Annotated in this window: 382 protein-coding genes, 4 tRNA genes, 2 pseudogenes and 1 riboswitch (2 of these 389 running past the window's edge); of the genes and pseudogenes, 208 read left to right on the forward strand and 180 right to left on the reverse strand. The window is 43.6% G+C overall.

Features of this window, described 5'->3' with window-relative positions; all coding sequences use genetic code 11:
• The 3 genes from mnmG to ybeY all read right to left on the reverse strand — a co-directional run.
• Positions 1-241: the 5' portion of a tRNA uridine-5-carboxymethylaminomethyl(34) synthesis enzyme MnmG gene (gene mnmG / locus JO154_RS18830; protein ID WP_291948368.1), read on the reverse strand. 1,628 nt of this gene lie to the left of the window's left edge; the window shows 241 of its 1,869 coding nt (coding positions 1-241); the start codon lies at positions 239-241; the stop codon falls past the left edge of the window.
• A gap of 952 nt (positions 242-1,193) precedes the next feature.
• Complete coding sequence (locus tag JO154_RS18835) at positions 1,194-1,658, reverse strand: tetratricopeptide repeat protein (protein WP_291948370.1); 465 nt, start codon at positions 1,656-1,658, stop codon at positions 1,194-1,196.
• Between the two features lie 877 nt (positions 1,659-2,535).
• Positions 2,536-2,961: an rRNA maturation RNase YbeY gene (gene ybeY / locus JO154_RS18840; RefSeq protein ID WP_291948372.1), complete on the reverse strand. Its 426-nt coding sequence runs from the start codon at positions 2,959-2,961 to the stop codon at positions 2,536-2,538.
• Positions 2,962-3,117: 156 nt separating this feature from the next.
• On the opposite strand from ybeY, the gene JO154_RS18845 reads away from it, so the two are divergent.
• Positions 3,118-3,354 (forward strand): FeoA family protein, encoded by a 237-nt coding sequence (locus JO154_RS18845; RefSeq protein ID WP_111591138.1) that lies wholly within the window; start codon positions 3,118-3,120, stop codon positions 3,352-3,354.
• A gap of 2,505 nt (positions 3,355-5,859) precedes the next feature.
• Here JO154_RS18845 and nadA read toward each other — a convergent pair.
• Positions 5,860-6,867: a quinolinate synthase NadA gene (gene nadA / locus JO154_RS18850; protein WP_291948378.1), complete on the reverse strand. Its 1,008-nt coding sequence runs from the start codon at positions 6,865-6,867 to the stop codon at positions 5,860-5,862.
• Positions 6,868-7,633: 766 nt separating this feature from the next.
• Here nadA and JO154_RS18855 point away from each other — a divergent pair.
• Complete coding sequence (locus JO154_RS18855; RefSeq protein ID WP_291948380.1) at positions 7,634-9,736, forward strand: peptidylprolyl isomerase; 2,103 nt, start codon at positions 7,634-7,636, stop codon at positions 9,734-9,736.
• A gap of 123 nt (positions 9,737-9,859) precedes the next feature.
• Entirely contained in the window at positions 9,860-10,366 is a 507-nt protein-coding gene (locus tag JO154_RS18860) for a DUF2480 family protein (RefSeq protein ID WP_291948382.1), read from the forward strand.
• Here the strand turns inward: JO154_RS18860 and corA are convergent.
• From corA to JO154_RS18875, 3 genes are all read right to left on the reverse strand, one after another.
• Positions 10,363-11,469, reverse strand: a complete 1,107-nt coding sequence (gene corA / locus JO154_RS18865) for a magnesium/cobalt transporter CorA (protein ID WP_291948384.1) — start codon at positions 11,467-11,469, stop codon at positions 10,363-10,365. The genes JO154_RS18860 and corA overlap by 4 nt on opposite strands.
• A 201-nt stretch (positions 11,470-11,670) precedes the next feature.
• Complete coding sequence (locus JO154_RS18870) at positions 11,671-12,924, reverse strand: DUF3472 domain-containing protein (RefSeq protein ID WP_291948385.1); 1,254 nt, start codon at positions 12,922-12,924, stop codon at positions 11,671-11,673.
• A 94-nt stretch (positions 12,925-13,018) separates the two neighbouring features.
• Positions 13,019-13,399 carry a septal ring lytic transglycosylase RlpA family protein gene (locus tag JO154_RS18875; RefSeq protein ID WP_291948386.1) on the reverse strand — a complete coding sequence of 127 codons (381 nt, stop codon included), beginning with the start codon at positions 13,397-13,399 and terminating at the stop codon, positions 13,019-13,021.
• Positions 13,400-13,540: 141 nt separating this feature from the next.
• Here JO154_RS18875 and JO154_RS18880 point away from each other — a divergent pair, with 141 nt between their 5' ends.
• Positions 13,541-15,277, forward strand: a complete 1,737-nt coding sequence (locus JO154_RS18880; protein WP_291948388.1) for a thiamine pyrophosphate-dependent enzyme — start codon at positions 13,541-13,543, stop codon at positions 15,275-15,277.
• Positions 15,278-15,366: 89 nt separating this feature from the next.
• Here JO154_RS18880 and JO154_RS18885 read toward each other — a convergent pair whose 3' ends face one another.
• From JO154_RS18885 to JO154_RS18920, 8 genes are all read right to left on the reverse strand, one after another.
• Complete coding sequence (locus JO154_RS18885) at positions 15,367-17,865, reverse strand: BamA/TamA family outer membrane protein (RefSeq protein ID WP_291948390.1); 2,499 nt, start codon at positions 17,863-17,865, stop codon at positions 15,367-15,369.
• Positions 17,849-22,909, reverse strand: a complete 5,061-nt coding sequence (locus tag JO154_RS18890; protein ID WP_291948392.1) for a translocation/assembly module TamB domain-containing protein — start codon at positions 22,907-22,909, stop codon at positions 17,849-17,851. Before JO154_RS18890 ends, JO154_RS18885 begins: the two co-directional genes overlap by 17 nt.
• Before the next feature lie 195 nt (positions 22,910-23,104).
• Positions 23,105-23,734 carry a hypothetical protein gene (locus JO154_RS18895; RefSeq protein WP_291948394.1) on the reverse strand — a complete coding sequence of 210 codons (630 nt, stop codon included), beginning with the start codon at positions 23,732-23,734 and terminating at the stop codon, positions 23,105-23,107.
• A 227-nt stretch (positions 23,735-23,961) separates the two neighbouring features.
• Positions 23,962-25,437, reverse strand: a complete 1,476-nt coding sequence (locus tag JO154_RS18900; protein WP_291948396.1) for a glutamate synthase subunit beta — start codon at positions 25,435-25,437, stop codon at positions 23,962-23,964.
• A gap of 30 nt (positions 25,438-25,467) precedes the next feature.
• Entirely contained in the window at positions 25,468-29,997 is a 4,530-nt protein-coding gene (gltB, locus tag JO154_RS18905; protein ID WP_291948398.1) for a glutamate synthase large subunit, read from the reverse strand.
• A gap of 395 nt (positions 29,998-30,392) precedes the next feature.
• Positions 30,393-31,928, reverse strand: a complete 1,536-nt coding sequence (locus tag JO154_RS18910; RefSeq protein WP_291948400.1) for a family 10 glycosylhydrolase — start codon at positions 31,926-31,928, stop codon at positions 30,393-30,395.
• A 94-nt stretch (positions 31,929-32,022) separates the two neighbouring features.
• On the reverse strand, positions 32,023-33,891 hold the full coding sequence (locus JO154_RS18915) for a mechanosensitive ion channel family protein (protein ID WP_291948402.1): 1,869 nt from the start codon (positions 33,889-33,891) through the stop codon (positions 32,023-32,025).
• 80 nt (positions 33,892-33,971) lie between these two features.
• Entirely contained in the window at positions 33,972-34,424 is a 453-nt protein-coding gene (locus JO154_RS18920; protein ID WP_291948405.1) for a methylglyoxal synthase, read from the reverse strand.
• Between the two features lie 220 nt (positions 34,425-34,644).
• Here JO154_RS18920 and JO154_RS18925 point away from each other — a divergent pair, with 220 nt between their 5' ends.
• The 4 genes from JO154_RS18925 (at position 34,645) to JO154_RS18940 (ending at position 38,239) form a co-directional block, all read left to right on the forward strand.
• Positions 34,645-35,241, forward strand: coding sequence for a NifU family protein (locus JO154_RS18925; RefSeq protein ID WP_291948407.1), 597 nt, complete (start codon positions 34,645-34,647; stop codon positions 35,239-35,241).
• An 88-nt stretch (positions 35,242-35,329) separates the two neighbouring features.
• Positions 35,330-37,018, forward strand: a complete 1,689-nt coding sequence (locus JO154_RS18930) for a PNGase F N-terminal domain-containing protein (RefSeq protein WP_291948409.1) — start codon at positions 35,330-35,332, stop codon at positions 37,016-37,018.
• 58 nt (positions 37,019-37,076) lie between these two features.
• Complete coding sequence (gene pnuC, locus JO154_RS18935) at positions 37,077-37,703, forward strand: nicotinamide riboside transporter PnuC (RefSeq protein ID WP_291948411.1); 627 nt, start codon at positions 37,077-37,079, stop codon at positions 37,701-37,703.
• Positions 37,700-38,239, forward strand: coding sequence for an ATP-binding protein (locus JO154_RS18940; protein ID WP_291948413.1), 540 nt, complete (start codon positions 37,700-37,702; stop codon positions 38,237-38,239). The genes pnuC and JO154_RS18940 overlap by 4 nt, the downstream gene beginning before the upstream one ends.
• On the opposite strand, the gene mtgA is transcribed toward JO154_RS18940, so the two are convergent.
• Positions 38,223-38,939: a monofunctional biosynthetic peptidoglycan transglycosylase gene (gene mtgA / locus JO154_RS18945; RefSeq protein WP_291948415.1), complete on the reverse strand. Its 717-nt coding sequence runs from the start codon at positions 38,937-38,939 to the stop codon at positions 38,223-38,225. The two genes, JO154_RS18940 and mtgA, sit on opposite strands and share 17 nt — an antisense overlap.
• Before the next feature lie 72 nt (positions 38,940-39,011).
• On the opposite strand from mtgA, the gene JO154_RS18950 reads away from it, so the two are divergent.
• The gene (locus tag JO154_RS18950; protein WP_291948418.1) at positions 39,012-39,629 is read left to right on the forward strand and encodes an L-threonylcarbamoyladenylate synthase; all 618 of its coding nucleotides are present in this window, start codon (positions 39,012-39,014) and stop codon (positions 39,627-39,629) included.
• A gap of 146 nt (positions 39,630-39,775) precedes the next feature.
• Here JO154_RS18950 and JO154_RS18955 read toward each other — a convergent pair whose 3' ends face one another.
• The 3 genes from JO154_RS18955 to polA all read right to left on the reverse strand — a co-directional run bounded on the left by JO154_RS18955 (position 39,776) and on the right by polA (position 44,520).
• Positions 39,776-40,924: a C1 family peptidase gene (locus tag JO154_RS18955; protein ID WP_291948420.1), complete on the reverse strand. Its 1,149-nt coding sequence runs from the start codon at positions 40,922-40,924 to the stop codon at positions 39,776-39,778.
• An 82-nt stretch (positions 40,925-41,006) separates the two neighbouring features.
• Positions 41,007-41,564, reverse strand: a complete 558-nt coding sequence (locus JO154_RS18960) for a GNAT family N-acetyltransferase (protein ID WP_291948422.1) — start codon at positions 41,562-41,564, stop codon at positions 41,007-41,009.
• A 127-nt stretch (positions 41,565-41,691) separates the two neighbouring features.
• Positions 41,692-44,520 carry a DNA polymerase I gene (gene polA, locus JO154_RS18965; protein ID WP_291948424.1) on the reverse strand — a complete coding sequence of 943 codons (2,829 nt, stop codon included), beginning with the start codon at positions 44,518-44,520 and terminating at the stop codon, positions 41,692-41,694.
• 113 nt (positions 44,521-44,633) lie between these two features.
• Between polA and JO154_RS18970 the strand changes: the two genes are divergently transcribed.
• Positions 44,634-44,963 carry an ArsC/Spx/MgsR family protein gene (locus JO154_RS18970; RefSeq protein ID WP_291948426.1) on the forward strand — a complete coding sequence of 110 codons (330 nt, stop codon included), beginning with the start codon at positions 44,634-44,636 and terminating at the stop codon, positions 44,961-44,963.
• Between the two features lie 94 nt (positions 44,964-45,057).
• On the opposite strand, the gene JO154_RS18975 is transcribed toward JO154_RS18970, so the two are convergent.
• The gene (locus tag JO154_RS18975) at positions 45,058-46,155 is read right to left on the reverse strand and encodes a glycosyltransferase (RefSeq protein WP_291948428.1); all 1,098 of its coding nucleotides are present in this window, start codon (positions 46,153-46,155) and stop codon (positions 45,058-45,060) included.
• A 326-nt stretch (positions 46,156-46,481) separates the two neighbouring features.
• On the opposite strand from JO154_RS18975, the gene JO154_RS18980 reads away from it, so the two are divergent.
• The gene (locus JO154_RS18980; protein ID WP_291948430.1) at positions 46,482-46,730 is read left to right on the forward strand and encodes a hypothetical protein; all 249 of its coding nucleotides are present in this window, start codon (positions 46,482-46,484) and stop codon (positions 46,728-46,730) included.
• Positions 46,731-46,848: 118 nt separating this feature from the next.
• Positions 46,849-47,988, forward strand: a complete 1,140-nt coding sequence (locus JO154_RS18985; RefSeq protein ID WP_291948432.1) for a formimidoylglutamase — start codon at positions 46,849-46,851, stop codon at positions 47,986-47,988.
• Between the two features lie 99 nt (positions 47,989-48,087).
• On the opposite strand, the gene JO154_RS18990 is transcribed toward JO154_RS18985, so the two are convergent.
• From JO154_RS18990 to JO154_RS19015, 6 genes are all read right to left on the reverse strand, one after another.
• Complete coding sequence (locus tag JO154_RS18990) at positions 48,088-48,375, reverse strand: lysozyme inhibitor LprI family protein (RefSeq protein ID WP_366935594.1); 288 nt, start codon at positions 48,373-48,375, stop codon at positions 48,088-48,090.
• Positions 48,376-48,562: 187 nt separating this feature from the next.
• A complete protein-coding gene (locus JO154_RS18995) occupies positions 48,563-48,958 on the reverse strand; it encodes a lysozyme inhibitor LprI family protein (protein ID WP_291948434.1) in 396 nt (131 codons plus the stop codon).
• A gap of 11 nt (positions 48,959-48,969) precedes the next feature.
• Positions 48,970-50,250, reverse strand: coding sequence for a pitrilysin family protein (locus JO154_RS19000; RefSeq protein ID WP_291948436.1), 1,281 nt, complete (start codon positions 50,248-50,250; stop codon positions 48,970-48,972).
• 44 nt (positions 50,251-50,294) lie between these two features.
• On the reverse strand, positions 50,295-51,533 hold the full coding sequence (locus JO154_RS19005) for a pitrilysin family protein (RefSeq protein WP_291948438.1): 1,239 nt from the start codon (positions 51,531-51,533) through the stop codon (positions 50,295-50,297).
• A 63-nt stretch (positions 51,534-51,596) separates the two neighbouring features.
• Positions 51,597-52,520 carry a retropepsin-like aspartic protease gene (locus JO154_RS19010; RefSeq protein WP_291948440.1) on the reverse strand — a complete coding sequence of 308 codons (924 nt, stop codon included), beginning with the start codon at positions 52,518-52,520 and terminating at the stop codon, positions 51,597-51,599.
• A 13-nt stretch (positions 52,521-52,533) separates the two neighbouring features.
• Positions 52,534-53,829 (reverse strand): aspartyl protease family protein, encoded by a 1,296-nt coding sequence (locus JO154_RS19015; protein WP_291948442.1) that lies wholly within the window; start codon positions 53,827-53,829, stop codon positions 52,534-52,536.
• Positions 53,830-53,959: 130 nt separating this feature from the next.
• Here JO154_RS19015 and mqnC point away from each other — a divergent pair, with 130 nt between their 5' ends.
• From mqnC to JO154_RS19030, 3 genes are all read left to right on the forward strand, one after another.
• A complete protein-coding gene (gene mqnC / locus JO154_RS19020; RefSeq protein WP_291948444.1) occupies positions 53,960-55,084 on the forward strand; it encodes a cyclic dehypoxanthinyl futalosine synthase in 1,125 nt (374 codons plus the stop codon).
• A gap of 203 nt (positions 55,085-55,287) precedes the next feature.
• Positions 55,288-55,911: a hypothetical protein gene (locus JO154_RS19025; protein ID WP_291948446.1), complete on the forward strand. Its 624-nt coding sequence runs from the start codon at positions 55,288-55,290 to the stop codon at positions 55,909-55,911.
• A gap of 89 nt (positions 55,912-56,000) precedes the next feature.
• On the forward strand, positions 56,001-56,543 hold the full coding sequence (locus JO154_RS19030; protein ID WP_291948448.1) for a GNAT family protein: 543 nt from the start codon (positions 56,001-56,003) through the stop codon (positions 56,541-56,543).
• Here JO154_RS19030 and JO154_RS19035 read toward each other — a convergent pair.
• Positions 56,540-57,994 (reverse strand): amino acid permease, encoded by a 1,455-nt coding sequence (locus tag JO154_RS19035; protein WP_291948449.1) that lies wholly within the window; start codon positions 57,992-57,994, stop codon positions 56,540-56,542. The genes JO154_RS19030 and JO154_RS19035 overlap by 4 nt on opposite strands.
• A 135-nt stretch (positions 57,995-58,129) precedes the next feature.
• On the reverse strand, positions 58,130-58,993 hold the full coding sequence (locus JO154_RS19040; RefSeq protein ID WP_291948451.1) for a TIM barrel protein: 864 nt from the start codon (positions 58,991-58,993) through the stop codon (positions 58,130-58,132).
• Positions 58,994-59,180: 187 nt separating this feature from the next.
• Here JO154_RS19040 and JO154_RS19045 point away from each other — a divergent pair, with 187 nt between their 5' ends.
• Complete coding sequence (locus JO154_RS19045) at positions 59,181-59,468, forward strand: hypothetical protein (protein WP_291948453.1); 288 nt, start codon at positions 59,181-59,183, stop codon at positions 59,466-59,468.
• Positions 59,469-59,546: 78 nt separating this feature from the next.
• Here JO154_RS19045 and JO154_RS19050 read toward each other — a convergent pair whose 3' ends face one another.
• Both JO154_RS19050 and JO154_RS19055 read right to left on the reverse strand, forming a co-directional pair.
• Positions 59,547-62,390 (reverse strand): outer membrane beta-barrel protein, encoded by a 2,844-nt coding sequence (locus JO154_RS19050; RefSeq protein WP_291948455.1) that lies wholly within the window; start codon positions 62,388-62,390, stop codon positions 59,547-59,549.
• Positions 62,391-62,428: 38 nt separating this feature from the next.
• Positions 62,429-63,241 carry a GLPGLI family protein gene (locus JO154_RS19055; RefSeq protein ID WP_291948457.1) on the reverse strand — a complete coding sequence of 271 codons (813 nt, stop codon included), beginning with the start codon at positions 63,239-63,241 and terminating at the stop codon, positions 62,429-62,431.
• A gap of 141 nt (positions 63,242-63,382) precedes the next feature.
• On the opposite strand from JO154_RS19055, the gene JO154_RS19060 reads away from it, so the two are divergent.
• Positions 63,383-64,846 (forward strand): ATP-binding protein, encoded by a 1,464-nt coding sequence (locus JO154_RS19060; protein ID WP_291948459.1) that lies wholly within the window; start codon positions 63,383-63,385, stop codon positions 64,844-64,846.
• A gap of 30 nt (positions 64,847-64,876) precedes the next feature.
• Positions 64,877-65,560, forward strand: coding sequence for a response regulator transcription factor (locus JO154_RS19065; protein WP_291948461.1), 684 nt, complete (start codon positions 64,877-64,879; stop codon positions 65,558-65,560).
• Between the two features lie 5 nt (positions 65,561-65,565).
• Here the strand turns inward: JO154_RS19065 and JO154_RS19070 are convergent, their stop codons facing one another.
• On the reverse strand, positions 65,566-66,414 hold the full coding sequence (locus tag JO154_RS19070; protein ID WP_291948463.1) for a histidine kinase: 849 nt from the start codon (positions 66,412-66,414) through the stop codon (positions 65,566-65,568).
• A gap of 86 nt (positions 66,415-66,500) precedes the next feature.
• Here JO154_RS19070 and pheS point away from each other — a divergent pair, with 86 nt between their 5' ends.
• The 3 genes from pheS to JO154_RS19085 are packed head-to-tail and all read left to right on the forward strand — an operon-like array spanning position 66,501 to position 69,431.
• Positions 66,501-67,529, forward strand: coding sequence for a phenylalanine--tRNA ligase subunit alpha (gene pheS / locus JO154_RS19075; protein ID WP_291948464.1), 1,029 nt, complete (start codon positions 66,501-66,503; stop codon positions 67,527-67,529).
• 12 nt (positions 67,530-67,541) lie between these two features.
• On the forward strand, positions 67,542-68,390 hold the full coding sequence (locus JO154_RS19080; RefSeq protein ID WP_291948466.1) for a 3-hydroxyacyl-CoA dehydrogenase NAD-binding domain-containing protein: 849 nt from the start codon (positions 67,542-67,544) through the stop codon (positions 68,388-68,390).
• Positions 68,391-68,447: 57 nt separating this feature from the next.
• On the forward strand, positions 68,448-69,431 hold the full coding sequence (locus tag JO154_RS19085; protein WP_291948468.1) for an NAD-dependent epimerase/dehydratase family protein: 984 nt from the start codon (positions 68,448-68,450) through the stop codon (positions 69,429-69,431).
• Here JO154_RS19085 and JO154_RS19090 read toward each other — a convergent pair.
• The 13 genes from JO154_RS19090 to JO154_RS19150 form a co-directional block, all read right to left on the reverse strand.
• On the reverse strand, positions 69,417-70,091 hold the full coding sequence (locus JO154_RS19090; RefSeq protein WP_291948469.1) for a hypothetical protein: 675 nt from the start codon (positions 70,089-70,091) through the stop codon (positions 69,417-69,419). The genes JO154_RS19085 and JO154_RS19090 overlap by 15 nt on opposite strands.
• A 111-nt stretch (positions 70,092-70,202) precedes the next feature.
• Positions 70,203-71,150: a UDP-3-O-(3-hydroxymyristoyl)glucosamine N-acyltransferase gene (locus JO154_RS19095; RefSeq protein WP_291948471.1), complete on the reverse strand. Its 948-nt coding sequence runs from the start codon at positions 71,148-71,150 to the stop codon at positions 70,203-70,205.
• Positions 71,151-71,620: 470 nt separating this feature from the next.
• Positions 71,621-72,979: an oxygen-independent coproporphyrinogen III oxidase gene (gene hemN, locus JO154_RS19100; protein WP_291948472.1), complete on the reverse strand. Its 1,359-nt coding sequence runs from the start codon at positions 72,977-72,979 to the stop codon at positions 71,621-71,623.
• 5 nt (positions 72,980-72,984) lie between these two features.
• Positions 72,985-73,695 (reverse strand): sulfite exporter TauE/SafE family protein, encoded by a 711-nt coding sequence (locus tag JO154_RS19105; RefSeq protein WP_291948474.1) that lies wholly within the window; start codon positions 73,693-73,695, stop codon positions 72,985-72,987.
• A gap of 4 nt (positions 73,696-73,699) precedes the next feature.
• Positions 73,700-74,137: a FixH family protein gene (locus JO154_RS19110; RefSeq protein WP_291948476.1), complete on the reverse strand. Its 438-nt coding sequence runs from the start codon at positions 74,135-74,137 to the stop codon at positions 73,700-73,702.
• A 31-nt stretch (positions 74,138-74,168) separates the two neighbouring features.
• Positions 74,169-75,557 carry a cytochrome c oxidase accessory protein CcoG gene (gene ccoG, locus JO154_RS19115; protein WP_291948478.1) on the reverse strand — a complete coding sequence of 463 codons (1,389 nt, stop codon included), beginning with the start codon at positions 75,555-75,557 and terminating at the stop codon, positions 74,169-74,171.
• A gap of 3 nt (positions 75,558-75,560) precedes the next feature.
• A complete protein-coding gene (locus tag JO154_RS19120) occupies positions 75,561-76,625 on the reverse strand; it encodes a cbb3-type cytochrome c oxidase N-terminal domain-containing protein (RefSeq protein ID WP_291948480.1) in 1,065 nt (354 codons plus the stop codon).
• A 5-nt stretch (positions 76,626-76,630) separates the two neighbouring features.
• The gene (locus JO154_RS19125) at positions 76,631-76,801 is read right to left on the reverse strand and encodes a CcoQ/FixQ family Cbb3-type cytochrome c oxidase assembly chaperone (protein ID WP_291948482.1); all 171 of its coding nucleotides are present in this window, start codon (positions 76,799-76,801) and stop codon (positions 76,631-76,633) included.
• A 12-nt stretch (positions 76,802-76,813) separates the two neighbouring features.
• Positions 76,814-78,958: a cytochrome-c oxidase, cbb3-type subunit I gene (ccoN, locus tag JO154_RS19130; RefSeq protein ID WP_291948484.1), complete on the reverse strand. Its 2,145-nt coding sequence runs from the start codon at positions 78,956-78,958 to the stop codon at positions 76,814-76,816.
• A gap of 32 nt (positions 78,959-78,990) precedes the next feature.
• Entirely contained in the window at positions 78,991-79,182 is a 192-nt protein-coding gene (gene ccoS, locus JO154_RS19135; RefSeq protein ID WP_291948486.1) for a cbb3-type cytochrome oxidase assembly protein CcoS, read from the reverse strand.
• Positions 79,183-79,343: 161 nt separating this feature from the next.
• Positions 79,344-81,779 (reverse strand): heavy metal translocating P-type ATPase metal-binding domain-containing protein, encoded by a 2,436-nt coding sequence (locus JO154_RS19140; RefSeq protein WP_291948488.1) that lies wholly within the window; start codon positions 81,777-81,779, stop codon positions 79,344-79,346.
• Positions 81,779-82,333 carry a hypothetical protein gene (locus JO154_RS19145; protein WP_291948490.1) on the reverse strand — a complete coding sequence of 185 codons (555 nt, stop codon included), beginning with the start codon at positions 82,331-82,333 and terminating at the stop codon, positions 81,779-81,781. The genes JO154_RS19140 and JO154_RS19145 overlap by 1 nt, the downstream gene beginning before the upstream one ends.
• A 94-nt stretch (positions 82,334-82,427) precedes the next feature.
• Positions 82,428-83,135, reverse strand: a complete 708-nt coding sequence (locus JO154_RS19150) for a Crp/Fnr family transcriptional regulator (RefSeq protein WP_291948492.1) — start codon at positions 83,133-83,135, stop codon at positions 82,428-82,430.
• A 1-nt stretch (position 83,136) separates the two neighbouring features.
• Here JO154_RS19150 and JO154_RS19155 point away from each other — a divergent pair, with 1 nt between their 5' ends.
• The 7 genes from JO154_RS19155 to JO154_RS19185 all read left to right on the forward strand — a co-directional run bounded on the left by JO154_RS19155 (position 83,137) and on the right by JO154_RS19185 (position 88,836).
• Positions 83,137-83,781 (forward strand): pseudouridine synthase, encoded by a 645-nt coding sequence (locus tag JO154_RS19155; RefSeq protein WP_291948495.1) that lies wholly within the window; start codon positions 83,137-83,139, stop codon positions 83,779-83,781.
• A 64-nt stretch (positions 83,782-83,845) separates the two neighbouring features.
• Positions 83,846-84,721 (forward strand): YicC/YloC family endoribonuclease, encoded by an 876-nt coding sequence (locus JO154_RS19160; protein ID WP_291948496.1) that lies wholly within the window; start codon positions 83,846-83,848, stop codon positions 84,719-84,721.
• Between the two features lie 16 nt (positions 84,722-84,737).
• Entirely contained in the window at positions 84,738-85,229 is a 492-nt protein-coding gene (locus JO154_RS19165; protein WP_291948497.1) for a gliding motility lipoprotein GldH, read from the forward strand.
• Positions 85,226-86,245 carry an ATP-binding protein gene (locus tag JO154_RS19170; protein ID WP_291948498.1) on the forward strand — a complete coding sequence of 340 codons (1,020 nt, stop codon included), beginning with the start codon at positions 85,226-85,228 and terminating at the stop codon, positions 86,243-86,245. Before JO154_RS19165 ends, JO154_RS19170 begins: the two co-directional genes overlap by 4 nt.
• Before the next feature lie 63 nt (positions 86,246-86,308).
• The gene (locus JO154_RS19175) at positions 86,309-87,019 is read left to right on the forward strand and encodes a response regulator transcription factor (RefSeq protein WP_111591075.1); all 711 of its coding nucleotides are present in this window, start codon (positions 86,309-86,311) and stop codon (positions 87,017-87,019) included.
• Between the two features lie 174 nt (positions 87,020-87,193).
• Positions 87,194-87,988, forward strand: a complete 795-nt coding sequence (locus tag JO154_RS19180) for a histidine kinase (protein ID WP_291948499.1) — start codon at positions 87,194-87,196, stop codon at positions 87,986-87,988.
• 101 nt (positions 87,989-88,089) lie between these two features.
• Positions 88,090-88,836, forward strand: coding sequence for a response regulator (locus JO154_RS19185; RefSeq protein ID WP_291948500.1), 747 nt, complete (start codon positions 88,090-88,092; stop codon positions 88,834-88,836).
• Here JO154_RS19185 and JO154_RS19190 read toward each other — a convergent pair whose 3' ends face one another.
• The 3 genes from JO154_RS19190 to JO154_RS19200 all read right to left on the reverse strand — a co-directional run bounded on the left by JO154_RS19190 (position 88,837) and on the right by JO154_RS19200 (position 92,391).
• Positions 88,837-89,619 (reverse strand): tetratricopeptide repeat protein, encoded by a 783-nt coding sequence (locus JO154_RS19190; RefSeq protein ID WP_291948501.1) that lies wholly within the window; start codon positions 89,617-89,619, stop codon positions 88,837-88,839.
• A 15-nt stretch (positions 89,620-89,634) separates the two neighbouring features.
• Positions 89,635-91,602 (reverse strand): BatD family protein, encoded by a 1,968-nt coding sequence (locus JO154_RS19195; protein WP_291948503.1) that lies wholly within the window; start codon positions 91,600-91,602, stop codon positions 89,635-89,637.
• Between the two features lie 87 nt (positions 91,603-91,689).
• Positions 91,690-92,391: an SDR family oxidoreductase gene (locus tag JO154_RS19200; RefSeq protein ID WP_291948504.1), complete on the reverse strand. Its 702-nt coding sequence runs from the start codon at positions 92,389-92,391 to the stop codon at positions 91,690-91,692.
• A gap of 62 nt (positions 92,392-92,453) precedes the next feature.
• Between JO154_RS19200 and JO154_RS19205 the strand changes: the two genes are divergently transcribed.
• The gene (locus JO154_RS19205) at positions 92,454-93,149 is read left to right on the forward strand and encodes a YjjG family noncanonical pyrimidine nucleotidase (RefSeq protein WP_291948506.1); all 696 of its coding nucleotides are present in this window, start codon (positions 92,454-92,456) and stop codon (positions 93,147-93,149) included.
• Between the two features lie 111 nt (positions 93,150-93,260).
• Here the strand turns inward: JO154_RS19205 and JO154_RS19210 are convergent, their stop codons facing one another.
• The 5 genes from JO154_RS19210 to JO154_RS19230 all read right to left on the reverse strand — a co-directional run bounded on the left by JO154_RS19210 (position 93,261) and on the right by JO154_RS19230 (position 96,495).
• Positions 93,261-93,527, reverse strand: coding sequence for a hypothetical protein (locus JO154_RS19210; protein ID WP_291948509.1), 267 nt, complete (start codon positions 93,525-93,527; stop codon positions 93,261-93,263).
• A 32-nt stretch (positions 93,528-93,559) separates the two neighbouring features.
• Positions 93,560-94,210: a phosphatidylserine decarboxylase family protein gene (locus JO154_RS19215; RefSeq protein ID WP_291948512.1), complete on the reverse strand. Its 651-nt coding sequence runs from the start codon at positions 94,208-94,210 to the stop codon at positions 93,560-93,562.
• A gap of 88 nt (positions 94,211-94,298) precedes the next feature.
• Positions 94,299-95,180 (reverse strand): phosphatidate cytidylyltransferase, encoded by an 882-nt coding sequence (locus tag JO154_RS19220; RefSeq protein ID WP_291948513.1) that lies wholly within the window; start codon positions 95,178-95,180, stop codon positions 94,299-94,301.
• A gap of 75 nt (positions 95,181-95,255) precedes the next feature.
• Complete coding sequence (locus JO154_RS19225) at positions 95,256-95,528, reverse strand: DUF2007 domain-containing protein (RefSeq protein WP_291948515.1); 273 nt, start codon at positions 95,526-95,528, stop codon at positions 95,256-95,258.
• A gap of 43 nt (positions 95,529-95,571) precedes the next feature.
• The gene (locus JO154_RS19230; RefSeq protein ID WP_291948517.1) at positions 95,572-96,495 is read right to left on the reverse strand and encodes a CPBP family intramembrane glutamic endopeptidase; all 924 of its coding nucleotides are present in this window, start codon (positions 96,493-96,495) and stop codon (positions 95,572-95,574) included.
• Between the two features lie 148 nt (positions 96,496-96,643).
• Between JO154_RS19230 and dusB the strand changes: the two genes are divergently transcribed.
• Together dusB and JO154_RS19240 are read left to right on the forward strand one after the other, a co-directional pair.
• Positions 96,644-97,711, forward strand: coding sequence for a tRNA dihydrouridine synthase DusB (dusB, locus tag JO154_RS19235; RefSeq protein WP_291948519.1), 1,068 nt, complete (start codon positions 96,644-96,646; stop codon positions 97,709-97,711).
• Positions 97,712-97,753: 42 nt separating this feature from the next.
• On the forward strand, positions 97,754-98,323 hold the full coding sequence (locus tag JO154_RS19240) for an NUMOD4 domain-containing protein (RefSeq protein WP_291948521.1): 570 nt from the start codon (positions 97,754-97,756) through the stop codon (positions 98,321-98,323).
• Positions 98,324-98,415: 92 nt separating this feature from the next.
• Here JO154_RS19240 and JO154_RS19245 read toward each other — a convergent pair whose 3' ends face one another.
• Positions 98,416-101,724: an AAA domain-containing protein gene (locus JO154_RS19245; protein ID WP_291948523.1), complete on the reverse strand. Its 3,309-nt coding sequence runs from the start codon at positions 101,722-101,724 to the stop codon at positions 98,416-98,418.
• An 87-nt stretch (positions 101,725-101,811) separates the two neighbouring features.
• On the opposite strand from JO154_RS19245, the gene proC reads away from it, so the two are divergent.
• Entirely contained in the window at positions 101,812-102,606 is a 795-nt protein-coding gene (gene proC, locus JO154_RS19250; protein ID WP_291948525.1) for a pyrroline-5-carboxylate reductase, read from the forward strand.
• On the opposite strand, the gene JO154_RS19255 is transcribed toward proC, so the two are convergent.
• The 6 genes from JO154_RS19255 to JO154_RS19280 form a co-directional block, all read right to left on the reverse strand.
• Positions 102,603-103,097 (reverse strand): histidine phosphatase family protein, encoded by a 495-nt coding sequence (locus tag JO154_RS19255; protein ID WP_291948527.1) that lies wholly within the window; start codon positions 103,095-103,097, stop codon positions 102,603-102,605. The two genes, proC and JO154_RS19255, sit on opposite strands and share 4 nt — an antisense overlap.
• 212 nt (positions 103,098-103,309) lie before the next feature.
• Positions 103,310-105,037, reverse strand: a complete 1,728-nt coding sequence (locus JO154_RS19260; RefSeq protein ID WP_291948529.1) for an amidophosphoribosyltransferase — start codon at positions 105,035-105,037, stop codon at positions 103,310-103,312.
• Positions 105,038-105,293: 256 nt separating this feature from the next.
• Positions 105,294-106,676, reverse strand: coding sequence for a peptidylprolyl isomerase (locus JO154_RS19265; RefSeq protein ID WP_291948531.1), 1,383 nt, complete (start codon positions 106,674-106,676; stop codon positions 105,294-105,296).
• Positions 106,677-106,840: 164 nt separating this feature from the next.
• Positions 106,841-110,566: a translation initiation factor IF-2 gene (gene infB / locus JO154_RS19270; protein WP_291948533.1), complete on the reverse strand. Its 3,726-nt coding sequence runs from the start codon at positions 110,564-110,566 to the stop codon at positions 106,841-106,843.
• Positions 110,553-111,800, reverse strand: coding sequence for a transcription termination factor NusA (gene nusA, locus JO154_RS19275; protein ID WP_291948535.1), 1,248 nt, complete (start codon positions 111,798-111,800; stop codon positions 110,553-110,555). The genes infB and nusA overlap by 14 nt, the downstream gene beginning before the upstream one ends.
• Before the next feature lie 16 nt (positions 111,801-111,816).
• Complete coding sequence (locus tag JO154_RS19280) at positions 111,817-112,281, reverse strand: ribosome maturation factor (protein ID WP_291948537.1); 465 nt, start codon at positions 112,279-112,281, stop codon at positions 111,817-111,819.
• A gap of 211 nt (positions 112,282-112,492) precedes the next feature.
• Between JO154_RS19280 and JO154_RS19285 the strand changes: the two genes are divergently transcribed.
• The gene (locus tag JO154_RS19285; RefSeq protein ID WP_291948539.1) at positions 112,493-112,786 is read left to right on the forward strand and encodes a DUF4834 family protein; all 294 of its coding nucleotides are present in this window, start codon (positions 112,493-112,495) and stop codon (positions 112,784-112,786) included.
• Positions 112,787-112,818: 32 nt separating this feature from the next.
• On the opposite strand, the gene JO154_RS19290 is transcribed toward JO154_RS19285, so the two are convergent.
• Positions 112,819-113,445: an HAD family phosphatase gene (locus tag JO154_RS19290; protein ID WP_291948541.1), complete on the reverse strand. Its 627-nt coding sequence runs from the start codon at positions 113,443-113,445 to the stop codon at positions 112,819-112,821.
• A gap of 145 nt (positions 113,446-113,590) precedes the next feature.
• Between JO154_RS19290 and JO154_RS19295 the strand changes: the two genes are divergently transcribed.
• Positions 113,591-113,664, forward strand: a tRNA-Ile gene (locus JO154_RS19295).
• 108 nt (positions 113,665-113,772) lie between these two features.
• Here JO154_RS19295 and JO154_RS19300 read toward each other — a convergent pair.
• From JO154_RS19300 to JO154_RS19335, 8 genes are all read right to left on the reverse strand, one after another.
• Positions 113,773-114,825, reverse strand: coding sequence for a lanthionine synthetase LanC family protein (locus JO154_RS19300; protein WP_291948544.1), 1,053 nt, complete (start codon positions 114,823-114,825; stop codon positions 113,773-113,775).
• A 4-nt stretch (positions 114,826-114,829) separates the two neighbouring features.
• A complete protein-coding gene (locus JO154_RS19305; protein WP_291948546.1) occupies positions 114,830-116,602 on the reverse strand; it encodes a galactosyltransferase-related protein in 1,773 nt (590 codons plus the stop codon).
• Positions 116,603-116,622: 20 nt separating this feature from the next.
• Positions 116,623-117,141, reverse strand: coding sequence for a hypothetical protein (locus JO154_RS19310; protein ID WP_291948548.1), 519 nt, complete (start codon positions 117,139-117,141; stop codon positions 116,623-116,625).
• Positions 117,142-117,151: 10 nt separating this feature from the next.
• On the reverse strand, positions 117,152-119,380 hold the full coding sequence (locus JO154_RS19315; RefSeq protein WP_291948550.1) for a peptidase domain-containing ABC transporter: 2,229 nt from the start codon (positions 119,378-119,380) through the stop codon (positions 117,152-117,154).
• 63 nt (positions 119,381-119,443) lie between these two features.
• A complete protein-coding gene (locus tag JO154_RS19320) occupies positions 119,444-120,412 on the reverse strand; it encodes a hypothetical protein (protein WP_291948552.1) in 969 nt (322 codons plus the stop codon).
• A gap of 2 nt (positions 120,413-120,414) precedes the next feature.
• A complete protein-coding gene (locus tag JO154_RS19325; RefSeq protein WP_291948554.1) occupies positions 120,415-121,803 on the reverse strand; it encodes a radical SAM protein in 1,389 nt (462 codons plus the stop codon).
• 67 nt (positions 121,804-121,870) lie between these two features.
• A complete protein-coding gene (locus JO154_RS19330; protein ID WP_291948556.1) occupies positions 121,871-122,059 on the reverse strand; it encodes a hypothetical protein in 189 nt (62 codons plus the stop codon).
• Positions 122,060-122,200: 141 nt separating this feature from the next.
• Positions 122,201-124,606: an outer membrane beta-barrel family protein gene (locus tag JO154_RS19335; protein ID WP_291948558.1), complete on the reverse strand. Its 2,406-nt coding sequence runs from the start codon at positions 124,604-124,606 to the stop codon at positions 122,201-122,203.
• Between the two features lie 580 nt (positions 124,607-125,186).
• Here JO154_RS19335 and JO154_RS19340 point away from each other — a divergent pair.
• Positions 125,187-125,639 carry a macro domain-containing protein gene (locus JO154_RS19340; protein WP_291948560.1) on the forward strand — a complete coding sequence of 151 codons (453 nt, stop codon included), beginning with the start codon at positions 125,187-125,189 and terminating at the stop codon, positions 125,637-125,639.
• Between the two features lie 3 nt (positions 125,640-125,642).
• Here JO154_RS19340 and JO154_RS26540 read toward each other — a convergent pair.
• Positions 125,643-125,774: pseudogene (locus JO154_RS26540) on the reverse strand (CPBP family glutamic-type intramembrane protease); the annotation flags it as partial.
• A 515-nt stretch (positions 125,775-126,289) separates the two neighbouring features.
• Between JO154_RS26540 and JO154_RS19345 the strand changes: the two are divergent.
• The 7 genes from JO154_RS19345 (at position 126,290) to JO154_RS19375 (ending at position 137,031) form a co-directional block, all read left to right on the forward strand.
• The gene (locus tag JO154_RS19345) at positions 126,290-126,892 is read left to right on the forward strand and encodes an RNA polymerase sigma factor (protein ID WP_291948561.1); all 603 of its coding nucleotides are present in this window, start codon (positions 126,290-126,292) and stop codon (positions 126,890-126,892) included.
• Positions 126,893-126,964: 72 nt separating this feature from the next.
• Positions 126,965-128,155: a FecR family protein gene (locus JO154_RS19350; protein ID WP_291948563.1), complete on the forward strand. Its 1,191-nt coding sequence runs from the start codon at positions 126,965-126,967 to the stop codon at positions 128,153-128,155.
• A gap of 277 nt (positions 128,156-128,432) precedes the next feature.
• Positions 128,433-132,185, forward strand: a complete 3,753-nt coding sequence (locus JO154_RS19355; protein WP_291948565.1) for a SusC/RagA family TonB-linked outer membrane protein — start codon at positions 128,433-128,435, stop codon at positions 132,183-132,185.
• Positions 132,186-132,196: 11 nt separating this feature from the next.
• Positions 132,197-133,648 carry a RagB/SusD family nutrient uptake outer membrane protein gene (locus JO154_RS19360; protein ID WP_291948567.1) on the forward strand — a complete coding sequence of 484 codons (1,452 nt, stop codon included), beginning with the start codon at positions 132,197-132,199 and terminating at the stop codon, positions 133,646-133,648.
• A 12-nt stretch (positions 133,649-133,660) separates the two neighbouring features.
• Complete coding sequence (locus tag JO154_RS19365; RefSeq protein WP_291948569.1) at positions 133,661-134,995, forward strand: putative zinc-binding metallopeptidase; 1,335 nt, start codon at positions 133,661-133,663, stop codon at positions 134,993-134,995.
• Positions 134,996-135,003: 8 nt separating this feature from the next.
• Positions 135,004-136,320 carry a DUF4302 domain-containing protein gene (locus JO154_RS19370; RefSeq protein WP_291948571.1) on the forward strand — a complete coding sequence of 439 codons (1,317 nt, stop codon included), beginning with the start codon at positions 135,004-135,006 and terminating at the stop codon, positions 136,318-136,320.
• A gap of 105 nt (positions 136,321-136,425) precedes the next feature.
• Complete coding sequence (locus JO154_RS19375) at positions 136,426-137,031, forward strand: DUF6624 domain-containing protein (RefSeq protein WP_291948573.1); 606 nt, start codon at positions 136,426-136,428, stop codon at positions 137,029-137,031.
• Here the strand turns inward: JO154_RS19375 and JO154_RS19380 are convergent.
• From JO154_RS19380 to thiS, 14 genes are all read right to left on the reverse strand, one after another.
• Positions 137,028-138,014 carry an MBL fold metallo-hydrolase gene (locus JO154_RS19380; protein ID WP_291948575.1) on the reverse strand — a complete coding sequence of 329 codons (987 nt, stop codon included), beginning with the start codon at positions 138,012-138,014 and terminating at the stop codon, positions 137,028-137,030. The genes JO154_RS19375 and JO154_RS19380 overlap by 4 nt on opposite strands.
• Positions 138,015-138,161: 147 nt before the next feature.
• Entirely contained in the window at positions 138,162-140,633 is a 2,472-nt protein-coding gene (locus tag JO154_RS19385; RefSeq protein ID WP_291948576.1) for a glycoside hydrolase family 31 protein, read from the reverse strand.
• A gap of 68 nt (positions 140,634-140,701) precedes the next feature.
• On the reverse strand, positions 140,702-142,258 hold the full coding sequence (locus JO154_RS19390) for a RagB/SusD family nutrient uptake outer membrane protein (RefSeq protein ID WP_291948578.1): 1,557 nt from the start codon (positions 142,256-142,258) through the stop codon (positions 140,702-140,704).
• 28 nt (positions 142,259-142,286) lie between these two features.
• Positions 142,287-145,241: a SusC/RagA family TonB-linked outer membrane protein gene (locus tag JO154_RS19395; protein ID WP_291948579.1), complete on the reverse strand. Its 2,955-nt coding sequence runs from the start codon at positions 145,239-145,241 to the stop codon at positions 142,287-142,289.
• Positions 145,242-145,635: 394 nt separating this feature from the next.
• Positions 145,636-147,240 carry a DUF6377 domain-containing protein gene (locus JO154_RS19400; protein WP_291948581.1) on the reverse strand — a complete coding sequence of 535 codons (1,605 nt, stop codon included), beginning with the start codon at positions 147,238-147,240 and terminating at the stop codon, positions 145,636-145,638.
• A 52-nt stretch (positions 147,241-147,292) separates the two neighbouring features.
• The gene (locus JO154_RS19405) at positions 147,293-147,745 is read right to left on the reverse strand and encodes a copper resistance protein NlpE (protein ID WP_291948583.1); all 453 of its coding nucleotides are present in this window, start codon (positions 147,743-147,745) and stop codon (positions 147,293-147,295) included.
• Positions 147,746-147,789: 44 nt separating this feature from the next.
• The gene (locus JO154_RS19410) at positions 147,790-148,938 is read right to left on the reverse strand and encodes an esterase-like activity of phytase family protein (RefSeq protein WP_291948585.1); all 1,149 of its coding nucleotides are present in this window, start codon (positions 148,936-148,938) and stop codon (positions 147,790-147,792) included.
• Between the two features lie 468 nt (positions 148,939-149,406).
• Positions 149,407-150,516, reverse strand: a complete 1,110-nt coding sequence (gene thiH, locus JO154_RS19415) for a 2-iminoacetate synthase ThiH (protein WP_291948587.1) — start codon at positions 150,514-150,516, stop codon at positions 149,407-149,409.
• Between the two features lie 12 nt (positions 150,517-150,528).
• A complete protein-coding gene (locus tag JO154_RS19420) occupies positions 150,529-151,302 on the reverse strand; it encodes a thiazole synthase (RefSeq protein ID WP_291948589.1) in 774 nt (257 codons plus the stop codon).
• Positions 151,290-151,934, reverse strand: a complete 645-nt coding sequence (locus JO154_RS19425) for a thiamine phosphate synthase (RefSeq protein ID WP_291948591.1) — start codon at positions 151,932-151,934, stop codon at positions 151,290-151,292. The genes JO154_RS19420 and JO154_RS19425 overlap by 13 nt, the downstream gene beginning before the upstream one ends.
• Positions 151,927-152,709 (reverse strand): hydroxymethylpyrimidine/phosphomethylpyrimidine kinase, encoded by a 783-nt coding sequence (locus JO154_RS19430; RefSeq protein WP_291948593.1) that lies wholly within the window; start codon positions 152,707-152,709, stop codon positions 151,927-151,929. The genes JO154_RS19425 and JO154_RS19430 overlap by 8 nt, the downstream gene beginning before the upstream one ends.
• On the reverse strand, positions 152,693-153,319 hold the full coding sequence (locus JO154_RS19435; protein ID WP_291948595.1) for a thiamine phosphate synthase: 627 nt from the start codon (positions 153,317-153,319) through the stop codon (positions 152,693-152,695). Before JO154_RS19435 ends, JO154_RS19430 begins: the two co-directional genes overlap by 17 nt.
• Complete coding sequence (gene thiC / locus JO154_RS19440; protein WP_291948597.1) at positions 153,316-155,175, reverse strand: phosphomethylpyrimidine synthase ThiC; 1,860 nt, start codon at positions 155,173-155,175, stop codon at positions 153,316-153,318. Before thiC ends, JO154_RS19435 begins: the two co-directional genes overlap by 4 nt.
• A 79-nt stretch (positions 155,176-155,254) precedes the next feature.
• A complete protein-coding gene (gene thiS, locus JO154_RS19445) occupies positions 155,255-155,458 on the reverse strand; it encodes a sulfur carrier protein ThiS (RefSeq protein ID WP_111591033.1) in 204 nt (67 codons plus the stop codon).
• 54 nt (positions 155,459-155,512) lie between these two features.
• A riboswitch (TPP riboswitch) is annotated at positions 155,513-155,612 on the reverse strand.
• 87 nt (positions 155,613-155,699) lie between these two features.
• Between thiS and JO154_RS19450 the strand changes: the two genes are divergently transcribed.
• Entirely contained in the window at positions 155,700-156,179 is a 480-nt protein-coding gene (locus JO154_RS19450) for a lipocalin family protein (RefSeq protein WP_291948601.1), read from the forward strand.
• Positions 156,180-156,204: 25 nt separating this feature from the next.
• Here JO154_RS19450 and JO154_RS19455 read toward each other — a convergent pair whose 3' ends face one another.
• The 3 genes from JO154_RS19455 to dnaN all read right to left on the reverse strand — a co-directional run bounded on the left by JO154_RS19455 (position 156,205) and on the right by dnaN (position 158,772).
• Positions 156,205-156,456 carry a hypothetical protein gene (locus JO154_RS19455; RefSeq protein ID WP_291948603.1) on the reverse strand — a complete coding sequence of 84 codons (252 nt, stop codon included), beginning with the start codon at positions 156,454-156,456 and terminating at the stop codon, positions 156,205-156,207.
• 12 nt (positions 156,457-156,468) lie between these two features.
• Complete coding sequence (locus JO154_RS19460) at positions 156,469-157,287, reverse strand: sterol desaturase family protein (RefSeq protein WP_291948605.1); 819 nt, start codon at positions 157,285-157,287, stop codon at positions 156,469-156,471.
• A gap of 366 nt (positions 157,288-157,653) precedes the next feature.
• The gene (gene dnaN / locus JO154_RS19465) at positions 157,654-158,772 is read right to left on the reverse strand and encodes a DNA polymerase III subunit beta (protein ID WP_291948607.1); all 1,119 of its coding nucleotides are present in this window, start codon (positions 158,770-158,772) and stop codon (positions 157,654-157,656) included.
• A gap of 379 nt (positions 158,773-159,151) precedes the next feature.
• On the opposite strand from dnaN, the gene JO154_RS19470 reads away from it, so the two are divergent.
• From JO154_RS19470 to JO154_RS19495, 6 genes are all read left to right on the forward strand, one after another.
• Complete coding sequence (locus JO154_RS19470) at positions 159,152-160,411, forward strand: pyridoxal phosphate-dependent aminotransferase (RefSeq protein WP_291948609.1); 1,260 nt, start codon at positions 159,152-159,154, stop codon at positions 160,409-160,411.
• A 202-nt stretch (positions 160,412-160,613) separates the two neighbouring features.
• The gene (locus tag JO154_RS19475; RefSeq protein ID WP_291948611.1) at positions 160,614-161,219 is read left to right on the forward strand and encodes a TetR/AcrR family transcriptional regulator; all 606 of its coding nucleotides are present in this window, start codon (positions 160,614-160,616) and stop codon (positions 161,217-161,219) included.
• A 30-nt stretch (positions 161,220-161,249) separates the two neighbouring features.
• Positions 161,250-161,843 carry a TetR/AcrR family transcriptional regulator gene (locus tag JO154_RS19480; RefSeq protein ID WP_291949718.1) on the forward strand — a complete coding sequence of 198 codons (594 nt, stop codon included), beginning with the start codon at positions 161,250-161,252 and terminating at the stop codon, positions 161,841-161,843.
• A 32-nt stretch (positions 161,844-161,875) separates the two neighbouring features.
• A complete protein-coding gene (locus JO154_RS19485) occupies positions 161,876-163,231 on the forward strand; it encodes a TolC family protein (protein ID WP_291948613.1) in 1,356 nt (451 codons plus the stop codon).
• A gap of 56 nt (positions 163,232-163,287) precedes the next feature.
• Positions 163,288-164,358 carry an efflux RND transporter periplasmic adaptor subunit gene (locus tag JO154_RS19490; protein WP_291948615.1) on the forward strand — a complete coding sequence of 357 codons (1,071 nt, stop codon included), beginning with the start codon at positions 163,288-163,290 and terminating at the stop codon, positions 164,356-164,358.
• Positions 164,359-164,385: 27 nt separating this feature from the next.
• Complete coding sequence (locus tag JO154_RS19495; RefSeq protein ID WP_291948618.1) at positions 164,386-167,568, forward strand: efflux RND transporter permease subunit; 3,183 nt, start codon at positions 164,386-164,388, stop codon at positions 167,566-167,568.
• A 103-nt stretch (positions 167,569-167,671) separates the two neighbouring features.
• Here JO154_RS19495 and JO154_RS19500 read toward each other — a convergent pair whose 3' ends face one another.
• Positions 167,672-169,222 carry a transferase gene (locus JO154_RS19500; protein ID WP_291948620.1) on the reverse strand — a complete coding sequence of 517 codons (1,551 nt, stop codon included), beginning with the start codon at positions 169,220-169,222 and terminating at the stop codon, positions 167,672-167,674.
• A 212-nt stretch (positions 169,223-169,434) separates the two neighbouring features.
• On the opposite strand from JO154_RS19500, the gene JO154_RS19505 reads away from it, so the two are divergent.
• The gene (locus JO154_RS19505; protein WP_291948622.1) at positions 169,435-169,860 is read left to right on the forward strand and encodes a hypothetical protein; all 426 of its coding nucleotides are present in this window, start codon (positions 169,435-169,437) and stop codon (positions 169,858-169,860) included.
• Positions 169,861-169,902: 42 nt separating this feature from the next.
• On the opposite strand, the gene JO154_RS19510 is transcribed toward JO154_RS19505, so the two are convergent.
• From JO154_RS19510 to JO154_RS19535, 6 genes are all read right to left on the reverse strand, one after another.
• Positions 169,903-171,318, reverse strand: a complete 1,416-nt coding sequence (locus JO154_RS19510) for a nicotinate phosphoribosyltransferase (protein WP_291948624.1) — start codon at positions 171,316-171,318, stop codon at positions 169,903-169,905.
• A gap of 11 nt (positions 171,319-171,329) precedes the next feature.
• Positions 171,330-172,241, reverse strand: a complete 912-nt coding sequence (locus tag JO154_RS19515; RefSeq protein ID WP_291948626.1) for an NUDIX domain-containing protein — start codon at positions 172,239-172,241, stop codon at positions 171,330-171,332.
• A gap of 96 nt (positions 172,242-172,337) precedes the next feature.
• A complete protein-coding gene (locus tag JO154_RS19520; RefSeq protein WP_291948627.1) occupies positions 172,338-173,024 on the reverse strand; it encodes an NUDIX hydrolase in 687 nt (228 codons plus the stop codon).
• Between the two features lie 12 nt (positions 173,025-173,036).
• Positions 173,037-173,444, reverse strand: coding sequence for a hypothetical protein (locus JO154_RS19525; protein WP_291948629.1), 408 nt, complete (start codon positions 173,442-173,444; stop codon positions 173,037-173,039).
• 7 nt (positions 173,445-173,451) lie between these two features.
• Entirely contained in the window at positions 173,452-173,850 is a 399-nt protein-coding gene (locus tag JO154_RS19530) for a nuclear transport factor 2 family protein (protein WP_291948632.1), read from the reverse strand.
• Between the two features lie 116 nt (positions 173,851-173,966).
• Positions 173,967-175,319 (reverse strand): M20/M25/M40 family metallo-hydrolase, encoded by a 1,353-nt coding sequence (locus JO154_RS19535; protein WP_291948634.1) that lies wholly within the window; start codon positions 175,317-175,319, stop codon positions 173,967-173,969.
• 201 nt (positions 175,320-175,520) lie between these two features.
• On the opposite strand from JO154_RS19535, the gene gcvT reads away from it, so the two are divergent.
• From gcvT to JO154_RS19590, 12 genes are all read left to right on the forward strand, one after another.
• Positions 175,521-176,603: a glycine cleavage system aminomethyltransferase GcvT gene (gene gcvT / locus JO154_RS19540; protein ID WP_291948636.1), complete on the forward strand. Its 1,083-nt coding sequence runs from the start codon at positions 175,521-175,523 to the stop codon at positions 176,601-176,603.
• Between the two features lie 107 nt (positions 176,604-176,710).
• A complete protein-coding gene (locus JO154_RS19545) occupies positions 176,711-177,184 on the forward strand; it encodes an SRPBCC family protein (RefSeq protein WP_291948638.1) in 474 nt (157 codons plus the stop codon).
• A gap of 16 nt (positions 177,185-177,200) precedes the next feature.
• Positions 177,201-177,938, forward strand: coding sequence for a 2-phosphosulfolactate phosphatase (locus tag JO154_RS19550; protein ID WP_291948640.1), 738 nt, complete (start codon positions 177,201-177,203; stop codon positions 177,936-177,938).
• Between the two features lie 273 nt (positions 177,939-178,211).
• The gene (locus tag JO154_RS19555) at positions 178,212-181,949 is read left to right on the forward strand and encodes a DEAD/DEAH box helicase (RefSeq protein ID WP_291948643.1); all 3,738 of its coding nucleotides are present in this window, start codon (positions 178,212-178,214) and stop codon (positions 181,947-181,949) included.
• Positions 181,950-182,232: 283 nt separating this feature from the next.
• Entirely contained in the window at positions 182,233-182,574 is a 342-nt protein-coding gene (locus JO154_RS19560) for a hypothetical protein (protein WP_291948645.1), read from the forward strand.
• 128 nt (positions 182,575-182,702) lie between these two features.
• On the forward strand, positions 182,703-182,780 hold the full coding sequence (locus tag JO154_RS26545) for a potassium-transporting ATPase subunit F (protein ID WP_366935597.1): 78 nt from the start codon (positions 182,703-182,705) through the stop codon (positions 182,778-182,780).
• Positions 182,781-182,787: 7 nt separating this feature from the next.
• The gene (kdpA, locus tag JO154_RS19565) at positions 182,788-184,506 is read left to right on the forward strand and encodes a potassium-transporting ATPase subunit KdpA (RefSeq protein ID WP_291948647.1); all 1,719 of its coding nucleotides are present in this window, start codon (positions 182,788-182,790) and stop codon (positions 184,504-184,506) included.
• A 21-nt stretch (positions 184,507-184,527) separates the two neighbouring features.
• Positions 184,528-186,573: a potassium-transporting ATPase subunit KdpB gene (gene kdpB, locus JO154_RS19570; RefSeq protein WP_291948649.1), complete on the forward strand. Its 2,046-nt coding sequence runs from the start codon at positions 184,528-184,530 to the stop codon at positions 186,571-186,573.
• Between the two features lie 24 nt (positions 186,574-186,597).
• On the forward strand, positions 186,598-187,161 hold the full coding sequence (locus JO154_RS19575; protein ID WP_291948651.1) for a K(+)-transporting ATPase subunit C: 564 nt from the start codon (positions 186,598-186,600) through the stop codon (positions 187,159-187,161).
• 23 nt (positions 187,162-187,184) lie between these two features.
• Complete coding sequence (locus JO154_RS19580; protein WP_291948653.1) at positions 187,185-188,267, forward strand: porin; 1,083 nt, start codon at positions 187,185-187,187, stop codon at positions 188,265-188,267.
• A gap of 9 nt (positions 188,268-188,276) precedes the next feature.
• Positions 188,277-189,401: a sensor protein KdpD gene (locus tag JO154_RS19585; RefSeq protein WP_291948655.1), complete on the forward strand. Its 1,125-nt coding sequence runs from the start codon at positions 188,277-188,279 to the stop codon at positions 189,399-189,401.
• Positions 189,398-191,104 carry an ATP-binding protein gene (locus tag JO154_RS19590; RefSeq protein ID WP_291948657.1) on the forward strand — a complete coding sequence of 569 codons (1,707 nt, stop codon included), beginning with the start codon at positions 189,398-189,400 and terminating at the stop codon, positions 191,102-191,104. Before JO154_RS19585 ends, JO154_RS19590 begins: the two co-directional genes overlap by 4 nt.
• On the opposite strand, the gene JO154_RS19595 is transcribed toward JO154_RS19590, so the two are convergent.
• The gene (locus JO154_RS19595) at positions 191,080-193,689 is read right to left on the reverse strand and encodes a PAS domain-containing hybrid sensor histidine kinase/response regulator (protein WP_291948659.1); all 2,610 of its coding nucleotides are present in this window, start codon (positions 193,687-193,689) and stop codon (positions 191,080-191,082) included. The genes JO154_RS19590 and JO154_RS19595 overlap by 25 nt on opposite strands.
• Before the next feature lie 318 nt (positions 193,690-194,007).
• Here JO154_RS19595 and JO154_RS19600 point away from each other — a divergent pair, with 318 nt between their 5' ends.
• Entirely contained in the window at positions 194,008-194,709 is a 702-nt protein-coding gene (locus JO154_RS19600) for a porin family protein (RefSeq protein WP_291948661.1), read from the forward strand.
• Positions 194,710-194,783: 74 nt separating this feature from the next.
• Here the strand turns inward: JO154_RS19600 and JO154_RS19605 are convergent, their stop codons facing one another.
• Entirely contained in the window at positions 194,784-195,560 is a 777-nt protein-coding gene (locus JO154_RS19605; RefSeq protein ID WP_291948663.1) for an enoyl-CoA hydratase-related protein, read from the reverse strand.
• Positions 195,561-195,590: 30 nt separating this feature from the next.
• A complete protein-coding gene (locus JO154_RS19610; protein ID WP_291948665.1) occupies positions 195,591-197,579 on the reverse strand; it encodes a S9 family peptidase in 1,989 nt (662 codons plus the stop codon).
• A 157-nt stretch (positions 197,580-197,736) separates the two neighbouring features.
• Between JO154_RS19610 and JO154_RS19615 the strand changes: the two genes are divergently transcribed.
• Together JO154_RS19615 and JO154_RS19620 are read left to right on the forward strand one after the other, a co-directional pair.
• Positions 197,737-198,813 carry a carbohydrate-binding family 9-like protein gene (locus JO154_RS19615; RefSeq protein WP_291948667.1) on the forward strand — a complete coding sequence of 359 codons (1,077 nt, stop codon included), beginning with the start codon at positions 197,737-197,739 and terminating at the stop codon, positions 198,811-198,813.
• 5 nt (positions 198,814-198,818) lie between these two features.
• Positions 198,819-199,898, forward strand: a complete 1,080-nt coding sequence (locus tag JO154_RS19620) for a family 10 glycosylhydrolase (protein WP_291948669.1) — start codon at positions 198,819-198,821, stop codon at positions 199,896-199,898.
• A gap of 103 nt (positions 199,899-200,001) precedes the next feature.
• Here JO154_RS19620 and JO154_RS19625 read toward each other — a convergent pair whose 3' ends face one another.
• Both JO154_RS19625 and JO154_RS19630 read right to left on the reverse strand, forming a co-directional pair.
• A complete protein-coding gene (locus tag JO154_RS19625; protein ID WP_291948670.1) occupies positions 200,002-202,290 on the reverse strand; it encodes a GH92 family glycosyl hydrolase in 2,289 nt (762 codons plus the stop codon).
• 58 nt (positions 202,291-202,348) lie between these two features.
• Positions 202,349-203,563, reverse strand: coding sequence for a glycosyltransferase family 87 protein (locus JO154_RS19630; RefSeq protein WP_291948672.1), 1,215 nt, complete (start codon positions 203,561-203,563; stop codon positions 202,349-202,351).
• A gap of 327 nt (positions 203,564-203,890) precedes the next feature.
• Here JO154_RS19630 and JO154_RS19635 point away from each other — a divergent pair, with 327 nt between their 5' ends.
• Both JO154_RS19635 and JO154_RS19640 read left to right on the forward strand, forming a co-directional pair.
• On the forward strand, positions 203,891-205,366 hold the full coding sequence (locus JO154_RS19635) for an aspartyl protease family protein (RefSeq protein ID WP_291949721.1): 1,476 nt from the start codon (positions 203,891-203,893) through the stop codon (positions 205,364-205,366).
• 16 nt (positions 205,367-205,382) lie between these two features.
• Positions 205,383-207,206: an ABC transporter ATP-binding protein gene (locus JO154_RS19640; RefSeq protein ID WP_291948675.1), complete on the forward strand. Its 1,824-nt coding sequence runs from the start codon at positions 205,383-205,385 to the stop codon at positions 207,204-207,206.
• Between the two features lie 233 nt (positions 207,207-207,439).
• Here JO154_RS19640 and JO154_RS19645 read toward each other — a convergent pair.
• Positions 207,440-207,512: transfer RNA gene (locus JO154_RS19645), tRNA-Gly, on the reverse strand.
• Positions 207,513-208,196: 684 nt separating this feature from the next.
• Here JO154_RS19645 and JO154_RS19650 point away from each other — a divergent pair.
• Genes JO154_RS19650 through JO154_RS19660 form a run of 3 tightly spaced genes read left to right on the forward strand, consistent with a single transcriptional unit; the run spans position 208,197 to position 209,747 of the window.
• Positions 208,197-208,421: a helix-turn-helix domain-containing protein gene (locus JO154_RS19650; protein WP_291948677.1), complete on the forward strand. Its 225-nt coding sequence runs from the start codon at positions 208,197-208,199 to the stop codon at positions 208,419-208,421.
• On the forward strand, positions 208,421-208,756 hold the full coding sequence (locus JO154_RS19655; protein WP_291948679.1) for a HipA N-terminal domain-containing protein: 336 nt from the start codon (positions 208,421-208,423) through the stop codon (positions 208,754-208,756). The genes JO154_RS19650 and JO154_RS19655 overlap by 1 nt, the downstream gene beginning before the upstream one ends.
• The gene (locus tag JO154_RS19660; RefSeq protein WP_291948681.1) at positions 208,734-209,747 is read left to right on the forward strand and encodes a type II toxin-antitoxin system HipA family toxin; all 1,014 of its coding nucleotides are present in this window, start codon (positions 208,734-208,736) and stop codon (positions 209,745-209,747) included. The genes JO154_RS19655 and JO154_RS19660 overlap by 23 nt, the downstream gene beginning before the upstream one ends.
• Positions 209,748-210,137: 390 nt before the next feature.
• Here JO154_RS19660 and JO154_RS19665 read toward each other — a convergent pair whose 3' ends face one another.
• The 4 genes from JO154_RS19665 to JO154_RS19680 form a co-directional block, all read right to left on the reverse strand.
• On the reverse strand, positions 210,138-211,985 hold the full coding sequence (locus JO154_RS19665) for a hypothetical protein (RefSeq protein WP_291948683.1): 1,848 nt from the start codon (positions 211,983-211,985) through the stop codon (positions 210,138-210,140).
• A 14-nt stretch (positions 211,986-211,999) separates the two neighbouring features.
• The gene (locus JO154_RS19670) at positions 212,000-212,485 is read right to left on the reverse strand and encodes an ABC-three component system middle component 2 (RefSeq protein ID WP_291948684.1); all 486 of its coding nucleotides are present in this window, start codon (positions 212,483-212,485) and stop codon (positions 212,000-212,002) included.
• Positions 212,473-213,486 carry an ABC-three component system protein gene (locus JO154_RS19675; RefSeq protein ID WP_291948687.1) on the reverse strand — a complete coding sequence of 338 codons (1,014 nt, stop codon included), beginning with the start codon at positions 213,484-213,486 and terminating at the stop codon, positions 212,473-212,475. Before JO154_RS19675 ends, JO154_RS19670 begins: the two co-directional genes overlap by 13 nt.
• Before the next feature lie 137 nt (positions 213,487-213,623).
• On the reverse strand, positions 213,624-213,899 hold the full coding sequence (locus JO154_RS19680) for a hypothetical protein (protein ID WP_291948689.1): 276 nt from the start codon (positions 213,897-213,899) through the stop codon (positions 213,624-213,626).
• A 673-nt stretch (positions 213,900-214,572) separates the two neighbouring features.
• On the opposite strand from JO154_RS19680, the gene JO154_RS19685 reads away from it, so the two are divergent.
• The 6 genes from JO154_RS19685 (at position 214,573) to JO154_RS19710 (ending at position 218,695) form a co-directional block, all read left to right on the forward strand.
• On the forward strand, positions 214,573-214,830 hold the full coding sequence (locus tag JO154_RS19685) for a hypothetical protein (protein ID WP_291948692.1): 258 nt from the start codon (positions 214,573-214,575) through the stop codon (positions 214,828-214,830).
• 81 nt (positions 214,831-214,911) lie between these two features.
• Positions 214,912-215,076, forward strand: coding sequence for a hypothetical protein (locus JO154_RS19690; protein ID WP_291948694.1), 165 nt, complete (start codon positions 214,912-214,914; stop codon positions 215,074-215,076).
• Positions 215,077-215,216: 140 nt separating this feature from the next.
• On the forward strand, positions 215,217-215,525 hold the full coding sequence (locus JO154_RS19695; RefSeq protein ID WP_291948696.1) for a hypothetical protein: 309 nt from the start codon (positions 215,217-215,219) through the stop codon (positions 215,523-215,525).
• Positions 215,526-216,015: 490 nt separating this feature from the next.
• The gene (locus JO154_RS19700) at positions 216,016-216,384 is read left to right on the forward strand and encodes a hypothetical protein (RefSeq protein ID WP_291948698.1); all 369 of its coding nucleotides are present in this window, start codon (positions 216,016-216,018) and stop codon (positions 216,382-216,384) included.
• Positions 216,385-216,691: 307 nt separating this feature from the next.
• Positions 216,692-217,108, forward strand: a complete 417-nt coding sequence (locus JO154_RS19705; RefSeq protein WP_291948700.1) for a hypothetical protein — start codon at positions 216,692-216,694, stop codon at positions 217,106-217,108.
• Positions 217,109-217,144: 36 nt separating this feature from the next.
• Entirely contained in the window at positions 217,145-218,695 is a 1,551-nt protein-coding gene (locus tag JO154_RS19710) for a recombinase family protein (protein WP_291948702.1), read from the forward strand.
• Here the strand turns inward: JO154_RS19710 and JO154_RS19715 are convergent.
• The 4 genes from JO154_RS19715 to JO154_RS19730 all read right to left on the reverse strand — a co-directional run bounded on the left by JO154_RS19715 (position 218,661) and on the right by JO154_RS19730 (position 222,126).
• Positions 218,661-218,734 (reverse strand) — tRNA-Asn (locus JO154_RS19715). The genes JO154_RS19710 and JO154_RS19715 overlap by 35 nt on opposite strands.
• An 87-nt stretch (positions 218,735-218,821) precedes the next feature.
• Positions 218,822-219,442, reverse strand: a complete 621-nt coding sequence (locus JO154_RS19720; RefSeq protein ID WP_291948703.1) for a hypothetical protein — start codon at positions 219,440-219,442, stop codon at positions 218,822-218,824.
• A gap of 39 nt (positions 219,443-219,481) precedes the next feature.
• A complete protein-coding gene (locus JO154_RS19725; RefSeq protein ID WP_291948705.1) occupies positions 219,482-220,543 on the reverse strand; it encodes a glycosyltransferase family A protein in 1,062 nt (353 codons plus the stop codon).
• Between the two features lie 50 nt (positions 220,544-220,593).
• Positions 220,594-222,126 carry a rhomboid family intramembrane serine protease gene (locus JO154_RS19730; RefSeq protein WP_291948709.1) on the reverse strand — a complete coding sequence of 511 codons (1,533 nt, stop codon included), beginning with the start codon at positions 222,124-222,126 and terminating at the stop codon, positions 220,594-220,596.
• A gap of 169 nt (positions 222,127-222,295) precedes the next feature.
• Here JO154_RS19730 and JO154_RS19735 point away from each other — a divergent pair, with 169 nt between their 5' ends.
• The gene (locus JO154_RS19735) at positions 222,296-223,264 is read left to right on the forward strand and encodes a hypothetical protein (RefSeq protein WP_291948712.1); all 969 of its coding nucleotides are present in this window, start codon (positions 222,296-222,298) and stop codon (positions 223,262-223,264) included.
• A 3-nt stretch (positions 223,265-223,267) separates the two neighbouring features.
• Here JO154_RS19735 and JO154_RS19740 read toward each other — a convergent pair whose 3' ends face one another.
• The 7 genes from JO154_RS19740 to JO154_RS19770 form a co-directional block, all read right to left on the reverse strand.
• Complete coding sequence (locus tag JO154_RS19740; protein WP_291948714.1) at positions 223,268-223,855, reverse strand: HNH endonuclease domain-containing protein; 588 nt, start codon at positions 223,853-223,855, stop codon at positions 223,268-223,270.
• Positions 223,855-225,138, reverse strand: a complete 1,284-nt coding sequence (locus JO154_RS19745; RefSeq protein WP_291948715.1) for an ATP-binding protein — start codon at positions 225,136-225,138, stop codon at positions 223,855-223,857. Before JO154_RS19745 ends, JO154_RS19740 begins: the two co-directional genes overlap by 1 nt.
• A gap of 113 nt (positions 225,139-225,251) precedes the next feature.
• Positions 225,252-225,325: transfer RNA gene (locus JO154_RS19750), tRNA-Asn, on the reverse strand.
• A gap of 141 nt (positions 225,326-225,466) precedes the next feature.
• The gene (locus JO154_RS19755) at positions 225,467-227,077 is read right to left on the reverse strand and encodes a glycosyltransferase family 39 protein (RefSeq protein WP_291948717.1); all 1,611 of its coding nucleotides are present in this window, start codon (positions 227,075-227,077) and stop codon (positions 225,467-225,469) included.
• Positions 227,078-227,147: 70 nt separating this feature from the next.
• The gene (locus tag JO154_RS19760; protein ID WP_291948719.1) at positions 227,148-227,489 is read right to left on the reverse strand and encodes a Rieske 2Fe-2S domain-containing protein; all 342 of its coding nucleotides are present in this window, start codon (positions 227,487-227,489) and stop codon (positions 227,148-227,150) included.
• Positions 227,489-228,679 (reverse strand): GTPase HflX, encoded by a 1,191-nt coding sequence (hflX, locus tag JO154_RS19765; RefSeq protein ID WP_291948721.1) that lies wholly within the window; start codon positions 228,677-228,679, stop codon positions 227,489-227,491. The genes JO154_RS19760 and hflX overlap by 1 nt, the downstream gene beginning before the upstream one ends.
• 53 nt (positions 228,680-228,732) lie before the next feature.
• Positions 228,733-230,778: a M13 family metallopeptidase gene (locus tag JO154_RS19770; RefSeq protein ID WP_291948723.1), complete on the reverse strand. Its 2,046-nt coding sequence runs from the start codon at positions 230,776-230,778 to the stop codon at positions 228,733-228,735.
• Between the two features lie 117 nt (positions 230,779-230,895).
• Here JO154_RS19770 and JO154_RS19775 point away from each other — a divergent pair, with 117 nt between their 5' ends.
• The 3 genes from JO154_RS19775 to JO154_RS19785 all read left to right on the forward strand — a co-directional run bounded on the left by JO154_RS19775 (position 230,896) and on the right by JO154_RS19785 (position 232,780).
• Entirely contained in the window at positions 230,896-232,083 is a 1,188-nt protein-coding gene (locus JO154_RS19775; RefSeq protein ID WP_291948725.1) for a DUF5009 domain-containing protein, read from the forward strand.
• 181 nt (positions 232,084-232,264) lie between these two features.
• The gene (locus JO154_RS19780; RefSeq protein WP_291948727.1) at positions 232,265-232,504 is read left to right on the forward strand and encodes a hypothetical protein; all 240 of its coding nucleotides are present in this window, start codon (positions 232,265-232,267) and stop codon (positions 232,502-232,504) included.
• Between the two features lie 21 nt (positions 232,505-232,525).
• On the forward strand, positions 232,526-232,780 hold the full coding sequence (locus JO154_RS19785) for a hypothetical protein (protein ID WP_291948728.1): 255 nt from the start codon (positions 232,526-232,528) through the stop codon (positions 232,778-232,780).
• A gap of 1 nt (position 232,781) precedes the next feature.
• On the opposite strand, the gene JO154_RS19790 is transcribed toward JO154_RS19785, so the two are convergent.
• Genes JO154_RS19790 through JO154_RS19810 form a run of 5 tightly spaced genes read right to left on the reverse strand, consistent with a single transcriptional unit; the run spans position 232,782 to position 240,704 of the window.
• Positions 232,782-234,677 carry a monovalent cation:proton antiporter-2 (CPA2) family protein gene (locus JO154_RS19790; protein ID WP_291948730.1) on the reverse strand — a complete coding sequence of 632 codons (1,896 nt, stop codon included), beginning with the start codon at positions 234,675-234,677 and terminating at the stop codon, positions 232,782-232,784.
• A gap of 1 nt (position 234,678) precedes the next feature.
• Positions 234,679-235,284: an NAD(P)H-dependent oxidoreductase gene (locus tag JO154_RS19795; protein WP_291948731.1), complete on the reverse strand. Its 606-nt coding sequence runs from the start codon at positions 235,282-235,284 to the stop codon at positions 234,679-234,681.
• A 20-nt stretch (positions 235,285-235,304) separates the two neighbouring features.
• Entirely contained in the window at positions 235,305-237,155 is a 1,851-nt protein-coding gene (locus JO154_RS19800; RefSeq protein ID WP_291948733.1) for a chloride channel protein, read from the reverse strand.
• Between the two features lie 16 nt (positions 237,156-237,171).
• Positions 237,172-238,080, reverse strand: coding sequence for a transglutaminase domain-containing protein (locus JO154_RS19805; protein WP_291948735.1), 909 nt, complete (start codon positions 238,078-238,080; stop codon positions 237,172-237,174).
• A 26-nt stretch (positions 238,081-238,106) separates the two neighbouring features.
• On the reverse strand, positions 238,107-240,704 hold the full coding sequence (locus JO154_RS19810) for a hypothetical protein (RefSeq protein WP_291948737.1): 2,598 nt from the start codon (positions 240,702-240,704) through the stop codon (positions 238,107-238,109).
• A gap of 601 nt (positions 240,705-241,305) precedes the next feature.
• On the opposite strand from JO154_RS19810, the gene JO154_RS19815 reads away from it, so the two are divergent.
• From JO154_RS19815 to JO154_RS19825, 3 genes are all read left to right on the forward strand, one after another.
• A complete protein-coding gene (locus tag JO154_RS19815) occupies positions 241,306-249,456 on the forward strand; it encodes a gliding motility-associated C-terminal domain-containing protein (RefSeq protein WP_291948740.1) in 8,151 nt (2,716 codons plus the stop codon).
• A gap of 89 nt (positions 249,457-249,545) precedes the next feature.
• Complete coding sequence (locus JO154_RS19820; protein ID WP_291948742.1) at positions 249,546-250,553, forward strand: PorP/SprF family type IX secretion system membrane protein; 1,008 nt, start codon at positions 249,546-249,548, stop codon at positions 250,551-250,553.
• Positions 250,554-250,603: 50 nt separating this feature from the next.
• Positions 250,604-252,658 carry an OmpA family protein gene (locus tag JO154_RS19825; RefSeq protein WP_291948744.1) on the forward strand — a complete coding sequence of 685 codons (2,055 nt, stop codon included), beginning with the start codon at positions 250,604-250,606 and terminating at the stop codon, positions 252,656-252,658.
• 170 nt (positions 252,659-252,828) lie between these two features.
• Here JO154_RS19825 and JO154_RS19830 read toward each other — a convergent pair whose 3' ends face one another.
• Positions 252,829-253,344, reverse strand: coding sequence for a hypothetical protein (locus JO154_RS19830; protein ID WP_291948746.1), 516 nt, complete (start codon positions 253,342-253,344; stop codon positions 252,829-252,831).
• A gap of 531 nt (positions 253,345-253,875) precedes the next feature.
• Here JO154_RS19830 and JO154_RS19835 point away from each other — a divergent pair.
• Positions 253,876-254,799: a PfkB family carbohydrate kinase gene (locus JO154_RS19835; RefSeq protein ID WP_291948748.1), complete on the forward strand. Its 924-nt coding sequence runs from the start codon at positions 253,876-253,878 to the stop codon at positions 254,797-254,799.
• Positions 254,800-254,885: 86 nt separating this feature from the next.
• Here JO154_RS19835 and JO154_RS19840 read toward each other — a convergent pair whose 3' ends face one another.
• A complete protein-coding gene (locus JO154_RS19840; protein WP_291948750.1) occupies positions 254,886-255,677 on the reverse strand; it encodes a S1/P1 nuclease in 792 nt (263 codons plus the stop codon).
• Positions 255,678-255,777: 100 nt separating this feature from the next.
• Between JO154_RS19840 and uvrB the strand changes: the two genes are divergently transcribed.
• From uvrB to JO154_RS19860, 4 genes are all read left to right on the forward strand, one after another.
• On the forward strand, positions 255,778-257,832 hold the full coding sequence (uvrB, locus tag JO154_RS19845) for an excinuclease ABC subunit UvrB (protein ID WP_291948752.1): 2,055 nt from the start codon (positions 255,778-255,780) through the stop codon (positions 257,830-257,832).
• Between the two features lie 438 nt (positions 257,833-258,270).
• Positions 258,271-259,659, forward strand: coding sequence for an ammonium transporter (locus tag JO154_RS19850; RefSeq protein WP_291948754.1), 1,389 nt, complete (start codon positions 258,271-258,273; stop codon positions 259,657-259,659).
• Positions 259,660-259,980: 321 nt separating this feature from the next.
• The gene (locus tag JO154_RS19855) at positions 259,981-261,066 is read left to right on the forward strand and encodes a porin (RefSeq protein WP_291948756.1); all 1,086 of its coding nucleotides are present in this window, start codon (positions 259,981-259,983) and stop codon (positions 261,064-261,066) included.
• Positions 261,067-261,188: 122 nt separating this feature from the next.
• Complete coding sequence (locus tag JO154_RS19860; RefSeq protein WP_291948758.1) at positions 261,189-261,848, forward strand: DUF2461 domain-containing protein; 660 nt, start codon at positions 261,189-261,191, stop codon at positions 261,846-261,848.
• 76 nt (positions 261,849-261,924) lie between these two features.
• On the opposite strand, the gene JO154_RS19865 is transcribed toward JO154_RS19860, so the two are convergent.
• Both JO154_RS19865 and JO154_RS19870 read right to left on the reverse strand, forming a co-directional pair.
• Positions 261,925-262,176: a hypothetical protein gene (locus JO154_RS19865; RefSeq protein WP_111594566.1), complete on the reverse strand. Its 252-nt coding sequence runs from the start codon at positions 262,174-262,176 to the stop codon at positions 261,925-261,927.
• 315 nt (positions 262,177-262,491) lie between these two features.
• The gene (locus tag JO154_RS19870; RefSeq protein WP_291948763.1) at positions 262,492-263,481 is read right to left on the reverse strand and encodes an aspartate-semialdehyde dehydrogenase; all 990 of its coding nucleotides are present in this window, start codon (positions 263,479-263,481) and stop codon (positions 262,492-262,494) included.
• A 152-nt stretch (positions 263,482-263,633) separates the two neighbouring features.
• Here JO154_RS19870 and JO154_RS19875 point away from each other — a divergent pair, with 152 nt between their 5' ends.
• From JO154_RS19875 to JO154_RS19885, 3 genes are all read left to right on the forward strand, one after another.
• The gene (locus tag JO154_RS19875; protein ID WP_291948767.1) at positions 263,634-265,352 is read left to right on the forward strand and encodes a hypothetical protein; all 1,719 of its coding nucleotides are present in this window, start codon (positions 263,634-263,636) and stop codon (positions 265,350-265,352) included.
• Between the two features lie 96 nt (positions 265,353-265,448).
• On the forward strand, positions 265,449-266,126 hold the full coding sequence (locus JO154_RS19880; RefSeq protein ID WP_291948769.1) for a DUF5606 domain-containing protein: 678 nt from the start codon (positions 265,449-265,451) through the stop codon (positions 266,124-266,126).
• A gap of 71 nt (positions 266,127-266,197) precedes the next feature.
• Positions 266,198-267,922 (forward strand): M3 family oligoendopeptidase, encoded by a 1,725-nt coding sequence (locus JO154_RS19885; RefSeq protein ID WP_291948771.1) that lies wholly within the window; start codon positions 266,198-266,200, stop codon positions 267,920-267,922.
• Between the two features lie 105 nt (positions 267,923-268,027).
• Here the strand turns inward: JO154_RS19885 and JO154_RS19890 are convergent, their stop codons facing one another.
• On the reverse strand, positions 268,028-268,462 hold the full coding sequence (locus tag JO154_RS19890) for a transcriptional repressor (protein WP_291948773.1): 435 nt from the start codon (positions 268,460-268,462) through the stop codon (positions 268,028-268,030).
• A 12-nt stretch (positions 268,463-268,474) separates the two neighbouring features.
• On the reverse strand, positions 268,475-269,101 hold the full coding sequence (locus tag JO154_RS19895) for an SCO family protein (RefSeq protein WP_291948775.1): 627 nt from the start codon (positions 269,099-269,101) through the stop codon (positions 268,475-268,477).
• 172 nt (positions 269,102-269,273) lie between these two features.
• On the opposite strand from JO154_RS19895, the gene JO154_RS19900 reads away from it, so the two are divergent.
• The 3 genes from JO154_RS19900 (at position 269,274) to JO154_RS19910 (ending at position 273,472) form a co-directional block, all read left to right on the forward strand.
• Positions 269,274-269,687, forward strand: coding sequence for a MerC domain-containing protein (locus JO154_RS19900; RefSeq protein WP_291948776.1), 414 nt, complete (start codon positions 269,274-269,276; stop codon positions 269,685-269,687).
• A 12-nt stretch (positions 269,688-269,699) separates the two neighbouring features.
• Positions 269,700-270,881 (forward strand): GTP-binding protein, encoded by a 1,182-nt coding sequence (locus tag JO154_RS19905; RefSeq protein WP_291948778.1) that lies wholly within the window; start codon positions 269,700-269,702, stop codon positions 270,879-270,881.
• 170 nt (positions 270,882-271,051) lie between these two features.
• Positions 271,052-273,472, forward strand: a complete 2,421-nt coding sequence (locus tag JO154_RS19910) for a TonB-dependent receptor (RefSeq protein ID WP_291948780.1) — start codon at positions 271,052-271,054, stop codon at positions 273,470-273,472.
• Here the strand turns inward: JO154_RS19910 and JO154_RS19915 are convergent, their stop codons facing one another.
• Genes JO154_RS19915 through JO154_RS19925 form a run of 3 tightly spaced genes read right to left on the reverse strand, consistent with a single transcriptional unit; the run spans position 273,473 to position 275,523 of the window.
• Complete coding sequence (locus JO154_RS19915; protein WP_291948782.1) at positions 273,473-274,135, reverse strand: hypothetical protein; 663 nt, start codon at positions 274,133-274,135, stop codon at positions 273,473-273,475.
• Positions 274,136-274,175: 40 nt separating this feature from the next.
• Positions 274,176-274,742 (reverse strand): phosphoribosylglycinamide formyltransferase, encoded by a 567-nt coding sequence (gene purN, locus JO154_RS19920; protein WP_291948784.1) that lies wholly within the window; start codon positions 274,740-274,742, stop codon positions 274,176-274,178.
• 34 nt (positions 274,743-274,776) lie between these two features.
• Entirely contained in the window at positions 274,777-275,523 is a 747-nt protein-coding gene (locus JO154_RS19925) for a copper resistance protein NlpE N-terminal domain-containing protein (RefSeq protein ID WP_291948786.1), read from the reverse strand.
• Between the two features lie 451 nt (positions 275,524-275,974).
• Here JO154_RS19925 and JO154_RS19930 point away from each other — a divergent pair, with 451 nt between their 5' ends.
• The 15 genes from JO154_RS19930 (at position 275,975) to JO154_RS20000 (ending at position 292,056) form a co-directional block, all read left to right on the forward strand.
• On the forward strand, positions 275,975-277,243 hold the full coding sequence (locus tag JO154_RS19930) for a c-type cytochrome (protein ID WP_291948788.1): 1,269 nt from the start codon (positions 275,975-275,977) through the stop codon (positions 277,241-277,243).
• Between the two features lie 72 nt (positions 277,244-277,315).
• A complete protein-coding gene (locus JO154_RS19935) occupies positions 277,316-280,369 on the forward strand; it encodes a TAT-variant-translocated molybdopterin oxidoreductase (RefSeq protein WP_291948790.1) in 3,054 nt (1,017 codons plus the stop codon).
• Between the two features lie 112 nt (positions 280,370-280,481).
• Positions 280,482-281,918 (forward strand): NrfD/PsrC family molybdoenzyme membrane anchor subunit, encoded by a 1,437-nt coding sequence (gene nrfD, locus JO154_RS19940; protein ID WP_291948792.1) that lies wholly within the window; start codon positions 280,482-280,484, stop codon positions 281,916-281,918.
• 45 nt (positions 281,919-281,963) lie between these two features.
• Positions 281,964-282,557, forward strand: coding sequence for a DUF3341 domain-containing protein (locus JO154_RS19945; protein ID WP_291948794.1), 594 nt, complete (start codon positions 281,964-281,966; stop codon positions 282,555-282,557).
• Between the two features lie 74 nt (positions 282,558-282,631).
• The gene (locus JO154_RS19950; protein WP_291948796.1) at positions 282,632-283,240 is read left to right on the forward strand and encodes a cytochrome c; all 609 of its coding nucleotides are present in this window, start codon (positions 282,632-282,634) and stop codon (positions 283,238-283,240) included.
• A gap of 47 nt (positions 283,241-283,287) precedes the next feature.
• Positions 283,288-284,493, forward strand: a complete 1,206-nt coding sequence (locus JO154_RS19955; RefSeq protein ID WP_291948798.1) for a quinol:cytochrome C oxidoreductase — start codon at positions 283,288-283,290, stop codon at positions 284,491-284,493.
• A 63-nt stretch (positions 284,494-284,556) separates the two neighbouring features.
• Positions 284,557-285,597 carry a cytochrome c oxidase subunit II gene (locus JO154_RS19960; protein ID WP_291948800.1) on the forward strand — a complete coding sequence of 347 codons (1,041 nt, stop codon included), beginning with the start codon at positions 284,557-284,559 and terminating at the stop codon, positions 285,595-285,597.
• A gap of 115 nt (positions 285,598-285,712) precedes the next feature.
• Positions 285,713-287,527, forward strand: a complete 1,815-nt coding sequence (locus JO154_RS19965) for a cbb3-type cytochrome c oxidase subunit I (RefSeq protein ID WP_291948803.1) — start codon at positions 285,713-285,715, stop codon at positions 287,525-287,527.
• 134 nt (positions 287,528-287,661) lie between these two features.
• Positions 287,662-288,537 (forward strand): heme o synthase, encoded by an 876-nt coding sequence (gene cyoE, locus JO154_RS19970; protein WP_291948805.1) that lies wholly within the window; start codon positions 287,662-287,664, stop codon positions 288,535-288,537.
• A 28-nt stretch (positions 288,538-288,565) separates the two neighbouring features.
• Entirely contained in the window at positions 288,566-289,120 is a 555-nt protein-coding gene (locus tag JO154_RS19975) for a cytochrome c oxidase subunit 3 (RefSeq protein ID WP_291948807.1), read from the forward strand.
• Between the two features lie 27 nt (positions 289,121-289,147).
• Positions 289,148-289,822, forward strand: a complete 675-nt coding sequence (locus JO154_RS19980) for a cytochrome c oxidase subunit 3 (RefSeq protein ID WP_291948809.1) — start codon at positions 289,148-289,150, stop codon at positions 289,820-289,822.
• Positions 289,823-289,893: 71 nt separating this feature from the next.
• Positions 289,894-290,301, forward strand: coding sequence for a cytochrome C oxidase subunit IV family protein (locus JO154_RS19985; protein ID WP_291948811.1), 408 nt, complete (start codon positions 289,894-289,896; stop codon positions 290,299-290,301).
• A gap of 54 nt (positions 290,302-290,355) precedes the next feature.
• Complete coding sequence (locus JO154_RS19990) at positions 290,356-291,048, forward strand: SCO family protein (protein ID WP_291948813.1); 693 nt, start codon at positions 290,356-290,358, stop codon at positions 291,046-291,048.
• Between the two features lie 161 nt (positions 291,049-291,209).
• Positions 291,210-291,698 (forward strand): DUF420 domain-containing protein, encoded by a 489-nt coding sequence (locus JO154_RS19995; protein WP_291948815.1) that lies wholly within the window; start codon positions 291,210-291,212, stop codon positions 291,696-291,698.
• Between the two features lie 142 nt (positions 291,699-291,840).
• Complete coding sequence (locus JO154_RS20000) at positions 291,841-292,056, forward strand: hypothetical protein (RefSeq protein ID WP_291948816.1); 216 nt, start codon at positions 291,841-291,843, stop codon at positions 292,054-292,056.
• 66 nt (positions 292,057-292,122) lie between these two features.
• Here JO154_RS20000 and JO154_RS20005 read toward each other — a convergent pair whose 3' ends face one another.
• Entirely contained in the window at positions 292,123-292,737 is a 615-nt protein-coding gene (locus tag JO154_RS20005; protein ID WP_291948819.1) for a MarR family winged helix-turn-helix transcriptional regulator, read from the reverse strand.
• Between the two features lie 120 nt (positions 292,738-292,857).
• Positions 292,858-293,391 carry a protoglobin domain-containing protein gene (locus tag JO154_RS20010; protein WP_291948821.1) on the reverse strand — a complete coding sequence of 178 codons (534 nt, stop codon included), beginning with the start codon at positions 293,389-293,391 and terminating at the stop codon, positions 292,858-292,860.
• Between the two features lie 165 nt (positions 293,392-293,556).
• Here JO154_RS20010 and JO154_RS20015 point away from each other — a divergent pair, with 165 nt between their 5' ends.
• Positions 293,557-294,825 (forward strand): chloride channel protein, encoded by a 1,269-nt coding sequence (locus tag JO154_RS20015; protein WP_291948822.1) that lies wholly within the window; start codon positions 293,557-293,559, stop codon positions 294,823-294,825.
• Positions 294,826-294,844: 19 nt separating this feature from the next.
• Here the strand turns inward: JO154_RS20015 and JO154_RS20020 are convergent, their stop codons facing one another.
• The 4 genes from JO154_RS20020 to JO154_RS20035 form a co-directional block, all read right to left on the reverse strand.
• A complete protein-coding gene (locus tag JO154_RS20020) occupies positions 294,845-295,171 on the reverse strand; it encodes a multidrug efflux SMR transporter (protein WP_291948824.1) in 327 nt (108 codons plus the stop codon).
• A 182-nt stretch (positions 295,172-295,353) separates the two neighbouring features.
• Positions 295,354-296,019: a DNA alkylation repair protein gene (locus tag JO154_RS20025; RefSeq protein ID WP_291948826.1), complete on the reverse strand. Its 666-nt coding sequence runs from the start codon at positions 296,017-296,019 to the stop codon at positions 295,354-295,356.
• A 4-nt stretch (positions 296,020-296,023) separates the two neighbouring features.
• Positions 296,024-296,926: a methylmalonyl Co-A mutase-associated GTPase MeaB gene (meaB, locus tag JO154_RS20030; RefSeq protein WP_291948828.1), complete on the reverse strand. Its 903-nt coding sequence runs from the start codon at positions 296,924-296,926 to the stop codon at positions 296,024-296,026.
• Between the two features lie 45 nt (positions 296,927-296,971).
• On the reverse strand, positions 296,972-298,021 hold the full coding sequence (locus JO154_RS20035; protein WP_291948830.1) for a glycosyltransferase family 1 protein: 1,050 nt from the start codon (positions 298,019-298,021) through the stop codon (positions 296,972-296,974).
• 413 nt (positions 298,022-298,434) lie between these two features.
• Between JO154_RS20035 and JO154_RS20040 the strand changes: the two genes are divergently transcribed.
• From JO154_RS20040 to JO154_RS20055, 4 genes are all read left to right on the forward strand, one after another.
• Positions 298,435-299,070 carry an LON peptidase substrate-binding domain-containing protein gene (locus JO154_RS20040; RefSeq protein ID WP_291948832.1) on the forward strand — a complete coding sequence of 212 codons (636 nt, stop codon included), beginning with the start codon at positions 298,435-298,437 and terminating at the stop codon, positions 299,068-299,070.
• Between the two features lie 173 nt (positions 299,071-299,243).
• Positions 299,244-300,542 carry a hypothetical protein gene (locus JO154_RS20045; RefSeq protein ID WP_291948834.1) on the forward strand — a complete coding sequence of 433 codons (1,299 nt, stop codon included), beginning with the start codon at positions 299,244-299,246 and terminating at the stop codon, positions 300,540-300,542.
• A 111-nt stretch (positions 300,543-300,653) separates the two neighbouring features.
• Positions 300,654-301,412: an LPS export ABC transporter periplasmic protein LptC gene (lptC, locus tag JO154_RS20050; protein ID WP_291948835.1), complete on the forward strand. Its 759-nt coding sequence runs from the start codon at positions 300,654-300,656 to the stop codon at positions 301,410-301,412.
• Between the two features lie 238 nt (positions 301,413-301,650).
• Positions 301,651-301,989: a tRNA-binding protein gene (locus JO154_RS20055; protein ID WP_291948837.1), complete on the forward strand. Its 339-nt coding sequence runs from the start codon at positions 301,651-301,653 to the stop codon at positions 301,987-301,989.
• A 616-nt stretch (positions 301,990-302,605) separates the two neighbouring features.
• Here JO154_RS20055 and JO154_RS20060 read toward each other — a convergent pair.
• Complete coding sequence (locus JO154_RS20060) at positions 302,606-304,735, reverse strand: S9 family peptidase (protein WP_291948839.1); 2,130 nt, start codon at positions 304,733-304,735, stop codon at positions 302,606-302,608.
• A 328-nt stretch (positions 304,736-305,063) separates the two neighbouring features.
• On the opposite strand from JO154_RS20060, the gene lysS reads away from it, so the two are divergent.
• The 3 genes from lysS to JO154_RS20075 all read left to right on the forward strand — a co-directional run bounded on the left by lysS (position 305,064) and on the right by JO154_RS20075 (position 308,316).
• Positions 305,064-306,578 (forward strand): lysine--tRNA ligase, encoded by a 1,515-nt coding sequence (lysS, locus tag JO154_RS20065; protein WP_291948841.1) that lies wholly within the window; start codon positions 305,064-305,066, stop codon positions 306,576-306,578.
• Between the two features lie 120 nt (positions 306,579-306,698).
• Positions 306,699-307,532: a universal stress protein gene (locus tag JO154_RS20070; protein WP_291948842.1), complete on the forward strand. Its 834-nt coding sequence runs from the start codon at positions 306,699-306,701 to the stop codon at positions 307,530-307,532.
• 43 nt (positions 307,533-307,575) lie between these two features.
• Positions 307,576-308,316, forward strand: a complete 741-nt coding sequence (locus JO154_RS20075) for a DUF4197 domain-containing protein (RefSeq protein ID WP_291948844.1) — start codon at positions 307,576-307,578, stop codon at positions 308,314-308,316.
• Between the two features lie 113 nt (positions 308,317-308,429).
• Here the strand turns inward: JO154_RS20075 and JO154_RS20080 are convergent, their stop codons facing one another.
• On the reverse strand, positions 308,430-309,314 hold the full coding sequence (locus JO154_RS20080; RefSeq protein WP_291948847.1) for a flavin reductase family protein: 885 nt from the start codon (positions 309,312-309,314) through the stop codon (positions 308,430-308,432).
• A gap of 2 nt (positions 309,315-309,316) precedes the next feature.
• Positions 309,317-310,333 (reverse strand): fumarylacetoacetate hydrolase family protein, encoded by a 1,017-nt coding sequence (locus JO154_RS20085; RefSeq protein ID WP_291948849.1) that lies wholly within the window; start codon positions 310,331-310,333, stop codon positions 309,317-309,319.
• Positions 310,334-310,480: 147 nt separating this feature from the next.
• On the opposite strand from JO154_RS20085, the gene JO154_RS20090 reads away from it, so the two are divergent.
• A complete protein-coding gene (locus tag JO154_RS20090) occupies positions 310,481-311,725 on the forward strand; it encodes a serine hydrolase (RefSeq protein ID WP_291948851.1) in 1,245 nt (414 codons plus the stop codon).
• Between the two features lie 125 nt (positions 311,726-311,850).
• Complete coding sequence (locus JO154_RS20095) at positions 311,851-312,513, forward strand: sterol desaturase family protein (RefSeq protein ID WP_291948853.1); 663 nt, start codon at positions 311,851-311,853, stop codon at positions 312,511-312,513.
• Positions 312,514-312,562: 49 nt separating this feature from the next.
• Here the strand turns inward: JO154_RS20095 and JO154_RS20100 are convergent, their stop codons facing one another.
• The 6 genes from JO154_RS20100 to JO154_RS20125 form a co-directional block, all read right to left on the reverse strand.
• Positions 312,563-312,904 carry a hypothetical protein gene (locus tag JO154_RS20100; RefSeq protein WP_291948855.1) on the reverse strand — a complete coding sequence of 114 codons (342 nt, stop codon included), beginning with the start codon at positions 312,902-312,904 and terminating at the stop codon, positions 312,563-312,565.
• A gap of 3 nt (positions 312,905-312,907) precedes the next feature.
• Positions 312,908-313,849 (reverse strand): DUF6263 family protein, encoded by a 942-nt coding sequence (locus JO154_RS20105; protein WP_291948857.1) that lies wholly within the window; start codon positions 313,847-313,849, stop codon positions 312,908-312,910.
• Between the two features lie 16 nt (positions 313,850-313,865).
• Positions 313,866-314,639, reverse strand: coding sequence for a TIGR02757 family protein (locus JO154_RS20110; protein ID WP_291948859.1), 774 nt, complete (start codon positions 314,637-314,639; stop codon positions 313,866-313,868).
• Between the two features lie 140 nt (positions 314,640-314,779).
• Positions 314,780-315,919 (reverse strand): cystathionine gamma-synthase, encoded by a 1,140-nt coding sequence (locus JO154_RS20115; RefSeq protein ID WP_291948860.1) that lies wholly within the window; start codon positions 315,917-315,919, stop codon positions 314,780-314,782.
• Between the two features lie 295 nt (positions 315,920-316,214).
• A complete protein-coding gene (locus JO154_RS20120) occupies positions 316,215-316,811 on the reverse strand; it encodes a DUF2911 domain-containing protein (protein WP_291948862.1) in 597 nt (198 codons plus the stop codon).
• A gap of 98 nt (positions 316,812-316,909) precedes the next feature.
• The gene (locus JO154_RS20125; protein ID WP_291948864.1) at positions 316,910-317,506 is read right to left on the reverse strand and encodes an ACP phosphodiesterase; all 597 of its coding nucleotides are present in this window, start codon (positions 317,504-317,506) and stop codon (positions 316,910-316,912) included.
• A 320-nt stretch (positions 317,507-317,826) separates the two neighbouring features.
• On the opposite strand from JO154_RS20125, the gene JO154_RS20130 reads away from it, so the two are divergent.
• Positions 317,827-318,279, forward strand: a complete 453-nt coding sequence (locus JO154_RS20130) for a hypothetical protein (RefSeq protein WP_291948866.1) — start codon at positions 317,827-317,829, stop codon at positions 318,277-318,279.
• Between the two features lie 118 nt (positions 318,280-318,397).
• The gene (locus JO154_RS20135) at positions 318,398-319,372 is read left to right on the forward strand and encodes a deoxyhypusine synthase family protein (protein WP_291948868.1); all 975 of its coding nucleotides are present in this window, start codon (positions 318,398-318,400) and stop codon (positions 319,370-319,372) included.
• A gap of 114 nt (positions 319,373-319,486) precedes the next feature.
• Here the strand turns inward: JO154_RS20135 and hemW are convergent, their stop codons facing one another.
• A complete protein-coding gene (gene hemW, locus JO154_RS20140; protein ID WP_291948870.1) occupies positions 319,487-320,611 on the reverse strand; it encodes a radical SAM family heme chaperone HemW in 1,125 nt (374 codons plus the stop codon).
• Positions 320,612-320,740: 129 nt separating this feature from the next.
• Here hemW and JO154_RS20145 point away from each other — a divergent pair, with 129 nt between their 5' ends.
• From JO154_RS20145 to JO154_RS20180, 8 genes are all read left to right on the forward strand, one after another.
• Positions 320,741-321,832, forward strand: coding sequence for a DUF4271 domain-containing protein (locus JO154_RS20145; RefSeq protein WP_291948871.1), 1,092 nt, complete (start codon positions 320,741-320,743; stop codon positions 321,830-321,832).
• A 36-nt stretch (positions 321,833-321,868) separates the two neighbouring features.
• Positions 321,869-322,660 carry a uroporphyrinogen-III synthase gene (locus tag JO154_RS20150; RefSeq protein WP_291948873.1) on the forward strand — a complete coding sequence of 264 codons (792 nt, stop codon included), beginning with the start codon at positions 321,869-321,871 and terminating at the stop codon, positions 322,658-322,660.
• Positions 322,661-322,825: 165 nt separating this feature from the next.
• Positions 322,826-324,871 carry a thioredoxin domain-containing protein gene (locus tag JO154_RS20155; protein ID WP_291948875.1) on the forward strand — a complete coding sequence of 682 codons (2,046 nt, stop codon included), beginning with the start codon at positions 322,826-322,828 and terminating at the stop codon, positions 324,869-324,871.
• Positions 324,872-325,139: 268 nt separating this feature from the next.
• A complete protein-coding gene (locus tag JO154_RS20160) occupies positions 325,140-326,426 on the forward strand; it encodes an SUMF1/EgtB/PvdO family nonheme iron enzyme (protein ID WP_291948877.1) in 1,287 nt (428 codons plus the stop codon).
• Positions 326,427-326,565: 139 nt separating this feature from the next.
• On the forward strand, positions 326,566-327,306 hold the full coding sequence (gene gldL / locus JO154_RS20165) for a gliding motility protein GldL (protein ID WP_291948880.1): 741 nt from the start codon (positions 326,566-326,568) through the stop codon (positions 327,304-327,306).
• A gap of 52 nt (positions 327,307-327,358) precedes the next feature.
• Entirely contained in the window at positions 327,359-328,900 is a 1,542-nt protein-coding gene (gldM, locus tag JO154_RS20170) for a gliding motility protein GldM (RefSeq protein WP_291948882.1), read from the forward strand.
• A 33-nt stretch (positions 328,901-328,933) separates the two neighbouring features.
• Positions 328,934-329,941, forward strand: a complete 1,008-nt coding sequence (gene gldN / locus JO154_RS20175) for a gliding motility protein GldN (RefSeq protein WP_291948885.1) — start codon at positions 328,934-328,936, stop codon at positions 329,939-329,941.
• Between the two features lie 91 nt (positions 329,942-330,032).
• Positions 330,033-330,626, forward strand: coding sequence for a DinB family protein (locus JO154_RS20180; RefSeq protein ID WP_291948887.1), 594 nt, complete (start codon positions 330,033-330,035; stop codon positions 330,624-330,626).
• On the opposite strand, the gene uvrC is transcribed toward JO154_RS20180, so the two are convergent.
• The 3 genes from uvrC to gpmI all read right to left on the reverse strand — a co-directional run bounded on the left by uvrC (position 330,623) and on the right by gpmI (position 334,849).
• Positions 330,623-332,443 carry an excinuclease ABC subunit UvrC gene (gene uvrC, locus JO154_RS20185; protein ID WP_291948889.1) on the reverse strand — a complete coding sequence of 607 codons (1,821 nt, stop codon included), beginning with the start codon at positions 332,441-332,443 and terminating at the stop codon, positions 330,623-330,625. The two genes, JO154_RS20180 and uvrC, sit on opposite strands and share 4 nt — an antisense overlap.
• Before the next feature lie 2 nt (positions 332,444-332,445).
• Positions 332,446-333,030, reverse strand: a complete 585-nt coding sequence (locus tag JO154_RS20190) for a hypothetical protein (RefSeq protein WP_291948891.1) — start codon at positions 333,028-333,030, stop codon at positions 332,446-332,448.
• Positions 333,031-333,325: 295 nt separating this feature from the next.
• The gene (gene gpmI, locus JO154_RS20195) at positions 333,326-334,849 is read right to left on the reverse strand and encodes a 2,3-bisphosphoglycerate-independent phosphoglycerate mutase (protein WP_291948893.1); all 1,524 of its coding nucleotides are present in this window, start codon (positions 334,847-334,849) and stop codon (positions 333,326-333,328) included.
• A gap of 318 nt (positions 334,850-335,167) precedes the next feature.
• Between gpmI and JO154_RS20200 the strand changes: the two genes are divergently transcribed.
• The 4 genes from JO154_RS20200 (at position 335,168) to JO154_RS20215 (ending at position 337,776) form a co-directional block, all read left to right on the forward strand.
• Complete coding sequence (locus tag JO154_RS20200; protein WP_291948895.1) at positions 335,168-335,578, forward strand: DUF4783 domain-containing protein; 411 nt, start codon at positions 335,168-335,170, stop codon at positions 335,576-335,578.
• Between the two features lie 104 nt (positions 335,579-335,682).
• Positions 335,683-336,534, forward strand: a complete 852-nt coding sequence (nadC, locus tag JO154_RS20205) for a carboxylating nicotinate-nucleotide diphosphorylase (protein WP_291948896.1) — start codon at positions 335,683-335,685, stop codon at positions 336,532-336,534.
• A gap of 9 nt (positions 336,535-336,543) precedes the next feature.
• A complete protein-coding gene (locus JO154_RS20210; RefSeq protein WP_291948899.1) occupies positions 336,544-337,422 on the forward strand; it encodes a diacylglycerol kinase family protein in 879 nt (292 codons plus the stop codon).
• 18 nt (positions 337,423-337,440) lie between these two features.
• Positions 337,441-337,776 (forward strand): translation initiation factor, encoded by a 336-nt coding sequence (locus JO154_RS20215; protein WP_291948901.1) that lies wholly within the window; start codon positions 337,441-337,443, stop codon positions 337,774-337,776.
• Positions 337,777-337,828: 52 nt separating this feature from the next.
• Here the strand turns inward: JO154_RS20215 and JO154_RS20220 are convergent, their stop codons facing one another.
• From JO154_RS20220 to JO154_RS20230, 3 genes are all read right to left on the reverse strand, one after another.
• On the reverse strand, positions 337,829-338,821 hold the full coding sequence (locus JO154_RS20220; RefSeq protein ID WP_291948903.1) for an aldo/keto reductase: 993 nt from the start codon (positions 338,819-338,821) through the stop codon (positions 337,829-337,831).
• 91 nt (positions 338,822-338,912) lie between these two features.
• A complete protein-coding gene (locus tag JO154_RS20225; protein WP_291948905.1) occupies positions 338,913-339,848 on the reverse strand; it encodes an AraC family transcriptional regulator in 936 nt (311 codons plus the stop codon).
• Positions 339,849-340,152: 304 nt separating this feature from the next.
• The gene (locus tag JO154_RS20230) at positions 340,153-340,899 is read right to left on the reverse strand and encodes a biotin--[acetyl-CoA-carboxylase] ligase (RefSeq protein WP_291948907.1); all 747 of its coding nucleotides are present in this window, start codon (positions 340,897-340,899) and stop codon (positions 340,153-340,155) included.
• A 158-nt stretch (positions 340,900-341,057) separates the two neighbouring features.
• Between JO154_RS20230 and rsfS the strand changes: the two genes are divergently transcribed.
• From rsfS to JO154_RS20250, 4 genes are all read left to right on the forward strand, one after another.
• A complete protein-coding gene (rsfS, locus tag JO154_RS20235) occupies positions 341,058-341,462 on the forward strand; it encodes a ribosome silencing factor (RefSeq protein ID WP_291948908.1) in 405 nt (134 codons plus the stop codon).
• Between the two features lie 73 nt (positions 341,463-341,535).
• On the forward strand, positions 341,536-343,563 hold the full coding sequence (ftsH, locus tag JO154_RS20240; protein ID WP_291948910.1) for an ATP-dependent zinc metalloprotease FtsH: 2,028 nt from the start codon (positions 341,536-341,538) through the stop codon (positions 343,561-343,563).
• 8 nt (positions 343,564-343,571) lie between these two features.
• Positions 343,572-344,207, forward strand: a complete 636-nt coding sequence (locus JO154_RS20245) for a lactate utilization protein (RefSeq protein WP_291948912.1) — start codon at positions 343,572-343,574, stop codon at positions 344,205-344,207.
• A gap of 1 nt (position 344,208) precedes the next feature.
• On the forward strand, positions 344,209-345,036 hold the full coding sequence (locus tag JO154_RS20250) for a UDP-2,3-diacylglucosamine diphosphatase (RefSeq protein ID WP_291948914.1): 828 nt from the start codon (positions 344,209-344,211) through the stop codon (positions 345,034-345,036).
• Here JO154_RS20250 and recO read toward each other — a convergent pair.
• Positions 345,001-345,738: a DNA repair protein RecO gene (gene recO, locus JO154_RS20255; RefSeq protein WP_291948916.1), complete on the reverse strand. Its 738-nt coding sequence runs from the start codon at positions 345,736-345,738 to the stop codon at positions 345,001-345,003. The two genes, JO154_RS20250 and recO, sit on opposite strands and share 36 nt — an antisense overlap.
• Before the next feature lie 93 nt (positions 345,739-345,831).
• Between recO and JO154_RS20260 the strand changes: the two genes are divergently transcribed.
• From JO154_RS20260 to JO154_RS20300, 9 genes are all read left to right on the forward strand, one after another.
• Positions 345,832-348,240 carry an efflux RND transporter permease subunit gene (locus JO154_RS20260; protein ID WP_291948919.1) on the forward strand — a complete coding sequence of 803 codons (2,409 nt, stop codon included), beginning with the start codon at positions 345,832-345,834 and terminating at the stop codon, positions 348,238-348,240.
• Positions 348,241-348,484: 244 nt separating this feature from the next.
• On the forward strand, positions 348,485-349,186 hold the full coding sequence (locus tag JO154_RS20265; protein WP_291948921.1) for a hypothetical protein: 702 nt from the start codon (positions 348,485-348,487) through the stop codon (positions 349,184-349,186).
• A gap of 565 nt (positions 349,187-349,751) precedes the next feature.
• A complete protein-coding gene (locus JO154_RS20270; protein WP_291948922.1) occupies positions 349,752-352,778 on the forward strand; it encodes a TonB-dependent receptor in 3,027 nt (1,008 codons plus the stop codon).
• Between the two features lie 21 nt (positions 352,779-352,799).
• The gene (locus tag JO154_RS20275; RefSeq protein ID WP_291948924.1) at positions 352,800-354,185 is read left to right on the forward strand and encodes a RagB/SusD family nutrient uptake outer membrane protein; all 1,386 of its coding nucleotides are present in this window, start codon (positions 352,800-352,802) and stop codon (positions 354,183-354,185) included.
• Positions 354,186-354,561: 376 nt separating this feature from the next.
• Positions 354,562-357,726 (forward strand): SusC/RagA family TonB-linked outer membrane protein, encoded by a 3,165-nt coding sequence (locus JO154_RS20280; RefSeq protein ID WP_291948926.1) that lies wholly within the window; start codon positions 354,562-354,564, stop codon positions 357,724-357,726.
• A 22-nt stretch (positions 357,727-357,748) separates the two neighbouring features.
• Complete coding sequence (locus JO154_RS20285) at positions 357,749-359,473, forward strand: SusD/RagB family nutrient-binding outer membrane lipoprotein (RefSeq protein ID WP_291948928.1); 1,725 nt, start codon at positions 357,749-357,751, stop codon at positions 359,471-359,473.
• Positions 359,474-359,495: 22 nt separating this feature from the next.
• Complete coding sequence (locus tag JO154_RS20290; protein WP_291948930.1) at positions 359,496-360,401, forward strand: hypothetical protein; 906 nt, start codon at positions 359,496-359,498, stop codon at positions 360,399-360,401.
• Positions 360,402-361,094: 693 nt separating this feature from the next.
• Positions 361,095-364,226, forward strand: a complete 3,132-nt coding sequence (locus JO154_RS20295) for a TonB-dependent receptor (protein WP_291948931.1) — start codon at positions 361,095-361,097, stop codon at positions 364,224-364,226.
• 24 nt (positions 364,227-364,250) lie between these two features.
• Positions 364,251-365,858, forward strand: coding sequence for a RagB/SusD family nutrient uptake outer membrane protein (locus tag JO154_RS20300; RefSeq protein ID WP_291948934.1), 1,608 nt, complete (start codon positions 364,251-364,253; stop codon positions 365,856-365,858).
• Between the two features lie 170 nt (positions 365,859-366,028).
• On the opposite strand, the gene JO154_RS20305 is transcribed toward JO154_RS20300, so the two are convergent.
• Both JO154_RS20305 and gatB read right to left on the reverse strand, forming a co-directional pair.
• On the reverse strand, positions 366,029-367,192 hold the full coding sequence (locus JO154_RS20305) for a TlpA disulfide reductase family protein (protein WP_291948936.1): 1,164 nt from the start codon (positions 367,190-367,192) through the stop codon (positions 366,029-366,031).
• A gap of 63 nt (positions 367,193-367,255) precedes the next feature.
• A complete protein-coding gene (gatB, locus tag JO154_RS20310) occupies positions 367,256-368,698 on the reverse strand; it encodes an Asp-tRNA(Asn)/Glu-tRNA(Gln) amidotransferase subunit GatB (protein WP_291948938.1) in 1,443 nt (480 codons plus the stop codon).
• Between the two features lie 137 nt (positions 368,699-368,835).
• On the opposite strand from gatB, the gene JO154_RS20315 reads away from it, so the two are divergent.
• Positions 368,836-370,242: an aldehyde dehydrogenase gene (locus JO154_RS20315; RefSeq protein WP_291948940.1), complete on the forward strand. Its 1,407-nt coding sequence runs from the start codon at positions 368,836-368,838 to the stop codon at positions 370,240-370,242.
• A 40-nt stretch (positions 370,243-370,282) separates the two neighbouring features.
• Here the strand turns inward: JO154_RS20315 and JO154_RS20320 are convergent, their stop codons facing one another.
• Positions 370,283-371,269: a PDZ domain-containing protein gene (locus JO154_RS20320; protein WP_291948942.1), complete on the reverse strand. Its 987-nt coding sequence runs from the start codon at positions 371,267-371,269 to the stop codon at positions 370,283-370,285.
• A gap of 154 nt (positions 371,270-371,423) precedes the next feature.
• Complete coding sequence (gene alaS / locus JO154_RS20325) at positions 371,424-374,042, reverse strand: alanine--tRNA ligase (protein ID WP_291948944.1); 2,619 nt, start codon at positions 374,040-374,042, stop codon at positions 371,424-371,426.
• A 352-nt stretch (positions 374,043-374,394) separates the two neighbouring features.
• On the opposite strand from alaS, the gene JO154_RS20330 reads away from it, so the two are divergent.
• The 3 genes from JO154_RS20330 (at position 374,395) to JO154_RS20340 (ending at position 376,518) form a co-directional block, all read left to right on the forward strand.
• A complete protein-coding gene (locus JO154_RS20330; RefSeq protein WP_291948946.1) occupies positions 374,395-375,366 on the forward strand; it encodes a M23 family metallopeptidase in 972 nt (323 codons plus the stop codon).
• Positions 375,367-375,481: 115 nt separating this feature from the next.
• On the forward strand, positions 375,482-375,994 hold the full coding sequence (locus tag JO154_RS20335) for a MerR family transcriptional regulator (RefSeq protein WP_291948948.1): 513 nt from the start codon (positions 375,482-375,484) through the stop codon (positions 375,992-375,994).
• Positions 375,995-376,005: 11 nt separating this feature from the next.
• Positions 376,006-376,518, forward strand: coding sequence for a thioredoxin domain-containing protein (locus tag JO154_RS20340; protein WP_291948950.1), 513 nt, complete (start codon positions 376,006-376,008; stop codon positions 376,516-376,518).
• A 107-nt stretch (positions 376,519-376,625) separates the two neighbouring features.
• Here JO154_RS20340 and JO154_RS20345 read toward each other — a convergent pair whose 3' ends face one another.
• Entirely contained in the window at positions 376,626-377,726 is a 1,101-nt protein-coding gene (locus JO154_RS20345; protein ID WP_291948952.1) for a mechanosensitive ion channel domain-containing protein, read from the reverse strand.
• Positions 377,727-377,735: 9 nt separating this feature from the next.
• On the reverse strand, positions 377,736-378,875 hold the full coding sequence (locus JO154_RS20350) for an amidohydrolase family protein (RefSeq protein WP_291948954.1): 1,140 nt from the start codon (positions 378,873-378,875) through the stop codon (positions 377,736-377,738).
• A 100-nt stretch (positions 378,876-378,975) separates the two neighbouring features.
• On the opposite strand from JO154_RS20350, the gene prfA reads away from it, so the two are divergent.
• The 3 genes from prfA (at position 378,976) to JO154_RS20365 (ending at position 381,613) form a co-directional block, all read left to right on the forward strand.
• Entirely contained in the window at positions 378,976-380,040 is a 1,065-nt protein-coding gene (gene prfA / locus JO154_RS20355) for a peptide chain release factor 1 (protein ID WP_291948956.1), read from the forward strand.
• Positions 380,041-380,209: 169 nt separating this feature from the next.
• Positions 380,210-380,773 (forward strand): hypothetical protein, encoded by a 564-nt coding sequence (locus JO154_RS20360; RefSeq protein ID WP_291948958.1) that lies wholly within the window; start codon positions 380,210-380,212, stop codon positions 380,771-380,773.
• Positions 380,774-381,007: 234 nt separating this feature from the next.
• Entirely contained in the window at positions 381,008-381,613 is a 606-nt protein-coding gene (locus tag JO154_RS20365; RefSeq protein WP_291948960.1) for an OmpA family protein, read from the forward strand.
• A gap of 149 nt (positions 381,614-381,762) precedes the next feature.
• On the opposite strand, the gene JO154_RS20370 is transcribed toward JO154_RS20365, so the two are convergent.
• From JO154_RS20370 to JO154_RS20385, 4 genes are all read right to left on the reverse strand, one after another.
• A complete protein-coding gene (locus tag JO154_RS20370; RefSeq protein WP_291948962.1) occupies positions 381,763-382,158 on the reverse strand; it encodes a VanZ family protein in 396 nt (131 codons plus the stop codon).
• A gap of 125 nt (positions 382,159-382,283) precedes the next feature.
• Entirely contained in the window at positions 382,284-382,664 is a 381-nt protein-coding gene (gene gcvH, locus JO154_RS20375) for a glycine cleavage system protein GcvH (protein WP_291948965.1), read from the reverse strand.
• Positions 382,665-382,722: 58 nt separating this feature from the next.
• Positions 382,723-383,382: a peptidylprolyl isomerase gene (locus JO154_RS20380; protein ID WP_291948967.1), complete on the reverse strand. Its 660-nt coding sequence runs from the start codon at positions 383,380-383,382 to the stop codon at positions 382,723-382,725.
• Positions 383,383-383,393: 11 nt separating this feature from the next.
• On the reverse strand, positions 383,394-383,732 hold the full coding sequence (locus JO154_RS20385) for a hypothetical protein (protein WP_291948969.1): 339 nt from the start codon (positions 383,730-383,732) through the stop codon (positions 383,394-383,396).
• A 216-nt stretch (positions 383,733-383,948) separates the two neighbouring features.
• Between JO154_RS20385 and JO154_RS20390 the strand changes: the two genes are divergently transcribed.
• From JO154_RS20390 to rsgA, 5 genes are all read left to right on the forward strand, one after another.
• A complete protein-coding gene (locus JO154_RS20390) occupies positions 383,949-384,950 on the forward strand; it encodes a MoxR family ATPase (RefSeq protein WP_218379802.1) in 1,002 nt (333 codons plus the stop codon).
• A gap of 54 nt (positions 384,951-385,004) precedes the next feature.
• Complete coding sequence (locus JO154_RS20395; protein WP_291948975.1) at positions 385,005-385,871, forward strand: DUF58 domain-containing protein; 867 nt, start codon at positions 385,005-385,007, stop codon at positions 385,869-385,871.
• 17 nt (positions 385,872-385,888) lie between these two features.
• Positions 385,889-386,872, forward strand: a complete 984-nt coding sequence (locus JO154_RS20400) for a hypothetical protein (protein WP_291948977.1) — start codon at positions 385,889-385,891, stop codon at positions 386,870-386,872.
• A gap of 30 nt (positions 386,873-386,902) precedes the next feature.
• A complete protein-coding gene (locus JO154_RS20405; RefSeq protein ID WP_291948979.1) occupies positions 386,903-387,913 on the forward strand; it encodes a VWA domain-containing protein in 1,011 nt (336 codons plus the stop codon).
• Between the two features lie 98 nt (positions 387,914-388,011).
• Entirely contained in the window at positions 388,012-388,941 is a 930-nt protein-coding gene (gene rsgA / locus JO154_RS20410; protein WP_291948981.1) for a ribosome small subunit-dependent GTPase A, read from the forward strand.
• Between the two features lie 19 nt (positions 388,942-388,960).
• Here the strand turns inward: rsgA and JO154_RS20415 are convergent, their stop codons facing one another.
• The 3 genes from JO154_RS20415 to JO154_RS20425 are packed head-to-tail and all read right to left on the reverse strand — an operon-like array spanning position 388,961 to position 389,839.
• Positions 388,961-389,101: a hypothetical protein gene (locus tag JO154_RS20415; protein WP_291948983.1), complete on the reverse strand. Its 141-nt coding sequence runs from the start codon at positions 389,099-389,101 to the stop codon at positions 388,961-388,963.
• Positions 389,102-389,112: 11 nt separating this feature from the next.
• Entirely contained in the window at positions 389,113-389,265 is a 153-nt protein-coding gene (locus tag JO154_RS20420) for a hypothetical protein (protein ID WP_291948985.1), read from the reverse strand.
• Between the two features lie 34 nt (positions 389,266-389,299).
• A complete protein-coding gene (locus tag JO154_RS20425) occupies positions 389,300-389,839 on the reverse strand; it encodes a gamma carbonic anhydrase family protein (RefSeq protein WP_291948987.1) in 540 nt (179 codons plus the stop codon).
• Positions 389,840-389,928: 89 nt separating this feature from the next.
• Between JO154_RS20425 and JO154_RS20430 the strand changes: the two genes are divergently transcribed.
• Positions 389,929-391,116, forward strand: coding sequence for an aspartate aminotransferase family protein (locus tag JO154_RS20430; RefSeq protein ID WP_291948989.1), 1,188 nt, complete (start codon positions 389,929-389,931; stop codon positions 391,114-391,116).
• 121 nt (positions 391,117-391,237) lie between these two features.
• Here JO154_RS20430 and JO154_RS20435 read toward each other — a convergent pair whose 3' ends face one another.
• Complete coding sequence (locus JO154_RS20435; protein ID WP_291948991.1) at positions 391,238-393,745, reverse strand: DUF5686 family protein; 2,508 nt, start codon at positions 393,743-393,745, stop codon at positions 391,238-391,240.
• A 133-nt stretch (positions 393,746-393,878) separates the two neighbouring features.
• Between JO154_RS20435 and JO154_RS20440 the strand changes: the two genes are divergently transcribed.
• From JO154_RS20440 to JO154_RS20460, 5 genes are all read left to right on the forward strand, one after another.
• Positions 393,879-394,523: a hypothetical protein gene (locus JO154_RS20440; RefSeq protein ID WP_291948992.1), complete on the forward strand. Its 645-nt coding sequence runs from the start codon at positions 393,879-393,881 to the stop codon at positions 394,521-394,523.
• A complete protein-coding gene (locus JO154_RS20445; RefSeq protein WP_291948994.1) occupies positions 394,520-394,822 on the forward strand; it encodes a transcriptional regulator in 303 nt (100 codons plus the stop codon). Before JO154_RS20440 ends, JO154_RS20445 begins: the two co-directional genes overlap by 4 nt.
• Positions 394,823-394,875: 53 nt before the next feature.
• Complete coding sequence (gene creD / locus JO154_RS20450; protein WP_291948996.1) at positions 394,876-396,207, forward strand: cell envelope integrity protein CreD; 1,332 nt, start codon at positions 394,876-394,878, stop codon at positions 396,205-396,207.
• 90 nt (positions 396,208-396,297) lie between these two features.
• Positions 396,298-396,660, forward strand: a complete 363-nt coding sequence (locus tag JO154_RS20455; RefSeq protein WP_291948998.1) for a diacylglycerol kinase family protein — start codon at positions 396,298-396,300, stop codon at positions 396,658-396,660.
• 43 nt (positions 396,661-396,703) lie between these two features.
• Entirely contained in the window at positions 396,704-397,402 is a 699-nt protein-coding gene (locus JO154_RS20460) for a DUF1361 domain-containing protein (RefSeq protein ID WP_291949000.1), read from the forward strand.
• Positions 397,403-397,513: 111 nt separating this feature from the next.
• On the opposite strand, the gene JO154_RS20465 is transcribed toward JO154_RS20460, so the two are convergent.
• Complete coding sequence (locus JO154_RS20465) at positions 397,514-397,921, reverse strand: helix-turn-helix transcriptional regulator (RefSeq protein WP_291949001.1); 408 nt, start codon at positions 397,919-397,921, stop codon at positions 397,514-397,516.
• A 147-nt stretch (positions 397,922-398,068) separates the two neighbouring features.
• Between JO154_RS20465 and JO154_RS20470 the strand changes: the two genes are divergently transcribed.
• The 5 genes from JO154_RS20470 (at position 398,069) to JO154_RS20490 (ending at position 401,934) form a co-directional block, all read left to right on the forward strand.
• A complete protein-coding gene (locus tag JO154_RS20470; protein ID WP_291949003.1) occupies positions 398,069-400,030 on the forward strand; it encodes a Mu transposase C-terminal domain-containing protein in 1,962 nt (653 codons plus the stop codon).
• A 24-nt stretch (positions 400,031-400,054) separates the two neighbouring features.
• The gene (locus JO154_RS20475) at positions 400,055-400,750 is read left to right on the forward strand and encodes an ATP-binding protein (RefSeq protein WP_291949006.1); all 696 of its coding nucleotides are present in this window, start codon (positions 400,055-400,057) and stop codon (positions 400,748-400,750) included.
• Entirely contained in the window at positions 400,750-401,130 is a 381-nt protein-coding gene (locus JO154_RS20480; RefSeq protein WP_291949008.1) for a hypothetical protein, read from the forward strand. Before JO154_RS20475 ends, JO154_RS20480 begins: the two co-directional genes overlap by 1 nt.
• A gap of 189 nt (positions 401,131-401,319) precedes the next feature.
• Positions 401,320-401,550, forward strand: a complete 231-nt coding sequence (locus JO154_RS20485; RefSeq protein WP_291949010.1) for a hypothetical protein — start codon at positions 401,320-401,322, stop codon at positions 401,548-401,550.
• Positions 401,551-401,610: 60 nt separating this feature from the next.
• Complete coding sequence (locus JO154_RS20490; protein ID WP_291949012.1) at positions 401,611-401,934, forward strand: hypothetical protein; 324 nt, start codon at positions 401,611-401,613, stop codon at positions 401,932-401,934.
• A gap of 9 nt (positions 401,935-401,943) precedes the next feature.
• On the opposite strand, the gene JO154_RS20495 is transcribed toward JO154_RS20490, so the two are convergent.
• Entirely contained in the window at positions 401,944-402,411 is a 468-nt protein-coding gene (locus JO154_RS20495; protein ID WP_291949014.1) for a hypothetical protein, read from the reverse strand.
• Between the two features lie 313 nt (positions 402,412-402,724).
• Between JO154_RS20495 and JO154_RS20500 the strand changes: the two genes are divergently transcribed.
• The 21 genes from JO154_RS20500 to JO154_RS20600 all read left to right on the forward strand — a co-directional run bounded on the left by JO154_RS20500 (position 402,725) and on the right by JO154_RS20600 (position 418,055).
• On the forward strand, positions 402,725-402,955 hold the full coding sequence (locus JO154_RS20500; RefSeq protein ID WP_291949015.1) for a hypothetical protein: 231 nt from the start codon (positions 402,725-402,727) through the stop codon (positions 402,953-402,955).
• A 13-nt stretch (positions 402,956-402,968) separates the two neighbouring features.
• Positions 402,969-403,607, forward strand: a complete 639-nt coding sequence (locus JO154_RS20505) for a hypothetical protein (RefSeq protein WP_291949017.1) — start codon at positions 402,969-402,971, stop codon at positions 403,605-403,607.
• Positions 403,608-403,615: 8 nt separating this feature from the next.
• Positions 403,616-404,080, forward strand: a complete 465-nt coding sequence (locus tag JO154_RS20510) for a CHAP domain-containing protein (protein WP_291949019.1) — start codon at positions 403,616-403,618, stop codon at positions 404,078-404,080.
• Between the two features lie 49 nt (positions 404,081-404,129).
• Complete coding sequence (locus JO154_RS20515; protein WP_291949021.1) at positions 404,130-405,359, forward strand: DUF2586 family protein; 1,230 nt, start codon at positions 404,130-404,132, stop codon at positions 405,357-405,359.
• A 33-nt stretch (positions 405,360-405,392) separates the two neighbouring features.
• A complete protein-coding gene (locus JO154_RS20520) occupies positions 405,393-405,818 on the forward strand; it encodes a hypothetical protein (protein ID WP_291949023.1) in 426 nt (141 codons plus the stop codon).
• Between the two features lie 30 nt (positions 405,819-405,848).
• Entirely contained in the window at positions 405,849-406,157 is a 309-nt protein-coding gene (locus JO154_RS20525; protein WP_291949024.1) for a hypothetical protein, read from the forward strand.
• A gap of 203 nt (positions 406,158-406,360) precedes the next feature.
• Entirely contained in the window at positions 406,361-408,127 is a 1,767-nt protein-coding gene (locus JO154_RS20530; protein WP_291949025.1) for a tape measure protein, read from the forward strand.
• A 10-nt stretch (positions 408,128-408,137) separates the two neighbouring features.
• The gene (locus tag JO154_RS20535) at positions 408,138-408,680 is read left to right on the forward strand and encodes a DUF6046 domain-containing protein (RefSeq protein ID WP_291949026.1); all 543 of its coding nucleotides are present in this window, start codon (positions 408,138-408,140) and stop codon (positions 408,678-408,680) included.
• Between the two features lies 1 nt (position 408,681).
• Positions 408,682-409,683, forward strand: a complete 1,002-nt coding sequence (locus tag JO154_RS20540) for a hypothetical protein (RefSeq protein WP_291949027.1) — start codon at positions 408,682-408,684, stop codon at positions 409,681-409,683.
• A complete protein-coding gene (locus JO154_RS20545; protein ID WP_291949028.1) occupies positions 409,664-410,170 on the forward strand; it encodes a hypothetical protein in 507 nt (168 codons plus the stop codon). Before JO154_RS20540 ends, JO154_RS20545 begins: the two co-directional genes overlap by 20 nt.
• Complete coding sequence (locus JO154_RS20550) at positions 410,160-410,372, forward strand: hypothetical protein (RefSeq protein WP_291949029.1); 213 nt, start codon at positions 410,160-410,162, stop codon at positions 410,370-410,372. The genes JO154_RS20545 and JO154_RS20550 overlap by 11 nt, the downstream gene beginning before the upstream one ends.
• Positions 410,369-410,665, forward strand: coding sequence for a hypothetical protein (locus tag JO154_RS20555; RefSeq protein WP_291949030.1), 297 nt, complete (start codon positions 410,369-410,371; stop codon positions 410,663-410,665). Before JO154_RS20550 ends, JO154_RS20555 begins: the two co-directional genes overlap by 4 nt.
• On the forward strand, positions 410,649-410,942 hold the full coding sequence (locus JO154_RS20560) for a hypothetical protein (protein WP_291949031.1): 294 nt from the start codon (positions 410,649-410,651) through the stop codon (positions 410,940-410,942). The genes JO154_RS20555 and JO154_RS20560 overlap by 17 nt, the downstream gene beginning before the upstream one ends.
• A 2-nt stretch (positions 410,943-410,944) precedes the next feature.
• Complete coding sequence (locus JO154_RS20565) at positions 410,945-411,799, forward strand: hypothetical protein (RefSeq protein WP_291949032.1); 855 nt, start codon at positions 410,945-410,947, stop codon at positions 411,797-411,799.
• Positions 411,799-412,281, forward strand: a complete 483-nt coding sequence (locus JO154_RS20570; RefSeq protein WP_291949033.1) for a hypothetical protein — start codon at positions 411,799-411,801, stop codon at positions 412,279-412,281. Before JO154_RS20565 ends, JO154_RS20570 begins: the two co-directional genes overlap by 1 nt.
• Positions 412,278-413,120 carry a hypothetical protein gene (locus JO154_RS20575; RefSeq protein ID WP_291949034.1) on the forward strand — a complete coding sequence of 281 codons (843 nt, stop codon included), beginning with the start codon at positions 412,278-412,280 and terminating at the stop codon, positions 413,118-413,120. Before JO154_RS20570 ends, JO154_RS20575 begins: the two co-directional genes overlap by 4 nt.
• 1 nt (position 413,121) lies before the next feature.
• Positions 413,122-413,733 carry a hypothetical protein gene (locus tag JO154_RS20580; protein ID WP_291949035.1) on the forward strand — a complete coding sequence of 204 codons (612 nt, stop codon included), beginning with the start codon at positions 413,122-413,124 and terminating at the stop codon, positions 413,731-413,733.
• A 69-nt stretch (positions 413,734-413,802) separates the two neighbouring features.
• Positions 413,803-414,798 carry a hypothetical protein gene (locus JO154_RS20585; RefSeq protein ID WP_291949036.1) on the forward strand — a complete coding sequence of 332 codons (996 nt, stop codon included), beginning with the start codon at positions 413,803-413,805 and terminating at the stop codon, positions 414,796-414,798.
• A 23-nt stretch (positions 414,799-414,821) separates the two neighbouring features.
• Entirely contained in the window at positions 414,822-415,865 is a 1,044-nt protein-coding gene (locus JO154_RS20590; protein ID WP_291949037.1) for a hypothetical protein, read from the forward strand.
• A gap of 125 nt (positions 415,866-415,990) precedes the next feature.
• Positions 415,991-416,971, forward strand: a complete 981-nt coding sequence (locus JO154_RS20595) for a hypothetical protein (protein WP_291949038.1) — start codon at positions 415,991-415,993, stop codon at positions 416,969-416,971.
• Between the two features lie 124 nt (positions 416,972-417,095).
• On the forward strand, positions 417,096-418,055 hold the full coding sequence (locus JO154_RS20600) for a hypothetical protein (protein ID WP_291949039.1): 960 nt from the start codon (positions 417,096-417,098) through the stop codon (positions 418,053-418,055).
• Between the two features lie 149 nt (positions 418,056-418,204).
• Here JO154_RS20600 and JO154_RS20605 read toward each other — a convergent pair whose 3' ends face one another.
• Positions 418,205-421,633, reverse strand: a complete 3,429-nt coding sequence (locus JO154_RS20605; protein ID WP_291949040.1) for a hypothetical protein — start codon at positions 421,631-421,633, stop codon at positions 418,205-418,207.
• Positions 421,634-421,690: 57 nt separating this feature from the next.
• Between JO154_RS20605 and JO154_RS20610 the strand changes: the two genes are divergently transcribed.
• A complete protein-coding gene (locus JO154_RS20610; protein ID WP_291949041.1) occupies positions 421,691-422,329 on the forward strand; it encodes an MBL fold metallo-hydrolase in 639 nt (212 codons plus the stop codon).
• Between the two features lie 55 nt (positions 422,330-422,384).
• Here JO154_RS20610 and JO154_RS20615 read toward each other — a convergent pair whose 3' ends face one another.
• Both JO154_RS20615 and arfB read right to left on the reverse strand, forming a co-directional pair.
• The gene (locus tag JO154_RS20615; RefSeq protein WP_291949042.1) at positions 422,385-423,920 is read right to left on the reverse strand and encodes an oligosaccharide flippase family protein; all 1,536 of its coding nucleotides are present in this window, start codon (positions 423,918-423,920) and stop codon (positions 422,385-422,387) included.
• 22 nt (positions 423,921-423,942) lie between these two features.
• Positions 423,943-424,344 (reverse strand): annotated as a pseudogene (arfB, locus tag JO154_RS20620) (alternative ribosome rescue aminoacyl-tRNA hydrolase ArfB); the annotation flags it as partial.
• Positions 424,345-424,458: 114 nt separating this feature from the next.
• Between arfB and dtd the strand changes: the two are divergent.
• The 5 genes from dtd to JO154_RS20645 all read left to right on the forward strand — a co-directional run bounded on the left by dtd (position 424,459) and on the right by JO154_RS20645 (position 428,439).
• On the forward strand, positions 424,459-424,911 hold the full coding sequence (gene dtd / locus JO154_RS20625) for a D-aminoacyl-tRNA deacylase (RefSeq protein WP_291949043.1): 453 nt from the start codon (positions 424,459-424,461) through the stop codon (positions 424,909-424,911).
• 225 nt (positions 424,912-425,136) lie between these two features.
• Entirely contained in the window at positions 425,137-425,517 is a 381-nt protein-coding gene (locus tag JO154_RS20630; RefSeq protein WP_291949044.1) for a hypothetical protein, read from the forward strand.
• Between the two features lie 150 nt (positions 425,518-425,667).
• Entirely contained in the window at positions 425,668-425,994 is a 327-nt protein-coding gene (locus tag JO154_RS20635) for a nucleotide pyrophosphohydrolase (protein ID WP_291949045.1), read from the forward strand.
• Positions 425,994-426,929, forward strand: coding sequence for a YihY/virulence factor BrkB family protein (locus tag JO154_RS20640; protein WP_291949046.1), 936 nt, complete (start codon positions 425,994-425,996; stop codon positions 426,927-426,929). The genes JO154_RS20635 and JO154_RS20640 overlap by 1 nt, the downstream gene beginning before the upstream one ends.
• An 82-nt stretch (positions 426,930-427,011) precedes the next feature.
• The gene (locus JO154_RS20645; protein ID WP_291949047.1) at positions 427,012-428,439 is read left to right on the forward strand and encodes a glycine--tRNA ligase; all 1,428 of its coding nucleotides are present in this window, start codon (positions 427,012-427,014) and stop codon (positions 428,437-428,439) included.
• A gap of 59 nt (positions 428,440-428,498) precedes the next feature.
• Here JO154_RS20645 and JO154_RS20650 read toward each other — a convergent pair whose 3' ends face one another.
• Positions 428,499-429,221 (reverse strand): FAD-binding oxidoreductase, encoded by a 723-nt coding sequence (locus tag JO154_RS20650; protein ID WP_291949048.1) that lies wholly within the window; start codon positions 429,219-429,221, stop codon positions 428,499-428,501.
• A gap of 282 nt (positions 429,222-429,503) precedes the next feature.
• On the opposite strand from JO154_RS20650, the gene JO154_RS20655 reads away from it, so the two are divergent.
• From JO154_RS20655 to JO154_RS20665, 3 genes are all read left to right on the forward strand, one after another.
• Entirely contained in the window at positions 429,504-430,334 is an 831-nt protein-coding gene (locus tag JO154_RS20655; protein WP_291949049.1) for a hypothetical protein, read from the forward strand.
• Between the two features lie 167 nt (positions 430,335-430,501).
• Positions 430,502-433,873, forward strand: a complete 3,372-nt coding sequence (gene mfd, locus JO154_RS20660; RefSeq protein WP_291949050.1) for a transcription-repair coupling factor — start codon at positions 430,502-430,504, stop codon at positions 433,871-433,873.
• Between the two features lie 173 nt (positions 433,874-434,046).
• Positions 434,047-434,754: an SIMPL domain-containing protein gene (locus tag JO154_RS20665; protein ID WP_291949051.1), complete on the forward strand. Its 708-nt coding sequence runs from the start codon at positions 434,047-434,049 to the stop codon at positions 434,752-434,754.
• A 79-nt stretch (positions 434,755-434,833) separates the two neighbouring features.
• Here the strand turns inward: JO154_RS20665 and JO154_RS20670 are convergent, their stop codons facing one another.
• Together JO154_RS20670 and JO154_RS20675 are read right to left on the reverse strand one after the other, a co-directional pair.
• Entirely contained in the window at positions 434,834-438,061 is a 3,228-nt protein-coding gene (locus tag JO154_RS20670) for a carboxypeptidase regulatory-like domain-containing protein (protein WP_291949052.1), read from the reverse strand.
• Positions 438,062-438,348: 287 nt separating this feature from the next.
• Complete coding sequence (locus tag JO154_RS20675) at positions 438,349-438,807, reverse strand: hypothetical protein (protein ID WP_291949053.1); 459 nt, start codon at positions 438,805-438,807, stop codon at positions 438,349-438,351.
• Positions 438,808-439,175: 368 nt separating this feature from the next.
• Between JO154_RS20675 and JO154_RS20680 the strand changes: the two genes are divergently transcribed.
• Together JO154_RS20680 and JO154_RS20685 are read left to right on the forward strand one after the other, a co-directional pair.
• Positions 439,176-440,495 (forward strand): AAA family ATPase, encoded by a 1,320-nt coding sequence (locus tag JO154_RS20680; RefSeq protein WP_291949054.1) that lies wholly within the window; start codon positions 439,176-439,178, stop codon positions 440,493-440,495.
• A gap of 3 nt (positions 440,496-440,498) precedes the next feature.
• A complete protein-coding gene (locus JO154_RS20685) occupies positions 440,499-441,725 on the forward strand; it encodes a tetratricopeptide repeat protein (protein WP_291949056.1) in 1,227 nt (408 codons plus the stop codon).
• Between the two features lie 196 nt (positions 441,726-441,921).
• On the opposite strand, the gene gyrB is transcribed toward JO154_RS20685, so the two are convergent.
• Together gyrB and JO154_RS20695 are read right to left on the reverse strand one after the other, a co-directional pair.
• A complete protein-coding gene (gyrB, locus tag JO154_RS20690) occupies positions 441,922-443,901 on the reverse strand; it encodes a DNA topoisomerase (ATP-hydrolyzing) subunit B (protein WP_291949058.1) in 1,980 nt (659 codons plus the stop codon).
• Positions 443,902-444,023: 122 nt separating this feature from the next.
• The gene (locus JO154_RS20695; RefSeq protein ID WP_291949061.1) at positions 444,024-445,700 is read right to left on the reverse strand and encodes a hypothetical protein; all 1,677 of its coding nucleotides are present in this window, start codon (positions 445,698-445,700) and stop codon (positions 444,024-444,026) included.
• Between the two features lie 163 nt (positions 445,701-445,863).
• Here JO154_RS20695 and JO154_RS20700 point away from each other — a divergent pair, with 163 nt between their 5' ends.
• On the forward strand, positions 445,864-446,787 hold the full coding sequence (locus JO154_RS20700) for an AraC family transcriptional regulator (RefSeq protein WP_291949063.1): 924 nt from the start codon (positions 445,864-445,866) through the stop codon (positions 446,785-446,787).
• A 541-nt stretch (positions 446,788-447,328) separates the two neighbouring features.
• Here the strand turns inward: JO154_RS20700 and JO154_RS20705 are convergent.
• Entirely contained in the window at positions 447,329-447,793 is a 465-nt protein-coding gene (locus JO154_RS20705; RefSeq protein ID WP_291949065.1) for a PepSY-like domain-containing protein, read from the reverse strand.
• Between the two features lie 253 nt (positions 447,794-448,046).
• Here JO154_RS20705 and ileS point away from each other — a divergent pair, with 253 nt between their 5' ends.
• Positions 448,047-451,373, forward strand: coding sequence for an isoleucine--tRNA ligase (gene ileS / locus JO154_RS20710; protein WP_291949067.1), 3,327 nt, complete (start codon positions 448,047-448,049; stop codon positions 451,371-451,373).
• A gap of 6 nt (positions 451,374-451,379) precedes the next feature.
• Positions 451,380-452,405 carry a TraR/DksA C4-type zinc finger protein gene (locus JO154_RS20715; protein ID WP_291949069.1) on the forward strand — a complete coding sequence of 342 codons (1,026 nt, stop codon included), beginning with the start codon at positions 451,380-451,382 and terminating at the stop codon, positions 452,403-452,405.
• Positions 452,406-452,504: 99 nt separating this feature from the next.
• On the opposite strand, the gene JO154_RS20720 is transcribed toward JO154_RS20715, so the two are convergent.
• Both JO154_RS20720 and JO154_RS20725 read right to left on the reverse strand, forming a co-directional pair.
• Positions 452,505-454,031 (reverse strand): glycosyltransferase, encoded by a 1,527-nt coding sequence (locus JO154_RS20720; RefSeq protein ID WP_291949071.1) that lies wholly within the window; start codon positions 454,029-454,031, stop codon positions 452,505-452,507.
• A 171-nt stretch (positions 454,032-454,202) separates the two neighbouring features.
• Positions 454,203-456,038 (reverse strand): ABC transporter ATP-binding protein, encoded by a 1,836-nt coding sequence (locus JO154_RS20725; RefSeq protein ID WP_291949073.1) that lies wholly within the window; start codon positions 456,036-456,038, stop codon positions 454,203-454,205.
• A 153-nt stretch (positions 456,039-456,191) separates the two neighbouring features.
• Here JO154_RS20725 and rbfA point away from each other — a divergent pair, with 153 nt between their 5' ends.
• Together rbfA and JO154_RS20735 are read left to right on the forward strand one after the other, a co-directional pair.
• Positions 456,192-456,590: a 30S ribosome-binding factor RbfA gene (rbfA, locus tag JO154_RS20730; protein ID WP_291949075.1), complete on the forward strand. Its 399-nt coding sequence runs from the start codon at positions 456,192-456,194 to the stop codon at positions 456,588-456,590.
• Positions 456,591-456,629: 39 nt separating this feature from the next.
• Positions 456,630-457,856, forward strand: coding sequence for an FtsX-like permease family protein (locus JO154_RS20735; protein WP_291949076.1), 1,227 nt, complete (start codon positions 456,630-456,632; stop codon positions 457,854-457,856).
• An 83-nt stretch (positions 457,857-457,939) separates the two neighbouring features.
• On the opposite strand, the gene JO154_RS20740 is transcribed toward JO154_RS20735, so the two are convergent.
• A complete protein-coding gene (locus tag JO154_RS20740) occupies positions 457,940-458,776 on the reverse strand; it encodes a transketolase (RefSeq protein WP_291949077.1) in 837 nt (278 codons plus the stop codon).
• 165 nt (positions 458,777-458,941) lie between these two features.
• On the opposite strand from JO154_RS20740, the gene JO154_RS20745 reads away from it, so the two are divergent.
• Entirely contained in the window at positions 458,942-460,096 is a 1,155-nt protein-coding gene (locus JO154_RS20745; RefSeq protein ID WP_291949078.1) for a glycosyltransferase family 4 protein, read from the forward strand.
• 124 nt (positions 460,097-460,220) lie between these two features.
• On the forward strand, positions 460,221-460,784 hold the full coding sequence (frr, locus tag JO154_RS20750) for a ribosome recycling factor (RefSeq protein WP_291949080.1): 564 nt from the start codon (positions 460,221-460,223) through the stop codon (positions 460,782-460,784).
• A gap of 79 nt (positions 460,785-460,863) precedes the next feature.
• Here frr and JO154_RS20755 read toward each other — a convergent pair whose 3' ends face one another.
• On the reverse strand, positions 460,864-461,373 hold the 3' portion of the coding sequence (locus JO154_RS20755) for a DMT family transporter (protein ID WP_291949083.1). It continues 366 nt past the right edge of the window; only the last 510 of its 876 coding nucleotides appear in the window; the start codon falls outside the window, past its right edge; the stop codon is at positions 460,864-460,866.

The raw sequence follows: 461,373 nt of genomic DNA on the forward strand, positions 1-461,373 counted from the left end.
TACGGAACTGGATCATGGATTGGTCCGTAATAATACCGGAGTACCCACCCAATGCATCAATTTCGCGCACGATCTGACCTTTAGCTATACCACCCATAGCAGGGTTACAGCTCATTTGGGCAATCGTCTGCATGTTCATGGTAACCAGCAGCACCTTAGAGCCCATATTGGCAGCAGCGGCAGCAGCTTCGCATCCCGCGTGCCCTGCACCTACAACTATTATATCGTATGAAGGAAACATATTAAAATTGAAAGTGCAAAATTACATAGAAGTAGGGAGAATGTTTTCATAAAGTGTAATGTTCCACGTGGAACATTCATTTTCTACTTTGCAATGATAATTCTCTGAGTTCGGTGTTTTTGCAGTCGAGCCATTCCCCATTTATTTGTTTCTTGGTCTATTATAAAATGCGCTGTTCGCTATCCATACATTCCCCAATAAACAGGTTAAAGGAAGATCGTTTTAAGAGGTATCCAGCCAAAGGCATTGTTACTTGATGGCAGATAACTTCCAGGATTAAGATATTGGGAGACAGCCAGTCATCGGGCTGCATTGGGTAAACTATTTAATGTGCTTGTTGATAATTTCAGAAAGCGCTGCATTCACCAACTGTAAACAACCGAGTTAGGTGGAAGGCGAATGGATCAGCATAAATACCCCAATGCCTTCTTTTCTCCCCTACACCCTTATGAGGCTTTTCTTGATAGTTACCTACTTCTCCTCCTATTTTGGGCTACTCAGAAATTCTCCTCCATTCACCAACATTAAAGAACTGAGTTACTAGAAGGCAAAGGGATCACATAAATACCATCAATGCCCTCTCTATTCTCGCCGCCCCTTATGGGCCATTTCTTTATAGTTACCTACTTTCACTTTCCTCCTTTGGGCTACTCAGCAATTCACCCTCATTACCAACATCAAACACCTGTGTTGGCTAGAAGGCAAACGGACTTTAACCAATTACCTTACCCAGAATGACTAGCCGAAGCGCATATCAATTCATAGAAGATTTAGTTCTGAATGATACATTTGTACTTAAGGAGGTATTTCTGATACCCGTTTGAAAAGGAGGTATTCAATGATTACGGATGGAAAAATTGATGCGGTTTCACCAAAAACGGTATCTCCGCCCTAACGATTGTCCCATGAGATATAGGACACTTTATACCTCTAAATGAAGATTCTTTTATACTTAAGAAGTGGCAAGCGATTTAAGTTGTGTCTTTGCTTTTTTGTGTCTAAGTTCCATGGCTTTTTCAAAATAGTACCTGGCCCATCGCATAGATTTACTCGCACCTTCACCATATTTATAGCACAGTCCAAGATTGTATAAGGCTCTAGTATCATTCTTCTTGGCGGCCTTCTTATACCAATAAACTGCTTTGGTCATGTTCTGCGGAGTGCCGTTCCCATAAAATAAGGCATATCCCAGGTTACGTTGGGCATCACTAATTCCTGCCTTTGCGGCCTTTTTATACCAATAAAGCATTTTTGGGTAGTCTTGGTTTACTACTTCGCCAATGGAATAGAAGACGCCAATATTATATTGGGCGTCTGGATGTTTCAATTTTGCAGCTTCCAAATACCATTCAAATGCTAACGCAAGATTTTTAGGAGTACCACGCCCAAAATCATAGCACGTACCTGTATAAAACATTGCCCGTATGTGCCCCTTTTGAGCAGACTCCAGCCAAAGTGTAAATACTTTCTTCCATGGAATAAATTTAGATCTGGCGTTTCCATAAGATAATTCATATCCAAGCTCGAATGCTGATCTTGCTGCTTATGATACCTTGGCGTGCATTTTCTAAAGTGGGATAAAGGTTAATAGTTGACACGGGGCGAATCCTTAATAAATTAATATTAAATCAAAATAAAGGAAAAATAGCTATAAGTAAATTTAATCCGCGATCGGAATAGGTATTGTTTTTAGACGAAGGACGTAGATGCTAATAATGTGTATAAACATCTTACCAGGTTAGGGATTACATGGTTTGGAACCACAACTACTTTTACTGGACAATTGGAGATAGAAATGAAAATTGAATTTTATGGTGATGAACCAGAAAATATTGATCAAACAGATTCAACATCATAACCGTAAATAGCAATACGTTCCTTATGAAAATTCAACACATGATCTCGCTAAGAAAATTGTTTACCAGAGAAACAAGGTCTTTTAAAAGAAACCACCTTTGACGTATTGGATCCAATTGACTTCCTTTCCAAAAAGAGGGTAACAGCTTCCTTTCATTAGAAAATAAGCGTTTTTAGGCGATTATAGCCCTTCTACCCTCTTTTGAACACAAGTGCTCAGCCCGGAAACGATCGTTGAAATTTACCCCATTTCTGAAGGTCGATTTTGACCTCTTTTGACCATTTTTTCTTCAAAACTGAGATAAACTGTTCAATATTTTCTTTTAGGATGGGAAAGCTCCTAAAAACAAAAAAGAGGACGATTGTCCTCTTTTATATAAAATGTTCCACGTGGAACATAATGGTATAGTCCGTTAAAATTGTTCCACGTGAAACATTTACTTTCCGAAGTACAGCTTAAGGTTCTCTTCTTCCTTTTCTCTCATCAATGCTTCTTCTTTCTTAGTTTTATCTTTATAACCACAGAGATGTAATGCACCATGAAAAATAACACGATGAAGCTCGCGTTCTACTGACACTCCGAATTGTGTTGCATTGTCTTTTACTCTATCCAGACTCACATAAATCTCTCCCTCGGTAACATCTGGATCTTCAGACATTTCAAAAGTAACAATATCGGTATAGGTATCATGATTCAGGAATTGCTGATTAATCTCCAGGAGATAATCATCTGTACAGAAGATATAATGAAGACCTGATAAACCTTGTCCTTCTCTTTTAAATAAATCAGTTAAAAATTTCTTTAGTGCAGTTCTGTTCTTCAGTCCAAGACTAACCTCATGGGCTGTAAATTGTATTGCCATAACCCTCTATTAAATTCATGTAAAAGTAAAGTGAAAAATTGTGACTCCTAATGTTTCTTTTTGCATATTGGGACTTCAGGGGTAACTTTGTCGTATCGTCCAATGCAAATATCCCCATATGCCGAAACAAAGTTTAAACGGACCAATTAGTAGATAATGAAAAATGGCATTATTAAATTGTCCTCACTTGCTACAGGTAAAAGTGCAGTGATAATAGAATTTGAAAAAGATGATCTTCATATTAAACTGATGGAAATGGGTTGTGTGCCCGGTGAAACAGTTAAGATTGAAAAGGTCGCACCACTCGGAGATCCGATTTCTATCATGGTAGCTGGTTATAACTTGTCGCTCCGAAAAACTGAAGCTGATCATATTTGGGTAGAGGAAATTTAATCCTCTACCTTTTTTTTCTCACTAATCTCCTACTTTGATTGGTTCCCCTATATTATCCCAGTTGATTCCTGCCTTCTAAAAATCGCCATCAAATAAAGCCTACTTCATGCTCCATGCCAAGCAACTATGTTTGATCTACCAGGTAGATCAAAAAAAAAATTTAATTTTCGACTCTGGCAGAAAAATTTGGAGCAAGAATAGAGAAAAAGAAAATTTTTTGAAAAAATAGCCCTGAGATATGAGCATAGTCAGGATTTGATGGCACTTACCAACATTTACATGTAGGAAAACCTAAAAATTGTGGTCATGTCTTTCCTAAACCACTTTCTTTCCACATACACATTCAATATCCTCCGAAATATTTCTGAAAAATATTGACGACTACTGGAATGCTATCAGCTCTCACGAAAAAAATTGAAAATTAAAGCTGGACGTCTCCCTAATTCACCTCCTTCTCCACATACTACACTAAAAATATTCTGAAAATCCTTGACTACAATGCGTTTATTCACAAATACATGAAGAAATATTGAAAATTTCAGCGCATGTCTCACCAATTCACCTCCTTTTCCACATACTACACTGGAAATATTCTGAAAATCCTTAACTACAGTGCATTTATTCACAATTAATTAAAGAAAATTTGAAAATTCTAGTCAATATCTCTTGATTTCACTTCATTGTCCACATTCTTCAATGAAAATTTTTATAAAATCAGTGAAAATCCTTGACTGCAGTGCGTTTATCCACAATTAAGCGAAGAAAATTTGAAAATTCAAGTCGATATCGCTTGATTTCACTTCATTGTCCACATTCTTCAATGAAAATTTTTATAAAATCAGTGAAAATCCTTGACTGTTGGGAATTTATCCACAATTAAGCGAAGAAAAATTAAAAATTTAAGGCAGTGTCTCTCTAATCCACTACATTATCCACAAAATGGCCTAAAAAAATTTTAAAAAATCAGCTAGAATCCTTGACTAGAAGGGGCTTATCCACAATTACGCAAAGAGAAATTGAAAATTTAACTGGAGCACTCTCTAATTCACTTCGTTATCCACACTTATGTCAATAGAACAGTAAAAAATATGCTGAAAACCTTACTGAACAAGGCTTTATTCACATTTATGTTGAACAAATAATGAAAATCAAAAAAAAATTTCAAAATCAGGGGTATTTTCCACATTCTTTGTGGAAATCTATTGAAAATATCGCCAAAATCATCTATTAGTGGGGGTTTATACACATTTGGAGTCTGAAAAAACAAAAAATTTTGAAAAATAGCTTGTTTTAATTACAATATCCACATTTCTTGTGAAAAAGGAGAGAAAATCATCTTCCTATTATAAAATTCAGGCGGTTTATTCACATTTTGAGAGAAAAAAAACAAAAAAAAATTTTGAAAATGGGATATATGTCCACTTTTTCCACATTTTATGTCGAAAACTGATTCAAAACTCCCACAGAACATATATCGAGAAGGGTTTTCCACAAAAATCTTCCCACCCAAGTTAATTTCTGCTCTAATTTCAATGGATCCCACGAGTCGGTTGAGGATACAATAATCCAAATTTTTCAAGGGTAACCACAGACTCAAAGTATATATTTAATTCTCCAGCCACTAGTTAAATCGACCTACTTCATCTCTCCTTCGTTGACCTGAACTACTTTTAAATATTCAATTCTCAGCGCACTCACTAAGCGCTGAGAATTGCACCGATCTTGACAATCATTCACGAAATAGTGATGAGAATACCTATTCAATTCTCAGCGCCTTCCCAAAGTCCTGAGAATTGAATGAAAAAATCATATCCCAGGTAATTCCTAGTTACACTTTATTCTCAGCGTACAAGTAGGGCGCTGAGAATTGCATAAAAATTTAAAACCTGCACTTACTACAGGACTTAAAAATTTATTTAATTCTCACGGCCTTCATTTTTCATTTTCACTATCATTTTCATAGACAGAGAATTTAGTCTTGATAACTATTTAAGAGTAATCCACAGATATCCACATCGCTGTGAATAACAACATTTCTAGCGAAGCGACTGACAATGAAATATTTATGAAAACCTAAGGGGTATGCCGAGAAAATATGGAATATTAAAACCTCAGCCGCCTTTCTCAGAACGCGACGAGAATGCGGAGAACGTACTAATTCATGTATAGGATCAAAATGATCATAAAATTCGCATTCTCACAGCACTAATAGTGCGTTGAGAATTCAATAAAATATATTTTTCTGCGCATACCCAAGGGGCAAAATGAATATTCAATTCTCAGCGCCTTCATTTTTTGATTTTAACTCACAATCCAGCATGCATTGTGAACAACTATGTGCAGATGTATAGTTTGATGTGAAGTGCCTGGGGAAACAAAAAGTATAATTTTTAAGTTAAGGGGCTATAACTTATTGATTTTTAATAAATTTTTGCATCAAAAAAAGAAGTCCGTGTAATGTGATTACACGGACTTCAAAAAATGTGAATTATGTTGATAACTGTCTTACAATCCTGCTGCCGCACTAATTGCTAACATTCTTTCAATAGGTTTTAATGCTGCCACTCGTAATGACTCTTCCATTGTGATCTCCGGTTGTTCATATTCCATACACAGGTAAAGTTTTTCCAATGTGTTCAGTTTCATATGTGGACAATCATTACAAGCACAAGCATTGTTTGGTGGAGCAGGTATGAAAGTTTTTGCCGGATTCTCTTTTTGCATCTGGTGCAAAATACCCGTTTCCGTAACTACGATGTATTCTTCCGCACTATCACGTTGTGTGAATTTCAGGAGTGCAGTAGTAGATCCAATGTAGTCCGCCACTTCCAAAACAGCCGGTTCACACTCTGGATGCGCCACTATCTTGGCTTTCGGGTGACGAACCTTCAATTTCATGATTTTTTCCAGGGAAAATATCTCATGTACCATACAGGCTCCGTTCCAGAGAACCATGTCTCTACCCGTTTTTTTGATCAAATAAGCGCCTAAATTCCTGTCGGGGGCAAAAATGATCGGCTGATCCTTGGGAACGCTTTCGATGATTTTCTCGGCATTTGAAGACGTACAGATGATATCAGAAAGTGCCTTGATACCGGCAGAACAGTTGATGTATGAAATCACGATATGATCCGGATATTTGTCTCTAAACTTCTTAAACAGCTCTGGTGGCGCACTATCGGCCAAAGAACAACCAGCTTTCAGGTCTGGTAACAGCACTTTTTTCTGTGGACTCAGAATTTTTGCGGTCTCAGCCATAAAGTGCACACCAGCAAAAACGATAATGTCCGCATCTGTTTTGGCAGCCTGTTGAGAAAGCCCCAGACTGTCCCCAATATAATCCGCGATATCCTGAATGTCCGGCTCCTGGTAATAGTGGGCGAGCACAATTGCGTTTTTGCGTTTTTTCAAATCTTCAATTGCGGCAAACAAATCCAAAGCGGGATCCACCGATATATCCAAAAATCCGTTGTGTTGCAAATTTTTTTTTGCGGTGGCTAAATCTATAATCATGACTATATATCTATTTAAATATTTAAAAAGAAAAGCCCACTACTATTAGGGCTGTGAATATGTGGAAATTAAATTTTTGAGCTTGATACAAATGTAGTTGTTATTCCTTTTGTCTTCATTATCCACATCAAAATTAACATCCTATTTCCGCTTCTGTATTGGATTTTAGTGATTTCATCCACATACGTGGATATCGTAAGACGTGAAAATCTTTTTCCTGTTCACAGTATTAGGAAAATGTTAAAAGCTGCTGTTAACAATCCACAATCCACATAAAAATTTTCTAAGGGAAACTTTTGGCATAAAAACAAAATTAGTTTTACCTGTGGACAAAGGCACCTTTTCCCACCTTATTTTACGTTTTACAGGGGTTTTTACACATCAATTGTGGAAAAAAATCACCCCCGAATGAAAAAGCGCCAAAAATGATGCAAGGCTTGTTTTGCACTATTTTATTCACAAATACCTGTGAATTGCGTTATCCACTTTTTCAGAAATGTGAATAAAGCCAACAGATGCGTGATAGAGGCATACTGCGAAAATACCACGCCAATTCTGCGTTTTAAAACACTAATCTGCTGAAAAAAAATGAGTTGGAAAAATGGAGATATTGTGGAAAACCTGTGAATGATACCCAGTACATAAAAGTGTTAGAAAGGCCTCAAACCCAGTACAGTAAAGGGTTTGAAGGTAAAAAATACTCTTTTGCAGTTACAGTTATTTTATTCTATTTTTGCTATCCTTAAAAATGTAGACTATATAATATATGTCAGTAATTCAGAAAATCAGGGACAAGTACGCCGTTGTCATCGTTGTTGTGATTTGCGTGGCTATTGTCAGTTTCCTGCTGCAGGATGCCTTTTTTGGCAGAAACTCCCTTACCCGTCGTTCCACAAGTGTGGGTAAAGTAAATGGTGAATCGCTGGAATATGCCGATTACCAACGTCGTATTACGGATTTTGAAAACAACTACCGTCAGAGAATGGGTGGTAATGCTAATCTGAGTGAAGAAGATCGTCAGAGCATCCGTGAGAAAGTATGGAATGATTTTCTGTCTGAAGAAATATTAAAAGGTCAATACGACAAACTGGGTATCGCTGTAACCGATCCAGAAGTGGTAGACCAATTTACTGGTAAAAATCCTAACCCAATCGTAGTTCAACAGTTTGGTCGTAATGGTCAGTTGAATACCGCTGAAATGGTGAAGATCATCAGCCAAGGTAATACCAACCCTAACATCCGTGAAGCGCTGCACCAAATGCAAGCACAGATCAGAGAATATCAAACCCAACAGAAATATGTAACCCTGGTAAGACAAGGTATATATTATCCAAAATGGTTAGCAAAACAACAACAAGAAGATAATAGCCAATCTGCTACTGTATCTTATGTTAATGTTCCTTATGCTTCAATCTCTGATTCTGCTGTTAAAGTAACCGATGCTGAACTGCAACGTTATATTAATGATCACAGCAAACTGTTCCAAGTAGAAGAATCTCGCAAAATTGAATACGTATCTTTCGATGCTATTCCTTCTGCAACTGATACCGCTGCTGCCCTGCATCAGTTGTTGTCACTGAAACAAGAACTGGATACAGTAAGTGCAAAAGATATCGCCGGTTTCATCAACCGTAATTCCGATAGCAAATTCTATGATGGCTTTATCTCTAAAAGTGAAGCTAAAATGCCAATGAGAGATTCTATCGTGGATCTGCCAGTTGGTGGCGTTTTCGGACCATATTATGATAACCACCTGATTTCCTTCGCGAAAATGGTGGAGCGTAAAACTATGGCTGACAGCGTTAAAGTTCGCCACATCCTGATCGCTGCAAATCCTCAGGAAGGTGTTACCGATTCTATCGCGAAAGGTCGTGCAGATAGTATCCTGGCTGCAATCAAAGGTGGCGCAAGCTTCTCTGATATGGTGGCTAAATTCTCTGATGATCAGGGTAGCAAACAAACCAATGGCGAATACGATCTGACGCCATCTAGCCAGTTCGTTCCTGAATTCAAAGATTTCGCATTCTCCGGTTCTAAAGGTGAATACAAAGTAGTTAAAACACAGTTTGGCTACCATGTAATGCAGATCATGGATCAGAAAAACATCGGTTCCGCTATTAAAGTAGCTTACCTGGCTAAACCAGTTGAAGCTAGTAAAGAAACTAATAACACCGCATACTCTGCTGCAAGCGACTTCGCTTCAAAAACTCGTAGCTCCGCTGCTTTCCAGAAAAATATTCAGGAAGGTAAACTGGTGAAAAAAATTGCTGATAACGTACGTCCTATGGACTTCGTTATTCCAGGTCTGGGTGCGTCCCGTGAACTGGTACGTTGGGCTTACGATGCTAAAAAAGGTGATGTAAGCACTGTATTCACGATGGATGATAAATACGTAGTAGCGGTGCTCACTAGCGTTCGTGAAGAAGGTACTGCTCCACTGGAAGATGTAAGACAACTGGTTGAATCTGAAGTGAAAAAACAGAAGAAAGCTGACCAAATCATCGCTAAACTGGGTACTCCAGCTTCCCTGGACGCTGCTGCAAAAGCAAGTTCTCAACCAGTGTTGAAAGCAGAAGGTGTTTCTTTCGCCACTCCTTTCATCCCAGCTCTTGGTTTCGAACCACGCGTTGCAGGTGCTTCTTTCAACAAAAATTGGGGTACCAAAGCAGTTTCTGCTCCAATTGAAGGTAACGCAGGTGTTTATGTAATCAAAGTTGATGCATATCAACCTTCTGCACAACCAGCACAAGATATTGCTCAAATGCAGGCCGCTTATGAACAAAGCGTGATCTCTATGCTGAACAGCCAGATGTCTTCCATCCTGAAGAAACTCAGCGATGTGAAAGATACTCGTGGTAAACACTTCTAATTAGTACATTTTTACTGACATAAGGCAAACGCCTCCGCTACCCTGCGGAGGCGTTTTTGTGTTTATATGGTGACAAATATCGTCCGCTGTTATTCGTAAATTTGTAGTCTAAATGTGGATAAAATGGACGAAATCATCAATAAAGTAGCACAGAGTGGACTGGAAACAATAGACCTGGAGCAGTTTTATCCCCAGGGTGAAATTGTTGTTTTTGACTTGAAACCCTTCCTTTTCATGGAAATGATCCTGAAAGAAAAGGATTTCAGAGCCGCTTTGCAGTCGCATGACTGGGAGCAATACCGTGATAAAAATGTGGGTATCCTTTGTAGTGTGGATACTGTGATTCCTTTATGGGCATATATGTTGGTAATGACTTACCTGCAGCCAGTAGCGGCTTATGCAGCGGCTGGAGATGCCGACTTTATTTATAAGACACTGTATCTCCACAACCTGGGACAGTTGGATACTGCCACTTTTGTGGATAAGCGTATTGTTATTAAAGGCTGTGGCGATAAACGCGTTAGCGAAGTGGCTTATGCAGAAATTACCCGTCTGCTCCGCCCTGTAGTGAAGAGTTTAATGTATGGAGAACCTTGTTCTACTGTTCCTATTTATAAAAACAAGGGTTAAAACCAGCCTCGTTTTCTGAAAAGCCAGATCATAAACACGAGTAGTATTCCCATTGCTCCCAATGTGAGGTAATACCCATTTTCAGATTTAAGCTCGGGCATATTCTGAAAGTTCATACCGTATATACCAGCAATCAATGTAAGTGGCGCCATCAGCGTAGTTACTACGGCCAACACTTTCATGATTTCATTCAGTTTCAGATTGAGCTGGGTATGATACATTTCTTGTAAGTTCAAAACGGTATCTCGATAGGTTTCCGCTAGTTCTGTACATTGGATGATGTGGTCAAAGACATCTTTGTAGTATTTGGTATCTCTATCTTCTAGTAGATCGCTTTCACTTTTCAGGAAGCCATTTACAAGATCCCGAACAGGTGAAATTGCACGTTTGAAGATTAATAATTCCCTTTTCAGAAAATTTATACGGGCGAGTGTTTTGGTAGTGGGCTGATGTTGGACAAGATCTTCCATCAGCTCAATCCGCTCTCCCAGCTTATCCAGCACCACGAAGTAATTATCCACAATAATGTCAATAAGTGCATAACAGAGATAATCCGTCATGCCGCTACGAAGGCGGGAAGTAGCGATGCGCAGCTTTTCGCGAATAGGATCAAATAGATCTCTGGTGGGATCATCCTGGAAAGAGATCACAAAATTTTTTCCCAGTAGAATGCTTACCTGTTCTTGTTCTATGGTGGAAGTTTCACTATTAAAATACATCATGGGCAATAGGCAGAACAAATGTTCTCCTATTTCATCCATTTTTGCACGCTGTCCTACACTGAGAATATCTTCTTCCAACAGTGGATGAATCATAAAGCAGGAGGAAATTGCATGAATATCGTCCTTGCGAATTCCATCCACGTTAATCCAGGTAATATTGGAAGATTCGAGATAGGGAAAAACATCCTGTACTTTGGTGAGTTCCCTTTCTTCTAATGAAGACGGGCTGTAATTGAATATGGTGATTTTACTGCAATCCGCCGGTGGCCGCATGGCTGTACCAATGGCAGGATTAAAATTCATTAATCGTTGTTTCCTTATTTTGAAAGGGTTTAGCACATCCAACACTTGCGGAATTGGCAATATTTTCTTGTTAGCCATATTCTGAATTACATTTTTTAGTAGTGACATCCAAATTCCGCGACTAAATTAAAGATTTTGTTTTGTTGAAAAGTTGAAGCAAAGAAACAATCAAAAAAGAGGGAAGCATAGAAAATAAATTGCTCCCCTTAATCCCATAGGGTATGTGGAGTAATAATGTGTAAAAAAAGCCCTGCTTTTTGGTCTAGCAGGGCTTGTAGATTAGAATTTAGGGAGACTAATGTCTGGGTGCTGACCGGTTGCTGGGCGCTCGAAGATATCTCCTGCCTGTGCGTTTGCCGGTTTAAAGCCGCTGTTCCACAGATAGAACCAGCCATTTTCAGCGCCACCGCCAAAATCCAGGCGATCTTTCGCTCTTGCAGTGGCATCATTGGTGAATTTAGCTTTAGTTAGTTCAATCCATTCGCCGGTATTGGTTTTTATCCAATGGTTGCCGAAATATCCTTTACGGCCCAGATGTCCGTTGCTGAAAGAGAAGTTTTCCAGGAAGGAATAAAGATGGCCCATATATTTTCCGTCTTTAGGCGCGCGGAAGCTGGCAATCAGTTTCCATTCATGATGCTCTGGGACGTAGAAATAAGCAGTATAGGTAGTGGTATTTCCTTCTGGTACGCTGTGCATGAGGAAGCGATAGGTTTCTCCTGGTTTCCAGTTATACACCCAGTGGCTATGTCCGCCGGTACCTTCACCGCCGAAGCCGCTGGCCTCCACACTATCACCTTTTGCGAGCAATACTACTTGGTCTTCATATTTAACTTTATCGCGGGATTGTGGCTCCCCTCCTGCATCCCAAACAGAGAAAATAATTCTTCTTTCTGTGGGTGAGTTTACTTGCATACCAAAATAACCTCTGTGAAATCCACAAGACATAAAGTAAGTCCCTATTTTATCTTCTCCAGTTGGTACTTTAATTTCTCCGTAAAAGTATTCAGGATTTTTTCCTTCAGGAACAGGATAGTTTAGGTGAACAGAAGCCGCTCTGCGCCAAGGTTTCGGATTGAATTGAATATCTTTCACAGCGGAACCTTCGAGGTTCACGGACTGCACGTCTCCATAAACTTCTCCTTTCTTTTCTACCCCTTTCAAACTAACACAATAGAATCCTGGAGATTTTATTTTCGTTTCTAGCGCTGGTATTTTCGTATATACGTTTGCGTTAATACTGATTGTTCTTTCTATACCATTCAGTGTAACGGTCACTTTACTCGGCGCGTCTGATTTGGCTGTCAACGCTACTTTCAGGTTACCAGGAGTAGCTACATGGAAATAGAAGTTGACCGTATTGGCATTGTCGGTCCACTTTACAACACCGTTACGTTGACTAATTTGAACATTTTCTTCTTCTGGATCGGCGTAGGCGGTGAATCCGGGGAGGTCCGCCTGTGGCGTTTGTGCAAAAATGCGGGGAGTGGCAGTTGAGAGCAACAATGCCAATAGTAACCATTTCTTTTTCATTGTTCTTTTGATTGATTGTGAACAAATAAAGCAGCTAGAATTGCTAAATGCAATTTCATTCATCAAAAATTACAATGGAATGAGAATGATGTTATTAGGCTTTCTGTTTCTTCTTATATTTTATCTGCACCGTAGCAACGCCAGTACTCATCATTCCCAGTCTTTTAGCCGCTTTTTTAGATACATCGATCATACGGTTTTTTGTGAAAGGTCCTCTGTCGTTGATTCTCACCTTTACGGAGCGTCCGTTGGCGATATTCACCACTTTCACGCGAGTGCCGAAAGGCAGACTAGGATGGGCGGCGGTCAGGTTGTTCTGGCGAAAAGTTTCACCACTGGCCGTTTTCTTACCATCGAAGGAATCAGCATAGAAGGAAGCCTTTCCTGTTTGGGTAATTTGTCTGCTGCAGGCAGAACAAAGCAGTAATAATGAGGCAATTACTGCAATGGAAGATTGCTTTTTCAATGTAGACATGCTGCAAGATGGAGGTTTAGGTCCTGATAAAAATAGCGCAAAAAAAATAATAATGCCTGGGATAATCGTCTGTACCTGAACAAAGGTGATTTTTCGGCGTTTTGCAAGTGAACAGCAATCATCGTTTTAAAATGTATCATTATGGCAAAACTAGTAGCTGATCAGATAGTGGAAATGCTGGCAGAAGCTGGCGTGAAAAGGATTTATGCAGTAACAGGCGATAGTTTAAATCATATTAGCGATGCCGTCAGGCGGGATGGACGTATACAGTGGGTACATGTGCGGCATGAAGAGGCAGGCGCTTATGCCGCAGCAGCAGATGCACAGTTGTTGGGCATTGGTTGTTGCGCCGGAAGTAGTGGTCCAGGGCATGTACACTTGGTGAATGGATTGTATGATGCGCATCGTTCAGGCGCTCCCGTAATCGCCTTGGCTTCCACTTGCGAAACCACTGAATTTGGGAGTAATTATTTCCAAGAAACCAATACCATCAAGCTGTTTGACGATTGCAGTTGCTATAACCAAGTAGCTGCTACCGCTGCGCAAGCGCCTCGTATGTTGCAGGCAGCCCTGCAACATGCTGTGAGCCGAAAAGGGGTGGCAGTATTAGGAATTCCGGGAGACGTGGCCGCCTCTGGCGCTAGTGAAATACTCACTGCTACGAGAGTGTACCAGCCACAGCCGATAGTCCGTCCATCTGATAAAGAACTGCATGCATTGGCTGCTTTACTACAAGGAGCGGAAAGAATTGCCATTTATTGTGGCTTAGGAGCGGCTATGGCACATGATGAAGTAGTTGCCTTGTCTCATCTGTTAAAAGCGCCTGTATCCTATTCTTTTAGGGCAAAAATGGGCATACAATACGATAATCCCAACGAAGTAGGTATGACGGGATTGTTGGGAATTGCATCGGCATATAAGAGCATGCATGAAGCAGATGTGGTTTTATTGCTGGGAACAGATTTCCCCTATACGCCGTTTATTCCGGAGGATAAGAAGTTGGTGCAGATTGATATTCAACCAGAGCGATTAGGGCGCAGGGCTAACATGGAAATGGGCCTCTGCGGAGATATCCGTGATACCCTCGTGGCACTGTTGCCGTTATTAGAAGAAAAAAGGGGAAGGGATTTCCTGGATACTATGCTAGCCTTTCACCAGGAAGTAGATAAAAAACTGCAAACCTATGTAGAAGATCAGGGTAAAGAAGAGGCTATCTCACCGGAATATATCGCTAGTATCATCAATAAAGTGGCGGCAGATGACGCCATCTTTACCGTGGATACCGGCATGACGAATGTATGGGCGGCCCGTTACCTGCAGGGTACCGGAAAAAGAGTGTTACTGGGTTCCTTTAATCATGGATCCATGGCCAATGCGCTGCCACAATCAATCGGCGCAGCATTCGCTTATCCTGGAAGAGAAGTATTCGCCCTATGCGGTGATGGAGGATTAACCATGACACTCGGCGATCTAATGACGATCCGGCAATACAATCTGCCCGTGAAAGTAATGGTGTTTAACAACAGGTCATTGGGCATGGTAAAGCTGGAAATGGAAGTGGCTGGATTGCCCGATTGGCAGACAGATATGCATAATCCAGATTTTGCAGCGGTGGCCGCAGCAATGGGATTCATGACATTCACATTGAAAGAACCTGACGATGCATTTTCTGTGTTGGCCGCTGCGGTGGATACTAACGGACCTGTACTAGTGAATATCTTTACCAATCCTAGTTCGCTGGCCATGCCACCGAAAATTGAACTCAGTCAGATGAAAGGCTTCGCTTTGTGGATGGGAAAACTAATTTTAGGCGGCCGCTATGAAGATGTATTTGAAGCGGTTAAATCCAATTATAAACATCTGAAAGATGTGCTGTAAATAACAGGCGGTATCAAAAAAAAATAACAAAAATTGCGTGACGTCACAGACGTCACGCAATTTTCTTACAGGCAGAAGATTTCATTTCTTTAGAACGGATATCCAATCGCGATATTCAGTATCAGGTTTTTCTTTCTCCAGTCAGGATCTCCGAAGTTGATTTGATTGATCACCCAACGTTCATTTTCCGGCAAGTAAGGAACACGCAGTGGGAATGCCAGATCAAAACGAACCACCACAATAGAGGCATCTATGCGTAGACCCACCCCTGCTCCTACTGCAATATCCTTCAGGAAAGAATTCACCTTAAATTCACCACCTGGTTTTTCCGGATCTGGCCTGGATAGCCAAACGTTTCCTGCATCTACAAAGGCTGCGAAATTGAAAACACTGGCGATGTGAAGTCGTACTTCGGTGTTTAATTCTAGTTTGATATCTCCGGCTTCATTCGCTAGTAATGAAGTAGTATCTACTGCTTTGTTATGATAAGAACCTGGTCCGAGGGTACGCGCCCGGAATGCCCTGATACTACTGCTACCTCCCGTGAAATATTGTTTCACAAAAGGCATGGAATTGCTAGCACCAGTCACACTATTGCCATAAGGGAAACCAAAGCCCATGTACAACCTGTTTACCCATTGCTTGCCCTTTCCAAGCTGCCAGTAGTGGCGGCCTTCGAGGGTTATTCTCTCGTATTGTGCGAATGGGTTACCGAATATATTTCGGGTCGTGTCTCCCTTTTTCGGCACTATTAATCCCGCCAGGTTACCAGATACATCCAGATTGCCACTCAGATAAAAACTATGCGTTCTGGCTGGATTCAGGTTATTGTAAGTAATCGTATAGTTACCTCCCAGGATAAACTGCTTGGAAATAGCTGCTCGTTGACTCGGATCATTTTTGAGAATACTATCATACGCAGCCGTGGTCTTTGTTGGCAGTACATAAGTTACTGCAATCGGCGCGAAGGCGTGGCTGAGATTTTTAGTGCGCTGCCACAAGTATTGTAACTGCACCGTATAGGCGTTCAGGTTATACAAATCAGATCGACTGTACAGTTCGTAATTTAAGCTAACACGTGTACGCGGTACATAAGGTGTACGCGGGTTAATACCGAATGGTGTCCAGAAACGAGGAATCGTTACTGCCACCTCGGCCCCTAATGAATAGGAATTAGAGCCACCAGCATTGTTGCCTGTTTGCCATTCCATACCGCCTGTAAGCCCGACCTCTAAGAGATCTGCGGCATGCAGCCAGTTACGGTTTTTAGCAGTAATTTTTATTTGAGAACCCACAAATCCATTTGATTTGGAGGTACCACGTAATTCCGATTGTAAAGAACGACGCTGATAAGGTGTCAGGTATAAGCGGGCATCTAGCCAGCCACTATCCGCAGCGAAATAGTTGCCATAAGTATTCTGAAACCCAGCCCTGGAGGAATCTCTGTGGAAAGATTGGGTTGTGTCTCCCCCTGGTCTATTACTATTATTCCTGTTTCTTCGGCTGGTATCCGTAGTAAATCTTGGTACACCATCCGGCTGATTAGGATTGCCACCATCGAAGTTATGCAGAGATGTATCCCGTACCACCCTGAATTGCCCTTTAATAAATTTGAAAGTACCCAGGTTAATCAGACGGTGCAAGGTGATATTGTGGGAACTGAGTCGGTATAAACTATCAGGCCGCAAGAACACAGATTTATCGAATACCAGCGGACGGAATCTTTTCGCGGGATCGACAATATATATTCCTTTGTAGTTGACAGGCGTACCCTTGGTGGTAGTAGAATCATCCAGGGAGTAATCCGGATAGAGGATAATATCCCGCATCCTATAAGGGCGCATCGCCACTGCTGGCGTGTTTTCCTTCACTTTCACATACATGTTCACTTTACCGTTCTGGTTGCTATCTGCTTGTACGATGATGTAGTCTGGTGTAAAGTAATAGTATCCGTGTTCTTTTAAAACAGCGTGTATACGTTCCCGTTCAGCTTTGATGGAATCTAATGAATATGGCTTGCCCGGTATCAGTGAGCTTTCTTCTGTAGTGGCAGCGATGGCTTTACCAATAGCAGAGCTGTCTGTAAGGAACTTTACAAAGTTAATCGTGTAGCGGTGTCTGGGTGTAGCTGTATACTTTATTTTCGCCTTTTTACTTCCCTTATTAATTACTTCTGAAGTTACATCTGCCTGGAAATAGCCATTATCTACCAGGTATTGTTCCAATACATTGGAGGTATAATCTGGTTTCGCCTGACTCAACAATACTGGTGGTTCTCCCCATTTTTTACGGAGGAGATAATTAAGCCCTTTGCCTTTAGGCTTGGGTTCATGGCCCAAATTGTATAACCACAACTTAATTGGCATTCCCAGGAAACGCTTGTTCCTAATGGGCCGTATTCTTTTGGTCATACCTTCGGAAAGAGAGGCGTAATCTTTCGGTTTCCTCTTTTTCTTCCAGACTACTTCGCTGCCAGTATACAATCGGTCTCCTTCCGGCACAGAGCGTGTTGTGCTACAGGAGCTGATTACAAGGTATACCATGCAACAGCAGAACCAGGTGATGATATGACTATTTATCCGATGCATTCTTATTGTTACTCTTCTTTTGGGAATTTGTACGTAGTTTCTTCTGCTCTGTTTTTGTTTTGGAGCGCTGGAATATCTCTCTAAACTCTTCATAATCCACCACCAGCATAAATGCGATGCCTGTTTCTACCAACTGTCCTTCAATGACTGACTGATTATCATTCCGCTGGTATACTCTTACCCTGTAACGGCCGTCTTTGGTGAGTTTGTAGTCAACAGAAATATCTCCTATCAATGAACTGGCATTCTGTGTATTGCCAGTGAGCATAATATTTGATCCAACGGAAACGGTTAAACGATTATTGAACAGGTTCTTGGAAGCGCCGATGTTCAAATTGGTTTGTTCCTGTGCAGAGCCGGTGGAATAATCTTCCCTGCTCTGTAGGTCGAAATTCAGATCTACCCCTTTGATAAGATTGCCGGCCAGATTATTTAGTTGTTGAGAAAGGATCTTACTTACACTATTCCGAGCGGCCTGACCAATGCCACCACCGCTATTATCCAACGTACTGGTAGGATCATCCGGAATGAAGGTATTCAACACCAGTAAGCCCATTACTTGCTTATTCAGTTCAGACGGCACCTGGTTGATCTGTTTGATACGATTGTATGGCGCACCATTGAAATCATTTCTTTCCCGCTCTGGCATGTCCAGTTGGAAGCTGATATCAGGCTTTTTCAGGTTGCCTTTGATCATCAGGTATACTTCAAAAGGTATCCGTTGTTTATAGCGATTTTTGTCTTCCTGACTCATATTTCCCAACTGATCTTGTACCAGGTCTATCGCTGGTGCATTCACCGTGTATTTGGCGGTGATGTTCAAATCAGCGTCCATGGCGTCTCCGCTGAAGGAAATATAACTGCCTTTCTGAATATCAAAGGAGCGTTTGATGAGCTGGTTGAGCGACAACTCATACTTACCTTCTTCAATTTCATAACGGCCAGTCAAACTCATCTTACTGCTTGGATCCAGTGTGGCTTGGATATTGGCAGTACCTTTCGCCTGTACGTAATCTCCATTCTGACTGTCGATTACAATTTTGATGGTGGATGCAGGTGTAACCGCTATGTTACCGGAAAAATTAATGCCTCTCAAACGAGGATTACCATATTTCAGGGAATCTTTTTTCGCTAACAGCGCGGAGTCTATTGGATTGCTCATATCCACAAATTCCACTACTCCTTCCCTATCCGCGAGGCCGGGTTCGTCATGCGGAAGGATAACCGTGATATTGGATTTATCCCGCAACGTTACATTTGCATCTATACGAGGAAGATCCAGTGTGCCGCGGATTTTGATCTTACTATCTACGTATGCTGGACCATACAGCCATTGGGTGTTATTTTGCTGAGGGCCCAGTGCCATAAAGTTATCTGCATTTACATCCAGGTTGAAGAAGAAACGGGAGTAATCACGTGTATTAATGCGGCCTGTCATCACCATTTCATCATTGAGACTATCGGCAATCACCACGTTATTGAATTGAATGCCTTTATCATCCATGATGATCGTTTCATCCGGCAGATGCAGGTTGTTACCGAGAAGAGATACCACACCACCTGCCTGGGAGAAATGCATTTCCCCTATCACTTTCGGCGCTGCTGTGGTTCCTGTGATATCAAAGATACCAGACGCGGTTCCGTACATATTGTGCATACTTCCGAAAGTAAACGGCTCCACTGTTTTCATACTCAGCTTCTCAATGGCAACGTGCGCCTGTAATGTAGAATCGTATGTGCCTGTAAGCGTGACATTATTATCAGGGCCTGAAAGTGCCGCATCCAGTTTATATTCATTGGGAACAGGATTGTTGACTTGTGCCGTCAATGTGCCCACAGGCGCATTCTTGACGGTCAGACTATCAATCCGCAGTTTCGCATCGATAATTGGGGAGGTATTCCAGTTACGTACATTAGCATCTGCATTCAGCAAACCATTTGCCAGTAGCGTATCTGAAGACAGCATGGCTGTTATCGTAGAGAGCTGGAAGTCTTGTATTTTCAATAATACCGCTGGTGTTGCGGAAGTATCCTGTTGTGTTACGAGATGAATGGATTGATGGCCCTGTGATAGCCGGATATTGGCAGAATCAGGGAAATGATTTTTCAATCGTAACATATTGTCTCTATCTACCGCCCATTGTTGGTAATTCAACAATAGTCCGGGCTTAATAGACAGTTTCATGATGTTATCAGGGAGAAAGTCTACATAGCCGCCCAGTTGATATTTCGGCTTATTTCGAATATCATGCAGTACCAAATCAAAATTCACTAAACCAGTATCCGCACGCGCTGTCAGCATGGTTTGATGCAGCGGAAACGTTGGATGGGCCAGATGTGCCAATGAAGCTTTTGCCTGGAGGGCAGTATCAAGAATCGCAACATTGATAGCTAGACTGTCTACCTGGAGGGAATCGTAATTGATTTTAGGAGCATGCGCTTGGAATGTCAGCAGGCTGCTATCGCTGTTGAGGCGGCCGCTAAATACCAAAGGCTCATCTATCCGTAAGGTAGGCGCCAAGTCATGCAGACTCCTCGGCCATACGAGGGAGCCGGACCATGCCAATGACTGACCCGCAGGAGGAATGATCAGTTTCGCAGTATCCATTGGCTGTAGCGGTTTTGCCATTATCATGGAGAACGCAGCGCCAATTTTGGTGTAATCGAATTGTCCCCAGGAATTGATAACACCCATCGGTGTTTTGAGATCGATATATTGTTGATCTGTGTGTTTCGCGATGAGGGCTACGGTATCCAGCGGGATGATATTGTCTGCCGTTTGGATTTTCCATTGCGTGAGAAAAGCGTTTCCTTCTATTCGCTGTGGGTCGATGCTGGTAAATTCCGCATGCACATTGCCCATCAGGGTAAGTGGCTTGGTATACCAGTGAGTAGTATATAGATCCGCTTTCGCGATTTCCATATCCGTATGGAAGTTTTGGAGACCTGTATCAGATAAGGCTCCTTCCACTTGGAAAGTAGCAGTGATACTGGTGTCTGCACTTTCCCCATGGGCGCGGAAAACGCCTTTATTGATATCACCGGCAACAGAGATATCGTGGTATGTATAGCCCTTATAGTAAGCGTCGCTAAGTTGTGCTGTGGCGCGGGCAATCATGCCTTTTAACGTATATCCCTGACCGGTAGCACTCATGCTGCCATTAACCCAACCGTAAGTTGTGTCTAGCAGGAGTTTGCCCATATGGATATGCATGTAAGGAATGTTGATATTGTAGGAGCTGCGCAGACTATCGGTAATGTTGATAAGTCGAGCTTTTATATCTGCGTTCGCATAGTCGCTTCTTAACTGAACATTAGTGTTCATATCCTTCATACCGCCAGAGAAGGAGCCTGTAATCTGGAATTTCTCTGGAATACGTGGCGTATCTGGTAGCGTGCCGGCGGGTAACCAAGCGCGGAGGGGTTTGTTGCCAGATTGGATATAAAGTCCGGTTAGGTTGACGTTCAGTTTATCAGGATTCGCTGCATGGTTGACCTGGCCATTGCTCATCTTGATCAGATTGCCAATGTGGTCATTTACGTACAGGTCCCTAATATTCAGCAGGCCAAGATTTCCTTTTAATATAGCCGATAACGTTAGCTCTTTATCCCATAGCGGATTGAAGTATTTGTTTTTTCGAGCATCCGGTACAAATCCCAGCCATTCGCCCAGGGCCACGGTAATAGAGTCCAGATTGGCATCTAGCCCGATTTTATCCAGGTCTTTACTGGCATCTGCCCAGGAGGGCACGGTAACGGTTATGTCTTTTCGGAGTGTACTTTTATTGGTTTGTACCAGGAAGTTGTTCAGGGAAAGGCTTTGTGGTGTAAATACCACATCCATATTGGCCTTTTTGATCGTAAACCCTGACCAATCGTGGAGCGTCATTGATTTCAGTGCCGCGCTGATAGTATCTGGAGAATATTTCACATTGGCAATATGCGTATTGATATTGCTGAGGAAAAGGTGATTATAGTCCGGATTAGGGCCAGCGGCCTTTGGCGGTGGAGCGCCGTTGTCATAACGAACAGCGAGCCTGTCCAGGTGAACCTGTGTAGCCGCTACCGTCCAGGTATTGGGCGTGGTATCTGGAGGAGGAGGCGTTTTATCCTTGCCTGGCATGAGTGCAACTACACCGCCTGTATACTGCACTTTTAAGTCTCCCACCTGGATATGGGTGGAATCCTGGTCCAGGCTGGAGTTCAGTAATGTTAGTTTACCAATTGTCCAGGCGGTGGAAATGCCGATCGCGTCGCTGCTAAAAAGGAAGCTACTATTGTTGATAGTGAGTTTTTTCAGCAGGAGGTGTAGTGAAACGGCATTGGTATCTTTCGGTTCAGGAGGGGGCGCTGCAGCGGCCACTTTCGACGGATTATAGTATTGCCGGAAGTAACCTTTGAGGCCATCCACGTCAATTCCTCTGAAGGAGTACACACCATCCTCAACGAGGAGGTCATCCGGATCGAGGTGAATTTCTTTCCAGGTGAGTACGGCATCCATTCCTCCTGGGAGGTCTTCGTATCTAATGCGGAATTGCTTCAGCGAAATATCTTTCAGCAGGTACTGTAAGGTGGTACCAGTGGATGTGTTGAGGGTATCCTTTTTGGGTCCTGGTTTTACGAAAGCATCAATGGCGAACTGGTAGTTGAACGTAGAATCGTTCAGGCGATAAGCGTTTACCAGTACCGAATCCCATTCCAGCTTATCAATTTTCAGATCATTGCTAAGTAGGGAAAGGAGATTATAGTGCACCTTCAGTGTACCTGAATAAAATAGGGGCTGATTGGTGGTATCTGCCACGTATACGTCTTTGAGTTCGAGATATTGCCATCCTCTGGCGCGGAGATAACCTATTTTAATACGGGTATTCAGTTTCTTTTGCAGATAGGACTCGCCTTGTTGGCGGATATAGTTCTGTACTCCGTCTATCTGGAGCAATAGCAGCAACATAACGGGCAACAGCAGCACCGCTACAATAATCCATAAAAGCCATTTCCACCAGGGGCGGCCGCGATTTTCTCCGGTTTCTTCTGGTTCTGTCACGTGAGTTTTCGGGTATATAAATTACAGAATTAAAACGCGCCAGGGCGTTTATTAGTTTACTCTAAAAACGGGATTGTATCCGAACACTAGTGGGCGTTACAAAATTCGTACCTGGGCACAGGGTTATGACGCTGTGCAAGGATACGTTAAATACGGTAACGGGCATACTTTTTTTTGCGGAGAAGGGGCAAAAAGTCAGACAGATGGCTTATTTCGCTGATTAAAACGACGTATATACCAGAGTAGTTTATCCTTTTTTTCTTTATCAGACCGGAACTCTTCCAGTAGTTGTTCGTCTTGGGGTAGGATGTATTTTCGGAGGTTATAGGCGGATAACTCGAATATTTCGCCGGTAAGAATGTTAATAACTTTTATGAGCTGCACCGGAGTGCGGAGGGCCGCAACGGTCATATCAGCAGAGTTGTAATAATTGCGGGAAGATTGCAAACCTTGTTGCCGATAGATGCAGTAATACCCGGTTTCGAGGATTTTATTCAGGCCATTGTCCCGCACATAGATATTAATGCCATCGCAGTAGCCCCAGTAATCCTTTACCTTATGCTCCCCGCTGCCATCTCGGAGGACCAGCTCGTTTTTGCTGGCCAGGAGATACATCTGTGCGGCATTGCTGCGGTCTTTAATGGCCAGGTCCCCATCTTCTGAGGGGTTATTGGTCTGGAAATCCCTAAAGGTCTTGTAGAGGCCTCTTTTAAAGGTTTGGGCGTAGATGATCAGGTCGTTTGGGTTGACATCGTTGCTTTTCTCCTGGGCGCTTGCACCTAGAGAAAGCAATACGATACACAATAAACACAGCTTTTTCATCATGATCTAAAGTAATCCAGTGCTGGGGTATTGAAAAGTGGAAATAGCTGAATAGGCGGATTTTTTCTACTGAAACAGGAATTATATCTGTAGGGGGAGATTTGGGGAGATATAAAGTAAAAGGCCGGGTAAAGACCCGGCCCGACTGAAGGTTACAACAAAATCTAAACCTGCTTATGAGAAAAGTTAAATATGATTAAGACGGGCAAGAGATCTGGGATCTCTGCTGGTTACAGGGCCATGGCCTGTAACGAATGGTCTTTGCTTTCCAGTTGGGAAGTGCCCATAAGGAATTCATCCACTTTCCTCGCACACTCGCGTCCTTCGCTTATGGCCCATACCACCAGTGATTGACCGCGGCGCATATCGCCGGCAGCGAACACTTTAGGAATGGATGTCAGGTATGTCTTTTCAGAAGCTTTTACATTGCCTCTTTCGTCTTTTTCAACTTCCAGTTGATCTAGCATACCGCTGTGCTGTGGGTGTACAAAGCCCATCGCTAGGAGTGCTAATTCGCATGGAATATCTCTTTCTGAACCTGGAACTTCGGTGAATTTTGCCGGGCGGCCATCCGCACCAAGAGACCATTGCAAGTCTACAAGGCGGAGTGCTTTCAGGTTGCCGTTATCGTCACCAATAAATGCTTTGGTAGCGATAGCCCATTGGCGGTTGGCGCCCTCTTCGTGAGAAGAGGAGGTTTTGAGCACCATTGGATAAGTAGGCCAAGGCATGTAATCCGTACGTTCACCTGGAGGTTTTGGCAGCAGTTCCAGTTGCGTAATGCTCACTGCGCCATGACGATTGCTGGTGCCCACACAGTCGGACCCCGTGTCTCCCCCACCTATAACTACTACATTTTTACCGGTTGCCAAAATATCCTGGCCTTCCACTGCTCTGCCAGCAACGCGTTTATTCTGTTGCTTGAGGAAGTCCATCGCAAAATGTACGCCCTTCAATTCTCTGCCAGGGATGTTTAAATCACGTGGAATGGTGGAACCACCTGCCAGTACTACTGCGTTGAATTCTCTCAACAGATCATTGGCACTAACGTCAACGCCTATATTAGTATTGCATTGGAAGACAACACCTTCTTCTTCCATCAGTTTCACTCTACGTTCTATCACCCATTTTTCCAATTTGAAGTCAGGAATGCCGTAGCGGAGTAATCCTCCGGGAGCATCGTCTCTTTCAAACACGGTTACCTGGTGACCGGCATAGTTCAACTGTGCAGCAGCGGCCATTCCAGCAGGACCGGAACCTACCACTGCAACTTTTTTACCAGTGCGCACTCTTGGGGTCTTGGCTTGTACCAACCCTTTATCGAAGGCCACTTCAATAATATGTCTTTCAATTTCTTCAATAGCTACGGGTGGCTGATTGATACCGAGTACACAAGCGCTTTCGCAAGGTGCAGGGCAGATACGGCCGGTAAATTCCGGAAAGTTATTGGTAGAAGTGAGAATGTCATATGCATCCTGCCAATCCTGACGATAAACGGCATCGTTGAATTCAGGAATGACATTTCCCAGCGGGCATCCGCTGTGACAGAAGGGCACGCCGCAGTTCATGCAGCGAGCAGCCTGCTGGTTCAATTTATTTTCAGGGTAGCGTTCTACAAACTCGTTATAATGCTTCACCCTTTCCCGTGGATCTGATTTCCCCGGCATTTCGCGTGTAAATTCCAGGAATCCTGTAGGTTTACCCATGTTGATAATGCATGTTAATTGTTACTGATACTATCTGCCTACTTTCTGACTGATTGATTTACCTGCTTTCAAAGCTGCCTTGTATTCTTTAGGGAATACTTTCACAAAGTGACGTAGCTGATTTTCCCAGTCTTTCAGGATAAATTTCGCCACGGAACTGTTCGTGTAGGCGTGATGTTTAGTAATCAAGTCTTGCAGTGCAGCTACATCTTCCTGATCCAGTGGATCGAGGTCGATCATATCGCGATTGCAATGGTTGGCAAAATTTCCTTTCACATCGTAGACAAAAGCGATACCACCGCTCATACCGGCACCGAAGTTGCGACCGGTTTCACCCAGTATCACCGCGCGTCCGCCGGTCATGTATTCACATCCGTGATCGCCCACTCCTTCTACTACAACGGTAGCGCCGGAGTTACGAACGCAGAAGCGTTCCCCTGCTTTACCGCGGATATAGGCGTCTCCGGAAGTAGCGCCATAGAAACAAACGTTTCCGGCGATGATGTTGTCTTCTGCTTTGAAGCCCGCTTCTGCCTGCGGATAGAGGATCAGCTTAGATCCAGACAATCCTTTACCGAAGTAGTCATTTGCTTCCCCTTCGAGTTCCAATGTCAGACCTTTGGTGGTAAATGCGCCAAAGCTCTGACCTGCGGAACCAACGAATTTGAAGTGAAGGGTATCTTCAGGAAGACCTTCGCTCTTGTAGCGTTTTGAGATTTCGTTTGATAAAATGGTACCGATAGTACGGTCAGTATTTTTAACATTGAACTGTTGGAATACACGGGTTTTCTTTTCCAGTGCAGGTTGTGCCGCTTTCAGCAACTGCCAATCCAGCACTTCCCTGATACCATGATCTTGTTCTTCCTGTTTGTAGAGGCCTGTTTCAGCAGCAGCCGGTTCTTTATACAGGATTGGAGACAGATCCAGTTTAGTTGTTTTCCAGTTGGTGATATCTTCACGCAGTTGCAGGGTATCTACCTGTCCAACCATTTCATTTACGGTACGGAAGCCCAGTTCGGCCATGATTTCACGCAGTTCTTCTACCAGGTAGTTGAATAGGTTTACTACGTGCTGAGGATCTCCAGTAAAGCGTTTGCGCAGTTCTGGATCTTGTGTAGCCACGCCTACAGGGCAAGTGTTCACATGGCATTTACGCATCATGATACAGCCTTCTACCACCAGTGCAGCAGTAGCCACACCCCATTCTTCTGCACCCAGGAGCGTTGCGATAGCGATATCGCGGCCGGTTTTCAACTGACCATCTGTTTGTAATACCACGCGACTGCGGAGTTTATTACGAACGAGTGTTTGATGAGACTCAGCAAGACCTAATTCCCAAGGCAGACCAGCATGTTTAATGGAGCTGATAGGTGATGCACCGGTACCGCCATCGAATCCGGATACCAATACTACATCTGCTTTCGCTTTGGCCACACCCGCAGCGATGGTACCTACACCTGCTTTGGATACCAGTTTCACACTGATACGGGCAGCGCGGTTTGCATTTTTCAGATCAAAGATGAGCTGAGCCAGATCCTCGATAGAATAGATATCGTGGTGAGGTGGTGGGGAGATCAGCCCTACGCCTGGAGTGGAGTGTCTTACTTTCGCAATCCAGTCGTCCACTTTATGTCCTGGCAGTTGACCGCCTTCCCCAGGTTTTGCACCTTGGGCCATTTTAATTTGCAGTTCATCTGCATTGGTCAGGTAGTAGCTAGTCACCCCGAAACGGGCGCTGGCCACCTGTTTGATAGCAGAGCGCATAGAGTCGCCGTTAGGGAGCTGCTCATAACGGATCTCATCTTCCCCACCCTCGCCGGTATTGCTTTTTGCACCGATGCGGTTCATTGCAATAGCCAGTGTGGAGTGTGCTTCGTGAGAGATAGAGCCAAAGCTCATAGCGCCTGTAGCGAAACGCTTCAGGATATCCGTTGCCGGTTCTACTTCCTCAATGGAGATAGACGGACGGGTACGCCTAAACGAAAACATACTGCGGAGTGTACATGCTTTTTCGCTTTGGTCGTTTACTGCTTTGGAATATTTTTTAAACGTGCTATAATCGCCCATACGGGTAGCCAATTGCAGCAGGTGAATGGTATTTGGATTGAAGAGGTGGAATTCGCCTTTGCGTTTCCATTGATAAACGCCTCCTTCTGTCAGACGCTGTACTGGTGTTTCTTTACGACCGTAACCCATCCAGTGTTTAGCCAGCGTTTCCCGTGCGATATCATCCACTGTCAGGCCCTGGATACGGGATACAGCACCGGTGAAGTATTTATCTACCACAGACTGACTGATACCCAGAATTTCGAAGATCTGTGCACCTTGGTACGACTGCAATGTAGAGATTCCCATTTTGGAGAATACTTTCAACAGGCCGTCGCAAACAGCTTTGATATAATTCTTTTTCAGTTTATCCACATCCTGATCTGTATCCAGCTTACCGCCGATTTTCATATCGCGGATAGTGCTGAGTGCCAGGTAAGGATTGACGGCAGTAGCGCCAAAGCCCAACAGGCAAGCAAAATGATGTACTTCCCATACATCGCCGGCTTCAACGATCAGTCCCACCTGGCCACGATACCCTTTACGGATCAAGTGGTGGTGTACTGCCGAAGCAGCCAATACAGAAGGAATAGCGGCGTGTTCAGAGTCAATAGCACGGTCAGAGAGGATAATTACCTCGAAACCATCTTCCACTGCATCCACTGCATAGCGGCATAATCTGGCCAAACCTTTCTCCAGGGAACCTGGTTTGCCATCCGCTTTGAAATAGGTTTGCAGGGTTTTAGCCTGGAATAAACCTGTATCTATGCTACGGATTTTTTCCAACTCATGGTTGTTGAGAATCGGATGGCGCAATGCCACACCATGGCAATGCAATGGATTCTCATCCAGCAGGTTACCGTTATTTCCCACATAAGTAGCCAGCGACATTACCAGTCTTTCCCTGATAGGATCAATAGGCGGATTGGTTACTTGTGCAAACAGTTGTTTGAAATAGTTGCAGAGATGCTGCGGCTGGTTACTGAGAACAGCCAGTGGCGCATCTGTACCCATGGACCCTACAGGCTCCTTACCATCGATGGCCATTGGCGCAATAATGGTGCTGAGATCTTCCGTAGTATATCCAAAAGCACGCTGGTATTTGAATATCTGCTCATGTTCCAGATGCGAAAAAGTAACGCGTGGTTCAGGCAGTTCTTCCAGACGGATTTTATATTTATTCAGCCATTCGCCATAAGGTTGCTGGGAGCAGATTTGCTGCTTCAGTTCCTCATCGCCGATGATGCGGCCCTGGTCCATGTCCACGATGAACATTTTACCTGGTTGCAGGCGGCCTTTTTCTTTGATATTTTTTGGATCGATTGGTAATACACCAGCTTCAGAAGCCATGATTACACGATCGTCCTTGGTTACAACGAAGCGGCTTGGACGCAGACCGTTACGATCCAGCGTAGCGCCGATAATTTTACCATCGGTGAAAGAAATAGAAGCCGGACCATCCCATGGTTCCATCAGGGAAGCATGATATTCGTAGAATGCTTTCTTGACAGGGTCCATGTCTTCATTACCATCCCACGCCTCCGGTACCAGCATCATCATTACATGTGGCAGGCTACGGCCGGTGAGGGTCAGCAGTTCGATCACGTTATCCAGGCTGGCGGAGTCTGACTGGCCTTCTTCTACGATAGGCAGTAGCATTTCCATTTCTTCCTGGGAGAAATATTTAGACACAAAGTCTCTTTCTCCTGCGCGCAACCAGTTGAGGTTACCTTTCAGGGTATTGATCTCACCATTGTGAGCGATATACCTGTAAGGGTGCGCTAGGCGCCAGCTAGGGAAAGTATTGGTCGCAAAGCGAGAGTGGATGAGGGCGAAGGCAGATACCATCTTCTCATCAGAAAGGTCTGTATAATAATGACGTACCTGGTAGGTGGTCAACTGACCTTTATATACAATCGTTTTATACGAGAGTGAAGCAATATAGAACAGTGCTTTATCCTTAGGAACAGTATTACGCACTGTTTTGGAAATATAATTACGCAATACAAAAAGTTTGCGTTCAAAAATTTCCGGATCACTGATATGATAAGGACAGGCAATAAATACTTGTTCGATTTCTGGTTCTACAGAAAGCGCACTTTCTCCGATGCCATCCGGACGTACCGGTACTTTACGATACCCCAGGATTTCCAGGCCCAGTTTTTCGGCACTGCGCTGAAGGATTTCGCGGCATTCTTCACGCCAACGGGGTTCTTTAGGGAAGAAGACCATTCCCACACCGTACTTTCCAAATTCAGGCAGACGAATTCCTTGTTTCAGACACTCATCGTACAGAAATTCATGCGGCATTTGAAACAGAATACCGGCACCATCTCCAGTGTTTTGCTCACATCCGCAAGCACCGCGGTGTTCCATGTTTTCCAACATGGTCAGCGCATCACTTATAATCTGGTGGGATTTACGCCCTTTGATATGAGCGGTAAAACCTGTTCCGCAGGCATCATGTTCAAATTCAGGGCGGTATAAACCATGCGTTTGTCTCACTTCGTCCATTTAGTTTAGATTTTATTCTTAGGCACACTTTTCCCAGGTGACTTGCGCCGTGGGTGATGGTGTACGATATTTCTCGGGAACGGTTTAAAGATACTAATAGAATGCCGTATTTTTTATACAAATTATTGTTATAGGCATAAAATTTAGAAAAATTGAAAATTGATCGCCGTTTGATTTGATTTTTTTGAAAAAAGAATGCGGTGCCGGCTCCAGGCCCAGGTGAAAAAGAATTTATCCACATGAGAAGATTAGAAGAGATTGCCTGTGCTCGTTTTGGAGGGGAATTTATTGGAAGGAGTGAGCATTGGGGCAGAATATAGGTACGTGGAGCGGGAAAGCTATTGATATGGAAACCGGTGCATTTATTTTCTAAACGCACCGGTAATAATATATCTCTATTCGAAATCAAACCTGGTTTTAACACCAGGACTGATGCGCATAGGATTGCTGGACAGGCTTTCATTCTGGAGCCTGTCCAGTGCTGTTACTACATAAGTATACCTTCTCCCCTTTACATAAGAAACATCGATGAACATTGGATCTGATGTTTGCTGTACGATGGCGATGATTTTCGTAGGGTCGGTTAGGTTAATGGCTTGATTCTCTTCGAATCGATACAATACATACTGGGTGGTATGTTGTAGGGTATCGCCGTCAGACCAGCGGATTTCCAGTCCGGTGCTGCGTTCTATCGCATCATTGAAATAAGGAGCGTCTGGCGCAGTGTCCGGCAGCCAGGACATGGTAGGTCTGAGCGCAGGGTATTTATACAGGTGATTGCGCAAGGTGTCCTCTATTCCCAGTGGATTGCCCATGAATGATTTAGCACTGTAGAAGAAACTTCCCTGTACAGTATTGAGTGTACGGGCTTCTTCTATCTGACGTGGAACCTCATTCGGATTTTTCCAGATGGCATTGCTATTGATTTTATAAACACCATGACCAATATAAACATCACGGCCATAGCCATGTTGACTCCACCAGTTGAGCAGGATTTCATAAGCTACCAGTCGGTGACCTCTTTCCCAATACAGTTGTGGGGTTACGTAGTCAATCCAACCATTTTTGAGCCATTTCACCACATCCGCGTAGAGGTCATCGTAATTGGACATGCCACCGCGTGTATAGGATCCTTCCGGATCACGGTCGCGGTTACGCCAAACACCGAAAGGACTGATACCAAACTTTACATAAGGCTTTTCCGCTTTGATGGCTTTACTCAACATATTGATGATAGCATCGACATTAGCACGGCGCCAATCATCTTTGTTCATATTGCCGCCATACATCCGGTAAGAGTTGTTATCCGGGAACTCCTTGCCTGGCACGCGATATGGATAAAAATAATCGTCGAAGTGAATCGCGTCGACATCATATCGCTTTACTACATCTTTAATAATGGAAGTGACATAATCCCGTACTTCTGGAATGCCTGGATCAAAATATTTCTTACCGTCGTAAGTGAGGAACCACTGCGGTTTCTGACGAGTGATATGTGTGGCGGATACACTGCTACGGCTAACGTTGAAGACTGCACGATATGGATTAAACCAGGCATGAAACTCCATACCTCGTTTATGTGCTTCTTCAATCATAAATGCCAGCGGATCATAGTAAGGAGAAGGCGCTTGCCCCTGCGTACCTGTAAGATACTCTGACCATGGCTCGTATGGCGACAAATAGAACGCATCGGCAGCAGGTCTTACCTGCACCACGATGGCATTCATGCCGTTACGCTGCGCTTCATTGATGATGGAAATGAATTCCTGTTTTTGTTGATCTGTGCTCAATCCTCTCCTGGAAGGCCAATCAATATTCTCCACCGTTGCTACCCAAACGGCTCTCATTTCCCTCTTGGGCGGTAATTGTGCCCAAGCCTGGTGCATAAAAACTAACCAGCAAATTACGCCAGCGATAAATTGCTTCAACATCTGCCTTACTTTAATCCATAAAATGCGAAAATAGCAAAACGTATGGGACCCGTACTTAATTATTTGATTATTAGTTTAAATACTGTTAAATCCGCTATTCTTTCCGGTTCATTTTTACCCCAAATTCGGGTGCTTCATAGTTCTTTGGTAAGTGGTCTGATGGAATGGTAGAATGATTGCCATCACGGTGTGCATAATAATGCGGCGACATAATCTCCACGCCTGCCTTATTGAATTCATCCTGGATATGTTGATGCAAATCAGAATAAATCTGACCCATGCTTTCAGGGTGATGGGTGTAAGCATTGATTTCATACGCTACAGCGAAATCATTAAGGCTGGTTTGCAGGACAAAGGGTTTGTTGTCTTCCGAAACACCTGCTGTTTTTTTCGCTGCATTTATCAACAATTCATGCACCGTAGTCCATGGTACATCATAGCCAATGGTGATAGTTGTATGCAGTACCAGTCCGAGTTCCTGGCTGGAAGTAGAATAATTGATCGTATGTCCATTGAGGATGCTGGCGTTTGGAACGGTGATTTCTTCGTTATGAACCGTGCGTAAACGTGTGACCAGCAATGTTTTTTCGATCACTTCTCCCGCAATATCTCCTAGCCTGATTTTATCGCCGATTTTAAACGGTCGCATATAAGTGATCACAAAACCCGCTATGATATTGGATATGGCGGAGGAAGATCCCAATGAAAACAAAATCCCTAAGAATACCGATACGCCCTGGAATATTTTGGAATCCGATCCAGGTAGATATGGGAAGATGACCACAAACATGAATGCATAGAGTAAAAATTTTATACCGCTGGCTGTTGGCTGTGCCCAATCGGCATAGAATCCTCTAATGACAAGGTTTCCGGTGGCCACTTCTTTGGAGAGGTAATTGACAAGTTTCACGAGATATCTTACCACGATGTAGATGACCAGTATCGTTAATAATTTCGGGAGATACGATACCACGCCCATAATCATGGCCTTCAGCGGTGTGAGGGTCCAGGTAATTAGTGTTTCTGCAATGCCTTTTGTCCAGGGGAAGATGCTGAAAACCACTGGCAGCGTGATGTACAAAACCAGCAAGATCACGATAATGCGGATCACCTTTAGCACATTGAAAGTAACGTGAAGTTGTTTTTCCGGGTTGAATACAGCATAACCTTTCACTTTCATGCCACGGAAATAACGATCTTTTCGTTGCAGGATACGCAATCTGATTCTTCTAAATAGCCGATTGATCAAGTATACGATGCCTGCAAATACTATTACTATTAGCAACAGTAGTGCGATCCTTATGAACAAGGATTTCCAGCTATTTTCTTCTTTATATTTTGCAACAGCAGTATCGATTTGGGAGATGTAATGTTTGGCGATCTGCGATTTGTCCTGTTCGAGCCAAAGGGCGTCGTCGCTGGTGATAGTAAACAAAATCATTTCGCCGTAGGTAACGTCGAGGTTATTTTCATTGGGCACCATTCTGATGGAATCGGCTACGAACAAGGGATCATCGCCCAGGTGTTGTATTTTATGCTCGATATTGGCCGCTCTTTCACTCGGCGACAATGGGCCGATCTTATTATAAATGTAAAACAGCGTATCCTCGAATGGTTTGACAGGAATGGCGGAGGAAATAGCTTTCAGTTCCCGGATTCGCTGGATTTGCCGTACTTTTTTTAGGGAATCGGCCTGTTCAAAGGCAGATAATCGACTTAACAGTTCCTTTTTGCGCGCATCATTGCCCGCTTTCAGGCTGGTGATTTCATTGATGAGCGCCAGTTTCTCCAGGGAATCCGCTCTCATGAGCGAATCTGTTTCCCGCAGTACAGATGTAGTGATTACCAATTGAGAATCAACGGCGGCAGATTTGGCGGTACGTGTAGAGTCTTGCAGGGCAAGGGCATTACTCGTTGTAGTTATCCACAAAAGGAAGGTAAAAACAGAACATAACAATCTCATTCCCTATACTTTAAATAATAAAGTACGGAAAAAAACTGAAGGATGATTGTAATGCGGGAAATTTATAAAGGCAGATGCGGTTACACTTTTCTGCCGAGGTATTGAGAATAGTCGGGCAGGATCACCTCATAATCCTGGTGCATCAGTGGTGATGTCAATAGGAAATCTGCCGTAGAGCGATTGTTCGCGATAGGGATATTCCATACCACGCCTAAACGGAGGAGGGCTTTGATATCCGGATCATGAGGTAGGGCTTCCATTGGGTCCCAGAAGAAGATAATTACATCCAGGGCGCCTTCCGCTACCAGGGCTCCGATTTGTTGGTCGCCGCCGAGAGGGCCGCTCAACAATTTGCGAACAGATACGTCCAAGGCTTCTTCAATCAGCTTGCCCGTTGTGCCGGTGGCGTACAGCTCATGCCGACTCAAGACAGTCTTGTTGTAGGTGGCCCATTCTATCAATTCGGCTTTTTTGTGGTCGTGAGCAATTAACGCAATGCGTTTGCGTGCTTTTAGCATTTTTACTGTTTGCATAGTACAAAAGTAATATAGGATGTGGAATAAATAAATGTTGATTTTATTTAATATTTGTGAAAGCTGGGTGGATATGGGATTCACTGACAGTTGGGTTGCAGCCAGGGCCGACTCATTGGTTTTTCCTATAATGGTATTGTAAAATTCGATTGTAAAAGAGGGGCTTTGGGGTCAGAATCTCCCCTAAAAATGTTACCTTTGCTCGGTAAAAATGGATAAAATGATTAAAACAGGCAATCCCATTATCAGCATATACACGGAAATGACTCCTAACCCGGAAACAATGAAGTTTGTTGCCAACAAACTCCTGTATCCTGGTAAGAGTATTGATTTCCCGGATGAAGCCAGTGCTAAACCATCTCCGCTTGCAGTGGAACTGTTCAGTTTCCCATTCATCAGAGGTGTGTTTATTATGGCTAATTTTATCACGCTTACCAAAACCAGTGAAACAGACTGGAATGATATTATCCCTACCGTTAAAGCCTTCCTGAAGGAATATCTGGAGGATAATCGTCCTGTTGTGAATGAGGAAGAAGTTGTTGTTACTAAGGCTATGGCCAGCAACACAGTGAGCGCGGATGACAGCGATGTGGTAAAACGTATTAAGGAACTGTTGGAAAACTATGTTAAACCAGCCGTAGAAATGGATGGCGGTGCTATCCAGTTCAAAGATTATCACGACGGTACGGTGAAACTGATGTTACAGGGTTCCTGCTCAGGCTGCCCATCTTCAATGATCACGCTGAAAGCCGGTATCGAAGGCATGATGAAACGTATGATCCCTGAGGTGAAAGAAGTAGTGGCAGAAGCAGAATAAGCCATAGTTGAGTGAATGATAGTGTTAAATGAAAGCACAGTCTTAGTGGCTGTGCTTTTTTATTTGTGACCAAAAAGCAATGAAAAAAATGAAAGGACTACTCGCCTGGATTTGTCTTGCCGCGGCCCTGCCAACTGCCGCCCAGCAGAAAAAGAAAACAGACAGTACTGTTGCCGTAATTACCTACGGCTTTGTAAACAACGGAAAACCTTCTACTGGTGAAGGCTTTAAAATGGTGGTGGATCATCAACAGGTACACCTGATTCCCGGCGGCAAAGCCCAGAAGGAACAACAATACCTGGATTACAAAGACAACAATACCCTCCAAGTACTGACCCTTCCCAACGGTGAGGTATACACGCTGAAAAAACCTTTCGGCGAACATCCACAGCCTGAGTTACTCCCCGATACGGCTACCATTCTCGGTATCCCTTGCAAAAAGGCCAAACTTTTCGTTCGTTCCAATACCATTGAGGTATGGTATACGGATGCCCTCAAATTGAAAGGTACGCCTATGCTCAGCTACGCTCCTGCTCTCGGGCTCGTACTGCGCGTAGTGCGCAATGGCAACAGCGAAACCATTGCCCGCAAAATCGAATACCGCAAAGTAACATCCCAGGAACTAGCATGGCCTTCCAACTTCGGCCAGCAAGTAGACGATGCTGCTTACATGCGTGCGGTGATCGACAGTCGTTATACTACCCTACCTATTTTCCAGTCGGAACAAATCAGTTGGGGCAATAATACCCCTAACCCGGAAGGTGATCAGGCGGATAAAACCTACCACTTTGCTGGTGGAACCATCATTCTCAAAAAGGTGAAACTGCCTGCTGTTAAAAAAGGCGAAACCCTCTTTGCTGACCTGGTACAGTATTCTAACGGCGATGCCTATGACCGTACCGGCTCCGTATTCGTTATTCCAACTAGCACCGATACCACTTTCCTGGATGGCCTGAAAAAAGGCGTAGGTGCATTACCGTTATATCACGCCAGAAATGGTAAAAAATACCAGGGAATGGTAGCAACAGAGCATTATCTGCCTCTTCTGGAAGTAATGCGGTTTTTCACACCTTTTGGGGTGCGTCAGTTTAATAACCAAGTGAAAATCAAGGGTTACAACTGGGCCGACTCCGTTATCTACAAGCAAGATATCACCGAACTGAAAAGTGCCCTTCAGGGAGAAGTTTGGATTGGTGTATATCTCGGCAACTACGATAAAGGTGGCCATAAAGTGAGCCTGTCTTTCAAATATTATCCAGGTGATGATGAAGATGAGGCGAATACCGGTCGTAACTGGGCGATGCCTATTTTCAACACTACCAATGTAATGGAGATGGCGGGACAGGAATATGCTACATTATTTGATCAGGACTCCCTGACCGTAACCGTAAATATTCCGGAAGGCGTGAAAAATCTGCAACTGCGCTACCTGACTACCGGCCATGGTGGCTGGGGCGGCGGCGATGAGTTCAACCCTAAGCAGAATGAGATTTTTGTGGATAACCAAAGCGTTTATCACTTTATCCCGTGGCGTACGGATTGTGCCACTTATCGCTATTCTAACCCTGCTTCCGGTAATTTTGGAAACGGGCTTTCTTCTTCAGATCTGAGCAGATCTAACTGGTGCCCAGGAACCTTAAGTGCTCCGGTGTTCATCAATCTGCCTGATATGAAGCCAGGTAAGCATACCTTCAAAATTGCTATTCCCCAGGGCAAACCAGCCGGTACTAGCCAGAGTTTCTGGAATGTATCAGGTACCCTGATTGGTGAAAAATAAATAACCGCCGGAAGCCGTAATCGCTACGGCTTCCGGATTTTCGTTTTAATTTCACCCCATGAACGAAATATACCAGGGCCTACTGAATGGGTATCACGAAATGACGAGATGGGAGTTGGTGGCTGTAATTTTTGGCGTTATATCCGTCATCTTCCAGAAGAAAAATAATATCCTTGTTTACCCTACAGGGCTTGTCAGCACTGGTATTTACGTTTACCTTCTCTCCCACGAACATTTCAAATTATATGCAGAAGCCACCTTGAATGCTTATTATTTCATTATGAGCGTTTATGGTTGGATTTACTGGGCACGTCGTAGAGGGCAGTCGCATGAGCATGTGAAGATTACGCACACTACTTCCCGGGAAATCTGGACTGCTATTGGAATAGCGGTTGTAGGTTGGGGAATTTTCTTCTTCCTGTTGCATACTTTCTCCGATTCTCCTACTCCCGCATGGGATTCCTTTGTTTCTGCCACCGCTTGCGCGGGTATGTGGTTACTGGCTAAACGTAAGGTGGAAAACTGGATATTATTGAACATTTCCAACCTGGTGGCGATTCCATTGTTGTTTTATAAGCATCTGTATCTCACGTCATTACTGACGATCTTTTTATTTATCATTGCCATATTTGGATATTTTAGCTGGCGCGACGAGGTTCTGGCAAATGAAAGCGCTCCATCATGAAAAAAGTAGTTGTTATAGGTCCTGAGTCTACAGGAAAAAGTACGCTGAGTGAAATGCTGGCCCGGAGATTTCATACCACCTGGACACCGGAATATGCCCGCGAGTACATTGCCCAATTGGATAGGCCGTACGTACAAGAAGACCTGCTAAGCATAGCCGAAGGGCAATTGGCGCTGGAAAAACAGTATGCGGCTACCGCCAATAACTTATTGGTCTGCGATACCGATTTGTATGTGATTAAGGTGTGGAGTGAACATAAATATGGCGACTGCGACCATCAAATCCTTCAAATGATTGCAGCACAGGAATGTGACCTGTATCTCCTTACCAACATCGACTTGCCTTGGGAGGAAGATCCTCAACGGGAGTACCCCGAGCCTGAAATGCGCCAGTATTTCTATAATATTTACCGTGATATCGCCATGCAATCAGGCGTTCCATTTGTGGATATACACGGCAGTTATGAGCAGCGCGAAGCGCATGCAGTAGCGGCAGTGGAGCAGCTATTACAAGGCGCTCCTATTTCTGACTTGTAACCAGTTCCGCGATATCAGGGTCCGCAGCAATATTGCGCATCTGGATGAGGATTTTTCGTTGCCTGTATGCAGTAATGCGCGCAGGTGGATTCACGGTATATTTTACAGGATTTGGAAGCGCAGCGGTAATCATGGCCGCTTCCTCTCTGTTGAGTTGAGCGGCGCTTTTATTATAATAAGCCTGGGCGGCAGATTCAAATCCAAAGAGACCTTCTCCGGTTTCCGCCACATTCAGATATACTTCCAGGATGCGTTGTTTCCCCCATATTTTTTCAATCATGAAGGTAAAATAGACTTCCAACCCCTTCCTGACCCAGCTTCTACCCTGCCAAAGAAATACATTCTTGGCTACTTGCTGACTGATTGTACTGGCCCCACGAATTTTTTTGCTGGTAGCATTATGTTTCATGGCTTTTTCGATCGATTTATAATCGAAGCCATCATGATCTGTGAAAAGCTGGTCTTCACTGGCTATCACCGCCAACTTGGCGTGCTGAGAAATGTCGTTATAAGACACCCAGGTTTTATGAAGTTTTTTATCGGTTCCCCAGAGGCTGAACCAACTGGAGATCTGTGTGATGGTAATGGGCGGATTCACCCATTTCAGGATAATGATATATACGAAATGGGCAATAAATAAGACCAGTAGCACACGTTTCAATCTCCTCCACATTCTCGGAACAATTCCTTTAAGCTTCATCCAAGTAGGTTTAGAAAAATCGGCCGGAAAGTTAGTAAGATAAATTGACATGCATTTTCGTTAAATTTGAATATGCTTTTACATGTACATCCGGATAACCCAAATCCCCGCAATATCAAGACGATTATCGAATGTTTGAAAGATGGCGGTGTGATTATTTACCCTACAGATACTGTGTATGGGTTAGGGTGTGATATTACCCAGCAGAAAGCGATAGAGCGTGTAGCGCGCATTAAGCAGATAGATCCGAAGAAAGCCAATTTCTCCTTTATCTGTTATGATCTTAGCCATCTCTCCGATTATGCGAAAAGTGTGGATACGCCTATTTTCCGTATGTTGAAGAAGGCGCTTCCGGGGCCATATACTTTCATTTTTAACGCCAGTAAAATGGTACCCAAGTTGTTGAAAACAAAAAAAGACACGGTGGGTATAAGGGTTCCTGACAATAATATTTGTCGGACGATCGTAAACGAGTTGGGCAATCCTATCATGAGTACTACGCTGCCCATAGAATATAACGTAGAAGAGTATACTGATCCAGAAGTGATCTATGAAAAATTCGGTAAGCAAGTAGATATAGTGGTAGATGGCGGTCCCGGTGGTATTGGATTTTCCACGGTGGTGGATTGTACCGGCGATGTACCTGAACTGATACGTGAAGGTATTGGCAGCTTTGAAGCGATCTCCTAAAACATTGATACCAAGCAAAGTGGACGTTGTCAATTTCTTTTGGTTGACATCGTCAAAAAAATAAAAAAGACATAAAAAAATCCCGCCACGAAGGCGGGATCTTTTTTTATGGGAAATATCTTACTCTAACAAAGCCAGTACAGACCTTATTTAATTCCCAATTTCTTTGCAACGTCAGCAGGTAAAGCTTTTTTGTTTACCATGTAGCTAGTGGTTTTATACTGGAAGTAAGGCAGGGAAGCGTAGAAGTAACCCTGACCGAAGTTTTCAGTACCCCAAGAGTTTTTAACACGGAAGTATTTTTTACCGTTCTGGTCTTTCACCATACCTACGATGTGCATACCGTGGTCGTCCTGAGTTTCGTAGTTATCGAAAGCATGTTGGCGCACTTCAGCAGTGATAGTTTTCTCCTGAACAGGTTGCAGGAATGCATTTTTCTTTTCTTCGGCAGACATATCAGACCAATCTTTATCAGGAACGATCGCCAGACCTTCTTTAAAGTTGAAGCCTTTTTCGCTTACGTCAGCAGCCCATGCAATGGTATAACCGTTCATGATAGCGTTTTCAGCGATGTTGGTGAAATCGTTCATGTCTACGTTATATGCTTTTTCCCAGTTCCAGTTGTCTGGTACTTCCAGTACAAATGGTGCGTTGTATGGGTGGTGAGTGAAGGAAGTGATCAGTACATAATCATCAGCATTCAGTCCCAGTTCTTTAGCGAAAGACTGCGGCGTATAGGATTTACCGTTATAGTCGAATTTAGCAGGAGCATCGCCCATGTAAGCATTCAGGATGCCGTCAAAAGCTTTTTTCCATTCAGGATTGATGGTACCATTGGAGTTACCTACTTTGGTTACCAAGCCTTCCAGCAGACTTTCCATTTCTGCGTGGTTGTATGATTTCTGGCGGTTGCCATCGTATACGCTCTGAGGAACCAGACCATATTCACGGAGGCAGAGGATATCATCAGGGAATCCGCCACCTTCGCCGAAGTTGGCTTTAGCGTGCATTCTTACAAAGTTGTCCGCTTTTAAAGGGTACATTTTACGCACTACGAACATTTCGCTCAAGTTCAGGCCTTTTCCTTTGCCATTGCGGAGCAGTTCGGATTCCAGGAAAGACATGCCGGAGAAAGACCAGCAAGTACCGGTACGGCCTTGGTTCTGAACATCAAAGGCGTCCATGTTCTTAATAGTGGTGAATTGGTATTTGCTGCCCTCTATGTTGGTGGCGGTTTGCGCAAATGCCGCTGTACTGCAGAAAACAGCAGCACATATGAGCCATTTCTTCATCATATAATATTGACTGAATTTTTTATCAAAGGACCAAATATAAGGGAAACAGCCCTTTCAAAAAGCTAAAAGTTTGATGAGCGGGTTACTGCTCAGGTCTCTCTGCTGCGTGTAAAACGAGGTCTTTTTCGAATTGTTCACGGGTGATTTTCCATTCCCAGAGAGCCTCATCATCCTTGTTTTTCATGGCTCCAGCGAATGACATTCCAATTTTCTGTAATATTTTAACAGAGGCATTATATTCCTCTTCAGTATGGGCAATTACACTTTTTACATATGAATGACCAAAGGCAAAATTGATCAGGGCTTGGGCCATTTCGGTTCCCAGGCCTTGTTCCCTGTGTTCGGGACTGATTTCATAGGCAATTTCCACAATGCCATTGGCATCGGGTTTTCCTTTGAAACCACCTGCTCCTATCAGTTCTCTTTTTTCTTGGTGGATGACCATGTAGAAAAACCAGCCCAATAAGGTAGGGTCATTTCGTAGCTTATCATAGGTAACAAGAATTACTTCTGGGTATTCAATCCAGTTTTCTGAGATGCTAATACCCAGATGGTTTGCCAATACATCACTACCTTGAAGGAACAGTTCAAAGTGTTGTAGTGTGCACGGCAACAATTGCAGGTGCTTTGTCAAGATCATGTCGATAACGAGTCAAAAACTTTTGGGAATATTTATATTCAGGTTTTGGGATTCAATAAGTCGAGCAGGTAGCCGGATGTGCATCATCCGGCTGCCTGAACATATAATGGGCCACAGTATATCTTAGTTAGTGCGCTTCCAGCCAGTTATTACCAATACCCATTTCTGCTTCTACAGGAACGGCCAATGGCAAGGCATTACGCATGCAATCAAGAATTACAGGTTTTATTATTTCTATTTCGGAACGATGTGCGTCAAAGACAAGCTCGTCATGTACTTGCAGGATCATCCTGGATTTAAATCCATTTTCTTTAAAGGCTTTGTGAATGGATATCATGGCCAGCTTGATCATGTCTGCGGCAGTACCCTGGATCGGCATGTTGATCGCATTTCGTTCTGCAAAACCTCTTACTACTGCGTTGGATGAATTAATATCCTTCAGCCAGCGTTTTCGCCCCAAGATCGTTTCTACATAGCCTTTTTTCTGTGCAGATTTCACCTGGTCTTCCATGTATTGCTTAATGGCAGGATATTGAGAGAAGTAGTTGTCTATCAACGTCTTGGCTTCAGACCTGCTGATGCCCAGATTTTCTGACAATCCGAACGCACTTACTCCATAAATAATACCAAAGTTCACACTCTTCGCATTTCGGCGCATATCAGATGTCACTTCTGTCAGTGGCACATTATACACTTTTGCCGCAGTAGCCGCGTGAATGTCGGTACCAGAACGGAATGCTTCCATCATCTGTTCATCCTTACTGATCGCAGCGATGATACGCAGTTCTATCTGGGAGTAGTCGGCAGACAGTAACTGGAATTCCTCATTGCGTGGAATGAACGCCTTACGGATTTCACGACCTCTGTCTGTACGAATAGGTATATTCTGCAGATTTGGATTATTGGAAGACAAACGACCGGTCACCGCAACTGCCTGATTATAAGAAGTGTGGATACGGTTGGTGCGTTTATTCAGTAATAACGGTAACGAGTCTACGTAGGTGGATTTCAGTTTGCTCAATTCGCGGAAGATGAGGATATCTTCTACGATTTTATGTTTAGAAGACAGCTTTTGCAGCACCTCTTCCCCAGTAGCATATTGTCCTGTCCTCGTTTTTTTGGCTTTTGGATCCAGTTGCAGTTTTTCGAAGAGTATTTCGCCGAGTTGTTTGGGAGACGCCAGCTTAAATCGTTCGCCAGCTTGCTCATAAACACTTTCTTCGGCTCTTCTGATTTCTGTTTCCAGTTCGCGGGAATAATCAGCCAGTGCTTTGGTATCAATGGCAATACCTTCGTATTCCATATCTGTTAGCACTTTAGTCAGTGGGTTTTCCACATCGAAGAAAACTTTTTCCACTTGTTTGGTGGGCAACATAGGCGCGAAGACCTCTTTCAATTGCAAGGTCACATCTGCATCTTCCGCTGCGTAATCGGATACCTTTTCTACTTCCACATCGCGCATGCTGAGTTGATTTTTCCCTTTGCCGATCAATGTTTCAATAGAGACAGGTTCATAACCAAGGTATTGCGCAGCCAGGTAATCCATACTGCGTCTGCCTTCTGGCTCCACCAGGTAATGGGCTAGCATGGTATCAAACACGAGCCCTTTTATTTCAAAGCCATACCATTTGAGAATGATCATATCATATTTGAGGTTCTGACCTACAAAAAGGATAGATTCATTTTCAAACAAAGGCTTGAATTCATTCAGTATGCTGATCACCGCATCCCGATCTGCCGGCATCGGTATATAATAAGCCTCTCCTTTTTTCCAAGAGAAGCTCATACCAACGATATCCGCTTCATTAGGGTCTTTGCCGGTAGTTTCTGTATCGAAAGCTAATTCCTTTTGTTGGAGCAGGTCTTTGATGAGTGCTGCTCTTTTCTCAGGGGTATCGATCAGGTGGTATTGGTGCGGGGTATTATTGATATTTTTTTCTGGAGCGATGAAGCTACCGCCGATGCCTTCTTCTGAAGGAGCTGCAGTTGGCGCTTCTGCTGTAGCGGTTACATTACCGAAGAGGTCTGTCTGCACGGCAGAAGGTCTTGCTGGTGCTTCTTGGTTGGCGCCAGTAGAAGCGAAGTTATCGCCCAGAATACGCTTGCCCAATGTTTTAAACTCCAACTCCGTGAAGATATCCGTGAGTACATCGCGTTTATATTCTTTCAGGCAGAAGTCTTCTTCATGGAAAGCCACTGGCACGTCAGTGATGATGGTAGCCAATTGTTTGGATAACAAGGCGTTCTCTTTACCTGCTTTGATCTTCTCTCCCATTTTTCCACCGATGGCATCTGCATTTTCCAACACATTTTCCAGTGTTTCATATTGTGCCAGCAGCTTCATAGCGGTTTTCTCCCCTACGCCTGCGATACCAGGAATATTATCCACCGCATCACCCATTAAGCCAAGGATATCAATTACTTGGGACACACTTTTGATCTGCCATTTGTCGCAAACCTCTTTAGGGCCCATGATTTCTTCCTTGCTACCCATGTATGGCGGCTTATAGATAAAGATATTATCCCGAACCAGTTGACCGTAGTCTTTATCTGGCGTTACCATATACACGGTGTAACCAGCATCCGCAGCCTGCCAGGCGAGGGTACCGATCACATCATCTGCCTCATAACCATCTACTTCCAGCAAAGGAATGTTAAATCCTTCCAGGATGCGGCGGATATCAGGAAGTGCATCCAGGAGATCTTCCGGTGCATCTTCACGATTGGCTTTATAGTCGGTGAATGTGGTATGTCTTTCCGTGGGGGCATGCGTATCGAAAGCAACGGCCAGGTGAGTTGGTTTTTCTTTATTGATGAGATCCAGTAATGTTGTAGTGAATCCGAACTGCGCATTGGTATTACGCCCGGTGCTGGTCATGCGCGGATTTCTAATCAGGGCGTAATAAGCCCTGTAGATCAATGCCATAGCATCCAGTAAAAATAGTTTCTTTTGCATCGCTAAACCTACGAGTATTAATTTGAATGTACAAAATTAAGGGATGCCTGTCAGTATTCCTTTGAGAGAATATCTGAGGGGAAAAATTACATTTGTTACTTGAAATTACAGATATGAAAAAGATATATCATCTTTCCACCTGCGGAACCTGCAAGAAGATCTTGGAAGAAACACAGGCATCAGCACGAGGCTTTGTATTACAAGATATAAAAAAGGAAAAAATTACAGCAGATCAGTTAAAAGAAATGAAAGATTTGGCGGGTAGTTATGAGGCATTATTTAGCAGACGTTCCCAGAAGTACCGTCCAATGGGGCTTCACGAAAAGCAGTTGACAGAAAAAGAATATCATGATCTCATTCTGGAAGAATATTCCTTCTTGAAACGTCCCGTAGCTATTGTAGATGGGAAAATCTACATCGGTGCTGATGTGAAAAATATTTAGCCAAAGGACTCCGTGTCTGCGGTAGCAAAACTCTCCTATTTGTCGTCCCTGCCCGCCGGGCAGGGACGACAAATAGATCAAAAAACAGAAACTGTTATTGGAGAGATTTGATAAAATCTTGCACCACCGCTTTATATCGTGTCATATCTTGTTCGTGTTGGAAAGACTTGAAAGGAAAGGCAGCAGCCTCTTTCAGCGCATGTTCCAGGCTAAATTCTTCCTGAGATAAAGAGTAAAAGAAACCTTTCTCCATGAGGAATTCGCCCAGATAAACTTGCTCCGATTGTCCTGGAGTAGGAACCAAAATCGCCTTTTTATTCAGCTTCACTAGATCCATCAAGGTAGTATAGCCAGAACGGCTCAATACCATATCAGACGCCAGCATCGCATCATTTAAATCAGTGGCATTCAAATGATTCACTTGGGTTACGCCTGGCGCTATTTCTTCTGACTGCGGAGTGCCAGGTTTTCCACTGACAATCAATGCAGTAATAGATAAATTTTTGATTTGGGAGATGACCATTTGCTCCAGGTTGGAGCGTTGTGGTTCAGGCCCAGAGATCAGCACCAGCAGATCATATTTTTTCTTTACGTCTTCCTTGGGCTCAAATCGGCTAAGGCAACCGAGGTAAGTAGTATGTGGCGGTAATATAGCCGGATGCGCGAGCTCTCCGGAAAGATTATTATCGCCAGTAAAATCTGGTATCCAGCAGGCGCTGTATTTCTTGATGAAATTGTAGTTGATTTTCATCAATGTACGTTCAATCCAACCCCCGAATGGCGTCTTAATCAGCAATTGATGCGTGATGAAAACAGTAGGGATAGATTTATGGTACAGCCCGAATCGGTTATCGGAAATAACTGCATCAATGCCATGCTCTTTCACCATCTTTTTCAACCATTTCTGTTCATTCTTAACAGCCCAATAAATTTTAGGAATCTGTTGAATAATTTTCAAGCCGAAAAACTTCCCTTTTTGCGCATATTGAATACGATATCCAGGCAGCGGAAAGATAGTGATATCAGGGAATTCCTGTTGTAAAAGAGCAGCATGTTTGCCTTCAGCAGCAATAAAAACTTTACATCCTGCGTTTAGCATTTCATGGATCAGAGGAATATCCCTGGTGGCATGTCCAAGGCCCCAATCCAACGGCACGACAAGAATTTTTCTGGGAGACAGGATTGTGGACAAATAATTAAATTTTTTTTGCGAATTTAGCTTAAATTACAAATGGACATTGTTAAGAAAAGGTAAACTCTGAGGCAGGAATTATTTAAAGCATAAGTATATAATCATCAGTATGAATAAGATAAAATGGGTGGTAATTGTTCTTCTTTGTGGAAGTCTGGCTATGGAAGGATGCAAGGTATTTAAGAAAAACGATTGCGGATGTCCCACCATGAACAAAAAAAGAATGCATTAATACCCACGTTCCTACGGCACAAAAGCATTAGCCTTATCTTTATCCCATGAATACCTGACCAAACAATATTTTCGGGGAATTACAATCATTTTTCATGAAACCTGTAGATAGAGATTTATTGATCCTGCTACATGAAGATAAGTACACAGAGCAGCAAATTCAATCTGCCGTTAGACAGATCAGTGAGATGTTGACGTTAATTGAGACTATGGATTATCTGTGTGCTGTAGTAGAAGTAGCCAACTGTAACAGAAGTAAAGTTTATAACAAACGTTCCGTGCTGGAGAAAGCAATCTCCCGCAAGGCGCATAAACCATTCGAATTCATTATTCATAAGAACTAATAGCAGTTGAGTCCCCACTCTTCTGTGTGTATATGTTGTGCCCATATTTTAGCGTTTTGCTTTGATTCTTAATTAAAATTCTTGTTGTACGTTTGCCATCATTAAATCCTATTAACTGATGGCTGATTTTTCGCACTTGCAGGATTTTCTGCACCCTGTTTCCAAAGCTTTGCTGAATGATGATCTGGAGTATGATGCATTCCAGGTTGGTGGCATTATTGACGCATATGAAGCCAATCATATTCCCGATATTGATGCCGCAGATATCATCCTGCTGGGAGTAGGCGAAGAAAGAGGCAGCGATTCCAATAGAACAGGCACCAACGGCCCTGATATGATTCGCCGGGAATTATACCGTCTTTACAACTGGCATCGGGATATTAAATTGGCAGATGTGGGAAACCTTCGCTCCGGCGCATTCCTCGCTGATGCATATGCTGCCATGAAAACCGTTTTGGCAGAAGTATTACAGTCCAATAAAACCGTTATCATCCTCGGTGGATCTCATGATCTCACTTATGCACAATACAAAGCATATGCTTCTCAACAACTCATCATTGAAGCCACTGTGGCGGATGCGTTGATTGACCTGAAAGAAGATTCCAATATTCGCAGTGAACGTTTCCTCATGGATATGCTCACAGAACAACCTAATTACCTCCGTCATTATAATCACCTGGGCTTCCAAAGCTATTTCGTACATCCAAGAATGTTAGAAACGCTGGATAAACTGCGGTTCGATTGCTACCGTTTAGGAAGAATACGGGAGAATATGGAAGAAGCAGAACCAGTGTTACGTCATTCCGATATGTTTAGCCTGGATATCAATATCATCCGCCATACAGACGCTCCTGCCAACCACCTCTCTCCTAACGGTTTCAGCGGAGAAGAAGGTTGCCTGCTGGCGCGATATGCGGGCATGAGTAGTCGCTTAAGCAGCTTCGGTATTTATGGTTATCGTCCTGAGAAAGATAAGGAAAACCTGACTGCACGCCAGATTTCACAAATGATCTGGTATTTTATGGATGGTAGGGCCATCAAAAACAAAGAAGCATTATTGGAACATCGTGATTCCTTCTGGGAATTTCATATAGCCTTTTCCGATATAGATACCGTGTTCCTGAAAAGCAAAAAAACAGGACGCTGGTGGATGCAATTACCAGACAGTGAGTTTGTACCATGTGCATACAACGACTATCTGTTGGCCAGCAACAATGAAATACCAGAGCGCTGGTTGCGCCACCAGGAAAGGTTTTAGCAGGAATCCGAATGAATATTATTGAAAGGGACCGCCGCATAACGCGGCGGTACTAATTGCAGGTGTAGGTGTTATATGCTTCAGCCGTTTAGAGCCGTACTAAATCTCGTATTCGCGATACAACTCCGACAACCGCTCTTTCAGGAAAGCAGCTTTGTTATCAGTAGAAATCATATCGTCGTCTAGGCCTTGCATGGTGCTTTTGTGTAGCTTCTCCACGCGTTCGTCTATCTTTTTGAAATACGCATCTTTTTTCTCTTCCCAACTAACTTGTTCAGACTGGAACTTGCCGATGGCAGTAGCATCCAGGTGAGCGTTTAATTGCTGTACCGTTGCGGAAAGGGTGCTATCGAGCGCCCGGTAATACATGGAGGCACAGTTATACATGTTGTTGCTTTTGGCAAGGCATTGCTGGTACCTGGCTTCGATAATATCGAGCGGGTTTGCCTGCTGCTGGGCGTACGATGTAGCACACCCGAAAATGGCGAGTATAGGGTCAGGTTTCGCATAGGATATCTATCTATGCGACAAAAATATGATTATATGCCGAAAAATACTAATTCGAAACAAAGACTTAATGTCGGGCTCCCACGGAACCGCTGCAGGTTTCTCCTGGAGGCAGGCCGTTGATCCATACCCGAAGTGCTTCTATACGTTGGGTGGTCAGTTCGGTGAGGTAATTGGCTTTACACACGGGAAACATGCTGCCATAGTTTTTGGCTGGCTCTGGATACATGGCTTTTACCTGGGCATCCCGGAATTGTATCCACAGTCTTTGTGCATCGCGGAGATTGGTAGTGAAGGTCTTATTCGCTGAATAGTCTTTCATGATATTTTGGTAGATATCATTCAACTGTTTATCAGCCGTTTTATAAGCTTCGTTGGCTTGTTTATTCATCTCTGCCTGTGTCTGTGCAATACCTTTGCTGGTGGCAGCGAACAGCAACAGGCAGATGATGATGTATTTCATTATTAACCAGATTAGATCACTACCAGTTCATAAAAATCTGCAGGCGACATATACTGTTTCGCCAGATGTTGCAGTTCTTCGGCAGTGATGGTTTTAATGACGTTGATGTTGTTATAGAAGTAATTTTCGTCCAGATCATTGAGGATCAAGTTTTTCCAGCGTTGGATAATCTGGAATGCGCCATCCAGATCGCCGAGAATGGAACCGATCATGTAGTTACGTACAAGGTCCAGTTCTTCTTGTGGAATCACTACGTTTTGCAGTTGTTCCAGTTCCTTGTACACCTCTGCGATGGTAGCTTCGCATACGTCGCGTCCGGCTTCGGTTTGGATGTTAATGGCACTTACCTGGCGGAAGTTATACAGTTGGGAATAGATACCGTAAGTATAACCTTTTTCCTCCCTGATATTACTCATCAGCCTGGAACCGAAATAGCCGCCGAAAATGGTATTCAGCACCAGCATCTTCGGAAAATCAGGATGGTAGCGGTTAGGGAAAGGTCTTGCTATACGAACAGCTCCCTGTACACCATTCTCATCATTAAAAATTCTGAATTTCTTTTCTTCTGCTGGCTGAATAGGCAGGTCCAGTCGTAGAATTTTGGATTCGCCATTCCATTTAGAGCTACCGAAATATTTATTCAGCAGTTCGATCATATTTTCCGGAAGATGACCAGCAACAAAGATTTTACAGTTGTTGTAGGTGTAGTGTTTCTTGTAGAAACCTTCCAGGACTTCTCTTTGCAAGGCATCATATCCCATCATGGAGCTCACACGGCCGTAAGGATGGAACTCACCAAACAGGTACTGATCGATGAAGCGATTGGCCACAAAATCGCATTTCTGGAGGTTTACAGCCAGTTTTTGCTTCTGATTTTGCTTGTAGATGTTAAGCTCCTCTTCAGGGAATACAGGGTCTAAAATGACCTCCTGCATCACAGGAAGCAGTACATCCGTATGCTTGGTGAGGCAATGCAGCGTGTAAGTAGCGTTTTCATGGTAAGTATTACGGTTCAGATAGGCGCCATAATACTCAATGCTTTCGTTTATCTCGAGGGCTGTATGCTTGCTGGTACCGGTTTTCATTAGGAAATTGGTCGCCTGCGCTTCCATACTCTGACTTTCATACCAGGTACCAGCAGGGAACACCATTTCCAACTGAAGCGTATCCTGTTCGTCGGATTTAACCACGTAAACAGGAATACCGTTATCGAGGGTGAATTTTTCGTAAGGCTTAAGACTTATATCAAACTCCACAGCATCTTTAATCGCAGGAGGAATACTTCTGTTCATCGTCTAATGTTTTGGCCGATGGGTAGCAGCATGGCTACACATCATCAGTTTTCAGCGTAATAATAAATTGTGTTGGAGTTCTTTTCGTCAAACAGCACCTGGGCTTCGCGATGAATTTCTTCAGTCGTAACGTTTTCGTAGTTACTGAATTCTTTATTCATCAGTTCTGCATCGCCGAGGAGTTCGTAGAAGGCCAGGTTATTGGCGCGATTGAGCAGGCTCATATCTTCAAATGCCAACAAGCTTTCGACACGATTTTTAACTTTTTGGAGTTCTCTTTCCGGAATGATCTCCTGTTTCAGCTTCTCCAGTTCTACTTGGATGGCTTTTTCAGCATCTTTCATTTTCACTCCTTTCACCAGTTTGCCTTCAATAGTCAGCAATCCGGCATCTAGGCTGCCAAAGTGATAACATTCGATATTGGAGAAGAGTTTTTTCTCTTTTACCAGTACCTGGTGCAGACGGGAAGCGCCACCACCGCCGAGAATATCAGAGATAAGATCTGCGGCATAATAGCGTTTGTCTGAACGCGCCTGCATATGGTAGCATTTATACAATGCATCCAGCGGTACATTGGCTTTTATTTCCAGCACATGTGGTGCAGATTGTTCGGGTTCCTGCGGTAAGTTACGATTGTATTTTTCACCTGAAGGAATATCCCCAAACCATTTCTCTGCCAGCGCTTTCACCTGTTCTGTGGTTACATTACCACCAACAGACAAGATCGCATTGATAGGACGATAATATTTAAAGAAGAATGCTTTTACATCTTCCAGTTTGGCGTCTTCAATGTGAGAGAGTTCCTTGCCGATAGTCATCCAGCGGTAAGGGTGCGCTTGATAAGCCAGGGCGCGCATTTTATGCCATACATCGCCGTAAGGTTTGTTGATGTAGTGCTCTTTGAACTCTTCACAAACCACTTTCCGTTGTACATCCAAACTCTTCTCTGTGAAGGCCAGCGACAACATACGGTCGCTTTCCAGCCAGAAGGCCGTTTCGATGTTTTCTGCGGGTAGTGTGATATAGTAGTTCGTAAGATCGCTGGTGGTGTAGGCGTTGTTTTCACCGCCCGCCATTTGCAGCGGCTCATCATATTCAGGAATATTGACAGAGCCACCAAACATCAAATGTTCGAAGAGGTGTGCAAAGCCTGTCTGTTCCGGATTTTCATCTCTCGCTCCTACATCGTAAAGTACATTCAGGACCGCCATCGGAGTGGTATGATCCTCATGTACTATTACACGGAGCCCGTTCGCTAAGGTGAATTTATTGTAATGAATCATATGCCTGTTTGATAGTTGAGGGTAAAAGTAAAGATAATCCCTTATATGGAACTATGGGTCAATCTATTCTAGAAAGAGCTCTTTTTTGTTGTAGTTGATGGTTACAGTGAAATGTTTCCATACCTCGTAGCCAATAGCGCCAGCAATTTCCACAAATACGCCTACGTCGTCCACGTCCTTGGAATAGCTAATAGGCACGCTGTTCACAGTTCTGCCGGCCATTTGCAATTGTGGTATACTACTGTTGATGTAATATAGCACTTTTGCCATATCCTGCACTTTATCTGTGTTGATGGTGGGCAAGATGGTATTTAGTTTATACTTTTCCACAAAAGGCCAGTTAAACAGTAGCCCATAATCACCGCCAGTGGTAACGTGGTAATTCCCCATCAGGGCAGTACCATTCGGCAATTTAATGGATGCTTCTACAACCGGTGTGGTGTAATTGAGCTGAAAATGTATCAACTGCCCGGCTGTATTCACTTTTGTTTTGCCATTCGGAAATAACATCAACTGCTGATTTTTGTAATCAATCCTGATGATATATGTCCTCATCAACGCCACCCCGATAACGCCATCAATACTGGTTTTTTCATTGCCCAGATCTCGTAAGTCTTCCAGGTAGGCATTGACATAAGGCATTCGTATGTCCTTGATATACAGTGCGTTTATTGTCACGACAGGCACCTGTATCATGCCGTTGTTAACACCGCTCATGAACGCCTGTCGATTGCTTGGCATTTTGAGTCTTTCGGCAGTGCGTGTATTCATTACCGTTACCTCTGCTCCACTGTCGAAAATAAAATGTAACGTATCACTGCTACCGGATAAGGTAACAGGGAAAACGATATGGTTATTGACCAAGGTGAACGGGATTACGCTCACTGGCTTGGTGTTATCTGGTTCCGCTGATGTGTTCTTGCGCTGTGCGCTTGCATTTGTACAGGCAGCGGCAATCACAATGAGTATCCAATAGATTCGCCACATGCCACAAATAACGTTAAAGAATACTTTTTATTGGTAATTTTTTAATGGAAAGATCCTTATCCCTGCGAATAAGTATCACTGCCCTGGTACCAATACTTTTCAACATCTCACGGAAAACCTGGAGATTTGGCCCCATGTTGTTATTGATTGCAAGAATAATATCCCCCTTTTTGAAGCCTGCTTTTTCAGCAGGAGATCCTTTGATGACATCCGTTACTTCTACTTGACCATCAATGAGATAGATAATCAATCCGGTATAGGAATAATCGAATATATCCCTGAAATGGGTATTAGGTAAAAGGTAAATTTCTTTTTTCGGATAATTGAGAACGAGGTTGAACCTACGCAGGAGATCATTCCCAATCATACCTCCCAGGTATGGATAGGAAGTAACGCCGTAAGTGTCGTCAAATAGGTAAGTGGGCACATTACGGAAAATATAGTTGCCTACTTTAAACTCCTGAATAGTGGTCAGGTTCATCTGCATACGACCTCCCAAGCCCTGGGCTTCTGTTTGGATGATTTTCCTCCGACGCTTTTTATCAGCCATTATGGCGCTGTCGTTTACAAATTGATTGGAAAGCAACAAGCACATACCTGCACCTGTATCGAAAAAGAATCGGTTACTGGTGTTGGTTTTGCCATTACGCACCGGTGCAGCAATAATTGGGATGGTAGTCAAAGAAGGGCGCAGCGTCATGCCACCTCTTGGATAGAGATATTTGCCAGGAGAATAGATGCCTATCTCCTCCAGATCATAATCTACGGTAACGATATAACGACTTAGTAACCCATACCCGATGATACCGTCTACTTGTAGTCCATAAACCTGGCTAATTAATTCATAATCATTAATATGGAAGTCAAGACTATCCACCACTAATCCAGGAAGGATCAGGGTTTGATCCATCGCAAAGGATACTAATTTGGTGCCTGCCAGTCCTTTGACGGTTCTGTCGGATGGGACGAGATGAAGTCCGAGTCTGACTGCTGTAGCAGTGTCTAGGGAGATGCCGGCACTCCCGGTGTCAAGGATAAACTGTAGGGTATCTGGGTGTCCTTTAAGTACAGCCTGAATCACCACAACGCCTCCATAATATTGCTTGAATTTGAATTTCGTCAGCAGAATGGAATTGGGAATGCTGTCTTGATCTAGTCTTTCAGTGGCATAAGGGATTTCAGCGCGGGATGTACTTGCGTTGGCTTGCTGGTAACAACATGATGCTGCCAGGAGCAGCACGATGCATAACAGAAATGGTTTTACCATGTTGGGGAAGATGTGGGTATCGTATTTATCTAAATTTAACATTTAAAACCTTTCGTATAAAATATTTTTGTTCTAACGGCCAATTATATGGTTGAAAGATTCCTGCGCATTATATATAACCAATTACACTACCTTTGTTTCGGTTTAGCCGTCAACTTTTAAGGAAAGTACAATGGAACTACAGGAGTTATATAAGAAGGCGCAGCAATTTGAATTTCTGACTGCAGAAGAAGGAGTATTTTTATTTGAAAATGCACCATTGGCAGAACTGATGCAGATTGCCAATGAATTGCGCAAGCAGCAGGTACCACATGGTAAAGTTACCTGGCAGATAGACAGGAACGTGAACACTACCAACGTGTGCACGGCCAACTGCAAGTTTTGTAATTTCTACCGTATCCCGGGACATGCAGAAGCATATATCACTGATATTGAAGAGTATAAACGCAAAATTGATGAAACCCTGAAATATGGTGGCGATCAGTTATTGCTGCAAGGAGGTCATCACCCTGAATTGGGCTTGTCTTTCTATGTCGATCTTTTCAAGCAGTTGAAGCAACTGTATCCTGAATTACGTTTACACACACTCGGGCCCCCTGAAGTGGCACATATCACCAAACTGGAAAAGAGTACCCACATTGAAGTGCTGAGAGCACTGAAAGAAGCTGGTATGGATAGTTTGCCAGGTGCAGGTGCTGAAATATTGAATGATCGTGTACGTCGACTGATTTCCAAAGGCAAATGTGGTGCACAGGAATGGTTGGATGTAATGCGTGCAGCACATAAGCTGAACATTGCTTCTTCTGCCACTATGATGTTTGGTCACGTAGAAACTGTACTGGAGCGCTTTGAGCACTTGGTGGATATTCGTCAGGTACAAAGTGAAAAACCAGAAGGACATTACGGTTTCACTGCGTTCATTCCTTGGACATTCCAGGATGTAGATACGCTGCTGGCCCGTATCCGTGGTGTGCATAACATGACTACCGCAGAAGAATATATCCGTATGATTGCTATGAGTCGTATCATGCTGCCTAATATCAAAAATATTCAGGCTTCCTGGTTGACAGTAGGTAAACAAGTAGCGCAACTGTGTTTGCATGCAGGTGCAAATGACTTCGGATCTATCATGATTGAAGAAAACGTAGTTAGTGCAGCAGGAGCTCCTCATCGCTTTACTTACCGCTCTATGCAGGAAGCGATCCGTGAAGCAGGTTTCGAACCGCAATTACGCACACAACTATACGAATTCAGAGATATCCCAGCAAGCATAGAGGAGCAGGTTATCAACTACTAACAAAACAAGTTGTTTTTAATATTTCTAGGAGGCATTTTCGCAACGAAAATGTCTCCTTTTTTATTGTATTAATATTATTCTAATGTGTTCAGTAGCAATACGTTAACAAACCTAAAAAGAATGTTAAAACAAGGTGTTGCATGTTACATATTGCCTCTTGGTACGTCTAACAATAAACGTATTCAAAAACCAAAGGAGGGTATATGAAAAAGCTGGGATTTTTAATAGCTGCGCTGGCGATACTTACTGCAACGGCATGTACCAGTACAAAGGTGACTTCTTCATGGAGGGCTAATGGTGCACATCAGTTGCAAAAAGATCAGAAAATATTGGTGTTTGCCATGGTTCCTCAAAAGGATATGGCGCTCCGTAGCCAGATGGAAAATTATACGGTTTCTGAACTGAGACGGAAAGGATATAATGCTTCGTCAGCCCTGCAGGAATTTGGTCCACAGGAGTTTGGCAAAATGGGAGAAAAACAGGTAGTCGGCAAACTGCGTAGCAGTGGTGCAAACCAGGTGTTGACTATTGTAATGCTGGATAAAGCAAGGCAAAGACAATATGTGCCTAGTGCGGCATATTACCCATATGGCCCTTATGGTTTCTGGCCATATTACTCCTGGTGGTATGGCAGTCAGCCTGGATATTATTCAGTAAATACGAAGTACCAATGGGAAGGTAACCTGTACGATCTGCAGAGCGGACAGTTACTGTATTCCGTTCAGTCCAAATCATTTGATCCTCCTACCACCACAAGGATGGCTGTGCTTTATGCACAACAGGTAGTGAAGGATATGACCAGACAGCAGTTACTGGCCAATAACTAAATTAGTTCAGGTGCAAAGGTAAAGGCGGGACCCATTATGGGTTCCCGCTTTTTTTATTAGTTTAGCCTCTTTTATTCCTTTTCCCGGCTATGATAGAGATTCCAGTTAGTGATAAATTAATTCTCAAACAACTGCAACCAGCAGATGCACCGCATGTATACCAGCAACTGGATATCTCCCGCAAGCAATTGCGCCGGTTTCTTCCTTGGGTGGATTACAATACAAATGAAGAACATAGTCTCCGCTTCATAGAAATGATGATGCGTAAAACAGAAGAGCAAGAAGCCCTTGCATTAGGCATCTGGTATGAAAACAAATTCTGCGGGGTGATAGACTTACATAATTGGGATCACCTGGTACAGAAAGCAGAGATTGGCTATTGGGTTGGTGCAGCATTCCAAGGCAAAGGCATCGCAACCGCTGCTTCGAAAGCATTGATCAGTTATGCGTTCCAGCGTCTCCATATACATAAAATTGAAATACGCTTCGTTCTTCAAAATGAACAGAGTGGGCGTATTCCCATTAAATTAGGCTTCTGTAGAGAAGGCGTTTTGCGCGACAGCGCCAAACTACATGGCCAGTTTGTGGACATGGTAGTGATGGGCATACTGAAAGAAGATTGGCACTTCTAGCCTTTTTCCGCTGCTCTCACTCTGCTGTTTTTCTTGCCATAACTATAGTAGATCACCATTCCTATAGCCATCCAGATGATTAAACGCAGCCAGGTGTCTAATGGCAACGACACCATCATGGCCATGCAGGAAATAATACCCAGAATAGGCACTAATGGCACTAGTGGCGTGCGGAAAGCACGAGGCGCATCCGGCATGGTATAACGCATGATCCATACGCCTGCGCATACCATCACAAACGCCAATAAGGTTCCAATACTGGTCATCTCTCCTACTACCTTTAATGGCACAAAGGCTGCAAAGACGCTTATGAAGATGCAAAACAGGATATTGGACTTCCAAGGTGTACGAAAACGTGGATGTATTTCAGAGAAAATCTTTGGTAGCAAGCCATCTTTCGACATGGCATAAAAGACGCGACTTTGTCCCAGTAAATCCACCAGGATAACGGAAGTATAACCTACTATAATTGCAAGCAGAATAGCCTGTCCTAGCCAGGTATAAGGCGTATGTGCAATAGCAATAGCCACTGGTGCGCCACTGTCTTTAAACTCTTTATATGGGGCCAGTCCAGTCATCACATGCGCAAACAGGATAAACAGCACTGTACAAATAGCCAGCGATCCCAAGATGCCAATGGGCATATTTCTGCGCGGATTTTTAGTTTCTTGGGCGGCTGTGCTGATAATATCAAATCCAAGGAATACGAAGAATACAATGCCCGCTCCACGGAAGATCCCAGAAACGCCAAAATCACCGAATTTGCCGGTATTTGCGGGGATATAAGGCACTAAGTTGGCGGGTTGAATATATTTCCAGCCCAGCGCAATGAAAACTAATACTACTCCTACTTTAAGCGATACCACAATCGCATTCCAGATCGCGGAACCTTTGGTACCACGAATCAAAATCAATGACATCAGCACTACCACCAATGCAGCCGGCAGGTTGAGAATGCCGCTCATAGTTTCGCCGGTATGAGAGGTGAAAGTCTCAAAAGGAGAATGTAGCCATCGTTCTGGCAGGTAGATATTGTAATTAGAGAGGAATTTCACCAAGTAGTTGGACCAACTAATGGAAACAGTGGCAGCACCTACAGAAAATTCCAGCACCAGATCCCACCCTATTATCCAGGCAAACAGTTCGCCCATCGTAGTATAGGCGTAAGTATAAGCACTACCAGCCACCGGTATCATGGAGGCAAATTCCGCATAACATAGTCCGGCAAATGCACAGCCAATGGCAGCTACTACGAAAGACAGTGTTACCGCCGGACCGGCATGATTAGCAGAAGCAATCCCTGTCAGCGAGAAAAGACCGGCGCCAATAATAACGCCCAATCCCAGCATGGTCAACTGGAAAGCGTTCAGGGTACGTTTCAGTGTCCTGGAGCTTTCATCCGCTGATTCCGCGAGTAGCCATGATAATGGTTTCTTGTAGTATTGTTTCATTACTCTACTATTTTTGTGGACTAAATGCCGGCAAAGGTAAGCGGGGGAAGATAACAATCAAAATAAAACATCCGTTTGAAGGGAAGGTTCAAACGGATGTCATTGATATTTAGCAATATAGAAGTTGTAGGAAGACTAGATATCGCAGAGATGAACGGCTTTATCCAGGGAGGCTAATTTATCCGGTTGGCTAGGGATAAACTCTTGAGCCACATACCCTTTGAAGCCAGTATCATAGATAGCGCGCATGATAGCAGGGTAAAAGAGTTCTTGGCTGTCGTCAATTTCATGTCTGCCGGGAACGCCGCCTGTATGATAATGCGCGATGTACTGGTGGTTATCACGGATGGTACGAATTACATCCCCTTCCATGATCTGCATATGGTAGATATCGTAGAGTAGTTTGAAGTTTTCTGAGCCCAGTGTTTTGCAGAGTTCCACGCCCCATGTGGTGTGATCGCATTGGTAATCGTGGTGGTCTACTTTACTGTTCAGCAGCTCCATCACGAGGGTTACTTTTTTCTTTTCTGCATATCCAAGGAGGCGACGCAAGCCTTTGGCGCAGTTTTCAATACCTTGTTGCGCATCCAGGCCGTTGCGGTTACCAGAGAAGCAGATGAGGTTTTTGAAGCCTGCTTTGGCAGTGGCGTCTATATAGTCTTTGAAGTAGGCTTCCAGTTTATCGTGGTAATCCGGGTTGTTGAAACCACGGGTGATACCCCACTCCTTCCCATTACTGGCCACCATGGCGCAAGTAAGGTCATTCTTCTTCAGGATGTCAAAGTCTTGTGGATTCACCAAGTCAATGGAGGTGATACCGATTTTCTTTGCGGCTTTGCAGAGATCATCCAGTGGGATGGGATAGCACCAGGCGCAAACGGAGTGGTTGATTTTTCCTTTCAGTTTGTCTTCCATAACGTTTTCGTGTGCCGATACTCTGTTTGCCAATCCTGATAAAGCAGTAGAGGCTACCGCCATGGTAGCGACTTTCTTTATCATATCGCGGCGTGAGTTTTTCTGAGGCATATTAAGTGTTTATAATACCATTAAATGTAGGGCAAATAAATTGTAATTGCAAACCAGTAGGGACCTGTGGTAATGGAACAATACTTATTCTTAACTTTGTTGTAACAATTGCCTGATTTGGTAAGTTATTTGTTTAAGTAAAGAAAAGCGGAGGTGGAATATGGATAAAAGATATACTCCCAATTTGTGGCTCTGTGTATTTCTGGATCTGGTGGGATGCGCCAGTTATGCCATCCCTGTATTAGGCGAAGTAAGTGACGTTGTTTGGGCCCCTATCGCAGCATTTATTTTCTATCGAATGTTTGGTGGTACTTTAGGCTCCTTCGGTAGCGTATTTACTTTTATAGAAGAGTTGTTCCCCGGAACAGATATTATACCCTCGTTTACATTAGCGTGGGTAATTAGGCGGGTATTTGCCCCCCAGCCAAAAGGCGCCGTTTCCAGGTAATCACATCCTCATTGAAACATAAAGGCAGCAAGGATTTTGTCCTTGCTGCCTTTATTATTGTAGCAATAATGAAGTCTATTAGAATCCACCTGGCCTGAACCCGCCACCACCACCGCCGCCTCTGTACATGCGCATGCCGCGATCCATTCCTTGTCTGTCGCCGCGATTATTGGAGCTAGGGAAGCGGTTCAAGAAATAAGTAAAGCTGACCATGAAGTATTGTTGCAGTACATTGGACCTCGTGTCTTTGATATAGTTATCAGTAACGGTTCTGGCAACGGAAGCGTATTGTCTTAACAGATCAAAGCCATACAATTTAATCAGTCCTTGTTTCTTGGGGAATACGTATTTAGCGATGTTGGCATTCCACAAGGTGGAAGCGATATTATTACCCGCAGAGAGCCCACTGCTGGCGATGTAATTCACGTCTGACCCAATCATAAATCCTTTAGGCAGCGTTACATTGACATCTGCATTCAAGGAGTAATTTAAATAATTGGCATTGGAAGATGTAGTCAGTGTATAACGGACAATGTTATACGAAATACTTCCGCCTGCAGAGAGATCCAGCCAATCCTTCAACATATAGTTTAGATTGGCATTTTCTGCCAGATTAATTGTATTGCTGAAGTTTTTCTGCATATTATTCAGCGAGACATCCCGGTTATATGCAATGCTGGTTCCAAAATTCATGTTCTGGCCTGGCGTTTTGGATAATGGAATGGAATTGTGCATCATACCACTGATGCTGTAATATCCATTCACGTTTACTGGCATACTAATCGTTTTACCGGTAGTGGAATCATAGATGTTTGCATTGATAATTTTATTGCTACCGAAGTTGGAATTCAACATCAGGAACATACTACGGAAAGTCTGGTAGTTAGAGGTGTTATAGCGTACATTGATGCTATTGTTATAGGACGGCTTCAGGTTGGGATTACCCAGTTGTACGAACAATGCATTGCTGTTGTCCGGAACTGGTTGCAATTGTTGTACCGTAGGCTGTGTGGTCATACCGGTATAACTAAATTTCAACCTTCTGGTTTTAGAAAACATATAGTTGAAAGTCGCATTAGGCGCGAAGTTCATGGTATGTTGTGTAATGGTGCTGTCTTTTCCTGTTCTGAAAGAATAAATATTATTATCCAGGTTATTGAACATGAAATTGACCCCTACAGCATAATCGTACTTCAGTTTCACCGTACGAATAGCGAGTCCTGTTTGCTGATTGATTGTGTGGTTATCAAAAATATTACTCAATGAATCGTTCCGGTGATTATATTCCGACTTGGCCGGATCGAAGTCATATGTAAAGCGTTTTGCATTGCTGGTAAACTTTGTAAAACCATAATTAAACACTAGGTACCTGTCTTTGAAAATAGGTTCTGTATAGGTAAGCGCAGCGCCGAAGTTTCGGCTGTCGCTATTGTTTGTATTCATCTGGTTATAGGATGAATCCTTCCTGATAGCATTATTAAAGAAGGTGGTGGTAGAAATGACGGTACCGGTCTGATTAGAGGTGTTATCGTTATAAGTCAGGTTCAGACTGATGGTACGACCTTTCTTTTTGAAGCGCCTATTGTACAACAGGCCTCCGCCGAAAGAAGAAGTATTGCCTTGCCCGTCGTTGTAGGTAGCACCTTTGTTGATGGTATCCTTGTTGTTGCTGCCAAGCGTGGAATAAATATTGTAAGAATTCGTGTTGGCATTGGTGACGGACAAAGAAGGCGTGAAAGTAATAGCATTGAAAGAGTCTATAGTATATTCCATGCGCACATTGAACCGGTTATTAGCATTTTCAGTGTTCGATGCTGCATTGGTATATTGGAAGTTAGAGTAGTTTGGTTGAATGTTTTGTTGAGTTGTATTCTGTAATACACTGACAGTGTTGTCATTAAAGAAGTAACTGCCATTCAACATCAGTTTACTCGAATAATTTTGACTGAAGTTGGCTCCTGCGTTCCAGCTTTTGGTAATACCTGGAGCAACAGAGGTACTGGCGCCGCTACCCATCCGCATTATACTTGGTCCTCCTCCACGACTGAAGCTCATTTGGTTTTGCGCCGTAAATCCGAGGTTATTCACATTATTACCACCGCCGATAATAGACATTTGTTGATTATCACGGAAGCGGTTGATATTAAAGTTCACGCCGTAACGATCGTCTGTTCCATAGCCCGCCATAGCGCGGCCAAACACGCCTTTCTTTTTATCTTTTTTGATAACGATGTTGATGGCTTTCTCTGTTTGTCCGTCGTCGATTTGAGTAAATTCAGCCTGATCGGATTTCTTATCGATCACCTGAACTTTGTCGATGATAGCAGATGGAAGGTTTTTGGTAGCCAGTTTAGGGTCAGTGCCGAAGAATGGTTTACCATCTACCAATACTTTGGTAACGGTTTGGCCTTGTGCAGTGATGCCGCCATCTTTGTCGACCACTACGCCAGGTAATTTTTTCAGGAGGTCTTCAACAACGGAATTAGGTCTTGTTTTAAAGGCGTCGGCATTGAATTCCAGGGTGTCTTTTTTCACCACCACAGGTGGTTTTTCTTCGAGGATTTCTACGCCTTTGAGATCCACTCCTTTGTGTTCCATGGCGAGATTGCCGAGGCTGATCTGCTTATTTTCTGCAGATATCGTAATTGGTTTATAGACCGATTTATACCCCATAAAGCTGAGGAATAATCGGTAGGAACCATCTGCGATACCGTTGATTTCGAAGTTTCCTTTATTATCAGAAACAGCGGTACTGGCTACAGAAGAATCTCTTGCGTGTAGTAATACAACAGTTGCAGCGGGTAATGCTTCTTTGGTTGTATGGTCGGTTAGTTGGCCTTTGATCTTTCCTAGTGACGACTGAGCCTGGGCGTTAACAACGCCCAAACCCAGTGTCAGTAAGATTATTAGAATTCTCTTCATAATAGGAATTAGCGGAAAAATGTAAGATACTTCTGTTTCTAGTTCTGTTGTTGCCGCTTACGTAATTTTTCCATTTCTACTCTTCTCAGGTCCCGGAGTTGCTCCTGTGTTACTTTCTGAGCATCTGCGGGGAGAGTGAGGTCAGTGTCTGTTACAGGTTTCAGTGTTACTTTTTGTGCCGTAAACGAGCGATTACTGCCTTCTGCAGCGAGGATTACCGCGTTACTGTCGGGCAGTAATCCGTTAATAGGTGAATAAGCAAAAGGTAGTTCAGTGGTGTACCAGATGGTGTAAGTATCCTCTTTCAGCTTTACAGTTGCTTTTTTACAGGTGTATCCTGCAATTTTTTTGGTTTTATCTCCAGTCTGGACGTTGGAGGCGATTATGAAGTCCTCCTCAGTAAAATACGTTTTTCGGTCGTCTCCGGATGTTGAAAACACATTTTGATATTTCTTATGTTGCAAATCCACCAATTGATTGCCCATCCCGCCTCTGAAACCGCCGCCTTGGCCGGGGCCTCCAGGGCGTCGTTGGCCGGTGGAGTCGCCGCGTTGGCCATTCCTTCTACCGCCAAAACCGCCCCCGAAGTTGCCGTTTCCGCCAAAATCAGGACGATCTGTAGTCAATTTGCCCATGCCATTATTAAAAGTGAAATGTTGCTGTAGGGTAATTACATCTGGAATATCAGCGCTATTGTCATTATTTCCATTGCCGCCTTGGAATCGGGCCATCCTTTCACGATCAACACGCTGGGTCACCTCATAATCGATTATACCCGATTGCTGCGCAAACAGGGCGGATGAAAATGGCAGGAATGCTGCTGCCAGTACCAGTCGGGATAGTAGATTCATAAATGGTTGTTTTTATATGCAAAAATCTTCATTCGAACCATTATTGAGCGTTAAATACCATTATTTACTGTTAATTATTGTTAAGGTTTTGGTCGCTTTCCCGGCGGATTGGATAGTTTTGTCAAAGTTCAAAATCTACTCATGCGTCAGCGTATTAGAATTACTCTTACCCTCATGATAATTTGTATACTTGGAATTTTTCTATTCCAGGGATACTGGTTATACAATTCCTATCGATTTAACGAAGACCAGTTCAGTCGCGAAATAAGTGATGCGTTGCGCAGTGCTACATTCTTTCAAAGATATTCAGACGCTCGCCGATACATAAGGTACTATGTAAAGGACCAAGATTCTTTAAAAAAACCTATAAAAGGTTATGTGATGATGATGGAAGAGCTGGGCACTCCAAAGGATAATCGCCCGCCTGGAGCTCCTCCTGCCCGAATTGTAAAAGTCAAACCGATGGCCAGACAGGAAGGAGATATCATCTCCTCACCGTCACGCCTAAACGGAGATACCATGGCCCGCCAGATTTCAGAAATCATTATCACCAATCATAACAGAGATAGTGATAGTGCCGTTCTGGCAAGGGTGGACTCTGCATTTAAATCAGAGCTTAACAGCAGACAGATTACAACTAGGTATAAACTCGATACCTTTCACATGAACTTCAGCGGTCTTGAAAGAGGGAGTTTCAAAGACAGCATCCGTCGTAGAATGCCTAATAGAACCAGGAAGGTTCCTGTTAAAGAAGGTAGTAACTTGTTTGTGCAAGCAACTTTTGAATCGCCACTTCAGTTTGTTATCCAGAAGATGCTCTGGACATTGATTGCTTCTTTAGTGCTAATGATACTTACAGTGCTTTCTTTCGTTTATATGCTTCGCACAATTTTAAAACAAAAGAGATTATCTGAAGTTAAAAATGACTTCATCAACAACATGACACATGAGCTGAAAACACCTATTGCTACTGTGTCTGCGGCTGTTGAAGCCTTACAACATTTCAACGCGTTGAACGATCCGGAAAAGACCGCTCGTTATCTCAATACATCAAAACAAGAACTGCAACGATTATCTGATCTCGTGGAAAAAGTATTGCACATCGCTACGGAAGAAAAAGAAGAGATCGAATTATTTCGAGAAGAAACCGATCTAAATGAAATTATAGATAACATATTATCCAATCATCAGCTTAAATCCAATTCGTTACAGTTACGATATGACAACAATCTAAAAAGGGAAACTGTTTACTTGGATAAAACACATATTGCAAATGCCATCAACAACCTAGTGGATAATGCCATTAAATATTCCGGAGAAAAGCCTTATGTTCATATCCAGGTATGGGAAGAAAAAGGGATGTTGAAGATTCGCGTGAAAGACAATGGAATCGGCATTCCCCGCTCTTATCAAGAAAGTATTTTCGACAAATTTTTTAGGGTGCCAACAGGAAATTTACACAAAGTAAAAGGCTTTGGTCTTGGCCTTAGTTATGTCCGAAAAATTGTGGAGTTACATGGTGGCACAATTGCTGTACATAGCGAACCCGACAAAGGCAGTGAGTTTGTGATTACCATTCCGGCAACTAAATCTGCAATAAAATAATTTTAGCGCAATTTTGATTCAACCTAGATTATGGCAAAAGTATTACTGATAGAAGATGAATCGCAACTCGGTGAGATTGTAAAAGACAGTCTTGAAATGAGAGGTTTCCACATGTTATATGCTTCCGATGGAAAAGAAGGCCTGCAGTTGTTTCAGCAGGAACGTCCAGATGTGGTAGTCCTAGATATTATGATGCCCAATATGGACGGCTTTACGGTGACTACAGAGATCAGGAAACTGGATAAATATACTCCTATCATCTTCCTTACTGCAAAATCGCAGACAGCAGATGTAGTGAAAGGATTTGAATTGGGAGGAAATGATTATCTGAAGAAACCTTTCAGCATGGATGAGTTGATTGTTCGTATCAAGGCGCTGCTCAAGCGTTTTGATGATCAGCCGCCCCGCAATTTGGAAGAAGGCGCTGTAACAATCGGACAGTATATGTTCAATTATGCAAAGCAGACGCTCACCCGCAATAGCAACACCGAATTCCTCTCCCATCGTGAAGCGGAAATTTTAAAACGCTTGTATGATAACCGGAATGAAGTGATGGAGAGAAAGACTGTACTGCTGGACCTTTGGGGAGATGATAACTTCTTCAATGCACGCAGTATGGACGTGTTTATTACCAAACTGAGGAGATATCTGAAAGATGATAGTCGCATTCAGATTGTTAATATCAGAGGGGTGGGTTATAAGCTGATATTCTAGCCTGTTTAGGCACTCATGATAGCGGTCATTTCCGGGTTTACTTCGAAATCAATACAAACCCGGGTGCCGCCAGGAGCATTGTTTTCATCTGTTAGGTCTTCGATTTCAAGATTGCATTTGGAGTTGAAAGAGCTGCGATAAAGTTCAATCCTTTCCATACATATTTCCATTCCTTTGGACTGATGGGCGCCTGCTTTCAGGTCCACATTACAGCGCAATGCAGCCAGGTTTCTGCCTATACCATTATCTTCCACTTCGCAGCGGAGCATATTATCTTGTGGGATACTCCAGCGCACTTGCAGGTGTTTATCTCCATCTTTTGCCATGAGACCGTGCCATATGGCGTTTTCCAGGAAAGGCTGTACCAGCATGCCCGGCAGCAGGGTGTTGTCTGGGTCAATAGCAGGATCGATGGAGAAGTTATAGTCGAATGCCTCGCTGGTGCGGAGTCGTTCTAGTTTGAGATAATATTCGAGGATTTCCATTTCTTCTTTCAGGCTGATGAGACTGCGGCTGGAATGCATGAGCACCATCCGCAGCAATCGGGCAAATCCTGAAATATATTCCTTGGCGCGGGTATTTTCTCCCGTTACCACGGCACTGTGGATGCCATTGAGGCAATTGAACACAAAATGTGGGTTTATCTGCGATTTTAGGGACACCAGTTTCATTTGTGCCAACTGTTGCCGGAGCAAAGAAACTTCGGTGGAGAGGAAAGTATTCCTGCGCTCGAAGGCCTCAGCACGGGACAAAGCGATCTTCAGTTCCCGGCGGCTGCGGAGGAAAAGAACGATAAATACAGCCATTCCGGCTGAAAGTAGTACTAGTAGCAGGGTGTAAAGCTCGACAGACATACAGCGAATTACGATTGAAAATATACGACTTTTAGCCTGTTTTATCACTTTGCGGAAGATGCGCTAAACACTTATCTTTGTTGTTTATGGAACAGTTAGTACAGCAAATAGCGGCCCACAAGGAAGAAATATTGGCCTTTACGCCAGCCAACGCCGCGGATCTGGAGCAATACCGCATCAAATTTCTGGGTACCAAAGGTATCGTCAAAGCCCTTTTTGGGGAAATGAAGCAGGTGCCCAACGACCGTAAGAAAGAATTTGGACAGATATTAAACGAGTTTAAACAACTGGCAGAATCCAGGTATGAGCAATTCAGCGAGCTGAAAGATGCTGTTGGTGCCGATACCGAGGATATCGACTATACTTTGCCGGCTGCCCCTCACAGGTTGGGTACCCGTCATCCTATTAGCCTAGTAAGAAATAAAATCATCCAGATCTTCGAAAGACTGGGCTTTACCATTGCGGAAGGTCCGGAAATCGAAGACGATTGGCATAACTTCACCGCGCTGAACTTGCCGGAAAACCATCCTGCCCGTGATATGCAGGATACTTTCTTCATCAGTAAGAATCCAGACTGGCTCCTGAGAACGCAGACTTCCTCCGCACAAGTACGTGTGATGGAAGAAGGAAAATTGCCTATTCGTATTATCAGCCCAGGCCGTGTGTACAGAAATGAAACCATTTCAGCCCGTGCACACTGCTTCTTCCACCAGGTGGAAGGTCTCTATATCGACGAAAACGTGTCTTTCGCAGACCTGAAACAAACACTCTATCACTTTGTGAAAGAAATGTTTGGTGAGAATACCGCCATTCGCTTCCGTCCATCTTACTTCCCATTCACAGAGCCAAGCGCAGAAATGGATATTTCCTGCTTTATCTGTGGTGGTACCGGCTGTAATGTTTGTAAACATACTGGCTGGGTAGAAATCCTCGGTTGCGGAATGGTGCACCCTAAAGTGCTCGCCAATTGCGGTATTGATCCGGAAAAATATACAGGCTTTGCCTTCGGTATGGGGATTGAACGTATCACCATGCTCAAATACCAGATTAAAGACCTCCGTTTGTTCTCAGAAAACGATACCCGTTTCCTGGAACAGTTTCAGGGGACAGTATAAAGCAATTCCCATATGATTCAAACCATCGCAGTATGCGGCGCCGGTACCATGGGCGCCGGAATTGCACAGGTAGCCGCTAACAGCGGATTTGCTACTATCTTATTTGACATCGCTCCAGCGATGTTGGACAGGGCCAAAGCTCAAATTGAAAAGAGCCTGGCCCTGGCTGTTGATAAGGGAAGACTGAGCGCGGAAGACAAAGAAAAAACGTTGAAAAATCTTCGATATACAAATAATATCGAAGACTGTATCGCAGATGTCATCATTGAAGCCATCGTGGAGAAACCGGAAGCTAAATCTTCCTTGTTCAACCAACTGGCCGAATTCAATCACACCGATACCATCTTCGCGACGAACACCTCTTCCCTTTCTGTATCAACAATTGCTGCTTCAGTGGCAGTAAATCCATCCAGGGTAGTAGGGATGCACTTTTTCAATCCTGCCCATGCGATGAAACTGGTTGAAGTAGTATCCGGCTCGCAGACGTCTGAAATAGCGGCCAACACTATATTTGCGCTTGCCAAACAAATGGGTAAAACCCCGGTAAACGTTAAAGATTCTCCTGGTTTTATTGTGAATCGTGTGGCCAGACATTATTACCTGGAAGCCATGACAATTGCAGAAGATGGATTGGCAGATTTCAGTGCCATTGATAATTTGCTGGAAGCAGCAGGTTTCAGAATGGGGCCTTTCGCATTGATGGATCTTATCGGGAATGATATTAATCTAGCGGTATCACAGTCGCTCTATGATGCTTTTCAACATGCGCCGCGTTTTAAGCCTAACCGACTGCAAGAACAACGAGTAAAAGAAGGGAAACTTGGCCGGAAAACAGGACTCGGTTTCTATCGCTACGAGTAATATCCTACAAACTGCCTATTTTTGGGCCTCCTATATTGTATAAAAGAATTTCTTCTCATGATTTTAGTAACCGGCGGAACTGGTCTTTTAGGTAGTCATCTTATTCGTTCATTGGTGGAGGCAGGCAAACCTGTGCGTGCAATTTACCGCAAGGAACCGGCTGCGCAACTGGAGGATATCCGCCACAAAATTGAATGGGTACAAGGTGATATCTTGGATGTAGTTGGCCTGGAAGAAGTGATGGAAGGCATTAAGCAGGTGTATCATTGTGCGGGTATGGTATCTTTTGCACCTGGCAATAATAGCCTGAGAAAAGTGAATGTAGAAGGCACTGCCAATGTAGTGAATATTGCACTGGATGCAGGTGTGGAAAAACTCGTGCATGTCAGTTCCGTAGCTGCCCTTGGAAGAGCCAAAGACGGTGAACATATCAGCGAAGAGAGTGAATGGGTGCCTAGCAAGCATAATTCCCAATATGCAGTGAGTAAGTTTGATGGTGAGCTGGAAGTATGGAGAGGTATAGCAGAAGGGCTACCGGCTGCTATTGTAAACCCTTCCATTATTCTTGGTAGCGGTTTCTGGGAAGATGGTTCCAGCGCAATTTTCAAGAATGTTTATAAAGAATTCCCTTACTATACCAGAGGCGTTAATGGGTTTGTAGATGTCAGAGATGTAGCCAAAGCGATGATCATGCTGATGGATGCACCGGTGTCTGGCCAACGTTTTATCCTTTCTGCCGATAACTGGAGCTACAAGGACCTGTTTACTTCCATGGCTAATGCTTTACATCGTAAACCGCCTGTAAAAGAAGCGACTCCGTTTATGACGGGGTTGGTATGGCGAGTAGAGAGACTAAAGCAGATGTTTGGAGGCAAGTCTCCCCTTATCACCAAAGAAACAGCACATACGGCACAGTTGAAGGTCTATTATGACAACAGTAAAATTCAGCAATTCCTGCCGGAATTCCATTTCCGTTCCTTGGAGACGACCATTGCGGAAACCTGTCAGGATTACCTGAGAGACCACTCATCGCAGCAGTAGAGTGCCGATAGCGGCTGCAATTACATTGGAAGTATATTCATCCAGGTCGTTTCTGACCCATATTCTTGGCATTTTGCCGGGGATAACAGCCGCTATATCCTTCTTCCCTTTTCTGAATACGTAACAGATATTTTCGTAGGAATTTACCTTCCCGAAGTAATTATTTGCGGAGACACGGATACTCTCCCCTTCCGTGCGCAATATACCAGCAGGTTTATTGTCATTTAAGTCCATGTACGCAGACGGTTTCAATATCAATTCCCAACGTTTTAAGGGGGCATTTTTGGTGTCTGAGAACAGGGCGTACCAGAATATCGCCTTATCAGATTCTCGGTCCAAATAGTCCGGTAAATCGCGGTTGAGGAAGGCGATATGAGAGATCTCCATTGCTTGTACCGCTATACGGGTACCTTTTCCGGAGATGGTGAAGTTGAATGCATTTTTAGGGGCGGTGATATTTCCGGTGATGCGTTCATCTACCCCATTTTTGCGGGAGGAGGTGTTATAGGGACCGTAAGTGATGGTTTTGGCGGTAAACCAGCCGTCGTCTATGGTGATATGCCACAGGTTAACAGAGTCGTACAGATCGTCGTGGGGAGTGCGTTGGGCACTGGCTACAGCGCTTATTAACAGCAGCCAGGCAGCGAGGAGATATCTCATAAAACACTTTTAAAAACAAAGGGGGCTGACCTAAAGGTAATGCAACACAATCGTAATATCTGTTGGATTATCTTTTGCCAGCCCCGAATGTAATATATTTTATGGCTGAGATCAGGAGAGATGTTTAATCTTTTCCCAGATTTCAGGGATACGTTTGATCCATGCCAGTTCTTTCTTTTTATAGCGGGCATCTTCAGCAGGAGTACCGAAGTATACTTTGCCACCTTCCAGGGAGCTTGGAACGCCACTTTGTGCAAGTACTATTGCGTTCTTACCGATCACTAGATCTTTAGAAACGCCTACTTGACCCCAGAGGATTACATTGTCTTCGATCAGTGCTTTACCACCGATACCTACCTGTGCAGCAAAGAGACAGTTCTTACCCACAACGGTACCATGACCGATATGGATCATGTTATCGAATTTAGTACCACGACCGATGATGGTATCGCCACTCACGCCTTTGTCGATGGTGCAACCGGCTCCTATTTCCACATCATCTTCGATGATAACCCTTCCACAGCTTTCCAGTTTATCGTACATCACTTCTCTATCTGCTCTTTTCTTGAAGTAAAAAGCATCCGCACCGATGATAGTACCTGCATGGATGATAACATTATCACCGATAACAGAGTGGTCGTAGATGGTTACATTTGGATGGATAAGACAGTTGCGACCAATACGCACATGATTGCCAATGAATACGTTAGGCTGAATAACAGTGCCTTCACCTATCACAGCGGTATCACTGATTGCTTTAGTGGCAGGTTCAAAAGGGCGGAAATGTTTTACGAGTTTTACATAGGCACTGAAAGGATCGTTCAGTACAAGTAAAGCCTTCCCATCCGGGCATTCAACTTTCTTGTTGATGATGATAATGGTTGCTGCGGAATTCAGACTGGCAGCATAGTATTTTTCAAAGTCTACAAAGGAGATATCTCCAGGAGTAACCTTATGTATTTCGTTGATGCCGGTGGCCATCAACTGGGTGTTGCCAACCAGCTCTGCGCCTATCAGTGATGCGATTTCCGTTACGGCAACAGGTGCTTCGAACTTCATATGATCTGAGTTATGGAATTATAATAAAGTGGAACAAAGGTAGTAAATCAGTATGTGTAAAGATGATTTTCTGAGAGGAAGTTGATGATGTTTTCAAAGATGCATTCTGTTGTTATCCACAATTATTTTAGTAGTGTGAATAAAATTTTTTGTAAAATTTTTCTTTTGTCATGAAATTCTTTTTAATATTGTGTAGGGAATTTTGTTTCCCTGTACTTACTAACCCATTCACATAATAAGAAAGTCTGATTGTATACACGGTCAGACTTTTTTTATTGCCTCTGAAATCCGCTACAGCACTACGTTTCATCAGATCACATTTTTCACTGCATATAAAAGTGGTTACACTTTGCCTCCTGATTTCATCCAGAAAGGTGATTGAGCTTTCGGACATCACAAAAGCCGGGAAGCCCGATTTTTTAAAATTGGATTAAAAAATCGGGCTTATCCGGCAGCATTTATAGTCAGGATTAAATAGCGCTGCTAAATAATTGGGTGGCGGGTAATTTTCGCCATAATCTCGCATCAAAAGCCATACAGATATTTCTTATAAACGTTCTGCCGGCAGGTGTTACAGCTACTTTATCTGGTATTACGGAAACGAGTCCGTCATGTTCGAGTTCCTGTAGTCTGTCTATTCCTTCAATCACTGCATCACACTGTGTATCCGCCTTGCGCCAGCTTGTTTCAAAGTTGCACATTAGGTCGTGGATATGTTTTCTGATGAGGAGGTCTTCGTTGGTGAGAATATGCCCTCTTGTAACTGGAAACTCTCCTTTGTTTACTTTTTCCTGGTAAGCAGTAGTACTCTTTTCATTTTGTGCATATGCATACCAGTTATCGCCGATTGAAGATGCACCTAATCCCACCAAGAGGGTTGTGTGCAACACAGTATAACCCATGAAGTTACGGTGCAATATGCCAGCGTTCCATGCGGTGTACAATTCGTCTCCCGGTAGGGCAAAATGGTCCATACCAATCTCCGTATACCCCGCTGCTGTGAATAATTCCCTTCCTTTCTCATACAATCTTCTTTTCTCCGCATCCTTAGGAAGGTCCGCTTCATCATACTTGCGTTGACCTACACCTTTCACCCAAGGAACATGTGCATAACTATAGAAAGAAATCCTATCCGGACGCAGTTGCATTACTTTTTCAATGGTATCCGTTACACTCTCTATGGTTTGCAGTGGCAAGCCATAAATCAAATCAAAATTGATAGAAGTAAAACCTGTTTCACGGGCATGCTTCATTACAGTTTCCACTGTTTCAAAGGGTTGTATACGATTGATGATCTCTTGTACTTTCGGATCGAAGTCTTGTATACCTAAGCTCACTCTTCTGAAGCCAAATTGATATAACAGCTCCAGGTGCTCCCTGGTAGTATTGTTTGGATGGCCTTCAAAGCTGAGTGCAGCATCTGGCATTAGCTCCGCAGTGTCGAAAATTCCTTTCAGCAACTGCCCCAGGTTGGTGGCACTGAAAAAGGTAGGAGTACCACCACCCAGATGTAATTCCCGGATACGCGGTTTGCCACCAAAGACATCGGTATACAGTTTCCATTCTTTCAGCAGCGTAGCGATATAAGGCTCTTCTACCTGATGATTGATGGTGATATGTTTGTTACAGCCGCAGTAAGTGCAAAGCTTCTCACAGAAAGGCAAATGGATATATAAACTCATACCTTCCTTTTCATTGGACTCGTCAAAAGATTTTTTTAGCAGAGCCTTCCATTGATCGAGGTGAAAAGTAGTTTCGTCCCAGTAAGGAACGGTAGGATAACTGGTATATCGTGGTGCTGCCACATTATATTTCTGTAGTAGACTCATGGTGGTTATGGTTTATGACAGTGTATGTAGGTCCTGTCTGGCGTACTGCTGAGGATTGGACTGATATAAGGTATGCCGAGATTCATCCCGCGCATGATCAACAGAATACCCATGACTGCAATCATGTAGGGAACTGCTTTTCTAATTTTATTCCGGACAGGAATACTAAGCAGATGTCCGAACCATGCTGCAGCAGTCATGGCAGGGAGCGTGCCGGCGCCAAATGCTGTCATGAATAGCATCCCTTTTTCTACAGTGCCCGTAGATGTAGCGCCGGCAATTCCCATATATACCAACCCGCAGGGCAACAAACCATTCAAGATTCCGATGGCATACAGTGTACGAAAACGCTGTGCTGCCAATAGGCGGCCCAATTCCGCCTTTATTTTACCTGTAATTACTCCCGGCATGGTTACACGTACCTTGTTGCTGCCCGCAATAAAATTGAGCAATACGGCGGCCAATAGGAGTAATCCCATGGTGACAGACAACCGTTGTTGAAAGCCCGCCATTACCACCTGTTTTCCCATCCATCCAAACAATCCTCCTAGTAATGCGTAGGTGCTAATTCTGCCGGCGTTGTACAACAGTATTCCTGCCATTTTACGACCGCCTTCCAGGTGTCTGACTGGTAAGGTGAGGGCAATAGGCCCACACATTCCCACGCAGTGAAAACTGCCTGCAAAGCCGATTAAAAAAGCAGTGAGTGTAAACATGTCGTTAGTTGATATGTAATACCTGTTCTTGGTAATAAGGTTTGTTATTCATTTCCCAACGGATTTTCACTCGGTAATTGCCACGAATGAATTTCTCTCTTCCAACTGTTTGATTACCAGATCCATCTGGTTGAAGTGGTACTTCGAAATCTTTTTTGGAATCAGAAGGTCTGTAGAAGCTAACGGTACCGCTAAAGTTTTGTCCGATCAATTCATGCGGCATAGCGATGTTAACTGCTTCTTCCGGTTGGGTAACTTTCACGGGGGCAGACAATGCTTCTGCATTGTTTCTGCCGTCAATCACTTGTTGGTATTTCAGTTCGTCGCTGTAATAATCCGGTGTTACCATGTCTATTTTGGTACCTATACTCTTGGTCACCAGGGTAAGAATCCCGGCGGCGAAGATGACGAATACGAGTATGATTTTATGTCCCCAGTTCATGATAAATAATTGAAATTGTGTACGATAACTGCTACTCCATTGGACCTGAGAAGGTGGTATTGAAAGTAGCGATCTTTACATTTTGCTGATATAATCCGATACTGACTTTAGACTTTCTACCATTAACAGCCCCTCTTGGCAGCACGATGAAGAATGTCCCCTCTCCTTGCCCTTCTGCTTTCACGGTGATATCTGTTTTGCCTATCATTTCGATGACGCCAGGTTTATTTTCCAGTTTCAGTTGCAGCGGAATACTACCAGTGGTTTTATTGATCAGGATGATGCGGTACAAGTTGGAGATACTGTCTGTTCCTCTTTCTTGGTAGAGCATACCTGCTGTTCTAATCACGGTGCCTGTAACTGGTTTTCGGCTAGACAACATGAACGTGATGACGCCGAGAATAATTACCAGCAGGGTAGTGTAAATTTTCAGTCTGGGTGTAAACCTGAGTTTTTCTTTGTTGGCGATACCATTTTCAGAAGCATAACGGATAAGCCCACGAGGACGCCCGATTTTCTCCATCATAAAATCGCATGCATCGATACAGGCGGTACAATTCACACATTCCAATTGAGTACCGTTCCGTATATCTATCCCCGTGGGACATACCTTCACACACTGATTACAGTCTATACAATCTCCGTCCGCATGGTTTCCGCTTTTACGGTATTTTTCGCGTGGTTCCCCTCTGTTGTAGTCATATGCTACCAGTACAGAGTTTTTATCCAGCAATACGCCTTGTAAACGGCCATAAGGGCAAATAATGGTACATACCTGTTCCCGCATGAAGGCATAAACGCCATAGAACACGCCAGAGAAAATCAGGATGGCGATAAAGCCGCCCATATGTGCCGTTAATGGTTCCGTTATTATTTTTTCCAGTTCCTTCGCGCCGATGATATAGGCGAGGAATATATTCGCAATAAGGAAAGACAACCCATAAAACAAGACATGTTTGGCTGTTTTACGGAGGATCTTATTCATGGTCCAAGGAGCGTTGGCAAGCATTTGTTGTGCCGCAGCATCTCCTTCAATCCAATATTCTATTCTGCGGAACAACATCTCCATGAAGATGGTCTGTGGGCAAGCCCATCCGCAGAAAAGGCGGCCGAAAGCCATTGTAAACAGTACAATGAAGAGAATGAATGCCAACATGGCCAATCCGAAGATGAAGAAGTCCTGTGGCCAGAAAATGGCGCCAAAGAGAATAAACTTACCCTCTAGCACATTCAACATAAACAAGGGCCTGCCATTTATGGAAATAAACGGCAGGCTAAAAAATGCAATGAAATAGAAAATGCTGAGAATAGTGCGGATATTATAGAAACGGCCTTTGGGCTGTTTAGCGAATATCCACTTGCGTTTTCCTTGTTTATCAACTGTGGCTATATGATCTCTAAATGTCGTACTGTCTTCCATCTGCTATTCTTTTTCGCCTTGAGGTGCTTTTGGATTAGGAGGATTACTATTATGTATGGATTTGATGAAACTTGCCAGGAGTGCTATTTGTCTTGGTGAAAAATCTTCTTGCCATGCTTTCATCCCTTTATCAGGCACGCCGTATTTGATGGTTTTAAACACATCGCCGATTTTTCCACCGTGCAGCCAGTAATCATCTGTCAGGTTCGGCCCTACGACACCTTGTCCTTGTGGACCGTGGCAAGGGGCGCAGTTGCTGATAAACAGTTTCTGTCCGCCTGCGATTTCATCTGGGGCGGTCAGTTCCTTCACGTTTGTCTCATTCACGTTATTGGCCGCATTCTTCATGTATTCAGCTTTGGCGGCAGCGGCTTTTTCCTCTGCCATGGCCAGTTCCTGTACTTGTGTAGGAGCAGTGCCGGATACATAACCTCTCCAGAGGTATACTACGGCAAAGGTTATACTGAAATAGAAGCCCCATTTCCACCATGGAGGAGTAGGATTGTTCAGCTCACGGATACCATCGTAGTCGTGACCCATATCTTCCTCTTCTTCAGAGGCAGCATCCACGGTTTTGGTATTATTGAGTTTTTCGAGCCAGTTAATACGTGGTTTTCCTGGAACAGTCGCTTTTGCTGCTTTGCGTTTACGTTTGATGCCTACCAGGATTTTCAGGGTAATCAGCAAGCTGATGATCACCAGGATTTCCAGGAAGATAACGGATACCAGTACCCAGAGAGATGTTTTTGATAGAAGGCCGTTGGTGGCTGTATCCACCAGGGCATCTGCTGCGGATGCTTTGCCGGCGCTCAGCATAGACAGTAAAATAATTCCTGTTGTGATGACAGCCTTTCCGGCATCCTTTTTCATTCTTTCCCTGTAGATTTCCATTGCCCCCATAACAGCATTGCCTAGTACAGCGATGGCGATCAGCAAACCAACGCATACAGTTACCAATACTAGGGCAACAGGGTCTGAAAGTTCTGACGGTTGTGGCTTTCCGTCGGCCATGGCAGGTACGCTGATTAGCGTACCTGCTCCGAATATGATGAGTGATCTGATGTTCATAGATGTTATTTTTCTTCTTGGTCCAGTGGTATACGACTTACATGATCTATCATCCGCTTATCAGTACTGAATGCCAGCCAGGCAGCCACTACAAAGAATATAGAGAATATCAACAGGGATGCAAGCGGATAAATACTAATCCCGGCGATTGACTGCAGATAGTTGATGAATTTCATGATCAGATGTTTTTAAAAGTCAGTTTTTTCTGTTGTTACCACTGGTTTAGGGGCGGATTTGATATCTTTTCCCATGCGTTGCAGATATGCAATCAGTGCCACGATTTCTCTGTCTTTTCCGATAGGCAGCTTATCTTTTTTCAGATTAGCAACGATTTTATCGGCTTGTTCTTCGAGGTCTGCGTTGGCTTTTACTTCATATCCGTCTGGATAAGGAACACCGAGCTTACGCATTACACTGATCATCGCTGGTGTTTTAGCTTTGTCTATCCTGTCTTCAAACAACCAAGGATAAGAAGGCATGATAGAACCAGGCGACATGGAACTTGGATCGAACATGTGGTTAAAGTGCCAGGAGTCTGGATATTTACCACCGATTTTTGCCAAATCCGGACCGGTACGTTTGGAACCCCATTGGAATGGATGGTCATATACAAACTCACCTGCTTTAGAGTATTCGCCATAACGAGCTACTTCGTCGCGGAATGGGCGGATCATCTGAGAGTGGCAGGTATAGCAGCCTTCTCTCAGATAGATATCTCGACCATGTAATTCTAATGGAGTGTAGGGTTTTACACTAGTGATAGTTGGAATATTACTTTTCACAAGGAAGGTTGGTACCATTTCCAGCATACCGCCTACACCTACCACGATCAAACTGAATACAACGAGCTGAATAGGTCTCTGCTCAATCCAGTTATGCCAGTGGCTTTTGCCGTGAGTGGTGATCACTTTAGGCAGTGGTGCAGCTTCTGCTGCTTCATTGGCAACAAATTTACCTTTGCGGATAGTTTTATAAAGGTTGACCATCGCCAATATCAGACCGCTCACGTAAAGGAGTCCGCCTACTGCACGCAGTGCGTACATTGGAACGATGGCAGTCACTGTTTCCAGGAATTGATATTTCAGTGTACCTTCTTCTGTAAATTGTTTCCACATCATGCTCTGGGTAAATGCAGCCCAGTACAATGGAATCACATAGAAGATAATACCGAGGGTACCGATCCAGAAGTGAAAATTCGCCCATTTGCGGCTATACAGTTCGGTAGAGAATAATCTTGGAATCAGCCAGTAGAGGATACCAAATGTGAGGAATCCGTTCCAGCCGAGGGCACCTACGTGTACGTGTGCAATGGTCCAGTCGGTATAGTGACTGATAGCGTTCACGTTTTTCAAGGAGAGCATTGGTCCTTCGAATGTAGCCATACCGTAGCAAGTGAGGGCCACCACGAAGAATTTCAGAATGGCGTCTTCCCTAACTCTATCCCATGCGCCACGCAGGGTCAGCAAACCATTCAGCATACCACCCCATGATGGAGCAATCAGCATAATGGAGAATACAGTACCGAGAGACTGTGCCCATTCAGGCAATGCAGTATACAGCAGGTGGTGAGGACCTGCCCAGATATATATAAAGATCAGTGACCAGAAGTGAATGATAGACCAACGGTAAGAATATACAGGTCTGTTCGCTGCTTTAGGAACGAAGTAGTACATCAATCCGAGATATGGAGTGGTCAGGAAGAATGCTACCGCATTGTGACCATACCACCACTGTACCAGGGCGTCTTGTACGCCAGCATACCAAGAGTAGCTTTTGAAGAGAGACAGTGGAAACTCAAAGGAGTTAATGATATGCAGCATCGCAATGGCTACCCAGGTACCGATATAGAACCAGATTGCTACGTAGAGATGCGCTTCTCTCCTTTTAAGAATTGTTCCCAGCATATTGGCACCGAATACTACCCAAACGAGGGTAATCGCGATGTCAAATGGCCATTCCAGTTCGGCGTATTCCTTACCGGTAGTATAGCCTAGGAACAATGTGAGTGCTCCTCCTGCGATGATGGCTTGCCATCCCCAGAAATGAATTTTACTCAGCAAATCGCTGAACATTCTCGCTTTACAGAGCCGTTGCAGGGAATAATAAACTCCCATAAAAATACCGTTACCAACAAAGGCGAAAATCACCGCGTTGGTATGTACAGGTCGGAGACGACCGAAAGTAATGGGCGCAAATCCCCCGTTAAGATAAGGAAGAACCAGTTCTGTAGCGGCATACAGACCAGCCAGCATGCCAATTAACCCCCAGAAAACACAGGCGTAAGCAAACCATTTGACCGTTCGGTTGTCGTAGTAGAATTTTTCTAGTGACATAAGTATTGATGGATTGAAGTGCGGAATTACGTTTAGTCTTTACTGTTATCTACTTTATCTTCGAATAACATGCGGTGTGCAGGGGAAAAATCATCTTCAAACTGCCCATGTTTTACCGACCAGATAAAAGCGGCTAAGAATCCGAGTGCAACTGTAAGACTAGCTCCTAGCAAGAGTATGATGACGCCCATAGCAATGGTATTGTTAGTTTTCTGTAGCTTCAAAGCAGCAAGGGATACCCGTTGCCCCGCAAACGTTTAGTTTGCGGGGCCCATTTCAATACGGGCATTAATACTAGTGCTTTGAGGTTGTTACTATGTATTTGTTTCGTGTCGTATACAAAGGTAAGATCAGTCTCTTCGGGGTACTATGACTTTACGCAGTCTCAAACATGATTTTTGTCAGGGATTGCGGCGGCCGCACTCGCAGCGAGTTTCCGACCGCTCAGTTCACTCATGCTATAAGTGAGTAAAATAATGCTGATAGAACTTGCTGGCATCAGTATCGCCGCAATTAAAGGGGATAATAGGCCCTGCACCGCGAAATACAAACCGGTAATATTATATACCAGCGACATGATGAAGCTGATAATAACGATATGTCGGTTAGATTTGCACAGGCGAATAAAGTCTGGCAACAGTTTCAACTGTTCCGCTTCAATAATACCATCGCTGGCAGGTGTGAAGTTGTTGGTACTTTCTGCAACGGAGATACCGGTATCGCTCTGCTTCAGTGCGCCGGCATCATTCAAACCGTCGCCAATCATTAATACTTTCTCTCCTTTTTGTTGCAGGTTGATAATATAATCCAGTTTATCTGCTGGTTTTTGCTCAAATCGCAGGGTGGCACTGGCGCCCATGAGTATACGTAAACTACTGGCTTCTCGAGTGTTATCTCCGGAAAGCACAGATAAATCATAGTGATTGCGTACATGCTCCAACATGCCCCGAATGCCCGGGCGATAACCATTTCGGATGGTGAATAATCCTGCTGGTTTTTCATTGAAGGATACAAACACGATGCTTCCATCCTGTTCTGTTTTCTGCTGAATTCCTACGAATTCGGCACTTCCCATGCGGATGAACAAGTCGTCTACCCAACCACAGATACCTTTCCCCGTGAATTCTCTGAAATCACGAACAGCATAATTATTGGCAACGCCACAATAGTTGCTGATAGCGGTACTCAGCGGATGTAAGGACTGTGCGGCCAGACTACCGATTTTCATTTCCTGGGTAGGTGTCAACGTATCACCGAAGAAACGTACTTCTGTACCTGCTTTGCCAGTGAGGGTACCGGTTTTATCGAATACGATATGTGATGTATTGGCTAGATTCTCAATTGATTGCGCATTTCTCAGGTATAATTTATGACGAGAGAGAATGCGGAGAATATGACCGTTGGTAAAGGAAGACGCCAGCAAAAGTGCACACGGGCATGCAATAATCAGGATGGCAGTAACGGAAGGCCATATACGAGATGGATCTTTTACAGCCCATACAGCGGCGGTTACTACTGCGATCAATAATACTACCCAGGTGAAATACTGGGATAGCAAGTGTACAAAGGAAACATTCGCTTTGCGATTGTCGGAATCCTTGAGTTCATCGCGGTTCCAGAGGCTGGTGAGGTAGCTTTGCGCTACCTCTTTGATGGTGAGAATTTCAATATTCCCACCTACTTGTCTGCCTCCAGCGTATACTATTTCTCCAACGGATTTCTTTACCGGCGCAGCTTCACCAGTTACAAAGCTGTAGTCGATTAAAGCGGAACCGCGGGAAATAATACCGTCTGCCGGAATCAGCTCCTGATGATGAATCAACAGGGTGTCATTCGTTTTGATATCCGGCAATGGTGTAGGTACTTCTTTGCCGTCTTTTATAACGCTGACGGCTATGGGAAAATAGGACGTGTAGTCGCGGTCAAAGGAAAGCCCCTGGTAGGTTTTATCCTGAAGGACTCTTCCGATGAGCATAAAGAAAACAATGCCGGTCATAGAGTCAAAATATCCGGAATGGCCCATGGCTACTTCAGCCAGACTACGGATAAAAGTGACTAATATAGCCAGCACTATAGGCACGTCAATATTGAGAAAACCATGTTTTAATCCACTCCATGCAGATTTGTAGAAAGCCTGTGCACTAAAGAAGAATACAGGCAATGCTAGCACCAGGTTCATGTATTGGAACGTCCGGTTCATGGATGCTTCGGAGTAGTTATCTCCCGTAAAATATTCCGGGAAACTCAACAACATAATATTACCGAAGCAGAACCCGGCCACCCCCAATTGGTAAATCAGTCTGCGTTGTACGCGAGGTTTCTTCGCCTTCATATCATTCAGGCTGATATAAGGCTCATAACCAATAGCAGTGAGCACTTCGGCAATACGGCGTAGCGATGTCTCCCTATTATTATAAATAATTTTCGCTTCTTTCCTGGTAAAGTTGACGGTTACACGTTGTACGCCATTTTCCAGTTTATGAAGGTTTTCCAGCAGCCACAGGCAAGAGCTACAGTGGATTTGCGGGAGGTAAAGAGTAATATGTACTTGGTCCTCATCACTGAATTGAATGAGATGTTGTTGGATCTTTTCATCATCGAGGAAGGCGAATTTATCTTGCCTTACTGCAATACGCTGATTGATACCTGGCTTGGCATTCAGGTCGTAATATTCGCATAAATTGTGCTGGTTAAGCAGTTCGTATACGAGCTTACATCCTGGGCAGCAGAAGGATTTATCTGCCATAACAATCGGATGATCGTTACAATCTTCCCCGCAATGGAAGCAGGCTACATGTGTGTGCGTATTGATATTGGGCATTAGTCGATGCTTGAGGTGTTATTTAATTCATCCTGCTGAACGATGATAGTACCTGGTTTAGTGACGGCCGGGTACAGAATATTTTGTTCGATATAAAGCCATTGCTGCACCAGTTGCTCTAACATATAGAGGTCGCTGATACAGAGTTTATATGAGCTGCTCCATGTTTGCTGAATTTGGTAATTAGCACTTACCTGACGGAGCTTGTGTAGCAGCAGGGTGATTTTCTGGAATGCTTGTCTGATACTTTCGTAGGTGGTTGGTTGTATGCATTTACATTTTTCTTCGAGCAGACATTTTTCACGAATTACAGGATACAGGATGGTGGCTTCTTTGCGGATAACCTGGGAAATTTCGGCGTGCAGCCGGGAGAACAGGAGCTGCTGTATAGTTGCTGATCCTGACACCTTGCTATCGTCCTGGAGTTCCAGGTTGAAATAGGTCATGATTTGATCTGCCGTCTGCTCAATGGGGGTATGAAATTTATGTACCACCACGTCGCATAGGGTAGTCGGGCTGAGTTCATGAAAATTTATAATGGCAAATGCATGCATCAGTTCGGGCAAATTTTTGATAGTACAAATTTACCCGTACCCCGTTGGGGATACAATGACATGTATCAAGGCAAAAACTGATTTTTATCAGGAACTAGTCGTGCAGATTTGCTGTTCTGATAATTTCAGGTACGTCGAGGAGGCGAATTTTCTTTCCGTCTAATTCGATCATACCGTCTTTTTTGAATTCAGACAGCAGTCGGATAGCCGACTCGGTGGCGGTGCCCACGAGGTTGGCGATTTCTTCTCTGGAGAGGCGAACGTTGAGGGTGCTACCATCTTCTTCCAGGCCGTAGGTTTCACGGATGAAGAGTAATGTTTCCGCCAGTCGTTCCCTTACAGGTTTTTGGGCGAGATGTGTGATTTTTAGTTCTGCTTTGCGCAATTCGCTGGAGAGAATGCGCATCATTTCGAAAGAAAGGGACGCATCTTTCTGAAGTATGCTCAGGAAGAGGTCTTTCGGGATAAAGCAGATAGAGGAATCCTCCAATGCAGTAGCAGTGGCGGTATAGCGTTCATTACTGAGCAGGGCTTTGTAACCCATAATATCACCTGCTTTGACGAGGCGTACGATTTGCTCGCGGCCATCGTCGCCACTGTGCGACAGCTTAATTTTACCATCGTTGATGCAGAATACTCCGAATGGGTAGGCACCTTCGTGGAAAATCACCTGTCCTTTCTTGTAGGCAGAACACACTTTTGCTGCATCAATCTGTTCAAGATTGTTGTGGTCCGCCTTACAAAAGATAGATGAGAAACGGTCTTTGCAGTTCTGACAAGCAGGATTATTAGGTATACTCATAATGAATTATGCAAAAGTACTAATTTACGGCTCCTTAACCAAAGTAAAAGCAGCAGTGGGGTTCAATTATTATATAATTTATAAGCCATATGAGGTGTTGACAAGATTTACACCTGAAGGTAATAAAGCTTGCCTAGCCGATTTCTTTAAAGTACCTTCAGATGTATACCCAGTAGGACGTCTGGATTATGATAGTGAGGGATTATTGCTGCTGACTAATGATAAAGCATTGAATCACCGCATTTTATCTCCGAAATATCAACATGAAAGAGAATATTGGGTGCAAGTGGATGGTGCTGTAACGGAAGAGGCCGTTAAGCAATTGGAACAGGGAGTGCAGATTAATGTGGATGGAAAAATGTACCAGACAAGGCATTGCCGGGCATACCTTTTTGAGGGAGAGCCGGAACTGCCGCCCCGCAACCCTCCTATCCGATTTCGAAAAAGTATTCCGGCCCCATGGATTCGTATGGTTTTACATGAAGGGAAGAACAGACAGGTACGGAAAATGACGGCAGCCGTAGGTTTTCCTACGTTGAGGCTTGTCCGTTATCGTATGGAAGGACTGACAGTAGCGGGAATGCAACCGGGAGACATGATTTCCCTGAGCCGCACAGAGGTTTACCGGAAGCTGAAGCTGGCCTAAGCGCTATTATGCTTTTGGCTTTCTGGTCTTATTTAACTAGGTTTGTTGCCTACAAATTTCTATTATGCTGAAATCAATGACTGGCTTCGGAAGGGCGGAGAGCACGAGAGGCGAAACAACAATTGTTGTAGAGATTAAATCGCTCAATGGAAAGCAGTTTGAGGTGAATTTGAAATTTTCTCCTTTGCTGAAACCCTATGAATTTGACATCCGCTCCCAAATGCAACAGGCGCTCCAGCGTGGTACGTTGGATGCTACTGTCAACGTTCGTCAGAATGGTGCAACAAGACCTGTTGTCATCAATACAGACCTTGCAAAGTATTATTACCAGTCTATCACCATGCTGGCCAATCAGCTAGAACTCCCACAGGGCGATATGCTGAATATCCTCATGAAACTGCCGGAAGTAGTTACTCCTGCTACCGAACAGATCACAGAAGAGGAATGGCGAGATGTGGAAGAGGTATTACAGGCTGCCCTGCAAGACCTGGACATGCATCGTCAGAATGAAGGCGTAATGCTGGAGTCAGACCTGGTACAGCGAATAGAAAATATCGAAACTTACATGCTCAAAGTAAAAGAGCTGGACCCTCTCCGCAAGGATAAGATCCGTCAGCGCCTGGAAGGCCTCCTGGCAGAACATGTAGGTAAAGAAAACGTAGACAGCAACAGGCTGGAACAGGAACTGATCTTCTATCTGGAAAAACTGGATATCTCTGAAGAACTGACCCGTCTGGAAAATCACTGCCGCTACTTTAAAGAAATCCTGAGAGAAGCAGATCCTGCGAAAGGTAAGAAACTGGGATTTGTATTGCAGGAAGTGGGTAGAGAAATCAATACTACCGGTTCTAAAGCCAACGACGCTGGTATCCAACAGTGGGTAGTACTGATGAAAGATGAGTTGGAGAAAGCAAAAGAACAAGTATTAAACGTTTTATAGCAAGGCGAATACCTTTATGAAGAGATTTCTCCTGGTAACTGCAGGCCTATTTATGCTGGCTGCTGCCTGCAAACCGCCCAAACTGGACGTCTATGAAAAAAACCTGGAAGTCCCTGGGCATGACTGGTCCTATGATTACAAGCCATCTTTTGAAGTAAAACTGGAACCTGAAGATACAGCCTGGCTGTATAACATATATGTGAATGTACGTCACTCGGCCGCCTACCCTTACAGCAACCTTTGGGTGCTGATAGGTACGCAATATCCGGGCGACAGTCTCCCGACCAGTCAACGCGTTGAGCTGCCACTGGCGGAGCCCTCTGGTAAGTGGTTGGGCACTGGTCTCGATGATATTTATGAACATCGCGTGCCTATCCAACAACATGCTATTTTCAGCAAACCAGGGGTCTATAAAATCTCTTTTGAACAAAACATGCGGCAAAATCCGCTCCCCAATGTGATGAATGTCGGTCTGCGGATTGAAAAAGCCGGCAAACGGCCTTCATGAAAAAGTTTATAAGTTACATCAGGCAGGAAGGGAAATCTGTTTCCTTCCTCTATTTCCTGGTATTGGCCTATACTGTGGCTGCACTGATCTGGTGGGGCATATTACTGCTTCGTCAGAGCCACCAGATCACTACCTTCGAACGCCAGAACCTTACCCTACGGATAGATAGTCTGGCCAAACCCGTAGAACATCAACTGGAACTGCAACGCATAGAGAAGGATGAACAAATGCGTACCTTCAAATACCTCGGCGAAGGCCTTACCTTTCTCGGTATTATCTTAGTAGGCGCGCTTTTCGTGTATAGGGCCATCTGGAAATACATGAAGTTGAGCCGGCAACAGCAAAACTTCATGATGGCAGTGACCCATGAACTGAAATCTCCTATTGCTGCGGCCAAGCTAAACTTGGAGACTATCCGAAAACACAAGCTGGACGAAGAAAAGCAACACCGATTGATAGATAACACCATCCGAGAAACGAATCGCCTGGACCAGTTATGTAATAATATCCTGTTGGCTGCCCAATTGGAAACGCATCGATACCAACTTTTTAAGGAGCCACTGAATATTTCGCAGCTCCTAGAGGCAGATATCAAAGAAATTGGCGGACGAATTGGCACTCACGGCATTCAGGCAAGCATTTTGCCAGGGGTATGGATGGAAGGTGATAAACTGATGCTGCATATCGTACTCAGTAACCTGGTGGAAAATGCTGCCAAATATGCACCCCGCAATACCGCTATTTTTATAAAGCTGTTTGAATCTAACAACCAGTTGAAATTGCAGGTTATTGATGAAGGACCTGGTATACCTGATGAAGAAAAAGTAAGAATCTTCCAGAAGTTTTACCGAGTAGGAAATGAAAACACCCGCAAAGCCAAAGGCTCCGGGCTGGGCCTCTTCCTTACTGCAAAAATTGTAGAGCAACACAACGGTTATATTCGGGTAAAGGATAATACACCTACCGGCGCATGCTTTGAAATAACCTGGACAGAATATTCCGTTCAAACTGCGTAAATTTAAACAGGATTAAAGGCAGCCTTTTAATCCATCATTTGACTTACAATCAAATATTAACACATGAAGGAAGCTACAAAAGCATCAATACTACTGGTGGAAGATGAAGAAAATCTCCAGGAGGCGCTGAAGCTGAACCTGGAGCTGGAAGGATATGAAGTAACTGCTGTTGACAATGGTACTGCCGCCCTGAAAGCAGTGAAGAATGAATATTTCGACCTTATCATACTCGATATCATGCTCCCAGAAATGGACGGTATCGCGGTGTGTGAGAATATACGCATACAAAACAATGAAGTGCCTATCCTCTTCCTGAGTGCTAAAAACAGTAGCGCAGATAGAGTGCTGGGGCTAAAGAAAGGTGGGGACGATTATATGACCAAGCCTTTCAACCTCGAAGAACTCTTGCTCCGTGTGGAAAAGCTGATTGTGAAAAACAAGAAGATCCAGGATAAAGACAGCGTTCCTAATGTGTATAAATTCGGTAATAATACCATCGATTTTGCGGCGCAGGAATGCATCGGAAAAGATGGCAAACATTATGAACTGAGTAAGAAAGAAGCCATGTTGCTGAAATTGCTCATCGAAAACAAAGGAGAAGTTGTTACCCGCGAAAAAATTCTACAAGTAGTTTGGGGCTATAACGTATATCCTACCACAAGAACCATCGATAACTTCATCCTGAATTTTAGAAAATATTTTGAGGAAGACAGCCGGAACTCGAAATACTTCCATTCCGTTCGTGGTGTGGGTTATAAGTTCACTGAAGTATAAATTGTTTAACGTGCCTTGCAGCGCGCTCGTTGCAAGGCACGTATATTTCGTCTCCCTAGCCAGATTTCCTTTAAATTTCACCGCTTTCCTGTCAATTTCCGCCTAGTATAAATTGCCCCTTTCACTTCGCCTGCTTTTGCCCGATATTTAAGTATTGTGGCGCCTATTTTCTTAATGAATCTGGATCTTGCAGCAGCATGGCCGTACTGGGTAATCTTCTTGTTCTGCCTTTTGATGTTGCTGTTTTTCTTCTACTTCCGGGAGAAGAAAATTCGTCGCGCATCTGAAAAGGAACTACACCATAAACAGGCCATGTTGAACCTGGAAATACATGCTTTCCAGGCCCAGTTGGACCCGCATTTTATTTTCAACAGCCTCAACGCCATTCACCATTATATCCTTACTACCAGTACAGATATGGCCTCGCTATACCTCACTCGTTTTTCCAGACTGATGCGCCTAATGATGGGTAATTTCAACAAGGAATGGGTCACGTTACAGGAAGATCTCGAAGCCCTGGAACTCTATCTACAACTAGAACAGCTCCGATTCGACAAACAATTCGATTATGAATTATCCCTAGATCCAAATGTAGAGCCCTACCAAACACTTATTCCTCCCCTCATTATTCAACCTTATGTGCAATATGCTATCTGGCGGCGATTACTGCTAAGGCCGGAAAAAAGCGGAGGTAAACTGATCATTAATATTGGTCGGGAAGACGAGAGACTCTTTATCCGGCTGGAAGATAATGGCGCACCGTGTTCACCCTTGTTGGATGATACCGGGGAAAGACTAGCCAATGGAATTGATATCGCCTCTGAACGTCTTTACCTGCTCAGTGAACGCTATCATATGGAGGCCCAGATATCGGCCCAACAAATACTGGACAAGACTTCCCTCCCCTGTGGAAACTGTCTCATCATTAGCATGGTACATACTTCTTCCCGACAAGCGCTCATCAGTTGATTCTTTGGAGGGATGAGAAAAATAACGTAATTTTTCATCCTTAAAAGGCTAAGAACAGCCTTGAGAGCACATAAACCCATATATCAACTATTTCTATATCCATGCGCGCCATCATTGTGGACGACGAGAAGCACAGCAGGGATGTTCTTCGCATACTTTTAGAGAATAACTGTCCGGATATAACGGTCATGGCTACCTGTAATAACGGAGAAGCCGCTCTAGAAGCAATTGCCCTCTATGACCCCCAGTTGTTGTTCCTCGATGTTGAAATGCCGGGCCTGGACGGATTCCAGGTGTTGGAGGCTACAAAAAGAGGCTCCTTTGCTGTTATCTTTACAACAGCATATGATCATTATGCAGTGCAAGCAATCCGTCACAGTGCGCTAGATTATCTCCTCAAACCCATCGATGTACACGAGCTCAAGGAGGCTGTAATCAAGGCCAAACTACGCCAAGGGCAATCCGTTACCAAGAAAGTAGATAACCTGGTAGAAATGCTGCAACAGCATATAAAGCAGGCGGAGAGACTCGCTTTACCCACATCGGAAGGTCTTCGCATGCTCATCGTGAATGATATCCTCTATTGCGAATCCAATGGCGCCAATACCAATATCCACCTGCGCTCACAGGAAAAGCCCTTTCAGGCAGCCCGTACATTAAAAGAAATGGAAGTATTGTTGGAAGATAAAGCCTTCTTCCGCGTGCATAATTGTTTCCTCGTGAACCTCTCCTACATGGATAAGTACATTAAAGGCGATGGTGGCGAAATCATTATGTGCGACGGACAAAGTGTTCCCGTATCCCGCCAGAAAAAGCAGGATTTCCTTTTACGAATCGAAAAAATGTAATTACAGTGATTTTATTCCAGCGCAGATTATCCAGCCGTTCTTACCGTCTGTCAGCTCTACTTTGCAATACTCTTTGGTGGCATCCAGGATTTTTACTTTCATCCCTTCATGCAGCTCAAACAGATCTTTACTAGTATCGTCTGGAGCGGATTTCACCTTGATGGTGTCTGTCAATACAATACCGTTATTATGATTGTTGGCAATCATGTAGGTATCGACAGACATGAGCAAATAGAGCATAAAAAGTACACCCAGCAAGTAATTGGCCCCAGTGAGGTATTTGTTACGATATCCAGGAATGAGGAAATTAACAATGATGCCAGCGATCAGTAGCCACAAGAATAATACAGCACCAATAGCCCAACCGTTGGAAGAATGCATGTGCTGTAATTTCAGCCACCATTGCTGAAAGAACACCAGCGGTAATTCTCCGGTGTAACCTGTCACTTTCTGATTCGCCAACGCCAGATTATGTTTGATAGCCGGATCTGCCGGAGATAGTTGAAGCGCTTTTTCATAACTATATACCGCCATACCTGTTTTGCCCGCTTTGTACCAGGCATTCCCAGCATTTAAAAAGAGTTCGCGCTGGCTGTAGCCGGCATCAATCAGTTGCTGGTAAGAGGCCGCGGCTTCCGTGAATTTACTTTGGCGATAGAGATTATTGGCGTCGTCAAAACGTTGTTGTGGGTTTACTTCCTGTGCAGATACGTGAGCGGCACTCGCTATCAGGAATAGTCCCATAGCCAGGAATAACGATTTGATCATTCTGAATTGCAACATTTGCCTGTTGTTAAATTAGTTTTTCAATGCATCTTCCAGGTTCGAAATGATGCTAACTGCTTTCTCATAAGTGCCCTGCATGCGGCGATTATCCTGGCCTGGCGCGTAGAGTGCTACTTCACAGTTATCAATCAGTTCAAAGAGTTCAGATGTATTGCTGCCGTTAATGCTGCGGGCAGCGAGTTTCTCCTGAATCAGTTGTTTGCTAAGATCGGCAAAAGGAATCTTCAGCTTATGGCTCAGGTAGCCCCAAACAGCACGGGAGGTTTCTTCGTAGAATGCTTTGTCTTTTCCTTCTTTGAGATAACGGGCCGCCAGCTCCAGGCGTTTGAGCGCCACTTTATTGGCATAACGGTGTTTGAGAAGGGCCGCATTGGTGGTGTTGTAATCTTTGCGACGTTTGTAGAAAGCCATTCCTGCAAATGCCAGTACCGGCAGGAGCAGCAGGGCATAGAAAATCGGACTGGTGATAAACCAGGTTTGTTTTTTCACCCATGGCAAAATACCAGATTCAATACCCGTCAATTCATTTCTACCTACACTGAAATCTTGTTTTTCGGATTTCACTTTCTTGCCTTGTGAGATAGCAATCGTGAATGGTGCAGATTTCACTGTCTTATAGGTATTCGCTACTGGATCGAAGTAAGAGAATTCCACCGGTGGAATCACGTGGTCGCCGGCTTCTGTAGGCATCAGTACGAATTCGAAGGTACGACTGCCAGACAGCGGATTGCTGTTTTTCTCAATATTGTCGGTTACTTTAGGATCGTATTTTTCGAAGCCGGTAGGTACCTCCACTTTAGGCGCGTTCAGCAGGTTTACGTTGCCTTGTCCGCTGATGGTTACTTTCAGGGTAAGCGCATCATCGGTGCTGAGTTTGGTTTTATCTACTACCGCATCCATAGTGAACTTACCAACTGCTCCGTTAAAGCTTGCTGGGCGGCCTTCAGCAGGCAATGGCTTCACAGTAATTTTTACCGGATTACATTGCGTTTTGTAAGGCACATCTTCATATTCCACATCCGCGCGATTGAAAATATCGTCGAAGAATGGATCTTTAAAAGCAGGATCATTGAAGAAATCCTCAAAAGGATCTCTGCCCCCTTTGTTGCGTTTATTCTGCACGATTTTAACCAGCCTTACCTGGTTGTCTACTTCCACTGGCTCCAGTTCCAGGGTTCCGGACTGTAGCGGGAACAACAACGTTTTACGGATGGTGAATACCTTAAATGGTACGCCATTGACCGTTTCTTCGGTTGCCTGTGGCGGGTTTGGTAGCTCTATGTCTTTCGCAGAAAATCCTTTGAAAGCTGGAACTTTTGTAACGCTGGAGTTTGTTGGGAGGCGTGTATAGAGTTTATACGTTGCCGTTAGTTGATCGCCTTCATAGAGGTTGGTTTTATCTACCTCTACTTTAACGAATATATTCTTGCGTAATTTCTCGTTAATGTTTTCTCCTTTGCGAAGAATGCCGTCAACAGCCTCATCTCCTCCCCTGGTGCGAGGAGCATAGGGGCCCGTACCTTGCTGTTGCTGTTGTTGCAATTGCTGCATTTGTTGCTGCATCTGCTGCTGGGTCTGACTATTTCCTTTCTTCACCTCCACCAATACAGGATTGGATTTCACGAGGTTGCCATTTACCCTTGCTTGGGCAGCAGGAATCGTAAAACTACCGGCACGTTTAGGCCGCAGCGCAAATAGTACGGCGTAGTATTCGGACCGGCGTCCGTTCATGATAGATTGGCCTCTCTGTTCAAAAGGACCTTGCACGATATCAAAGTCTTTCAAATCAGGGAGTGTAAGACCGGTTATATTCACGCCATTTTCCAGCATGAACTGGATTTGAAATGATTCATCCACAGCAACGGTGTTGCTACTCACAGTTGTAGTAAAACGGAAATCCTGTGCGAATGCGCAGTTCACCACCCCTACTAAAAGCAGTAAGGAGAAAATACACTTTCTTATACTAAATCTAACCATCATAATTACGTCAACAAATTTAACCAAACCCGCCAGGGATGCGGTAGACGCGCCGTTAAAAGTTAGTTAAAAAATTATGAATATATGTTGTTAAATATCTCCTAAAACCGGTCGTAGGAGTATATCTTCGACAACCGTTTGTTTGGCCAGCGAGAAGGCTGTCCATACGATGGAGGCGATATCTTCAGGAGGTATCATTCTGTCTGGAGGTGCATCAAAGCCATCCCAAGAAGCGGTGAGTGTAGCACCAGGGCTAATACTAGTAACTCTCACGCCATAAGGTTTCATTTCTTCCCGCAAATTACGGCTAAAACCCAGCAATGCGTGTTTGGTAATGCTGTAAGAGCCGCCATTAGCGTAGGCTTTATGACTGGCAACGGAGCACAGATTAAAAATATGTCCGTTACGTTTAGTGATCATATCGGGTAATAATGATCTGGTGAGATGGTAAGCACTATAAACATTCACCGCCATCAACTGTTCGAGGAGGCCGTCTGGCTCTTCATTGAGGGAGCCGGGAGTAAAGATGCCCGCATTATTGACCAGTATATCAACCGAAGAAAAAGTGGATTTTATCTTTTCCGCAAAAGCCAATACTTGGCTTTTATCTCCCATATCTACCTGTTCAGCGAGTACCGTAACAGCGGCATTTTGTGCCTGTATACTCGCTTTGGCAGCCTGTAATGCGGCTTCCTGACGAGCGCATATGGCCACATTAAATCCTTCGCGGGCCAGCCTTTCCGCTATAGCCTTTCCAATGCCTTTACTGGCGCCGGTGATTACTGCATTCATGATTAAGTCCTATGTTAAGCTGTTAAAATAGTGAAAATTGTATTTCGTAACTTTGCGCGATCATGAAATATAAACATCTTTTCTTTGACCTGGACCATACACTCTGGGACTTTGAAACAAACGAACAGGAGACACTGCTGGAACTTTATGAGCAGCATGATTTGAAACGTAGAGGGGTGCCAACATTTCAGGAATTTTCCGACTCCTACGTAGGACACAACGAAAGACTGTGGGATAGATTCAGAAAGGGGTTCATTACACGCAACGATCTTCGCTACAAAAGATTTCGTCTCACTTTATTGGACTTCAAAATTGGCGATGAACAGTTGAATCTGGCTTTATCTGACCAATTCCTCGAGATTCTACCAGGGAAGAAGAGATTATTCCCGCATACGATAGAAACGCTGGATTATCTGGCGGCTAAAAACTATCCTATGCATATGATTACCAATGGATTCGAAGCTACACAGCTACTTAAAATGCAGAATTCAGGAATAGATAAATATTTTACACATATTATCACTTCTGAGATGGCGGGTAGTCTGAAGCCTTACCGGGAAATCTTTGATTTTGCTATGGCAAAGGCGGGTACATCCGCGGCAGAGAGTATCATGGTGGGAGACGCGATGGAATTGGATATCAAGGGGGCTCATGCAGTGGGGATGGATCAGATTTATTTTAATCCAGCCAAACCGCCGGTGGACTTTACCCCTACCTACACGATTAATAATCTCGCTGAGATACAAAATATCTTGTAAAAAAAAATCTCATACTTGTAGCCCTGCCCAGCGGCCAGGGGCGACGAAAAATAAGAAAGGGAAATGACGCGACGTCATTTCCCTTTCTTTATTTTTTGAGACAGCTTGTTCTTATGATTTAGCTGTAGCTTTTTTCGCGGTTCTCAGCGTAGCTGTTTTGGAAGGCTGTTTGCAGCAGCTTTTTGCTTTATTTCCTTCATGGCAAGAAGCGGCGTCTTTGCAGTTAGCCATGTCTTTACAATCAGCTTTGTCTTTGCATTCAGCTTTCTGTTCAGTTTTAGCGGCTGGTTTTGCGGCAGCGGCTTTGGTTTTGTCTTGTGCGAAAGCGGTTCCGGCAATGAATAATGCTGCTACAGCGAATGTGAATAATTTCTTCATAGCGAGGTAAATTCTTGAGTTAAGAAAGGGATTTAGATTTTTGCTATTACAGTTTGAGCACCTTTGACTACCTGTTCCAGTTGAACGGTAACCTCGGTTCCTAAAGGTAAGTAAAGATCTACACGGGAGCCAAATTTAATAAAGCCCATTTCCTCATTTTGAGATACTTGCATACCTGGTTTCAGGTAATTCACAATACGACGTGCCAATGCGCCTGCAATCTGGCGAACGAGGATATCTGTTTTGCCGTTTCCGATCACCACACTATGTCTTTCATTCTCAGTAGAAGATTTAGGGTGCCATGCTACCAGGTATTTACCAGCATGATATTGGGAGAGCTTTACTTCCCCGCTGATAGGGTTTCTGTTAACATGCACGTTTGCAGGACTCATAAAGATAGATACCTGTAAACGTTTATCTTTAAAGTATTCAGGCTCATATACTTCTTCAATCACTACCACTTTACCATCGCAAGGGGAAATCACAAGATTTCCACCTTCGGTGTTTTTCCTTGCAGGAACACGGAAGAAAGAAACGATGAACAGGAAAAACACTACTGAGATGGCCAGGAGGCTCCAAGTGAGCGCTGGAGAGTCAAACCAGTAGGAAACTGCCCCGTTTATAACCAGCAGTACCAAGAATACAAGGGAAATGGTCGCAAATCCTTCACGATGGATCTTCATTGTCTTTTTTTATTTGTTTGTCTGTTTATTTGATTAATCGCAATGCAAAGTTAGTTCAATTCAAAAATTTCAGCATACGAAATTATGATTACAGCATAAATGTCTGGACATAAATCCAGGCAAAAGGTGCTGCCAGCAGCATAGAGTCGAATCTGTCCAGGAAGCCGCCATGACCGGGCATAATAGTACCGGAATCTTTAACGCCCGCCATGCGCTTAAGTTTGGACTCGATGAGATCGCCAACGGTGCCGAATATGGCCGCGATACCTGCTAAAGCCAGCCAGTGCTGCAGCGATAAATACCCAGCGCCCCAGAAATGGCCATAAATGCCGGCGGTGGCTACCGCGAGGATCATACCGCCGAGGGTGCCTTCAATTGTTTTTTTAGGGGAGATAGCTGGCGCGAAGGGCGTCCGGCCAATCAGAGAGCCTACGATGTAGGCCATCGTATCATTGATCCAGATGAAAATGATCAACAATAGTGGAATCAGCCATCCAGGGGCAGTGCCCACTTGATCTGGCGTATAATGGATGTTTTCCGCCTTCAGACGGATGTTTACGAGGAGACTGAAAGGAATGGTCACATATAACAGGCCCAATGCGGAATAGCCGATGTTTTTCAACGAGAAGTCCTTACTAAAAAGAATTTCTCCCAGGGGAAGCACCATCAAAAAGATGATCGCTGCCCACCAGCCGATAAATCCGGATGAAATACCGGCAAACATAAATGTGTTCCCGGTAAAGGCCAACATGATAGCACAACTAGCTACAGTGGTGCCAGTACGGTGTACATTGGTTATATTACCATAGTCAGGATCGATCTGACGGATTAGCTTAAAATATTCCTGCAGGGCGAAGAAATTCACCAGGAAAAACAACAGGAAGAATGTAAATGGACTCCACAGGATACCTCCCAGCATAACTGCCACAAATACCAAAGCTGACGCAGTGCGGGTAAAAAATGTCTTCATTTTTAAAAATTGCAGTTAGATAAATTTATGCCGCAAAAGTCTGCAAAAATAGGTGCAAATGCCAATCGGGATGCCTTATTCATGATCTTCTTCGTCATTTTCTTCTTCGTCCAGTTCATATGGATCGCCTAGGGGCTGGTTATTGTGTTGTGTAACCAGGTTTTGGGCGGTATCGGCTTGGGCCTCAGGAACATACAGCTCTACCTGACCAGGTATGGTGAAGGTATAGGAAGATGATTGCCTGTTGAGGATGACTGCATCTATCCCATTCTCCTGTAACATACCCTTAACAATTTCTGTTTCGTAAGGACGATCGCTCGAAAAAACTTTAACCCAGCCTTTTTCCATATAACAAGATTTTAGATCCTTAAGGTACTATTTTTTCTATTGCTTAATCGTCTTCCTCCTCCTCTGAAACCGGCGGATCTACCTGTATTGGCTCTGGAGAGCGTTTTATCAGCGCCCAGAACAATCCAACGGTAACGACTAAACTAAAAGCGGCGTAGTACCAAGGAAGGAAATCATCTTTAGAAGGATCAGTATGCGTCATGCCGTGCTGGAACAGGTAGAAGCTGATTACCAGCATTCCGTTATTGATGGTGTGTGCAAGTATGGTGAGCCAGAGATTACCAGTAATCAGGTAGATAGCTCCCAGGATGAATCCCAGCGCGATTCTTGGTGCAAATCCCATGATTTCAAAATGCACCGCACTGAAGATGATAGCTGTGAAGATGACACTCATCCAGCGCATACGGGTCATATTGATGAGAATGCGTTGCAGTACGCCTCGGAAAAAGACTTCTTCCGTTATAGCAGGAACGATCGCCATTAATAGCAGGTTTGCACAAAGGTCCAACATGGTAGGCATACGGAGTAACGCTTTTGTAAGCATTTCCGCTTTGGCCTGCATTTCACGGGCAGATGCCGGAACGTTCCATGATTGGTTCCATTCTGCGAGGGCTCCTACAAAAGGCAGTGCACACATAAAGAGAACGATCGTCAGGATCACCTGCATCCAAGAGGGCTTAGTAGCAAGGCCCATATATTGGGTGGGATAAGGCTGCCACAGATGGGCGAAAACCGCTGCTGGTACGAGGAATGTAACTACGGAATAAGAGAACTGTATGATGCGTTGTGGCCAGATCAGGGCGGGATTGGTAAGAATCCCTTCCTGGATGCCAATAAACGTATAGCCGGTAAGTTTAGGGATTAAAACGCCCATCAATAAAAGGTATACGGCCAGAAAGCCTACGTAGAAACCAATAATGGTTATGAACTGTAGGATGGGTGGATGCTGCTTCAGGTAGCCCCTCATAACTAAATACTGTATTAAAATGCGTAAATTTACTGCGTGAAATTAAGCATTGCAGCAACAGTAAAACAAACAACTATGCTGCATTTATCAAAAATATATAAGTTAATATAATAATAACTAGTGCCAAAATGGCCGTGGTCCTAAATTTATGGTGAAGATCGGAAATATAGAACTGGGAGAATTTCCCCTTTTGCTGGCGCCCATGGAAGATGTGAGCGATCCGCCATTTCGTGCAGTCTGCAAGGATAGCGGGGCTGACCTGATGTACACGGAGTTTATTTCTTCTGAGGGATTAATTCGTGATGCTATCAAGAGCCGTCAAAAGCTGGATATATTCGACTATGAGCGTCCTATAGGGATTCAGATATTTGGGGGAGACGAGGAACCACTGGCGATGGCAGCTCAAATTGTGGAGGCTACCAATCCCGATTTGCTGGATATCAACTTTGGCTGCCCAGTGAAAAAGGTGGCATGTAAAGGTGCTGGCGCAGGGATTTTGAAAGACATTCCTAAGATGGTTAAACTGACAGCCGCGGTAGTAAAAGCTACCAAACTGCCGGTTACTATTAAAACACGTTTGGGCTGGGATGATAATACGAAGAATATTGAAGAGGTAGCGGAACGCCTGCAAGATGTAGGGATCAAAGCCCTCACCATCCACGGACGTACCCGCACACAGATGTATAAAGGCAGCGCCGACTGGACACTCATCGGGAAAGTGAAGAATAACCCACGAATTAATATTCCTATCTTTGGTAACGGTGACATATGTACGCCGGAGCAAGCTATTGCAGCCCGCGCTAAATACGGTGTTGACGGTATCATGATAGGCCGTGCTGCTATCGGTTATCCTTGGATTTTCCGTGAGATAAAGCATTTTATGCAAACCGGCGAACATTTAGCTCTGCCAACTGTTTTGGAAAGAGTGCAGGTGTGCCGTAAGCATCTACACCAATCTGTAGCCTGGAAAGGTGATATAGTTGGTATCCTCGAAATGCGCCGCCATTACGCTAATTACCTCAAAGGGTTACCGCATGTCAAAGAATTCAGACAACAATTAGTAACTTTAAAGACATTAGCGGAAATAGAAGAAGTACTAGACGCGATCGTGATTCAATATAAAGATCATATTTTCGAAAGGACAGCTCCCCAATTGGCCGAAAACAACTATCTGCCGGCCACAGATGATATGGCCGGATGCAACGTTTACGGATAAACGATAACCCCGGAAATACAATAAATAAAAAATTACTTTCACATGACCACAATTAAAAATCTGAGAAACGAAGTCTGGAAAGACTTACAGATTAAAAACAAATCTGCCCTGCGTAAAAAATACGCTGTTTCAAACATGGGGAGAGTGATCAGCTATCATGAAAGTACGGAAGATGGTAAGCTCCTCACGGGATCTACCGTGGAAGGCTATACGGTTTTAAACGTTAAACCTGCCGACAGCTACCAGTCACTCTACCTGCACAGAGAGGTCGCAAAACTCTTTGTGAAAAGACCTGGCCGGGCACACAGGTATGTGATCCACCTCGATTATGACAAGAAAAATAACAAAGCCAATAACCTGAGATGGGCCACCAAAGAAGAAATGGAACACCATCAACAGAACAGTCCGGCTAAAAAAGCATATAAAGAAAAACAACGTAATAGGCTGAAAGGCCTCAAGCTCAATGTGAGCAAAGTGAAGAATATCAAACGCCTGCTGAATAAACCTGGTAAAAAAACCATGAAACAGATAGCTGAACAGTTTGATATCAGTGAAATGCAGTTATATCGTATTAAAAGCGGCGAAAACTGGTCGCATGTAACACTGGATTAATGCCTGGTTTGCCAGGAATGATCTATATATGATGTTGTCTGACAAAGGCCGTACATTCGTGTATGGCCTTTGTTGCGTTTACTGGCTGTTCCCTATATCTCCCCTCTTACCATCTCGCCCAATATCCTCCGATAATGCGCCGACTCCTGTAATACTGGCTCATAGCCCATTACAATCACCTGTTTTCGTGCCCGCGACAACGTTACCAATAACTTCCGATCTACCTCTATAGCCGCATCTTCCCAACAAAACTGCCCCAAACACTGAAGCGTCTGCACTTGTGCGGCATGATATACGGCCAAAGAGACAATAATGATATCATTCTCGGAGCCCTGGAAGCGCTCTACCGTATCTATATTAATACCCTGTAAATCCTTATCGTCCGCGATCATTTCCCGTATCAGGCTGATCTGTGTACGCCACGGCGTTACTACTCCTACCGTATCTTTTGTGAAGTCCTTGCCATAACGATTTCGTAGGTAACGCAGTAAATCGGCTACCCTGGCGGCTTCTGTAGTATTCATCTTAGACGTGGGCTCATACGGGCTGGGGATAAAGACCTTCCGGCCCAAGGATAGTAATCTGTCCCAACCATCTCTACTATAGCTACTGGCATCGAAATTTTCCTGTTGCTCCCGCCGTCCGGAAGATAACTGTCCGGCGTAGTAAGGATTGACGAGGCTGGCAATGCTGTCGTGCATACGGAAATGGGTATTCAACATGCCCCAGGAGCTATGCCATTTCTGGTTTTTACATTGCTGCATCAACCTTTCGAAGATAGAAGACCGTAAATCAGCAATGCCCAACTGCTGTAATTCTGCACTGCGTGTAGCGCAGAAAAAGCTTTCCTGGGCTACAACTGGCGGCAATTGATTCTGATCGCCAATCAGGATGAACTTCCGGAAAGGCATTAGCAGTCCTAATAATTGTGGTTCTGTGAGTTGGGATGCTTCGTCTGTGATCAATACATCCGGCGGAATGCCCATCATCATCAGTAAATCCAGGCGGGTAGCCATGGTGGCTACGGTGCCCACAAATACCCGATGGCTGGTAATAAACTGCCTGGCCTCCTCTAAGGAGCCGTTTAGGCAGTAATCCCGCAGCGTTACCGCTGAAGGGGTATTTCTGCCACCCATGCGCAGATATGGAATCTTACGGGCATCCAGCTTCAATGAGATTTCTTCTACCGCCTTATTGGTAAAGGCAACAATGATAACATGGTTGCTGCGTTGTACCAGTTCAGCAGTAATGGTAGTGAGCAAGGCAGACGTTTTGCCCGTTCCGGGAGGTCCCTGTAACAAGTAGAAATCCTCTGCTGCTACGGCATCCCGTACGATTTGTTCCTGGTTACTGTTGAACATTGTGGGAACAGGGATCTCCAGTTCTTTAATACGAGGTGTTCTGAGTCCTAACAATAATTCCGCTTTGTTGCGATATTGCGGCGCCAGCATATAGAACAGCGAAGCCGCTGCTATCCAGTAGTTCGATTCAAATATATCGTGCTCGATGATCCATTCTTCGTATTGACGGAAGAAATCCAAGGTCATCTGGCGGTTGTTCAGTGAGAATATGAGATAGTCTTTTCCCAGTTCATCAATGCGGCCTTTCAGCAGTTGTTGCTGGAGAGGCGCCAGTTCTGTGCCTGTACGCGGATAAATAATGGCCGTATCCCCTACCCTGAAATTATGACTCACGGGAAGGACTATATCAAAAATGACGGAACTGCTGGTGGTATCAAACTCCCGGAACTGCAATCCGGGGATAATATTGAACCTGGAGGCCTTTTCGTCTTCCTGTTGCAACCATAAAGCCGCAAATCCATCCGCGTCATCTTCCCGGTGAACCTCAGAGAACATACCGCATTTAGCCTGTAAATACTCTCGTAGCAAGAAGGATAGAAACTCCTTGTAATAGGTTTTGAGCGTATCTGGAGCGGATGTCCAGGCGCGTTCAAAGGCCATGAAAGGCTCCACGCTAAAAGGCGGAAGGCCAATAGCTGCCGTGCTGTTGATGTCCGACAGGATCTCGTATTCTCCGGATGCCAATCGTAATAACATGGCCACTACTTCATTTCGCAGTTGTAGCAAGGCATTTTCGGAAGCATGGGTACTACTGACGTTGCGCAGTGGTTGCGATTCCGCAGCAGAATATAAAATAGCGGAGCTACCCTTCCGGTGACGCCCGAAGGCAGACCGTAGTAAGAGGTTATAGCCCACCACCTGCATTTCATGATTCTTCCAGGTATTGAATTCCGGCGCTTTACCGCTTTTCAACTCGAAGATCTCTTTCCTATTGGGATCTGTTGCATCTTCCGCCATGATATCCAGACGTCCCTGGATGCCATAGCTGGAAGAAAAGAAAGTAGGTTCTATCTGTACCGGTTTATCTTGTAGCTCTTTTACGGTCTGGTGAAGGTTTCCCCAGTGTGATTGCCGGATATCGCGGAACATTTCATTAATCTTATCCCGACCATAGGCGGCAGCCTGTAGAACATTGTCCGCCACTGCCTCTTTGAAAGAGGTTTTAAAGTCTATTTCCCGATTACGAAGCATTTCATCCAGCAGCGCATTCACGAGGTTTCCGCGGAATGCAGCAGGGCTGGAAGGTTGCGGCACCAGTTTCTTTACCAGGTATAGTAATTTGTTGGAGCCTTTATGATTGAAGCATTCGGCTAGGTCGCTGATATCGATGAGTAGATCGGGTTCCAGCACGAACTGACTTTCAGCGGTAGTGGTATAGATGAGTGGTGTCTCCCCATCAGCATCCGTCTCTGTTTCCTGTCGACAATGCATCACATGGATAGAATCATATGGACGTAACTGACCATGTAAAGTCATGACAGTAGCCGATTCTAGACCTTCTAACGACAACTGGAAATCGCCTTGTTCGTCATTTCTCACCATCAGCACGCAGGAGTATTTGCCCTGGCGGCCTGTTGCCAGTGGCCCCACTGCTGTGACCATACATTTCAAGGAGTCTATACTTGCAGGTCGCTGCCGAACATTGCGAGCGAGCGTTTTATCGCCTGTTTCGTAGTAGGTTTCCGAGAGGTGCAGGGGAATGACGTCTTCATAAAACCAGGAAACTGCCTCTGCCAGCGCCTTTATACACAAGCTGTGTTCTTCCGGCTGTAAGGGAAAAAGAGAGCGTGTAGCCCTGGTAGTTAGTATGCGAAGGGTCGTTAGTTGTTGCTGAATATCCGGGGGGATGACTTCTTTATCGAAGTAGAATTGCATGCGCGCGAACAGGTTTCCGAAAGAGCGATGTTCTTCGCGGGTAAGGTCGCGGAAGAGGCTTTCGAGAATCAGTTTATAAGCTCTGATTTTATCCGCTGGCAGCGGGGTATTCGCTGCTTCGGTTATGCGGGCGTAGAACGCCGCTGCTTTTTGGGTTGCGCGCATTCCTGCAAGATAATGCAATGCCGTACTTTTTGCATCAATGGAGCAATTGTTTTACCTTTCGAATGATTTATAATGTAAACTTTTTTTATGTCTGCCAAAAAGATAGCCATTATAGGTGGTGGAAATCTGGGAACGGCCATTGCCCAGGGATTGATGAAGAGTGGATTTTCAAAGGCCGCCGATATCACCATCACCAAACGTAATACAGATACCCTAGCATCCTTGAAGCATGCGGGTGTACAAGTGGAAAAAGATAACGCCAAAGCCATACGTGGCGCGGAAGTAGTCATTGTAGCGCTGAAGCCTTACAATGTGCGCGAAGTATTGCAGGAGTTCAGCGGAGAATTCCGTCCGGATCAAATCCTGATCAGTGTAGTTACCGGCGTTAGTATAGATGACCTGGAGCGTATTGTACCAGGCATGGCAGTGGTGAGAGCAATGCCCAATACGGCCATAGCCATCCAGGAATCCATGACCTGTCTTTGTTTTAAGAATGCCTCCGAAGAGCAAACCCGTTTTGTAACGGAGATGTTCAACCAACTGGGATCTGCAGTTAGCATAGATGAAAAGCTGATGGATGCTGCTACTGTATTGGGCGCCTGTGGCATTGCCTATGCGCTACGCTTCATTCGTGCTAATATCCAGGGAGGTATTGAAATTGGATTTGATGCACGTACTGCCAGTCTGATCGCTGCCCAAACAGTGAAAGGGGCGGCGGAACTACTGATACGTGAGAATCGTCATCCTGAAGAGGAAATAGATAAAGTAACTACCCCTAAAGGCTGTACCATTGCCGGTTTGAACGAAATGGAGCACCAGGGATTCAGTTCTTCCCTTATAAAAGGTATTACCGCTTCTTATAATAAGATTGTGAAGGGTTAATCCTTCCTAGGATAATCAAAAAACAGGAAAGTTTTTTTTGCGCGATCGAAATCGGACCAGGTTTCGATATCTGCCTGTATGGCGAATACGCCAGCAGTGGGAACATTGTCTATCCGGATTTCTTCTGTGAGATAGTTTGCAAAGTCAGTGATACCGGGGTTATGGGCGTAGATCGCCACTGTGTTGAAGTCATCATCGATTTTGGTGATTACTTTGAGGAAAGTGGAAGCATAGCAGAGATATAATTCCTCTTCCATGAGGATAGCCTGTTTTGGGTATTTCCACATGTCTGCCATGAGTTTGGCGGTAGTCCGCGTACGTTTGGCTGGACTTGAAATGATCAGTTCTGGCACTACCCCTTTGTTCATGAGGCGTTCTGCCATTTCCGGCGCATTTTGTTTACCTCTTTTGTTGAGAGGCCGATCAAAATCGTCCGTATTGGGATCATTCCAACTGGATTTTGCATGTCGGATAAGCAGCAATGTTTTCATGGGCTGAAAACGGATTGTTTACGAATCGAAAATAAGGATTTTAAAGAAAGTTAATAGGATCAAGGGAAATAGGAATCGCTCTCTTTTGATTTAAGATAAAATTAACATCAGAACAGAGAAAAGGTTGATAAATAGCGCCTTGCAAGTGCATTAAAGCAGAAAAGCTCCCAATGGGGAGCTTTTCCTGTAATATGATAAAACAGCCGGAGCTATTAGTAACCTCTTTCGTTTTTACCTTCCATGTAGTTCATGAAGGCTTTGTTTACCACGCGGTTGCCGCCTGGAGTAGGATAATTTCCGGTGAAGTACCAGTCGCCCAGGTTATTCGGACAAGCTTCGTGCAGACTTTCGATGGATTGGTAGATCACTTCGATTTCAGCGTTGATGCCTTGTGGAGTAAGGATTTGAGCGATTTTAGCAGAGATTTCCGCTGGGGTGAAAGGTTCATACACTTTTTTCACCACGTTCTGTGCATGGAGCGTATTGGTACGTTCCAATTCTTTACACAGGCCGTATGCTTCTTGGAGGATATGTTCTTTACCTTGTTCTTTCAGCAGGGCGATAGCAGCCTGGAATGCCACGAAATCTCCCATTTTACTCATATCGATACCATAGCAGTCAGGATATCTGATTTGTGGTGCAGAAGAAACGATGATAATGCGTTTTGGTCCGAGGCGGTCCAGCATTTTAACGATACTTTCCTTCAGCGTTGTACCACGAACGATAGAGTCATCGATTACCACCAATGAGTCTATGCCTGGTCTAACAGTACCGTAGGTGATATCGTACACGTGCTGCACCATTTCATTACGGCTAGAATCTTCCGTGATGAAAGTTCTCATTTTCACATCCTTGATCGCGATTTTATCGATACGGATGCGGCGGTTCACCATTTCTGTGAGTTTCTCCGGATCGACTTCATTACCCCAGGAAAGGATTCTTTCCACTTTGATTTTGTTGAGATAGTCTTCCAGACCTTTCAGGAGGCCATAGAAGGCTACTTCAGCCGTGTTAGGGATGAAGGAGAAGATAGTGTTACGGAGATCGTTGTCAATCGCCTTCAGTACGGTTCCGGAGAGGTTGCGACCGAGGGCAGTACGTTCTTTATAGATTTTCTCGTCGTTACCTCTGGAGAAGTAGATTCTTTCGAAGCTGCAGGCTTTACGTTCTTTTGGTTCGAGGATTTGCTCGATTGCGTATTCGCCATTTGCTTTCACGATGAGCGCATTACCTGGCATCAGTTCCAGTACTTCATTTTCGCCAACGTTGAAAGTGGTACGGATAGCTGCTCTTTCAGAAGCTGCTACGATCACATCATCGTTGATATAGTAGTAAGAAGGACGGATACCGTTTGGATCGCGGATCACGAAAGCATCGCCAGTACCGATAAGGCCAGCGGCGTGATAACCGCCATCGAACATAGAGAACGCTTGTTGCAGGATATTTTTGATGTTGAGGCCATTGCGGCGCACCTCATCTTCTTTGCAGATAAAGTGGTGAACAGTTTCCAGCATTGCAGCGAGGTCACTGTTTTTGTATACTTCGCCTGGGTTTACGTCTAGGAATTTGAAGAGTTCATCTGCGTTTACCAGGTTGAAGTTACCTGCCATAGCGAGGTTGCGGGCAGGGATGGTATTATATCTGACAAAGGGGTGGCAGAGTTCCACATTATTTTTTCCTTGGGTTGCGTAGCGGAGGTGTCCCAGCAGCAGTTCTCCAAGGAATTTGGTATGCCCTTTCATCAGTCCCGGATATTTGGTGATCTCGGGTTGATATTTTTCGATTTCCTGAATTTCGTCCCTTATTTTGCTGAAGACGTCGCCAATTGCCTGTGGGGCGGAGCTACGTACACGGTGCATAAAAGGAACGCCTGGTTCAGTATCTAATTTTACCGCAGCTACACCAGCGCCATCCTGGCCCCTGTTGTGCTGCTTTTCCATGAGCAGATAAAGTTTGTTCAGCCCATAAAAAACAGTTCCATATTTCTGTTGGTAATACGAGAACGGTTTTCTCAATCTAATAAATGCCAGTCCGCATTCATGCTTGATCGCATCACTCATGCCTGAAAATTGAAGATGCAAAGTTACGGCAAATAAAATTAACCCGCGTCATGTGAGCGTAACACGGGGATGGATACAAATGAAAAGCGGCACAGATCAACTCTGTGCCGCTTTTCGAATACGTTAAAGTTTGGAACTATTTTTTGGCTAACTGTCCCATCCATTGGCTGATATGGGTACAGGTTTTATATTCCGGATCTACGTTTACGTAGAAAGTAGGTATTTTTTCTGTGAGCCATTTATTGATGGCTTCGGCCTGTTTGATCATCAGGGTGCGCTGTTGGATACGAGCGTAATCGTCTGTCAGGTTTTCCCTGTGAGGTTGTGTACGTGTTTTCAGGTAAACGAGGCGTACAGCGGTATGGCCTTCGGCATCGATAAACTGGGTTGGTTTGGTAATACTGCCTGGTTTCAGGGTATCCAGCATCATTACGATTTCCTTTTCGGCAGGGTCATCCAATTGATCGATAGTGAGCAGGGTACCTTCACCTGTTTTGGATTGCAGCATACCGCCGGTGAATTTCGCGGATGGTTCGTCGCTATAGTCACTTACAGCTTGCGCGAAAGTGGTTTTATTGGCGATAATTTGACTGCGAACAGAGTCCAGTTTTTCTGTGGCTTTGGCCAGGTCAGATTTGGTAACTGCAGCTCTGATGAGGATATGTTGAACGGTAATGTTATCTCCCTGACGTTTGATCATCTGGATGATATGATAACCGTGTGCAGACTTGATTGGGTTGGAGATTTCTCCTTCTTTCAGACGGAAAGCTGCCGCCATAAAGTCTGGGTCCCAGGTATTTTTATCATTACGGTTCATCGGATAGATACCTTTATTATCTTTTACGCCTGGGTCTTCAGAGTAGAGGATGGCCAGGGATCCGAAGTCAGCTTCTTTATTCAGTACGCGTTTTTTGAACTCCAGGAGGCGATCGATGGCGTATTGGTCCATTTCGCGGGTCGCTTTTGGAGTGATAACGATCTGTCCTATTTCCAGTTCGGATTCATAGAATTTGAGACTGTCTTTAGGGATAGCGTCGAAATATCTTTTCACTTCAGAAGGTGTTACTTTCACCTGTTCTATGACTTTATTGCGCATAGCGGTGGCGAGTAAGTTTTCTTTGATGGGCGTACGGAATCTTTCGCGGAGTTGGTATACGGAGTAGCCGGTAACTTCTTTCATTTTCTCCTTGCTACCGTACATCTGTTCGAAATATCGGATACGGTTTTCCATTTGGCCTTCGATATCGGCATCGCTCACTGGGAGGGAGTCGCGTTCGGCCTGGAGTACCATTACTTTTTGGGATATGAGCATTTCCAGCGTTTTGCAGGGGGCATCTGCGGCGAGATGGCCATCTGGGGAATTGCGTTCCTGATCGGCCAGGGCGCCTTCCATATCAGACTTCAGGATAATTTTATCCCCTACAATACCTATAATTTTATCTGCTACAAGTTTATGCTGTGCAGAGGCTGCTTGCCCAAGCGTCAGTGTAATAACAGATAAGGCCAGAAGTTTCTTCATAAAAAAGTCGTAAAGTTCAAAAATAACCAAATAAAAGTCAGACCACTACTAAATTTCGACGGATTTAACAAAAGTTTAGATTAGCCCGGGAAAAAGGATGACAGGATCAAAAAAAATGCAGCGAAGGGATACTCCGCTGCATTTAAGCATATTAGGATGAGCTCTTATAAAGTTCTCTTCACTTCTACTTCTTCGAAACCTTCCACGATATCGCCTGGGCGGAGGTCGTTGTAATTACGGATACTTAGACCGCACTCCATGTTGGCGGCTACTTCTTTCACGTCATCTTTATAACGTTTCAGGGAACCGAGGTCTCCGGTGTATACTACGATACCGTCGCGAACGAGGTTTACGCGGGTGTTTCTTGCTAACTTGCCATCGAGTACGAAGCAACCAGCCACTGTAACCTTGTCGAATTTGTAGGTTTCGCGTACTTCGACGTTGCACACCACTTTCTTTTCGATTTTTGGTTCCAGCATCCCTTCCATGGCGCTCTTAATTTCTTCGATAGCGTCATAGATGATGGAGTAGTTACGGATCTCGATGTTTTCTTTCTCAGCGAGTTTAGCAGCCTGGGCGGAAGGACGAACCTGGAACCCGAGGATGATCGCGTCAGATGCGGTAGCGAGGAGTACGTCGGATTCGGTAATCTGACCCACTGCTTTGTGTACGATACTAACAACGATCTCTTCTGTAGAAAGTTTCTGGAGGGAATCGGACAGCGCTTCCACGGAACCGTCAAAGTCGGCTTTGAGGATGAGGTTGAGCTGTTTAAAGTTACCCAGTGCCAGACGGCGACCGATTTCATCGAGGGTGATATGTTTCTTGGTACGGATACCTTGTTCGCGAACGATCTGAGCTCTGCGGTTAGCCACTTCTTTTGCTTCAGATTCGTTTTCGTACATTTTGAATTTCTCACCTGCCTGAGGAGCGCCGTTCAGACCCAGTACCTGTACAGGCATGGATGGGCCGGCTTCTTCCATTTTCTGGCCACGTTCGTTGAACATTGCTTTGATCTTACCGTAGTAAGAACCGGATACGATGGTATCACCTTGACGGAGCGTACCGTTTTGTACCAGGAGGGAAGCAACGTAACCACGACCTTTATCCAGGGAAGCTTCCACGATAGAACCGGAGCCTTCGCGATTAGGGTTGGCTTTCAGTTCCAGCAGTTCTGCTTCCAGGAGGAGTTTCTCCAGGAGAACGTCGATGTTCAGACCGCTTTTAGCGGATATTTCCTGGCTTTGATATTTACCGCCCCAGTCTTCTACCAGGAGGTTCATACCAGCCAATTGTTCTTTAATTTTTTCAGGATTTGCTCCGTCTTTATCCACTTTGTTGATAGCGAATACCATTGGGAGTCCTGCTGCCTGAGAGTGGGAGATTGCTTCCTTAGTCTGAGGCATGATTGCATCATCCGCAGCGATTACGATTACCGCGATATCGGCGGCTTTCGCACCACGGGCACGCATCGCAGTAAATGCTTCGTGACCTGGGGTATCGAGGAAGGTGATTTTTTTACCACCGCTGGTAGTTACCTGATAAGCACCGATGTGCTGGGTAATACCGCCGGCTTCACCCGCCACAACGTTTGCGTTACGGATATAGTCGAGCAATGAAGTTTTACCGTGGTCAACGTGACCCATGATAGTTACGATAGGAGCGCGTGGTTCCAGGTCTTCTGGAGCGTCTGCGATTTCCTCTTCTTCATTTTCTTCAACTGCATCAAGGCCAATGAATTCCACTTCGTAACCAAATTCGCCTGAAACGAGTTCGATAACTTCCGCATCGAGGCGTTGGTTGATGGAAACCATGATACCGAGGCCCATACATTTAGAGATAACTTCGGCGAAGCTAACATCCATCAGGTTGGCCAGTTCGCTCACGGAGATGAACTCGGTTACCTGGAGTTTACTATTTTCTGCGCCTTCATTTGCTCTAATGTTGGCTCTTTCCTCGCGTTTTTCACGGCGGTGTTTAGCCTTCATTTTGTTGCCACCTCTGCCACCAGACAGTTTGGCCATTGTTTCCTTGATTTTATTCTGGATTTCGTTTTTATCGATTTCCTTTTCTTCAGGAGTACGGTTGTCTGGGCCGCGGTTACCAGCCCCATGACGGTTAAATCTGTCTTGGCCTGGACGGTTAAAGTTGCCGCCGCCTTGTCTGTTTTGGTTAGGGCCGTGGCCGCCTGGGCGATTTCCGCCGTGTTGGCCGCCTTGACGGTTACCACCGTGTTGACCACCTTGTCCACCTTGACGGTTTTGGCCTTGTTGGCCTTGGCCACCACCTTGGCGGTTGTGTTGGTTACGGTTATCTCCGTGTTGGCCTTGACCGCCACCTTGGCGATTGCCGTGTTGACCGCCGCCACCATGTTGGCCGCCTTGGCGGTTTTGATGTTGGCCGCCGCGATCGTGATGAGGGCGATCGTGGTGTGGGCGTTCGCCGGAACCTTCTTTGCGTTGTTCGCCATCTTTGAAATCGCGCGGCTGGATAGGTTCAGGTTTCTTTTCAACGATGATGCGCTTACGTTTCCGTTTTTCGTCGCGATCTCTGTTGAAGTTAGATTTATTGTTATCTCTTCTGTCAGATTGCACTGGCAGTTCGATTTTACCGATTACTTTAGGGCCGGTTAATTTCTCGGCCTGGATATTTTCGATAACGGCGCCGGCTTGTTCCTCATTTTGAGTTTGTTGAGCTGCGGGAGCCTGGATGTTATCGTTGGATTTAGCATCCTCCTTAACAGGTTGTTTAACGGGGATGGCTGTATCCTTAATTGCTGCAGCCGGTTTTGCCTCTTGTAATACTTCTTCCACTTTGTTAACTACAGGTTTATCTTCAACCGGTGCGGCTTTTTCCGTTTTATCTGTCGTATCGGTTTTTTCTGTTTTAGCTGATTTCTCAGGTTGAGCTGGAGCAGAAGGCGCTTCAGGCGCTTTAGCTGCTGGTTGCTCAGGTTTGGTTACTACAGGCGGAGTAACTTTTTCAGGGGCGGCGGGAGCTTGTGGTTTTTCCACTGGAGCTACAGGAGCCTCTGGTTTTTTCTCTGCTGCAGGAGGTGCCGGAGCCGGTTGTTCTTTCGGCTGTTCGGCGGGAGTTACCGGAGCTTCTGGTTTAGGCTGTTCTTTAGGAGGAGCAGGTTTTTTACCAGCACGGTTAACGGCATCGAGATCAATAGTAGTGATGACGCGAGGGCCGTTAATTTTAGGCGCTTCGGTTTTAACCACTTCCGGTTCGGCAGGCGGTGGCGCCTGAGTTTTAGGAGCTTCCGCCACAGGGGGAGGTGGTGCAACGGGAGGTTCTATTTTTTCTTTTTCCTTGGCCGGAGGGTTTACAGGCGCTGTAGCCTGAGGTGCCGCGGCAGGAGTTTCCTTGGCGGGTTCAGGTTTAGGTTCTGCTTTAGGAGCTTCTGCTACTGGAGCAGAAATCTCTTTTTCTTCTTTAGAAGTGTTCTTTTTAGCCGCAGCTTCCGCTTCCTCTTTTTCTTTCTCCTTCTCTTTCTTCTTCGTATCTAACACGCTTCCTTTAGGCAGGGCAATTTGGTCGCTTTTGCGTTTATTGGCCTTATCCTGTTGGAATTCCGACTGCAGCGCTTGGTACATAACAGCCGTGAGGCGGGCATTTGGCGAACCAAAGCCACCCATGTCGAAGCCTTTATTGGAAAGATAGTCTATGAGGGTTTCTTTACCAATATTAAACTCTTTGGCTGCGGCAAGCAATCGTGGTGTGTTGTTTGTTGTTTCAGGCATATCGTATTTCGGGCCTCCCCTGTTTCCCGTTTCTTCTAAACGGGTTGTTTTTTTACGTTTAAACAATAACTCGAAAAATCCAATTCCCCTTCTAATAAGCCCTTTACCTGGGAAGGGTTCTGGCTGGGCTTTATTCTTTGTCAAACTCTTCCTGCAATATTCTTCTTATATCCTGCACTGTCTCTTCTTCCAGATCAGAACGGCGAACCAGTTCTTCTGTTGTCAGCTCCAATACGCTGCGGGCAGTATCACAACCTATGCGCTTCAGTTCATCTATGATCCATTCTTCGATTTCGTCGGAGAATTCTTCCAGATCGATATCAAATTCGGCTTGTTCCTGTTGTTCATCACGGAACACATCGATTTCGTATCCGGTGAGTTCGCAGGCGAGTTTAATATTTACGCCTTTTTTACCGATAGCGAGGGATACTTGATCCGGAGCGAGGTAAACGGAGGCATATTTATTTTCGTTATCAACTTCCATTCGGCTGATTCTTGCAGGTGTTAACGAGCGTTGAATCAGCAGTTGGATATTAGCTGTAAAGTTAATGATATCGATATTTTCGTTTCTCAGTTCACGAACGATACCATGGATACGGCTACCTTTCATACCCACGCAGGCGCCAACCGGGTCGATGCGGTCGTCATAAGATTCTACTGCTACTTTGGCTCTTTCACCAGGTTCGCGAACGATTTTCTTAATAACGATGAGGCCATCAAAGATCTCAGGGACTTCAATTTCGAGCAATTTAGCCAGGAAGGATGGATGTGTACGGGAAAGAATGATGAGTGGGGCATTATTCTTCATTTCCACTTTTTTCACCACCGCTCTAACGTTTTCCCCTTTCTTGAAATAATCAGTGGGGATTTGTTCGGCTTTTGGCAAAATTAATTCATTCCCTTCATCATCAAGCAATAAAACTTCTTTTTTCCAAACCTGGTATACTTCGCCGGTTACAATTTCACCAGCTTTATCAGCATATTTCTTTACGAGAATATTCTTTTTGAGGTCGCCGATGCGGGCAGACAGCGTTTGTTTTGCTGCGAGGATTGCGCGGCGTCCGAAGTCTAGAATTTCCACTTCTTCGTAGAGGTCTTCCCCGATTTCCAGGTCTTTTTCAATGCCAATTGCTTCAGAATAAGCGATTTGTGCATTTTCGTCCTCCACTTCACCGTCTGCTACAACCAGGCGGCGGCGTAATATTTCAAGGTCTCCTTTTTCGGTATTTACAATGACGTCAAAGTTCTCATCAGAGCCATACTTTTTCCTCAGCAACGTTTTGAAAACATCTTCCAAAACCTTCATCAACGTTGGGCGGTCAATGTTTTCCGCCTCCTTAAACTCGCTGAATGACTCAATCAGGTTAATACTAGCCATGTTTATTTATTATATTTTAAAACACGATGCACACTTTCGTATGCTTGATTTCAACAAATTTTATGTCGGTTGATTTTTTCTCTTTTTTCTTACCAAACACCTCTTCGATCGTTATTCCTTCCTCTGTAACCGTTTGCAGCGTACCTTCTTTACTGCTGCCATCCAGCAGGGTTACTTCCACTTTACGGCCAATATTTTTCAAATATTGTCTGTGCAGTTTGAGTGGCTCTTCCAGACCAGGAGAAGAAACTTCCAGTGAAAAGTCGTTATCAGGAAATATTGCGGCTTCTTCCAGCAATGGGTAGAGGGCGCGGTTAAAAGATACCAGTTTATCCACTGGTACGCCTTTATCTCCGTCTAAAAAGAGCTTTACATTATTAGTGGGCTTAATTCTGATTTCAACCAGAAAATTATCGGGATCGTTAGCCAGCAAGCCTTCTGCTAGTTCCCGGATAGCTGTTATCACGTGTTCGTTTGCCATACAAAAAGCGCGAAGGGGCCGATATCTCGTCCCCTTCGTTTGAATCATTTTTCCTACGCAAAATTAGGATTTTATTTTCATTGTACCACTATTTATTTTATTTAACTATTAATTTCCCAGGGAGATAAGGCTCCTTTATTTTTATATTGTCATTAATCGCCATTTGTAGTGTCTGTTAGAAGTTAAAGAAACCTTAAAATGACAATATAAAATGGAGGTTGGAGTAGATTATCTGCTACCTTTGTCCATTATGCTGAAGACATTATTATATTTAATTCTTGCCTGGTTTCTGTATAAGCTGATATTTGATTTCATCATTCCGGTTTACAGATCTACCAAGGTAGTGCGGAAACAGATGGCGGATATGCAGGAGCATATGCGTCAGCAATATGAGCAGCAACAAGGCTCACAGCAGGGAAACAGTCCGGCACAAGAGCCACCGGCTTCCCGACCAGCCCCAAAAGTAGACAAGGGCGACTACATCGATTTTGAAGAGATTAAATAAAAAACCTCACGGAGCCCGTGAGGTTTTCTTTTTTATACGGCCATCGGCCTGAAAATATCCAGAATCGTTTTAGGTGGTAATAGGTGGATGGTATGTAATCCCACTTTCTTCGCTGCCTCAATATTAGGAAGGGTATCATCTATAAACACCGTCTCTCCTGCTTTCAATCCATTTTCCTGTAATACTACTTCGTAAATTTCCGTACCCGGCTTACGTAAGCCCATTTCATGGGAATAGTATGCCTTATCGAAAAACGCCGCGAGGGAAGGAATTCCCCTGGTTTCCATCAATATTTGATTGAATCTTTCAAGGTGAATAGCGTTGGTATTACTGAGTAGATACAGGTTATATTGTTGCCTTAACTGCTGTAAGAGTTGGAGTCTTTGCAACGGGAAATCCAGCAGCATCGCGCACCAGGCGTCTATAATCTGTTGATCTGTCACGCCTGCTGGTAGGTGTTTGTGCATTTCTTGGAGGAATTCTTCCGTAGAAATATGCCCTGTTTCCAGGTTGTCGAACAGGTGTGAACCCTTGAACTGACTGTATAATTCATGGAAATTAGCCACTCCCAATGCTACAAAAGCATCATTCGTTTTTTGATAATCGATATTCAGAATTACCCCGCCGAGGTCAAAAATGATATTTTTTATTCCCTGCATATAGTCTCCTTTACTGCAAAGAAAGCGGATTTTCTTAAAGTGTAGGCGTTTGAGTTATACCATACAAAATATTTTTAGGTTAATTGAATAAAATAATTAATTTTGCCCTCCCCTCGAAAGAAGGGGATTTGCGTTCTTCGGAACAGCTCCTATAGCTCAGTTGGTTAGAGCACCTGACTCATAATCAGGGGGTCACAGGATCATGCCCTGTTGGGAGCACCCTACTAGAAAGGCTTTTAGCGCGATGACGCTGAAAGCCTTTTTTAATGTACCTAACAATGTACATAACAGATTGTTTTTAGGTATAATAATTTAGTAATCATACTATTAGATTAACAAGAGCTCTTCCCAAGGAGCGGCATGAGGATGCTCTGTTGCCAAAAAAGCAATGGTGAGTATCCCCAAACCATTTTTTAATTCAAAGGGTAACTCTTCTAACATGATACCTTCAACAATAGCAGCTCTTTTATGGAGGTAGATAACATCTTCGGTATTAATATACAATAAGCTGTATAGCAGTGCAAGCTGAACACGTTCTGTATTTGTTGCCTTTTCCTCGTCAATTTGCGCTAAAAGTTGTTGTACATATGTTGCGCCCAAATTTCTCCAGTGAGAAAAATGTTGCTGTTGGCCAGTATAAACAACAGTATATGCTAATTTCAATAAGCAAATACTTTCAGCCAAAGTGGAGCAGGTAGTCCTTTCCTTAAGTAACTGGAGTATAAATGCCATTGTTTCTTCAATACAGTTATCCACCAAATTAAGGTTTATACAGGCAGTTTGAACTTTTGTCATTGTAATGACTACCATTGCCAAATCTGATAATTCTTCCTGGCTTAAATCAGTTGCTTTCAATCGTGGATTTTTCCCATCCAGCAACTTCATTTTTATTTCATCAGTAAGGAATACTAGGCATTCCTGGTGGCAAATATTTCTTAAACGGTGTGTTTGGAAGTTCACACTTTTATAACGCTTGAGAAAAAAAACAAGCTTTCCGAGTGATCCATTCGCCAGCGTAAAGGACTTATCTTCTGCATAAATCACTTCCCGGTATATTACGTCATCGATACCCTGTAATAAATCGTCTGTATTAACTTCCAATAGTTGGTGCTGCGCCATCCATTCTATTGCCCAACCTATACCAGCCCTACCACTTGCATAATTAATACCTCTAATCTCCGTAAGTTGTTCAGCGACACTATCCAATAATATTTCTGCATTTTTTTCAATATGCGTGGAAGGGTAGCATTTCTGGACCAAATGATAAACGAGTACCATACCCATATTTCCTTTATACAGGCCATAATCGGCGATAGGTTTCACTTCCCGTTCCAGTAATTCCAGTATAGCATCTACAAAATCTGTTTTAACTGTTTCCATCAGATTAATGATTTACAATGTGATTAATAACTGGCTGTTTCGTCCAATTCCATGTTTTTATATACTCCTGCAATTCCGGCTTCCTCATATTGCAGATTTTGAGGTATTCCAGCATGAACTGTATGCGTATCTCTTCGTTTTCAAATGTTGAATTCTGACCTCTTTTATGATGTAGATGATACCCCGGACCATCCAGCCGCTTATATCTATACCCCAGAATAGTCAATCTTTTAATTCGCTCTTTATCGTCCGGGCCCCAACTGCTTATATATTCATTCTCCATTCCAGCGGCTATATATGCTTCTCTTTTTAGAAAGATGACCCCGCCAACAGCCCTTTTTATTCCAGATGTTTGCTTTCCATTGTTGTAAAGGAAAAGTTGGTGGTCCAGGAGCTTGGAGAACATATTGCGAAACAACATATCAGAGCTTAGAAATTCTCCATTATATGGTAAAATGCAATCTGCTTCGTTGGATCGTATACTCTCAACAGCAGCTATAATTTGTTTCGTATCGAGTACAATATCAGCATCATAGAGAGATATAACTTGCGTTTTCGCTTTCTTGATAAGGATGTTATGATATCGGGTCCTGTGAAATACGGGATTATGATCTTCTATGAAAGTATACTCGCAATTGCCTGGCAGGTTCCAGTCTGATAATTGGCTGGTAGCATCCGCTTCCAGTATACTTATGTTGGTGTCAAAATACTTATTGAGCCAGGTAACTACGGATTTAAGATTTCCTTTTCTATCATCGGAGTCCATGCGTACTGCTAACAGAAACGTGACATCTCGAAGATCTATGCGATGCTGTTTTTTTTCCTCTACTAACTGTGCAATGAGATCTACCATCATATACCCACAACGATTTTTGTCCAGCAGCTCGAGCCCTTCATCATAGTAGGGTGGATATAACAGGTAATTTTCTTTGCAGAAAAAGGCGCCGGGGAAATTTTTTCTGATACCGGCATAGTGTAGTATTTTAAAATTCTCCCAGGCAGCAAGATCGTATTGGGGCCATGCAAAATCCAGTTCTTTTACAATAGCAGTAGAATGACCAGATAGCCATGCATTCCATAATACAGCCCACATGTCTGCACACCAGGCCTGTATTCCTTCATAGGTATTTCTAGGCTGATTGGTATTAATAAAATGCTGTTCTGCCTTCTTTGCGAAATCATCGGTGAGTAAAGCGTATAATGCTTCTGCATCTTGTTCTACTTTATTCCAGAACTCATACGATGTATTCTTCAACAGATATTGTGCACCACCTGTATGTGGATCATTTTTTCTTACGATATCTTCATCTATCCCTATTACATCACACATCCTGGATACCATTTCAGCCCCTGCTGTTTTTTCAATGTAGGATACATCCAGGTAAGCACGCGTGTCAGATACATACCAGCAGTTGTCCTGCAACATTTCTTCAAATGCCGGCATTTCTCTAAAAACAATATCTGAATCATGATAGAAAATCGGGACGTCTGACAGTTCGGGGTGTGCGGCAAAATGTTGTTTAATTAAGTGAGGCCGAATAGAGGATACATATCTATTAGCCATCCGATTATCGGGGTAGCAATAAAATGTGGCTCTTTTGTTTTCTTCTATTAATATCCTGAACTCTTCACGCAGTCCGCGTTTGGGATGATATCCTATCAGAACATGAATCTGTTCCGGCGCAATACCTTTTTGCGAGAAATTTAATAACTGTAATTCCAGTTGCCAGAGAAAGAAATAATCATCAGGCTGTGCGGAAAGAAATATCATACTCATATTTACTATTATGATGCAGATTAAGGTATCAGATTCTTCTTGTTATTGGTAAACTTCTCCCAGATACTTATTTTTCCTGTCTCTACTCGTAGTGTTACCAGTTTATTCAATACAGCATTGGCTGTCGGTATATCTTTTGGTGGTAGCGAGACATATAATATTTGGGTATTGTTGGAAGTCTCCATTTTGGCAGCCTCGATAGTGACGTTTATTTGTTTTGTCATTCCATTATCGGTAGCAGCAGGTTGTAACTGTGCTGATACTGGAAAAATGAATGGCTTCATTTGTGGCTGTTTCAATATGAGTTCCAGTGAGTAATTATCTGGTTCGGTAGCAGCATGTTGATGTGGTCTGACTTCTACCGTTGTATAATAGACAACTGGTAATTTCCTTGTAGAGAGGCCCCAGATTCCTGCTATTACAAGCAAAATAATAAAGGTATTTCCCCACATGACATGCTTCCGTGGAGGCTTATCCAGCATCTCAGTTACCTCCTGGCTTCTTAGCTCATACATTGGAAGATTTTTCTCTATAGGCATGACAACAGGTTTAATTTCCTAACTCAAGTTGATTTTTGACCAGTTCATAATAATAGTTTCGTTTAGCCACCAATGTGTCATGGTTACCGGTTTCTACGATTTGACCATCATTTAATACGATGATCTGGTCTGCATTTCTGACTGTACTTAATCGATGTGCAACAATTACGACTGTTTTATCTTTAAAGAATTCATTCAACTGTTTGACGATGATACTTTCATTATTGGCATCCAGGCTGCTGGTGGCCTCATCGAAAAAAAGATAACTGGGGTTTTTATAAACAGATCGGGCGATAAAAATACGCTGGCGTTGGCCGCCACTTATGCCAATACCATTGTTACCAATTTTGGTAGTGTAACCCAGTGGAAGACCTTCTATAAATGGTTGTATATTGGCTACGCTTGCTGCGTGCTGCATACGTGCATGATCCACGGGTTTACCATCTAGGGCGATATTACGGGCAATTGTATCGGAGAAAATGTACCCATCTTGCATGACAGTACCGCATTGCTCGCGCCATTGCTCAGATGGGGTTTGAGAGAGTGGAATATCATTGATCGTTATACTGCCTTCTACCGGCTGGTAGAAGTTCAACAATAATTTCATCAGTGTACTTTTTCCACTTCCACTGGCGCCTACAATGGCGGTAATCTTTCCTTCAGGAATCTCCATGTTTATGTTTTTTAATACAAATGGAGAATTGGGTCCCTCATACTGAAAGCTAACATCTTTTAAAATGATACTGCCTTTAACAGCGGCTGCTTGTGGGATAGATGAAGCTTCATTCAGCAGGTGACTATCTTCCTGTGGTTGGTTTTGTATTTCCTGGATGCGGTCCATACTGAGTCGGGCATCCTGTGATGCTTTGACAAATGAAACGAGTTGTTCCAGCGGACTATTTGTTTGTCCGATAATGTAGGAAATGCTCAACAATACACCGAGGGAGAGTTCCCCATTCACCACAGCAGTAGCTGCGATATAGGAGATCAGGATATTTTTCAGATGGGAAAGAAAGAAGAACCCTGTTTTTTGATATTGTTCCAGTGCCAGGCTTTGGATATTCAGTTTAAATAGCTTTACCTGGAGGTGTTCCCATTCCCATCGGTTTACTTTCTCACTGCCATATAATTTGATTTCCTGCATACCAGAAATCATCTCATATAATTTGTCCTGATTATCCTTATTCTGAGCAAACCGTTTATAGTCAAGTTGTCGCCGTTTATTTTGGAAGATAAATATCCAGGCAACGGCGGCCATACTCATCAGGAGGAACAGCATTAATAGTTTGATATCGTAAAAACCTAGAACTGCGGTAAATACAATAATATTAATCAGGGAAAAAAGAGATTGAAGGGTAGTTCCTGTCAGGAACGATTCAATACGATGATGATCATTTATTCGTTGTGAAATATCACCTATTGCTCTTGTATCAAAATATCGGATGGGTAGTTGTAATAATTTAGATAGGAAATCGGATATAATGCTAAGACTGATACGTAAGTTAACATGCAGTAACAACCAGCTTTGTATCATATCGATAGCGGTACTACCGAGAAAAAGAAAGAGTTGAGATAAAAATATCAGGTAGATAATGCCTGTATTTCTATTCGATACCCCATCATCTACAAGGATTTGCGTTAGAAATGGTAAAACCAACGATATAGCGCTGGTACCCAACATACCAATCAGGAGCTGAGTGAGGTATTTTTTATGAGGTTTCAGGTAGTTAAAAAGAAAGAGGAATCCTTTCTTATTTGATTTAACTTCCTTATTGGTATAGAATTCGGGAGTAGGTTCCATCAATAAAGCCGTTCCCTTCTGATCTCCACTGCTGATCCAGCTTTTCAGGAAATTGCCTTTATCCAAGGTAACAATGCCATGTGCCGGATCAGCGATAATGTAAGACGTATTTTCGGAAGTGCTCTTTGAAAAAAAATATTTGTTCTGTTTAACCTTGTCTAAGACGACGAAGTGATTCTGGTTCCAGTGTAATATACATGGTAACGGAAAGTCATCTGCCAGCTTTTCTGGCGTAGCTCTTACCATTATGGTCTGGAAGCCTATTTTTTCAGCAGCTTCGCTGAGACTTAGCAGACTTACTCCCTCACGATTCAGGAATGATATCTGCCTTAAATATTCCAGGTCATACTCCTTACCATGATACGCGGCAACCATTTTTAAACAGCTTGGCGCACAGTCCATTGAATCATGTTGTATGGTACAACTTATCTTCCCCATTTCAAAACTCGTTATTAAGACAATATCAGGAAATATATTTTAGAAAAAGTATGCGGAATGGCTCTAAGCGGCCACCTCCTGCCCCTTGGTAATGAGATGGGCAGGGAACTGTTTATAGTAACTATCCAGATAATCTGTTAATGTCCCATATGCTTCGGGATTCAATTCGGCTACTATCGTTGAAAGCCTCTGTAAAAGCAGGTACTGAATAGAAATAGCCAATCTGTCAAATTCAGGGCAGTCAATGAATGCAGCGATGAATGCAGATGGCGCATCATTATAAGCTGCCAGCATTTTCCATGCACCTACTAATGAAGGAGTGGAACATGCACTGAGGTCTACTTTATCAACAAGTGCGCTGATTATTTTACGCTGAGTACTAGCATCGATATATAGCAATTCTTTAATAACCTTATCAGAATACCATTTAATACTATGTGCCCACCCCACAGGATTATCCTTGAACATTATTTCCATGTTCTGCTGAAATCCTTCATTCTGCCTGTTACAGCAAACAAAGTTTAGCAGATGAGTGGCTGTGCTGATAGCATTTGTAAAATCTCCGCCTTTCATGTAAACCTTGTAGAGGTTGAGTGTTTGTTCCAGCTTTGCTTTCCCGGCTGCAATAAATCCGTGTTGGTAAAAGCTGTCAAGTACCTCCAAACTGGTTTTCATATGTGCTGTAGCGGCACTATAGTCCCTGGAAGCATATGCATGAAAGGCTTTCGTAGGATATTCGAGAATACCGATTCCCATTTTCCCTACTTCGCCTATCTCCAGCGGATAGGTGGCAACATAGTCTAGCCAGTATTGAGATAACTGTAAATCTTTTCCTCTGGCAGCATCCAGACATTTCTCATATTGTACAAAATGGAAGCGCATATCCATCATTTCCTGAGGAGTAGCATATGATCTACAGTATTCCATTACCTCATGAAAGATGTGGGGAGTGCTGTGAATCCGCTTGTCGCCTGGAATTTCAACTTCCATTAGGTGCTTAACTTTGTGCAGGGTATCTTTTATAGCTATCATTTTCAACTGGTTTTTTGTAACACATCAAAAATATTTTTCCCGTCTTTATTGGCTAGATACTCCAATACCAGTCTATCTTCAATGTTGTGTTTGAATGAAGGGCAGGCGATTTCCTTGCTATACCATTGTTTGGGACAACCTCCTCCACATACAGGGAATAGTTTGCAGGAGGGACAAAAGGAGATACCTGTTTTAATATCGGTATTCCAGTTACGGGTAATGGCGTCCTTGTTGTAAGTTTCTTCTGGGAACGCTACATTACCGATGCGATAATTATCATTTTCGAATCTAGGTGTATAGGGGAATTCATAACAAGGATAAATATTGCCATAAGCATCATATACTTCTGAGTCATCCTTTACCACCATGCAAGGAGCATAATAGCGGCCAGGAACGAATTTATTATGCTTAAACCCTTTTTCCATGGCATACATCATCCAGTCTATTTCCTGTATGGCGAAGGAATCTTTATCCAATCCATCGTCTGTTCCGGATGTTTTATCTCCCCAGTTAACGATAGGAACAAAGTCAAGTTTTACCTTTTTCTTGTGAAAACCATGTTCCGCAAGCATATCAATCAGGTCATTGATATATGCCTCATTGGTTTTGTCAATATTCATTCGGAGCACAATACCCACGTCATGCGTATCATATTCCGGTGTATTGATGGCGTCTAGTATATTACTGAAGATAATATCAAATGTACTTTCTCCTGTTTTGGTTATTCTTCTTTTATCATGGGATATGGCTGTACCATCCAACGTAATCTGAAAGTCAGTTATCTTACATTCAGTTACCAGTTTAAGAAAAACATTTTTCTTGAAACTTAATCCGTTGGTGATCATATTAGCATAATAGGTAATTCCCTTTTCAGCGGCTTTTTCAATCAATTGCTTACTGGTACTTACAATTTGATTGTAGGCCATTAACGGTTCTCCACCATACCATTGAACAGAAATAGATTCATATTTACCACTGATCATTTTGTTATCAATGCGATGGAGGACTTTCTGTATTACATCATCTGCGATAGTATGCTTACTGTGTTGCTGCCCGCAATAATGGCAACCCAACTGGCAGTTGGCGGTTGGTTGGATGGTAATGTTAAGATCTTTTTCCGCCTTCACCATATGGACATTCTGTTGGAGAAGTACATCAAACTCATCTTCTTGAGAGGGTACGATAACACCTAAATGCATAAGATCTATCATTTGTTGATGATCTATATCATGAAAATGTCCTTCTTTAAGGGCTCTCAGCATACTGTCTTTCATTCTCAGCACCATACCTGATCGTGTGGCATATACAATGCGATGAGAATTATCGGATTCTACTTCTCCTTCGTCAATAATATCGGTAATTATCAGGTAATTGGATAAACGATAATTCATATCCGGGTATTTTTGGATGAATAAAAAGGTCAACCACTACGATGTGTAATGGTTGACCAGGCAAAGATTAATACCAGCCACAGCTGAAAGTACCGTTGCAAGAGCAGCCTCCTTTAGTGGTAGCTACTACAGCACCACCTCTTAAAGAGTTTGCCATATCTTTATTCACAAAATCGATGTTGTTTGCTTGTTCATTGTTGTTTTCTGCTTCCTGGTTAACTTTTTTCAGGGCTGCGATTAATTTTTCGTTTTTCATTTTTTAACAATTGTGAATTTTTAGGAATGTGCAACAGTTTTACGTTATGATGCTATTATTGAACGCTATGGAATGTCCATAGGACAACCAACACAGCAATTTGCTATGGCCACTTGCGAAGCGCTATGTTAATATTTTTAGTTACTGATTAGTGCGTTTCTTTTCTTCCTCGATACCAGTTGAGCGTTGACGTTGTTCTTTTGCGGTTTTACTTTTCCATCGGTAAGTAACAGACAATCTGACATTACGATCGTCGTAATAGTTGTTAATACTGATTGGTAGAAATTTATTTACGGACCTGACTTTGTTAGTGGCTAAAATGTCGTTTCCATTGAGCGCTAGCAATAGTCTGTTTTTAAGTAGTTGTAATTTTATTCCCGCACTTAGATTTTGGGTTGGCTGGGAAACTGAAAAATCCACCTGCTGCCGGTACTGATAAGTATATCTGACTTCCGCGAGGAGGGTCCGGTGCTTATTCAGTATAAAGCTGTTATTAGTTTCTGCATAAAAGGAGAGATTATCATACTGTATAGATTCCCCTCCATAGTAAGATGTGATGAAAGTGCTATAGTAACCATGTATCTGGTTGGTAGACTCCCACCATTTAGTCAATTTTAAGGAGGCGCTAACCATTACTCCCACATTACGTGATTCCCCTATGTTGTCAATTTTAAAGTAGCGTACTTGTGAAACGGTGTCAAAGTATGCTGCTTGTGCTGATATATTGCTTACATGTTGATAATACGCACCGAAAGTATATTTAGAATGCAGCATGTAGTTTAGTTCCACATTACTGCTGTAAGATGGTTGTAGAAAAGGATTACCTTCCGAATAGCTTTTAGGGGTAGTATACCAACGAAATGGGTCTAGCTGCGTGTATCCTGGCCGATCTATTCGTCTGCTATAATTTATGTTTACCTGATTTGCTTCATTGAAGCTGTACTGCGCATAGGCCGTAGGAAACAGATTGAAATAGTTATTCTTGTTTTGTTGAGCAAGCTTAATGGAGGTAGCATTTGTTTGGGTAAACTCTCCCCTCAATCCAGCTTGTAGCGAAATCTTACCGAACTCTTTTTCACCACTTGCATATAAAGCCTGTACTTGTTCCTTATACACAAATTGGTTTGATTTGTCTTTATCTTCCACATATGCATCGGCTATTTTGTAGGCTTGTATATTCTCACTTTCATTTTTGGCTGTTGTTACTTTTCCTCCGAAGGTCAGATTAGCCCATTTTGTTGGCCAATCTAAGTCCAGCCGGGAAGAGAAGATATCAATCTTTAAGTCTGCGTTGGTTCTTGGCTGTTCATAGAAGCCGGTCGGCTGCTGATTGTCAAAAAAATTATTGGTAATGGCATTGCGTTCTTTGCTGGTCCCAATTCCAAAATAGTTTACATCTGCATTCAGCTTTCTTCCTGATGAATCTATTTTCCATTCATAGTTCAGGTTAATCGTATTCAAGTGAGCTAGGCGATGGCTATATGCGGAAGTTGCTGATGTGGAGTCCAATCCTATATGATCGTTACCCCGATAAAACAGCACCATGTTATTCTCGCGGATATCAGGCTTCGTTTGTCCTCCGGTATATTGTATGCCGATAACAGCCCTCTTACTTAACTCGTAATCCATTCCAGCAGTATAGAGCAGGCTGTTACTATAGTCTCTGCGGGTGGAGCTTTCCTTCCGCGCAAGACCAGGATAATCGCTGGAAATATTTTCATCAGCGCTTCTGGACCCTTTGGCATAGTTTACATTACCATATATGTTCCATCTATCATACCCATAATTGATATTACCACCACCTGAAAACCTGGCATAGCTTTGTTGTTCATAAGCAGTTCTAACACTCCCTTGTACTCCTTGCTGGTGGCGCTTTTTCATTTTAATATTGATAATGCCGGAATTGCCTGCTGCATCATATTTGGCTGGAGGTGTTGTTATGATCTCTATTTGAGCTATTTCATCAGCAGAAAAAGATCTGAGATAATTCATCAAGTCTTCTCCTGAAAGTTGTACCAATTTATCATTGATCATTACCTGCACACTACTTTTCCCAATTAAAGCAATGCTTCCATTTCCAACAGTTACACCCGGCGTCTTTTTCAGCGTTTCCCATGCATCGCTACCAGCGGCACTAATACTGTTTTCAACATTGAATACTAGTCTGTCTATTTTTTGTGTAATTAATGGTTTGTTGCCGTTGACCGTAATTCCCTGTAAAGTTTTTGCTCCATCTGCCAATGTTACCAGCAATGGTTTGGTTGATTTAGACAACTGCTCATTGAAGACAATCGTCGTATCTTTATAACCATAGGCAGCTATTTTAATATACCATGTATTTAGCAAAGGTGCTTCCAGTTGGAATTTACCTGCAGTATCTGTTTGTAATTGCAACATGGGAGGTTGTGCTGATGTTTGGTATACTAATATAAAGGCATTTATTATTGGATATTGTTTGGTATCCTGTACCTTCCCAACAATCTTGTTTTGAGCATGGATCGTACTACAAATAAAGATGAAGAAAAGAATAGCGACAATTTTGTTCATGCTCTCTTTTTTGAACTAGTGGACATACAGGATAACAAATCACATCAGTAGATGTGGTGTCTTACATATGCTGATAATACAAGAGGTACCTCAATTGCTGTGCAATTGACATTATTATACAGTGCTTGTAAAACGTAGATAGAACAAGGGATACAGATTTACGTGTGCCTTCTGATAGTCACATGTACCTAATAACCTTTGATTAAAATAATAAGACAAATAGGGAGTTATCAAAATTATAAACTCTATTAAGAGCATTTAATTTAGATACACGGGTTAAAATGCTATGAACATTTTATGGAATTATCAAATAGTTTTTTCATCGCTCTTGAAAGTATTGGTTGAAGTTGAGGTAATACGGATTCTTTCAATAGTTAACACTTGCAAGAAAATACTTTTTCTTTAAAAAAACAACTATCTAAAAAATATTTTTCTAAAGAACTTGTGTCATGATAAATTAAGTGGAAATTCGATATCTAATTTCGAAAGGTTTTAGAGGGATGACGCTGAATTGCTTTTTTAATTTGCAAACATGTTTTATTTAATAAGTCATCCAATCAATAACTGAATACACCTCCGTATGATTAAATACACCACCGGAAACCTTCTCCACGCCCCCACAGAAGCATTAGTAAACGCCGTTAACACCGTTGGGGTGATGGGTAAAGGAATTGCTCTTCAATTCAAAGAAACATTTCCAGAGAATTTTAAACAGTATAAAAAAGCGTGTGATGATAAATTATTAGACGTTGGCCAAAGCCTTGTTGTACCCATATCTGGAAGCAATAACGTTAAATGGATTATCAACTTCCCTACAAAGAAACATTGGCGAAATCCTTCAAAAATGGAATACGTTACCACCGGCCTAGATGATCTGGTGAAGGTGATTGAACACCACAAAATTAAATCCATCGCCTTGCCTGCATTAGGTTGCGGACTAGGTGGCCTGAACTGGGAACAGGTGAAAGCAAGTATCGAAGATAAGTTGGGACATTTGCAGGATGTAGAGATTGTTGTCTACCTACCTATCTGATGTTTATTTTATCGCATTCGCTACCATTATCATCACATTACTCACATTGTGAAATACCACTGGCATCACTAGTGATCCGCTTTTAACCCTGATCCATGCATACACTAACCCACTGAACAATAACCAAAGCTGCCATAACTGAACTGAATGCTAAAATGATGGGTCAGGGAAAAACTGTGGCCAAGTGCAAAGAGAATGGATACTATCCACAAGACAATGAAATGCAATATAAACAGCCAGGATAATTTTATATCAGGACAAGGAAGTATCAATATTGCAGGAAGCAATGATAATAATCACGAAAAGATGGTGCTTGAAAAGTCCATGGGGAAATAGATTTAAATTGAAATTTCTAGGGGTTATATTATAAAATTTCGATAGGTAAATCCCATTGCAACGTAAAGTCTTTACACCTGACAAATCTATCCTTTCTGGTATGCACCTCCATTATTTTATTCGATCAATTATCGACCGGACTTGATGCTGGATACTTTTTGCAAACTGTCGGCCTCCCATCAAGGGCTGCTAACTTATCTGGATTCCTATTACTTGATTTACCCACCTAAATGGTTGCATGACAAGAAAAAAAGCCTTAGTTTTATCCCTAACCGGATAGAAATCCGATCGCTGGAAATTTGTAGCACTGCCATTTGTCAACTAAAAGCATATATAACGAACGAAGCCTGTTACTGCAGGCATCCAGAGGGAACCGAGAAGCATTTACTGAATTATATTCCTTCCACCTGGATGCTGTAACGCAGTACATCCATCTATTTACCAGGTCCCAGGATGAAACAGATGAAATCATCCAGGATGTTTTTGTACGTATCTGGGAACAACGAGAAAAACTCGCAGAAATCACTTCTTTTCAATCCTATATCGCTAAATCTGCCAGAAACAGACTGCTGGATCAAATCCGCCATCAACAGGTAAGAAAGGCTGCTATCGTGGATCTGCAACAAAGGGAATTGGATGCGGAAACCCCGGAGGATATTTGGAACTATCGCTACATCTATGAAAAAGTACAACGACAAATAGCTGCATTACCTACCCAATGTCAGCACGTTTTCCGCCTCAGCGTGGAAAAAGGATTGAGCCTTGATGAAATAGCTGCGGAACTGCAGATCTCAAAGTCTGGTGTCAAAAACCAATTGTATAAAGCCCAAAAGCTTGTACGCCAATGTTTTGAAGAGAAAGATACCATCGCTTTCATGGTTTTTCTCCTCTCCCTCCCCTCTTTTTATTCCATCTAAAAAAAATTTTTTTTCAGACGTGTCTTTTTGATTTCCTGAAACGTCCTTTAAGCAGGACACTTATTCCCGTTTATGACTAAGGAACAATTAGACACCTTTTTGAAAGACTATGCCGCTGGTAATTACTCTCAGCAGGAATACCAGGCATTCCGCCACTGGATGGCTTCTGCCTCCGCAGCGGAACAACTGGAAGTACTGGATAAGTATGGTGAACAATTGTCTGATGTCCCAGGAATTCCCTCCATGGACTTACGTCGTATAGCCATGATTGAACGTGCCCTCGATGATGCGGATCTGGAAAAAAAGGACTCTTCCGCCCGTATAGTTGTCTTTCGGAAATGGTGGGCGGCCGCTGCTATTCTTATTTTGATTGGTGCAGGAACAGCCCTGCTGCTGCATAAAGGGAAAGCAAAATCCGTGGAAATCGCTCACAAGGTAGATATGCCTCCCGGAAAAGACGGGGCTATACTCACTCTTGGAGATGGTTCCAGAGTGGTACTGGATAGTCTGGGTAACGGTATCGTAGCACATCAAAATGGTTCCAGTGTGGTATTGGATAGCGGTAAAATCGGCTATGCGTTGGCGAATGCGAATGAGAACAGGGAGCCACAGTTTAATATCTTGTCTACTCCAGTAGGTCGTCAGTTTAAGGTGGTACTGCCAGATGGAACAAACGTATGGCTGAACGCACAAAGCACTGTGAAATATCCCACCTTTTTTAAAGGAGACGATCGCATTGTAGAGGTGACAGGGGAAGTGTATATGGAAGTTGCACCGGATGAAAAGCATCCGTTTAAAGTGAACATCAAACGTGCAGATAAACACGCAGCCCTGGTAGAAGTACTGGGTACACATTTTAATATTAATGCGTATCCAGATGAAAGCACTTGCCGGATCACTTTAGTACAAGGTGCTGTGATGGTATCTGCTGCTGATAATGCAAAGAAAGAAATATTAAAGCCCGACCAACAGGCTTCTATATCCGAAACACAACAAATTAGTATTCAATATGCTAATACCGAAAGTGTGACGGCTTGGAAAAATGGTTACTTCGATTTTGAAGATAACGATCTACCAACGCTTACACGTCAATTAACACGGTGGTATGGCGTCGAAACCAAAATCACAGAAAAAGTATCAGAAACAAGGGTAGGCGGTAAAATTAGCAGAAACCTGATGTTGGCCGATATGATCAAAGTGCTGAATCAGGCGGGTGTACGTTGCCGCATAGAAGACTATAATAAATTAGTATTCGTCCCTTAGTCTGCCCTATTCTATTATTTGAGTCAGTTGTTTAGTTATGAAGATGTAAGTAGCATAAAATCTAGGTCAGCCAAAATGAGTGCCTGTTGCCATACAAGCTATGGGGGAAATAGTGTCACTTCACTAATTATTTAATTTTTAAACAGTAAATACGGAACAGACAGTCATGAAAAACCGGAAGTGTTAGGACCACTCCCGGTGAACGTTTGAATGAAGTCTGGTCGAATGAAACCAATTTTTTAAACAACCAATTAAAACAATCAAACTAATGCAATTTATGCAAAAAAATGCTAATTGTAGTTGGTATGCTATGCCCGGAAACGTAGTGCCGGTCGACTCGCACCACGGGGCCGAAACCTGTGGGAATGCAGAGGGCGCGGTATTGGTAAATCGGCATATCCCGGCTAAGGGTATGGGTACCGGACTAAGAAAACTGCTGATTACCATGAAACTGACAGCGTTATTTATCCTAGTATCCATTATGCAGGTAGCGGCGGAAGTAAAGGCTCAGAATATTACTTTCAGTGCCCAAAAAGTTAGTCTGCACAAGGTATTTGCTGCTATCGAAAAGCAGACAGGATATTTGGTTTTTTATAAAAAGGATGTTTTACAGCGTTCCCATGAGGTGTCTGTAAATGCGAAAGATCTGCCATTGAGTACATTCATGGAAGAGGTGTTGAAAGATCAGCCTATTGACTATGAGATGTTGTCTAAAACCATCATTCTAACTGTCAAAAATGAAAAAGAGACCACTGTAGGGAATACTGTTCAACAACAGACTCCTCGTACAGGTAAAGTAACCGACAAAAAAGGTACGCCGTTGATAGGTGTATCTGTACAGGTGAAAGGCATGTCTCGTGGTGTGATCACTGGCGCAGATGGTCACTTTTCCGTCACAGCAGGGAACAATGATATCCTGGTGTTTAATTTCATCGGATTTAAGCCTCATGAACTGACAGTAGGAGATAAAACAGCCTTCAATATAGTAATGGAGGAAAATGTTTCTGGTCTGAACGAGGTAATCGTAACAGGTTACCAAAGTGTGGCAAAGAAACTGTTTACCGGTTCTGCTACCAATATCACCGGTGCAGACGTAAAACAGGACGGTGTGCTGGATGTAAGCCGCATGCTGGAAGGTAAAGTAGCCGGTGTATCCGTACAGAACGTATCTGGTACTTTCGGTGCTGCTCCTAAAATTCGTGTAAGAGGCGCTACCTCTATCTCTGGTGAAAACAAGCCACTGTGGGTAATTGATAACGTAGTACTGGAAGATATCGTGAATATTACCAATGATCAGCTTTCCAGCGGTGATGCATTGACCCTCATTGGTTCCTCCGTTGCAGGTATCAATGCGGATGATATTGAAACCTTCACTATCCTGAAAGATGCGGCGGCTACTGCACAATACGGTGCCCGTGCGATGAACGGTGTAGTCGTAATTACCACCAAGAAAGGTCGTGCAGGTAATACCACTGTCAACTACAATGGTAACTTCTCCACCTTCCTCAAACCTGATTACAGCAATTTCAATATCATGAATTCTGCTGATCAGATGTCTGTTTATGCAGAGATGTACCGTAAAGGGAATTTAACATCTTCCATCGCTAACGGTAATAACGGTGGCGTATATGCGAAAATGTACCAGATGTTGAAACAATATGATGAGACATCCGGTAAATTTGGCCTCGAAAATACCCCTGAAGCAAGGACTGCTTTCCTCCAGCGCTATGCAAAAGCAAATACTGACTGGTTTGGTCTGCTCTTCAGAAACTCTTTTGTACAGGAACATTCCCTGAGTATTTCCTCTGGTACAGAAAAAGCACAGCATTATTTCTCTCTGGGATATTACAATGATAATGGTTGGTCTATCGCTGATCGCGTGAGCAGATATACAGCTAACCTGAATGGACAGTACAACCTGACCAATCGCCTGACTGCCAAAGTAATTGTTAACGGATCTATCAGACAGCAACGCGCTCCTGGTACTCAAGGAAGATCCAGCAACGTAGTGGAAGGCGTTTATACGAGAGATTTTGATATCAACCCTTACAGCTATGCGCTGAACACCAGCCGTACCATGACTGCCTATGATGAAAATGGTAACCTGGAATATTTCAATCGCAACTACGCTCCTTTCAATATCATCAATGAGCTGAAAAATAACGCGATCAACCTGGACATGTTGGATACAAAAATCCAGGGTGAACTAGGTTACAAGATCTCGAAAGACTTCAACTTCAGAACTATTGGTGCTATCCGTTTCGTAAAAACCACCCGTGAGAATTTAATCAATGAAAATTCTAACATGGCGCTGGCTTATAGATATGCTCCAAACTCAACTGTAGCGGGTATCAACCAATTCCTGTACTTAGATCCAGACCATCCAGAAATTACAGTAAAAGTTCCTGTATTACCACAAGGAGGATTCTATAACAGAAATGATGATAAGCTGACGAACTATTATGTGCGTAACCAGCTCGAGTTCCACCGTGATATCAACGAGAAACACAGTGTGAACGCGTTCCTCGGTCAGGAGATCAAGTATACTGATCGTCAGAACAGCTATGCAAATGGTTATGGTTATCAATACGATAAAGGTGGTACTCCATTCACAGATTATCGCATTATCAAAATGTTGCTGGAAGGCGGATATAACTACTATGGTATGAACCAGCAGTACGACAGATATGCTTCCTTCTTCGGTAACGTAAGCTATGGATATGACAACAAATATGTATTCCAGGGAACACTGCGTTACGATGGATCCAACAGAATGGGTCAATCCAGAACAGCGCGCTGGCTGCCTACCTGGACAGTAAGTGCTGCCTGGAACCTCGACCAGGAAGAATTCCTGAAATACATGGATCATCTCAGCTTCCTGAAACTGCGTGCATCTTACGGTCTGACTGCAAGTATCGGTAGTGCTACCAACTCTAGTGTGGTGTTCCTGAACAACTCTACGATCCGTCCAAGATTGTCAGAGGTAGAACCAAGAATTGTAATCGATCACCTGGAAAATGGAGAGCTGACCTGGGAAAAACAATATGAAGCCAACGTGGGTGTGGATGCCGGTTTCTGGGGCGATAAATTGAGTGTTTCTGCGGATGTATACCAACGTAATGGTTTTGATCTGGTAAGTGCACTGCGTACATCCGGTATTGGTGGTGAAGACACCAAACAGGCCAATTATGCAGACATGAAATCCTATGGCGCGGAAGTTACTGTTGGTGGCAGAATTATTAAAACCAAAACTTTCAACTGGTCTACCAACCTGACTTTCGGTTATAATAAGAATAAAATCACCAACCTGAAAAGCAAACCACGTATCTATGACCTGATCGTTCCAGAAGGCGGTGCTTCTGAGGGGCAGTCAGTTCGCGGACTGTATTCCATCAACTTCAAGGGCCTGGATCCTATTGGTAAACCATGGTTTATAGATGAAAATGGCCAGGTGTCCAACGGAGTGTATGTTCAAAGTACCAACAAGAATTACCTGACCTATGAAGGTTCTGTGGATCCTATTGTTACCGGTGGATGGAATAACACATTCAACTACAAAAACTTCACCCTGAATTTCTTCTTCTCTTACCAGGCAGGAAACAAAATCAGGTTGAATAATGCATTCCGACTGACTTATTCCGATGTAGATGCAATGCCTAAAGAATTCCTGGACAGATGGACATTACCAATGGATCAAACCCAGACGAATGTTCCATCCATTGCAGACTACCTCACTCGTAGTACTGTGGGTTCTGTTTATCCTTATACCGTTTATAACTATACCTCTCAACGTGTGGCAGATGGTAGCTTCGTTCGTCTGAAACAATTGTCCCTGGCCTATAACCTGCCAGTACGCGTTGCAAAGCTGATCCGCGCCAATAACATGTCTGTGAAGCTGCAGGGTAATAACATCTGGCTGGTTTACGCAGATAAGAAACTGAAAGGTCAGGATCCTGAGTTCTTTACCTCTGGAGGTGTGGCACTCCCTGTTCCTCGACAATTCACGTTCACTTTAAAGGTTGGATTCTAAATGTGTCTATTATGAAAAAAAGATATTTATATATAGCTGCTGTAGCACTTTTAGCCGGCACTGGCTGCAGTAAGTACCTGGAGCAGGCTCCCGACCAGCGGGCAACGCTGAATACGCCGGAAAAGGTATCAGAATTATTGGTGACAGCTTATCCTGCCGCCACCTATAACACATTTGCAGAAGCGATGTCTGATAATCCCATCGATCTGGGTATTACTGGTATACAAGATCCAAAAAATGCGGACGCATATTTCTGGAAAGACATCACCTCCACCGCCCAGGATGGACCAAACTATTATTGGAATGCCTGCTACTCTGCCATCGCATCGGCCAACCAGGCCCTGGAAGTCTGCAATAATGCAGCTAATCCAGCAGCTTACGCCGGACAGAAAGGAGAGGCATTGGTAGCCAGAGCTTACTCCCACTTTATGCTGGTGTGCCTGTATGCGAAAGCATATGATCCGGCTACAGCAGCCCAGGATCAGGGTATTCCTTATGTAACCAGTCCTGAGAAAGTTGTTATTAAACAGTATGATCGTAAAACTGTAGCATACGTTTATGAGATGATCGAAAAGGATCTGAAAGAAGGTATTCCTTTACTGAATGATAAATATGCTGTTCCTGCATATCACTTCACCAGGAAAGCTGCGCATGCTTTCGCATCCCGTTTTTACCTCTGGAAACGCGATTACGATAAAGTAATAGAAGAAGCCAACCTTGCATTTCCATCGAATGACTTTGCAGCGAATGTAAGACCATGGCTGAACTATCAAGGTGGTAGCGTTACCACTACAGACTTACAGAACTTCTATACCAACGCTACGAATCCGGGCAATCTGCTGTTGGGCGAAGCGGTATCTAGCTATGGCGTCTACTATGCCAGATATCAATACGCTATGTCTCAGAACAGATGTGTACAGATTATCAGTCCATTTGGAAACCAATGGAATGCGCTCAAAGTATACAGCTACAGCCAAACCTTCTATTTCGTGATGAAATATCTTCCTTATTTCAAACGTACCAGCATCAATGCCAATACCGGTGTTTATTATACCATGATGCCGTTACTAACGACAGAAGAAACATTGCTGAACAGAGCAGAAGCAGCTATCAATAAAGAACAATATAGCGCTGCACTGGATGATATCAATACGTTGATTAAAGCACGTATCACAAACTATAATACGACTACTCACCTGATTACAGATACCCGTATTATGAACTATTATGCTTCCCGCACTACAGATAGAAAGGAGGCTTACCGGTTTGCATTATTGGATGTAAAACGTGCGGAGTTTGTGACGGAAGGTATGAGATGGATGGATATCCTTCGTCTGAAAATGCCTGTGACACATACTACTATCAGAGGCGAAGTATTTGAACTGGCTGCGGACGACAAACGTAAACTGTTACAATTGCCGGAAGAAGTTACCTTATCCGGTGTACCTCTTAACCCTCGTTAATCTCCTGTAATTATGAAAAAATATTTCTTTTTAATAATAGCATCTGCTGCAGTTACACTGGGTGCATGTAAAAAATCAGAAGACGACCTGAACAAACCATTGGTTGGCCTGGGTGGTGATACCTGGACAAAAACTCCTTTGGATAACTGGTTGTATAACACCTTCACCAAACCATATAACCTGGAAGTAAAGTACAGATGGGATGGTTCAGAGGTTGATCCTTCCAAAACACTGGTGCCGCCGGATACAGCAAGAATACGTCCACTCATGGAAGTGGTTAACTCTGGCTGGATTTCACCATACATTGCGGAAAAAAATGCCAACTTCATCAAATTGTATTCCCCTAAACAGTACCTACTGGTAGGTAGTGTGGAATACAATACCGGTGGTACTGTAAAACTCGGTGAGGCAGAAGGTGGCTTCAGGGTTACACTGTATAATGTGAATAACTTCTCAAAAGCCAGTCGTTCTAACGTACAAGGTGTATTGAAGACCATTCACCACGAGTTTACACATATCCTGCATCAGACAATTATCTATCCAAAGGATTTTCCATTACTGACAGGTGGTAACTATACCGCTGACTGGAACAACCAACCACTGGCAGATGCTTATTCATATGGTTTCATTACCCAGTACTCCCGTGCAGCTCCTGAAGAAGATTTCGCTGAAATGACTTCTGTGATGCTTACCCTGGGACGTGGTGGTTATGAAGCAATATTAAAACAATCCGGTGTGAACGTAGCGATGATCCGTAAGAAGGAAGCTATCGTTGTTAGTTATTTCAAACAAAGCTGGGGCATTGATTTCACTGGCTTACAGACAAAAGTTCAGCAGGATCTTAATAGCTACTCTAATCCTCCGGTGTTTAACCAGATTGGATTCGGCAAGGCCTTTACATCCATTACCCTCAGTCCTGCTCTCGTTGGTGGACAGTCCGACAAATTCAACACGGCATGGGATGCGGCCAAAGCTGCTATTCTGAAAGTGAGTGCTGCTTCACAATACACATTGGAATCCATTAACGTGGTGTTCAATGCTGCCAATACCGTACAGTTGAAGTTTAACTTCCGTGCTGCTGCTGGTTCCAGTGCAGGTACCTTGTATACCGGTACATTCACTTATGATAATGTGGCTAGCACTTCTGCGGAAACCTACACATTAGCATACAACAGTGCTGATGCGAACGGGAATGTTATCGCGGCAGCCGCTAAACCACTGACAGACTTCTTTATCGGTGCGTTCAAGACTAAATACTTCTATGCTGCTGATGCGAAAGTAGAGTTCGGCGGATTGGTGAAAGCAGATGATGCTACCACATTCACATTTGGAACCTTAAATCTGTAATGAACATCATGAAAAAATTTGCTTTATATACACTGCTGGCAATCGCTGCGATCGCCTGTAAAAAATCTTCCGATCCTTTTATGGAGGACCCGGATAAAAGACTGATCCAGCGCCTGGGTGAGAATATGCAGTTACTCACCAGCTCCCAATATGGCTGGAAAGCGACCATCTATCCAAAAGGAGGAAAAGGATTCTATTATTATTTCAAGTTTAATAATGACAATTCAGTGGATATGCTGGGTGATTTCAATACCACTACTGCTACCACTGTTAAAACCTCTACTTTCCGCCTGAAAGCATTGCAATGGCCCACACTGATATTCGATACCTATGGCTATATCCATCTGCCGAGTGATCCGGCGCCAGGTGTTAGCGGAGGTACTGCGGGTGCAGGCCTGCAATCCGACTACCAGTTCATGATGGATAAAATGGTAGGTGATACTTTTTATTTAATCGGTATGGATAAGGGAAACCTTATGACCATGGTCAAAATGACTGCTGCTGAACAACAAGATGTTCTCGCCGGAAAAATTGCTGACCGTATGGCCGATATCACGCCATTCGTTGCGGCAAATCAGTTCCCGTACATCACTTTCAAAGATGGCACCAAAGCAGACGCTGCTATCAATATCAGTACCCGCAGAATAAGACTCGGCTATGCAGCAGATGCCAATACCGCTGTTAGCAAAAACAGAGGATTCGCTTATACTCCTTATGGTATTATCCTGGACTCTGCGTTTGTTTATAATGGTTTCTCTATTCGCGAGCTGATCTGGGATGCCACCAAAAAAAGCTACTATGCTAAAAATGGAAGTGAGATACTCTATTTGCAGAATGGTAGCACGCCGGTAGTTCCACTGAAATTGGTATATGGCCCTGGTAAAGATTATACAGCCATTGAGTATAATGCTAGTGCCCTGAAAGGTACGCTGGGTACCGACTTTGACCCATTGTACACACAGTGTCTCAATACGTTAAAAACAAATGGTTATAATCTGACCCTCATCCGTATGATTCAAAATGTGGACCTTTCTTATACACTGCGCTTTACCTTTAACAACGGTACGACCTCCTATAACGCAGACGTATACTACAAAACGTCCAAAAACGCAGACGGATCTACGAAGTTTATATTCGATGGTGCAAACGGTAATGCCACTAGCTTCCTGGCTCCAGGTTTTGCCGGTGTGCGCAACTACTTTGAGTCCAATGCATTCAATATTTCCTGGGTAGCTAATACTATCCCTGGTTCTACTTTGATTCTCGGTGCATTTGTAAAATCTACCGATGCCACACAGTTCTTCTACGGAGTTGTTGGTAACTAACAAAAGAGAGTAGCATCTAAATATAAAGAAGGTCTTCCTGGCAACAGGAAGACCTTCTTTCATTTATGCGTTTCTTTTATTATCTTATCTGTAAAATTCCACCGTATGAAATATTACGCTGCCTTATTATTGCTGTTAGCTTGTAACCCCTCTCCCAACCCAGTAGACACCATGAAGCAGGAATTGATGGCTATCTACCGAAATGATCAACTATACAGAGAAGAACTAACGAAGTCATCCACAAACTGGCATCTCTGGAAAAAACAAGATAGCTTGGATGCCATCAATCTCAAACGAGTGATAGTCATCCTTGATTCCATGGGGAATCCTGGCCGTAAACGCTACGGTGATACCGCCTCACAGACTTGCTTCCTCGTTATCCAACATGCAGATTCCGCTGCACAGGAAAAATATTTACCCCTGTTTGAACAGGCGGCAAAAACAGGAAACCTGGAATGGAAAACAGTTGTTAAGATGATAGATCGCTTGCAATTGGCAAAATCAGGTACACAACGCTATGGGACACAATATTCCCCCATCAAAGACCCCAAAACAGGCTACAATACTGATAAATACCAACTATCCCCCATTGAAGATGAGATCAATGTAGATAAACGTCGGCAGGAAGTAGGCCTTCCTCCTCTTGCAATAGATGCTAAAAGATTTGGTGTGGACTACAAAGGCCCTGCCGATAGTGCCCGCCTACATTAAAGTGGATAAGCGTAAGTTTCCGCTACCCATTCAAAGGCATCTCCCACTTTACGTACATGACCTACTCCAGGCCATGGCAGGTGATATGCAAAAACGGCTGCGCCGGACTCGGCTAAACGCTTCAATACCTTTTTTCGTGTAGCCGCTGCTTGATGTAAATCCGTGTCGCCATTGAATCCCCAGTCAGGGTGTGCGAACAGTAATACATCGGAGTGAATAAGGTCTGCAATGTGCACGATCTCCTGACCGCCAGAGGAAATATGCGTGAGGGTATGCCCAGGAGTATGACCTGGTGCAATTTCCAGACGGATACAATCAAACAATGTTTGACCATCTTCGAAAAGCTGCAGTTTAGGCTTAATAGTGCGGAAAGTCTTCTGTGTGGCTAACGTGAAGGTGTGCAGCAGGGCTTTGTCTTCAAAGGTGGATTTGGAAAAATCTTGCGCAGGCGCCATCCAAAACTCATGTTCTATCCGGGAGAGATAAACGGTGGCGTTGGGGAAATTCAACTGTCCATCTGCGGTTATCAATCCGCCCACATGGTCCGGGTGTCCATGGGAAATAACGATAGCATCGATGGCTTCTGGCTGTATGCCGGCATCCGCAAGCGATTGCAGCAACCATCCTGAGTTTTTACCAAAGGCAGGTCCCACACCCGTGTCTACCAAAATCACTTTATCTTTCTTCTTCACTACCAGCATGTTTATGGCCAGGTCTACGTGATCTGTAGGACGGAAGTTTTTCTTCAGCAAATCATCTACCTGTTTGCGGGGAACGCCTGGCGCAAAATTAGGCTGCACCTTATCCATATGGACAAATCCATCTGTAACGGTGAAGAGCTCCAAATCGCCCAGTGTAAAACGGTGAAAAGGCCGATTGTTGAAGTCTTTCTTTTCAGTTACGGAGGCTAACAGCTTGGTCAATGGAAGTGCTGTACCAACTCCTGCCAAAATCATGTTTCTGATTAATGATCTTCTATTCATCTGTTTTGTACAATTTGTGACCAAAGGTATCTGACCCTATTATGATTGACAAGTAGGTACCAAAAAGTACCCTACTTACTAAAAAGTAACTATTATTGAAAATCAATATAAAAGGCCCCCCTGAAAACAGGAAGGCCGTTTCCCTATTTATAAATCCACGTTAATAACCTGATTGGAATAGGCAATAACCATTTGCACTACTTGGCAACTGTCGGCGGCAATACTTGACCCCTGTGGATCAAACCTGGAAATGGGCGACAAAAAGGAATAACCGGAAACCTCCAAGGGCATTGGCTTTCCATTCACCTTCACCTGCTGTAAGGCATTAAATCCATGCAGGATCAGTTTTACATAGTGAAATTTGCTGTCCAGATTTCCTGTTTTTTCTTCCAGGGTAATTTTGCGGGCGGTTGGCTGATAAGTAATACGACGTTGGTAAAATGTACCTTTTTCATAATCAAAGCTCTCTCCGTCATCTTCATAATACACAAATGAGTGATCGTCATCACCCTTGTACACATGAAGGGACAGGGTATCAGTGGGTTGCTCCGATGTACTTTGTACAAGGGATTGCATAGGGATGATACTGCTGCCTTTGACATAAACCGGTAGCGCCTTGGTGCTCAAAGCAGTTATATATTCCTGGCCACCAGACCGAATGGTATCGTTATACAAATCATACCATTTGCCAGCGGGAAAATATATACTGCCAAAGGAGGAGGTGCTCTCGAACGGTGCTACTAGAAAGGCATCTCCAAAAAGATATTCATTTTGAAAACGGGTATCATAAATTTTATTGTCGAAGGTATTATCGATGGCTAAAGTGCGCATGACAGGGAGACCGCTAACAGTAGCTTCATACATTTTGCTGTAGATATATGGCAGCAGGTGATAACGTAGGTTGATATAATTTCGGGAGATTTCCAACGCTTCTTCACCGAAAGCCCATGGCTCGGCTGATTTCGTGTTCACCTGCGTATGATTCCTGAAATAAGGAATAAATGCACCAATCTGCATCCAACGGGTATACAGACTTACAGATGGATTACCCGTAAATCCGCCTACATCCATTCCTGCAAAAGCAAAACCACTGACACCCAAGCTATTCAGCAACCGTATTCCCAATAACATATGATCTTCTTCTGCGCGGTTATCGCCCGTCCAGATGGCGCTATAACGCTGCGATCCAGCATAGGCAGCACGGGTAAGTAAGAAAGGTCGTTTTTTCAGCTCCTCTCTTGCGCCTTCATAAGAGGCCCTGGCCATTTCCAGCCCATACACATTATGCGCCTGTAAGTGCGACACGGGATTGCCTTCAAAATTGAACAGCACATTATCAGGCATTTTCTGCCCCCAGGTGGCTATTTCATTCATATCATTCCAGATGCCGGTCACACCGTTACGGATATACGATTTGATTTCTTTTTTCCACCAATCACGTCCGCGGATACTCGTGAAATCAGGGAAATGACACCATCCTGGCCAAACCTGCCCAGTGTAATATTGTCCGTCACTGTATTTGATGAAAATATCTTCCTGTTTGCCACTTTCGTAAGCAGCATAACCTTGTTCTACTTTAATTCCCGGGTCCACGATGACGGTTAGATGCAGTCCCATGGCCCGTAGTTTATCTGCCATCCCTTTGGGATCTGGGAATCGCTCTTTATTCCAAGTGAATAGTTTGTACGCATCCATGTAGTGGATGTCTAGGGTGATGCCATCGGCGGGTATTTTCTTTTCTCGGAGTGTTTGTGCAATCCGCATGACTTCTGTTTCGGGATAATAGCTATACCTATTTTGCTGGTATCCCAGGCTCCATTGAGGCGGCAGCGGCGTTCTGCCAGTGAGCGCAGTATAGGAAGAGATGATGTCTGCCAATCGGGTATGATAAATGAAATAGTAATTCATCTCTCCACCCCTGGCGCCAAAGGAAGAAAAACGATTATTACTCGCGCCAAAATTGAATTCTGTGCGGAAGGTATTGTCCAGGAAGATGCCGTAATTCAGATGGTGATGAATCCCAATATAGAAGGGAATCGTAGCGTAAATTGGATCGCTGTTGACGGCATATCCAAATATATCGGAATTCCAATTCGTATAGGCTTCCCCTTTACGATCCAGATTACCGGTTTTTTCTCCAAGACCAATAAATCGCTCTTGCTCCTGCATTTTCTTGTAGGTGGTCACATTTTCCTGTACCCAGGAAGTGGTGAGCCCTGGCTCATCTTCATTGATCACTTCGCCGGAAAGCGTTAGGAAATGGATAGCAAATGGTGATTTATGAATGACAACCTGTAGCGAGTCCGTAAGGATTTTGAGAGACACGTTGTCCTCGGTGATGCTCGCTTTCACCTTTTGTGGCGTAGCGGTAACGGCGTAAGAAAAATCCCGGGGAAGTAGCTGTTTATCCATGCGTACACGAATAACTGCCGCGCTGTATACCGTAACATGGGCATACGCATTATCGAGCATGATGTCAACAGAAGATCCGTTGATAGTAGCCTTTTTGATATTCCCCGCAGTGCGGACGGGCTGTTGTGCGGCCGCTTGCAGACTGGCCAATAAGAGCAAGCCTACGGCAATATGCCTGCAATGACGCAGCATTTTAGCGGTATACATGAGCAAAATATTATGGGAAGAAAAAACAGCTACCGACATCGTGGAAACTGTCGGTAGCTGCGAGGATATTAGTATCCTGGGTTTTGGGTTAAGTTTTTATTTACTGCCAGATCGCGGGTAGGAATCGGGAAGAGCAGGTATTTTGGATCATCCTTTGACTTCAACTGCCATGGATCAAGGAACTTACCGAAACGGATCAGATCCTGTCTGCGCCAGCCTTCCCAATACAATTCGCGGCCTCTTTCATCCAGGAGTCCCTGTAAGTCGATGCCTGCTACAGCAGAGGCGCCACGTTGTACACGGATGGTATTAACAATTGCCAGTGCGCCTGGTGCATTACCTATTCTCAGCATGGCCTCCGCCTGCATCAGCAATACATCCGCATAACGGAAGAATACATAATCATTGCTGGCATCGTTACCATCTTTTGCACTAGCGGATGTCATGAAATCAGGAGGATATTTAATAACACGAATACCTGTTACTTCTAGGTTGTTGCCGGTTTCTTTGAGTTGTACATCTGGAGTGAAAGCCAGCGGATTGCCTTTTCTGTCTTTCAGTGCTGTACCATTTTGATCGTACTGCTGGCCGATCAGGAAGCCTACGCGTAAACCGGAAATATTGGTAACCCCTTGATAAGCGGTCCCCTTGCGGATATCGGTGTTTTCAAATTTGTTGTAGAAATCTGAAAGCGTCGCGAAGCCATTCCAGCCGCTAGGATTTTGGTTATAGTGTAAGGTGAATTTCCAACGGGCATAGGTAGCGTTACCACTGCGTGCTGTACTCAGGTTCGGACCATTCTGCTGCGTGAAAATGTTCTCTGTAGATTTAATATCGTTATCGTAGGAGAAATTATCGAAGTAGTTATTAGCAAGACTATATCCTCCCGGTCCACTGATGATATCATTTGCATAGGAAAGTACCTGTTGCATATCACCAGGGGCGAAAGTGGGACTTTGTCTGTTCAGGAATGCGCCTTTATTGAGATAGCATTTCATGAGCAGGAATCTGGCCGCATCTTTATTGGCTACATAGGCTGGAGTGGCAGGTCTGTCGCCCAAATCAGGCATGATCGCTTTCAACTCCGCGATGATGTAATCCATCGCTTCTTGCGTTTTCATGACTCTGGGTGCATTCAGTAGGGTATCCTGCGGATTTCTGAACGGAACTTGTCCCCAGAGATCCACTGTGGTGTACATAGACAATGCCCGGAGAAAGCGTGCTTGCGCAATCTGCGATGCATTAGGGCGGAAGTTCAGCACATTGGTAGCTGCAAACTGCAATTGAAGCAAACTGGTAAAAGTATTTTGTACATGCGCATGATCTGGTGTCCAGCTATGTTCATGTAATGCGCGCCATACGCCATTATCGTCCCAGTCGCCGGCGCGGGTAGGACCTACTGCCTCGTCAGTGGTCATCACAGACATGCCCCAACTATTGGAGAAGTCCTGGTAAGGCATCTGCAATCCGTCGTAGGCATTTTGCAGCAATGATTTGGCGGTGATAACGGAATCTGCTTGTCCCTTGGTGAGGGAAGAGCCCAGTTCCTCTTTGAGGGAGCAAGCGGTGAAACTCATACTGATGGCCACCGCAGCAAAAGCAGTTCGGATGATATGTTTAGTCATGGTGTTTTCTTTTTAGGTGAATGGTTGATTACAGGGAGAAAGTAAGACCGAACATTACACTTCTGGCAGTTGGATACGGTGAGTATTCAATTCCGAAAGATGTAACGCCATTCACGTTTTTATCTGTGTTAACCTCTGGATCGAAGCCGGTATATTTCGTCAGTACAAACAGGTTCTGACCGGTAACTGATAAGGTGGTATTTTTTAACACCCTACCGATATTGCCGATAGAATAGCTGAGGGTAAGGTTATCTAGTTTCAAGAAGTTACCGTTTTCGAGATAGCGGGAAGACACAGTAATAGGATTGGCCAGTGCTTCGCCGTTGCCCAGTAATGCTTTGGCAATATTCCTGGAACCCAGGTTACCAATTGGCAGTACGGTGTTGGCGGTATTATTGTAGATCTGGAATCCGAATGCACCATGTGAGCTAACACCCAGTGTGAATTTTTTGTATTGCACCTGTGTATTTATACCCAGCAAGGTTTTGGGGTTCGGGTTGGTGAGGTAATAGAAAGAACCGTCTCCTCCATTATAAATCGCCTGGCCTTGTGCATCGAAGCCTTGGAACTGACGTACGTAGAATGTGTTCAACGCATAGCCATTCGCCAGTCGCTGAGAAGTAGCGCCGGATACACCTTGACCACTGATGGCACCTGTGAGTACTGGAGGGCCATCATAGTTTTTCAGTTCATTGTGCATGAAGGCGGCATTCACGCCTACACTCCAGAGCAGATCTTTATGTCTGATGATATCCCCGCGCAGAGAGAGTTCCAAGCCTTTATTGATCACGTTACCTGGCATATTGATCCAATAACTGGAGGCTGGTGCAGGCATGATGGCCGGGAAGCTAAACAACAGGTTGGTGGTATTTTTATAGAAATAATCCACTGTACCAGTAATACGATCCTGCAAGACACCGAAGTCTAACCCCACGTTAAACTGTTTGGAAGTTTCCCATTTCAGTTTGGAGTTGGCCACATTTACCAGTGCGGATTTGTTGTTAGACAGCAGCGCATATTGTTCCTGTGCAGATCCGGATGGGAATTCCTGGTTTCCGGTTCCACCCCAGCCAGCGCGGATGGCCAGTGTCTGGAATAGGTGGTTATCTTTCAAGAAAGCTTCGTTATGAATATTCCATTTAGCCGCGAAAGAGGGGAAGGTACCATAGCGGGCATCTGCCCCGAATTTACTGGAACCGTCTCTTCTTAAGGTCGCATTCAGCAGGTATCTATCCATGAAGTTCATTTCTACTCTGCCAAATACTGATTGTAATTTGCCGGTAGGGTTACGGAAGGAACTGATATTGGTATTTGTTTGTGCAGGCGTTTGAAATTGGTCTGTATAGTTGATAGCGTAAGTACCGAATCCTTTTGCACCAATGGATACACCAGCGTAACCAAACTGCTGATACTCATAACCTACCATTGCTTTCAGATTGAAGGCGCTAGTCAACTGTTTCTGATATGTCAGGGTGGAGTTGAAGAGTTGCGTATTCAGTTCTGTAGTGCCATAATAGGCCTGGCCTTGGTTCATAATACCAGCAAGGTTGATGAAGGATGCGATTTGTGTTCTGCGTTCCCCTACCTGGTGATTCACACTGTACATTGTTCTCAATTCCAGGTCTTTGGTGATTTTCAGGTACGGAGACACACTGGCAAGGATATACGTAATATTAGCGTTGTCGTTGTAAGCATCAGACATCGCCCTTGGATTCACGGAGCCGCCTTCTCCCAGCAGATAGTAAGAGCCATCTTTGTTGAAAATAGGCATGGTGGGGTTCCATTGCAGCGCCATACCGACCAGACTTCCTGTAAACCCTGCATCATTACTGATGGGGGCCAACTGTTCCTGTGTCTGAGCGGCCATAATGTTATAGTCTATGCCCAGGATATGATTATCCAGGAAAGTGTTTTGCCCGTTGAGGGTGGCGGTATATTTCTTCAGACCAGTATTGCGAATAATACCTTGTTGATCCATATAGCCGAAGGATGCACGGTAACGACCCGTTTCATTGCCGCCGCTGATCGCAACGCCTATGTTTTGGGTAATACCGGTACGCAGTATAGAGCCCATCCCATCTGAGCTTGAGCCATAGTCGCCGCTATTGAGGTTGTACTGTTTCAGAGCAGTACGATACTCATCGGCATTCAATACTTGGAGTTTCTTCATGATGTTGCTGAAGCCAGCGGAATAGTTTACGTCCAGACGGGCTACACCAGGCGTTCCTTTTTTGGTGTTGATCATGATCACGCCATTGGAACCGCGAGAACCATAGATAGCGGTGGCAGACGCATCTTTCAATACGTCCATAGAAGCCACATCATTGGAGTTGATAAAGTTCAGCGGGTTGGCATCTGGGGTTTGTCCCAGGCCGGCAGCATTGATGCTTGGGCGGGCTACACGACCATCTAATGGTACTCCATCTATAACATAAAGGGGCGAGTTACCTGAACGTACGGAAGAAAGGCCGCGAATACGTACCGTGGTGGCTGCACCAGGAGCGCCACTGTTGTTGACTACCATCAGACCAGATACTTTACCCTGGATGAGTTGATCCGGTGCAGTGGTAATACCTTTGTTAAATTCTGCTGATTTGATGGAGGCTACTGAACCGGTAAGATCTTTCTTACGGGTAGTACCATAACCCACTACCACTACATCTGAGAGCGTGGAGCTTTCGGATTGAAGACCTATGGCCAATGAGTTTTTGCCAGCAATACTTATTTCCAGGGTTTTGTATCCTATGAATGAAATAACTAAAGTGGCATTGGCGGGTACTGATGATAACGTAAATGAGCCATCCGGCTGGGTGGCAGTCCCGGATTTTGTGCCTTTGACAGCCACAGTTGCGCCGGGAATTGGGGCGCCTTTATCATCTGTCACCTTGCCGGTAAAACTTTTGTTCTGGGCAAAGACAATGCTGTTTATCAACAGCACCAGCACGGCAGCGATGAGGCAGCGCAGGAGTCGTGTTTTGGTCATAAAATGGAATTTTGATTCAGTAATGAAACATGTACTGTTACGTGGATTTTATGAAACGTTTGAATTAAAGATTTTCAGGAGGACATACGCTACCTGAAAGACAACAAGTGATCTTTCTGATTACGTGGATTTATATTTTCTTAAATCGAAAAATGGAATTTTAACGTGGTGAATAAATATTGGCTCGGTAGTACTTCTTTAGCTTTTGGTTGTCAAATTTTTCAATTCATCAAAATAATGCATCTGATTTCAGGCTAACAATTTATCAAGACGAAATATAGAAAAAATTGACCCCGTTTATAATATATTTTCTATTAAATAATTGATAATCAGATTTATACAAACAAATATTTATTTTGAAAATATCGATGCTATCCGCAGGTTTTATAGTCTTTTATAAGGCTTTAATGGTCATAATCCGGTCTTCAAAGTCTTCATTTGGCACCAATGATCGTTTTTTGATTTTGGTTTTATAGGCGTAAATAGTATTCACAGAATACTCTAAAATTTGGGCTATCTGATCGTTGTCTGTAATACCAATCCTGATCAATGCAAAGATGCGTAAATCCGTGTTCATGAGTTCATTTTCCTTCAACTGAATTTGGTTGTCTTTGTCAAATAGTTTGTTGAATTCGTCAACAAAGTGTGGAAAGATCCGCAGGAACACGCGATCGAAGTTACTATACAACTCTTCTCTCTCCTGGCGTACATTAATGGAATTGATGAGGAAACGGAAGTCGGCGGCATTCCTACTTTCGGAAAGTTTCTGTTCCAAGTTCTGTTTGATCTTCTCAATCTTGCTGATATAATTCGCATTGATGTTGAAAAAGTACCCGATATATTCTTCCTTGATTTTATTGGCTTCTTCCAATTGACTGTTGGCTTCCTGTTGTTTGAGATGAGCCGCTGTGATGGCCAACTGGGCCTGTTTAACTTTCCTGATCTGCCGGAATACAATGATGGTCATGGCTACCAAGGCCAGGAACAACAAAGTGACGATGACGGCGTAAATCAACAACGACTTATTCCGCTGTTCTGCAGTATTGATTCTTTCTTCTTCGATGATAGGCAGGATATTGCTCACCGTTACTTTCCTTTGACGGGCGCCGTAAAAGGTAGCTTCGGTTATAGCGCGCTCTATATAACGCGAAGCATTTTTAATATCCCCTTTCTCAAATAAATAGGTGGCTAAATTGTAGGCGGCCAGGGTCTCTTTGGTGGAGGTGCGTATATCCGCGATGGCGGAACGGGCCATCAGACTGATAGCGGTATCCCGTTGATGGATTTTCATATACATCGAACCCAAACTACACGCGGCCACTGCTATCTGGCGCTCGCTGATATTCGGGGCGTCTAAATTAGGGAACACGGCTAATGCACCGAGGATATTCCCATTTTTATACAACTGCTCCGCCCGATGAAATCGATATTCGAAAGCAGTGGAGTCCATCAGGTGCAGGGCAGAATCCATATAGGCGATACCGTTACGGGTATACTCCGGTGCAAAAAACTGATCTTGGTTATATTCCGCCATATCGGAATAAAACCGGCTTTTCATGAGAAAGAAAGGGATGCGTATATGATCGGGCATGCCAGCCACATCTAGGTTGTTAATATAGGCGGCTGTTTCGGTAAACATACCTGAGGATAGCAGTATAAATCCCAGTTTCACCCTGGCATTGACAATCCTGACAGGGTCATGGAGCTGCTCCCCTATCTGTTGCATGGCTTTGCCATAGATATATGCTGAATCGAAATTGAAAACCTTGTAAGCCTCGTATAGTTGTTGGTAAATATCATAGGTTAATTCCCGACTACTGGAGGATGCCAGCAAATGCCTTATACTGTCGATCTTATGAATCTTGACGGTATCAAAGGAAGCTGCCTGTTCGATAGTTCGGTTCAATACCTGGAGAATACTGTCCTGATAAGACTGCTCTCTGGCATCGGCAACAAGTGAAATCCATAAAAAGAACAAACAACCAAATATTCGCCTCATACAAGTTGGTCAATATTTTTTCCGGATGATGAGGTCTAATTTAAGGTAAATTTTATTGTTTCTTCAGCGTATAATTGAGATTGCTGGGAATAGCTTTTTGGTCCACATCAAGCATGCGGAGTTCATCTTCACTGATCTTCTGAAAGTAACGCTGGAGGTTTTTATCCTTGTCGGGATTAAGTGTAATAATGACGGCATTGGGATCGCTGGCACTACCTTTCGTAACGATATAAATTCCTTCTGAATTAAACTCCTGATCTCCTTTATTATTCAGCCCTTGATAGGTTTCTGTCATTTTAAAATGATGCACAATACTATCTGGAGAGGTAATGGTAAGTTGAGTGAGAATGCCGCCGCAATCGGCACAAGGCAATGTACCTGAATAAGTGATGAATTTTTCGGTGCTAACGGTATTGTCTGCTCCTGCTTTTTTCTTTGCGGACTGGTTACAGGAATAAAAGATTGTGATCAGCAATGCCGCTGTTACCAGTGTAAGCTGTTTCATATAAAGAGGTTTTACACTAGTAACAGTTACGGCGATAGCTTGTTCTATGGAATGACTTCAAAAACAAAAAACTGACTTTCTTCCGCAGAAGAAAAGTTATTGTCTGCTACAAATACCAGGCTTGGATGGCCGTTTGGCAGTATAGGGCCAAATGTAACCCCTTCGATATTGTCGATATAAGTGTGCAGCGACTCAAAATTGTATAACAGCTTCTTGTTTGCTGGCGTATAATTTTTATTGTTTACGAGAGACACGATACCACTCACGTCCGTTGCTCCTCGCAGGTCGGTGACGTATAACTTAATGGTACAGTCTTTCACACCTGTTGAAAACGATCTTTCCAGGACCAGTAATTTATCTGTTCCGAGGTACATAATATCAGCAATTCCATTGATACGGAAGCTGTCTGGAGAAACAGGTGGATAAGCCACCGGATCTAATGTGTAAGCGTATTGGGCTACAGGTTTCCGTGTCTTCACATCAAATTTTAAGATACGGGTTACCGCATCTGTGGTATGCACATCAGCTCTTGGACCGTCTTCGTAGCGAGGCTCTTCCAGACTAACATACATCGATTGATTGTCTTGGGAGAAGGCCAGGCCTTCGAAGCCCGCGTTCCTCCTCGGACCGTTTGACGTGGCCTGCATATAAAATGCCGGCGGAATAGCAAAAGTATCTATGTACTTCCCATCCGGGTGCATGAGGGTCAGACTTGGATTCGCCAACACTGTGTCTCTCTTATTCACAATCCGCTCTCCTTCGCTACTCCAAACCATGAATCCGTATTTGGAATTATAACGCAGCGCTTCTGGATCTGGCGTCCTGGCAGGGTCCTGGTGCTTGTTAGGATATACTTGCCCATTAGCCTGACGCATCGCTGTTACCGCTGTCATGCGTACACTATCAAACGATTGGCCGTTGAAATACAGTTTGGCCGTGTAGAAGCGGGCCGGATTGATATCCGAACGATCATCACAAATCATGTAATATTCATTCTTTGCCGGATTGTAATCGATGCCGGAGAGACCGCCAGTAGTGGTGCCTTCAAAAGGCATATTGAAAGGAATTACCTGTTTGCCGATAAGGCGCAGTTGACTAATGCTATGATCCGCCACTACAGCCGCTTTTCGGGATGTGCTGCAACTAGCAAACGTACCTGCCACTGCCGCTAAAAAAAGCCATTTGTATTTCATGAGGGGCAAGTTAAAGGAATCGCTATGAACCACAAAAAGTGAAGTGATGACGCTGGTCACTTTGTGCAGGGATATTCATCCTGTTCTTTTTGTTCATTCTCACCACTCCTCTGCCTGTTCATTAATAGGGACGTACATTTGATTACACGGTATTCCAATCATACTTATGTTTATAAGTAATATGGCAACTACGGGATTTTAGGTACAGGGCTGCTTCTATCTGATAGAAGCAGCCTTTTTTAATGCTTTACCCAAATCCTTATATCAAGCATTTAATCAGATAAGTTGCCAGAAAGAGGTGATTTTGTTCATTTTGATAGGTCGCTGTTCATTTTGTTCATTTTGAAACCCCATATAAATATATGATTGGGCTTATTTAAATTTACAAGCATTGACAGAAGTCTTTTGTAATATTTTTGACCATCTATGAGAAACGATAAAGAGGGCGGTTTCCTCCACCCTCTTTTGTTATTGACTAAAAGATTTGTCCCAATCTTTCCATACTGCTTCGTACCCTTGTTGCTGCAACATGGCAGCTATCTCTCCAGCACTTCTCTCATCCGATATTTCAAACTGCTCCAACGATTGACGATCTACCACATACCCTCCAGGATTGGTTTTGCTACCAGCGCTCATCGCAGTTACGCCCAGCTTAACCAGATGGTTACGGAAGCGTTCCTCTTCCCTCGTGGATATACTCAGTTCTATTTCTTGACTGAATAAACGATAAGCACAAATTAGTTGTACCAATTCCCGATTATTCATTTCTACTTTAGGTGGTAGTCCGCCACTGAATGGCCGGAGTCTTGGAAAAGAGATACTGTAGCGGGTTTTCCAGTAAGTGCGCTGGAGGTAATCGAGGTGTAGCGCTGTGAAGAAACTGTCTGTTCGCCAGTCTTCAAGACCGATAAGTACACCCAATCCCATTTTATGAATACCGGCTTTGCCCAGACGGTCTGGTGTCTCCAAACGATAATTAAAATTCGATTTCTTTCCTTTCGGATGATGCAGTTTATAATCCGCTTGGTGATAGGTTTCTTGGTAAACCAACACGGCGTGGAGTCCCAGCGGGATCAATGCTTTATAGTCTTCCTCTTCCATAGGCTGCACTTCCATCGATATGTTGGAGAAGTGCGGTTGCAGGATGGGCAATATCTTTTTGAAATAGTCTAGTCCTACATACTGTTGTGCTTCGCCGGTTACCAAGAGGATATGTTCGAAGCCCATGGCCTTGATGGCCTCCGTTTCCTGGAGGATTTCAGCGGCTGAAAGCGTCCGTCGGGCGATTTTGTTATGAAGACTAAACCCGCAATAGGTGCAGATATTCTGACATTCATTGGACAGGTACATCGGAATGTACAACTGCATTGTATTTCCGAAGCGCTGTAAGGTAAGCTGCTGGCTGATATGGGCCATCTGTTCCAAGTAAGGAGCCGCCGCAGGAGAAATCAGGGCCGCAAAATCATCCAGGGTCCGGCGATGGGCTGCCAACGCGCGTTCCACATCTGTGGTGGTTTTGCTGTAGATCGCAGCTTTCACCTGGTCCCAGTCATATTGACTGAATATATTCGTGAACATAATAGCTGGATTTTAGAGTTCATCAAGAAAGGCTGTCAGCGGACTGGAAGCTTGCGCTTGCCGATGTGTAGTGGCCAATCCCGATTCAAATGCTTGTCGCCCTGCTATTACCGCCTGTTTGAAAGCGCGCGCCATTCCTATCGGGTCTGCGGCTACGGCAATAGCTGTATTGACGAGTACCGCATCTGCGCCCATTTCCATGGCCTGTGCGGCGTGAGAGGGTGCGCCAATGCCCGCATCGATAATCACCGGTACATTACTTTGTGCAATGATAATTTCCAGGAAATCATAGGTTTTAAGTCCTTTATTACTGCCGATAGGGGCGCCTAAAGGCATGACAGCAGCGGTTCCTACATCTTCCAATCGCTTACAGAGCACAGGATCGGCGTGTACATATGGCAGTACAATAAAACCTAGTTTTACCAGTTCTTCCGCAGCAGCGAGCGTTTCCACCGGATCAGGCAGTAGATAGCGCGGGTCTGGATGTATTTCCAGTTTTACCCAGTTTGTTTCGAGGGCTTCTCTGGCTAACTGTGCCGCATATACGGCTTCTTTGGCAGTCCGCACCCCTGAAGTATTCGGCAGCAAATTGAATTGTGGATGATGTAGGTGAGAGAGAATGTCGTCTCCCTTATCATACATATCTACTCGCTTCAGCGCCACTGTTACCAGTTCTGAACCACTTTCCAACAGTGCTGCTTCCATCAGTGTAGCAGCAGAAAATTTGCCTGTGCCGGTAAACAGACGGGAATGAAAAGTTTTGCCGGCTATAACTAATGGCTGCATACGAAATCGTTGTTTAATGATTGATAGAGATGATTAACCAGGTTGGCTTTGTCGGTGGCGCCTGTAATCAGGCCGCTGACCGCGATGCCATGTACTTCTGCCGCTATCAAGGCGGTTATATCCGCTGCTAAAATGCCCCCGATGGCTATAACTGGAATGGATATACGCTGTTGATGTAATACTTCCATGATGCGGATATATCCCTCCAAACCCAGTATGGGACTCAGTTTTTCTTTAGTGGTTGTAAACCGGTATGGGCCGAGTCCTACGTAATCTGCCCCATCCTTGTAATGCTGGATGATATGTTCCGGCAAATTGGAGGTGCCACCAACAATGAGTTGCTTGCCTACTATTGCTCGAGCAGCCGCCACAGACATATCATTCAACCCTACATGTACCCCGTCTGCGCCTGCTTGGAGAGCAATTTCAGGGTAGTCGTTGATGATTAGTGTCGCATTGAAATCTGCCGTGATTTTTCTGGCAGCCGTTGCTATTGGCAATATGTCTTTGGGAGTACTGTTTTTGATGCGCAATTGTATCCAGGTACAGCCGGCATCGCAGGCTGCGCGGATGTTTTCCAGGTGCTGTGTGGAACTGTTTCCCTGTGATATATAATGTAATTTGTTAATCATGTTGATGAATTTTGTGAAACCCCAGTAGTGATGGATTACTGTTGAGTAATTTTTCCGTGTATGCTTTGCCGTTAGCGCATGCTTCCAAAAGTGAAGATCCTTTTGCCAGATTCGCCGTGATAGCGGCGGATAATACGCATCCAGAGCCATGTTTTTGGGAGACGCGAGTCGCTGTGGGCGGGATGAGCTGTGGCTCCGGTGCGAACAACGTATCGTACCCGGTAATGGAAGGATGGTGCCCTCCCTTCAGCAGTACGGGACAATATTTCGCCAGGATGTCTGCCGCAGATTCTCCAGAACCCTCTCCAGTAAGGCGTGTAGCCTCATCGTAGTTGGGCGTGAGCAAGTGCAGCATGGGTAGTAATTCCTGCCAGGTGTTCCAATGTATTTGACCATGAAAAGTAAATCCTGCTGTAGCTTTCAATACTGGGTCTAGGATGATTCGGAGCCCTGGACGCAACTGCTGTAGCTGGTTTACAAGTGATAACAGTGTGAAAGCATCTTGTACAATACCGATCTTGCAATAGTCCACTGGATATGTTTGCAGCAAAGGTTTTAGCTGCGCTGTTATCAGGTCCAGTGGCGTCCATGCTGATGAAATAAAGGTAGCGCCTGTTTGTACAGTAACCGCAGTGCAAACGCCTAAACCGTAAACACCCAACTGTTCAAAGGTTTTAATATCGGCCAGCAAACCAGCGCCCCCACTGGGGTCTAGCCCTGCGATGCTTAAAACATAAGGCCTATCGGACTGTAAAGCTTCATTTCTTGTTTTCATTTTCCATCTTTTTCTCCACGCCCAGTTGCCACTGTTGTTGTAGTTGTTGCAGTTTGTTCAACGCTTGGTTTGGATGCTGCCAGATGTAGCCCAGTACGGCTGCGCCGCTGAAATTCCATCCTGGCAACAGGTCGATATTTCGTTCGTGGATTCCTCCTAATGCAATCAACCGCGAATATTTTACAGCAGGCGCGATGCCCATAAAACGGCCATCATAGTCTGTTTTAGAGATACTGTTGAAAACAGGACTTAGCAATAGGTAGTTGAAAATGCCGTCTAGGGAGGCTATTTCAGAGAGCGTATGTACGCCCGTACTGCTATGTGGATGATTAGACACCCATTTCTGCAATTGCGCAGGCAAAAGCATTTCCCTGTTTTCGCGGCTCCAGTGGACCCCTCCTAGTCGGAACGACTTGTACAGCCAGCAGTTATCACGGATAATGATCTGTCGGTAGAATTGTGCATCCATTTTTTCCAACAGTGCTGTGTACTGCTGTGCTGTCCAGTCTGGTTTTCGGAGTACCACCTTGTGTGCGCCCGCTTGAAGCAGGTCTTTAATAATCTCTATTTCCCCTTTTACAGGGTGTGGAGCGGTGAATACCCATATCATGGATTTGGATTTGAAGCTGCATATATTTCCGCGCCTTCTTCGATGAAACGTTCGGATTGTTTCTTCATCCCTTCCTGCAGTGCATCTTGGTTGTCGAGTCCTTGTTGCTGTGCGTAGTCGCGGACTTCCTGTGTAATTTTCATTGAACAGAAATGAGGACCGCACATAGAGCAGAAGTGTGCAATTTTAGCGCCTTCCGCAGGGAGTGTTTCATCGTGATAAGAGCGGGCCGTTTCGGGATCTAGGGAAAGATTGAATTGATCTTCCCAGCGGAACTCAAAGCGGGCCTTGCTCAGGGCATTATCGCGCACCTGCGCGCCAGGATGGCCTTTGGCCAGATCCGCAGCGTGTGCAGCGATTTTATAAGTAATAACCCCTTGTCTTACATCCTCTTTATTTGGTAGTCCTAAGTGCTCTTTGGGTGTTACGTAACAGAGCATCGCGCAGCCATACCAGCCGATCATGGCCGCACCAATACCAGAAGTGATATGATCATATCCCGGTGCGATATCTGTTGTTAAAGGGCCGAGTGTATAGAAAGGCGCTTCATCACAGTATTCGAGCTGTTTGTCCATGTTTTCTTTGATGAGGTGCATTGGTACGTGGCCGGGGCCTTCAATCATTACTTGCACATCGTGTAGCCATGCCCGTTTGGTGAGTTCTCCTAATGTTTCCAGCTCGGCGAACTGAGCGGCATCGTTTGCATCCGCGATGCTACCGGGGCGGAGACCATCGCCCAAGGAAAAGGCCACATCATACGCTTTCATGATTTCACATATTTCATCAAAGTGCGTATAGAGGAAGTTTTCTTGGTGATGGGCGAGACACCATTTCGCCATGATAGAACCGCCTCTTGAAACGATGCCAGTAGTGCGTTTGGCGGTGAGCGGTACATATCGGAGGAGCACGCCTGCATGGATGGTGAAATAGTCCACTCCTTGTTCTGCTTGCTCAATCAGCGTATCGCGGAAGATTTCCCAAGTCAGGGCTTCCGCTTTACCATTTACTTTTTCCAGTGCCTGGTAGATAGGAACGGTACCGATCGGAACAGGAGAATTACGGATAATCCATTCGCGGGTAGCATGAATGTTTTTACCGGTGCTGAGGTCCATGATCGTATCAGCGCCCCATCTGCAAGCCCATACTGCTTTCTCCACCTCTTCCGCGATGCTCGAAGTGACCGCGCTATTACCAATATTGGCGTTTATTTTCACGAGGAAATTGCGACCTATAATCATGGGTTCACTTTCCGGGTGATTGATATTAGAAGGAATGATAGCGCGACCAGCGGCTACTTCTTCTCTTACAAATTCAGGCGTGATGTATTTGATAGGCGTTCTTGCGCCGAAATTTTGTCCAGGGTGTTGTTGTAGTTGTTCTGCTGAAAGTGTTTCCAGCAGTTGGTTTTCGCGGATAGCGATGTATTCCATTTCAGGCGTGATAATACCCTGTTTGGCATAATGTAATTGCGATACATTTTTGCCTGGTAGTGCTTTGCGGGGTTTGATATCGTGGGTCATGCCTGGCAGCTCTGTATTTTTCAGGCTATTGGCGTAGGTGCTGGAATTGCCGGGTAACACGAGGGTATCGTTTCTATCGGCTATCCATTGTTCTCGGAGGCGTGGGATGCCGTGATTGACATCTATTTCAATGGAAGTGTCTGTATAAGGGCCACTCGTGTCATACACCACTACAGGTGCGTTGGGAGTGGATAAATCTTTACTGTTATGCTGACGGGTATCTGTCAGGTTTATTTTTCTCATGGCTACTTTCACCGGGTGGATATTTCCGGGAACGTAGATTTTTTCAGAAGCAGGAAATGGCGTGCGACTCACGGGCGCCTGTTGGTGTTGCATGTTAAATGATTTTTTAGAGAATAGGATTCCTGTCCGTTAGCTATAACGGAAACGGGCATACGAAAACAAGTCGATAAAATTATCCTCCTTGCGTGGCGCGGATAATGGTGACATTATCAGCGGCGGCGAGGGTTTGCTGGTCCCAGTTAGTTTTCGGGACGACCTGGCTGTTGATAGCAACAGCGATGCCTTTGTGGCTAGAAAGTTGAATAAACTGTAAGAGTGCAGCGATCGTAGTTCCTGGCTGCACCGCATAAAGTTTATTGTTTACAAGGACTTCCATTGATGACTGGAATTAATTGGTGAACAATAAACTTTAAGGATGTGGAAGATGAGGAAGTTTCAGTTTACTTTTCCCTACGGCAGTATGAACTGCTTCAGGTACTGAGGGTATCATCTCAGCTTATACTTGCGCATAAACACCCCTAAAGTGATTGTAAATGTAGGAATTATTTTCTGAAATGCTAACTTTAGAAACATTAATATTGAGTTGGTAATTCTGACAACAATTGTATTTTTATTCCATGGTAAAAGGATATCTGAAAGGAATGCTGGTTTTGCTGACGGGAGTATGTGTAGCTTGTGGTGGCAGGAAGAGCAGTAAAGAAGAATCTGTACATGACAGCAGTTTGATAAGTATTGCTGACAGCAGTAATGCCATTGTTGTGGACAGCATTACCGCTGTTGCAGATACGCTGCATGTGGATGCAGCCAAGCTCATAGGAAAGTGGATTCAGCCCGTAGCGGGCCTGGACAAGGAAATGCAGGGTTTTCATTTAAGAAAGAACGGCATGGCAGCTTCCATTAATATGTACACATTGGTGTATGAAAAATGGCAACTGATGCATGACACCTTATTGTTATGGAATCATTCCGAAGGTGTCAGAGATACTTCTACTGTTGTGGATACTACCGTGATAAAAGAACTTACAGATACCACACTTGTATTATTCCCTGTAAAAGCAGCGGAGGGTTATACAGAAAAGTACCGCCGCCTTAAATAATACATTACTAACGCTTCACTAGTTATCAATTATATATCTGCCATAATCCTATCAGGCAGCCAACAACGGCAAAGAAAATACCGGCTGTAGCCAGTTGCATATCTTCAATATTCTTTCGGCCGATGTAGAGAGAGGTGAATCCTACTACAAGGGCTATTGCAGCCATAATTACGGCGTTTAATGGTGTTTTCGTAATGAAAGCAAATGCCGCTGACAATACGCCAATTACCAATGAGCCGATACAGGCTGTTTTCGTTAACGTTGTTGAGTGTTGCATATACGATGGTATTTAAAGTTGAGGTGAACTTTGTTGCTGTTTTTCCCAAGGCACTTCTAATAACGGTCCCACTTGATCATATCGCGATTCCTGGTATTCATCCAGGCCATAATGCAGTGCAGTAGTATCTTTTACTTTCACGAATGTGCCGAATATCCGATCCCATAAGGAAAAGATATTCGCGTAATTCGAATCTGTTTCTGGTTGGAAGGTACTATGATGTACTTTATGCATATCCGGAGATACGAGTACCCAGCTCATTGTATCATCTATCCATGCGGGGATTTTAATATTAGCATGGGTGAACTGGGACATGAATACGGAAACTGTCTGATAGAGCATTACCATCCAGAAAGGTACGCCAGCCACTAGTACGCCCAGCAGCAGGGCGGCTATACGAAATAGATTTTCCACTGGGTGATGACGTAATGCGGTGGTAGCATCTATTTCCTTATCGATATGATGAATTTTATGAAACTGCCACATCCAAGCTGTTTTATGTTGGATGAGGTGTACGAGGTAAGCGCCGATTAAATCGAGCAGCATCACCGCCAATAGGGCATGTAGCCATAAAGGCAACGATACCAGGTATAACAGTCCAAAATGATGTTCGCCTGTCCAAATAGAGGCCTTCAGAATAGCAAATGCAAATATGGTATTCAGTACAACGGTAGTAAGGGTAAAGAATAGATTGGTGCCCGCATGGCGCACCTTATTGCCTTTAAAGGAGAACCGAGGAATAATACCTTCCAGGACCCATAACAATAGGAGTGCTCCCAGCATAATCGCCAGTCGATAGGGTGTTGGAATATGTTCGAAAAAAGAAACCATTATGAATATATATAGGTTCTGATTACCAGCTTATTCGGCCAACAACAAACAGCAAATACATCACGGTGGGATATGGAGCTTACAAGTAGGTGATAACGGCAGGTCCCTTCATTTCATAGTAACAATCGTTTATGCGCCACCGTTATTTGAGGCTGATGAATTTTATCCGGCGATAATGAATCTTTCAACGAGACTGATGCGTAACTTTTCCGACTAAAAATTACGACTATTTGGGGAATAAAAAAGCGTTGTTTTCCGCTACAGACAAAGAAAAAAGCAACCTCTTTGGGAGAGATTGCTTTATGTATTATCATTATGCATCAAGCAAAAACTTTTTAGCAAAGTTTTATACTTAGTGTAGGCATATTAGTTATTCAGCATGAGTGGCATTACCAGCATCAGGAGGTCTTCATTTTCTTCTTTTTCGGAAGGTTTCAGAATACCTGCTTTGGTAGCGGTAGCCAGTTCGATGTTGATTTCGTCGCCTTCAGCGGCGCCGAGCATTTCGATGAGGAATTTCGCGTTGAAAGCGATCTGCATATCATCACCGGAGTACTGGCAGCTCATACGTTCGTTACCTTCAAAGGAGAAGTCCACATCTTGTGCAGAGAGTTGCAATTCGCTGCCGGTGATATTGAGGGCCACCTGGTTGGTAGATTTGTTAGCGAATACACCCACGCGTTTGAGGGCGTTTTGGAAATCGCTCTTCACCAAGGTAAGGCGGTAAGGATTATCTTTTGGAATTACCACTTTATAGTCCGGGAAACGGGCATCGATGAGGCGACAGATCATCTGCGCGCCTTCGTGCTGTACGAAGAAGTGGTTTTGGCTGTAAGACACTTTGATTTGGGAATCATTGTCTGGCAGCAAAGATTTCAGGAGGTTCAGCGGTTTTTTAGGCACGATGAAGGAGTCCGCCTGAGGGCAAGCCACATCTGTTCTCACGTATTTTACCAGACGGTGCGCGTCTGTGGCAACGAAAGTCAGGCTGGTAGGAGCCAGTTCGAAGAATACGCCGGTCATAGCAGGACGGAGATCGTCGTTGCTGACAGCGAACAGTGTTTTATTGATAGCGGTTACCAGGCCGGTAGCGGTCATGGTAAAAGAAGTGGTTTCGTCGGCAGCAGGTTCTTTCGGGAAATTCTCCGGATTTTCACCCATTACCTTGTACTTACCGTTGTCGGAAGTGATTTCCACTGCATAGGAGTTCAGATCGATGTGGAAAGTCAGGGGCTGATCCGGCAGGTTCTTCAGGGAATCCATCAGAATTTTGGCAGGGATACATACCCTTCCGCTTTCTTTCGCTTCCACCTCCAGCTTCACCCGCATAACAGTTTCCAGGTCTGTGGCAACTACTGTCAGTTCGTTTTTGTCAATCAGGAACAGGAAGTCCTCCAGTATAGGCAATACTGTGTTGGAATTGATAACACCGCTGATCTGTTGTAATTGTTTAAGTAAAGTAGAGGAAGAAACAATAAATTTCATGATCTTATTAAGTTTGCTTGTTATTCATTGCACCCATGTCAACAAGGTTATGCCCTGTCTGTTCACATGATACCTGAATAAAAGGTGTAAATGTACAGGAAACAAAGATAGAAAGTTTTGTCAATCAGCCTAATTTCATCACATCTTATACACTACAATATCCCCGTTTTTTCACAGATCCTGTTCGAGTTTCTCACATTAACCTAAAATATAATATTGAATGTTTTGGGGTAAAAAGGCTATTGTTTTAGATGAATCGTTGTTTTTTGTATCTAAAATTGGATAATGTGAAAAGAACTAATTGTTTCTTTTAAATTATATACAAATGGGTTACTTTTGCCGCGCAAAAAACTTCCAAAACCAACAAAAAAAGCAGGTTATGAAACTTTCTCATTTAGCCGAAACACTGATTGGATCCGAAATCATCAAGCTCGCAGCTGAAATTAAGGAGAAACAGGCCAAGGGCGATAAGATCTATAACTTTACGATCGGCGACTTTGATCCGAAGGTTTTTCCTATTCCAGTTGAGTTTGAACAGGAGATCATAACTGCTTACAAGGAACACCTGACCAACTACCCTCCTGCAGATGGTATCTTAGAATTAAGAAAGGCGGTAGGTGATTTTATTGGCGCACGTGAAGGTCTTTCCTACGACCCTGCTAAAGAAATCGTGATTTCTTGCGGTGGCCGTCCTATTATCTACGCTACCTTCAGAACGATTGTAGATCGCGGTGAAAAGATAATCTACGCAACCCCATCCTGGAACAACAACCACTATACCCACTTCCTGGAAGCGGAACACGTGGTATTGCAAACAACTCCGGAGAATTTCTTCATGCCTACAGCGGCTGAACTGAAACCGCTGCTGAAAGGGGCTACCCTCCTGGCGCTCTGCTCTCCGCAGAACCCTACCGGTACCGCTTTTGGTAAAAAACAGCTAGAAGAAATCTGTGACCTGGTACTGGAAGAAAACAAATCCCGTGGCGCTGATCAGAAACCACTCTACGTGATGTTTGACCAGATGTACTGGGTACTGACCTTCGGTAACACAGAACACCATAACCCGGTGTCTCTCCGTCCGGCAATGAAAGATTATACCATCTTCATCGATGGTATGAGTAAAGCCTTTGCTGCTACCGGCGTTCGCGTTGGTTGGGCACTCGGTCCTGCTCACGTTATCGGTAAAATGAAGGCGATCCTCTCCCACGTGGGCGCATGGAGCCCAATGGCAGAACAAAAAGCCGCTGCCCGCTACCTGGTGCAAACGGAAAATGTGGATAAATACCTGAAACATTTCAAAGCGGAAATCGAAGAACGCCTTGTTAAAATCTATGAAGGCTTCGATAAGCTGAAGAAAGCCGGCCATAAAGTAGACGCTATCGCTCCGCAAGCTGCTATCTACCTGACTATCAAAATTGACCTGGTAGGTAAACAAACTGCTGATGGTAAGACACTGGCCGATCAAGCTGCCGTTACCTCTTATATCCTCGATGAGGCTAAAATGGGTCTGGTTCCATTCTACGCTTTCGGTGGCGATAAACACTCTCCTTGGTACCGCCTCAGCGTTGGTACTTGCGTGAAAGAGGAAATCCCTGCCATGTTAGAAAAACTGGAAGCTGCCCTCGTTAAACTGAAATAGTGCAATTTTAATAGTTTAGAAAAGACGTCCGCCCTCTACCGGCGGGCGTTTTTTTATGCTCCGAAAAACCCGTGTCTCCCTAAATCTGACCTTTTGACTTTTAAATTCGAAAAGTTAAATCCTTGTTAAAGGCACATTTCTCTTTACTTATTAAAAAAATCTATCTAATTTTGACCTTGAAACTAAAAAAGTCAGAAAGTTAATGCAAGCAGATAACAAGGACGATATGCGGGATAAGATCCTCGAGGCGGCTTTAAAGCGCTTTACACAATATGGTGCCAGCAAAACCACCATGAACGAGATCGCCGAAGACCTTCGTTGCTCGAAAGCATCCCTTTACTATTATTTTCCGGATAAGAACGGGATGCACCAGGCAGTATTGCAGAAAATTGGTGAAACCTATTTCCAGGAAATGGAAATGGAAGCCAGAAACGCAACATCTGCCACCAAGGCATTATTTAAACTGGTGGAAATCCGCCGCAGCTTTATTTCCCGATTCTGTAGGCTGGAACTGTTCAAACTATTGAACGATTGCAGTACCACCGTTCAGGAATTGATGGTAGCCGCTAAGAAAAGAGAAATGGAAATCCATGCTGCTATCATTCAACATGGCGTGAATACAGGCGAATTTAAAGTGGAAGATGTACACAAAACAGCCGTGTTACTCACACAGGCCATGATGGGACTCCGCTTTACCGTTCCTGACGTTGTTCACAAAAACAACGATATAGATGTGGCGCTCTTTGAACGTGTCATAGAACAACAAAAAGCATTATTGGAAGTATTTATAAAAGGTATTAAAGCATAAACGGAGGTCATGGTCGTGAGAGAAAGGATAATGGATACAGCCCAGAAAATGTTCAGATCCTACGGTGTTAAAGGTGTTACCATGTTTGATATTGCCCGCGACTGCGGCATATCCAAGAAAACACTTTATGAACATTTTCAGGATAAACAGGAACTAATCAGTGAAGCATTAAGAGAATTACTCAACGATCATGTCCGTTTTGCTGAAAAAAATAATTCAGAAGCTGCGGATGCCATCGAAGAACTGATAAAACAAATGCAGTTTATTCGTACCAAAGCCAGGACATTGAATCCTGTAATGCTTTTTGAAATCGAAAAATATCATCCGGATACATGGAAAGAAGTGGAGCTGTTCCGAAATGATTGTATCCTGTACGGCATAAAAGAAAATTTAAAACGCGGCATGTCTGAAGGACTTTACCGCAAAAATCTGGATATAGATATCGTAGCACGAATGCGCCAACTACAGCTCGAAGCTGCTTTTGACCCAATTCACTACCCGGCTGACCAATATGAAATGAACAAAGTGATGGATGAAGTCACCACACATTTTATACTGGGAGTGGCAACACTTCAAGGACACCAACTTGCATATCAGTATCTACAAATCAAAGAAGAAGTATAATCTACCAACACGGCTAATCTAATCTAAACAGTATGAAGCGATTAAAGTTGTCGCTTATCCTCCTGCTGGGGATAGGTGTATCTCATTGCTATGCTCAGGCACCACTGACTCTTCAGGAAGCCTTGAAATTTGCAATCAACAATAACCAAGGCCTCGCCAGAACAAAAATGGATGAGGAAATGGGCAAATTCAAAACGGCAGAAGTTCGTGCGCAAGCACTCCCACAAGTCAATGGCTCCGGTAATTATACTGATAACCTACAGTTGCAGAAATCTATTCTGCCAGGTGATAAATTAGGTATGCCTGGTCAGAACCTTATAATGTCTTTTGGTGTAAAATACGGAGCAGCCATCGGTGCGGAACTGAACCAACAGATATACAACCAGTCTGTAATGACAGGCCTGAAAGCTGCAAAAGCAGGTGAACAATATTATTCACTCCAGACACAACAGTCTACCGAAGACTTGATCTACAACGTGTCTCAACTATATTACCAGTTACTCATCACACAGGAAAATATCAAAAGCATTGATAGCAATATCCTGAAATTGACACAATTGGTGACTACTACCAAATCACAATTCGAAAGCGGCTTAGCTAAGAAAATCGATTTAGATAGGATTAAGGTGAACCTGACTAACTATCAGACGCAACGCATTCAACTCGCGAATCAGTTTGGTATGCAAACCAATAACCTGAAACGTGTTATGGGTATGCCATTGGAATCTGACTTCAGTATTCCAGTTGCTTCTCTGAAAGATATTGAAGCCACTGCTGCCAACATCCTGCAATCTGATGATGTGAACCTGGAAGAGAGAACAGAACTGAAAATACTCAGAAAACAAGAAGAGCTGCAACAGTACCAGAAAAAAGCCTACCAAGCTGAAAACTACCCTACCCTCTCGGCCTTCGGTCGCTACTACTATAACGGTATGAGTAACCAATGGGCTTTTGCAAAAGGGATGGAAAATAGTACGCTCTGGTATGGTTCTTCTGCCATCGGCCTCAGTCTGAAAATACCCATCTTCGATGGCTTCGGACGCCGCGCGAAAGTAAGCCAGGCAAACGTTTCCCTGCGTCAGTTACATGTGACTACAGAAGAAACCAAACTGGCTCTGAATACACAATATCAGAATGCCAAACTGACGATGCGCACGAATATCAATGCGATCCAGGCACAAAAGGAAAATATGAATTTGGCGAATGAAGTATACTACTCTACCCAGAATAACTATCGCCTTGGACTAGCCGGCCTGACTGATCTGCTGAATGCAGAAACGTCGCTGACCGATGCTCAGAACTCCTACAACTCGGCACTGCTGCAATATAAACTGGCAGAACTGGAGATTATCAAGAGTAAAGGCAATCTCAAATCTCTTCTAAACTAAACGTATAAACGAATTTACCTGCTGAAAAGCAAGAAATAAACACAAACTATTTGCAGATGAAAAAAGTAATTATCTGGGGACTGGTAGCAGTTGGTGGAGTAGTACTGATCTTGTGGAAACTCAACTCAAATAAAAAGGCGAACGAGGCTAAAATCGCATTCGTAAAAGAAAGCAATATTGGTGATGTACCTGTATTGGTGCAGAAAGTATCCCGCAATGATTTCGCACAAGGATTCCTGGCCAACGGTAACTTCACTCCTATCCGTGAGTTGACTTACCTGGCGGAAACTTCCGGACGTATCACCAAACTGCTTGTGGATGAAGGCAGCATCGTGAAACAAGGACAAGCAATCGCATACGTGGATGGTGAAATCCTCAATACTGACCTGGCATCTGCCAAAGCTAACCTCAGCCAACTGAAAGTGGATAAAGAAAGATATGAGTCTGCTTTCCAAACTGGTGGCGTTACCCAGAAACAAGTGGATGATGCACGTCTGCAATATGATGTGGCTAAAACCCGCTATGAAGCTGCTAGTCGCCGTGTGAGTGATACTTACGTGAAAGCGCCTATCTCTGGTGTGATCAATAAAAAATATATCGAACAAGGCGCTTATCTCTCACCAGGTAACAAAATGTTTGACATCGTGGATGTGAGCCGACTGAAACTGGCGGTATCTGTGCCTGAATCACAAGTGGTTGCGCTGGCGAAAGGACAAAAAGTAGAAGTGACTTCTACTGTATTCCCTGAAACAAAATATACGGCTGTCATCACTTTCATCGCTGCAAAAGGTGATAACTCCCTGAACTACCCTGTAGAAATGGAAGTAACCAATGTAAGCGGTAAAGAACTGAAAGCGGGTATGTATGGTACTGCGCACTTCACTTCTCCAGAAACTGACAAAACGATTTTCATTGCCCGTACGGCGTTTGTTGGTGGTGTAAACAGTAATGAAATCTATGTACTGGAAAATAATATCGCTAAAAAACGCAAAGTAGTTGCTGGCCGCATTATCGGCGACCAAGTAGAAATACGGGAAGGCCTAAACGAAGGTGAAACTGTTATCACCAGCGGTCAGATCAACCTGACAGACGGTGCTAAAGTTACCGTGCAACAGGCTGCGAAATAATCAGGAGACAGATCAAACTTTTGCAACATGAAGATTACTGAAGTATCGATAAAACGACCCACAATTGTGGTGGTGGTATTTACCATCCTCACCTTACTGGGCGTGATGAGCTATAAATCACTGAACTATGAGCTGTTGCCCAAGTTCAGCTCCCCGATCGTAACCATTTCGACGGTATATCCGGGCGCCTCTCCAAATGAGGTAGAAAGTACCATCACGAAAAAAATTGAAGATGCGGTTGCATCCATGGAAAAGATTAAGAAAATTACCTCTAAATCTTCTGAAAGTCTTTCCATCATTACAGTAGAACTGAACAACGACGCGAACGTAGACCTCGCGTTGCAGGATGCACAACGTAAGGTGAACGCGATTCTGGCGGACCTGCCAGGAGATGCGAAACCACCTTCCCTGAACAAGTTCTCCCTGGACGATTTACCTATCATGACTTTATCCGCCACTGCTAAAATGGATGATAAAGCTTTCTATGACCTGATGGATAAAAAAATCCAGCCAATTCTCTCCCGTCTGCCAGGTGTAGCACAGGTATCATTGATTGGTGGTGCTGAACGTGAAATCCAGGTGAACGTAGATCCTAAGAAGTTACAGGCTTTTGGTATGTCTATCGGCGAACTGCGCCAACTGATTACTAATGCGAACCTGGACTTCCCTACTGGTAAAGTAAAAACTGCCGACCAACAGATCCTGATCCGTTTGGCCGGTAAATATAAAAACGTTGCGCAACTGAATAGCCTGGTAATCAAAACCACTGACGACGGTACACAGGTGCGCCTGGGTGATGTGGCAGATGTACAGGATGCGCAAAAAGATGCAGAACGTATTGCCCGTGTAGACGGTGTAAACGCGATCGCGCTGCAAGTGCAGAAACAAACCGATGCCAATGCGGTAACCGTTTCTGAAGAAATGAAAAAATCGATCGATAAGATCCAGAAAGAATATGCAGCGAATAGCCTGCAAATCCTGGTGGCGAACGACTCTTCCGATTTTACCCTGGAATCTGCCGACTCCGTGATCCATGACTTGATCCTGGCGGTAATCCTCGTAGCGATCGTAATGCTGTTGTTCTTACACAGTGTGCGTAGTGCATTGTTCGTAATGATTTCTATCCCGGCGTCATTGATTGCTACTTTCATCGGTATGAAGTTGATGGGCTTCTCGCTCAACTTGATGTCCCTGCTGGGTTTATCCCTGGTAGTAGGTATCCTGGTGGATGATGCGATTGTGGTATTGGAAAATATCTACCGTCACATGGAGATGGGTAAGAACCGTGTTCGTGCTGCCTTTGACGGTGTAAAAGAGATAGGCTTCACCGTTACTTCCATTACCTTGGTAATTGTGGTGGTGTTCCTGCCGATCTCTTTAACGAATGAACTGGTATCGAAGATCCTTCGTGAGTTCTGCGTGGTGGTAATGATATCTACCATGTTGAGTTTGCTGTCGTCCTTCATGATTGTACCGTTGCTGTCTTCTCGCTTTGGTAAACTGGAGCATATTACTGGTAAGAATGCATTCGAGAAATTCATTCTCTGGTTCGAAAAACAACTGCAGAAATTTACGGATTGGATGACAGGCATCCTGCGCTGGGCGCTCAATCACAAACGTTGGACGATTGGATTCGCCGTAGCCCTGTTGTTTGCTTCTTTCACCTTGATTGGTAAAGGTTACATCGGTGGTGAGTTTATTCCTACAGGAGACCGTGGTCAGTTTATCGTGATGCTGGAAATGCCGAAAGATGCATCTGTACAGCAAACGAACCTGATCACCCGTCAGGCGGAACAAATCCTGAAAGGCAAGAAAGAAATCACCAGGTTGATTACTACCGTAGGTCAGACTTCCGAAGATGGCTTTGGTAATGCGCAGTCTACTGCCTATAAATCAGAGATCACGGTAATGATGGTGCCTGCTGAAGAGCGTAAAGACGCATCAGATATCTATGCCGCTAAGATTAAAAAGGAACTGAAAGAAAAACTGAACGGTGTAAAAGTAAAAACTACGAATGTAAGTATTCTCGGTACGGCTGAACGTGCACCAGTAGAACTGATTGTAATGGGTTCTGAAATGGACAGTGTAATGGCGTTCGCAAAAATTGCCATGGATACGCTGAAAACCATTCCTGGCGCCAGTGAGGTGAAACTCTCTGTTGAAGAAGGAAACCCAGAAATCAACGTACAAGTAGACCGCGATAAAATGGCTGCCCTCGGCCTCACATTGGACAACGTAGGTGGTACCATGCAAACTGCATTCAGTGGTACTGCGGACGATTCCAAAGTGAAATTCCGTCAGGGTGACTATGAATATGATATCAACATTCGCTTCGATGATTTCAACAGAAAAAATCTGGACGATGTTGCTAACATTCAGTTCATAAATAAAAAAGGACAACTCATAAAATTATCGCAATTTGCAACAGTAACAGAAGGCTCTGGACCAAGCCACTTGGAGCGCAGAGATAAAAATACTTCTGTATCTGTACAATCGCAGGTAATGGGACGCCCATCCGGTACTGTAACCCAGGAGTTTCAAGCTAAACTTGACAAAATGAAGAAACCTGCCGGCATTAGCTACGTATTTGGTGGTGATGCTGAGAATCAGGGAGACTCCTTCGGAACATTGGGCGCTGCATTGCTGATTTCCATCGTAATGGTATACCTGATCATGGTGGCCTTGTACGATAACTATATTTATCCATTTGTAGTATTATTCTCCATTCCACTGGCGATCATCGGGGCATTGCTCGCATTGGCGCTGACAAATAATACGCTGAATATCTTCACCCTCTTGGGTATGATCATGCTGATTGGTCTGGTAGCGAAGAATGCGATCATCCTGGTCGATTTTACCAACCAGATGAAAGAACAGGGACAAAGTACTTACCAAGCCTTGATTCATGCGAATAACGCGCGTTTACGTCCAATTCTCATGACTACCATCGCGATGGTGATTGGTATGCTGCCTATCGCATTTGCAACAGGTGGTGTGGCCTCTACCAAGAACGGTCTGGCCTTTGTAATCATCGGTGGTCTGATCAGTTCTATGTTCCTGACGCTGATTGTGGTACCTGTGGTATATATGATTGTGGATATGGGTATGGCGAAACTCGGTATGGGCCGCCTTTCCAAGAAACGTTATATCCGTCAGCGCATGGTAGCTTCTTATGAAGAAGTGCCGCTGGATGAGATCCATGTAAACTAAGAAAGATTACATCTCAACATATTTAAAGATCGTTACTAACAGTGTAACAGTTGTAGGTTTAGGTAATGGCCGGAATAATCTTATTCCGGCTTTCTTTTTTTTGTTATTTTCTTGCTAGGAGCAGCATGTGTGAGTCGGGGAATGGAATCGTTTCTAACTGGCCGTTTTCCAACTGTCGGAATAACTGTACTTTCCCTTCCAGCCTGTTTTTTACAATCCATTCGTTGCGGTAAGGATGTGAGAGATTATCTAATCTGAACCCTGCTTCTTCCAAGTGCGTTTTCCAGTCTTCAAAGTTCCAGAAACAGAAGGTTTCATGCATTTCACTGTACCAGTTATCGTGGTAATCTTTCGTGAATAGGAATTCGCAAGCATCCTGCATAGAGAGTTGACAGTAAGTATTTCCATCTATTTCTACCCAGGTATGTGGCAGCACATAACCTTCGTGTTGGCGGAAGTCTTTTGCAAACTGCTGGAAAAGTGCTTTGGTAGAGAGTTTCGCGAGCCAGGATGCCAGTATATGCGTATCCGTAGTATCAGGTTTAGGGAGACGACTGTCGCCATCCGCGTCATTGAGCCATAGAAGTACCGTTTCGTGTCTATTCGCAGGACCTGTTACATCCCTGTTGATCCATACGCCGCCAGGTTGTAATTCATTATAACGGTGATGTATAAACGCCTTCAGATCCTCTATGCTGCCATAGGAAGCAATTTCATGGGTAAGTGAAGAGGTATGTATCGTATGCATGGCGCCGGGTTCAAATACGGTGCCGGATACGGCATTCTTCTGTGCAAAGAATACAGAAGGATTGGAGAACTCCCCATTGTGGCGGCGTTGCAAGCAGATATCATACAGATGGCGAGATACTTCAATGCCGTAGAAGTCGCACTCATGGAGGCGATCATCTTCACAAGCAATCTTCATCCAGGAACCGGCAGCACAGCCGATATCGCCAATATTTCCAGGGATAATGTAAGGCGCCGTTTCTCGGTATTTGAGGGCGGCTATATCGTCCATTTGTTTCACGTACTCGGTGTAGTCGCGGGTAGCGGTGAGATCTCCATCTGAGCCAATGATGGGATCTTTCAGTATCTGCCGAACCTTGTCTCCCAAACCATATAACGACCAAATTTTATACGCGGCAGGATGCATTTCATTCAAGATGGCCGTATCTGTTTTCCAGTCTCCTGCCTGCGAGATCATTTTCACGATATCCCAAGGCATCACAGCGGTTTGCTGTTGCAGTTGCTCATCCCATTCCGCGGAGAGAATGCGGAAGCCCAATGCACTGTACATCTTCCGAACCTCTGTAGAACATACTACCAGCGTATTTTCCGGCGTCAGGGTGTGCATGCCTTCACTAGCGTGCCGGATGGTTTTTAACGTATAGCCGGTGAAGTTAGGAATCACTCCTGCATCATCGATCCCATAGATATGTACCGGAACGTCCAGGTAGTTGCTGAACTCCTGGATAATCATGGCTCTTAGGTAGAATGGGATGGGATTCCTTTTGGTGCCGCCATGGTTGGCGGAAGTAACGGCGAAAATAATGCCTTCGATATGGCCTTCTCTCCTACTGTTGACAAGCCCGTTGAGGTATTTGAACTGGAAGTCGGTCAGTAGGTGATGGCGTCCTGGAATTAATAAGTACATGGCAGGAAGCGGTTAGTCAGGATTGCAATATAAGGAAGAGATAGGTTATTGGGAAGACAGCCATTGCACTATGCCTCAGTGTGCTTACCAGGGCGGGTTTTTAACAAAATATTTTATAACCGGATCGTCTTTTTGTGTGTTAAGGAATAATATTCTAACCGCTAACCCTAGTGCCCGTTAATTAACCATTACAAAGATTAAATGTATTCACTATGAAAACGCTCTGTTTATCCGAGATGATGTTATTGGCTATGTTAGGTACCCATGCAATGCCTGCCAAACCAACTATCAGCCGTCAAGAAGATGGCATTTTATCCGCTATGATGTCAAGAAAAGTTTCAGGCTTTGTAAGAGTACGATTTTATTATTCTGTGGACGCCGGCGCAAAAATGGGCGTTTGCATGGTAAAACCTGTTATTCCACCTGTTGTAACAATTAAACATCAAGATGGAAGTACAGAAACATCTGCAATTGCTTGTCCCTCCAGCATTTCAGGGGCTGTATATGTGAGTGAAGGAGATACCGTATCGGCGTGTTTTATAACGGATACAAGGAATTGTTCACTTGTTTATATCATCACTGAAGATGAAATTGCTACCGGCCAGGTTGTTATCAGTTACATTCCCACTTTAAATTAGAAAGCCGGCCTTATCAAGGCCGACTTCCATCATTATTTCACCTTATAATTTTGCATTTTTTCTTACCTCATCGAAAGTGATCTGTTGTGTCAGATGACCATTTTCGAATACTGTTACCAGATGATCCGGTAGCTCAGGTTGTTCGTCTTGGTGGAGGGTAGTGAATTTCCCATCTTGCAATACCAGCTTGAGTTTACCGGCTTTGGATTTCTTGAATGAAGTACGCAGGTTTCCTTCTTTATCCATTTCCACAGGTGTTTTCTGCACCGCTATGTGTTGGCCGTTCACTTGTGCGAAAGAGCATTTCAGTGCAAACTCTTGTGTGTCGCGGTTTACGCGTTGGAGCAGTGCGCCGCCCATTCCCAGTACGAGGTTTTCAGCGCTGATACCTGCTTCCTCTAAGGCTGCGAATATAGGCGGAATAGCGCTGTAGCTAATGCCATCGCCTTGGATCACGCGCACTTGCGGCGGGAGAACTTTATATCCTTTTTCATTGGTGGTATAACCAAATTTGTCCATAAGGATTTGGAAGACACGGAGTAATGTTTTCACAGGGTCTCCGCTGTCGGGGCGGATCACCAAGGTGCCTTGGCGGTTCAGGATTTGTTCTTTCAGTTCAGTTCCCCAATACTCTTCGCAGGCGCGGAAGATATTGTAGGAGTCAGAAACGCAAGCAATGGTGCCGGTTGGGAAGGTATTGAGTACATGTTTGAAAATTTCTAGTTCACCTTCTTCGCCGAGTAGGGTAACAATGCTATGCTCAGTAGCGGGGATGGAAAGGCCGGGGGCAGTTTTTGCCTGGTAATATTTTTTGGCGAGGGTAGAACCTGCGATAGTGTCGCTGCCGGAGAAGTTGACCAGATGTGCGCTACCACCGATGCCTGCACTTTCAACAGAGCTGGCGCCGCGGAACCCGAAATCATTCAGCACGAAATCAATTCCTCCTAAAGCCGCTTCGCTGGCAGTTTTATCATAATAGTATTGCACTACTTTTCTAATTTCCCTGGAAAGCGTTGCTACGGTGCAAGGATACCAAACCTGCATTAGGAGGGTTTCCAGGAAGTTGGTCAGCCAGAAACATTCAGGATCAGTGTTTTCTATCGTCATCAGTACATTTCGTACAGGCACCACTGTGCCTTCTGGGACGGCTTTGATGCGCACTGGCAGTTTTCCGCCGTGTTTTTCGATGATATATTCAAACCTGGATCTATCGAAGACATCGGGTCTCCCGAAAACTTCCTGCAGCTCTGCCGCAGCATCGTCCAGCTTTTCTTTTGTGATCACTACTCCTTCCAGGTATTCTTTCAGGAAATACTGCAAGCCATAGAAAACAGTTTCGTCAAATTTACCGCCCCTGCTCTCCAGGTAAGAGTAAATAAATTGAGTGCCAGGGAGATATAATTTATGGTGAGAGTATTTGTATGCGTCAGCGAGGAGGACAAGATTCTCTTTAGTCATGATTCTTCAGTTTAAGCGTTGGTCGTAAATTTTTCCAGGAGGATTTGCAGTAATGGGATATGTGTGTCTGTGATGGTACCGGCGGCGATCATTTGCGGTATATCCGTTACCGTTACCCATTTCAGTGCTTCCAAATCGTCTCCGGGAGCGGCTTCGCCATAAATCAGATCTGTAGCGAAGAGGGTGGTAATGATCTTATTCGTTTCGGATTGGTAGCGCCAGTCGTTCATCCTGCGAGAGCAGACATACTCCATTGGGGTGGTTTCAAACTGACCACATTCCTCCTGCAATTCCCGTTTGGCGGCTATTTCGAAGGATTCATCTGTTGGATCTGAAAATCCTCCTGGGAGTCGCCAGGCTTTTTCATTTGGTTTTATTCCTAACAGCAGTTCCTGTTTATTGTTTCTGAAAACCGCGATGTCGACTGTCGCATAAACTGAGGGGAACAGGCTGTACGTGTTATATATAATCCCAGAGCGGAATTCCGCGGTATCGAATACTTTATCGGAGATTTCTTCCCGCATGGCCGTAGCGTTATAATCTTTCACTGGTGGTAGCGCAATGGTTTTATATTTCCCGCTGTAGGTACCAATAAAGCTATCTCTGCTGCCATAGAGCACAAATGATTCATGTGGGAAGTTGGTACGGAGTAGATCGTCCAATTTTGCGGACCATACCTCATCGTATTTCTGATCGCTGAGGGGGAGTACTATAATTTCCGGGAACAGTTGTTTGATCATGCGTTCGCGGGTGTAGTAGTCCAGTGGGTTTTTGCGGCTGCCTTTCACAGGGCTGACGCCGAGTAGTATGAGAACTCTGTTGTGGTTCTCTTTTACCTGCCGGATGATTTCCAGGTGTCCTTCATGCAGGACGGGCGTCTGGAACCGGGCTATAATAACTCCTGTGGGCTTTTGTACTTGCATCTTCGAGCTATTTTGCGTAATTGTTACACAAATATAAACAGGTATTTTAATCTACCAAAATAATTTTTGTAAAAAATACACAAAATAGCTTTTCGATTATATTTCGAAGGCCATTCCGTCTTTTTTCAATTGGAAATATTTCTCTTCATTGAAGCTGAAGAGTTTTGCTGGGCGGCCTTGCGACACTTGTTTTTGTTTTTCGTTATGTGCGATGAGGATACCCAGGTGATTGATTTTTTTCTGGAAGTTGCGGCGATCGATGGGCCGGTCCAGTAGTGTTTCGTAGAGTTTTTCCAGATCGGCGATCGGGAATTTTTTATCGAGTAGTTCGAAGCCGATAGGCTCGTACCTGATTTTATTGCGGAGGCGTTTTACGGCCAGGTCGATGATAGTAGCGTGATCGAAAGCGAGGTCCGGTAGTTCTTTAATATTGAACCAGGTAGCGTCTTCGGCGTCGGAGCTGGCGGCCAGCTTATAATTGGTAGGATTTACCAGTCCGAAATAGGCGATAGATACTACACGACCGCGGGGATCGCGGTTAGGCATACCGAAAGTATAGAGTTGTTCCAGGTAGTTGATATTTACGCCTGCTTCTGTGAGCAGTTCCCTGGTAACGGCATTTTCGAGGTTCTCTTCATCGCGTACGAATCCGCCGGGCAGCGCCCAGCTATGCAGGAAAGGTTCGATGGTGCGCTTAATCAGCAGTACCACGATCCCTTCTTTGGGGATATATCCAAAAACAACCGCATCTACGGTAAGTTTTATTTGCTGTTTGATAGGCAATTTTAAACCGGATTATTTAGATTGAATATAATGATCAATTTGAGCAGTTCCCTTGTGTAAATTCACGAACAGTGGATTTTTGGCCGGATCAAAAACGATGATCGTATTGGATTGCCATACATCCTGGGGTGCAGGGAGTTCGATCATAACTTCCTGTTTGTTGGTACGTTCGAACAGGAGGCTGTCTTTCCCCGCCATATGTGGCTTAAAGCCTTGTTGTTCGAGGTAGTCAGTGATTTGTTTTTTCAGTGCGAGGACTGAGTCGGTCAGCGGGCCTGGAGCAGGCTTGCTTTCCCGGTATACATAGCTTTTTTCAGTGATCACATCGTAGCTGGATCTGTCTGCGGTTTTTTCACGCTGAGGGTTGCAAGCGAGCAACAGGCTGGTGGCCAGGGCCAGAAACGATAATAATTTTCCCATATCTTTTTTATTGATGTTCGTAGCAATCATAATTTCGTTGGCGGTAGATTTTACCATCCCGAAACTCAATGATACTGCAAATAAACGCTTTCATTACCTGTCCGCGACGAAATTTTCCAGCATCCACTCCTATTTCACCTGTCCATTTGGCTTCCACCACTAGTGTATTACCGTTTTCAATCGCCTTGAGCACACTATAGTGCTGCGACTTGAGAATCAACCTGGTAGTAGCCATGCTTTCCAAGATGATATCGAAATTCCTTTGTTTAATATCATTCGACATCTGGTTAGGATATTCTGTTTGAATGATATTAGGATGAAAGATTCCGGCGAATTCAGCAGCATCCACTGAAAAGTTCTCCAGTAGCTGAAAGTATCGGTATACTACCGCCAGTTTTTCGTCCATTGAGGATGTTGATTACGAATTACAAATTACGCATTACGGGGCAGTAAACCATTTTGCTGCTCCAGTAACGAATTGCGAATTTATAAAATTCGTTTCTATATCAACATCAGCTTTTATTATTTGGCGACAGCTGTCAATGAGTCTGGTGTGGCACTGAAGGCCAGTTTTTGGAGATTATCCGTTTTATCGATCAGATCATACACTACTCTCATGACGGTGAGTGTGCCTTCATAGTTGATTTTTTCCGCTACATCTTCTGGTTGGTGAAAGTCTTCTCGATCGGTACAGAAAAAGAGAACAGGAATATTTTTTCTATAGAAGGAACTATGATCAGCGGGGCCGGTGCCACTGGCATTGTACACTACTTTGGTATCTTTTACAACGCTGGTAAGAAGTTGCGCCCAAGAAGGACTGGTGCCTACGCCAGCAATTTGCAGGCCATGTGCGGGATTGAGGCGCCCAATCATATCGAGGTTAATCATGTAGTTGACAGTAGCCAAATCTACAGGACTGTTGGCTACCAAGTATTTAGAGCCGCTCAGACCTTGTTCGTTTCCAGAGAAAGCCACAAACAGGTAGTTATTATGACGCAGTTTGGAAGCTTTCAGTTGGCGGGCAATTTCCAACATAGCAGCGATGCCGCTGGCGTTATCATTTGCCCCATGGTATAAAACATGCCCTTTGGTAAGACCATTATTGTCCTCGCCAAAGCCCAAGTGATCGTAATGTGCACCGATGATAATGGTTTGTTCTGCTTTATTATCGATATAGCCGATCACGTTAATGCCTGTACGTTTTACTGGTTGCAGTTCTGCATGTAACTGAATGAGGAAGCTATTGGCGTTATCGTCGTCCAGGATTTTGCTGATGTCTTTATTTACCCAAATGGCAGGAATAGCCGCAGCCGCTGATTGTACGAGCCAGCTATTCACCAGTTCCAGGGATTCGCCGCCATTGTAAAAGATCACCGCAGTAGCGCCGGATTGTGCGGCAGTAGCGGTTTCTTTACGATATAGTTCCAACCGGGATTTGTATTTCGTGGTATCTACTTCTGTCACGTTGATCAACCAGATGTTGTCTGGTTCATTGGCTTGTGGCAGCACCTCTCCTTTGGCTGATTTAGCTGCGGAGAATGGCAATGGCAAATAATGGAGGCCAACTGTTAGTTGTTTGTGGTTCAACTCAAAATTGCAGGTGGAAGCAGGTTCCAGGCCTTCTTTCACTGTAAACGTTTGCAGGAATTCCGCTGTCCCCTTTGGTAACAGCCCTATTTGTTGCATCTGTTCGCTAATGTACTCCGCAGCCAGTTTTTCGCCGGGAGCGCCTGTACGACGTCCTTCCAGCTTGTCACTGCTGAGATAAGCAATGTGCATTTGCAGGTTTGTCAGGGTTTTGCGGTCCGTTTTTCTCTGCGCATTTACAAACAAGGTAGAAACTACCATTGGTAACAGCCAGGTTATCTTTTTCACAGCAAACTGTTTTGGGTGTGGGGCAAAATTACGAATTACCCTGCACCTACAAGGAAATTCGTGGGACATCTTTTTTACTATTCGATTGTATATTAGCTATTTATAATATAACCCTTTGGTCTGGGAATCGTCATTCGTCGGAAAGTGATTATCGTTAGTATATGGCAAAACGTTATTTTTGCCGCGTTTTAAAAATAAAGTATGAAAAACACGCCTTTTACAGAAAAACACATTGCGCTGGGTGCAAAAATGGCTCCATTCGCAGGTTACAACATGCCAATATCCTATACAGGGATCAACGATGAACATCAGGCCGTACGCACCAATGCAGGAGTTTTTGATGTGAGCCACATGGGCGAGTTTATGTTAAAAGGTGAGCATGCACTGGATCTCATTCAGCGTGTTACCTCCAACGATGCTTCCAAACTGACTGCCGGTAAAGCGCAGTATAGCTGCCTGCCAAACAATGAAGGCGGTATCGTAGACGATTTGCTGGTGTATTGCATTGAGCCAAACAATGTATATATGCTGGTGGTGAATGCAAGCAATATTGAAAAAGACTGGAACTGGATCAGTCAGTTCAATACCAACAATGTGGAAATGCACAACATTTCCGACAAAACCTGTCTCCTCGCTATTCAGGGCCCGAATGCTACCAGCATGCTACAGCCACTGACTGCTGTAGACCTGGTAAACCTGAAATATTACACTTTCGAAAAAGGTGAATTTGCAGGTGTTCCGAATGTAGTGATCAGTGCAACTGGTTATACCGGAGCGGGTGGTATCGAAATATATTTTGAAGATAAAGACGGTGCAGCGGAAAAAATCTGGGATGCATTGTTCTCTCTGGGTAAAGGTCTGAAACCAATTGGTTTGGGCGCTCGCGATACGCTCCGCCTGGAAATGGGCTTCTGCCTGTACGGTAACGATATCGACGATCGTACTTCTCCAATGGAAGCTGGTCTGGGTTGGATTACCAAGTTTACAAAGGATTTCCCTTCCCGCGCTATCTTTGAAGCACAGAAAGCGAATGGTGTAGAACAGAAATTGGTAGGTTTTGAAATGGTAGACAAGGGCATTCCGCGTCACGACTATGAAATCAAGGATGCAGCCGGAAACGTTATCGGCCGCGTTACCTCTGGTACACAGTCGCCAAGCATGCAGAAAGCTATCGGTCTTGGCTATGTGAAAACTCCTTTTGCTGCACTGGACAGTGAAATCTTCATCGCTGTAAGAGATAAACAACTGAAAGCGAAAGTGGTGAAAGTGCCATTTCTGGGATAAGTAAAATAATCTACCGGAGATTTAGATATGAATAGCCGGTTAAAGTTATTAATTTCGGTACCTGGAATTCCGGGTACCGGAATTTTTTAATTATACCATATCTATCTATGCCCACTATTCATTTGACAACCGTTATCCATGCCCCGTTGGAACGCGTTTTTGATTTAAGTCGCAGTATAACACTCCATAAGAAAAGTATGGAGCATACAAAGGAGGAGCCTATAAAAGGGAGAACCACCGGACTTATTATAAAAGGGGAATCCGTTACTTGGCAAGCCAAGCATCTCGGAAAATTAAGGCAATTGACTACCAAAATCACTGCCATGGATATGAATCAACACTTCTGTGATGAAATGGAAGCGGGCGATTTCACTTTCCTGAAACATGACCATTACTTTAAAGAGATTGGCAATGGCACTGTGATGATTGATATGATGGAATTCGGTACGCCTTATGGCTGGATAGGCCGAATGGTAGAGCGTTTTTACCTGGTGAAGTATATGACGAAGCTACTATGCCATCGCAATGATACTATTAAGGAATATGCAGAAACTGACAAGTGGCGGGTGATCCTTGATTAAAGCAAAAAGCAACTGAATGACAGAAAGCAACAAACCAAGCCTGGAAGTATGTTTATCTCCGGCTTTGCTGCATCTTTATGATGTAAAAAACAGCATCGTAGTAATTATTGACGTACTACGTGCTACTTCCACCATCTGCACCGCCCTTTATAATGGTGCGAACAAAGTTATCCCGGTAGCTACCGTGGAAGAATGTGTGAATATTGGCCGCGCGATCGGGGGCATCACTGCCGGCGAACGCGATGGCAAAGTGGCCGAAGGCCTCGTACACGGAAATTCACCATTCGAATATCCCCGCGATTTTATCGAAGGGCAAACATTGGTGCTGACTACCACCAATGGTACCAAATTACTGCATATGGCCAAAGATGCCATCCAGATTGTAACAGGATCTTTCCCTAACATCAGCGCAGTATGCGATTACCTCATTGCTCAGGGCCAACCTGTTATCCTCGGATGCGCTGCCTGGAAAGACCGGGTAAATATGGAAGATACCCTCTTCGCCGGCGCCGTGGTAAACCGAATTAAAGCCCATTTCAATGTGGACTGCGACTCCGCTATTGCAGCCGAGTCTCTCTACAATACTGCAAAAGACGATATTTATTCCTTCATGCATCAGGCCTCCCACTATAAAAGACTGGCGAAATACGGCTTGGAGAAAGATATTCACTACTGCCTCACGCCAGATGGTGCAAATGTGCTCCCCATTTTCAAAAATGGTGAACTGGTAACAGCAGCAATTCCTGCTTTATAACATTAAATTTTTCACGCCTAATAGAAACCCGGGCCTCTCCTGTAGGGGCCCGGGATTTTTATTGCTATCCGACTACTGATAACCAGTCGTTTTAAAATGCTTTTTTTTACTTATTTTTAAAGAAAAGATGTGTTCTCGGCAAGTCGGCTGAAGTCTTTTTCAAAAGAGATTTTCTGCTTACTTTTGTGGATTGCCTTTTTACCAGCTGCCGAATCTTTTTTTCTTATTTTAACCCTTTGGCTGGTAAAATAAAAGGAGGCAACAACAGATAGTATGTCGCTACCCCATTTGCTAAAATATGTTTACAATAACGGCACTGATGAAGTGATCCGCAGGGGGAAGCGTATATTTTCTACCGGGGGTGTTGAATTGATTGAGGCAGACCCGGTACTAAAATCAGCGACCTTCCGCGTGAAAAGCGACACGCATGCCAACTACTATCGGGTATCTATCAATAAATATGGCGATACCAACGGCATGTCCATCCGATGCCAATGCCCTTATAATTTAGGGGATATCTGCCGGCATGAAGCGGCTGCACTCTTTCAGTTGCAAGAGATGCTGGACAAAAATCAGTTTGAAAGCTTTGATACTCAATTTGATCAGCAACATACGCTGGTGAAAATGAAGTCAATCGACCTCAAAATCATTAAACTCCTTACCTCTGGCTCCATCTTCGCCACAGCAGAGGAATTAGCCAAAGGAAAACCGGCCAAAATCATCAGCGCAAAAGATGAAAAAGTGGAAGCCGTCCTCAAAGTAGACGGTCAGGAATTTCCACTCATCATTCAACGCAACGAGGAACGCTTTTTCGATACCCATTGCACCTGCGATGAAACCGAACATGCCCTCTGCGTCCATAAAACGGCCCTCTTCCTGCAACTACTGCAGAAAAACGGACCTTTCTATTTCGATACGCTCCGTAACTGGGACAAAGAGAAAAATAAACTCCTCTCCCTCTACGGCTACTCCCTCACCGACGACCTGGAAGGTAAATTCGCATTTACCTATACAGATGGGAAACCATTCCTCCGCGTACTGGACAACAGTATCAAACGCGTAGATGGCAGCGCTATCGGTCGGCAACAAGCCGTCACGCCACCACCACCTGCCGATGAAACCATCACGGTTACACAGCGATTGGCAGCGGTGTTCAATGCAAACGAAACCCTCTATCCCTACTTCAGACTGGATCTCGTCAGCGGGGAGGTAAACGATGAGCAAACCGCCTTCGTTTCTCTCGCTAGCAAATTAGATCTGACAAAGTATGTGGATTTCTATCAATACAAGGAGAAAGACCGCGATCTGATCGCACCGGTCAGAAAACTCCAGAATTCTGAAGTCAGCAAATTCCTCAGCAAAAACTCACCGTTTGCAGGTATCTGGGAAAATATTACGCACGAAAACGCGGAAGAACTACCCACCGAAACGAAAGAGTTGATGCTGGAATACCTGCATCCGAAATTAGCCAAACTATTCCCGCAACTGGCTGAGCAAGGATTGCTCTTCCTGCTCCCCAACCGTCAGGCTTTTAAAACCAAAAACCTGGTGGCATTACAATTGGGCGCAGAACGACTGAAACTCATCATTAAAACACATACGGGGAATACCCATGTGGAAGTGGAATGCTTCGTTTCCATCGAAGGAGAAGAAGTGAATGTGTCCACCAACGCCTGGGACAGTCCTCTCCTTTTCCTGCACAAGAACGTGGTATACATGTTCGAAAATCCACAAGATTCCCTCCATGTGGAACTGTTCAGGCAAAATGGAAAACTGCGCATTCCTAACAAAGAATGGCCAGTATACCTGAAAGATTATCTCCTGCCTATGAGCAGGCAATATGATATCCAGTTTGATAACGGACTGCTTTCTGAAGTACGGGATCTCAGACCGGACAATCATGTATACCTGAAAGAAATGGGTGAAACCTTCATTATCCAGCCTGGATTCTCTTATCGCGGGCAGGAAGTGGAGTGGAATGATGATGCTAAAATCACCGTCCAGGAAGGGAATAAGGTCATTGTAATACATCGTCATAAGGAAGCGGAAGAAGAGTTCGTGGCTAAACTGCGTACCCTTCATACCAACTTCTCCCAAAATGATAACCAGAACTATTTCTATCTCCGTGCGAAAGAAGCACTGAAGAACAACTGGTTCTTCCTCTTCTTTGATGCACTGAAAGAAATGGATGTACGGGTATTCGGTTTCGATAACCTGCGCAACTTTAAATTTAGTTCTCATAAACCGGTTACCAATCTTCAAATCAGTTCGGGTATCGACTGGTTTGACGCACAGATTGAAGTGGTATATGGCGATCAGAAAGTGAGCATCAAGGATATCAAATCCGCACTGGCTAATAAACAGAACTATGTACAACTGGCAGATGGCTCACTAGGCTTACTGCCGGAAGAATGGTTACGTAAATACTCCCTGCTCTTTAAAGTGGGTGAGGAAAAAGATAAAGGTCTTAAACTCAGTAAATATAACTTCAGTGTAATCGATGAGCTCTATGAGTTTATTGATGATGAAGCCGTGGTAATTGAACTGGAACAGAAACGTAAAAAGCTGTTGCAGTTTGATGAAATCCGCAATATTGCCCTGCCGGAAAACCTCAACGCCAAATTACGTCCATACCAGGAAAGTGGCTTCCAATGGCTGAACTACCTGGACGAAATTAAATGGGGCGGTATCCTGGCAGATGATATGGGTCTTGGTAAAACTATTCAGGCCCTCACATTTATCCAGTATTATAAAAATAGGCATGGACAGTGTATGACCCTCGTGGTTTGCCCTACCACTCTTATTTACAACTGGGAAAATGAAATTCGCAAGTTCACACCAGAAATGACGCATCATATTCACCATGGACCAGCCCGACTCAAAAGCAGTGAGGAACTGGCCAAGTATGATGTGATCATTACCACTTACGGCACCCTCCGCAGCGATATTCAGTTGCTGATGAAACTAGAATTCGATTATGTAGTACTGGATGAGTCTCAGGCTATTAAGAATCCACAGTCTAAAGTAACCAAAGCTGCACAACTGTTGCATACCAAGAACCGCCTGGCATTGAGTGGTACGCCTATGCAGAATAATACGTTCGATATTTATGCACAGATGAACTTCCTAAATCCAGGTATGTTGGGTAGTGTGGACTTCTTCCGAAATGAATTCGCTACGCCGATAGATAAGTTCCAGGATGAAGAAAGAAAAGATCATCTGCGTAAGCTGATATATCCATTCATACTACGTCGTACGAAGGAACAAGTAGCGAAGGAGTTGCCAGAAAAAATCGAAACGGTTATTTTCTGCGAAATGGATGCGGAACAACGGCATATTTATGATGCCTACCGTAATAGTTATCGCTCTAAAATCCTCGGTGTTATTGAAGATCAGGGTATGGAACGCAGCCAGTTGACCATTCTCCAGGGTCTGATGAAACTCCGTCAGATATGTGATAGTCCTGCTATCTTGAATGATACCGAACAATATCCAAATCACTCTGTGAAGTTGCATGAACTCACGCGTGAGATTTCCGAGAATATCGGTAATCACAAAGTATTGGTGTTCTCACAATTCCTAGGAATGTTGGGACTGATCAAAGAGAGATTGCAGCACATGAAAATTCCGTTTGAATACTTCGATGGAAGTACTTCTACAATGGATCGTGAAAAGGCTATTCAAAACTTCCAGAACAATGATGATTGCAGGGTATTCCTGATTTCATTGAAAGCCGGTGGTGTGGGTCTTAACCTCACTGCAGCGGATTATGTATACATCGTAGATCCATGGTGGAATCCGGCTGTAGAACAACAGGCGATCGACCGTACACACCGTATCGGACAAACGAAAAATATCTTTGCATACCGCATGATCTGTAAGGATACGGTAGAAGAAAAAATCCTACAATTACAAGAGAGAAAGAAATCGCTTGTAAAAGAAATCATCGCAGATGATAGCGGATTTGTGAAGAAACTGACCAAAGAAGATGTACTGTATCTCTTCAGTTAATCAATAATACGCACCTGATAATTTTGTAATACACTACAAGGAAAGTTGAATTGCATTTAATGCATAATCAACTTTCCTTGTTTTTTTATGCCTATATGGCCCTTTCATTTTCTGCATGTACCCTACCATTTCTGCATGGTTTTCTCCTATACCCCTCCCCGTTATTTCTCTCTGAAATAAATATATCTAATTGACTATTAATTAATTGAGTGGTTTTTCTGACCTGCTTACCAAGTTGTGGCATTCCGCTGGCATGTGTAGTAGAACAAAAACGAATATTACCATGTTACCTGATTCAAAGATCTCCCGGTTAATAGGCTTTCAGATTGAAGGGCTTACTGTTGCAATGGAGCAGCATAACGGGAGAGGGAAGATCAGCAAAGTGATACACTCCTTTGCAGATTATACCGGACAGATGATTCGCCACGGACAAACGGAGGAAGTAAGGCGATGTTTCACCATGGCAGCAGTACTGTATCATAATGGCAGCGCCGTCCTTAAAAATGCGATCGAGAGCGTATATGTGTATGCGTTATCGCCCTTGATCCAAAGCAATGTGAGAGAGCTGCTTCCAGCCACACTGCGCCAGATCCGTACCCATCAACTGCAAACAACCGGAGTATAAATCTTAAAAATAAAAAACGACATGTTACTCACCACTTTGCTACTGATTGCCGGATTGGTCTGTTTTGTACTATTCTTTAAATCTGTAGACTATTTCGAAAACATTTAGCCTGCTTAACTCTAACCAATATGACAGCACTCTTTGTCTTATCCATACTGGTATTCTTTTACATGATATATGTACTGCTGAAGCCGGAAAAATTCTAACTAAAAGATGAATACAGAAATATTAGGCGTGATCGCCACCTATGGACTAACATTACTACTTGCCTGGCCACTCGCGAGATATTTTGTCAAGGTTTTCAGAGGAGACAAGGTATGGTCTGATTTTATGTCGCCGCTGGAAAGACTCTTCTTCAAATTTTCCGGTATCAATCCGAAGGAAGAAATGGATTGGAAGCAGCATATGAAAGCGCTGCTGACGATTAACCTGGTATGGTTTGTCTATGCCTTCTTCGCTTTGTTCTTCCAGGATAAATTGCCACTCAATCCGGATGGAAACCCTGGACAGTCGGCAGATCTGGCCTTCAACTCTGCCATCAGCTTCCTGGTAAACTGTAACCTACAGCACTATTCCGGCGAAACCGGTGTTACTTATTTCACACAGCTCTTTGTACTGGCCTTCTTGCAGTTTGTAAGTGCGGCAACAGGTATTGCAGCGCTCATCGTTGTGTTTAAAGCATTTAAAGAGAAAACAGTTACTAAACTGGGTAACTTCTGGGAAATCTTCCTGAAAACCACTACCCGTATTCTGTTGCCATTCAGTTTGCTGATAGCGATCATACTGATCTTCAATGGTACACCTGCTAGTTTTGCCGGCAAAGCCAGTGTGGTAACATTACAAGGCGATACTATGAATGTTTCCCGCGGTCCTGCTGCCGGATTCATTGCCATCAAACACTTGGGAACCAACGGTGGTGGATGGTTTGGCGCCAACTCTGCGCATCCATTTGAGAATCCGAACTATGTCGGCTATATCACAGAAATGGTGGCACAAGTAGTGATTCCTATTGCGATGGTATTTGCCCTAGGTATGTTCATCCAACGGAGAAAATTCGCCAATGTCATTTTTGGTATCATGACTATTGGTATGATATGCCTATTGATACCTACGATGCAGGCAGAAATGAGCGGAAACCCTGCCCTAGCTCATATGGGCGTACAACAACTAACGGGGTCCATGGAAGGTAAAGAGGTCCGATTTGGGCCTGCAGGAACGGGTTACTGGAGTACGGTGACAACGATCATTTCCACTGGTTCTATCTGCGGATTCCATGATAGTATGATGCCAATGACTGGCTTGATGCAGTTACTCGGTATGATGCTGAACTGCCTCTATGGCGGATGTGGCGTAGGTATTCTTAACTATTACATCTATGTGATTATCGCGGTATTCATTTCAGGATTGATGGTAGGCCGTACACCGGAATTCATGGGACATAAACTCGAGGCGCGAGAAGTGAAGATTGCCGCCCTGATTACCTTGTTGTCTCCCTTCCTCATTCTTGCCGGTACAGCCATTGCCTGCTTTGTATTAGTACATTATCCAAATGCAGATTGGGCGATGAAACCGAGCGCCTGGTTGAACAATCCTGGTTATCATGGGTTTTCTGAAATGCTGTATGAGATGACATCTTCCAACGCAAATAACGGTTCTGGTTTTGAAGGGCTTGGAGATGGTAATGTGTTCTGGAATGTCAGCACTGGTTTTGTATTGATTTTAGGTAGATATCTACCAATTATAGGACCGGTTGCAATTGCTGGTATTATGGGCTCTAAGAAGTATATCCCTGAATCTGCGGGTACCCTGCGTACGGATTCTATTACTTTTGGAGGGATGACATTTGCAGTGATTGTGATATTAACCGCGTTGTCTTACTTCCCTGCGCTGGCGCTGGGCCCTATTGCAGAGTATTTTTCGCTGTATAAATAATTACCAATAAGATAATTCGAGATGAATAAAGATAATAAACTGTTTCCGAAAGAGCAGGTACTGGAAAGTCTGAAGCAATCTTTCGTGAAACTGAATCCAAAGCTGATGATTAAGAACCCGGTAATGTTTACCGTGGAACTCGGCACTGCGGTAATGCTTATTGTGGCCTTATACGCCCTATTTACTAAAAATACAGACCAGGGTAGCGCTGGTTATAACCTGGCCGTTTTCCTGGTGCTGTTCCTGACGGTGCTGTTTGCCAACTTCGCGGAAGCTATTGCCGAAGCGAGAGGTAAAGCACAAGCAGAGAGCTTGCGCAAAACCAGGGAAGAAACACCCGCTAAAAAAGTAGAACTGATTGGGGAAATCTTCACCAACGAAATCAAAATAGTATCCTCTTCCCAACTGCGTAAAGGAGATATATTTGTTTGTGATCCGGGAGACATCATTCCGGCGGACGGAGAGATTGTTCAAGGGCTCGCCAGTATCGACGAGTCTGCGATTACGGGGGAAAGCGCTCCCGTAATTCGGGAAGCAGGTGGGGATAAATCTAGCGTGGTAGGCGGTACAAAAGTACTTTCTGATCATATCAAAGTACGTGTGACCACCGAACCTGGTGAATCCTTCCTGGATAAGATGATTGCCCTGGTAGAAGGGGCTAGTCGTCAGAAAACGCCGAATGAAATTGCGCTGACGATATTGCTGGCAAGTTTCACCCTGGTATTCATTATCGTTTGTGTAACCCTCAAGCCTTTCGCTGATTATGCGAACACACCGATTACGATAGCAGCATTCATCTCCCTATTCGTCTGCCTGATACCTACGACCATCGGTGGATTGTTATCCGCTATCGGTATTGCGGGTATGGACAGGGCCCTGCGTGCAAATGTGATTACTAAATCTGGTAAAGCAGTAGAAACAGCCGGAGACATCGATGTGCTCTTGCTGGATAAAACGGGTACCATTACTATTGGTAATCGTAAGGCGACTAACTTTTACCCTGTTAATGGCTCCAATGTAGATGATTTTGTGAAGCTGTGCGCCATCAGTTCCCTCTCCGATGAAACCCCAGAAGGTAAGTCTATCGTGGAATTGGCCGGAAGAGATATCGTTTCCAAACTGGATACTACTGGCGGCATGCTGGTGAAATTTACCGCCGAAACCCGTAGTAGCGGTATTGACCTACCAGATGGTAATAAAATCCGCAAAGGTGCGTACGACGCTATCAAAAACCTGGCAGAAAGAGCCGGAAACCCTTTCCCAGTGGAAACTACCACTCGCGTAGAAGCGATCTCCAAAGATGGCGGTACTCCCCTGGTAGTAGCATTGAATGGGAAAGTACAAGGCGTAATAGAGCTGCAAGACATTATCAAACCTGGTATCAGCGAGCGTTTCGACCGTCTGCGTAGGATGGGTGTAAAAACAGTGATGGTAACGGGAGATAACCCCCTGACTGCAAAATATATCGCCACTAAGGCCGGCGTGGACGACTTCATCGCCGAAGCCAAACCGGAAGATAAAATGACTTATATCCGCCGCGAGCAACAGGAAGGCCGCCTCGTAGCCATGATGGGAGACGGTACCAACGATGCCCCTGCCCTCGCCCAAGCGGATGTGGGAGTAGCAATGAATAGTGGTACACAAGCCGCCAAAGAAGCCGGTAACATGGTGGACCTAGACAACGACCCTACTAAACTGATTGAGATCGTAGAAATCGGTAAACAGTTGCTGATGACACGTGGTACACTTACTACCTTCTCCATCGCCAACGACGTAGCCAAATATTTCGCGATAGTACCTGCCTTGTTTGTGGCATCAATTCCAGCATTACAAGGTATTAATATCATGAAACTACATAGCCCTGAAACGGCTATTCTCAGTGCGGTTATCTTCAATGCGATTATTATCCCCATGTTGATTCCACTGGCACTGCGCGGAGTAGCCTATAAGCCAATAGGAGCCAGTGCATTATTGCGCAGAAACCTATTGATATACGGTGTAGGTGGCGTGATCGCTCCATTCATCGGTATTAAGATTATCGATATGCTGATAGCCCTGTTTATGTAAGCTGATTAAATTAAAAAGAAAGTCATGAAAAAATATCTCTTGCCCTCTATAAAACTGACTATCCTGCTCGTAGTATTACTGGGTGGTCTTTATCCCCTGCTGCTGGCAGGTATCGCGAAACTGGCTCCTGGTAAAGGAGATGGTGTAACGGTGATGCATAATGGAAAAGTAGTTGGATTTGAACAGATAGGGCAGAAATTTACACAGGATAAATATTTCTGGAGCCGCCCGTCAGCAGTGGATTACAACGCTGCCGGCTCCGGAGGTTCCAATAAATCCGCCAACAACCCAGACTACTTAAAAGTAGTGCAGGAACGTATAGATACTTTCCTGGTGCACAACCCAGACGTTAAAAAATCAGAGATCCCTGCGGAACTGGTAACCGCGTCTGCCAGCGGCCTTGATCCACATCTTTCTCCAGTTGCCGCTTATATCCAGGTAGCACGTATAGCGAAAGCTAGGGGCATTCCTGCGGATAAGCTGAAACAACTGATTGCCGATAATACCAAAGCGCCTGTTTTGGGCATGTTTGGAACTCCTACCGTAAACGTACTGAAACTCAATGTAGCACTGGACGAATTGAAATAATCGACGAACTGAACTGACTCTATATGAAAAAAGCCTTAATGGTTGCAGGCATCTTGTCTGCGACACTGAACCTGTATGCTCAAGACTCTACTAAAAACGTACAAAATGACAAAGGAAACCTCACCTTTTCCGGATATGCAGAAGCTTATTACAGCTATAATACTGGCCAACCATCCAACCATATGGCTCCAGGATTTCTGTATAACTTCAACAGGCATAACGAACTAAATGTAAACCTGGCCATGGTGAAAGCCAATTATACCAGTAGTCGTGTACACGCCAACGTGGGTATCATGGGAGGTACTTATACCCAACATAACATGGCCGCAGAGCCAGAAGCATTGCGTTACCTCTATGAAGCCAATGTAGGCGTACGTTTTGGAAAAGTCTGGGTGGATGCTGGCATCATGCCCTCCCATATCGGTTTTGAAAGCGCTATCGGGAAAGACTGCTACACGCTTACCCGCAGTATCATGGCGGAGAATACGCCTTACTTTGAGGCCGGCGCCAAAGTTACCTGGGCGCCCAATGATAAATGGTCCTTTGCTGCCATGTACTTGAATGGATGGCAACGTATCAAAAGATTGGATGGTAATCAGACACCCAATTTTGGTACGCAGATTACTTTTAAACCCAACGCGCGTATCCTCTTAAACTGGAGTACTTATATCGGAAATGATTTTCCGGATAGTACCCGTAAAATGAGATACTTTAACGACCTTTACGGTACCTTTAATATCACATATAAATTGAGTTTTATTGCAGGCTGTGACTATGGTTTGCAACAAAAAGAAAAAGGCTCTGGTGATTACTCCGCTTGGTATTCTCCCATCGTTGTGGCCAAGTATGCATTCACAGAACGCTTTGCTATGGCCGGTCGAGTGGAATACTACAATGACAAAGACGGTGTAATCATCGCTACTAATACCCCGAATGGATTTAAAACCAGCGGCTTTTCGTTAAACGCAGACTTCACTCCTGTCAACAATATAATGTTTCGCCTGGAAGGCAGACTATTTGATGGCAGAGACAAAACTTTCCTGAAAAAGGATACTCCTACCAGCACCAACGGCGCTATTACCGCCTCGCTGGCAGTATGGTTTTAATAAATCATCATGACAGATAAAGAACAATCGGTCGAGCACTTCCTGCAGTTGGCCAATAAGTCGGGCAGAGGTCAGTTTAAAATCTACATCGGTATGAGCGCCGGCGTAGGTAAAAGCTACCGCATGCTGCAGGAAGCGCATTCCATGCTCAGGAATAATGTCAATGTACAGATAGGTTATATCGAAACCCATGGCCGTAAAGAAACCCAAGCGCTCGTAGAAGGACTACCTGTTATTCCTCGCAAGCAAGTGTTTTATAAAGGCAAGCTACTGGAAGAAATGGACCTCAATGCCATCCTGCTGCTATCGCCAGATTGGGTGATTGTGGATGAGCTGGCACATACAAATATTCCTGGTTCCAAGAATGAAAAACGTTGGCAGGATGTATTGGAAATTCTCCAGGCAGGGATCAATGTCATCTCTGCGGTGAATATCCAACACATTGAGAGTATTAACCAGGAGGTGAAGTCCATCACTGGTGTAGAAGTGCAGGAACGTATACCCGACAGCGTGCTACAAATGGCCAATGAAGTCGTAAACATTGACCTCACGGCAGATGAATTGATTACCCGTCTGAAAGAAGGGAAAATATATGACCAGTCGAAGGTAGAAACGGCCATGCGCAATTTCTTCCAAGCTGAAAAAATTCTCCAACTGCGAGAGCTTGCTCTCAAAGAAGTAACTACTCAGGTAGAGCGAAAGGTAGAAACGGAAATCCCGCGCAGCCAGCAGATGCGCCATGAAACTTTTCTTGCCTGTATCTCTTCCAATGATGTGGTAGCCAGAAAGGTGATCAGAAAGACCGCCCGACTGGCTGCCTACTATCATGCCGACTGGTACGTAGTTTATGTGCAGACACCACAGGAAAGTTCAGATAAAATCGCCCTGGCCTCCCAACGACACCTCATTAATAACCTCAAACTGGCTACAGAACTTGGAGCGGAAGTAATACAGGAACATAGTGCCAATATTTCAACAGCTATCATTAACATTGCATTAGATAAACACGTGACAACAGTATGTATCGGGAAACCGCATATCAGTTTGTTCCGTATCATTCTACGCACAAACATGTTTAATCAACTGTTGAAAACACTTTCTTCCAATGATATAGACCTCATTATACTGTCATGAGTAACATTAGGCTGAAAACGAAGATCACCCTGGGGGTACTTTTCTTATATATCATGCTGCTCGTCGTCAGCGTGCTGGGATACTACTATCTGAGCCGCCTAAACGAAAAAGCAAAGATCATCCTCAAAGATAACTATGAGTCTGTCGAATATGCGAAAAACATGCTGGTGGCCCTCGAAGAACTTCCCCAGCACCGCGATTCCGCCATTAAACTCTTTAATACCAGTCTGCATAGACAACAAGCCAATGTTACTGAACAAGGTGAGATGATTGCTACCACCGCAGTGGCAAAGACTTTCAGTAAGGTAGCCCAGGATTCCACCTACTCCCCTGCAGATATCGCCGCAATCAAAAAGAATGTGTATATCATCATGGACCTAAATATGCAGGCCATTGTGGGGAAAAATGAAAAAGTAAAATCTGCTGCGGATCAAGCGTTACTATATATTGCCATTATCAGCGGGGTGTGTTTTCTTGTAGGACTCACCTTTGTGTATAACTTCCCGGGATACATTGCCAACCCTATCCACGAGCTGACAGAAGGTATTAAAGGCATTGCGAACAAACAGTATAGTAAGCGATTGCACTTCAAATCTGGAGACGAATTTGGGGAGCTGGCCACTGCGTTCAATACCATGGCCCAGCGACTGGATGAATATGAGCACAGTAATATTGCGCGCATCACGTTTGAAAAACAACGTGCAGAGGCAATTATTAGTAGTTTGAAAGATGCCACTATCGGATTTGATACCCGCAATACTATTCTCTTTGCGAATACCCAAGCATTGCAGTTGCTGAATATGCCGGAAAAAGACCTGGTAGGGCATCCGGCAGAAGAGGCTGGCAAATATAATGATCTGCTGAAATACCTGGTAAACAACCAGGAAAATACGCCACTTAAAATTGTATTGGATGGTAAGGAATCCTTTTTTACAAGAGAAGTAGCGGATATCAAACATGAAAAAGAACGTATAGGCTATGTCGTTATATTGAAGAATATTACTGCATTCAAAGAGCAGGATATCGCCAAAACGCATTTCATCGCTACTATATCCCATGAACTGAAAACGCCGCTCGCATCTTCAGACTTCAGTTTGAAGTTGTTGGAGGATGAGCGTGTGGGCCAGTTGTCTACGGAGCAGAAAGAGCTGGTGGATAGTCTTAAACAAGATAACCGCCGAATGATTAAGATCGTCAGTGAGCTGCTGGATCTTTCGCAGGTAGAAAGTGGCAACATTCAGTTGCAACCGCAGCCGGTGGCTGCCCGACAGGTAGTAGGATATGCCTTAGATACCGTTCAGAAACAGGCTGCCCAGCGGGAAATAACCATTGCATCCTCTGTTTCTGAGAACCTGCCTTCCGTATTGGCGGATGTGGAAAAAACAGCCTGGGTACTGGTGAATTTACTCACCAATGCCATACGGTATTCCAAGCCTAAATCCCAGATAGACTTACAGGTAACAGCAGCAGAAGGAAACGTATTGCTATTCTCCGTAAGAGATCACGGGAAAGGGATTCCAGCAGCTTTTACAGACCGGATATTTGAGCGCTTTTTCCAAGTGCCAGGCGTTAGAAGTGCCAAAGGCAGCGGACTTGGCCTTGCGATCTCAAAGGAATTTATTGAAGCGCAGGGAGGCCATATTGGCGTTACCAGTGAAGAAGGAAAAGGCAGTACTTTCTACTTTACATTACCGATAGCCTGATTGGCAGCCATTTTCAACGCTGGAAGGAATGCATGCCAAGCCTGCATCAAATTCCCGATTCGATGGGGAATGGTGGCCAGGTTTTCCCGTGCCTGCGCATCGTGCTCAACAGACAAACAAAGCTCCATGGCTTCTTTGAATTGCAGCAAAGTAAACAAGGTTTTCAGTTGATGGGACAACATAAACACCTGTTCCCAGTTTTGTTGCTGTACATTTTGCTGCAATTCCTCCAGTTTATTGGGGAATTCTACCAGCATGTCATGATAGAGGCCTAATATTTCCTGGTCATCCAGGCCTACTTTGTCGCGGAGATAGTCGCTATCCGGGCCGGCAGGACTCATCTCCTGCACTGGCGCAGCAGATACCATGGGGGCCGGCACCCAGGAACCGGTAGCTTTAAGGATCTTGGTATACAATTCTTCTTGTTCGTATGGTTTGGAGATATAATCATTCATGCCTGTTTCCAGACATCTTTCTTTTTCACCTTTTAATGCGGAGGCGGTCATAGCGATAATAGGCGTAGTGATACCGTTTTTACGTATCAGTCGGGTGGCCTCATAGCCATCCATTCCCGGCATCTGAATATCCATCAGAATGCAATCGTATTTCTGGAACAACAGAAGTTCTACGGCTACACGGCCGTTTTCCACCATATGTACCCTAGCGCCTCCTTTATTGAGGGCGTGCCATGCTACTTTCTGGTTGATAAGGTTATCTTCCACGACCAGGATCGATTTGCCCAGCAGTGGTTTTCCTTTTAGTATATGGGGAGACAACTGTTCCAGCTCTGGAGAGAGGCTATTATCATAAAGGAATGGTTGTACCACGCGGAAACAAGACCCTTTGCCCGGGGTGCTGTCCAGCGTGATAGTGCCGTGCTGCATTTCCACGAGCTCCTTGCAGATGGCTAGTCCTAGGCCCGTTCCGCCGAAAGATCGGTTATTGTCAGCATGCGTCTGTGTGAAGCTCTCGAATACAAACTGCTGTTTTTCCGGGGCAATTCCAATACCCGTATCCGTTACCTCATAAACTAATCTTACACTTTGCTCATCCGCATCCAATGCGGATACATATACATTCACACTACCCCTGGCTGTAAACTTAATGGCATTTTCCACGAGGTTGACCAAGACCTGTAAGAGGCGGATTTTATCTCCGATCAAGCATTTCGGAATATTTTCGTCTATAACAGTGATAAAGTCCAGCTTTTTCTCATGCGCCTGGTGTTTCAGGGGATATAGGGCTTTTTCAATTTCTTCACGGAGAATAAAAGGTTTCTCCTCCAGTTTGAGCTTTCCCGCCTTTATTTTAGAGAAATCGAGGATTTCATTAATGATAACCAGGAGATTGGACGCAGAAGTTTGGATGGCATTTACAAATTCCATCTGGTTTTCTTGTAAGCGGGTATCCTGCATCAGGAGCCTGGTCATACCTAGGATACCGTTCATGGGAGTACGGATTTCATGGCTCATATTGGCCAGGAAGGTTTCCTGGGCCCTTTTGGCTTCTTCGGCTAATCGTTGGGTTTTAACGAGTTCCTTGATATAGTTTTTTCTTTCCGTTACATCGTTTGCCGTACAGCAGATGCCAATCATCTCATCATAGGCATTGCGCAACGGGAATTTAGTAATGTAATAATGTGCCTGCTGACCGTCTATTTCGAGGGTATCGTCCATAGAAGCAGGATTTCCAGTACTGATAACTTCCGCATCCAGTGGCGCATAGCGACTTACCCAGGGATAGGTGAGGTCTGCATCTACCAAACCAATGATTTCTTCTTTTCGTATACCCATTACGTCCAGGAAGCGCCTGTTGGTAAGGATATATCGGCCAGACATGTCTTTAATAAACATCATGGCGGGGGTAAAGTCGATCACCGCTTCCAGTCTTTCCCGGATGTATTCTGGAGAATAGTCGGTTTCCTTGCTGCTATACAGATCTCGTACGATGCATTGGAATTCGCTTACCCGGCCGTCATCGTCCCTGATGGGGGATGCCAACTGTTCTACGAATTTCCTTTCACCGCTGCGGGTAATGATTTCAAACTGAGTGGAAGAGTAATCCACGTAGCCTTTCATCTGTTCCACATAAAAGTGTTGTAGTTGTTCGTAGGTCTTTTTATCTAGGAACATGGAGTAATGCTTGCCAACCACTTCATTCGCCGTGTAGCCGGTGATATCTTCTACCGCATCATTCACGAAGGTAAAATACCCTTCTGGTGTGGAAGTATATAAAACAGGACCGGCTTGTTGGGCCAAGCGCTTATATGATTGGGCATTTTTGTGCATGCGGTTGGCCCTTTCCTTCAATCGGCGTAGGTGCCAAGAGATATGCCTCGCTTCCACAAATAGGAATACGATGGCCAGGAAAACGGCAAACAAGATAAATAAGAAGCTATAACCGGTATAGCTCAGATCCTTTTGAATATAGATATGTAATTGTTCGCGTGGGATGCTTTTATTCAGGAGCAGTGCAGCGGCTGCCTGCGTTCTCTGACGGATATTCCAGGCATAAAAGAGAAGTACGCACAGTATCAGTCCGATAGTAACGAAAAGCCAAATAACGCTATTAACAATTTTTTTCATTACAATGAATGTTCAAAAACTCTTAAAAATACTACGACAGTAAATTGTCAGCGTTGGCAGGGGTTAAGTCCCGAAAGACAGATTTTATTTCAAATTAAGGATTATTTATACCATTTTGCCTGTTCATTTTGTTCATTTTGCACAAGCAAAGCAAAGGAGTAGCATGGAAAGAATATGATTATCAATATGAGTTTTTATGTAACTTCCGTCTCCGGAGTGAGTAATTTAGGGGTTGTTTTTGCAATATTTTAACCAATAGTTTTATAATCATTCCATTAAATTTGCCTAATATTCTTTTTCTTAAGTATTAAGATTTTTATGAAAAAAATAATTTTTACCCTTGGGCTCATAGCCGCTTCATTAGGAGTTTTCGCACAGGATGGTGGTTCACCGATGAATAAAGCGATGAATTCTGTTACCCATTCCAGGGATTTCCTGATGATTCAGGTGGCTTATGATGGCTGGGCCGGATCTCCAGACAGCGTGAAAACCGGTTTCAACAGGGGCTTTAATATTGCATTCATGTATGATATGCCTTTTAAGAAATCTAAGTTCAGTATTGCTCCGGGTCTGGGTATCAGCACCAGTGGCGTTATGCTGAAAGATCATACCATGGATGTAGCTGGCCGTGTAAACACCAGTGACGTTACTTTCCCTTACACTACTGCAAACAAAAGATATAAAGTAGCTACTACTTATGTGGAAATTCCTATTGAGTTGAGATATCGTTCCGTACCGGACAATGCCAACAAGGGTTTCAAAGCTGCTATCGGTGTGAAAGTAGGCGCATTGCTGGATGCTCACACCAAAGCGAAATTCACAGGTCCTAACGGCGCTAAAACTACCGACAAGGAAAGAAACAATCAGTTCTTCAACCCTTGGCGTTTTTCGGCTACTGCCCGCGTAGGTTATGGTAACTTTGGCGTATTTGCCAGCTACTCCCTGAATCCATTGCTGAAAAACAGCGATAAATACGATATCAGATCTTACCAGATCGGTATTGCCCTGAGTGGTCTTTAATACCAATAAACGAATATAGAAAAACGCGTCCTGCTTTGGCGGGACGCGTTTTTTATTGCATTGTAGAAAGGGAATTATTTTCCAGTAAATGCCGGTTGGCGTTTTTCCAGGAAAGCCTTCACTCCTTCTGTATTATCGTCTGAATTACCTGCAATTTCCTGGCAATAGGCTTCGTATTCCAGCACCTCATCCAGGCCTTCTGTCATGCCTTTGGTAAGCATTTTCTTCATGAGGGCAATTGCTTTCGTAGGGGCATTCGCGTAATACTTCGCCTCTTCTGCCACTGCCTCATCCAGCGCGGAGGCTGGAACTACCTTATTTACCAGGCCCATTTTCAGGGCTTCTTCTGCACTAACTTTGGTGGCTTTGGTAGCCAGTTCAAAGGCCCGGTGATAACCTACCGTTCTTGGCAGGAAGTAAGATGACCCAGAATCCAGCACCAGCGCGATGTTGATAAAGATCTCTATCATACTGGCGGTTTCGCTGGCAATAATGATATCGCAAGCCAGGGCGAGGGAACATCCAGCGCCGGCAGCTACCCCATTCAGTTTGCAGATGACAGGTTTGGGCATATTCCTGATAGCACGAATAATTGGATTATACCGTTTATGCAGGGATTCGCTCAAATTCCGTTTACCCCCCTCCATGGCTGCTTTAAGATCCTGCCCGCTACTGAAGGCCTTTCCAGCACCTGTCAGTACTACCACCCTAACGGTAGCATCTCGTTCTACTTTCTTTAATGCGTCCTGCAGTTCATAACTGAGAGGATCATTGAATGCATTGTATACTTCCGGTCGGTTCAGGGTGATGGTAGCAATACCATCCTTGATGTCAAGCGTTAAAGCAGTCATGGAGTTTATTTTGGTGTAAATGAATGAATATTAAAGGGTTTCTTTCAGCCAGTTGAAAAACTCACGTTGCCATACAATGGCATTCTGTGGTTTCAGTACCCAGTGGTTTTCTTCTGGGAAATACAGCAACTTGCTCTTGATACCTTTCAGTTGTGCCAACTGGAAGGCTTGCAACCCTTGCTCGATAGGTACGCGGAAGTCGATGCCGCCCTGGATGATAAGAATAGGCGTGTTCCATTTGTTGGCGTACTCACTTGGGTTGAAGTGTTTATAAGTATCGGCATTGGCTTTATCCCAATATGCGCCGATGTCCCAATTAGCGAACCAGAGTTCTTCGGTGGTGCCGTACCAGCTTTTCAGATCAAAAAGGCCATCATGTGCAATGAAGGTTTTGAATCTGTTTTCGTGTACGCCTGCCAGCATGTACACAGAGTACCCGCCATAGCTGGCGCCTACAGCTCCCAGCCTGCTCTTGTCTACATAACTTTCTTTACTCACATCATCAATAGCGCTCAGATAATCGCGGATCGGCTGTCCTCCCCAATCTTTACTAATCGATGCATTCCACTCTACACCATGGCCTGGCATACCACGACGGTTAGGCGCTACTACAATGTAACCCTGTGCCGCCATCAGTTGGAAGTTCCAGCGGTAAGAATAGAACTGGCTCAGTGCCGATTGTGGTCCGCCCTGGCAGTACAGTAAAGTTGGATATTTCTTAGCAGGATCGAAATCTGGTGGATAGATCACCCAGGCCAGCATTTCTTTGTTATCAGTGGTTTTGATCCATCTTTTCTCCACTTTGCTCATACCGATCTTATCGTAGGTAGCTTTATTCACCGTGGTAAGCGGTTGTACGCCGCCTTTGGTCAGATCTACGGTAAACACTTCCGCTGCGTGGTTCATATCAGTACGGGTAACCACCATGGTGTTGCCTGTTTGCGCTACCATATCATTGATATCGAAATCGCCGCTGGTAACCTGACGGATATGTTTTTCATTAGTGGCAGCGATATCTTTCTGCAAAGATATTTCCAACAGTTGCTCGGTTCCTTTAATTACCGCGAGGAAATAGATTTTTTTGCCATCATTGCTAAAGCGCGCGGAGGAAACAGTGCCATCCCAACCTTTGGTCAGGTTGGTTTTAACGCCTGTTGCACGATTCAGAACAATGATATCATTTTTATCTGCTTCGAAGCCATCATGCGCCATGCTCAGCCACAGCAACTGTTTGCCATCAGGGCTAAAAGACGGTGTAATATCGTAGCCCATCATGCCTTCAGAAAGATTGGTTGTCTTCCCAGAAGCAATATTATACTCGTAAACATCGGTATTGGTACTTATGGCATAAGCTTTACCGAATTTCTTTTTACATACGTATACGATGCTTTTTCCGTCTGCACTCCAAATCATATCTTCTGCACCGCCGGAAGGCATTTGTGGGCAATCGTAAGGCTCTTCTGCCATGATATCCACAGGGGCGCCTACTTTACCATCTTCATAAGTGGCAAAGAATACGTGGGAGAAGTTACCATCTTCCCAAGCATCCCAGTGACGGTAGTTCAGGTTATCATAGATCTGAACGTTGGATTTAGGAAGGTCAGTGTAGAAGTCATGACCGGATACTTTTTTGACTTTCACCTCTTTGGAAAAGAGGATATATTTTCCATCCGGGGAGACACGGATATTCTGCATGCCACCTTCTACATTGGTCTTCTGAACGGGGTTTGATCCGTCGGCGTTCATTTCCCACCACTGTCCCTTTAGGGAATATCCGATTTTGTTGCCTGGGAGCAGCGCCACATCACCTTCTGCACCAATCGTATTGGTGAGTTGTTTGGCCTCGCCGCCGACAAGCGGAATAGAGAAAAGATTTTTCTCACTTTTATTTTCTGAAAGTTTTACTTGGGAAACGCTATAGATAACGGATTTGCCATCTGCAGTCACTGTTTCTCCACTCACTCTACCTAGCTGCCATAGCAGCTCTGGCGTCATCTTTTCCTGGGCTGATGCTGCCATAGTTGTAAATAATAGTCCTGTCAGTAAAATTGGTTTATACATGTTCTGAAAGGTTGTTTAGAATCGTATAAATGTAACGATAAATGCTGGTCTAGGATTCATAATTAATAAGATTAACTTTGATCTCCTCAAGTTGGATATTAAAAATTGGTTGGCTATGTATAGATGTTATTGGTTACTAGTACTGATAATTACAGGAAATTTATTGCCCAAAACGGGCGCTGCGCAAACTTTTTCGACCGCATTCAAACCCTTTACCGGTACGCCTCGGAGCTATGTTTGCAAACGTACTTTCGATAGTATTCGTATAGACGGGCATCTGGATGAAGATTCTTGGAAAGCGGCAACTTGGTCTTCAGATTTTACGGATATTGAAGGGAGTCGAATGCCCGCACCGAATTACCGTACACGTATTAAATTATTATGGGACGAAAAGTATTTATACATTGCTGCCTGGTTGCAGGAGCCACATGTATGGGCTACACTGAAAGATCACGACGCGATTATATTTCATGATAATGATTTTGAAGTATTCATAGATCCAGACGGGGATTCTCATCAATACTTTGAGTTGGAAATCAATGCCCTCAATACTGTTATGGATCTGTTTATGAACAAGCCATATCGTAATGGAGGCCAGGCCATGCTTAACTGGGACACAAAAGGATTATTAACTGCTGTAAGTGTAAACGGAACACTGAATAATCCAAATGATATTGATTCTTCTTGGACAGTAGAAATGGCTATTCCATTCAGTGCGCTGCGTTATTTCGGAGAGAAAGAACGTCCAGCAGATGGCAACACCTGGCGTATCAACTTTTCCCGCGTAGAATGGGATACTGATATCCGTGACGGGAAATATGTGAAACGCGGAAACCCAGAGCATAACTGGGTTTGGAGCGCTCAGGATATTATCAACATGCATGCTCCTGAAAGATGGGGATATCTGCAGTTCTCCGAACAAAAAGCAAATGCAGGTACAGTGGCATTCAAAATGCCGGCAGAAGAAGAGATCAAACAACAATTATGGCTGGCATATTATGCGCAGCAGGAATATCGCTTTAAAAACGGACGCTATGCTAGTGCTGCGGCCCAGTTGAAACTGGCCGCGGGCAAGTATCCGCTGCAAATAGAAGGCATCAGCGGACAATTCACCGCCACTATAAAAGTGCCATCCTTGCAGAAATCCATCAGCATTAATCAAGAAGGAAAAATCTGGTCAGATAAATTATAACGGTAATGAATAAACGTCATTTTATCAAAACACTTGGACTGGCAGGAGTAGCTATGGCTGCACCTAAATTACCAGCGAGTGCTGAAGAGAAATCCGCGTCTATCCTTGAACGCAGGGGTGTTTCGCACAGGGTATGGATTAATCCGGATCATAAAGAAAAATATGAGGATCTGGTAAAGAAGTATGCCGGTTATAAGAAAGCAGGTATTGCAGATATCATGTTTGAAGCCGATAGCGAACAGCATTTCAAAGCGGCCAAAGCTAATGGTATCAAGGCACATCGCTGGATATGGACGATGAACAGAGGCGAAAAAGACCTGTTGGAAAGTCATCCGGAATGGTATGCACAAAACCGTAAAGGTGAATCCTGCGCTACTCACCCTCCTTATGTGGGCTATTATCGCTGGCTTTGCCCTAGTAAACCAGAAGTGGTAAATTACCTGAAATCCCAGGTAGAACAGAGCTTACAAAAGGATTATGTAGATGGCATTCACCTAGATTACGTGCGTTTCTGCGATGTAATTCTACCGGTAAACCTCTGGAGCCACTATAGTATAGATCAGTCAAAAGAATTACCGGAATATGATTTCTGCTACTGCGATACCTGTAGGAAAAACTATAAAGATAAATATGGCGTAGATCCGATGGATATTGAGCATCCGGATCAAAGTCCTTCTTGGCGTAAATATCGTTACGACCGTATTACGAATGTGGTGAATAACCTCGCACAGGTAGCCAAACAACATAAGAAAGCAATTTCCGCAGCGGTGTTCCCAACACCTGAAATTGCAAAACGGATTGTACGTCAAGACTGGACCAACTGGCCACTCACAGCAGTATGCCCTATGATTTATCATGGCTTCTACCGGGAGAAAATCGTCTGGATTGGTGATGCAGTAGCGGAAGGTGTGAAGGGCCTGCATGGCGCATTCCCACTATACGCCGGACTGTACATGCCCGACTTTAATAAGAACTACGATGATTTCAGGGAAGCAGTGAGACTGGCGATCGATAACGGTGCGGCAGGTGTATCCATTTTTGGAGAAGTGACGCCAGAAGTACTGAAAGTATTGGCGGAATCGTAAACGAAATGTTCCTACCCCACCGGGCAGAATCGACGATAAAATAAAAAAACCGGAAGTGATGTCACTTCCGGTTTTTTTTATAAAGCCTGTTCGCTTAAATATATTAGAACTTGTTGAAAGGTCTGTCTGCAACAGCTTTCCCGAAGTTTGCATTTGGCGTTTTACCCATAGTGATTTCCAGCGTACCACCTTTTACTACATCATTGTGCATGATATAGCTTTTCGTATATGGTTTACCGTTAAGTTTCACACTTTGAATATAGATATTCTCAGGGCTATTGTTAATGGTTTGTACCGTGAATTTTTTGCCGTCTTTTAGGGAGATAGCAGCTTTGGTGAACAGCGGACTACCAAAAACATACATGCCATTAGCAGGGTTTACGGGGTAGAAGCCCAATGAGCTGAACACGTACCAAGAAGACATCGCGCCACAATCTTCGTTACCAGCAAGACCTTCTGGTTTATCGAAGTAGAAATCTTTCATCACCTGTCTTACTTTCTCGGCAGTTTTCCACTGATCGCCGGCATAAGCATACATATACGTCACGTGATGGCTAGGCTCATTACCATGCGCATACATACCAATCAGGCCGGAGATATCGCTGGAGGCTTCTGCGCCCATATCGCCTTTGGCCGTGAAGAGGCTATCCAGTTTGCGGGAGAATGCAGCATCGCCGCCCATGAGGTGAACGAGTCCTTCCACATCTTGTGGTACCAGCCAAGTATATTGCCAGCCGTTACCTTCTGTGAAGTCGCCTTTCTCGTGGATAGAGTTGAATGGATCGTAAGGTGTTTTCCAGCTACCATCACTCATACGAGGGCGTACGAATTTAATAGTGCTGTCGAAATAGTTTTTATAGTAGCCTGCGCGTTTTTTATAGTATTCGAAATCTTCGGTTTTGCCGAGTTTCTTTGCCATAGCAGCGATACACCAGTCGTCGATGGCATATTCCATTGCTTTGGAAACAGATTCGTATTCTTTATCTGCAGGGATATATCCTCTTTCCTTTACATATTTTACACCCAGGTCATCGCGAGTAGAAGAGGCTTTCATAGCTTCAAAAGCTTCTTCGGCGCTGAAGCCTTTATAACCTTTGAGGTACGCATCCACGATCATTGGCACGGAATGATAACCCACCATACAGTTGGTTTCGCTTCCTACTAGTGGCCAGATAGGCAATTTGCCTTGTTGTTTGTAGATGGTCAGCAAAGAGTTAATGAAGCTGTTCACTTTTTCCGGATGGAGAATAGTGCTCAGCGGGCCCCAAGAGCGGTAAATATCCCAGTTGGAAAATACGGTATAGTTATCGAATCCTGGATTGGCGTATACTTTTTTATCAGTACCACGATAAGCGCCATTATGATCGTTGAAAAGGATCGGAGCAATCATCGTGTGATAGAGGGCAGTATAGAAAGTACGACGAACAGCCGGATCTGTGGTCTCGATGTCTACGCGGGAAAGTTCTTTATCCCATTTGGCATTGGCATTATTTACCACTTTCGCGAAATCCCATCCTGGCATTTCCGCAGTGATATTGGCCAATGCATTTTCGCTGCTAACAGGAGAAATACCTACTTTCAGCATTACCTGTCCTGGTGATTTAGCAAAGCTCATCACCGCTTTAGCGCCAACGGCTTTTACTTCGTTGCCGCTTACTTTTTTATCTCCGTCGAAGAAGGAAACATCTTTTAAAGGAACGTTACTTTTGATAGTAAACCATAGGCGCTGATCAACGGCCCATCCTTTGGAGTAGCGGTATCCGACGAGGGTATAGTCGTCTACCTTCTGAAAATAAGACTCTACGGCAGCATCCCAGCCAATACCTTCTTTCAGGTCCACGATGATGTTGGCCTGTTGATTTTGTGGGAAGGTATAACGATGCAGGGCTACACGTTCAGTAGCAGTCAGTTCAACATCTGTATTGTAATCGTCCAGGTGAACGGAGTAGTAGCCTGGTCTTACTTTTTCTTTTTGATGCGAGTAGTGGGAGCCGTATCCGGAAGTTGGATTTTCCTGTGTACCACGATTGGTGCGTACATTGCCGGTATAAGGCATGACGAGCACATCTCCGAGGTCGCCGATACCGGTTCCACTCAGGTGCATCTGTGAAAATCCAATCACCACGCTATCTGAATAGTGATAACCAGAGCACCAATCCCAACCCTTTACGATATTGGTAGGACCTACCTGTACGGCGCCAAAAGGTACGCTGGCACCTACAAATACGTGTCCGTGGCCTCCAGAGCCGATGTATGGATCAACGGCTGCTAGCGCTTTACTTTCTTTGAATGTGTTGGCAGCTGTCGGTTTATTCTGTGCGCCTGCCTGAATGCCGCAACATACCATCGCAGTGAGTGCGAGGGTGCGACCTATCTTGAATCCCGGTAACATAAACAAAACCTTTAAACCAGCAAGATACGTCACTATGTTATATGAAATTTGCTAAATTTTATACGTGCGTTAGCTCTTGGAACCCAGAATCCACCGAGGTTGCAGCGGATTTTGTGAGGGAAAGAAATTGTTTGGTAAGAATTTCGTATACAATCATCAGGTATAAAACCAAGCAGGGTAAGGCTTTCAGCGCATATGGAACTGCCAGATTTTTTCTGAACCATGGTGTGAGCAAATCCGAGTGAGAGAAACTGACCAGTAGAATGGCAAAAAACAGAAATATATTTTTCCACCTGGCAGGAGTCTGAATCACATACCAGATACAGATTGCCGGAACTGCAATGATGTAGGTAGGCGACTCAGAGCTACTGCTAAATAATACAGGGAAAAGTAGAACAGAGCATAGGATATAAAAACGGTAATTAATATCTCTTCGATAACGGAGCATTAAATATTGTGCAGCAAACAGGATGGTGCCCGGTATCAGTACCGCCAGATCGCTCAAATTAGGCAAACGTAATACCCGCTTGATAAATCCACCTGCGGAAATATCCTGGAAACTAGCTAGGTCTGACTGGTTTTTAGCATTTTTATGCACCAGGGCTGTGAGCCATTCCTGGTAAGAATTTACAACGTAAGAAGGGGAAGATATCACCATCGGCAGTACGAAGAGAAGGCCTGTCCACAGGAAAAGACCTGTAATGAAGCGCTTCGGGTGACTGCTAAAAAAGAAAAAAGCCAGGCCCACAATACCATATACTTTGGTAAGGGTTCCTAATATAATACAAAGGGTAGCGAGATAATCTTTCCCTTTGATGGTAAAGGCAAATGTCAGCAGGAGTAAAGCCAGAATGAACTGATTGAGTTGAAACCAGCCGCTGGCACCCAATAATTCCTGGCTGCAAAGGAGCAAAATGATATTCTGTTGTACGCGTTGCAGTGGTAATTGTCTGATCCCGTAGAAAATAGCGCCTGCCCCAGCGAGCGACCATAACAATGCTCCAATCTTTATCGGCAGCACGGCAAATGGCGCAATCAAAATACTGAAAACCGGACCATACAGGTTTACATCAAAGTATTCGGCAGGGTATTCAATATACAGTGGTTGCTGATGGATTAGGTGGAAAAATACCTGTCGGAAGATGAGGAAATTATTATACTGACCTCGAGAAATTTCTGTGATGGCGCCCAAAAAAGCAAATCCAAACCAAAGAAGAGCTATTAACCAATCTTTCTCTCCAAGAAAAGTCAACACATTCCTTTTTGCACGCATGACAGTTAAGTTGTATATAAAAATGAAACTACAGTACGGAATCTAGGTACAACTTAATGACGCATGACACGTGTCTCACCCTCTACTTCTTCCTCAGTAAAATTTTAATCATTGTGGGAAAACCAGTCGCGAGAACGCTGATTGAGAATAGTGATAGCTAAAAATGTAATGATAATCATTACAATACATATTGCAGAAATGGCAGCTAAAATCATAGAAAAAACATTTAGACATAACAATCCATCTACAAGATATAGCATATAGCTGGAATATTTATCTAATTTCACTGCCATAAACCAACCGTTAAAAAAAGACATCGTGAAAAAAATGATCCTGTACACAGGCATATTGTTATGCCTGGTGCACAACGTGCGTGCACAAAATGCTAAGGAATTTCTCCAATCATTTGAGACAGTCACCCGCAATAAAAGCGTGGAACAAGCCAAAGCACTTCTCTCCCCTGCGTTTCATGTTGGCTTCTACCCTGCTCCCTATGCATACGGAATGTTGGACAAAGCCTTTCGGAAAGACAGTCTCCAGAAACTGGTATTGAAAAAAGAAGAAACACTGCCTTCGGGAAAAAGGCTGTTGGTGAAGTATTACAACGAAGGACAAAAACCTTTCGAGACTTGGCTGTACCTCGACAGCGCCAATAAGCTCACTAAGGTGCAGTACTATGATGTATTGGCAGGCGTGGATCTGGAGAAGCCATCTGTATTGGCGGCAGTAATTCCGTTTACATTCCGTCGTGGTCAGATTATCATTACGCTTACCTTGAATGATAACCCCAAGCCGCTGAAATTGCTCTTTGATACTGGTGCAGACGGTATGGGGCTGAAAAAAAGTGTGGCGGATGAATTGGGCATTACCGCTTCCAGGAAGCAAAACGCCAGTGTGGTTGGCGCTTCTGCACAGATAGGCATTGCCAGCGGCATTACTATGCGTCTCGATACATTAACAATTCCCAACAATAACAGCGCTATTTTCCCTCAATTTGACGCGGAGCTCGACGGACTTTTCGGTGCTAATTTCCTGCGTAACTACATCACAGCCATCGACTTCGACAAACAAGTAATTCGCCTGTATACCATCGGAAAGTTTAATTATCCTGCCGAAGCGGCACTGCTGCCATTGGATTATTCCCGCGGTGTACCGGGCATTCAGAGCAAAGTGACATTGAATAATGGGAAGGTATTAGATGGTGAATTCCATTTCGATACAGGGGCAGGTTATCCGATGATCCTCTTTGGCCCTTCTGTACATAGGCATCAACTGGAAGAAAATTTCGCAGTGGAGTCTCAAAGTACCACTACCAGTATGGGACATTCTTCACCTGTTGTGAACGGCGTATTTACAGGCGTTGAAGTGGGGAAATGGCAACTGGGCAGCTTTACAGGCACCATGCAGCAATATCGGGAAGGTGATGAGAAATGGTCGCCAAGTGGAGATGGAAGCTTTGGTATTGAATTGATTAACCGCTTTAATTGGATCATCAACTTGGCAGATCATCAGTTTGCTGCAATTCCTAATAACAATTTTTCCATGCCAGCTAATTTTTGGATGAAGCATGTTGAATGGGGATTTGTAAATGGAAAGATGATCGTTAAAAGATTCATGCAAGGTTCAAGTGCGGCGGATAGTGGGATTTCCGAAAATGATGAAGTCATGAGCATTAACGGTGTGAAAGCGGAAGTATTCCAGGATATCGCCAATATTAAGAAATACCAAGAATTATGGAAAAATCAGGAGCTGAAAGTGGAAGTGAATAAATTCGGGAAACCCTGGAAAATAGATATTCCTTAATTCGTAAATTCAGGTCATGAGAAAAAAGGAGAACCCACGCATGACCTTTAAAGAAAGGCTGGCAGCATTACGTAATCTGCCAGCCTTTTTCCGTATGGTATGGCAAACCAGTAAGGGATTGACTATTGCCAATATCATCCTTCGTATAGCTCAGTCGGCGATGCCATTATCGCTCCTGTATATTGGAAAATTAATCATCGATCAAGTAGTTCATTTAAGCAAATCCCCTGAACATCACGATACTACGTTACTCTGGAAACTCGTGGCCTTGGAATTCGGATTGGCAGTTATTTCAGATGCTTTGGGTCGCGCTATCTCGCTGATGGATAGTTTGCTCGGAGATCTTTTTGCCAATCATACTTCCGTGAGAATCATGGAACATGCGGCCTCGCTGGATCTAGACCAGTTTGAAGATTCTGAGTTTTATGATAAGTTGGAGCGTGCGCGTCAACAGACAGTTGGAAGAACGGTGTTGTTATCGCAGGTACTGAGCCAGGTACAAGACTTGATTACCATGGGTTTCCTGGCGGCAGGTCTGATTGTATTTAATCCCTGGTTGATTTTACTGCTGTTGGTAGCGGTGATACCCGCATTCCTCAATGAATCCCGTTACAATGATAAATACTATCGGCTTACTTGGGGGCAAACCTCCGACAGGCGGGAGTTGGATTATATCCGATACTTGGGTGCCAGCGATGAAACTGCTAAAGAAGTAAAGGTATTTGACCTTTCGGGGTTTTTGATTCGTCGCTTTAAAGTGATCTCTGATAAATTCTATCGGGATAAAAAGGACATGGAAGTAAGCCATGCTGGCTGGGGAACATTCTTTGCACTCTTGGGTAGCGCAGGCTATTATGCAGCGTATATTATCATTATCCTGCGTACCATTAACGGTACATTGACTATCGGTGACCTGACTTTCCTGGCTGGATCTTTCCGTCAGTTGCGTACTACGTTTCAGGGAATATTGATTCGTTTTTCCAGTGTGACGCAGGGAGCCGTATACTTGAAAGATTTGTTTGATTTCTTTGAGATAAAGAGTCGGATGGTACGCCCAGTGCAACCATTGCCATTTCCGCGTCCTATTAAGGAAGGGTTCATATTTGAGGATGTGGGTTTTCGGTACCAGGAGGCGGAAAAATGGGCTATCCGGCATTTGAATTTCACATTGCATGCCGGTGAAAAGCTGGCGTTGGTGGGTGAAAATGGTGCAGGGAAAACCACGTTAGTAAAGTTGTTAAGTCGGCTATATGATCCTGTGGAAGGTCGTATTCTCTTGGATGGACATGATTTACGTGATTATGATATCAATGATCTTCGTTTAAACGTTGGCGTTATATTCCAGGATTTCCAGCGTTACCAGATGACGGTGTCGCAGAATATTGCTGTCGGTAACATCCGACATGCAGATAACCAGCAAATGATTGACGAAGCAGCGCATCAGAGTCTTGCTTGGCCATTGATAGAGAAAATGCCTAATGGATATCAGCAGATGTTGGGGCGTCGGTTTAACCATGGTATAGAGTTGAGTGGAGGAGAATGGCAGAAAATTGCGCTTGCGCGCGCATATATGAAAGACGCGCAGTTGTTGATACTGGACGAGCCTACCTCCGCATTGGATGCGCGTGCAGAATACAATGTATTCCTACATTTTGCAGAGCTCACTCGTGGAAAGACGGCGGTGTTAATATCTCATCGGTTTTCTACGGTGCGTATGGCGAATAGAATATTAGTATTGGATAAAGGAGAATTATTAGAGATAGGTAGTCATGATGAATTATTGGAGAAGAATGGCCGGTATGCGGAACTATTTCATTTGCAAGCCGCTGGTTATCAATGATAGTAAGGAGGAGCAGCTTCAGGGGGATGAAGTCTGCTCCTAATCTCACTGATAAACACCCCGAAGTGTACCCGGGGAGACGTCATCCCGCGCTTGCCTTGCAGGACAACAAATATTTTTATCGGACGTATATCCGACAGGGTTATAACAGCATATCTAAAAGGTTTGTTGAGTTTTAAGGCCACCAAACTTGATATGGTATTGGTTTTAAGTTTTCAATAAATACTGTACTGAGCGGAAGACGGGACTCGAACCCGCTACCTACAGCTTGGGAAGCTGTCGCTCTACCAGGTGAGCTACTTCCGCTTTTGTGATAATAAAGATAGTATTTCCTGCTTAAAGTTTAATTACTAACGTTATTATATCAACGTGAGTTGCCAAGAAACCACAAATTTATCGTTCATACAGGCAAATTTTTTACTGAACGGATAGCTATCTAGTGGCATTAAAACGAAAAGGGCTTGAATTTATTTTAGGCAAACACTACGATACACAGTAGTAGCTGCAATTATAGCGGAATGTTGTCTCCCTAAAAATCAGTTGTCTTATGTAACAATTGTTACCATTCTTCGGGATGGTATGCGATACCTTTGTTACATATAAACCGGATGATATGAGGATGAACAATATATTACGAAACTGGAATTTTATGCGGATACTCCGTTTGGTGGTGGGTCTCTTTGTGTTGATACAAGGTATATCCAGTGGGGATTGGCTATTCATAACAATGGGAGGATTATTCACCTTGCTACCAGTGCTGAATGCAGGATGCTGTGCAGGGGGAAGTTGTAGTGTGCCTAATAGGGGTTGTAGTACGGAGAGATAAAGATTTTGTGAGGATGAAGAACAAGGCCTTAGCATTATTGCTAAGGCCTTGCTGATTTTTGATCAGTTCAATAAGGTTTATTTTTTTCAAAAAGCGAAGTATATTTTGCTTTTGATGCGTATTTGTGTGTTTTTACTTAAATTTATAGGTAAAAGCGAAGTATAATGCGTAATACAATCCTGATTTTGGGTGAGAAACTTCGACAGCGAAGAGAGTTATTAGGATTAATTCAACCAGAGCTGGCAATGCTTTCTGGAGTGAGCACTCGAACTATTCAATTAATAGAACAAGGGAAAGGCAATCCTTCTTTAATTACGCTTCTTCGACTTGCGGAACAATTGGGATTGCAAATAGATTTTAAATTAAAAGAACCTTTATATTCTGAATAATGAGAAGAGCCCGGGTATATTATAACAATCACTTTGCAGGTATTCTCGCAGAAGCGAAAGGAAAGTATTATTTTACGTATGATGCAGCATACCTATCATCTCCTGATAGTCTCCCCATCAGCCTAACATTGCCATTAAGAGAGGCCCCATTTGAAAGCAGTATATTATTTCCTGCATTTGTGAATCTACTAAGTGAGGGTGCGAATAAAGCCTTACAAACACGCTTACTAAAAATAGATGAAAATGATTACTTCGGACTTCTATTGGCAACTGGAGAAGGAGATCATATTGGCCCAATTAAAATAAAGGAAGATGATGAAGCAACAAGTGATTGAAGTATGCCCTTCTACATTGCATCCTGGGTTTACAACGTATAGCCCAATTGCACAGGCTACCCTATTTGGAAATAGAGGTAGAAAGGTATCACATATACTACCATTTGGTTCTCCAGGATTGAATGCCAAGCTTAATAAGGCTTATAACGATAAAAGAAAGTATATCAGTATAAGTGGTGTACAGGAGAAGTATAGTATACTTCAGGAAGTTAATAATTTGTTGCTCACGGATAAGGGTGGTACGCATATTCTGAAACCTATCCCTACTGAGCGTTTTGAGCGCATTAGTGATTTGCCAGCCAACGAACATGTAAGTATGCAGATCGCCAAACAGGTATTTGGTGTTAGAACGGCGGAATGTGGAATGATTTTTTTTAATGATGGTTCTCCTGGCTATATAACGCGGCGTTTTGATTACAAACCTAATAGTGAAGAGAAATATCAGTTGGAAGATTTTGCTACGCTTTTGCGTAAAAGTCCAGAGTTGGAAGGGAATAGCTTTAAGTATAATGCATCCTACTTGGATATTGCAACAACGATTCGACAATATGCTGCCGCTGCTCCTGTTGTCTTGGTAGATTTTTTTCGATTGCTTATTGTAAATTATCTTATCGCTAATGGCAATGCTCATTTGAAGAACTTTTCTTTAATAGAATCAGCTCAAGGAGATTTCGTCCTGTCACCAGCTTACGACCTATTATGTACCAAACTTCATATTGATGATAATCATCTGGCATTACATGGGGGGCTTTACGAGGGAGATTATGAAGAAGAAACCTACTATAATATTGGAACTTATACTGGGACCTCATTTATGGTTTTTGCAGAAAAAGCTGGGATCTCATTGCCATTCGCTAATCAGATTATACGTATGGCTCTGCAGAAAACACCTGAAACGATACAACTCATACAACGAAGCTTTCTCAGTGCCGAGGCAAAAGCAAAATATATTCAGATAATTCACGAACGCCAGAGATTATTGGGTTTGTAGCTATATAGAAGAGTTATTGGATCATTAGAGATTGATGCAGGAAGCATAAAAAAAGGTCCGCAATAATGCGGACCGGTCTTGATAAGCTCCCCCTGATGCACATTTATTAAACTCTTTGTTTAAAAGTCTGCAAAAACTCAGTAACCTCAGTACTGACCTCAAATACACGCATTCCACAGCACAGTAAGGCTTTTTTGAAATCATAATGTGGCTCTCATTTATACTTCCCCTAATTGAATTAAAACAATTATAAAATTTATATTATTATAATGTATCATTCAACAAGTAGAATTCAAGAATTAGAATAGAAGGAATATAATTAATTGATTATCAATGTCATATGATTTTATGAAATCACGTGATAGAATCTAAAAAGTTGGTAAAAAATTATCATGGAAATAAGCCTTGGCGACCACTTCCTCCAATACCATAAAAGGTTTGAACGTTAGCATATAGATCAATATCATCAGGTAAATCTATATTTTCCATGATAATAAATTGGCCTATATCCTTAAGAGAAGCCAAATGCTTGAAAAAATGACTGGCGACATTCGCCTCCTTCAATTCAATTTCATCCTCTGTAAGTGCTTCGCTTGTGTTAATAGCGTCCCTGTAGGTAAGTAAAGGAGAATCCAAAATAAGGAATCCAGGGTGTGGCAGGTTCTTGTTATTACAGTAAAGCATTATAGCCACCTTAAAGGCCGCATGGGTGATTGCCCGGACACCTTTACCGTTGGCTGTTCTGACCTTACCATCAATTATTATATCATAAGTCTGCTGATCATAACTAACGACACAGTCACCCGGAAAATTCCATGCTTTCAGCACAGATTGTATAACCTTACAAAATTCAAAAATGATGCTTTCCGGCAGTTTTGAGGAAAGCTCTTCCTTTTTTGGAGCCTTCAGACTCTTAAAATGCTGTATTTTATCTGTATAATCTTTCCTTTGCCTGATCATGTTGAGTGCGTAGCTCAAGTTGTCTCTTGTAGTAAGTAAAGTATTAAGAGACTGCTGACTACTACTGATCTCGGGGGCATACTGAGCAATTTCTAGTTCAACCTCACTGAGGTTTCTTTGCAAATCGGTTAACTGTACTGCTTCATAATGTAGTTTATCGCTAATATCCCCAATGGTCAATATAAGATCTTGTTTTTTTAACTTGATTCTGCTTATTTCCTGCAGTGCAGCCTGTCTTAATAACATTGTGTCAGGCTCCTTCAATTTTTGATCTTCTGGCTGAGCACCACATACTTCACACGCTCTCTGCTCCAAGCCTATTAGAAAACTTGCTTCTTCAAAGGATTCGAGTCTGTCAATATCCGAATTATAAGAGGCTTCCAAAACACTAAATCTTTGCAGGTGCAGCTCCATTTCTTCTATACGCTGAGCCTTTTTGGGAATTTCGTTTGAAAGTAACGACTTGCTTTCTACAAGCGTCTGAATAGAATTATTAATAATATCAAACGTTGCCTGTGTTGCTTTAAGGGAAGCAGTTACCTTTTCAAATTGCTCTTCCAAACCATCTGTATTATCATATAGAAGCCTTAGCTGATCATCGATATCATTAACTAGATCTGTCAGCATATCAATTTTAGACGTTTTGGAGGCTGTAAACGTTTTACGATCCGGTGCTTTAACTATATGAGAATCATCTTGGCCTGTAAGTATAAAATGAAATGCTCTTTTTTCGCTTGTATCAGTGTTTGAATCTCCCGATAAAACAGGAGAATTTTTCTCATCAAATATTTTACCCTCCATAGCCAAAGACACCTTTATTAACTGGCGGATAGTAAAACTATTTTTTTGAAGAGTACCCTTTTTTGCAACAATTTTTTTGTCTTTTATTCCCAAGTAATCCAAGAAATATGAAGATATATTTTCGCCCTCCTGATGTTTAGCCGCAAGAGTCTTGATTAAATTGCTCTCAACCTCGCTAGTTACAATACCTTCATAAAGTTCAAAATCACCTCCTTCTAAAGATCGAGAAACTGTAAATACACCTTCTCCGTTCAATTCAAAGCTCATCCAGCATCTCGTATAACCTACTTTTTCATTAATTGCGGGCAAAAGATCTCTCCCCCCAAACATAAAGTCGATTGCCTTTATAATAAACGATTTTCCAGTATTTGATGCTCCATATATTATATCAACATTTCCATTAAACTTCACGTCCGCAATCGGCTTGCTCTGCCCAGTAAATGCAACTTGAAGGATGATAATACGCTTATCTTTCATAATGGTATATGAGGTCAGTTATCAATATTATAAAATTCCAATTCCCACCTATTAATCTTTTGATTAATAAGTTTTTCGATAGATGCATCGTCTACATTGCCGATGTTTTCAGCAAGCCATTGCGCCCTTTCTTTTAATTGAACATTATACTTAGACTTCAGTAATCTAATAAATGGCAATGCTTCTTCAGAGGCTTGAAAATAGAATCCACTGGGGAGAGCTATGAGATTAATCAACCCCAACCGCCTCATCATCGCGGTACCTTGTTCAATAACTTCTCTTCTGACTAACAACTCACCACCGCGATGAGGTAGATTAACATGAAGGCTAGTTGGGCCACCCATATCTTGTGTATGTACCACAAGATGATCCATAAGAACCAAGGCAGAAAGGCTCAGTAATTTTGGATAATACGCATTCAAAATAATAGTCGCTCTTACACCTGTCTCAAGCGTACTGTTGAACAAAACTGGTTGTTGAAGCTCTATTATTTTTTCCATTTCAATTTCGGTTTGTGAAGATTAGCATGTTGATGGCAAATTCCCTGCCTAACGACTACTTTAGCATGTTTGGCTAGTACCCCTGTTACCGATATATTGGCGGCTTGTTGCATTACTTTGTCTACTCTCGCCAAGGCATCACTATGCGCTTCATTACATACATCAATAACGCCGTAATATACATCATCCTCTATGCCGGATATAATTTCCAAACTCGTATTATCGCGAAAATGGCTTTTAAACGATTCTGCTGCATAAAATCGTTCTCTCTGCAGAGACAAATGGCCCATGTGATCTGGATATTGTATTATATCCTGAGGTTCGTTAAAATTTTGGGATTCCCGCTCACTATAGGCCGCTAATAGCTGATTAACATAACCAGTTTCGTTTTCTTGTATTTCGTCTGGAGGAACAACAGTTGGTGCCGGTCCGGGATCTTGATTAAACCATTTGTCTAAAACCGGTTGAATGGAATCTCCCTTTAAAATATCGTGAACTGCAATACTGGTAATATTAGAAAAATCGTACCCTTCAATAAATGACTTTAACTCCTCTGACAATGGCACCTTTGTTCCCTCAATAATCGTTTCCAAACAGTACTTATCCCAATCTCTGACGAGCGCACTTTTAAAATCCTGAGGCTTCAAAAGTAAGTCTTCCAGATTCCGATTCACTCCACGGGGAACCACGAAGTAATACTTTTCTGGTGCAGTAAATTTTCCTTGCTGAGCGTAATATAAAATTTTGCCAATCTCACTAACTGCCAGGCTAGTGACAAGCTTCTTCGCATACTGTTTACATTGATAATTATGCCAAGGACCACTATGATACTCTTTGGTCAGAAAGCCTACAACATCTCGACCAGCATCACCTGGGCCAGAAAACTTTTGAGAACGTACATACTTGCTTTTCTGTTGATCAACCCAGTCAAGCACAAATTTCTCCAAATCATCATCTGTTAAGGATAGAATTAATCTTTCATACTGTGCTGGGGCAGGCATATTGATAATTAAGGTTAAAATTGAGTACGATTAATAGGTATATGCTAGTTTCAACTATATAAATATAAGAAAACTCGACCACATTGAAACTGAATACTATAGGAAAATATTTACAGGTTGCTAGACAGTGGTAACATCTATTTGTGTTGCTTGCCTATCTTCTTCTTTGCTACAGTAACTATCGGAGTGACAATAAGCGCGGTGTCCACACCGATAAGGCTTGCAATCGTAACAAGCTCCTTGATTGAAAACAGTTCTGGAGCCTGCATTTTTTTTAGAAACTGATAATAATGCAATCCTAGATCGGCTGCAAGAACTGATTTTGGAATAATGTCAACAATTTCCGCAAGACTATTGATGCTACCTGCTTCAAAAAGTAATCTCACCGTATTATATCGTTTATCCTTTGTCATTACAGGCAAGGTAAAGACAATGACGATGTATTAAATAAAATACTTATTTCATTAAATGAAAAATTTAATATTTTAAAGATTTTAATTAAATTTGGAAATAACTTTTTAATATGCTTACTGGATAGATTCAGACATTAAACTTTCCATTCAAAATACTAGCTTTGCGGTCACCTAAGTTATTGATCGCATTGTATCGTTCTTAATCCTGTCGAGTTTTGCGGCCCCGGGATAAGACAGCGATGCTCATGCAAAAAAGCGTGGGCTCGCTTGTTAGTACCCGGGGCCGCAACTCGACGGGGCAACAAGTAGAGCTCCATGCTTTTTTGCTTTTATGCAACCCAGTTCCGCTGCTCTCCTTATAGAATACTTCACCCCCAAATACTTTAGGAACATATGATCACTTTCTGGATGTCGAACGAAGCCACTGAAATTTTTGAAATTAAGATTCCCTTAAACGCGGTTGCTACTTATGAATAGCGACTACCTGCATTCCAAAAATGCCTCAACAAAGACAGATCCGTTTTGGAAAGGAACTGAATTTCTACTGGGTTTTATAGTGGGTGTTACAATTTGTCTAATCATGGCTCTCGGGTTTTGTATACAGATTATTGTCACTCAGGATGCTTTAATCCACAATCTACTTTTGAGATTTTCGAAATAATCCTCAGCTAATATGACCAAACTTGATAACAAGATTAGCATGGAAGTCCTTAAAGCAGCAGTAAAACAAGCCGTAACTCATACTGAAATACGAATCAGAAATGAAATGGAGGAACGGGTAATGTTGTATAAAAGACTGTCGATATTCCTCATCATTGTATTGGCACTTGTAACTATTAGTTCGCTGTTACTAATGGCGATGTTTATCTATTACGGCGCTGTCAGCCCAACACATCCTATAAATGGTTTTAATATTTTATCAACAATATGAAATGCGAAAGTTTCATGTAAACATAGGTGCATACTGATCGAAAAAATGTCTTCAACAATTTTCACGCATAAAAAATACAATATGGGAACATCTATCAAATTCAAAGTACTTGTGGTATACACAGATAAATTCGGCATTTCCCGAAGTATATACCCAATCATTGAGGCTCCTAATGAAGTTGAGGCAAGGAGAATTGCAGCAGCTCAATATCCCAATGCAAGTATCAGAACGGTTACCAAGGCATAATTAATCATGCTCTTAACGTTATGGAAGAATCAGATCAATCAACTATTAACCTTGTAATTACTGGTTATGCTTTCGCGATCACCATGGGTATAATAGGCATCAGCATTACTCTATAAAAATTTCAACTTCAAAAAATAGTTATGGCAATCAGAAAAAGCAAAGAAGAAAATTTCATTGTTCATGGAAAACTACCTGATTTGATGCAGAGAATTGAGAACGCATTATCAGCAGGTGGGTTTACCCAAATCAAAGTAAACCCCATTCTGAATCAGTTAACGGGAGATTATAAAAAATTCACTGTCTACGGTGAAATTATGATCACCCTACAGGAAGAAGGAGAGAAGGTGAAGGTTCACGCAAAGTCTGTGGCTAATGCTGACAATATTTTTGCACTATTCAGCAGTCCCAATCAAAAAATACTTAACCAGTTCAAAAATAATCTTTATTAAGAGGAGGGCTGTCCAATTGACGGCCCTTTTAATTTTCAGCCGTTCTATACCTCAACATACACATATAATGCACCTAAAAATGATTCTTTCACCTATTTCCTCACCTCAAATTAGCTTTCCAGGCTTCTTTATGGAACAATTAAAATAAGCTGGAAAAGCCGCTCAGAATTAATAAACCTGCCCATTTCTCACCAAAAAACAACAAAACAGCCTGCCCTTGAGGGTTTACGATAGTGTCTTGTAATTAATCTTATCAAGTTAAAAATTCTTTGGATTTTTTTTAGAAAACCTCTACAAATAATTAAAAATCGCAATGTCAATATCTGATACACTTAAAAAAATGAAAATCAATAACTTGAAAATCATTCTATCTGAAATAACTTTTTTCGGCTCGTAACTGCATCTTATTAACTCAAAATCAATTAGTTCCGAGTTACCGAGGCATGCTTTTGAATATATTTTGCCATAATTTTGCGTAAAACAAACACAAATGATTCAGAAGAATAATTCGCAATGCGCTCCTACTAAAAAGCATGAACCAAACATTAGGATGGCCCGTGTACATCTAGAGAGAGCAAATCTGCATTTGCAGTTCATGTATTACCACTTTTTCGGCGGAGATGCTAATAATGAAAATATTAACCTCCTAATGAAAATACTACAACACATCATACATGGTCGATATGAAGAGATAATATTAAAAGTTAGAAGTGGTAAAATCGCTGAATGTACTGGCAAGGAAATGCTGACTCTTGACAAGAACGCCAGACTATCTGAATACACAACAGGGAGTAAAGGCGATCTCAATATCAGGTTCAGGCCCAATGGGCTCTTTGCTGACCGATATGTAAAACTATAATTATACTAACACTATACTTTTTTAATGCTAAGAGAACATCTTACTATGGTAGCACCAGCTGCATATCCTGACGAAATCAGGTGTAGCCCATTCCAATTACGGAAATGGATACTCTTGAAAAGTTTATCACATACTGGAAAGGCGCCGGCGTACCTATAAGCCATACAGAAGCCCAGCTCCTCTTCGAACTCCTTAACACACTCGCGCAAATAGAATACAAAGCTAACGCGGTTAAATAATCCCATTTTAAAATTGAGCGGCTCAATTTAAGGGAGATTTATTTTCTAAAATATAACGAAATAACATAATGTCTAAAACACTATTACACGTTTCTGATACTAAGCTGGATAAGGCTTGGTTTCAACTCGACTATCAGAAGGATAAATTGCTACAACATTGCACAGAACAAAAAATCGTGGACTATGAATTCAACGATCTGCCTATCACATGCCTCTTGCCTAAAATTTACAGCAAAGCATATGATACGATACTTATTACACGCTGGGATCGACTATTTCTATATAGAAAGGAAGGGATGGCATTTATTCGCAAACTTATAAGATTGGGCATAAAGATAAATGCCATTCAGCAAAGGGTAGATTTCAATACTGAAAGCTTTCCTCCGTCAAGCCTAAGTATGTATTTTATTCAAAGTGATGGATATGTACGCACTGAGCGAGAGCGATTTGGTGGCGAATACCTTAAAAACACCAGGCTTTCTTAACGCTAACATCTTTTTAATTTTCAGTAAACTTTTTTCATGAAGAATGCAATTTTATATACACGCGTATCAACTGATGATCAGGCTGCATACGGATTTAGCCTCGATCACCAAAAAGAAACACTGACAAAATATTGTCAAATAAAAAACATTACCATCCTCAAACATTATCAAGAAGACTATTCAGCAAAGGATTTCAACCGACCAGAGTGGAAAAAAATGACTGAATACATCAAGCACCATAAGAAAGAAGTAGACTACATATTGTTTACACGCTGGGATCGGTTTACAAGAAACATCGATGATTCATTCTCCGTCATCAATCAGTTTAAAAAACAAGGGATTCTACTGGACGCTGTTGAGCAGCCATTGGATTTATCAAATCCCGAAAATTACCTATTACTTACTGTCTATATTACCAGCGGCTATATTGAACGTGAAAAAATTAAAAAAAGAACCAAAGATGCCATGAGAATCATGCGCAAGCAGGGAAAATGGGCTGGTACTGCGCCTCTCGGTTATAAATATCACAGAGAAGATGCACGCACATCATCATTAACTATCAATGATGAGAAAGCAGATTTTATTCGTGATGCCTTCAAAATGTACAGTACAGGACTGTATTCTATTCCAGAGGTGCAAAAAACTGTCACAAAAAAACATGCTTGGAAAAGACCTCTATCTAAACAAGCATTTATTAATATTCTCAAAAACAAGGTTTACGCTGGATATGTGAAGATTGAAGCTACTGCTGATGAAGAGGCACATTATGCCAGAGGACAACATCCTGCCATTATTCAAGAAAAGTTGTTTGACGATGTGCAGAAACTACTTAAAGGCAGGAAACGAACTAAAAATATCAGGCAGCAGGACCAACGGCATCCCTTACGTGGCTTTATGAGATGCCCTACCTGCAAGAAAAATATGACCTCAAGCGCCGTAAAAAATAGACGATTTGTATATTATCAATGCCAGGAAGGGCACCACCGGTATAACGCGCTTGGAGCTAATGAAAAATTTGAAAATTTACTGATTGACACCTTCTCTGTTGATGATCATATAATAACCTGCTACCAACAAATACTTGAAAACACATTTGATAAAAACGGTAATGATGTGAAAAAGCAGATTAAAACAATCTCAAAACAAATCGAAGATTGTAAAAGAAAGCTGGACAGCAAAGAGGATGATTATGTAAATGACCGCATTCTTGCAGAGGCCTATAATAGTGTTCGCAGAAAACTTACTGACCTAATCGACAACCTCACAGCAGATAAAGCTGCTTTGGAATCAGACTTAAACGCAGAATTCAAAACGTATCTGTCAAAAAGCACAGTACTACTGAAAGATTTGGCACAGTGGTATATAAAAGCCGATGTTGAAGTAAAACGGCGAATACTGAATGTAATACTGGATGATAAACTGACTTTTGAAAATGATTGTTATCAAACCCCAAAGTATACACCAGCTGTTGATGTCCTCCTCAGGATTAATAAGGATTTACAGGCAAAGAAAAACGGTTCAGGAAAAAATCCTGAACCGTTGTCTAGTAGTGCTCCCCCTGCTGGACTTGAACCAGCGACCCTCTGATTAACAGTCAGATGCTCTAACCAACTGAGCTAAGGAGGAATTTGTATAACTCCCAGGAAATCTGCCGTTTGGAGAATTCCGGGTCGCAAATGTAATAAATGTATTTACAATTCAAAGAAAATTTTTTTAACTCCCTAAAAAAATATGTTGCTCCTTTAAGGTATTCAGCATCGTTTCCACCAGGCGTTGGTAGTATCTTCCAGAGCCTAGATCGGTCATTTTTAAAGTCTGGCCTGACCAGAAAGGCGATTGGGCATTGGTCCCTTCCAGTAGGTTAAGAATCATCATCTGTTGGGCATATTCTCTTTTTGCTTTCGGCCTGTAGGGATCTTTTACGCCAGTGACGACAAGTAATGCCACCGAAAGATAATCTGGCAATGGTTTCGGGGAGTAAGTTTTATTTGGAAGCGTGTCCAATTGTGGAGTAATGAGCAATGCGGCATCATGTGGATGCATGTTTAATGCTTTTTGAATATTTTCAGTGGTACAATCTTCCATACCTCCAAGGTGTACAATGGTGGATGCAAATTTCCCCCCTTTTAGTTGTTTATCGAGGGCATACTTTATATCCAGGGCTATCTTCCGACTAGACATCGGCCCGGAAGAGATAATCAACAAATGATGCAGTTGGCGGGGAACAGTATTTTCTAGTGTGGTAATAGTAGCCAATTCTTCAATATTACTTCTTTGCGCAAATGCAGTACAGAGGCTCATAGTAAGCCACAGGGTAACCATTATATATTTCATCGTTATAGGAATATTCCGCGAAAGGTAAATAAAATTCAATTAGTCCAGAACGATGGTCTGTTGAGGATCGTCCGTAAAAACGAAACCTTGCCCAAATCCATCTGGGTTGATAAGGTTTCTGTTTTGCCTGTTGGATTCATAAATTTTTTTACCGAGATAAATAGCTCTTTGTAATAAGAAGTTTTCACTGAGTTGCCCAGGAGGAATAGGCAGATACTCGCGCTGGTCCTGGGTTCTGAGATGGCCGTTATGAAGAATAGAGAGAGACAGCCATTTCTCGTGATTCTTTCTGTACAAGAGGTATTGATCGCCGGATTTCTCATAGCTACCGCAATACATCCTGCGGATAGGTGTTTTCAGCAACTCTTTTCCATCATAGTTTAGTAGGGCTGGATCTACCTGTACTTTCTCAAAATTATTGTTATCCTGTAGGTAAATAATTTCAGGAATATCCTCAGTGCAGATAAACAGTTGCTTGAAATTTTTCTCTGCAAGGCCACCACTGATGCGCATTTTATCATCATGTCGGATGGCTTGAAGGAAAGCTTCATCACGGATCACCACTTTTTCGCGACCGAGTGCGAGAAGCCGTTGTTTGAAGTCTTTATCTTCATAGCCATATTCCTTCACCCGTTCGTCATATCCCCGCAGTGTGTAGAAGTCGTCTCTATACACACATATTCTTCCTTGCACATCCCATCTCTTCTTTTCCGGACCAATAGGAGGTGGCATCATAAAAACTTGATTGTTGTGGGTATACTGTTCATTCACATATGCCGCAAATCCTTTCCCGGCGAAGTTATCTGCATCCATCCCACAGAGTATGTCTCCCTGGGCCAGCCGAAAAGCCATATTTTTTGAATGACTCATCTGGAAATATTCCGGACTGATAGTATGATAATATTTCAGGATACCTTTTTCCAGATATTTTCCCAATGTGGAAAACACCCATTCATGCATATCGTCTGAAGAATTATAGTTGAGCAGCACGAATTCTATATTACCATAGTCAAGGTTATCCGCTATGTTCTGGGGAAGTGTGATCTTGAGATGTTCCGTACGGTTCATGCAGACCGTACAAAAAGAAATGCGGTACGACATTTTAACAAACTTTAATGGAACAGAGGGTTTTAACTATAACACAATTTAAGCTATTTGGTTTGAAGCGCCTTATAGGGCAACAGGCCGAGCAATACTCCGGCAATCAACCCGCTGATATGAGCCGCATTGCCCACATTCGGCATGACCAAGCCCAATAGCAGGGATAATCCTACAAAGGCTATCAGAATTACCCAATAAGGAGCTCTTGTGTCCTTTGGAATTGCCTTACGCAGCAACATGCCTGCAATGACGCCGAAAAGCCCAAAAATTGCCCCGGAAGCGCCCATTTGAATACTGGATTTGTCCCAGAACATAGATACAACTGCTGCTATTACGCCAGTGATCAGATAGAAAAGAATGAACTTCTTCGGACCAATCAGTTTTTCCAGCATGACGCCCGCAATGCCCAATGCCATCATGTTATACAGGATATGCAGTCCATTGGAATGAATGAAAATAGCGGTGAAAATGCGCCAGTATTGTCCATCCATTACATAGGGGTAATACATGGCGCCATAATCCAGCAAGGTGCTGGCTGGGGCGGAGGAAATCGGTACTCCCATTAAAATCATTATCAGGTAAATAGCCAGATTGATGTTAATCATAATGGCACTTCCTGGATACTCTCCCTTTGGATTTAGAAAATGCAGGATTTGTCCCAGCATGTCCTGTGAAAACGGTTTACCTGAAAGATATTGGTTTAAGGCTTTTTCGTCGAATGGCTTGGCAAGGACTATCCAGATAAAGATAGCAGCGCCTATGCCAAAACTCAAGCTTATCCACATCAGGGATTCGCTGCTACTACTGTGTGTGGTGGCAGGTTTCAAAAGAATAGGTGTGCCATGTAAATCAGGATATTTTTTCTTGATGGCCCGAAGATAATAATCGGCATATTCAGATGTAGGCTCTCGTTCAAATGTATGTCCCATCTGGGAAAACTCCCGCTGGAGGAATGCAGGAGCAAGGGCTTTATGCTTTCGAAATGCCATTTCATTAATGGAATCAGATGATTCATTGCTGGTGCTGGTCATATATTGAAGGCAATACCATACTTGAGGTGTCCCTGCGGTATCGGATGGTTTGTCGTATAATGGGAATGTGATATAGGTACTAAAATTCAGCGTAGACTCATATCGACCGCCACTGGTATAAGTCATATGATAAACGCCCACATGGGAAAGGTCTGGCACATAGGTCCCAACATTGTAATTGCGGTTATACTGTTTACTGTTGATCTGTCCTGGAAATTTTACCTGTATCTCCTGGTAGGATATATTTTCAAGATACTGCTGAAAGAGAAGCGTAGGGATTAAGCACATCAATGCGGCAACAAACATCAGCCAGAGCGATGACTTATCCTTAAACTGAATCGTTTTAAACCGTGGACGAAAAAGTAACACAAGAGTTACCGCCAATAATATTGGCAATACAGTTGTAATGACATCATGTTTAAGTGGCAATACACGTAACCGGATATCCAGTAACCATCGCAAGAAGGAATAACCCAGGATGAATGCTAATCCGGTTAATAGAACCGGTAAAATAATGAGTTGGAATTTCTTTTGATAAGTGCTTGTTGACATATGGGTTACACGTGTCTCACAAATATAACTACTGGACAGACTCTTGCAACTGTCAACAATAGAATTATAGGGTAAAAATGAACTTTCCCTTTTTTAAATCGTTTTACTGCGACAATATAACAATCGAAAAAAATCGCCCAGATCTGATATTGTTTTAAACCATCTTTCTATGCATCTTTATCGCATCCCCAGACTATATTGCCCATATGCCACCTGGGCAGACCAGGCATTAACTACTAAAATTGCCGTCCATACACAAGCATGGCTCCGAAAATTTGAACTCTTGCACAATGAGGAGCAGTTTGATTTTTATGAAAAACACCATTTTGCAGCCCTTATTGTAAGCAGTTATCCAAATGCTTCTGAAAAAGCGTTGGAAACCTGGTGTGATCTTAATGCCCTTTTATTTCTAGTAGACGATCATATGGATGAAACCACCACTTTCAATTCTCCAGAAGAAATGCTGCTGTTAGAAGGGAAATTCATGGAAGTCTTACATAAAGGGACCTATAACGGAACGCAGAAAACATTATGTGCGTTCAATGATTTCTGGCAAAGAGCAAGGGAAATCAGTACGGTGGAATGGCAGCAAACTTTTGTCCAGAATATCAGGGATATGTTTGCTGGAAGTCTCTGGCAGTTGAAGCATATTCTACACGCCAAAAAGCCGGCGCTTCGCGATTACCAGTTGCTTCGGCAATACCTAGGTGCTGCTCATCTGGCCACTGATTGCTTGACCATGATGGGGGATGTAAACCTACCAGAGGAGATTACTTCCTCTGTGCTTTATGCAAGATTGACGGGGCATTGTCGTAATGCGATTTGCTATAGCAATGACCTGTTTTCTTTATCCAAGGAAATGAGTCGTTCTACGGCGGGAGCTGCATTTAACTTAGTATCCGTGCTTAGCAACGCTTGGAGTCTCTCTATGGAGGCGGCTATCAGCGAGGCGGTGAGGGTGCATAATGAAGAAGTGCATCAGTTCGAACTATTATCGGCGGTGTTACTTTCTCGGTACCCAGCTTATAACAAGGCTATTCGTAAATATTTGGAGGGGCTGCAATACCTGATGACAGGGAATATCCATTGGTCAACGAAATTGACGGCAAGGTATCCGCATATTTATGAGGGGAATTAGGGATTATGGGATCAACTGCCAGATGTCAATCTTGAATACCTCTTTGATGGCTCTGAGGTAGGATATTTGGCAGTTGTCAGCTTCCAGTAACACATTAAAAAATGTGACAGCATCACCTCCAAATGCGGTTATTTCTTCCTTTTTGCGGTCAATATATTTCTTGCGTTTTCCAGCTAGAGCTGGATCATCCAGTTTTAAGATCCTGACCAGGTTCTTAGCTTCAGTATCATTCAGATTTGCGACTACATAATCTCCATCATAATAGATAATCCTATCTTCTAAAGCAGGATCAGTAGGATGAAGCACAGGTTGATAATCTCCCCATTTTTCACTTTTTTCTTTATTCCATTGAGTTTTTACTAAGAACCAATTGTTGTAGTTATCTGCGATAGTATTCTTGAGTGTTGGGTTGAAATGCTCAATATCACTTGCATCTGTTCTGCTGATAAACTCATCAGTATAGGCGCAATAACATTTTTGTTCCTTATAAAGGATATCGGCTATCTTCTTATTATTCGCAGAGTTATTGATCTTATACGTCAGGTTCTTGCTAAGAATAAGGCTATTGGGGTCTTTGGTTGCTCGCCGCATTAGAAATTATATTGATTGCCGAGATGGTTTAATTCTAATAATAATGCTTTCTTTTTCTGGATGTCAGTTTCCTGAGACATTTTTTGTTTCAGGGCTAGATAATCTCTATAGGCCTTTTGCCCGGCTTCGTTATAATAGTTTACCTGGAAATCATTTTTGAGAATATCATTTGGATCATCTCCGATGGGAGATTGTCCGTTTCGTACCGCAACATTTCCATCTTCATCAAAATAGAGGATGAATCTTTCATATGGCTGGAAAGCCGCTGCTATGAATGGAGAGTGTGTAGCTACGATTAATTGTGCTTCAGGAGCCAGGCGTTCGTAATGTGAGATCAATTCTACCTGAATATCTGGGAATAAGGAGCGTTCAGGCTCGTCTACTAGAATGATGGCATCCTTGGTATTGAGCTGATGCAAAGGGAAAAATGAGAGTAACAGCCCTTTTGTTCCTGTACTCAATTTCGAAATCGGGATGACATTCCTGCCGAATTTAGGTTTGATCGGAACTGGATATTCTGTATCTATAATATCGACCTCCAGGTTCAATCGTTCTAAAATTGGGTTAAAGTTTTTGGCAAAATCGATGAGGGGATTGGGGTTCGATTTTAACCACTCTTGAAGTTCTGCTGGGGTCATGGAGCCTTTGCTGATTAGCTCTGACGCCATTTGAGTAATTTTTTTCCTGTATTTCAAAATATCGTCAAGTAGTGAACTCCAGACATGTAGGTCCTGGCTCTCAGAGAATTCAAACATGTAGTGTTGGTGATCCCCTGAAGATTGAAGCCATTCTTGATTATTTTGTGGCAAATTATGGAGTAAGTCGGATGGATTTTGATCAAAGACACGAATGGATGCATCGTTAATGGAGTCTGAGCCAAGATAAACCAACTTGATAAATCTGCTGAAGTAATCCTCGATAAAACTTTTTCCATTGCTCTCAGAGGATATTTTTCCATTGAAAATTGCCTCTTTTTTATTTACTATAATTGGTCCGCTCTCATGCTCATATTCAACGCTTCCAGTTAATGGATATTTAGATGATGATGGTGGGTATCTGCGTAATGTTTTATTACTATTTATATCTATGCCTGTATAATAGAGGAGAAATAAGTTTTCCTGCAGCAAGTCCAATATCGTCGTCTTCCCTGTAGCGCTCTGCCCAATAATACAAACCCGTTTCAATGGCTGGCCTGCCAGCTCATGTCCTTCTGGATAAGTAAAATTCAGTGTCAGATCCTTCAGGTGTTTATGCGACTCAATATGGAGTTTTTTAACTTTCATAAGTTGTCCTTGATAGATGCTTTATGAAAAAGCTGTTGGATGGATATGTGAGTTATGAAGATAGTAAAAACAAGAAAGCCTGCCAACATATGTTAGCAGGCTTTTTTCCTTCGCTCCCCCTGCTGGACTTGAACCAGCGACCCTCTGATTAACAGTCAGATGCTCTAACCAACTGAGCTAAGGAGGAATTTTTCCCGTACCGTTTGTGCGATTTGGGATTGCAAAAATAGGCAAATTTTCATTTCTGCAAAATCTTATTTCAGTTTTTTTGAAAAAATTTGGAAGTATGCCTGGAAACTGCCTGCCATAGCCAGTTTTAAAAAATAATTTAATATGCTTCGACCAGGTACCTTTCTTCTAAAACCCCAGCGCGAGTCGCTTTTCTCACAAATGGCAAGTCCAGCTTACTCACCCAGAATTGTGGAAATTTTTGAATAATATGATATCGGGAGATGATAGCCAATCCTTCGGCATTGGTATAATACAGCCCCGGACCACACAGCGTGTCACATGCGCTGACAGGCGCTTTGGCGTAAAATTCCAGCGAATAGGAATGTGCCTTGTACATCCGAATAGGCTTTCCTGGCTGTTGTTTGTTGGCCAATGCTGCCACTGTTGTGCCGCTCTGGTACTGCATCATATCAGGATATAGTACCGTATTCAGATATAAATTCAGTAAAATACTGATAGCTATAGAACGATAAAATACCGCCTGACGCGTTGTTTTACCCATCCAATAATGGAGCAGGATATACAACAGAATCAATGCCCCGGCAGGAATCAGCCAAAGGAGATGCATGGCTGGCTTGTATAATAAGTCTATTACTACTCCCAAAACCGCTACCAGTATAATGATGGTATACTGTGTTACCCGGAAAAATTTCAACCCTTTTTCTGTTTCCAGTGATAAAATATATCGGGCTGTCAGTATGGCGAAAAATGGAAATACGATATTTAGATAATGCGGCAACTGAAACCTAGACAAAGAAAACAAGAGGAACGTAGCCAGGGCACCACAAATACACTGAAAGTCCTTCTCTGATTTAAAGCGCCGGAAAAATTGAATTACCGCTGCATACAACATCACTGACCAAGGCAGAAAGGCCCATAAAACAGTGTGAAAGAAAAAGAAGGGATCCCCAGAACCCTTGATAGGCCCCGTGTTCATAAAACGCCCAAATTGGCTGTCCCAGAAGAAAAATTGTAGTCCGGATACTGCGTGTCTCCCAAAAACTAATTTCTCTGGATGCATATCAAATTGCTGATACAGGGCATATAATTCTGGAGTGATAAACAAAAATGTCAATACAATCGCTACCAACCAACGCCAATGCAGTAACTCCATCCAATTACGGGTGAATATCACCTGCCCTCCTATGGCGGCTCCTATGGGCACAATCGCGAAAATCCCTTTGGTCATGATGGCACACGCCGTGAATATGGCCCCTGGTAGTACCTGTCGACGATGAAAATGATATACAGCCGCGATGATAAGTCCCGTTAAATACGGCTCTGCCCTTACATCATTGTTGGAAAGCACTAGATGCTCGGCTGTCAACAGTATGCAAACGCTCCACCGGGCTACATCTTCACCGTAAAGGTCTCGGGCAAAACGATAAGTATACCATGCGCCCATCAACAGGAACAATATGGCAGGTAACTTATACGACCAAGTATGTATACCGAAAATCTGGAAACTGAGTGCAGTCACCCAAAAGGGGAAATGAGGTTTATCCAGCCAATCATGGCCTTCCAAGAAGAGATTCAGGTAATCGTGCCGAAGCACCATGTTTTTTGAAATGACGGCATATAAAGCAGCGTCGGGCTCCAGCAGGGGAACAAATAAGGCACTAAACTGCAGCAATATCAACATCACGATGATCCATCGCCATACTTGCCGCTCGGAGACGTTGGCAGGTCGGAAATTAGTTGTAGGCATGATGAAAAATTACTTTTCTATCGCCATACCATCAACAGTTACCTGTACACTTAACAGAATGATAACTGCCTTACCATAGCCACCCACTCTTTTCCATTCCCAGGAAATAACCGTCTTCACGCTGCTCGACAGGATACGTTTTCAGGAAATACCCCTCTCCACTTACATTACGCCCGTTTTTAATACTAAAACGATAACGGTGTAACGGACAAACAACATTCCCCGCATTGTCGATAAAACCATCGGCCATGATACCACTGGCATGAGGACATTTATACGCAAAAGCAAAAAGCTGCCCGCCAAATAATGTGCAGCACAGCTTTTTGCCATTTACTTCCAATATTTTTATATCCGATTCTGTAACAGGTAAACTGAATTCATCCAGTTTATACCATGTGTATTGTTTGGACATTAATAGAAGAATTCTGTTTTATACGGATAACGTTCACGATATAACTGTGCTACTTTATCCATAATGGTTTTGCGCAGTTCTTCGATATTTCTCCTTTCAATGGCAGCAATAAACACGGTATTACCATTGGTTTTGGTATCCCAACCTGTCTTCAGTTGACGGAGTATATCTTGCTTGATCTCCTCATCCAGCCATTCATCAAAGGTGTTGGCTTCATAGAGATCCATTTTGTTAAAGATCAGGATGGTGGGCTTTTCGAAGGCTTTCAGTTCTTGCAAAGTGCGGTTTACCACTTCGATCTGCTCTTCATATTGCGGATGGGAAATATCCACTACATGCAGCAGAATATCGCTTTCGCGCACCTCATCCAATGTGGATTTGAAGCTCTCTACCAGGTGATGCGGCAGTTTACGGATAAACCCTACGGTATCACTGAGGAGGAAAGGCGTTTGTTCGAAAACTACTTTCCTAGTGGTGGTATCCAAGGTGGCGAAGAGTTTGTTTTCAGCAAATACCTCACTTTTGCTAAGCATATTCATGATGGTACTTTTACCCACGTTGGTATAACCAACCAGGGCTACACGAATAAACTCCCCTCTCTCCTTCCGTTGTGTCAGCGCCTGTTTGTCTATTTCAGCCAAACGTTTACGCAACAACGAAATTTTGTCCTTTACGATACGACGGTCCGTTTCAATTTCGGTTTCCCCCGGACCCCTACTACCAATACCACCTCCTTGACGCTCCAAGTGGCTCCACATACCACGCAGTCGAGGCAGAATGTACTGGTACTGAGCCAGTTCTACCTGCACCTTCGCCTGCGCAGTACGGGCGCGACGGGCAAAAATATCCAGGATCAGGTCACTACGGTCAATTACCTTGACCTTCAGCACCTTCTCAATATTCGATATCTGTGAACCGGTCAGTTCATCGTCAAATATGACCAGGTCTATATTTCTGCCAGCTATAAACTGATGTATTTCTTCCAGCTTTCCTTTCCCTACAAAGGTGGCCCTGTCGGGATGTGCTAGTCTTTGAGTAAAACGTTTTACAGTCTGAGCTCCCGCCGTTTCGGCAAGAAATACCAGCTCGTCCAGGAACTCTTGTACCTGGCGCTCGTTCTGGTCTTTCGTGATTACACCTACAATCACGGCCCGTTCTTCCTGTTTTACTACTTGTTTTTTCTCAATCAAAGTATTTCTGAATTTGTCCGCAAAATTAATGAGAAAAAGCGGATTTCAGGTTATTACCAGATACGTACGCGGAGACTATCAGGTCTGTACATACGGTCGCCTGGCTTCAGTCCATACACATCATAGAATGCATCTAAATCGCTGAAAGGTCCGTTTACGCGGAATTTAGCCGGAGAATGCACGTCTACCAATACTCTTCTGGCAAGGTCCTCTTTTTTAGTATGACTCAGCCAACCCAGGGAATAACCAAGGAAATAGCGCTCAGATGGTGTTAAACCAGCGATTTTCTCGTTCTTTTTGAACTGTTCGGATTTCTGGAAGGCATCCCATCCCAGGAGAATACCGCCCAAATCAGCAATATTTTCACCCAGTGTGGCCTTTCCGTTGATGTGCAGGCTGTCTACCACCACATAACCATCAAACTGCTGCACCATTACGGCAGCACGCTTATTGAATTTTTCTTCGTCTTCTTTTGTCCACCAGCTTTTCAAGTTACCTTCTGCATCAAACTGACGACCTTCATCATCGAATCCATGCGTGATTTCATGACCAATAGTGGAAGCGCCAGCATAACCATATACCAAAGCATCATCCAACTCTTCATCACGTTTACCCGGCACCGTGAAGATGCCCGCAGGCAAAACGATTTCATTATTGCTTGGGTTATAGTACGCATTGTAAGTCTGTGGTGTCATATCCCACTCGGTACGATCTACTGGTTTGCCCAACTTGTTGATTTCGTGATTATGCCACCAGATTTGTGCTTGGAGACTGTTATCAAAGTAGCTCTGTGCTTTGATATCCATTGCGGAGAAATCCTTCCATTTATCTGGATAACCTACTTTCTTAGTGATTTTAGACAGCTTGTAGAGGGCTTTCTCTTTGGTGCTGTCGCTCATCCAGGCGAGGTGCTGAATACGTACTTTCAGGGCGCCACGAATATCTTCTACGAGATTTTCATATCTCTTTTTAGCATTGGCATTGAAATATTCTTTTACGAATAACTGGCCTAAAGCCTCTCCCATAGCGGATTCCTCAGCATCCAATACGCGTTTCCAACGTACTTGTTGCTTTTCCTGACCACGCATCAGCTTACCGTAAAAGGCAAAGTCTGCACTGCTGATGGTATCGCTGAGATAGGCTGCTGCACTATTAATCACTTGCCATTTGAGGTAATTTTTCCAAGTCTCCAATTTCTCAGATTTCAACGCATTGCTAAGGGCAGTATAGAATTCAGGCTGACCTACGATAATGGTATCCGCGAATTTGGCGATACCCTGGTGCTGCAAATAAATGGCCCAGTCGATGTTTGGCGCCATCTGCGTCAGTTTGCTAACTGCCATCTTGTTATAGTTGGCGTTAGGATCGCGAAGGGCTTCTAGTTTACGGCTGTTTTTAGCCAAGATGGTTTCCAAATTCAGGATGTCTGTGGCTGCTGCATCGGCTGCGGCGGTAGACATTCCTGTAAATTGCAGCATTTTGGAGATATGCCCAGGATAGGCAGCGCGTACTTTAGCAGTACGGTCGTCTGTGTTGAAATAATAATCCCTGTTGGGCAGTCCCAGACCTCCTTGCCAGAAGGTAACAGCCATTACCTCACTGTTTTTGGCATCTTGTGCTACACCAATGCCACAAAGTACATTCGCGAAATTGGACAACTGTGCACTCACTTGTGCCAATTGTTGCAGATTGGTGATGGCGTCAATCGCTTTCAGTTGACCTTCAATTGGTTTGATACCGTCGGCATTCAATTTGGCGGAGTCCATACCAGATTGCCAAAAGGCCGCAATCTTCTTTGAAATAGGGTCCTGCGGGTTAGCCACTGCTTTCTCATTAATGGTGCGCAGACGGTTATATAATTCTTCTTTTACGAGATTACCGATTCCCCAAGAGCTATATTCCGGTGGAATTGGATTCCCTTTGATCCAGCCACCATTGGCATAGTCAAAGAAATCATGTCGGGGGTCAACAGTAGTATCCCTGTGGGCTGCAAGCGGGTCTTCGGAGGAGGATTTTTCGGCCGAAGTAAGGCCCTGATTACATGCCATAAAAAAAGCCAGCGCGGAAATTCCCATTCCGGCTAAGACATATCTTTTCATAAGCAGAAAAATAGTTTGATATTGAAGGTACAACTTTTGACCATTGGCCTTTATCCGCTCATGGAGAATTGTTTACTTTGGTCACATGAAATTGTATTTTGTAGAAGCAATTCCATTATGATAAACAACTTAAAACAAGGGCGCATCTTATCCATCGACGCCTTTCGGGGTATCACTATCCTCGTCATGATCTTCGTCAATAATGTGGCTGGCGTCAGCGGAATCCCGCACTGGATGGAGCATGCCCATGCAGATGAAGATGCTATGACCTTCGTGGATGTAGTATTCCCCGCTTTCCTTTTCATTGTAGGTATGTCTATCCCCTTTGCGATCAATAGCCGATTAGCAAAGGGCGATTCCTTCTGGCAACTGCAATGGCATATCATCTGGCGTACACTAGGCCTATTGGTATTGGGCCTTTTCATGGTGAATACTAGCCGACTCAATCCAGCCGCTACCGGCATGCCGATGGCACTCTGGTCCCTCCTTTTTTATATAGCAGTTATCCTTACTTGGAATGTTTATCGCTTCAAACAAGCCTGGATTGCCTGGTGCTTCAAGGGTTTAGGTATAGCACTGCTATTATACCTCGGATGGATTTACAGGGGAGGAAAAGCTGGAGATCACTATTTAGAGCCGCAGTGGTGGGGTATCCTGGGCCTTATCGGGTGGGCGTATCTCTATGCCTGCATCATCTATCAACTGGTGAAAGGTGTTTCCGGAGGAATTTTCTTGATGATTGCGGTATGTATTGCCTATTATGCCATTTCTCAACAAGCGTTTATACGTGACAGTGAATACGACTGGATCGGCGGTCAGGCAGGTAATGCTATCCATACGGCGATTGTGCTCTGTGGATTATTATTGTCGCTGTTTTATTTTGATGAAGACCTCGATCTGAGAGGAAGTAAACTGATATCCAGGGTGAGCGGATTTTTTATTATTCTGTCGATAACAAGCGCTTGCCTCCGCCCACAGTACAAGATTTCAAAAATCAATGCAACGCCCAGTTGGGCCCTTAATAGTGCCGCTATCTGTGTGGTGGTGTTCTCTATACTCTATTACATCATCGATGTAAAACAAATTAACAAATGGACAACATTTTTCAGACCAGCAGGGTCTAATCCTTTACTGACCTATATTCTACCCAATATCGTCTATTTCTTGCTGATATACTTAGGTATCCAATTGCCTGCAATGCTCGATCAAGGTGTAACAGGAATACTATGGAGTGCTTGCTATGCAATATTGATGTTGTTCCTCGTGAAGGGCCTCAATAAACTACATATACGCCTGCAATTATAACCGGTTAAAAACAAAATTTTTGGAAGGCTTTACCTATCAAAGGGTAAAGCCTTCATTCGTTTGTGACCCTATTAAAAAATTTTTTGTAACAAGATCCCTGTTTCATTCGTTTACGTATGTAATAAGGACAGAATGCAGTAACCGAAGTATTAATACAATTGATTATCCCAAACTAACTCCCATGAAAAAAATCGCAATTATATTCACAACTGTAGGCGCATTTTTGGCTATCTTAGCGCAGTATGCCGATTCCAATGACTGGGCATGGTCATCACTATTTCACACACTTGGCTTCATCGGATACATTTTTATCATCAGCGGACTGGCTTATCTGTCCATGTGGTATATCCATGAACTTTCAAGAGATGAGAAGAACAGGATCAGGCATTATTACCACCAGCAAAAACAGAAGGAAGCCTAATTCGCACAGCGATAACCCAATATGCATACAGCAAATTTTACATTAAAGTTCGAATATAAAGGACACCCACATATACTGGAAGTACGTACCTCCGAACTCCCTTTTAAAACGGTTTATAAAGTAGATATAGAAGAACAGGAAATCACCTTCGAACCCGATGAAGAAGGTTATGTACGCGCTGTATCCAGCAAACCTTTACACGACTCCCCCAAACAGGTAGACGTGAACCTACTGCATAAAGTAGCAGAGCTGATTATCTCACATGTGAATAAGTAATTTATTTCTTGACAGGAGTGTCGGGTTCTCCCTTAGCTTCATCACGGATACCGCTAGAATCCCAGCCCTCGCCCTCATCCAGCCAGGTTTTGATCTTATCGGAAGCAATCAGTTTTTCCATTTCTTCAATACGCTCTTTCAGCGCGCTGATAAACTCTTTCTTATCATCGCGGGTAGCAGAAAGGCTTTTAAGACTTTTCTCATCCTGACGAAGAAACGTTCTGGCCGCACGATGACTATGATAAGCACGAACTCCCAGCATCTCCAGGGCATCCGCACCCAGTCGCAGAGAGGTATCCACCGTTTCCCTGTAGATATGCAGTACGCCCAGATCCATCAACTCAAACGCGTCTTCATTATCCTTGGCACGTACCAACATCTGTAGATTGGGAAAATATTTTTTTACTATTCTTACTACCGATGTGGTCTTCTCATAATCATCCATGGCAATAATCAGCACCTTCGCGGTGGCCGCTCCGGCCGCTACCAATAGGTCATAGCGAGAAGCATCACCGTAATATACCTTGATACCTAGGTTGTGCAATGCGTCCACTCGGTCTGAGTCCATATCCAGGATGGTGGCCTTGATGCCATTTGCGCGCAGAAAACGACCAGTAATGCTACCAAAACGACCAAAACCAGCAATGATAACCGGATTATGTTGGTCTTCTATATCATCGGCATTGCGTGTAGACTTCTCCGTTATAGTGAACCTAGGTTGAACCAGTTTTTCATACAGCAGCATGAGCAAAGGTGTCATGGCCATACTGATGGCTACCACTGCGGTGAGCATACCAGTGGTATGTTTGTCGAGAATATTGGATTGGGCAGAAAAGGATAATAATACAAATGCAAATTCTCCAATATCACAGAGTGCGAAAGAAAACAACAAATTCTGATCTGTACTTAACTTGAACACCTTACCTAATCCTAGTAGAATGAGGGCTTTGATCGCCATCAATCCTAATACCAGCCCGAATATGGTCCAGGGCTGTTCCATAATCAGTGCAAAGTCGATGGAGGCGCCAACTGCAATGAAGAAAAGCCCCAGCAGTAAACCTTTGAACGGTTCAATATCGCTTTCCAGTTCATGACGATATTCACTATTCGCCAATACTACCCCGCCCAGAAACGCGCCAAGAGCGGAACTGAGACCTACCAGGTTCATCAGTACAGCAATGGCTACTACCATCAACAAAGCAGTGGCGGTGAATAATTCCCGGACACGCGTGCGAGCAATGATATGCATGATGGGCCTTACCAAATATCGTCCAGCAACGATGATGGCTATCACTGCTCCCAGTACTACGAGCGTTTGTCCCCAAGCTGGCAGGTTATCTCGCAACGAATGCCCAGTATTATCCGTAGCGACGGCATTTGCCGCCAACAACGGAAAGATGGCCAACATAGGGATAACCGCAATATCCTGGAAAAGCAATACGGCAAAGGAGCTTTGTCCGGCTGCCGTGGGCATCCACCCCTTTTCGTTGAGCGTTTGTAGCACTATTGCGGTGGAGGATAACGACATAATCATACCTATGGCGAAAGCAGCGCTTAGTGGTACTTTCAATAGCAATGCGGCACCAGCAATAGCGGCGGTACTCAACACTACCTGTAAGCCTCCAAGCCCGAGTATGGCGGATCGGAGGCGCCACAGCAAGGCGGGCTCCAGCTCCATCCCAATCAGGAATAACATCATTACCACCCCAAATTCCGCGAAGTGCATGATGTCTTCCCCTTCTTTTCCTATAAAACCAGCTACTGAAGGCCCAATGATAACACCGGCGAGCAGATAGCCCAGCACTGCGCCCAATCCCATTTTCTTTGCCAATGGTACAAATAGAATGGCCGATGCCAAGTATACCATCGCCTGAAAAAGTAACGAATGCTGATCCATATTATGCGTTTTGAATAGGTTCCTGTATAAGTTCGTTGAGATCCTGAATACTGTTGAGGGTATTCACATCAAAATCCGGCGATTTTAATTTTTCTAATACCGACTTCAATCGCTGTACTTCCGCCAGGATATCGGATTTATCCATACGATGTACGCCGTAAATGACATATGGAGAAACATAATGCATATTACAGAGTATCGCCGTTTGCGTGAATGGGAGTAAAAACTGCTGCAAGGGGTATCCGTGTCTCCCGCCTTTCCTATACTCTAACTCCCGACTACCAGCAGAAATAATATTGGACATATATTTCCCTTTTAACGCATTACCGGTATGTCCGTATGCCCACCCATGTTCCAGTACCAGGTCCTGCCACTGGCGAACAATGGCTGGGGCGTTGTACCAATACATCGGATGCTGCATCAGGATGATATCATGCTTGGAAAGTAATTCTTGCTCACGCGCTACATTCACGTCCAGATCTGGATAACGTTCATACAGATCGTTGAAAGTGATGCCAGGCATGCTTTTAATCATGGGAACCAGATGGGCATGCATCCTGGATTTCTCCAGGGCTGGGTGTGCAAAATTGATGAGTACACGGGCCATACGAGGCGAAAATTTTGAATTTATATCTCAGAATATTCTTGCAACAATTTACGGTATTGGTTGAGTATTCTGGATTTGGAGATCATCCCCAACAGTTTTTTATCCTTTACTACTGGCAGGTGCCAAGCATTCACAGCATCAAATTTCTTAATCACCACTTCAATATTATCATCGATGTCTACCACGACAGGCGGCGCTTTCATGAGTTGCCGCACATTCATGGTATCATACAGATCAGGATTAAACATGATAGGTCTGATATTATCCAATGCAATGAGTCCTTCAAAATTCCCTTTGTCATTGACTACCGCGATATTGCTACTGTCGCCCACCTTGATGAGGTCAATTAGTTGTCGCAGTGGCGCATTTTTAGAAATGGCTTGTATATCTGTTTCTAGGATATCTTCCATTCTAATGAGTGACAAAATGTTTTTATCGTGGGCGCGGGTGAATACTTTTCCTTCTTCGGCCAGTGCTTTGAGTTCCGGCGATATAGGTGAAAACCATTTGCCGATCAGGTAAGATACTGTGGCCACTATCATCAACGGAATAAATAGATCATATCCGGAGCTGGACTCTGCAATGAGGAAAATCGCGGTCAGCGGGGCATACATCACACCGCTCATTACACCGGCCATACCTACCAGTACAAGATTAGTAACCGGAACATCTATAAAGCCGAGCTGCCCACAGAGTAGTGCAAAGAAATATCCCAGGAATCCGCCTGCAAACAGGGATGGTGCGAAATTACCACCATTACCGCCACTTTGGATGGTGATGGCGCTGGCAAATGCTTTAAAGAGACATATAACCCCCGTGAAGATCAGCAACATTTGGCTTTGAGCGGGGATATAGCGAAAGAAACTGTTCTGTAAAATCGTTTCTCCGTGTCCGTTAGCCAGGGCTTTCACGTCAGTATAACCTTCGCCGAATAGTGGTGGCATGGCTACGCAAAGTATAGAAACGATTATTCCCCCAAGGATAGCCCTGCGAATAGCACTCCATTTCAGTCCATGGAAAAAATGTTCTACTTTTTGTGAAACGACTACATAATAACGGGCATAAAAGCCGCACAATAAACTCAATAGGATATAAAAAGGTACATTATGGTAGTTAAAAGCAGAGCGGGATTGAAAGTGAAATAATACATCCTCCTGCATAATGATTTTAGAGAGTAAGCTACCGCAGACGGCAGCCACTATCAACGGCATAAAGTCCGAAAATACAACGCCAGTGAGCAAAATCTCAAACGCGAACATCATGCCGGCAATGGGCGCATTAAATGCAGATGCAATACCCGCAGTGGCGCCAGCCGCTAACAACAGGGTTCGTTCCTTATAGGGCAGATGATAATTCCTGGCATAATTGGAGCCCAGCGCGGCTCCTGTTACGGCAATGGGACTTTCCAATCCCGCTGAACCTCCCAATCCCACAGTAATAGCGCTCTGTAATACCTGGGAATACATTTTTACGGGTGGAATCAAACTGGAGTTCTGTGCGATCTCATGGAGAATAGCAGGAATCCCTTTGCGAGACTGCCCTTTAAAAAACACTACTACAATGATAGTGGTCAAAACTATACCCAGAAAGGGAAAGATCGCGTAGAAAAATACCTGTGTATTGAAATGAACTTTATTTGTAATAACATAGTGGATATAGTGGACCAGCATTTTCAGCACAACGCCCGCCATACCTGCACCACATCCTACGAGTATACCTGAAAGAAGCAAAAACTGATTCCTGGAAAGCTTGCTATGCAGCCAATGAATGACGATCTCATAACTTCTGGCTTTCTTTAAACTGTACGTCTCAAAATCCCGCTTGAATTTAAAAAAGCCGTGATATTTCCGGAGATGGTTAAACTGACTCATACCGCAAATTTAGGCATCAGAGCTCAATGAGGGCATAAACTTTATCATTCATATATGGGCCGCCGGGATGATTAGCGGTATAATCTAGGTTGATCCAGTACTCGCCTTTTAGCTCGTGGTAGTATATTTCTTTAATCGGCGGCTTCGGAAAAAACAGGATAATGACCTGTTTGGCGACCTCAAACTCCTCTTTATTACCACAATACAATTCCGGGTAAGCATGCCCTTTGATGAGTACAATCCTGGTTCTAGCCCCGATTGACTGCAAACAGGAAGTCATCAGGAGGGAATGGTCATCACAGTCACCGCCCAGTCCGTTTTGAATGGTTTCCTGTGGCGTGGCGAAATATTCATCCCTTCTGGAGTCTAGTACATATTTGAAATGGCTGTTGATATACCGGAAAAGTGACAAAAAACGCACGATTTTGCCATATTTGAAGAAATAGGCATCATAATAATCGAGACTATGTTGAACGGAAAAATTGCGGACAATGGAATCATTGTAGTTAATCTTTTCTCTCAACCCGCGAACGGTTTTATCGCGGTAGCTCTCTACCCTTCTAGGGTACAAACTGAGGATATCCAGTTGTTTGCTGTCTTTTGCGCCCCAGTTGCCTTGTACCATCCCTTTATAGTCGCCGACCACGTTTTTGAGCGAATACCCTTCTACAGATCGATTTATGAACAGCGCACCACATACCAGGAGGAATGCGGGTACAATCAAGGGGCGGAAAATCCACCTGAGTAAGAATACGATGGCCAGACTGATAAGAGCGGCTACGATCAAGTCCACATGTAGGCCACCAGCCACAATGGGTGGTAAGAACCTGTTAATCACCGGGGCCAATATGCTAATGGTTAGCAAGCCCAGGAGATTGAATAGTAGGTGCTGAGAAAAAGAATATTTGCTTTCGTCAATTGCCATCTATGTTGCAAGAAAGCAAAAATCTATCAGAATTTGCGTGCAAAATTCAGCGCTTCATGCTTAAAGGACGTGTTTGCTTTAATGCTATCTATTTGTGATTGAGTATCTGCGATTTTACCGGACATATTTAATTGTGTGTACAATTTCTTCAGCAGGTTTAGATTTCGCAGTGCAATGACCTTAAAATCCAATTTTTGCGCGGTTTCAACAGCATTTTCAGCGGTACGGAGTGCGCGCATGAGGTCTTGCTCTTTATAATAGTAATCGGCAGAAATCATTTTCTGCAAAGATTCTACGTATTTACTAGCAAAGTAATTAGCCGAATAGTTTTTCAGCACTTTATCTGTGTGGCGACAGAGTCTTTCTGCTTTTTCCATATCTCCGAGTCTGGCCAAAGCATGTGTTTGCCAACAGAGTAACTGGAGCCGGAAGGAGTCTGTTTTGCGGTGCACCAATGACGGGTAGGTATCGAATATCTGGCGAGTAAACTGCAGCAGATGATCAAAATCTTCCAGTAAAGAGAGGGCATAGCCCATATTGCGGATAACGATTTCCTGGGGAATGCTGGTGGAACAAACTTGTTTACTGGCGGCGGCTTGGAGGTAATGCGGATAATTATATATTTTTTGCAATACCTGTTCGTCTACGATGCCAAATTTCATACGCTCATAAATAAACAGGAGGATTTCATGAGGAGTGACCCACAGTTCATCTTCCAGTTCTTCTGGTGCATATATTTTCTTAATTGCCAGTAGGTGCGCTTCACATTCTTCTGCTTCCAGTTGGAGCAGGGAAATGGTGAAGAGCATACTGCGTATTTTCAGTTTATCTTCCTTGGTATCAGCCAATGGTAATAGTGCCCATAGTACTTTTTTCTTCCGGAAGTGGATAAACTCGTCGTTAATAAAGGTGCTGATCGGGTTCTTTTTAAAGAAGCCAGCAGGGAAAATGGATCTCAGTTCCATTTGATCGTTACCATCCAGTTGATAATGGAGAACGAGATATTCCAGGAGATGCGATTTTTCTATCAAAGACAGTGGCAGATGCAGCATCTTCAGGATGCCATCTGTTTGTTTGTGATTGATCGCGAAGCGCAGTAACCATTTGAACACACCTACCCTATATGGGGAAGATGGCAGGTAAGATGCGATTTCCTGTAATACCGGTTCGTTTACTTGCTGACTCGTTTTCTGGAGGTAATGCATCGCCACAAAGTATTCCAGGAGGAATACGTGTGCAAAGCGCACTTTCACATGATACATAATTTCCTGGCTAAGATTTTCTTCTACGAGGATGTTATCCGCGAGGAGTTCCTTGTATGCCGGGAACAGTTCTGAGTTTTGGTCCAGCAGTTCCAGTTTTTCCACATACATACCATTTCTTCCCAAATCTAGGAGGGAGAGCAGGCGTTGTATAATTTTGATTTTAAAGGTGCTGGTAGGTGAAATGAATACTTTATTCTGTACAAATCTGGAAATGATTTCATACAGACTTAAATTCTCATCTACAAAAGAGGTTTTTGGGTCAGGGTTCAACTGACAGAATAATTGTAGATAGTATGGATGTCTAAGTTTCTGAAGGAATGTTTCAGAGAACTGGTTAATAATATCTATCGGGTAATCGTGTCGTTCAAGAACGGTTTTGATTTCCTGGTCGTTGAGTTGTTTAACGTTGATATTGGTTTCTTCATCCATTTCGGAGCCAACGTACCAGTAGCGGCGGAAAGCCGCATAGTCATTCGGGCGCTGAAACAGTTCATTCCAGGTACTACTTCTGATAGAGAGGATGACTTTAATCCAAGGGAATTGATCGTTGGAGTAAATAAAGTCTTCCAATTTGGAATATATCAGTCGTAATTTTTCTGCAGAGACGGCTATTTCATCGAAGCCGTCTATTATTAATATAAGACGCGAGCCCCTCTTTTCGAATTCGGATGCAAAGTATTCGCGGAAATTTTCCCCGTTGCCGTGGTTGAGTTGATTATCCAACCAGGTGGAGAGGGAGAATCCTTTCAGGAGGAGACTTCCAGCGGCATGAGCATGTATAAACCAGCAAACGTCTTCTCCGAATTTCGCTTGTTTATTATGCCAGAAATGGTCTGCCAGATGGACCAGGGAGATGCTTTTCCCCCATCCTGAAGGGGCAATCAATGCAGTAGCGGTATAATTGCTTTCCAGGAATTTCTCAATATGATTAATGATGTACTGTCGCTTGACCGTATTCTGGAAATTAATACCAGAGCGGTTTTGCAGTGTCAACATCGTATAATGCGATACTGCAGAAGCTTTGGTTCTGAGTTCCGCCCATTTAGCTTCTTTCACTCCTCCGTTTACAGCGGCGGCCTGTGGATTATTTAGCATATAATGATGCTGCTGGAATGCCTCCCAGTCTTTATAATCACAGTATTGGGCCAGTGTATTTAAGGTGAATCGAGAGAAGCTGTGTTGGGCCACAGCAAAGCCAAACACTCTTTTAAGAGTGGTTTCACTGATTAATTGAGTTGTCTTTTCCAGTATGGACTGGCCGAGATGTTTACATTCTCCTGGCGACATGACTTCTACCCCAAATTTCTGCAAAACTTCCTTTTGCAAGGTTAGAATAAAGTCATAGGATATATCTATCATAGGGGACAATAATGGATTATGGAATTTCGGTACAAAAGTTAATTACGTAGATATCAAACATTTAGATTTTGAGAAAGTTAAAATAAAGTTGAGAGGGATAGTCATGGAAAAATGTTATGTATGTGTAATTGAATAATATGTCATCAAAACAACTACCCAAACTTGGGTAGTGTAGGTGTTAAGCTATTGTATTTCAATATAATAACATATAATTTAATCTAGTTAACTCAATGGCTGCGATAGGAATTCAGTGAGGCTGATTTTTACTTAACTATTTGAAAAAAATATTTTAAAAAGATGTCAGCCCCTGCCCTAAAATGAATAAGACGACTCCCGAATTAATAAAAATGAACAAAATGAACAGACTGAACAGAAAATGAACAAGCTGAACAGTTTTAAATTAATGAACAAAAAGACATATACATAAACCCAGAGAGACTTATACTTTCGCATAACGGATTGTCAAAATATATTCTTAGGCAGAAGGAATCCCAATTCAACCAGAATCCTAAGGCCCGTCATCATTATTCTTAACCGCTGCCTTCCCAAGAGTTTATTGTGTCAATAAACAAAGACTTCTTATTATCCAAATACTGATGCTATGCATTCAAAAGCTACTCCTACTAGCCCTTTTAGTGCTTCCTTTGTTATCCTGAGAGCCCGGGATGGATCACTTCCTAAACCGAGGAAAAGCCCCCGATTTGTTAACTGGTGGAAATGCATTATTTCCGCCTTAATCCTTATTGCATGCTATGGCACTAACGTGAACGCACAAACGTATTATCAGCGAGTATATGCTAACTCGCAAGCAAATGCTGCGGCGCTAACATGTCTTGCCTGCGGTGTTACGAATCCTCAATTTGCAGTGGATGCTCCACCCGCAGGATTGAGCACTGCATCTACTCTTCGCTCGGATGTGGGACTGCTGTCATTCGTATATCAGGATCTCATCTTCCCCGCTCCTATTCCTGTGACGCAAGGCGTGATCCTGAAAATAGGAACAGGTAATGTGGTCAGTGTTACATTGGCTACCATTACTGCCCAACCCATGAGCGGAGGCACAAATGTGGGATCTGCTACCAGTCTCAACTCCGCGCTGGCAACCTTATTAGTCAGCAATTCCGCAAGTGAAATATATGTTCCTGCACCAGGAGGCTCCGGCACCTACGATCGTGTACGCGTGCAAATTGGCGGCCTCGCAACTGTTGCTACTACGCTGCAGATTTATGCAGCCTATTATAACATACCTGCAACTACCTCACTTGCTTGTGATCAACCTATTGATGCTTATGGTGGCCCTAAAAGCTTTATCAATATTGCTAGCTTGGTGAATCTCGGAACAGTGGACAATCCTGGGAATGCAATAGATGGTGATACTACTACCTTCGCCACATTGAGTACCTTGGCTGGCGTGGCCGGTTATACCCGCCTGGATGCGGTATTCCCTGGCTTATCCAAAACTGGTGACTCCGTACGCATTATATTAGGTGATGCAAACGGTATCCTTTCTGGAACCGTATTGTCAAACGTCACATTTTTAACTTATAATGGCAATACAGTTGTTGATAGTATCCCCGGTAACAGCAATGTATTAAACCTAGGCCTTTTGTCAGGGCCAGGTTCCAAATCATATGTGACCTTCGCTTCGTCGGGGCCATTCGATCATGTAGAAGTCCGAGAAGGATCTATCGCCAACGTGATAAGTAACCTTAACGTATATGAGATTCGGAGATATATTCCGAGTCCAACCGTATCTGGATCAGCAGCTAACCTGTCTACCTGTCTGAATACCCCAGCTACTTTCTCCGTTCAAAATCCAGATGCTACCCTGAAATATACCTGGTTTAATGGTACAGGTGGAGTCGTCCAAGGACCCGCGTCTACCTCTACCTATTCTCCTCCGGTAAACGTTGCCGGTAGCTTCAATTATTCAGTTACCGCCAGCAGAACCCTTTGTACAACCAGCTCTCAACCAACACCTCTTAACTTATTGGTGAAAGCTTATACCACCGCTGCAGACATAAACTTCCCAGATACAGCCTATAGTTGTATGGGAGACACCGTGCGGATTACGCCGTATTCCACCACGATGAATAAACCTGTCTTCAGTTGGTGGCAAGATGCCGCCAAAACAACGCCTATTACAAATGGGCTGGTTGTTGCTGGGACTAAATTCCTGGTTGATCCTACTACAGGTAAACTGACCATTATCGGATTACCTGCCGGCACCAATCATTATTATGTAAGTGCATCTGATTCTACGCATTGCGATAACCTCGCCAATACGCTGAAACAAGTAACTGTGCTTACCACTACGAAGGCGCCAGTTCCAACACTGGGCGCATCCACTGTATATGGTAGCGTAAACCAACCAGTAACTTTGCTGGCAACCCCTCCAGGTGGTGGTACGGTTTACTGGTATTCAGATACGACACTTGCTCCTATTGGAACCGGTGATACCCTGACAGTAGGCGGATTCTCCACTCCAAGTACACATATATATTACGCTGCTGTAAGACTCAGCGCCAGCGGAGCCTGTGAATCTTACCGCGTAGCTGATACCGTAATTATTCTGCCTCCTGTAAATACTGCTTGTAACGCTCCCTCCAGTACAACCACTGGTACTACACTGGGTTGCGTACTCTGTAGCGTTACAAATCCAAATAATGCAATAGATACTACTGCAAGTACCTTCAGTACATTAAATATACCTGTCGGACTGTTAGGAGGAAGCGTCTATCAACAAGTGATCTTCCCAACACTGGGTGCCCCAACAGATAGCCTGAGACTTACCTTCGGCTACAATGGCTCTTTAGCCAATGTGGGTCTCCTTGGAGGTGTTGAAATTACTGTTGCCAATGGTACTAATGTAATCGCAAGAGATACCCTCTCCAAACTGGTAACATTGAACCTGCTCAGTAATCCTTCTCAGTTTACAGTGACAATACCAACAGGCGCCGCTTATAATACGGTGCAGGTAAGACTCACAGGTGTAGCTAACCTGCTCAATCACATCAACTTCTATGGTGTAAGAGCCGTCGCGCCTAATCCTACTTTTACTAATAGTAGTACCTGCGTAGGTTCAAGAGATACTATTACTGCAAGTGGCCTGGGTGCAAATACACTTAAATGGTATACAGATTCTACTACTTCTGTTACCGCTGGTACTGGTACTCCATTTATTACGCCAGTACTGACAACTCCAGGTCTGATCACTTATTATGCACAAGTGACTGCCGCTGATGGATGTCCAAATCCTGACAGAATACCAGTACAAGTAAATGTGGTAAATACGCCAGCTTCTCCAGTTGTCCCAGGTACAATTGTGGTAAATACAGGACAAACTGCAAGCCTTACTGCTGCTCCAGTTGCTGGTGTTACCGTTAACTGGTACACTGATTCTATCACTGCTACGCCTGTCGGTTCTGGATCGCCTGTTGTGGTTGGTCCGTTCAATACGCCAGGTACTTATAAATATTGGGCATCTGCATCTGCTAATGGTGCTACTTGTTCTTCTGGTCGTGTGCCTGTGACCATTGTGGTAACTGGTCCTGTAGTGCCTCCTACAGCTTGTAACTATGCTACCAGCCAGGTATCAGGTACTACCTTAGGTTGTATCCTCTGCTCTGTGCAGAATCCAACCTTCTCTGTAGATAGCTCTACTACTAATTATACTACCCTGGCAATGCCAGTAGGTCTGCTGGGTGGTTCTATCTATCAACAACTGATCTTCCCGAATACAGGAAGTGCTACTGATAGTATCCAAGTAACTTTGGGTTCTTCTGTAAACCTGGCGGATGTAAGTCTGCTAGCTGGTACAGTACTGACTGTTTACAATGGCACTACACGGGTATCTGCAGATACACTTAATAACTTGGTAAACTTACGTCTGCTCAATAATGGTCAGCAGATTGTTGCTACCATCCCAACAGGTGCGCCATACGATCGCGTGGAAGTGCGTCTGACAGGTCTGGCTAATCTGATTACATCTATTAATATCTATGGTGCTAGGGTCTTATATCCAAACCCAACCATCAATACGCCAAATGATACCGTATGTGTGAATAACCCAGCAACGCTGACTGTAACCCCTGTTGCGGGTACTAGCGTGCATTGGTATGCTGATTCTACCAGCACTACCGTACTGAGTTCCAGCAATACATATACTACAGATACGTTGAGAACACCAGGTACTGTTACTTACTGGCTGGCTGTTTACGGTGGCCCGCAGAATTGCGAAAACCCTACCAGGATTCCAGTAAAAGTCTATGTAAGACAGCAAGGTGCACCAAGTGATATCAACTTGGCCGATACCACCACCGCTTGTACTACTGGTAATGCAGTACTGGCTCCAACAGCTAATCCAGCATCTGGTATCATCAATCCTGTGTTCAGTTGGTATTTCGATGCTGCTAAAACACAACCAATCACGAATGCTACCGTTAGTGGAGTAACCTATAATATTGATTCAACAGGTAAACTGACCATCACCGGACTGGCAGCAGGTACACACACATATTATGTAGCTATCGCTGGTAGCAACCGTTGTCAGAATGTTGCTGGCAACCTGAAACCGGCAGTAGTCAATGTAGTGACGGTGCCAGCGCCTCCAGTAGTGCCAGGTACAATCGTAGTTAACACTGGTCAAACTGCAACCCTTACTGCAACCCCAGTTCCAGGTGCTACCATCAATTGGTATACAGATTCTACTGGAAATAATTTGGTGGGCTCCGGTGCATCAGTAGTAGTAGGTCCATTTAATACGCCAGGAACTTACACTTACTATGCAGGAGTATCCCTCCCTGGTGGTTGTAAATCCAGACTGGTGGCTGTTTCAGTAGTGGTGGCTGGTCCTGTTGCACCTCCAACAGCTTGTAACTATGCTACTAGCCAGGTATCAGGTACTACATTAGGTTGTATCCTCTGCTCTGTGCAGAATCCAACCTTCTCTGTGGATAGTTCTACTACCAACTATACTACCCTAACGATGCCAGTAGGACTCCTGGGTGGCTCTATCTATCAACAGTTGATCTTCCCGAATGCGGGAAGCGCAACTGATAGTATCAGAGTTACATTAGGTTCTTCTGTAAACCTTGCAGATGTAAGTTTGCTGGCAGGTACAGTACTGACGGTATACAATGGTACTACAAAAGTATCCGCAGATACCCTCTCTAACCTAGCTACATTGCGTCTGCTCAACAATGGTCAGCAGATCGTCGCAACTATCCCTACAGGCGGAACCTACGATCGCGTAGAAGTGCGCATGACAGGTTTGGCTAATCTGATTAATTCAATTAACATATATGGTGCGAGGATTATGTATCCAAACCCAACCATCAATACACCGAATGATACAGTTTGTGCTTATACAAAAGCTACGTTGACTGTAACGCCGGTGGCTGGAACCGGAGTGCACTGGTATGCTGATTCTACCAGCACCACCGTACTGAGTTCCAATAGCACATATATCACTGATACCTTGAAAGTACCAGGCACTATTACTTATTGGGTAGCTGTATTCGGCGGTCCGCAGAATTGCGAAAACCCTTACAGGATACCTGTAAAGGTGGTAGTATTGTCTACTCCAATTGTGGTAGCGGATAGCACTAATCCATCAACCATTTGTGTCAGCAATCTGCCAGCTACATTGAAAGTGGTGGCTCAACCAGGCGTTACTTATACCTGGTATGGTGCATCAGGTAATGTGTTGTTGGCAAATAGCAATGTATACACTACTTCAAATACAATGGCTGTAGGCCAGTATACCTTCTATGTACAAGGCAACAACGCAAATGGCTGTAGTAACGCTAACGCACGTACGCCAATCAAGCTGAACGTCATCAGCAGTGCAATGCCGTCCGATATTAATATCGATACGGTGCAGAATATATGTTTGGGAGACACGGTTCGTCTTGTACCGACAAGCACCACTATTACAAATCCTGTGTTCCTCTGGTATGCAGACCAGCAGAAAACAACACCAATCACAACCGGTGTTAATCCGACTACTGGTGTGCTGACCATTCCGAACCTGGCCACAGGTACATATAATTACTATGTAAGCGTAAGCAGCAATGGCAACTGTGCTAACGCAGCAGGTAATCTGAAACATGTGACTGTAAACATTGGTAGAAAAGCAACTGCGGCAGACATACAGGTAACAGGTAATACTACTACTTGTGTGAATTCTACTACTACACTTACAGCCAGCAGTACAACTGTTACCAATCCAACATTTAAATGGTATCGCGATGCTGGCTTGACACAGTTCATTAGAAGCACAAGTACCTTCGTTACAGATACCCTGACAGCCACCACTACCTACTACGTAACCGTACAAGGTGTGAATGCATGTGAAAATGCTCCTGGCGCAGCGAAACCTGTAACGGTAACTGTAAACAACAGCTTTATAACTCCTACTGTAACAGGCGCCGCTATCTGCTCCGGTCAAACAGCAGTAGTGAAAGTGCTTAATCCAGATCCAACAGTTACTTATAACTGGTATAACTCTCCAAGTCTCAGCCTGTTCCTTGCAGCAGCCGATTCCTTCAAAACAGGTCCGCTCACAGGAGATACTACGCTGTATCTACAAGCAAGCAGAGGTGGTTGTACTTCAACATTCGTTGCAGCAACTATTACGGTGAATAGTGTAGCAAACCCAGTTGTGGATGCGAATCAGCCAGTATGTGCAGGCAGCGGAGGTACACTTGTTGTCAAATCGCCTGTAAGCGGTGTGGTGTACAGATGGTTTAATGTACCAACTGGCGGTACTGCACTGAATACAGATGCTGGTACTACCTTCAGCACCGGACCACTGACAACATCTACTATCTTCTATGTGCAAGCAGTTGGTACCGCAGGATGTACAGGTACTTCCGGTCGTGTGCCGGTAACAGCAGTGATCACCGCATTACCAAATGCGCCAACCCTGGTAACAAATAACCAGACTATCTGTGCAGGCGGTAACGTAACGTTTACCATTGCAAATCCAGATCCATCGCTGACTTACCACTGGTTCACGGCTGCAGTCAACGGTACAGAAGTGCCAGCGACTACTCCAACTACATTGACTGTAAATAATGTGACTGCAACTACTACTTACTATGTAAGTGCTGTAAATGCAGCAGGATGTAGCAACACAGGCAGCAGAACAGCCGCTACTGTGAATGTAAATCCTGCACCAACAGCGCCAGTAGTCACCATACCAAATGAAGTGGTATGTCTGAACAACAGCGCAACCTTCCAGGTAACCAATCCTGATCCAGCATTGACCTACATTTGGTATAATGCAACCACAGACAGCGTGGGAACAGGTGCATCGTTCACTACGCCGGTACTGACTACAACTACTAATTACTATGTAGTAGCTAAGAACAACACCGGTTGCTTTAGCCTGGCACATACAAATGTCAGCGCAACCGTTACCAATTCAATAGCCACACCATCAGTAGGTGCAAATCAGAACCTCTGTCTGGGTCAAACCTTGACACTCAGCGTGAATAATCCAGTAGCAGGTATTGTTTATCACTGGTACACTACTGCCACCGGCGGTACACCAATAGCTACCGGTTCAACGGTAACCTTCAATGGGGTAACTACCAATACAACCTACTATGTAGATGCAAGCGCTACTTCCGGTAACTGTACAAGTTCTACAAGAGCATCGGTAGCAGTAACTGTTAGCAATGTTCCAGGAACTCCTGCAGTGGCGAATGCTACACCAACTACTTGCCTCAACAGCATGATAACGTTGGCGGTACAAAATGCAGATCCAACGCTGACCTACAACTGGTACACCGTGCAAACGGGCGGTACACCAGTAGCTACCGGTGCAAGCGTGAACGTAGGACCAATCACTACAAACACGAACTACTATGTAGCTGCTGTCAATGCAAGTGGTTGTGCTAGCGCTCAACGTACACTGGTGAGTGTAACAGCGAGCACCGCTCCTGCAGCGCCTCAAGTATCCGGAAATGGTCAGGCGCAATGCCCAGGATCGTCTTATATCCTGACAGCTACCTCCACTACGCCAGGTGCATCTTTCGCATGGTACACAACGGCAACAGGTGGTACGCCAATCAGTCAGACATCCATATTCACTACTCCGGCTATCAACCAGAATACTACCTACTATGTAGAAGCATCTATCAACGGTGGCTGTGTAAGCGCAACCAGAACAGCAGTTCCGATTACAGTACTGTCAGCACTGACAGCACCAGTTGTAACAGTAACCAACAAAACTGCTACTAGCATTACGTTTACATGGGTCGCAGTGCCAGGTGCAACACAGTATGCCGTATCTGTAGGTGACTCTACACACTTCGTAGCTCCTAGCAGCGGTGCAAATGGACTCTCTCATACCGTTACTAACCTGCAACCAAACCAGAATGTAACGATCTATGTGAAAGCCATCGGTGTAGGTACCTGTCAAAATAGTCTGCTCACCGCCGTGACAGATAAGACAACTAATCCGAATGGTAACAATTGCTATGTACCAAACCTCTTCAGTCCAAACGGTGATGGTATCAATGATATCGAGTATGTATACGGTACGGCTATCGCACAGCTCGAATTCAGAATCTACAATCAGTGGGGACAACTGGTATTCGAATCCAGAGACCAGCGTCAAGGATGGGATGGTACCATGAATGGTGTGAAACAACCAGTGGGAGTTTATGTGTACATCTTAAAAGCAACCATGCAGGATGGTACAGTAGTTACGAAGAAAGGTAACGTAACTCTGATGAGATAACCATAATTCGGATAACCCGTAATCTATAATCAGCCGGGATACTGACAAACACAGTATCCCGGCCATCTTGAACAATAAAAAATGTTCCTATGAAGAGGATTTTTATAATTGCAATACTTTTATGGAGCAGTTTGTTGCCCCGTTTATCTGTTGCACAGGTAGACCCACACTTCTCTCAGTACTATGCTTACCCACTGTGGCTAAACCCGGCCCTGACAGGTATCCTTGATGGGGATTATCGCATCAGCGCCGATTATAGGAACCAATGGGCTAATTATGGTAAACCATTTTCCACAGCAGGGGTATCCATTGACGCTGCAACGGATAAGAATATTGGCGTAGGCGCCAATGTGCTGAATATGTCTGCCGGTGATGCCGGATACAACTACCTCAATGCAATGGCCAGCGTTTCCTATAGTGGTGTGAAATTTGGTAAAACCAAAACCAGTCAACTGGTATTTGGTATCCAGGCCGGCTTATTGAACAGAAGAGTAGATCCTGCTAAATTCCAGACGGGAAGCCAGTTCAATCCAACCATTGGTTTCGATCCCAGTATTGCCAATGGAGAGAACGTTACCAAAACATCCGCCTCTGCTTTCGATGCAAATGCCGGTGTGGTATTCTTTGATGGTAACCCCAATCATAAACTCAATCCTTTTGTAGGGTTTTCGGCAGCGCACCTGACACAACCGAAAGATCCATTTGCAGCGCAAGGAATGGATAGAACACTGCCCGTTAGATGGTTATTCCATGGAGGAACCAAAATTATCTTGAGTGATCAAGTAAGTCTGACTCCTACAGGATTATATATGCACCAGGGAAATGCAGAAGAAACAGTGCTCGGTGTATATGCACAAATGGCCGTTAATCCAGAATTTGATTTCCTTGTAGGCGGCAACTATCGATTCAATGATGCTGCCATACCTTTTGTTGGTTTCCACTTTAAAAACTTTGTACTGGGCCTCAGCTATGATGCTAATACATCTAATATGAGAAGATTGGTTAATGGGAGTCAAAGCTTTGAAGTATCACTTTCTTTCATCAGCAGAAAGAAACGACTGTTGAACCAGGATTACTTTATCTGTCCAAGATTATAATCAACAACTTGGAGCCATAGCGCGGAAAAACTATAACGAAATAGATCCTCATGAAAAAATTTATAACCTGTGTGCTGCTTGTTTTTACGGGGCTGTTTGATTCTACATACGCACAATATGTTTATGACTATAAACATACCGCTGATGTATACTATAATGCAAAGGACTACTACTCTGCAGCACAGTACTACAATAAAGCCCTGGGCACATTTAAGATAAAGTCAGAACAAGTATTACCCTATACTGTTGCTGGCGCCGCACCCCCAAGCGGAAAAATGAAAGATTACCAACAGGTGGTAGCCCGCCTGGCGGAGTCGTACCGACTGTATAACGATTTCGGCAACGCCGAAACCTGGTATACCCAATTAGTTGGGTTTAATAATCCCCAATTTCCACAGGCAAGATTCTGGTACGGCGAATGTCTGCGTGCTAATGGTAAATACGCAGAAGCCCTGGAACAATTTAACAAATTCAAACAGTCATACACTGCCGCTGACGATATTTCTACCCGCGTAAACCTGGAAATCCAAACCTGCGAATTTGCTTTAGATGAAGAGAAAAAGCAACCTAAATACACCATCGTAAAATTATCCGGGAATGTAAATGAAGGAGGCGCCAACTACGCCCCTGTCATGATGGATCCTAATACCCTGATGTTTACTTCCTCTAGGCCGGAAACCCCGCCAGTGCCAGTAAATACCAATACCCCGGAGAAAAAGAAGCAAGAAAGAAAAGGAACCCCATATGTAAATACACTATATACTGCCACAGGGGCAGGTAGTGATTTTGCAAACTCCCAAAAATTGACGATCACTAACCCGCCAAAGGGTTATGATCAAGGAGTTTCCACCATTTCTCCAGATGGTAGAACCATGTATCTCACCCGCTGGACTGTTAAAAATGGGGTTAAACAAACTGCCATCTGTATCAGTACCAAACAGAATGGTAGTTGGTCAGAGCCGCAGCCATTGGGCGCTAATGTAAATGTGGAGGGCTATAACTCCATGCAGCCTTTCATTACGGCAGATGGTAAATATCTCTTGTTCGCATCCAATCGCCCTGGCGGTATGGGTAAAAACGATATCTGGTATTGCGTTATGTCTAATGGTGTCCCTGGAAGTGCCCGGAACATGGGAACGACCATTAATACAAAAGATGAAGAACAAGCTCCTTTCTACGACCAGGAAAAAAATCTACTGATATTTAGTACCAACGGACGTGTAGGATTTGGAGGACTGGATTTCTTCCAGAGTGAAGGCGATTTTGGTAGCTGGTCAGTGCCTAAGAATATGGGTAAACCCTTGAACTCTGCAAAGGATGATATCTATTACACCGCTGCTGATAATGCACATCCATTCGCAGCCGGTTTCCTTAGCTCAGACAGAGAATCTGTTTGCTGCCTGGAAATATTCGCGGTGAAACGTATCCGTAAAATGGTGACCGGTCTGATCACTGACTGTGATACACACCAACCGCTGGAAGGTGTTACTGTTACATTGTTGGATACTGTCCGTGAGAGACAAGTAGGTAAAATTATACTAGATGCATCCGGCAGATATTCCTTTGATATCGATCCAAGCAAACCATACAAACTCGTTGCTGAAAAAGATAACTACTTCACTAAATCATTACGCTTCCGCACAGATGGAATGGATAATTCTGATGAAATGCAGAACCCGTCATTATGCCTGACGCATTATGAATTAGAGAAACCAATCGTTCTGAATAATATCTACTACGACTTTGGTAAAGCTACCTTAAGACCAGAGTCTAAAGTGGTACTGGATACTGTAGTGGATATGTTGAACGAAAATCCGAAACTCACGATAGAAATGAGTGCCCATACGGATAGTGTAGGTTCTGATAAGTTCAATAATAAACTGTCTCAGGCCCGTGCACAATCCTGCGTGGATTACCTGATTAGCAGAGGTGTTTCCTCATCAAGACTGACTGCGAAAGGTTATGGTAAATCCAGACCGATTGCGCCGAATTCCTTGCCTAATCACAAGGATAATCCGGAAGGTCGTCAGAAGAATAGGAGAACAGAATTTAAAGTGTTGAAAAGACAGATGAACGTACCTGCTACAGGTTATCAACATGAATGATAAAGAGATTGATTATACCCCATCCATATCCATGAACAACAACAGATCAGTGAATCGCCCACGCATAAGCGTGGGCGATTGTTTTTGATTCATCACACTTTTAACGTCCTATCACCTTGTGAGGTAAATAGTTCATCACTGTTTAAATTAACCAGATATTAAGAAGCTAATTAGTTCTTTTTGCCTATAGTACCGATAGCCAGGGTGTCTTTTTTATCGCCGGTTAAAACTTTCAGGTGAGCAGCGTATTTCAGAACATCAGCATAACGGAAAGCAGTATCTTTCTGACCAGCAGGAGTAGTTACCTTAATGGTTTTTACATTCTGGAAGATATTGATATTCATAGCAGCACCAGTTCCTTTGATGTTATCGCCGCTGATAGCAGCCAGGGTATCAGTTCCAGGTTGAGCTGGAGTACCGCCAATCACGTAGATGTATTGTTTTGCATCTTTGGTAGACTTGCTCAGTTTGATGCTCAGGTTAATAGAGCTATCTCTGTTTTCAGTCATGGTAACAGTTGCATTTGTTGCTGCAGCATCAGCGCCAACACCTTTCAGTGCATAGGATTCAGTACGTGGAGCAGGTCCGTCGTTGTTGTCGTCTTTTTTACAAGCAGTGAAAGTTACAGCCATAGCAGTAGCCATCATAACTCCCGCTGTGAGAGCACGTTTCTTTGAAATTGACATGATTTCAGATTTAATTGAAGGTTGTTAGAATGAATTTTCCGTTATAATAAAATTGCAATAGGTTTTCAGCGCTTACTGATTTGTTAAACGAGTATGTATTTTAAAAGTTACACAGGTGTTATGGAAATATTAAGAACGTGAATTTTATTTACTGCTGAAATGCTTTGTAGTATTGAGTTTAGCGAGATATAAATTTTTATAGAAAAACTTTTATAACGCTGTTGTAAATAAAGGTTAGTTGTCCAGATAAAAAATATTTATGCGTTACTGTAACTTTTCCGCAGGTAATTTCTTTCTATTGGGTACTGATTTTTTTAGCAATGTCCTAATGCTGAGATCATATTTTCGTATAGTCATTGACGATATAGTTAAGATTGATTTTTAGGGAGACACGATATTTCCGGGCGGAATGCCTCCGCTGGGGGTAAAATCGGGCTAAATAATAACTATGGCTGTTTTATTGGAGATATATTACCTTTGCCGGGTTTTGTATTTTACTTTAATCTAATTAAACCAGTAACTAAAAATAGTATGTCTCTCACAGTAGTAGGTACTATGGCGTTCGACGAGATCGAAACTCCATTTGGGAAATCAGGCAAAATCATCGGTGGTTCCGCCACTTTCATCGCTTGGGCTGCTTCTAACTTTGTAAGCCCAATCAATCAGGTATCCGTTATCGGAGGAGACTTCCCTCAGTCCGAAATCGATGCCCTCAAAGCAAAAGGTGTGGCCATGGATGGTGTACAGGTTAAGAAAGATGAAAAAACTTTCTACTGGTCCGGTAAGTACCATATGGATATGAATACCCGCGATAGCCTGGTTACAGATTTGAATGTACTCGCTGATTTTCAGCCGGTTATACCAGAAAGTTATCAAGGTAGTGAGTTCCTGATTCTCGGTAACCTCACTCCACAAGTACAGATGAGCGTGCTGGATCAGTTGAAAGAAAAACCTAAACTGATCGTAATGGATACCATGAACTTCTGGATGGAAGTAGCGATGGATGATCTGTTGAAAGTGCTGAAAAGAGTAGATGTCCTGATGGTAAATGACGGTGAAGCACGTCAGCTCAGCGGTGAATACTCCCTGGTGAAAGCTGCCCGCAAAATCCTGACCATGGGCCCTCGTTACCTGATTATCAAGAAAGGTGAGCACGGTGCCCTCCTCTTCCACGAAAATCACGTATTCTTCGCCCCTGCAATGCCACTGGAAGACGTTTATGACCCAACCGGTGCTGGTGATACCTTTGCAGGTGGTTTTATCGGCTATCTCGCTAAAACAAAAGATATTTCTTTTGAAAATATGAAAACAGCCATCATCGTAGGTTCTGCAATGGCTTCTTTCTGCGTAGAGAAATTTGGTACTGAACGTATCAGAGCCGTTTCTAAAGACGAAATTCACGCTCGTATCAACCAGTTCGTACAACTGGTGAACTTCGATATCGACCTGGTTTAATCCTCGTGTCGAATCAGATACCGTTTCAATAAAAACAAAGCCCGGCGCTATTAGCACCGGGCTTTGTTTTTATTGATGTATAGTAATTATTTAAAAATGTTATTCAGTACAGAAGCCAGACGCAGACCACCTTTCAGCAGTTGTGTATTCAGGTCTTCAATGAATACATAATTATAACGATAGCTCAATTTAGAATCCGCTTTCGTATAGCCGTAGATTTTATCTGCCAGCAGATGAGATTCAAACATCCAGTCTGCAATACTGCCCGCCTGGTAAGATTTTACTTGCGGAGCAGGTGCAATATCCAGTGCTTTTGTATATTCTGTATAGCTAAGTTGTTGGAAATCAATTAATTGCTCGTCCCAAACCCGATGAAGGTTAGATGGATTATTAAACCAGGTCAGTGTAACCTTGTTACCTCCCTGATCCTCGTCTCTACCCACATGCAAAGGCTGGTGCATATCTCCCATCATATGAATGAGGAAAGACAATGCAAATACTTGCTGCTCTTTAGAGAGGGAACGGTTTTTCAAATCCTTGATCATGGCATTCGTCTCAGTATAAAGATTCTCGCCAGTGGCAGCCTTCAGCAGACTATCAAACTCGGCTCTTTCAATACCAGCAGGGAAATCCAGGTAATGCCATTTGTTGGTATGGTCATACTTGTGGGTGGTGTCTGACTTAATGAAGTCAGGCCAGTTAGCCACCATGGCCATACTAGTACGACCAAGAATAGCTTCTACCGCTTTGCGCGCTTGCGGTGTCAGATGGTTGTATGCAATTTCAGCAACAATACGATGCCCGTTCGGGCCCCAGGCAAAGCTGGCAATAGGTAAAAGGAAACCCAATATCAGGGCAAAAATTAATTTCTTTCTCATACAGTTTATGTCCTCGTTGAAAGACAAAGTAAAGACCTTTTTAACACTTTTGTCAGTACTTCTTTAGTATTTTTACATACTGCTCAATTATCATTTTGTTATGCCTTTTAAGATACAAGCTCCCTATGCTCCCGCTGGTGATCAGCCGGAAGCAATCAGACAATTAACGGAAGGTCTCAATACGGGTGAACAATATCAAACCCTTCTCGGTGTGACAGGTTCGGGTAAAACGTTTACAGTGGCCAATGTCATCCAAGAAGTACAAAGGCCCACATTGGTGCTGACCCACAATAAAACGCTGGTGGCCCAGCTCTATGGCGAGTTACGCCAGTTTTTCCCGGATAATGCGGTGGAGTATTTCGTATCCTATTACGATTACTACCAACCAGAAGCATACATGCCGGTAAGCGATACCTATATAGAAAAGGATCTGGCCATCAATGAGGAATTGGATAAACTCCGCCTGAAAGCCACTTCCAACCTGCTCTCCGGACGTCGCGATATCATTGTGGTGGCTTCTGTTTCCTGTATCTATGGTATGGGTAACCCAACAGATTATGAAAATGGGATTATTCGTATTCACCAGGGAATGACCATTAGTCGCAATACGTTTCTACATGGACTTGTAAACTCCCTCTATTCCCGCACTACGGGCGATTTTAACCGTGGTAACTTCCGGGTGCAGGGCGATACAGTTGATATTAACCTGCCATATGTGGATTATGGCTATAGAATAACTTTCTTCGGAGATGAAATTGAAGAGATAGAAAGCTTCGATGTGCAAAACGGTAAAAGAATCGCGAAGATTGAGAATGCAGCCATCTTCCCGGCCAACCTTTACCTCGCGCCAAAAGATATGATGCAACAGATCATCTATGAAATACAGGATGAACTGAAGGCACAAGTAGAATATTTTAAAGCCAACGGTAAACTCATAGAAGCACAACGTTTATCAGAAAGAGTCAATTACGATGTGGAAATGATTCGCGAATTGGGCTACTGTAGCGGAATTGAGAACTATTCCCGATTCCTCGACAGGCGTAATCCAGGCGCCAGACCATTCTGCTTGTTGGACTACTTCCCGAAAGATTTCCTCCTGGTAATCGATGAAAGCCACGTTACTATTCCGCAAATCGGTGGTATGTACGGAGGCGATAGATCCCGTAAACTGAACCTGGTGGAATATGGCTTCCGATTGCCGTCTGCATTGGATAACCGTCCACTGAACTTCTACGAGTTCGAAAACCTGGTGAATCAGGCGATTTTCGTGAGTGCTACCCCTGGTGAATATGAACTGAAGAAAACAGAAGGGGTCGTAGTAGAACAGGTAGTACGTCCTACTGGCCTGCTGGAGCCACCTATTGAAGTAAGACCAAGTGTCAATCAAGTAGATGATCTCCTAGATGAAATCGATAAGAGAGTGCAGAAAGGCGACCGTGTACTCGTTACTACGCTGACGAAACGTATGGCGGAGGAAATGGACAAATACCTGCAACGTATCAATGTAAAATCAAGATATATCCACTCTGAAGTGGATACCCTCGAACGTATTGAGATTCTCCGGGATCTACGTTTGGGTAATATAGATGTGCTAGTGGGTGTAAACCTGCTGAGAGAGGGACTTGACCTGCCGGAAGTGTCCTTGGTGGCCATCCTGGACGCTGATAAAGAAGGCTTCCTGCGTGATGAGCGTTCGCTGACACAGACAGCAGGACGTGCCGCAAGGAACGTAGACGGTCTGGTGATCTTCTATGCGGATAAGATGACCGATAGCATGCAGAAAACCATTGACGAAACAGATCGTCGGCGCGAAAAGCAGATGGCATATAATATTGAGCATGGTATCACGCCAAGGACTGTACGAAAAAGCAAGGAACAAATCCTTGGCCAGACGTCCGTATTGGAGATCAAGAACTTCGATGAGAATTCGCCATATGCGGTGCATGATGAAGTAACCTTGGTGGCCGAAGCAGCCATGGAAATGGCTAAATCCTCTGCCGCTGCGGTGAAGACCATCCCTCAAATGGAAAAAGCTATTTCGAAAGTGAAAAAGGATATGGAAAAAGCAGCCCGCGACCTGGATTTCATGGAAGCAGCCCGACTAAGAGACCAAATGTTTGCCATGGAAAGAGAATTACAGGAAATGAAGGCATAATTCACTTTTTTGATCCTTCGACTGTATATTTTTAATAATTCAATGCCTATATCATATATGTAATTTATTATTATATGATATAGGCATTTCTATTTCCCTTTATAATTTATTAGATATGTAATCTTTTTATTAGTAATTATTTAATATGACTTTTTTTCAAACGTAGTAGCAACTGTAACTGGATTATTTGAAATTTGTTTAGCCTCTTATTAATTTGTTATAACTTATTGATTTATAATTTAGTGAGACACGTGTCTCTCGATATTTCCATCTCTTTTCTATGCTAAACAATAAATAATATTATTATTAATTATTATATAATTGAATCTGCCCCAAATTTTAGCCGTCTTTTTCAAATTATTCTATTTTTAGGCTCTTCTATTTGACACTTTGAATTAGAAATATACTTTTATTTAAGAAATTTAAAATTCAAGTGCTATGAAGAAAAACAATTTCCAAGACTACCTACCGTTTATTTTTCTGGCAGTAGTGGCCACAATCGGAATTTTTATTCCTGCCCTCCCCTCTTATGCAGACGCCAGTAAATATAATGTGGGCGATATCGCCTGGATTCTGGTGGCTTCCTCCCTGGTTTTTCTGATGACCCCAGGTCTGTCCTTTTTCTATGGAGGCATGGTAAACCGGAAGAATGTTATTTCTACAATGGTACAAAGCTTTATTGCTACCGGGTTAATTAGTGTAGTCTGGGTAGTTGTTGGATTTAGTCTGGCATTCGGTGACTCCCATGCTGGCCTGATTGGTGACCCCTCCACCTTTTTTATGTTTAATCATGTAGGCAGCGGCGCCCCTTGGAGCCTGGCCCCTACCATCCCATTGCTATTGTTTGCCCTCTTCCAAATGAAGTTCGCTATTATTACTCCTGCACTTGTTGTAGGAGCTGTGGCAGGAAGAATTCGATTTACTTCCTATGTGCTGTTCATGGTGTTATTTAGCTTGCTCGTATATGCACCCATCGCACACTGGACATGGCATCCTAACGGTATCCTCTTCAACCTCGGCGTACTAGACTTCGCAGGAGGTACTGTCGTACATATCTCTGCTGGTTGTGCTGCCCTCGCGGGTGCCCTCGTGCTGAAGCGCAGAAAAGACCACCTTGAAAATAAAGAACTCCAGCCAGCCAATATTCCATTTGTATTGTTAGGTACTGGACTGCTCTGGTTTGGATGGTTCGGTTTCAACGCAGGTTCTGCGTTGGGCGCCAACCAACTGGCAGCAACAGCTTTCGCTACTACAAATACCGCTACTGCCGCAGCAGGACTTTCCTGGGTTTTCTTTGATGTCGTTCGTGGTCGTAAACCATCTGCACTGGGCTTCTGTATCGGAGCTGTTGTAGGACTGGTGGCCATCACCCCTGCAGCAGGTTATGTTGCTATCCCACAAAGTATTTTCATCGGATTTGCAGCGGCGATCGTTTCTAATATGATGGTACATTGGAAATCTAAAACCAGCATTGACGATACACTGGATGTATTCCCTTGTCATGGTGTAGGCGGTATGGTAGGGATGTTGCTGACTGGCATATTCGCGACCAAAGCCATTAACAGTGGCGGTAACAACGGCTGGCTGTATGGCAACTTTGAGTTGTTTAAACACCAAGTACTGGGATTATTACTGGTGGTGAGCTATAGCTTCACGGTGTCCTATGGTATCTTTAAACTCATCAACCTGATTCACCCACTCCGCGTAAGCGATGATGAAGAATCACTTGGTCTCGATACCACACAGCACAATGAAAGCTATCACCCTGCATTGATGACGGTAGATGATGCCGGTGCGCTGAAAGAAAACGAATTAGTACATCAATGAAACGTACCTGCTATCATAGCAAATGAATTTAAATTCCTAGAACCCGATATTTATCAATTTTATTAGAACGTATTCGTTTATGCGATAACGTTAGAAGAATCTGGAATGGATAGTTAACGCAGGAAGCCTTCAAGGTGGAACTGCCATGATAGGCTTGGTTAGCTATCCGTTCCTTCTATTATCAATATGCACGTTACTTTCAATACCTGTATGACGATGTAGCTTATTTCACACTTGCAATAAAGTACGCACGCATCCCCAAAACAACACAGAAAAGGCAGCATTTCATTCTTACCATTTTATCAACCAAATCAAAAGTAAATGAAACGAATGCTATTCACCTTATTCGCGACAGGCAGCTTATTGTCTGCCTATTCTCAAACTACTACTGATACTACATCCGTTCCAGCATTTAAGCTTTCCGGCTCAGCGGATGTATACTACAAGTACAACCTGAATGGTAACAACACGGATAATAAAACCAGCTTCACCAATTCTCACAATTCTTTTGAGCTGGGAATGGTTTCCCTCAAAGTAGAACACGGATTTAAAAAAGGAAGTATAGTGGCTGATCTGGGGTTCGGCAAACGTGCGGGAGAATTCTCTTACAACGATGCCCCTGGCTCCTCTAATGGTTTAGCGATGGCAATCAAACAACTGTTTGTCTCCTATCAACTAACTGATAAAATCAAACTAACAATGGGAAGTTATGCTACCCATATAGGTTATGAATTGGTGGATGCCTATCTCAATCGGAACTACAGTATGAGTTATATGTTTAGCTATGGGCCGTTTTTTCATACAGGTGTAAAAGCGGATGTGGCGTTGTCTTCTTCTCTAAGTGCGATGGTTGGCATATTTAATCCGACAGATTTGAAGTCTGCTTCTCTCAATGGACATAAGTATATAGGCGCGCAGTTGGGATTTGCGCCTGCAGCAGTGCCAATAAAACTATACTTGAATTACTTGGAAGGGAAAGATACCAGCAATGTCCAGCATCATCAAGTAGACGTAGTTGCTACCTATCAGTTTACAAAAAGATTTGGACTAGGATATAATGGTACTTACAGCACTTATATGAATGCTAAGCCGAAAGGGGAATCGGATGCTAATGCCAACTGGTGGGGTTCTGCGCTATATGTCAATGCGGATTTTTCAGATAAATTGGGGCTTACACTTCGGGGTGAATATTTTAGTGATAAAGATGGTGTGAAAGTATTTGCGGGTCGCCCTGTTGGTGGTAATATTGTAGCTGGAACATTGTCGTTTAATTACAAGTCAGGAAACCTAACATTAATTCCTGAATTCAGATTGGATAAGTCTTCTGTGGATTTATTCAATAAACAAGACGGTGCGCCGACAACCGTAACTGCGAATGTTTTGTTTGCGGCTGTTTATCATTTTTAGTGCTTACTTTCTTTTGAAAATATATACCCTGCAGGTACAACCGTGCCTGTAGGGCTTTTGTTTATTATCGCTGATACACATCTTCTTAACAATTATTATCTTGCTAAAAATTAATACGAAACATGTTACAGTCCTCCACGTTGAAGTTCCTCCGTGCACTCAAACAACACAACGACAAGCCTTGGTTTGATGAGCATCGCGAAGAATACCTGGCAGCAAAGACAGACTTTGAAACGATGGTCCAGCAGATTATTGATGGACTACAGAAACAGGATCCATCCATGAGTGGGCTACAGGTCAAAGACTGCGTGTTCAGAATTTATAAGGATGTTCGCTTTTCGAAGGATAAGACACCTTACAAAACGAATATGGCTGCCTCCTTCCAGGCAGGTGGAAAGAAGTCGCCATTAGCGGGCTACTATTTTCATCTGGAGCCAGGAGGGCATAGTATGGCCGGCGGCGGTCTATGGATGCCCGCTGCACCGGAACTAAAAAAAGTACGTCAGGAAATAGATTATAATTTCGAGGAATTCGAAAGTATAATCTCCAATAAGGAATTCATCAAGCATTTCGGGAAAATAGAAGGGGAATCCCTCAAAACGGCACCTCAGGGCTACCAACCAGATAATCCTGCCATAGCTTATCTGAAGCTTAAAAGTCTGGTGGTATCACATGCTGTGTCGGATGAGGCGGTTGTTCAACCCGCTACGGTAAGAGATATTTTAAAATCTTTCTCCCTGATGCAGCCATTGCTGCAATTTATTAACCGGGCAATGGACTAGTTTCCTGCCCGGTTTACCGGCTTTTAAGTTTTTCACTGTTCCTTTCGGCTCAAAAGTCGGTAAACCGGTAAAGTTTTTAGTTTTTGTGAATCAGAAACTCAAAAGGACGCGCCTTCCTGTTCTTCAAAAGGTTTTCCTTATCAGAACGCGTATGCGCAAATTTCTGATTATAAACGTTTGCTACTTCGATAATTGGAATAATGCCATCCAATGTATCCTGCTGATCAACAATATTCATGATCCGGGATACTTGGGAGGAGAAATTGGTACTCCACTCTTCGGTAAACTTGTGCATCAACAAAAGCTCGCGATTGGTGTTGGTTTTCATAGGACTTAAGGGTGTTTTTCTGTTAGATAATAGCGAAAAAACATCACACTCTCTCTCTAAAATCGGACAACTCTAAATCAGTTTAGCTGGCATAGGATTATTAATTCCAAAATTCAATTTTATCCAGCAGAAATCAATACTACTTCCGTGTAATTTTTACATGTTATGTGTTATCCTTCTGTAAAATTGCATAAAAAAAAGCAAGCGATAATACGCTTGCTTTTAATGTTTTATAGATGATATTTCGTATATCCGTATACGGTATTCTGATACATGACATTAGATATTAAGGTCAGGGTATCGAACGGACCCATATTATAACCAGTTTTTAGCTAACAGGTACTCTGCAATCTGTACCGCGTTGGTAGCAGCACCTTTACGCAGGTTATCCGCTACTATCCACATGTTCACGGTTTTCGGCTGGGTTTCATCGCGGCGGATACGACCTACAAATACCTCATCTTTATCGTGGGCATCTTTCGGCATTGGATATTCTGCTTTCGCAGGATTATCCACTACAATCACACCAGGCGTTTTTGCCAGCAGGGAACGGATATCGCTCAATTCGTATTCCTTATCAAATTCGATGTTTACCGCTTCACTATGACCGCCCATTACTGGAATTCGTACGGTGGTTGCCGTTACAAGGATATGGTCATCTCCCATAATCTTCTTCGTCTCGTTTACCATCTTCATTTCCTCTTTCGTATAGCCGTTATCGAGAAATACGTCGATCTGCGGAATAACGTTGAGGTCAATTGGATATGCATAAGCCATTTCTCCCTGGATACCTTGTCTTTCGTTCATTAACTGGGTAACAGCTTTTACACCGGTACCGGTTACAGACTGGTAGGTAGAAACAACTACTCTTTTGATTTTGTATTGTTCATGCAGCGGTTTCAGTACCAACACCATCTGAATAGTAGAACAGTTAGGGTTGGCAATGATTTTATCTTCAGGAGTCAATGCATCACCATTTACTTCTGGAACTACTAGTTTTTTGGTAGGGTCCATTCTCCATGCGCTGGAGTTGTCAATAACAGTGATACCTGCCGCTGCAAATTTAGGAGCCCATTCCAGGGAAGTGCTACCACCAGCAGAGAAGATCGCTACATTTGGCTTCATGGCAATTGCCGTTTCTGCATTAACCACCTTATAGCTCTTGCCCTTAAATGTTACTTCCTTACCTACTGACTTCTCAGAAGCCACTGGAATCAATTCTGTGACAGGAAAATTCCTCTCTGTCAACACCTGTAACATTTTTGAGCCTACCAGTCCGGTAGCTCCTACTACGGCAACTTTCATTTTATTTTACATTTTAAAATTTAGGAAGTCAAAATTAATATATCGGCCTCTCTTTTCATAATCTCTAGCCGCTTTTATTCTGACATTAACATCCACTAAAGGAATTCATGGTAAATGACAGGTAAATTCATGTCCCTTTAAATATTTTTATCATGTTATCTGCCATTGTTTGTGGGGCCATGTCACTGGCCATTCCCCGACCCGTATCTGACACCATATTGCCTGCTATTCATGATGTTATTTTTCATGAAATTATGGCCAAACCTTCTCCAGTTAAGGGATTGCCGGCTGTGGAGTACATTGAATTGTACAACCGTAATCCTGCGCCCGTATTACTAAAAAACTGTATACTAGCGGTGAATAAACGAGAAGTAACGCTTCCAAATATTGTTCTTCCACCTGCAGGCATATTACTGTTGTGCAATAGCTCCGCAATAGACAGCTTTATTGCGCCACTAATTGCAGGCATTGATAAATGGCCTTCCATCCCCGATGATACCGGGCTGCTGGTGCTTTATAGCAGCAGCCGAAAGGTATTGCATGCCGTGAATTATAATAAATCCTGGTATGGCCGGGCAGATCGTGCTAATGGTGGATATAGCCTGGAAATGATAAATACCGCTATTCCATGTGTAGGTAAATCCAATTGGTGCGCTAGCACCGCTATAGCAGGTGGTACGCCAGGCCTTGTCAATGCTGTTGCCAGCGATTGGGATGATAAAGCCCAACCGGATCTCTTATTTTCCGGTGTTCTTGATAAAAATACGCTCTTACTCACTTTTGCCCAGTCAATCGACAGTGTAGCAGCCGCAGATATAGCCCGATTTAAACTAATAGATCAGACCTCCGGCCAAACATTCCTGCCGGTATCAGTGATAGTGCCGCCGCCATTATTTAATACCGTTCGGCTTCAGATGGGGCAGCCGTTGGAACCAGGTCATCATTATTCCATCCTGGCAGCAGGGATCCACAACTGCCAGGGCCTGGAAAGTAACTACCGATCTCTTGAAACGGGATGGCCCGATTTGCCTGTTGCGGGAGGAGTTGTGATTAGCGAGATACTATTCCATCCCCCTGCCACCTATCCCTCCTTTATAGAGGTCAGGAATCTTTCTACGACACCCATTGATTTGAAATCGCTACGGCTTCAAAATTTGCGGGCAGATGGGCGTGTGGACGCGCCCAAACCCCTCAGCACGGATAGCCGCCTGCTATTGCCAGGGCATTGTGTCGCCCTAACCAACGATCCACAACGCCTATGTAGCCGCTACATATGCCGGGACCCCACCAGCTTGCAGGAAACAACCCTACCCACTACCTATGTCGGGGAAGGTACCTTACGCTTATTACGTACAGATTCGCTACTGCTGGATGAAATCAGCTATAATGAAAACTGGCATTTCCCCCTTTTAACCGACAGCGAAGGGGCTTCACTGGAACGAATTACATTTGGGCACCCTGCCACCGGGGCGGCCGATTGGGAATCGACCGCCGGGACTTACGGGTATGCTACTCCTGGATGGATACCGGAGCAACAAACCGATAGCGATGCAGTTATTTTTCAGAATTTAACACCTGTTTTTACCCCGGAAAATAACGCCGGAATCAGCTTGGCGAAATGTAATTATAACCTGGGGAACCAGCAATGGGTTGGAAATGCATGGATATATGATGTAACAGGGAGGCCTATACGTACTTTGGCAAGGAATATGCTTCTGTCGGGCAAGGGTTTTCTGACTTGGGATGGATATGATGAAAAAAAAGTACTTTTGCCGGCAGGTGTTTATATATTTTTAATCGAAATATTTAGCCTCAAAGGCCATACCCGGCGCTGGAAGCAGCCTGTGGTTTTGGCAAAAACCTTGAATTGAACCGGCCTTCTGACAATTAGCGCTTTTGATGGTAAATTTTGTCAGCAGGCATTCTATTAATAATTATTTATATTTGCGCTTCCTAAAAATTTGAACATGCAGTACAGAGAAATTGTTGCAGTAACCGGATTGGGCGGTTTGTTTCAGTTAGTAGCCAGCAAACAAGATGGCGCCATCGTTAGGTCACTGGAAGATAAAAGCACTAGGTTTGTGTCTTCCCGCGTGCATAATTTTACTCCACTGGAAAGTATTGAAGTTTTTACCACCGGCGAAAACGTAAACCTGGCAGAAGTTTTCAAAGCCATGGATGAAAAAGCTGCAGCCTTCCCTCCACTAGATGGAAAAGCTGATAACAATACTATTAAAGCCTATTTCAAGAATGTATACCCTGAATTCGACGAAGAAAGAGTATACGTGAGCGATATGAAGAAAATGGTTAAATGGTTTGGCATTCTCAAATCAAATGACCTGTTGAAATTTGAGGAAATACTGGCTCAGGAAAATGGAGAAGAAGAAGCTGCGGAAGAAGTAGCTGCTGCTCCTGCTCCGGAGAAAAAGAAAAAAGCTGCTGCTGCAGAAGCTCCAGCCGCTGAAACTGAAGCAGAAGAAAAACCTAAAAAGCCTCGCGCTAAGAAAGCTGCGAAAGCGGAAGAAGGTGAAGAAGCTGCAGAAGAAAAACCAAAAAAAGCTGCTAAAGCTAAAAAAGAAGAAGCTGCTGAAGGTGAAGAACCTAAAAAAGCCGCTAAACCTCGCAAAAAGAAAACCGAAGAGTAATCTCCGGGATTTTAACATAACAATTATTCCAGGCCGCCTTTGGGAAGCCTGGAATTTTTTATTTTAGTAAGATGAAGAACTTAAGCGCAGATATAAAAAAACTCCCCCGCCAATTTCTCCCGGAGGATTTCCAGGTAACTACCTGGGATACATTGCAGCCCTATTTTGAAGCACTGCAACAAAGACCCATCAATAACGTACAGGAACTGGAAAAATGGCTCCACGACATCAGTGAATTGGAAGCCGTTATCAGTGAAGATGCCTGCTGGCGCCAGATCCGCATGACCTGCGATACAACGGATAAATCCCTCGAAGAAGCATTCGCCTACTTCTGTATGGAAATCCAACCCAAATTGCAGCCATACGCTGATGCCCTCAACAGGAAATTCCTGGAAAATCCACATGTAAAAGAACTGGACCAGGATCTGTATAAAACGTATATCCGTAACGTTGATAAGCAGATTAAACTCTTCCGCGAAGAGAATATCCCTCTCCAAGCTGAGTTGAGCGTGATGGCACAACAATACGGCGCTATCTCCGGTAAACAAACAATTACTGTCAACGGTCAGGAATATACCCTGCAACAAGCGGCAAAATTCCTCCAGAACAGCGACCGCGCCCTAAGAGAAGAAGTATATACACATACCGGCAATCGCCGATTGGAAGATCGCGAGGCGCTCGATAAACTGTACTCCGAACTCATTTCAAAACGCGACCAAGTCGCTAAGAATGCAGGTTTCGAGAATTACCGCGATTATAAATTCGTTGAATTAGGAAGATTCGACTACACGAAAGAAGACTGCTTCCAGTTTCATGAAGCGGTGAAAACACATATCGTTCCGCTGGTGAAAGATATCCTGGAAAAACAACGCCAGAAACTGGAATTGGATAAACTCCGTCCATGGGATACAGAAGCGGAGCCTGTAGGTGTAAAACCACTGGAACCATTCCACACCGGGGAAGAACTAGTGGATAAAGCGATAAAAACTTTCGATGAACTGGGACCTTTCTTTGGTAACTGTCTCCGCGTGATGAAACAAATGCAGCGCCTGGACCTGGAAAGCCGTAAAGGGAAAGCCCCTGGTGGTTATAACTGTCCACTCGCTGAAACTGGCGTGCCTTTCATCTTTATGAATGCTGCCGGCCAAATGAGAGATCTGACCACGATGGTACATGAAGGTGGACACGCCGTACATTCCTTCCTTAGCCATAAACTGGCTTTGAGTGCCTTTAAGGAATATCCAATGGAAATTGCGGAAGTGGCCAGCATGAGTATGGAACTCTTTACCATGGACCATTGGCATATTTTCTTCGACAACGAAGAAGAACTACGCCGGGCAAAACAGCAACAACTGGAGAGATCTATCACCATCTTCCCATGGATTGCTACTATTGATAAGTTCCAACATTGGATCTACGAAAATCCACAACATACCGCGGAACAACGTACTGCCAAATGGAATGAAATCCAGGAAGAATTCTCCCCTGCTGTGGTTAACTGGGCCGGTCTGGAGGAATTCCGCGCGACCGCTTGGCAACGTCAACTGCATCTCTTTGAAGTACCGTTCTATTATATCGAATATGGTATCGCTCAATTAGGCGCTATTGGTATGTGGAAACAGTATAAAGAAAACCCGCAGCAAGCACTAGACAACTACGTACAGGCGTTGAGTTTAGGTAACACCAAAACTCTACCGGAACTGTATAAGGCTGCTGGTCTTAAATTCGATTTCTCCCCGGCTTATGTGAAAGAATTGGCCGACTTCCTAAAAGTAGAAATGGATAAAATCGGTTAAAAGAAAATGAAACATAGGCTGCACAAGCCCAAAACAAAAAAAATGCGCCTGATGGCGCATTTTTTTATGAATAAATAGGTCCTATTGTTCTATTTGAAAAGGTGGTTATTTGCAAGATTTACAAACCCCGCTTACAACCACTTCCACATTATTAGCGGCAAAGCCTTTAGGCAACTGAATTTCCGGAATATTGGTGTCATCCAGGCAGATCGTGTTACCACAAGCCTCACATTTAAAATGGACGTGATGATCGTGGTGATGATGTTCCGTACATTCTGATTTACATACCGCATATCTTACGGATGTATCTGTAGTAGGGATTCTATGGATGATACCTTTATCCAGGAATGTTTGCAGGGTCCGATAAACGGTAACCCGGTCAAACGATTTGCCTGCCAGCTTCTCAAAATCACTATGTTCAAGGGCGCCATTACTCTTCATGAACAGCTCCAGGATTTTAGTCCTTGTTTCTGTCACACTCAGCTTGCTATCTTTCAGTAAGGCAGCGATCCGTTCTGTTATTTGTTGCTTGTTGCCCATGATTAAAAATCTTTATTCTCCCATTAATCGGTCAATGTCTGCAATGAGCTTGTAAACATCTTTCTCTTTGGTACCTTCATACAGACCTCTGATTTGTCCTTGTTTATCCACCAGGGCAAACCACTGGGTATGTACAAAGTCTTCGTCGCCACTAGGAGTGCCGTCATCTACCAGGTAGCCCTGACGCGCCAGGCGATATAAATCTTTCTTATCTCCTGTCAGAAACCACCAGTTTTTATCATCTGCACCATGTTTGGCGGCATAGGCTTTCAATACAGGCACGCTGTCGTGCTCCGGATCTACGGTATGCGACAGAATGAGAAAATTCGGATTATCCTTGTATTTCGCGTATACCTTTTCCATGTTGGCATTCATTTTTGGGCAGATACCGGTACAAGTAGTGAAAAAGTATTCCGATACATAAATTTTTCCTTTAACATCTTCCTGGGTTCTCGTTTTCCCCGTCTGATCCGTAAAAGAAAAGCCTGGAACAGTATGACCGGGAGCGCCCAAAATAGGCAGTTTTTCCACTCCTAAGAATGTACCTCTCTCCCCTTTAATCACATATCCGGCATATCCTAGAAATGCCACACTCAATACCACAAAGAATATTATAAGTCCTTTTGTTTTACCTGACATAGCCGTTACTTCTAAAGTTTAGTTCAATATGCAAAGGTAGCACATAGTTGAGAGATGCCCAGCACCTCTTACCATCTACCCCCCTTTTTAACAAAATCTGAAAAAAAATATCCCATAATTTTGCAACGTTGTTGCAAAATTACATAGTTTTGTCCGGCTGAAATAATTAAATATGCTGGAACGATTGATATCCAGGCTCAACCTGGATGCCCTGGGCATAGGAGCTTCGCTGCTGTGTGCGGTACATTGTGCCCTCCTGCCGCTATTGATAACGGTTATTCCCCTGCTGGGAACCAGTTTGACGGGCCATGGCCTGGGAGAATACATGCTGCTGGGAACTTCCTTTGTAATTGGATGTATTGCCCTGGGCAGAGGGTATTATTATCGTCACCGGCACTTATTACCATTGGTGCTATTTTCCTTGGGCTTTGCACTCCTCATGGCCGGGCATTTTATACCCGCTATACACGACTGGGAGCTGCTGATCATCGCCATAGGGGCGATGGCTATTATTGCTGCGCATTGGCTGAATATCCGCCATTGTAGGAATTGTACTGTGCATAAACCTTCCAATACCGCCAACTAAAAAGTCTTACATATGAAAAAGTTACCAGTAACGGTGCTGAGTGGATTTCTCGGCGCAGGGAAAACTACTGTCCTTAACCATGTGCTGCATAACCGCGAAAACCTACGTGTGGCGGTCATCGTCAACGATATGAGCGAAGTCAATATCGATGCACAATTAGTGAAAAATGAACAGGTACTTCATAAAACGGAGGAGAAGTTAGTGGAGCTCAGCAACGGTTGTATCTGTTGCACCCTGCGCGAAGATCTACTTAAAGAAGTAGAGAAACTCGCGGCGGAAAACCGGTTCGATTACCTGCTGATAGAATCTACCGGCATTTCTGAACCCATTCCGGTGGCACAAACTTTCTGTTACCAGGATGAAGCCAATGGTATTGACTTGAGTGCAATCAGTCAGTTAGATACCATGGTGACAGTGGTAGATGCCAGACATTTCCTGAAAGATTACAATAGCACGGAATTGTTGATGGATAAGGGTTTGACAGGGGAAGACGACATGCGCACTATCGTCAATTTGCTCACTGATCAGGTGGAATGTGCAGATGTTATTCTGTTGAATAAATGTGACCTCGTTGAAAAAGGGCAGTTAGGAGTCCTGAAATCAATGCTGCGCAAGCTGAATAGCAATGCAAAAATTATAGAAACAGTGTTCGGAAAGGTTCCATTGAAAGAAATTCTCCACACTGGACTTTTTGATTTTGAGACCACCTCCCAAAGTGCCGGCTGGCAGGCAGAACTGGAATCAGAGCATGTGCCGGAAACAGAAGAATACGGCATTTCTTCATTTGTTTTTCGGAGTCGCCTCCCCTTTCACCCAGAACGTTTTTGGAATTATATCAATGAAGAATGGCCAGGAAACGTCATTCGGAGTAAAGGACTTTTCTGGCTGGCATCCCGCCCAGAAGTGGCGGTGAACTGGAGTCAGGCCGGAGGCGCTGTACGCGCGGAAAAAGCAGGTTACTGGTGGTGTGCTATTCCCAGGAATCGTTGGCAAGTAGATCAGGAAACGGTGGATATGATCACAACTCGATGGGATGACCGCTTCGCTGATAGATATAATGAATTGGTCATCATTGGTCAGTTTTTAGACGAGAAGAAAATTGTTTCGGAGCTAAATAACTGTCTCTGTAATGAGCGGGAAGTGGCGCTGTACCTACAGGGATCGACTTTTAAAGATCCTTTTTTGTTCGATTGATTTAGGTTGGTCTAAAAAATAATTGAAGCAAATTTAAATCTGTAATATAGTTTTGTGAAAAATTAGCTTCGGAAGTCTAAACATTTGTTACTATCCAATACCCTGTTTTCAAACATGAATAATATGATCTGAAGATGAAACGATTTTTTACTGTTCTGTATTTACAATGTATGGCTTTAGTCGCCTGGAGCCAACAATCGACAATTAAAGGAAAAGTTACCGCCGATGGTAAACCCTTACAATTCGCTACTGTGGCTATTCCTGCACTACATATCGGTACAGTGACGGATGCGGCAGGAAGTTTTGCCCTGGTAGTGAAACCAGGAACGCATGAAATAACGATTTCTATGATGGGCTACCAGAGCCGATCTATGAAACATACCATTAAGGAGTCTGTACATACGCTGGGGGAAATTGCCCTGGCAGAAGACTTGTCTAAATTAAATGAAATAGTGGTAACGGGCGTTTCTAGGAATACGGCGGTACGCCGAAATCCTGTACCCATAGCGGTTTTGGGCCGTAAGGAAATGAATATGCAGGTAAGTAGCAACCTGGTAGATGCCATTGTGAAAGGTGTTCCGGGCATCAGCGCGGTGACTACCGGACCTAATATTTCCAAACCCTTTATTCGCGGACTGGGTTACAATCGTGTACTCACCTTGTTCGATGGCCTTCGCCAAGAAGGACAACAATGGGGCGATGAACACGGCATCGAAATAGATCAGTATGGCGTATCCCGCGCAGAGGTGGTGAAAGGCCCTGCAAGTCTTACCTATGGCTCCGATGCACTCGCTGGCGTTATTAATATCATCCCCGATATTCCTACAGGTCCGCAGGGAAAATTGAAAGGAAATTTCCTCACGGATTACCAAACGAATAACGGGTTAATTGGTAGTTCACTGGGATTGAGTTTAACGCAAAACGATTGGAAATACGCCTTGCGCGGCTCTATGCGTACTGCGCATAATTACCGCAATCCGGTAGACGGATATGTATACGGTACTGCATTTCGGGAATACAATCTCTCTGGTCTCGCTCATCTGAATAAAAAATGGGGATCTGCACAGTTTGGGGCTACCTTATACGATAACACACAGGAAATTCCCGACGGTAGTCGCGATTCCCTCACGCGGAAATTTACCCGCCAGGTATTAGAAGGCGATGAAGATGATATCCGTGATCGGCCTATCGTACCCGTGTCGGCCCTAAAAACTTATACGATTAATCCACTTCATCAGCATATTCAGCATTACAGGCTGTACAACAGAAGCATGCTGCATTTGGGTGGCGGTGAACTGACCGGTACTATTGGCTTTCAACAAAGTATAAGAAGAGAATATAACCATCCTATTTATCCCTCACAGCCAGGGCTATACGTAGTTTTGAATACCTTAAACTATGACCTGCGTTATAATCTGCCTGCATTGGCTGGAATCGAAACCGCTGTTGGTGTTAACGGAATGTACCAGGTGAATAAAAGCAAGGATGCTACTGCTTTCCCAATCCCCGACTACAAACTGTTTGACATCGGTGGATTCTTTTTTGCCCGGAAATCGTTCGGAAAACTGGATTTATCTGGAGGACTGCGTTATGATACGCGACATATCCGTTGGAATGATTTCTATGTGGCCACCAATACGCATACCGGGATGGATTATCACGCCCTGGATACAACTGGTGCCAATCTCCAGTTTCCGGCGTTCCGTCACAATTATACAGGCGTTTCCGGAAGTCTTGGGCTGACTTATAATATCAGTGAACGGGTGCTGCTGAAAGGGAATGTCGCCAGAGGCTACCGTGCGCCGAATATTACTGAAATTGGCTCCAATGGCTTAGATCCGGGAGCGCATATCGTTTACCTGGGCAACAGGAGTTTCAAACCTGAATTCAGTTTGCAGGAAGATGTAGGATTCCTAGCGTATCTGCCGGATATGGATATCAGCGTAGAATTATTCAACAATAATATCCAGAATTATATCTATCAGGCAAGGCTATACGATGAATCAGGCAATCCGGTCGTAATTGTGCCTGGGAACGTTACCTATAGTTATCAACAGTCAAAGGCCCGCTTGTATGGCGCAGAAGCTTCGTTGAACCTGCATCCCCGTAGGTGGTCATGGTTTAATTGGAATAACAGTATCGCCTATACGGAAGGTCTGAATAAGAATAATGCATTGATAGACAGATATGGGGAGACGGCCCGTTATCTACCTTTTATACCGCCCATGCATATACGTTCTGATATCAAGCTGAGCGCAACGGGTACCTGGAAATGTTTCAGTAAGTCCTTCGTTCGGGGCGGTGTGGATATTTATGCGGCACAATCGCACTTCTATGGTGTGGATGATACCGAAACCTATACGGCCGGTTATACGCTGGTGAATGCTGGCGCGGGTACCACCATTGTTAACAAGCGCTCCAAGCCTTTGTTTGAGCTTTTGGTACAGGCAGATAACCTGTTCGACAAAGCGTACCAGGCTAGTATGAATCGATTGAAGTACTTTGAGTATTACAGTGCATCACCCAACGGACGTTTGGGGATCTACAATATGGGGAGGAATGTGAGTATGAAAGTGATTGTACCTTTTTAATCAGAGATTGAACCCTATCTTTATACCCAGTTGTAGGCTTGGGAGTATGCTAACCAGGTGTCCATCATTTTCGTTGATGGTGTTATTATCTCCTTGATGGAAAGTAACATATTGGTATACTTTTCCGCGTATTCCCAGGCCTACGAAGGGATCCAGAATGAGTTTATCCTTGCGGAACTGTCGCCCCAACAGTATTTGCAATGCGTACACCTCTTTATGGCCTGTATTGGTAAACTGCACATTATTAAATGTAACATCTTCATGTGGATAGAAGACCTTCTTAAAGAGCAGTACAGGTTCGAAATAAGTGCCTGTGGCGCTGCTGCTCACCTCCCGGCCAAATGGATAGAAGCGGATTCCTGCTCTAAATCCGAGGCCCCTTCCGTCTACAAACTGTTCTGTGCTGATATCTGGTTTTTTCTGTCCGAAGTCGATTTTCTTGGCCAGTAAGTAGTCTGGGTAATCTGTATATATACCGCTAATACCCAGTTCAATGCTGATTTTCTCAGAGATTTCCTGCTCCAAATACACATCCAGCTCATTGATGAGTGTAGCTGGGTTTACCTTGATATAGGTATTTCTATGAAAGGATTTTTGATCCTGGGCATAGGAAACAGCCATGCAGCACAACATCAGCCAGGATATCAGCAGGGTCTTTTTCATAAACAGTTGAAGGGTTAGAGAGGAAGTGTTTCGCTTCCTTTTATTTTTTCAATAATCGTTCCACAATTACCGGGAACCATTGATGTTCTAGCACCTGTATCTTTTTAGCTAAGGTTTCCGGAGTGTCTTCTGGAGTGATGAGGCAACGTTCCTGTAGGATCGGTGCGCCGTCGTCATATTTCTCGTTCACATAGTGGATGGTGATACCGCTTTCTGTTTCTTTGGCGGCGATCACTGCTTCATGTACAAAGTGGCCGTACATGCCTTTTCCACCATATTTCGGAAGAAGAGCCGGATGAATGTTGATAATCTTGTCGGGGAATGCCAGGACGAGGTTCGCAGGGATTTTCCAGAGGAAACCCGCCAGCACGATCAGGTCAATGTTATTTTCCCTGAGCAGATTCACGTAGGCATCGCCACGAAAGAATTCTTCTTTATCGATCAAAACAGAGGGGATTCCTTCTTTCTCCGCAATCTGGAGCACGCCGGCGCCAGGCTTATTACAAACGATCAAGGTTACTTTCCCATCTGAAGAGTTGCGCAGGTGGTCTATAATTTTTTGTGCGTTACTACCTGCACCTGAAGCGAATATGGCGATATTTTTCAATGTCTGCTGTATTTGAAATCAGGTGCAAAAGTACCTATTTAATAAACTCGCCGCAACCGGAATATGTTTTATCTCCTACCTGTAGTTGTACAGTATTGGGCCGCATATATCCGCTCATATCATCGGCACAGGTGGTGCTACGAATGGTTACGGTGATTTCTTTTGTTTTATAGATTTTAAGTGTATCCAGGTTGGTAGTGGGGTTCGGGAGACTCGTGCTAATGCTGTCACCAGCCTTCAGTTTAAATAGGATTTTCTTTTTATCGATGTCGAGTGTCCAGAAAGGCTCATTGCCGGAGGCAAAGAAATTGATGCCGGAGGCTTTTTTGCCGGAGAGGAGTACGCGTCTGTCGCCGCCTTCTACAGGTTTCAGTTCATAATTGGAGGCGAGGACCCCTTCAATGCGTTTGCCGGATCTGTCGAGCAGAATGAGTTTCCCTTCCGCGGCGAGGAAGGAAGAACTGTCATTTTTTCTTTCCAGCATGACAATTGAGTCGTTAATAGCCCTCCAGGTGCCTGTTTCCACCGTGGCGATATTATTTCCCCTGCCTTGATAGGAGACGAGGTCTTGGTAGGTATGATCGTCGTAAAGAGAAATCTGGTAATCTTTCCCTGGGCAGTCCGCACATGGTAAGGTACCTTGGTAGGTACCGGTGATGTGCGTAACAGAAACGGAAAGGGTATTATGGGTATGCAGGGAATCCTGCGTTTGATGGGCGGATTGGTTATTGCAGGCTGCCAGGCCGGTCAAAAGGGCGAAGAACAGTACTTTTCTGAGCATGGGTAGTTTTTTAAGGGTGTTACTGAACATTATGGTCAGATGGCAGGTTATTAAAAGTAAATTTACGGTACCTGACCGAAAAATAGACGGCGTAGCATATATATAATATTATATAGTTGGTCAGGATATAGGGGCTTGTTATAGAAATCCAATCACCATATATTATAGTTATAACAGCCTGAAACCTCATGCCATATTACGTATGAGTGGGGTAGAATGTAGAGAGAAGAATCCCCTTAATATAATATCAGATGTGCCTTAACAGGAGTAGCGAGTAGGGAAAAATAGCCAGCAGTAAGACTTTAATAATTACGTTAGCTCGGAAAATAGGGAAAAATTGGGATTATTTACGGTAATAAATTTTTTTAATTGTTGGTAAATTGTCAACATTCTGTCTTATTTTTGCGAGCACTTTTAAGAAACTTTAGGTCAAATCTAAACTATATAGGCTGTGTATCGTCGTGTTTCCATTCTTTTGCGCAAGCATTTTGTGAGTGTGCTTATTCTATGCGCTAGTATAGTAATTCCGTTTTCTTCCGTTAAAGCTGCGGATCCAAACGCTGGTAAAGCACTCTTCCAACAAAATTGCGCCTCTTGTCACAATGTTCACAAACGTGTGACTGGTCCTGCACTTAAAGACGTTGAAAGCAGATGGGCAGATAAGAAATTACTGCACCAATGGATTCGCAACTCTGCGTCTGTTCTGGCTTCTGGTGATAAATACGCCAACCAGCTCTTCAATGACTACAACAAGACAGCGATGACCGCTTTCCCTGCATTGTCAGAGGCGGAAATCGACAATATCTTGGCGTACATTAAAGATGAAGGAAGTAAAGAGACTCAACCCAAAGGTGGTGAGCCAGCTCCTGCAGGTGGTGCTGAAAAAGGAAGCGATAATAGCCTCCTCTTCGGTATTATTACCCTGATCCTGGCTGTTGTTGCCTTGATCTTGATGCAGATCAACAGTAACCTGAACAAGTTAGCAGGTGACAAAGAAGGCGTAGCTACTCCTGAACCAGTTCCTTTCTACAAAAACAAAGCTTACATCGCGCTGGGTATCCTGGTGTTGTTCATGGTAGGTGGTTACTTCACCATTAACGGTGCTATTAACCTGGGTCGTCAAAAAGACTACATGCCTGAGCAGCCAATCTTCTACAGCCACAAGGTGCATGCTGGTATCAACCAGATCAACTGCTTGTACTGCCATGCTGGTGCTGAGAAATCCAAACACGCGATGATTCCTTCTGAGAACATCTGTATGAACTGCCACAAGGCAATCAACTCTTACAGTGGTCCTGAGCTGTTTACAGCAGAAGGTAAAAAAGTTGATGGAACTGCAGAAATCCACAAATTATACGATTACGTTGGCTGGGACCCTGAGGCGGCTAAATACACCAAACCAGGTCGTCCAATTGAATGGACTAAAATCCACAATCTGCCTGACCATGTTTACTTCAACCACTCCCAACACGTGGTGGCTGGTAAACAACAGTGCCAGACCTGCCACGGTGCTATCACTGAAATGGACGAAGTACATCAGTTTGCTGACCTGTCAATGGGTTGGTGCATTAACTGTCACCGTACTACTAAAGTTCAGTTCGCTGACAACAACTACTACAGCATCTTCGAAAAACTCCACCAGGATATTAAAGATAAGAAGATCGATAGCGTAACCGTTGAAATGGTTGGTGGTACTGAATGTCAAAAATGTCACTACTAGGAAGGATTTAGAGATTTTTTATCTCGAATCAGAAGATTATCAAATTTTATAAACGTAACTCGTTAATATAACATGGAGCAAAAAAAGTATTGGAAAGGCTTGGAGGAGTTGCACAATACCGATGCGCATCAGGAGATTGTGAAGAACGAATTCAGTGAAGAACTGCCGTTTGAGAGTGAGGGCCTGTTGAATGCTAAAACCCCGCGCAGGGACTTCCTGAAGTACCTGGGGTTCACCACTGCTGCTGCTACTATTGCCGCTAGCTGTGAAACACCGATCAAAAAAGCTATACCTTATGTGAACAAACCAGAAGAAATCACTCCTGGTGTAGCTAACTACTATGCTTCTTCTTACACAATTGATGGTGAGTACCTCCCACTGCTGGTTAAAACCCGCGAAGGTCGTCCTATCAAAATCGAAGGAAATACATCTTCTACCATCACCCAAGGTGCTACCACTGCGAAAGCACAAGGTGCTGTACTGAGCCTGTATGATACAGCTCGTCTGCGCTTCCCTACTATCGGTGGTAACGAAACTACTTGGGCTGAACTGGATAAACAAGTAACTGCAGCCCTCGGTGGCGCTCCTGTTGTAGTTCTCAGCTCTACCCTGCTGAGCCCTACCACTAAAAAAGTAATCGGTGAGTTCCTGGCGAAATATCCAGGTTCCCGTCACGTAGTTTACGATGCAGTTTCTTACGCTGGTATCCTGGGTGCAAACGAAGCTTCTTACGGTAAAAGAGTAATCCCTAGCTACCATTTCGAAAATGCGAAAACGGTAGTGAGCTTGGGTGCTGATTTCCTGGGAACTTGGTTAAACCCTGCTGAATACGCAAAACAATTCTCTGCTACCCGTAAGATCAATGCTAAGAATCCTGAAATGTCCAAACATTTCGCATTCGAAAGCATTATGAGCCTGACCGGCGCTAACGCAGATGAAAGATATACACACAAACCATCAGAAGCTGGTGCTGTTGCCCTGGCCCTGTTGGCGGCTGTAGGTGGTAGCGTAACCGCTCCTACCCTGGATCCTAAAGTTGCTGAAGGCATTAAGAAAGCCGCAGCTTCCCTGAAAGCCAATGCTGGTAAAGCACTGGTTGTTTCTGGTTCCAACGACGTAAACGTACAGATCATCGTTAACGCGATCAACAATGCAATCGGCGCTAACGGTACTACCATCGACCTCGCTAACCCTAGCAACTACCGTCAAGGTAACGATGCGGATATGGCGAAACTGGTAAGCGACATGAACGCAGGCGCCATTGGCACCCTGATCGTTTATGGCGCTAACCCTGCTTACGATTACGTTGATGCAGCTAAATTCACCGAAGGTCTGAAGAAAGTAAAAACTACTATCTCCTTCAACGACCGCGTAGATGAAACTACCGAACTCTGCAAATTCGCTGCTCCTGATCATCACTTCCTGGAAAGCTGGAACGATGCGGAAGCTAGAACCGGTTATTTCAGCTTTGTTCAGCCTACTATCAGCCCGCTGTTCAAAACACGTGCTGCACAGGATTCCTTCCTGACTTGGACTGGCAACACCACTCCTTGGGTAGATTACCTGAAAGCTGCTTGGGTTGCTAAACTCGGTGGCATTGAAGCTTGGGATAAAGCCCTGCAAGACGGTATCGTAGAACCAGCTACTGCTCCAGCAATGGGCGGTGCTTCCTTCTCTGGTAATGTTGCCGACGCTGCTGGTAAAATCAACAGCGCGAAAAAAGGTGGTAAACTGGAACTCGTACTGTACGAAAAAGTTGCTATCGGTAACGGTAGACTAGCGAACAACCCATGGTTACAGGAAATGCCGGACCCAATCACCCGCGCAACCTGGGATAACTACGCTTGTATCTCCAATACACTCGCTAAAACCTTCTCTACTCAGTTGGGTGATGATTACGAAATCCACACTGAAAAGAAAGTTCTGAAAATAAAAGCAAACGGTAAAGAAGTGGTATTGCCACTGCTGATCGTTCCTGGTATCCACCCAGAAGTAATTGCCATCGCTGTTGGTTACGGCCGTAGCGAAAAAACAGGTAAAGCTGCTGGCGGTATCGGTAAAAACGCTTACATCTTCTCCAGCTTCAACGGTACTACTGTTGACTACTTCGCTCCTGAAGCAACAGTAGAAGCTACAGGCGCAAACTACCCTGTTGCACTGACCCAAACGCACAACAGCTACGAAGGTCGTCCTATCATCAAGGAAACCACACTGGAAGAATTCAAACAGAATCCTAAAGAAGTAAATAAAGACAGGGAAGAACTGCTGAAATTCGGTAAGGATTTCCGTAAAGACGCTACCCTGTACGGTAACTTTAGCTACCCTGGTATCAAATGGGGTATGTCCATCGACCTGAACACTTGCTTCGGTTGCGGTGCATGTACGATCGCTTGTCAGGCAGAAAACAACGTTTCTGTTGTAGGTAAAGAAGAAGTGGCGAAAGCGCACGAAATGCACTGGATCCGCATCGACCGTTACTTCAGCGGTGATGAAAATAATCCGGAAGTAGTGTTCCAACCAATGCTGTGTCAGCATTGCGATAACGCTCCTTGCGAAAACGTTTGCCCTGTAGGTGCAACCAACCATAGCTCTGAAGGTATTAACCAGATGGCTTACAACCGTTGTATCGGTACCCGTTATTGCGCTAACAACTGTCCTTATAAAGTTCGTCGCCTCAACTGGAGAGACTGGAACGGTGCGGACAGCTTCGAAAATAACCTGTACGATGTAGCTGATATGAACGATAACCTGACCCGCATGGTACTGAACCCAGATGTAGTGGTTCGTAGCCGTGGTGTGATGGAAAAATGTTCTTTCTGCGTACAACGTCTGCAGGATGCTAAACTGACTGCTAAGAAAGCCGGCCGTCCAATGAAAGATGGTGAAGCTAAAACTGCATGTCAGCAGGCTTGCGCTGCCGATGCAATCGTATTCGGTAACGTTAACGATAAAGAAAGCGCTATCTACAAGATCCGTAACGAGGAACAGACAGAGAGAATGTACTATGTGCTGGAAGAAACCCACACATTACCTTCTATCAACTACCTGGCTAAGATCAGAAACAAGGACGCAGCTCCTAAAGCAGAAAAAGAATCTGCTCACAAGGAAGAAGCGCACCACGCGTAAGATCTTGACGGGAAATCGTTAAGAGAAAAAGATAAGAAAGTTACAGAATCTGAGATCATAACAAAAGACAAGGGCTAGTAGCTAGAAGCTAGCAGCTAAAAGCTTATAGAATATGCATTTAAAATACGAATCCACACTGAGAGAACCTTTAGTAGACGGGGTTAAGGATTATCACCAGGTAACGGAAGATATCATTAGTCCCATCGAGGCTAAGCCTGGAAAATTGTGGTATGTAGGCTTTTTTATATCACTTGCACTGTTGGGCTTCGGCGCATTTTCAGTGTTTTGGCAGATCTACTTCGGGGTCGGTGTATGGAATCTGAATAAAACCATCGGTTGGGGTTGGGATATCACCAACTTCGTATGGTGGGTAGGTATCGGTCACGCCGGTACCCTGATTTCCGCGATCCTCTTGCTGTTCCGTCAGGGATGGCGTACTGGGGTAAACCGTGCAGCAGAAGCGATGACCATCTTCGCGGTAATGTGTGCCGGCCAGTTCCCAATCATTCACATGGGTCGTGTATGGATGGCGTTCTTCATCCTGCCTTATCCTAACACCCGCGGTCCGGTATGGGTTAACTTTAACTCCCCGCTCCTCTGGGACGTATTCGCGATCTCCACTTACTTCACCGTTTCCCTGTTGTTCTGGTACTCTGGTCTGTTGCCAGATTTCGCTACCATCCGCGACAGAGCTAAAACGAAACTGCGTAAGTTATTATATGGTGTAGCTTCTTTCGGCTGGACTGGTTCTACCAAACACTGGCAACGTCATGAAGCACTGTCACTGGTACTGGCGGGTTTATCTACTCCACTGGTACTCTCCGTACACACCATCGTATCTTTTGACTTCGCGACATCTGTAATCCCTGGTTGGCATACTACCATCTTCCCTCCTTACTTCGTGGCGGGTGCGATCTTCTCCGGATTCGCGATGGTAAATACACTGCTGATCATTACTCGTAAAATTCTGAACCTGGAAGAATACATTACCGTTGGACACATGGAAGCCATGAACAAGGTAATCGTACTGACCGGTTCCGTAGTAGGTTGTGCTTACCTGACCGAGCTGTTCATGGCTTGGTACGGTGCTAACCCATATGAGTTCGATACATTCTTCAAATACCGTGCAGCAGGTCCTCTGGGCTGGTCTTACTGGATCATGATGACATGTAACGTAATCTCTCCGCAGATATTCTGGTTCCGCAAAATGAGAAGAAGCGTAGCTGTGACATTCTTCATGTCCATCATCGTTAACATCGGTATGTGGTTCGAGCGTTTCGTAATTATCTGTACTTCTCTGTATCGTGACTACCTCCCATCCAGTTGGTCTTACTATCGTCCATCCTGGCCAGAAGTTGGTTTCTACATGGGTACCTTCGGTCTGTTCTTCACTTGCTATTTCCTGTTCGCTAAATACTTCCCAGTAATCGCGGTAGCTGAGATCAAGTCTATTCTGAAAACTTCCGGTGAGAACTTTAAAGAGAAAATGGAAGTGTACGAAGAACAACCAGATGAGAAATTTGCTCACGACGTAGCGCACGCACACTAATAGACGAAACAGAATTAATTAATTGGACTTTGAATTTTTAAATATATGGCTGTTAAAAATTTTGTTGTAGGGTTGTTTGACGATGAGGCAGTGTTGTTCCCGGCGGTAAAGAAAGTACGTACAGCTGGTTACAAATTACACGATGTGTACACTCCTTTCCCTATCCATGGTCTTGACCATGCGATGGGCCTGAGAGAAACCAGCCTGCACACAGCCGGTTTTATTTACGGTATTACCGGTACTACTACGGCATTATCTTTCATGAGCTGGGTATTTAATGTGGATTGGCCGCTGAACATCGGTGGTAAACCTCATTTCCCGTTACCAGCTTTCATTCCTATCACTTTTGAGTTAACAGTACTCTTTGCTGCGGTAGGTATGGTGATGACTTTCTGCTACCTGTGCCAGTTAATGCCAGGCGTTAAGAAGCACATCTTCCACCAAAGACAAACGGATGATAAGTTTGTAATGGTGATCGAACTGACTGATAAAACCAATGCACAAGAAGTGAAAAACTTCCTTCAGGCAAATGGTGCTCACGATATCGAAGAGCAACAGGCAGAAGCCGGATGGTGGTTCGGCAGATTCGATAAGGATGACGAACCTTATCTCCGTAAGGTTAAAACGGTAAACGCGTAATTAAAAACAGCAAAAATCGACAGTGGTAGCTGCTACTGTGAAAACAATAACAGCTACCAGTTAAATAAATTCTGATGAAAAGGACTTCCAACATATTGATTGTAGCCGCATTGGCAACTGGAGCTTTCCTGACAGCATGTAACAGAGGGGAAAACAACAGAAAGCCAGGCAGGATTTATATGCCAGACATGTATGAATCCCGTGCGTATGAATTTTACAGTGCTCGTTTGTCAGGTTTGAAACCAGTGGAAGGAACAGTAAAAAGAGGTGAAGTATTACCATACCACCTGAAAGAATCAGATACTGCTCTGGCTAATCTGGTAAAAAATCCGCTGACTATCACAGCAGCAGATCTGCATGAAGGTGAACGCTTATTCAACATTTACTGCGGTATTTGCCACGGTACTGCTATGGATGGTAACGGCCCACTGTATAAAGGTGGTAACGGTCCTTACCCTGCAGCACCAGCTAACCTGGCATCCGGTCCTAAAGCAGCTTACTCCGAAGGTCGTCTCTTCCATGTGATGACTTACGGTTACAACGCAATGGGTAGCTACGCCAGCCAACTGGACAGAGAACAGCGCTGGAAGATAGCAGCTTATATCAAAAGCAAGAACGCTCCATCCACTGCACCAGCAGTTGCTGCAGCCGCTCCTGCTAAAGATAGCGCAGCCGCTAAATAAGAATGAGAGTTAAACTGAATTTCAAACAAGTATTTTAATATACGATAATGAAAGACCAATTTGTAGTTCCAGCAAGATTAAAAAAGACCAGCTTCGTTTTGATGGGCGTGGGCTTGCTGACTTTATTGATCGGATTATTTGCGTTCAAAAATGAGAACGCGACACGTTTCTGGGCAGGCCTGTTGCAAAATAGCAGCTTCTTTTTGCTGATTACATTAGCCAGCACCTTCTTTATTGCTGCTACAACCCTGGCACATGGTGGTTGGCAGATTGCATTCCGCCGTGTTCCTGAAGCGATCTCCATGGCAGTTCCTGTTCTTGCAGGAATCCTGTTCCTGGTAGTGATGATCCTGGTTTTTGGTGGTAAAGATGATATCTACCACTGGGTAAACCTCCATCACGTTCACGAGGATCCGGTTCTTACCTGGAAAGCACCTTTCCTGAACAAATCATTCTTCACCATCGCTACCGTTCTGACACTGGGTCTGTGGATTTTCTTTACCATCAAACTCCGTAACATGTCTAAGGAAGAAGATGGTTGGGATCTGAAACCTGAAACCGGTAAAAAAATCATTTGGAGAAATACTGTAGTAGCAGGTGGATTCCTGGCAATATTTACCCTCAGCGTTGGTTCTACCACTCCTTGGATGTGGTTGATGAGCATCGATGCACATTGGTTCTCTACCATGTATTCCTGGTATACTTTCGCTAGCACCTGGGTTTCTGGCCTCGCGCTGATTTCCCTGTTCGTGGTTTACCTGAAAAAAAATGGTTACCTGCCTTACGTAACTGAAGAACATCTGCATGACCTCGGTAAATTCTTGTTTGCATTCAGCATCTTCTGGACTTACCTCTGGTTCTCTCAATATATGCTGATCTGGTACGCTAACATGCCGGAAGAAACCGCTTACTTCCAACCACGTGTTTGGGGTCAATGGCGTCCAATCTTCTTCCTGAACCTGCTGATCAATTTTATCACTCCGTTACTGTTCCTGATGAAAAGGGATACAAAACGTAACTATACCGCTGTCGTATTCATTGCCATCGTTATCATCGCGGGTCACTGGCTCGATTTCTGGCAAATGGTTTACCCAGGTACTGTTAAAGAATTACAGTTCCCTTGGTACGAAATGGGCTTAGGTCTCGGTTTTGTTGGGCTGATTATTTATTTGGTATCCATTAATCTGACTAAAGCAGCACTGGTTCCGAAAAATCACCCTTACCTGAAAGAGAGTATTATTCACCACACCTAATCAGGTGCGAAAGGAGATCAGATAAAAGAAAAGCATTAGATAACTTAATTATTTCATATAGCAATGTCAGGATTTTTAGCAGTCTTAGTTGTTGTTCTCATATTCATAGTCATCTTCCAGATTGCGAAGGCGAGCGAATATGTGTCCATATTGAAGGGAGAAAAGAAAGCGCGCCAGCAAAGTAACCGTATCAATGGTTTTCTGCTGATAGCATTCCTGGTGCTGGGGCTTATAGGAGTGTACTACTGTAACGATTTGCTGAAAGGGAAAATCCTGGGCGAATCTGCCTCCGATCAGGGCGAAGGCGTAGATAAATTGATCTACGTTACCCTGCTCATCACCGGTGTCGTGTTTGTAATTACACAGATTCTTCTGTTCTATTTTGCATTCAAATACCAGGAAAAAGAAGGCCGTGAGGCATTTTATTTCCCGCATAGTAATAAACTCGAAGTTATTTGGACAGTTATCCCGGCTATTGCCCTGACTATCCTCGTAGCTTTCGGTCTGAAACACTGGTTCCAGTTGACTTCCGACGCTCCTGCTGATGCAGTGATCGTTGAAATTACTGGTAAACAGTTTAACTGGCTGATCCGTTACCCAGGTAAAGATGGCCAGCTCGGTCGCCGCAGCTTTCAACTGATTGATCCTGCTGCTTCCAATGAGCTGGGTGTTGACTGGAACGATCCGCTGAGTAAAGACGACTTCCAGGCGACTGAAGTACACCTGGTAGTAGGTAAACCAGTAAAATTTGTAATCGGTTCCCGCGATGTTATCCACGACGTTGGTCTGCCTCAGTTCCGCCTGAAAATGGATGCGGTTCCTGGTATTCCAACCACACTCTGGTTCACTCCTAAATTCACTACTAAACAAATGAAGGAGAAAACTGGCAACCCTGATTTCACTTACGAAATCTCTTGCGATCAGATGTGCGGTTCCGGTCACTACTCCATGAGAGGCGTTATCGTGGTAGAAACACAGGAAGAATATAATGCATGGGTAGCTAAACAGCCTACTCAATACAGCCTGGCTCACCCAGCAGCAGCGCCTGCTGAAGCACCTAAGGCTGATAGTGCACAAAAAACTGTGGCTGCCAATACCAAGTAAGCCTTAATTTTGTGAAGAAGAAATATTGACGGAGTCCAATTAATAACATAAAAAAATAAAACCAACACACGAAGAAACTTCCCGGGTGTTAGTTTATAAATAAACCGAACCGATTATGAGTAACGAAGCAACATTGCACAGTCAACAGGAGGTTATGCACGGCGCGGCGGCACATGGTCACCATGATCATGGGCACCATCATGAAAGTTTCATTTCTAAGTATGTTTTCAGCTTAGACCATAAAATGATTGCCAAACAATTCCTGATCACAGGTATTGTATGGGCTATCATTGGCGCCTTCTTCTCTGTACTGTTCCGTTTGCAACTCGGATATCCCGATGCTACCTTCCCTTGGCTGGAAAGCATCCTTGGCCACTGGGCAAAAGGTGGTCGTATCACCCCTGAAGCATATTACGCTCTGGTTACCATGCACGGTACCATCCTCGTATTCTTCGTATTAACTGCCGGTCTGTCCGGTACCTTCTCGAACTTGCTTATTCCGCTGCAAGTAGGTGCCCGCGACATGGCGTCCCCTTTCATGAACTGCCTCTCCTACTGGTTCTTCTTCTTGGCGAGCCTGGTAATGATGGCTTCCCTGTTTGTTCAAACAGGTCCTGCTTCTGGTGGTTGGACAATGTACCCTCCACTGAGTGCACTGGGTGATGCTTCTATCGGTTCTAAAATGGGTGTGGACTTGTGGCTCACTTCTATGGCGCTGTTCGTTGTGTCTCAGTTGCTGGGTGGTCTGAACTACATCTCTACTATCCTCAACATGCGTGCTAAAGGTATGAGCATGACCAAAATGCCACTGACAATCTGGTCATTCTTCTTTACCGCTGTATTGGGCGTACTGTCTTTCCCTGTTCTGCTGTCAGGTTTCATCCTGCTGCTCATGGATCGTCACGCTGGTACTAGCTTCTACCTGTCTGATATCTTCATCGCTGGTAAAGCACTGGCTAACGAAGGTGGTAGCGCAATCCTCTATCAACACTTATTCTGGTTCCTCGGTCACCCTGAGGTATATATCATTATCCTTCCTGCAATGGGTATGGTATCTGAAGTACTGGCGGTTAGCTCTCGCAAACCTATCTTCGGTTACCTCGCAATGGTGGGCTCTCTGTTCGCTATCTGTATCCTGGCCTTCCTCGTATGGGCACACCATATGTTCGTGACTGGTCTGAACCCATTCCTTGGTGCGTTCTTCGTACTGTTAACACTCCTGATCGCGGTACCTTCCGCTATTAAAGTGTTCAACTGGCTGACCACCATCTGGAAAGGTAATATCCACTTTACGCCTGCTTCCCTGTTCTCCATCGGTTTCGTGAGCACTTTCATCTCCGGTGGTCTGACTGGTATCTGGCTGGGTAACTCTTCTATCGATATTCACCTGCACGATACTTACTTCGTAATCGCTCACTTCCACATTGTAATGGGTGTGTCTGCATTCTTTGGTATGTTCGCCGGTATTTACCACTGGTTCCCTAAAATGTATGGCCGCTTCATGAACAATACTCTGGGTTATATCCACTTCTGGATCACCCTGGTAGGTGCTTATTGCATCTTCTGGCCTATGCACTACGAAGGTATGGCGGGTATGCCTAGAAGATATTTCGACTACTCTACCTGGACTTCTTTCAACCAGTTCAGTGGTCTGAACCAATTCATCAGCTTCGTAGTAATCATTGTATTCGCGGTTCAGTTGCTGTTTGTGTTCAACTTCTTCTACAGCATCTTCAAAGGTAGAAAAATGACTACCCAGAACCCATGGAAAGCAACTACCCTGGAATGGACTACTCCAATTCACGGTATTCACGGTAACTGGCCTGGCGAAATTCCAGAAGTTCACCGTTGGGCTTATGACTACAGTAAAGACGGTAGAGACTTCATTCCTCAAACCGAACCTCTCGGTCCAAACGAATCAGGTCACTAACAATAATATTTCAAGCGCCGGCAGGTATTTATTTGCCTGCCGGAACTTGATTAACTGTGATGTTTGTAAATTTGTCCTGAGCTAATTTTCAGGATGTGGTTAGAAATAAAATGTTGCAAGAAAACTCCATAAAATTGTCGACATCGTATGCAGTAGCAAGCAAGGTGAAAGATTACTCTCAGTTAATGAAGTTTAATCTCACCTTCATGGTGGTGTTCTCCTCTGTGGTGGCTTATCTGCTGGTGCCTGGAGTGGAGTTTAACATTGTAAAAGTTCTTTTATTATTTGCTGGTGGATTGCTGGTTTCCGGATCAGCCAATACCATCAACCAGATATGGGAAAAGGAAACAGACAAGCTGATGGCACGCACTGCCGTACGTCCGCTGCCAGCAGGTCGGATGACCGATGCTGAAGCGATCGCACTGGCCGTGATCACAGGTGTTGCTGGTGTCCTGATTATGGGATACTGCTTTAACTGGTTAAGTGCTGGATTAAGCCTCTTGTCGCTGGTATTGTATGCTTTTGTATACACTCCCTGGAAGAAATGGAATTCACTGGCCGTATTGGTAGGTGCTATTCCGGGTGCAATGCCCCTGCTGATTGGCTGGGCCGCAGGCGCCAATAATCTTGCAGAAGGCGGCTGGTCTTTGTTTGCTATCCAATTCCTTTGGCAATTCCCGCATTTCTGGGCTATCGCCTGGATTGCGTTTAAAGACTATGCCAAGGCCGGTTTCAAATTATTACCTGCCAACGGTGAACCCAATAGATTCACCGCATTGCAGGCAGTGCTATATACACTGTTAATTATTCCAGCAGGCGTAGCGCCTTATCTGCTGCACATTACAGGACGGATTTCCGCCATCGTTGCCATATTAGCTGGGTTATTCTTCTTATACAGAGCAGTAAACCTGTACCGTAAGAATGATATTCCTGCTGCAAGGAAACTGATGTTCGGGTCCTATATTTACCTGACAATCGTTCAGCTTGCACAGCTGCTGGATAAATATTAATCTGAAACAGGAGGAAGTGATGCAAACAATGAGCATACAACGTAAAAAAATACATCCGCACAAATATTCCCTTTGGATTGCCATGGGTAGTATTACCATGATGTTCATCGGATTCACCAGTGCATACGTTGTGAAGAGATCGCAGGCCAACTGGCTTGCATTTGAACTGCCACATATTTTCTGGCTCTCTACTGCTGTTATCTTACTCAGTAGCCTGACCATACACCTGGCTTTAAAGCAATTTAAAGAAAGGAACATGCAACGCTACAAACAGTTGATAACCCTGACGGCTATCCTGGGTGTAGTATTTGCAGCTTGTCAATGGATCGGATTCACACAATTGAGATCCGAAGGATTACCGCTCTCCGGACCGGTTTCCGCATCCTTTATTTATGTTATCGTAGGTGTGCACATGTTGCACGTGCTCGGTGGAGTAGTTGCCTTACTGGTAATGTTCTTCAGAGCTTACAGAACACGTATTCGTACCTACAGCGCAGTACCTATTGAAGTGGCCGCAACTTACTGGCATTTCGTAGATATCCTGTGGATTTACCTGTTAGTATTTTTAAGTATCGCGAGATAAACTTTGTAAAATTTTATAAAATAAACAATGGATACAGCAGTTACAGCGAAGAAAAAATGGTGGGCCGGAGGTTATTCTCCTTTTAATGTGAACTATGGCAAGTTGATGATGTGGTACTTCCTGATATCAGATGCGTTCACTTTCGGCGCATTGTTGATTTCATATGGTACCATCCGGTTTTCCAGCACATCCTGGCCTGATCCGAATGAGGTATTTAGGTCTTTCCCAGGTATGGGACATGCAAACCTCCCGCTGATGTTTGTGAGCTTGATGACCTTCATCCTCATCATGAGTTCTGTAACAATGGTACTGGCTGTACACGCTGGTCACCACAGAGATAAAAAAGCAGTTGCTAAATGGATGATCTTCACCATCATTGGTGGTATCGCCTTCCTTAGCTGCCAAGCTTGGGAGTGGACACACCTGTATCATGAAGGTGCTTGGTGGGGCCGCAACCCATTCGTTAACGTAGATGGTACCGCAGCTACTACTAACTTTACCAACTTCTTCTTCACCATCACCGGTTTCCACGGTCTGCACGTAACTTCTGGTGTGATCATCAACATCATCATCCTGATCAACGTACTGAAAGGTACTTACGAACACAGAGGTCACTATGAAATGGTTGAAAAAGTAGGTCTGTACTGGCACTTTGTAGATCTGGTTTGGGTATTCGTATTCACCTGCTTCTACCTGCTCTAATAGTAGCGCCTTTACAAGGTTTATTGATTAACTGGAATCTGATTATAGAATTATTTTAATAGAAAATAGAAATGGAACATACACAGTCTGCTGAAGTGCTTGAACCGGTTCACCACGATTCGTCTACCAGTGTTATCTGGCAAACGTTCTGGATTCTGCTGGCTATTACGGTTGGTGAAGTAGGTCTGGCTTTCTTACACCTGGAATATGGTTTTATGCCAAGAATGTTCTTGAACGGTATCTTCATCATCCTGACACTCTTCAAAGCATTTTATATCGTTGCTCGTTTCATGCACCTGGGTTCTGAAATCAGAAACCTGATAATGACCGTCCTCATGCCGCTGCTGCTGTTTGTATGGTTCATTATTGCGTTCCTCTACGAAGGTCACTCCTGGAAAAATCTGAGAAAAGATCTCGCTCCAGGTACTAAAGTAGAAGCTCCTAAAGTGCCAAACGCTGAACACGAGCCTCACCACTAATTAATTGACTTTTTAAATTATAGGATCATCTCACGCAGGGCTTTATTAGGAGTAATGTTGGCGATTTTGGTGCCATTGGCGGGTTATCTAATTGTAGATCACTACGGTAAAGATGCTGTACCTATCCCACGCTATTACAGTCCCGAAAGAGTAGATACTGTTGTGAATAACGGGAAAGTCTCTTATGATACGGTTTACCATACCATAAGAGACTTCCAGATGACCAACCAACTTGGTGAAAAGGTCAGCCTGAAGAACATGGAAGGTAAGATCCTAGTCGTTGACTTCTTCTTCACTTCCTGCCCAAGCATCTGCCCTACCCTCACCAAGAATCTTAGAATGCTGCAAAGCGCATACACTAAAAATGATACGCTCCTGCAGATTCTTTCCTTCTCTGTAGATCCTGTTAGGGATACCGTAGACAAACTGCGTAAATACGCATACGACTATAAAGTAAATCCCGATAACTGGTGGCTGCTGACCGGTGATAAAAAAGAAATTTACGATCTCGCCAGACACGAATTCTTCGTTTCTGTTACAGAAGGAGATGGCGGTCCGGATGATTTCGTACACACCGAGAAGATTGTGCTCATCGATAAAAACAGGCATATCCGCGGATACTACAACGGTCTCGATTCAAATGATATCAAAAGATTGGCGACCGATGTATCCATCCTCAATCTGGCTAAAGAAAAGAAAAGACCTTCTTTCGCCAAATTCCTGAAGGGACTGTTCTCCGGAAAATAATATTACTCTTATATGTAAGGTGAATAGAGAAAGGTTGTTCACCTTTCTTTGTTCACCTTTCACTTTGTAGAAATATCATGGATCTGAAAAATAAGAATCTTAATGTCCCGATAACAATTATCTCAATTGTTATCCCTGTATTGGTAGCCATCCTCTTTTATATGCCTAAACCAGAGCTTCATCCTGGTTTTGATATCAGAATTTTGCCGCTGTTTCATGCGATTCTGAATTCGGCTACTGCAGTACTGTTGGTTGCGAGTCTCTACTTCATTAAAAACGGTCAACAAAAGGCCCATAAAACGGCTAATTTGATCGCTGTAGTACTCTCCGTGATCTTCTTGCTCTCTTATGTTACTTATCACGCGTTGGCGCCTGAAACGCGCTTCGGAGATATTAACCATGATGGTATCGTGGATGCTGCTGAAAAAGCTGCGGTAGGTGGTATCAGATATGTATACTATTTCCTATTGCTGACGCATATCGTATTGGCTGCGATCATTGTGCCATTCGTATTGTTTACGCTGCTGCGTGCATTCCAGCATAATTTTGAAAAGCATAAGAAGATTGCCAGAATCACTTGGCCAATCTGGCTCTATGTAGCTGTTACCGGGGTTATCGTATATATCATGATCTCTCCGTATTACCACTAACTTATCTATTTGTAAAATAATCTGTTAAGCAGGCCTCACCAGGTCTGCTTTTTTTATTGGGAGACCGCCAGTTCTCGAACCTATTTCTTTACTCAAAATTTCGCTCGGAAGTCTTAATTTTACAGGACCAAATGAATGACAGATGAAGAAACTGTGTTATATAACTTTGATAGGATGGATGCTTACAATCAGCAATCAGTTGATGGCACAGTGTTCCCTGTGTACCAAAACGGCACAGCAACTCGGTGAAGGCCCTGCTAAAGGTCTCAACAACGGTATCCTGATGCTGGCACTTACTCCTCTTGCCATTATAGGATTTCTCGCTTTCCGCTGGTGGAAAAGCAATCAAGAAGCTTAAAATAAAGAATATACGGCAGGAGAAGCTCCTGCCGTAACTGTTTTCTGATTGGTTTTTTGCCTGTAATTAGGCTTCTTCCACTCTCAGTTCAAAAGCTGGACAATCTACCCGCAGATCCGCAGGTTTCAGCGTTGCTTTCATTGTACTGCAATAATGACCTTTCTTTAAGGTATAGGCCTGGCAATTGAAACACATGTGTTGTGTGGTGGTCACCTCTTGCTGATTCAACTGATAAATCAACTGCATCAGTTGTTCCAGTAATGCTCCTTGCTCTTTCACCGGCAGCAGCTCTACGCTGTCTTGCAACGGTTGTGCAAATCGCTCTACCTTTTTTGCTACTGCTTTCCCTTCTTTCACCAGTTGTAAACTGTGACTACGCGTGTCAGTCAAGCTGGCCTTTCTAACAAGATACTTCTTCTGCTCCAGTGATTTTACTGCATCACTGATAGTAGCTTTCGTCATGTTAAAATAGGAAGCCAGCGAAGTTACTGTTCGCTTTTCCTCCGGGTAGTGCAGTAAATAGGTAAGAACCTGAATCTGAATCGGACTCAAACCATACTGTGTGGCCTCTTGCCAGAGAAGCACTCTAAACGCTTCTGATAAACGCTCCAAAGCGGCTACGACTTTGCTCGATGTATTGTCGGCCTGTTGCTCGGGGCTGAATGTGGATACTTTCCCCATGATAAATTCGTGCTGTCCTTAATAGTTGACGGGGCAAGGTACAATAATAAAGCATGGGTGTAAATAGCATATTAGTGACATGCCAATATTCGTGACAGCTTGATAAGTATTTTTCTTACACTATGGAGTAGGTGCAGAAGGATACGCCCAAAGGGCCAGACTCAATGTAACCGCTTTAAACCAAGCAGCTCCGATTTTCCCTACCAGCGCGGGTTCCAGACTACTGATAGCTATTGCTTCTGTCCCAAATCGTATGACAGGATATCCCATTATTGTTAAATACCGCAATAATTCGGGTTGTAAGGAATGCAATGCAATGGAATTTTCATCTGTCTGCCGCTCTACTTCTTGCCAATTCTGGCTACCCGGGCGGTTACAGAGCTGTTGCAACCAGGCACTAAAGTGTGAGTTCCGGAACGCGGCTTCACTACTTACATCGAAAAAAGATGATAAATAACCATCCGATCGAATATAGTCGTACCAACGCTGTAAAATCACCCTATGGGATGATTTTAGTACTGGAGCAGCAATATGCAAGAGTTTTTCATCTTCCTGCGTAAATAATAACATTCTCTTTAATAATACCAATTCCTGTAAGCTAATTGCCGGAACAGCGGGTCTGTTTTGTTCCGAATGCAGGTCCGAATGGTCCATGATCGTCTAAGTTTTGGGCTCTCGTTTGCTTAAGAATTACAATATATGATAAGGCTTCCTAACGGGGAAAATTTTCACAATGTATTAACAAGAAAATAGACACATATTAAAATCATTTGAGATTCTGCATAGAACAATATAGCTTTGATTTATACGTATAAATCCATGAAGAACGGCTTCTATTCCCTGAATGCATATCGTACTCCTGTTGTTCCGCCCGAATGGCTTCGCCCAAAGGAGGAAACAAATAATACCCAAGCGCCTCCATTAATCAGGCTAAGCTTGGTAGCGGTCTTATCTGCTATTTTGGGAATGAGCCTCGCTTGGGGAATAAGTTATTGCATACCCGTGCTGGCCAACCTCCTCTTCCTGGGACGTGTCGCCACCACCTTCCCAGACCTAGATAACAGTGGATTGGGTATCTTCCTGATCATTATCCCCGTGGTAGGTGCTGCCAGTTGGCTACTTGCCCGAAAAAAGATCAATGCGGCCTCCCCTATCGGATTATCCGTTGCGGCTGCAACCGGTGCTCCTGTTGGTATGGATGGTATTATCTCATTGGGAAATATCACTATAGTAAAATACCTGGCGCAAATTTTCAAATTAACTGCGACTGAAGGGGAAATATTGGCGATTTCAGGAATAGCGGGCGCTTTTACCTGGTGTTTTGGGGCGCCTGTGGCGGCATTGCTACTGACCATTGAATTATTCTTGTCTGAGCTCACAGCGGTAACACTCATTCCTTTGATACTCGCTATTGGCGTGGCTACTATAGCACAGCTATTTTTGAACCCGTTCAGCTATGATTTTACCGTGTCTAACAGTAATGAATATACGCTAATATGGTTATACGCTATTACTGGTGTTGTCACAGGATTACTAGCTGCGATGTATCGTAAATTATACCTTTGGCTGAATAATCGCTTCCGCCAAACTAATGGTACACGTGTGTGGTGGTTCCTGTTATGTGCAGCTATCGCTGGTGTGGCGATATATGTTTATCCGGAGACAGCCGGTCCGGGTAACAATTTCCTCCTACCCTTACTGCATGGTACTGTTACCTTTCGGGTAATTCTTGTGATGGGAGTTATTAGGTTACTGGTAAGTGTGGTGTATAATGGCGGCCTCAATACAGGAACTACTATCACCAATACATTATTGATAGGCGCTGGATGGGGAATGCTCATCGGTTTTATCTTCCAGCTATGTTTTCCAAAGTTGCATGTCAGTCCTTCTATGGTGGCATTGGTAGGCATGCTGGCGATGTTTACGGCCAGTACCAGGGCCATTATTACAGCGCTCATACTAGCTGTTGAAATCAGCAGAGATATACGGGTATTACCCTTTGTGATAGCCGCTTGTTTTACTGCCTATGCAGTAACTTATCTGCTATCTGCGAAAAAAGTTAAACAGTTGGAAATCGCTGCTAGATAGGATTTCCAACTGTAGTATATTATTCTCCGCCACCTACAAATTTGAGTCCTGCAATGGAGGCAATCAATGTTACCAAGAAAAATATTCTCCAGAGTACAGCAGGTTCTTTAAAAAAGATCATACCTGCAATTGCAGTTCCAGCAGCGCCGATGCCCGTCCATACAGCGTAGGAGGTACCTATTGGTAGCCCGCCATTAATCGCTTTATTCAGGAAAAAGAAGCTGAGTGATATACAAACGAAAAAACTCACAGAAGGCCAGAGCTTTGTAAAGTTTTCCGAGAACTTCAATGATACAGTAAACCCGACCTCAAACAGTCCTCCAATGAATAGGAATAACCAAGCCATAATAAAACCAGATTTTAATTAATGAAAATATCAATACAGAAATAAAAAGAGAAAGGAATGGGCATAGAACGCCCGTCAGCCTAAGATTAGAGGCCGTAGTTGAATACCGCGTAAGCGATTAATATGCCGAAACGAATGGTTCGCATGGCGCAAAGGTAAGCATTTTTTTATACCTCGGGTATTTACAGTATTCTGCGCAAGGCTTCCCTCCTGCTCAATGCCGCCAAGAGATGGGCATCTGCAAATTTTTGTACCGCTTGCGGATTCACTTTTGAATACTCCCGCAAAGCCCAGCCTATGGCCTTTTGAATGAAGAATTCTTTGGAGTCTATATGTTCCAATATATATCGGAACAATACTTTTTCATCTGTATCTTTCTTCCAGCCGTTTTGATAGATAATAGCACTGCGTTGCAACCACATATCTGCATCATTTACCCAACTGTCGGTAATGGCAGGTCGTAATGCCGGAAACTTTCGGAACCATGGCCCAGCAAGCCCACTCACCGTATTATCTACCGTATCCCACCATGATTTGGTGCATATCATGAATTCAAATAATCCAATATGCTCCTCCTGGAATTGTTTATGCATCGCTTGCATAATATCCATCGCTGCATATTGATATTCTCTTTCTGGTAATTCCCATAATTCACGGACCATTTCCGACATTTCTGATATCGGCGGAACGCCATGCTGTGCTTTAATGGCACGCTGTATGCGTCTTCTAAGCGGCGCTTTAAGACCAAAGTACTCAAACTGATCCCGCATGTATTTTTTCATGCCTGCAGCTTCTTGCTTGTTGGCCGCATTCTTGAATGCAGTGGTGATCAGTTGGATATATTCCATGATATTAGCTTTTGGAGCGTATATAACGGTAAAGGTTAAACGAAGAATCTGATAGATGTGAGGATATTTCCTGTTGCAATTCTTTCTTGCTGATATCCTTCATACGTCTGTGTTGAATCAGTTGCCAGGCTTTTTCTGCCAGCAATAAGGCATGGCGCTGCTGATAGTGTTGTACTTGTTGATGATGAGCGCCGATGGCTGTTGTCAGCTCCTCTACACCGGTGAATTGCGTAGCTACCGTTTTTATAACGGGTATCTCCCATCCCTCCCGTTGACGCGTATGCGCAAGTATGCGCAGGTTACGCACAAATTCATCTGCATTCGCACGATCTGATTTATTCACCACAAAGATGTCTGCAATCTCCATTAGACCGGCTTTCATCGTCTGAATTTCATCGCCCGCTTCTGGTACTACCACTACAATAGTAGTATCTGCAATACCTGCAATTTCTACTTCACTTTGTCCTACACCTACTGTTTCTATGAATACGTAATCGAAGCCCCCTGCTTTAATGAGGTCTGTCACTTCAATGATCTTCGGACTGAGGCCGCCCAATGCACCACGACTAGCCATCGAACGAATGAATACATTCGGATTATTGAAATGCTGACTCATACGGATTCTATCGCCCAGTAAAGCCCCGAAATTAAACGGAGAGGAAGGATCCACCGCAATGATGGCCACTTTTTTCTGCAGCAATAACAGGTGTTGTATCAGGGCATTAACCAGGGTACTTTTCCCGGCCCCTGGAGGGCCGGTAATTCCAATGACTTTTGTATGATTGGATGCAGGTAAATTTTCCAGCAGTGATTCATAACCGGTGGCCTCATTTTCAACGAGTGAAATACATCTTGCCAGCGACTTTATATCGCCCTGTAATAGTCCGGATAGATACTGCTGATACATTTGAATAGTAACTGATTTGACTACAAAAATAGGGAGTATACTGTTCTAATCAATCAGTAAACGGTAAATGCTCAGATACTCTTTCGCTGCCTTCTCCCAGCTAAAGCTGTCGGCATGTTTGATGATTGCTTCCGGGTTGCCGTTGGTGTGGAAATCGGACAGCCCATTTTCAAATACAGTTTGCATGGCCTTTGGGTCGAATGAATCGAAGTAATAAGCATACTTGCCTCCTATTTCCGGCAAACTGGTATGTGTGGAAAGGAACACTGGTTTCCCGAAATGCATCGCTTCAATAACAGGAATACCAAATCCTTCTGCGATAGATGGAAAAGCAAACGTAGTACAGTTTTTTAGGTACCAATATTTATCTTCATCGCGTACTGGTCCAAGAATTTTTACGCGGTCTGTAACGCCATATAGCTGCGCTTCTTGCTTGATTTTTTCTGCATAAGCTTCATTGATATTTCCTGCAATCAGCAGTTCCATATCATTGTTGGCCAACAAGCAAGGAAGTACGTGAAAATTCTTTTTAGGCAATATTGTCCCGATGGTGAAAATGAACTGTTTTGTAGGTTTATAATTGGGCTGATCAAATCCAGGAAATTCCGACACATTCGCGCCGTTATAAATAACCCGAATTGGTTTGCCATTTGTGTTCAGATGTTTTTCCACATCCTGTTTCACGTATTCTGAAATGGTGGTAATAAAAGCACTTGAATCAATAGCATCTTGCACACACTTCAACATCTTCTGACGTTTTGCCGGTGTTTTGTTTTCGTACAGAAAATTTAGGTCGTGAATGGTCAGTATGCGACTCGTGTTTTTGTTAGCAGGTGCATACGCAGAGCTCTGATAGGCCGTATGCCATATATCGTAAGGCTTACGATATGGCATATAGACTTTATGCCAGGATTTTTGCTCCAGGTATTTGGCGCCAGGGCCGAAGTCTGGTTGCTGCTTAGCCGGTACAAAAAAAGTTAATTCTTCTGATGGTAATAGTTGTGCGAGCATGGCTTTCCCGAGTTGTAAACAGTAAGTATACAGACCGGTATTAGGATATTTCATTCTTTCGCAGTCAAAGACGTAGCGTGTCATTGTGTAATAGTTGTAGCGCTATATGTTTTCTGAAATAAATTTTACTCGCATTGCTGTTGGCAGTGGATTTCTCCTGGATTGGAGTCCCTGGTTGCCCGGTTTTTCCCTGCAAAGGTTCATTATTTCCCTGATCTTTAGCCAGGGTCTGCAGTTCAAATATTGTTATCATGCCTTGCTCCGCAACCTATCGGTCCCTGTTCTTTCGGCTCAAGTGTATCCCTGATGAAGTGGATGATATCATGTGCCAAATGCCAATAGAAAGGATGGCATCTCCCAGTTTTACAGCGATTAGTATATAAAAACTTTTACAATATAAACAGATATTGGCAATCAATTATATAAATTCCCTATAGTTATGTGAAATATGCCGGACCTGCGGCCTAAATATTCTCTATATTTTATAACTTGTTGCTATGACGAACTTTATTCCCATATTTCCGCTAGGGGCTGTAGCTTATCCGGGTGAACAATTGAACCTACATATTTTTGAACCCAGATTTAAGCAACTGGTAGCAGAGTGTGTGGCCGAGGGGAAGTTATTCGGAATTCCAGCGGTAGTAGACAAGAATATCATGGAATATGGCACCCTGGTGAAGATAGAAAAGGTGGAAAAACTCTATGATAATGGAGAAATGGACGTTATTACCAGGGGAGACAGCGTGTTCCGGGTACTGGAACTCATCCATCAAATTCCGGAAAAGCTGTATTCTGGGGCTATCGTAAGTTACCCAGTCAATAATATGACCGTCAATAATAAGTTACTGGAAGAAGTCATTCATGGGATTCGAGAATTGCATTCCATTCTCCAGGTACATAAATCTTTCAAAAAACCAGAAAATGAACTCCTCTCCTACGACCTTGCACATCATGCAGGTCTTTCATTATCAGAGGAATACGAAATGTTGCATTTGTTCTATGAGGTACAGCGACTAGAATACCTAAAACGGCATTTGCATAAAGTAATTCCTATGATGGCCGAGATGGAGCGCTTGAAAGAAAGGGTAAAACTCAATGGTCATTTCCGAAATTTATCGGCCGGCGACTTGTGATGTTTTTTTTCAAGATGATGATCTGATAAGGATTTGGGAAGATAAAATTGCCAACTTTAACGAGGTTTTAACAGGCCGTATTTTGGTTTTTTTTGCTTCACGCCTTAAAAATTAGATATTTGCAGACCCAGAATTTTTCTGATAAACGGGTTTAAAAACAATTCTGTAACTCAATGCATCGGACAAAAGTCAGCATTCTTTGTTTCTTCGGATCATTCCTTTTGATAGCAAATAATGCATTAGCACAGGACAATTCACCATATTCCCGTTACGGATTGGGTGATTTGAATAACAACCAGAATATTGTCAACCGTGGTATGGGGGGCGTTTCACAAGCGTATAATGATCCGCAGTCTGTGAATTTCATCAACCCTGCCAGTTATTCCAATTTACTATTAACATCCTTTGATATTGCTGTTGAAGGTGGTGCCCGTAGTATTCGCGACGGTGGCAGCTCCTTCAGTTCTGGCTTTGGTACCCTCTCTTATTTGCAGTTGGGTGTACCTATCAAAAAGAAATGGGGTCTGAATATTGGTCTCCGTCCTGTAACGAGGGTTTCCTATAATATTCAACAACCCGTTAACCAGACTTTCTTCGATACCCTGAAACTGCCCCTGCAGAACAGATACGAAGGAAGTGGTGGCCTTTACCAGATATATGCTGGTACAGGTGTTGGTATTGGTGCATTTAGCATTGGGGTAAATGTGGGTTATCTGTTCGGTAATCTCCAGAATACTACTTCAATTGTTTACCCAAGCCCTAATATCTTCGCTTCCCGTCATATGAACAGAATTAGCTACAGCAGCTTTTTCTATAAGGTGGGTGTCCAGTACAAAGCGAAGCTCAGTAAAGATATGGACCTGACCTTTGGTGCTACGGGAAGTGCCTCTCAGAGCATGAATGCCAAACAGGTGGCCTTGTCTGAAACTACCATGTACGATGCTACCAATAACGATTTCACCAATGTGGATACTGTAAAATATGTACAGGGTGAAAGAGGAAAAGTAATTTATCCAGGTGAGTTTGGTGGTGGTATTCTCCTCCGTAAACTGGATAAATGGCAAGTAGGTGCAGATTTCACCACTACCAACTGGGGATCTGATTATAAATCTTACGGTGTAAAAGATACCGCTGTTCAGAATTCCTGGAAAGCCTCTATTGGTGGCCAGTTTGTTCCAAATCTCACTGCACTCAGCGGTTATTGGAACCGAGTTGCTTACCGATTGGGAGCTTATTACGGACGTGATTATGTTCATCTGAATAATGTCAGCATGCCGATTATGGGCTTTACCCTCGGTGCTGGTCTGCCTGTACGTCGTATGGCTTACAGTAATCAGTACAGTATGCTGAACCTGGCTTTTGAAGTTGCTCACCGTGGTAACTCTCAAAGCATTATCCAGGAAAACGTTTACCGGATGTCTATTGGCTTTACCCTCAGCGACAGATGGTTTATCAAGCGTAAATACGATTAACAGCTTCCAAACTGTTATCCACATAATTGAACAGAAATGCAGTATATGTTTAGGGAGATAAAATCTTTTTATCTTCGCCTGGCATTCACTGCATTTCTTTTTTAGTATACCATGATAAGAAGGATTATTATATTTTTCCTGATAGCCATTTATGCCAGCAGTTGTGAAAACGATATGCAGGCGGTGATGGCATTTGATTCCAAAAAGGCTGCTGTTGAAAATGGAACGGATATCGTTACCATATTCAGCCAGAACGGACGGGTAAGCGCCAAATTAACCGCTCCTGAGATGGAAAGAAGCCTCGACAGACCGAACTATGTCGAGTTTAAAAAGGGACTGAAAGTCCTCATGTACGATACCACCCTCCAACTCACTACCACCCTCACCGCCAAACACGGTAAATACATGGAGGAAGAAGGATATGTATATCTTACAGATTCTGTGGTGCTTATTACCAATAAAGGAGAGCGATTGGATGGTAACGAATTGAATTACGATCCTCATCGGCATATATTCTATTCTACTAAGGAAGTATTTATCAATACGCCTACCTCCCAATTACACGGTTGGGGTTTGGAGGCGAATGAGGATTTCTCTGTGAAGAAAATTTTGAAGGTAAGTGGTCCCATTACGATGGAAGACAGTACCTCCATGGCAGAGGATACCACGGTGCATGCCGTTCCTTCTGCTACCGCAACACCGCAGCCGTTGCCACCGATAAAGCCCGCAGCACCAACAGCGCCAGCGGTCACCACTCCTTCACCGGTACCAACCGGTATGCAGAGCGCTCCTCCTGCGCCTGCTCCTGTGCTGCCAGCAAATATGCAGCGTCAGAAAATAAAGCCGCTGAAAGATAGCACCAACAAGTAATTAGCTAAATGGCATAAACGAAAGAATCCCACCTCTGCAGGTGGGATTCTTTCGCTTTAACCTATTTTTTAACCTAAAATTTGATTATTATTTGGCAATAACTATGCCAGTATATCATTTTTTTAATATTTATTTGAGAATTCTCATTTTAAAAAAATAATACGTGTTCCTTCGTAATATTCTAAATCTGACTGGATTTTATTATATTCGATTTATTGCAATCAATAACAACGGAACTATGGATTTGATCAACTGGCAGGATTTTGAAAAAGTAGAGATGAGAGTAGGTACCATTCTGGAAGCAAACGACTTTCCAGGAGCCCGTAACCCAGCTTACCAATTAGTAATTGATTTCGGACCCGAAATAGGTATCCGTAAATCCAGCGCCCAGATCACCGTTCTCTATGACAAAGAAGCACTAATCGGTAAACAGGTGATCGCCGTTGTGAACTTTCCACGTAAACAGATTGCCACCTTCATGTCCGAGTGCCTGGTATTGGGTGCTGTGGGCCCAAACAAATCTGTTACACTCCTCCAACCCGGCCTTCCCGTAGAAAACGGTTTAAGAATAGGATAAAATTATAATACCAACTAATCAAGTGCGTAGAGTATATTGATTATGATGTTTATATAGATATAAACATTTGTAAATTCTTTTTTCCTATAATATTATATTTTTTATAATACGAATAGATATTTACCATATCCTGATGTTTACGAACTAAATTCTAACGTTCACGGAAATGGGAAACCATGAGCAAATTTCGCGATATATCTTTGTTCTAGGTTTTTCATAGGATATGGTTAAAATTATTACAAGGGCGGTATTCTTACCACCCTTTTTTTATTCCCTTTCCAGCCATATTAGCACTTGTCTTCCTATAATTCATTGATTATTAATCTTCTATACAAATAAACATTATATTTAAATTATAATAAAGTGTTTTTCTGGGCTATACGTTTATTGTCGTTTTTTTGACGTTCCCCGGTTAAAATGCATCGTTCACAAAAATCACCTACGCCCATATGGAAAAAACGGCCATCTTTGGTGTAGGTTTTTCAATAAAGATATGGTTAAAATTTTTCGGGGCTGTAGTCTTGCAGCCCCGTTTCTATTTTAGGACTTTCTGATTTTTTCATAAAAAAAGCCCGAACCTTAGGTTCGGGCTTTTGCTTTTTAGCTTACGCTGTAATTATTTATTGAAGCCTGCTGGGAATGGTTTGTTCAACAGGTTATTGTAGATGAATCGGTAGGATTCGCTATTGGAATGTACATTTTTAGGTGCACCCCATCCATGACGCTCACCAGGGTACAGCATAAATTCGAAATGCTTGTTCTGGTTTTCCATCGCGTCAATCAACTGGATACAGTTCTGCATGTGTACGTTATCATCCATTGTACCGTGGGTGATACGGATAAGACCACGATATTTATTCACATATGGCATCACCGCAGTGATTTTATAGCCTTCTGGATTTTCTGCTGGGGTATCCATGTAGCGCTCTGTGTAATGGCTATCGTACAGGTGCCAGTCGGTAACCGCGAAATTAGCCATACCGTAATTGAAAACATCTGCACCATAAGTCAAGGCCATACAAGTCATGTAACCACCGAAGCTACCCCCCGTCATACATACTTTACCGGTATCCGTCCATGGTTGGGAACGCAGCCACAGGGTAGCATCCATATAATCTTCAATTTCATGGATACCAAGATTGCGGTGGATGTAATTCATACCAGTTTTACCCAGATGTCCGCTGGCGCGGTTATCAATGGCTACCTGAATTACACCTTCCTGTGCCCACCATTGTTGTACAGGGGTATATTTCCAGGTATCATATACGGTACCTGCATTCGGACCACCGTAAATGCTGATGAGAATAGGATATTTTTTACCCGGCTGCATATGCAGTGGCATGGTGATGGTCATTGGTAATTCCAGTCCATCGCGGGTTTTGTAATATTTCAGCTCTGTTTTGGCGACATTATATTTATCGAAATCAGCCCCTTTGCTGTCGCCAAGCTCGCGGATAACTTTACCATTGTTATCTACTAAGGCCATTTTAGAAGGAGTAGATAAGTTGCTGTAGGTGGTGATAAAGTATTTACCACCTGGCGCCATGCTGATAATATTGTTGTAGTTACCGGCAGTAAGGCGGGTTAAAGCACCTGTTTTCAGACTCACTTTGTACAGATCAAAGCGAGTGGAGGCTTCTTTACGGGCAGTGAAATAGATAACCTGGTTTTTCTGATCGATTTCCAGTACTTCTTTCACGGTCCAGTTGCCATTGGTCAACTGCTTTTTCAAAGAGCCGTCCATGTTATGCAGATATAACTGTGACCAGCCGGTTTTATCGCTCTGCAAGAGGAAGCCTTGTGTGCCGATAAAAGGTACGTCTACAAACCAATTAATCCATGTCTTCTGTTTCTCATCATATACTTCTTTCTTAGCGCCTGACTGTGGATTAATGCTGTAGATTTTCAGATTATCCTGGCTGCGTGGCATCCATTGAATCCAAAGGTTTTTGCTATCGGCAGTCCAGAATGGAGTACCAAAGTATTGGTCATCATTTTCGTTGAAGTCGGCCCATACCGTGTTTCCACCTTCTACAGGCACTACGCCCAATTTTACCGCAGGATTTGGATCGCCAGCTTTTGGATAACGGGTGTTTTCCAGATAACCATGCTGTCCTTTCTCGCTATAGATAGGGAATACAGGCACTTTGGTATCGTCGAAGTGCATGTAGGCGATGTTCTTACTGTCTGGACTCCACCAGAATGCGCGGTAGTGTGTAGGGCGACCAAGAATTTCCTCGTAATACACCCAAGATGCCCAGCCATTATAGATTACGTCTGTACCATCGTGGGTATAGCGGATTTCTTTTTTAGTGGTGATCTCTATACTATATAAATCATTATTACGTGTAAATGCGACATATTTCCCATCAGGAGATAATGTTGGATTTTTTTCTTCCTCAGGGGTGCTGGTCAGTTGAATTTCCTTGCCATCATTGCCTGTATAGAAGATATCCTTATTGTGGATATCCACATGCGGACCGCCAACTGGCGCCGTGTAAATAGTGGCATTGCCAGTACGTACATCAATGCTGTAGGCTTGTTTGTCGCGGATCTCTATGTAATGATCGGCATCCGCCCAGCCTCTTACTGCTGGCAGTGGAACAGTGATACCGGTAGTTTTTCCATTGAATGCCTGTTCAAAAGTAATGTCTTGCTTTTCCTGGGCTTTCAACTGTGGAACGGCGAGCCAAAGAAGGGCTGCGCCTGTAAGACAGGTTGGTTTTAATCCAAGTACAATTCTCATAATTAGTTAATATGTCTTTTGCCGTTTAGGTGCGTTGTTGGCACGGACGAAAATAAGCATTCAGGCACATAAGCCGGGTATAAAATTCCATGAGCGGAGGCCGTGGATACCGCTAAAAGGAGATTTTCCACCATCCATCCGGTTAAACGCTTCATGTGGAAAGAACTTCCAGAATTCGCAGTCACCTGACTTACTTTTATTTCGGTTTTCATAGGATATGGTCAAAAAGTAAGGGGCTGTAGTCTTACAGCCCTTTCCTATTGCCCTAAACTTCGTTTCCTTGTTCCTTCTGGATTATTGAATTAAATTTGCACTCCAATTGAATCACATGACACAATTATCAGAGCAAGAGATTATACGCCGGGAAAAATTGCAGGAGCTGCAGAAACTGGGCATAGACCCGTATCCAGCGGCCGAATATCCGGTAAATAATACTTCCGTAAACATTAAAACAAACTATTCGGAAGAAACCAAGGAGCAATTCCAGGACGTTTGCCTGGCAGGTAGAATCATGAGTGTGCGTGACATGGGTAAGGCGGCTTTTGTAGAATTACAGGACGCTGCTGGAAGAATCCAGTTATATGTACGCCGGGATGATATTTGCCCTGGAGAAGACAAGACCCTCTATGATGTTGTGTTCAAGAAGCTGGTTGACATTGGCGATTTCGTTGGTGTGAAAGGATATGCCTTTGTTACCAAAACCGGTGCAACTTCTGTTCACGTAAGTGAACTGGCTATTCTGGCAAAAGCACTGCGTCCATTACCGATTGTAAAGGAAAAAGAAGGCGAAACCTTCGATGCCGTTACCGATCCTGAATTCAAATACCGTCAACGTTACGCGGATCTGATCATCAACCCTGATGTGAAGAACGTTTTCATGAAACGTACTAAGATCATGCAAACGATCCGCGATTTCTATAATAACCTGGGATATCTGGAAGTGGAGACACCTATCCTCCAGCCAATTCCTGGTGGCGCAGCAGCGCGTCCGTTCATTACGCATCATAATGCGCTGGATATGCCGCTGTACCTGCGTATCGCGAATGAACTGTACCTGAAACGCCTCATCGTAGGTGGTTTTGAAGGGGTATACGAATTTGCAAAAGACTTCCGTAACGAAGGGATGGACCGTACCCATAACCCTGAATTCACCGTTATGGAAATGTACGCCGCTTACAAAGACTACGAATGGATGATGACCACCACCGAAACTCTCCTGGAAAAAGTAGCGATCGCATTACACGGTACTACACAGGTGCAAGTAGGTGAAAAAGTGATCGACTTCAAAGCGCCTTTCCGCCGTGTGACCATGTATGAAGCCATTAAGGAACATACCGGTTTCGATATCTCCGATATGGATGAAACACAACTGAGAGATGTGTGCAAACAACTGGAGATCCACGTAGATCCTAAAATTGGAAAAGGTAAACTGATCGATGAAATCTTTGGTGAAAAATGTGAAGGACACTACATCCAACCTACCTTCATCACTGATTATCCAGTAGAAATGAGCCCATTGACCAAAAAACATCGTAGCAAAGCCGGACTGGTAGAGCGTTTCGAGCTGATGGTGAACGGTAAAGAAATCGCCAACGCTTATAGCGAGCTGAATGATCCAATCGATCAACGCGAACGTTTCGAAGATCAGGTGAAACTGATGGAACGTGGTGATGACGAGGCCATGTATATCGATTATGATTTCCTCCGCGCACTGGAATATGGTATGCCGCCAACCTCTGGTATCGGTATCGGTATCGATAGACTGACCATGCTGATGACCAATCAGCCGTCTATCCAGGACGTACTGTTCTTCCCGCAGATGAAGCCGGAAAAAATGGATTAACATAAAATAACATAAATAAGAAAGCTGACTAGTAGTAACTGGTCAGCTTTTTGCTTTATAGGACCGGAACATTTTAGCGAATACTTCGTTAACTTAAGAAGTAACCTAAATAATGCCTTTATGAAAACAATTCTCGTTCCTACGGATTTTTCAGACATTGCTTTCAATGCAGCTACTTATGCAATTGACATGGCCCATGCAATGGGGGTTGAAAGAGTCGTGCTGTACCATGCCTACGAACTGATTGTACCCATCCCGGATGTGCCCACAGCAGTACCAATGGTAAATGCAGATGACTTGCGGGTATCCAGTTTAGAGGGATTGGATAAAATGAAAAAGGATTTGCAGCCAATGGCCGGCGATAAGGTAACATTGCTTTCCAGGGCCGATAATACCCTACTAGCCGCCACCATCAATGATGTATGTAAAGAAGAGGAAGTGGATTTGATCATTATGGGCATCACTGGCGGAAGTAAATTGGAAGAAATACTCGTAGGCTCCAATACCATCGATGTGGTGAAACACACTACTACGCCGGTTTTGATTATTCCAGCGGTAGCCAGGTTCAAGCCCATTGAAAAGATTGTATTTGCCTGCGATATGCGCCATGTAGTAGATACAACACCTGTAGGCCTGTTGAAAAAGCTGTTAAACACTTTTCACGCTGAGTTACATGTGATTAACATCGACCATGAAAGCAAGCATTTCACGCCAGATACACCTTTCGAGACACTGATGTTAGATACATTGCTGGAAGGGTATAACCCGATATATCATTTCCTGGATAATACAAATATCGTAGCGGGCATTGTAGACTTTGCAGAGGCCAATCATGCGGATCTGATATTAACTATACCTAAGAAGCATGGCCTTTTTGAGAGTATTTTCAAAAGAAGCAGCACGAGTAAGCTGGCCTTTAAAACACATGTTCCCTTGCTGACAATACACGAATAATTTTTATACATTTGATTCATTATTAGTAATCATCATAACTACTATGCTTAAACGATCACTGTTAGTACTGCTGGGCGTATTTTGCCTGCATACCAGTCAAGCTCAGCTTTTGAATAAACTGAAAAAGTTGAACCAGTCAAAAACCACGACTACAACTACTAATCCCCTTTCCAGTATTACTGAAACCGATGCTGCTTCCGCTATTAAAGAAGCGTTGGCAAACGGTGTGAGCGCTGGTATCCAGAAACTGAATAAAACAGATGGATTTTTTGGTAGTGAGCTATACAAAATGCTGCTGCCGGACGATGCGGTGAAAATCGGTAACACGCTGCGTCAGTTGGGTATGGGTAAACTGGTGGATAATGCTATCCTCCAGATCAACCGTTCCGCTGAAAAAGCAATGGGTTTTGCTGCGCCAATCTTTGTTGACGCTATCAAACAAATGACATTGACAGATGCATTGAACCTGGTAAAAGGTGGTAATACTTCTGCTACAGAGTATTTCAAAAGCAAGACTACAGACAAGCTGAAAGCAGCTTTTGCGCCAGTGATCAAAGGTTCCCTGGATAGCACTATGGCTACCAAATATTACGGTGATCTGATCACTTCTTATAACAAACTCCCGACTACCTTCAACAAGGTAAATCCAGATCTGCAGGACTTTGTGACTACCAGAGCGGTAAATGCACTGTTTGACCAGATTGGTAAGGAAGAAATGAATATCCGTGCTAATCCTGTAGCGCGTACTACGGATATCCTGAAGAAAGTATTCGGTGCGAAATAATTTCATCACCCGCTTTTCGTGCGGGAACACCAAAGCTTAAATCTACTGACAAAAAAATAAGGAAAAGGGGTGACGTCGCAGACGTCACCCCTTTTCCTTATTTTTTGATATTGTTACATGTTTCCAGAAAGCAGTACCTGCCACGCTTCTTGCACTTTCTCCGCAGCCAACAACTGCTGTGCATAGCGATGCAGTTCCTTCTCCATTTCATCCGGTGTAATGCTATAATACTGAATGATTTGCTTCAGGTGGTCATCATTGAACGCTGGATCTATAACCGGCATTTCATGTACATTCCCCAATTGCCCCAGGTTATTACCTGTAAGAATATTGCTGTTTCGGATAGATAACGGTAATGCATCTACGCCGATCCCTAATTTCATATTAGGTTTTGCTACTTCAAAAACAGCATCTCCGGAAGCACGGCAATAGAAATCGCCTCCCATACGGGCTACGAGATCTATTTTATGTGGGTCAATTTTTCCTCTTTCATTCAGGATGTTATCGTTGATATGGATCATTACGGGTTCACAGATAACCAGGTTACCGGCGCCTCCCTCCTGCCCTGTAGCAATTACTTCTCTCACGATGCACTCCATCTGTACCGGGCTTTCCTTTACCCTAAAGGGTTTTACCAATTCTGAAGGAAGCGCTGTAAAGCCGGCTTTCTCAAATTCATTGATGCCAGCAGGATATTCACAACTGGCTAAAGAAGTTTGTTGTACCATGGCGTAGTTGACCACGTTTATCACCACTTCTTTGTTGAGCAGAATATTTTCCAGTGTATGCTTCACCGTATTATCTCTTACGCGTCTGGCGGGAGAAAAGATAATGGTAGGTGGATTACTGCCAAAGATGTTGAAAAAGCTAAAAGGCGACAGGTTTGGGTTGCCGTCTTTATCTATGGTGCTGGCAAAGCAAATAGGCCGTGGCGCAATGGCCCCCAGCAGCAAGGCATGCAGCTCATTTGTTTTAATAGATGATGGAACTACCTGCATGACTATTGGGCTTTTTTCTTTAAGGCCAGAATGGAAAAGTCGCTGTCTTCTTGCACGATGGTATTTTTCAGCGTACCCAGACCGGCAATCTCCATTTCCACTACATCTCCTGGTTGCAGCCATTGTTCTTGGTAATCTGGGTTGTTCAGTTTACCGGTGCCGTTTAGTTCCAGGAAACATCCTGTACCTACAGTACCGCTACCGATGACATCTCCAGGAAGAATATTGGCGCCATAAGCGCAGCGTTCCAGTATTTCCGCGAATGTCCAGTCCATATCTCCCATATTACCTTCACTCACTTGGATGCCATTCACTTTACAAGTCATTTTCAGGTTATAGTTTTTGCCGGTATGACCTGGTTTGGCAGGGATGAGGAATGATTCCAGCTCGTCCGGAGTTACCAGCATAGGGCCAATAACAGTGCTGAAATCCTTACCCTTGGCTGGTCCCAGGTTGAGCTTCATTTCCTCCATTTGGAGGGTACGGGCACTCATATCATTCATAATCATAAAACCGCCAATGTATTCATCTGCTTCTTCCGCCGTGATATTACGACCTGCTTTACATACTACAATGGCTGCTTCCAGTTCGAAATCCAGTTTATTGAAATGATCCGGCATGCAGGATATTTCGCCAGGACCCTGGATAGCATTGTGATTGGTAAAATAGAAGATAGGATATTCATCAAATTCTGGAATCATATCCACCTTACGGTTACGTCTTGCGGCAGCTACGTGCTGACGGAATGCATACCCATCGCGGCAGGAAGTCGGGAATGGAACAGGTGCAAGGATTTGCACATTGTTATAAGGAATACCAAATGCGGAGCCTACTTTTTTACCAGCTTTCAGTTGTGCATCGGCATGTAATGCAATATCGATGACGTCTTCCCAAGCCATGAGAAACATCTGCATGCTATTGGGCAGATCCGGATGAAGATCCTGTGTGTTGTATAATAATCCATCCACCAAGATGGCCAACTGGTCAGTCTCTTCTCTTAAATACGTAACGAGTTTCATGATAATGTGGTAGTTCTGGTTGTACGATATGAATGGTCAAATATAAGAAAAGTCGCTATGGAGCTTTAGCCGCCGGAATATTTTTTATAAATTCAATGTAGGGGAAGAAATCGTGCGGCACGTCATTCATAATAGACCAAATCGTATATGCTTAACAGATTGTTGATGATCCTGTGTTTGATGCCATTTTTGCTGAAGGCGCAGGTCCGAACGGACAGCCTGCCGGAACAGTTAATCCGTCGGCATGCTAGTCCATTTTTAAAACATGTATTACAGTATCCAGACTCTTTTCGCTATCAACTGATCTATACACAGATCGACAGGGATGAAAACAACCAACCACATTTTAAAAACTATTATTTCAACGTTAGTGCGGATACCTATTTCAACCCAGCCAGTACGGTGAAGCTGCCGATTGCCCTGTTAGCATTGGAAAAGCTCAATGATCTGAAGGTCCAGGGCCTTAATCGGAATACCCCGATGTTGACAGACAGTACCTCTGAAGGACAAGTAACCGTGCATACAGATTCGAGTGCTGCCAACGGACTGCCTTCCATTGCGCATTACATCAAGGAAGTATTCTTGGTAAGTGATAATGATGCTTATAATCGTTTATACGAGTTCGTTGGTCAACAGCGGGTGAATGAGCGTTTATGGGAGATGGGATACCCTCAGACCCGCATTGTTCGCCGATTTATGCCGCTGAGTGAAGAGGGCAATCGGCATACGCCGGCTATACGTTTTGTAGAAAACGGGAAAACCATCTATTCCCAGCCACCAGCCTATAGCACACTTACCTTTGATTATAGTAAGCAAATAGGCATTGGGCAAGGATACCTGGATAAAGATGATCACCTCGTGCCACGTCCGATGGACTTCACCAAGCATAATAATTTTCCATTGGAAGATTTGCAGCAAGTACTACAGTCGGTGATTTTTCCAGGGTCTATGCCGGTATCGAAAAGATTTCGTCTCACGAAAGATGATTATAAATTTCTTTATCAATATATGTCGGAATACCCCTCTGAGTCCCGATATCCGAAATATGATACTGCAGAGTTCTTCAATAGCAACACTAAATTTTTCTTTTTTAAAGATGGCCATCGAAACATACCTGGCAACATACGTGTATTCAATAAAACGGGATGGTCTTACGGGTTTCTAACGGATGCTACCTATATCGTAGACTTTAAAAATAAGGTAGAGTTTTTACTAACGGGAACCATATACGTTAATAGTGATGGCATATTGAATGACAATAAGTATGAATATGAAGAAGTAGGATATCCATTTTTTCGTGAAATAGGTGAGACATTTTATCAATATGAATTGCAGCGGAAGCGAGTAAATACACCAGATTTGAATGACTTCAGAATAAATTATTCTCAGTAAATTTGCACGCATTTTTGAATGACCTATTCTGTCGGTATTCAGATGCCCGTTACCCAAATTCGTATTGATACATAGTTTAGATAGGTTTTATTCATTTCCCGTAATTAACTAAAAACTGGGGAGTCATGAAGTTTGAAAAGATTAAGAACAAAGGACAGGCAAGATTATTTGAGAGCCAGTATCTAGAGATGCTAACAAAGACGCATCCTCTGGTGATCTGGGGTATGTATTTGCCAATTATCGGCTATATGTTGTACTATAGCCATGACACGCTGGGATTCACCATTGGAACAGTTGCGTTGGTATTTTTTGGGGCCATGTTTTTCTGGTCCTTCTTTGAGTATATCATGCATCGGTTTATTTTTCACTTTGCCAGTGATAGTCAGAAAGTGCAGCGATTTATTTATGTAATGCATGGTAATCACCATGAATATCCGCGCGACAAACAGCGTTTATTCATGCCGCCAGTTCCTAGTCTGATACTGGCTTCCGTGATATTTGGTTCACAGTATATTTTCCTGCGTCAATGGACATTTATGTTCTTCCCAGGTTTTTTACTGGGATACCTGATTTATGGCAGCATGCATTATGCTATTCACGCCTGGAATCCACCGTTTAAATTTATGAAGCCATTATGGCGTAATCACCACCTACATCACTATAAGAGTGAGGATAAAGGATTTGGGGTAAGTTCTTCCATTTGGGATGTGGTATTCGGCACCTTCTTCGATTTAGACAAAGAGAAGGAAGATAAAGAGAAAGTAAAAGAACTGATGTTCAACAAATAAGTACAAAAAAACCGGTTGAAATTTCAACCGGTTTTTTTATGCAATATCATTACCATTTTTCTTCATCATCGTCTGCCTGTTGTTGGCGGAAAGAGGCCCTGGAAGCAATCTTTTGCAGTTGTCTCTCTATAATCAATCCTGCAATCGCCGGATAAGGCTCTATTTCCAGTTTGGCGGCCTCCTGGATGATCTGTTGTACCTTTTTCTCTGATACATCTATCCGGTACAAAAGAAAAACGAATTGTTGGAAGTCCTTGCTAATTATTTGTTTCAGTCTTTTTGCCAACTGTTGCTGCAGTTCATCATAACTCACCTGATCGGGTATACGCAGTTCGAACGTCTGGTTTGCCCATTGAGTGGTTTCCTGTAAATATTTGACTGGCAGCGACATATACTATTTCATTTGTTTGATCTTGTAGCTCGCGTTGGTTATAATCTTAACGGGAACGTCTATATCCTTTTTAAAACCTTTGGCTCTATTGGCTTTGTATTTATAGGAGCCATTTAGTTCCATGTTTTGCACACAGATATTTGGTAATCCGGAGCTACGGTTAATCAGGTACTGAGATTGTGTGCTACCACCGATTTCTGCGGTAGCTTTAATATCATCGTCCAAGGTCAGCATCTGCACTTTATCTGTTTTGATTTTTGCAGTACCACCTACTTTTGCGGTTTGTGCATCCCAGGTTTGCAGGTTCCAGTAAAGATCCACGGAGCCAACCAATCCGCCGCGCATAGGTACGTTTTCTTCCCACTGCGTACCGGTTTTAATACCATGTGCAGGATACATTACCAGCAGTTGTTCCAACCAGCTACGGAAAGCATCGGTACCAAACTGGTCTTTCATGAGCTTTTTATAGGCTGCCTGTTCATCCTTTTTCAGGTTGGTGAAAGCAGATTCGGCACTGTCCAGCAGATCGTCCAGACCATCGATTTTAGTGATGATGCCGGTAGACGTCAATTCCACCGTGAAAGGTTTTTTCAGAATTTGTTTAAGACCGGCTTGGAAAGGTTCTGTAGATTCAGGGCCTTTCGCATCTACGGCGATATTGGTATTTTTCGCGTTGAAATTGAATTTCAGATCCTTGTAATAGAAGCTCAGCACCGCTTTACCAGGATTAACATCTTTCACATCAATAATAATGACGTTGTTATAGTCGCGGGTTGTGCGCTGTTGTGCGCCGTTAATAGTCATATAGGTTTCCGAGCGACTCTTCTGTTCCAGTTCAAATTGTTCTCCTTTGTTGAAGGTATAATGAAGATCAACGTATTCCTGTGCTTGAACCTGTGTGGCCGCTGTGACCATAGTAAGGGCTATTCCGAGTATTCTTTTCATTACGACTTATATTTTATCAAACGTATTTTTCAATTACACCAAGACCGAACAAAGCGAAATCATATTTTGCCGGATCGTCTGGATCGAGTTTCTTCAGCGCGTGGGTCAATGCCACAGCCGTTTTCCAATCGGCTTTAGGTCCTGAAATAATTCCCAGCCTGGTGGCTACCCTACTCACGTGTACGTCCATAGGGCATACCAGTTGAGATGGGGAGATATGGTTCCACAGTCCAAAATCCACGCCATTTTCATCCTGGCGAACCATCCACCGAAGGTACATATTCAAGCGTTTGCAAGCACTGTTGCGGGCTGGTGTAGAAATATGTTTCCGTGTTCTTTCCGGATGTTCCAACGCAAAAAACACTTTATGAAAACCCAGCAGACCTTTCTCTACATTCTCATCCTCTTCCGACATATGGCTGCTGAAGGCGAATTCCAGGGACGTGACATTGGTATAATAATGCTGTAGGAATTCAACAAAATACAGCAGATCCAAGCCATTGAAGGTCCGATGTACAAATGACATCAGTTTCATTCTTTCGCGTGGCTGATGGTTCCGGATATAGTCGTACGGACTATTATCCATCATCTTCATCAGTTCTCGGCATTTGTTGATGATAGTTGTTCTATTACCCCAGGCGAGGATGGCAGCGAAAAGGCCGGCTATCTCTATATCTTGCAATTTGCTGAAGCTGTGCGGGATAATAATCGGATCATTCTTGATAAAATCGGGATGATCATACTGAGCTGCTTTTGCATCCAGGAAATCGCGTAACTGCTCGATCTTCATAATACGATATCGTGTGTATCAACAGTCATACCGCATGCATACAAGCGTGTATGCGTGTAAGTATGCGGTATGCAAACTGAGGATATGGTTTTACTGCAATTTGATAGCGGTAAAGATAGCAGTTACCGGCCATCTTTGTATTAGCCGATGGCTTTTTTCAGGTCTTCCACCAGGTCGTCGGCATCTTCGATACCAACACTGAGGCGAATCAGGCTATCGGCGAGGCCATTTTTAATTCTTTCTTCTCTTGGAATGGAGGCATGCGTCATAGTAGCAGGGTGTCCGATCAGGGATTCCACGCCGCCCAGGGATTCTGCCAGGGAGAAAAGATGTGTATTGCTGAGTACACGGTTTGCAGATTCCAGGCTGTCGTCTTTCAGTGTAAAGGACATCATACCACCGAAACCTCTCATTTGTGTTTTGGCAATATCGTGGTTAGGATGATCTGTAAATCCAGCCCAGTATACCTTATCCACTTTTGGATGGTTCCGGAGATAGTTGGCAATAATGGCTCCGTTTTCGCAGTGGCGTTGCATACGTACATGCAAGGTTTTGATCCCTCTTAGTACGAGGAAGCAATCCTGTGGGCCCGGAACGCCACCTGTACTGTTCTGAATAAAGTACAACTGTTGGGCCAGTGCCTCATTTTTCACAATGACCGCGCCATGCACCACATCGCTGTGGCCACCTAGGTACTTGGTTGCAGAATGTACCACGATATCGGCTCCCAGGTCCAGTGGATTCTGGAGGTAAGGAGACGCGAAAGTATTATCTACCGCCAGCAGCACTTCATTCTTCCTTGCTATTTGCGCAGCAGCATGAATATCAATGATATTGAGTAATGGATTGGTAGGTGTTTCAATCCAGATCATTTTCGTTTTAGGCGTGATATGCGACTCGATGTTCCGGGCATCCTGCATGGGGATGAACGTGAATTTCAGACCATATTTGGCGAATACCTTGGTAAAGATGCGGTAAGTACCTCCATACAAGTCGTTCGTAGCGATAATTTCATCACCAGGATTGAGGAGTTTGAGTACGGCATCGGTTGCGGCGAGGCCACTGCCAAAGCAAATGCCATGCGTACCGTTTTCGATAGCGGCGAGGGCATTTTGGAGGGCGTCTCGTGTTGGGTTTTGGGTACGGGCGTATTCGTACCCTTTATGTTGTCCGGGGGCGGACTGTACGTAAGTAGATGTCTGGAAAATGGGGGTCATGATGGCCCCGGTAGACGGGTCGGGAGCTACACCTGCGTGTATGAGTTTGGTACCCAGCTTCATGTCTTAAATATTTTATAATGAACAATTTCTGGTAGTAACCAAATATACATTGTTTAGGGAAAGAATGCGGAAACAAATAGGGGCAGAAAACGAGGAAAACAGGGTTTAACAGTTGTCCATTTTAGCTAATATTAGAATATTATCGTATTATTTATTACGCTTACGAACAATTTTCTAGCGTTCACCAAAACGGGAGTAACGGCAAGGATTAAACGAATTAAATTTGTTTTAGGTTTTTCATAGGATATGGTTAAAATTTTTAAGGCGGTATTCCTACCGCCTTTCTTTATTTCAATTATTTTGATTTTTTAGGCGTCGCATCAGACCATTTGATAGGCAGGTTTACGCTTACTCTATCCCAGGCGATGATCAGGTTAGCACCTGGATCTGCTTTTTCAAAAACCATGGTAAAGGCTTCCACTGATGTATTGAGTGACAGTACCGGCAGGGTGGTTCTCACCACATCTTTAGCAGGATCATATTTGAAAGCACCCCAGATATCTGTTTCCCGATTGATGATGATAGTCCAGTTTTTCTCTGTAGGGATCGCATACATGGTATATCGACCTTTTGGAACGGATTTACCAGCAATGATTACAGGGTGGAAGAATTCGATTTCAGTAGCTTCGTTGGCTCCTAGTCGCCAAATTTTACCATACTCCTCCAGGTTGCCGAATATTTCGCGGCCTTTGGTTTGAGGACGGCTGTAGATGACTCTGGCGATCAGTGGTCCGGCCGACTCACCTTTCACTTTTACAACGTAAGGGTACATTACAGGGTAATAGGCCATGTCCATAGGGCTGGCATCTAGCGGCGGTAATTTTTTATCCTGAGCGCCAGCATTTAAACAGAATATGCCCATCATAAAGGCAACTATCATTGCTTTTTTCATCTTCCGGAAAGTATTTTTTCTTGATATGGAAATTCGGCCCCAAACCTAGCCTTTTTTGGGCAATCCAAAAAGGTGGAGGGGTTATATTAACAGCACTTTTAAAGGTCTTTTAATGCATCCAGACTTTTCACATAGGCTTCCAATTCTGGGAAGAATTCCTGGTAGCAAGATTTCAGGGCATCATAGTGTTCCATGAAGGTCGCAAAAATGACTTCGCCCGGGGTATCCAGGTATTGCGCTCTGCGGCTTACTCCACGAATGGCGCTAGAAATGCCATCGGTTGTACGGTAATTATACAGCCAGTCAAACTCCCGCATGTATTTGAACATTTGGAGGAATCTTGCGGGGAGGGTATCTCCTTTACTTTCAATGACCTGATAAACGTAACGGGTAAACGAATACAGCGATTCATCCGTAAAGCGTTCCGGGTCTGTGGCCAGGAAATGATCGAAGATTAAATCCGTGAATACACCACTGTAAAGTCTGGCTGAAGCTCGGAAGTACGTTTTAGCCCTGGTGGTTACCGGATGCGAATCGGTGAAAGTATCGATAGCACGGTGAACCAGGATACCTTTCCTCACGCCTTCTTCCTGTTGTTCCAGTTGCTTCCTCCCTTTAACAAAGTCGGCAATGAGGTTGCCGGTTATCAAGTCGGGATTGCGGAAAGACAGGTATGCATGGGCCAGATGGTTCATAATGAAGCAGTAGGTGATTGTTACAACAAATGTAATTCATCACGCTCATCTCCCCAATTCCATCCTATTTAACAGTCTTTTAACTTTCACTGATGCAACATTTTTCCATTGGCACCAACTAACAGTGTATCAAAGTTCTTACTGGCAGGGGTTTATAGGAAATTAAACAGAAGTGACAACAAGTATCCTATTACTGGTACAAAAAAGTGCCATCAGTAAATATTGGCTTGACCACTCGCCCCTTCCCGTCGTAGTTTTGAGTCATCAAACAAAAAGTACACAAACAAATTAATCTCAAAACCAATTCAAAATTCAAAGCCATGAAAAAGCTCTTATTTGTCGTAGTTGCTGCCCTGACCCTGTCTGCTTCTAGCGTATATGCTAGCACTTATGAAACTGCTGTAAGCAACAAATTGAAAGTGTCATTCAGAGATGCGTTCGCGAATGTTAAAGATGTTAAATGGTATACCGACGATAACAAAACATTCACTGCCAAATTCACCCTGAATAATACAACTGTTAGCGCCTACTTTGATGCAGAAGGTCAGTTACTGGTTACTTCCCGTGTGATTGAAGCAGAAAGCCTGCCTTTAGCAGTAGTAAACAGACTGGTTAAAAAATATCCTGGTAACAAAATCAACACTGTTGTAGAATACGAATCAGCAGGTGGCACCGTATACATGATCATGCTCGAAGGTGATAAAACCTGGATTAAAGTGAAAGCAGATGAAACTGGTAATATTGAGTTGAAAGAACGTCTGCAGAAAGCCTAATTGGTAGTTGGTTACCGATAAAACGTCCCATAGCACCATCACCAGCAAATTTATCTTAACTTTGCCCCCTGTTAAGGCTTTATTAGCCAGGCTGTTAATGTATAAATGATTAAATGACATGAATAAGGGACCTGTTTCTCAATTTATCCAGCACCATTACCGTCACTTTAATGCTGCTGCATTAGTGGATGCTGCCAAAGGATACGAAACGCATTTGCTGGAAGGTGGTAAAATGATGGTGACCTTGGCTGGTGCCATGAGTACGGCTGAATTGGGCATCTCCTTCGCGGAAATGATCCGCCAGGGTAAAGTAGATATCATTTCTTGTACTGGTGCAAACCTGGAAGAAGATATCATGAACCTGGTAGCTCATACCCACTACAAACGTGTACCTAACTACCGCGACCTGAGCCCACAGGAAGAATGGGAGCTGCTGGAGCAAGGCTTCAACCGCGTAACCGATACCTGCATTCCTGAAGAAGAGGCTTTCCGCCGCATTCAGCAACATATCCATAAGATCTGGAAAGACGCGGAAGAAAAAGGCGAACGCTATTTCCCGCATGAATTCATGTACAAACTGCTCCTGAGCGGTGTGATGAAAGAGCACTACGAGATCGATCCTAAAAATAGCTGGATGCTCGCTGCTGCTGAGAAAAATATTCCAATCATCGTTCCAGGATGGGAAGACAGTACAATGGGTAACATCTTCGCTTCCTACTGCATCAAAGGTGATCTGAAAACTTCTACCATGAAATCTGGTATCGAGTATATGATCTTCCTGTCTGAATGGTATCGCCAAAACTCCGGTGGAAAAGGCGTTGGCTTCTTCCAAATCGGTGGTGGTATCGCAGGGGACTTCCCTATCTGCGTGGTTCCTATGATGTACCAAGACCTGGAATGGACAGATGTTCCTTTCTGGAGCTACTTCTGCCAGATCTCTGATTCTACTACTTCGTATGGTTCCTACTCCGGTGCCGTTCCAAACGAAAAAATCACCTGGGGTAAACTGGATATTCACACTCCTAAGTTTATCGTGGAATCAGATGCTACTATCGTAGCCCCACTGATGTTCGCGTATATTCTTGGCTGGTAGTCAATAACAGATATTAGGGAAAAAGTCGTAACGCTCTGCGTCACGACTTTTTTTTATGCTTTAAATATTGAAGATTCCTTTTATGGCGAGGCTTAACAATTAGTTCGGGAGCATTTACAAAAATAAATCCGCTGCAATACCATCGGCAAAAAGTCGGCCTGCAGGGGTTAAGCGCAATGTAGTACCATGCTGCTCCATCCATCCTTTTACAAGATAACGTTGACTTTGTACCGTCAACTGTTTAGCCAGGTCAACGCCAAAGCGCTCTTCCACCCAGCCAAGATCACAGCCTGCTTTGGTACGCAGTGAAGTCATGATATACTCGTTGAATTGCATCTCCACAGATAATGTTTCCAGCTCAAATGGAATCTTGCCCGCACTAATACTTTTTATGTACAACGCATTATTGGCCACATTCCATTGGCGAGAGTGTCTGTTGAAGGAATGGGCAGACGGTCCCAAACCTAGATAAGACAAGCCTTTCCAGTAACTGCTGTTATGTTGACTATGCCATCCCGGTAAGGCAAAATTTGAAATTTCATAGTGCTCATATCCCGCTGCTTCCATCCAGGTCATCAACATTTCAAAATGTCGGGCTGCCCTTTCTGGATCTACCGCTTCCATTTTCTTCTTACGGATAAATGAATCCAATGCAGTTCCTGGTTCAACTGTCAATGCATAGCAAGAAAGATGAGGAATGCCTAGGGAGATGGCCAGTTCCACGTTTTCCTTCCATCCCTCATCAGAGAGGCCGGGGCCTCCATAAATCAGATCAATAGTAATATTGTTGAATCCTGCCGCCTTAGCCTGGATGATGCACTCTTTCGCCTGTGTACTGTTATGGGCACGGTTCATCCATTGCAAGTCTGGCTCATGGAATGACTGCACACCTATGCTCAGTCGATTGATACCCAGGGATTTCAGTTCCTGGAGTTTTTCCATGCTCAGGTCATCCGGATTGGCTTCCAGGGTAATTTCCGCATCGGGCGCGATGTTGAAATGCTCCCGGAGTTTATCCAAGATTGCCTGTAGCTCTTCTTTGGAGAGCAAACTGGGGGTGCCACCGCCAAAATAGACGGTGTGTATGGTATCGTTTCCTAAATAGTCCTGTCGCAAGGTGATTTCCTGCAGAATACTCTTCACCATGGCCTCTTTCTGCGACAAAGAGGTGGAGAAGTGAAAATTGCAGTAGTAACAAGCCTGTTTGCAGAACGGAATATGTATATAAATGCCGGACATGAATGCTGCGCTTATCCTTAATGGCTATCAGCCAACTATGGAGTATTTTAATATCTTTGCAAACATCAAAATTACGATGCAATTTTGTTTTGTGAACAGGATGCTTTTATTTGCCATTCTTTCAAATCATTGAAAAATCATTTCCTGGTGCGCCACTGGTTATTGCTACTCTTTACAATCTGTTATCTGCCGTTGATGGCCCAAAATGCAGACTCTGCCCATACGGCGGCGCCTGCCAAACCTGTAACCCGCACTGCTGCGGATACTACCCGGCCGAAGCCTAGAGTGGCTAAGGCTCGTATAGATTCCAATGCTCGGAAAGCGGCAGTAAGAAGAGATACAGTTGCTGTAAAGCGGGATACCGCCCGTGTGGCGCCAGTAATAGCTGCGGCACCTGTGGATACTACCAAAAAGGCAACAGACAGTGTTGTGGTGGCGGCTCCGCCCAAACCCAAGCCCGTGTCTTCCTATGATATATACATGAAAAAACTGGCGGTAGAGAATATTTTCCTGCAACCAGGGAAGCCAACTTACAGGGATGTGAATCTTCTGCGTCCTTTCCGAAACCTGGACTGGATGGTGTATTTAATAGCAGGTATCGTATTATTGGTGAGCATTATCCGACTGGCTTACCAGAAATATTTCCATGACTTATTCAGGGCTTTCTTGAATCCTACCTTAAGTCAGCGTCAGTTGAAGGATCAGTTATCTCAGTCCCCTTTTCCGAATTTCTTGTTCAATGCATTCTTTATTATTTCCCTGGGCATGTACCTATACCTGGTGTTGTATCGTAAGCAGGTATTCCCGCAAGCAGAGCCATGGATGCTGATTCCGGGCCTGATTGCCCTGGTGGCATTAGTGTATGGAACCAAGTATGTAGTATTGCGTTTCTGTGGTTGGTTATTTGGTAATGCGGATCTTGCTGATGCTTATATTTTTATTCTCTACTTGATTAACAAGATTTTAGGAGTGTTGCTGGTGCCGTTCTTGGTAATTTTAGCATTCTGTAGTGCGGAAATTGCCCAAACCTTCCTTTATATTTCAATATTTTTCATTATATTACTTGTTATTTACCGGTATATTAGGTCTTATTCCCTAGTAAAGCAGTATCTATCCTTCAGCAAATTGCATTTTTTTCTTTACCTTTGCGCATTCGAAGTAGCGCCGGTTTTGATATTAACCAAGGTGCTGCTGAATATCTGGTTAACTGGTAATCCCTGATTACCGCCTATTGTTAACACAAGAGCAAAATAAAGTATGATTAAAGGCGGGCCAAAAAAAGATTTGCAAGGTAAACAAGTTCAGTCAATCCTAATTTCTCAACCTAAGCCTGAAACAGAAAAGTCTCCTTATTTCGATCTGGCTAAAAAGTTCAATGTTAAGCTGGACTTTTTCCCGTTCATTCGAGTAGAAGGGTTACCTGCAAAGGAATTCAGGAAGCAGAAAATTGACATTCTGAATTACACAGCCGTAATTTTTACCAGTAGAAATGCTGTTGATCACTTTTTCCGTATTTGTGAGGAGATGAAAGTTAAGGTCTCTCAGGATTGTAAGTATTTCTGTATCACGGAAGCAGTCGCACTCTATCTACAGAAGTTTATTCTGTACCGCAAGCGTAAGGTATTTTACGGTGCCGACGGCTCTACGAAAGGAGTACTGGAAGTGATGAACAAGCATAAGGATAATGAGAAATTCCTGTTTCCAAGTGCAGACAGTCAGAAGAAGGACATTGAAGAATGGTTGAAAACAAACAAGTGCGAGTATGCAACAGCAACCCTTTACAGAACCGTTTCTAACGATGTGAAAGAGTTACTGTCAAACAACACGTACGACATGATCGTTTTCTTTAGTCCTTATGGCGTAAAATCCTTGTTTGAAAATGTGCCGGAGTTTGAACAGAATGGTACCAAGATTGGTGCATTCGGTCCTACTACTTCTGCCGCGGTTGAAGAATCTGGATTAAGACTGGATGTAAAAGCACCTGCACCACAGGCGCCGAGCATGGTAGCAGCATTAGAACAATATCTTGCTACATCGAACAAAAAGTAAGCGTACATCGCTTAAAATAACTGACTGGGACAGCTTTAAGGCTGTCCCTTTTTATTTGATGCAATGTGAGCGCAGTAGGCTGAAAAAATAATGCAGCATATTTCTAGAAAATAAATTTCTTTGCATCACTAACTGTCTATTCCAATTCAAATCCAATATCCTCTTATGAATAAGCTCATCGGCGAAACCAGCCCTTATTTGTTACAGCACGCGCATAACCCGGTAGAATGGTATCCTTGGGGGCCTGAAGCCCTGAATAAGGCTGTCCAGGAAAACAAGCCGATACTGGTAAGTATTGGTTATGCCGCTTGTCACTGGTGTCATGTGATGGAAAGAGAGAGCTTTGAAGATCATGATACCGCGCGTATCATGAACGAACATTTCGTGAATATCAAAATAGATAGAGAAGAGCGGCCAGACCTGGATCATATCTACATGGATGCCGTGCAGGCCATGACTGGCGCCGGCGGTTGGCCCCTGAATGTGTTCCTGACGCCAGATAGGAAGCCGTTTTACGGCGGAACCTACTTCCCTCCTGTTAAAGCCTACAACCGGCCTTCCTGGAAAGATGTATTACATTCTATATCCGATGCCTTTACCAACAAACGAGAAGAGATAGATGCGCAGGCCGATAATTTGACCCAGCACCTGGAACAGGCCAGCCAGTTTGGTATTCAAGGTGGATTAGATTTGAAATTGCCGGTGGAAGAGTTGTTTACCAAGGCACAGGCGGATACCATTTGTGAGAATATTTTAAAGCAGGCAGATACCATCTGGGGTGGATTTGGTCGTGCCCCTAAATTCCCGCAGACCTTCACGATATCTTGGTTGTTGCGGTACCATCACTATACGAAGCATGAGAAAGCGCTGGAACAGGCGTTATTGTCACTGGATAAAATGCTACAAGGCGGAATTTATGATCAGTTGGGAGGTGGTTTTGCCAGATATTCCACGGATGAAAAATGGCTAGCTCCTCATTTTGAGAAGATGCTATATGATAATGCTTTGTTGATAGATGTATTATGTGATGCTTACCAGATTACAAAAAATGAGATATACGCCAATACCATCAGAGAGACCTTGGAATTTATTTCTCGGGAGATGACATCTGCTGAGGGCGGCTTTTATGCCGCATTAGATGCGGATTCGGAAGGTGTTGAAGGGAAGTTTTACACTTGGAGTTTGGATGAAATCATGCAGGTGTTGGGAGATCAGGCCGAAGTGTTTTGTGCATTTTATGATGTAAGCGAGCATGGGAATTGGGAGGAGACGAATATTCTCTGGATACAGCAGCCACTAGAACAATTTGCAGCAGCACGTGGATATAATGCCGCTGAATTGGGCGCTACATTGAAAGATTGTAGAGAAAAGCTGCTGGCAGTAAGGGCAGGAAGAGTACGTCCGGGACTGGATGATAAGATTCTGTTGGGATGGAATGCCTTGATGGCGCATGCATATTGCCGGGCCTATGCTGTATTGGGAGAAGAGAGCTATCGGGAAGCGGCTATACGGAATATTAAATTTTGTATGCACCAATTCCGCATAAAAGAGGGCGCTCCTGCGTTTTATCATACCTGGAAGGATGGAGCGGCGAAGTATCCGGCATTTTTGGATGACTATGCTTATCTGATCAGGGCTTTGATAGCTTTGGCGGAGATAACCGGTGATCTGGAACACTTTTATGCGGCTAGGGAGCTGACAACCTTTGTGATGGCCCGTTTTACAGACGATAGTGGGAAATATTATTATTATACGATAGATGATCAGAAAGACGTTATAGTCAGAAAGAAGGAAGTTTACGATGGTGCAACCCCCAGTGGCAATGGAATAATGATTCAGAACCTTTGGGCACTTTCTATTGTTTTCGGAGATAAACAGTTGGCGGATAAAGCGATAGGAGCCGTTTCGGGTTTGGCACAAACCGCGGTAAGATACCCCACTTCTTTTGGCGTATGGGCGTCCCAGTTATTACAGTTTGTGGAGGGGACGGCAGAAATTGCCGTAGTAGGTAAAGATTATCAGGAGAGAATGGCGGATGCGGGAAAATGGTTTATTCCGTATCGGGTGTTGCTAGGAGCAGAAAAAAATGTGAAGGATATCCCCCTGTTGACAGACAGGTACCAAGAAAATGACACATTGGTTTACTTATGCAAAGATTATCATTGTATTAAGCCAGTCTTTTATATAAGTGAAATTATTAATTTAATTTAATAATTATGTAACTTGCATCCCGTAAGGGGCGTGATGAATTCGGTAAATGTTGATACGAGCATATAATAAAATGTTAAAAAATACGTTTAAATTAGTTACCGGGTCGCTGCATAGGGAATTGAAAAAGTTGGATAAAAAGTAACTACGGATTAAAATTAATTATTACATTTGCTATCTTTCATATAAACAAAGCGGGTGAATTTGAGATTTGTGTTCCCTTGTATGCTGGCAAAAAACACCTGGCTGGTTAATAGAAAAACATATTCTGATGAAAGCTACCCTTATGAAGCTTAACTATTTAAGAGGTCTGTTGGCAGTTTTGCTGGTTACCCTGCTTGCCAGCTGTGGTGGTAGTAAAACCCCCAAGAACGCACAAGGGCAACTGATTGGCGTGAGTCCAAGGCCTAAGTATTATCCCCCTGTACCCTATGGAATGGTGTATGTACCACCTGGAACCTTCCACATGGGACCAAGTGACGAAGATGTAAACTATGCGTTTACAGCACGTAACAAGTCTATTTCTATTTCCGGCTTCTATATGGATGCTACGGAAATTACGAATAACGAGTATCGTCAGTTCGTTGATTGGGTGCGCGACTCTATCGCACACATTCTGCTTGGTCATGTGAAACAGGAAGACGGTCAGGACATCATTGACTGGAAACAGAAAATCAACTGGAAAGATAAAGGCACCATTGAAAAATTGGATGCCATGGTATACTCCGAAGCGGATCGTTTGTACGGCCGTAAGGATATCGATGTGGGAAAACTGATTTACCATCAGGAAACTTTCAACTGGGATAAAGCCAAGCTGAGAGAGAATACCGGTAAACCACGTTCTACCTTTATCGTGAAAAAAGACGTACCTATCTATCCAGATACCCTCTGCTGGATCAGGGACTTCTCTTATGCCTACAACGAGCCAATGACTCGTATGTATTTCTGGCACCCTGCATTCGATAATTATCCGGTAGTAGGTGTAAACTGGCATCAAGCAACTGCTTTCTGCGAATGGAGAAGTAAGTTCTGGGAGGACTATCGTAACTCTAAGAAATTATTCACAGAAGATAAATTCCAATTGCCATCTGAAGCGCAGTGGGAATATGCTGCCCGCGGTGGTAGAGAACAAACTCCTTACCCTTGGGGTGGTTACTATATCCGCAACAAAAAAGGATGTCTGTTGGCTAACTTCAAACCTGGTCGCGGTAACTATCCTGAAGACGGCGGTTTCTACACAGTACGTGCAGATGCCTACTGGCCTAACGACTACGGTCTGTATTGCATGGCCGGTAACGTTGCGGAGTGGACAGCAGATATCTACTATGAAAATGCTTATTCCTTTACCTCTGACATGAACCCTTATTTAAGAATGGATGTTCCAGATGATGCACCGCTGAAAATGAAGCGTAAGGCCATCAGAGGGGGCTCCTGGAAAGATATCGGATTTTTCCTCCAGACTGGTACAAGGACATATGAATATCAGGATAGTGCGAAGTCTTATGTAGGTTTCAGATGTACTATTGCTCTGAGCCGCAGAATGAAAGGTAAGCACTAAAGAAAACTAGCTGGAATTAATATAAAACAAGATAACCTTTTATATTATGTACACTATCCGCAAATCGTTGAGAATTAACTATTCCATACAGAAATTTAACACTAATCACTTTAACCAGATTAAATTTTAACCTATGGCTATGAATCCTAAAAAAGCTAGTTGGCTGAACTTTTTCGTATGTATTGCAGCTTCTGTTGTAATTATTGGTGCCCTCTTTAAAATCCAACACTGGCAAGGCGCTGATATTGCTCTGATCGTGGGTCTGAGCACAGAAGCATTGATCTTCTTAGTTTATGCTTTCGTTCCGGATTCTGGTGGTTCCCACGCTGAAGGTGGCGTAGTTGCGGTTGCTGGCAGCCCTGCAGTTGCAGGCCTGGACAAAATGCTCCAGGAAGCTGACATCACCCCTGCTAACCTGCAGCGCTTGAGTGAAAACTTCCAGAAACTGGGTACTACAGTTGATAAAATGAGAGATATCAGTGATGTAGTTGCTGCTACCGGCGATTACACTGCTAAAACTCGCGAAGCTGCCGCTGCTATCGGGAATGTGGCTAATGCTTACACAACTGCTGCTTCTGCTGTTTCTTCCTTCAACAGCGCTTCTGAGTCTACTAAAGAATTCCATGTTCAGATGCAAGGTATGACCAAAAACCTGGCTTCTCTGAATGCTATCTATGAACTGGAACTCCAGGATACTAACAACCACCTCAAAGCAATGAACAAATTCTACAGCAACCTGCAGAATACTTCAGCGGCTATGAGCAACAGCATCGAAGATGCTAAGAAAACACAGGAACAAATTACACTGCTGGCTAAAAACCTCAGCAACCTGAATACCGTTTACGGTAACATGCTGAGCGCTATGCACAGTGCGAGATAAGGTTTTGCTAATAGTTTCGATAACAATCAATTTTTAAATCTGAAAACAAACTATGGCACTACCTAAAGATCCTCGGCAGAAGATGATCAACATCATGTACTTGGTCTTGACGGCCATGCTGGCGTTGAACGTATCTGCTGAAATATTGAACGCATTTAGTATCGTTAACAACTCTATCAATACTTCAAACAGTTCCCTCACCGAGAAAAACAATGTGGTGTATGATCAGTTTACGAAGCAAATGGAGAAAGATGCTGCCAAAGTAGGCCCGTACAAGGAAAAAGCCGAAAAGGTAAAAGCTGCATCTAAAGAAGCCTTCGATTACATCGAAGGCCTGAAAAAAACTATCATCACTGAAGCCGGTGGTCTGGATGAAGCTGGTGATATCAAAGGTAAAAGTGATCTCGATGCGGCTACCCGCGTAATGGAGAACAACAAAAAAGGTCCTGAACTGGAAGGCAAACTGAAAGCACTCCGTACGCAGCTCCTGAGCTTCGTTTCTCCTAACGATAAAGCAAGTTTCGAGAAAACACTACCTCTGAAAATTGAAATAGGCAAATCCAGCGGTCATGGTGGAGAATCTCCAAAAAACTGGACAACCTATCACTTCAATATGGTGCCTGTGGTTGCTGCGGTAACTATCCTCAGCAAATTCCAGAACGATATCAAAAACTCCGAATCTGCTATCATCGATAACCTGTTCAAACAGATCAGTGAGAAAGATTTCAAATTCGACAAAATCAGACCTTTCGTTTCTCTGAATTCCAAAAACCTGATGGAAGGACAGGAGCTGACTGCTCAAATCGCAGTAGGCGCCTACAGTTCTACTGTAAACCCTGCTATCACTGTTAATGGTCAAACCATTGAAGCAAAAGATGGTCTGGGTACATATAAAATCACAGCAAACGGTATAGGTGAAAAATCTATCTCTGGTACCGTTACACTGCCTGCTCCAGATGGTGGTCAGCCACAGCAGTTCCAATTCAGCGAGACCTATAATGTAGGCGCTTCTGCGACTTCTATCTCTGCTGATAAAATGAACGTACTGTACATCGGCGTACAAAACCCAATTTCTATCTCCGCATCAGGCGTACCTGCTGAAGCTGTTTCCGCATCTATCTCTGGTGGCGGTAGCATCACTAAAAAAGGTGCCGGTAACTACGTTGTAAACGTATCAGCTACTGGTAAAGCAGTTATCAATGTGGTGGCAAATATGAATGGTAAAACCATGTCTCTGGGCCAGAAGGAATTCCGCGTAAAACGCGTTCCAGATCCTAGCCTGCAGGTAGGTACTTATAAAGGTGGTAGCGTAAAAGCTGCTGAATTCAGAAATCAGCAAGGTCTCCGCGCTGTATTGGAAGACTTCGAATTCGAAGGCGTAAAATACGATGTAGTGAGCTACCGCGTTGGTATCGAATCAAGAGGTAAAGAATACCAAGAAGGTGATGCTTCATCCCCTTACTTCCCTTCTAACCTCACTGGATCTATACATGCCCTGCGTCCAGGTGATATCGTTCATATTGAGAACGTGAAAGTAAAAGGCCCAGACGGAGTTGTTCGTTCTATGCCTAGCACTATGTATAAATTAAACTAACGGATTATTAATTGCTGAAATATGCGAGCAGTAATGTTAAACAGAATTGGTTGGTGCACAATGTTGCTGGTAATGCTGGCAACTGCTGCTGAAGCGCAACGCCGCGGTGGTACTACACGCCGCAGAACAGCGACTCAGCGCAATGCTCAACAGGACCCCAACGCACCGGTGGTAAATCCTGCAACAGGTAATGCTGTTGCCACTCCTCCTCCGGCAGCTCCGCCTACAACGGCCGCCGCTGCCCCAGTAGATACGCCGCGCAAATCGCTCCGTATTGATGGTGTGGTAGAAAGGAACCTCGCCAGAGAACGTGTTCCTATTGTCTATGACTACATCCGTGAGGATGACAGATTCTGGGAAAAACGCGTTTGGCAGATCATCGATGTGAGGGAAAAAATCAACCTGCCCTTCCAATACAATGTGGAAGATGAAGCCGGTACTAACCAGCTGTTCATCAACATCCTGCTCAACGCAATTAAGAATAAGGAAGTAGAAGCTTTTAGTCCTATCGACGACCGCTTCACTACCATTATGCCTTACGATGAAATTCAAAAGAAAGTTTCTGGTGAAGAAAAACAGGTGCGTTCTATCGACCCTGTTACCGGTGAAGAAAAACTGGTAACCACCCGCGACGACTTCGATCCTTCAACGATTAGGCAATATAAAATCAAAGAAGTTTGGGTATTCGATAAAGAAGCTTCTGCCCTGAAAGTGCGCATACTCGGTATCGCTCCGCTCATGGCTCGTATGAACGATGATGGTTCTTACCGCGCTTCTATCCCGCTGTTCTGGGTATACTATCCTGATCTGCGTCCTATACTGGCTAAATATGATGTGTATAACCAAAATAACGACGCATCTACTATCAGTTGGGAAGACCTCTTCGAAATGCGCTTCTTCGGTAGCTATATTGTGAAAGAAAACAATACCTACAACCGCGAGATCAAAGACTACATCAAAGATGGTGTAATGCGTCTCCTGGAAGGCCAGGCTATCAAAGACCGTATCTTCAACAAAGAACAGGATCTCTGGCAATATTAATCAGCTACATCTAACCTGATCATACAGAAAAGGCAATCAGTTCAAACTGATTGCCTTTTCTTTTATAGCTTTGTTGAAAATTGACTGTCCAATGCCCCTCGTTAATTCCCAGCAGTTGTTGCAACAGCTTAAAGACCAGGTGGAAGAAGTCCGTCTAAAGGCGGTATCTCGCTTCAATGGCAAGTCAGACCAAGTGCTACTCCAATCCCCGGAACCCGGTCGTTGGAGTGCTATTCAATGCCTGGAACACCTGAACACTTTCGGAACCTATTACCTGCCTACTTTGGGCCATGCCATTGAACAGGCTGTTATTAAAGGTTCCCGCCATAATCCGACTTTCCGCAGTGGCATGCTCGGTGGCTGGTTTACTAGGCTGATGGCGCCCGCCTCCAATGGATTCCCTGCTTCCAAAATGCAGGCGCCGAAGGCCCACAGACCCGCGTCTCAACTAGATATAAATAAAGTCCTAGAGGAATTTATACGTCAACAAGAAGAAATGGAAAGCTTGCTGGTAGCAGCTTCCCGTATAGATCTGGAAAAAGTGAAAGTACCTATTACCCTCTCCAAATGGATTCGGATTTCGGTAGGTGATACTTTCGGCTTTCTTATTGCGCATATCAGAAGGCATATACTCCAGGCGGAAAGGGCCATTGCGGTCGTGGAAACCGCACATGTAACTACCTAAGCCTTGGCCTCTCCACTCCCATGGAAATGCTCCCAAACGAGCTTAGCTTTGGCTGCCCCTAGTTCCTGCGTAAGATCTTCCAGGGAGAGGAGCTTTACTTTATTCACAGAACGGTGGGCTTTTAACAGTTGAGTGGCTGTTGTCTCCCCTATCCCCTTTATACTCTCCAGCTCATTCTTAAATGTGCCTTTAGAACGCTTATTACGATGGAAAGTGATACCAAAACGGTGTACCTCATCACGAACACGACGAATCAATTTCAAACTTTCACTGTTGAAAGGCAGTTTTATACTTTGTGAGTCGCCAGGGAAGAATATTTCCTCTTCATTTTTAGCGAGCCCTACTACCGTCATACTGCCAATCAGATTCAATTCCCGTATACTTTCCATGGCAGAACCCAACTGCCCCTTACCACCATCGATAATCACCAGTTGGGGTAATGGCTGTCCCTCGGCCAATAAACGACTATAACGGCGGTAAACCACTTCTTTCATGGAAGCGAAGTCATTAATACCTTCTACCGTTTTGATATTGAAATGTCTGTAATCTTTTTTGGAAGCAATGCCATCCTTAAATACCACACAAGCGGATACAGGATAAGCCCCTTGGAAGTTCGAGTTATCAAAGCATTCGATATGCTCTGGTAATGCTGGTAACTCCAGATCGGCCTGCAACTGATAGAGGACTTGCTTTCTCTCCATATCGCTCTTACCTTCCAGGTGGAGGATTTTCTTACGGTATAAGTCTTCTTTGAAGTAATTCACATTCTTCTCAGAAAGCTCCAGCAGTTTCTTTTTATCACCACTTTTCGGAACGGTAATCGTGACGTTGCTTTCTGGGTATTCTATGGGTATAGGAACAACTATCTCATTATTAATACTTTTGAAAACATCTCTCAGGTAAGCAATGGCGTAAGTCAGTACTTCCTCCTCTCCTTCTTCCAGCTTTTTCTCCAGGGTAACCGTTTTGGTATCGGCAATGGTACCATTCAAAATGCGGAGGTAATTCACGTATGCGTGGTTGCCTTCGCTGATAATGGAGAATACATCCATATTACCCAATCGGGTATTTACAATGGTGGATTTGGCAGAATAAGCACGCAGACTTTCAATCTTCTTCCGCATGATTTCCGCTTTTTCGAATTCCATACCGGTGGCATATTCCATCATCTCCTCTTTAAAAAGGTTGATAACCGGGGAGAGATTGCCTTTCAAGATATTCTTCACCTGTTGCAAGTTTGAGCGGTAATCTTCTTCTGTTTGAAGACCTTCGCAGGGACCTTTACAGTTGCCCAGGTGATATTCCAGACATACCTTGAATTTACCTTTTCGTATATTCTGCTCCGTTAGGTTGAGGTTGCAGGTCCGAAGTGGGATATTGTATTTGATCACCTCCAGGATTTCCCGCACTCTTCCTACAGAGGTAAACGGCCCAAGGTACTCGCTACCGTCTTTTACCACGTTCCTGGTAAGGAATACGCGAGGAAAGGGTTCATGTTTGATGACAATGTAAGGGTAGGTTTTGTCATCCTTTAAGTTGATGTTGTATTTCGGCTGGAATTGCTTGATGAGCGAGTTTTCCAGGAGAAAAGCATCTTGTTCCGAATCCACGATGGTGAATTCGATATGATTAATTTGTTCAACGAGTTTCCTCGTTTTGTAGTTATCATGATTTTTGACAAAGTAGGAACTGACTCTTTTGCGGAGACTTTTCGCCTTACCCACATACAAGAGTGTACCTTGTTTGTCATAGTATTTATAAATACCCGCTTCTACCGGAATAGTATGAGAGATGCTCTGAAATTCTGCCCCAGTCATAGTTATAGCTGATTTTTAGCAATTGGTTTTACGGTTATTTCCAGTTCTTTCGGGGAAAGGAAAGCAAATTTCTGATAGGTATTAATCATGACGGATTTGCCTCGCTGATAAACCAGGTGCTGACGGTATTCATACACCATGTTGGAGGTATAAGAATGAACAGATATCTGCTGTATAATCCCGTTTTTATCCAGATCCATGGTGATTTCTTCCGGATTGGTTTGCTGTCCTCTCGATTTATAGATGACTGATTTTCTTCCGGAGAATGGGTCTGTTAGGCTGGTAGTATCGTATTCATCCCGCAGGGATGGTTTGTTCAGGTCAACGTCCGCGAAAGGCTTCATGAGGTGTTGTATCACTGCCGTATCGCTACTGTTAAAGGTGTTTTTTTCACTTTTACCGTTGAGTAATACTGTCTTTTCCATGTCGATGCCTGCTTGGGAGATTTGTTTTTCTTCCGATTTAAAATAGCCTGGCAGATTGATGAATTTATCCTGTGAAGATGTTTTCGTTTTGTCTGTCTGGATATTGCAGGCGCTGATGCCAATCAATAACGCAAATATGATGATGGAAGGGTGGTTCTTCATACTGCAAAATTACTACTTAAAAGGGCATAAAAAATGCGCCGTGAAAACGGCGCATCGATGCATGAGCAAATCTGTCGAGAGCACTAAAAATATGAATATCAGTCAGTTTGACTGAGAAAAATTAAGTTCGGTGATTGTTAAACGTCAGTAGGCATGCAAATGTTACAAGGTTTTCTAAAAAAGGATGATTTAATTATCTAGTACCATGTAATACTGGCCTGTACTGGGATTTAACAAAATAGGCTGTCACAAATTTATGCGACAGCCTCTAATTATTTAGATTTTTTACGAATTATTACACCAATAAATCACCAGACATTTCTGTCGGAATTGGTAATCCCATGAAATGCAAGATAGTAGGGGCTATATCGCCTAACTTACCATCTTTCACTTTTCCTTGGAAATCATTATTTATGATGAAGAACGGTACAAGGTTCAAAGTATGGGCGGTATTTGGAGAGCCATCACCATTCACCATGTAATCCGCATTTCCATGATCCGCAGTGAGGAAAACGGTATAATCATTGGCGAGTGCAGCACTCACTACTTTTTCGACACATTTATCCACCGTTTCAACTGCTTTTACTGCTGCTGAGAACACACCGGTATGACCTACCATGTCTGCATTGGCAAAATTCAACGCAATAAAATCAGCAGATTTGCTTTCGATCTCAGGAACGATTGCCGCTGTAACTTCATAGGCGCTCATTTCTGGTTGTAGGTCGTAAGTAGCTACTTTTGGAGAAGGAACCATGAGTCTTTTTTCTCCATCGAATTCTTTTTCGCGACCACCAGAGAAGAAGAAGGACACATGTGGATACTTCTCTGTCTCGGCTATACGAATCTGTTTCAGACCATTGTTAAATATCACCTCACCCAGTGTCATGTTGAGGTTATCATTTTCGAAGATGACATGTACATTTTTGAATGTTTTGTCGTACTCCGTCATGGTAGTATAGTAGAGAGACAACGGTTTCATGCCGAATTCAGGAAATTCTTGCTGAGAGAGCACCTGCGTGATTTCGCGGCAGCGATCCGTACGGAAATTGAAGCAGAGTACAGCATCGTCCTCCTGGATGGTAGCCAGCGGCTGACCTTCAGTATCGGTTACGATCACAGGTTTAATGAATTCATCTGTTACGCCTTCCGCATAAGAAGCTTTGATGGCTGCAATCGGATCTTTGGTAGTAGTACCAATACCGTTTACCAGTGCATCATAGGCCAGCTTAACACGTTCCCAGCGTTTATCTCGGTCCATAGCGTAGTAACGACCAGTGATAGAGGCAATTTTACCGCCGGAAGTTTGCAGATGTGCTGCTAAATCTTCGATGAAACCCAGTCCGCTTTTAGGATCGGTATCCCGACCATCGGTGAAGGCATGGATAAATAATTTGGAGACACCGTTCTGGCTGGCCAATGAAGCCAATGCTTTCAGGTGAGTGATGTGGGAGTGTACGCCGCCATCGCTCACAAGTCCTATCAGGTGTAATGCTTTATCGTTATTTTTTGCGTGTGCGAAAGTGTCCAGGAGTACTTGGTTCTTAGCCAGTTCGCCATCGCGAACAGCCACGTTAATACGTTGTAATTCCTGATAAACAATACGGCCTGCGCCAATATTGAGGTGACCAACCTCAGAGTTACCCATCTGTCCGTCCGGAAGACCTACCTGTTCTCCGCAGGTCACGAGGTTGCTGTGTGGGTATTTGTTGTATAGGCTGCTTACAAAGGGTGTGTTTGCTTGTGCAATGGCATCTGCAGAAGGTACTTTCCCTTCTCCCCATCCATCCATAATTACCAGAATGGCTCTTTTCTTTTCCATATCCAATCCTTATTAAGGGTTATTTTTTAATTGTTCCGGGGGGTGAAAGTACTCATAAAGCTGTGAAATACTTTCTAAATATTTTGCTTGCAATGAGGTTTACAGGAATTTAACATGTTGCAATGCTTAGAAGCTGGCTCTGACGTGGTCTAAATGTCATTTATACATTAATTTTTACATGGATATTAACTAGATCATATAGCTTACGTATTCATTGCTACTACTATGATGGGATTTTGTTGAATTACAGTGCCTTTGGCATGCTTTTCGCTTTTAATTTGTGTTAGAAAAATCACATTTTTAATTAAATAACTGACAATGAAAAAGCTTTTGATTGTGCTGGGGATATTGTTGGGGGGAGTTATTTCAGCATTTACGCTGTCGGCAAGCTCATACGAAGTTACGGTTGCTGGGCCATTTGAAGATGTTGTAGGAGCTATCAAGCAGGGAGATGTGAACGGCTTATCCCGATACATGGATACCAATGTGGAAATTAACATTTCCGGTAAATCCAGTTCCTATAGCAAGGCTCAGGCTGAAATTATTCTGAAGGATTTCTTCGCAAAGAACCAAGTAAAATCATTTGAACTGGTGCACCAAGGTGGTGAGGGTTCCCGCTTTGGTATTGGCAATCTGTCTACATCAGGTGGCAACTACCGGTTGTCTTTTTTCCTTCAGAAGAAAGGCGCCAGCATGGTCTTAAATGAGCTTCGTTTCGAAAACAAGTAAAAGTGTACTACATAAATTAGTTGAAAAACCCCGGTGCCCCGCATTTTATTGCGGGGCACTTTTTATTTTTGCGCAGCTCTAGGAGCAATCCAAACACAACGCTTATGTTAGACCAGACCGCATTAAATGCATTTATCCGTAGTGCATTAGCAGAAGATATAGGATCAGGAGATCATTCCACACTAGCGAGCATTCCCGCCGATACTAGGGGGAGCGCTGTATTGAAGATAAAAGAAGACGGCATACTAGCAGGTATGGAAGTAGCGGAAGCTATTTTCAAATGGCTGGATATGTTCACCGTTTTCAAAGCATTTAAGCAAGATGGCGAGGCCATGAAAGCAGGTGAAGCAGCTTTTGAAGTAACGGCTGCTGTGCATAGCCTGTTGATGGGAGAAAGACTGGTGCTAAACTGTATGCAACGCATGAGTGGTATTGCCACCCTCACCCATCAGTATACAGAGAAATTGAAAGGTTATCATACCCGTATCCTGGATACGCGTAAAACCACTCCTAACTTCCGTATGCTGGAAAAAGAAGCAGTACGCATTGGTGGTGGTGTAAATCACAGAATGGGACTGTACGATATGATTATGTTGAAGGATAATCATATTGACTTCTCCGGGGGCATTACGGCCGCTGTAAATAAAACAGTTACCTACCTGAAAGAAAATCGACTATCACTGAAAATAGAGGTAGAAACACGTACCTTGGAGGATGTTCGGGAAGCACTGGCTACAGGTCATGTGGATCGGATCATGCTGGATAACTTTAGCCCGGATAATATTGTAGAGGCTTTGAGAATCATCAACGGTAAAGTGGAAACAGAAGCTTCTGGCGGTATCAACCTCGATACCCTGGTAGACTATGCTAAAACCGGAGTGGATTTCATCTCCGTAGGCGCTATTATACACCATGCTGTGAGCCTGGATCTCAGCCTGAAGGCGATTATTCTTTAAACTGCTGTTTTGAAAAAGATTTTATTTATAATAAACCGCAAAGCTGGCACCAATAGGGATAAACGATTGGGTGGCGCCATCGGTAGGTATTTTCCTGCGGATCGATACCAGGTGGAAATTACGCACCTGGCATATCTTGGCCATGGTAAAGACTTAGCCCTTGAAGCCGTGAAAAATGGCGTGGATACTGTAGTAGCAGTAGGTGGCGATGGTTCTATCAATGAAATTGCGCAAGGCCTTGTAGGGAGTAATACTGCCCTGGCCATAATACCATTGGGTAGCGGTAATGGTCTTGCTCGCGCGCTCAAAATCCCGCTGGATGTGAATAAGGCCATGGAGCTGATTGTGGCGGATCGCCAGCAGCCTATGGATGTGGGTTATGCGAATGAACATCTCTTCCTTAGTAATGCGGGTGTTGGCTTTGATGCTTTGGTGGCAGATGAATTCCGACATACAACTAAGAGGGGCCTGTATGGCTATGCGAAACTAGTCATGCAACGTTTTAGTAGCTATAAACCGGAAGCTTATTCCATTAGCATCGACGGGCAAAAGCTGGAAGAAAACGCATTTCTGCTGACAGTAGCCAATGGCAACCAATTCGGCTACGAATTCAAACTGGCACCTAAAGCAAGCGTATTTGACGGATTACTGGATGTCTGCATAATGCCACCGGTTAATTTCCTGCAACTCATTCCCGTTAGTCTTTATTCTCTTTTGGGAAAAATTGATAAAACACGCTATCTTAAACATTATACAGGAAAATCGGTTACCATTTCGGGCAATAGCCTGCAGTATCTTCAGGTAGATGGAGATGCCGTTCCGCTGACAGCAGGTGCTGTACAGTTGCGGGTGCAGGAAAAAGCGATTAGGGTAATTGTCAGTCAATAACTTATAAATGTTGGGAAGATGTCAAAAAAGAAAGCAAACAACAGTGGAATAGTATATTCAACAGATCCCAATTTCTCCTTTGAGCCGGAGCACCAGGAAGAACAAGAAACCCTCGCTCCTGCTATGCAGCAGCTCCGCGTAAAGCTGGATACCAAACAACGTGCGGGTAAAGTAGTGACAGTGGTGGATGGATTTGTTGGAAAAGAAGAAGACCTGGAAAAGCTGGGTAAAGAATTAAAAACAAAATGTGGTACCGGTGGTAGTGTGAAAGATGGTATTATCCTCATTCAGGGAGATTACCGGGAGAAGGTGCTGAAATGGTTACAAGATTGGGGTTATAAGAAATCCAAATAAAAAAAGGGGCTGATGAAAATCGGCCCCTTTTTACTTATTGCCTTTTAACAAATTATCTATTTACCAGTTTCATTCCGCCTTCCGTATAACGGTCGCCGGCTACCTGGTTTGCTTTGAGGATATTATCAATGGATGTCAGATCCTGTGCAGTGAGTTGTACATCTACTGCGGCTCCATTCTCTTGCAGGTATTTCCTGCGTTTGGTGCCTGGGATAGGGATGATATCTTTTCCCTGTGCCAGCAACCAAGCGAGTGAGAGCTGTGCCATTGTGATGTTTTTGTCTTTCGCAAATGCGGTAAGCGCTTCTACTGTTTGCAGGTTCTGTTCAAAGTTGCTACCCTGGAATCTTGGCAGGCCTTTTCTGAAATCGCCTTCGCTCAACTGGTCTGTGTTAGTGAGAGTGCCCGTACTCAAACCACGGCCCAGTGGACTATAGGCTACCAGGGAAATGCCCAATTCTCTGGTGGTATCCAGAATCGCTCCTTCTACATCGCGGGTAAAGAGAGAGTATTCGGACTGCAAAGCCGCTATCGGGTGAACTTTATATGCTTTTCTTAAAGAGTCAGCGCTAGCTTCTGAAAGACCGAGGTGACGTACTTTCCCTGCTTTTACTAGGTCGGCCATGGCGCCAACCATTTCTTCTACTGGTACGTTGTCGGGTATTCGGTGAGCGTAATAGAGATCGATTACATCTACGCCTAAACGTTTCAAACTCGCGTCACAGGCTTGTTTCAGGTATTCTGGACGTCCGTCGAAATAGTATGATTTATCTTCATTCCATCTGAAACCAAATTTGGTAGCGATAAATACTTTATCTCTTTTGGTTTTAAGTACTTTGGAGATGAGTTCTTCATTGGCGCCATTGGCGTACATATCAGCGGTATCCCAGAAATTGATACCCAGGTCCAGGGCCATTTCGAGGGTGGCCAGCGATTCCTGTTCATTAAAATCCTGTCCACTGCCGTAGGCGAATGACATTCCCATACAACCGAGTCCTATAGCGGATATTGAAGCGTCTGTATTTCCGAGTTTTCTGTACTGCATAATCTTGAGGTTTTTGTGATGACAAAATTAAATGCAGGTACGGGGAATCAGATTGTAGTATACAAAGTATTAATTGTGATTTTCAAAGAAATCAATGTGAACGGTATGCGAGTGGCGATTGACTGCAATGATTACGGAAGAAATGGGTAAAGTTTCCAGGATCTTCAAACCCAAGACACCAGGCTATTTCCGCTATCTGCCAATCTGTATGAATGAGGAGCAGCTTGGCTTCCAGCAGGATGCGTTGGCGAATATGCTCGCTGATGGTGCGGCCGGTACTGTGTTTTACACAAGCATTCAGATGATTGGGATGGGTATTCAACAGCGCAGCAAATTCTTTTGCTGTTTTTAATGATATCTGCTGGTTGGGATATTCAATAGGGAATTGTTTTTCCAGTTTATCCGTAAAGCGCTGAGAAAGCTGTTGTGCGGCTGTTTGTACGCGACTTGGCGTAAGATCTTGCGCTACTCGTCGGCCTTCTAGCAGCAGGAGCTTCAGGTATATAAGTATAGCTTCCTGTTTAAAGGCGGAATTTTCATGATATTCCCGCTGTAGTTGACGGAAGATAGACGACAGATAATCTGCCTGCGTATTGGTTAACTTATATACAGGTTGTACGCCCACTTGCAGCAAAGGATACTGGAGTAATTCCTGTTCTTGCTGCTCGAAAAGTTCTTTTGTAAACAAGCAGTAATGGCCTGCCTGATCATCCGATGTAGATTCCCAATTTTTAACCTGTTCTGGATGGAGAAAGACAATAGTAGGCCCGTCAATGTTATGTGCGGTACCATTGATGGTGTAGATGCCTTTACCACGGGTAATGAGCGTGATTTTATAGTAGTCGCATCTACTTGTTCCGACCTCCTGCTTGACTGGTTTCTCTTCCCTGGAAAAGGCAGCAAAGCTACTTTTTGTGGGTGCTTTAGGTTGCCATTCGCGATGGGTAAATAAGGAGAAATTGTCGTGTGAATCTACTGTTTGAGTAGCGCGGATTTCACTTGCGCGGGTTATTTTTTTGGGAGACATGGATCAAATTTACTGCTTCTTCTCCACAAAAAAATACTAGGGGTTGTTATGAAATAAAAAAACGACTACGCTGAAAGGCTTGTTGCTGCTGTGTTTTGGGATAAATGCAATTGTGTTGCATTTTTATTTTTGATAATTTTAGAAAGATTTCACAATTTGTTAACGCCTTTATCAACCAAAATCTTGTTATCGTCATTGCCTTTGATGAGCTTACGGCGCCTGAGTTTGCGCCGAAGTAATGAACAAGAACACAAGACTAACAACTTATAAAAAAGGAACGTTTTTTTAAACGTTCCTTTTCTTTTTATCCGAGTATAAATTCAATTTCTCCGAATCCGAATTCCTTTAATCCATCACCGGTATCCATGACGAGTAATCCAGACGGCAGGATGTCTTTTATAGTGCCTTCAAAGATGCTCTCGTCGCTGCGATTACGATATGGAGCAGGGACGTTCATACGGAAGAGTTTGGATTTATATTCCTGTAGGAATTGGTCGTAATGGGCGGGTGTCAGTTGTTGGATGCGTTTATCCAGGAATTGACATAATTCTTTGGCCAGAGAGGGGCCATCCCAGGTTTTGCCGGTAATCTGGCGCAGCGATACTGCATTTTTAAGTTCCTCCGGGAATTTGCCTTGGTTTAGGTTGATACCAATCCCTATGATGGCATACTGCCATATAGTACCCCGGATTACATTTTCAATGAGAATACCGCCTGCCTTTCTGTCACGCCAATAAATATCATTTGGCCATTTTATAGCGGTTTCATCGCCAGCATGGGAAGAGAAGAAATCGTGGGCTCCCAGGGCCACTGCAATACTCAGCATAAACTGCCTGGAAAGTGGTAAGGTAGCAGGTTGCAGGGCGATGGTCAGGGCGCTGATATCCCCTGGGGCTGCCAGCCATTTTTTACCCCTGGTTCCTTTACCTGCTGTCTGGTTGCCGGTGAACCAAGCTGTACCGGATGTCACATCCCCGGAATTCACCTGTGCCATGGCATAGTTATTGGTGCTGTCAACTTTTTCCAGGATATAAAACGGGTGTCCTATCACTTGAATCCTTTTTAGTCTGTTTTAGGCCGGAAAAGTAGTTCATTTTTATTGTTTTCTTAACATAATAGGAGGCCCCGGGGTTATATTCTCAAGCTTATATTAATGCTTGTTTAGTAACTTTGACAATTAAAGATTATTTTTAACAAAAACGAGATTTATTGGCACCCTTAACCGTTCTGAGCACGAGGAAAAAAGCGCAGACGCGCTTAACCAGAGAAAGTGAAATTTTTACCACCATCATTAAGGCCATCCAGGAAAAGAAGGGGGAAAATATCGTATCCCTGGACCTGCGCCAGATTCCTGAAGCAGTGGCCGATTTCTTTATATTATGTGAAGCAAATTCCAACACACAGGTACGAGCCATAGCTGATTTTGTAGCCGATGAGGTCCACAAAATTGTGGGTGAGGATCCTTACAAACATGAAGGGTTCACCGCCCAGCAGTGGATTCTTGTAGATTATGTGAATGTAGTTGTGCACGTTTTCCAACCTGAAACAAGGAAGTTCTATAATCTGGAAGAAATGTGGAGTGATGCTGACAGAATGGAGCACTACGACAATTAAACAAAACAGCCCGTTTCGTATTATAATTAATAAATTCTGATAGCAATAAACATCCGTTAAGGAGCGAAAGATTATGGAAAAAGGAGGCAATAACTTCAACAGGGGTTCAGAAAAATCGCCTAAAAAAGGACCTAAGTTCACGATATACTGGGTATATGCCTTTATCGGTATAGCCCTGCTTGCCATGAACTTACTCGATTTCGGTTCCCATCCCAAAGAAATCAGCTTCCAGGAATTCCAGGTGAAATACCTGAAACCTGGAGACGTTGACCAGTTGGTTGTAGTAAACAAGAAATATGTAGAAGTCTACATCAAGAAAGACAAACTCAAAGAAGCTCAATTCAACGATGTAAATAAAAGCAGATTTGGTGCTGATAATCCCGGCCCACATTACCGTTTTACCATCGGTAGTGAAGAAAGCTTCAAAAAAGATATGGATAAAGCCCAGGAGGGCGTAACACCGGAAAGCCAGGTAAAGATCAAGTACGAGGACAGAACCAGTTGGTTTGAGCCGGTATTCCAGTTATTGCTGCCATTGATCCTGATTATCGGGCTTTGGGTACTGCTGATGCGTAAGGTGGGTGGTCCTGCCGGCGGAAGCGGCGGCCCGGGCGGTATCTTCAACATCGGTAAATCTAAGGCTACTCTCTTCGATAAAGGCACTCGTGTAAATATCACTTTCAATGATGTTGCCGGTCTGGACGAAGCGAAAGTGGAAGTAATGGAAATCGTTGACTTCCTGAAAAATCCAAAAAAATACACCTCTTTGGGGGGTAAAATACCGAAAGGTGCTCTTCTGGTAGGCCCTCCGGGTACTGGTAAAACCCTCCTGGCGAAAGCAATGGCAGGTGAAGCCCAGGTTCCTTTCTTCTCTATGTCTGGTTCCGACTTTGTGGAACTGTTCGTAGGGGTGGGTGCTAGTCGTGTACGTGACCTGTTCAAACAAGCCCGTGAAAAAGCACCATGTATCATCTTCATCGATGAGATTGATGCGATCGGTCGTGCTAGAGGTAAAAACGTAATGATGAGTAATGACGAGCGCGAAAACACCCTGAACCAGTTGCTGGTAGAAATGGATGGTTTCGGTACCGATAGCGGTATCATTATCCTCGCTGCTACCAACCGTCCGGATGTACTGGATACAGCCCTGCTGCGCCCAGGACGTTTCGACCGTCAGATCTCTATCGATAAACCAGACTTGGCAGGAAGAGAACAGATCTTCCAAGTACACTTGAAGCCTATCAAAACTTCTCCAAACCTGGATATCAAGAAATTGGCTTCCATGACTCCTGGTTTTGCCGGCGCCGATATCGCTAACGTTTGTAACGAAGCGGCCCTCATCGCTGCACGTAAAGGCAAAACAGAAGTAGAAATGGACGACTTCAACGATGCCGTTGACCGTGTAATTGGTGGTCTGGAAAAGAAAAATAAAATCATTTCTCCAGAAGAAAAAGAAGTCATCGCTTACCACGAAGCAGGTCATGCTATCTGTGGTTGGTACCTGGAGCATGCTAACCCACTGGTGAAAGTAACGATCGTTCCTCGTGGTGTGGCTGCACTCGGATATGCACAGTATCTTCCTAAAGAACAATATCTCTACAATACCGAACAATTGATGGACGATATCTGCATGACCCTCGGTGGCCGCGCGGTAGAAGAAATCGTATTCGGTAAAATCTCTACGGGCGCACAGAACGACCTGCAGGTAATCACCCGCATGGCTTACGCAATGGTCACTGTGTATGGTATGAATGATAAGGTTGGTAACGTGTCTTTCTACGATCCAAACAACGATCAAGCATTCACCAAGCCTTATTCAGAGGAAACTGCTAAATTGATTGACGAAGAGGTAAGAAAACTCATCGACAGTGCATATGTTAGAACCAAAAACCTGCTGACAGAAAAACTGGAACAGGTGAAAATTCTGGCTACTGAACTGCTGAAAAGTGAAGTTCTTTACCAAGCCGACTTGGAAAGACTCATCGGTAAACGTCCTTACGATACTAACAAGGAGCATCATCCTGTGAAAGAAGGATTTACTACTGATGGCGTTCATCCTACTGATATCATCAATCCATCACCATCACCTGCAAACGCGTAATTAGTCATATGAAGATTTCTCCTGCCAAGGAAAATATTCTGAAGCGAGTACGAAATGCTTTAAGTCAGCCAGTACAGTTGCCCTTCCCTAACTCGGAGGGCAACACTGCTGTCTTTAAGACCGAGAGCGAAGGAATGGAGATTCGTTTTGCAGAAGAATTCTCCCGACTACAGGGGAAGTTTGTTTTCTGTTCAGGAAAGACAGAGCTCCTGGAAAATCTCCGTGCTTTATGCGATAACAAGGAATGGCATAATGTATTTTGCCAAACGCCAAACTTGCTGAAGCAGCTTCACAAGGATGAACTTCCTTTTCTGAACCAAGGCACGATGCATGAAGCCGATGCAGCGATTACAGATTGCGAATACCTGGTGGCACGTACTGGTACTATTGTACTGAGTGCAGCCCAGCCAAGCGGTAGAGCATTACCTGTATATACGCCGGTGCATATCGTGATCGCCTATACGCATCAACTGGTATTTGACCTGAAAGATGCGTTGCATAAGTTGAAAGATAAGTACGGCAATGATTTACCTTCTGCCATCTCTTTCGCCACAGGACCCAGCAGAACTGCAGATATCGAGAAGACCCTTGTAGTGGGTATTCACGGACCAAAAGAAGTATACGTTTTTCTAGTAGACGAATAGCATGGATATCAATTTGCCAGCAGGCAGGAAAATATATTTCGCTTCAGATTTTCACCTCGGAGCGCCAAACGCTGCCGCCAGCCGTGAGCGTGAAAAACTCATCATCAAATGGCTGGAAGAAGCAGAAAAAGACGCGCAACATATCTTCCTGGTTGGTGACCTCTTTGATTTCTGGTTTGAATATAAACATGTAATCCCCAAAGGCTACACCCGGATTTTCGGGAAACTAGCCGCCCTCCGCGATAAAGGTATAGGTATCTCCGTATTTATCGGTAATCATGATATGTGGATGAATGGCTATTTTGAAGATGAACTGGATATCCCGGTTTATTATGAGCCACAAACGTATACCATTGGAGGCAAACGCTTCTACATTGGTCATGGCGACGGACTAGGTCCTGGCGATCATGGCTATAAATTCCTTAAAAAAGTTTTCAGAAACCCAGTATGCAGATGGCTATTCTCCGCTTTACATCCAGCTATTGGCATCTCTATGGCGAATTATTTCAGCCGTAAGAGCAGGGCTGCCACAGGGCAGAACCTGGAACACTTCCTCGGAGAAGAAAACGAATGGCTTGCCATTTACAGCCGGGAAGTATTGGAAAAAGAACATTTCGATTATTTCATCTTCGGACACCGACATCTACCACTGGATATCCAGGTAGGGCCGAACAGCAGGTATATCAACCTGGGCGATTGGCTGAACTATTTCTCCTATGCTGTATTTGATGGAAAGGAAACTTCCTTGAAATTCTATACGGAAGAAGGGGCAAAAGCTGCTAAAGTCGCCAAATCAGGCGTCAAGGATGTCGTGGAGGATCGGAGGTGATTGCATCTCCACAAAGTCCGGCAAATGCAGTCGGAAATATTCTAGGTAAGCATACATTAACTTCCTTCTTCTTTCCTTATTCATAGTGATATTACCCAGTTGACCCGCTGCGGTACATTGCGAAAGTGCATCTGTAATTTCAGAAGCCACAGGGTCCAGGTGGTGGATATGGTGCGGTGGTAGATCCGTATAATGCCCTTCTTGCAGGTCTAAATACGGAGTGTATTCAGAAAAGCGACCATTGAGTTTAAAACCCAAGTACTCCCCTACTTTTAAAGTGAAAAAGAGCGGCATATTGGCTGCTATTGGCATTTCGGCCTGGTCTAATACCTGGAAGGCATTTTCCGCAAAATAGTATAATTCTAAGTGTTGTTCTGGCTGTTTCAGGCATTTTTGCAGCAGTTCAATCATGTACAAGGCCACGGTATTCTTTACAATATTGAAATGCAGCGAATTGAAGATATAAGCCAGTTTGAACTCAGCAATGCGTTGGAGGTTTTTGATTTCCTGGTGATATACCACTAGGTCTAGAATATTGCCAGGTTGTAATAGATTGCCTCTGGCAGCCTTGGGTTTGCTGGATCTTACACCGTTAACGATATAAGATTGCATCCCAAATAGTTCAGTAAAAATACTTACTATCACGCTGGCTTCACCGTATTTAACGGTCCGTAGTACAATGCCCCTTGTTTTGTGTAACATGTGAATATGTATGCAATTTAGCTAAAAGACGGCGGTTAACAGACATGCACGATTTTAATTACCTTTACGCCCTTACCAAATTGAAAAATCCACATGTGGCAACGCTTAGCCAGTTTTGTGCTCAAATTTCGACTAACGCTACTACTGTTACTCCTGGTTACCACCGGCATTATGGCCTGGTTTGCCTCCAAAGTGCAGATGTCCTATGATTATGTAGCCACTATCCCCCATGATAATCCCAAATACCTTGAATTTCAGCAGTTTAAGAAGAAGTTTGGCGAAGACGGAAATATGATGGTACTGGGTGTACAGACAGATCATTTTTTCCAGAAAGACTTTTTCCATAATTATATACAACTCAACAAGGATATCAAGGGTATCCATTCTGTTGAAAACATTTTGAGTGTGCCATTGGCCATCAATCTGGTGAAGAATGACAGTACTAAAAAACTAGAAGCTAGTCTGTTATTTAAAGGAGATTTGAATGATCAGGCAGAGATAGACAGCCTGGCCGGTGTATTTCATACATTGCCTTTTTACAAGGGGTTGTTGTACAATCCACAGGAGCATGCGTACCTAATGGCCATTTATGTGAACAGGGATGTGTTCAACTCCCCCAAACGTACTGCAGTCGTAGATTCCATTTATAAAATTACAAAAGCATTTGAAGCGAAACAGCATACAGAAGTGCGATTGAGTGGCCTGCCACTGATTCGTACAGTCATGGCCGTTAAGGTGGCGGATGAGTTGAAGTTGTTTCTTAAAATATCCTTTCTGCTAACAGGATTAATTCTGTTTCTTTTCTTCCGTTCGCTGGGGGCGGTTTTGATGTCGATGGTAGTAGTCGCGATTGGAGTGATCTGGTCTGTAGCTACCATTGTATTGATGGGATATAAGATTACCTTATTAACCGGATTGATTCCGTCATTGGTGGTGGTGATTGGGATTCCTAACTGTGTGTATTTTATCAGTAAGTATCATACGGAATATGCGAAGCACCGGAACAAAACGCGTGCTTTGGTTCGAATGATTCAACGAATGGGTATTGTAACATTGTTTACCAATATCACAGCAGCTATTGGATTTGGTGTATTCTGCTTTACGAATAGCGCCATATTGAAAGAATTTGGAGCTGTGGCTGGATTGAATATCATGTTGATTTTCCTGATTTCATTCATCTTTTTGCCTTCCGTATTAAGTTTCCTGCCGGCGCCGAAGACGAGACATATTTCATACAGGGAAAGTGGGGTGTTCAAGCAAGTGCTGAATATGCTGACAACGTTGGTGTTCAAATATCGTAAATCCGTTTACCTAGTAAGTATTATACTAGTCGTGTTGTCAATCGCTGGTATGACCAGGTTACAGTCGGTTGGGTATATGTTGGATGATATTCCACACACTGATAAGTTGTATACTGATTTGAAATTTTTTGAGAAGAATTTCAAAGGGGTAATGCCTTTGGAGATTGCAGTGGATACGAAGAAAAAGAATGGTGTCATCAATTTGCAAACCTTGGGGAAGCTCGATGAGTTGACGCAACTAATCGCTGCACAGCGGGATTTTGCGCGTCCATTATCAGTAGTAGAGGGAATTAAGTTTGCTAAGCAAGCCTATTATAATGGCGACAGTAGTAACTATGCCGTACCAAATCAATTTGATCTTGGGTTCTTGGCGCCATACTTGCGTATGAAGGCACCGGCTGGTTCTACAGCCAATACCACTTTCTCTAAATTGGTAAGTTCTTTTATGGATAGTACCAAACAGGTAGCCAGGGTGAGTGTAAATATGGCGGATGTTGGGTCGAAGAGACTGCCATTACTATTGGATTCATTGCGTCCGCAGGTAAACCGGATATTTGACAGTAGTAAGTATACCGTTACGTTTACTGGTACCAGTGTGATATTCCAGGAGGGAACTCGGTTTATTATCAGTGGATTGACAGAGAGTATATTACTGGCATTTGTGCTGATCATGGCATGTATGCTATATTTATTCCGTTCTTGGCGGATGTTACTTATTTCCCTGATCCCTAATATTATTCCATTAGTGGTGACTGCAGGTGTGATGGGATGGTTAGGAGTACCGTTGAAGCCATCTACAGTGTTGGTATTTAGTGTAGCATTGGGTATAGCCATTGACGTTACTATTCGTTTCTTGGTGAATTTTAAGCAGGAGTTGCCACATCATGATTTGAATATTTCAGAAACGGTGAAACAAACTATTCATGAAACCGGCTTGAGTATTATTTATACTTCGTTGATATTGTTTGCAGGGTTTATGATCTTTAGTTTCTCCGAGTTTGGTGGAACGAAAGCGTTAGGATGGTTAACCTCTTTGACATTGATTGTAGCGATGGTGACGAACCTTACAATCCTGCCGGCATTGTTATTGTGGATGGAGAAAGCCTTATTGAAGCAAGCGAAGAAAAAGGAATTGTGGAAACCCTTGGATGAAGAGGTGGATATTGCAATTGATAAGCTGGGTGTAAAAGATACAGAGTAGATAAATTTAGGTAATTCTTATAATTTTCGAGAAGCAGTGGTATCCTTTGGATATCATTGCTTTTTTTGTTTTTGTGTATGTTTTTCCACATGTTTTGCTAAAAGATTTGCTAAAGTGGATAAGAAAACGCTTTAAATTAATCTAGTGAAAAACGTTTATCCGACTTATTAACCGTTTATCACAAAACTGTATATTTCCACATAAAAAAGTTAGAGGTTTAGAATGCCATTCTAACCACTAGTTCATGAAAAACAAATACTTAAAGGGCGCTCATTTATCTGAGCGGAAATTTAAGGAGATCCTACGGCTGTTCGCCGACGATCTTACTGCCACGCAGATAGCGAATATCAGCGGAGTAAGCAGGGTAACTATCAATAGTTACTTAAAAAAGTTAAGGAGTCAGATTGCTCGTTATTGTGAGACGTTGCATCCTGTTCCTTTACCTGTGACAGTAATTTATGAGCGGGAGTTATTATCCCGCGTTGACCAGGAAGAGGATACCCTGGTCGCAATTAAATCAGAAGTAGACAAGGCCGTAAAGCCAGTCATTTTTGGTATTATTAAAAAAGCAGACCGGTTGCATACTGAGATTCTCCCGGATGTTACCAGATCGATGATTCATGCCGCCACACGTGGCAGATCGGTTTTGGAGAAGATTAACACGACAGAGCGATTACGTAATTACACTGGCGTTGTGGATCTGGGACAGTATCGTTTGTATCGGTTGAGTACAAAGCCGGCGGATTCGTCCGGCACACCGCAGATGGATGAAGTAGATGCTTTTTGGGGGCTTACCAAACATCGTTTGGCAAAGTTCAAGGGGCTGAACAGAAACACTGCCTATTTACATTTAAAAGAGTGTGAATTCAGGTTCAATTATCGTAATGATGATTTATTTACGGTGTTGATCGAATTGCTGAAAACATACCCATTGACCTTATCTTAATTTCTTCACTAATGGCATTTACCCGGACCGGCATGGCTGTCGGCCGGGTTTTTTTATGCCCATTATTAGTTTAGTTTTCAACCAAAATTTCCGCTAGAGCTAGTTTACGAAAAGTATGCTAGGAATATATATTTATTATTATCTAGTGAATAGCTTGTAACAAATATATTTATATTAGTATATGTTAAAGAAAAGTTAATACTTTGTTATCTAGATGTTATTAGCAAATTTAAATCTTTAAATTTTTGTTAATAATGAATATATTTGAGCTCGATTAAAAATTTCTAATAGGAAATTGCTTACGAGGAAGAGGAACATACTTCATGATTGAAATAATTAGATAGATTGCAACGAAGTATTTGAATTCGTGTCACAGATCAGCTTTGGGGGAGGAAACAATGAAAACCGTTAACCGGTTAACCTTATTACAACCAAACTTCACCCATTACTTTAAGCAAGTGCCTTCTGTTTAACCTTGTATTGTACATCGTCAGGTCCTTTTGCAACGAGGGGGTCTGAAGAAAATACTTTTTTATTAACCAAACAACAAGCTAACAAAATGCTTATGAGGAAATTGTTATTTCTCCTCCTGGCCGTGCTATGCTTTGGCGGGCAGGTCATCGCACAAAGCCGCACTGTTACAGGTAAGGTTACAGATGGCCGAGACGGCTCCCCTATTCCTGGTGTGACCATTCATCTAAAAGGTTCCAATGTAGGAACTACTTCCACATCGGATGGTACTTACAAAATTTCTGTGAACAACAATGCTGTACTGGTATACTCTTTTGTGGGTTACCTGACGCAGGAATTACCAGCTAACAAAGATGTAATCAATGTAAAGTTAGCTAATGATGACAAGCAGTTGAGCGAAGTGGTAGTTACGGGTTATACGCAAGTAGACCGTAAGAAAATGGTAAGCTCCATCGCTGAAGTTGGTTCCAAGCAAATCGAAAACGTTCCTGTTACGGACGTAAACCAGGTCCTGCAAGGACGCGCACCAGGTGTGGTGAGTGCTTCCGGTTCTGGTCAGCCAGGTTCTAAGCAGAATGTGGCTATCCGTGGTATCGGATCACTGTACGCTGGCGCTAGTCCGCTGTATGTAATTGACGGGGTGATCGTGACCAACGGTCAGTTTAACTTCGACGTACAAACGCAATCCAGCGATGTGATGGCGAATATCAATCCAAATGATATTGAAACCATTAACGTACTGAAAGACGCATCTGCAACAGCCCTGTATGGTGCGCGTGGTAGTAATGGTGTAATTGTAATCAATACCAAGAAAGGTAAAGCAGGTACTTCTAAAGTGAATTTTAAAGCACAGTATGGCTTTAACTCTCCTAGCTTTGGTAACTGGAAATTAATGGATGCTAAACAGGCGTTTGACTATCAGCGTTTGTTATATGCTAATGCCGGTTATACCCAGGCTGAAATCGAAGAAACTGTTCCAGATTCTCTCCTGAAACATTCATTTGACTGGAATAAAGCAGCTTTCCAAAATGGGCATACCCAGAATTATGAAGTTAACTCCAGCGGAGGTAATGACAAAACGAAATACTATCTTTCTGGTTCTTACTTCAGCCAGGATGGTGCTTCGATTTATTCCGGTCTTAAACGTTACTCTGTTGTTTCCAATTTGCAACATCAGGTAAACGACAGATTGGATCTCGGTATGAACATGAACCTGTCTTATATCGATATGGATAACTCCGGTGCAGGTAACCGTTACAGCAGCCCGCTGTATGGTAGCTTCGCCAACAATCCTTTACTCCCTGCATACAAACCTGATGGTTCCCTGTATTCTGGTTTGGAAGACTATTGGCAGAATAACTCCAATAACGGAGATAACTTCCTGTATTCTTCTGCGCTGAATAAGAACATTAACCAGAACTTCCGTGGTATCGGTAAACTGTACCTCAACTACAAATTCTTTGACTGGTTGAAATTCACCCAAACCGTTGCCGCAGATTTCATCTACGGACATAATAAGACATACTTTGATCCTTCTACTGGTGACGGTTTTAACGGCGCTGATCCTGGAAAGAGTGGAGATTTGATTGAAGGACAGCAAATGAGCAGATCACTCACCAGTCAGACCTCCCTTCATGGCAATTTCAATGTAGGTAGCAAACATCAGTTTGATTACCTGGCATTGATGGAATATAATCCCAACCATTTTGAATCATTTAATGCGGAAGGAGTAGGTTTTGGTAGCGGTAGAATTCGTGTACTGGATGCCGCTTCTACCCCGCAGGCAGTAGGTGGTTCCTCAAATGATTACAGATTCCTATCTTACCTGGGCCAGATCAACTATACATTTAATAACAAATATTACCTGACTGCCTCTGTGAGAAATGATGGTTCCAGCCGCTTTGGAACTAACAGAATGTACGGTACTTTCTATGCATTCGGTGCATCCTGGAGAGTTATTGATGAGAACTTCATGAAATCCCAAACGTTGTTCAATGATCTGAAACTCCGTCTCAGCTATGGTTCTAATGGTAATGCTAATTTTGGTAACTACCAGTCAATGCAGTTGTACAAGTATGATATTGCTTACAATGGTGTGCCTGCCAGCCGCCCTATCCAGATGGGTAATCCTGACCTGACATGGGAAAGAAGTAACAATACCAACTTGGGTATTGATATGGCGTTCCTGCATAACCGACTGAATGCTTCCGTTGATCTGTATTATAAGAAAACAATCAACATGCTGCAGAACCGTCCGATGTCACCAACTTCTGGTTTTGGCAGTGTAGCACAGAATATCGGTAGTATGTCTAACAAAGGTATTGAAGCTACCATCTCTTCCAGAAATGTTGTTGGTCGCGACTTCCAGTGGAGTACTGATGTTACCTTCGGTATGAACAGAAATAAAATCCTTTCCTTGTATAAAGACCAGGATATTATTAATCCAGCAGATGCAGACGGAAATAGTTATACAGGAACGTTGCTGCGTGTAGGTTTACCTGCTTACACCTGGCGTCTGAAAGAATGGGCTGGTGTAGATCCTGCAAATGGTGATCCACTGTGGTATACTGCTGATGGTAAAAAAACCAATAATGTAAACCAGGCTTCCTACAAAACATTTGGTAGTACCATGCCAAGATATACTATTGGTTTGAACAACACATTCAGTTACAAAAACTTTACCTTATCTGCATTCTTCTATGCATCTCAAGGTAACGAGGTTATCAATGGTGCAGCAAGATATGGTGATGCGGATGGAGCACGTCCAAGCTGGAACTATGCTGTTATGGCTGGTGGTAACTACTGGACTAAACCAGGTGATAATGCTGCAAGACCAAAACCAATTGCTGGTGGTAACAAAAACTCTGTTGCGTTATCTACCCGTTACCTGGAAGATGGTTCTTACATCCGCCTGCGTAACATCACCCTGGGCTATAACCTGCCTAAAGAATGGTTGAAAGCAGCTAAAATTCAGAACGTTCGTGTATATGCACAAGGACAGAATCTGCTGACAATTACTGGTTACACTGGTATTGATCCAGAGCTTGACTTTACTGGTTATGAGTTTTTCAAGTATCCTGTTAGTAAAAGTGTAAGCTTTGGTGTTGACATTACCTTATAAAAAATTAAAGTTGCAATTATTATGAAAAGATATATCATTGGTTTGATGGCAGCGGGTTTGTTCCTCCAATCCTGCGCTGGCAAGCTCGAAGTAAAACCGTATGACTCATTAGTGGATGGCGAGGCGTTGGGAACCTTTGATCAGGTGAGCGTTGCACTGAATGGAGTCTATGATGGTTTGCAGTCTACTTCCTACTATGGCCGTAACTATTGGGTGATGACAGAAGTAAACGGAGATAACGTTTATATTGCCCGTTCCAACAGTAACCGTTTCCTGAGCAGTTTCCGTCACGATTATACTACACAGGATGGGGATGTAGAATCTTTCTGGAAAGCGGCGTACCAGGGTATCCTCCGTGCTAACAGGGTGATTGATGCGATTGACAAAGTGCAGGCAGCTCAGGCTGATAAAGATCTGACAAAGGGCCAAGCACTCGTTCTGCGCGCTTTAATGCATTTCGATCTGGTAAATGTATATGCAAGACCTTATGCACAGGGTGGTGGCAGTCAGCTAGGAGTACCTATCAAATTGAAATTTGAAGACACCTATCCTACACGTAATACCGTAAAGGAAGTGTATGATCAGGTAATCCTGGATTTAACTACTGCCCGGAATTTACTGAAAAATGCGGACCCTACCGATATATATCACGTAAATGCCAATACCGCAACTGCGTTACTGGCAAGAGTATATCTGCAGAAAGGTGATAAAGCTAATGCAGCACTGGAAGCAGCGAAAGTCATTAGCGGTGGTGCATATTCTTTGGTACCTTCTAATGCAAATTTCTATAACAATCCAGGTAGTGTGGAAGAAATCTTCACCCTGCGTTTTATGGATAGCGAGTCTACCGGTTCTGATAACATTGGTCAAATGTATCAGAAACCAGGTTATGGTGATGTTCGTGTATCTTCAGATCTGTACAGCACTTTTGATCCTGCTGACAGTCGCCTGGTATACTTCGGCAAATTGGCTGCTGAAACGACAAACCAGAAATTCACAGGTCAGGGTGGTAAAGCTGGTGCAACCAGTCCTAAACTGCTGCGTCTGGCTGAAATGTACCTGATTCATGCAGAAGCAGTAAGCGCAACAGATCCTAATACTGCAGTTGGCGATCTGAACACCATCAGACAAAATAGAGGTCTGCAACCACTGGCTGCTGTAGCGCCTACTGCCGTGCTGGATTCAGTACTGGCTGAAAGTCGCCGCGAATTCATGTTTGAAGGTCACCGTTATTTCGATCTGCTGAGAAACGGTAAAGGTGTAAATCGTAACATGTGTGGTAGTACACTGGAAATTGTAGCACCATGTACTATTGCTCCGGATGCTTACAACCTGATCTGGCCTATTCCACAGGCAGAGAAGAATGTAAACCCAGGTATTCAACAGAACGATGGTTATGGTAAATAACTAACGCGTTGTAACATATAAAAAAGAGTGCCTCGCCATTTGGCGGGGCACTCTTTTTTTATTCCTTCTTTCGTATATATTTCTTATTCTTTGGCAGAACCTTATGAATATATCTTTTGTTTTTAGTTAAGATACCTACCTAATTATTTGTATTTGAGAAAAAAAATATAGTGATATATTTGATTAAGGAAACAAAATCTAGAACATCGCTGTTATTACCCTGTTATTTAACAAATCTTTAGGTAAAATCATATGTAAAATTCATGGGATCTGTGTAACAACTAGTCACTGTTATACAGTTTAGGTTACTGCTTATAGGGTTTATAGCCCCGTTACGTTAACTTCTTTTTATTAGTCAATCAAAACCAAGTCGCTTATGAAAAAAGAGCTACTACTTTGGCTGTTCCTATTCGGCTGTGTACTGCATTCTGCTGCCCAGACACGAACGATCAGCGGAAAAGTTAGTGACGCAAAAGACGGCTCTGCAATTCCCGGTGTCACTGTTGTTGTTAAGGGCACCACTAAGGGCGTTTTTACTTCTTCTGATGGTACTTACAAGTTAAATGGAGTAGCATCGGGTGCCACGTTAGTTTTTTCTTTCGTTGGTTATCTCACTAAGGAAGTAACCCTGTCTGCCAGTGACATTATTGATGTTGCAATGGAAGCCGACAAAAAACAACTCGGAGAAGTTGTTGTAACTGCCGTAGGTCTGAAAAGAAACGAAGCTTCACTGGGTTACTCAGTGGCCACAGTGAAGCCGGATCAAATCACGCAAAAATCAGAACCTGATATGTTGAAAGGCCTGCAAGGTAAAGTTGCAGGTGTAGACATCAATACCTCCCAAGGTACTCCAGGTGCTGCTACCCGTATCAATATCCGTGGTAATACCTCTTTCTTCGGAAATAACGAACCATTGATCGTGGTGGATGGAGTTCCCTACAACAATGACATGGTGGCTACCTCTAACCAAACCAATGGTGGAGGTGCGTACCAAAACGGGTTATCTTCCCTTGACCCGAATGATATCGCTTCCATGACTGTTCTGAAAGGTGCTGCTGCCGCTGCATTGTACGGTTCCAGAGCATCCAATGGCGCGATTATCATTACCACCAAATCAGGTTCCGCTTCTATGTCTAAACGTAAGACAGAAGTCACCTACTCTTCTGGTATTACGTTTGAAACAATTGCCAGTTATCCCAAATATCAGAATATATATGGGACTGGTTCCAGTTTTACTTACGCCAATGCGAATGGTTCATGGGGGCCTAAATTTGGCACATTGGATTCCATCCCCGTTTGGCCTAACTATCTGACGGCTTTCCCAAATCTGTTTCCTGCATCAGGTAAAATACCTTATCGGGCGGTGCCAAATAACGTAAGAGACCTCTTCAGAACAGGTTTCATCTCAGAAAACTCTGTCAGTGTAAACGGAGGTAGCGACAAGGGTGCCATTAGTGCTACTGCCAGTTATCTGAGCCAGGATGGTTATGTACCTCATTCTTCGTTCAATCGTGGTAGTATGTCTATTGGGGGTATCACACGGCTTGCCAATGGCCTCACTGTGAATGGTAACTTCAGCTACAGTACAACTAACCAAGTCGGTTCTCTCTTCGGAGAAAACCAGGTCGATGGCTCCGCGTCTTCCTTTGCCCGTAACCTCTTCCTCGGAAGAACCTGGAATCTGGCAGGACTTCCTTTCCAAGATGCCAATGGAAGGCCGGTATCTACCAACAGTTCCCAATACGATAACCCGCTCTGGGATTTCGTTCATAATACCGCTACTACCAGAACAGACAGGTATACTGCCGGGCTCAAATTTAACTATGATATCCTGCCCTGGTTCAATGCCAGTTATTCACTGGGTACCAACGTTAATAACTTTACCCGTAAGGAAATCGTTGATTTGGGGTCCCGTGGTGCAAAAGGGGTAGGTCAGATTACAAATCAGGACTATCGCTTCGCGGAAATCGAGTCCAACTTGATAGGTACTTTCACTCCCAAACTGAGAAATAATGATATTGGACTGAAAGTATTGGTAGGTCATAACGTGAACCAACGTACGACCAACTCTACCATTATGCAGGGCCAACAAATAATTTCTCCCGGTATTTATTCACTGAGTAATACCAAAGTGGTGCTGCCACTGCAAAACGTAATGATCCAGCGCAGACTTTGGGGCCTATTCGGGGAAGTAGATCTGGATTACAAAAAATGGTTGTTCCTGACGGTAACAGGTCGTAACGACTGGTCATCCACGTTACCAATGAACAACCACAGTTACTTCTACCCAAGTGTGGCTGCTTCCTGGATATTCACAGAGGCACTTAAAATGGAAAGCAAAGTGCTGACATACGGTAAACTCCGTGCTAGCTGGGCGAAAGTAGGTCGCGATGCAGATCCATATTCATTAATGAATGTATTCTCTGTGAATCCTAACTTCCTCACACAGTCTTCTGTATCACAAAATCCAACAGCAGGTAATCCAAAACTAAAACCTGAGTTTACGCAAGACTGGGAAGTGGGTACCACCTTGGAATTCTTTGAAAGGAGAATTGCATTAGACTTTGCCTACTATCAACGTACCTCTACCAACCAGATTGCCCCATTAACACTGGCGCCATCTTCCGGTTATCAACAAGTGTTTGATAACTATGGTAAGCTGAGTAACAAGGGTATTGAAGTTGATTTGAATTTTGTACCGGTTAAAACAAAGGATCTTACCTGGAGCTTCCACTGGATATTTACCAGAAACGTGAGTAAGGTAGTATCCCTGAAAGCTGGTGTAGACAGGCTCCCATTGAATGGCGTACTGAATACGATCAGTCCATTCTTGGAACCAGGTCTGCCTTACGGTTACTTAAGAGGTACAGTGGATGCACGTGATAAAGATGGTGCGCTGTTAATAGATCCAACCAATGGATTCCTGATCAGGAATAGTTCTCAAAGAATGATTGGTAATCCTAACCCTGATTTCAAAACAGGTTTGAGTACCTCTGTAAGTTACAAGGGTTTTTTCCTGAATGCATTGTTTGACCTCACCAGAGGTGGCGATATATATACCGTAACGGTAAGTTCTCTGTTAGGCCGTGGTGTAACATTGGATACGAAAGATCGTGAAAACGTGTACATCATTCCTGGATATTATGGAGACGTAAACAACCCTGGTACTCCACTGTTGGATTCCAAAGGAAACCGTATTCCCAACCAGACAGGTATTAGCTTGTTTGAATTGTACTTTGGTGAAACCTTCGCCATTAACTCTGCAACAGAATGGAATGTATACGATGCAACTGTATATACATTCCGTGAGTGTACCCTTGGGTATGATTTTCCTAAATCCATGTTCGCAAAAACTCCTATTGGTGGTCTAACAGTAACATTGACTGGTCGTAACCTGTGGTTCTACGCACCGGGTATGCCGAAATATTCACACTTCAATCCTGAAGTCGGCAGCTTTGGTTCCAGTACAACACAAGGGATTGAATTATCAGGTGCACCTACAACACGTCGTTTTGGTGTGAACGTGAAAGTGACCTTCTAGTTTTCATAAAAACAATCAATCGATGAAAAGACTAAGATATATTATCATTGGAGTGTTTCTGGTAATTGCTGCTAGCTGTACCAAAGACTTCCTTAAGATAAACACCGATCCAAATAACCCAACGACGTCCACGCTTCCATTATTATTAACTGCATCGGAAGAAGGTCTGACATACATGTTGGGTTTTAGTAACAGTAGTTCCCGTGGAGCCGTTGGCTTAACAGAAGTATTGGCCGTCTATGTGCATCAGGTAACCGTACGTGAAGATCCGGACCAATATGGGGCGCAGGGAGATGATTTCAATATCAATGGCGCCTGGAATCAGTTTTACACCGCCGCCAAGCAAAACAATGATTTGCTTGGTGCCATGGAAAATCTGAATGTATTGATCCGACAGGCAGATGCCGCCGGCGATCACAGGTATTCCGGTATCGGAAGGATTCTGAAGGCTTATGGCATGAGTATGATGGTAGATGCTTTTGCGGATATTCCTTTCTCTCAGGCCAACCAATATGCATTGGCTGGCATTGGCTATCCCGTATTTGATAAAGGAGCAACTATCTATCCACAGTTATTTACCATGTTGGATTCAGGAATAGCGATGCTTTCCATTAAAGGAGGCAATACCACTGTTCCGGGAACGGATGATATACTGTTTGGAGGAGATACCGTGAAATGGAGAAAAGCAGGAAATAGTATCAAGTTGAAGATGTTGAATCAGGTAAGGTTGGTGCAGAATGTTTCTGCGCAAGCCACCTCTTTGACCTCTTCTGCCAGTAACCTGATTGGCTCCTGGACAGGCGCCATGAAAGTGAATTATACTTCGCAGCAGACACCGGATGACAGAAATCCTGGTTATAATGATTACTACGCTACGCAGAAGTCGCATTACATGAGTCCATGGTTTTATTCCATCTTGAAGGGATATAATCCGAATATTCTCACAGGAATACAGGACCCAAGGATTCCATATTACTTCTACAATCAGAACAGTGCTACAGATGCTGCGCAGAATACCACAGAATTCCGGGATGGAGGATTTATCAGTATTTATTTTGGCTCTCAGGGGCCTAACCGGGATAAATCCCAGGATAACAGTTTGACTGTATTTGGTATTTATCCGGTGGGGGGTAAGTATGATGATGGCAGTCACACCGTGGTTAATAACAACAGTGCAACAGGAGCGGCGCCATTACGTTTGCTGACCTATGCAGATGTGTTATATATCGAGGCAGAACTAATGCTCACTGGGAATATTCCTGGCAACCCAAGAGCCACGTTGTTGGCAGCCATACAGGAATCTTTCCACCAGGTAGATCTCGTAGTAGCAGTTGCAAATAAAGGGCAGAACATCCCTGCATTAGTTGGTTCCGCTGCCATGACTACTTATGTAAATGCTGTAATGGCACAATATGATGCCCGATCAATAACAGGAAAACTGGAAATGGTAATGACGCAAAAGTGGATATCTAGTTTTGGTTTCAGTTGCGATGCTTATACAGATTATCGTCGTACGGGTTTTCCAGTACTCTGGAATCCTAATGATCCTACGATGGCCCCTGGCGGGTTGGTGCAACCTCCGATTAATGGTGATCCTACACAGCCTGGAGCGCAGCCTAAAGTAAAGGTAGCGTTGAACAGAGGGTATCCATTATCGCTTCCATGGCCTATTAATGAGTTGAATGTAAACAAGAATGCACCGGCTCAGAAAAATCCGGCATCATACCCAGTATTTTGGAAACCATAAACAGCATTAAAACTTTGAAAGTATGAAGAAACTAAATAGTTTGATGATAATGCTACTTGCAACATGCATATTCTTTGCATGCCGCAAGAATGATAATCCAAGATTACCGGAAGGCATTGTTAAGTCTGTGCTACCACAACTTAGCATTACCGGAGGAGGGGATGTTATCATTCAGCAAATGAGTGCATTTAAAACGAATATCCAGGTAGCCTTATATTTTCCTAATGGCGAACAGCCGCAGAAGATGGATTTGCGGGTAATCCTTAATGGGAATTACAACAATATCCAGACGATTCAGGCTAATATTACCACCTTCCCTACTACGGTTACAGTTACTGGTCCGCAGTTGGCGCAGTTGTTTGGCTTGAATGTAAATAATCCGCCTACAGGAAGTTCCTTCACCATAGCGCCAGATATTACACTGAAGAATGGGAAGGTAATACAAGCTTTCACCACGGGGCTTTCCGGAGCTACTGTAATCAATCTGCCGCCATTTGGAACAGATGCGCATTCCTTCCCAAATTCTACATTGACCCTGAATTTCCCGATTGTATGTCCTTTGAACATGCATCTTTATGCGCCTGAAGTAGGCTTCAGCATATTAAATGTGCAAGATCCGGACTTCTGGGGGAATTATACAGTCAGGGCGCAGATAGGCTCAGGTGCGGATACGGCTAAACTAACTTTGTTAGACTGGGTGCAAATTCCAAATGCAGCAGTAGTGGCTATTGTGAATGTAAAAACGCAGCAGGTAACGGTGCCAAAAGTGACATATGCACCTCTTTTGCTTACTACGCCTTATCATAATCCAACTGTAAGTGGATCAGGTAATATGAGTACTTGTGATACATCCATTTTACTCACGCTGACCAATACGGTAACGGAAGGTAGTTTTGGCAACGCCAATACGAGAATTAGTGTGCATTGAGTATAACAAAATATTCTTTAGAAAAAGCGGTTCGGATACGAGCCGCTTTTTTTATGTTAAAAGTTGTGTAGAAAAATATATAAGGGCTATTATTTAATTCTCCATTAAATAATTGTTCTTCAATATTTTTCCCATATTAACGATTCTTTAAGTTAGAAAATGTTAAATAATAACACGATAATGTTATGGAATCGGATTGGCATTACAGTATATTTGTCAGATAACTTTAGGGTGTATGCCTTGAGAGTTGACAAAATCTGACGCTTATTTAGGATAGAAGGAGTTTAAATTGCTTATGAGGGAACATTCGCCAACCGAAATTTTCCTGTTATAAAAAGAACAATCCATTTTAGCGATTCAATAGGGGGTATTTAACGATGCTTCCGTCAGTAAGAATGTAGAATGTCTGCTGTAGTGCAGGAGCTATTGTAGCTGATAGAAGTTTTGTCAGATTTTAGAGAATTTTCAACCAATCGAATCAAAATTTAACTGATAAAGTACAGTGGGATTTAAAATAATTATTCATTAAGGTTTTTCAGATGGCTCTCAGTAATAAAGTACTGTAGTAGTATTCATTTTATCTTATTTATTGAATTTGGTTATGTAAATGAAGGCGAAGATGTCTAATGGCACTCCTATACTCATTACCTAGCCAATAATTACCGATTTACTTTTATCTAATCAAGATCGCTTATGAAGAAAGGATTATTCCTCTGGCTGCTAGCAGTCCTCAGTGTCTTTCAGGCACTAGCTCAATCAAGAACGATTTCAGGTAAGGTAACCGATGCAAAAGACGGTTCTCCCTTGCCTGGCGTTACTGTAAAGATCCCTGGTACCAATGTTGGTACGCTTACCACTCCGAATGGTGAATTTAAACTGACTGTTGCAGATAAAACCAACACATTGGAATTTTCCTTTGTTGGTTATGCTGTACAGAAAGTAAATGTCACTGGTAGAAGCAGTGTGAATGTGTTGCTGGAAGGCGACCAGAAAGCGCTGAATGAAGTGATTGTTGTGGGTTATGGTACACAGGAACGTAAAAACGTAACTGCATCTATCGCTAAGATTGATGGTGGTGCGTTAAAGAATGCTGCTTCTCCTGCGATTGACCGTCAATTGGCTGGTCAGGTAGCGGGTGTACAGGCTACTGTAGGAAGTGGTGTACTGGGTCAACCTGCTCGTATCCGTATCCGTGGTACAAACTCCCTGAGCTCCGGTACAGATCCTCTGTACGTAGTTGATGGAGTACCTATCATCACTGGTGATCAGAGTGGTGTAACTCCTTACAACCCACTGGGTGATATCAACCCTAATGATATCGAAAGTATGGAAGTACTGAAAGATGGTTCTGCAACTGCGATCTACGGTTCTCGCGCTGCGAATGGCGTTATCCTCGTTACCACCAAAAAAGGTAAACAAGGTAAAGCTAAAATCAACTATGATGCTTGGTTTGCTGCTGCGTCTCCATCTAAAAAATTCAGCCTGCTGAATGCAGATGAATTCATTACTATCGCGAATGAAAAATATACTAATAAAGGCGCTGCTGCTCCTGCGAAACCAACACCTAATCCTAATGGCGGTAACTATGATACCGATTGGCAGGATATCGTGACCAGAACTGGTTTCCAGCAGAATCACAACCTCTCTATCAGCGGTGCAAATGATCAAACCAACTACTACGTTTCATTAGGTTATTCTGACTTGAAAGGTATGCTGGTGGGTAACGATCAGAAAAAATACCAGTTGCGTATGAAAGTAGAACAGAAAGCACTGGACATCGTAACACTGGGTGTTAATGCTGCTGTTTCTCACACTACCAACAATGGTTTCAATACCGGCGCAAGTGGTCTGTCTAGCTCTATTTCCAATGCACTGCGTTCTTTACCAAACGTACCTGCTATGTGGCCTGACGGTACCTACAATATTGATGTTGCGGGTAACGTTCTGGGACAAGGTGCTAACCTGACTTCCATTGCGGATAACTACACCAACATTAAATATGTACTGGATCACAATATCTACAGAAACAAAAACCTGGCATTCACTGGTAACTCTTTCGTGAATGTGGAAGTCCTCAAAGGTTTAAACCTGAGATCTCAAATTGGTGTAAACCTGCTGAGCGGCGAAGACTACCAATATTGGAATCCAATCCATGGTGATGGTAGAAGCAGCGGTGGTTACGTATTTCAACAACAAATTCCTAGCTTCCGTTACAACTGGGCTAATACTTTATCCTATAACAAAACTTTCAATGGCCACAACATCAATGCTGTTGCAGGTATGGAAGTTCAGAAAAGCAGAGAAAGATATTTCTATGGTCAGGCTAATGGTCTGAGCAGTCCTTTCTTTGGCGATAACAACCTGATCTCTGGTAGCTATACTACTCAGAAATCTGGTGGTGGAATTGTTGAAAGAGCCTTCAGATCAACATTTGCTCGTGTAGCTTATACTTATAAAGACCGTTATATCTTATCCGGTACTTTCCGTAGAGATGCTATCTCTTCTCTGCCTCCGGGTCATCAGAATGCTAACCTGCCAGGTGTTTCTGCTGGTTGGAGACTTTCTGAAGAAAGCTTCTTCAAAAATGCTGGTATCGCAAATGTATTCAGCAATGTAAAAATCCGTGGTGGTTGGGCTAAAGTAGGTAACGTAGATATCGGATCATATCCATATGTAGGTTCTTACAAAGCTGCTGTTTATGGTACTAACGGTGGTCTGGTTTATAACAACGTTTATAACCCTAATCTGACCTTCGAAACCAGTAAAAAAGTTAACCTTGGTCTGGACCTGGGTCTGTTGAAAGATCGTATCACTGTTACTGCTGATTACTTCAAGAACAATATCGACAACATGGTATTGTCTGCACCAGTTGCTCCTTCCCTTGGTGTTCCAAGTGCAGGTGCTCCAAACCAAATCAGCCTGAACGTAGGTAAGATGTACAACCAAGGTGTTGAGTTCTCTGTAAACTCTACCAATATTAGCAAAGGTGACTTTACCTGGACAACTGCATTCAACGTTACTTTTGTACAGAACAAAGTACAGGCACTGGTTAATAACCAAGATATCGTAAAGAGCTACAATGTAACTAGCGTTGGACGTACTATCGGTGAATTCTATGGTTATGTTTACCAAGGTGTAAACCCTGCAAACGGTAACCCACTGTGGCAGAAAGCAGATGGTTCTACTGTACAAGGCGACTACAAAACTGCTGCATACTACAAGTATGATCCTTCCAAACCTGGTGATATGAGTCAGCCTGCTGCAGCGCTTACCGCTACAGACAAACAGTTCCTGGGTAAATCCACTCCTACTTACTATGGTGGTCTGAACAACACTGTTACTTACAAAGGATTTGATTTCAATATCTTCTTCTCCTTCGCAGGTGGTAACAAAGTGTACAACGTTACCCGTCAGGAAACACTGAACAACCAGAAATTCCAGAACAACGGTAAAGAAATCCTGGACAGATGGACTACTCCTGGTCAAATTACCAGCGTACCTAAACTGTACCAAGGTTCTGACAACTTCATTCTGCAGAATGGTAACCTGAACAGCCGCTTCCTGGAAAAAGGTGACTTCATCCGTGCTCAGAACATTGGTCTCGGTTATAATCTGCCTAAAGACATGTTAAACCGTATTAAACTGAACAGCGTTCGTATCTATGCACAGGTTCAAAATGCTTTTGTAATTACTAAGTACAAAGGTGTTGATCCTGAGCTGAACTACAACATTTCTGGTCAGTCTGGTAACATCGAGCCAGGTCTGGATTATAATACTTCTCCAGTTCCTCGTACTTATACTTTGGGTTTAAACATTGGTCTGTAATTGTTGGGAAAAACAAAAATTATTATGAGAAACATGTTCAAGTATCAATATAAAAGAAATGCTGGCCTGGTGCTCGCTGCTGGCCTTATGGCTGCTGCCGGTCTCGCCTCCTGCAAAAAATACACGGAGCTGAAGCCGAAAAACCAGGTGGATGAAAAAGTTGTATTCACAGATTCATCCAATATTGAACTGGCACTGAATGGTGTGTATAACACTGCTACTGTAGGTAGCTATAACGATTCTTACTCCGGTCGTGGATATCCTTTTGGTGCTGCTGCTATCGAACAGGATGAAATGAGAGGTGAGGATATGGTCAACCTGGCTACTTTCTACGAAATCACTTACAAATCTACTTACGGTACCACTACTGCCAATAACGTGGCAATGTGGGTGAACTTATACTCTGTAATTAACCAGGCGAATGTATTCATTGAAGGAATACAGGATGCCGCCAAGAATAATGTTATTTCTGGTCCTAAGGAATTACAGTTAGAATCTGAAGCCCGCTTCCTGCGCGCTTTATCTGCTCACGAGCTGGTACTGCATTTCTGCCGTCCTTATGCAGATGGTAATGGTAGTCAGGCAGGGGTACCTTATCGTACTGTTGCTACCAACACTGTGCAGAAAGTTCAGCAGAATCTTACTATGCCAAGAGGTACAGTAGCGGATGATTATAAAGCGATGCTGGCTGATCTGGATTTCGCAGAGCAGAACATTGGTACTGGAAATGCTATTTCCAAAGCCAACAAAGGTGCTGCTATTGCGCTGAAAACAAGGATCAAACTGCACATGGGTGATTATGCAGGAGTAATTGCAGAAGCTACCAAATTAGGTGCTAACCTGGCTACTCCAGGCAGTCCTGTTAATGGTTACAAACTGGAAGCAGATCCAACTACCGTGTTTGGTTCCTATTCTAAAAACACAGAGTCTATCTTCTCTATCGCCAACAGCGTAAACGCGAATGGTGATGTGAATGGTGCCCTCGCTCAAATGTTCGGTTCATCTGCACCTGCTGCTGGTCGTGGTCTGGTTGCAATCAGTCCTAATCTGTATAATGCAGCTTACTGGCCTACAACTGATGCTCGTAGAAATCTGCTTCTCAGACAATCTGGTAAGCAATACATTTTCACAACGAAGTATACTGATTATGCCAATAAAGGTGATTGGGCTCCAATCATCCGTTATGCAGAGGTACTGCTGAATGCTGCTGAAGCATACAACCGTACTGGTAATGCTGTACAAGCATACCTGCTGTATAAAACAGTACATAACAGATCAAATAAAGTGGGTACAATTGGTAATCTGCCTGACCTTATTCCTGGCACCATTACTGACCTGACGCTGGCTATCCTGAATGAGCGTCGTGTTGAGTTCGTGGCTGAAGGTCGTCGTTGGCCAGATATTCATCGTCTGGCACTGGATGCCAAATACGGTACTGGCGGTATTCCTGCTAAAGTTGATCCAGCTATCCTGAAATCAAGCGGTGCTGATTACGATACCTTAAAAGCGCCGATTATTCCAACTGGTATTGCTGCTATTCCATATAGCGACTACCGTTTCCTCTGGCCGTTCCCAGCCACTGAAACTGCTTCCAACCCAACTTTGAAAGCGTCTCAGAATCCTGGTTACTAATGGTCTTTGCAATAAAGTGTAGAGCAAACTTGTAGATAAACTAGTAAATGAAAGTAAGGGTGTACCAATCGGTACACCCTTCTTTTTTGACCTTTATCTCCCTAATATCCCACAAAAAAATCCCCGGTAGTATCAGTTACTACCGGGGATTTTTTATTCGTTTTATGCTATCATTTTAAGACTTCTTTCAGCTTGGCTTCCAGTTCAGGTCCTCTCAGATTAGAGGCAATTACTTTACCCTGTGGATCCATTAAGAAATTAGCTGGAATAGCATTGATGCCGTACATATTCACCACAGCAGATTCCCAGTATTTCAGGTCGCTAACATGTGTCCAGTCCAGTTTATCCTTTTTGATCGCATCGAGCCAGTTACCTTTCTCTTTATCAAGGGAAACTCCCAGTACTGTGAAGTTCTTGTTTTTGAACTGTTGGTAAGCTTTTACCACATTTGGGTTTTCAGCACGGCAAGGTCCGCACCAGCTAGCCCAGAAGTCCACCAGTACATATTTACCACGGAAGGAACTGAGACTAACCATTTTACCGGTAGGATCAGGCAGTGAGAATTCAGGAGCTGCTTCGCCGATTTTAACTGCGATAGAAGGACCTTCGCCACCTGCTGCGTCAGCGCCAGTGGCAGTCTGCGATTTTTCCATTTCTGCTACTCTATCCAGCATGCTTTTAACCAGGGTATTTTTAGGGAAGCGTTTTCCCATATTGGCCAGCACTTGTTTGTGTGCGATGATCTCCTCTCCGTTTCTTACTTGGCTGATAGCAAAAACTGCATTAGCAGGGAATTTTGTCTTATCGGCAGCAATAAAGAAGCTTTCTTCAAAATCCTTTTCTTTACGCTGGAAATCCTGCACTTTAGGTTGTAAAATGCTGTCTGGCGTTTTAATAGTGTGCAAACTATCCAGGGTACGCATTTCTTCTGTCAGCGCGATGGATTGTTTGCTGATATCTCCCAGGAATTTCTGGAGTTCGGCAGTGGATTCAGAACCTTCCACTTTCATGTTTTCCAAGTCGTCCATATTCCCTTCCAGCTTCATATCGCCGGCATCCAGGGAGAGCACGACGAATTTGCCATTCGGGAATTTGATGCGGTAGAGGCCTTGTTCGGGCACCATGCCTTTCAAGGTGAATTTACCGCTTGCATCCTTTACTGTGGTGGAATCCACCGCTTTAACATTGGCTAATGTCAGTTCTTCCAATACTACAGATCCAAGAGGTAGGTTAGTAAAGTGTCCTTCAATTTTGAATTCTCCTTTTTCCTGTTGCTGACCCGTACATCCCGCGATCAATGCGGCGGCTGACAACCATAAAAAGTATTTTTTCATGTATTCGAAATTTTAAATCTGATTGCGCAAACCTCCAAATTAGGTTAAAATTGCGGATTGGCCTTAACCTTTCAGTTTTTCCGCCAGTAATTCATTGGTGAGACGCGGGTCTGCTTTGCCTTTGGAGGCTTTCATCACTTCGCCCACGAAAAGCGCCAGTAAGCCTTTTTTGCCCCCACGATAAGCCGCTACTTTGTCCGGATATTTTGCCAGTACTTCATCAATGATGGGCCCAATATTGTCGGCATTGGTGTCCTGGAGCAGATTCAGCCTGGTAGCTATTTCCATTGGCTCATCAGGATGGTTAATCATCTCCGGGAGTATGCGGGAGGAAGCGATGGAAAAGCTCACTTTCCCACTGTCGGCCAGTGCGATGAGCTGTGCCAGCCTTTCCGGCGTTATAGGGAAATCCTTGATATCTGCGGAATGCTCATTCAGCCAGGATTTCACTGGTCCCAGCATCCAGTTGGCGGCTGCTTTGTATTGGGCAGTAATGACAGTCAGTGCTTCAAAGTAATCAGCGGTGGCTTTATCATCGCAAATTACCCTGGCATCATATTCTGACAAGTTATACTGAGTAGTATATTTCTGCATCAATTCTTCTGGTAACGCAGGAAGCGTGGCCCGGATGGATTCAATAAAAGCATCGCTGAGCTTGAATGGCGCCAGGTCCGGTTCAGGGAAATATCTGTAGTCATTGGCTTCTTCCTTGGAGCGCAAACTGAAAGAGCTGCCAGTAGCGGCGTCAAAGCTTCTCGTTTCCTGTATGAGCCTCCCTCCTGTTTCCAAAATCTCTATCTGCCTTTTCACTTCTGCTTCAATGGCCCTTTTTACATTTCGGATGGAGTTCATATTCTTGACCTCCACTTTGGTACCCAGTGTGGTGGTGCCTTTAATGCGCACAGAAATATTGGCATCGCATCGCATGCTGCCTTCTTCCATATTACCATCGCAAACGCTTAGATAACGAACTAATCGCCTTAGCTCTGTCAGGTAGGCATAGGCCTCATCGCTGGAATGCATGTCTGGCTCGCTCACTATTTCCACGAGTGGCACACCTGCGCGGTTATAATCCACATAACTGAAGGCCGGGTCCTGATCATGCAGTAGTTTACCGGCATCTTCCTCCAGGTGAATGCGGTTCAACTGAATATCTCTGGTGCCGGCTTCTGTGGAGATGCGGACGTAGCCGCCATTACAGATCGGAGCAGTATGTTGGGATACCTGATATCCTTTAGGGAGATCGGGATAGAAGTAATTTTTGCGGGCGAAATAATTATCTTTTTCGATGGCGCAATGACAAGCTAGTCCCAGTTTTATGGCATACTCGGCCGCTTTTTTGTTCATCCGGGGCAAAGTGCCGGGATGAGCCATGGTAATCGGACTGATATGCGTATTGGGAGAACCACCAAAAGCGGCGCTATCGCTGCAGAAAAGCTTGCTTTCTGTCAGCAACTGGGCATGAACTTCAAGCCCGATCACGGTTTCGTACTTACTGTAATCCAAGAGGTGATAATTTAAAATATTCAATAAAGTTGAACTGACTGCAACTCACCACTAAAATTGTAATCAATTACTACAAATATATTCAAATAATGCTGGGATTCTGGGCAAATTCATGCGAAGAAAGTGCTAAATTGAGTATGAACAAGACATTAAATATCTTCCCTATGATCAGTCATACTCAGGCTGGGCAACTTTATGAGGCACAGAAGGCATATTTCGAATCCGGCGCCACATTACCCTTTAGTTTCAGAAAAACCCAGTTGAAACGCCTGAAAAAGGCCATAGAAAAGCACGAAAGCCGTATTCTGGATGCTTTGCATAAGGATTTGCATAAACATCCGATGGAGGCATATTCCAGCGAGGTGGGATTTTTATATGAGGAAATCGCTTATATATTGGATAATCTAAAGGCCTGGATGGAGCCGCAGGTGGTCACTTCTCCGCTGGTCACTTATCCAAGTAGTAGCCGCATTTATCGTCAGCCATTGGGCTTGACGTTGATAATAGCTCCATGGAATTATCCGTTCATGTTATTACTGAGCCCATTGCTGGGAGCCATTGCCGGCGGAAATTGCGCAGTATTAAAACCATCAGAGCTGGCGCCAGCTACCGCAGACGTCATCAATGACCTTATCAAAGAAACATTCGATCCTAAATACATTGCAGTAGTGGAAGGAGACGGCGGCGTTGTTATTCCTATATTGATGACCTGCCGTTTTGACCATGTGTTTTTCACCGGTAGTATTCCGGTGGGTAAGAAGATTATGGAGATGGCAGTCCCTCATCTTACTCCTGTTACACTGGAACTGGGAGGGAAATCCCCTTGTGTGGTAGATGAAAAAGTGAATATAAAAGTGGCGGCTAAACGTATTGCGTGGGGTAAATTCTGGAATGCAGGCCAGACCTGCGTAGCGCCAGATTATATCCTGGTACATCAACATGTAAAAACAGAACTAGAAGATGCGTTGAGAGAAGCGATCATCTCTTTCTTTGGAGAGAATCCGGCAGAGAGTCCGGACTATGCAAGATTAATCAATGATCGTCGTTTTGATGTGGTATCGTCGTACCTCAGCCAGGGACATATCATTCATGGTGGTCAAACGGATAAGGCTACACGTTATATCGCGCCTACTTTGATGACAGATGTGGAGTGGGATGATCCGGTAATGCAGGATGAAATATTTGGTCCTATCCTACCGATTTTACCTTACACGGATTTGCCACAGGCGATCCAAGCTATTCGGAAACTACCATATCCACTGGCATTGTATGTGTTTACCAACAGTAAGAAAACAGAACGTGCCCTCATCGAGCAGGTTCGTTTCGGCGGTGGCTGTGTGAACAATGCGCTGGTACACCTTACCAATCCTGAATTACCATTCGGTGGCACTGGCTACAGTGGCATGGGACAGTATCACGGGAAATATAGCTTCGATACATTTACCCATCCTAAAGGCATGCTAAAAACGGCCACCTGGTTGGATGTTCCAACGAAATACCCACCGTTTAAGAATAAGCTGAAACTCCTGAAAAAAATAATGTAGAAAAGAAAAGAGCAGCCGGTTGGCTGCTCTCTCTTGCACGCTATAAATTAACCTTGTTAATTTTCTTTGGAATCTTGATATCGAGTGTCTGCGTAGCGCCGTTTCGTATAACCTTTGCCGTTACCGACTGCTTCGTCAAGTTACTACGATAGGCATTAGCCACGTCTCTGGCGGATTTAACCGCAGTGCCACCAAATTCAGTAACGATATCATCCGCTTTGAATCCCGCCTTTTCTGCTGCTGAACCTTCTGCAATATCAGTTACTTTGGCGCCCTGGCCATTCTCTGTATCTTCCACTTGCAAGCCCAGGCGAGCGTTGTTGCCACGTGGGCCCCATCCTGGCTGTTGAAAATTAAAGAACTGCCTATTGGAATGAGGTTCAATCATAATACTGGGTTCTTCGGTTTTACGTTCGCCCAGCGTGATGCTTGTTTTGGATTCTTTCTTATTGCGTATATACGTTAACGTTATCTTGTCGCCAGGATTGTAAGTGCCGATTGTTTCGTATAGGTCTTTCGGCTCTTCGATCTTTTTATTATCTACTTGGAGAATGATATCGCCTGTTTTGATACCGGCTTTTTCGGCAGGACTGTTAGGAGACACGGTTTTCACGGTTACGCCACGTGCTTCACTTTTCTCGGTCAGCACCCCCAACAAGGCTTTGTTTGGTTTGATATTGATGGCATTATCGTTGTCGTCCTGTTCTGCTTCATCACCACCAAAGAGACCCAGGAAGGGCGAGATATCCCCGGTCATGCCGATGGTGTTACCATCCATTGGGGTGATGTTCCGACGAAAGATCGATAAATCCGGGTTATTGTACTGATCCACTTTCTTACCGTCTACCCAAACCTCACCGTTCTTGATTTCTACAGTAACCTTAGCGTCTGTATTGCTTTTACGTTTGATAATGATCTCGTCAAACTCTCCCATTTTGTCTTTTGACTGCTGGGCGAATACTGGCGCACTCAGTAGGCTAAAGCAGGTAAAACCTGCAATGGTTAATGTTTGCAGTAACTTGCTCATATGCTGATAGTTTTTAATTATGGGGACAAATTTAATAACACGGGTAACTAAGGAAAAGTTAAATCCGATAACTGGGCCATCAGTACCGATAGAAAAGCAGAAAGGTGGACATCTTCCGATATCCACCTTTCTTTATAACACTTAATTTCAATTATCAGTTGATAATTTGCTGTATGGCTTTAATCACCTGGTCCAGCTTGTCAGTTTCCTGGCCACCTGCGGTAGCAAAGGATTTCTGACCACCGCCACCACCTTTGATCAGCGGAGCAATATGTTCCTTAATCAATTTAGGTGCTTCCCAGCCTTTCTCTGCAACGAGTTTTTCGTCGATAGTCAGAGCTACGCTGGCTTTACCGCCTACATTAGCAGCGAAGATCAGCACGTGATCAGGGATTTCATTTTTCAACTGTAAAGACAGTTGTTTCAGCCCTTCTGCATTGCTGACGTTAACCACCTGTCCGAGGAAGTTTACGCCATTGATGGTCTGTACTTTGGAACACAGTTCATTACCCAGTTGACGTACTTTTTCCAGTTCCAGCGCCTCTACTTGTTTTTCCAGCGCAGCTTTATCCTGAACCAGTGTTTCAGCGGCCTTCACAATTTCCTTCGGATTTTTGAGGGCAGCTTTAATTTCTTTCAGTTGTTGCAGGTGGTTATTAACGAAGGTAATGGCCTCGTTACCAGTCACGGCTTCCACACGACGAACGCCGGCAGCTACCGCTCCTTCAGAAACGAATTTAAAGAGACCGAGTTCGCCGGTTGCACCTACGTGGGTACCACCGCAAAGCTCTACGCTATAATTCGGGTCCATGATCACTACGCGAACAACATCTCCGTATTTTTCACCGAAGAGCGCCATAGCTCCCAGTTGCAGGGCTTCTTCCTTAGGAAGTTCCTTGATTACAACAGGGATATTTGCACGGATCTTTTCGTTAACGATATCTTCAATCTTCGCCATTTCTTCGTCTGTCACTTTTGCGAAGTGAGAGAAGTCGAATCGAAGCCCAACCGCATTTACCAAAGAACCTTTCTGAGCAACGTGTGTACCCAGTACTTGGCGCAGTGCAGCATGCAGTAAGTGTGTGGCAGAGTGGTGGCGTGCAGTATCCTGACGTTTTTCTCTTGCTACCACCGCTTTCACGCTTGCTTGCGGGTTAGCAGGCAGTTTATCTACAAAGTGAATGATCAGGTTATTTTCTTTCTTGGTATCTGTTACATGGATGATTTCATCATCGAAGTACAGTATACCGGTGTCGCCTACTTGTCCGCCGGATTCAGCATAGAAAGGCGTTTTGCTCAGTACCAGTTGGAATTGGTCTTTACCTTTTGCATTAACGGTACGGTATTTCAGCAGTTTGGTATGTGATTCCAGGTTTTCGTAACCGATGAACATTACATTAGGTGTTTCATCCAGTACCACCCAGTCGCCGGTATCCAGTGCGGTAGCAGCACGGGAGCGTTCTTTCTGTTGTTCCAGTGCTTTATCAAAACCGACTTTATCCACATCGAACTTATTTTCGAATGCGATCAGCGTAGTGAGGTCATATGGGAAACCGTAGGTATCATAGAGTTCGAAGGCTGTTTGGCCATCTATCATCTTGCCGCTGGCTTGTTTCATGAAGTCGTCGATACGGCGGATACCACTTTCCAGGGTACGGAGGAAGTTATTTTCTTCTTCAAATATGATTCTCTTCACAAAATCTACCTGTTGTTCCAGTTCAGGGAAAACATGGGAGAATTGTGCTGCCAGTACTGGAACCAGTTCGTGGAGCAGTGGTTTTCTTACATCCAGGAAGGAGAAGTAGTAACGCACGGCTCTACGGAGGATACGACGAATAACGTAGCCTGCGCCAGTATTGGAAGGCAATTGGCCATCAGCGATGGTAAAGGAGATCGCGCGGATGTGGTCAGCGATTACGCGGAAAGCCACATCATGTTTGGCGTCGGTGCCTTTATAGACTTTACCGGTGAGCTTTTCTACAGTATGGATGGTACCCATGAAAAGGTCGGTATCGTAGTTGGACGTTTTGTTCTGGAGAACGCGTACCAGGCGTTCCAGGCCCATACCGGTATCCACGTGTTTTGCAGGCAATGGCACCAGGGATTTGTCTTTCTGGCGGTTGAACTGCATGAATACGTTGTTCCAGATCTCGATTACTTGAGGATCGTCGTTGTTCACGAGGTTTTTACCGTCTACTGCTTGTCTTTCGTTATCCGGACGGCAGTCTACGTGAATTTCAGAGCAAGGGCCGCAGGGGCCGGTGTCTCCCATCTCCCAGAAATTATCTTTTTTATTACCCAGGAGGATACGATCTTCCGCGATATGTTGTTTCCAGAAGTTATAGGCTTCTTCGTCTTTAGGCAGATTTTCGTTCGCATCACCTTCGAATACGGTAACGTATAAACGATCTACGGGTATCTTGTAAACTTCCGTAAGCAGTTCCCAGCTCCAGGCGATGGCTTCTTTTTTGAAATAATCGCCGAAGCTCCAGTTGCCCAGCATCTCGAACATGGTATGGTGGTAGGTATCGATACCTACTTCTTCCAGGTCGTTATGCTTACCGCTTACACGGAGGCATTTTTGCGTATCTGCCACTCTGGTGTGCGCGGGTACTTTATTTCCGAGGAAATAGTCTTTAAACTGGTTCATACCGGCGTTAGTGAACATCAGAGTCGGGTCGTTTTTCACTACGATAGGGGCAGAAGGCACGATTTGATGCCCTTTTGACGCAAAGAAGTCCAGGAATTGCTGTCGTATTTCAGATGCTGTCATAAAATATTGATGCGAATTAATATATATTTTATATCTTATTGCTCGTGTTATTGGCACCAGACTTTCGCCTGTGTTTCAACCCATTACGAAGTAGTTAGAAAATTGACATTCAAAAGGTTGATGTTTTAATCTAATTACATTAGGTTTGTGCACCTTATTTTCCCGCCGAGTTACAGGGAGTGCAAAAATATTGAAACCTGTATGATTATTCAAAATAGGATAGGCTGACCGGCAAAAAAGTTAAGGCGGCAATCTTATTTATGCCAATTTTATTCATCCGTTTGAACTCAAGGTAATAAAATCTGCTGTCCCAGCGTATTAGCTGAGGTAAGAAAAGTACACCATTGGTGCAATGAAGAAGGTTAAATATTTCTACAATACCCAAACATTAAAATATGAGAAGCTGGTAGTTTCCCTACGGGTGAAAGTGCTGCGTATTCTCGGTTTTGTGTCAGCCGCCATTGTTACGGGCGCTATATTCCTGGCATTTGCCTATCGATTTTTTTCTTCGCCCAAGGAAAAGTTGCTCTTGCGCGACTTGGATGGCATGAAGGAAAAGTACGAGGCCCTGCAGGGACGTATGAAAGAGGCTAAAACCAAACTGACAGCCCTGGAAGAACGAGATAATGAGATCTACAGGGTCATCTTTGAAGCGGATCCGATTCCGGATAGTACCCGTATGGGTAAGGTAGCCGCCGATGAGGAAGCGTCTCAGTTACAGTCTTTTGCCAGCAGTGAGATCATTGCCTCCACGTCTGTGTTGCTCAATGAAATCACCAACCGTATTAAATCGCAGGAGAAATCTTTCGACGAGATTGATAAGCTGGTGAAAAACAAACAGGAAATGCTGGCCGCTATTCCGGCTATCCAGCCTGTATCGAATAAAGATCTGAAACATATTGCCTCTGGTTTCGGTTATAGGATCGATCCTATTTATAAAATGATGAAATATCACTCTGGGCTTGACTTCGCAGCGCCTAGCGGTACGCCTATTTATGCTACTGGTAATGGCGTGGTCGAAGAGGCTAGCCTCAGTGATGTGGGATATGGTAACCACGTGGTGGTACGCCATGGCTATGGCTATAAAACCCTCTACGGGCATATGCTCCGTATGAAAGTGAAAGCCGGCCAGTCAGTAAAACGTGGAGATGTGTTGGGATGGGTAGGTAGCACGGGTAAGTCAACCGGGCCACACTGCCACTATGAGGTAATGAAAAATGGCACCAAGGTAGACCCAGTATACTTCTTCTTCAGCGACCTTACCGCAGAACAGTTTGAAACATTGGTTAAAATGGCCAGATCTGGTAACCAGTCGTTCGACTAAGTTATCCTGATTGGTTATAATATGTTCGTTATTAAACTGGAAATAGACGAAAGCTGCAATAAAAAGGCTAAATTCATGGCTGTAAAAGATATTTTTCAACGTGTTTTTTACTGCCATGCACCAGTTAGACCTTTTTTCTACAGCCGGAATGTCGCCACTGCCAACGGCAGTAAAGGCGGGGCCCAAGTCTAAAGTAAAAGTGAAGGCGGTGGCCCCTCCCGCTGAACCCAATCTGGGTAAAAAACGCGGGCGTAAATCATTGAAAGAATTTTCGGAAGACCCGGATCTGATTATGGAATTGGATAAACTGGTACTGGACAAACAATACTATTCCATCAGTGAAGTAGCTGCCATGTTCAAGGTAAATACTTCCCTGATACGCTATTGGGAGAACGAATTTGATATCCTCCAGCCTAAAAAGAACCGCAAAGGAGATCGCCTGTTCCGCCAGGAAGACATTCACCATCTGAAGTTAATCTATCACCTCCTTAGAGAAAGGAAGTATACGATTGAAGGCGCGAAACAAAAATTAAAGGAAGACCGTAAGCTGGCCGCCCGGAATTTCGAAATGGTACAAGCTTTGCTAAAGGTAAGAGGTTTCTTAACGGAACTGAAAGATCAATTATAAAATACAAGGTTATGCGATTAAAAATGTTACTATTAGGTGGCGGGCTGCTGTTCTCCACACTGACATGGGCACAATCTTCCAGCGACGCTCCTGTCCTGAAAGGCAAGATTGAAATGAAAACGCTCATGAACGGTAGGGAATTTAGCTGGTTCTACAAAGGTGTGAACGACTACCAGCCTAATGATAATATGGTGAATTATATCAAAGCCAACCGCAGCAGCTTTAATATTGTGGCGGTGTTAGGCACTTGGGACCAAACCAGTAAAGAAGTAATTCCTCAGCTATATAAGGTGATGATCCTCGGTGGTAGCCCTGAAGAGCAGATGGTTATGTTCGGCGCTGACCAGAAAATGAATACAGATGCTCCTACTGACTACAGAGTGAAGAAACTCCCTACCATCATCGTTTTTAAAGATGGTAAAGAAGAAGGTCGTATCGTAGGTACACCTAAAGAAAGCATTGAAGGGGAAATTTCACGCATCCTCCTGAAGAGCAGCAAGGATGAGAAGTCCAAAGACGAATAGTTTTTTAAAAAATTCCAGTCTGTTGTTCCTACCCAGCGGGCAGGGACAACGAAAAAATAAAAAGGAAGGAGACGTTGCAGACGTCTCTTTCCTTTTTTTATGCAGCATCAATTGGCGTTCGTAAGCACCACATTGGTACTGCTGCCCGGCATCTTTATACTTCTCTTTTCAAGGATATGCAGGATAGACAGGTTCACACTTTCCCTTAATGCTGCATATTGTGTTCCATCCAAGATCATCGTATTGAAGATCACCTGAATGATGACGGTGTCTTTGTTGAAATCATGGAGGTTCACGGTATACCCTTTCAGTACATTACTGTTGCTATCCAGGAGTTGACGAATATCCTGCAGCGCGCCGAGGATACTGTCTGCCGGCGTATCCGCCGTCATTTCCAGTTTCATGTTTACCCTTTGCTGGGTACGGAGCGACAGGTTATCCAGGATGCTATCTACCATCTTTTTATTAGGAACTGTAACAAAAGTCTTTTCCAGTGTACGGATACGGGTACTTCTTAGCCCGATTTTTTCCACAGTTCCTTGATAGCTGTCTACCTTCACAGTATCTCCTACGCGGAAAGGCTTATCGAAGAAAATGATAAAGGAGCCGATTAAGTTTTCGATGCTTTCCTTAGCAGCGAGGGCAAGGGCCGCAGCACCGATACCAAGACCCGCAACGATTTTCTCTACCAGTCCGACGCCAAATAATATCCGGATAAAGGCAATCGCCCCCATGATAAATATGATGGCCTTAAAGAAATCGCGGAAGAAGATAACAAACTGCTTATCTGTTCTATCCGAAGTGGAATCTGCCTTTTTCTCCAGTACGAGTGCGATAAAGTCTATCAATCGGAGGATGATCCAGATGATACTTGCCGTGAAAGCCAGTTCCAGCAGGGTGTCTGTTACATTCTGCAAACTTACATGCCCATATACGTTTACGTTCAGAATTCGAGGGAATGTGAATCTGTCGATCGTAAACATGAAGGTGATCAGCAAGAAGAAGAACTCCAATGGTTTGAGCAGTAGTTCTACAAAGCTTTTTTCTTCGATCTGGGGAGACCAGTGTTTCACTAGCCGGAAAAGTAAAGCGGCAACAATTTTGGAAATGTACCTTTTAACAAAGGATACGAATAGCAATACCAGTAAAAGGATCATGTAATCCCTGATTGGGTTGTCCAGGATGATGGTATTCAGAAAATTATTCATACTAGCGTGTTAGATTATTCTTTTAGCTTCTTGATTTATTACCACAACACCAGGGCGGCTACCTGGCTGAAAATTACCATATCCTTCCAAACCTAATGCCTTGGCGCCATTGCTGGTAGCCCATTGCAGGAGCTCTTCCAGCGGAATTTCGGGATAATGGCGATGAATGGTCTGTAGTTCTTCCCAGATAGACAGTTGGTGATTAGAGGCCAGGCTGTCTGTCCCAACAACAATATTACAATTCATTCTGCGTAGTAGTGGTATATCGGGCAATCTGTTTTCTATGTACAGGTTGGCTTGCGGACAGAGACACCACCAGATTTCCGATGCCTGTTGCTGTGCAAATCGTATATCCGTTTCCGTAGAGAAGGTATTATGTACCAGGATCATTTTCTGACCGGAGAAATCAGGTAGCCAGGCCTCCAGGCTATTGGTACCAGTAGGCTGAAAGCCGCTGATATCCATTCCGAAGGTCTTGTAGAAATCGAGGAAGTCCCCTGTTTTATTGTGATATAGCTGGTTTTCCGCCGCTGTTTCCTGGTTGTGAATACTCACCGGCGAGTTGGCAGGCGAGTTGGCAATTTTCCCGAACAGGGTCCGACTAACAGAGTAAGGCGCATGTGGCACAATAGAACAACTGTGCATGGGGCCATCCAGTTCATGGAACTGCTGGAGCACCTCCATGCTAAACTGATAACGGCTATCGGCGCCAGTATCGGCCACACCCATACATTCCACGAAGGTATGATAGCGGATAGGATCATTTTTTTTATTGGAGATGGTAGCTGCATTATTACTAATATCTCCCACCACGCTGATGCCAGCTTCCCACATTGCTTGGGCTGCGGAGGCCATTGCTGCTGCTTGTTGATCCGCATTTTGCTGGCGCAATTGCATTACCCGGGTAAGAAAACCGGGCAGTCCGGTCCCTTCCGGAATGACATTTTTCATGTGCGACAGCTCCAGGTGACAATGCGTATTTACGAAACCGGGGCAGAGAATACCGTCAATTTCTTGCACTTCTTCTCCTGCTGTAACGTCCGTAATGCCAGTCACAGTACCGCTTTCATCCAATACCAGCACCTTGTTGGCGCCGAGGAAACGGTATCCGTCAAATATATCTTTCCCTTTTAATTTGATCTGTTTCAACAACCCTGGTGTTTAATTCCTTGAATGATGTTAATTTTGCAACCCGATTGAGTACGGTCACTACCCCATTGGGTGGTATATTCGATCGTCAAAGATAATTATGATAGACAAACTGGAAGCTATAAAAGGCCGATTTGAACAGGTATCATTGGCCCTTACCAACCCAGAGGTGGTAAGTGATAACAAAAAGTTTGGCCAGCTAAGCAAAGAATATCGCCAACTGGAGAAGATTGTGAAGGCTTATGATGCCTATCGTAATCTGCTGGATAATATTGCTTTTAATAAAGAAGTGCTGGACAGCGGAGATGAAGAGATGCGCGAACTAGCAAAAGCAGAAACAGAAGAATTACAGGAACAGAAGTCCGCTCAGGAAGAGCTAATTCGTAACCTGTTGATTCCCAAGGATCCACAGGATGAGAAAAATGCAATCCTGGAGATTCGTGCTGGTACTGGTGGAGATGAAGCGAGTTTGTTCGCTGGGGATCTGCTGCGTATGTACCTGCGTTTCTGTGAGCTGAAAGGTTATACTACTAGTGTGATGTCAGAAAATCCTGGATCAGCGGGTGGTTACAAGGAAGTTGTGTTGGAAGTGAGTGGAGATGATGTGTATGGCACTTTGAAATTTGAATCTGGCGTACACCGTGTACAGCGTGTTCCGGCAACGGAAGCGTCTGGTCGCGTACATACCTCAGCAGCTACGGTAGCAGTGTTGCCGGAGGCGGAAGAAGTGGATGTGGAAATCCGCGAGGCTGATATTAAGATGGATACTTTCCGTTCCAGTGGTGCGGGTGGACAGCACGTAAATAAAACGGAGTCTGCCGTTCGTTTGACGCACGGTCCTACTGGCGTGGTAGTAGAGTGTCAGGAGGGTCGTAGTCAGCACTCCAACCGTGAGATTGCGATGAAAATGTTGCGTACCCGTATTTATGAAGCGGCTGTTCGCAAGCATGAAGACGCGATTGCTAGTCAACGTAAGAGTTTGGTGTCTACTGGAGACCGTTCTGCTAAGATCCGAACTTATAACTATCCACAAGGTCGTGTAACGGATCACCGTATTGGAATGACCATCTACAACCTGGATGCTTTCATGAACGGCGAGATCAAAGATATGATTGAAGCGTTGGCCTTTGCGGAGAATGCAGAGAAGCTGAAGCAGGGAAGCTAGTCTCCCTAAAAATATATTAGTCGCAAAGAAGCTGTATTGGCGGGCTTCTTTGCGGCTTTTTAATATTCTATGAAATCTTACAGGTTCTGCTGTTACTAAGTAGAAAAATCCTACATTTATTAAAGATCGAGAAAATCATATTTACTCCCCTACATTAAATCTAACACACATGTTCGAGCAATTACTGCAATTAGTACAAGAACACGCACAGACCGCCGTGGTGAACAATCCTGATGTGCCAAATGAGCATAATGAAGCTGTGATGCAAGCTGCCACCGAGTCTATTACCAATGGATTACAACAGGAGTTGGCCAATGGCAATACAGCAGGCGTATTGAGTTTGTTAGGAGGCCAGAGCGGCACCGAGGGAAATTCAGTGGTGAGCAATATTTCCAACAATTTCCTGGATACACTGTTACAGAAGTTTAACCTGGACAAAGGGACGGCTACGCAATTGGCTACCAGTCTGATCCCGACTGTAATGGGTTCTTTGGTGAATAAAACCAATGATGCTTCCAACAGTAGTTTCAGTTTGGATGGTATTCTGAGTCACCTGACAGGAGGTGCATCTTCTGGTCTTAACCTGGGTGGTATCATGGACAAGCTGAAAGGCGGCAATTTTGATTTGGGTGAGTTGAAGGATGTATTTACTGGTGGCGCAAAGCAACAGCAAGAGGGTAATTCCGGCAACAGTGGTGGAATTGGTGACGTACTGAAAAACCTCTTCGGATAAGTACTACAACAATTGTAATTTTTTTTATATTTTTTAACAATTGCAAAGCAGGTAATTGCTAAGGTTATATGACTTTGGCAGTATATTTGTTTGCTGGTGGATGGCAAGCAATAGTCATCTATTGAATTATATAATAACTTCATATTTAAAATTACTATGATGAAAAAATTGAATGTTCTGGTAGCTGTGGTTTTATCTGCAACAATGTTGTTTAGTTGTTCCCAATGGCAGAGCATGGACAATACTAAGAAAGGCGCTGCGATAGGTGTTGGTGGTGGAGCTGCTGCTGGTGCCGTAATCGGTAAAGTAGCTGGTAACACTGCACTGGGAGCGATCCTGGGAGCTGCTATCGGTGGTGGTGCTGGTGCTATCATTGGTAAAAAAATGGATAAGCAGGCACAAGAAATTAAAAATGAAGTTCCGAATGCAACCGTTGAGCGTTACGAAGAAGGTATCAATATAAAATTTGATGCGGGTGTATTATTTGGATTTGATAAATCTGATTTGTCAGCGGTAGCGCAGGATAATATTAAGAATCTGGCCACTGTACTGAATAAGTATCCTGATACTTATGTTCGTGTAGAAGGTCATACAGATGCAAAAGGTACAGATGAGTACAATATGGCGCTGTCACAACGTAGGGTAAACAGTGTTACTGCATTCCTGATTAAACAAGGTATTGCAGCTAACCGTATCCAGGGTTTTGCTTACGGTAAAACACAGCCAATTGCAACTAACGATACTGAAGAAGGCCGTGCTAAAAACCGTCGTGTAGAGTTCTCCATCTTTGCGAATGACAAGATGAAGGCTGATGCGAAGAAAGAAGCTGGTCAGCAATAATACTAGAAAGAAACACTTATTTCTCATAAGCAGAAAAACACATTCCCCCCTGGTTTCAGGGGGGATTATTTTTTTATGGGAATAAGCAAAAGCTGCAGTTTGGCGAAGAAAGAGGAGGAAGTAGAAAGCAGATTTTCGGGAGACGCGTGTTACTTTTTCTGCTGATACTTTTCGTAGAGGTGGATAACAATTCTGAAGACCCATACGCCGGCGATAGCGCCAATAGCATCGGCGAGGGCATCATAAAGATCAAAGCTGCGATCTACTGTATAATATTTTTGAACGAATTCTATTGCGAGACCGTAGCCCGCAGAAATCAGCACAAACAGGACGAATAACCCCGGAGATACCTTTTTTCTTTGCCAATAAACGGACAGGCTCAGAAAGAAGACGATTCCTCCAAAGAGGCCGAAATGCACGAATTTATCGAAGTGGATCTTTTCCAGGAATGAGGAGGAAGGAATATCTTTTCCAGGTAATGTACACAGCACAAGGATGAGAATAATCCAGGCAGCAGCGGGCAAAAAGTATTTCAGATTTTTCATTTATTATGATTTCCGACTAATTCCCAAAAAGTTGTCTCGATGGGCTGTAATATGCACAAAGGACAATAGACGCATGTGATAACGCGGCCTATTGTCCTTCGTAAGTATAGTTAGTGTAAAACTGATTATTCAGCAACCAGTGCTTTGTATTGATCTGCGGTCAGCAGGGCATCAACATCAGCAGGGTTTTTAACGGTTACTTTCACCATCCAGCCATCACCGTATGGGTCGGAGTTTACCAGCTCAGGGCTGCCATCCAGTTCTTCATTCACTTCGCTGATAGTAGCTGCAACAGGCAGAAACAGGTCAGAAACAGTTTTTACTGCTTCAACAGTTCCGAAAACTTCTTCAGCTTCCAGGGATTTGCCAACAGTTGGAATATCCACAAAAACGATGTCTCCCAATTCGCGTTGTGCAAATTCAGTGATACCAATGGTAGCGGTGTTACCTTCTAACAGAATCCACTCATGATCCTTTGTGTATCGCAGATTGGACGGAAAATTCATACTAGTTTGATTTTTGAGCCGTAAAAATACAGAAAGTTATATTACAACGTGTTTGTGCCTAAAAGAATAACCATTTTTTCTTTACCCTGATTTTCATAGGAATATCCTCTATAGGGCGGTGATTCTTATCTGTTTTAGCAATAGCAATTTTGTCAATCACATCCATCCCTTTAATCACCTGGCCATAGACCGTATAGCTTTGATCCAGGTGAGGCGTCCCTCCTATTGTTTTGTAGATTTCCCGTTGGTCGACTGGTATCTTCCTACCACCTAGTCTTGTTTTTTCCAGTTTATCCAGTTGCGCATCGGTAAATACTTTTCCTTGTACCAGGTAAAACTGGCATCCGGACGAGGCTTTATCGGGCCTATCTTCCCGGGCAGCCGCTAGTGCACCTTTCCGATGAAACAGGTCTAGCTGGAATTCAGGAGGTATGGTATATCCCACATCTCCATCGCCGAGCATAGCGCCTTGTTTGGCATGTTTGGAGTTTGGATCGCCGCCTTGGATCATAAAGCTATCGATCACCCGGTGAAACAGTGTACTGTCATAGAAGTGAGACTTGGCCAGCTTCAGGAAATTATCCCGGTGATGAGGGGTCTGATCATATAAAAGTACGATCATGGTACCGTACGGCGTGATGATTTTGACCTTGCGATTTTTTGCAAATCCAATGCTGGTCAGCATCAACAGGGAACAAAGGAGCAACAGTTTTTTCATGGAGTAATCAGTTATTCTTCTTCCTGGTGGTTAAAATAAGCAATGACATGTTCTTTCAGGAACTGTTCCTGCTCTTCCATGCCCATTTTTGGAACGGGTTGCAGTTCTTTGAAATGAGGCCATCCGTCTTTATCGTAGCCTTCTATTTCAAAATAACCGCTCTGGCTGAGGAGTGTACACACTGCCACATGCATTAGGTCCTGTTTTTGTTCTTTAGTGTATTTCTTTTTGAGTTTGTTCATTTCGTTCATGCCTATTAGAAAGAGGATGGCCTCCATATTCGGGGTTTTTCCGAAGCGTTGAGTTAGCATCTCTTCTATAGGCTTCCAGCGTTGCGCAAAATCTTCCATAAGTTAAATATTTAGCCTGAATGGCAAATGTACGTTAAGACAAAAATATTATAGAAAATGGAGCTGCTTTATTAAATTGGGCCGCAAACGGGGTGTGATCTGACCTAAATCCGCCACGGTGGCAAGTTTAACAGCACTTTAACGGCGCGTTCACATAGTGATAAGTTTTATTTGTTCTAAGAATGTTTATTTTAGCACACCTGAAAAATAATTAGCATGGAAAATACATCATCCGATATCCGACAACTGAATGAAAAGATTCATCAGGCGAGCGCCTTTGTGGATCTGTTAAACATGGAGCTGGGTAAAGTAATCGTAGGGCAGAAATACATGGTGGAAAGACTGTTAATTGGTCTGCTCGCACAAGGTCACGTATTGTTAGAAGGTGTACCGGGTCTGGCAAAAACCTTGTCTATCAAATCTCTGTCTTCTGCTATCAACGGTAAATTCAGCCGTATTCAGTTTACACCGGACCTGCTTCCTGCAGACGTTATCGGTACTATGATTTATAACCAGCAACGTAACGAATTCATGGTGCGCCGTGGTCCTATCTTCGCCAACTTTATCCTGGCGGATGAGATCAACCGTGCCCCAGCAAAAGTACAGAGCGCCCTGCTGGAAGCCATGCAGGAAAGACAAATCACCATCGGTGATACTACCTTCAAGCTGGATGAACCTTTCCTGGTATTGGCTACTCAAAACCCAATCGAACAGGAAGGTACTTATATGCTCCCAGAAGCACAGGTAGACCGTTTCATGTTGAAAGTGGTGATTGGATACCCTACCAAAGAAGAAGAAAGACATATCATCCGTCAAAACCTCAATCCTCAGGCTACGCCTGAAATCCGCCCAGTGATTCAACCTTCCGATATCATGGAAGCTCGTAAACTGGTGCGTGAGGTGTATATGGATGAGAAAATCGAAAAATATATCATTGATATCGTTTTTGCTACCCGTAATCCGGAAGAGTATAAACTGCAGAAACTGAAGCCACTGATTGCTTACGGAGGTTCTCCAAGGGCTAGTATCAACCTTGCCCTGGCTGCCAAAGCGTATGCTTTCATGAAACGCAGAGGATATGTTATTCCGGAAGATGTACGCAGCATCTGTTTCGACGTAATGCGTCATCGGGTGGGCTTGACCTACGAAGCGGAAGCAGAAAACGTTACCAGCGAGAATATTCTCAGCGAAATCCTGAACGCAGTAGAAGTACCTTAATAGCTGCTTCTCCCCCGTTCCTGTTACATTTCGTTAATCATTAATTGCTTAAAGGTGGATACTGCTGAAATATTAAAAAAGGTAAGACAGATTGAGATCAAAACAAAAGGTCTTACCAACCACATATTTGCAGGCGAATACCATAGCGCCTTCAAAGGCCGTGGTATGTCATTCAGCGAAGTAAGAGACTATCACTTCGGAGATGATGTACGTTCTATCGACTGGAACGTTACCGCCCGTTTCAACCATCCTTTTGTAAAGGTTTTTGAAGAAGAGAGAGAATTGACAGTAATGTTGATGGTAGACGTGAGCGAAAGCTCTTCCTTTGGTACTAAAAAACAGGATAAGCGTCATCTCATTACAGAACTCTGCGCGGTGTTGGCTTTCTCTGCCATCAAGAACAATGATAAGGTAGGTGTTATATTTTTCAGCGATGGCATGGAAAGATATATTCCGCCTAAAAAAGGTAAATCACATATCCTTTTCATTATTCGGGAGTTACTATCGTTCACGCCTAAACGCAAAGGAACCAATATCAAAGAAACCCTGCGTTTCTTTAACAACGCTACTAAGAAGAGAAGTATCGTGTTTGTACTGAGCGACTTCCTTTCCAGCAACTACCAAGATGCCCTCAACATTGCCGCCAAAAGGCATGATATGGTGGGCGTACATGTATACGATCAGCGCGATAAAGAATTGCCCGCTGTTGGACTTATACAGGTGGCTGATGCGGAAACCGGTGCTGTACAATGGATTGATACCAACGATAAAAAAGTACGTCAATATTATGAATACCAGTTTGCCCAACATGGACAATACTGCAAGAACGCTTTCCTGAAAAGTGGCGCAGAACTGGTATCCATTCGCACTGATGAGGACTATGTGAAAGCATTGCAAACATTCTTCCTCAACAGGGCATAAAGCGGAGCAAATAAATCATGTATACAAAACCAGTGATACGAAGCATTTTTTTATGTCTGTTACTAGGACTGATCTTTCCAGTTGTCCTACGAGCACAAACTGCGCCGGAAGTACATGCCGGTGTAGACACTACCAGCATTAGAATTGGTGAACAGATTAAACTTCGTCTTACCGCCACCATCCCAGCTAATCAGTTTGGGACTACTAAAATCGGATTTCCTGTATTACCGGATTCCATCGAACATTTCGAGGTGGTTTCCCGTACCAATATTGATACCAGCGGAGATCAACAACTGAAAGTGTTGGCGCAAACCTTTGTGCTCACCAGCTTTGATTCCGGACATTGGGAAATACCGCCTATGCGCTTTGATGTGCAAAAGGCGAGTAATAATGCAGTGATAGACACGTTGTCCACTTCGCCAGTTGGTGTAGATGTAGGCACGGTAGCAGTGGATACCACCAAAGCTTTCCGCCCGATCAAGACCGTACAGGGAGCTCCTTGGCGGATCTGGGATTACTGGATGGAGATTACCGGCGGTATGTTGCTGGTACTGATTATCATTGGTATTATCTGGTTTATTCGTAGCCGTAAGAAAGTGGTGCCTGAAAAGCCTACTCCTACCGTTACGCCTTATGAACTGGCTATGCAACAGTTACATGCGCTGAAAGCAGAACAAGTTTGGCAACGTGGAGATGTTAAGATGTATTACACGCGTCTGACAGATATTCTTCGTACGTACTTCGAACATCAATTCGGCATTGCGGCACTGGAGCAGACTACAGAAGAATTATTGCAGCATATCAAGCCGGTTACAAAACTGAACCAGCAGCGGGATAAACTGCGCCAACTGCTTTCCTTAGCGGATCTGGCTAAGTTTGCGAAAATGCAGCCAACTGCAGATGAGCATGAGGCCTGTATGCGCCAGACAGAAGAGATTCTGGAGTGGACACGTCCTAAGAAAGAGAGTGAAAACGAAGGCGTAGTAACGCAGGAAGCATAATTATAAGCGAAAGGATTTAATAAGATATTAATGGATTTATCTACCTGGAAAAATATTGAATTTGCCTATCCGGCTTTTTTCTGGCTGTTTTTGCTGGTGCCGGTAATGGTTTATTGGTATATATCCCGGCGTAAACGTCAGCAGGGAGTGATGATGGTATCTTCCTTGGAGGGGCTTAAAGGATTGCCTGTTTCGTGGAAAGTGACCTTCCGGCCATTGCTGCTGATATTGCGCATACTCGCCTTTTCGGCCCTGGTAGTGGCATTGGCCCGTCCGCAAACGTCCAACACTTCTGAAAACATTGACAGTGAAGGGATTGACATTGTTATGGCAATTGATATCTCCGGAAGTATGCTGGCACAGGATCTTTCGCCCAACCGTATGGAGGCCGCCAAGAATGTGGCCATGGAATTTGTGGATAAACGCATCAGCGATCGTATAGGGCTGGTGGTGTTTTCCGGCGAAAGCTTTACCATGTGCCCTATCACTACAGATCATGGCGTATTGAAGAACCAGATCATGCAGGTGAAAAGCGGAATGTTGACAGATGGAACCGCCATCGGGATGGGATTGGCCACTGCGGTAGACAGACTTCGCAGTAGTCACGCTAAAAGTAAAGTGATCATCCTGATGACAGATGGTGTGAATAACACCGGGTTGATAGATCCGCTGACCGCATTGGAGATCGCTAAAGCATATAAAATTCGTGTATACACCATCGGTGTAGGTACCATTGGTAAAGCCCCTTTCCCAATGCCAATGCCTGATGGAAGCGTACAAACAGTGATGCAAGATGTACAAATCGATGAGCCACTGATGAAGAAGATCTCCAAAGAAACTGGCGGTCAATACTTCAGGGCTACCAATACCGGTGATCTCCAACATATCTATAGCGAAATTGATAAGATGGAGAAAACCAAGGTAGAGATTACCTCTTACAAGAAATTTGCAGAACATTTCTTCCTGTTTGCCATGATAGGACTGGCTTGCATATTATTGGAAGTTGTGTTACGTTATACGCTTTTCCGCAGTTTACCATAAGTAGCTGCCTAAAAATTATACAGCGGATGCCTTGCCCATTATGCGGCAGGGCATCCTTTTTTATTCTTACCTTTGATGTTCTAATAAAAATCAAGGCATTGCAAGCATTAATCTACAAATCCACAGGTAGCTGGTACGTGGTGAAGACTGCCACCGGAGAAACATTTCAGGCAAGAATGAAGGGTATCTTCAAGAAGAACGAAGATATTACCTCCACGAATCCTGTTGCCGTAGGGGATCTCGTAGAAATTGAGCCGGAAGACGGCGATGCTGCCAATGCTATGATTACCGCCATTAGTGACCGTCGGAATTATATTGTTCGCAGTTCTCCTCATGGCCGCAATAAAAAGCATATTGTGGCTGCCAACCTGGATCAGGCAGTGTTGATCTGTACTTTGAAGGAGCCCCGTACATCTCAGGGTTTTATAGATCGTTTCCTGGTGACAGCGGCAGCTTATCATATTCCGGTGATTTTGATCTTCAATAAGAAGGATATTTACCGGGAGAAGGAAATGGAGAAATTCGAGGAACTGGAGGAACTGTATACCGGGATTGGCTACCAGGTGATGTTGATTTCTGCGAAAGAAGAAGATGGTATTGAAGAAGTAAAGGCAGTATTGAAAGACAAGACCTCCCTAATGTCCGGCCACTCGGGCGTTGGGAAATCCTCCCTGATAAATGACTTGATGCCTGGCCTTGACCTGCGGACTACTGCGGTGAGTGGCTGGAGCGGAAAGGGATTACATACTACTACCTCCGCGGAAATGTATGATTTGCCCGAAGGAGGCCGCCTGATAGACACTCCTGGTGTGCGTGAATTTGGTATTGTAGATATATCCAAAGCGGAACTCTCCCACTACTTCCTGGAAATGCAGCCCTACCTGGACGAATGCCAGTTCAATAATTGTCTGCATATCAATGAACCCGGCTGCGCTGTGAAAGCGGCGGTCAACTCAGGCGATATCAGCGTCGATCGTTATGTCAGTTATGCTACCATCCTGGAAACAATCGAAGAAAAAGAATATTAACGGGGAAGCACGTACGAAACTATTTTTTCCCAGGAGCATTTAGCTCATCCAGTACTTTTTCAGCGCCCCAGTTGCGGCGTGGCTGAGGGCATCCTTTTTTTACAGTACGGCAACTTGCAGCCACAGCGGCCAACAGTACAATCAGCAGGAATTTTTTCATAGCAGTATGGATTAAAATAAACGTCCCATCTGCTTACCTGCCTTGCGGTTGGAAGCTTTTACATCTTTCGTATAATAGTTGGAAGCGGGGCATCCTTTTTCCTGGGAAGCACAGCTAGCCAGCAGGAAGAGCCCAAATATTAACAGGCAAATACGAGCGTTCATAGGGGGATATTTGCCTGCAATATAAGGAATTTATTTAAAGCGTCTTTTCCTTTGGCAGGACATCGTCGTACCAGGAAGCGTACATGGCATAGTTCTTAGAAATGCGGTTGATTTCCCCGCTAATCAGGACCATATCTATATCCTTCACTTTTTTAGCTGGAACGCCAGCCCAGATGGTTCCTGCTTCCACATGTGTACCTGCGAGGATAACAGCACCTGCGGCAATAATACTGTTGCTATCGATGCGAGCATTGTCCATCACGATGGCGCCCATGCCAATGAGTACATCATGATCTATTGTACAGCCATGGAGGATGGCGTTATGGCCAATAGATACATTATTACCGACAATCGTCTGTGATTTTTGATAAGTGCAGTGAATCACTGCGCCATCCTGGATATTGACATTATCGCCAATCCGGATGCTGTTTACATCTCCGCGTACCACGGCATTGAACCATACCGTGCAACCTTTTCCCATTACTACATCGCCAACAATAGTAGCATTAGGTGCAATGAAGGTATCTTCAGGAAGTTGCGGAGTGTGACCATTTAAGGGCAGTATATAAGCCATAATTAATTGTTTTAACGCGTGGTATACAAATATAACAATTAGTAATTAGCAGTTGTTTTCTACCTTCGCAGTAATAGTGTAGATGAGATATGAATAACAGGCAACTTTTTTTGCAGCACGTAGCGCAAACTTCTGACGCTCCCCTGGCACTGGAAATCGTGAAGGCCGAAGGCATGTACATGTGGGATGCAGATGGGAAGAAATACCTGGACCTGATTGCAGGGATCAGTGTATGTAATGTAGGACATTGTCATCCTAAGGTGGTGAAAGCGATCCAGGATCAGGCACAGCAATATATGCATCTCCTGGTGTATGGTGAATTCGTACAGTCGCCACAGGTATCCTTTGCCAAACAGTTGACAGATCGTCTCCCTAATCAACTCAACTGCGTATATTTTACCAACTCCGGAGCGGAAGCGGTAGAAGGATCTATGAAACTGGCGAAACGCTTTACTGGCCGTACCAACATCGCGGCTTTTAATCGTAGTTATCATGGTTCCACGCAAGGCGCATTAAGTATTCTCGGGGATGAATATTGGAGAAATGCCTTCAGGCCTCTCCTGCCAGGTATTCAGCACCTGGAGTACAATAGTTTCGATTCGTTAGATCAGATTACGGAACATACCGCTGCTGTCATTGCGGAAAGCGTACAAGCAGAAGGTGGTGTAAACCTACCGAACCTGGCCTGGATGAAAGCTTTGCGTGAAAAATGTACTGCCACTGGTACTTTGCTCATTTTGGATGAGGTGCAATGTGGTTTAGGGAGAAACGGTACCCTCTGGGCTTTTGAGCAACTCGGTATTGTACCAGATATTCTCATTCTTGGAAAGGCGTTGGGAGGCGGTATGCCATTGGGTGCATTTATATCCTCCAAAGAAATTATGTGGTCGCTGACCAATACGCCTGTACTTGGACATATTACTACTTTCGGTGGGCACCCTGTGAATTGTGCCGCCGGACTTGCCGGATTCCAGGCATTACTGGAAGAGGAACTAGTACCACAGGTGAAAGCCAAAGAACAGGTGTTTCTGCAACATCTGAAACACCCTGCCATCAAGTCTGTGCGCTCGCTTGGGCTGATGATGGCAATTGAACTGGAGAGCTTTGAAATCAATAAGAAAACGATTGATTATTGCATTGCCCATGGCGTGGTGACAGACTGGTTCCTGTTTGCATCGGAATGCATGCGTATTGCGCCTCCACTGATTATTACGGAGGAGGAAATTATAGCCGCCTGCAAAATTATTTGTGAAGGGCTGGATGTAGTAACGAAGTAAAGAAATAAAAAAATGCTTGTATAAAAAAAGGAATTGACCTTGCGTCAATTCCTTTTTTTTATTTTTTTCGTCGTTCCTGCCCACTAGGCAGGGACGACAGACAGGTGAGTTTTGCTTATTCTTAGAACTGTAGTTTAAAGCTACCGAATACGCCGAATTGTTTGCTTTTAGGTTCGTCAGGAAGTGCGGCGGGAGCCACTCTCCATACAAAATCTACTCGCAGGAATTTGAAGATATTCTCTATACCTGTACCCACTTCCACGTATGGATTTTTCTCCAGCGTTTTAAATGGAAAGCCATTGTTGAGATTCAGTTGTTTGTTGGCATCCGAGAGAGAGCCAATCACACCTTTGGCTGTCCAGAACTGGCGCCACTTCAGCTTTTTAATTAATGGAATATATCCGAAAATACCGTTACCGATGGTATGTTCCACATTGAAGCCCGCATATTGATCGCTGAGGAATTCGAAGCGGTTCATCATATTGAAAGCATACTTATTGTAGTAGTAAATTTCGTTACCTGGATGTACTTCCAGCGAAGTATATGGCAGTGTACCGAAGATTTTTCCTCCGTACACATTATAGTACAGCGTACCGAAAGGAGGCAGCTTCACGTAGTCGGATATACTAAGCGACATTTTATTGTACGACTGGCTGCTGTTAGCGATACCAGGGACACCCAGGGCGTATTTAAATTCTACGATAGGGAATTTACTACCAAGACTATAACGATAATAGTTTCCTTCCAGGAATTCTTCTTGGAAAGCGTAGCGGAGTTTTACTTCCACTTCTGCTGAGGTGAGTGGATCGCCAGTAGTGGTTGTATTTTTATAGCTATCGAGTGTAGGCAGTGGTTCAAAAGGTCTTACTTGTTTATGCACCAGGGAAACCTGATGAGAGAAACCACTGTAATACTCTTTGAAAAACTCTACGCGTTTTTCATCTACCAATAAGAATTTCTGTGGTACATTATTTTTACGGATAGCGAGTGTGAATATGTTGTCCGAGCCCACTTCATCGTAGTAATGAGAGCCGTTGTCCAGGTCGCGGGCATAGGAGCCATATATGTACATGCGTGGATGTCTTTTCAGTAGCCATAGTGCCGACATTTTTCCTTTCCATGCATGATCTTGGAATCCATATGCCAAGTAACCGTAGAGGTAAAGATCCTTATTGAATTTAGGGGTGGTACCGAGGTCTAAACGCATACGGAAGCCTTCCAATCGGTTTTGGGAGAAGGCGTACCAGTAAGGACCCCATTCTAACAGGCCGAGTGGCTTATACCCTGTTGCCAGGAAGCGAATGGTGTTAGAGTACTTTTGGAACAGTGGCATTTTCTGGAGGCTATCCACCATTTTATAGATACCAGCTTCGTTTTTACTCAGTTCTTCTGGGCGATTATTATCCCAGAATGTATCCTTCTTGAAACGGGCGCTGTCCAGCAATGTAATATTCTCCGGGTAACGTTTATCGGAGAAGATATTGGTGGCGGATGTATCGTTTGTGACGACATCCGAGTAGGTCGTGGTTTTGCGGCCTATAAAATCGAATGTTTTACCGGGTTTCGGGCTTGGTGCCCAGAAATCGGCGATAAATTTATCCTTATATAGGAACCAGGAGCTATCTGGTAATTGTTTGAATTCTTGTACCAGGCTTACTTTGCGTACAAAGTTGAGGTTGGCTGCTGAAGGAACAGACAGCGTTGTTTTTTGTACCGCATAAGTTGTATCATGAACCCAAATATCGCCGATGAAAACGTTTTCTCCTTTACGTTTAGGCGTAAAGTTTAGTTTAATAAAACGTTGATTGTTAACATATTGAGTGTCAGATATTTTGTAGTCGTAGTAGAAGGCCCCGTTATTATTGATAGGGCTTACAAACTGTTTATCAAAAACTGGGATGAAGTTATCGTAGATATTGATGTTTTGATACATACCGCCCAGGAACTTATGCACGCTTTCATTATCGATACCGGAGGTACGGGCAGCTTTGATAATTTCTTTTGTTTTATGGGGTTTAGATTGGTAGTAGTAATCGGATAAAGATTCGGTTAGGAAGATGGGAAGAAATGGTTTGTCTTCCGAAGTACTATCGATATTTTCCAGTACGAAAGCAAATGGTTTTGTAAACCTGTTACGGGATAGTTTATCCTTGTTCAGGTTTTTCATATCCAGTTCCAGCTTATTGTAAATTTCGTACTTGTAATTATCTAGTTTCTGATAATTGTTTTCCGGTTTGTGTTTGATGATTTGCCGAAGGAGGATGAGAGCCCAATTGACGTTGGCTTTGATTTCGTATGTTTTCAGCGAAACATCGGAGCGAGTGATTTCGAAGTTGATGGTTTGTTCCTTCAGTGTTCTGTTGACGTACATTTTGGTGAGATTATATCCCATCACACGTACTTGCAGGGAATCTGCGGGGATGACGTTGAGTTCAAACAAGTATTTACCTTCTGCATTGCTAACCATTCCTGTTTGGGTATTGGTGAATTGCAGGGTAGCAAAAGGGATGATTTCTTGGGAGTGAGCATCTCTGACAACTCCACTGATTTTATACTGTTGAGCCTTTAAGCCTGAACACCAGGCGAATACGATTAAAATGATTCCTAATATTCTTTTCCAGTCTATCATATCTAACAACAATATTATAGCATTTAGCGCTAAACTTTGCATCTATGAAGATTCATTAACGGTCCTATGACAAAAAAATATATTTTGAAATATGTAAACTTTGATTAGCTTTGTAGTGCAAAGTGCTTTTTATATGACAGATCACGAACATCTCAAGACATTAACTGATATCAGGAAGATGATGGAGCGTAGTAGTCGCTTCATATCCTTGAGTGGGTTGAGTGGGATATCTGCGGGTATCAGTGCATTAGTTGGGGCGTTTATCGCGAACAGTTGGTTTCGGGAGTATTATGATCGTTGGGAGTTGCGTCATGGGTATAATGAGATGGACTTTATATCGTTGCGTAACAATCTGGTTTTGTTAGGATTTGGCGTGATGGCGGCGGCTTTGTTTTTTGGTTTTCTGTTTACCTGGCGTAAAGCGAAGCGGGACAATATTCCGGTATGGGATAGAAGTGCGAGGAGGTTGGCGGTGAATGCATTTATTCCGTTGGCAGCGGGAGGTATCTTCATCCTGGGGCTGATATATAATCATGCTGAGAAGCTGACGGCAGCATCTTGCTTGATATTTTATGGGTTGGCGTTGATTAATGCTAGCAAGTATACGGTATCGGATGTACGATATTTAGGGCTAACAGAAACAGCGTTAGGTTTATTGAATCTTTTCTTTTTGAACAAAGGGCTTTATTTTTGGGCCATTGGCTTCGGTTTTTGTCACATTCTGTATGGTGCATTGATGTGGTGGAAATATGAACGAAAAGGGAGCCTTCAAACATGAGCATGAATCCGATCGGTAACTTAAATAAGATTTTTGAAAGCCGTATACGCCTAGGAGTGATGAGTATTCTGATGGTCAATGAGGAAGTGAATTTCAATGACCTGAAACAGATGTTGGAAGTAACGGATGGAAATCTGGCTTCTCATCTCAACACCCTAGAGGAAAATGGCTATATCAAAGTGCATAAAGGATTTATTGGTCGGAAGACCAATACCACCTATGCTATCACTACTGCTGGGGAGAAAGCCTTTAAAGGGCATCTCGCAGCCCTCGAAAATATGATCAAGTTTACACGTTAATTTTTTTTGCCTTTATACTTTGAAATACAAAGTACTTTTAAAAATAAAAACACATGGAAAACACGCCATTTTTGTCAGGCTTTTATGCCAGAAATGCTGCAGCTATTAAAGGAGCATTCGTCATATTTCTGATACTCATGTTAATGATCCCTATTGTTATGGTGCGGAACTTGGTGAGGGAAAGGCGGTACACGCGCAACGAAGCTGCAGAGAAGATTGCAGCTAGTTGGGGAGGGGAGCAACAGGTATCGGGACCGGTAATTGCCATTCCGATGGACACAAAAGAGGGAGAAACCTGGGTGTGGCTGATGCCGCGTCATTTGAAAGTAAATGGCGACCTAGTACCCAGCACGTTGAAAAGAGGTATTTATAATGTCAATGTATATCAAACAAAACTGCACCTGAGCGGGGATTTTTCATTGGAAGATTTGCATTCCCTTGATCTCTCTTCTTCCGCCATTCATCTGGAGCGAGCTTTATTGGTAGTGAATATTAGCGATCTCAATGGAATTACCAGCCAGGCGCAGGTATTGTGGAACGGAAAATCCTTGTTGTTTAACCCTGGTGTGCCAGGAGTCGGTAATTCGGAGGATAAAACTCCGTCTGGCCTTCAGGTTCCGGTTTCTCTCAACCTGGAGCCTACTGGCTCCGCCACCAATTCATTTACCATGGACTTGGATCTCCGAGGAGCTTCTCATATCGGCTTCTCCCCTGTGGGTAAATCCACAGAAGTATCCCTGAGTTCCTCCTGGAATAGTCCCAGCTTTGACGATGGTATTTCGCCCTATGACAGAAAAGTTACGAATGCCGGATTCACGGCCACCTGGAAAGTACAGGATTTCAACAGGGGCTTTCCTCAATCTTGGATCGGTAATAAGTATAGTTTGAAAACTGGCACATTTGGAGTGGCGTTGATTACTCCGATAGATACCTATCAACAGAGTGACCGTGCGGTGAATTACTCTTTCCTGATCATCGGTTTAACCTTCTGTATTTACTTCTTTGTAGAGATAGCGCAGCGACGCAGCATTCACCCCATCCAATATGGATTGATCGGTATTGCACTTTGCATCTTTTATGTGTTGCTGCTGTCTATCTCTGAACAAGCCAGTTTCATGGTGGCCTATATTACTGCTAGCGTTATGACGATAGGATTGATTGGCTGCTACACCACCGCAGTACTTAACCGCAAAACCGCACTAGGCATCACTGCAGTGCTTGCGCTTTTCTACACTTTCATTTATGTAGTCATCAGTGCGGAAGATTATGCACTGCTGATGGGTAGCTTTGGACTGTTTTTTACAGTGGCGGGTATCATGTATTACAGCAGGAAAATCAATTGGAACAGAACGCCTGCTGTTCTTACCACTGCCGCGGAAAATTGACGGGCGTTTTTCTGACAGCTCTGCTGGATGCGGGGCTGTCAGAAATCCGTAAATTTGCTAGACTTACCTTCATTTTTTACCTGGAGTACAATGGCCAAAAATTATTTGCAAAAAAGGATCGCTAGTTTCGGTTATGCATTTGCCGGGATATTTGAATTTGTGAAATCGGAGCCACATGCACGCATACACGCCATTGCCACTATCCTGGTGGTGGGGGCAGGATGTTGGTTTCGGGTGGTTAAAAGCGACTGGTTGTGGTTATTATGGGCAATGGCTTTGGTGTGGATTACGGAGATGATGAATACGGTGGTAGAAAAAATGATAGATCATGTCTCACCGGAAATACATCCCCGTGTTGGTTTTATTAAGGACGTAGCTGCTGGCGCTGTATTGGTGGCGGCTATTGCTGCGGCAATTACGGGTGTCTGCATTTTTTGGCCTTATATTTTCTAGTAGTCTATTATCTCTGTTCCATTTACTTTAAAAGAGCTGTATTATGAAGCGAGTAAATGCCATTTTTAAAAAGTTAGGATTACTGATTGAAAATCCGGGTGTAATACCTGTATTATGCGTATCGGTATTGTTTAGCCTGGCACTGATTATTTTTCGTGTATACCATACCGGTAGTATGTTGCGTTTATCGCTAATTTGGAATTTGTTCCTGGCTTTTGTGCCATTTGCGATTACCAGTTGGATGGAGCGGCATCCTGTTGAAATGCAACAGCGATTGAAATGGTATAGCTGTTTTGTGGTTTGGCTACTGTTTATCCCTAATGCGCCTTATATCCTGACCGATCTATTTCACTTGTATGATGGTGGCATTTCACTATGGTTTGAATTGATTTTGATACTCTCTTTCGGCTGGAATGGCCTGATCATGGGATATCTTTCAGTACGTAGCATGGAACGCATGTGGAAGGAGAGATATACCCGCTGGCCAGCTTGGTTATTTACTTTTCCTGTGATGTTCCTATGTGGCATGGGGGTATATATCGGCAGATATCTTCGATGGAATAGTTGGGACCTTTTACAAGACCCAATTCCATTGGCAAAAGATCTGATGGTATTGGTATTACATCCCTGGGAAAACCGCAGTGCATGGGCATTTACCTTATTAATGGGAATATTTCTGAGTCTGGGTTATATGACAACGAGAAATCCAAATGTCCTGTCTGGAAATAAGTACCGTGCATAGGAAAGGTAATACCACTATGTATTTCCGCGATTTTCTGGAATGGGCTGGTTAAATCCACCTGGCATGGCCATAGGAGCGGGTTTACCTACAACCCGCTACATCATTCTTCCTTTATTTTTCGTGCTTTTTGGCTTTGCGCTTGATTTTATTCACTTCTCCCTGTAAATCAGACAAAGCCTTCATTACTTCCTCCATTGTAAGCTGGGAATCCTTGCTGGTGGCTGATCCAGGAGCTGGGCTTGCAGTTGCGCCTTCAGTTGGGCTTGCAGAATTATAGGATAAGTTATATTTTTCTGCGAACTGTACTTCTCTGAAAATAGGTTCCTGTTCCCACATAAACCAATAAGGGTGTACCCCTATTTCTTCCACCAGTTTCTTAAAAACAGGATAAGAAATTCCATTCTTTCCATTCTCAATATCAGACAGGGCTGCCTGTGACACAGATAATAGCTGTGCAAATTCCTGTTGATTTTTCTTTATTAGTTTACGGATGTAGAGTATTCGTTGTCCTTCGGTCATGGATGAAATAATATATAGATAAAGTTATAAAAAAGTTTTTGACTTTATAGGAAAAGTTATATTTTTGATATTATCTGATCAGGGAACAGTTAGTAAAAATAGAAATTATTACTATACCTCCTGCGTCATCCATTAGATTGTTACACCATGAAGTTTGATACCCTCAATAGGCTCTGTATAGAAGGGCAGGAATTTATACGTACTAGTCAGTCGCCCGATGGACTGGTGCCCAAAGGTACCTATGATTCGCTTAAACAGAGAAATAGAATAGAAGTACTGGAACGTGGCGGAAACGGACGATCTGTATTAATCGTCTATGAAACGCTGCCAGAAAATTACAAACAACTTATCCTGGAGAAATATGGGAATCCCTATGCGTATGTAGCCAAACAGCCACTGCTACAGCTTATAAAGAAGGATATGAAAGCGGAGAGTTTCTTCTTGGAATACCGTTATGATACCCATAAATGCCTCCCTCCTACTCATGTTACCAACTATACGCAGGCTGCTTCTTGGCTCAATATGCTCCTGGAAATGCGAGATAACAAACGGCACGTGAAAAAGCAGTTGGGGCTTACTATGGAAGAGTTCTGGAAAGTAGTGCTGGAGATGATCGTTGCGCATAGTATTGAGTTGCCTCATAGTTACAGGCGATTGACCGATAAACTGAAGACTTATGAGGACGCAGGCTATGCAGCGCTTATTGATTGGCGTTTTGGTAATCAGAACAGTATTAAAATAAAAGATAAACTGTCTGAAGCGGTGTTGTTTGAACTCATCGCACATCCAAACCAGCACGATGATATCGTGATTGCCACTGCGTATAACAAATGGGCCCATCAGCATAATTATCCGAGTATCAGTACCGGAACGGTGGGTAATTACCGCCGTAATAACCGGTACCAACTGCAGTTGTTCCGAGAAGGGAATGCGGCCTGGTATAATCAATATGGCCGTCAGACGAAGCGTAACCGGCCTTCTGCGCCGCTGTTGCTCGTAGGATCTGATGATAATGATATTGATCTGTATTTCCGAGATGAACAACTGAATGCGCAAGGTAAGTTGCATATACAGTACTATCACCGGTTTAAAGCAGTGATCATTAGCGACGCATTCAATGATTACCCATTAGGATATTGTTATGCTGATAGTATCAGTACAGACTTGGTTAAAATGGCTTATTTGGATGCCATGCATCATATATACACGCTCACCGGCGCCTGGTATATGCCACATCAATTGCAGACAGATAGGTGGAATTTGAAGGCCTTATTGCCCTTTTATCAAAGTATTGATGCGGAGTATTTTCCTGCTAGTGCGAAATCGCCCAGAGGGAAGTACATCGAGCGTTCCTTTGGAAAGCAATGGCATCAACATTTACGCCGGTTTCAGAACTATGCCGGCAACAATATTACTTCTGATTTCAGACTTAATCCTGATCATGTAGCGAGCGCCAAAACACAATTTCCTCATAAAGAAGAAAGTATTACTATCCTGGAATCGTTTATAGAAGGATTAAGACAAGAAACGGACCCCAAAACAGGAATGAGTAGGCAAGCAACTTGGAAGGCCGCATTCTTGGGCAGTGATATCTCTCAGGAGCGTTGTATATCAGAGGAGCAATTGTTGCGCTTATTTGGCGTTAAACATGAATATACCAATACCATTACCAACGGAGGTATACGACTGACTATTCATGGAAAACCTTATGAATACCAGATTCCGGACGAATTATATCTGCAACATGTAGGAAGAAAAGTGCAGGTGATATATGATCCACTTGATTTTTCGCGTGTATTGGTAACGGATGATCACCAATTGCGCTTTATTGCCAAAGCCTATGAAAAGCTACCGTCGGCAAGAGCTGATTACCAGCCTGGTGACAAGGAGCGACTGTTTCAACTGTTGCAACAGAAGAAAGCCCTGGTGCAGCAGATTATGGATAAGAAGAAAGATAGAGCTGCCCTGCTGGCGCAACATCAGACGGATGCTGTTGGCCTATTGCAAGCCCAGGTTATGATTAAAGAAACCAAGCAGGCAGCGGAAACGCTTGCATTACATACCCCTGTTTTGCCCCCAGCGGATTTTGACCCACTTGATCTAATGTAGTCTCACTAAATAATCAATTTAAATATGAAACTTAAAAAGATTGCACCACAACCGTGGGCGATGGCGGAAACTATTGCCTTTAATACACTGATCGCCTATTTCCAGGATGCGCAGACCTATGGAAATGTTTTTGCCATCACCGGTAATGCTGGCTGCGGAAAAACATTTGCCGCCAAATGGTTTGCCAACGAAAATAAAACCGTTTATCACCTGGAATGTGCGGAGTATTGGAACCGGAAAGCCTTCCTGGAGAAACTATTGCAGGCAATTGGGGTACAGCAGCCCGGCAATAATGTTGCGGAAATGATGGATACCACCGTCCATGCCCTGTTTCAGCAGGAAAGCCCATTGCTCATTATCGATGAAGCGGATAAGTTAAGTGACCAGGTATTGTACTTTTTTATATCCTTCTATAATCTACTGAAGGGGCACTGTGGGATCATTCTGATGGCCACGCCGCATCTAGCACAACGGATAGAACGAGGACGCCGACTCAACAGGAAAGGATATGCGGAAATATTTTCCAGGATAGGCCGGCGGTTTATTCCACTGAGTGCTGTCAGCAAAAAAGAGCTTGCTGCGATATGTGCTGCCAACAGTATATCCGATGAAGAAACCATCACTGCTGTGTATCATGATTGCGAAGGAGATCTACGACGCTTAGAAAGAGAAATTCACAAGAGAAGAAGAAAAAATTTGTCACCCCAAAACAATAAATAATGCGTAGAAAAATTATTTTTCCTTGTACCCAATATCCTCACCTTGCGAATGAATTAATGACAGGTATTTGTCACGCACTTCAGTTGCGTAAGGAAGTGTTAATTTTGGGTAGAAATTCCAAAGAAGTTGCCTGTGCAAGACAGGTTATTTGTCATCTGTTTTGCTCTTTTTCTGATCTTTCTTTTTCCCAGATAGGAGCGCTTATTGGGCGTAGTAGGCCGGCCGTTCATTACAATAATTCGGAAGCCATCAAACACCTGCAAACAAAGGATGAATTATTTGTTAATTATTGGCTGAAATCTATTCGCAGTATCATGAAAAGTATCGACGAATTACCGGTAGAAATGTTCGAAAATAAGCAGTATATTCGTCGTAAATAAAGTGAAACATGAAATGCTTTTGAATTGTAGCTGTTAATCCGTCATAACTATATTCTGACTACAAACTGTTAATCCTTTTTCCTTAACCAATAACCGGAATACCCTATTAACTCCTGAATGAATTTCAGTAGCTATACCTGGCGAGTTACAGCAGCGGGAATGGTAGGTGCTGGTCAATAACAAGTAAACATGAAGAACGTGAATTATCAAAATGAAGGTCTGTTATTGTATATTCCTACTCTTAGTCCGGAAAGCATGCATATGGGTCTGATGCAGGGCATCATTCAAACAGTGAGATACAGCCTTACTCATCCTGACGAAGTTCCTGATCAGGTGAAGCAGGCAAATATTTACCTGTTGGATTTACTATCCAGTATGCTTCCGGAAGAACAGCAAATGGAACAGCTTTACAAATGCTGAGATTACCTCCGTCAACATCTTAATGCTCCCCGTAAGGGGAGCATTTTTTATTTTTGTTATGTGAAAGGAGTACAGACATTATTCTCGCAATTATTAACAACGGCATCTGAAGATGCGACCCGCCGTACACCCGGTAGAAACCGTGAATTGATTGCCCGTAGGGATGAACGATTAGTGCATCGGCATTATTACTACCTGCGTATCAGTAAAAAAAGATATGACGAAATCATTCAACTGCTCTCCGAAGAATTTGATTTGTCTGGATCTACTATTATAGAAAGATTGCAACTGGAAAATAATTTCCAGTTGCTCAAACAATTGACTACCCAACAACCATCTCTCAACGATCTTCGTAAACGTTATCCCTGGATGGTCTGGAAATAACTACTATGGCTAGTGAACAATCGGCTCAGGTACAGGCGTCTTAATCCCCTTTTTCCCTGTAACGGTATCCCTGATCGAGAGTTCGTATCTCACTACAGTTATACAATACTTGTTATTTCTCGCTTCGGTATTACTACTCCTCCTATGTAATCCGGATGATACTCCATCCCTGCTTCCTTGCAAACACTGATGTACCTGCTGTTGTAATTCATAATACTGCGCTGCGGTGCTAACTTCGGGGTCAATGCCTATGCGTACTTGCAGGAATCCCTGTCCCAGTTGATTGTTGTCTGGCAAATCCTCCCAGGTAAACTCCTTCAAATCGATGAGCACACAGGGCAATGTTATTTTAGGACCTGTAGCAGGGTCAAATTGTTCCAGTTGTCCGAAATCCTGTGCTACCGTGGTTTGCACCGGAACGACCTGTTTGATCCGATTGATCATATTAGCGGTAAAATCTCCAAATACACTACTCATATTTATTGCTGTTAGGTTTTAAAAAAGATGTCTCTGCAAATTTGATGTATCGCGGGGTTTAATAAAATTCATTCTGTTATGATGCCTCACTAAGTGGAGTATGATACTATTTCAAATGAAGTATGGTCAAAACCCCATTTGGCAAGGCATTGAGAAGCATGCATCTTTGTGATGTATTAACGGTAGAACATTGTACACATAAGAAGTTGAACAGATCAGTTGTACATATAAGCCGTGAACCCCGCCCGGATCTTTCCCCATCCTGTAAGATGGGGAGCCGGTATCGGGAATCGTTGACCCAGAAGCACCACAGATGAAAAAATTTATCGATGAAGCCAAAGAAAGAATTGCCTCCCCTACCCCGGGATTTTTCAGGAAGATAAAAATTGCCGGTAAAGTACTGATGGCCGGATCAGGAGCTATTCTGGCTCCAGCAGTGGCAGATGTACATATGCCGGGTGTATTGATGGAAATCGCTAAAGGTCTTTTCATTGCCGGATCAGTGATGGTAGCGGTAGCTGCTGTAGCTGTTGAAGGTGAATAATAAATCCCTGCCTGTGAAAAACGCAGCATTGTTTGTTAGCTCCATTTTAATTGTACTGTTATTATTCAGATCCTGCATGCAGCAGGCGCGTATCAGCCTATTGGAGAGTAGTATAACGGAGACGCCTATATTGAAACATTATGAGGATAAATCAGGTTTGCAACATACGGTAACCCCTGTAAAACCTGTATTGCCTGGCACTGCAACAATTAAAAACGTTATTAGTAAAACACCTATTCCGGAAAAGCAGGTACTGCATGTTACTGCTGCCAGCACGATTACAAGAGATACCATTTTTATCAAAGAACAAGTGAAACCAGCGGATACACTTCAGTTTGACTATGAGGATAAATGGATCAGTATTCACGGAAAATGGAACGACTCTCTAATGCTCTCCTACGCCATGCGCGATAGCATTTGGTTTGTTAACTACTGGAAAAAGAAAGGGTTGTTTCGCAAAGAGGAATTTATGGATGGTTTCAGTGCTAATCCCCATACCAGTATCAGCGGCCTTTCAGCCATCAGTACCGGATCACGGAAACAAGCGCCTATGCGGATTTCTATAGGTCCTTCATTAGGCTATCACTATGCTGGCGGTAAATTTTCATGGAGCGTAGGTGTGGGCATACAATACAACATTATAAGATTTTAAATTAACTCATGACACTCTCAGAAAAAGTATTGGCAGTAGCCCTTAGTCAGGAAGGTGTTGCAGAGCATCCTAAAGGAAGTAACAGCGGACCAGAAGTAAATCAATACCTGAAAAGTGTAGGTCTTGGTCCTGGTGCCTCTTGGTGTATGGCGTTTGTTTACTGGTGTACAGAGCAAGCCTGCAAAGCGATCGGCGTAAAAAATGGGCTGGTAAAAACAGGAGGCGTATTGCTGCAATGGCGTACCACCAGTTTAAAGAAAGTAACCAGTTATGGCGCCGTAAAACCCGGATCCATTTTTATCATGGATTATGGTAATGGTTTCGGACATACAGGGTTTGTGATTAAGGTAGAGAAAGACACGATTCACACGGTAGAAGGAAACACCAATAATGACGGTAGCAGAGAAGGATATGAAGTAGCCGTTAGACGGCGTAAACTGGCCACCATAAAAGGTTTTATCCTGCTTGATTAAGATAGTTTTCATATCAATTATTATATATCCATTTTACAAATAATGAGAAATGGCAAGACCTAAAGTAAATATCTCAACAACCAATGGAAATCTGGGCGGATTAGCTCCCAGTGTAGACGGCGTTGCCGGTCTTATCGTGGCTGTGGCCCAAGCGCCAGTAGCTGGTTACAATACCCCTGTACTTATCAGAAGTAAAAAGCAGGCAGCAGATGCATTGTCGCAGCCAGCGAACGTACAGGCACTACAGGCCATCCAGGAAGGTTTTTTTGCGGAAGCACCGGAAGGTTCTAAACTCTATTGCCTGTTTGTTCCCCAGACATCCAAGCTAGAAGACATGGCAGCTCCTGCAATCGCTGAAAAGCTCCTCAATTTCGCAGGTGGTACTATCAGCTTGCTGGCCCTGGCAAAATTCCCTGCCACAGGTTATACACCAGTAGTAACAGAGGGGTTAGATCAAGATGTGGTGAAAGCTGCATCTGCACTGCAAACCCTTGCACAGAGCTGGTTTGATCTCCGTAAACCTTTCCGTGCATTTGTACAGGGTTATGGCTTTACGAAAGCATCAGAACTGAAAGATTTTTCTGCAGAGAAAAAAGACAATGTTGGTATCGTTCTCGGTACTGTGAATGACAACAGTGTAACAGCAGTATTGTTAGCGCTGGGGCGTGCAGCGAAAGTGCCTGTAATGCGCAACATTGGAAGAGTGAAATCCGGCAGCCTTGCTATCGCTGATAGCGCTGTGGTAAAATTGGGCAGCAACAACGCGGATGCTATGGAGAATGCAGACCTGGAATCCATCTGGGAAAAGCGTTTCATCGCTTTCGAGAGAAATGAAGCAGCACCGGGCTATCTGTTCAATGACGATAACATGCTGGGTACTCCAACAAGCGACTACTCCAGCCTGCGCAACGGCAGAACAATCGACAAAGCCGTGCGTATCGCTTATGAGGTGTACTACAACGAATTGAAAGATGATGTAGAAGTAGACAAAAACGGACGTTTGAGCGTGGCTATTGAAGCTGCACTGGAACTGCGCATTGAGGAAGCTATTGGTCGGAGAATGAATGGTGAGATTAGTCGTAATGCAGATGGAAGTCCCGCTGTTGAGGCGATGGTAAACCCTGATCCAGAGCAATTTGCAGGTATGTATAGTGCTGCTGGTATTGATAGCCCTAATCTCAATATCCTCTCTTCTAACCATGTATACATCTTCGTACGTATCAGACCTAAAGGCTGTGTAAAATACATCGACGTATATCTCGGATATACCACTGTTTAATTCTCATTCTATCACAACAAAATTTAAAACAATATGCCAGTATTTGATTCCAGAGAGTTTGAATGGGCAGACGTAAAAGTGGTGTTATTCGGTCGTGAGATCTCCGGATTACGCGGACTTACCTTCAAGAAATCCTATGAAAAAGAGGTGATCTATGGCGCAGGTAATACTCCACAAGCCGTTCAGCGTGGTAATAAGAAGTATGATGGTACGCTGACTATTTTGAAAAGCGAATTTGATATGCTCAATGAAGCTGCTGTAGTAGCTGGATTCGATGATATCGTAGACGTTCCAGCCCATCTGATCAGCATTACCTGTACTTATTCCAATGACAGCAAGATTCAAGTGAATCAACTCCTCAACGTTGAGTTTACCGACTATGAAGACGGTATGAAGCAGGGAGAAAAATTCAAAGAAGTGGCCCTCCCCTTCATCTGCATGAATATCAAAAAATCCTAACTAGGTATTAATCTCTTTAAAAAATAAACTATGTCAAAACAACTGATCGGACAGGCTACAGCAGAACAAATTGAAGCCTGGAAAAATGAACACGGAAAAGTTTATTCCTACAAAGTGGAAGGTAAGGTGTGCTATCTGCGTACCGTGACCCGCGATATCTACAGTCTTGCTGCTACTAAAGTATCCTCTAGCCCTGCCAAATTCAATGAAACCATTATCAATGGTATCTGGCTGGGTGGCGATGAAAGCATCCGTAAGGAAGACCGCTACTACTTTGGTTTGAGCGACTTTGTTGAAGATTTGATGAATAAGAAAAAGGGTGAACTGGGGGAGTGCTAGCAAAAGCCGACGGAGACTTTAGTAGCAACTTTGTTCTCTACATCGACCTCCAGTTGCGGTATTTTCTGGGCATAGACCCATCATCTTTAGATGACGATATGTGGGCACAATACTGGGCTATGCTCGAGAATATCCGCAAAAATGAAGCAAAACAAAGAATCTTCTGATGGCATTAGTCAGAAGATTCTTTCAAAACAAAAGATATGAGTGCAATTTCCGTTGAGTTACAACAACTCACCAGGTTGGCAGTTGTTATTTCGCCGACGCTCTCCACGCTATCCCAATTTAGTAATCAAGGCAGTGGCGGAAGAGCCGTCGAAGGGCTTAGCAGTCTTGCTATAAGCGCAGAAAGAGTTTCGGCGACTTTAAAGTCTTTGAGTCTGAGCATGGGGAACTGTCCATGTCCGGAACCATGTCCGTGCCCATGTGGCGGAGGAGATGACACATTGAAGAAAGCGGCAGGAGCGGCACCGGATGCGAGTGATTTCACCGGAAAAGTAACCGGCTTACTCGGCCAATGGGCTTCTAAAGTGTGGGAGGCAACAAAAACCAAGCAACAGCAGGAAATCACCATGAAAATGGCCTTTGGTAAAGCGGAAGGTAGTGGCATGTTGGAGGAGTTGCAGAAAATGCAGACCCTCACCCCACTTCCTATAGATGCGCTGATGCCTGGGGCGGTAGCATTGAAGAATGTCGGAATGGCTACCAAGGAAATCATCCCGATGTTGTACATGCTGGGAGATGTCAGTGGTGGTAATAACGAGAAGTTCAAATCGCTCACAGATACATTCGTTAAAATACAAGAAAGCGGCAAACTCACCTCAGATACTTTGGGTGTGCTGAAAGCCGCAGGATTGGACCCATTAGATATCATCTCCAAACAATCAGGCATATCGGTTACTACCCTGAAAAAAAGACTGGATGAAGGCCGTATTTCAGTAGATATGGTACGCGGTGCATTCCAGGTAGCGACTGCAGAGGGAGGCCATTTTAATGGCCTTTTGGATGAGCAGGCGAATACGATTGATGGAAAATGGAACATTGTCACCGGCAAGCTGCAAAACATGATGAGTTCACTTGGAGGTGTAGTTGGGCCAGTGGCGGGTGTATTCCTTGATTTTATCAATGGGTTGGTGGATGGTGAAACAGGTGTGTGGATGATGACGACGGCAGTTACCAGTCTTGCATTGGCCATGAATATTGGTGGCATAGGCGCTGGGATTATGGCCGTAGGCATGAGTATAGGCGCTGGTGTAACGGCTGTTTGGCGAGGTGCTATGGCTGCGCTCAACTTAGTGATGAATATGAATCCAATCGCCAGAATTATATGGCTTGTTATGTTACTAGGTGGTGCATTTATTACAGCGTATCAGAAATTGGAAGGGTTCAGGGCATTTATCGATGGTATCGGTGGTAGCTTGAAGAACTTTGGTAAGATGGTAAAGGATTATCTCATCGATTCCTTCATGATAGCAGTAGATGCAGTGAAAGGAGCTGTGAAAGTACTTGGGCTCATCTTCAAGGGGGACTGGAAAGGCGCCATGAACGCTGCTGGGGAAACTGCAGATAAAGTGCAGGCTGGATTTAACAAGCGACTGGTGGATTCCCATCAAAATGCGAATGCAACAGTTGAAGCCTTTAATAAAGCGGAAAAGGCCAGCAGAGAGAATTTCAAGCGAGAACAAGAACTGGCTAAAATCCAAAAGGACGCGCAACGAAATGGCGGAACGCAGGTTTCACCAACCGTATACGGCACCTTGAAAACTGATTTACCGGAGCAACCTAAGAATCGTGCTGAGAACATCAATAACAATGGTCCCAGAAGCATTGTAATCAATATCGGAAAACAGATCGAAAAACTGGAAGTACATGCACTCAGCGCTAAAGAAGGCGTAGAAGAAATGGGCAACCTGGTGAGGGAAGAAATGCGCAGAGTATTACTGAGTCTGAATGCGATGCCTGTCAATTAAAATGTAAACAATGGCGGATTTTGATTTAAAAGAAATATACAGGGATGTGTTCGGCTATGAACCCCCGCAGGATTACAGTATCGCATGGGCCAGGCCGGAAGAGACTTACAGCAGAAAGGGGCAACCCTATCGCGAGAAGGATATCTATGGAAGAGAATTTTTTCTGCCGATTACCCTAGGAAATTATTTGTTGCCATTTGCTACCATAGAGATCTCCTGTAAGAAATCGATTGTCCGTACGGCCCTGCCAGAACAACCAGGAACGGTAAAAGAGATCACTGGCAGAGAGGATTATCAGATCAGCATCAAAGGGATAGCTGTCAATAATAACAACGTATTCCCTGAAACAGAAATTACCAGACTGGAAGAATTGTTTTCCCCTGGCACTACGCTGGTATTGCGCAATGTAATCTCGGATATTTTCCTCAGTGGTGCTCATAACGTGGTAATAACAGAATTCAAACTGCTTAGACCCAACAGTGGGGTGCACAATGCCAGAGGGTACGAAATGACCCTGGAAAGCGATGATGTTTACACTTTAGAGATGTCTTAATATGTTCAAGTTAACAAGTGAGATAAATGTAGGGAGATACAAAGCCATCAAACCTATATCTGTAAAAATCAGCAAGAGCATTTTTGATTTTGTAGACAAGGCTGTTTTCAAAATGCCGGATGCTGCGAAAATTATGAACGGTACTATTCTCGTAAATGATAAAACGGATACAGCACTGCTTTTTAAAGAAGGCGACGAAGTGAGTATCTGGCTGGGTTATAATGATATACTGCAAGATGAGTTCAAGGGATTCGTTACAAAAGTGAATCATACTTCTCCTGTGGAAATTGAGTGTGAGGGCTATGCTTATCAGCTTAGAGGAGGCTCTAATATCAATAAGGTTTATATCAATACTACGCTGAAAAAGGTGTTGCAGGAAATAACAGCAACTACCTCCATCAAGCTGGGAGAGATACCGGATGTAGCCATCGATAAATTAACCATTCATGAAAAATCCAGGACGGAAATCTTACTGTTATTGAAGAACTACTACAAACTAGAGTTTTTCTTCAATGGTGATGAACTGAGCGCCAACCTGATGTATTTACATAGGGAGGCTGATGTAAAGTACCGACTGGGCTTCAATGTGATAAAGGCAGATGAGCTGAAGCTCAAAAATGGTGGGAAAGACAAGATCGTTGTACGGTTTCTCAGTGATAAAAGAAATGGTGAAAAAGTGCAGGGAAAAGTGGGAAGCTCACAAAAAGACGCTAAGGAGGAATTGCTGAAGATTCCCAGTGTTTCTGAAAAGAAATCTCTGGAAAAGATTGCTGAAAAGCATGCCTATACGCTTTCGTATGAAGGTTATGAAGGCAAGATCGAATGTTTCCTTGTCCCCTATTGTATCCCCGGATTCAGGGCCTCTTTTGAGGATTTGAAACATCCAGAGAAAAATGGAAACTACTATGTACAGGCTACAGAGGTAACCTATGGCAAGGAAGGCGCAAGAAGGTCCGTAACAATTGGTGCAAAACTAAGTTCAGATGTCAAAGCAAATAAATGATATCGCGCAGGCGATGGCCAGTTTTTCTTCCAGATATGGTCCGTTAACCATCTTGCCCGCAACAGCAGGCGAATTCAATGAAAAGGATAATACAATCGCGGTAACCCTGGATAGTGGCCTGGAGATTCCAGATGCAAGGCTCAAAAGTGTGGCAAAAGACGGTGGAAAGGTGATAATGGTGCCAGTAAAAGACAGCGTGGTACAAATTGCCAGAATTGAAAACAGCGATGAATTTATTGTTATCGCGGTGGATGAAGTCAGTCAGGTTCTGTATTGTATCGGTAAGACCGTTATGAAAATGGACAGCGAAGGCTATTTGTTGAAAAGAGACAATGAAACCTTGCGCAAAATTATGGATGACCTCCTGGACGGTATCATGAACATGTGCTTTACTACACAGAGTGGACCTACCGTTAACCTAGTAAATCGTACCACTTTCGAACAAATTAAAAATCGGGTAGAAAAATTATTGAAAGATGCTGAATGAGACCAGACTGAAAAATAAGATCCGCGCCGCTTTTAGTGAAGAAAAGGAAGAAAAAGATGCTGCCGCTGCTATGGATAGAATAGCCACTAAACTGGCGCAGGCGGTGATTGAAGAAATAAAACAGATCAGCATTATGTACAATGCCGGTCTGGTGGCTCCAAACGGGCCAGTATCGGGAACCTTTAATTATACGATATCATGATAGATGTGTTATTGGACAATAATTATGATCTCGCTTTTTATGAGGGTGATCTGCAGTTAGGTGAAAGCGTGTCTCAACATCAACAACTGTTACTCATTGCTAATAAAGGCGACTGGCGGGAACATCCTGCTATTGGCGTAGGCATTATGGGATTCCTGAAGGATGATAATCCCGGGGTTTTACTGGGTGAAATCAAGATGGAATTTGAAAAGGATGGAATGATTATTAATGAGATCAGGCTGGAAGCGACCGGCAGTTTAAATATAGATGCATATTATGGCGACCACAGTTAAACCCCAGCAGTGTCTGTTTGATATCGTTTTGCGGGAATCAGGCGCCGCTGATGCCATATTTCAAATGGCGCAGGCAAATGATATTAGTATCACAGATGAACTTATCGGCGGACAGTTACTGGAAACAACCAAAGTAACGCCTGTCAACAAAAGCATCATTACCTACTATCAGCAGCAACAAATTTTTCCGGGTACTTCCATCACCCTGCAAAGCACCAGTACAGCTCGCGGTGGCATTGGGTATATGGGCATTGGTATAGACTTCAAGATTAGTTAACAATGGCAAGAACAATAGAACAGATACAGTCACTGATTGTAGATAAGGTTAATAATACTCCAGATCTGAAACTACTGAACAGTGTTAGCAAAACATCCATTTTTCGTTTATTCATTTACGTTGTCGCATTCTGTCAATGGACGCTGGATCAATTGTTTGACCTGCATAAACAAGAAGTGTCGGATCTGATTTCCAAAATGAAGCCACATAGTCTGAAATGGTACGCGGAAAAAGCAAAGCGATTTCAGTATGGCTTTAACCTCCCAGCGGAGTCTGATACTTATGATAATACAGGTATTCCCAATGATCAGGTGGAAGCCAGTAAAATTGTGCATTTCTGCGCAATTGTAGAACAGCCGGATAGCAGAGGTGTCGTGTCTTTGAGGGTAAAGGCAGCCACTAAGAAAGATGATCTGGATACACTCGATAAGGATCAGTTGATCGCCTTTACGAAGTATATGAATACGGTAAAAGATGCAGGAGTAAGACTCATCGTCAGTTCCGATAGGGCGGATGATCTTCGGATGAAAATAGACGTGTATTACAATCCATTGGTACTGGGTAGTAATGGCTCCAGGCTAGATGGCACTGATTCAGATCCTGTACGAACTGCCATAAGAGAATACCTGATGTCCCTACCCTTCAACGGTTCTTTGGTGCTGGCCTATCTTACAGATGCCCTCCAAAAGGTAGATGGCGTGGTAATTCCGCAGATTATCCGTGCAGAGGCCCGTTATGGCAACTTGCCCTATAAATCCATTGATCTGATGTATCAGCCAGATGCAGGCTATGTACGCATCTGGAGTGAAAAGGATGATTTGGATATCAATTTCATTCCCCAAACCAGCCTTATATAATGAAGATATTTGATATCGATTATCGCCGACTGATAGCATTACTGCTGCCTCCAGGCTTGAGAAAGAGTCGGATGCAGGCTTGGCTGAATGCCCTGGTATACCCCGTACAATTGCTGTATAATGATTTTAAAGCCAATAGAAAGAATAACCTGTACCGTATCAGTATAACCCCTCAGGTATTTTCTCTAGAGAAAGCCGCTAATGATCGTTACGATTACGTAGAACGACGTATACGGATCGCCGATGTACTACTGAAGGAAGTGATTTTCATCTACCAACGGCCGGAGAACAAACCATTAATGCTATTCAGGAGATCCGAAACGCAACCTTTGAACCTCTATCTGAAAACAGAAACGAATAGTGTGACTGTAGATTTCCTCGTATTACTGCCGTCCGGATTAAGGTTTGCGGAAGATGAAATGCGGGCATTCATTGACAGTTACAAATTAGCTAGTAAAGACTATAAAATTCAATTGACATGAGTAATAAAAGAGTGGATTTCGGCAACCTTGGCGGATTCCCGCTTACGCAGGATCTGCTGTCATACATGCAGTCTTCCTACAGAGATGCTATTTCCGGTATGGCAAAAGTTTGCGGCAATAACGTAATTATTTCTGGTATGGAGGATAACGGTACCTCTTTTTCGGACGGCTGGATTGTACTGGATGGAGAATTACTGCCTTTTGTTGGAGGTCCTAAGCAAAGTACATTCATCATAGTAGATGAGAACAGCAATGAAGCTTTTGCAGATGGTATCTCCCGAACTGTTTATTTTACCAGATATGCCAGATTTGGTAGTGGCGGCCGACCTATTTCGGATCTGTTCCGACTTTCTACTATCGGCGCATTGCAAAGTAACCTAACAGAACTGAATAGCAATCTTACTGCGCTGAACAACAATTACGGGTTGCATGCAGCCAATAAGAATAATCCCCATGGCGTAACGAAACAACAGGTTGGTTTGGGAAATATTCCTAACGCCATCTCCGATGACCCAACATTGAATGACAGCAATGTACTTGCCACTACAAAAGCCACTGCTAAGGCATCTAAAATTGTAAGAATGGATTCTGTGGATATCACTGGCATTGTCAATCAGAGTACGGACAAAGATATTCCTATTACCATTCCGAATGGTCCTGTATATGGTCGGTATTTAGTTGCTGGCTCTCTTCGTAGTTATTCCAACAATTTCGATAATGATAACGATGTGTTTTGGATGGTGCGGGGTTTGGGCCCTTATAACTTCGTCCTCTGTACGCGAAAGATGGCTAACAACTACGTTTATCTAATGTTTGATTACGCAATAATCTTATTTTAATATGCCAATCCAGGATAGAAATAAACTAAAAAGCTGGTTCGAAACCGGCGATTATCCCACCCAGCAACAGTTCTGGGACTTGATAGATAGTTTCTTCCACAAGTTGGAAGATGTAATCGATATCAATAATGTCAGTGGATTGCGTGCATTGCTGAATGCCAAGGCAGATTATGAGCAATTACAATCGCATCTGGGAGACAAGGGCAATCCGCATGCAGTAACCAAAGTGCAAGTCGGTCTGGGGAATATTCCCAATAATATTTCGGATGCCATTGATCTCAACCAGAATGATACCCTGGCTACGAGTGCTGCAGTGTTCAAGCTGGCAAGCAAGGTTGTATCCAATACGATTGAGGAAAATACTTACACTGCCGATAGCAGCTATGTGCTGAGATTGGGGGGATTGCTGGAGAAAATTGTGGTGATTCCCACTACTGATATTAATCTGAGTATAGGTACCACCCTTGGTGGAAAGGACCTCCTGGACACGCTTCCACTGACAGGTAAAGCAGGAAACATTATATCACTCGATCTCTTCGCAGCTTCCACTGATAAGAATCTTTTCTTCAGCGGCATCACAGGAAGTGTTCAAATACGATATTATAAAAGATAACATCCGTTAATCCTTTGGTATGGTGCCGGAAATTCCGGCATCACCAAATCTTTACCCCAATTACCCCAAATGAATAGAATTCTTTTATTGATACTGTGTTTGTTTACCCAGTTGACATGGGCACAGAGTAATATCAGTACGAACAGGATTGTAATTAAAGATTCCCTATCTCTTGATGGAAAGTGGATTAAGCGCATCAATAATGACAGCACACTTCAAACTGCTGGTGAACAAAGCGTTTCCACCGATGGAGCGATAAAAAAGTATATAGATAATGCAACATCCGGAGGTGGTGGCGTTTCGCCATCTGAGATAGCAAAAATGATGATGAATCCAGATGCACTTGACGTAGTAGTGCGTTTTTGGACCGGTCAATGGATGACGCCTTTAATTAATTTTAACCTGAGCTTTTTAAGTAGTGATGGGATTAAATCCACTTACTATGTTTCGGGGTATCATCCCAAAGAGACCTTTCCTGTCTATGGCAAACCACCATTTTCCTTATACGTAGCTATTCAAAATGTAACTACAGACTCTGTGTTAGCCATCAATCTATCTACAACAGAACAATCTAGTGTAATTGGTTATGAGAATTATTCGAATTTTGTTCTCATAAAACCAGGTAATACGGCGGTTATTACTGCGGACCGATTAAGAGGGAATTTATTAATTGGAATAGAGTCATGGTTACGAACATATCCTGAAAATCACCTGATCAGTGTTAATGAAAGGGTTAAGAATCATTCCGCCACACAATCGATTAATATGTATAAATCTGGCTATGGAAATATAATCCTGATGCCGGGTCAGGAGATTTCTCAGCCGAACCTATGGTTGGACCAGAATGGTTATAAGGAATGTAGTTTGCAGGGTTTTGATTTTCATACAGCCATTAATGGAAAGTACATTACTGCCGTGCCAATTACTAGTTCAATCAGGTTCAAAGTATACCGTAATAGCGTTTTATACATGACTAAGGAGGTGCATGCATTTAAGGATGATAATCTTGTTTTTGAAATTGATCCGACCTGGACAGATTATGAAATTATTTTGGAAGACATCTAACCCTTCATCTTAATCTATTTTACATGTTAATACGATTGTTTGTTTTCCTGATGCTACTCTCCGCAGTAGCATCGGCCCAGAGTAATGCCACAGTAAACCGCCTGCTGGTAAAGGATTCCATGGGCATTGGTGGTCGTTGGATTCGGGAGATACGATCCGATAGTACCATGAACGGTACCAACGAGGGTACGATTTCAACGGATGGTGCTTGGAAAAGCTATATCCTGAATAATGTTCGGAATAGCCCTTTAAGCCCGGTTCCCGGGCCTGCAAGAGATAGCGCACTTACGATAGATCCGGCTACGGGAAAGCTCGGGATTACACCGATTTCAAGACCCGCTGTTAAACAGTTTGAAGGTTTAACTCATAACCCCTGGCTGAAAGTATCCGCAGGACCGTTGGTTAACGGAGTAACGATTGTGGAGGATACCATTCATGTAGAATGTATGAGCAGTGACGGCATCAAATCCATTATCACCTTTAATGGTGCATATCCTGATTGGAATTATGCCAAAGGTAAGGCCCCATTCACCGTGAAGACAGACTGGGTAAATCGCCACCCTGGAAAATTCGTTCTACTAGATATAACGTCCGCCTTTTACCCGAATGGTAGACAGCCGTTCAATCGCTTTTTTGCAGCCTATAACGATACAATCCATTTCAAGCAAAACTGTATCAGTAGTGATATTTTCTTTGAAATGCGCCTCTCAGACTCGCTGCCAAATTGCGTCATTATGCCTATAACTGTAAGAAATAGGACGTCTGGAATGATTAGTATTCGTTCAGCGGATGGTACTAATATAATCCTGCCTCATGAGGAGCTACGCTTTAAAATTTGGTATGGATCAGGACTGGGTGTAGGTTATCAGAAGGTGTTAAAGTCAGCTACAGGAGAATTAATCCTCTGTGGTCTTGATAACCACCCACTGCGCTGCTTAGTTTATGAAAATGAAACACTCACCAATACCGTAACAGCAGACTCCTACTACGGGTTTCTTGTACCAATTAATGATCCTTCATCACGCTTAGAATTAGTTGTGGAGGATATGCCAATTGTTTCCCAATAGAATATTTATAAATGATGCATTCAATAAGGTTTATTATATGTTTATTCGCAGGGCTGCTCTGTAATTGCCTACAGGCCAACTGCCAGAGCAATCTGAGCTCCAATAGAGTGCTGGTAAAGGAGTCATTGACATTAAAGGATCGTCAGATTAATGCCATCAACAATGACGTAAAGCTTGAGCAAGCCAGTAGTCAAACATTATCAACAACATCAGCAATTCGTACTTTTATTGATGGTCTCGTAGGACTGGCTCCATCTGGAACCACTAATAGAACAGATAGTGTACTCTCCAGGAATCCGATCACCGGCACCATGGAAATGGTTCCGACGTTTAGTTTAAGGAATCTCGTAGAAGCGGTACTTGTTCAGCGACAAATGTTGGAACTCAATATCATGAGTACTACAGATCTGACTGCTGACGTATTGGATTCACTACACGTTACAGTCACCAGTAGTGACGGAATCACTACCAGTCAACGATGTGCAGGAAATCAATTTGCACGAATCTATGGATACGGTAAGCCGCCCTTCAGCGTTTCATTTTTTTGTGTTAATAATACTCCTGGCCGAAATTATATGCTTTTCTCAGACGAAATTTATCTAACAGATCCAGTATTAAAAGTGCAGTTCTTCCCTGGACGTAATTATTTTGAAAAATGGGCTAACTATGGAGATACTATCAAGTACGTTGCAAAAAATATTCGTCAACAATTTGGTATAAGATTCAAAAACGAATCGAATGGACAACCGACTTACCGCGATACCATTGGTCGACGGGAAATGAGTATCGTCAACAACACAAGAAATTTCTGGCCGGTTATTTATGGTCTTGGAACAGGAGTTATCACTGTAACACCAGGAGAAATCACAACATACTCCGAATATTTACTCCCATCTATCGATATAAATTTTCTAAATCTCCTTGTATGGCAGTATGGCGGGTATTATTCTGACAATACTGTCACTGCAAAAATGCATTATAAACTGTATAAGAACGATGTATTGTTTATGGAGGATGATATTGAGAATCCCGGCAATACTTATGTAAGTTATCCACTTGATGCAAGTTGGAAAAAGGTGAAATTGATCCTGGACAATGTTGACTAAGAATTCCCCACAATTATTTCTATTTCAGATGATGAAAAAAATTATAATATTCAGTTGCTTCTTTTTGAGTATCCTCATGCCCTATGGATATTGTCAAAATGTAACAGTGGTAAACAGATTACTGGTGAAGGATTCATTAGCCATCGGTAATCATTGGATTAATAATGTTGCTGATGAAAATGAAATAGTAGCAGGTGGTTCCAATGTGCTCGCTAATGATGCCGCACTGAAAAAATATTTTGCAAATTCAATGCGGTTGCCAGGTTTGACCAGTATATCACATGCTGATAGCCTCTTGACATTAGATCCTGTAACTCGCAAATACAGCATGGCTCCTAACATAACCGCTAGTAATATAGATATGGATGGTATCATCGATATGCTGTTTGTACACCCACACGTCTTTACATTATCGTATGATAACTACAATGCTATAGATACAATTCTAGTGGAGATAACCAGCAGCGATGGAGCCTTAACTCCTTTATTACTTACAGGGAGCAGTGGCGTGAAGTTTGTATTTGGAAAACCTCCATTTTCTCTAAAATCGAATTATAAAAATCCACTGTCTAACAGGAGTACTATTATTACCTTGGCCAAATCAGATGAATACGATAATTTTTTTGGTAATGAAATTAATAGGCCTGTATTGCCTTCTGATACACAAGCTCTTTTTGCAGAGGAATTAACCGGGAGATATCAATTTTATTTTAACCCCTCTCCGAATGTCTCTCTTTCTAAGAAAAAATTGATTTTAAAGAATAATACTCTCAATTACAGATTGGGAGTATTGAGTGAACTTGCATGGCCGCAAAGGAATAGAGAACTCTCCATTCAAGTAATTAATGCACTCGATAGTATACGTATTGGAGCCACTCCAGTTTTGACCACACAAACAGGTGAGAAAGCACTGCTAACTACGGCTGTATCCAAGTATAGTATCCGAAACTTAATTGCTGAAATCTATGTCGATAATCAACTCTATCAGACAAAAACCTTTAAGGAGTTCTTTAAGATCCCCTATGATAAAACCTGGAATACCATCGAAATAATTCTCAAAGATCCCACCATCGCCACACCATAGAACCCCTTTCCATAAAGGCTTTCATCAAAACCGGACGTTTCGCTTTAATCACTCGGACGTCTGGTTTTTCCTGTATTATACCCTCACTTATACCCATAAAAAAACCTGCTCGCCAGGAGCAGGTTTTATATTTATAAGATGATGTACGATTAGAAGTCTACACCCATACCGAAGTACCAAATAGGACCTCCTTTAAAGAAGCCTGTCATTGGCCATCCTGCATCTGTACGGAGGAAATAACCAGCAATAGTAGTTCGGGCGCCAAAGCCATAACCAGCGATGAATGGTCCGAGGAAGCCTTCTTTGATACGAGTTACTACGCCGGTACCATTGTCATAGTTGCCGTAGTTGGAATCCTTAAATTTCAGCGATCCATTCCATGCAGTACCAATATCCATAAAGCTCAATAATTGGAAGTTGCGCAGGAAGGCGGAGTTGATTGGTTTGTCAATGAAGGTGGCGAATACAGGCAAACGCAGCTCTGTATTCAACAACATTACATTATTACCATTTTTCTGATTCTGTTTGTAACCACGGAGGTTTTCTGCCAATGTTTGATAAGCATAGTTCACATTGGTATTTACTGGAGTAGCCCCATTGATCTGAGGATTCAACCAGTTGTCGATACCACCCAGGTAATAAATCATTTTACGAGAGCCCCAGGACATATCCATGGAGAATCTTGTAGCCCAGATAAAGTTGCGGTAGATCTTCTCATAGTGACGAATATCCACTCCCCAATTGTATGTAAACCGACCATTTGCAGCCGGTGAATTAGGATTGAATAACTCATTCAGACCGCCATTGGTAAGCTGTGAATTGACATCCATATACACTTTGTAACGTGTACCATTCCAGATATTAATAGCTGGATTGATGGTGTTGTCGTATACATATTCCAGTCGGCCGAGTACATAGCTTTCTTTGTAATCTTTCACGGCCAGGCTAGGCTTATCCTTGGCTGTTATCACCAATTTATCGGTACGATATCCCACTTGCAGGCGGATGCTCCTCACCTGGTCAAATGGATAGCGCATTTCTCCCTGATAGAGATTGGTAATAAGCTTGGTAGGCAGGAATTGTTGTTGGTTCTGGTCATCCACATAACTAAAACCACCGTTTTTGTCTAGTTTCCTGTAATAAGTGAATTTATAATCAAAACGTTTTTTCAGGTAGGAAGCTGTAAAGAAGTATTCAGATCCTTGTAAACTGGATGGAATACGGAAGCCACCGTTGAATTTAATGTCCTCGAATAAATCGCTTACGCCTATACGAATTAATCCATTTACTGGATCAGTCAGGCGGATAGGATTGTTGCCTGGAGGGCCAGTAAACACTTGGTACCTGTTGATAAGGATGGAGTTATCTAACTGTAAGATGAGATAATCCGACGCAAATTTCAGTTTATAAGGCAACAGTTTAGACTGTTTCAGAATAGATGGCTGTTGCTTGGAAAGTTGTTTAAAACCCGTAACCTCATCATATTCATTCTGCATAACAGGGGCTTTCGCCACTTCTGCCACTGTTGTATCCTTCGGTTCATCGCCAAATTCATTTTGGAAGAAGTTCGGATGGGATGAGGTATCCTTACGAGGTGCCATAAACGTTGGCAGACCCTGACGAAGACTATCCTGGTGCATTTGATCCTGTCTGAAACGCGTGTTTCTGGCGGAAACGTTCCTTCTGACAAGTGTAGTCGTGTCGACCTTTAACTTCATCAAACGTTTCATATCACCATACTTCACTACTTCCGAAACCTCTCCTTTTTCGCCTGTAATCCTGGATTCTAGGATACCGTATGGATAGTTGGAAATAGGGAATGTATAAGTAGAATCATTGGTAATAGTAACTGCTTCTACGGAGTCAGGCGCGCTAGAGCCATAGGCCGCCAGGGCAGAGTCCAGCTCTTCTTTATCCGGGTTATGCAGGATTTCTGAGCCTACATAGAAGAGGGAATCAACGCCTGCACTTTGAGAGTGGAAGTAACCAGCATAGCGGTTACGGATACCGTTTGCATCAGAAACAAAGGTAAAGTGCATGGTATTATACTGCATGGGCAGTCTCGCATTGCCATACTTCATGTCCGTCAACTGCGTAATCTGCCTGTCGGCACTCTTGTTCCAGTTGTCTACCATGAAGATATTATACCGATTGTTCAGCATGGAAGTATCGCTACCACGACCTTTCGGACCTGGGCGATTAGAAGAATAGATAATGCCGCTTTTACCAGGGAATGCTGCAAAAGATGGATCGAGATCATCATACACATCATTGGTGATCTGATCTGTTTTGGAATTGCTGATGTTATAGGTGAAAATATCTGTGTGTCCGTTTTTTACAGCAGACAGCAACAGGGTATTTTCCATGACAGGCATGTATTTGAAGTCGATTACACGGTCAAATTGTGGCAGATCCTGGCGCAAGGTAATACGGGTAACGAGGTCATAGACCATCAGTTTCGTTTTGCCTTCATGTTCATAAATCACGGCGAGGCGATTCCCTTTAGGGTTCCAGGCCATCTGCGGATAATTAGGATCGAGTTGGTTAGCCAGTTGCATTACGCCGCTTTTCAACAGCACTTTAGGCTTATTCCAGCCCAACTGAATCTGTACTTTATAGAGGCCCTTGTGGAATTCTACAACAGCGTAAGAGTTATTTTTCGGATTAGGATTGAAACGGAAGTAATCAGATTTACCGACTTCTTGGGCAACGATAGTGCGGCCTTTAGCGGAAGTTTTACGACGTTTATTATCATCCAAATATCTTTTCTGGTAGAATACGAGGAAATCTTGTGTTGCTTTTTTCGGTGTTAGGTTCAATACTTGTTCGAAACCTTTTTTCAGCCCTCTGTTGATACGGGTGATATACATGAGGTAGGGTACCGCATCTTTCCCGTATTTGGCTTCCACATAGTACCAGAAGGCATGTCCGGCTAGCAGCGGGTGATCATAAGCCAGTTGATTGAAATTGGAATATTTGCCAGAGAGGATGATGGCTTTCAGTTCTTCATCTTCCTGGGCGGTCCAGTTTTCGGCAGCATAGGCGATAAAGCCGTCAGTAAACCATTTAGGGAAGTCAATAAGGGCGGCATTTCCTGCAAATTCACCGATATCTTCCCCAAATAGCAATGTTTCCAACATAATGCGGGCAATCCCCTGCCGTACTTGCTGGCGCAGGTGTTCATGGTTACCGTCGAAGTAAACAATCATTTTGTTGCCCACTAGTTTGGTAACACCACCAGTATTTTGCCAATCGAGGCCAATACCGATATTGGATTGCTTCATTTCGCCGAAGCTGTTATACACCACAATGTTGATACGCTGACGGGGTGTGGTTTCCATGAACTGTTCCAACTGGGGTAATTCCTTCTCCGCGATCTGTACCACGTATTTTCCAAGCTCCATTCCATTTTGGGCGAAATAGGTATTGAAATGCCGACTTTGGTAGTATCTCCACTTGAAATTCTTGAACTGCACACGATTCTGGCCGAATTCTACGGTATTTGTCTGGGCAAACGATACCATCGTTCCAAGTAATAGGGCTCCGTGGAATAATAACCTGGTAATAAATCTGTTCATACAGAAAGTATTGATAATATTGTGATCTGTTTACAAATTAGCTAAAAAACGGGTAACATGATCGAACTTCACCATTTCACCTTTAGTCCGCTGCAGGAAAATACCTACCTGCTTATTAACGAAAAAAAGGAATGCATAATTATAGACCCGGGTTGTTATTTTCAGGACGAAAGAAAAGAAATATTACAATATATACAAACGCAGGGGCTAATTGTTACGAGGCTACTGAACACTCACTGCCACCTGGACCACATTTTTGGTAACAAATTGGTATCCGATACGTACAAGGTTAGACCAGAGATTCACCCCAACGAACAAACGATTTTGGACCTTTCCCAACAGGCGGGCGCCATGTATAATCTGCCTTTTGAGCCTTCTCCCATGCCGGGTCGGTACCTGGAAGAGGGGGAAATCATCACTTTTGGCGATAATTCCTTAAAAGTGCTGCTGACGCCTGGGCATTCTCCCGGAAGTGTATCATTTTATTGTGAAGCGCAGAAATTTGTAATTGCAGGGGATGTATTGTTTTACCAGAGCATTGGCAGAACAGACCTGCCTGGAGGAGACCATCAAACCCTGTTGAACAGCATCCGTACCCAGTTATTTGTATTGCCAGACGATGTGAAAGTATACTCAGGCCATGGGCCTGCTACCTATATTGGCGCAGAGAAAAAGAACAATCCTTTCCTGCAATAAGCGGAAAAAGTAAAATATACGGCCATCCCTATACGAAGTACAGGGATGGCTTTTTTTATTCCCGGATATATTTGCCGATAATAGGGAAACGGGCAAATTCTCTCTTTTCCATCCGGAAAACAAAGACGAGATAGGCTACGAAAAAGAAGGTCGCTAATGCCAGGGAAGAAGCTTTGAGCGCATAGATATGTCCCGGGCTAATAAAGGTGCTGTTGATCCAGTTATAGAGATAGTAACCCCCTATCGCCAGAGTGATGTAGGTAAGGATTTTAGGGAGATGATATGGCACTGGGTAGTGCTTTTGTCCCCATACATAACAGATAATCATCTGCACCAGGTAACATACCATAGTTGCCAATGCGGCCCCGAAATAGCCCATAATTGGAATCCACCACCAGTTGAGTAAAAATGCCAGACCGGCAGATATCAAGGTGATAACCGCTCCAGCACGGGTATTATTGGTTAATTTGAACCAAATAGTCAGGTTGTAATAGATACCCAGGAAAATATACCCCATGAGTAGCAATGGTACTATGCGCAGCCCTTCATAATATTCCGGTTTGCGGAGGAAAATCTTCCATACACTCAGGTAAAGACTTACAAACAGGAACATGGCACATAACAAGATCACGAAGATTTTCATGATACGGGCATATACCTTCTGCGGATTTTCTTGCTCCGCCTGTTTGAAGAAGAATGGTTCTGCTCCCAGTCTGAAGCCTTGAATGAACATATTGATCAGGATGGCCAATTTATAGTTGGCACTGTAAATCCCAATCAGTGCTTTTTTCTTTTCCTCATCGCTGCCAGGGAGGAAAGTAGGCAAGAACCAGGCACGGTCAAAGGTTTCGTTGACCATTCCCGCCATACCCACTATAATCAGCGGTAGGGCGTATACGATCATCTCTTTCCACAATCCGGAGTTGAACTCCCATTTGATCCTGCGTATTTGTGGCAGGAACATCACCAGGGTAAGGCCGCTGGCCAGCATGTTGCTGAGGTAGATGTATCCCAAGGTGGCCCCGCCTCCCAGCACGTCCGGTACCCAGTGGTGGCCGGAGCTGTACAGCATTGGGCATATCTTCAGGAAAAAAATATTGAAACCAATATTGGTAACGATATTGGCTATACGAATGTAGGCATACCGCAGTGGCCGGTTTTCCAGTCGCAACTGGGCATATGGAATCGCTGTCAGGGCGTCGAAGGCCATGATCATCACGATGTAGAAATAGAAAGACGCATGCCCCGCCATACCGGCCATTTCTCCTGAATGAGAATGGGTAATCGGACTTTGGAGGAGGAACAGCAGTAAGGTGGCGCCAATGGTAGAAAAGATCAAGGAGATCATGGAGGTACTGAGTACCTGCTGTTCCTTATCTTTCTTCGCAAAACGGAAGAAAGCCGTTTCCATACCATAGGTTAGCACAATATTGGCAAAGGGTACATAGGAATAGGCGGTCGACATCTCCCCGAAAGCGGAGGCGCTGATGATGCCCAGATAAAAGGGTGTCAGTAAATAATTCAGCAGTTTGCTGATAATGTTGCTGAGGCCGTAGTAAATCGTTTGTCCTGCCAGTTTCTTAATGCTCAAAGCCTGTAGATTTTATACAAATTTATTCAAAGTTTCCTCCTCTGCGCTGCTGCTTTTTATCGGAAAGCCGTTTTTTGAACTGTATGCGCTTTTCCACCATGGCCTTACTAGGTTTGGTAGCAATACGTTTTTTCCTAGGAATGAGCGCTTTATTTATCAGTTCATTGACCTTACGGATCACTTCCTGTTTATTCCCCAACTGGGTACGGGCTGTCTGGGATTTTACCAGCAAAATGCCTTCTGCATTAATACGGTTGGAAAGCTTTTCTTGTAGAATGCTTTTTTGCGCGACTGTCAATAATGCCGACGCGTTAATGTCGAAGTAACCTTCCACCATCGTTTCCACCTTATTCACATTTTGACCGCCTTTTCCACCACTGCGGGCTGTGCGGAATGTGATCTCGGGGGTTACATCTATGTTCATGATATATTAAATAATTTTCTATGTAATGTACGAATACATTATCCGGGGGCAAGTTATTAAAACATTTACCAATGATTTCCATTAATTTCCGTGCCGGATAAAATTGAAATATACATGAGAGCAGTGATACAACGCGTAAGTAGGGCTTCTGTTACAGTAGAAGGGACCGTAACTGGAGCTATTGAAATGGGATTATTGGTACTGTTAGGTATAGAAGATGCAGACACGTTGGAGGATATTCATTGGTTGAGCAGTAAGATTGTGAATTTGCGCATATTCAATGATGATGCGGGTGTAATGAATGTATCTGTAAAGGACGCCCATGGCGATATTCTGCTGGTAAGCCAGTTTACCTTGCATGCCTCTACGAAAAAAGGAAACCGTCCTTCTTACCTGAAGGCCAGTAAGCCGGATATAGCCATCCCTATGTATGAAAAAATGATCCTTCAGTTGGAAAAAGATTTGGAAACCACCATCCAGCGGGGCATTTTTGGTGCTGATATGAAAGTGGAACTCCTGAACGACGGCCCTGTAACAATTATTATTGATAGCCAGAACAGGGAATAAATTCGCCTGTAACTTTCCTTCCGGCGCCCCGTTTAACAGACGGATGTGGTGGGTAATTTTACCTGCCTTTTAAGTAACCCTGTTAAACGTTACCTTGTTATGTTAAGAAATATATCCCTGGCGTTTTGTTGCCTTTTAATGGTCCTTTCCTGCAAAAAAACAGATCTATACGCCCCATCATCTCAGAAAAAATGCATTGTCTTATGCACTAATCCCGGAACATCATTGTCTTTTCGCCTCTTGAATGCCATTGGACAGGATCTGGTTTCTGGTCCTTCACCAACTATTCCATTGCAAGACATTAACCTGAAGGCAGGGAGTACCAATATGAACCTGCAAATCAGCCCCTCCCAGTCTAATACAAGCAACGGATACATATACACGAATATTAAACCTGTTGTTCCTTCCCCGGGCGCATTTGTACAAATGAGATTGATAGTACTGGTGAATGGCCAGCCACAAGTTTACAACCTGAACATACAAACCGTGTATGACGAGTGTTGCGGCCATCATGTATTGGGAATGACGGTGAATAATGGAACCTTCATTCCAAATGACAAAGGTGCTATGGATATTACCATAGCAGCGGGTCCAAGACCTAATTAATGTTTGATGACCCATCGTTACTCTTACCTTGATTGTGTAACGGTATCGGGTATACGATTTTAATTGTTCAGGCCGGAAATCTTTTACTGGCCTGAACTTTTTTTTGCAGCTTTCCTTATCTTTAGGATTACTTAAAATAATTTATCCAACATGACGATTAAGGAAGCGCAGGAAAGAATAGACGGCTGGATCAATACCACTGGTGTACGCTATTTCAGCGAACTCACCAATATGGCTATTCTCACGGAAGAAGTGGGAGAAGTTGCTAGAGTGATGGCCAGAAAGTATGGAGATCAGTCGTCCAAAGAAAGTGATACTAAAAAAGAACTGGCCGATGAGCTGGCAGATGTAATGTGGGTATTGTTATGTATCGCCAATCAAACCGGAGTAGACATGACCGCTGCGCTGGAAAAGAACTTTGATAAAAAGAACATCCGGGATGCAGACCGACATGTGAATAATCCTAAGTTGAAATAATGAAAAGAGAAAGCAAAATAAAGATAATCTGGCAGGTGCTAAAACAGTCTGGCAGCGAATTTATGAATGATAAGGTCCTGAAGCTAAGCGCTGCTTTATCTTACTATACCATATTTTCCATCGCCCCCATGCTGATTATCATTATTTTCCTCTGCGATCTCTTTCTAAGTAAGGAGTCCATTGAAGGTAGTGTGTATAGCCAGATCCGTACACTGGTAGGCAATGATGCTACTATCCAGATTCAATCTATGATCAAGAGCGCTACCCTCTCCAATGATGTCAGTTGGGCTACCATTGTAGGCGGTATCACGCTTGTAATTGGCGCCACTGGTGTGTTTGCAGAAATCCAGGATTCCATCAATTTTATCTGGAAACTGAAAGCCAAACCGAAGAAAAGCGGTATCATTAAACTCCTGCTCAACAGACTACTGTCTTTCTCCCTGGTCATCAGTATGGGCTTTATCTTGCTGGTTTCGCTGGCGTTGAATGGTTTGATGGAAGTACTCAACCATCGACTCTTGGCGCTTTTCCCGCAAGTAGAATACCTGGCTGTATACGTGGCTAATCTCACCATTACCTTCCTGGTGATCACGTGTCTCTTTGCTATTATCTTCAAAATACTGCCGGATGCACGTATCCGCTGGAAAGACATACTGGTAGGGGCTATCACCACTGCCATCCTGTTCATGCTGGGTAAATTCGCCATTGGCTATTACCTGGGCGCCAGCAAAATTTCTTCTGCCTATGGGGCCGCCGGCTCCATCGTTATTATTCTCCTTTGGGTATATTACTCTGCCGCCATCCTTTATTTTGGCGCCGTCTTTACCCGGGTCTGGGTTCAATACTTTGGCTCCCGTATATACCCCAATGATTACGCCATCTGGATACGGGAAGTGGAAGAAGTTACTACAAATAATAACCAACAATCAAGTTGATATTGTTTGAAAATTAATTATATATAGATGTAATAATAATTGCATCCATATTTTCAATTTTGACATTTATCTTTGCGCAACTATGTCTACAGATCAGAATATATTCCAGGCGATTATATCGCATTGTAAAGAATACGGTTTTATTTTCCAGTCCAGCGAAATTTACGATGGACTCAGCGCGGTATATGACTATGGTCAGAACGGAGCTCAGTTGAAGAAAAACATCAGAGATTACTGGTGGAAAAGCATGACGCAACTCCATGAAGATATCGTGGGTATTGATGCGGCTATCTTCATGCATCCTACTACCTGGAAAGCCTCCGGTCACGTGGATAACTTCAGCGATCCCATGATCGATAACAAAGACAGTAATAAGCGTTATCGCGTAGATCACCTGATCGAAGGTCATGCAGAGAAATTGTCTGAGGCAGATGCCGCGGCCCTCCTGGCTACCATGGATAAACTGCTGGCAGATAACGACTTCGCCGGTCTGAAACAACTCATTGAAGACAATAAAATTGCTTGCACCGTAAGCGGTACCGTTAACTGGACAGATGTACGTCAGTTTAACCTGATGTTCTCCACCCAACTGGGTAGCGTAACCGATGAGGCAAGTGAAATATATCTGCGTCCTGAAACCGCTCAGGGTATCTTCGTTAACTTCCTGAACGTACAGAAAACAGGCAGGATGAAAATACCTTTCGGTATTGCGCAGGTGGGTAAAGCCTTCCGTAACGAAATCGTAGCACGTCAGTTTATCTTCCGTATGCGTGAATTTGAACAGATGGAAATGCAGTTCTTCGTACGCCCTGGCACCCAGAAAGAATGGTATGAGAAATGGAAAGAAGAGCGTATGCAGTGGCACCTGAGCCTCGGTATCGACCCTTCTAAATACCGTTTCAAAGATCATGTGAAACTGGCGCACTACGCAGATGCCGCAGTGGATATCGAATTCGATTTCCCAATTGGTTTCAAAGAAGTGGAAGGTATCCACTCCCGTACTGATTTCGATCTGACCCAGCATCAGCAATACAGCAGAAAGAAAATTCAATACTTCGATACTGAAATCAACCAGAACTATGTTCCTTATGTAATCGAAACTTCTATCGGTTTGGATCGTATGTTCCTGTTGGTTATCTGTTCCGCTTATGCAGAAGAAGACCTGAGTACACCAGAAAAACAAGACAGTCGCGTAGTACTGCGCCTGCCTGCAAAACTGGCTCCTACCAAATTGGCTATCTTCCCGCTGACCAAAAAAGATGGTCTGCCTGAACTGGCACAACAACTGATGGCAGAGTGCAAACCGCACTTCTACTGCTTCTACGAAGAGAAAGACGCCATCGGTAAACGTTACCGCCGCCAGGATGCCGTAGGTACCCCTTTCTGCGTAACCATCGACCACCAGACCAAAGAAGACGGTACTGTTACCATTCGCTACCGCGATACCATGGAACAAGAACGTATTCCTATGTCAGAGGTGAAAAACCTGGTGTTGAACAAAATAGCATAGTTCCTAAAACACTATATAGCAAAAGGTCCGGCTACTGCCGGACCTTTTTGTTTATGCGACTAACCATATAATTCTTGGTGTATACTTTTTCGGTCATATCCGAGGGCCTGTATCCGTTGTTTGGCCTCGTCTATCATCTCTTTCCAGCCACATAGATAAAAGTTGGCCGGTCGCCTGTCATCCTTCAGCATCTCCTCATATACCTGGTGTACATAGCCTTTATGCCCAGTCCACTCCTGCTGTCTTGACAAAGTAGGGATGTAATGAAACCCTGGAAACTCCGCTTCCAATTGGCGCATTTCCTCCGCGTACAGCAAGTCTTTTTCATATCTGGTGCCAAAAATGAGGTGTATGTCTTTATGTGGAATGTTATGTTGCATGAGGTACTTAGTCATGGCGCGGAAAGGGGCAATGCCAGTACCTGTGCAAATAAAGAATAATTCCGTGTCTAACGTTGGTGGTAGTACGAAAACTCCCAGTGGTCCTTTTAATACTAATTCACTCCCCTCCTTCACTTCATTGAAAAGGTAATGGGTGCCAGCGCCGCCTTCCAGCAATACGATGACTAGTTCTATCTCATTGGTACCATTCGGATGAGAGGCAATAGAATAGCTACGCCATCTTTTGTTCTTTTTTTCGTGAATGGGAAGGTCGAGCGTTACAAATTGCCCTGGCTTGAAATCAAAGGTTTCCATATCGGGAATTTTGATCCAGAACCTGCGCGTGTTGTGGGTTGCGTCCACAATCTTAGTAACAATGCCGGTATGCCAGTTTTCAGTCATGTGGAATGGGGATTTTCTATTACTGAATATAAGGCAAATTGTTGAAGAATGATGGCATGGTGATGGCTCCTTCAAACACTTTTCAGCCTGTCGTCCCTGCCCAGCGGGCAGGGACGACAAAAAATATAAAACCACTATTTAATCAACCTCTTATTTATTTTTTTGACTAGCAATCAATTGGTTGAAACTATGTAATTATCTAGTTGATTGATAGTTAATTAGATAGGTATGAATGTTGATATGTTTTTCTTAAATTTTTATTCATTTAACCCTTACTTCTTGATGAAAAAAACATCTTCATGGCTGTCCCTATCAGCCCTTATATTCTGCGTATTTGTAGTCTCCTGTTCTAAACGGGATAATCCTGCCCCAGCTACGGTTTTTACAGGGCCAGTGGCTTTGTTGGACTCCGTAGTGGAAACGTCCACTAATAATGAGAAAACACAACATTACTTCACTTATAACGCGGATAGCGGAGTGGCTAAATTTACCATTCTATATAGTGATAAGCACTTTATGTCGGATTTTCTTTTCTATGATAATAGTCCGGTTAAGCGGTTGTTGCTCGTGTCTCAATCACTAACAGGAAAGGTCGAAGATGTTTACGGCACTAGGAGGTGTTACTACAATACAGCGGGCCTTTTAACCACAGTGAAGAATAACTCATCAGACAGCACATCTCTGGTTTATAACAGTAATAAACAACTGATAGGAAGATATTCATACAACAATGATTCTATTTACGAATCGAATGTATTAACCTGGTCTGGCCCAAACCTGGTAAAATCTGTTTATACCTATTACAGATCCGGAGATCCCAAGTTACCAGTGGTTTTTACCTATAACTACAAGTATGATAATAAGAGAAATGCATATTCTTCCGTCGGCTTTTACAGTATGCTAGGATACGCCTCTGCGTTTTATTGGCTGAGTGCTAATAATGTAGTTGAAATGGAACAATCTTCCGGTGGAAATACGTTTATATATACATTCAATTATGAATATAATAACAAGAATTATCCAGTAACGGGTGCTGTGAATGTTTCGAAAAAGCTTCCCGGAGAAAACTTCAACTTTTATAATGCAACGAAACGGTTTGTGTATAAAGATTAACGATTTATTCCTATAAACCTATTATCATCGGAAAGGAAAAGGGAGGTATTATAATAACACTGAATACAAAAGCTAGAAGTAAAAGGGATACCATTCTGGCATCCCTTTCTCTTTTTAACTTTCCTCCTACAAGAGAAATTTAATTTCTTCGTATCTTTGCATCCTTCATGAATTTACAGGCCGTATTACAACTATTTCAGCGTGATAATCGCCTGCAAACCCTGGTGAAAGGGATTAATTCCCCCGCACCGCAATACTTTCAGCTTTCTTCCCTCAGTGGAAGCGCTATAAATTTTGTGGCTGTAGGCACCTGGGCGCAAGCAGAGGCGAACCATCTCTTCATCCTCAACGATAAAGAGGAGGCGGCGTATTTTCAAAACGACCTGGAACAACTCTCCCAGGCACTCGATATCTTCTATTTCCCCGATTCTTTCAAGAAGACAGGCCAGTTCAACGACATCAACGGCAGCCACAGTATGCTGCGCACAGAAGCTTTGATGAAGTTCTCCGGCCAAAGTCCACATAAGAAAATCCTGGTCACCTACCCAGAAGCCCTTTGGGAAAAGGTTGCCGCCAGCAACGCTTTCAGCAATAACATGGTGCAGTTGAAAGTAGGCGACGTGCTGAAAGTGGATGAACTCCTGGAAAAACTGGTGGAATGGGGATTTCATTTTACCGATTTCGTATATGAACCCGGCCAATATGCCGTACGTGGCGGTATCGTCGATATCTACTCTTTTGGTAACGACAAACCTTATCGTATAGAATTGTTTGGGGAAGACATCGACTCTATCCGCCTCTTCGATCCCGAGTCTCAATTGAGTGAGCGTAAACTCACCCAAGTGACCCTCATCGCCAATATGGATACAAGAGCGGCCGAACATACTAAAACCTCTCTGCTAGAGTTCCTCCCAGATAATACCATCGTCTGGATGAAAGATCCATCCTATATCCAAGGGGTGATCGAACAAATGGAACAACGCCTGGATGATTTCCTCCAAACCGGCCAGAAAGTACGCGTAGATGAAGATGAGGAAATGCTCCTCAAAGAAGAAGATTTCGTGAAAGCAGCGGTTCTCATGGAACAACTGAAAAAACGTACTTCCATCATCTTCGGAAATAAAGACTGGCTGCAGGATCAAGGGCTTAATGCAGCAACCATCGCTTTTGATACCCAGGAACAACCTGTCTTCAACAGGCAGTTTGATATGCTCCTGAAGGATCTCGGCACACATAACAGCAGTAAATATTCTCTTTTCATATTCGCAGATAATCCGCGCCAACTGGAACGTCTGCGCAGCATTTTCGAAGATCTAAAAGCCCAGTTCGTATTCTATCCGATTCCGGTGCCTATCAGCCGCGGCTTTATAGATCACTCCCTCAAACTGGTGTGCTATACAGATCACCAGATCTTCCAACGTTTTCATAAATCCAAGGTAAAACAAGCCTACAACAAGAATAAGGCGATTACCATGAAAACGCTGCGGGAATTGCAACCGGGCGACTATGTAACCCATATCGATCATGGTGTGGGCGTTTATAGCGGATTGCAGAAAATTGAAGTAGGCGGAAAAATGCAGGAGGCGATCCGTATTATTTACAAAAACAACGATCTGTTGTATGTAAATATCAACTCCCTCCACAAAATCAGCAAATACACCGGCAAAGAAGGCGTTGAACCACGGGTCAATAAACTGGGTAGCGATGCCTGGGATAAGCTGAAAGAAAAAGCGAAAACGCAGGTAAAAGATATTGCCAAAGATCTGATCCAACTCTATGCGGTACGTAAGGCCCAGCAAGGGTTCTCTCATACGCCAGATACTTATCTGCAGACAGAATTGGAGGCATCCTTCATCTATGAGGATACGCCAGATCAGAGTAAAGCAACAGCAGATGTTAAGAGAGACATGGAGGCGCCTGCGCCTATGGACCGCCTCGTATGCGGCGATGTGGGCTTTGGTAAAACAGAGGTGGCCGTACGCGCTGCGTTTAAATCCGTTGTGGATGGCAAACAAGCCGCGATCCTCGTACCTACTACCATCCTGGCTTTCCAGCACTATAAAACCTTTGCTGATCGTCTGAAAGATTTCCCTTGCACAGTCGACTATCTCAACCGCTTCAAATCTTCCAAGGAAAAGAAAGAAACACTTAAAAAACTGGAAGAAGGTAAAATTGATATCATCGTAGGTACCCATGCTTTGCTGAGTAAAGACGTGAAGTTCAAAGACCTCGGTGTGCTCATAGTAGATGAAGAACAGAAGTTCGGTGTAAGCGCAAAAGAAAAACTCAAACAGATAAAACATAATGTGGATACGCTGACCCTAACGGCAACGCCTATCCCAAGAACCTTGCAGTTCTCTCTCATGGGAGCTCGGGATCTCTCTATTATCAACACTCCTCCTCCTAACCGTCAGGCGATAGAAACCGAAGTGCATGTGTTTGACCATGACCTCATCCGCGATGCGATCTACTATGAAACAGAACGCGGCGGACAGGTTTACTTCGTGCATAACCGCGTGAAAGGACTAGGTGAAATGGCTGGATTGATCCAAGGCCTCTGCCCGGATCTGTCTATCGCCACTGCACACGGTCAGTTGGAAGGACACCAGTTGGAAGAAGTTATCCTCGATTTTATCGATAGAAAATACGATGTACTGGTTTGTACCAACATCGTGGAAAGTGGTGTGGATATTCCTAATGCAAATACCATTATCATCAATAATGCGCATCACTTTGGATTAAGCGACCTACACCAGTTGCGTGGCCGTGTAGGCCGTAGTAACAAGAAAGCTTTCTGTTACTTACTGGCGCCACCGATGAGTACCCTCCCCGCCGATAGCCGTAAACGCCTGCAAACACTGGAACAACACAGTGAACTAGGTAGCGGCTTCCAAATCGCTATGCGCGACCTGGACATCCGCGGTGCCGGTAACCTTTTAGGCGGAGAACAAAGTGGATTCATGGCGGAAATAGGCTTCGATATGTACCAGAAAATCCTGGACGAAGCTATCCGTGAACTGAAACAAAATGAATTCCGCGACCTCTTCAAAGATCAACTGGAAGAGAAAAAGGACTTCGTGTCTGACTGTACTATCGATACTGATCTCGAAATCCTCATCCCAGATACCTATATCGAAAGTATCCAGGAACGTCTGAACCTCTATCAAGAGCTGGATAATATCATTGAAGAAGGTAAACTCCAGGCTTTTGAAACAGAACTGGTAGACCGCTTCGGTCCATTACCGGAACCTGTGAAAGACCTGCTCACTATGATCCGCTGCCGCTGGATGGCGATTCAATTGGGCTTTGAGAAGATGATGCTCAAAGAAGAAAACCTGCGCTGCTACTTTATTAACAACCCGGATTCCCCTTACTTCGAATCCCCTACGTTCAATCATATCCTCACCTATATTCAAACCCGCACCAACAACGCGAAACTGAAACAGGTAGGCAAGAACTTTATGCTCGTTGGTAGCCGCATAAAGAACATGAACGACCTCTTCGACTTCCTGAAAGGCATGACCGACAGCCGTCACTAAAAATTTTTTGTAACATTTTTTGGATGTAATCGTTTCATTTTTAACTCGAAACGCATGTATTTTATTTTTTAATCAAAAATTTTTCACCCCGCTTTATGGAAACGCATCATGATCCCGCATCATGTTGTCGTAATTCACAAAGAACATTTTTTACAAAGAAAAAACATAGACACATGAAAAAGGTAATGTTATTAGCCGCAGGATTATTTTTAGCGATGACCACATTTGCACAGGCTGCAGACAATAAACCAACTGAGAAGAAAATCGAAGTAACCGGTTCTTCTGAAATAGAAATAACTCCTGACGAAATCTATTTCCAGATTTCCCTGAAAGAATACCTGAAAGGTAAAACCAAAGTGGAAATCACTGAGCTGGAAAAACAATTACAGAAAGCGGTAGTAGATGCGGGTATCCCGAAAGAAAATCTCACTGTGGAAAATGTATCCGGATATAACTACGACTGGCTGCGTAAAAAGAAAAATCCACTGGAATTCATGGCCAGCAAACAATATCGCCTGAAGCTGAATAAACTGGATAAAATCAATATCATCCTGGGCGCTGTAGATGCAGAAGGTATTGAAAGCACTCGAATCACTTCTTATACTTCCAGCAAAATGGAAGAATACCGCAAAGAAGCTAAGATAAAAGCACTGCAGGCTGCTAAAACAAAAGCGGATTATATGGTAAACGCTATTGGTGAGAAACTGGGTGGTATCCTGGAAATCCAGGAAATCAATACAGATAGCTATTCCGATGTTCATCCAATGGCAGTAAACATGTATGCTAAATCTGCTGATGCAATGGGTGGCGGTATCTCTGATATAGATTTCAAAACGATCAAAGTACGTGGCGAAGTAAGAGCTGTATTCAGCATCAAATAAGTATAACAGCTATACGGATAAAACAAAAAGGGCTGACCATGTGGTCAGCCCTTTTTATATTGTTCTTACTAACTCAATATTAGAAGCTATATCTCAGACCAAGTTGCATTTGAGATCTTGATCCGAAGAAGTCTGTTGCATAAGGAGTGCCTGGGTTAGACCAAGTGTAAATTGGGTAACCGTTAACAGGAGCATTTTTGGTTGCACTCAGACCAACACTTGAAGTAGAGTTGAAAGTGTTTGGAGAGAATGTTTGGATACCCCAGTTTTTGTTCAACAGGTTAGTCAGATTCACGATATCATAAGTCAGGGTGATAGTGTGAGTGCGTTTACCTGTTTTAATGTTCAGGTCCTGAGACAGACGGAAGTCAGCCTGATAGTTCCATGGAGTGCGGCCACCGTTACGCTCAGTGAAGTTGCCTTTACGAGTGCTCAGGTATTTGTTACCATCAACATAAGCCATGAAATCAGCAGCTTGTTGTGCAGCGGTTTTACCACCAGCGATGTCTACAAAGAATTTCTGTGCTTCGGTTACATCAGTAGGGATGTAAGCCAGGCTCACTTGCTGTGGAGTACCCTGGATGGTAGCGTTTACGAAACCATAGGTATAAGGAGTACCGGATTGAGCGCTGAAGAACAGGCTGAAGTTAGTGAGCCATTTACCTTTAGTACCCCAATCTTGTCTGTAGTTAGCAGTTGCTACGATACGGTGACGGATGTCGAAGTTAGAGTAAGCCAGACCTGGGTTGTTAGGGTTCAGTGCCTGGTTCAGTTGCCAGTTAGACTCCATGGAGTTACGGATACCGTTGGTGATATCTTTCGCTTGACCGTAAGTGTAAGCGGCCATGAAGTTCAAGCCCCAAGGGAAAGTCTTGGTGATCTGACCGGTAATGCTGTAACGGTAACCTTTGTCAGTGTTAGACAGCAGGTAAGCGTTGGTGTACAGCGGGTTGATTTTTTTACCGGAGAAGATAGGCTGTTGTTTGTTTACATCGTAAGCGTAGTAAGTAGGATTGTCAACCAGGTTCACTTGTTGGAACATCAGGTCTTTGATTACTTTGGTAAAGATACCCTCTACAGTGAATTTCCACTGATCCTGAGTAGTGTAATCAAATGCCAGGCTGCTTCTCCATACCTGAGGCATTTTGAAGTTGTTGTCGATCAGATCCACCTGAGTAGCACTCGCAGGATCGTTAACATTAACACCGTTCTGTTTTGCGAAATCAGCGATACCGTTTGCAGAAGGTTGAGCAGCAGGCAGCGGAGTATTTACAAATGGTTTAGCAGAAGATTTCTGATCGTAAGCACCGTAAGTTACACCGTTGTTGTAGAATGCATAACCTAACCATGCGAAAGGAATACGACCGGTGAATAAACCAGTACCACCGCGCAGTACCATAGTGTTGTCACCTTTGATATCGTAGTTAAAGCCTAAGCGTGGAGAGATCTGTACATTGTTCAGGAAGTCATTTTTGATATCCTGTGGTTTAGTGTAGGTGTAGGTAGTTCCGTAGTTAGCATCAACAGGCGCTTTGGTGGTTTTGTCGCTCAAAGGCTGTTTGTTTGGAATACCAGTGTAGTCCAGACGGATACCCGGAGTGATTTTGAAACGATCAGTCAACTGAATCTCGTCTTGTCCATACAGGCTCAACAGGTTTACTTTGAACTGTGCTGGAGGATTGCTCATGATATAATCACGAGAGTTGTTAGCGTAGTTATAGTTACCACGTACACGAGAAGGATTGTTGTTCAGGAAGTCAGCTACAGAGTTGTAGTCCAGACGGCCGTTCCAAGAGTTAACAAAACCATAGGTGATGTTATAGAACTCATTGTGCGTACCGAAGGTGAAGGTATTTTTACCTTTGAAGATGGTAACGTTATCAGTTACTTCAAAAGTTTTCTGTCTCATGTTGAAGATACTAGCTTCACGGTCAGTACCCAAGAAGATAGTAGTACCAGGTGTTTTACCAGCAATCTGGATCTGCGGAGTAGCAGGATTAGACAGTGGATCACGGAAGTCATGTACAGAAGAGTAACCCAGAATAAAGCTGTTGGAAACAGTTGGGTTGAAGTTACTTTTCAGTTCAGCTACTGTAGAAGTCTGGTTATTGGTTTGTTTGAAGTCGATACCTTTGAAACGGAAGTTTTGTTGATCGCGTTCCAGGTTGGTAGCTTCAGATGTGATAGTGTTGTTACGCACTGTCAACGTGTGTTTGGAGTTGATGTGCCAGTCAATGCGGTTGAAGAATTTGTTGGAATTGGAATAGATGGAAGTATTACCATAAGTTCCTGGATCCACACCATATTCTTTCATTTTAGCAGTGATATCCATCGCATCTTTTTCGCTGAGGATATTCGCTACATCTGGCGTACCAGCAGCGAGGATAACTGGATCTACACGACGAGTGATTTCTGCGTTGGTGAAGAAGAACAGTTTATTTTTAATGATAGGGAAGCCCAAACGAACACCTGTCTGATAATCATGGAAATCAGAAGGGATTTTAGAACCGTCACCTGCTTTGTTTTTACCAATCATGAAAGCACCACGACCATAACCATAAACAGAACCATGGAATTCGTTGGTACCGCTACGGGTTACAGCGTTGATAGAACCTCCGAGGAAGTTACCCACTTTTACGTCAAATGGAGCCAGTAATACCTGTACATCCTGGATCGCATCGAGAGAAACAGGGTTAGTACGAGTAGAGCTACCTGGCTGACCGCTAGTGCTAGACTGACCACCGAGAGATGGGCTAAAGCCAATCGCATCGTTGTTGATCGCACCATCCAGGGTAACGTTATTATAACGGTAGTTAGTACCCAGGAAAGAGTTGTTGCTGCTCTGAGGAGTGATCTTAGTCATATCCTGCAGACTGCGATTCAAGGAAGGAATGCGTTTGATTTGCTCCTGTCCTACTCTTACGCCTTCTTTTTTACCACCATTACCAGTGATAACTACTTCATTCAACGATTTTGATTCTTCTGCTAATTTAAAGGAGAATTGAGTGGAACCCAGTGGGAGGTTAATTTCTTTAGCCTCTTCTGCCTTGTACCCGATGAAAGAAACAGTGATAGTGTAAGGACCACCTGGGTTAAGGTTGTTGATGATGTAACGTCCGTCAGTGTTAGTCTGAGTACCAGCTTTAATACCGGTGGAAACGTTCAATATTACTACCGTGGCTCCTGGGATGGCCTGTCCTTTTGGATCTGCTACCTTCCCTGTGATGGAGGAAGTTGTTACCTGAGCTTGCACACTGTAAAAGAACAGTACTAATAAGCTAGTTAATAACGTAATAAATGATTTCATAAAAGTTGCTGTCTGTATTTACTCCGCAAAGGAATAAACTCAAAGCAACCGGAATGTTAACAGAAGATTACGGAATTGTTAAGAGCTTGGTATGATTAACCCAAACTGATGATTATTTCCCAAAAATGAGTTTAAAAAGTATCGATTTGATGAACTTAATGTTAACAGATTACTTAAGATATGTTAAATTTTTAATTTTAATACAACCTATTGAAAACTATAACGTTCTAGTAAAAAAAAGCCCCGCTTTTATAAGCAGGGCCGCTAGATCTTAAAACGATGATTTACTAATAATTGACTTTAAAAGTCCCGTCCGTTAAAGGTTTTTCAATTTCACCACTGGTTAAAGTGCCGGAGAATGTACCTTCGGCATGTTTACTATTGATGCTACTTAAATTAATTTTGATCCCTGTTCCCATACAGTAATACATTACCTTATTCGCTTTCACATCCGATAAAATCAAGAATACATCTGTATTATATTGACCTGCCTTAGCGGAATCCGGGAAAAACAGGGTGAGCGACATGTGTTGATTAAAGTTATTGGTGATCCCATTGATGGTTAAGGCCATCTTCTTTTCTGCAGTATCCAACGCCAACGTTGTTTCTGTGGAGGAAGAGGTGTAAGTCGTATCCCCCAACCTGAAACTAAAGTAACTGGCAGGCATTCCATCCTTGGAAGGCTGACAGCCAACGAAAACAGTTACTATGGCAATCATTGCCACTAACCATAGGGTAAATCTCATAGTTAATTATTTTGAGTGATGATAGTATGCCCAGAGTAATCCCGGAACGCAAGTAGCTGGCGTCAATTTCACAGGTATGGATAAACTGCTGGTCGCGACAATAGGCATAACTTCCCGACCAGCAATCTTTTATAATCGACATAGGATGCCGGTGAGCATCTTGGCATAGGGATAAAATACATTCGCAATATATGTAGAAAATTACAGATTATATAAAATATTTATAAGAAAAAATCATAAAGGGTGTTTCGGGAGACACGAGCCGCTCGGGAAGCCCGTGTCTCTCTAAAATTCATATTTAACAATATTTTTCTCCACCTAATTACCTATTATTACGATCTTACGCCATTAATTAATCTAAGCGCATTATGTCGTCCGAAGTGATCAAACAATTACAGGAAGCCGTGCAGTTTTCCCCGGAGAATGTGCCTCTGCGACTGCATCTCGCCCAGGTGCTACTGCAAGATTTTCAATATCAGCAGGCCGAAGAACAATACAGAAAAGTACTGGAACTCTCTCATGATAATATACCAGCCCAATTAGGACTGGCCCGCACTTTCTATCATCAGCAGAAATATTCTGTAGCCATTGTAGTACTGGAACAACTGGAACACCAGGACCCAGACAACTTCGATGCACTCCTGCTTCATTGTAGAATTCTGGTGAAAGAAAACTCCCTGGAAGCAGCCAGAGATATGTACCAACATCTGCTACAGCTCAATCCCGGCTTCCGCGATGAAGCCCTGGACGGCTATTTCAGAATGCCGCAACAGCAGTCGTCCCCTTCTATGGATGAAGAGGAAGAAATAGAAAAGATATTCACCCTCGAAAAACCGGAAATCAATTTCGGCGACGTCGGTGGTATGGATAGAGAAAAACAGGAAATAGACCTGAAAATCATTAAGCCACTACAATTCCCGGATCTATATAAAGCCTACGGTAAAAAAGCTGGTGGCGGTATATTATTATATGGCCCTCCAGGCTGCGGTAAAACATACCTGGCCCGTGCTACTGCCGGCCAAATACAGGCGGAATTCATCAATGTAGGTATCCATGATGTACTGGATATGTGGATCGGTAACAGTGAGAAAAACTTGCATAGTCTCTTTGAACTGGCCCGCCAATCCAAGCCATGCGTACTGTTCTTCGATGAGGTAGATGCCCTCGGCGCCAATCGCAGCTCTATGCGCAACAGTGGTGCGAGTCATCTCATCAACCAATTCCTCTCCGAAATGGACGGCATCGCCGCCAACAACGATAATGTGCTAATCATTGGCGCTACCAATGCTCCTTGGAGCCTGGACCCGGCTTTCCGCCGCCCTGGCCGATTCGACAGGATCATCTTCGTAGCACCACCAGATCAGGAAGGCCGCGAGGAAATCTTGCGCATCCAACTCCGCAACAAACCGGTGGAAGATATCGACTACCGCGCTGTCGCAAAAGTTACGACGGGTTATTCCGGCGCAGATCTGAAAGCCATCGTAGACTTAGCAATTGAAGATAAACTGATGGAAGCCCTCCAGAAAGGCGTTCCACAACCAATCACCCAGAAAGATCTCATCAAGGCTACTAAAGCACACCGTGCTACTACCAGGGAATGGTTCAATACAGCCCGCAACTACGCGCTGTATTCGAATGAAGCCGGCCTTTACGACGACGTTTTGAAATACCTGGATATTAAGAAATAGCATATGGCTTTATTGATACAACGCGCTCAATTGCTGATGCAACAAGGCCGCGTCCAGGATGCAGTGACCACACTACGCCAACATCTTAGCACTTATGCCAACGATATTGACGGACTTTTTCTACTAACCATCTGCTACCTGGAATTAAATAATATTGAAGAAGCAGAACATATTATCAGCAACGCCCTTGGTATGGCGCCCGCTGACGATAGGTTCCTGTACCTGCGCGCCCGCATTGCCTTTAATAAGAATCAGCTCAGCGCGGCTATTATGGCCATCGGTGAAGCCGTGGCGGTAAACCCGAATGAGCCGGATTATTTCGCGATGTGGAGCCAGATCCTGCTCTATAAAAAAGATTACCAAGAAGCCCTCGTTAAAGCAGAAGAAGGCTTGGCCTTAGATCCTGAAAACCAGGCCTGTCTTAACTTACGCTCTAATGCCCTGTTCAATCTGGGCCGTAAAGAGGAAGCTTTCTCTGACCTCCGTGAAGCGCTGGAACGCAATCCGGAAAATGCCTATACCCACGCAAACATCGGCTGGAAATGGCTACAGGCCGGCGATCACCGTCAGGCGCTGGAACATTTCAGGGAATCCTTGAAACTGGACCCGAACCAATCTTTCGCTAAAGAAGGGATGGTACAGGCCATGAAAGCAAGGTATTGGCTCTATCGCCAGTTCCTGAAATATGCTTTTTTCATGGGGAAACAGAAAGCAGGGGTGCAATGGGGAATTATTATCGCGATCTTCATTTTAGGTCGTATAGCCAGCAACGTATTTTTTCCGTTATACATCCTGTTTGCAGTAATGGCCATCAGCACCTGGCTGATATTGCCTATCAGCAACCTTTTCCTGCGACTAAATCCATACGGTCGCTATGCCCTCACACCAGAAGAAACCCGCGTATCCACTATTGTAGGAATACTCTTGCTGGTGGCCATCCTGGCGGCAGGCGCCTACTGGATCACCTCCTTCGTTCCGCTAGTGGCACTCGCCATTACATCGGGTGTGATGATGTTGCCAGTTTCCAGCTTGTATGCATCCCACGATAAAAAACGGAGAACCCTCTTCCTGGTGTACACCCTAGGCCTCGCCGTGATGGGAATAGGCGGCATCTGGATGTCTTTCACAACAGGTGGCGACTTCGATAATAATATATGCATGAATATTATGCTGATAGGGGTATTCATTTACCAACTCATGGCGAATTTCGTTATCAGCCGCAGTATGTAACATTAGCAAAACTTGCTGCCTCTCGTTCCTGCCCGCAGGGCAGTTATTCCTCCAATTTGCCCAAAGGGAATGAACGCAAAACTCTCCTGCCTGTTGTGCCTGCCCAGCGGGCAGGCACAACAAAAGATAAAAAGGAAAGGGGGTTGACGTCGCAGACGTCAACCCCCTTTCCTTTTATAATATAAGCCCTTCGGGCTTATGCATCAATCTTAGCATACTTCGCATGAGATTCGATGAACTCACGACGAGGAGGCACCTCATCACCCATCAACATACTGAATACGCGATCTGCTTCTGCAGCGCTTTCAATAGTTACTTGTTTCAGGGTACGATTGTCTGGGTTCATGGTAGTATCCCACAGTTGTTCTGCGTTCATCTCACCAAGACCTTTATATCGCTGTACAGTAACGCTGTCTTCACGGCCATTGCCTGCAATACGGGCGATAGCTGCTCTACGTTGTTCTTCTGTCCAGCAGTATTCTTGTTCTTTACCTTTTTTCACCAGGTACAGTGGCGGTTGTGCGATGTACACATAACCTTGTTCTACCATGGCTTTCATGTAACGGAATACGAAGGTCAGGATCAGTGTGGCGATGTGACTACCGTCCACGTCAGCATCCGTCATGATGATGAGCTTGTGGTAGCGCAGTTTGGCCAGGTTCAGCGCCTTATCATCTTCTTCTGTACCAATGGTAACACCCAAAGCGGTGAAGATATTCTTGATCTCTTCGTTTTCGTAGATTTTGTGCTCCATGGCTTTTTCCACGTTGAGGATTTTACCTCTCAGTGGGAGGATCGCTTGGAACTGACGGTTACGGCCTTGTTTGGCTGTACCACCCGCGGAATCCCCTTCGACCAAGTAGAGTTCACATTTTTCTGGATCGTTATCGGAGCAATCAGCCAGTTTACCAGGAAGACCGCTACCGGTCATCACGCTTTTACGCTGTACCAACTGACGGGCTTTACGAGCGGCTTCACGCGCCTGAGCGGCCAATACTACTTTATTGATAACGGTTTTAGCTTCACGAGGATGCTCTTCTAGGTATGCTTCCAGTACGCTGGCAACAGAGCTGTCTACCACACCCATTACATCGGAGTTACCGAGTTTGGTTTTGGTCTGACCTTCAAACTGAGGCTCAGGTACTTTTACGCTGATGATAGCGCTCAAACCTTCGCGGAAGTCATCTCCGGTCACTTCTACCTTTGATTTCTCAAATAATTTATTCTTATCGCCATAGGATTTGAATACACGGGTGATCGCGCGGCGGAAACCGGCTACGTGTGTACCACCTTCTATGGTGTTGATGTTATTCACATAGGAGAAAATGCTCTCACTGAAAGAGTCATTATATAACAATGCTACTTCTACGGCAACATTGGAATCTTTGTCCTGTGCTTCGATGAAGATAGGAGAAGGCAGCAGTGCGTTTCTGCGACCATTCTTATCAAGCATCTGTACAAATTCCATAATACCGCCTTCAGAATAGAAAACTTCTTTATGGAATTGGCCGTGTTCATCTTTTTCACGCTCGTCAGTGAGGGTGATACGAATCTGACGGTTCAGGTAAGCCAGTTCGCGTAAACGGCCGGCCAGGATTTCCCTGTTATAGGTAGTTTCCTTAAAGATTTCGTTGTCTGGCTTGAAGTGTACAGTAGTACCGGTGCTATCAGATACGCCAATTTCACGTACGGCGTACTGTGGAATACCGCGGTGATATTCCTGCTCAAAAAGTTTCCCTTCGGTGCGAACGATAACATGCTGACGGGAGCTGAGCGCGTTTACGCAGCTCACACCCACACCGTGCAGACCCCCGGATACTTTATAGGTGTTTTTGTCGAATTTACCACCGGCGTGTAATACGGTCATTACAACTTCCAGTGCAGAACGTCCCTCTTTTGGAATAATTCCTACAGGGATACCACGGCCATCATCCACAACACGGATGGAATTATCTTCCAAGATAGTTACATCAATGTTTTTGCAATATCCGGCCAGCGCCTCATCGATGGAGTTATCCACAACCTCGTAAACCAGGTGGTGAAGACCCTTAATACCGATATCGCCAATGTACATGGCCGGGCGCTTGCGCACGGCTTCCAGACCTTCCAATACTTGGATACTCCCCGCATTATAACTGTTGCTGGGGCTGGTTGCTTGCACTAATTCTTCGCTCATATGTTGGTGTAAAATCTATTAGAAATAAAATGTGTCGACAATCATGCAAAAGTACGAAAAATAAGCCTTATTTCAATAAAAAAACAACTGTTTTTAAGTAGGATGGATGTACAGTTTTCTTTCTATATTTTGCCAGTCCCTGCGGTTTCCTTCACCCCCATGAAGATAGTTTTCCACACCAGGTTGAAAAAAGACTTCTTAACATCCCGCTGCAAGGTAGGCCGGCTAATTCTCACATTCTCTCCCGGCAAAGGGTTACTTTCTTTCAGGGCCATAATATTGGCTAAAAGGCTCATAAGCCCCTTCCGGACGTACTCATTGTGTTCTTTATCTTCCTTAAGAATAGCAATTCTGAGATGATCGTACAGTAGTTTAACCTGTCCGGAAGCCTTACGCTCGTCTCCCTTAATCTGGAAACTCAGTTCATGGATATGGCAGGATCGGATCTCCACTTTTCCCAGCGGTTTCGTAACGGGATTTAACTCCTTACCATTCATATTTTTCAGCTCTCCTGATACTGCAAAGTTACCGGTTTTGCTGCCAAGGACGAAATCAAAACGGGCGGCCAACTTACCGCTGTTCATCAAAATGGCGTCTATGTCGGCAATACAGTGATTGTTTTTCTTGACCAACGAATCCACATTGGTAATATTCAAAATACGACCATTGACATTGCTCAAACGCAGTTCCCCTGTGCGCCCGGATTCAGGATTGGTTTCTATATACTGTAGGTTCACCCGATGCCCCATCAACGTATCCACCATCAAGGGTACATCAAATTTGGCCAGTACCTGGTTGGGAAATTGCCCCAGTTTATCCCCTGGCGGCAGTGGTAAGCTTCGATCCCGATAAATCTCGAGTTTCCCTCCTCCTATCACCACTTTATCCGCCCAAATCTGTTGATCCTGTAGCAATAGCTTCGGATTGATGTTATACACGCCGATATCGCTCATCGCCACGTGATAATAATCCTGTTGATAGCCCAGCAACTGTTTAAACGCTTCTTTTTCATACCTGGGTGTGATTTCTATCCCTCCGATTCTCAGAATGCGTTCCGCAGCCTCATAGCGTATGCTGTTAATATTCAGGAAATAAAGACTATCCTTTGTTCTGGAAGCATAATCTCGCATACCGATTTCGTAATTCCTGGCATAGAGAAAGCGGGTAGGATCATTCAGGGCTTTGGAATCTATCAGGAAATCATTTACCCGGATACTCAGGTTCCTAAATTCATGCTCCACTACTGAGGAATCCTTCCTGATAAATTTGTACCTGACATGCGTGCTGTCTAGCGCGAGTGTGCCAATCAGAATAGATTTCATTTTGGGAGATATGTGCTGATAGGCCGTCAGCGGCTTGCTCGTATCTCGGACATTGGCATTTTGTTCTATTACGATCGTCGGACAGGTTACCTTCAATAGGCCAGCATTCAGTTCTTTATTGCGGAAATACCGCCATGGTTTGAAGTATTTCAGCTCCAGTTTCTCCACACTAATCAAGTATAACTCAGGAGGAGCCGTATGGTTTTGCAGCATACGCTCATATACAGCAGTATCCATAACCATACTGGCTTTTTGGAGCGTTACACTACCCGTAAGTACATTGAGACGCGCACTTTTATATTCCACTTTATACAGGCTGTCAGACATATCCCGTACATAGCTTTTGAGTTCTTCCCGCATCATGCCATTCCAGCGTTGGTTCAGGTAGAATCCCAATGCGAAAATAACTCCTGCCAGTATTCCGGCAATGACCAGGATCACCTTCAAAGTCTTGTTGATATAATACTTCCTTTCCATGTATAACTGAATGTCCTAAAGTTACGTCAATTGCCCCGTGTTATTCCTGTATATGAACTTTTAAATATATTGAAAAGTCTCGATGATTGTAAGGGGACTGTCATAATAATTTTCAATTAAAACTGAATGCCTAAATTTGTGAGGTTTTTAACACGACAGCAAGATGAAAGAAGTACAGGAAATATTAGCACTGGCCATTCCTCAGCCAGCCATGAGCGATCAGTTGCAACTGGTGGAGCAGGATCAGGTGTCGGTTCCTGACTGTCTGGATTTCACCTTGCAGCGATTCACTTATGATAAGCCTTTGCCGGTGGAAGATGTGGCGATGGTGGTATATCAGCCGGCTAAAAGAGGCCATGCTGCTGCTATTGAGCTGAAGTATTGTGTTGCTGGCAATAAGTATTGTAAGAACCCTGGTTGTACAGATCAAGTGTGTGCGGAATCAAAGCACAAAGCGTGTGATGAAAAGTTACCCTCTGTAGACCTGATCACTGTTAGATTTCAACCTTCCTTTATACAATCCTTGCAAAAAGGATCTACTTCTGTTTCTTTCCTGGAAATGCAGTCCCGTAAGCCATTTGTGAAAACTATTCAGCCATGCACTAAATCCAAAGCAGTGCTGGAAACATTGGTACATCACAATTACGATGGAATGCTGAAGAATATCTTCTTACAGAGTAAAGCGCTGGAGTTGTTGTTGTTCAGTTCTGATCAATTTATCCAGAACGATACCGATGAACGTTACGGTTGTAGGTTCCTCACACAAATGGAAGACCGCGAGAAGATTGAGAAAGCGCGGGCTATTCTGTTGGAGCAATTGGATTCGCCGGTGACTATCCGCGATCTGGCGCGTCGGGTGGCGATGAATGAGTGTTATCTAAAGAAAGGCTTCAAAGCGATGTATGGCACTACTATATACGACTACTTCCAGAAAGAGCGTATGGAGAAAGCCAAAGGTTTGTTATATGAAAAAGGGATGTCTGTATCAGAAGTAGCGATGCTGATGGGGTATTCCTGCATCTCCCATTTTTCCACTGCATTTAAGAAGCATACAGGGCTCAAGCCTTGTGAATTATTGCTTCGCTAATCCTTTACTGCAAAGGGTTTTGCATATTTTCCCAATTTGATTAATAGATTTCCCGATCCGATAAACGGAAGCCGGAATATCATCGTTTCTTTGTGTCACGATAAGCGGATATCGATTCGCACTTCCAAAGCTTCCTTATCAGATTTGACCATGGAAGAAACTTGGCTGGCAAAAAGTAAGTAAAGCCATAAATCTACTTGCAATATCAAACACCATTTGAAAGTGCATTACTTGCCAGAAAGGTTTTGACCACATTATAAAATCGCTTTGCATATTCATGCAAAGCGATTTTTTGTTTCGCGCAAGGTGCGCAAAGAAATAAGATTGCAAAGGGATTGTGAAACATGGTTGCCTAATATGTCAAGTAGGTTTTAGATAGTTTGGAGTACTGATAATTCTAATGACCAACAAACAATAAAAAACAATTCTTTGCTCCTCTGCGCCCTTTGCGAGAAAGAAACCTACGGGTATGAAAAAACCCCGCCCAAAAGAGCAGGGTCTGTCCTATTTATCCCTATACCTATGAAATACGAATTTAAAATTATTCAGTGATGGTGCCTGCATCGTTCAGTAGCACTGCCTTATCTGCGCCATTATCCTGAATAGTTACTTTGTAGTAGGCAGCAACATCTGCCCTTTCAATTTTCCAGCCATCTTTGATGGTAGCAGCCGGGTATTTTGTTTTCAGTGTTGTTGCCACTGATTCCGGCAAGTTCTGTGCGTCGTACTCACTTCTGGTGGCTACCCAGCCTCCATCGGCGTTATACTCTGCTACAGTTTTAATATTTTCTTTCAGGAAACTAACGTTCCAATGTCCAGCACTTGTCTTTGTCCACTTGGCGTCAGTTGTACCTGCAAAATTCTGTTCAAAAGAGCTTTTCACTGCTACGGGTGCTTCCACCTTTGGTGCAACAGTTTTTGTTTTCTTAACTGATTTTTTTTGCTGTGCAAAAGTTATGCCGGAAGAGACCAAGACCGCGCAAATAATTAACGTCAACTTTTTCATAATAAGATATGGTTTTACCGTTGGGTTAAAAAATTTACCAGGTTTCTCAATTCTCCCTTTTGGACACCAAAACAATGCCAAAAACGTAAATTAAATACTCTTTATTGTAATTTACGAATAAAAACACAAAAAAAGTTTGAAAACCGGCAAAATTACGGTACCGACATCTTTAGGTCCCGGCCTATTTTATTAACTTCGCACAATTTTAATCAATTATTGTATCATATAACATCAAAGGACGGGGAATTGTTTTATGTCCAGCAAATATCAGGAATATAACCAACTGAATTTACCTCAGATAGAGAAAGATATACTCCAGCAATGGGAGCTGCACCAGGCTTTTGAAAAGAGCGTGGACGTTCGTGATGGAGCTACTCCGTTTGTATTTTATGAAGGCCCACCCAGCGCCAATGGATTGCCTGGTATTCACCACGTAATCTCACGTACCTTGAAAGACCTGGTTTGTCGTTATAAAACGATGCAGGGCTTCCAGGTGAAACGTAAAGGCGGATGGGATACCCACGGATTGCCAGTAGAATTAGGCGTTGAAAAAATGCTGGGTATTACCAAAGAAGATATTGGTAAGAAAATATCTATTGCAGAATATAATGATACCTGCCGCACGGAGGTATTGAAATATAAAGATAAATGGGATGAACTGACCAAGAAGATGGGCTACTGGGTTGATCTCGAACACCCATACATCACCTTCGACAATAATTATATCGAATCCCTCTGGTGGGCGCTCAAAACCCTCTACCAAAAAGGATTTCTGTATAAAAGTGTCAGCATCCAGCCTTATTCTCCTGCTGCCGGAACTGGTCTGAGCTCCGCAGAGTTGAATATGCCAGGTACCTACAAAGATGTTAAGGATACCACTGTTGTAGCCATGTTCAAAGCGCAAAAGGCGGAAAACTCCCAATTCCTTTTCGACGCTGCCGGCAACGATGAAGTATTCTTCCTCGCCTGGACCACCACTCCATGGACTTTACCTTCCAACCTTGGTCTGACAGTTGGCGGAAATATTGAATATGTTCTCGTAGAAACCTTCAACCAGTACACACACCTGCCTATCAAGGTGGTGATGGCGAAAGTCCTGTTGCATAAATACTTCAAAGCAGAAGGGGAAAACCTGGAAATGAGCTCCTACAATGAAGGAGACAAAGTAATTCCATGGAAAATCCTGACCAGCTTTAAAGGTAAGGATCTGGAGAATGTTCGCTATGAGCAATTGTTGCCTTATGCACAACCAGAAGAAGGAGATCCATTCCGCATCCTGGTGGGCGATTTCGTTACTACAGAAGATGGTACCGGTATCGTACATACGGCTCCAGCCTTCGGTGCAGACGATAACCGTGTAGGTAAAAAATATGGTATCGGTATCCTCACCCTGGTGGATAAAGCCGGTAAATTCACAGATAATGTGGGAGAATTCTCCGGCAGATATGTGAAGAACTATAAAGATGATCCGGACTATAAAGATGTAGACGTAGACATCGCGGTAAAACTGAAGAAAGAAAACCGTGCCTTCAAAGTGGAGAAATATGAACATACCTATCCACATTGCTGGCGTACAGATAAACCAGTATTATATTATCCGCTGGACGCATGGTTCATCAAAACCACTGCTGTAAAAGATAGGATGATTGAATTGAACAAAACTATCAACTGGAAACCTGCGTTTACCGGTACAGGCCGCTTCGGCAACTGGCTGGAAAACATGGTGGACTGGAACCTGAGTCGCAGTCGCTACTGGGGAACTCCTTTACCAATCTGGCGTACAGAAGATGGTGCGGAAGAAAAATGCATTGGCAGCATCGAAGAATTGAATACAGAAATTCGCAAAGCCAATGAAGTGCTGGGTGGAGATGTGAATAAATCATACCTGCATGAAGGTATCCTGGATCTGCACAAACCATATGTGGATGATATCATCCTGGTGAGCGAATCCGGTAAACCGATGCGTCGTGAGCCAGACTTGATTGACGTTTGGTTTGATTCTGGCGCTATGCCTTTTGCACAGCAGCACTATCCGTTTGAGAATAAAGAATTAGTAGATGGCCGTCAGGCGTTTCCTGCTGATTTCATCGCGGAAGGTGTGGATCAAACACGTGGCTGGTTCTATACCCTGCATGCCCTCGGCGTAATGCTGTTCGATACTGTAGCTTATAAAACAGTGGTTTCCAATGGTTTAGTACTGGATGCCAATGGTCTGAAAATGAGTAAACGCCTCGGCAACGTGGTGAATCCATTTGAAACCATTGCCCAATATGGTGCAGACGCTACCCGCTGGTACTTGATTACCAATGCTTCTCCATGGGATTCCCTGAAATTCGATGTGAAAGGTGTAGGCGAAGTACAGCGTAAATTATTTGGTACCCTCTACAATACCTATAACTTCTTCGCGATGTATGCCAACCTGGATAATTTCACATTCAAGGAGGCTTACATTCCATTGGAACAACGTCCGGAGATCGATCGTTGGATCATTTCCGTACTGAACTCCCTCGTGAAGGAAGCAACCGCTTACCTGGACGACTATGAGCCTACACAAGCAGGCCGTGCCGTTGAGCGTTTTGTGGATGAACACCTGAGTAACTGGTACGTTCGTCTCTGCCGTCGTAGATTCTGGAAAGGAGAATACGAACATGATAAGATTAGCGCTTACCAGACCCTCTACGAGTGCTTGGAAAAGGTAATCCAACTGATGGCGCCGGTATCTCCATTCTTTACAGATTGGATGTTTAACAACCTGAACAAGGTAACCGGTCGTAGCAAAGCGGAATCTATCCACCATACAGATTACCCTGTTGCCGATGCTAAAGCGATAGATCCTGAACTGGAAGAAAGAATGCAGTTGGCTCAAGATATCTCTTCCCTGGTATTATCCCTACGTAAGAAGGTGAATATCAAGGTGCGTCAGCCGTTACAAAAGATCCTGATTCCGGTATCAAGTGTTCACATGCAAGAGCAGATTGCGAAAGTGGAAGATTTGATAAAAAGTGAAGTAAATGTGAAAGGGATTGATTATCTTACAGAAACTGAAGGTTTCATCAAGAAAAAGATTAAACCTAACTTCAAATCTCTCGGAGCTAAAATGGGGGCCAGAATGAAAGCTGTTGCAGCTGCCATTCAGGCACTTACAGACGCAGACATTGCTGCAATTGAACGCGACGGGCATTTAATGTTGTCTGTGGATGGTGAGCCGGTGCAGATACAACTCTCTGATGTAGAGATCATTTCCGAAGATATTCCTGGATGGACAGTTGCGAATAAAGGTGCACTGACGGTAGCGCTCGATATTACTATTACTCCTCAATTACAGGACGAAGGCAATGCGAGAGAGCTAGTGAACCGCATTCAGAAAATCCGTAAAGACAGTGGTTTTGAACTTACTGACAGAATAGATGTTAAGGTGGCGGCGGCAGACTCTCTGAAGTCGGCGATTATTAACTATAATGACTATATTTGCACGGAAATTTTGGCAGATAGCTTGGATTTGGTAGCGACGCTACATGATGGTACAGAAATAGAGGTAAACGACCTTAAATTTAATGTATTAGTTAACAAAAAAAGCTAATCCCCCATGGCAACAAAAAAGAAGGTTGCTAGCAAACAGACCCTAAAGGCCGCTCCGGCGAAGTCCACTTCAGCGAAAAAGGTAGTAACAGCGAAAGCTGCCACTCCTGCTAAAAAAGCTTCGTCAGCACCTAAACCAGCAGCTCCTAAGGTAGCTGCCAAAGTTGCGAAGCCAGCAGCTTCTAAAGCCGTGGTAGTTAAGTCCTCCGGAAAAAAGACTGAAACAGTTCAAAATCCGGTTGTAAAGAAGGCATCTGCCCTCCAAAGCAAAACGCCGTCCGTTAAAGTAAAAGTTGCGGTTCCTACAAAATCGACCGTTAACAATGAACCTGCTGCAAAGCAGCAAGGGGTGACCAAAAGCGTTTCCGCTGAAAAACAGAAACCATTAATTTCTAAGTCAGAAGAAAAAGAACTTAAAACGATGGCAGTAAAGAAAGCAGAAAAGGAACAAGTTGCTAAGGAGAAAGAATCCACAAAGAAAGCAGCGGAGAAACCAGTAAAGACGGAAAAAACAGCCAAAGCGGAAAAAACCGCTAAACCGGCTGAAAAAACCGAGAAAACCGAAAAGACCGAGAAAAAAGGTAAAGGAAACACACTGGTGACTTACCAGCCTGAATTCACCAAATCCGTGCTGGATCAGCCAGACCAGCCTACTGGACCAGTATTCAGGTATAGTGATGCTGACCTGCAGGAGTTTAAAGAGCTGATCCTCAAAAAATTGGAAGCAGCGAAGAAAGAACTGGTTTACCTACAAGGCCTCATTACCCGCAAAGATGAAGCTGGTACTGATGATACTGAAAATAAATATATGAGCATGGAGGATGGTAGCGGTTCCCAAGAAAGAGAACAGCTCAACCAGATGGCCAGCCGTCAAATTCAGTTCATTGACCACCTGGAAAAAGCGCTGGTACGTATTGAAAACAAGACTTATGGTATTTGCCGTGTAACCGGTAAATTAATCGATAAGGCTCGTCTGAAAGCTGTACCCCACGCTACTCTTAGCATCGAAGCTAAACTGGCAAAAAGCAAATAAGCTTTACACGCAGCAGCGTAAAAATAAAGCGCCCCTTCGCAACTCGCGAAGGGGCGCATTTTTTTTATCAACTGCAATGAGCCTTCAGTTACTGGCAGCCTAACATGCAGCTATTTCTTTTTTTCGTTTATTCATTTGCTTTACTGCGAAATACAGTATAGTCGCCGCACCCAAGCCCACCAAACTACCTATACCAATCCTTTTCGCTTGCTTTGAATTGATACGAATAGGCGGAATTTTTATTCCTTTTTTTACGGGTGTTACATCAGGTACAATATCCAACAACGGCTGCAACGACAGCCCAGTGATGATTTTGTCTGCAATCTTTTCTACAGCCGCGCGCTGATATTGTGGACAAAAGGCCACACCGATGCCAGCTTTGATGAGTAATTGTTCGTCCTGCTTACCATCGCCTACATAGATGATATTCTGCGTAGCGATACCATATTCTTTGGAAATATAAGCCAACAAGTGACTCTTGTCGTAATGGTGGTCCTTCATGAAATATTCACCCACCGTGAATTTCCCTGTGGATACACTGTTGACCAACTGGATTTTGTTGGAGAAGACGAAATCCATTCCCAGTTTGTTTTTGATATGGCGGGCTACGCATCCATATGCATCCGTAACAAGTCCACATACATATCCCCTTCTCTTCAATTCCTTCACGACCCCTTCAATACCAGGTATGATAGGAATAGCATCGGCTACTTCCAGCAGTTCCGCAAGATTTCTGTGTTCAAATAGTGCTGTTATCTTCTCTAGTTTTTCAATCGGATCCTGTATGGTGGCCTGTAGTTGCAGGTATGCAGGTTCCTCATCAAACGCGATAGCAGCCCAATAGAGATAATCTTGTGTGAATACAGCATGATCGAGATTGAAGATGACCATCTTCTCCATTTTTTCTATGGATTCAAGGATGGAATATTCCATTTGTTCTCTGATCACATTAATGTTGCCGAGGGTTTCCAGGTTTTCAGAAGGAATATTTTCTGCTTTCTTCAGGATGGTGCGGGAAACTTCACGCGACATTTTACTGAGTTGTTCCCAGGTTTGCATGGCATTCTCCAGGCGGCCGATATTGGCTTCTGCGATACGTGCACCCATGAGATGGGTATCAATCAGCAGACCGATGTCTACCCCATAATCATTCTCAAACTGCACTTTGGTCAACACTGATTTTTTGGCGGCAATCATACCGCTGAGTGGTTGCTGGAAATGTGCTAATTCTGGGAAGAGAATACTTAGCAGTGGCTTGGCCACCAGTTGGGTGACCCTGCCTGCCTGCCTTTCAAAATAGGATTTAACGAAATCGGCTTCGTCTTTTTCAATAGGACTGGTTAGTAAGTCCACAATATTGTCGGGGTAGGTAGTAATATCACCATCTACGTAGGCGATGATATCTCCTTTTGCTGCCATCATTCCTTCTCTCATAGAGATGCCTTTTCCGCGCTGGCTACTAGTGATGACACGTACCTCTTCTTTCATCGCTTCCGCTACGGTATTATCCGTTGAATTGTCATCTACTACAATTATCTCTATCTGGCGGGATGTTTTCTTAATCGTTTTAATAACCTGGCGTATGGTGGCGCCTTCATTTAATACAGGAATTACGATCGAGATCATAGGAGTTCGCTATGTTAAAGGTTAAAAAAATATGCTACAAAGAGCTGCGCTGGCATTATCAGCAAGGGGTATAACAAAAACGATACCATAAAAACCGCTGTGGTGGCCAAAAAAAGCGGCTCCGGAATTTCCGGAGCCGCTTTACGTATATGCAATAACGTTAAGTTATTATTATTTGAATTCCTGCATCTCTACTAATTTTCGGTAGATGCCTTCTACTGCCATGAGTTCATCGTGGGTACCTGTTTCTACGATTTCACCTTTTTCCATTACCACAATTTTGTTAGCATGCTGAATAGTACTGAGGCGGTGCGCAATCACAATAGTGGTGCGGTTTTGCATCAGTTTATCCAGGGATTCTTGTACCAATTTTTCTGACTCTGTATCCAGTGCAGAAGTAGCCTCGTCCAAAATCATGATAGGAGGATTTTTAAACACAGCTCTCGCGATGGTGAGGCGTTGACGTTGACCACCACTCAGTTTCATACCACGATCACCAATAGTAGTATCGTAGCCGTTTTCCAGGCCTTCTATGAATTCGTGGGCATTGGCAATTTTTGCCGCCTGAATTACTGCATCCCGATCAACATTCGTCTGCCCAAACGCAATATTATTTAACACGGTATCATTGAAGAGAATTGCTTCCTGAGAAACAACACCCATGAGTCCACGCAGATCATCTAGTTTGATATCTTTCACATCTACACCATCAATGGTGACACTACCTTTATCCACATCGTAGAACCTTGGCAGAATGTCTGCCATGGTGGATTTACCAGCACCACTGCGGCCCACCAAAGCTATCATCTCCCCTTTCTTTACCTGCAATTGTACATTTTTCAGTACTGGTTTATAAGGATCTTTTTCGAATGCGAAAGTAACATTGTTATAAGTGACATCTTTATCAAACCCTTTAACAGCAATAGCATCTGGCTTTTCTGTAATATTTACTTCTGCATCTAACAGACCAAAAATACGTTCACTAGATACCAACCCTTTCTGCAAGGAAGTGATAGCAGTAGAAATATTTTTTGCAGGTTGCAAGATCTGGGAATAGAATACCAAGTAGGTGATAAATGCAGCACTGGTCAGCACTTTGTCGCCAGAAAGTACGATGCTACCACCATAAACAATCAATATAACGACAATGATTACACCGAAAATTTCAGAGATAGGGGAAGCCATCTCACGTTGGTTATAAATCGACTTACTTACTTTGATGAAGTGCCTGTTTACCGAAGCAAATTTTCTTTGCATGAATTTCACTGCACTGAAAGATTGAATCACACGAATACCGCTGATGCTCTCTTCAGAAATGGCAATGGTTTCGCCAAAAAGCGCCATGCTGAAAAATCCTTTCTGCTTCAGCTTCTTGCTGATATAGGATAATAGAAATCCTGATATCGGGAAGAAAAATATCGTAAAGAGGGTGAGTTTAGCAGAGAGATAAAATAATGCAGAGAAGTATGCAACGATGATAAATGGATCGCGGAGGAAAACCTGGATAGAGTTGACCACATTGGATTCTATCTCTTGTACGTCGCTAGAGAAAATAGTCAGGATTTCACCTTTCTTACGGTTATGGTAGAACGAAAGTGATTGTTCTGTCACTTTGTTATACATAGCGTTTCTCACTTTTTCCAGCAACACCATGCGCAGTCTTACGATCACACGGGCGCTCATATATCGGCCCACATTGGCGATGGTTGTACAGATGGCAATAAATGCTCCTACAAATATCAGTGCACCGAATTTATCATTATGCAGTACAATATAACTGTTGAAGTGATATTTAAAGAGATTGATGAAATATTGAATGGAGAAAGTAAATTCCGGGCGTGTTAGCACATCTGGTTTCACCTTGTCAAACAGCACATCGAGTAAGGGGATTAACATGGAAAAGTTTACAAGTCCGAAAACGATTCCTATAATTGTATAGATGATGTACTCGGGCAGGTAATGATGTAAGGGAGAGGCGTATTTCAATAATCGCTTTAAAGTCTTCATTCCTGTTGCTTTAGTCTTGATTTTAAGAACAGGCAAAAATAGTACAATTAGGTATAATTGTGAGGTAAACCGCTTTGAAATCGGCCAATCTTCCGCGGAAATGGTTAATTTCGCAGTTAAAGCTCCCAATTATAAACGAAAAAACTGAACGACATGCAGGAAACTAAGAGGCAAAAACAAATTGGACAGTTGATACAGGAAGAACTGAGTACTATCTTCCAGCGCATGGGCTTTAACGTGCTGGAGGGTGGAATGATATCCATTGCTGCCGTTAAGATGACACCAGATCTGCTGGAAGCGAAAGTTTACCTGAGTATGTTCCAGATCAAAGATAAAGACGGTATGCTGGAGCGTATCAACGAGCGTATGGGAGAAATCAAAAAAGAACTGGGTATGCGGGTAGGCAAGCAATTGCGCCGTGTTCCGGAACTGACTTTCTTCCTGGATGATACCTTGGACTATGTATTTAAAATGGAGGAAGTATTCAAGAAAATTAAAGAAGACGACTCCAAAATTAAAGGCAATTCCGATACAAAAAACGACACTAAATAATTAAAGTCCCGCTACTGGCGGGGCTTTTGGCTTATTCATATGATCTGGCAGTTTGCTTCCCGTTACTTCAGGGCCAAGAAATCGACCAATGCCATAAATATTATAGCCTGGGTAAGTGTGGGGGCTATTGCAGTTGGAGCCGGGGCGTTAATAGTTATTTTGAGTGTTTTCAATGGTTTTGAGGGGCTTGTAAAATCCTTATATTCTTCTTTTTACCCTTCTGTGAAGGTGGCGCCTGTATCTGGCAAGACTATCCGACTTGATTCGGTGCAGTTAACCCGTATCAAAGCGCTTCCTGGAGTGGCCGATTATTCTGCTGTGGTAGAAGAAAAGGCGGTATTGCGTTATGGTGATGAGCCTACTATCGCTGTTTTGAAGGGAGTAGACAGCCATTACACCCGTGTTGCGGATCTCCGCGGGAAAATCGTCAGAGGTAAGTTTAATACAGGCGATGCGGAGGAAGGCTACGGCGCTATCTTTGGCTTGGAGCTGGAAGGTGCATTGGGCGTGGATGTAGAACATAGTCTGGCACCGATTACCGTATATCTACCTCGTAAAACCGCTACCTCCTTTACAGTACCGGAGGATGCACTGAATAGTGGGATTATTTATCCTAAAGGGACTTTCGCCATACAGCAAGAGTTCAATGCCAAATACGTTATTACAAATGTTGAGTTCATGCGGAAATTGCTGGAACTGGGGCCGGATGAGATGTCGGCCTTAGAGGTTGGTGCTGTTCCCGGTACAAATGATGACCAGTTACGTAACCAGTTACAACAATTATTAGGACCTGGCTATAAAGTGCAGACCCGCTTCGAGCAGAATCAGTCGTTATATGCGATCATGCAAACGGAAAAATGGGCCGTGTATGTGATTCTAAGTTTTATCCTAGTGATTGCCGCCTTTAACATGATCGGATCACTATATATGTTAGTGATTGAGAAACAGAAAGATATCACCATTTTAAAAGCAATGGGAGCGCGTCAATCGTTGGTGATGCGGATCTTTTTGGCGGAGGGGTTGATTATTGCGGGAATTGGGGCGTTTCTGGGTTGTGGTTTAGGAACTATTTTTTGTTTGATTCAGCAACAATGGGGGATTATTCGATTGGAGGGGACTTCCTTCTTGGTAGATTCTTATCCTGTGAGTATGCATTGGGGGGATTATGTATTGGTGTTGGTAACGATCTTAGTGATTGGTTTGGCAGCTAGTTGGTATCCGGCGAGGCGTGCATCGAGGGAAGCGATGGAGTTGAAGGCAACCTGATAATAATATAATACTTACGATATAAAATAAAAGGCCGCGATTTTCGCGGCCTTTTATTTTATATCGTTATAAGTGAATACTGATTAGTAATCGCCCAGTGTTTCTGGTAATTGAGCGAGGGCTTTTGCCAGTTGCTCATCACTAGGAGCGATACCGTGCCATTCGTGGTGACCTTCCATGAAGTCTACTCCTTTACCCATAACGGTCGTCATTACGATGCAGATTGGTTTACCTTGACCGGTGAGGGATTTTGCTTTTTCCAGGGTAGCTACTACTTCGTCCATGTTGTTACCATCCATGTGCAGCACTTGCCAGCCGAAGGTTTCGAATTTAGCGCCAATATCGCCGAGGCCAGCCACGTCTAAGGTGGTACCATCGATTTGTTGGCCGTTAGCATCTATGGTGATGATAAGGTTGTCTACTTTATGGTGAGGAGCAAATAAAGCTGCTTCCCAGATTTGTCCTTCTTCGAGTTCGCCATCGCCGTGGAGGGAGAATACGAGGTTTTTATCGCCATTCAGTTTTTTAGTGAGGGCAGCGCCAATTGCAACGCTCATTCCTTGGCCCAGAGAGCCAGAGGCGATACGTACACCTGGCAGATGTTCGTGCGTAGTTGGGTGACCTTGCAAACGAGAGTTCAGTTTGCGGAAGGTATTGAGTTCAGCCAGCGGAAAGTATCCGGAACGGGCAAGCACGCTGTAGAACACTGGAGAGATATGGCCATTAGACAAGAAGAACAGATCCTGATCTTTACCATCCATATCAAATGGAGCTGGTTTATGATCCATTACCTTGAAATAAAGTGCGGTCAGAAAATCCGTACAACCTAAAGAGCCGCCTGGGTGGCCACTCTGAACAGCATGAACCATTCTAACGATGTCCCTTCTAACTTGTGTAGCTATATCTTGAAGCTGTGGCATGATACTTGTTAATTTTTAGAGCCGCAAAACTAAAAGAATTTCGTAGAAATGTGGCTGTTGAATGTTTGATTTGCGCGACCAAAATATCACAAAATCTTTATTTTTTAAGAGAATATTTACACATTTCATTGAAATTAATATCTTTGCACTCTAACCCCCCAATAAATGGAGAATGTATTAATTGCTACCGTCCTAAGTTTTGTTGTTACCTATTTTTCGATTCCCATACTCATTAAGGTTGCGGAATTAAAACATTTATACGACGAACCGGACGAAAGGAAAGCCCATAAAAAGCGTATTCCAACGCTGGGTGGAATCGGATTTTTTTCCGGTTTCATCATTGCTGCAACGGTCTGTGTACCGGCGTTGCAGAATTCCCCTTTCCAATATATGATGGCAGCATTCTTTATCATTTTCATGGTAGGCATGAAGGATGATATCGTAGGGTTGTCTCCGTTAAAGAAGTTGATAGGTCAGTTACTGGCTTCATTTGCTATCATATATCTCGGCAACCTGCAGATTTCAAACATGTATGGCTTTATGGGGATCTATGAATTACCGGCCAGTATCAGCCTGATGCTGACGTATTTCACCTTCATAGTAGTAATTAATGCCTTTAACCTGATCGATGGGGTAGACGGTCAGGCTGGTAGTATAGGCTTGTTGGTTAGTGCCATTCTGGGTGCTTATTTCCTTCATGTTGGCGAAACCACTTATGCAGTGATAGGGTTTGCACTGGCGGGTGGTCTGGCTAGTTTCCTGATTTACAATATTTCTCCGGCTAAGATATTTATGGGAGACACGGGCTCTCTGTTGATTGGACTGGTAAACGCCGTATTGGTGATTAAGTTCATTGATGTAGCTGGTAATCCGGCTGGCAAGATGCCCATCACCGCAACACCGGGTGTAGCTTTTGCCATTCTGATTGTTCCGCTGTTTGATACCCTCCGTGTATTTGCGGTGCGTATGCTCCAAGGACGTTCTCCTTTCTCTGCAGACCGGAATCACATCCATCACTACCTGCTGGATCTGAAACTCAATCATAAACAAACGACACTGGTATCTGTTTCTGTGAATGCGTTATACATTGCTGGAGCCTTTGCGTTACAAGGCATTGGTACTACTGCAATGGTATTCGTAGTGGTTGGGTCGGCATTGTGTCTCACTACATTATTATACCTCGTACGTAGGCGCAAACTGGCAACTGTATTGAAACCAGTAATGGTGCCAGCCGCGGCCTCCGAACCAAGCACAGTTCAGGAGTCGCCCGCCTCCAAGATTCTCCGCGTTTCAAACGACGGTATCTTACAAGATAAATAGTCTCACAAACATATTTTAAAGGGTAGCAAGTGGATTGCTACCCTTTTTTAATCGCCGACAGGCGGCTTTACTTTGACGATTAAAAGAAAACGTGTAGGTTTGCACGCACTTAACTATTTATGTTATGCAAGATGATCTAAATCTTATACTGGATGACGCTGCGGACTCGATGAAAAAAGCAATCGGTCACCTGGAATCGGAACTGACCAAAGTTAGAGCCGGTAAAGCCAATCCGCAGATTCTGGATGGTATTAATGTTGACTATTACGGTGCTGCCACTCCACTGAACCAAGTGGCCAATGTGGCTGTTGCAGATGCCCGTACACTGACCATACAACCTTGGGAAAAGAATATGCTTCAACCAATTGAAAGAGCCATCATTGCTGCTAATATTGGTCTGAATCCTCAAAATGATGGTGTTATCATCCGTCTTTTCCTGCCTCCTCTGACTGAAGAAAGAAGAAAAGAGTTTGTAAAAAGAGTGAATGGTGAAGGTGAACAGGCAAAAGTAGCTATTCGTAACATCCGTCGTGATGCGATTGAGGCTATCAAAAAACTTCAGAAAGATGGTTTAAGTGAAGATACTGCCAAAGATGCTGAGGCTGATGTGCAAACAATGACCGACAAAAACATTGTACTGGTAGACAAGCACTGTGAAACCAAAGAGAAAGAAATAATGTCCATCTAAGACAGGAGAATATTACTATTAAAAAAGCCCCGGATGACTATCATCTGGGGCTTTTTAATGTATAATGACCAATATGGATTTAGGCGTTTTTCGCCCGGTTTACCAGGTATACCCCGAAAAGAATCAGTAACATGCAAGCCACCTGCATGGAGTTGATTGATTCATGGGCGAGCAATCCCCAGCCCATAGCTACAATAGGCAATGCGTATGTAACCATAGATGCGAACATGGCGCCAGCACGGCGTATTAATAGATAGAACAATACCGCGGCAACTCCTGTACCCATTACTCCCAATACCAACCCGGCTGCGAGAGAGCGCCAAGGAGCATGGTCTGTAGTGAACTGTGGGAAGAAATCAGTGAACAGCAAAATAGGGAGCGTAAACAGTCCATTGAAAAACATGGCGATGGACCCCAGTTGTAATGATCCATACCCTTTCAGATGATGATGTACCAGGCTAATATTACTACCATAACTAATGGTAGCCGCTACCACCAACAAACCGTAATACCAGTAATCATTGGTCGCAATACCCTTATTGGCGAAGAGCAACACCACGCCTATGAGGCCTACTCCTACTCCAGTAAG

It is taken from the genome of Chitinophaga sp. (genome assembly GCF_019236475.1).
Taxonomy (GTDB): domain Bacteria; phylum Bacteroidota; class Bacteroidia; order Chitinophagales; family Chitinophagaceae; genus Chitinophaga.

Coding starts and splice junctions, on each gene's coding strand:
- JO154_RS18835 (WP_291948370.1), bottom strand. CDS start 1,658: ATGTTTTATACAGGTACGTGCTATGATTTTGGGCGTGGTACTCCTAAA.
- ybeY (WP_291948372.1), bottom strand. CDS start 2,961: ATGGCAATACAATTTACAGCCCATGAGGTTAGTCTTGGACTGAAGAAC.
- JO154_RS18845 (WP_111591138.1), top strand. CDS start 3,118: ATGAAAAATGGCATTATTAAATTGTCCTCACTTGCTACAGGTAAAAGT.
- nadA (WP_291948378.1), bottom strand. CDS start 6,867: ATGATTATAGATTTAGCCACCGCAAAAAAAAATTTGCAACACAACGGA.
- JO154_RS18855 (WP_291948380.1), top strand. CDS start 7,634: ATGTCAGTAATTCAGAAAATCAGGGACAAGTACGCCGTTGTCATCGTT.
- JO154_RS18860 (WP_291948382.1), top strand. CDS start 9,860: ATGGACGAAATCATCAATAAAGTAGCACAGAGTGGACTGGAAACAATA.
- corA (WP_291948384.1), bottom strand. CDS start 11,469: ATGGCTAACAAGAAAATATTGCCAATTCCGCAAGTGTTGGATGTGCTA.
- JO154_RS18870 (WP_291948385.1), bottom strand. CDS start 12,924: ATGAAAAAGAAATGGTTACTATTGGCATTGTTGCTCTCAACTGCCACT.
- JO154_RS18875 (WP_291948386.1), bottom strand. CDS start 13,399: ATGTCTACATTGAAAAAGCAATCTTCCATTGCAGTAATTGCCTCATTA.
- JO154_RS18880 (WP_291948388.1), top strand. CDS start 13,541: ATGGCAAAACTAGTAGCTGATCAGATAGTGGAAATGCTGGCAGAAGCT.
- JO154_RS18885 (WP_291948390.1), bottom strand. CDS start 17,865: ATGCATCGGATAAATAGTCATATCATCACCTGGTTCTGCTGTTGCATG.
- JO154_RS18895 (WP_291948394.1), bottom strand. CDS start 23,734: ATGATGAAAAAGCTGTGTTTATTGTGTATCGTATTGCTTTCTCTAGGT.
- JO154_RS18900 (WP_291948396.1), bottom strand. CDS start 25,437: ATGGGTAAACCTACAGGATTCCTGGAATTTACACGCGAAATGCCGGGG.
- gltB (WP_291948398.1), bottom strand. CDS start 29,997: ATGGACGAAGTGAGACAAACGCATGGTTTATACCGCCCTGAATTTGAA.
- JO154_RS18910 (WP_291948400.1), bottom strand. CDS start 31,928: ATGTTGAAGCAATTTATCGCTGGCGTAATTTGCTGGTTAGTTTTTATG.
- JO154_RS18915 (WP_291948402.1), bottom strand. CDS start 33,891: ATGAGATTGTTATGTTCTGTTTTTACCTTCCTTTTGTGGATAACTACA.
- JO154_RS18920 (WP_291948405.1), bottom strand. CDS start 34,424: ATGCAAACAGTAAAAATGCTAAAAGCACGCAAACGCATTGCGTTAATT.
- JO154_RS18925 (WP_291948407.1), top strand. CDS start 34,645: ATGATTAAAACAGGCAATCCCATTATCAGCATATACACGGAAATGACT.
- JO154_RS18930 (WP_291948409.1), top strand. CDS start 35,330: ATGAAAGGACTACTCGCCTGGATTTGTCTTGCCGCGGCCCTGCCAACT.
- pnuC (WP_291948411.1), top strand. CDS start 37,077: ATGAACGAAATATACCAGGGCCTACTGAATGGGTATCACGAAATGACG.
- JO154_RS18940 (WP_291948413.1), top strand. CDS start 37,700: ATGAAAAAAGTAGTTGTTATAGGTCCTGAGTCTACAGGAAAAAGTACG.
- mtgA (WP_291948415.1), bottom strand. CDS start 38,939: ATGAAGCTTAAAGGAATTGTTCCGAGAATGTGGAGGAGATTGAAACGT.
- JO154_RS18950 (WP_291948418.1), top strand. CDS start 39,012: ATGCTTTTACATGTACATCCGGATAACCCAAATCCCCGCAATATCAAG.
- JO154_RS18955 (WP_291948420.1), bottom strand. CDS start 40,924: ATGATGAAGAAATGGCTCATATGTGCTGCTGTTTTCTGCAGTACAGCG.
- JO154_RS18960 (WP_291948422.1), bottom strand. CDS start 41,564: ATGATCTTGACAAAGCACCTGCAATTGTTGCCGTGCACACTACAACAC.
- polA (WP_291948424.1), bottom strand. CDS start 44,520: ATGCAAAAGAAACTATTTTTACTGGATGCTATGGCATTGATCTACAGG.
- JO154_RS18970 (WP_291948426.1), top strand. CDS start 44,634: ATGAAAAAGATATATCATCTTTCCACCTGCGGAACCTGCAAGAAGATC.
- JO154_RS18980 (WP_291948430.1), top strand. CDS start 46,482: ATGAAACCTGTAGATAGAGATTTATTGATCCTGCTACATGAAGATAAG.
- JO154_RS18985 (WP_291948432.1), top strand. CDS start 46,849: ATGGCTGATTTTTCGCACTTGCAGGATTTTCTGCACCCTGTTTCCAAA.
- JO154_RS18990 (WP_366935594.1), bottom strand. CDS start 48,375: ATGTATAACTGTGCCTCCATGTATTACCGGGCGCTCGATAGCACCCTT.
- JO154_RS18995 (WP_291948434.1), bottom strand. CDS start 48,958: ATGAAATACATCATCATCTGCCTGTTGCTGTTCGCTGCCACCAGCAAA.
- JO154_RS19000 (WP_291948436.1), bottom strand. CDS start 50,250: ATGAACAGAAGTATTCCTCCTGCGATTAAAGATGCTGTGGAGTTTGAT.
- JO154_RS19005 (WP_291948438.1), bottom strand. CDS start 51,533: ATGATTCATTACAATAAATTCACCTTAGCGAACGGGCTCCGTGTAATA.
- JO154_RS19010 (WP_291948440.1), bottom strand. CDS start 52,520: ATGTGGCGAATCTATTGGATACTCATTGTGATTGCCGCTGCCTGTACA.
- JO154_RS19015 (WP_291948442.1), bottom strand. CDS start 53,829: ATGTTAAATTTAGATAAATACGATACCCACATCTTCCCCAACATGGTA.
- mqnC (WP_291948444.1), top strand. CDS start 53,960: ATGGAACTACAGGAGTTATATAAGAAGGCGCAGCAATTTGAATTTCTG.
- JO154_RS19025 (WP_291948446.1), top strand. CDS start 55,288: ATGAAAAAGCTGGGATTTTTAATAGCTGCGCTGGCGATACTTACTGCA.
- JO154_RS19030 (WP_291948448.1), top strand. CDS start 56,001: ATGATAGAGATTCCAGTTAGTGATAAATTAATTCTCAAACAACTGCAA.
- JO154_RS19035 (WP_291948449.1), bottom strand. CDS start 57,994: ATGAAACAATACTACAAGAAACCATTATCATGGCTACTCGCGGAATCA.
- JO154_RS19040 (WP_291948451.1), bottom strand. CDS start 58,993: ATGATAAAGAAAGTCGCTACCATGGCGGTAGCCTCTACTGCTTTATCA.
- JO154_RS19045 (WP_291948453.1), top strand. CDS start 59,181: ATGGATAAAAGATATACTCCCAATTTGTGGCTCTGTGTATTTCTGGAT.
- JO154_RS19050 (WP_291948455.1), bottom strand. CDS start 62,390: ATGAAGAGAATTCTAATAATCTTACTGACACTGGGTTTGGGCGTTGTT.
- JO154_RS19055 (WP_291948457.1), bottom strand. CDS start 63,241: ATGAATCTACTATCCCGACTGGTACTGGCAGCAGCATTCCTGCCATTT.
- JO154_RS19060 (WP_291948459.1), top strand. CDS start 63,383: ATGCGTCAGCGTATTAGAATTACTCTTACCCTCATGATAATTTGTATA.
- JO154_RS19065 (WP_291948461.1), top strand. CDS start 64,877: ATGGCAAAAGTATTACTGATAGAAGATGAATCGCAACTCGGTGAGATT.
- JO154_RS19070 (WP_291948463.1), bottom strand. CDS start 66,414: ATGTCTGTCGAGCTTTACACCCTGCTACTAGTACTACTTTCAGCCGGA.
- pheS (WP_291948464.1), top strand. CDS start 66,501: ATGGAACAGTTAGTACAGCAAATAGCGGCCCACAAGGAAGAAATATTG.
- JO154_RS19080 (WP_291948466.1), top strand. CDS start 67,542: ATGATTCAAACCATCGCAGTATGCGGCGCCGGTACCATGGGCGCCGGA.
- JO154_RS19085 (WP_291948468.1), top strand. CDS start 68,448: ATGATTTTAGTAACCGGCGGAACTGGTCTTTTAGGTAGTCATCTTATT.
- JO154_RS19090 (WP_291948469.1), bottom strand. CDS start 70,091: ATGAGATATCTCCTCGCTGCCTGGCTGCTGTTAATAAGCGCTGTAGCC.
- JO154_RS19095 (WP_291948471.1), bottom strand. CDS start 71,150: ATGAAGTTCGAAGCACCTGTTGCCGTAACGGAAATCGCATCACTGATA.
- hemN (WP_291948472.1), bottom strand. CDS start 72,979: ATGAGTCTACTACAGAAATATAATGTGGCAGCACCACGATATACCAGT.
- JO154_RS19105 (WP_291948474.1), bottom strand. CDS start 73,695: ATGTTTACACTCACTGCTTTTTTAATCGGCTTTGCAGGCAGTTTTCAC.
- JO154_RS19110 (WP_291948476.1), bottom strand. CDS start 74,137: ATGAACTGGGGACATAAAATCATACTCGTATTCGTCATCTTCGCCGCC.
- ccoG (WP_291948478.1), bottom strand. CDS start 75,557: ATGGAAGACAGTACGACATTTAGAGATCATATAGCCACAGTTGATAAA.
- JO154_RS19120 (WP_291948480.1), bottom strand. CDS start 76,625: ATGAACATCAGATCACTCATCATATTCGGAGCAGGTACGCTAATCAGC.
- JO154_RS19125 (WP_291948482.1), bottom strand. CDS start 76,801: ATGAAATTCATCAACTATCTGCAGTCAATCGCCGGGATTAGTATTTAT.
- ccoN (WP_291948484.1), bottom strand. CDS start 78,958: ATGTCACTAGAAAAATTCTACTACGACAACCGAACGGTCAAATGGTTT.
- JO154_RS19140 (WP_291948488.1), bottom strand. CDS start 81,779: ATGCCCAATATCAATACGCACACACATGTAGCCTGCTTCCATTGCGGG.
- JO154_RS19145 (WP_291948490.1), bottom strand. CDS start 82,333: ATGCATGCATTTGCCATTATAAATTTTCATGAACTCAGCCCGACTACC.
- JO154_RS19150 (WP_291948492.1), bottom strand. CDS start 83,135: ATGAGTATACCTAATAATCCTGCTTGTCAGAACTGCAAAGACCGTTTC.
- JO154_RS19155 (WP_291948495.1), top strand. CDS start 83,137: ATGAATTATGCAAAAGTACTAATTTACGGCTCCTTAACCAAAGTAAAA.
- JO154_RS19160 (WP_291948496.1), top strand. CDS start 83,846: ATGCTGAAATCAATGACTGGCTTCGGAAGGGCGGAGAGCACGAGAGGC.
- JO154_RS19165 (WP_291948497.1), top strand. CDS start 84,738: ATGAAGAGATTTCTCCTGGTAACTGCAGGCCTATTTATGCTGGCTGCT.
- JO154_RS19170 (WP_291948498.1), top strand. CDS start 85,226: ATGAAAAAGTTTATAAGTTACATCAGGCAGGAAGGGAAATCTGTTTCC.
- JO154_RS19175 (WP_111591075.1), top strand. CDS start 86,309: ATGAAGGAAGCTACAAAAGCATCAATACTACTGGTGGAAGATGAAGAA.
- JO154_RS19180 (WP_291948499.1), top strand. CDS start 87,194: ATGAATCTGGATCTTGCAGCAGCATGGCCGTACTGGGTAATCTTCTTG.
- JO154_RS19185 (WP_291948500.1), top strand. CDS start 88,090: ATGCGCGCCATCATTGTGGACGACGAGAAGCACAGCAGGGATGTTCTT.
- JO154_RS19190 (WP_291948501.1), bottom strand. CDS start 89,619: ATGTTGCAATTCAGAATGATCAAATCGTTATTCCTGGCTATGGGACTA.
- JO154_RS19195 (WP_291948503.1), bottom strand. CDS start 91,602: ATGATGGTTAGATTTAGTATAAGAAAGTGTATTTTCTCCTTACTGCTT.
- JO154_RS19200 (WP_291948504.1), bottom strand. CDS start 92,391: ATGAATGCAGTAATCACCGGCGCCAGTAAAGGCATTGGAAAGGCTATA.
- JO154_RS19205 (WP_291948506.1), top strand. CDS start 92,454: ATGAAATATAAACATCTTTTCTTTGACCTGGACCATACACTCTGGGAC.
- JO154_RS19210 (WP_291948509.1), bottom strand. CDS start 93,527: ATGAAGAAATTATTCACATTCGCTGTAGCAGCATTATTCATTGCCGGA.
- JO154_RS19215 (WP_291948512.1), bottom strand. CDS start 94,210: ATGAAGATCCATCGTGAAGGATTTGCGACCATTTCCCTTGTATTCTTG.
- JO154_RS19220 (WP_291948513.1), bottom strand. CDS start 95,180: ATGAAGACATTTTTTACCCGCACTGCGTCAGCTTTGGTATTTGTGGCA.
- JO154_RS19225 (WP_291948515.1), bottom strand. CDS start 95,528: ATGGAAAAAGGCTGGGTTAAAGTTTTTTCGAGCGATCGTCCTTACGAA.
- JO154_RS19230 (WP_291948517.1), bottom strand. CDS start 96,495: ATGAGGGGCTACCTGAAGCAGCATCCACCCATCCTACAGTTCATAACC.
- dusB (WP_291948519.1), top strand. CDS start 96,644: ATGGTGAAGATCGGAAATATAGAACTGGGAGAATTTCCCCTTTTGCTG.
- JO154_RS19240 (WP_291948521.1), top strand. CDS start 97,754: ATGACCACAATTAAAAATCTGAGAAACGAAGTCTGGAAAGACTTACAG.
- JO154_RS19245 (WP_291948523.1), bottom strand. CDS start 101,724: ATGCGCGCAACCCAAAAAGCAGCGGCGTTCTACGCCCGCATAACCGAA.
- proC (WP_291948525.1), top strand. CDS start 101,812: ATGTCTGCCAAAAAGATAGCCATTATAGGTGGTGGAAATCTGGGAACG.
- JO154_RS19255 (WP_291948527.1), bottom strand. CDS start 103,097: ATGAAAACATTGCTGCTTATCCGACATGCAAAATCCAGTTGGAATGAT.
- JO154_RS19260 (WP_291948529.1), bottom strand. CDS start 105,037: ATGGAAAAGCAGCACAACAGGGGCCAGGATGGCGCTGGTGTAGCTGCG.
- JO154_RS19265 (WP_291948531.1), bottom strand. CDS start 106,676: ATGAAGAAACTTCTGGCCTTATCTGTTATTACACTGACGCTTGGGCAA.
- nusA (WP_291948535.1), bottom strand. CDS start 111,800: ATGGCTAGTATTAACCTGATTGAGTCATTCAGCGAGTTTAAGGAGGCG.
- JO154_RS19280 (WP_291948537.1), bottom strand. CDS start 112,281: ATGGCAAACGAACACGTGATAACAGCTATCCGGGAACTAGCAGAAGGC.
- JO154_RS19285 (WP_291948539.1), top strand. CDS start 112,493: ATGGAGGTTGGAGTAGATTATCTGCTACCTTTGTCCATTATGCTGAAG.
- JO154_RS19290 (WP_291948541.1), bottom strand. CDS start 113,445: ATGCAGGGAATAAAAAATATCATTTTTGACCTCGGCGGGGTAATTCTG.
- JO154_RS19300 (WP_291948544.1), bottom strand. CDS start 114,825: ATGGAAACAGTTAAAACAGATTTTGTAGATGCTATACTGGAATTACTG.
- JO154_RS19305 (WP_291948546.1), bottom strand. CDS start 116,602: ATGAGTATGATATTTCTTTCCGCACAGCCTGATGATTATTTCTTTCTC.
- JO154_RS19310 (WP_291948548.1), bottom strand. CDS start 117,141: ATGCCTATAGAGAAAAATCTTCCAATGTATGAGCTAAGAAGCCAGGAG.
- JO154_RS19315 (WP_291948550.1), bottom strand. CDS start 119,380: ATGGGGAAGATAAGTTGTACCATACAACATGATTCAATGGACTGTGCG.
- JO154_RS19320 (WP_291948552.1), bottom strand. CDS start 120,412: ATGATAGCTATAAAAGATACCCTGCACAAAGTTAAGCACCTAATGGAA.
- JO154_RS19325 (WP_291948554.1), bottom strand. CDS start 121,803: ATGAATTATCGTTTATCCAATTACCTGATAATTACCGATATTATTGAC.
- JO154_RS19330 (WP_291948556.1), bottom strand. CDS start 122,059: ATGAAAAACGAAAAATTAATCGCAGCCCTGAAAAAAGTTAACCAGGAA.
- JO154_RS19335 (WP_291948558.1), bottom strand. CDS start 124,606: ATGAACAAAATTGTCGCTATTCTTTTCTTCATCTTTATTTGTAGTACG.
- JO154_RS19340 (WP_291948560.1), top strand. CDS start 125,187: ATGATTAAATACACCACCGGAAACCTTCTCCACGCCCCCACAGAAGCA.
- JO154_RS19350 (WP_291948563.1), top strand. CDS start 126,965: ATGACTAAGGAACAATTAGACACCTTTTTGAAAGACTATGCCGCTGGT.
- JO154_RS19355 (WP_291948565.1), top strand. CDS start 128,433: ATGCAAAAAAATGCTAATTGTAGTTGGTATGCTATGCCCGGAAACGTA.
- JO154_RS19360 (WP_291948567.1), top strand. CDS start 132,197: ATGAAAAAAAGATATTTATATATAGCTGCTGTAGCACTTTTAGCCGGC.
- JO154_RS19365 (WP_291948569.1), top strand. CDS start 133,661: ATGAAAAAATATTTCTTTTTAATAATAGCATCTGCTGCAGTTACACTG.
- JO154_RS19370 (WP_291948571.1), top strand. CDS start 135,004: ATGAAAAAATTTGCTTTATATACACTGCTGGCAATCGCTGCGATCGCC.
- JO154_RS19375 (WP_291948573.1), top strand. CDS start 136,426: ATGAAATATTACGCTGCCTTATTATTGCTGTTAGCTTGTAACCCCTCT.
- JO154_RS19380 (WP_291948575.1), bottom strand. CDS start 138,014: ATGAATAGAAGATCATTAATCAGAAACATGATTTTGGCAGGAGTTGGT.
- JO154_RS19385 (WP_291948576.1), bottom strand. CDS start 140,633: ATGTATACCGCTAAAATGCTGCGTCATTGCAGGCATATTGCCGTAGGC.
- JO154_RS19390 (WP_291948578.1), bottom strand. CDS start 142,258: ATGACTAAACATATCATCCGAACTGCTTTTGCTGCGGTGGCCATCAGT.
- JO154_RS19395 (WP_291948579.1), bottom strand. CDS start 145,241: ATGACCAAAACACGACTCCTGCGCTGCCTCATCGCTGCCGTGCTGGTG.
- JO154_RS19400 (WP_291948581.1), bottom strand. CDS start 147,240: ATGAGGCGAATATTTGGTTGTTTGTTCTTTTTATGGATTTCACTTGTT.
- JO154_RS19405 (WP_291948583.1), bottom strand. CDS start 147,745: ATGAAACAGCTTACACTGGTAACAGCGGCATTGCTGATCACAATCTTT.
- JO154_RS19410 (WP_291948585.1), bottom strand. CDS start 148,938: ATGAAATACAAATGGCTTTTTTTAGCGGCAGTGGCAGGTACGTTTGCT.
- thiH (WP_291948587.1), bottom strand. CDS start 150,516: ATGTTCACGAATATATTCAGTCAATATGACTGGGACCAGGTGAAAGCT.
- JO154_RS19420 (WP_291948589.1), bottom strand. CDS start 151,302: ATGCAGCCATTAGTTATAGCCGGCAAAACTTTTCATTCCCGTCTGTTT.
- JO154_RS19425 (WP_291948591.1), bottom strand. CDS start 151,934: ATGATTAACAAATTACATTATATATCACAGGGAAACAGTTCCACACAG.
- JO154_RS19430 (WP_291948593.1), bottom strand. CDS start 152,709: ATGAAAACAAGAAATGAAGCTTTACAGTCCGATAGGCCTTATGTTTTA.
- JO154_RS19435 (WP_291948595.1), bottom strand. CDS start 153,319: ATGATATGGGTATTCACCGCTCCACACCCTGTAAAAGGGGAAATAGAG.
- thiC (WP_291948597.1), bottom strand. CDS start 155,175: ATGCAACACCAACAGGCGCCCGTGAGTCGCACGCCATTTCCTGCTTCT.
- thiS (WP_111591033.1), bottom strand. CDS start 155,458: ATGGAAGTCCTTGTAAACAATAAACTTTATGCGGTGCAGCCAGGAACT.
- JO154_RS19450 (WP_291948601.1), top strand. CDS start 155,700: ATGGTAAAAGGATATCTGAAAGGAATGCTGGTTTTGCTGACGGGAGTA.
- JO154_RS19455 (WP_291948603.1), bottom strand. CDS start 156,456: ATGCAACACTCAACAACGTTAACGAAAACAGCCTGTATCGGCTCATTG.
- JO154_RS19460 (WP_291948605.1), bottom strand. CDS start 157,287: ATGGTTTCTTTTTTCGAACATATTCCAACACCCTATCGACTGGCGATT.
- dnaN (WP_291948607.1), bottom strand. CDS start 158,772: ATGAAATTTATTGTTTCTTCCTCTACTTTACTTAAACAATTACAACAG.
- JO154_RS19470 (WP_291948609.1), top strand. CDS start 159,152: ATGAAACTTTCTCATTTAGCCGAAACACTGATTGGATCCGAAATCATC.
- JO154_RS19475 (WP_291948611.1), top strand. CDS start 160,614: ATGCAAGCAGATAACAAGGACGATATGCGGGATAAGATCCTCGAGGCG.
- JO154_RS19480 (WP_291949718.1), top strand. CDS start 161,250: ATGGATACAGCCCAGAAAATGTTCAGATCCTACGGTGTTAAAGGTGTT.
- JO154_RS19485 (WP_291948613.1), top strand. CDS start 161,876: ATGAAGCGATTAAAGTTGTCGCTTATCCTCCTGCTGGGGATAGGTGTA.
- JO154_RS19490 (WP_291948615.1), top strand. CDS start 163,288: ATGAAAAAAGTAATTATCTGGGGACTGGTAGCAGTTGGTGGAGTAGTA.
- JO154_RS19495 (WP_291948618.1), top strand. CDS start 164,386: ATGAAGATTACTGAAGTATCGATAAAACGACCCACAATTGTGGTGGTG.
- JO154_RS19500 (WP_291948620.1), bottom strand. CDS start 169,222: ATGTACTTATTAATTCCAGGACGCCATCACCTACTGACCGACTTCCAG.
- JO154_RS19505 (WP_291948622.1), top strand. CDS start 169,435: ATGAAAACGCTCTGTTTATCCGAGATGATGTTATTGGCTATGTTAGGT.
- JO154_RS19510 (WP_291948624.1), bottom strand. CDS start 171,318: ATGACTAAAGAGAATCTTGTCCTCCTCGCTGACGCATACAAATACTCT.
- JO154_RS19515 (WP_291948626.1), bottom strand. CDS start 172,241: ATGCAAGTACAAAAGCCCACAGGAGTTATTATAGCCCGGTTCCAGACG.
- JO154_RS19525 (WP_291948629.1), bottom strand. CDS start 173,444: ATGGGAAAATTATTATCGTTTCTGGCCCTGGCCACCAGCCTGTTGCTC.
- JO154_RS19530 (WP_291948632.1), bottom strand. CDS start 173,850: ATGGACGAAAAACTGGCGGTAGTATACCGATACTTTCAGCTACTGGAG.
- gcvT (WP_291948636.1), top strand. CDS start 175,521: ATGAAAAACACGCCTTTTACAGAAAAACACATTGCGCTGGGTGCAAAA.
- JO154_RS19545 (WP_291948638.1), top strand. CDS start 176,711: ATGCCCACTATTCATTTGACAACCGTTATCCATGCCCCGTTGGAACGC.
- JO154_RS19550 (WP_291948640.1), top strand. CDS start 177,201: ATGACAGAAAGCAACAAACCAAGCCTGGAAGTATGTTTATCTCCGGCT.
- JO154_RS19555 (WP_291948643.1), top strand. CDS start 178,212: ATGTCGCTACCCCATTTGCTAAAATATGTTTACAATAACGGCACTGAT.
- JO154_RS19560 (WP_291948645.1), top strand. CDS start 182,233: ATGTTACCTGATTCAAAGATCTCCCGGTTAATAGGCTTTCAGATTGAA.
- JO154_RS26545 (WP_366935597.1), top strand. CDS start 182,703: ATGACAGCACTCTTTGTCTTATCCATACTGGTATTCTTTTACATGATA.
- kdpA (WP_291948647.1), top strand. CDS start 182,788: ATGAATACAGAAATATTAGGCGTGATCGCCACCTATGGACTAACATTA.
- kdpB (WP_291948649.1), top strand. CDS start 184,528: ATGAATAAAGATAATAAACTGTTTCCGAAAGAGCAGGTACTGGAAAGT.
- JO154_RS19575 (WP_291948651.1), top strand. CDS start 186,598: ATGAAAAAATATCTCTTGCCCTCTATAAAACTGACTATCCTGCTCGTA.
- JO154_RS19580 (WP_291948653.1), top strand. CDS start 187,185: ATGAAAAAAGCCTTAATGGTTGCAGGCATCTTGTCTGCGACACTGAAC.
- JO154_RS19585 (WP_291948655.1), top strand. CDS start 188,277: ATGACAGATAAAGAACAATCGGTCGAGCACTTCCTGCAGTTGGCCAAT.
- JO154_RS19590 (WP_291948657.1), top strand. CDS start 189,398: ATGAGTAACATTAGGCTGAAAACGAAGATCACCCTGGGGGTACTTTTC.
- JO154_RS19595 (WP_291948659.1), bottom strand. CDS start 193,689: ATGAAAAAAATTGTTAATAGCGTTATTTGGCTTTTCGTTACTATCGGA.
- JO154_RS19600 (WP_291948661.1), top strand. CDS start 194,008: ATGAAAAAAATAATTTTTACCCTTGGGCTCATAGCCGCTTCATTAGGA.
- JO154_RS19605 (WP_291948663.1), bottom strand. CDS start 195,560: ATGACTGCTTTAACGCTTGACATCAAGGATGGTATTGCTACCATCACC.
- JO154_RS19610 (WP_291948665.1), bottom strand. CDS start 197,579: ATGGCAGCATCAGCCCAGGAAAAGATGACGCCAGAGCTGCTATGGCAG.
- JO154_RS19615 (WP_291948667.1), top strand. CDS start 197,737: ATGTATAGATGTTATTGGTTACTAGTACTGATAATTACAGGAAATTTA.
- JO154_RS19620 (WP_291948669.1), top strand. CDS start 198,819: ATGAATAAACGTCATTTTATCAAAACACTTGGACTGGCAGGAGTAGCT.
- JO154_RS19625 (WP_291948670.1), bottom strand. CDS start 202,290: ATGTTACCGGGATTCAAGATAGGTCGCACCCTCGCACTCACTGCGATG.
- JO154_RS19630 (WP_291948672.1), bottom strand. CDS start 203,563: ATGCGTGCAAAAAGGAATGTGTTGACTTTTCTTGGAGAGAAAGATTGG.
- JO154_RS19635 (WP_291949721.1), top strand. CDS start 203,891: ATGATCCTGTACACAGGCATATTGTTATGCCTGGTGCACAACGTGCGT.
- JO154_RS19640 (WP_291948675.1), top strand. CDS start 205,383: ATGAGAAAAAAGGAGAACCCACGCATGACCTTTAAAGAAAGGCTGGCA.
- JO154_RS19650 (WP_291948677.1), top strand. CDS start 208,197: ATGCGTAATACAATCCTGATTTTGGGTGAGAAACTTCGACAGCGAAGA.
- JO154_RS19655 (WP_291948679.1), top strand. CDS start 208,421: ATGAGAAGAGCCCGGGTATATTATAACAATCACTTTGCAGGTATTCTC.
- JO154_RS19660 (WP_291948681.1), top strand. CDS start 208,734: ATGATGAAGCAACAAGTGATTGAAGTATGCCCTTCTACATTGCATCCT.
- JO154_RS19665 (WP_291948683.1), bottom strand. CDS start 211,985: ATGAAAGATAAGCGTATTATCATCCTTCAAGTTGCATTTACTGGGCAG.
- JO154_RS19670 (WP_291948684.1), bottom strand. CDS start 212,485: ATGGAAAAAATAATAGAGCTTCAACAACCAGTTTTGTTCAACAGTACG.
- JO154_RS19675 (WP_291948687.1), bottom strand. CDS start 213,486: ATGCCTGCCCCAGCACAGTATGAAAGATTAATTCTATCCTTAACAGAT.
- JO154_RS19680 (WP_291948689.1), bottom strand. CDS start 213,899: ATGACAAAGGATAAACGATATAATACGGTGAGATTACTTTTTGAAGCA.
- JO154_RS19685 (WP_291948692.1), top strand. CDS start 214,573: ATGACCAAACTTGATAACAAGATTAGCATGGAAGTCCTTAAAGCAGCA.
- JO154_RS19690 (WP_291948694.1), top strand. CDS start 214,912: ATGGGAACATCTATCAAATTCAAAGTACTTGTGGTATACACAGATAAA.
- JO154_RS19695 (WP_291948696.1), top strand. CDS start 215,217: ATGGCAATCAGAAAAAGCAAAGAAGAAAATTTCATTGTTCATGGAAAA.
- JO154_RS19700 (WP_291948698.1), top strand. CDS start 216,016: ATGATTCAGAAGAATAATTCGCAATGCGCTCCTACTAAAAAGCATGAA.
- JO154_RS19705 (WP_291948700.1), top strand. CDS start 216,692: ATGTCTAAAACACTATTACACGTTTCTGATACTAAGCTGGATAAGGCT.
- JO154_RS19710 (WP_291948702.1), top strand. CDS start 217,145: ATGAAGAATGCAATTTTATATACACGCGTATCAACTGATGATCAGGCT.
- JO154_RS19720 (WP_291948703.1), bottom strand. CDS start 219,442: ATGAAATATATAATGGTTACCCTGTGGCTTACTATGAGCCTCTGTACT.
- JO154_RS19725 (WP_291948705.1), bottom strand. CDS start 220,543: ATGTCGTACCGCATTTCTTTTTGTACGGTCTGCATGAACCGTACGGAA.
- JO154_RS19730 (WP_291948709.1), bottom strand. CDS start 222,126: ATGTCAACAAGCACTTATCAAAAGAAATTCCAACTCATTATTTTACCG.
- JO154_RS19735 (WP_291948712.1), top strand. CDS start 222,296: ATGCATCTTTATCGCATCCCCAGACTATATTGCCCATATGCCACCTGG.
- JO154_RS19740 (WP_291948714.1), bottom strand. CDS start 223,855: ATGCGGCGAGCAACCAAAGACCCCAATAGCCTTATTCTTAGCAAGAAC.
- JO154_RS19745 (WP_291948715.1), bottom strand. CDS start 225,138: ATGAAAGTTAAAAAACTCCATATTGAGTCGCATAAACACCTGAAGGAT.
- JO154_RS19755 (WP_291948717.1), bottom strand. CDS start 227,077: ATGCCTACAACTAATTTCCGACCTGCCAACGTCTCCGAGCGGCAAGTA.
- JO154_RS19760 (WP_291948719.1), bottom strand. CDS start 227,489: ATGTCCAAACAATACACATGGTATAAACTGGATGAATTCAGTTTACCT.
- JO154_RS19770 (WP_291948723.1), bottom strand. CDS start 230,778: ATGAAAAGATATGTCTTAGCCGGAATGGGAATTTCCGCGCTGGCTTTT.
- JO154_RS19775 (WP_291948725.1), top strand. CDS start 230,896: ATGATAAACAACTTAAAACAAGGGCGCATCTTATCCATCGACGCCTTT.
- JO154_RS19780 (WP_291948727.1), top strand. CDS start 232,265: ATGAAAAAAATCGCAATTATATTCACAACTGTAGGCGCATTTTTGGCT.
- JO154_RS19785 (WP_291948728.1), top strand. CDS start 232,526: ATGCATACAGCAAATTTTACATTAAAGTTCGAATATAAAGGACACCCA.
- JO154_RS19790 (WP_291948730.1), bottom strand. CDS start 234,677: ATGGATCAGCATTCGTTACTTTTTCAGGCGATGGTATACTTGGCATCG.
- JO154_RS19795 (WP_291948731.1), bottom strand. CDS start 235,284: ATGGCCCGTGTACTCATCAATTTTGCACACCCAGCCCTGGAGAAATCC.
- JO154_RS19800 (WP_291948733.1), bottom strand. CDS start 237,155: ATGAGTCAGTTTAACCATCTCCGGAAATATCACGGCTTTTTTAAATTC.
- JO154_RS19805 (WP_291948735.1), bottom strand. CDS start 238,080: ATGGCAATTGACGAAAGCAAATATTCTTTTTCTCAGCACCTACTATTC.
- JO154_RS19810 (WP_291948737.1), bottom strand. CDS start 240,704: ATGATAGATATATCCTATGACTTTATTCTAACCTTGCAAAAGGAAGTT.
- JO154_RS19815 (WP_291948740.1), top strand. CDS start 241,306: ATGCATTCAAAAGCTACTCCTACTAGCCCTTTTAGTGCTTCCTTTGTT.
- JO154_RS19820 (WP_291948742.1), top strand. CDS start 249,546: ATGAAGAGGATTTTTATAATTGCAATACTTTTATGGAGCAGTTTGTTG.
- JO154_RS19825 (WP_291948744.1), top strand. CDS start 250,604: ATGAAAAAATTTATAACCTGTGTGCTGCTTGTTTTTACGGGGCTGTTT.
- JO154_RS19830 (WP_291948746.1), bottom strand. CDS start 253,344: ATGTCAATTTCAAAGAAACGTGCTCTCACAGCGGGAGTTATGATGGCT.
- JO154_RS19835 (WP_291948748.1), top strand. CDS start 253,876: ATGTCTCTCACAGTAGTAGGTACTATGGCGTTCGACGAGATCGAAACT.
- JO154_RS19840 (WP_291948750.1), bottom strand. CDS start 255,677: ATGAGAAAGAAATTAATTTTTGCCCTGATATTGGGTTTCCTTTTACCT.
- uvrB (WP_291948752.1), top strand. CDS start 255,778: ATGCCTTTTAAGATACAAGCTCCCTATGCTCCCGCTGGTGATCAGCCG.
- JO154_RS19850 (WP_291948754.1), top strand. CDS start 258,271: ATGAAGAAAAACAATTTCCAAGACTACCTACCGTTTATTTTTCTGGCA.
- JO154_RS19855 (WP_291948756.1), top strand. CDS start 259,981: ATGAAACGAATGCTATTCACCTTATTCGCGACAGGCAGCTTATTGTCT.
- JO154_RS19860 (WP_291948758.1), top strand. CDS start 261,189: ATGTTACAGTCCTCCACGTTGAAGTTCCTCCGTGCACTCAAACAACAC.
- JO154_RS19865 (WP_111594566.1), bottom strand. CDS start 262,176: ATGAAAACCAACACCAATCGCGAGCTTTTGTTGATGCACAAGTTTACC.
- JO154_RS19870 (WP_291948763.1), bottom strand. CDS start 263,481: ATGAAAGTTGCCGTAGTAGGAGCTACCGGACTGGTAGGCTCAAAAATG.
- JO154_RS19875 (WP_291948767.1), top strand. CDS start 263,634: ATGTTATCTGCCATTGTTTGTGGGGCCATGTCACTGGCCATTCCCCGA.
- JO154_RS19880 (WP_291948769.1), top strand. CDS start 265,449: ATGCAGTACAGAGAAATTGTTGCAGTAACCGGATTGGGCGGTTTGTTT.
- JO154_RS19885 (WP_291948771.1), top strand. CDS start 266,198: ATGAAGAACTTAAGCGCAGATATAAAAAAACTCCCCCGCCAATTTCTC.
- JO154_RS19890 (WP_291948773.1), bottom strand. CDS start 268,462: ATGGGCAACAAGCAACAAATAACAGAACGGATCGCTGCCTTACTGAAA.
- JO154_RS19895 (WP_291948775.1), bottom strand. CDS start 269,101: ATGTCAGGTAAAACAAAAGGACTTATAATATTCTTTGTGGTATTGAGT.
- JO154_RS19900 (WP_291948776.1), top strand. CDS start 269,274: ATGCTGGAACGATTGATATCCAGGCTCAACCTGGATGCCCTGGGCATA.
- JO154_RS19905 (WP_291948778.1), top strand. CDS start 269,700: ATGAAAAAGTTACCAGTAACGGTGCTGAGTGGATTTCTCGGCGCAGGG.
- JO154_RS19910 (WP_291948780.1), top strand. CDS start 271,052: ATGGCTTTAGTCGCCTGGAGCCAACAATCGACAATTAAAGGAAAAGTT.
- JO154_RS19915 (WP_291948782.1), bottom strand. CDS start 274,135: ATGAAAAAGACCCTGCTGATATCCTGGCTGATGTTGTGCTGCATGGCT.
- JO154_RS19925 (WP_291948786.1), bottom strand. CDS start 275,523: ATGCTCAGAAAAGTACTGTTCTTCGCCCTTTTGACCGGCCTGGCAGCC.
- JO154_RS19935 (WP_291948790.1), top strand. CDS start 277,316: ATGGAGCAAAAAAAGTATTGGAAAGGCTTGGAGGAGTTGCACAATACC.
- nrfD (WP_291948792.1), top strand. CDS start 280,482: ATGCATTTAAAATACGAATCCACACTGAGAGAACCTTTAGTAGACGGG.
- JO154_RS19945 (WP_291948794.1), top strand. CDS start 281,964: ATGGCTGTTAAAAATTTTGTTGTAGGGTTGTTTGACGATGAGGCAGTG.
- JO154_RS19950 (WP_291948796.1), top strand. CDS start 282,632: ATGAAAAGGACTTCCAACATATTGATTGTAGCCGCATTGGCAACTGGA.
- JO154_RS19955 (WP_291948798.1), top strand. CDS start 283,288: ATGAAAGACCAATTTGTAGTTCCAGCAAGATTAAAAAAGACCAGCTTC.
- JO154_RS19960 (WP_291948800.1), top strand. CDS start 284,557: ATGTCAGGATTTTTAGCAGTCTTAGTTGTTGTTCTCATATTCATAGTC.
- JO154_RS19965 (WP_291948803.1), top strand. CDS start 285,713: ATGAGTAACGAAGCAACATTGCACAGTCAACAGGAGGTTATGCACGGC.
- JO154_RS19975 (WP_291948807.1), top strand. CDS start 288,566: ATGAGCATACAACGTAAAAAAATACATCCGCACAAATATTCCCTTTGG.
- JO154_RS19980 (WP_291948809.1), top strand. CDS start 289,148: ATGGATACAGCAGTTACAGCGAAGAAAAAATGGTGGGCCGGAGGTTAT.
- JO154_RS19985 (WP_291948811.1), top strand. CDS start 289,894: ATGGAACATACACAGTCTGCTGAAGTGCTTGAACCGGTTCACCACGAT.
- JO154_RS19990 (WP_291948813.1), top strand. CDS start 290,356: ATGTTGGCGATTTTGGTGCCATTGGCGGGTTATCTAATTGTAGATCAC.
- JO154_RS19995 (WP_291948815.1), top strand. CDS start 291,210: ATGCCTAAACCAGAGCTTCATCCTGGTTTTGATATCAGAATTTTGCCG.
- JO154_RS20000 (WP_291948816.1), top strand. CDS start 291,841: ATGAAGAAACTGTGTTATATAACTTTGATAGGATGGATGCTTACAATC.
- JO154_RS20005 (WP_291948819.1), bottom strand. CDS start 292,737: ATGGGGAAAGTATCCACATTCAGCCCCGAGCAACAGGCCGACAATACA.
- JO154_RS20010 (WP_291948821.1), bottom strand. CDS start 293,391: ATGGACCATTCGGACCTGCATTCGGAACAAAACAGACCCGCTGTTCCG.
- JO154_RS20015 (WP_291948822.1), top strand. CDS start 293,557: ATGAAGAACGGCTTCTATTCCCTGAATGCATATCGTACTCCTGTTGTT.
- JO154_RS20020 (WP_291948824.1), bottom strand. CDS start 295,171: ATGGCTTGGTTATTCCTATTCATTGGAGGACTGTTTGAGGTCGGGTTT.
- JO154_RS20025 (WP_291948826.1), bottom strand. CDS start 296,019: ATGGAATATATCCAACTGATCACCACTGCATTCAAGAATGCGGCCAAC.
- meaB (WP_291948828.1), bottom strand. CDS start 296,926: ATGTATCAGCAGTATCTATCCGGACTATTACAGGGCGATATAAAGTCG.
- JO154_RS20035 (WP_291948830.1), bottom strand. CDS start 298,021: ATGACACGCTACGTCTTTGACTGCGAAAGAATGAAATATCCTAATACC.
- JO154_RS20040 (WP_291948832.1), top strand. CDS start 298,435: ATGACGAACTTTATTCCCATATTTCCGCTAGGGGCTGTAGCTTATCCG.
- JO154_RS20045 (WP_291948834.1), top strand. CDS start 299,244: ATGCATCGGACAAAAGTCAGCATTCTTTGTTTCTTCGGATCATTCCTT.
- lptC (WP_291948835.1), top strand. CDS start 300,654: ATGATAAGAAGGATTATTATATTTTTCCTGATAGCCATTTATGCCAGC.
- JO154_RS20055 (WP_291948837.1), top strand. CDS start 301,651: ATGGATTTGATCAACTGGCAGGATTTTGAAAAAGTAGAGATGAGAGTA.
- JO154_RS20060 (WP_291948839.1), bottom strand. CDS start 304,735: ATGAGAATTGTACTTGGATTAAAACCAACCTGTCTTACAGGCGCAGCC.
- lysS (WP_291948841.1), top strand. CDS start 305,064: ATGACACAATTATCAGAGCAAGAGATTATACGCCGGGAAAAATTGCAG.
- JO154_RS20070 (WP_291948842.1), top strand. CDS start 306,699: ATGAAAACAATTCTCGTTCCTACGGATTTTTCAGACATTGCTTTCAAT.
- JO154_RS20075 (WP_291948844.1), top strand. CDS start 307,576: ATGCTTAAACGATCACTGTTAGTACTGCTGGGCGTATTTTGCCTGCAT.
- JO154_RS20080 (WP_291948847.1), bottom strand. CDS start 309,314: ATGCAGGTAGTTCCATCATCTATTAAAACAAATGAGCTGCATGCCTTG.
- JO154_RS20085 (WP_291948849.1), bottom strand. CDS start 310,333: ATGAAACTCGTTACGTATTTAAGAGAAGAGACTGACCAGTTGGCCATC.
- JO154_RS20090 (WP_291948851.1), top strand. CDS start 310,481: ATGCTTAACAGATTGTTGATGATCCTGTGTTTGATGCCATTTTTGCTG.
- JO154_RS20095 (WP_291948853.1), top strand. CDS start 311,851: ATGAAGTTTGAAAAGATTAAGAACAAAGGACAGGCAAGATTATTTGAG.
- JO154_RS20100 (WP_291948855.1), bottom strand. CDS start 312,904: ATGTCGCTGCCAGTCAAATATTTACAGGAAACCACTCAATGGGCAAAC.
- JO154_RS20105 (WP_291948857.1), bottom strand. CDS start 313,849: ATGAAAAGAATACTCGGAATAGCCCTTACTATGGTCACAGCGGCCACA.
- JO154_RS20110 (WP_291948859.1), bottom strand. CDS start 314,639: ATGAAGATCGAGCAGTTACGCGATTTCCTGGATGCAAAAGCAGCTCAG.
- JO154_RS20115 (WP_291948860.1), bottom strand. CDS start 315,919: ATGAAGCTGGGTACCAAACTCATACACGCAGGTGTAGCTCCCGACCCG.
- JO154_RS20120 (WP_291948862.1), bottom strand. CDS start 316,811: ATGAAAAAAGCAATGATAGTTGCCTTTATGATGGGCATATTCTGTTTA.
- JO154_RS20125 (WP_291948864.1), bottom strand. CDS start 317,506: ATGAACCATCTGGCCCATGCATACCTGTCTTTCCGCAATCCCGACTTG.
- JO154_RS20130 (WP_291948866.1), top strand. CDS start 317,827: ATGAAAAAGCTCTTATTTGTCGTAGTTGCTGCCCTGACCCTGTCTGCT.
- JO154_RS20135 (WP_291948868.1), top strand. CDS start 318,398: ATGAATAAGGGACCTGTTTCTCAATTTATCCAGCACCATTACCGTCAC.
- hemW (WP_291948870.1), bottom strand. CDS start 320,611: ATGTCCGGCATTTATATACATATTCCGTTCTGCAAACAGGCTTGTTAC.
- JO154_RS20150 (WP_291948873.1), top strand. CDS start 321,869: ATGATTAAAGGCGGGCCAAAAAAAGATTTGCAAGGTAAACAAGTTCAG.
- JO154_RS20155 (WP_291948875.1), top strand. CDS start 322,826: ATGAATAAGCTCATCGGCGAAACCAGCCCTTATTTGTTACAGCACGCG.
- JO154_RS20160 (WP_291948877.1), top strand. CDS start 325,140: ATGAAAGCTACCCTTATGAAGCTTAACTATTTAAGAGGTCTGTTGGCA.
- gldL (WP_291948880.1), top strand. CDS start 326,566: ATGAATCCTAAAAAAGCTAGTTGGCTGAACTTTTTCGTATGTATTGCA.
- gldM (WP_291948882.1), top strand. CDS start 327,359: ATGGCACTACCTAAAGATCCTCGGCAGAAGATGATCAACATCATGTAC.
- gldN (WP_291948885.1), top strand. CDS start 328,934: ATGTTAAACAGAATTGGTTGGTGCACAATGTTGCTGGTAATGCTGGCA.
- JO154_RS20180 (WP_291948887.1), top strand. CDS start 330,033: ATGCCCCTCGTTAATTCCCAGCAGTTGTTGCAACAGCTTAAAGACCAG.
- uvrC (WP_291948889.1), bottom strand. CDS start 332,443: ATGACTGGGGCAGAATTTCAGAGCATCTCTCATACTATTCCGGTAGAA.
- JO154_RS20190 (WP_291948891.1), bottom strand. CDS start 333,030: ATGAAGAACCACCCTTCCATCATCATATTTGCGTTATTGATTGGCATC.
- gpmI (WP_291948893.1), bottom strand. CDS start 334,849: ATGGAAAAGAAAAGAGCCATTCTGGTAATTATGGATGGATGGGGAGAA.
- JO154_RS20200 (WP_291948895.1), top strand. CDS start 335,168: ATGAAAAAGCTTTTGATTGTGCTGGGGATATTGTTGGGGGGAGTTATT.
- nadC (WP_291948896.1), top strand. CDS start 335,683: ATGTTAGACCAGACCGCATTAAATGCATTTATCCGTAGTGCATTAGCA.
- JO154_RS20215 (WP_291948901.1), top strand. CDS start 337,441: ATGTCAAAAAAGAAAGCAAACAACAGTGGAATAGTATATTCAACAGAT.
- JO154_RS20220 (WP_291948903.1), bottom strand. CDS start 338,821: ATGCAGTACAGAAAACTCGGAAATACAGACGCTTCAATATCCGCTATA.
- JO154_RS20225 (WP_291948905.1), bottom strand. CDS start 339,848: ATGTCTCCCAAAAAAATAACCCGCGCAAGTGAAATCCGCGCTACTCAA.
- ftsH (WP_291948910.1), top strand. CDS start 341,536: ATGGAAAAAGGAGGCAATAACTTCAACAGGGGTTCAGAAAAATCGCCT.
- JO154_RS20245 (WP_291948912.1), top strand. CDS start 343,572: ATGAAGATTTCTCCTGCCAAGGAAAATATTCTGAAGCGAGTACGAAAT.
- JO154_RS20250 (WP_291948914.1), top strand. CDS start 344,209: ATGGATATCAATTTGCCAGCAGGCAGGAAAATATATTTCGCTTCAGAT.
- recO (WP_291948916.1), bottom strand. CDS start 345,738: ATGTTACACAAAACAAGGGGCATTGTACTACGGACCGTTAAATACGGT.
- JO154_RS20260 (WP_291948919.1), top strand. CDS start 345,832: ATGTGGCAACGCTTAGCCAGTTTTGTGCTCAAATTTCGACTAACGCTA.
- JO154_RS20265 (WP_291948921.1), top strand. CDS start 348,485: ATGAAAAACAAATACTTAAAGGGCGCTCATTTATCTGAGCGGAAATTT.
- JO154_RS20270 (WP_291948922.1), top strand. CDS start 349,752: ATGAGGAAATTGTTATTTCTCCTCCTGGCCGTGCTATGCTTTGGCGGG.
- JO154_RS20275 (WP_291948924.1), top strand. CDS start 352,800: ATGAAAAGATATATCATTGGTTTGATGGCAGCGGGTTTGTTCCTCCAA.
- JO154_RS20280 (WP_291948926.1), top strand. CDS start 354,562: ATGAAAAAAGAGCTACTACTTTGGCTGTTCCTATTCGGCTGTGTACTG.
- JO154_RS20285 (WP_291948928.1), top strand. CDS start 357,749: ATGAAAAGACTAAGATATATTATCATTGGAGTGTTTCTGGTAATTGCT.
- JO154_RS20290 (WP_291948930.1), top strand. CDS start 359,496: ATGAAGAAACTAAATAGTTTGATGATAATGCTACTTGCAACATGCATA.
- JO154_RS20295 (WP_291948931.1), top strand. CDS start 361,095: ATGAAGAAAGGATTATTCCTCTGGCTGCTAGCAGTCCTCAGTGTCTTT.
- JO154_RS20300 (WP_291948934.1), top strand. CDS start 364,251: ATGAGAAACATGTTCAAGTATCAATATAAAAGAAATGCTGGCCTGGTG.
- JO154_RS20305 (WP_291948936.1), bottom strand. CDS start 367,192: ATGAAAAAATACTTTTTATGGTTGTCAGCCGCCGCATTGATCGCGGGA.
- JO154_RS20315 (WP_291948940.1), top strand. CDS start 368,836: ATGAACAAGACATTAAATATCTTCCCTATGATCAGTCATACTCAGGCT.
- JO154_RS20320 (WP_291948942.1), bottom strand. CDS start 371,269: ATGAGCAAGTTACTGCAAACATTAACCATTGCAGGTTTTACCTGCTTT.
- alaS (WP_291948944.1), bottom strand. CDS start 374,042: ATGACAGCATCTGAAATACGACAGCAATTCCTGGACTTCTTTGCGTCA.
- JO154_RS20330 (WP_291948946.1), top strand. CDS start 374,395: ATGAAGAAGGTTAAATATTTCTACAATACCCAAACATTAAAATATGAG.
- JO154_RS20335 (WP_291948948.1), top strand. CDS start 375,482: ATGCACCAGTTAGACCTTTTTTCTACAGCCGGAATGTCGCCACTGCCA.
- JO154_RS20340 (WP_291948950.1), top strand. CDS start 376,006: ATGCGATTAAAAATGTTACTATTAGGTGGCGGGCTGCTGTTCTCCACA.
- JO154_RS20345 (WP_291948952.1), bottom strand. CDS start 377,726: ATGAATAATTTTCTGAATACCATCATCCTGGACAACCCAATCAGGGAT.
- prfA (WP_291948956.1), top strand. CDS start 378,976: ATGATAGACAAACTGGAAGCTATAAAAGGCCGATTTGAACAGGTATCA.
- JO154_RS20360 (WP_291948958.1), top strand. CDS start 380,210: ATGTTCGAGCAATTACTGCAATTAGTACAAGAACACGCACAGACCGCC.
- JO154_RS20365 (WP_291948960.1), top strand. CDS start 381,008: ATGGACAATACTAAGAAAGGCGCTGCGATAGGTGTTGGTGGTGGAGCT.
- JO154_RS20370 (WP_291948962.1), bottom strand. CDS start 382,158: ATGAAAAATCTGAAATACTTTTTGCCCGCTGCTGCCTGGATTATTCTC.
- gcvH (WP_291948965.1), bottom strand. CDS start 382,664: ATGAATTTTCCGTCCAATCTGCGATACACAAAGGATCATGAGTGGATT.
- JO154_RS20380 (WP_291948967.1), bottom strand. CDS start 383,382: ATGAAAAAACTGTTGCTCCTTTGTTCCCTGTTGATGCTGACCAGCATT.
- JO154_RS20385 (WP_291948969.1), bottom strand. CDS start 383,732: ATGGAAGATTTTGCGCAACGCTGGAAGCCTATAGAAGAGATGCTAACT.
- JO154_RS20390 (WP_218379802.1), top strand. CDS start 383,949: ATGGAAAATACATCATCCGATATCCGACAACTGAATGAAAAGATTCAT.
- JO154_RS20400 (WP_291948977.1), top strand. CDS start 385,889: ATGTATACAAAACCAGTGATACGAAGCATTTTTTTATGTCTGTTACTA.
- JO154_RS20405 (WP_291948979.1), top strand. CDS start 386,903: ATGGATTTATCTACCTGGAAAAATATTGAATTTGCCTATCCGGCTTTT.
- JO154_RS20415 (WP_291948983.1), bottom strand. CDS start 389,101: ATGAAAAAATTCCTGCTGATTGTACTGTTGGCCGCTGTGGCTGCAAGT.
- JO154_RS20420 (WP_291948985.1), bottom strand. CDS start 389,265: ATGAACGCTCGTATTTGCCTGTTAATATTTGGGCTCTTCCTGCTGGCT.
- JO154_RS20425 (WP_291948987.1), bottom strand. CDS start 389,839: ATGGCTTATATACTGCCCTTAAATGGTCACACTCCGCAACTTCCTGAA.
- JO154_RS20430 (WP_291948989.1), top strand. CDS start 389,929: ATGAATAACAGGCAACTTTTTTTGCAGCACGTAGCGCAAACTTCTGAC.
- JO154_RS20435 (WP_291948991.1), bottom strand. CDS start 393,745: ATGATAGACTGGAAAAGAATATTAGGAATCATTTTAATCGTATTCGCC.
- JO154_RS20440 (WP_291948992.1), top strand. CDS start 393,879: ATGACAGATCACGAACATCTCAAGACATTAACTGATATCAGGAAGATG.
- JO154_RS20445 (WP_291948994.1), top strand. CDS start 394,520: ATGAGCATGAATCCGATCGGTAACTTAAATAAGATTTTTGAAAGCCGT.
- creD (WP_291948996.1), top strand. CDS start 394,876: ATGGAAAACACGCCATTTTTGTCAGGCTTTTATGCCAGAAATGCTGCA.
- JO154_RS20455 (WP_291948998.1), top strand. CDS start 396,298: ATGGCCAAAAATTATTTGCAAAAAAGGATCGCTAGTTTCGGTTATGCA.
- JO154_RS20460 (WP_291949000.1), top strand. CDS start 396,704: ATGAAGCGAGTAAATGCCATTTTTAAAAAGTTAGGATTACTGATTGAA.
- JO154_RS20465 (WP_291949001.1), bottom strand. CDS start 397,921: ATGACCGAAGGACAACGAATACTCTACATCCGTAAACTAATAAAGAAA.
- JO154_RS20470 (WP_291949003.1), top strand. CDS start 398,069: ATGAAGTTTGATACCCTCAATAGGCTCTGTATAGAAGGGCAGGAATTT.
- JO154_RS20475 (WP_291949006.1), top strand. CDS start 400,055: ATGAAACTTAAAAAGATTGCACCACAACCGTGGGCGATGGCGGAAACT.
- JO154_RS20480 (WP_291949008.1), top strand. CDS start 400,750: ATGCGTAGAAAAATTATTTTTCCTTGTACCCAATATCCTCACCTTGCG.
- JO154_RS20485 (WP_291949010.1), top strand. CDS start 401,320: ATGAAGAACGTGAATTATCAAAATGAAGGTCTGTTATTGTATATTCCT.
- JO154_RS20495 (WP_291949014.1), bottom strand. CDS start 402,411: ATGAGTAGTGTATTTGGAGATTTTACCGCTAATATGATCAATCGGATC.
- JO154_RS20500 (WP_291949015.1), top strand. CDS start 402,725: ATGAAAAAATTTATCGATGAAGCCAAAGAAAGAATTGCCTCCCCTACC.
- JO154_RS20510 (WP_291949019.1), top strand. CDS start 403,616: ATGACACTCTCAGAAAAAGTATTGGCAGTAGCCCTTAGTCAGGAAGGT.
- JO154_RS20515 (WP_291949021.1), top strand. CDS start 404,130: ATGGCAAGACCTAAAGTAAATATCTCAACAACCAATGGAAATCTGGGC.
- JO154_RS20520 (WP_291949023.1), top strand. CDS start 405,393: ATGCCAGTATTTGATTCCAGAGAGTTTGAATGGGCAGACGTAAAAGTG.
- JO154_RS20525 (WP_291949024.1), top strand. CDS start 405,849: ATGTCAAAACAACTGATCGGACAGGCTACAGCAGAACAAATTGAAGCC.
- JO154_RS20530 (WP_291949025.1), top strand. CDS start 406,361: ATGAGTGCAATTTCCGTTGAGTTACAACAACTCACCAGGTTGGCAGTT.
- JO154_RS20535 (WP_291949026.1), top strand. CDS start 408,138: ATGGCGGATTTTGATTTAAAAGAAATATACAGGGATGTGTTCGGCTAT.
- JO154_RS20540 (WP_291949027.1), top strand. CDS start 408,682: ATGTTCAAGTTAACAAGTGAGATAAATGTAGGGAGATACAAAGCCATC.
- JO154_RS20545 (WP_291949028.1), top strand. CDS start 409,664: ATGTCAAAGCAAATAAATGATATCGCGCAGGCGATGGCCAGTTTTTCT.
- JO154_RS20550 (WP_291949029.1), top strand. CDS start 410,160: ATGCTGAATGAGACCAGACTGAAAAATAAGATCCGCGCCGCTTTTAGT.
- JO154_RS20555 (WP_291949030.1), top strand. CDS start 410,369: ATGATAGATGTGTTATTGGACAATAATTATGATCTCGCTTTTTATGAG.
- JO154_RS20560 (WP_291949031.1), top strand. CDS start 410,649: ATGGCGACCACAGTTAAACCCCAGCAGTGTCTGTTTGATATCGTTTTG.
- JO154_RS20565 (WP_291949032.1), top strand. CDS start 410,945: ATGGCAAGAACAATAGAACAGATACAGTCACTGATTGTAGATAAGGTT.
- JO154_RS20570 (WP_291949033.1), top strand. CDS start 411,799: ATGAAGATATTTGATATCGATTATCGCCGACTGATAGCATTACTGCTG.
- JO154_RS20575 (WP_291949034.1), top strand. CDS start 412,278: ATGAGTAATAAAAGAGTGGATTTCGGCAACCTTGGCGGATTCCCGCTT.
- JO154_RS20580 (WP_291949035.1), top strand. CDS start 413,122: ATGCCAATCCAGGATAGAAATAAACTAAAAAGCTGGTTCGAAACCGGC.
- JO154_RS20585 (WP_291949036.1), top strand. CDS start 413,803: ATGAATAGAATTCTTTTATTGATACTGTGTTTGTTTACCCAGTTGACA.
- JO154_RS20590 (WP_291949037.1), top strand. CDS start 414,822: ATGTTAATACGATTGTTTGTTTTCCTGATGCTACTCTCCGCAGTAGCA.
- JO154_RS20605 (WP_291949040.1), bottom strand. CDS start 421,633: ATGAACAGATTTATTACCAGGTTATTATTCCACGGAGCCCTATTACTT.
- JO154_RS20610 (WP_291949041.1), top strand. CDS start 421,691: ATGATCGAACTTCACCATTTCACCTTTAGTCCGCTGCAGGAAAATACC.
- dtd (WP_291949043.1), top strand. CDS start 424,459: ATGAGAGCAGTGATACAACGCGTAAGTAGGGCTTCTGTTACAGTAGAA.
- JO154_RS20635 (WP_291949045.1), top strand. CDS start 425,668: ATGACGATTAAGGAAGCGCAGGAAAGAATAGACGGCTGGATCAATACC.
- JO154_RS20640 (WP_291949046.1), top strand. CDS start 425,994: ATGAAAAGAGAAAGCAAAATAAAGATAATCTGGCAGGTGCTAAAACAG.
- JO154_RS20645 (WP_291949047.1), top strand. CDS start 427,012: ATGTCTACAGATCAGAATATATTCCAGGCGATTATATCGCATTGTAAA.
- JO154_RS20650 (WP_291949048.1), bottom strand. CDS start 429,221: ATGACTGAAAACTGGCATACCGGCATTGTTACTAAGATTGTGGACGCA.
- JO154_RS20655 (WP_291949049.1), top strand. CDS start 429,504: ATGAAAAAAACATCTTCATGGCTGTCCCTATCAGCCCTTATATTCTGC.
- mfd (WP_291949050.1), top strand. CDS start 430,502: ATGAATTTACAGGCCGTATTACAACTATTTCAGCGTGATAATCGCCTG.
- JO154_RS20665 (WP_291949051.1), top strand. CDS start 434,047: ATGAAAAAGGTAATGTTATTAGCCGCAGGATTATTTTTAGCGATGACC.
- JO154_RS20670 (WP_291949052.1), bottom strand. CDS start 438,061: ATGAAATCATTTATTACGTTATTAACTAGCTTATTAGTACTGTTCTTT.
- JO154_RS20675 (WP_291949053.1), bottom strand. CDS start 438,807: ATGAGATTTACCCTATGGTTAGTGGCAATGATTGCCATAGTAACTGTT.
- JO154_RS20680 (WP_291949054.1), top strand. CDS start 439,176: ATGTCGTCCGAAGTGATCAAACAATTACAGGAAGCCGTGCAGTTTTCC.
- JO154_RS20685 (WP_291949056.1), top strand. CDS start 440,499: ATGGCTTTATTGATACAACGCGCTCAATTGCTGATGCAACAAGGCCGC.
- gyrB (WP_291949058.1), bottom strand. CDS start 443,901: ATGAGCGAAGAATTAGTGCAAGCAACCAGCCCCAGCAACAGTTATAAT.
- JO154_RS20695 (WP_291949061.1), bottom strand. CDS start 445,700: ATGGAAAGGAAGTATTATATCAACAAGACTTTGAAGGTGATCCTGGTC.
- JO154_RS20700 (WP_291949063.1), top strand. CDS start 445,864: ATGAAAGAAGTACAGGAAATATTAGCACTGGCCATTCCTCAGCCAGCC.
- JO154_RS20705 (WP_291949065.1), bottom strand. CDS start 447,793: ATGAAAAAGTTGACGTTAATTATTTGCGCGGTCTTGGTCTCTTCCGGC.
- ileS (WP_291949067.1), top strand. CDS start 448,047: ATGTCCAGCAAATATCAGGAATATAACCAACTGAATTTACCTCAGATA.
- JO154_RS20715 (WP_291949069.1), top strand. CDS start 451,380: ATGGCAACAAAAAAGAAGGTTGCTAGCAAACAGACCCTAAAGGCCGCT.
- JO154_RS20720 (WP_291949071.1), bottom strand. CDS start 454,031: ATGATCTCGATCGTAATTCCTGTATTAAATGAAGGCGCCACCATACGC.
- JO154_RS20725 (WP_291949073.1), bottom strand. CDS start 456,038: ATGAAGACTTTAAAGCGATTATTGAAATACGCCTCTCCCTTACATCAT.
- rbfA (WP_291949075.1), top strand. CDS start 456,192: ATGCAGGAAACTAAGAGGCAAAAACAAATTGGACAGTTGATACAGGAA.
- JO154_RS20735 (WP_291949076.1), top strand. CDS start 456,630: ATGATCTGGCAGTTTGCTTCCCGTTACTTCAGGGCCAAGAAATCGACC.
- JO154_RS20740 (WP_291949077.1), bottom strand. CDS start 458,776: ATGCCACAGCTTCAAGATATAGCTACACAAGTTAGAAGGGACATCGTT.
- JO154_RS20745 (WP_291949078.1), top strand. CDS start 458,942: ATGGAGAATGTATTAATTGCTACCGTCCTAAGTTTTGTTGTTACCTAT.
- frr (WP_291949080.1), top strand. CDS start 460,221: ATGCAAGATGATCTAAATCTTATACTGGATGACGCTGCGGACTCGATG.